Genomic DNA, 461,373 nt, shown 5'->3' with positions numbered 1-461,373 from the left:
AATCGCCAGCAGGCGGTGGAGTTCATCGGGCGCGCCGACGATCAGGTCAAGGTGCGCGGGTATCGGGTGGAGCCGGCGGAAGTCGCCCGGGTGCTGCTCGGCCTGGACGGTGTCAGCGAAGCGGCGGTACTCGCGTTGGCGCTGGATGACGACCCGGCACGCCTGCAATTGGTGGCCTGGTGTGTGCCGGCGGCAGATGCAGCGCTGAAGGCAGAAACACTGCGCGAGCAACTGCAAGCCCGTCTGCCGGATTACATGGTGCCGGCGCAAATTGTCCTGCTGGAGCAATTGCCGCTGACCGCCAACGGAAAACTGGACAAGCGCGCCTTGCCGGTGCCGGGCGTGGTGACGCAGCGCTTCGTCGCGCCGGTGGGCGAGATCGAGGAAAAACTCGCGGCGATCTGGGCCGATGTGCTCAAGCTCGAGCGTGTGGGCAGCACCGACAACTTCTTCGAACTGGGCGGGGACTCGATCCTCAGCCTGCAAATCATTGCCCGGGCCAAACGTCAGGGCATCAAGCTGAGCCCCAAGCAATTGTTCGAGAAGCAGACCGTCGGCCAGTTGGCGGCGGTGGCCAAACTGATCGAAGCCAAACCCGTGGCGGCCGCGCCGCAGAAGGTCGGCGGGCAACTGGCACTGCTGCCGATTCAGGCGCGCTTTTTCGAAACGCCGATTGCCCGGCGTCAGCACTGGAACCAGTCAGTGATGCTGCAGCCGCAGGCGCCGCTTGATGCCGGTCATCTGCAAGCCGCGCTGGCGGCACTGATCGAACAGCATGATGCGCTGGCCTTGAACTTCCAGGCGTCGGGCGATGTGTGGCAGGCAACCTTCCAAAAGCAACGCGACCCGGAGCTGCTGTGGGTACGCGATCTGGACAACCTGGATCAACTGACGGCGCTGGCGGATCTGGCTCAGCGCAGTCTGGATCTGCAACAAGGGCGACTGCTGCGGGCGGTGCTGGCGAATCTGCCGGGCGGTGAACAGCGCCTGTTGCTGGTGATCCATCACCTGGTGGTCGATGGCGTGTCCTGGCGCGTCCTGCTGGAAGACTTGCAGCTCGGTTACACCGCACTGGCCTCGGGCAAGCCGCTGGTGTTGCCGGGCAAGAGCAGCACGCTGCAGAGTTGGGCCGAGCACCTGCACCGTTATGCCCAGAGCGAAACACTGAGCCGCGAGCGCGAGTATTGGCTGACGACCCTGAGCGCGGGTGACGTGGAGTTGCCACGGGACTTTGCCCAGGACGTGCAGACTCAGGAACAGGCACTACGCGTCAGTTCACGCCTGAGCCAGGCACTGACCCACAAGTTGCTCAAGGTCGCCCCGGCCGCGTATCGCACCCAGATCAACGATCTGCTGCTCACGGCGCTGGCGCGGGTGTTGTGTGACTGGAGCCGACAGCCGTCGGTGCTGATCCAGCTTGAAGGCCATGGTCGCGAAGACCTGTTCGACGAGCTCGACCTGAGCCGTACGGTGGGCTGGTTCAGCAGCCTGTTCCCGGTGCGTCTGACACCGCAGGCAGTGCCGGGCGAATCGTTGTGCGCGATCAAGGAGCAACTGCGCGCCGTGCCAGGCAAAGGCATCGGCTATGGCGTGCTGCGCTACCTGACCGGCGCCGCCGAGCTGCGGTCACTGGCCTCACCACGGGTGACCTTCAACTATCTGGGCCAGTTCGATGGCGACTTCGGTGCCGCCGACGGCGCACTGTTCGTGCCGTCCGGCGAAAGCACCGGGGCCAATCAGGACCCTGCGGCACCGTTGGGCAACTGGCTGAGCATCGACGGTCAGGTGTATGGCGGCGAGCTGGAACTGACCTGGACATTCGGTTCGGGCATGTACCGCGCCGAAACGGTGCAGGCACTGGCCGAGGCTTATCGCCTGGAGCTGGAACGGCTGATCGAGCACTGCTGCGACAGCGGCGAGGCCGGCGTGACGCCGTCGGATTTCGATCTGGTGACCCTGACGCAGGCGCAACTTTCGGCCCTGCCGATTCCGGCCCGGGAGATCACCGATCTGTACCCGCTGTCGCCGATGCAGCAAGGCATTCTGTTCCATAGCCTCAACGATCCCGACAGCCCGGCGTACACCAACCAGCTGCGGGTCGACGTGCAACATCTGGAGGTCGAGCGTTTCCGTCAGGCCTGGCAGCAGACCCTCGACGCCCACGACATTCTGCGTACCGCGTTTGTCTGGCCGAGCGACGCCGCAGCAGCGGTACAAGTGGTTCGCCAGAGCGTGCAAATGCCGTGGAGCGTGCAGGACTGGCGGGGTCGAACCGACCTCGACACTGCGCTGGAACAACTGGCCGGCGATGATCTGGCCAACGGTTTCGAGCTGACGGGTGCGCCGCTGTTGCGGGTTTCGCTGGTGCGTACCGATGATTCGACGCATCACCTGATCTACACCTGCCACCACATCCTGATGGATGGCTGGAGTACCTCGCAGTTGTTCGGCGAAGTGCTGCAGCGTTATGCGGGCCTGACCCCGACTGCTGCCCAGGGACGTTATCGCGACTACATCGAATGGCTGGGTCAGCGCGATCAGCCAGCCAGTCGGGCGTTCTGGAAGCAGGCGCTGGCCGAACTCGAAGAGCCGACGCGGCTGGCCAGTGCCGTGCCGACGCAGCCGTCCGGCGTCAGCGGTTATGCCGATCACCAGCATCTGTTCAGCGAACAGCTGACGGCGGATCTGAACCGTTTCGCCCGGGAGCAGAAAGTCACCCTCAACACCCTGGTGCAAGCGGCGTGGCTGGTGCTGTTGCAGCGTTACACCGGTCAGGACAGCGTGGCCTTCGGCGCTACGGTGGCCGGACGCCCGACCGATCTGCCCGGCGTCGAGCAGCAGATCGGCCTGTTCATCAACACCTTGCCGGTCGTGGCGGCGCCGTCCGCCGAGATGCCAGTCGAGCGCTGGTTGCAACACGTGCAGGGCCTCAACCTGGCGCTGCGCGAGCACGAGCACACACCGCTCTACGAGATTCAGCGCTGGGCCGGACTCGGTGCGGGAGCGCTGTTCGACAGCATTCTGGTGTTCGAGAACTACCCGATGGCCGAAGCCCTGCAACAGGGGCCGGATACCGGTCTGGTGTTCTCGGCGATCCGCCGTCAGGAGCAGACCAACTACCCGCTGACGCTGGTGGCGGTTACCGGTCGCGAGCTGAGCCTGGGCGTCAGTTACGATCAGGCCCTGTTCGATGCTGCGACGATCGTCGGCCTGAGTCGTCAGCTCGAAAGCCTGTTGAGCCAGTTCCTCGGTAACGCCACGCAACCGTTGGGCACCTTGCAATTGCTCGACGAGCCGCAGCGCAAGCAAGCGATCGACTGGGGCAAGGCCGGTGTCACGGCCACCGATTCGCGCACGGTGCTCGAGTTCATCGAGGCCCGTGTTGCACAGCGACCGGATGCAGCAGCGGTAATCTACGCCGAACAGCAGATCGACTATCGCCACCTCGACCGGCGGGCCAATCGGCTGGCGCACAAGCTGCAAGCGCTGGGCGTGGGGCCGGAGGTGCGCGTCGGTGTGTGCATGCGCCGTACCCCGGACATGCTGGTCGCGCTGTTGGCGATTCTCAAGGCCGGTGGCGCCTATGTGCCGCTGGACCCGGACTACCCGCAGGAACGCCTGCTGCACATGCTCGACGACAGTCGTGCGGCGGTATTGCTGACCGAGCCGGCGGCGCAGGCGATGCTGCCTGATGCGTTGAGCGCTCAGGTGGTGCTGGTGGAAGAGGGCGAGCAATCGCTGGCCGGGTATCCGTCCACCGCGCCAATGGCCGGGATCACCGGGCAAAACCTGGCTTACGTCATTTACACCTCGGGGTCCACCGGCAAGCCCAAGGGTGTGGCCATCAGTCACGCCAACCTCACTGCGCTGATCCAGTGGTCGCAAGGGGTGTACCGCGAGGAGCAGTTACGCGGTGTGCTGGCGTCGACTTCGATCTGCTTCGACCTGTCGGTCTGGGAGATCTTTGTCACCCTGGCCAGCGGTGGCTGCATGGTGCTGGCGGACAACGCGCTGGCCCTGGCGGAGTTGCCGGCCCGCGAGCGGGTCACGCTGATCAACACGGTGCCGTCGGCGATTGCCGCACTGCAACGGGCCGGGCAGATTCCGGCGTCGGTCGCGACCATCAATCTGGCCGGCGAGCCGCTGAAGCAGAGCCTGGTGGACACGCTGTACGCGAGCACGTCAGTCAAGCAGGTCTACGACCTGTACGGTCCGTCGGAAGACACCACGTATTCGACATTCACCCTGCGCACCGCGCACGGTCAGGCCAACATCGGCCGGCCGCTGGACAACACCGTGGCGTACCTGCTCGACACGCAGCTCAATGGCTTGCCGGCCGGTGTGGCGGCCGAGTTGTACCTGGGCGGCGCCGGCGTGACCCGGGGCTATCTGATGCGCCCGGGGCTGACCGCCGAACGCTTCGTGCCCAACCCGTATGCCGGCAACGGCGAGCGGCTTTACCGAACCGGCGACCTGGTGCGCCAGGGCGCGGATGACAATATCGAGTACTTGGGCCGCGCCGACCATCAGGTGAAGATCCGTGGCTTCCGTATCGAGCTGAGCGAGGTCGAAGCGCGTCTGCTGGAGCAGGACGAGGTGCGCGAGGCGGTGGTGCTGGCTCAGGACGGCGCGGCGGGCAAGCACCTGCATGGCTACATCGTGGCGGCGCAACCGGTCACCGATCCGGCGGCGCTGACCGAGCGTCTGCGCGCAGCGTTGGCCAGTCGTTTGCCGGCGCACATGGTGCCGGGGCACCTGCATGTGATCGAGGCGGTGCCGCTGACCCCGAACGGCAAGCTCGACCGCAAGGCGCTGATGGCATTGGGCGACAGCCCGACGCAGCAGCAGTACGAAGCGCCGCAGACCGACTTGCAATGGGAGGTGGCGACGGTCTGGCAGGAAGTGCTGGAAGTCGAGCGCGTGGGCCTGGCGGACAACTTCTTCCAGCTCGGCGGCCATTCGTTGCTGGCGACGCTGGTGGTGACCCGGATCAAGGAGCGTCTGGGCGACAAGGTGCCGCTCAAGGAGCTGTTCGAAGCCGATACGCTGAAAGCGTTCTGCAACCGGATCGAGGCGCTGCGCGTCGAAATGTCGCCCGTTCAGGATGAATTGGCTAAATCCCTGGAGGCCCTCAAACGTCTATCCCTCGATGATCTGGAAAAACTGATTTCTTGAGAGGGAAAAACGCGTGCAAGAGTTAATCGAGTCGGTAGGACAACTTTCGGCTAAGCAAAGAAAGGCTCTGGCGGTTCTGCTCAAGCAGAAAGGCGTCAACCTCTTTGACATTGCCCCGGTTTTCAAGCGCACGGCCGAAGAGCCGCTGCTGCTGTCCTACGCCCAGCAGCGCCAGTGGTTTCTCTGGCAGTGGGCGCCGCACAGCGCGGCCTACAACATTCCGACGGCCCTGCGCTTGCAGGGTCCGCTGGATGAGTCGGCGCTGGAGCGCAGCCTTCAGGCGCTGATCGAACGACACGAAACCTTGCGCACGGTGTTCTCCCAGGAAACCGAACAACCGCTGCAAACGATCCTGCCGCCAGGACCGTTTGCACTGGAGACCTACCCGTTGAGCCCTGAGCTGGCGAGCGACCCGGATGCCTCGATCCAGGCGTTCGTCCAGACCCAGAGCCAGAAGACTTTCGATCTGCAGCAAGGCCCGCTGTTGCGCGCGGCCCTGTTGCAGGTCAATCCGAACGACCATGTGCTGGTGCTGACCCTGCACCACATCGTCTCCGATGGCTGGTCGCTGCAAGTGATGATCGAAGAGCTGGTGCAGCTCTATGCCGGTTTCAGCCTCGGTCACGATGCCGGTCTGCCGGCCCTGCCGATTCAATACGCCGACTACGCCCTGTGGCAGCGCCAGTGGATGGAAGCCGGCGAGCAGGCGCGGCAACTGGCCTATTGGCAGGAAAAACTTGGCGGCGAACAACCGGTGCTGGAACTGCCGCTCGATCGCGCGCGCAGTGTCGATCAGAGCTTTGCCGGGGCCAGCCACAACCTGATTCTCGATGCGCAGCTGAGCCAGGGCCTGAAAGCTTTTGCGCGGCAGGAAAACGTCACGCTGTTCGTCTTGCTGCTGGCGTCTTTCCAGGCGCTGTTGCACCGCTACAGCGGGCAGTCGGACATCCGTGTCGGCGTGCCGGTGGCCAACCGTGGCCGGGTGGAAATCGAACGTCTGATCGGTTTTTTCGTCAACACGCAGGTGCTCAAGGCCGACGTTGACAGCCAGACCCCCTTTATCGATTTGCTTCGTCAGGTCAAACAGACCGCACAGGAAGCCCAGGCCCATCAGGACTTGCCCTTCGAGCAACTGGTGGAAGCCCTGGAACCGGGGCGCAGCCTGAGCCACAGCCCGCTGTTCCAGGTCATGTTCAACCATCAGGCCGAACGCCGCAGCAGTGTCGAGACGCGACTCAACGGCCTGAGCATCGAACCGCTGGAATGGCAGAGCCAGACCGCCCAGTTCGACCTGACCCTGAACACCACCGAACAGGCCCATGGCATCGAAGCGGTGCTCAAGTACGCCACCGACCTGTTCGACGCGGCGACCATCGAGCGTCTGGCGCAGCACTGGACCGCGCTGTTGCAGGCGATCGTCGCCGACCCGTCGCGCAGCATCGGGCAGTTGCCGATGCTCGATGACGCCCGTCAGCAACAACTGTTGAGCCAATGGAATCCGACGCGGGTCGAGCACCCGGTCGAGCAGTGCATCCATCAGGTAATCGAGGCTCAGGCTGAGCGCCATCCCGATGCAGTCGCCGTGACCTTTGCCGGGCAACGCCTGACCTACGCCGAACTCAATCGCCGGGCCAACCAGTGGGCGCACCGGTTGATCGCGAACGGCGTCGGTCCGGATGTGCGGGTTGGTGTGGCGGTCGAGCGTTCGCTGGACATGATCGTCGCCATCGTCGCCGTGCTGAAAGCCGGCGGTGCCTACGTGCCGCTGGATCCGGGCTACCCGCAAGACCGCCTGAGCTACATGATCGAGGACAGTGGCATCGGTCTGCTGCTGACCCAAGGCCATTTGCAGGCACAGCTGCCGATTCCGCCGGGGCTCACCTGTCTGGACCTGAGCCAGGCACTGGAGCCGGGCAACAGCGAAAACCCGGCGTGCCTGGCCACGCCGGACAACCTGGCGTACGTCATCTACACCTCCGGTTCGACCGGCAAGCCCAAAGGCGCATTACTGCCGCACAGCAACGTCATCCGCCTGTTCAGCGCCACCGACCACTGGTTCGGTTTCGGCCCGGACGACAGCTGGACCCTGTTCCATTCCTACGCGTTCGACTTCTCGGTCTGGGAAATTTTCGGCGCGCTGCTGTACGGCGGAAAACTGGTGGTCGTACCCCACGACGTCACCCGTTCCCCGGAAGATTTCTACACCCTGCTGTGCGATGAACACGTCACGGTGCTGAACCAGACGCCATCGGCGTTCAAGCCGCTGATGCAACTGGCCAGTGAATCCTCGCGCGACCATTCGCTGCGTTACGTGGTGTTCGGTGGCGAAGCCCTGGAAGTGCAGAACCTGCGGCCATGGTTCGAGCGTTTCGGCGACCGCGCGCCGACGCTGGTGAACATGTACGGCATCACTGAAACCACGGTGCACGTGACGTACCGTCCATTGTCGATGGCCGACCTTGAGCAAAGCCACAGCAGCCCGATCGGCGAGCCGATCGTCGACCTGTCGTGGTACCTGCTCGACAGCGCGCTGAACCTGGTGCCGCAAGGTTGCATCGGCGAGCTGTACATCGCCGGTGCCGGCCTGGCGCGGGGTTACCTGAATCAACCGGGCATGAGCGCTACGCGTTTTGTTCCCGACCCGTTCAACCCGCAGGCCGGCGAGCGCCTGTACCGCACCGGCGACCTGGCACGCCTGCGCGGCGACGGGGTGATCGAGTACATCGGTCGTATCGACCATCAAGTGAAGATCCGCGGTTTCCGTATCGAGTTGGGCGAAATCGAAACCCGGCTGCTCAAGCACCCGGCGGTGCGCGAGGCGGTGGTGCTGGCAGTCGAAGGCCCGAGCGGTCAGCAACTGGCGACCTGGATCGTGCCGAACGAGGCACTGCAAGCCGATGCCGAGGCGACGCTGCGCGATTCGATCAAGGCGCAACTGCGCGAAGCCTTGCCGGACTACATGGTGCCGGTCAGCTGGGCATTCCTCGAACGCCTGCCGTTGACCGCCAACGGCAAACTCGATCGCAAGCAACTGCCGCAGCCGCAGGTCGCTCAGGTGCAGGAAGCGTATGCCGCGCCGCGCAGTGAGCTGGAACAGCAACTGGCCGCCATCTGGCAGGACGTGCTGAAGGTCGAGCGTGTCGGCCTCAACGACAATTTCTTCGAGCTGGGCGGCGATTCGATCATTTCGATTCAGGTGGTCAGCCGCGCCCGTCAGGCGGGCATCCGTTTCACGCCCAAGGACATCTTCCAGCATCAGACGGTGCAGCGCCTGGCAACGGTCGCGCAGCAGAGTGACGCGGTGCTCGCGACCCAGGGCGATGTGCTCGGCGAGGCGGTGCTGACGCCGATCCAGCAGTACTTTTTCCACAGCGATATCCCGGCGCGTCATCACTGGAACCAGTCGATCCTGCTGACTCCGACCAAACCACTGGCGGCGGCTGCACTGGAGCAGGCGTTGCAGCACCTGCAACGACACCATGACGCCTTGCGTCTGCGTTACCGCGACCTTGAGGGTGGCTGGCAACAAATCCACGCGCCGGTTGAACAGAACCTGGAACTGCTGCGCACCGTGACCTTGCAGGAAAACGCGGCTTTGCCGGCGCTGTGCCAGGAACTGCAACGCAGCCTCGATCTGGACAGCGGTCCGCTGATCCGCGCGGTGCTGGTGGACTTGCCTGACGCCAGCCAGCGCCTGTTGCTGGTGATCCATCACCTGGTGGTCGACGGGGTGTCCTGGCGGATCGTGCTGGAAGACCTGCAAACCGTTTATCAACAGCTGACGGCGGGGCAGGCTGTGCGCCTGCCGGCCAAGACCACCGCGTTCAAGGACTGGGGCGCGCGCCTGCAAGGGCATGCGCACAGTGCCGTGCTGGAAGCCGAGCTGGATTACTGGCGCGGGCAGTTGAGCGGCGCGGGCATCGAGCTGCCGCTGGACAACCCGCAGGGTCAGTTGAGCAACCGTTTCGAGCGCAGCGTCGATACGCGTCTGGATGCCGAGCGCACCCGGCAGTTGCTGCAACAGGCCCCGGCGGTCTATCGCACCCAGGTCAACGACCTGTTGCTGACTGCGCTGGCCAAGGTGCTGTGCGAATGGACCGGTGCCGAGAGCGCGCTGGTACAGCTCGAGGGCCATGGTCGTGAAGACCTGTTCGACGATGTTGACCTGAGCCGCACGGTGGGCTGGTTCACCAGCATGTTCCCGGTGCGTCTGACCCCCGGCGCCGGTGTCGAAACGTCGATCAAGGGCATCAAGGAACAACTGCGGGCGATCCCCAACAAGGGCATCGGTTATGGCCTGTTGCGTTATCTGGGCAGCGCCGAGGCGCAGGCCGTCCTGGGCGGCGCGGCGCAGCCGAAGGTGACGTTCAACTACCTCGGCCAGTTCGACAACAACTTCGATGAAGACGCGTTGTGGGTGCCGGCCACTGAAGACAAGGGCGCCGGGCAGGACGAACGGGCGCCGATGGCCAACACGCTGACCATCGATGGCCGGGTTTATCAGGGGCAGTTGAGCCTGACCTGGACCTACAGCGGCGATGTGTTCGAAGACGCGACCATCCATGCGCTGGCACGTGCCTATGAAGAGGCGCTGGCCGAATTGATCGACCATTGCCTGAATCACCCGAGCGGTGGTCTGACACCGTCCGACGTGCCGCTGGCCGGGTTGTCCCAGACCCATCTGGACAACCTGCCGATCGTTGCCCAGCGGATCGAAGACATCTATCCGCTGGCGCCGATGCAGCAGGGCATTCTGTTCCACAGTCTCTATGACGCCGATGCCAGCGCTTATGTCTATCAGATGCTGCTGGACATCGAAGGTCTGGACGTCGCGCGCTTCCAGCAAGCCTGGCAGCGGGTGGTGGATCGTCATGAAGTGCTGCGCGCCGGTTTCATCTGGGGCCGCGACGGTCTCGACACGCCGCTGCAAGTCATTCATCGCCAGCTGACCCTGGAAATGCCGGAAGTGGACATGCGCCACGAGCCGGACCTGGCCGTGGCCATGGAGGCGCGGGCCCGGGCTGATCTGGAGCGCGGTTTCGATTTGCAGAATCCGCCGCTGCTGCGTCTGTGCCTGTTGCGTACGGCCGATGATCGCCATCGTCTGATCTTTACCTGCCACCACATCCTGATGGATGGCTGGAGCAACTCGCGGATGTTCGGTGAGGTGTTGCAGGATTACGCCGGCCATCCGGTGCCGGGTTCGCAGGGCCGTTACCGGGACTTCCTGGCCTGGCTGCAAGGCCAGGACAAACAGGCCGCGCAGGCTTTCTGGCGCGGGCAACTGGCCGAGCTCGACGAGCCGACCCGTCTGGCCTCGGCGTGCCCGGGCAACGTGCAGCCGGGGGCGGGCAAGGGCGTGCATCGCCTGACGTTCGATGCAGCGTTCACGCGCCGCCTGAACAGTTTCTCGCGCCAGCAGCAGGTCACTCTGAACAGTCTGGTCCAGGCAGCATGGCTGCTGATTCTGCAGCGTTACACCGGCCAGGCCACGGTCGCGTTCGGCGCCACGGTGTCCGGGCGTCCGGTGGATTTGCCGGGCATCGAGCAGCAACTGGGGCTGTTCATCAACACCTTGCCGGTGATCGCCAGCCCGCAACCGGGCGTCAGCGTGCGCGACTGGGTGCGCAGCGTGCAGGACAAGAACCTGCTGCTGCGCGACTTCGAGCAGACGCCGCTGCAAGACATTCAGCGTCTGGCCGAACTCAACGGCGAAGCGCTGTTCGACACCTTGCTGGTGTTTGAAAACTACCCGGTGTCGGAGACGCTGGAGGCCAATCCGGGCGGCCTGCGCTTCGGTGGTCTGGAACACCGCGAGCAGACCAACTACGGCCTGACCCTGATCGCCGGTGCCGGCGAGGTCCTGAGTCTGGACTTCAACTACCTGACCGAGCAGTTTTCCGAGCGTGGCGTAGTCGGGTTGGCCACGCACCTGGAAGTGGTGCTGCAACAGTTCCTTGAGTCGCCGCAACGCCTGTTGGGTGAGGTCGGGCTGCTGTCGGGTGCCGAGCACGACACCCTGGCGCAATGGAACGACAACCACGCCGCGTATCCGGCTGAGCGTCTGATTCATCAAGGCTTCGAAGCGCAGGTCCTGGCCCGTCCCCAGTCGGTGGCCCTGAGCCACGGCGGCGTAGCCCTGAGCTATGCCGAGCTCAACCGCCGGGCCAACCAGTTGGCCCGTCATCTGGTGACGCTGGGCGTCGGCGCCGAGGTTCGGGTGGGCGTGGCGATGCCGCGCTCGGCGGAACTGGTGATTGCCTTGATGGCGGTGCTCAAGGCCGGTGGCACCTACGTGCCGCTGGATCCGGACTACCCGGCCGACCGCGTGGCGTACATGTTGGAAGACAGCCAGGCGAAGGTCCTGCTGACGCAACAATCGTTGCTGGCGCAACTGCCGCAGACCGACGCGCAGGTGCTGCTGGTGGAGGCGGGCGGCGAGGCCTTTGCCGATGAGGCTGCCGATAACCTCGACGTGCGTGGCGATTCGGCGAACCTGGCCTACGTCATCTACACCTCCGGTTCCACCGGCAAACCCAAAGGCGTGGCGATTGCCCACCGTAACGTCCAGGCGCTGATCCACTGGTCCGTCGACGTTTACAGCGAAGCTGACCTGCAAGGCGTGCTGGCCTCGACGTCGGTCTGCTTCGACCTTTCGGTGTGGGAGATTTTTGTCACCCTCGCGCGTGGCGGTTCGATCGTCATGGCGCGCAATGCCCTGGAGCTGCCGGACCTGCCGGAGCGCGATCAGGTGCAACTGATCAACACCGTGCCGTCGGCGATCGCTGCCTTGCACCGTGCCGGGCATATTCCGAATGGCGTGCGGATCATCAATCTGGCTGGCGAGCCGCTCAAGCAAAGCGTGGTCGACAGCCTGTATCGCGAGACGTCGGTCGAGCACGTCTACGACCTGTACGGGCCGTCGGAAGACACCACCTATTCGACCTGGACCCGCCGCGAAGCCGGCGGCCAGGCGAACATCGGCCGGCCGCTGGTCAACACCACCGCCTACCTGCTGGACGGGCAACTGCAAGCGTCGCCGATCGGGGTGGCGGCCGAGCTGTATCTGGCCGGTGACGGCATCACCCGCGGTTACCTGTTCCGTCCGGGCCTGACCGCCGAGCGTTTCGTGCCGAACCCGGCCTCGACCAGCGGCGAGCGTATGTACCGCACCGGCGACCTGACGCGCCTGTGGGACGATGGGCGGATCGAATACGTGGGCCGCATCGACCATCAGGTCAAGGTGCGCGGTTTCCGTATCGAGCTGGGTGAAATCGAAGCGCGCCTGCTGGCCCAGGGCAGCGTGCACGAGGGCGTGGTGCTGGCGGTGGACGGTCTCAGCGGTCAACAACTGGTGGCGTATGTGGTGCCGACCCGATCCGGCCTCAGCCTTCAGGAACAGGATGAGCTGAGCGAATCGCTGCAGTCCGCCCTCAAGGCGCACCTGCCGGATTACATGGTGCCTGCGCAGTGGCTGTACCTCGAGGCGCTGCCGCTGACCCCCAACGGCAAACTGGACCGCAAGGCCTTGCCGGCACCGGACGTCAATCAGTCGGCCCGGGACTATGTCGCCCCATCAACGGAGCTTGAGCAACAGCTGGTTGTGGTCTGGCAAGACATCCTGAAGATTGACCGGGTCGGTGTGACCGATAACTTCTTCAGCCTGGGCGGTGATTCGATCATCTCCATCCAGCTGGTCAGCCGTGCGCGCCAGCAGGGCATCCGCTTTACCCCCAAGGATCTGTTCCAGCAACAGACCGTGCAGAAACTGGCGACGGTGGCGTCGGTGGAGTCCGCGCAGCAGGCCGACGGCACGCCGGAAAACTACCCGCTGGCGCGTCTGGAACAGGCGCAGCTCGATGCGTTGCCGGTGCCGGCGGATCTGATCGAGGACGTTTATCCGCTGTCGCCGATGCAGGAGGGCATGCTGTTCCATACGCTCTCGGACAATGGCAGCAGCCTGTACGTCAACCAGGTCAGCTTGCCGATTCAGGGCCTGGATGTGGAGCGTTTCCGGGGCGCCTGGGAATTTGTGATCGATCGCCAGGCGATCCTGCGGACCAGTTTTCACTGGCAGGACGGGCTGGCCAAGCCGTTGCAAGTGGTCCATCGTCAGGCCCCGCTGCAAATGCAGGTGCTCGACTGGCGCGAGCGTGAGGTCAGCGATGAATTGATCGCCGGGTTCGCCAGCGATGATCGTGCCCTCGGCTTCGACTTGTCCCAGGCCCGTCTGCAGCGGGTGACGCTGTTGCGCCTGAGCGATGAACGCTATCAGATGATCTGGACCAGCCACCACATCCTGATGGACGGCTGGAGCAGTTCGCGCCTGTTCGGCGAAGTCTTGCAGTACTACTCCAAGGGCAAGGTCAGCGGTGAGAACGGTCGTTACCGCGACTTCATCGCCTGGTTGCAGGCACAGGATCAGGACGCGCAGGAGCTGTTCTGGAAAGCGCGTCTGACGGTGGTCAACGAGCCGACGGCGTTGAGCCAGGCGATCCATCCGCGCCACTCGGCCGATGTCTCCGGCCACGATGCGATCTACTCGAACTGGGATCAGGCGCAAACCGCACGCCTGTTGCAGTTCTGCCGCGACCTGCGCATCACCCCCAACACGCTGATTCAGGGCGCCTGGCTGCTGCTGTTGCAGCGTTACACCGGGCAGCGCACGGTCACGTTCGGTGCCACGGTTTCGGGGCGTCCCGAAGGGCTGGCGAATGTCGGCAACATGCTGGGTCTGTTCATCAACACCTTGCCGATCATCCAGACGCCGCAGGCCGATCAGCGCCTGGCGGACTGGCTGGGCGAAGTGCAGGCCTACAATCTGGACATTCGTGACTATTCCCAGGCGCCGCTGGCCGATGTGCAGCGCTGGTCCAACCTCGGTGGGCAGGCGCTGTTCGACAGCATCATCGTGTTCGAGAACTTCCCGATCGATGATCGCCTGCAAGAAGAAAACGACACCGACCTGACCTTCGGCAAATCCATCGGCCACGGCGTGACCAACGTACCGATGGACCTCGCGGTGATGCTGGGTGACGAGCTGTCGATCGAGTACCTGTACCTGCGCAGCCACTTCAGCGCCGAGGCCGTGGAAGGCATTCGCCTGACACTGGAAAACACCCTCGAAGCGATGATGCGTGCGCCTTACGAGCGACTGGGCAATCTGCAGCGCCTGTCGAACGAGCAGTGGCAGGCGATCCAGGCCTGGAGTGCCGAACCGGTCTCCAGCCACGAACCGGTGCTGCTGCCGCAACTGATCAGCCGGCATGCACAGCATCAACCAGAGGCTATTGCCTTGCAGTGCGCCGGGTTGAGCCTGAGCTATGCCGAACTTGAACAACGGGCCAATCGTCTGGCCCACTGCCTGACCGAACACGGGGCGGGTCCGGAAGTGGTGATCGGCGTGGCGCTGCCGCGCTCGCTGGAAATGGTCGTCAGCTTCCTCGCCGTGCTCAAGAGCGGTGCGGCGTACGTGCCGCTGGACATCGATTATCCGCCTGAGCGACTGGCGTACATGATCGAGGATTCGGGCATGGCCCTGTTGCTGACCCAGAGCAGCCTGCGCGCCACCTTGCCGGCACCCGAAGGACTGTTGCGCCTGGAAATCGATCACCTCGACGAGACCCGTTACCCCGATCACGCGCCAGTCTGCCGCGTGCAGGAGCAGGGGCTGGCGTATCTGGTCTATACCTCCGGTTCCACCGGTCGGCCGAAGGGCGTTGCGGTCACGCAAGGGCCGTTGAGCATGCACTGTCAGGCTATCGCCGAGCTGTATGAAATGGACGCCAGCAGCTGCGAGCTGCACTTCATGTCATTCGCTTTCGACGGTGCCCATGAGCGCTGGTTGAGTACGCTCTACAGCGGTGGCCGTCTGGTGATTCGCGACGGTTGCCTGTGGACCCCGGAGCAGACCTACGCCGCGTTGCACGAGTATGGCGTCACCATCGCCTGCTTCCCGCCGGCCTATCTCAAGCAGTTGGCGGAGTACGCGGCGGCCAGCGGCATCGCGCCACCACCGGTGCGCATTTACTGCTTCGGCGGCGATGCCGTGCCGGACCAGACCTTCGAACAGGTGAAGGCGGCCCTGCGCCCCGAGTACTTCACCAACGGTTATGGCCCGACGGAAACCGTGGTCACGCCGATGCTCTGGAAGGTCCCGGTGAGCCAGCAGTGTGAAGCGGCCTATGCACCGATCGGTCGTGCCGTCGGCGCACGTTCGCTGTACGTGCTGGACGAGGATCTGAACCCGCTGCCGCCAGGTTTTGCCGGTGAGCTGTACATCGGCGGTTATGGGGTTGCCCGTGGTTACCATGGCCGTGCGGATCTGACCTGCGAGCGCTTCGTACCCAATCCGTTCGCGGCCGGCGAGCGCCTGTATCGCAGCGGCGATCTGGTGCGTTTGCGTCAGGACGGCGTGGTCGATTACGTCGGGCGCATCGACCATCAGGTCAAGGTGCGCGGTTTCCGGATCGAGCTGGGTGAGGTCGAGGCCAGCCTGCGTCAACTGGAGGGAGTGACCGATGCGCTGGTGATTGCCCGGGACAATGCGTCCGGCAAGCAATTGATCGGTTATGTGGTGATGCCGACGGGCGAAGACGTGGGCGATGAACTGAAGGCCGGGCTGCGCGCCTCGCTGCCGGAGTACATGGTGCCGGCGCAGATTGTCTGCCTGAGTGCTTTCCCGGTCACGCCCAACGGCAAACTCGACCGCAAGGCGCTGCCGGAGCCGGACTTCAAGAGCGAGGAATATGTCGCCCCGCGCAACGAGCAGGAAACACTGCTGGCCGAGATCTGGACCCAGGTGCTGCAAGTCGAGCAGGTGGGCATCACGGACAACTTCTTCGAATTGGGCGGCGACTCGATCCTCAGCCTGCAGGTCATTTCCCGGGTCAGGAACCATCCGACGTTGCAGATGGATCTGAAGCTGCGCGATCTGATGCGCTATCAGACCATCGCCGGCATCGTCGAACAGAACGTGACGAAGGAAGGCGCCGGACAGCCGCTGGTGGACGTCACGCAGGTGGCGGGCGAGGGCTTGTTCAATCTGTTGCCGATCCAGGAGTGGTTCTTCGCCGAGGGCATGTCCGAAGCCCATCACTACAACCAATCACTGCTGTTGAGTGCGCGCCAGCCACTGGATCTGGATGCGCTCGAACAGGCCCTGGGCTGGATCGAGCAACACCACGACTCGCTGCGCCTGCGCTTCACTCAGGAGAACGGGCGCTGGCTGCAACGCTACTGCACCGCCACCGAACAGGGCGATGCGGTGCTCTGGCGCCGTGAGGCCGAGAACAGCGAGCAGGTCGAAGCGCTGGCCAACCTTGCCCAGCGCAGCCTCAAACTGGACGACGGGCCGGTCTGGCGGGTGATGCATGTCGCCTTGCCGGATGGTCAGGCGCGACTGCTGGTGGTGATTCATCACCTGGTGGTCGACACCGTGTCCTGGCGGATCCTGCTCGATGACCTGAAAACCGCTTATGAAGCGTGTGTGCAGGGGCTGGCGCCGCAACTGCCGATTCGTACCAGCAGCTATCGTTCGTTTGCCGAGGCCTTGCAGGCGAAGGCCCCGGCGATTGCCGAACAGGAACTGGCGTACTGGCTGGAACAACTGGATCAACCGGGCGTCGATCTGCCGTGCGACAACTACCGTGGCAAGAACCAGGTGCGGCAGCAGGCGCAGGCGCGGCTCAAGTTGTCCCGCGAGCACACCGAACAATTACTCAAGCAGGCGCCGGCGGTCTATCGCACGCAAATCAACGACCTGCTGCTGTCGGCACTCGGTCGGGCCCTGTGCCGCTGGAGCGGCCAGCCATCGGCGCTGATTCTGCTGGAAGGGCACGGCCGCGAGGATCTGTTCGAATCCATCGACCTGAGCCGCAGCCTTGGCTGGTTCACCAGCATGTTCCCGGTGCGGTTGCGTCCGGACAGCGACGATATCGGACGTTCGATCATCGACGTACAGGCGCAGCTGGCGGCGGTGCCGCAGAAGGGCATCGGTTACGGCGTGCTGCGTCATCTGGCGGGCGCCGAGGTGTCCCGGCAACTGGCGGATCTGCCGCAGGCGCGGGTGACGTTCAACTACCTGGGGCAGTTCGACCAGAGCTTCGACGAGCAGGCGCTGCTGGTGCCGGCGCTGGAAGAAACCGGTGACAACTACAGCCTGAAGGCGAACCTGGGCAACTGGTTGGAAATTGTCGGCCAGGTGTATGACGGCCAGTTGGCGTTGCGCTGCATCTACAGCAGCCAGCGTTACCGCGCCGGCACCATGGACGCACTGATGCAGGATTACCAGCGTGAACTTGAAGCGCTGATCGAGCATTGCATGGCGCGTGTGGGCTGATCGCTGCACGTCGGATCAATTTTGGGGGGCGTTGCCGAGGCGCGCCCCTTTTTTGCTGATACAAGGATCTTCGCGATGTCGTTACACCCTGATCTGGAAGCCTTTCTCGACCTGGCTCAAGACAGCCAGGATGCCGGTCTGCCGGCGCTGCACCAAATGACCCCGGCCCAGGCCCGGGACACCTTCGAACAGACCACTGCGCAGTTGCGCTGGACGGCGCCCGAAGACCTGGACGTGCAGGCCATCAGCGCGACCGCTCGGGACGGTGCGCCGCTGGCACTGCGTCTTTATCGCCCGCACGGTGTGTCGGCGCTAATGCCGGTGCTGGTGTATTTCCACGGTGGCGGGTTTGTGGTCGGAAGCCTCGATTCCCATGACGGCGTGTGTCGCGAGTTCTGCCGGCGCACGCCATGCGCGGTGCTCTCCGTGGGCTATCGACTGGCGCCGGAGCACCGTTTCCCGACGGCACTGGAAGACGGTGAGGACGCCTTGTCGTGGCTGGCCGAACACGCGGCTTCGTTGGGCCTGGACGCGGGCCGGGTCGCCTTCGGCGGTGACAGCGCCGGGGCCACGCTGGCCACCGTACTGGCGGTGCAAGCGGTGGTTCAGCCGCACACCGTGGCCATCGCGCCCAAGGCTCAGTTGTTGTGCTATCCGGTCACCGACGCTTCGCGTGCCCATGATTCGCGGGCCCTGTTCAGCGAAGGCTATCTGCTGGAAGACGAGACACTGGACTGGTTTTACGGGCATTACGCGCGCACCCCGGAAGATTATCTGGACTGGCGTTTCTCGCCGTTGCTGGCCGAAGATCTGCGTGGCGTCGCCCCGGCCATTGTCGTGCTGGCCGGGTTCGATCCGCTGCTCGATGAGGGCCAGGCGTATGTCGACAAGTTGCGTGAGCACGGTGTGAGCGTCGAGCTCGAGCACTGCCCGGGGCTGACCCACGATTTGCTCAGGCTGGCGTCGGTGATGCCCGATGTCCTGCAGGTACACGAAACCCTGAGCCGTGCGCTGTATCGCGCGTTGAGCTGAACCCCAGACCAATTCGCAGACCAGAAAAAAACCCGCAATGCGGGGTTTTTTCATGGGCGCTGTAATCAGAAGTCGGCTTTGACCGACATCACGAAGTTGCGCGGATCGCCGTAGAAGTTACCGAAACTTTCGGTGCCCACCGTGGCGTAGTAGCGTTTGTCGAACAGGTTGTTGCCGTTGAGGGCGACGGACCAGGTGTCATCGATGCGGTAGCCGATGCGACCGTTCCAGACCGCATAACCCGACTGGGTGATGTTGTCACCGCCCAGTGGCGAGGTGCGGTAGTTGCCGCTCTGGGCGTTGACGCCGGCACCGATGGTGACGCGATCCAGAGGGCCGCTCAGGCTGTAGTCACCCCAGACGCGCAGCAGGTGGCGCGGTACGTAGGAGTTGTAGACCACGCCGTCCTGGGTGGCGTCGGCATCTTCCAGCACTTTGGTCTGGGTGTAGGTGTAGCCGGCCAGCAGTTGCAGGCGATCGATCACTTCACCGCTGACTTCCGCTTCGAAGCCCTGGGCGCGGACCTTGCCGGAGTTCAGCGAGCAGGAACTGTCTTCACAGCGCGGGTCATCCTGGGCCGCATCTTTCTGAATGGTGCGGAACAGGTTGAAGGAGCTGTTCAGGCGACCGTCGAACCACTCGCCCTTGATCCCCAGCTCGTAGCTCTGGCCGATCAGGGGTTTGAGGGTGCTGCCGTCAATGGTCTTGTAGCCGCCTTGCGGGGTGAAGATATCGGTGTAGCTGGCGTACGCGGTCAGGTTGTCGTTGAGGTCGAACAACAGCCCGGCAAACGGGGTGACCTGTCCGGTTTCGGTGGACTTGGTGCTGACCGGGGTGCCTTCACCGCGGAAGTACTGCACGGAGTCGGTGTCGGACTTGTACCAGCTGACACGGCTGCCCAGCACGAAGGTCAGCGGGTCTGCCAGTTTCAGGCGGGCGGTGGAGTAAACGCCGTATTGCTTGATGCGCATGTCCACCGGACCGCCCCGGGAGGCGTTGGCCAGGTAGTAGCTTTCGTCAGGCTGGGGCAGGTGATGGTTCGGGTTCAGCACGTTCTGGCGCTGTGGCAAGGCCGCCACGGCGTAGAAGTCATCCTTGTGGGAACGGCTGGCGTTGGCGCCGACGGTGAGTTCATGCTGCTGGCCGAACGCGTCGAATTTGCCGTCCACATAGGCATCGAAGCCGTAGTCGGTCTGCTCGTAGTCGTAGATGCTCCCCAGCATCAGCGTGTTGGAACTGGTGGCGCCTACCGGCACCGCGCCGCTCGGGAACGCGTATTCCATGTCCTGGGTGTTGCGCGAAAAGACCCCGGCCACTTTCAGGGACCAGTCGTCGTTGAACTGGTGTTTCACGTCGCCGAAGTAGGTGGCGCGTTTGCTGCGCTGGTTGTTCCACGAGGTGTTCAGGCAGGTGGAGCGCTTGAGGTGCAGGTCGGAGCCATCGGCATAGCGCGGCAGACCGCCCCAGCAAGGTGTGGCGTCGACGTCTTCATAGGCCATGCCCAGGCCCAGGGTGGTGTCGGGGCTGAGGTCGAAGTCCAGCGCACCGTAGTAGATCTGGTCCTTGCGGCTGGCCACGTCATAGAAGTACTGACGGGTCTGCTGGGTGACCACGGCGCGGCCACGGATGGTGCCGGCGTCGTTCAGCGGGCCGCCGGTGTCGACCTGACCTCGATAGTTGTCCCACGAGCCTGCCGACAGCGACAGTTGGGTGTGCGGGGTGTCCTGGCCGCGCTTGCGCACGAAGTTGACGCCACCGGCCGTACCGCCTGCGCCTTTCATCATGCCGGCAGCACCGCGCAGCACTTCGACGCGGTCATAAATGGCCATGTCGCTGTTGAAGCTGTCGGCCTGTACGTAGCTGCTGCCGATGTCCAGCGGCACGCCGTCGTACTGGTACTGGCCGGTCATGCGGAAACCGCGCGAGTAGAAATACTTGCCGCCCATGGGCGAGTCGTAAACGGTGATGCCTGGAGTCTTTTCCATCACTTGTTCGATGGTGTTGAGGTTCTGGTCGTCCAGCATCTTGCGGGTCATGACCGTGACCGACTGCGGAGTCTCTTTCAGCGAGTGCACGCCCTTGCCGATGGTCACGCCACCGGTGGTGTAGGAGTTGCTGCCTTCGGTAGTGGCCGTCAGTCGTTGCCCGTCGATGTTGGTCGGTGCCAGTTCCATCGCGCTGCCGGTGGCGGGTGCCAGCAGGGTCACGGTATTGCCGTCACGCTGGTGACGGATGCCGGTGCCCTTGAGCATGGCCGCGATTGCGCTGTCGTCCGCATACCGGCCGTTCAGGGCGGCGGAGCGCAGCCCTTGCAGGCTTTCCGGGCTGTAGATGATTTGCAGGCTGGTCTGCTGACCGAGCGATTGCAGGGCCTGGACCAAAGGTTGCGCCGGGATGTTCAGATTCCATTCCTGAGCCTGGACATACGGGGTGACGGCCAGCGTCATTGCCAGTCCCAGGCCGGTGGTGGCCAGACGGGAGCGGGTAGCACCGTGCATGAGCAGGGCTCGGGTCAGTGGGCGAAGCATGAAGCGGGATGCGGACATGAGGTTAAGACCTTGGCAGGTATAGTTGTTAATGGTTCTTATTCATCTCATTAAGACGAGAAAGCCGCGGTAAACCGGAAAATATTTTTCCGGTCTGGCCGCGGCTTCGTCGATCAAGCGGTTTGCAGTTCGCTTTTGACCTTTCCGGCCTCCATGCGCACTAGCTGATCGGCAACGTCGAAGTAACGGTCATCGTGGGAAATCACGATGATGGTCTTGCCCAGCCGTTTCAGGTCGGGCAGGAGTTCGGTGTAGAAAATCCGCCGGAATGTCGGGTCCTGATCGGCGGCCCACTCGTCGAACACCAGCACCGGGCGCTCTTCGAGCCAGGCGTTGACCAGTGCCAGACGCTTGCGCTGGCCGGTGGACAGATCGGTGGTGGTGAAGGCGCCATCGCGTACGCTGACTTTGTGCGCGATCTCCAGGCGTTCGAGGTAGCGGGTAGCGTCCTGCGGTACTTCGCGGTCTCCCTGAATCAGGTCGTCGAACAGGTAGTAGTCGGCAAAGATCGTGGTGAAGTTCTGGCGGTAGTCGTCACGGTTCAACGCGGTGATCGGCTGACCGTTGACCCGGATTTCGCCTTCGGTCGGCGCATACAGGCCCAGCAGCAGTTTGATCAGGGTGGTTTTGCCGCAGCCGTTTTCACCGACGATAAACACGATGTCGCCTTGCTCGATGCGCAGGTTCACCGGTCCGAGGCGGAACGGTTCGCTGCCTGCCACTGGCGGGAAGGCATAACGCACATTGTTCAATTCCAGACGGTTGACGACACCGGGCTTGGTGCCCTGGTCTTGCAGCAGCAGGTGCGGCTCGGGCGAGGAGAACTGCTCGCTCAGTTCGGCAATCCGGCGGAAGGCAATCTGCGCGCGGCTGATGATCGGCAGTGTGCTGACCAGATGTTCCAGCGGGCCCTTCATGTACAGCAGCACCAGCACGAAGCCGCTCATCACGGCCTTGTCACCGCTCGGCCAGAACGATTGCAGGGCCAGTGCCATACCGATCACCACGAAGAACAGCATCGATCCGAAGGACTTGGCGATCACGAAGGTGTTGATCGATTTGATCTGGGTGTCGCAGATCTTTTCGGCAGTCTTCTGGATACCCGACACAAACATGCGCTGGCGGCGCGGGCGATGGATGCGCAGCTCCTTGGCACCTTCGGCGATCGCGTTGTAGTGCTTCTGCAGTTCGTCTTCGGAGTCGCGCGCCGCATAAAAACCGCGCATGCCCTTGGCGCGGGCAATCGCCTGGATGGTGGTGCCGATGGCGATCGCCACCAGCATCATCAGGAACATCGGCCAGGACAGCATCGCCAGGTAGCCGAGGCAACCCAGGGTCACGGTCATGGAAATGGCCAGCGGTGCAAACGCGAAGGCGAAGTCGCTGATGGTGTCCACGTCGTGGGTCAGCACCGGAATCAGGCGGTGGCTGCGATAGCGTTCGATCTGGTCGATCGGCGCCGACAGCACTTTCTCCCCCAGCTCTTTGCGCAGGCGGGCAATGATGTGTTGGCCGACGTAGTTGGTGCCGATGTCGGACAGGATCGTGGTCAGCAAGGCCAGGGCGCACAGCCCGGCGAAAATCATGACCACGGTGCGGGTCAGTCCGTCGGCCGAGTGCAAGGCGTTGTTGATGGTCGCCAGCAGCACGGTGACGCTCAGGCCGCCGATCATGCCGAGCACGATGGATACGCAGACAATCAGGCGGAAGGGCTTGAGCAGGGCGAACAATTCGTTGATCGCCCCACGCGTTGGCTTGGTCATGGAGGATTCCTGCTTCGGTGCGGAGGGAGTGCCGGTATGTAAGGAAAACGAATGGTCACGGGGTTTCTTTAAACGACCGCAGACGGGCTGCGGTCGCTGACAGTCGGGCTCAGAGGTCGCGCACTACGCGAAAGCCCAGCCAGTCGCCCTTGCTGGTCGGCCAGCTGCTGTTGCGGTTGCCGGAACGGGAAAACACCGGTGCCTCGCCCCAGTCGTTGCCGCGCATGACCTGGCGTTCGCAGTTTTCCTGCACCCACGGACGGCCGTCACTGGGTACGCCGGAGTAATCCTTGTGATAACAGTCAGCCGTCCATTCGTAGACGTTGCCGTGGGCGTCGTACACGCCAAAGGCGTTGGCCGGGAAGGTGCCGGCCGGGGACGTGAAGTTGTAACCGTCGGCGGCGCCGTAGGTGTTGGCGTGTTTGGAAATCTGGTAGTCGCTGCCTTCGTCGAACGGGAAGGGGAACGATCCGGTACTGCCGCCACGGGCCGCGTATTCGCGGATCGACTCGCTCGGCAGGCGATAGCGGTGGCCGGACTTTTTCGACAGCCAGTCGATGTAGCCCTGGGCTTCGGCCACGTTCATGCAGACGGCCGGGTCGCGTTTGGTCTGTTTGAACTCGGGCTTGCCGGCGGTGCAGCGGCGGCCCGGGCGATCATCGAAGTCGTAGGGTTTGGCGCCGGTCTCGCGGACATATGCGTCCCACTCGCCGACCAGCACCTGAAAGCGGCTGATGGCGAACGGTCGGGTGAAGGTCACTTCGTGTCGCGGGCCTTCGTCGGGTTCACGGCCGACTTCGTCGTCCGGTGTGCCCATGGTGTAACTGCCGGTCGGCAACACCACCATTTCCGGACAGTCCTTGCAGTCCTTGAACACTTTACCGGGTGCCGGCGGGGTGGCTGCGAGGGCGGCGCCCGGCAGCAGGCCCGCGCACAGGGCGGTCAGCGCCAGTGCGGACAATGCCTTGAAGGCGGTTGAGGCGTGAGGCTTTTTCATGAGTCGTCTCTGTTTAAAGTAAAACCGGGGGCGCAGGGCTCAGGCGCGCAGCGTCTTGCCCAGCACATCGAGGAAACGGTCCACTTCGGCTTCAGTGTTGAGCAGACCGGGCGCGGTACGGATCACCGGGCCGACGTCGCGGCTGACGGCATCGCAGACCACGCGGTGTTTCATCAGGCGGGCGGCGATGTCATCGCTGTCACGGCCCTTGACCCGGAAGAAGCTGAAACCGGCGGAGAACTTCGGCTCGACCGGGGTCACCAGCTCGACGCCCGGTTGCTCCTGCAAGCGCTGTTTCAAATAGCTGTTGAGCTGGTGGATGCGGGCTTGCACATCGGCCTTGCCCAGTCGCAGGTGCAGCTTGAACGCTTCGTCCACCGCCCAGCGATGTTCGAAGGCGTGATAGCCGCCGGGCGTCATGGTCTTGGCGAAGGTCGTGGCTTCGGAGAAGGTCGGCACGCTGGGGCTGACGTATTTCACCTCGTCGCTGCGACTGCAGACGATGCCGGTGCCGCGCGGGCCGAACATCCATTTGTGCGTGCCGGCGATGAAGAAGTCGCAGTTCATCTGCGGGAAGCTCAGGTCTTCGACACCGAAGCCGTGCACGCCGTCGACCACGTAAATGATCCGGTCCTTGTCGTCGCGGTTTCGGTTGTGTTCGTCGACGAGGCGGGCAATGTCGGCGATCGGCAGTTTCACGCCGCTGCCCGAATGCACCCAGGTCATGCCGAGGACGCGGGTTTCGGGGCGGATGTTGCGATTGATGGTGTCGAGCACCTGATCCGTCGAAACGCTTTGCGGGTTCTCGAACAGCGTGAGCTTGCGCACCCGGGTGCCGTCGCGGGCGGTGCGGAAGTCGAGGATGTTGCGGGTGGAGTAATGCTCGTGAACCGTGGTCAGGATTTCCTGGTCCGGGCGCACGTGCACACTGCCGTAGATCATCGCCAGACCTTCGGTGGTGCTGCCGGTGAGGGCGATCTGGCTCGGCCTGGCCTGCAAGTAGTGGCCGGCCCAGACCCGCACGTTTTCTTCGCGCTGTTCGGTGACGCCCAGATCCCAGTCCATCGCCAGGCCCGGATTGCGGTCGATGTCCGCACGATGGCGGGCAATGGCTTCGCGCACCGGCCTTGGGTGCGATGTCACCAGAAAGTTGGCGAAGTGGATCGCGTCCGGGTCTTGTTCGAACAGCCCGCGCAGTTTCACCCATTTGTCCTGCGGCGAAGCGGCGGCGCGGGCCGGCTCAGCCAGGCTCACACCCAGAGGCAGAGCGGCGGCCAGTACGCCGGCCTGTTTCAGAAAAGTACGGCGGTCAGTCATGGTCGGGTCGCGTCCTGACGGGAGAGCAGTGCGGGTTTGGCGGCTTTCTGCACCTGATCCCAGACCCGCAGGAAGTTGCCGCCCCACAGCTTGGCGATGTCGGCTTCGGAGTAACCGCGCTGGATCAGTTCGGCGGTGACGTTGCGGATTTCGCCGACGTTCTCCCAACCCTTGATTCCGCCGCCGTCATTGAAGTCCGAAGAGATGCCGACGTGATCGATGCCGATCTTGCGTACGGTGTAGTCGATGGCGTCGCCGAAGTCCTTCAGGGTGGCTTTCGGTTCTTCTTCGAGAATCCCGTACAGGCCGCTGGCGTACTGGCCGAGTTTCTGTTCCGACCAGGCGGTGATGATCGGGTCGCCCGGCATCAACGCCATGGCCAGGTTCGGCAGAGGCGGCAGATCGAAACGGGCGCGCAAGGCATTGAGTTTGTCCTGGGTGCCTTGGGTCAGCGGTTTGAGGTACTGCGAGAAACCGACCACCTGCACCACGCCGCCGCTGTTCTTGATCAGTTGCAGCTCCTTGTCGCTGAGGTTGCGCGGAATGTCCACCGCCGCCCTCGGCGCCGAGTGCGAAGCCACCAGCGGTGTACGGCTCAGTTGCGCGACCTGCTCCAGGCCCTTGGTCGACATCTGCGAGACGTCGATGATCACGCCCAGGTCGTTCAGGCGGTGCACGGCCTGTTTGCCGATATCCGACAGGCCGTCGAGCGCATCCGGGGAATCATTGAAAAACGGCAGCGGGCGCGAGGAGTCTGCCCAGCTGTTGTTGCCGATGTAGCTGAAGCCGAACATGCGCATGCCACGACCGGCCCACAGGTCCAGTTTGCTCAGGTCGTTGCCCAGCGGGTAGGCGTTGAGCATGCTGATGAAAATCGCAAACTTGCCTTCGCCGTGCAGACGGCGGAAATCGTCGGGGGTGTAGGCGATGCCGACCTGGTTGGGGAAGTCGCGCACCAGGCCTGAGATGATCTTGTAGCGCACTTCCTGTTGATTGCGGGCCTCTTCGACGAAACCGTCGGTAGGCCGGTGCGGGGCGTTCGGGCCGTTCCACATCTCCGGCCAGCCGAAGACCGTCAATGCGGCGCCGGACAGCCGTCCGCGGTTGGCCTTGATCAGGTCGAACTGCCCGGAGCCGTCCTTGTCGGCTTCATTGCCATGGGTGCCGAAACTCAAGGGCACGGTGATATGGCTGTCGAACGACAGGATCCGTTCCTGCAGTTCGGTGGCCTGTTTCATCACCTTGACCGGGTAGCCGGGGTTGTCCCTGAACCAGTAATCCCAGGCCAGGAAGCCTGCACCGGCGCTGATCGCCAAGGCCAGCGGCAGGCCGATGTATAGAGCCTTTTTCGAACGCGGTTTTGTCATTGCCATCTCATTCAGGTTCGCCGTCGAGGTACAGGCGCAGGGGCCTTTGCTATCTGGGAGGAACGACTGGGGAGGCAAACAATTTAGCGAGGCGGCAAAAGAACGCGCGAACGCGGTTTGGGCCTTCGGAGATCTTTTCGGGCAGGCGATAAATTTGTCGCACCAGCAAACGTTCTAGCTTGGATAAAGCCTGCTTCATGGCTGACACAGGTAGGGCAATGACGATCTCTCGACGCTGGTTCATGGCGGGCATGGCACTCACGGGCGCTGCGCTGCCTGCCGCTTTTTATGCACATCGTGAGCTGACCCGCGAGGACGAGCCGATCACGCCGGGCGAGGCCACGGTGGATCTGGCAGACACTGCCGGCCAGCACTTGGCCGACAACCTGCGCGGTGTCTGGGACATCCGCTTCACGGGCGCCGATGCCGGGCTCGATGGCCTGCCCCGTGAGGGCCTGGAATTGTTTCTCGATATTGCCCAGCGCGGGCGCGGCCTGCGCGGCTGTCTCGACACCGGCGCGCGGTTGCGGGGCGACGGGTTGCCCCGCTATGACGTCATTGGCGATCTGGTCTCGGGCAATGGCGCGCAGCTGTACTGGCGTCTGATGCGCACGGACCAGCCACAGACGCCGGCGGTCTACGAGCTCGATGTCAAACTGGACGAAGTCTGGGCGGCCTTCGGCAATGCCGGCAGCGGCACGTTCACCGGGCAGGTGCTGCGCCTGGATCGGCCGTTGGGTCTGCCGGAGCTCGATAACCGTTTCATCGCCGTCAAACGTCGTTTCCCCGAGGCTCGTGAGCGAACCGGTCTGAACCCGACGTTGCTGGCGTGGCTGGTGTCGCCCGAGCATCGCCTGTTTCACCAGCTCTGGCATGCCTCGCGGGACAAGTGGCACAAACTGTCCGAGAAAAAACGCGATGCGTTGCGCGGCATCGGCTGGCAACCCGGCCCGCGTTACAAGGAGCGCGATGCGCGCGGTCCGCGCAAGGATCGCAACGGCTCGGGCATCGACTTCTTCTTCATGCACCGGCACATGCTGGGCACTGCACGTTCGATGCAGGACTTGCCGTCCTGGTTGAAATTCCCCGCGCCGCAACCGGAGCTCGAGCGCGATCGTCAGGGTTTTGCCCGCTACTTCGACAACCATGACGGCGACGCCTTGCCACCCACCTGGCTGACCGAAGGCGATGACGAATACACAAAGTGGGTCAGCGACATCAAGTCGGCCGAGACCTACCACAGCAACTTCCAGGTCTGGGAATCGCAGTACACCGATCCGCGCTATCTCTCGAAGCTGACGCTCGGCCAGTTCGGCTCGGAAGTCGAGCTGGGCCTGCACGACTGGCTGCACATGCGCTGGGCATCGGTGGCCCGTGATCCGTCCAACGATATTCCGGTGCCGATGGCCCGGGATCAGGCTGACTTCGCTGCGCGCTGGTATGCCCCGGAAAACGATTTTCTCGGCGACCCGTTTTCCTCCCATGTGAACCCGGTGTTCTGGCGATTCCATGGCTGGATCGACGACCGCATTGAAGACTGGTATCGCGCTCACGAACGCTTTCATCCTGGTGAAGTGAGCCGTCTGCAAGTCAATGGCGTCCAATGGTTTGCACCGGGGCGCTGGGTCGAGGTCGATGATCCGTGGCTCGGCCCGGACACCCATGGTTGCAGCACCGTTCCGGGCCTTCAGGTGGGGCGTTCGGTGGAGATGGACCCGGAAACCATGAAGCTGGCATTGCGCATCACGTTCGGCGATGAAGACAACATGGCCGACCTGTTCCGCAAAGTGCCGCAGCGGCCGTGGTACGCCAGGCATCTGAAGGTCAAGGGGCGACAACTCTGAAGGCAAAAAAAATCGCAGCGTCGGGCTGCGATTTTTTTTGCCTTGAACAAGGCGCTGTTCAGATGACTTGCCAACCCCCGCCCAGCGCCTTGTACAGCGCAATGCTGGCCTGCAGGCGTGACAGCCGCAGTTGCACGTTCATGTCCTGGGCGGCATACAGCGTGCGTTGAGTCTGCAACACCGTCAGCAGATCCTCGGCTCCGGCCTGATAGCGGCTCTGGGCGATATCGAACGCGGTCTGTGCCTGGCGCAGTTCCTCGCCTTGCCATTGACGCTGTTCATCGAGGCCGCGGATGCTCGTCAGGGCTTTTTCCACGTCCGCAAAGCCATTGATGATTGCGCCGCGATAGGTCTCCAGCAATTCTTCCTGGCGCGCCGTGGCCTTGTCGCGTTCGGCACGCAGGCGGCCATTGTTGAAGATCGGTGCCACCAGACCTGAGGACAGGTTGTAGAAGGTCGTGCGCAGCAGATCCGATGCGAGGTCCGCGCCGGTGCCGAGGCTGGCGGTCAGCGTGACCTTGGGCAGCATGGCGGCGCGGGCGACGGTCACATCGGCCTGGGCGGCGGCCAGTCTGGCTTCGGCGCTGGCGATGTCCGGGCGCCGTTGCAGCAGATCGCTGGGCACACCACTGGCGATGTCCGGCCATTGCAGTTGAGCGAATGCCTGTCGGGGTGTCGGCAGCTCCTGCACTGGTTGGCCGAGCAGCGCGGCCAGGGTAATCAGCGCCTCGCGGGCCTGTTGTTGCACCAACGGCAGTTTGCGCTGTTGTTCGGCGACCAGGCTTTTCTGCTGGGCCAGTTCCAGCGCGGTGGCGCTGCCGGCGTCGTGGCGGGTCTGCACCAGATGCAGAACGCTTTGCGCATTGGTCAGATTGAGTTCGGCGATCCGCGCCTGTTCGCGCAGCGCCAGGGCCTGGGTGTAGCTGTTGGCGACGGCACTTTGCAGGGTCAGTTCCACCGTTGAACGGTCGAATTCGCTGGCCTGCACGCCGAACACCGCGCTGTCCCGGGCGGCGCGTTTGCCGCCCCAGAAATCGATTTCGTAACTGGCGCTCAACTCGGCGTCGTAGTAATCCAGCGAGCGGTTGTCGGGGTTCACGTCGAGCTGGCTGTAGCCTTTGCCGTGCAAGAGTTTCTGGCGATTGGCATTCAGCCCGGCCTTGACTTCGGGCAGCAGCGGCGCGCCGGCGATTGTCGCGCTGGCCTGCGCCTGCCTCACCCGGGCGACTGCGGCGGCCAGGTCATGGCTGCCCAGCCGGGCCTGTTCGATCAGATGATCGAGTTCCGTGCTGCCGAAATGCGTCCACCATTGTCGATCGCTTTGGCTGGCGCCGGGATGTTCGGGCGATTGCCAGGCGGGCGGTGGTTGCAGGCCGCTGTCGGGGCGTGGCGCGGGGCTGCCGCACGCCGCCAGCAAAACGCTGGCGGCGAGAAGTGTCAGGTGGGCTTTCATAGGTCGATCATTCACTGGTGAGGGCCTTGACCGGATCGAGCCGGGCGGCCTTGCGGGCAGGCATGAAGCCGAAGATGACGCCGGTGGCCAGCGCGCAACCGAAGGCGCCGAACACCGCAATCCACTGGAACGCCATGGCGACGCCGCTGAGTTGCAGCACACCGCCGACCAGCATCGCCAGGCTGATCCCGGCAACGCCGCCGACCACCGAGAGCATCACTGCCTCGGTCAGAAACTGGCGCAGGATGTCGCGCTGACGGGCGCCGGTGGCCATGCGGATGCCGATTTCCCGGGTGCGCTCGCGCACGGTCATGAGCATGATGTTCATCACGCCGATCCCGCCCACCAGCAGGGAGATGGCGGCGATCGCGCCGAGCATCAGCGACAGCGTGCCCTGGGTTCGTGCCTCGGCCTGAATCATGGCGGCGTTGTTGGTCAGCTCGAAATCCTTTTTGCCGTTGTGCCGGCGCAGCATCGATTGCTCGATGGCCTGCTCCGCCTCCTTGACCTTGCGGGCGTCCCGCGCGGCGATGACCACATATTCGGGGTTGCGGCTGCCGAACAGGCGCATGCTGGCGGCGGAGTAGGGCACGGCGATCCGGTTGTCACTGTCCGAGTCGCCGGAGCTGGAGCCTTTTTCAGCGAGTACCCCGAGCACCTGGAACGGTACGTTTTCGATCAGGATGTATTGACCGATGGGGTCGGCCACATCCTTGAGCAGCTTGTCGCGAACCTTGGTGCCGATTACCGCCACGGCAGCGGCGCTGTCTTCGTCGGCTTGCGTGAAGTAGCTGCCCTGAACCACCGGCCAATTGAAAATGGTCGGGAAATTGGTGTCATTGCCGCCCACATAGCTGGTGTGGTCGGCATTGCCGAAGCGCACGCCGGCGGTCGAGCCGTTGACCGGCATGATGCGTTCCACCTGGGGCAGGGCGGCCAGTTCGGCGACGTCATCGAGGGTGATGATGCCCGGTGGCGTGCGCGGGTTGGGGGCAGCGCCGCTGAGATAAATGATGTTGGAGCCGAAGGCGCCCATTTGCGCCATCACCTGGCGCTTGCTGCCTTCGCCCACCGCCAGCATCACCACCACAGACGCGACGCCGATGACGATGCCCAGCAGGGTCAGCGCGGTGCGGAAGCGGTTCACCCACATCACTCGCCACGCCGCTTGCACGGCGTCCACCAACTCGCCTTTCCAGGCGCCGGTCTGGGTGCTGCCGGTGTTCAGACGCTCGCGCAGATCCACGGCCTGCAATGCGCCGGAACCGACGGCGGGCAAGGGGGGCGATGACGGATCGGCGGTGTCGCTGATGATCAGGCCGTCGCGGATTTCGATGATGCGCTTGGCACGTTGCGCGACCTCGCGGTCGTGGGTGATGAGAATCACCACATGGCCCTGATCTGCCAGTTCATCGAGCAGGGTCATGACCTCGGCACCGCTGTGGCTGTCGAGCGCACCGGTGGGTTCGTCGGCGAGAATGATATGACCGCCATTCATCAGCGCACGGGCAATCGACACCCGCTGCTGTTGCCCGCCGGAGAGTTGGTGCGGGCGATTGGCAGTGCGGCCGGCAAGGCCCAGGCGAGTCAGCAGCGCGTGGGCCCGGGCGTGGCGTTCGGCGGCCGGTGTGCCTGCGTAAATGGCCGGCATTTCGACGTTTTCCTGGGCCGAGCCGGACGGAATCAGGTGATAGCCCTGGAACACGAAGCCGAACGCCTCGCGTCGCAGCCAGGCCAGAGCGTCGGTGTCCAGCCGCGCGACCTCTTCACCGGCAAACAGGTATTCGCCGCTGGTCGGTCGGTCGAGGCAGCCGAGGATGTTCATCAGTGTCGACTTGCCGGAACCGGAGGCGCCGACGATCGCCACGAATTCGCCGGCATGAATCGACAGATCAATGCCGCGCAGCACTTCCACCCGCGGACTGTCGCCACCGCCATAGGCTTTGCGGATCTGCTGCAGGTCAATCAGGGGCGTTTGCATTCAGCCTCCATTGCCGGTGGCCGGGCTGCTCAGGACATGATCGCCTTCGACAAGCCCTTCAAGAATCTGCGTGCGCAAGCGGTCGCGGATGCCGGTGCGCACTTCCCGGGACTGAATGTCGCCATTGGCGGCGACCACCTGCGCCAGTTGCCAGTCCGCGCGAGCGCTGCGTTGCAGGGCGGCGGTGGGCACGGTCAGGGTGTTTTGTGCCTGTTGCGAAACGAAGAACACCTGGGCGGTCATGTCGGTCATCAGGGTGTTATCGGCGTTATCGACATCCAGCAATACCGTGTAAAGCACCACCCGTTCGCTACCACTGCGACCGCTGGTGGGGCTGGCGCCCTGGCTCTGTTCCAGCGGACGCGGCGGCACCGGCAGGATCTGCCGTACGGTGCTGCTCCAGCGCCGGCTGCCGCCGCTGAGGGTGGTGAAGTAAGCGGTCATGCCCGGTTTGACGTGACCGATGTCGGCTTCGGAGACCTCGGCCCATACGGTCATCGGAGAGAGCCGCGCGATCCGCAGAATCAGCGGGGTCTGCTGTTGCGCGTTGAGTGTCTGGCCTTCCCGGGCGCCTACTGCCACCACCGTGCCGGACATCGGCGCATAGATGCGTGTGTAGCCGAGCTCGGCTTCGTCGCTGCGCAGGCTGGCCTGTGCCTGGCGGATCTGCGCCTGAAACATGTCGATGCGGGCCTGCGTGGCGCGCACTTCGGCCCGGGCGGTCTGGACGTCTTCCTCGCGGGTGGCGCCGCCGGCGGCGAGTTTTTGCTGGCGCTGGTACTTTTGCTGCGCCAGCTCATGCTGGGCTCGTTGCTCCTGCAACTGCGCCTTGAGGTTCTCGATGGAGAACCGGCCTGCGTCGAGCTTGGCCTTTTGCGTGGACGGGTCGATCTCCACCAGCAACTGGCCTTCCTTGACCGCATCGCCGGCCTCGACATGAATTTTCTGGATCTGCCCTGACGCCTGGGCGCCCACATCCACATAGCGCCTCGGTTGCAGGGTGCCGAGTGCGGTCACGCTGTTTTCGATATCGCCGCGTGTCACTTGAACAGTGGCGAGGGTCTCACGGCCCGGCGGCAATACCTGCCACGCGGCAACGGCGATGACAGGGATCAGGCAGAGGGCAACGAACAGGGCGCGTCGGGCGGGGCGGGGACGTTTCATGCAGGGTTCCGGCCAGTGGAATTCGGCCCGTCGTTCAGCAGGTGAACAGGTTCGGTCGGTCGCTGAACGCTGTCGCAAGGCACGACAGACACGGGGAGCTGTCCTGTAAACGATGAATGCGCAAGGGAATTTAAGTGCTCACACACGAAGTTACAGGTTGCCCGGCAGGACTATTTGTCTGGTGAAGAGAATCACTACTTTAAATCTATATGAGAATTACTATAAATTACGCCCTTCAAGTTGCCACTATCATGCTACTGCCTCCAGTGCAGTCAGGATCGGGCTCAAGGACAGAAACCGCACCCCTTGCGGCCGGGAGTCATGTTGGAAAACTACTATCGCGAATTGGTGTGTTTCCTGAACGCCAAGCTCGGCAACCGCCAGGTCGCCGAAGATGTGGTGCATGACGCTTATGTACGGGTTCTGGAGCGTTCCAGCGACACGCCGATCGAGCAACCCCGGGCTTTCCTCTACCGCACCGCGCTCAATCTGGTAATCGACGACCATCGGCGCAATGCCCTGCGTCAGGTCGAATCGCTGGAAGTGCTCGACAGCGAAGAGCGCTATTTCACGCCGTCCCCCCACAACACGTTCGATCACGGTCAGCGACTGGAGATGCTCCAGCGTGCCCTGGCAGAACTTTCGCCGCTGTGCCGCGAAAGTTTTCTGTTGCGCAAGATCGAAGGTCTGTCGCATCCCGAAATCGCGCAGCACCTCGGGATTTCCAAGGCTCTGGTGGAAAAGCACATCGTCAACGCCATGAAACATTGCCGCCTGCGCATCAAGCAATGGGATGTCCATTGAGCCACCGGCGTTAAATTTTTTTTCACTGTCCTCGTTCCTACTCAACAGACGATCTGCTGTCCTGCTCAAGGCCGGTCAGGTCACTCAGGCTTTTCGTCCCCGCTGGTTCGGGGTTCCTCCAGAGGACACTGGAAATGACACAGGCAATTGCATCGCCCATCGTTCACGACCTGATCGGCGTCGGTTTCGGCCCTTCGAACCTGGCGCTGGCCATCGCTCTGCAAGAGCGCGGCCCGACCCAGGGCGAGCTGGATGTGCTGTTCCTCGACAAACAACCCCACTACAGCTGGCACGGCAACACCCTGTCGACCCAGAGCGAGTTGCAGATTTCCTTTCTCAAGGATCTGGTCACCCTGCGCAATCCGACCAGCCCGTACTCGTTCGTCAACTACCTCAAGCACCACGGCCGTCTGGTGGACTTCATCAACCTCGGCACCTTCTATCCGTGCCGCATGGAGTACAACGACTACCTGCGCTGGGTGGCCGGGCAGTTCACCGAACAGAGCCGCTACGGTGAAGAAGTGCTGACCATCGAGCCGGTGCTGCACAACCATCAGGTCGAAGCCCTGCGGGTGATTTCCCGTGATACCGAAGGCCAGCAGTTTGTGCGTACTGCGCGTTCGGTGGTGGTCAGCGCCGGCGGCACGCCACGCATTCCCGAAGCGTTCAAGGCGTTGAAGGGCGACGGTCGGGTGTTCCATCACTCGCAATACCTGGCCGAGATGGCCAAGCAGCCGTGCATCAACAACCAGCCAATGAGCATTGCGATCATCGGTGGCGGCCAGAGCGCGGCGGAAGCCTTCATCGACCTGAACGATTCGTTCCCGTCGGTGCAGGTCGACATGATCCTGCGCGGCTCGGCCCTGAAACCGGCGGACGACAGCCCGTTCGTCAACGAAGTGTTCTCGCCGGAATTCACCGACCTGATCTTCCAGCAGAAGAGCAGCGAGCGTGAGCGTCTGGTCAACGAGTACCACAACACCAACTACTCGGTGGTCGACATCGACCTGATCGAGCGCATCTACGGCATCTTCTATCGTCAGAAAGTCTCCGGCGTCGCACGTCATGCGTTCCGCACTCTGACTACGGTCGAGAAAGCCACTGCCACCGAACACGGCATTGAACTGACCGTGCGCAACAATGCCACCGGCGAAGTCACCGTGCGTGCCTACGATGCAGTCGTGCTGGCCACCGGTTACGAGCGTCAGATGCACCGCAAACTGCTGGCGCCGCTGGAAGAATACCTGGGCGACTTCGAGGTCGATCGCAATTACCGGTTGATCACCGACGAGCGCTGCAAGGCCGGTCTGTACATGCAGGGCTTCTGCCAGGCCAGTCATGGTCTGAGCGATACGCTGCTGTCGATCCTGCCTATCCGCGCGGACGAGATTGCCGGCTCGCTGTATGAGCATGGCAAAAACCGCGGGCACAGCCGTTCGGTGATGGATCTGTTGCTGGCGACTGCCAGCTAAGTATCCTTTCAGCCTCCACACTGATCGTTCCCACGCAGAGCGTGGGAACGATCTCGGAGGGAGCGATCTCGGGGGCAATCCTGAACCCTTCCTGAACACCCGCCACATTCCCCGACACACTTCCTTTTGCGGGTTTACTCTCCTGAAATCGGGGCGTAAGCTTCGCGCGTTTTCATCAATAGCGGAGACCCACAGTGGGTACTTGTTCGAGTGACAGTTGTCGGCCGGTCCTTGTAACCGGCGGATTCTCGGCAAGATAACGCGCATTTCTTTGTGCCGTTGTCTCGCCGAACAGCGAGCAGCGGCATCCCGATCATGACCGGTCCCGGTCATGTCCCGACGTCCTTCTCATCGACACTGAAAAGCCTGTGAAGTCGACTTCATCGTCGTCATTGCAGCCCTATCGACACGCCTGTCTTTTCTGACCGGCGCGCCACGCCTTGCCGTGCCGGTTTTCCGGTGCCCGGGACGAGGACGTACCTGCTCGAAGGTTTCCCGGCTGACCATAGGGGCAACAGCCATGAAACTTACACTCAAGGAATTTTTCGCAGGCTTCCTGCGGACCCGCCACATCGCCCGGCACTTCCGTCGCCTGGCCTTGCTGGAAACCCTCAGCGACACCACGGTCAGCCGTGAAGTGCCGCCCACCCTGGCCAATACACTGGTGGACGCCGCCCATTGCGACAGCGGCGTGCTGTTGTCGAAACTCGGCACCCACACCGATGGCCTCACCGATTTCGAAGTCGATGTGCTGCGTGCGCAGCACGGCCTCAACGAAGTCGAACACGAGCAACCGCTGCCGTGGTGGACCCACCTGTGGCACTGCTACAAGAACCCTTTCAACCTGCTGCTGACCCTGTTGGCGGTGATCTCGTGGCTGACCGAAGACCTCAAGGCCGCGATCGTGATTTTCTCGATGGTGGTGCTCTCGACGCTGCTGCGCTTCTGGCAGGAAAGCAAATCCAACCAGGCCGCCGACGCGCTCAAGGCGATGGTCAGCAACACCGCCACCGTGCTGCGCCGGGATGCGCCGCGTGCTGAATTGCCGATCAAGCAACTGGTGCCCGGCGATCTGATCGTGCTCTCGGCCGGCGACATGATTCCTGCCGATTGCCGGGTGCTCAGCGCCAAGGATCTGTTCGTCAGCCAGGCGGCAATGACCGGTGAATCGATGCCGGTGGAAAAATTCCCGCGTCAGGCCGATCGCGACACGCGCAATCCGCTGGAGCTCGACAACATCCTGTTCATGGGCACCAACGTGGTGTCCGGCACGGCGGTGGCGGTGATTCTCACTACCGGCAACAGCACCTATTTCGGTGCACTGGCGCAGCGGGTCGGGGCGACTGATCGCGCGGTGACTTCGTTCCAGCAAGGGGTGAACAAAGTCAGCTGGCTGCTGATCCGCTTCATGTTCGTCATGGCGCCGCTGGTGTTGTTCATCAACGGTTTCACCAAGGGCGACTGGACCGAAGCGCTGCTGTTCGCGCTGTCGATTGCCGTGGGCCTGACCCCGGAAATGCTGCCGATGATCGTCACCTCGACGCTGGCCAAGGGCGCGGTGTTCCTGTCGCGCAAGAAAGTCATCGTCAAACGCCTGGATGCGATCCAGAACTTCGGCGCCATGGACGTGCTGTGCACCGACAAGACCGGTACCCTGACCCAGGACAGGATCTTCCTGGCGCGCAATGTCGACGTCTGGGGCGAAGACTCCGATGACGTGCTGGAAATGGCTTACCTCAACAGCTACTACCAGACCGGCCTGAAAAACCTGCTCGACGTGGCGGTGCTGGAACACGTGGAAATCCACCGCGAGCTGAAGGTCGGCACGGCGTTTCGCAAGGTCGACGAGATCCCGTTCGATTTCAATCGCCGGCGGATGTCGGTGGTGGTGGAAGGGCGCGGCCAGCCGCATCAGCTGATCTGCAAGGGCGCGGTGGAAGAAGTATTGGCGGTGTGCAGCCGGGTTCGTCACGGTGAAGCCGACGAAGTCTTGAGCGATGAATTGCTGGCGAAAATCCGTCAGGTCACCGCAGCATTCAACGCTGAAGGCTTGCGTGTGGTCGCGGTGGCGGCACGGTCGATGCCGCAGGGGCGCGACACTTACAGCCTGGGCGACGAGCAGGAACTGACGCTGATCGGTTACGTGGCGTTTCTCGATCCGCCGAAGGAAAGCACCGCCCCGGCACTCAAGGCCCTGGCCGAACACGGCGTGGCCGTGAAAGTGCTGACCGGCGACAACGAGCTGGTGACCGCCAAGATCTGCCGCGAAGTGGGCCTGGCCCAGCAAGGCCTGTTGATGGGCAACGACATCGAGCGCATGAGCGACGCTGAACTGGCCGTGGCGGTGGAAACCACCAACGTGTTTGCCAAGCTGACGCCGTCGCACAAGGAACGCATCGTGCGCATCCTCAAGGGCAACGGTCACGTGGTCGGGTTCATGGGCGACGGTATCAACGACGCCCCGGCGCTACGCACCGCAGACATCGGGATTTCGGTGGACAGCGCGGTGGACATCGCCAAGGAAGCGGCCGACATCATCCTGCTGGAAAAGAGCCTGATGGTGCTGGAGGAGGGCGTGCTGGAAGGGCGTCGGACCTTCGCCAACATGCTCAAGTACATCAAGATGACCGCCAGTTCGAACTTCGGCAACGTGTTCTCGGTGCTGGTGGCCAGTGCGTTCATTCCGTTCCTGCCGATGCTGCCGATGCACCTGCTGGTGCAGAACCTGCTCTATGACATTTCGCAGATCGCGATCCCGTTCGACAACGTCGACGAAGAAATGCTGAAACAGCCACAACGCTGGCAGCCGGGGGATGTCGGGCGCTTCATGCTGTTCTTCGGTCCGATCAGTTCGATCTTCGACATCACAACGTTCGCCTTGATGTGGTACGTGTTCGATGCCAACACTCCGGATCACCAGACCCTGTTCCAGTCCGGCTGGTTCGTGGTGGGGCTGCTGACCCAGACGCTGATCGTGCACATGATCCGCACGCCGAAGATTCCGTTCCTGCAAAGCCGCGCGGCCATGCCGTTGCTGGTGATGACCGCAATCATCATGGCCGTGGGCATCTTCCTGCCGATGGGGCCGCTGGCGCACTACTTCAAATTGCAGGCGCTGCCGTCGATGTACTTCGTGTTCCTGCCGGTGATCCTGCTGGCGTACATGGCGCTGACTCAAGCCGTGAAAGGTTTCTACATCCGTCGGTTCGGCTGGCAGTAACAGGCAAGATTCCCCCCTTGTGGGAGCAAGGGGGGCGGTTTCAAGGAGTTCGACATGCAAGCGATCAACAATCTCAACCTCACCTCATTGCTCGACACTTTGGTCAGCCTCAGCGCGGCGTTCATCCTCGGCGGCCTGATCGGCTTCGAACGCCAGTACCGTCAGCGCACGGCGGGTTTGCGCACCAACGTGCTGGTGGCGGTGGGGGCGGCGATTTTCGTCGACATGGCCAACCGTCTCGCCGGTGCCGAGGGCGCGGTGCGGGTGGTCGCGTATGTGGTTTCCGGCATCGGCTTTCTCGGTGCCGGGGTGATCATGCGCGAAGAAGGCAACGTACGTGGGCTCAACACCGCCGCCACGCTCTGGACCTCGGCGGCGGTCGGCGCCTGCGCCGGTGCCGACCTGCTGGCCGAAGCGGTGCTGGGCACCTTGTTCGTGCTGGCCGCCAATACCTTGTTGCGGCCGATCGTCAACAACATCAACCGTCAGCCGCTGGACGTGGTTTCGGCGGAAGTCACCAACATTGTTTATGTGATCGCTCGGCGTTCGCAGCAGAAAGCCGTTTTCGCCTTGCTCGAGGCCGAGCTGGAACGCAGTAATTACCCGGCCAGCGATGTCGATGTACATGCCTTCGGTGCCGATGAAATCGAGATCGAAGCGACGCTGGCCACCACCTCGGTGGACGGTGATGAACTGGATGCGCTGGTGGCGCGAATCTCGACGTCGACGCTGGTGGTGCAGGCGTTCTGGAGTCCGAGCACCACGGAGTAACTTTTTCAATCCCGATGAGTGACCGTGTTTTTCGGAAAAGTCCTACAGAGTGTATCCCGATGCTTGGGTAGTCTTGCCGCCACTTGAAGCGACTACCCGGACTTCCACATTGACCGACAAAACCCTGCGCATCCTGATCGCCGACTTGCAGCATTTTCACCGGATGAGGATCGAGCGCCTGTTCAATGGCCTGAATTACCACCGCATCGCGCCGGTGCAAAGTCTTGCCGAACTGTTGACCCTGGTCGATTACGGCTGTCAGCCGTTCGATGTCCTGGTGGTCAATGCCGAAGTGGCGAGCGGGATCGCGGATCTGCCCGGTTTTCTGTTCGATCACCCACAAATCCGACGGGCCCTGGTCTATGGTGCGCCGGCGGATTCCACAGGGGTTCCCGGGCATTTCGAGGCAAAGATCATCACCTGCCCTGCAGCGCTGCCTTCATTCGACGAAATCGAACAGTTGATGACCTCGGTCGAGGTTTCGTTCGGGCGCCCATCGCGTGTTCGATCACAGATCGGTCTGGCGCACAACTGTCAGATCTGACAGGTGATTCAGCGCGCACACCGTGCAACAGTTGTAGCGCAGCTACCAATAGTCCCGTTCATGCTGGATCGGTGGCGTCATGTCAGGTATTCGCCCCGGGAGTGGTCATGGGTTCAGCATTGATCGTTGATGATCATCCGGTGGTGGTTGGAGCCCTGCGTCTGGTTCTGGAGTCTGCGGGCTACAAACCGATTTATGTAACTTCCAAAGGCGTCGATGTGGTGCCAATGCTCCGTGAACACTCGCCGGAACTGGTCGTGCTCGACCTGAAACTCGACGGCTTCGGCGGCCTGGAGGTATTGGAGCGCATCAGAGCCATCGGGCTGGTCTGCAAGGTGGTGATTTTCACCTCGGCCGACCCTGAACACTATCTGATGCGCTGCCGACGTGCGGGGGCGATGGCTTTTGTCGCCAAGTCCGCCTCGATGGAGCATTTGCAGAATGCTATCAAGGCCGTCCGTTTGGGCTATAGCTACTTTCCTGAAATGCCTGTCAATGCCGTGCAATCCGAAGCGCACCGCGATGAGCGAGAGCTGATCGCACTTCTGTCCACCCGCGAAATGGAAATCATGCTGAAGCTGGCCAGAGGTGAGTCCAACAAGCACATCGCTCTGACGATGAACCTCAGTCACAAAACCGTCAGCACCTACAAGAGCCGTTTGATGCTGAAACTCGGAGTGAGCTCGCTGGTGGCGTTGGGAGCGTTTGTCAAACGCAACGGCCTGTCTTGATCGGTAGCCTCATGATATGTCCTCTGCGGGTCGTACTTCTGTCGATACTGATGCTTGCAAGCGCAGCGCACGCGACCGGGCCGGCGCAGCGGCTCGAAATCGTCTCCCGCACCCGCCTGGAAGGCGTACAGATTCAACTGGACAAGCAGGATCGGCAGTGGCTGAGCACGCACCCGGTATTGCGCATCGGTGCCTCCTGGCCGGATTACCCGCCCTTTGAACTGACTCGCAAACGACACGAACTGGAAGGCCTCACCGCCGATTACGCCGATGCGATCGCACAGATTTTGAACATCGACGTCGAAGTCTGGTGTTATGCCAACCGCGCAAGCGCGATGGCCGCGCTCAAGGCCGGGGATGTGGACCTGCTGGGTACGTCGAACAACTTTGAAATCGCTGATCCCGACCTGATGCTGTCTCGCGCCTACGCCGAGGATCAGCCGATGTGGGTGACCCGGCTCGATGAGCTGTTGCCGGATGATCTCGCCGGCAAACGTATCGCCATGGTGGAAGACTACTTGCCTGTCTGGACCATCGAGGAGGCTTATCCGCAAGCGATCCTCCAGCGTTACCCCTCGATCCTTGATGCCCTCGGAGCTGTAGCGTTCGGCGACGCTGTTCTTTATCTCGGCGACTTCATCAGCGCCAGCTATCTGATCAACACTCACTTTCACAACGACCTGCAACTGGCGGGGCCGTCGGGCCTTGACCCCAACCCGTTCGGCTTCGCCCTGGCCCGCAGCAACACACGCTTGAAACGTCTGGTCGACAAGGCCTTGCTGGCGATTCCCATGGAGCAGCGCCTGGCCATGGAACTGCGCTGGAGCGCCGGTCGCGCCGACATGGCAGCGCAGTCGAGGGTCAGCCTGAGCGACAGCGAGCAACAATGGCTGGATCAGCATCCGGTGGTGCGGGTCGGCGCCATCGATGATTTTGCACCGCTGACATTCTTTGACGCCGATGGCCGTTTCGGTGGGCTGGCTGCCCAATTGCTCAACCTGATCAGTCAGCGCAGTGGCCTGACATTCGAGGTGGTGCGCGGTCAGTCGCTGGATCGTCAGGTCGAGCAACTCAGGAGCGGGCAACTGGATCTGCTGCCGGTGATGACACCGAGCCGCCAGCGCGAAACGCAAATGCTGCTTACCCGCTCGTACGCCAATAGCCCCTTTGTCTTGATCACCGATTTGAAGTCACAGGCGCCGCGCAGCCTCGAAGAGATGGCAGGTAGGCGCCTGGCGCTCTACCGCGGTAATCCACTGCGCGATTATCTGTTGGAGCACGTGCCGCAGATCAACCTGATCGAATTGCCAAGCCCGGCCGACGGCACGCAGGCGCTGCTCGACGGCAAGGCTGACGCGACATTGAGCTCGTTGCTGGTGGCGCGCTACCAGATCGATCACCAGTACCGTGATCGCTTGCGCATTGTTTCCACGCTGGGTGATCAGCCGGCCCGGGTCGCCATGGCCACGGCGCTCGATGCCCCGCAGTTGCAATCGATTCTGAACAAGGCACTGCTGAGCATCGCACCCCAGGAAATCGACGCTCTGGTCGCGCGCTGGAGTCGTAATGTGGTACTGCAGGACAGCTATTGGCAGCGTCATCGAGAGCAAATTTTGCGTGGGTTTGCCGTTGCCGCGGGTTTGCTGTTGCTGGCATTGGGCTGGATCGGTTTTCAGCGTCGGCAGATCCGTCAGCGCCAGCGATGGGTTCAGCAGTTGCAGGAGGCCAAGGACGCGGCCGACGAAGCCAATCGTGCCAAAAGTACGTTTCTTGCAACCATGAGTCATGAAATCCGCACACCGATGAATGCCCTGATCGGCATGCTCGAACTGGCCCTCAAGCGTGCCGATGAAGGCGTGACCGATCGCCAGGCGATCGAAGTGGCGTCCAGTGCCGGGCAGCAACTGCTGGCTTTGATCGGCGATATTCTCGACATCGCGCGCATCGAGGCTGGGCATCTGTCGCTGGCCCCCGAGCGCGTCAATCTGCGTGAGGTGGTGGCGTCGGTGTGCCGGATTTTCGAAGGCCTGGCCCGGCAGAAGGAATTGTTGTGGCATGTGGAGCTGGATGAACGCAGCAACGTCGAGGTGATGCTCGATCCCCTGCGTTTCAAACAAGTGCTGTCGAACCTGTTGAGCAACGCAATCAAATTCACAGAGGACGGCGAGGTGAGGCTGCGCCTGCGGGTGTTCGGCGAACAGAACGAGATGATTGAAGTGGGCGTAGCCATTGAAGACAGTGGCCGGGGGATCAGCGCGGAAGATCAGCAGCGATTATTCAGACCGTTTGTGCAGGTCGGCAACCACTCATCAACGGCGCGGAGTGGCTCCGGCCTGGGGCTGGTGATCAGCCGCAACCTGTGCCGGTTGATGGGCGGCGATTTGTGGATGAACAGCGAGTTGAACCGCGGCACTCAGGTCATGCTGCGACTGGAGCTGCCGATGCTGGCGCCGCTTGTGCAAGAGGCTGTGCCGGCGCCAGTGGCGGCGACGGTCAAGTCGCTGAACGTGCTGGTGGTGGATGACCATCCGGTGAATCGCCTGCTGTTGTGCCGGCAGTTGAGTGAGCTCGGGCATCGCGCTGTTGACGCTGGTGGCGGTGAGGAAGGGCTCGCGCTGTGGCGCGAGCAATCTTTCGATGCACTGATCACCGACTGCAACATGCCGGAATTCAACGGATATGAACTGACAGGGGCGGTGCGTCGGGAAGAGGCTGCCATGGGCAGGACGCCCTGTCTGATCCTCGGATTTACCGCCAATGCACAGATGGAAGAAAAGGAGCGATGCCGCGCGGCCGGGATGGATGATTGCCTGTTCAAACCGGTTCTGCTGCGCGAATTGAGCCTGGCCTTGATGGCCGCCGTCTCCGGGGGCTCGCAGGCCGACAGCGCGGACGATCCGGCACCGGCCGAGTTCGATCTGAGCGCGCTGTTGCAACTGGCGGGCGCGGACAACCCGCTGATCGACCAATTGCGTGAGGAAGTACTGAGCAATCTGCGTATCGACCTGAAGCGGCTGGAAGAGTCAGGCCGTGATCGCGAAGTCTTGCGTGATCTGGCGCATCACGTCACGGGCGGGGCGCACATGATCGGTGCCGAGCGCGTGGTCTCGGCGTGTCGGGTACTCGAGCAAGCCTGTTGTGACGATGAGCCCGAAGCGGCATTGACGGCTGCCATCGATTCGCTGCGCGTGGCCATGCACGACCTCGCGCAGCAGCTTCAGGCCTGATCGGTCAGTCCCACTGCGGCGCGATGCCTTTGGGGCTGGTCAGGCGATGGCCGCGCTCCAGTGTGGCGATCAGCGCCATGTCGGCATCGCTCAGGGTCAGCGCCGTGGCGCCGAGGTTGCCTTGCAGGTTGGCGCGTTTGGTCGACGACGGAATCACCGCGTAACCCGACTGCATCGCCCACGCCAGAGTGACCTGCGCCGGGGTGGCTTGCAGACGCTCGGCGATCTGCACGATCAGCGGATCCTTCAGCACTTCGCCGTAGGCGAGGGTCATGTACGAGGTGATCTGAATGCCCTGACTCTGGGCGAATTCCACGACCTTACGGTTTTGCAGGTACGGGTGCAGCTCGATCTGGTTGGTGGCGATGTTTTGCGCACCGACCGCAGCAATCGCCTGTTTCATCAGGTCGATGGTGAAGTTGGACACGCCGATCTGCCGGGTCAGGCCCAGGCGTTTGGCTTCCAGCAACGCGCCCATGAACTCTTCGACCGGCACTTGATCTTCCGGCGATGGCCAGTGGATCAGCGTCAGGTCGAGGTAGTCGGTCTGCAGCTTTTGCAGGCTTTCCTTGAGGCTTTCGATCAGACGATCCTTGGCGAAGTTGGCGATCCAGATCTTGCTGGTGATGAACAGCTCTTCACGGGCAATGCCGCTGGCAGCGATGGCTGCGCCAACGTCGGCCTCGTTTTCGTAGATCTGTGCGGTGTCGATGACTCGGTAACCAAGTTCAAGGGCAGTGCTCACCGAATCGATGACCACCTGACCTTGCAGGCGAAACGTACCAAGACCGAAAGCGGGAACAGACATGCAGGACTCCAGGGTTGCAGTGGGAATGGGCAGGAGTATCCGCGTCTGATTCCTTGGGAAAAACCGCTGTCGGGGCAAAGTACTGTTGACTGAAAGTCACGAATCACCGCGATCGATATCGTTCCACCAGTAGAACGATGAGGACGGTTTTGGCTGACTAGTACTAAATACATGACGAATTTATGATCGCTCCATGATCAACCTGATGACGGAGTCCACCATGAAAAACCTGATCGGTATCTACACCAGCCCTCGCGGCCACTGGGTCGGCGATGGGTTTCCGGTGCGCACCCTGTTTTCCTACGACAACCTGGGCCAGCACATCAGCCCGTTCCTGCTGTTGGATCACGCCGGGCCTGCGCATTTCACCCCGACTACTGAACGCCGCGGCGTGGGGCAGCATCCGCACCGTGGCTTCGAAACCGTGACCATCGTTTACGAAGGCGAAGTGCAGCACCGCGACTCCACCGGCAGTGGCGGCACCATCGGCCCGGGCGATGTGCAATGGATGACGGCGGCTTCCGGCATCCTGCATGAAGAGTTCCACTCGGAAAACTTCGCCAAAACCGGCGGCAATCTGGAAATGGTGCAACTCTGGGTGAATCTGCCGGCGAAGGACAAAATGGCCGCGCCGGGTTACCAGACCATTCTGGACAGTGATATCCCGCAAATCGCGCTCAAGGACGGTGCCGGCAGCCTGCGGCTGATCGCCGGTGAGTTCGACGGCCACAAAGGTCCATCCCGCACGTTCACGCCTATCGACGTGTGGGATCTGCGACTGAACACCGGCAAGTTGCTCTCGCTGGATCTGCACGAAGGCCGCAACACGGCGCTGGTGGTGTTGAAGGGTTCGGTTCAGATCAACGGTGGGGAGTCGATGCGCGAAGGCCAGTTGGCGCTGTTCGAGCGTGACGGTGATCGCATCACCCTCCAGGCCAGCCAGGACGCGGTGGTGCTGCTGCTCAGTGGCGAGCCGATCGACGAGCCGATTGTCGGCCACGGCCCGTTCGTGATGAACACCGAGCAGGAAATCCATCAGGCCTTCGCCGACTTCCAGTCCGGCCGCTTCGGCCAGATGCACGGCTGAAAATCCCGGCAGGCGCCACGTGCGCCTGCCGTTTTTTTTTGCGCACGCGCAGTAGCGCTCATCCCGCCAAATCAATTACTCCTACACTGAGCCCAATCTGTGCGATCTTCTCGCGATTGGCCCCTGTCGGAGTTGTTTGATGCTGTCTCTGCTCACCGATCATCCGTTGTTTTGCGCCTTGATCCTGATCCTGGTCGATCTCGGTCTGTGGCGCCTGATCAGCGCCCACGGCAGCGCATGGAAACTGTTGGTGCGGGTGCTGATTTTTGCCCTGTTCAGCATCCTGCTGTTCAACGAAGGGCTCAACCCGATGGAGCCTGCGCCGTGGGCCGACAATGTGCCGTTGCACCTGGCGGCGACCGGGTTGCAGATCGGCTGGTGGCTGTTCGGCGCGCGCACTCTGACGGTGTTGATCGGTGCGGTGATGATGCAACGGGTCGGGCACACCGGGCGGTTGTTGCAGGATCTGCTCGGTGCGGTGATTTTCCTGATCGCAATCATCGCGGCACTGGCCTATGTGCTGGATCTGCCGGTCAAGGGCGTGCTGGCAACCTCCGGGGCGCTGGCGATCATCGTCGGTCTGGCGTTGCAGAGCACCTTGAGTGACGTGTTTTCCGGGATCGTGCTCAACACCACCAAGCCTTATCAACTGGATGACTGGATTTCCATCGACGGCACCGAAGGCCGGGTCACCGACATCGACTGGCGCGCCACGCGGCTGCAAACCAGTCAGGGCAGCATGGCGGTGATTCCCAACTCGCTGGCGGCCAAGGCCAAGATCATCAATTTCAGCCGGCCGAGCAATATGTTCGGGGTGGCCGTCAGCGTGCAGGTCAGCCCCCATGCGCGGCCCAGTTCGGTGATCGAGGCCCTGGAGCGGGCGATGCAGGGTTGTCGCCAGTTATTGGAGAGCCCTGCGCCGAGTGTCGCGCTGAAGAGCTCCAACAGTGCGGGTGCCGAATATGAAATCAGCGGGTTCGTCGCCTCGATGAGCGAAAAGCGCGTGGTGCGCAATCAGCTGTTCGACCTGGCGTACCGGCACCTGCAAGCGTCCGGGGTCAATCTGCTGTCGAGCGATGAGCCCGGCGTGGCGAGCAATCTCTCGCGCCCTCGGGCGTTGCTCGACAGCTCGCCGATTTTCTCCACCCTGCGTCAGGAGGAGAAAGAAACCTTCAGCCAGAACATGACCCTGCAAACCTTCCGCGCCGGCGAGATGATCCTCGCGGGCGGCGAGGTCAGCGATCACCTGTTCATCATCGAATCCGGCGTGGTCTCGGTGACGCTCAAGCGCCATGGCGCGCCGTTCGAGTCAGGACGGATGGGGCCGGGTGAAGTGATCGGCGAGGCGGGGATTCTGTCCGATACGTCATTGCCGGCCGACTTCTCCGCCAAGACCTTCTGCGCGCTGTATCGCATTGAAAAGTCTTATCTCAAGCCGTGCCTGGACGCTCGTCACGACATCAACGACGCGATGCAGGCGCTGCTCGATTTCCGCCTGCACAAGGCTCAATCCCTGACGGAAGAAACCCCGGTGCTGGCGCCGAAAAAAGGCTTCCTGCAATGGCTGCGCAATCGCGTCTGAGCCTTCAGCGCAGGCCGTAATCCGCCAGTTTGCGTTCCAGGTTCAGGCGCACCTGCGGCCATTCGTCATCGATGATGCTGAAGCGCACCGAGTTGCGCTTGCGGCCGTCCGGCATGATGCGTTCGTGGCGGACGATGCCTTCCTGTTGCGCGCCGAGCCGCAGAATCGCGTTACGCGACTTCTGGTTGTTTTCGTCGGTGGTGAACTGCACCCGCACGCAATCGAGCACCTCGAACGCGTGGCGCAGCATCAGGTACTTGGCCTCGGTGTTGACGAAGGTCTTCTGAAATCGTGCCGAAATCCAGCTGCTGCCGATCTCCAGCTTGCGGTTGAGCGGGTCGATCTTCCAGAACCGGGTCGAGCCGATCACCTCGCCGGTTTCCTTCAGTACGATGACAAACGGCATGACCGTTCCCGCCTCACGGCCGTCGAGGGCCTTCTTCAGGTAAGCGTCGACGGTGGTCGCCGACGGCACCACGGTGACCGTGAGGTTCCACAGTTCACCGTCGGCGGCAGCGCGGAGCAGGGCATCGGCGTCGGCGTATTGAAGCGGGCGCAGGATGATGCCCTGGCCTTGCAGCGTGGTTTGCATGTGGGGATTCTCGGCGATCGGGCGAGGGCTTATTACGCCGTACGGGAAGGATCCGACGCAACCGTCGCGGTGGGCGGATGTCAGAGTTTTTATCGGTCATTGGCAGGAACCCGGACGATGAAAAAAATGCGCATTGCCACGTTCAACGTCAACGGCCTGCGGGCCCGACTGCCAAACCTGCTGGAATGGCTCAGGCGCGAGCAGCCGGACATCGCCTGTTTGCAGGAGCTGAAACTGGTGGACAGCGCGTTTCCCGCCGCCGAGCTGGAGGCTGCCGGTTACGGCGCCATCTGGCACGGTCAGGCGTCATGGAACGGCGTGGCGATTCTTGCCCGCGATGCGCAACCGCTGGAGAGCCGGCGCGGTTTGCCCGGCGATCCCGACGATAAACACAGCCGCTACCTCGAAGCAGCGGTGCACGGGGTGTTGGTGGGATGCCTGTACCTGCCCAATGGCAACCCGCAACCGGGGCCGAAGTTCGACTACAAACTGGCCTGGTTCGAGCGTCTGATCAAATACGCCAAGGATCTGCAAAGCAGCGATCATCCGGTGGTGCTGGCTGGCGATTACAACGTGGTGCCTACCGATCTGGATATCTACAACACCCGTTCCTGGCTCAAGGACGCGCTGTTGCAACCGGAGAGCCGCGAGTGCTACCAGCGCCTGCTGGATCAGGGCTGGACGGATTCGTTGCGGCATCTGTATCCCGAAGATCGGCTGTACACCTTCTGGGACTATTTCCGTCAGCACTGGCAGAAGAACTCCGGGCTGCGGATCGACCATCTGCTGCTCAATCCGAAGCTGACGCCTTATTTGCACGAGGCGGGGGTGGATGCCTGGGTGCGTAATGAACCGCATGCCAGTGATCACGCGCCAACGTGGATTCGTATCGATTCGCGTAAAAGACGCTAGCCGGTGATTGGTTAATTCAATTGTCGATTCGAGGCCCGGATCCCGTATACATGGCGACCATCGGCGGAACGATCCGCGCCCCCATGCGAAAGGACCCAGCCATGAGCGAGCCACGCCTGACGAATCTGAAACAGTATCTGCAACGCCTGGGATTCGATGCGCCCCCGGCACCGACCCTTGAAACCTTGCGCCTGTTGCAACTGCGCCATACCGGCGCCTTTGCTTTCGAAAACCTGTCGACGCTGAGTGGCGAACCTGTGCTGATCGATCTGCCCTCCATTGAGCGCAAGGTCCTGAACGACGCCCGTGGCGGTTACTGCTACGAGCTGAACAACCTGTTTCTGGCCTTGTTGCTGGAGCTGGGGTTCGATGCGCGGGGCATCAGCGGGCGCGTGGTCATGAATCAGCCCGAGGGCAGCTGGACGGCGCGCACCCACCGCTTGAGCCTAGTGACCATCGATGGCGTGCGCTACATCACCGACGTCGGCTTCGGCGGCATGGTCCCGACCGCGCCGCTGGTGCTGGATACCGAAGCCGAGCAATCCACCCCGCACGAACCGTATCGCATCGAAGTGCAGGCCGATGGCTACATGTTGCGGGCCAAGGTTGCTGGCGAATGGCGGCCGATGTACCTGTTCGACCTGCAGCGCCAGGAAGACATCGATTACACCCTCGGCAACTGGTACGTCTCGACCCACCCGGACTCACCATTCACCCAGCGCCTGATGGTGGCGCGTACCGGCGACGGCTGGCGGCGTACGCTGAACAACGGCAGTTTCGCCATTCACCGCATCGGCGCCGAGAGCGAGCGGCGCGAAGTGACAGATGTTGATGAACTGATCGAATTGCTGGAACGGGAATTTGGCCTGCGCTTGCCGCACCAGCCCGGTGCACGAGAGGCTCTGGCGCGCTTGATTCAGCCAAGTTGAATGCTACGGTTTGACGTCCGGTTCCAGTACCCGCCGGATCTCGTTCACGGCCGCCGACAGTTTTTTCTCAAGGCTTTTGAGGTCGGTGGCGGTGATGCCTTGCTTGAATTGCCCGCTGGAATGCTCGAGTTCCTCGGTTGCGCCACGGCTGTTAAGCAATGCGTGGCGCAGGGTGTTGTTGATGACCGTCTGATAGCCAAACCCCTCGCTTTCAGCGACCTCGCGCGCGGCTTCGATCACCGCGTCATCGAGCATGATGGTGATGCGGGTCTTGCCCTTGATCGGCGCGATGGCGCCGCGTTTACCCTGGCTGAAATCGTACTCATCCTTCATTGATCACCTCTGCGCAAAGTTGCCATCGTTCGCTGGGCTCGAATGCGTTGGCAGCATTCTTGCTTTTGTCGAACTGAATCTTGAATGACTTCATTATGCATACTTTATATGTATAAAAGAGTGCGGCCGCGCCGTCGGTCGCCATGAACACTTCAGCCTAGGCGGATAAAACGTGGACTCGATTGGGGATGTGTTGCCGGATTTGTGGGGGATGAAAGTAACGGGATAGAAGGTTGGGTGGCTAGCTAACCATTATGTGACTGACAAGTTGTATACAAGTCTATGGACATTTGTCCTGACTCTTGCATACAGTGTGTGCATAACAAAAACCAGGGAACTCCCCCACCATGAAAACGCCCCATGTTTCACACCAACGGCCCGAGGACGAGAATCTCGGGGTCGGCGCGAATATGGCTTACGGCCTGCAACACGTTCTGACCATGTATGGCGGTATCGTCGCGGTGCCACTGATCATCGGTCAGGCCGCCGGGCTTTCGCCGGCGGACATCGGTCTGTTGATTGCTGCTTCATTGTTTGCGGGGGGGCTGGCCACGTTGCTGCAAACCCTGGGTTTACCGTTTTTCGGCTGTCAGTTGCCGCTGGTGCAGGGCGTGTCGTTTTCCGGTGTCGCGACCATGGTGGCGATTGTCAGCAGCGGCGGGGAGGGCGGCTTCCAGTCGGTGCTCGGCGCAGTGATAGCCGCGTCGTTGATCGGTTTGCTGATCACGCCGGTGTTCTCGCGAATCACCAAGTTCTTCCCGCCGCTGGTAACCGGCATTGTGATCACCACCATCGGCCTGACGCTGATGCCGGTGGCCGCACGCTGGGCCATGGGCGGCAACAGTCACGCCCCTGATTTCGGCAGCATGCAGAACATCGGTCTGGCGGCGGTCACGCTGGTACTGGTGTTGTTGCTGAGCAAGGTCGGCAGCTCCACCATCTCGCGTCTGTCGATCCTGTTGGCCATGGTGATCGGCACGGTGCTGGCGGTGTTCCTCGGCATGGCGGATTTCTCCAGCGTCACCCAGGGCCCGATGTTCGGCTTCCCGACGCCGTTCCATTTCGGCATGCCGACCTTCCACTTCGCCGCGATCCTGTCGATGTGCATCGTGGTCATGGTGACCCTGGTGGAAACCTCGGCGGACATCCTGGCGGTCGGTGAAATCATCGGCACCAAGGTCGACTCCAAGCGTCTGGGCAACGGCCTGCGGGCGGACATGCTGTCGAGCATGTTTGCGCCGATCTTCGGCTCGTTCACCCAAAGTGCCTTCGCCCAGAACGTCGGGCTGGTGGCGGTGACCGGGATCAAGAGCCGCTATGTGGTGGCGACCGGCGGTATCTTCCTGGTGATCCTCGGCCTGCTGCCGTTCATGGGCCGGGTCATCGCAGCCGTGCCGACCTCGGTACTCGGCGGCGCCGGTATCGTGCTGTTCGGCACCGTGGCGGCGAGTGGTATCCGCACCTTGTCCAAGGTTGATTACCGCAACAACGTCAACCTGATCATCGTCGCCACCTCGATCGGCTTCGGCATGATCCCGATTGCCGCGCCGAACTTCTACGATCACTTCCCGAGCTGGTTCGCGACCATTTTCCATTCGGGCATCAGCTCGTCGGCGATCATGGCGATCCTGCTGAACCTGGCGTTCAACCACTTCACGGCGGGTAACTCGGATCAGCAGTCGGTGTTCGCGGCAGCAGAAGAGCGGACCCTGCGTTATCGCGATCTGGCAGCGTTGCGTGAAGGCGACTACTTCAGCGACGGCAAGCTGCATGACTGCGACGGCAACGAAGTACCGGTGATCGATCCGGATGCAGATCACGGTCATGGCGTACCGAAGGCACATGCCAAGAGCAGCGAGCACGTCTGACCGTTGTCGTTGAACGAAAAGGGCCGATCAGCTGGAAAACTGATCGGCCCTTTTTCTATGTCGCCTTTTTTTCAGCGCCCACAAAAAAGCCCCTGAATCTTTCGATTCAGGGGCTCTGTATTTGGCTCCACAACCTGGACTCGAACCAGGGACCCAGTGATTAACAGTCACTTGCTCTACCAACTGAGCTATTGCGGAATTGGTGCGTATGTTACTGATTTAAAAAGACTAGTCAAGCGCGAGATGTAAATTTGTTGGAAAGGTCAGGACGGGCGGCGGTTTATCGGCGATTGGCGGTTACCAGAACTCCACCAGAGGTCTACCATGGCCGCCCCGGAAGTGGTCACACGCGCTGCCGGCCATTCGCCGAAAAGGTACGCGCCATGAATAGTCCCATCCTAACCCGTCGTCCTGTCGAGGTGTTCGCATGAGCACCGCGCAAATCAGCCTGCCCAAAGGCGTTGGCCCACATGCCGAAAAGCTTTACGACGCGATCACTCAGGCCGGTACGGCTGAAGAGCTGAACCGCGCAGGCGGCAAGGCCGAAGGTTTTGTCCTCGGCCTGGAAAGCACCAAGGCCATCAAGAGCCAGATCGCCGAATCGCTCTACGTCGTTTATGACGATGCGGCGACTCAGCGTGCAGCGGAACTGGCTTAACCGCCGAAGGTGAAGGTGCCGAGCATCAGTTTGGCGTACAGCATCGTCGCACCCAGTTGCACCAGCCACAGCGCCAGCCCGCCGAGAAACACCCCGGCCGCGACTTGCAGCACCAGGTTGTTGCCGCGTTTGGCCGGGGCGCGGGGGATGAAGTCATCCAGATCGTCGCGGTCGGCGCGCAGGTCATCGTTTTTCATGTCGTCTCTCTGAAATATCGTTTGGGTGCAGTCTAGAGGGTGTAGCGGTTTTTCTTCAGACAAATAAAAAACGGGAAGCCCGAAGACTTCCCGTTTTCAGTGCGGCGCCGGATCAGATGACCTGAACGATGGCGTCCGTCACGGCTTCGATGTTGCTCTGGTTCAGCGCGGCGACGCAGATGCGGCCGGTGTCCAGGGCGTAGATGCCGAACTCGTTGCGCAGGCGGTGAACCTGTTCGGTGGTCAGGCCGGAGTAGGAGAACATGCCGCGCTGACGACCGACGAAGCTGAAGTCACGCTGCGGGGCTTTCTTGGCCAGCAGAGCAACCATCTGCTCGCGCATGCCGCGAATGCGCAGGCGCATTTCAGCCAGTTCGGCTTCCCACTGGGCGCGCAGTTCCGGGCTGTTCAATACCGCAGCAACGATGCTTGCACCGTGGGTCGGCGGGTTGGAGTAGTTGGTGCGGATCACGCGTTTGACTTGCGACAGGACGCGGGCGCTTTCTTCTTTCGATTCGCTGATGATCGACAGCGCACCGACGCGCTCGCCGTACAGCGAGAACGACTTGGAGAACGAGCTCGATACGAAGAAGGTCAGGCCGGATTCGGCAAACAGACGCACGGCAGCGGCGTCTTCGGCGATGCCGTCACCGAAGCCCTGGTAAGCCATGTCGAGGAACGGCACGTGCCCTTTGGCCTTGACCGCTTCCAGCACGTTGTTCCAGTCCGCCGGGCTCAGGTCGACGCCGGTCGGGTTGTGGCAGCAGGCGTGCAGCACGACGATCGAGCCATTCGGCAGGGCGTTGAGGTCTTCGAGCAGGCCGGCACGGTTCACGTCGTGGGTGGCGGCGTCGTAGTAGCGGTAGTTCTGCACCGGGAAACCGGCGGTTTCGAACAGCGCGCGGTGGTTTTCCCAGCTCGGGTCGCTGATCGCCACAACGGCATTTGGCAGCAGTTGCTTGAGGAAGTCGGCACCGATTTTCAGTGCGCCGGTACCGCCGACGGCCTGAGTAGTGACAACGCGGCCAGCCGCCAGCAGTGGCGAATCATTGCCGAACAGCAGCTTTTGCACGGCCTGGTCGTAGGCCGCGATGCCGTCGATCGGCAGGTAGCCGCGCGAGGCGTGCTGAGCGGCGCGAAGGGTTTCGGCTTCGATGACGGCGCGCAGGAGTGGAATTCGCCCCTCTTCGTTGCAGTACACACCCACCCCGAGGTTGACCTTATTGGTCCGGGTATCGGCGTTGAATGCTTCGTTGAGGCCCAGGATTGGATCGCGGGGTGCCATTTCGACAGCGGAGAACAGGCTCATTTTTACGGCGGCTCTGAATGGAGAGTGGAGGGACGTGTCGCGCTCCAGCCGAATGCACTAGAGCGGTGCACAAACGGGGAGCTAGTATAGAGGCCATCATCGATCAATGGCGACAGGCGATTCGGCTTTTAAGGTAAGTTTTTCCGATTATTTCTCGACCGTTAGTCGAATGGACTTGTCGGAGACTTTACCGGATGTAGGACGTTTGCCTTGAAAGGTGAGGCAATCGGCTCCACATTCAGCACAATCTTCGTTTTTCCTTGCGCGACATCGGTCGTTTGCGGTCTTTCTCGTGGTGCTGCGGTTGCCCGCCGCGTCGCGATTCCAGAGGTGTTTATGTCTGAATTCCAGCTCGTCACCCGATTCGACCCTGCCGGCGATCAGCCTGAAGCCATTCGCCTGATGGTCGAAGGCATCGAAGCCGGTTTGTCGCACCAGACGCTGCTCGGGGTGACCGGGTCGGGCAAGACCTTCAGCATCGCCAACGTCATCGCCCAGGTGCAGCGCCCGACCCTGGTGCTGGCGCCGAACAAGACCCTGGCCGCGCAGTTGTACGGCGAGTTCAAGTCGTTCTTTCCGAACAACGCCGTCGAGTACTTCGTTTCCTACTACGACTACTACCAGCCCGAAGCCTATGTGCCGTCGTCCGACACCTTTATCGAGAAGGATGCGTCGATCAACGACCACATCGAGCAGATGCGTCTGTCGGCGACCAAAGCGTTGCTGGAGCGCAAGGATGCGATCATCGTCACCACGGTGTCGTGCATCTACGGTCTGGGCAGCCCGGAAACCTATTTGAAAATGGTCTTGCACGTCGACCGCGGCGACAAGCTCGACCAGCGTGCGCTGGTGCGGCGGCTGGCCGACCTGCAATACACCCGCAACGACATGGATTTCGCCCGTGCGACCTTCCGGGTGCGTGGCGATGTGATCGACATCTACCCGGCGGAATCCGACCTCGAAGCGATCCGCATCGAGTTGTTCGATGACGAAGTGGAGAGCATTTCCGCGTTCGACCCGCTGACCGGCGAGGTCATCCGCAAGCTGCCGCGCTTCACCTTCTATCCGAAAAGCCACTACGTGACGCCCCGGGAAACCTTGCTCGACGCCATCGAGGGGATCAAGGTCGAGTTGCAGGAGCGCCTGGAGTATCTGCGCAACAACAACAAACTGGTGGAAGCCCAGCGCCTGGAGCAGCGCACCCGATTCGACCTGGAGATGATCCTCGAACTCGGTTATTGCAACGGCATCGAAAACTACTCGCGCTACCTGTCCGGGCGTCCGGCCGGGGCACCGCCGCCGACGCTTTACGATTACCTGCCGGCCGACGCCTTGCTGGTGATCGACGAATCCCACGTCAGCGTGCCGCAGGTCGGCGCGATGTATAAGGGCGACCGCTCGCGTAAAGAGACCCTGGTGGAATACGGCTTCCGCCTGCCATCGGCGCTGGACAACCGGCCGATGCGCTTCGACGAGTGGGAAGGGGTCAGCCCGCAGACGATTTTCGTCTCGGCCACGCCCGGCAACTACGAAGCCGAACACGCCGGCCGGGTGATCGAACAGGTTGTGCGCCCGACCGGTCTGGTCGACCCGCAGGTTGAAGTGCGTCCGGCGCTGACCCAGGTCGACGATCTGCTCTCGGAAATCACCAAGCGCGTCGCGGTAGAGGAGCGAGTGCTGGTCACCACGCTGACCAAGCGCATGGCCGAAGATCTGACCGATTACCTGGCCGATCACGGCGTGCGCGTGCGTTATCTGCACTCGGACATCGACACCGTCGAGCGGGTCGAAATCATCCGCGACCTGCGCCTCGGCACGTTCGATGTGCTGGTGGGGATCAACTTGCTGCGTGAAGGCCTGGACATGCCGGAAGTGTCGCTGGTGGCGATTCTCGACGCGGACAAGGAAGGTTTCCTGCGTTCCGAGCGGTCGCTGATCCAGACCATCGGCCGGGCGGCGCGTAACCTCAATGGCCGGGCGATTCTCTACGCGGATCGCATCACCGGTTCGATGGAGCGGGCGATTGGCGAAACCGAGCGCCGTCGCGACAAGCAGATCGCCTTCAACCTGGCCAACGGTATCACGCCGAAGGGCGTGTTCAAGGACGTCGCCGACATCATGGAAGGCGCCACCGTGCCCGGTTCGCGCAGCAAGAAGCGCAAGGGCATGGCCAAGGCCGCCGAGGAAAACGCCAAGTACGAAGCCGAATTGCGCTCGCCGAGCGAGATCACCAAGCGCATCCGCCAACTGGAAGAGAAGATGTACCAGCTGGCCCGCGACCTGGAATTCGAAGCGGCAGCGCAGATGCGCGACGAAATCGCCAAGCTGCGTGAGCGGCTGTTGGCCGTTTAACGGATCGTTCCCACGCTCTGCGTGGGAATGCAGCCCTGGACGCTCTGCGTCCGCTCAAGGTTAATGTGCCTCGCCGGCCTTCAGTCCGGCGGGCAATTTCTTGGTCAGCAAAATCGCCAACATGCTGATCCCCAGCGCAATCCCGACAAAATGAAACGCATCGTTGTAGGCCATGATCAGCGCCTGCTGATGAACGATCTCGCTCAACTTGCCCAACGCCGCCGTGTCACTGCCGAACCGATCGGTCATCGACGCCAGGCGTTCGGCAACCTGCGGATTGGTCGGCACCACCGCTTCACGCAGGTAATCGAAGTAGGTCTTGGTGCGCGCATCCAGCAGGGTGGCGAGCAGGGCGATGCCGATGGCACCGCCGAGGTTGCGCAGGATGTTGAACAGGCTCGATGCCGAACCCGCGTCCTGCGGCAGGATATATGCCGTGGCGATCAGCGAAATGGTCACCATGATCAGCGGCTGGCCCAGCGCCCGGATGATCTGAATCTGGTTGAACTGCGGCCCGGCGAAATCCGGGTTGAGCACCCCGGATGAAAAACTCGCCAGCCCGAACAGGCCGAATCCGATCGTGCACAGCCATTTCGGCGAGACGAATTTCATCAGTTTCGGCACCAGCGGAATCAGAAACAGCTGCGGCACGCCCATCCACATGATCACTTCGCCGATCTGCAGGGCGTTGTAGTTCTGAATCTGCGCCAGATACAGCGGCAGCAGATAGATCGAGCCGTACAGCCCAACGCCCATGCCGAGGCTGGAAATACTCGACAGCCCGAAATTGCGGTTGCGCAGGATGCCCAGGTTGATCAGCGGGTTGGGTTTGGAAATCTGCACGATGACGAAAGTGATCAAACTCAGCAGGGCGATGCTGCCCAACGTCACGATCAGGCTCGATTCCAGCCAGTCCTTGCGATGGCCTTCCTCAAGAAAAACCTGCAGGCAACCGAGGCCGATACCCAGGGTGAGAATGCCGGTGTAATCGGTGCTTTTCAGCAGCTCCCAATGCGCTTCTTTTTTCTCCAGGCCGTACATCAGCCCGGCGATCATGATCAGGCCCGGCGGGATGTTGATATAGAAGATGTATTCCCAGCCCCAGTTCTCCGTGAGCCAGCCGCCGAGGGTCGGTCCGATGGATGGGGCGAAGGTAGCGGTCATGGCGAACATCGCCATGCCTTTGGCCCGGTGGTGTTCGGGGAGTTTGATCAGGGTCAGGGTGAAGGCCAGCGGGATCAGCGCGCCACCGGTGAAGCCCTGCATGGCACGAAACACGATCATGCTCTCCAGGCTCCAGGCCATTGAGCACAGCAGCGACGAAATCAGAAACCCCAGCGACACCCACACTGCCAGCCGCCGTGCCGACAGCAACTGCACCAGCCAGGCGGTCAGCGGGATCATGATGATTTCCGCCACCAGATAAGACGTCGAAATCCACGAGCCTTCTTCCAGCGTCGCCGAGAGGGCGCCCTGAATATCCTTGAGCGAGGAGTTGGTGATCTGGATGTCGAGCACCGCCATGAAGGCGCCGAGCATCACGCTCATCACCGCAATCCAGTCCCGCCGGGTCGGTTCGCCGACCGGGCGGATCAGTGAATCACCGGCCATTGTCAGGGGCGTCTTTGATGTTCACGGTGGCGGTGACGGACATGCCCGGACGGATCTTGCCGTGCAGCGGGTTATCGGCCTTGAAGGCCAGCTTGACCGGAATCCGCTGCACGACCTTGGTAAAGTTGCCGGTGGCGTTGTCCGGCGGCAACAGGCTGAACTGCGCGCCGGAGGCGGCGAACAGGCTGTCGACCCGGGCCTCGATCGGCGTATCGCCGTAGGCATCGAAAAGCAGCTCGGCTTTCTGGCCCGGCTGCATGTGACCGATTTGGGTTTCCTTGAAATTGGCCTGCACCCAAATGTCTTCGTCCGGAACGATTGAAAGCAGATAGGCGCCGGCCTGTACCACTTGACCATTGCGCGCGGCACGCTGGCCGATCAGGCCACTGATCGGTGCGTGGATTTCGCTGCGGGTCAGGTTCAGTTCGGCCTGGGCGAGGTCGGCGCGGGCGTTGGCGATCTGCGCGTCGAGGCGTTTGATTTCGGCGGTCAGTGCGTTGACTTGCTGGCGCTGGCTTTGCGCATCGGCCTGGGCCTTGGCCACTTGCGAACGGGCGATGTGGGCGTCGGCGGAAAGGGTGGTGACCCGCTCCTCGGAGACGAAGCCGGGTTTACGCAGGGTTTCTGCCCGCGACAAATCCATCTGCGAGCGCCCGAGGGTGGCTTGCGTGGTTGCCACTTGTGCATCGCTGGCGGCGATCAGGCTCGATTGCTGAGTCAATTTGCTCTGGGCCTGCAGGCGTTCGGCTTCGCGGGTGGCGAGGGCGGCATTGGCGCGATCGACAGCGAGGCGGAAATCATTCGGTTCGAGACGGATCAGCAACTGGCCTTTTTCCACATGCTGGTTGTCCTGCACCAGCACTTCCTCGATGCGTGCGCTCAACTGGCTCGATACCCGGGTGATTTCACCCTGGACATAGGCGTTGTCGGTGCTTTCATAAAAGCGTCCCTTGAAAAACCAATGGGCGAAAAAGCCCCCGGCAATCAGCAGGACCAGCAGCAGGAAAATGAACAGGCGACGCTTGAGTTGGGCAGGCATGGGCAAACTGTAGTCGAGGAATTGTAAGAAAAGTTATCAGCAGGCGAATCTGGCACACAGCCGATGAGCGGTAAATGCCGTCTGTTGATATTCGGCCATTCACCACGGCCAACGGGCGTTCCAGACGCAACCTTGGCTTAAATGCCCTGCCCGCTGGAGCGGGGCGGGTGTCGCCTGTTACCATTCGCCGCTTGATCGTTCTTTGCTTTTCATTCTTTTCGAGACATGCCATGACCACCGTCCGCACTCGCATCGCGCCATCGCCTACCGGGGATCCCCACGTAGGTACCGCTTACATCGCACTGTTCAACTACTGCTTTGCCAAGCAGCACGGCGGTGAGTTCATCCTGCGGATCGAAGACACCGATCAGTTGCGTTCGACCCGCGAGTCCGAACAGCAGATCTTCGACGCCCTGCGCTGGCTGGGTATCGATTGGAGCGAAGGCCCGGACGTCGGCGGCCCGCACGGTCCTTACCGTCAGAGCGAGCGCGGCGACATCTACCAGAAGTACTGCCAGCAACTGGTCGACATGGGCCACGCCTTCCCGTGCTTCTGCACCGCCGAAGAGCTGGACCAGATGCGCGCCGAGCAAATGGCTCGCGGCGAAACCCCGCGTTACGACGGCCGCGCGCTGCTGCTGTCCAAGGAAGAAGTCGCCCGTCGCCTGGCTGCCGGCGAGCCGCACGTGATCCGCATGAAGGTGCCGAGCGAAGGCGTCTGCGTGGTCCCGGACATGCTGCGTGGCGATGTCGAGATCCCGTGGGATCGCATGGACATGCAAGTGCTGATGAAGACCGACGGCCTGCCGACGTACTTCCTGGCCAACGTGGTCGACGATCACCTGATGGGCATCACCCACGTGCTGCGTGGCGAAGAATGGCTGCCGTCGGCGCCAAAACTGATCCTGCTCTACGAGTACTTCGGCTGGGAACAACCGGAACTGTGCTATATGCCGCTTTTGCGTAACCCGGACAAGAGCAAGCTGTCCAAACGCAAGAACCCGACTTCGGTGACGTTCTACGAGCGCATGGGCTTCATGCCTGAGGCAATGCTCAACTACCTGGGCCGCATGGGCTGGTCGATGCCGGACGAGCGCGAGAAGTTCTCGCTGCAGGAAATGGTCGACAACTTCGACCTCAAGCGCGTGTCGCTGGGCGGGCCGATTTTCGATATCGAGAAGCTGTCGTGGCTCAACGGCCAGTGGCTGCGTGATCTGCCGGTGGAAGAGTTCGCCGCTCGCGTACAGAAATGGGCGTTCAATTCCGAATACATGATGAAGATCGCGCCGCACGTTCAGGGCCGCGTCGAAACCTTCAGCCAGGTTGCACCCCTGGCCGGGTTCTTCTTCGCCGGTGGCGTAAACCCGGATGCCAAGCTGTTCGAATCGAAAAAGCTGTCGGGCGATCAGGTTCGTCAACTGATGCAGTTGATCCTGTGGAAGCTTGAGAGCCTGCGTCAGTGGGAGAAGGACAGCATCACCGCGACGATTCAGGCGGTGGTTGAATCCCTCGAGCTGAAGCTGCGTGATGCGATGCCGCTGATGTTTGCTGCGATCACAGGGCAGGCGAGTTCGGTGTCGGTGCTCGATGCGATGGAAATCCTCGGGCCGGACCTGACCCGTTTCCGTCTGCGCCAGGCGATTGACCTGCTGGGCGGCGTGTCAAAGAAAGAAAACAAAGAGTGGGAAAAGCTGTTGGGCGCCATCGCCTGATTGCGTTTGACTCTGCAGGACGCGCCGAAGGTCAGGATCTTTTGATCATGTCCTTCGGTGTTTTCCCCCGAATTTATGGGGGGAGGGCGGTAAGTGATTGTAATGCCGACAAAAAATTTTGAATTTTTTCAAAAATAAGTTTGACAGCCTTTCGATACGCCCTTAAGATTCGCCCCGTCCTCAGCGATGACATCAACGATGAGGGGCTATAGCTCAGCTGGGAGAGCGCTTGCATGGCATGCAAGAGGTCGACGGTTCGATCCCGTCTAGCTCCACCAATTTACACTTCGAAGCCTGGCCACACCGGCTTCGAAGCGATCAACACTCAGCGTTGATCAGTTGTATAGAAGGGTTTGCGTCCCCTTCGTCTAGTGGCCTAGGACACCGCCCTTTCACGGCGGTAACAGGGGTTCGAGTCCCCTAGGGGACGCCAGTTTTACAGAAGCGATGTTGCAAGATGTCGCTCCGCCGAGAGGCGAAAAATCCGGGGCTATAGCTCAGCTGGGAGAGCGCCTGCATGGCATGCAGGAGGTCAGCGGTTCGATCCCGCTTAGCTCCACCAATTTACAGTTCAAGGTCTGGCCACACCGGCCTTGAATCGATCAGTACTCAGCGCTGATCAGTTGTATAGAAGGTTTGTGTCCCCTTCGTCTAGTGGCCTAGGACACCGCCCTTTCACGGCGGTAACAGGGGTTCGAGTCCCCTAGGGGACGCCACGATTACCCGCTTTGCGGGATTTTATAAGGGTCATTCAATTATTGAATGGCCCTTTTGTTTGTCTGGCGTTTGGCCAAATCCTCTTTTTCCTTAACACTGTGCTTCAGACCAGCGGTCACGCGTGTGACTTGCGGAATATTATTATGAGAATAATATTGCTATCGTAATATTCGGAGGCGACGATGAACGACAAGAAAGCTCAAACCCGCGAACGCATTCTCAAGGCCGCCAGTGCTGCACTGATCCAGCGCGGTCCGGCTGAACCGAGCGTGGGCGAAGTGATGGGTGCGGCCGGCCTGACCGTCGGCGGCTTCTATGCCCACTTCGAAAGCAAGGACGCCATGATGCTTGAGGCCTTCAAGCAATTGCTCGGTCGCCGTCGCGACCTGATTGCCGACATGGATAGCGAGCTGACCGGTGAAGAGCGCCGCGCCCTGGTGGCTGCGTTTTACCTGTCGCGCAAGCACCGCGATTCCAGCGATTCGGCCTGCCCGATTCCGGCCTCTATTGGCGAGTTGGGCCGTCTGCCGGAGGCCTTTCGGATTGCGTTGAACGAACACTTGGAATTGATGATTGCGCAGTTGGCCGCAGCGCCGGAAGACACCGACAAAGCGTTAGCCGACGTGGCCTTGATGGTGGGTGGCCTGGCGCTCGCGAGGGCGTTGGGTCCTGGGGATTTATCCGATCGATTGCTGCGCGCCGCCAAGTCGGCGGTGCGTTGACCTGAAGGCTGCAAGCCCGGGGAGAGAGCGATGAGCACGTTGAAGTGGGTTCGCGGCGTTAATGGCACCTTGGGCTGGTTCGCACCGAAACTGGTGGCGAGCAAAATGCGGTTGGCGTTCATGACGCCGCGCGTGAATAAACCGAGGGACTGGGAATTGCCGCTGCTGGCGAAATCCGAGCGCATTACCTTGCGTTTCGGTCTTTCGGCCCTGCGCTGGGGGCAAGGCCCGACTGTTTTGCTGATGCACGGCTGGGAAGGGCGGCCCACCCAGTTTGCCGCGTTGATCACGGCGCTGGTCGAAGCGGGCTACACCGTTGTCGCGCTGGATGGCCCGGCCCACGGTCGCTCGCCGGGGCGTGAAGCCAACGTGGTCCTGTTCGCTCGAGCGATGCTTGAAGCCGCTGCCGAATTGCCTCCGTTGCAGGCTGTCATCGGTCACTCCATGGGCGGCGCCAGCGCCATGCTGGCGGTGCAATTAGGATTGCGCACCGAAACCCTCGTGAGCATTGCCGCTCCGGCGCGAATTCTTGGTGTTTTGCGCGGATTTGCCCGTTACGTCGGTATGCCGCCCAGAGCTCGTTCCGCGTTCATTCGTGAGGTTGAACAGGATGTCGGTATGCGCGCCGCCACCCTGGATGTCGCCCACTATCAACTGGATATGCCAGGCCTGATCGTGCATGCCGAGGACGACACCTTCGTTTCGGTCAAGGAATCCCAATTGATCCACGAATCCTGGTTCGACAGTCGCCTGCTGCGCCTGGAAGCCGGCGGCCATCAGCGCGTGCTCGCCGACCCTCGGGTGATTGATGGCGTGTTATCACTGCTGGCCGGGCGCAGCCTTCAGGCGCGGCAATCGGCGTAGTCATCCGTTACACTGCCCCGGTTGAATCATCTGACCGGGAGTAGGGCATGGGCTGGGATCGGGCAACGCCATTTACCATTGATCTGCAAGTGGTCGCCGAGGACATCGACGGGCTGGGCCACGCCAACAACGCGGTCTACGTGACTTGGCTCGAGCGTTGTGCCTGGCGCCACTCGCAGCGCCTGGGCCTGGATCTGGTCGAGTACCGGCGTCTGGATCGGGCGATGGCCGTGGTGCGACACGAAATCGATTACCTGGCCGCTGCCTACGAAGGCGATGAACTGCAACTGGCGACCTGGATCGTCGATTGGGATCAGCGCCTGAAAATGACCCGTCACTTCCAGCTGATCCGCCCCAGCGACAACGCCACGCTGCTGCGCGCCCAGACCACCTTCGTCTGCATCGAGCTGTCCACCGGCAGGCCCAAGCGCATGCCCGCCGAGTTCATCGAAGGCTACGGCCCGGCCATACAGACGGCGGACATGGGTTTAGCCCGCGAAACCCAGTAAACTGCCGCACGTTTTTCCTTGAGTGTGTGTTCCCCATGCAAATTGCTCTGGCGCCGATGGAAGGGTTGGTCGACGACATTCTGCGCGATGTCCTGACCCGTGTCGGCGGTATTGACTGGTGCGTGACCGAGTTCATTCGGGTCAACGACCAGTTGCTGACCCCGGCCTATTTCCACAAATTCGGCCCTGAACTGCTCAACGGTGCGCGCACCGCTTCCGGCGTGCCACTGCGCGTGCAGTTACTGGGTTCCGATCCGGTGTGCCTGGCGGAAAACGCGGCGCTGGCCTGCGAGCTGGGCTCTGAAGTGATCGACCTGAACTTCGGCTGCCCGGCCAAGACCGTCAACAAGTCCCGTGGCGGTGCGGTACTGCTCAAGGAGCCGGAGCTGCTCAATCAGATCGTCGAACACGTGCGTCGCGCCGTGCCCGCACACATTCCCGTCACCGCCAAGATGCGCCTGGGGTTCGACAGCCCGGACGGCTCGCTGGTGTGCGCCACGGCGCTGGCCGAGGGCGGCGCGGAGCACATCGTGGTTCACGCCCGCACCAAGGTCGACGGCTATAAGCCGCCGGCGCATTGGGAGTGGATTCCGCGCGTGCAGGACGTGGTCAAGGTGCCGGTGTTCGCCAACGGCGATATCTGGAGCGTCGACGACTGGCGCCGCTGCCGGGAAATCAGCGGCGTCGAAGACATCATGCTCGGTCGTGGTCTGGTGTCGCGCCCGGATCTGGCCCGTCAGATCGCCGCTGCCCGTGCCGGTGAGGAGGTCGTCGAGATGACCTGGACCGAACTGATGCCACTGATCCAGGACTTCTGGCTGCAAGCCAAAGCGCAAATGACCGCTCGTCAATCACCGGGCCGTTTGAAACAGTGGCTGGCCATGCTGACCCGCAATTACCCCGAGGCCGTCGAGCTGTTTACCGTGCTGCGCCGGGAGACCGAGCCGGATCAGGTCTCGCGTTTACTGGGTTTGCCGGTCGCCGAAGCCGCCTGAAAAAAATCTTCAAACGATCTCTTGAAAACAAAACGCAGGTCCCTATCTAAGGGTTACGCGATGCCGAATTCGGGTCGCGGAGACAAAAAAACTTGCTGATTGTTTTCAGGAGATTTGAATCATGAGTACTGCATTTTCCCTCGCTCCACTGTTCCGTTCCTCGGTGGGTTTCGACCGTTTCAACGACCTGTTCGAAACTGCCCTGCGCAACGAGCCAGGCAGCACCTATCCGCCTTACAACGTGGAAAAACACGGTGACGATCAATACCGCATCGTCGTGGCGGCGGCCGGTTTCCAGGAAGAAGACCTGGAACTGCAAGTCGAAAAAGGCGTGCTGACCATCAGTGGCGGCAAGCGCGATGCCAACGAAGGCGTCACGTTCCTGCACCAGGGCATTGCCCAGCGTGCATTCAAGCTGTCCTTCCGTCTGGCCGATCACATCGAGATCAAGGCCGCCGGCCTGAGCAACGGTCTGTTGAGCATCGACCTGTTGCGCGTGATTCCGGAAGAGGCGAAAGCCAAGCGCATCCCGATCAACGGGGCGCAGCCGGCTCTGCAACACTGAGTCACTTGCAGAAACAAATCGTCTGAACGGGCGATAAGCCGCTGAATGAAGGCCCCGATACGTCGGGGCCTTTTTTATGTGCGCAAGAAACGGCTGTTCGACTTTGCCCCCAGCGACGGTTTCTCTACAATCCGCCGCAGTTTGCCGACCTCATCCTAATCGGTCGGCCTGGAGCCTTTTTTCATGGACGATATTCAACAGCGCTGGCTGTGCGCCCTTTCTGCGCCAATGGCAGCGCTCAACACCGGCGCCGGGTACGACGACCCCGCGTTCTGCGACGACCGCTACATCGATCTGAAAGACAGCTGGGGTATCGATGACCGGCGGCAATTGTTCGACATGCTCCAATGGATGACGGACGACGGACATGCCAAGCACCTGAGTGGAGCCTACTCGGCATGGCAACGTTGTCTGCCGAGTGAATGGCAACGCCTGCTCGAAGGGCTGAGCCCTCGTGAGCGTGTTCTGCATGAGTTTGCCAGTCGCACTTTCGGCGGTTGTGGTCCCGGAGGAATTTTGTCCTGGGACTACGGGCGGATGGGATTTCTCCTGCGTTGCGCGGTGCGCAATCAGTGGATTGATCTGGCCGAAAGCAACTGGCTGCACAGTCGTTTGGCCGTCAGGGCGCAGTTTCACTACGGTAGCTGGATGTCCTACTTCAATGGCTTTGTTGTGGGTCGCAGCTTTTGGTGCTGCCTGAACACAAGCGATGACGAGTTGGCCTGGGAGCTGGAACGGCAGGGTGACAGTGCTCATAACCTGCGGATCACCCGCGGCCTCGCCCGGAACATCCCGCATTTTCTGGCCGACCTGCCCTGGCACATGGAGATTGATCTGCTGCCCCGCCCTGCATCGCTCAAGGAGTTCGACTGGTCATGAGTTGCTGGATTCGACTGGGCATCGAGCCCACCTCCGACGAAACCCGGATTCGTGATGCCTACCGCGCATGTTTGCCGTCGCATCATCCGGAAACCGATCCGGAAGGTTTTCAGGCGCTGCGCATGGCCTACGAAAACGCGTTGCGTCTGGCGCGTGAAGACGAGGAAGAAGCGCCCGAGGAAAAAACTGAAGAGTCAGGGCAGGAGGTTGTCGAGATCCCGCAGGCGTTCGCGGATTTCTGTGAGTTGCTTGACGATCCCGCGCGGCGTTTCAACTTCGAGGCGTGGCAGGCATTTGTCCGGGCGCTGGATGAGCTGTCGCTGGAACAGCTCGATGAACTCAGTTGGGGGCTCTACCACCGGATGGCCGATGCCGGCCCGCTGTCTTACCGCTGCGCGAATCTGTTGGCCAAGCGTATGGCGTGGCATCAGCAGTTACTGGATCTGGAGTTCAACGACGCGCATCGGGTGGAAGCCTTTTTGCAGCGAATCGAAACGCCTGACCCGTTCGATACCGATCTGATGAGCGCTTGGTCAGAGGCTGCGCAGACCGAAACACTCTGGTACGCACGCAGCCTCGACTTCATTTTCGCCAAGCGTCCACTCCATGAGTTTGCCGACTTCGCCGGTCAGCACACCTGTCTACCGTTGCCGGATGATGCTGCGTTCATCAAGCGTTTGCTGGTGCAGTTCACTCAGGCGGGCATCGGTGCATCGACATTTTTGCAGTGCTGCGTCGAAAAGCAGCTGGAAGCACCTGATGACGTGGACTGGCTTTACCTGTTGGCGTGTCAGAGCAGTCTGCTGGGGCGGGACGATCAGGCATTGCCGTGCTGGATCCGACTGTGGAACGAGTTCCGCCATCCGATGGCCGAAAGTCGTCTGCTGGAATTATGCGCCAAGCGGCAACCGACTTTTCTGCCTCTGCTGATTCAGGCGTTCGATTGTCTGGGCGATTTCTCCGAGTGGCCTGCGGATCTTGGGGATGACGCCCAGGTATACGGCAGTCCGTCACAACGCCCCGAGACGCTGAACCGTTGGTTGGGTGTTGGACGGTTGAAGCTCGATAGCCTGGCGCAAAGTTTTGTCGATTGGCGCATGACAGGCGATGAGCTCCCGTTGCTTGCCCAACTGCTGGGTGAGAATGCCGACAGCAGGCTGCTGCAACTGTACCGGCATGCCTGGGCGCTGCATCGCGGTGATGCGGTCTTGCTGCAGCGGATTCTGGATCAGCCGCTCCCGGTCGATGCGCTTGAATGCCTGGTGTTGAGCGGGTTCAAAGTTCAGGCCGGACAACATCTGCGCTGGTTGGAGAATGCGCCGATTGCGCAGGTGATGAGCGCCTTCCGCGAAGCGGATTCAACATCGGAGCAATTGCCGCAGGAACTGACAACAGGCGAGCTGCACAAGGTCTGTCGCCTGTGGCTGCGTCGCTTGCGGCCCTACAGTGACACCGCCCTGGAGCGCATCGCCGAAGCGTTCAGGTTGGGTGCCGTCAAAGACGACTGTGACCTGTCCGAACTCGATCTGCTTTTTCAGTTGAGCCGTCGCGGGATCGGGTTGCCGTCGGTCGGGCTGGGGGAGGCAGTGTGGGAGTGGCACGCTCAAACCATGTTTTTGCTGGCGTTGCTGGATCAGCCGGAACGTTGTCTGCAATTGATCGATGGGCAGTGCCTGGAGCGTCTGCCGTTCAGTCCGGCTCATCCCTTGAGCCGATTGCAGCCACTGTTGCGCCGTTTGCAACGCGAGCAAGGCAATTGCGACGGTTTACTGGGCTGGCTGCAAGGCAATGATCCGGTGCACGGCTTGTTGGTGCAGCAATTGTTCAGCGTTCAGCAGGCACTCGACAGCGCCCGATTGCCTGCCAACACCCTGCTTTACACCTGCATCGAAAGCGATCGCGCTGCATGTGGCGACGATCTGTTGGGGCTGTTGATGTTCTGGGGCGTGCTCTATCACGACCCGAGCCTGAGCGCCGAGCAGCATCGTGCCTTGCTGCAATCCATCGCGGCGGTCAGTTGCGAAGACGACTGGTTCGAAGGGTTTCGTGACGGCTTGATCAAAGGCGAGCCAGTGTGGCCGCCGCGCAAGGTGTTGACGGATTTCGGGGTCGACAAATTGTTGGCGTACGAGTCTCTCGATGCGCTCAAGGCCATGGTTCGCTATGGCGCTGCCGGAGTGCCGAAAACGCGAGTGCTGCGCCAATTGCAGCAGGGCAAGGATGACGTGAAGAACAGTATCGGCTTGCGCCTGGCGCTGTGTGCCTTGCTGTCCTGGTCGGAGCGTTTGATGCTGGCCAAAAGTGATATTCAGCCGGTGCCTGCTGGGGCGATCTGGCGCCTGGGGTCGCGGCTGGGGCGCAAGGCTTTTATCGCTCAGGTTCTGGGGTGTGTAGTGATTGCGCCGGTGGCAGCTCTGATCAGCGGTGCCACGTTCTTTGGCATTCTGATTCTGTTACTCAGTGTTCTGTTGTTATTCGGCGCCACTCTGCGTCGTTTGCACGACATGGGTCGAGGTTTGCCCACGTTGCTGATATTCATGGCCTTGTCGCCGATCTTGCCGTTCCTGCCGCTGCTGCTGTTCGGCTTTCCCGGTGACAAGTTGCCCAACCGATATGGCGTGCCACCGGACAGCGGCGCTGGCGAGATGCTGTCCGGTGGTCTGCAGGCTGCTCTGCGGCGACTCAACGGCTAGAGGCGCAGCTGGTCCAGAGCCTTGTTGAGCTCTGAGCGGTGGCTGGCGATCTCTGCCGGCTGCTGTCCGGCGAGTACCGTGGTGAAGTTGTGCAGCCACTCGGCAATGTGTTCGCGCTGCGTGCCCAGACTTTGCATCCATGCCCGCTCCAGACGGGCCAGCAGTGTGCGGTTGGGTAATGCATCGCGTGGATGGACCTTCAGCGTCGACAGTCGGTTATGGCTGTCTCTGCGCGCTTGTTCATCCAGCCCGGTGGGACTGCGATCGATGCTGTGGCTGTGGCGTTCGCCGGTCTCGAGCATCGTGACATCGACTTCGAGCAAGCCGTTGATGTCGTAACTGAAGCGTACGTCCAGCTCCTGAATGTTATCGGTGGGCGTCAAGGTGACATCGAAAGCGTCAATGAGGATGTTGTCACGTACCCACGGGCGCTCACCCTGATAAACGGCAATGCGCAGCAGCTCCTGTCGGGGGTGGGTTGTGTGGTAGCGCTCGACCCGTGACGTCGGAATGATGGTGTTGCGTTCGATGATCGGCGAAAAGGCGCCGTCGATGCCTTTGCCACGCATGGTTGCGATGCCCAGCGTGTAAGGGCAGACATCGGTCAGGATCAGCTCTTCGATCGCGCCATCGCGCGCCTTGCAGGCCGCTTGCGTGGCCGCACCCAGTGCAACGAGGGTGTCGGGATCAAGATGCCGGTAGGGCAGGCGTCCGAACAGGGTCGCGACCATCTGTTGTACCGCAGGCATCCGCGTTGCCCCACCCACCAGCACCAGACTGTCAAGATCCCGTGGTTTCAGGCGCGCATCGCGCAGGGCCTGTTCGATCGGCGCGCGCAGCCGCGCCAGCAATGGTTCCCAGATCTTCACGGCAGCGGGTTCGTCCAGCGACCACTCGTACAGTTTGTCGGCATGGCGCCAGCTCAAAGATTGAGGGCCTTCGCCGAGTTTGCATTTGAGTTGTTCCAGGGCATCGCCCAGGCTGGCCATGCCTTGCGGATCTATCATCGACGGGGTCAATTGCCAGTTTTTCAGACAGGCATTCAATAGTGCATCGGTAAAGTCTTCGCCCCCCAGAAAGTTGTCGCCGGTGGACGCATGCACTTCAATCAGCGGCAACGCATATTCCAGGACCGTGACATCGAACGTCCCGCCGCCCAGATCGAAGATCAGCGTGCGTTCGAATTTTTGTTCGTGCAGCCCGTACGCCATTGCAGCGGCGGTTGGCTCGTTGATCAGTCGGGAAACCTTCAGGCCTGCCAGTTCGGCGGCAAACAGGGTGCGTTTGCGTTGTTCGTCACTGAAATACGCCGGCACGGAAATCACCGCTTCAGCCACCGGGTGGCCGAGAAAAGCCTCGGCGTCCTGCTTGAGTGAGCCAAGTACCAATGCCGATAACTCTTCCGGGCTGAAGGTTTGTGTGCCGAGGTCGATCTGCCTGTCGCTGCCCATGAAGCGCTTGAACGCGGCGGCTGTACGTTCCGGGTGGGTTGTCAGGCGTGCGCGTGCAGCCTTGCCGACCAGAATGGTCCCGTCTGCATCGAGGCTGACCACCGACGGGGTCAGCACCTCGCCGAGGGCGTTGGGGATCAATCGGGCCTGACCGTCCTGCCAGACGGCGATCAAACTGTTGGTGGTGCCAAGGTCAATGCCCAGCATGGCCGGGCGGGGGAGGGATGCATCCTGCATGATCGATCTCGAAACAGCGCGAAAAAACGCGACCCTACAGGTTGCCGCCAACCCTGGCAATTACCGGCCTGGGTCAATACTTGCGACAAGCAATCGCAGGTGTCGGGTCATTCCAGCAATCCCTTCAATCCCTCCAGCGGCAACGGCCGACTGTGCAGATAACCCTGATACAAATGGCAGCCCAACCCCTGAAGGAAGGCCAGCTGTTCCGGGGTTTCCACGCCTTCGGCGATCACTTCCAGCTCCAGGCTGCGGGCCATGGCGACGATGGCGCGGATGATTTCGGCGTCGTTGGGGTCGGTGGTGGCGTCGCGGATGAACGACTGATCGATCTTCAGCGTGTCCACCGGCAATCGTTTCAGATAGGTCAGCGATGAATAACCGGTGCCGAAATCGTCCATGGCAAAACTCACGCCGAGTTTTTTCAGTCGACGCATTTTGCTGATGGTGTCTTCCAGATTCTGAATGACGATGCCTTCGGTGATTTCCAGTTTCAGCAGCGAGCAGGGCAGACCGTGGCTGCTCATGCTGTGTTCGATGCGCTCAACGAAGTCGTTCTGGCGGAACTGCCGGGGGCTGATGTTCACGCACAGGCTGAAGGCCAGAGGGTCGATCAGCTTTTCGGCGATCAATTGTTTGAAGGCTTCGCACGCCTCGTCGAGGATCCAGGTGCCGACTTCCAGAATCAGTCCGCTGTCCTCCAGCACCTTGATGAATTCGGTAGGCGATTGCGCGCCGAGTTCCGGGTGATTCCAGCGTACCAGGGCTTCGGCGCCGATGATGCGGTTGTCCTGGGCGTCGATTTGCGGTTGGTAATGCACGTCGAATTCGCCCCGGGCCAGCGCCAGACGCAGGTCGGTCTCCATGCGCAGCCGTTCGCTGGCCGCTTTCTGCATGGTGTTGTGATACATCTGCGTGGTGTTGCGCCCCGAATCCTTGGCACGGTACAGCGCAATGTCGGCGCGCTTTAGCAGGTCGGTCGGGGTCGAGCCGTGATCCGGAATCAGCGCCACGCCGATGCTCGGCGTCACTTGCAGGCGCTGGCCGTCGAGGAACATCGGCTCCGACAGCAACTCGCGAATGGTGTCGGCCAACTCGCGCACCTGAGCGCTGACTTCGTTGCGCGTGCCCTCCAGGCCACTGAGCAGCACCACGAATTCATCGCCACCGAGCCGCGCCACGGTGTCTTCCATGCGCACGCTGGCTTCAAGCCGTGCGGTGATGATTTTCAGCACCGTGTCGCCGACCGGGTGCCCCAGCGAGTCGTTGATGTGCTTGAAGTGATCCAGGTCGAGAAACAGCAGCGCCCCGCGCAGGTTGTGGCGCTTGAGCAGGGCGATCTGCTGGCTCAGGCGATCCATCAGCAGTGCGCGGTTAGGCAGGTTGGTCAGCGGATCGTGATAGGCCAGATGGCGGATCTGCGCCTCGGCGTTCTTCAGCAGGCTGACGTCCCGGGCCGTGAGCAACAGGCACGCGGTTTCGTTGAGAGTGATCGGTTCGACCGAGACTTCCACTGTCAGGATCTCGCCGCGCTTGTTGCGCCCGAGCATTTCCTGATGATGTACGCGGCCCTTGATCTGTAGCTCGGCGAGCAGTGCCGAACGCTGTTTTTCCTCGGCCCAGATGCCGACCTGATACACGGTTTTGCCCACCACTTCGTCGGCGCGGTAGCCGGTGAGGCGGCAGAAACCGTCGTTGACCTCCAGATAGCGCCCGGTGTCGCGCTCGGTGATGGTGATCGCGTCGGGGCTGGAGTGAAACGCCTTGGCGAACTTCTCTTCGCTGGCCTTGAGCGCCGCTTCCGAGCGCTGTTGCTGGGTGATGTCGCGCAACGTGGTGACGATGCACGGCTGGTTACCGACGCTGATCTGGCGGCTGGAAATCACGCAGGTCAGCGACTGGCCGTCCTTGTGCTGGACGATGATCGCGACATTGCTCAGGCCCTGTTCGCGGATCACCCGTTCGATGCGTTGCAGGCTTTTCGCCGAGGCGTCCCACAAGCCGATTTCCTCGGCGGTGTGGCCGATCACATCGCTGGCGCTCCAGCCGAAGGTCTGGGAAAAGCTGGAGTTGATCTCGATGAATTCCCCGGTTTCCTGGCGCGTGACGCAGATCGGGTCGGGGCTGACCTGGAACAGCGTGGCGAATTTCTCTTCCGAAGCCACCAACCGTTGTTCGCGCTCGACCTGATCGGTGATGTCCAGCAGGGTGCCGGCCATCCGCAGCGGTACGCCGTTGTCGTCCCGATAGAGGCGGGCGCGGCTTTCCAGATAGCGCGAGCTGCCGTCCGGCAGTTGCACGCGGTAAGTCAGTTGATAATTGCCGGCCGGGCCCTCGCGCAGGCTGCGATAGGCATCGCGCATGCTGTCGCGCTCTTCGCCGGGGACGCCTTCGAAGAACTCTTCGAACGATTCATGGAACGGTTTTGGCTCCAGACCGTGCAATTGCGCAGCGCGGGCCGAACCGTAGAGCATGCCGCTGGGAATGTGCCAGTCCCAGGTGCCGAGTTGCGCCGAATCCAGCGCCAGGTCGAGGCGTTCCTGGCTGTCTTTCAGGGCATGTTCGGCGGCTTTTCGTTCGGTAGTGTCGAGAAAAGTGCTGAGCAGGTAAGGCTGGCCTTCGAGTTCGACCTTTTGCGCACTGAGGATGCCGTCGTGAATCTGGCCATTGCTGGCGCGGAACTGCACCTCCATGCTGACCAGTTCGCCCTTGGCCTTGGTCTTCTTGACCAGTTCCGCCCGCTGCTCGGGATGCACCCACAGGCCCAGTTCCAGGGTGGTGCGCCCGATGGCGCTTTGTACCGGCCAGCCGAACAGGCTTTCGAAATACTGGTTGGCCTCGCTGATCAGGCCGTCTTCCTGGCGGGTCAGCAGTACCATGTTCGGGCACAGATGAAACAGTGTCGCAAAACGTTTCTCCGAACTGCTGAGGGCCTGTTCCCGTTGCCGCTGGTGGGTGATTTCGCGGATCACCCCGATCATTCGGGGTCGACCGTGTTTGTCGGGGAGCAGGCTTCCGTTGATCTCCAGCCAGTGCAGGCTGCCGTCGGGCCAGCGGATGCGATGGTGCATTGCCTGTTCCAGTGGCGCGCCGGCAATCACCGCGTGGAAGGCGCGGATGGTTTTCGCCCGGTCTTCAGGTGGCAGCAGGTCGAGGTATTCCAGGTCTTCGGGCAGCGGTTGCCGAGGATCAAAGCCGAACAAGGCCTGAGTGCCGCGTGACCAGCTGATCTGCCCGCGCTCGATATCCCAGTACCAGGCGCCGAGCCGGGCACCGTTGAGCGCCGCGAGCAATTGCGGCGCGCTCTCCCAGCTCTGCTCGGATCGCCGTGGATCAATGGCCTGAATACGCGGCATCGGCGGAATACGGTCAACAGATTTCGGCATTGTTAAGGGGCCTTGAGCTGATTTGGGCGTTTGGCACAGGGGCGGCAGCTCTATAGGAGTAGCACAAGTTAGCCGAGAGTCCCTGGCAGATCGATTTGAGCGTCCAGCAGGGCCATAAACGCCCGTGCAGCATTCGACAGCGTCCTTTCAGTGTGCAGGATATAGCCTAGCTGGCGACTGAGCTGTATGCCCGGCAAAGGTATGCGCGCCACCTGTTCATCGAGCATCGTGCGCGGCAAAACGCTCCAGGCCAGGCCGATCGACACCATCATCTTGATGGTTTCCAGGTAGTTGGTGCTCATGGCGATGTTCGGCGTCAGGCCCTGAGCCTCGAACAGACGTTGGACAATATGGTGAGTAAAGGTGTTGCCGCCGGGGAAAACCGCCGGATGGCCGGCAATGTCCGCCAACGTGACGGCGCCGTTGCTGATCAATGAATGTTCCGGGGCCACCACGAAATCCAGCGGGTCGTCCCAGACGGGCGTGGCCTTGACCAGCGTATGCGGCTCCGGCGCGAGGGTGATGACCGCCAGTTCCGCCCGGCCGTGGAGAATTTCCTCGTAGGCCACTTCCGAATCGAGAAACTGAATATCCAGCGCCACCTGTGGGTAGCGGCGGGTGTATTCCCTCAATAATGGCGGCAGACGGTGCAGACCGATGTGGTGACTGGTGGCCAGGGTCAGGCGGCCGGTGACTTCGCCGGTCAGGTTGGTCAGGGCGCGGCGCGTGTCGTCGAGCACGTTGAGAATCTGGTAAGCCCGTGGCAGCAGGGCCCGACCAGCCTCGGTCAGGCCCACTTCACGACCGAGCCGGTCGAACAGCCGCACATTCAATTGCTGCTCCAGGCCGGCGATGCGTTTGCTGATCGCCGGTTGCGTCAGGTGCAGCCGTTCGCCGGCACCGGAGAAGCTTCCGGTCTCGGCAATCGCGATAAAAGCATTGAGGTTGGCCAGGTCCATGTTCGTATTCCAGTTGGTTATCCAAAGCATAAAAAATATGAATTTGAGTTATTTAATCTAACCCCATAGGATCGGCCTCACAAGCCAAAGGGTTATTGATAAGCCCAGGGCATAGAAACAAGCTGATGAGGAACCGTCTGATGGCCGGCAAAACGCTCTACGACAAGCTCTGGGATTCGCATTTGGTCAAGCAGCGCGACGATGGCTCGGCGCTGATCTATATCGATCGTCACATCATCCACGAAGTGACCTCGCCGCAAGCCTTTGAAGGCCTGCGTCTGGCCGGACGCAAGCCGTGGCGCATCGATGCCAACATCGCCACCCCGGACCACAACGTACCGACCACCCCGGAGCGCAAGGGCGGCATCGAAGCCATTGCCGACCAGGTCTCGCGTTTGCAGGTTCAGACCCTCGACGACAACTGCGATGAATACGGCATCGTCGAATTCAAGATGAACGACGTGCGCCAGGGCATCGTTCATGTGATCAGCCCGGAGCAGGGCGCGACCTTGCCGGGCATGACCGTGGTCTGCGGCGACTCGCACACCTCGACCCACGGCGCGTTCGGCGCCCTGGCTCACGGGATCGGCACTTCAGAGGTCGAGCACGTGCTCGCCACCCAGTGCCTGGTAGCCAAGAAAATGAAGAACATGCTGGTGCGCGTCGAAGGCCAGTTGCCATTCGGCGTGACCGCCAAGGACATCGTCCTCGCGGTGATCGGCAAGATCGGCACCGCCGGCGGTAATGGCCATGCCATCGAATTCGCCGGCAGCGCGATTCGCGACCTGTCCATCGAAGGCCGCATGACCATCTGCAACATGTCCATCGAAGCCGGCGCCCGTGTGGGCCTGGTGGCGGCGGACCAGAAGACCGTGGATTACGTCAAGGGTCGTCCGTTCGCACCGAAAGGCGCCGAGTGGGATCTGGCGGTCGAGTCCTGGAAAGACCTGGTGTCCGACGCCGACGCGCATTTCGACACCGTGGTCGAACTCGACGCCGCGCAGATCAAGCCGCAAGTCAGCTGGGGCACTTCGCCGGAAATGGTGCTGGCCGTTGATCAGAACGTGCCGGACCCGGCTAAAGAGATGGATCTGGTCAAACGCGACTCGATCGTCCGCGCCTTGAAATACATGGGTTTGACCGCCAATCAGGCGATCACTGACATTCAGCTCGACCGCGTATTCATCGGCTCCTGCACCAACTCGCGGATCGAAGACTTGCGCGCTGCGGCGGTGATCGCCAAGGGTCGCAAGGTTGCGTCGACCATCAAGCAGGCCATCGTCGTGCCGGGCTCGGGTCTGGTGAAGGCCCAGGCCGAGGCCGAAGGTCTGGACAAGATCTTCCTCGAAGCCGGTTTCGAATGGCGCGAGCCGGGTTGCTCGATGTGTCTGGCGATGAACCCGGACCGTTTGGAGTCCGGCGAACATTGCGCCTCGACCTCCAACCGTAACTTCGAAGGCCGTCAGGGCGCCGGTGGCCGTACCCACCTCGTCAGCCCGGCCATGGCCGCTGCGGCGGCGGTGAACGGTCGTTTCATCGACGTTCGTGAATTGATCTAAAGGAGCGCAGCATGAAAGCTTTTACCCAGCACACTGGTCTCGTCGCGCCTCTGGATCGTGCCAACGTCGACACCGACCAGATCATTCCGAAGCAGTTTCTGAAGTCGATCAAGCGCACCGGTTTCGGCCCGAACCTGTTCGACGAGTGGCGTTACCTCGATGTGGGTCAGCCGTATCAGGACAACTCCAAGCGTCCGCTGAACAAGGAGTTCGTGCTCAACGCCGAGCGTTATCAAGGCGCCAGCGTGTTGCTGGCCCGCGAGAACTTCGGCTGCGGCTCCAGCCGTGAACACGCGCCGTGGGCGCTGGAAGAATACGGTTTCCGCAGCATCATCGCGCCGAGCTATGCCGACATCTTCTTCAACAACAGCTTCAAGAACGGCTTGCTGCCGATCATCTTGAGCGATGCCGAAGTCGACGAGCTGTTCAAGCAGGTCGAAGCCGCGCCGGGCTATCAGTTGCAGATCGATCTGCACGAGCAGACCGTCACCAGCCCGAACGGCAAGGTCTACCGCTTCGAGATCGACGCTTTCCGCAAACACTGCCTGCTCAACGGCCTGGACGACATCGGCTTGACCTTGCAGGACGGCGATGCGATTGCCGCGTTCGAAGCCAAACATCGCGCTAGCCAGCCGTGGTTGTTCCGCGACGCGTGAATCTGAAAGGTTGAAACCCAGAAAAGGACGTACCCATGACCAGCACCGCCCAGCACAGTCAGGTTGTACAGAAGCAATTCGGTGAACAGGCCGCCGCCTACCTGAGCAGCGCCGTTCACGCTCAAGGCACTGAATTTGCGCTGCTGCAGGCTGAGTTGGCGGGGCAGGGCGAGGCGCGGGTGCTGGACCTGGGTTGCGGCGCCGGGCACGTGAGTTTTCACGTTGCCCCGTTGGTGAAAGAAGTGGTGGCCTACGACCTGTCGCAGCAGATGCTCGACGTGGTGGCCGCCGCTGCTGTTGATCGCGGTTTGAGCAATGTGTCCACGGTCAACGGCGCCGCCGAGCGTCTGCCGTTTGCCGATGGCGAATTCGACTTCGTGTTCAGCCGCTATTCGGCGCACCATTGGAGCGATCTCGGTGTGGCCTTGCGCGAAGTGCGTCGGGTGCTGAAGCCGGGTGGCGTGGCGGCGTTCATCGATGTGCTGTCGCCGGGCAGTCCGCTGTTCGACACCTATTTGCAGAGCGTCGAAGTGCTGCGCGATACCAGCCATGTACGCGATTATTCGGCCGGTGAGTGGTTGCGCCAGGTCAGCGAGGCCGGTCTGCACACCCGCAGCACCACGCGTCAGCGCCTGCGTCTGGAGTACAACAGCTGGGTCGAGCGCATGCGCACGCCAGAGGTGCTGCGCGCCGCGATCCGCCAGTTGCAGCAGTCGATGGGCAACGAAGTGCGCGAATATTTTGAGATTGAGGCCGATGGTTCGTTCAGTACAGACGTACTGGTGCTCTGGGCTGAAAAGTAATCCTGAAACGATAAGTATTTTTCCGGGCGCGCCCGTCGATGGCGCACCGACTGAAGACACGAGGAAAGCATGAGCAAGCAGATTCTGATTCTCCCAGGCGACGGTATTGGTCCGGAAATCATGGCCGAAGCGGTCAAGGTGCTGGAGCTGGCCAACGACAAGTACAGCCTGGGCTTCGAGCTGAGCCATGACGTGATCGGTGGCGCCGCCATCGACAAGCACGGCGTGCCGCTGGCCGACGAAACCCTCGATCGCGCCCGTGCCGCCGACGCCGTGCTGCTGGGTGCCGTCGGCGGCCCGAAATGGGACACCATCGAGCGTGACATCCGCCCTGAGCGCGGTCTGCTGAAAATCCGTGCGCAACTGGGCCTGTTCGGCAACCTGCGTCCGGCGATCCTGTACCCGCAACTGGCCGAGGCTTCGAGCTTGAAGCCGGAAATTGTTGCCGGCCTGGATATCCTGATCGTCCGTGAGCTGACCGGCGGCATCTACTTCGGCGCACCGCGCGGCACCCGCACCCTGGAAAACGGCGAGCGCCAGTCCTACGACACCCTGCCGTACAGCGAAAGCGAAATCCGCCGTATCGCCCGTGTCGGTTTCGACATGGCCCGCGTGCGTGGCAAGAAGCTGTGCTCGGTGGACAAGGCCAACGTGCTGGCGTCCAGCCAACTGTGGCGTGAAGTGGTCGAGCAGGTGGCCAAGGATTACCCGGACGTTGAACTGAGCCACATGTACGTCGACAACGCCGCCATGCAGCTGGTGCGTGCGCCGAAGCAGTTCGACGTGATCGTCACCGACAACATGTTCGGCGACATCCTGTCCGACGAAGCGTCGATGCTCACCGGCTCCATCGGCATGCTGCCGTCGGCCTCGCTGGATGCCAACAACAAGGGCATGTACGAGCCTTGCCACGGCTCGGCACCGGACATCGCCGGCAAAGGCATTGCCAACCCGCTGGCGACCATCCTGTCGGTCTCGATGATGCTGCGTTACAGCTTCAACCTGCACGAAGCCGCCGACGCCATCGAGAAAGCGGTCAGCGTGGTGCTGGATCAGGGTCTGCGCACCGGCGACATCTTTTCGACCGGTTGCACTAAAGTCGGTACGCAGGAAATGGGTGACGCAGTAGTCGCCGCGCTGCGGAATCTGTAATCTCTCGGGCCCGCTGCGAAATTCAATACAAAGCAGCGGCCCACTTTTCAAGAAGGTGTAGTTGCGATGAAACGTGTAGGTCTGATCGGTTGGCGCGGCATGGTCGGTTCCGTGCTCATGCAGCGGATGCTGGAAGAGCAGGATTTCGATCTTATCGAGCCGGTGTTTTTCACCACTTCCAATGTAGGTGGCCAAGGCCCGTCCGTGGGCAAGGACATTGCTCCGCTCAAGGACGCTTACAGCATTGAAGAGCTGAAGACCCTCGACGTGATCCTGACCTGCCAGGGCGGCGACTACACCAGCGAAGTATTCCCGAAGCTGCGCGAAGCCGGCTGGCAGGGTTACTGGATCGACGCGGCCTCGAGCCTGCGGATGAACGACGACGCCGTTATCATCCTCGATCCGGTCAACCGCAAGGTCATCGACCAGCAGCTCGATGCGGGCACCAAGAACTACATCGGCGGCAACTGCACCGTCAGCCTGATGCTGATGGGCCTGGGTGGTCTGTTCGAGGCCGGTCTGGTCGAGTGGATGAGCGCCATGACCTATCAGGCGGCGTCCGGTGCCGGCGCGCAGAACATGCGTGAACTGATCAAGCAGATGGGCGCGACCCACGCCGCTGTCGCCGATCAACTGGCCGATCCTGCCAGCGCGATCCTCGACATCGACCGCCGTGTGGCTGAAGCCATGCGCAGCGACGCCTACCCGACCGAAAACTTCGGCGTACCGCTGGCCGGCAGCCTGATCCCGTGGATCGACAAGGAACTGCCGAACGGCCAGAGCCGCGAAGAGTGGAAGGCCCAGGCCGAGACCAACAAGATCCTCGGTCGCTTCAAGAGCCCGATCCCGGTCGACGGCATCTGCGTGCGCATCGGCGCCATGCGTTGCCACAGCCAGGCGCTGACCATCAAGCTGAACAAAGACGTGCCGATCGCCGATATCGAAGGGCTGATCAGCCAGCACAATCCTTGGGTCAAGCTGGTGCCGAACAACCGTGAAATCAGCATGCAGGAGCTGAGCCCGACGAAAGTCACCGGCACCCTGAACGTACCGGTCGGTCGTCTGCGCAAGCTGAACATGGGTTCGCAGTTCGTCGGTGCCTTCACCGTCGGCGACCAACTGCTGTGGGGCGCGGCCGAACCGCTGCGTCGCATGCTGCGGATCCTGCTTGAGCGTTGATCGCTTGATGCAATGAAAGAACCCGCGCCTTGCACGAGGCGCGGGTTTTTTTGTACCTGTTGATCGTTCCCACGCTCTGCGTGGGAATGCAGCCATGGACGCTCCGCGTCCGCTCTTCGCGGCGGGCGCGAATTGCCTGCGTGCGACTCACCCGGTAAAGTGCCGCTCCCCCCGTTTCGCCAGAGGTAGCAACATGACCCAGACCCTTGATATTGCCGTGATCGGCGCCACCGGTACTGTCGGCGAAACCCTTGTGCAGATCCTCGAAGAACGCGACTTCCCGGTCGGCACGCTGCACCTGTTGGCCAGCAGCGAATCCGCCGGCAGTTCGGTGCTGTTTCGCAACAAGAACGTGCGCGTGCGTGAAGTCGACGAGTTCGATTTCAGCAAGGTCAAACTGGCGTTCTTCGCCGCTGGCCCGGCCATCACCCTGAGTTACGCCGCCCGCGCTCACGCGGCGGGTTGCTCGCTGGTCGATCTGTCCGGCGCCTTGCCGGCGGATCAGGCGCCGCAAGTGGTGCCGGAAGCCAATGCCGATGTGCTGGCCGGTTTGAAAGTGCCGTTCCAGGTCAGCAGTCCAAGCCCGTCGGCCACTACTTTGGCCGTGGTGTTGGCGCCGCTGCTCGATCTGATCGAACTGCAATACGTGCATGTCACCGCCAATCTAGCGGTTTCCGCCCAGGGCCGCGAAGCCGTGACCGAGCTGGCGCGCCAGACCGCCGAGCTGCTGAACATGCGTCCGCTGGAGCCGACATTCTTCGACCGGCAGATGGCTTTCAACCTGCTGGCCCAGGTCGGCACACCGGATGCGCAAGGTCATACGCTGCTGGAAAAACGCCTGGTGCGCGAGCTGCGTCAGGTGTTGGCCAAGCCTTTATTAAAGATTTCCGCAACTTGCGTTCAAGCCCCGGTGTTTTTTGGCGATAGCTTTAGCGTGACCTTGCAGTCAGCGAGCGCGGTCGACCTGGAAAAGGTCAATGCTGCGCTGGAAGATGCCGAGGGCATCGAGCTGGTCGAGGCCGGTGATTATCCGACCGCCGTCGGTGACGCGGTGGGGCAGGACGTGGTCTACGTCGGGCGGGTGCGTGCCGGTGTCGACGAACCGTCGGAACTTAATCTGTGGCTGACGTCAGATAACGTACGCAAAGGTGCGGCCCTCAACGCCGTGCAGGTCGCCGAGTTGTTGATAAAAGACCTGCTGTAAAAGATACTTGGCAACAATTTGTCGACTGATTCTAGCCGGGCGCTATGCTTGGCCGGAGCAGTTGGCAACGTGTCACCCTCCGGGACTTTCCGGGGCATCAAAGAAATGATCGCGCGCGGCATGCTGTCGTCGTCGCGCGCAATGCCTTACGGCAGCGACTATCAACATCTTCTCGCTGGCCGAGGAACGTTCAAACAAAGGAAGAGGCTATGGTTCAAGTTCGCAAACTGGTGTTAGCAATAGCGGCCGCCTCGGCGCTGTCCTCCGGTATGGCGCATGCCCTCGGGCTCGGGGAGCTGACCCTGAAGTCGACCCTGAACCAGCCGCTGGTAGCGGAAATCGAGCTGCTCGATGTCAAGGATCTGACCGCTGCCGAAGTGGTGCCGAGCCTGGCCTCGCCGGAAGATTTCGCCAAGGCCGGCGTCGATCGCCAGGCCTTCCTCAATGATCTGACGTTCACCCCGGTGCTCAACGCCAGCGGCAAAAGTGTGCTGCGCGTTACCTCGAGCAAACCGCTGTCGGAACCGATGGTGAAATTCCTCGTGCAGGTAATGTGGCCGAACGGCCGCCTGCTGCGTGACTACAGCGTGCTGCTGGATCCGTCGAAGTTTTCGCCGCAGACCGCCGATGCCGCCGCTCAACCCGCGCCAGCGCAAACCATCACCGCACCGACCACCGGCGCCACCCATTCGACCCACACCACCACGCCGCGCGACACCCTGTGGGAAATCGCCGCGAAGGCGCGCACCGGCGGTTCGGTGCAGCAGACCATGCTGGCGATCCAGGCCTTGAACCCGGACGCGTTCATCGGCGGCAACATCAACCGCCTGAAAACCGGTCAGGTGCTGCGTCTACCCGATCAGGTGCAAAGCACCGCACTGCCGCAGTCCAAAGCGATTGCCGAAGTGGCCGCGCAGAACGAAGCCTGGCGTCAGGGCCGTCGTTATGTGGCCAAGCCGGGCACCGGTCAGCAGCAACTCGATGCGACCAATCGTGGCCGTGCCAATACCGGCGCTGCGCAGAACGCCAAGGACAACCTGAGCCTGGTGTCCGCCGAAAGCGCCAAGGCGCGTGGTAAGGGCCCCGCCGGCGATGCCAAGGCCCTGAGCAACAAACTGGCGGTCACTCAGGAAAGTCTCGACACCACCCGTCGTGACAACGAAGAACTGAAAAGCCGCATGGCCGATCTGCAAAGCCAGCTGGACAAGCTGCAACGCCTGATCGAACTGAAAAACAATCAACTGGCGAAGATGCAGGCCGAAGGTTCGGGTGCTGCTCCCGCGACCGCCGCCACTGCGCCAGTGGTGCCGGCGATCACCGCGGAACTGGCGGCCACGCCGCCGGCCACTCCGGCAGAGGCTGCCCCGGCCACACCTGCGCCTGAGGCTGCTGCTCCGGCCCCAGTCGAGCCGGTTGTCGAGCCTGTGGTTGAAACCACGCCCGCCGCCGATGACGAGAAAACCTTAAACGAACTGCTGACCAATCCGATCCTGCTGGGTCTGGTCGGTGGCGGTGCGGTGGTTCTGCTGCTCCTGCTGTTGCTGCTGGCCCGCCGCCGCAAGGCGCAGCAGGAAGCCGAAAAACACCTGCGCATGGCCCGTGCGCTGGAGGAGCAATCGTTCTCCCAGGATCTCGATCTGCCGGAAAGCAGCTTCGAAGGTCTGGAAGTGCCAGCCGCCAGCGTCAAGCTGAACCCAGCCCCAGCCCCAGCCCCAGCCCCAGCCGCTGCTGCTGTAGTGGCGCCAGTCGTGATGGCCGAGCCGATCGCCGCGCCGTTGGTGGCGCCGGCCGCCGAGCGTTCCGACGACGTGCTGGACAAGGCGCAGTCGCACATCGACGGCGGTCGCCTGAATCAAGCGGCCGCGCTGCTGGAGGAGGGCGTGAGCCTGGAGCCGCAGCGCAGCGATCTGCGTCTGAAACTGATGGAAGTCTACGGTCGTCAGGGTGATCGCGATGCGTTCGTCGGCCAGGAGCGCCAACTGGTCGCCAATGGCGACAACTTCGCCAAGGTCGAAGAGCTGAAAAGCCGCTTCCCGGCCATGGCGGTCGTCGCGGCCAGCGGTCTGGCGGCTGCGGCCATGGCTGCCGAGCTGGACGCGGAATACGTCAAGGAGCTGCTGCTCGACGAGCCTGAAGCGCCTGCCGCGGCAGATGACGAACTCGACAGTGCTTTCGACCTGAGCCTCGACGATCTGGATAACATCACGCCAGTAGAGCCTGTGGCGACTGTCGAGCCGGAAGCGCCGGTCGAGCTGGATGCGTTCCCGACTGACGACGATCTGAGCTTCGAGTCGGTGCTGCAACAGCAGACCGATATCAAGGAAAACCTCGACGACCTGTCGGATTTCGACCTGGATATGGATCTCGGTGCCGATCCTGCGCCTGCGCCGGTCGAGCTGGCAGATGATGATTTCCTGCTGGATCTTGACGAGGGCGTGAAGGATCTGCCGCTGGTCGAAACCCCGGCCGTGGCCGACGTGCCGCAGGATGATCTGGAGCTGCCAGCCGATTTCGACCTGTCCCTGGCTGACGAAATGGACGCGACGCCAGCCGAGCCGGATGCGTTCGCCGCCGAACTGGACGACGTCAACGCCGAGCTGGATCGCCTGTCGAGCAGCATCAACGAGCCAAGCTTCACCGAGGCTGACGCAGCGTTGGGCAATGATCTGGGCGAGGATGACTTCGACTTCCTGTCCGGTACTGACGAAGCTGCGACCAAGCTCGATCTGGCTCAGGCCTACATCGACATGGGCGACAACGACGGCGCGCGCGACATCCTCAATGAGGTCATCAGTGAGGGGAACGACAAGCAGAAGAGCGAAGCGAGCGAAATGCTGTCGCATCTGGCCTGAGTCGGCATTCAGCGGTAAACAAAACGGCAGCCCATGAGGCTGCCGTTTTTGTTTGGGTCTGGTTTCCCCGTCCCGCCGCCTTATAATGCCCGCCTTTGTAGATCAGCAGGCTGTACCGACTTGGCAAACATAGATAACCCGGCCGCCGAAATGGCACCCGAAGGCTTTTTCCGCGTCGCGCTGGGCGTTGAATACAAGGGCTCGCGCTACAGCGGCTGGCAGCGCCAGTCCACCGGTGTACTCACCGTGCAGGAAACCCTGGAAAAAGCCCTGTCGAAGGTCGCCGACTCGCCGATCTCACTGCAATGTGCCGGGCGCACCGACGCCGGTGTGCATGCCTGCGGGCAGGTGGTGCATTTCGACACCCAGGTCGACCGTTCGCTGAAAGCCTGGGTCATGGGCGCCAACATCAATCTGCCCCACGACATCAGCGTCAGTTGGGCGAAGGTCATGCCGGCGCATTTCCATGCGCGATTCAAGGCGATTGCCCGGCGCTATCGCTACGTGATCTACAACGATCAGATCCGCCCGGCGCATCTCAATGAAGAAATCACCTGGAATCACCGTCCGCTGGACGTCGAGCGCATGGCCGAGGCCGCGCAGTACCTGATCGGTACTCATGATTTCAGTGCCTTCCGTGCCGGCCAGTGCCAGGCCAAGTCGCCGATCAAGAAGATGCATCACCTGCGCGTGACCCGTCACGGCAAAATGATCGTTCTGGACATCCGCGCCAACGCGTTTCTGCATCACATGGTGCGCAACATCGCCGGCGTGCTGATGACCATCGGTGCCGGCGAGCGGCCGGTAGAGTGGATGAAAGAAGTGCTGGAGAGCCGCGAGCGGCGTTCCGGCGGAGTTACGGCGCATCCGTTCGGCCTGTATCTGGTGCAGGTCGAGTACCACGACGAGTTCCCGTTGCCGGAGCGTTTCATCGGGCCACATTTCCTTACGGGTTTCGCGGAACTTGACGGCTGACGCCCTCGAACGCATTTGTTACCATCCGGGACTTTCTCGGATTTGCCTTGGGGTTTTTATCGACATGTCAGCCGTTCGCAGCAAGATTTGCGGGATTACCCGCATAGAAGATGCGTTGGCAGCCGTCGAGGCCGGGGCCGATGCCATCGGTTTTGTGTTCTACGCTAAAAGTCCCCGGGCCGTGACCGTGCAGCAGGCGCGGGCGATCATCGCCGCATTGCCGCCGTTCGTGACCACGGTCGGGCTGTTCGTCAATGCCAGCCGTTGCGAGCTCGGGGAAATCCTCGATGCCGTGCCGCTGGATCTGCTGCAGTTCCATGGCGACGAGACCGCCGCCGAGTGTGAAGGCTGGCACCGGCCGTACATCAAGGCCTTGCGGGTCAAGGCGGGCGATGACATTGCCGCTGCCTGCGATGCCTACCCGAGCGCCAGCGGCGTGTTGCTCGACACTTATGTCGAAGGCGTGCCCGGTGGAACCGGCGAGGCGTTCGACTGGTCACTGATTCCGCAGGGTTTGAGCAAGCCGTTGATTCTGGCCGGCGGCCTGACGCCGGAGAACGTCGCCGATGCGGTCGCCCGGGTGCGGCCGTATGCCGTGGATGTCAGCGGCGGGGTAGAGGCGAGCAAGGGCATCAAGGATCACGCAAAGATTCGTGCATTCATCAACGCCGTACGCTGATGTGACGGCTGGCAGACTGCCGCCGTCCACAGCTCTGTAGAAAAGAGGCTGAGGGTCTTTTCGGGGTGTACGCAGGTCAGTTCCGCTGACCCGGCAGTCCGGCCGATCATCGCCACACATGAATTTAGCTGAAGGGCATACGCGGGGCCGCGAACCAGAGCGTTCGGGCCGCCGGTACTGGAGAAAGAAAGCATGAGCAACTGGTTGGTAGACAAGCTGATCCCTTCGATCATGCGTTCCGAGGTCAAGAAGAGCTCGGTCCCTGAAGGTCTGTGGCACAAATGCCCGTCCTGCGAGGCTGTGCTGTATCGTCCGGAGCTGGAAAAGACCCTGGACGTTTGCCCCAAGTGCAACCACCACATGCGCATCGGCGCACGTGCGCGCATCGACATCTTCCTGGACGCCGAAGGCCGTACTGAACTGGGCGCCGACCTGGAGCCGGTTGACCGTCTGAAATTCCGTGACGGCAAGAAGTACAAGGATCGTCTGGTCGCTGCCCAGAAGCAGACCGGCGAGAAAGACGCACTGGTTTCCATGAGCGGCACCCTGCTGGGCATGCCGGTCGTGGTTTCGGCGTTCGAATTCAGCTTCATGGGCGGTTCCATGGGCGCCATCGTCGGTGAGCGCTTCGTACGCGCCGCCAACTACGCGCTGGAAAACCGTTGCCCGATGGTGTGTTTCTCCGCTTCCGGTGGCGCGCGCATGCAGGAGGCCCTGATCTCTCTGATGCAGATGGCCAAGACCTCGGCCGTGCTGGCGCGCCTGCGCGAAGAAGGCATTCCGTTCATCTCCGTGCTGACCGACCCGGTTTACGGTGGCGTTTCCGCCAGTCTGGCGATGCTGGGCGACGTGATCGTCGGCGAGCCGAAAGCCCTGATCGGCTTCGCCGGCCCGCGCGTGATCGAGCAGACCGTGCGCGAAAAGCTGCCGGAAGGCTTCCAGCGCAGCGAGTTCCTCCTGGAGCACGGTGCGATCGACATGATCATCGACCGTCGCGAACTGCGTCCGCGTCTGGGTAACCTGCTGGCGCAACTGACCGGCAAACCGACGCCTAAATTCGTTGCTGCGCCGATCGAGCCGATCGTCGTTCCGCCGGTGCCTGCCAACGTATGACCGAGCGCACCCTTGGCGAGTGGCTCGCCTACCTTGAGCAGTTGCATCCATCGGCCATCGACATGGGGCTGGAGCGTTCGCAACAGGTAGCGTCCCGCATGGGACTGGGCCAGCCGGCGCCACGGGTGATCACGGTCACCGGCACCAACGGCAAGGGTTCGACCTGCGCTTTCGTGGCTTCTTTGCTGCGGGCGCAGGGGCTGAACGTCGGTGTCTACAATTCTCCGCACCTGCTGCGTTACAACGAGCGGGTGCAGCTCAATGGCGTCGAAGCCACTGACGCGCAGTTGTGCGAAGCCTTCGCGGCGGTAGAAGCGGGGCGTGGCGACACTTCCCTGACTTACTTCGAAATGGGCACCCTGGCGGCGTTCTGGCTGTTTCAACGGGCCGGGCTCGATGCGGTGGTGCTGGAAGTCGGGCTGGGCGGGCGTCTGGACACTGTCAACGTGGTCGATGCCGATATCGCGCTGGTCACCAGCATTGGTGTCGATCATGCCGATTACCTGGGCAATACCCGCGAATCCGTGGCCTTCGAGAAGGCCGGGATTTTCCGTCAGGGCAAACCTGCACTGTGCGGCGATCTGAATCCTCCACAACCCCTGCTGGACAAGGCGCGCGAGCTTGCTTGCCCGTTCTTCCTGCGCGGGCGTGATTTCGATCTGGGTATCACGGATCAATTCTGGCAGTGGCGCGGTACCGATGCTGACGGTCAGGTCGTCGAACTGCGTGATTTGCCGCTGCTTGATCTGCCGATGGAAAACGCCGCGTTGGCGTTGCAGGCTTATCTGCTGCTCGGTTTGCCATGGGATGCCGAACAGATTGTTGCGGCGTTGCGGGCGACTCGTGTGGTCGGTCGTCTCGATCGTCGCTCGTTCGAATGGAACGGCAAACGTCTGAACCTGTTGCTGGACGTTGGACACAACCCGCATGCGGCGGAGTATCTGGCGCGGCGTCTGGCGGCTCGTCCGCCGGTCGGCAAGCGTCTGGCGGTGTTCGGCCTGCTGGCGGACAAGGATCTGGACGGCGTCATCGGTGAATTGAATGCCAGCGTCCAGCACTGGGCGGTGGCGCCGCTGGATTCGCCACGTGCGCGTCCGGTGGATGAATTGAATCAGGCATTGCAGAACCTTGGCGCCTCGGTCACGTCTTATGACAGTGTGGCGGCTGCGCTGGAAGGGCAGTGTGCAGTGGCCACCAGCGACGACGAGATCTTGCTGTTCGGATCATTTTATTGTGTCGCCGAGGCCCTCGAATGGCTGTCTCGGCGCTCCACGGAGGAAGCGGCAAATGGCTTTGCTGGATAAAGCGTACAAGCAGCGCATGGTCGGTGCCCTGGTGCTGGTGGCGCTGGCGGTGATTTTCCTGCCGATGCTATTTTCCCGTCAGGATGAACAGCGTCAGGTGACTGTCGAAGCGCCGGCTGCGCCGCAAGCGCCCGCCGTGGCGCAGATCCAGATGGAAACCGTGGCCGTACCTGAGCCGCAGGTTCTCCCGCAAGAGCCAGTGCCAAGCGATGACGAAGTCGCCGAGCAGGCTGTGCCAACGGCACCTATTGCTTCCGCCGCGCCAGCCCCGGCTCCGGCGCCGGTAGCCAAACCGGTTGCGCCGGCTCCCGCTCCCGCTCCCGCTCCTGTGGTCAAGCCAACCACAGCCCCGGCTCAGCCGATCGCTGCATTGTCTGCCAAGCCGGATACCACCCAGAGCCGCGTCGATGCCAATGGTCTGTCGGTGAGCTGGTCGGTGCAACTGGCCAGTCTGTCGAGCCGCGCCAGCGCTGAAAGCCTGCAGAAAACCCTGCGCAGTCAGGGCTACAACGCTTACATCCGTTCTGCCGATGGCAAGAACCGGGTGTTCGTCGGTCCGTTGATCGAGCGCGCCGAAGCCGATCGTCTGCGCGATCTGTTGAGCCGCCAGCAGAACCTCAAGGGGTTTGTGGTGCGCTTCCAGCCTGAACGCGGCTGATATCTATCACTTCGATAGAAATGCACTGAAAATCGCAGCTTACCGACAGCCATGCGCTCTGCTAAAATGCGCCGCCTTATCCGTCTGTAGGCTGCACTGTGCCATTTACCTGGGTTGACTGGGCGATCGTTGCAATCATCGCCATCTCCGCTTTGATCAGTTTGAGCCGCGGCTTCGTCAAAGAAGCATTGTCGCTGGTGACCTGGATCATCGCAGGAGCTGTTGCCTGGATGTTCGGTGGCTCACTGTCCGAGTACCTCGCCGGATACATCGAAACACCGTCGGCTCGCGTGATCGCGGGCTGTGCCATCATGTTTGTCGCCACACTGATCGTGGGCGCAATGATCAATTATCTTATCGGCGAGTTGGTTCGCGTCACCGGGTTGTCCGGGACCGATCGATTCCTCGGCATGGCCTTCGGCGCTGCGCGTGGCGTGTTGCTGGTGGTCGTGGCGGTCGGGCTGTTGAGCCTGGGGCCGGTACAGCAGGACGGGTGGTGGAAAGAATCACAGCTCGTGCCAAAGTTTCTATTGGTCGCAGACTGGTCCAAGAACCTGATTCTCGGGTGGAGCAGTCAGTGGCTTGCCAGCGGAATCAGCGTACCCGCTGATATTCCGTTCAAGGAGCAACTCTTGCCGTCGGCCAAAACGCCTCAGTGAGTGTTGTTCAGTTCAGATCCATTAAGTAGGGGTTGCGTCGCATGTGTGGCATCGTCGGTATCGTCGGTAAGTCGAACGTCAATCAGGCGCTGTATGACGCGCTAACCGTGCTCCAGCACCGCGGCCAGGACGCTGCCGGTATCGTGACCAGCCATGATGGCCGGTTGTTCTTGCGCAAGGACAATGGCCTGGTGCGTGACGTGTTTCAACAGCGTCACATGCAGCGCCTGGTCGGCCACATGGGTATCGGCCACGTCCGTTACCCGACTGCCGGCAGCTCGACCTCGGCCGAGGCTCAGCCGTTCTACGTCAACTCGCCGTACGGCATCACCCTGGCGCACAACGGTAACCTGACCAACGTTGAACAGTTGGCCAAAGAGATCTACGAATCCGATCTGCGTCACGTCAACACCAGCTCCGACTCGGAAGTGCTGCTCAACGTGTTCGCCCACGAGCTGGCCCAGCGCGGCAAGCTGCAACCGACCGAAGAAGACGTGTTCGCCGCCGTGACCGACGTGCACAACCGTTGCGTCGGTGGTTACGCCGTCGTGGCGATGGTGACCGGTTACGGCATCGTCGGTTTCCGTGACCCGCACGGCATCCGCCCGATCGTGTTCGGTCAGCGTCACACCGACGAAGGCGTCGAGTACATGATCGCCTCCGAAAGTGTTTCGCTGGATGTGCTCGGCTTCACCCTGATCCGCGACCTGGCACCAGGCGAAGCGGTCTACATCACTGAAGACGGCAAGCTGCACACTCGTCAGTGTGCGACCAATCCGTCCCTGACCCCGTGCATCTTCGAACACGTCTACCTGGCGCGCCCGGATTCGATCATCGACGGCGTGTCGGTCTACAAGGCCCGTCTGCGCATGGGTGAGAAGCTGGCGGAGAAGATCCTGCGCGAGCGTCCAGAGCACGACATCGACGTGGTCATCCCGATTCCGGACACCAGCCGCACTGCCGCGCTGGAACTGGCCAACCATCTGGGCGTGAAATTCCGCGAAGGTTTCGTCAAGAACCGCTACATCGGTCGTACCTTCATCATGCCCGGCCAGGCCGCGCGCAAGAAATCGGTACGTCAGAAGCTCAACGCCATTGAGCTGGAATTCCGCGGCAAGAACGTGATGCTCGTCGACGACTCGATCGTTCGTGGCACTACCTGCAAGCAGATCATCCAGATGGCCCGCGAAGCCGGCGCGAAAAACGTCTACTTCTGCTCGGCGGCTCCGGCTGTTCGCTTCCCGAACGTTTACGGCATCGACATGCCGAGCGCTCACGAGCTGATCGCGCACAACCGTTCGACCCAGGACGTGGCTGATCTGATCGGTGCTGACTGGCTGATCTATCAGGATCTGCCTGACTTGATCGAAGCGGTCGGTGGCGGCAAGATCAAGATCGAAAACTTCGATTGCGCAGTGTTCGACGGCAAGTACGTCACTGGCGATGTCGACGAGGCTTACTTGAACAAGATCGAACAGGCACGTAACGATGCCTCGAAGGTCAAGACCCAGGCGGTCAGTGCGATCATCGATCTGTACAACAACTGAGTTTCAACCGGCCCCTAGGGGCCGGTTTTGTATCTGGCAAAAGACTTTTATTTACCGAGAACAGGGCAAGGAGTGACAGCATGAGTCAGGAATGGGATGCCGGTCGGCTGGACAGCGACCTCGAAGGCGTAGCGTTCGATACCCTGGCCGTACGTGCCGGTCAGCACCGTACGCCGGAAGGCGAGCACGGTGATCCGATGTTCTTCACTTCCAGCTACGTGTTCCGTACCGCCGCTGACGCCGCCGCACGGTTTGCCGGGGAAGTGCCGGGCAACGTTTACTCGCGTTACACCAACCCGACCGTTCGCGCGTTCGAAGAGCGCATTGCCGCGCTGGAAAGCGCCGAGCAAGCGGTGGCTACGGCGACCGGCATGGCCGCGATCATGGCGGTGGTAATGAGCCTGTGCAGCGCCGGCGATCATGTGCTGGTGTCGCGCAGCGTGTTCGGTTCGACCATCAGTCTGTTCGAGAAGTATTTCAAGCGTTTTGGCGTGGAAGTCGATTACGTGCCGCTGGCCGATCTGTCGGCCTGGGACGCAACGATCAAGTCCAACACCAAATTGCTGTTCGTCGAGTCGCCGTCCAATCCGTTGGCTGAACTGGTGGATATCACCGCGCTGTCGGAAATCGCGCACGCCAAGGGTGCGATGCTGGTAGTCGACAACTGTTTCTGCACGCCTGCCTTGCAGCAGCCGCTAAAGCTCGGCGCAGACATCGTTGTGCACTCGGCCACCAAGTTCATCGATGGACAGGGCCGTTGCATGGGCGGTGTGGTTGCCGGTCGCAGCGAGCAGATGAAAGAAGTCGTCGGTTTCCTGCGTACCGCCGGGCCGACCCTGAGCCCGTTCAACGCCTGGATCTTCCTCAAAGGTCTGGAAACCCTGAACCTGCGGATGAAGGCACACTGCGCCAACGCCCAGCAACTGGCCGAATGGCTGGAGCAGCAGGACGGTATCGAGAAGGTGCATTACGCCGGCCTCAAGAGCCATCCGCAGCACGAGCTGGCTCAGCGTCAGCAGAAAGGCTTCGGCGCGGTGGTGAGCTTTGAGGTGAAGGGCGGCAAAGAGGGCGCCTGGCGCTTCATCGATGCGACCCGTTTGATCTCGATCACCGCCAACCTGGGTGACAGCAAAACCACCATCACCCACCCGAGCACTACGTCCCACGGCCGTCTGGCGCCGCAGGAGCGTGAGGCTGCCGGCATTCGTGACAGCCTGATCCGCATCGCAGTCGGTCTGGAAGATGTCGCTGACCTGCAAGCCGACCTGTCGCGCGGTCTGGCGGCGTTGTGATCGAGTTGTCTACGCCAAAGATCGGCACCCATGGCCGCGTTGCATTGGTCACGGGTGCCGCGCGGGGGATCGGTCTGGGCATCGCGGCATGGCTGATCAGCGAAGGCTGGCAGGTGGTGTTGACGGATCTGGATCGTGCGCGGGGTTCGAAAGTGGCGAAGGTGCTCGGCGAGAACGCCTGGTTCATCGCCATGGACGTCGCGGACGAAAGTCAGGTGGCGTTGGGTGTCGCGGAGGTGCTGGGGCAGTTTGGTCGTCTGGATGCGCTGGTGTGTAACGCTGCAGTGGCCGATCCACACAACATCACGCTGGAAAGTCTCGATCTGGCTTACTGGAATCGGGTGCTGGCGGTGAACCTCGGTGGGCCGATGTTGCTGGCCAAGCACTGTGCGCCGTATCTGCGTGCGCACAACGGGGCGATCGTCAATCTGGCCTCGACCCGTGCGGCGCAGTCGGAACCTGATACGGAGGCGTACGCGGCGAGCAAGGGTGGCTTGCTGGCGTTGACTCACGCGCTGGCGATCAGCCTCGGGCCGGAGATTCGCGTCAATGCGGTCAGTCCGGGCTGGATCGATGCGCGGGATCCATCTGCCCGGCGCGCGGAGCCGCTGACCGACACCGATCATGCCCAGCATCCTGCGGGCAGGGTAGGGACGGTCGAGGATGTCGCGGCGATGGTGGCGTGGTTGCTGTCGAAGAATGCGGGGTTTGTGACCGGGCAGGAATTCGTGGTCGATGGCGGCATGACCAAGAAGATGATTTATACGGAATGAAGCAATTTCGTCTTTTTTAGAAAAACTTCAATCCTGCTATTGACTTAGGTTCGCTACCTGCGTAAATTTCGCGGCCTCGGAGATGCAAACGGGTGATTAGCTCAGCTGGGAGAGCGTCTGCCTTACAAGCAGAATGTCGGCGGTTCGATCCCGTCATCACCCACCACTCCCGAGAGACTTGCGTAAGCAAGAGCGTAGGCTGAAAGTGCCTGCACCGACGCGCAGCGGTAGTTCAGTCGGTTAGAATACCGGCCTGTCACGCCGGGGGTCGCGGGTTCGAGTCCCGTCCGCTGCGCCATATTTAACGAGTCAGGCACTGTCTGGTTCGCGATTGAAAAGCACCGAAGCTTTCAGTCAAACGAGTTACTTGAGCGTCAGCTCAAAGCGATACGCAGCGGTAGTTCAGTCGGTTAGAATACCGGCCTGTCACGCCGGGGGTCGCGGGTTCGAGTCCCGTCCGCTGCGCCATATCTGTTTCAAGGACCACTGAACGCCTTGAAACACCGAAAGCAACCTCTGGTTGATTCGGAATCGATAGCAAAGACCCTGGTCGAAAGACCGGGGTTTTTTGTGTCTGAAATTTGACCTCTCCCAAATTCCTCCCTTGTAGCCGGCGACGAACCCTGGCCGTGGCTCGTTCGATGCTGCCGGGCAATCTACCTGCGTCTCCGAGTCGCTGCGATGCAATGCCGCATTGATTTTTTGATTCTTTAGTCAAATTTTTGTAACTGGTTGTTTGCTGCGAGCTCAGAAACCTATAAAGTTAACCTTTCGGTCAGCTTTGCACTGTCATCACGCTCTTTGCTTCGTCAAAAAGGGCTTCTGCAAGACTCGAGATTCCCAGTAGATAACCAGAAGGGCGGATCCATAACCGTCCAGAGGATGATCCATGTCCAACCGTGAAATATCCCGGCGCTCGTTCCTTCAGGGCGGGCTGGTGGCGGGTGTGAGTGTCACGCTCACGCCGCTCAGCAGTCAGGCGCTGGCTGCCTTGATGGAAAACAGCGTGACTGTGCCGTCCGAGCAATGGCTCGGCAGCAACGGCAAGGCACGCCAGCGTAACGATGCATTGTCCAAGGTCTGCGGCAGCAAAGTGTTTGCTCGCGACATCCGTTCCAAGGACATGCCGGGTTGGCCCCAGCAGCAAGGCCACGCCATGTTGTTGAAAACCATCAAGGCTGACCGTATCTACGAAGGCTATGACCTGTCGTGGCTCGGCGCCGATCTGCAGCCTGATCGGATCGTTACCGCCGCCGACCTGGACAAGGACGGCATCGTGTTCCCTGAAGAGCACGCACCGGATCCGCTGCTGCCGGAAGGCAAGGTGCCGATGTTCATCGGTCACCCGGTCGCGATCCTGATCTGGAACGACTTCGAGCGGTTCCGTCAGGCCAAGAACAAACTCAAATTCAATGACAAAGCGATTCGTTACGGCGCAAAAGTGCCGTTCTACGAAGGCGATCCCTATGGCAGTTTCCGCTATGTGCGCGTCGGTGGCCCGACGTCGGCGGACGAAGACGAGTTCGCCAGCCTCAAGGACTCGATCCTGTTCCCGATGCTGAAGAACCGTCGTCCGGTGTGGAATTCCCAACCGAACCTGCACGGCAACCTGACCGAACGCGGCCTGTTCTACGCCGACCGCATGAAGAAAGAGATCGACACTCCGCCGGACAACTGGCTGGTGTTCGACGAGCGCTACAAAACTCCGTCGATCGAACCTGCTGCGATGGAGCCGGACAACGGCAACGGCTGGTACGACCCGGCGACCAAGACCCTGCATTTCGTCGTCGCCACCCAATGCCCGCTGGAAACCGCCACCGAGACCGCGAAGATGATCGGGCCGTCGCGTTTCGGCCTGGCGAACCTGAACATGCACCCGGGTTACACCGTCGGTTACGGTTCCAAGGACCACAACATTTTCGTCTACTACGCGGCCCTGGCGGCGTTGTACGGCGCGGGTGTACCGATTCGCCTGGCCAACGACCGCTACGAGCAATTCCAGAGCGGCATCAAGCGTCACCCGTTCGACATCCGCTACCAGTTGGCAGTGGACAAGACCGATCACAGTTTCAAAATTTTCCGCGCCGAGATGAGCGTCGATGGTGGCGGTCGGATCAACTACAGCCCGTCGGTGGCTGCCGTTGGTGCCACTGCCGCGCAGTCGATCTACTACATGCCGCAGAACGACCTGCAGGTCACCGCTTACCATTCCCGCGCCGTTGAAGCAGGTTCGATGCGCGGCTACGGCACCCTGCAGAGCATGGCTTCCACCGAGATGATGGTCGACGAAATCGCCGATCGCCTTGGTGTCGATGCCATCGATCTGCGCCGCAAGAACGCGCTGCGCTCGGGGATGAAAAACACCCAGGGCGCGATCCCGGCCGGTGCGTTGCGCCTGCACGAGATTCTCGACAAGGCTTCGTTGCACGAAGTCTGGAAAAACCGCGACGCGATCAAGAAACAGCGCGAAGCGGCAGACCCGGACAACTGGTATGGCGTGGGTTTTGCCATTTGCCAGAAAGACTTCGGCACCGGTTCCGAAGCACCGATGGCCAGCATCGAGTTCACCGCTGAGGGGCGCATTTCCCTGCGTCACATCGGTATCGAGATCGGCACTGGCATGTCCACCTCGCAAGCGTTGGTGGTGGCTGACTTCCTCGGCAGTGCGGCTCACGACGTGAAGACCGGCGAAACCGAGTGGGATGAGATGCAGCTGGTCACCGCCGGCAACCCTTACATCATGAGCCAGGCCGAGCAGGACAACTTCCTGCGCAATCCGCGCTGGGTCGGCAAGCTGGCATCGGCTTCGTCCGCGACCAACTCCGCCTACTACTTCAGCCACGCCACCCGTGAAGCGGCACGCGTGCTGTTCAACCACGGTCTGTGGCCGGCGGCGCTGGAGATCTGGCGTCAGGGCCCGTACGGCGGCCAGGCCAACCCTTACGTGGTGCGTCGCGAAGATGCGCATTGGGTCGACGGCAAACTCACCGCCAACGGCATGCAGCCGCTGACCTTCGAAGAGCTGGCCAAGCGTGCTCACGAGCGCGGTCTGGTCACTGGCGCCACGGTTCACGGTTTCAACCGCTGGAGCTGGGCCGAGGCCGAATACAGCATCGATGGCGTGCGCGAGCGACTGCCGCTCGATGGTCTGGCGGTGAAGTACGGCGACGGCGCCCCGAAAGCGAAAAAGGCGCAGATGACCAGCGCCGGCTTCCATCTGCTGGATCGGCAGAACATCGCCTATCCGGTGGTTCAACTGAACAACGCCGCCGTGACCTACTACAGCCCGGTCGCAACGCTGGTCGAGTTGAAGGTCAACAAAGGTTCGGCGGAAGTCGAAGTGCTCAACCATCACTCGTGGCTGGAGTGCGGCCGGGTGCTGGTCGAAGAACTGGTTCGTGGCCAGCTCGAAGGCGGGATCGCCATGGGTATCGGTCACGCCTTGATGGAAGAGATGCCGCTGTACGAAGGCGGGCCGGGGGAGGGTGACTGGAACTTCAACCGTTATCGCCTGCCGATGGCGCGCCATGTGGCGGTGTGGAAGCAGACGTCGGAAATCCTGCCGCCGCTGTCCCCAAGCGACCCGTCCAAAGGCATCGCCGAAGTGGTGATGATTCCGGTGGTCGGTGCCATCGGTAACGCCGTGGCCCACGCCATCGGTAAACGTGTTCGCGATCTGCCAATCACTGCTGCGCGCATCAAGGAGGCCCTCAATGGCTAACCGTCCGCTTCAACTGACCCTCAACGGTCAATCCGTCGGCCCGGTGGACATCCCTGATGACCTGCCGATGATCGATTACCTGCACGAATACAAGAACCTCACCGGTTCGCGCCTGGGCTGCGGCCAGGGCATCTGCCACGCCTGCGTGGTGATCGTCGACAACCCGGATGGCACCAGCGAAGAAGTGCGCACCTGCATCACCGGCGCGCATTACTTCGAGGGCAAGAAAGTCCGCACCATCGAAGGCCACGCCAAGCGTGACGAGCAAGGCCAGGTCACCGAGCTGAACCCGATCCAGCAGCGTTTCGTCGACGAATTCGCCTTCCAGTGCAGCTACTGCGCGCCGGGGTTCGTCAACGCCGCGACCGTGCTGGTGGAAAAGCTGCAACGCCAGCCAATCGTCAAAAGCAAACTGGAGCAAGTTATCGAGGACAGCCTCGGCCATCACATCTGTCGTTGCACCGGGTACGTGCGTTATTACAACGCCACCCGCAACGTGCTGACCGATCTCGGCCTGGTCAAGGAGGGTTAAGCATGAAGCAACTACTGACCCGCCTGACCCTGGCGGTCGGGCTGGCTGCGCCTGTGTTGGCGGTGCACGCGGATGATCAGGTCAAGCGCGGCGAATACCTCGCCCGCGCCGCTGACTGCATGGCCTGCCACACGGCGCCGGGTGGTGCGCCGTATGCCGGCGGGCTGCCGATCGTGTCGCCGTTCGGCACGATCTACGGCACCAACATCACTCCAAGCAAAGAGCACGGCATCGGTTTGTACAACGACGACGAGTTTTTCGCTGCGCTGACTGAAGGCAAGCGCCGTGACGGCGCGAACCTGTACCCGGCGATGCCGTACACCTCGTATCACTTGATGCCGCGTGCGGATTCGGATGCGATTCACGCGTATCTGAAAACCATCGAGCCAATCGAGCGTGCCGCGCCGGTGACGAGCCTTAGCTTTCCGTTCAACGTGCGTCCGGGCTTGATCGGCTGGAACATGATGTACGGCAACGCCTTGAAGCTGGAGCCTGCCGAAGGCAAAAGCGACGCCTGGAAACGCGGCCAGTACATGGTCGAAGTGTTAGGCCATTGCGGCGAATGCCATACGCCACGCGGCCTGCCGGGCGCGATGCAGTTGGATAAGCGCCTGACCGGCGGCATCCTTAACGGCTATCTGGCGCCGAGCCTGCTGGCAACCGACTTGGCGGCACGCGGCTGGAACCATCAGGACCTGAGCACGTTCCTCAAGCACGGCATGAGCGCCCAGGGCACGATGTTCAACGAGATGTTCCCGGTGTTCCACAACAGCACCCAGGGCCTGAATGATCCGGATCTGGCGGCGATGGCGACTTTCCTGCTGGGCGATAAGCCTCCGGCGGCGAAAGAACTGACCGAAGTGCCGGTGGAAAAACTCAGTGTCAGCGCCCAGCGCGGCCGTCAGGAATACTTGAACGTCTGCGCCGGCTGTCACGCGGCCGGTGGCGAGGGCAAACCGCACATCGCGGTGGCCATGCGCGGCAACACCACGTTGCGTCTGGAAGACCCGCGCAACCTGTTGCGCGTGATCGAGGATGGCATCGGCGAACAGAAATTCGCCGGGTTCGAGCACATGCAGTCGATGCCGGGTTTTGCCGACAAGCTCAGTGCCGAACAACTGACCGATCTGCTGAACTACCTGCGTCAGGGTTGGGGTGGTCAGTCGGCCGAGCTGGCGGTTGGTGATGTGCAGAAGCTGCAGGCTGATGCGCCGTCCGTTGAGCACAAGGCGCACTGATCATGCAGCATCTCGATCTGCAAGTGGTTCGACGGGCGCTGGAGTGGTCGACGGCGGGGCAACGCATCTGGCTCTGCACCGTGCTGACCACCTACGGCTCGGCACCTCGCGCGCCAGGTTCGCTGCTGGCGGTGAACGACGGCGGGCAGTGGATCGGGTCGCTGTCCGGTGGTTGCGTCGAGGACGATTTTCTCGAGCGCGTCGCCGAAGGTGCGTTTCTCGATGCGATCAACGTCGTGCGTTATGGCGAAGGTGACGATCCGCGTTCGCGGGTCAGCCTGCCGTGCGGAGGCATTCTCGATGTGCTGGTAGAGAAATTTGACGCCAGTTGCGATGTGCAGGCGCACCTGCGCGAACTCGAATCGGCGTTGCTGGGGCAGCGCCGGTTGATTCGCGAGGTCGATCTGACTACTGGTGCGCGCAGCCTGTTTGCCGATCGCGAACAGGGTGCGCGGATCGAACGTGAGATCGACCGGGTACGGATCCGCATCGGTGCCGCTCAGCGTTTGCTGTTGGCGGGATATTCCAGCGTGGCGCAGGCCTGTGCGGAGTTCGCGGTTGGTCTCGGCTTCGAAGTGATTCTCTGCGACCCGCGTGAAGAAGTGCTGAAAGACGTGGTGCTCAATGGCGTGGAGATTCGCCGGCAATTGCCGTCGATGTTTATTGCCGATGGCGGTTGCCACCGTGATACCGCGGTGGTGGCCTTGACCCATGATCCGCGCATCGATGATCTGGCGATGATGGAAGCTGTGCGCACCGAGGCGTTTTACATCGGCGTGATGGGTTCGTTGCAGACTTCACAGAAGCGCTTCGAGCGTTTGCGTAGGGTTGGCGGTCTGGGGGAGAGCGAGCTGGCGCGAATTCATGCGCCGATCGGCCTCAACCTGGGCAGCAAGACGCCGGCGGAAATTGCTCTGGCGGTGCTCGCAGACATTCTGCGGATTCGCAGCGGGATTGCGCGGGATCAGTTGTGATTGATGCTGGATGTAAAAAGGGCCGCTATTCAGCGGCCCTTTTTTTCGCGCGTCAGAAACCGAGCTTGTCGCGCAGTCCGTAGTACCACGCGCCCAATGCGGCAAACGGTGTGCGCAGCAGTTGCCCGCCGGGGAAAGGGTAGTGCGGCAGATCAGCAAAGGCATCGAAACGCTCGGCTTGTCCGCGCAGTGCCTCGGCCAATACCTTGCCGGCCAGGTGCGTGTAGGTCACGCCGTGGCCACTACAGCCCTGGGAGTAATAGATGTTGTCGCCCAGGCGTCCGACCTGAGGCAGGCGCGACAGGGTCAGCAGGAAATTGCCGGTCCAGGCATAGTCGATTTTCACATCCTTGAGCTGCGGGAAGGCCTTGAGCATTTTCGGGCGGATGATCGCTTCGATGTTCGCCGGATCCCGCGCGCCATACACCACACCGCCGCCGAAGATCAGACGCTTGTCGCCGGTGAGGCGGTAGTAGTCGAGCAGGTAGTTGCAGTCCTCGACGCAGTAGTCCTGCGGCAGCAGGGATTTCGCCAGCTCATCGCCCAGTGGCTCGGTGGTGATGACCTGAGTGCCGCATGGCATCGATTTGGCCGCCAGCTCCGGCACCAGATTGCCGAGGTAGGCGTTGCCGGCAACGATGATGAATTTGGCCCTGACTTTGCCCTGCGGCGTGTGCACGACCGGATTGGCGCCGCGTTCGATGCGCACCGCCGGTGACTGTTCGTAGATGGTGCCGCCAAGGGATTCCACGGCAGCAGCTTCGCCCAGCGCCAGGTTAAGCGGGTGGATGTGGCCGCCGCTCATGTCGAGCATACCGCCGACGTACTGATCGCAGGCAACCACTTCGCGGATGCGGCGCTGATCGAGCAGTTCCAGTTGGGTATGGCCGAAGCGTTCCCACAAGCGTTTCTGCGATTCCAGGTGGCCCATCTGCTTGGCGGTGAGGGCGGCGAATACGCCGCCGTCCTTCAGGTCGCACTGGATGTTGTATTTGCTGACACGCTCACGAATGATCCGGCCGCCTTCGAAGGCCATCTGCCCGAGCAGTTGCGCCTGTTTCGGGCCGACGCTGCGTTCGATCACATCAATGTCACGGCTGTAGCTATTGACGATTTGCCCGCCATTGCGCCCCGAGGCGCCGAAGCCGACCTTGGCGGCTTCCAGCACGGTCACGCGAAAACCGTTCTCCAGCAGGAACAGCGCCGAGGAAAGTCCCGTATAACCAGCGCCGATCACACAGACATCCGTCTCCACGTCATCCTGCAGGGCAGGGCGTGGTGGTACGGCGTTGGCCGACGCAGCGTAATAAGACTCTGGGTAAGGGGTGTTCGCCATCCTGCAGCCTCTGTTTAATATATTTTACGAGTGCGGCGATCCTACCCCAGTTGAAAAACCTCCGCCAGCCACCAGGAAATTTTCTTGCGGCGGGTCGAAATTAAATATTTTGCATATTCATAGGGTTAGGTGAAAAAAGGTGTTGACACCCCTTCGGAATTCCGTAGAATGCCGCCTCACAGCAGGCACGTAGCTCAGTTGGTTAGAGCACCACCTTGACATGGTGGGGGTCGTTGGTTCGAGTCCAATCGCGCCTACCAAACAAAATCCGCTCTGCTGGGCGGTCTAGAAGGGCTCACCGAAAGGTGAGCCCTTTTTTGTTGTCTGCGATTTTCAGAACCTTTGCAAATTTCCGTTTGGTCGACCGCAGCTACACTTCGGCACATTTGCAGGGGGGGTATTCATGAGTCGCCAATTCAGGCGCGCCTGTCCAGGCGACATCGAAAGCCTGTTGAAGATTGATCCTGTCGCTGAAAAAGATAGCTGCCGTCGAGCGTGTATCGCGAGGTCGGTTGGGGCGCATGAGTGCTGGGTTATCTGTGAGACTGACAATCCTGGCGTTCTTCTCGGCTACGGCTGTTTGGATCGAAGCTTTTTCGGTGAGTGGTTCATATCCCTCGTGGTCGTCTCCAGTGCGAGCAGGCGTTCCGGCGTGGGTCGGCAAATCGTGAGTGGTCTGGAGCATCACGCTGTTGCAGGCAAGATCTTCACGTCGACCAATGCGTCCAACTTGCCGATGCGGCAGCTGCTGATAAATCTTGGATATCAGCATAGCGGAATGGTGGAGAACCTTGCCCCGGGGGATCCTGAACTCATTTTTGTAAAATTCTTGAGCCATGCGCGTATTGACTGCGAAGGATTTTGATCCATTCGTCGCCGACTTTCGTGAGCGACCTTTTAAATAGTGTGGATATTTAAGGGGTTACGGATTTTATTAACCATTCGGTTATCAAAAATACGTTGTTACAAGACGAATAAATCAGTAATATCCGCCCCGCGTTCACCACCACGGTTTATGCATTTTTAAATCCCAAGCTTCCATCAGCTGCTTGGGATTTTTTTTGCCCGCGATTTGCCTTTCCCGCGCCTCTGCCAGTCTCTCGTCTCGCCCGCTTCCGTTTTTCCGGGAGGGGATGACAGGCAAGTCCACACTTTTTCGACTACTACTGTCAGGCTGATTTCGCCTCTGCCGGACAGGAGTTCATCAATGCTGGTTCACTGGTTTCTTGCAGCGATTCATCTATTGGCATTTGCCATGGGCTTCTGGGCGGTGTTGACGCGTGGGACGGCCTTCAGTCGCCTGGCGTCCGGCTCGGGTGAAGTCGGGCGCGTATTGCTTGCCGACAATCTCTGGGGGCTCTCGGCGCTGGTGCTGCTCATCACCGGCGGCATGCGCGCCTTTGCCGGTTATGAGAAGGGAGCCGACTACTACCTGCATCAGCCGCTTTTCCATCTGAAGATGACGTTGTTTGTGCTGATTCTGCTTCTGGAACTGGTGCCGATGATCACTCTGATCAAGTGGCGCGTGGCCAAGGCGCGCGGCGCTATCCCTGACACGGAGCGTGCCAGGGTGTTTGCGCGGATCAGTCATGCCGAAGCGCTGCTATTGATATTGATGGTCGTGGCGGCTACCGGAATGGCGCGTGGCGTTACATTCGGCTAGGCGGGCGAGATTCCCATTCGCTATTCGGAAATATCCGACAGCCAACCCTTTGAATGACGGTTAGTATCGGTCGCGAGAAGGGTGAGGCGGGAAGGGGCGTGGCACGCGCCGTCACCAGGGAGGTGGGGGAATGGCAATACGGCGCTTGAATCTTTAGCCAGTCATTGCGCGCAGGCAAACGAACTGGCTACTGACTGCGGTAGGGCTCAGGGCGTTTGTGGCTTGTCCGGGGCGGTCAGGCCAGCCTGGATGCGCTGGTAGATCTCTTCCCGGTGCACTGCAACGTTCTTCGGAGCGTTGATGCCGATTCGAACTTGCTGGCCGCTGACGCCGAGAATGGTGATCGTGATGTCATCACCAATGTTTATGCTTTCACCGACTTTGCGGGTGAGTATCAGCATGGTCTTCTCCTTGATTGCTTTGTAGGGCACCTGATTCAGACAGTGCAGAGGTCGGTGGTACGTATAGATTAGTGCGAAGTCTTAAAGTCTGGGTGCCTCTTTCTGACGCGCAGCAGCGGCATTAATTCCCAGCGCGTAACTATACAGGGGCTGTCAGCATCAATCTCGTCCTTTTGTGCCCATTTTGCGGGGCTCCGAAAGTATTCTCGAATGTTAAGATCGCCGCTTTGAAAAATCAGAGGGAAGCGTTGTGCGCAAATTGGTCTGGGTAGTCGCGGCACTGGCATTGGCAGGATGTGGCGAAGGCAAGAGTGTGGATGCGCAAAAAGTGAAACCGGCGGTGGTAGCGGCGCCTGCTGCGGTGGGCCCACAGTGGGATCTCGAAGTGCGCGGTGAAACCCCTCAGGCGGTCAGCGACCTCAGCGGCTGGCTGATCGAGCATGCCTTTGTGGCCAGTGTCGTCAAGGACGCCAGCGGCAAGACCCGGATCCTCCTCGGCCCTTTCAATTCGAAGGCTGACGCCGAAGCGCGTCAGGCAGATGTGAATGCAGCGCTGGTCAAGGCGAAGAAGCAGAACATCGAAACGCTGGTGATCGAGCGCCCGGCGGCGCAATAAGGATCCATTCGGCGGAGCTGACTAAAGGGTGTCCGGCGTGATTCGTTTTTCAAGGAGTCACTGAAGATACCCAGAAGGAGCTCCGCATGGCCTCCGCCAATCCTTACAAATTGTTCGACGTCGTTTTGCGTCACAAGCAGCAGTTGAGCCCGCATCTCATGCGGATCACGCTCGCAAGCCCCACGGTCACCGAGATGGCGACCTGGGCGCCGGATCAGCGAGTGAAGCTGTTTTTTCCTGCCGCAGACGGCTCACCCGCCAGGCTTTCTCAGGGCGAGGGGTGGTACGCCCGTTTCCGCTCGATGCTGATCGATCGTCGCCCGGCGATGCGCACCTACACCATCCGCCACTTGCGTGCCGAAGCAGGCGAAGTGGATATCGATTTCGTACTGCACGGCGAGACCGGTCCAGCCTCCCGTTGGGCCTTGCGATCCCAGCCCGGCGAGTCGATGCAGATTCTGGCCCCCGACAGCCGATTCTCGGCACAAGAGGCAGGGGGATTTGAATGGAAGCCTCCGCAAACGCTCAAGCAACTTTTGCTGGTCGCCGATGCCACCGCCTTGCCGGCCGCCATGGGGATTCTGGAAGAACTGGCGACACTGGCTGAACCGCCGCAGACCCAGGCGTTTTTTGAGGTCGACAGTCGTGAAGACATGTTGGCGGTTCCTGACTGGCCCGGGCTTTTGGTGCAATGGCTGATTCGCGATCAGGCAGTTGCAGGTACGTTGATGGTGGAAGCCGTGCGGCAGGCGACGTTGCCTGTCGATGCATCGCCGGTTGGGCAAGCGGTCGAACTGGCGGATGTCGACATCGAAGAAGAAATTCTTTGGGAGATCGCCGATACGGCCAGCGAGGGATTCTATGGCTGGATCGCCGGCGAATCCGCTGCGGTCATGAGTCTGCGCAAATACCTGATCAAGGAGCGCGGCATCCCTCGCGAGTCGCTCAATCTGATGGGCTACTGGCGTTTCAACAAGTCCGGCGGTTGAGCACAAAAAAGGCCTTGAGTTTATCGGTCAAGGCCTTTTCTTTTGATCAGGCAATCAACCGCAGGCTTTCAGGTTCACCGGGCCGACAAATTCGTTACCGCGTCCCATCACGCACGCCACGCTCTGATTGCGTTGGCGTTCCCAGTCTTGCACTGGATAAGTCTTGTCCCAAGCTTCGTACAATTGCCGATCCTGCTTCGACAAGCGCAAACCATATTGTTTGCTCATGTAAAAGTAGGTGCGGGCGATCATGCCGCGGATCGAAGGGCGGGGCATGACCTTCTTCGCCTTGAAGTCGACCTGAGTCAGGCATGAGCCGTACTGACCCTTTTCGACCGGCAACCAACCGTAGCTGAAATTGCTGCGGTCGCCATTCACCTCGCCGATGCTCGGCACCAGGTTGTGCAGGTCGGCTTCGGCTTTCTGATAGCTCGGGTCATAGCGGGTGCAATTCTTGCGACCGCCTTCCTGCCAGCATTGACGTTGATGGCCGAACTGCCACGCGGGAACGATGTGCTCCCATTCGATGCGGGATGCACGTTTGGCGTTCTTGCGTGGGACATAGCCGCAGGCGGCCAGATCGACCTTGTTGCCGGTGTATTTGCACCCGCAATAGAACTCGGTGGATTGTGGGGCGTACAGTTTCCAGGCGACCTTCTTGGCTTCGGTGAATGTACGCGGTGCGCCAGCGTGCGCGCCCAGGGAAATGAACAGCAACAGCACAGCAGCAAAACGCAGAATCATTGAATCAATCTTCCTTCGGCACAACCCAGAAAATCTGTACACCGCCATCGTCGCGGTAGGCGAGGGTGACGTTGTCGTTCTCGTCGATCTCTTCCAGCAAGCGCTCCCATTCATCCGCCGGCTCGTCTGGAAGGCGGAAGATCAGCGCGGCTTTGGCTTTTTGTGCGGTAGGGGAGTTGATGATTTTTTGAACGCGCATGCCCATGCGTTCGTAAGCGTCAGGAGCATCAGGGGAAGTGGCCACGAGGTTATCCTTATTAAGCTGTACGTGCATACAGTATTTAACTGTAGGCATTTTCGCAACTGCTTAAAATTCAAGAAAATCCTCTGACAGCGGTTTTCCGGTTTTGGTGTCGCGCAGGTGTAATTTTTCTTTGGAGGAGGCGCAAGCTTCACCCTTCGTCAAGTTGACGAAGGGTGAAGTCAGTGCCCGATCAGGAAAAGATCAGGCGAGGTCAAATCAGTATTCCCAGAACATCCGTTGCAGCTCTTTGCTGTCGTTGGTCTTGGTCAAGGCAACCATGGCCAGGATGCGGGCTTTCTGTGGGTTCAGGTCGTGAGCAACCACCCAGTCGTATTTGTCGTCAGGCTGTTCGGCGTTGCGCAGAACGAAACCACCGGCATTGACGTGAGACGAGCGAATGATCTGCACGCCGTCCTTGCGCAGCGCTTGCAGGGTCGGAACCACGCGGGAGGAAACCGAGCCGTTGCCGGTACCGGCATGGATGATCGCCTTGGCGCCGGACTGGGCGAGAGCCTTGTAGGCTGTGTCGCTGACATTGCCGTAGGAATAGGCGATTTCTACATCAGGAAGGCTCTTGATGTTTTTGATATCGAATTCCGAGTCCATGGTGTGGCGCTTGGCCGGCAGACGGAACCAGTAGGATTTGCCTTCAACTACCATGCCGAGTGGGCCCCAGGCGCTTTTGAAGGCTTCGGTCTTGATGTTGATCATTTTGCTGACATCGCGACCCGACTGGATTTCATCGTTCAGGGTCACCAGTACGCCTTTGCCGCGAGCCTCTTTGCTGCTGGCGACGGCCACGGCGTTGTACAGGTTCAGCATGCCGTCTGCCGACATGGCGGTGCCCGGGCGCATGGAGCCGACGACGATGATCGGCTTGTCGGTTTTTTCCACCAGGTTAAGGAAGTACGCGGTCTCTTCCAGGGTGTCGGTGCCGTGGGTGATGACGATGCCATCGACGTCTTTGCTGTCGGCCAGTTCGGAAACGCGACGACCCAATTGCAGGAGGTTTTCGTTGGTGATGCTTTCCGAGGCGATTTGCATGACCTGCTCGCCACGCACATTGGCCAGCGTGCTCAGCTCGGGAATGCCGGCGATCAATTGCTCGATGCCCACTTTCGCAGCCTGATAGGTCGCGCTGTTGGCAGCGCTGGCGCCCGCGCCGGCAATGGTGCCGCCGGTAGCCAGTACCACTACGTTGGCCAGTTTGGCCTGGGTTTCAGCTTCTTTTGCCTGGAGGGCGGTTGGCAGGAGCAGGAGGAGGGCCAAAGCGCCCGGAACGAAACTCTTCAAAGCAGATGTCATTATTTTTCTCTCTAGTAGTGAGACGGTGCTGATGCAGGTTCATCTAGATGCGCCCCGGGCCGATCTGAATGCCAGGGGTGCAGGAAGGGAGCAGGATCTGTACCAGTCGTACTGTGCGTGAGAAAAATGTTTAACCTTATGATTTAAATCAAGATTTATTCGATGCGTGGTTGTGAAGTTCCCTCGCTCATCCGGGTTTCCGAACGCGGGATGTTTTCTCGTTCGGCTCACCGAAAAGTACTACGAGCCTCGTCCACAGACTGAACTGGCTGCTTTCCAGATATCTGCTAAAGAAAACGGCGCGCTGGCCGATGCGCCTTGATAGGGATCCAATTTTTCAGGAGTTCAAATGTCATTGACTATCGGTTTGCCAAATCCCGGCGCGGTTACCATCGGCGGAAAAACAGCCGCTACGATCAATGCCCTGAGCGAGGCCAACGAGCAAGCAGCGGCCGAAGCGCTGGGCAAAGACGCTGGCGATACCAAGCAAGTCAGAACCGGTGGCGGACCCGTGCAGGAAGAGGCGCCGGCCGAGAGCAGTGGCAATCAAAGCATCACGATAAAAATACTGCTCAAACGCATGAAGGAATTGCAACAGCAATTGCAGGAGCAGCAACAGCAATTGGCTGCCGCGCAGGCAGCGAGTTATCCGACCGAAGAAGCCAAGACAACTGTGGTGATGTCGATTCAGGGGCAGATCGCAGACACCAACGCTGCACTCATGGAAGTGGCCGGCAATCTGGTTCGCGAGATGGCCAAGGGGTCTGGCAGTGGCGGTGTGATCAACACGACTGCGTAGGAAAAGGGGCGATGACTATGATTCGCCCTACAAAAAAAGCAGATTTTCAGTCGTTGACAAATGTCGACAGGATTCGCATAGTTCGGTCTACGCAAACGTTTGCGCGGTCTTCGCGGTGAATTGATTTCGTCGTGGGGTGCAGCGAGCTTACGCCAGCGCAAGCGTTGCTCACAATAATCATAAGATCGGAGTGAACCCATGAAGCTGCCATTCGCTGGACGTCTTCTTGCTGTCGCCATGCTGGCTGCCGCATCCGCCGCACTGCCTGTCTCTTCGGCTTTCGCCGAGTCCCCTGAAAAACCCAAAGTCGCCCTGGTCATGAAATCTCTGGCCAACGAATTCTTCCTGACCATGGAAGACGGCGCCAAGGCCTACCAGAAAGAACATTCCGCCGATTTCGACCTGATCTCCAACGGCATCAAGGACGAAACCGACACGGCGGGGCAGACGCGCATCGTCGAGCAGATGATTCTGGCGAAGGTCAACGCGCTGGTTATCGCACCGTCTGATTCCAAGGCGATGGTGCCGGTGATCAAAAAGGCCGTCGATGCCGGTATCACTGTGATCAACATCGATAACCAGCTCGATCCGGCTGTGATCAAGAGCAAGAACATCAGCGTTCCGTTCGTAGGCCCGGATAACCGTAAAGGCGCGCGTCTGGTGGGCGAGTACCTGGCCAAACAACTGAAGGCCGGTGACGAAGTCGGCATCATTGAAGGCGTCTCCACGACGACCAACGCCCAGCAGCGTACCGCTGGCTTCAAGGATGCGATGGAGGCTGCACAGATCAAGGTTGTTTCCCTGCAGTCCGGCGACTGGGAAATCGACAAGGGCAACAAGGTGGCCGCTTCGATTCTCAGCGAGTACCCGGACGTCAAGGCGCTGCTGGCCGGCAACGACAGCATGGCTGTGGGCGCCGTTTCCGCCGTGCGCGCTGCCGGCAAGGCCGGTCAGGTGCAGGTTGTCGGTTACGACAATATCAATGCCATCAAGCCCATGCTGAAGGACGGTCGCGTTCTGGCGACCGCCGACCAGTACGCTGCGAAGCAAGCGGTGTTCGGTATCGAGACCGCGCTGAAAATCATCAAGGGCGAGAAAGTCGACAGCGGTGCGAATGGCGTGATCGAAACGCCTGTCGAGCTGGTCACCAAGTAAGTCCTTTGGCGACACAATGGCGCTCGTCCGTCCGGGCGAGCGCATGGAGATTTTTATGTCAGTTTCCGCTCCGATCGCTGTCCTCTCGGTCAGCGGTATCGGCAAGACCTATGCGCAACCGGTACTGACCGGCATCGATCTGACGTTGATGCGCGGTGAAGTGCTGGCACTGACCGGTGAGAACGGTGCAGGTAAAAGCACCCTGTCGAAGATCATCGGTGGCCTGGTCACCCCTACCACCGGCCAGATGCAGTTCCAGGGCAAGGATTATCGCCCCGGCAGTCGCACGCAGGCTGAAGAACTGGGTGTGCGCATGGTCATGCAAGAGCTCAATCTGCTGCCGACGCTTTCGGTGGCGGAGAACCTTTTTCTCGACAACCTGCCGAGCAATGGTGGCTGGATCAGTCGCAAGCAACTGCGCAAAGCCGCTATCGAAGCCATGGCTCAAGTCGGTCTCGATGCCATCGACCCGGACACACTGGTCGGCGAGCTGGGCATCGGTCACCAGCAAATGGTCGAGATCGCCCGAAACCTGATCGGCGATTGTCATGTGCTGATCCTCGACGAACCGACCGCGATGCTGACCGCCCGTGAAGTTGAGATGCTTTTCGAGCAGATCAGCCGGTTGCAGGCGCGTGGCGTCTCGATCATCTACATCTCCCACCGCCTCGAAGAACTGGCCAGGGTCGCTCAGCGCATTGCTGTGTTGCGTGACGGCAACCTGGTTTGCGTCGAACCGATGGCCAATTACAACAGCGAGCAACTGGTCACCCTGATGGTCGGTCGCGAGATGGGCGAGCATATCGATCTGGGGGCTCGCAATATCGGCCCGCCGGCCCTGACGGTCAAAGGCCTGACCCGCTCCGACAAGGTTCGCGACGTTTCCTTTGAGGTTCGCGCCGGCGAGATTTTTGGCATTTCGGGGCTGATCGGGGCTGGGCGCACCGAACTTTTGCGGCTGATCTTCGGAGCCGACGTCCCGGACAGCGGCACGGTGGCGCTCGGTTCGCCGGCAAAAACGGTAAGCATTCGTTCGCCTGTGGATGCGGTGCGCAACGGCATCGCCTTGATCACGGAGGATCGCAAGGGCGAAGGCCTGCTGCTGAGCCAATCGATCAGCGCCAACATTGCCTTGGGCAACATGCCGGAAATTTCCAGCGGCGGGTTCGTCAACAATGGCGATGAAACGAAGCTCGCGCAACGGCAGATCGACGCCATGCGCATCCGCAGCTCCAGCCCGACGCAGCTGGTGTCCGAGCTGTCCGGCGGCAATCAGCAAAAGGTGGTGATTGGGCGCTGGCTTGAGCGCGACTGCTCGGTGTTGCTGTTCGATGAGCCGACTCGTGGTATCGACGTCGGTGCCAAATTCGATATCTATGCCTTGCTCGGCGAACTGACCCGGCAGGGCAAGGCCTTGGTCGTGGTGTCCAGCGATTTGCGCGAGTTGATGCTGATCTGCGACCGCATCGGTGTGTTGTCGGCGGGGCGTCTGATCGATACGTTCGAACGCGACAGCTGGACCCAGGATGACTTGCTTGCCGCCGCATTCGCCGGCTATCAGAAACGTGATGCGTTGCTCAACGAAGCAGCGCCTAGGGATCTCCCATGAAAACTGCATCTTCCGCCGGCAAATCCAGTGGCAATTTCTACGGCCTCGGGACTTATCTGGGGCTCGCCGGTGCGTTGCTGGCAATGATTGCGCTGTTCTCGGTCATGAGCAGCCATTTCCTGTCATACAACACCTTCAGCACCCTGGCCAACCAGATTCCTGACCTGATGGTTCTGGCGGTGGGCATGACGTTCGTCCTGATCATCGGCGGGATCGACCTGTCGGTGGGCTCGGTACTGGCACTTGCGGCCTCCACTGTCAGCGTGGCGATTCTTGGCTGGGGCTGGAGCGTATTGCCGGCTGCCTTGTTGGGTATGGCCGTCGCAGCGTTGGCCGGCACGGTTACCGGCTCAATTACCGTGGCGTGGCGAATTCCGTCATTTATCGTGTCGCTGGGTGTGCTGGAGATGGCCCGTGGCCTGGCCTATCAGATGACCGGTTCGCGCACGGCCTACATCGGTGACTCCTTTGCGTGGCTGTCGAACCCGATCGCCTTTGGCATTTCACCCTCGTTCATCATTGCCTTGCTGGTCATTTTCGTTGCCCAGGCCGTTCTGGCCCGTACCGTGTTCGGTCGCTATCTGATCGGCATTGGCACCAACGAGGAAGCAGTGCGTCTGGCGGGGATCAATCCCAAGCCCTACAAGATCCTGGTGTTCAGTCTGATGGGCCTGCTCGCCGGTATTGCGGCGCTGTTCCAGATTTCCCGGCTGGAAGCGGCCGACCCGAACGCCGGTTCCGGCCTTGAGTTGCAAGTCATCGCTGCGGTGGTGATCGGCGGTACCAGCCTGATGGGTGGGCGTGGTTCTGTGATCAGCACCTTTTTCGGCGTGTTGATCATTTCCGTGCTGGCGGCCGGCCTGGCGCAGATTGGCGCGACCGAACCGACCAAGCGCATCATCACCGGTGCGGTGATCGTGATCGCCGTGGTGCTCGACACCTATCGCAGTCAACGCGCAAGTCGACGGGGCTGATAAATGGCAACGATCAAGGATGTGGCGGCACTTGCAGGAATTTCCTACACGACCGTGTCCCACGTAGTAAACAAGACCCGACCGGTGAGCGAAGAGGTGCGGCTCAAGGTCGAGGCGGCGATCAAGAGTCTCGACTATGTGCCGAGCGCCGTGGCCCGATCGCTGAAAGCGAAAACCACCGCCACCATCGGTTTGCTGGTGCCCAACAGCCTCAACCCGTACTTCGCCGAACTGGCGCGCGGAATCGAGGATTACTGCGAGCGTAACGGCTACTGCGTAATTCTCTGCAACTCCGACGACAACCCGGACAAGCAGCGCAGCTACCTGCGGGTGCTGCTCGAAAAGCGCATCGACGGCTTGATCGTCGCGTCTGCGGGTGGCGACAGCGGTCTGGCGCAAGGACTGGCGGGCGTGAAGACACCGATGGTGATTGTCGACCGTGGTCTCGAAGGCGTGGACGCCGACCTGGTGCGCATCGATCACGAATATGGCGCCTACCTTGCGACGCGGCATCTGCTTGAACTTGGTCATCGCGATATCGCCACGATCGGTGGTCCGGCCAGTACCAGTGTTGCGCAAATGCGTCAGGCCGGTTTTAGTCGCGCGTTGAAAGAGGCCGGTGTTGAAGTGTCCCCGTCGCGCATGCTGGAAAGCGACTTCACCAGCACTGGCGGTTACAACGCGGCTTCCGTCCTGCTTGAGCGCAATCCGCCGAGCGCGATTTTTGCCGGTAACGACATGATCGGCATCGGTGTGCTGCGAGCGGCGGCGGAGCGCAACGTGCGCGTGCCTGCCGAACTGTCGGTGATCGGTTTCGACGATATCCAGATGAGCCGTTACGTGTATCCCGCGCTGACGACTGTGGGCCAGTCGATCCTGCAACTGGGGGAGATGGCCGCGGAAGTTTTGTTGCGAAGAATTGCCACCCCGGGTCTGGCGACGGATCAGCGGATCGTGACCCCGAGTATTGTCCTGCGCGAATCGACTGCACCGCTGTCCGGCGTGTTCACCGAATACCGCTGAAACGAATTGAAGAGTAGTGATGTATGTCCGCAAATGTAGTGGTAATAGGCAGCTTGAACATGGATCTGGTCACCCGGGCGCCGCGCTTGCCCCGGGGTGGTGAGACGCTGATCGGCCATTCCTTCGCGACCGTGTCCGGTGGCAAGGGCGCCAATCAGGCGGTGGCTGCTGCGCGGCTGGGTGCGAAAGTGTCGATGGTCGGCTGTGTCGGCAACGATGACTATGGCGTGCAATTGCGCGACGCGTTGCTGGCCGAGCAGATCGATTGTCAGGCGGTCAGCGTGGTGGAGGATTCCAGTGGCGTGGCGCTGATCGTGGTCGATGACAACAGTCAAAACGCGATTGTCATCGTGGCCGGCGCCAATGGTTCGATGACTCCGGCGGTTGTCGACCGGTTTGACGCCGTGCTGCAGGCTGCCGACGTGATCATTTGCCAGCTGGAAATCCCCGATGCCACGGTAGGCCATGCGCTGAAGCGCGGACGTGAACTGGGCAAGACGGTCATCCTTAACCCGGCGCCGGCCAGTCGCCCGCTGCCAACGGACTGGTTTGCTGCAATCGATTACCTTATTCCCAACGAGAGCGAGGCCGCCGCCCTCAGCGGTTTGCCGGTGGACTCATTGGAGACCGCTGAAAAAGCAGCAGCGCACCTGATGTCACTGGGCGCCGGCAAGGTCATCATCACGCTTGGGGCTCAAGGCTCATTGTTCGCCAACGGCACGGGTTACCGGCATTTTCCTGCACCCAAAGTGAAGGCTGTCGATACCACTGCCGCCGGGGATACGTTTGTCGGCGGATTTGCGGCTGCGCTGGCGACCGGCAAAACCGAGGACGAGGCCATTCGCTTCGGGCAGGTCGCTGCGGCCCTGTCGGTCACCCGGGCAGGTGCCCAGCCCTCCATTCCTACCACCTCCGACGTACAGGCATTCAAACCCGCATGAAAAAGACTCCTTTGCTCAATGTCGCCCTTTCGCGGCTGATTGCTTCCCTCGGCCACGGCGACATGGTCGTGATCGGCGATGCCGGCCTGCCGGTACCGCCGGGTGTCGAGTTGATCGACCTGGCGTTGACGCACGGCGTGCCGGATTTCGTCAGCACCCTGAAAGTCGTGCTCAGCGAGATGCAGGTGGAAAGCCACGCACTGGCCAAGGAGATTTTCGACAAGCAACCGACTGCGCTGCCCACGCTGGACGAGCTGAATGACGAAGGCTCGCTCGGGCGTCGCGATTTGCTCAGTCACGAGCAATTCAAGGTACTCAGCCGACAGGCACGAGCGATTGTTCGTACGGGTGAATGTCAGCCGTACTGCAACATCGTGCTGGTGGCCGGTGTTACGTTCTAAACAGGGTTCGCCCCTTTTGATTTCATCTGCACAAGGAATGCGCCATGCACCGCTATGCTCAAAAAATGCATCAATTGATTCGGAGTCTGCTGCTTTTGTCCGTGATAACCGCGACCGGCGCCCAGGCGGCGGAAAAGATCGACCTGATCATCGACACCGACCCTGGCGCCGATGACGTGGTCGCCCTGTTGTTTGCCCTGGCCTCCCCGGAGGATTTGAACATTCGTGCGTTGACCACCGTCGCTGGCAACGTGCGTCTGGACAAGACTTCGCGCAATGCGCGGTTGGCCCGTGAGTGGGCAGGGCGGGAAGAGATTCCGGTGTACGCCGGCGCGCCAAAACCGTTGATGCGCACGCCGATCTACGCCGAAAACATCCATGGCAAGGAAGGCCTGTCGGGTGTCACCGTGCACGAACCGAAAAAAGGCCTGGCCGAGGGCAATGCTGTCAACTACCTGATCGACACCCTGAAAAAAGCCAAGCCACACAGTATCACTATTGCGATGCTCGGCCCGCAGACCAACCTGGCCCTGGCGCTGATCCAGGAGCCGGAGATTGTTCAGGGAATCAAGGAAGTAGTGATCATGGGGGGCGCCCACTTCAATGGCGGCAATATCACGCCAGTGGCCGAGTTCAATCTGTACGCCGACCCGCAAGCCGCGGAGGTGGTGCTCAAAAGCGGCGTGAAACTGACTTACCTGCCGCTGGACGTGACCCACAAGATCCTGACCAGTGACGCGCGCCTGAAGCAGATCGCGGCGCTGAACAACAATGCGAGCAAGATTGTTGGCGACATCCTCAACGAGTACATCAAAGGGGATATGGAGCACTACGGCATTCCGGGTGGCCCGGTGCATGACGCCACTGTCGTGGCTTACCTGCTCAAGCCTGAGCTGTTCACGGGGCGTTCGGTGAATGTGGTGGTCGACAGCCGTGAAGGCCCGACCTTCGGCCAGACCATTGTCGACTGGTATGACGGCCTGAAGGCGCCGAAGAACGCTTTCTGGGTGGAGAGCGGTGACGCCCAGGGCTTCTTCGACCTGCTGACCGAGCGTCTCAAGCGTCTGAAGTAAGCGATACGCCCGCAGGTGCCAGCTTGCGGGCTTTTACTCCCTCTCGGTGTCCGATGCCCCTTTGATGTCATCGGGATATTTCTCGAACAGTTGGGCAATGAATGACTGCGCGCCCTGGGTTCCCAGCGACTTCACCAGCAAATCGATAGTGATCAATGCCAATTCCTCCGGACTGCCCGGACTATAGGAACTGTGCCCTTGTGGCCAGGTGGCCTTGATGTCGGCGCTAATGCTTACGGTGGTCATGGCAAGGCTCGGTCGCGAGATCGGATTTTTGAGTTAACCATTTTGTCGAGCGTTTGGCACTGCGACTTAGGCATGAGCGCAGGGCTATGCGACACTTGGTCGTTTCCGCAGAAAACAAGGATTGCGCTGTGCAGATCGATCTGAATAGCCCCGATGGCCTGACCGTTGATGCTGTCCGCCGGATGCTGGCGTCGGCCAGTGATGACGAACATACCCAACTGCGCGTGACCAAGGGCGGGATTGCCTATATCTCTTCGGGTGTCACTGGCGGCCAGGACATCGATGGCCTGCTGTTTCGCTTGGAGACCTGGGCAAAAGGCTCGGGGTATGTGGGAAATGTCGCGGCCAGCGACGAAGTCTGGGTCATGCAGATTTTCAATGCGCTCAAAGACAATTGGCCGAATCCGCCTTACGACTACATTGATGTCTATTGAGCCTTATTAATATTCAGTGACGTTTTACGGGGTGAGATTTCAGGCGTTGCTCAGGCACACTCGGCGTTTTTCCGATCGTGGGGCAGGGGGATGGTTCTCACCGTGAAACCAAACGCCGTATTGGCGGTCGCACGATCTCTGCTCAAAATTGAAATAAGGAGGCTTCATGCCTTGGAAATTCGCGTCACTGGGTGCACTGATGACCGTTGCTGTGTTGGCGGGTTGCAGCACAACCTCCAGTGAGTCGCAAAAGGATCCAGTGACGACTGAGGCCGGCCTTGGTCGTTGTGAGGCGTCGGCAGCGGAATTCGCTCTCGGCAAGAAAGCTTCGCCGGAGCTGTTGGAGCAGGCACGCAAAAAAGCCGGTGCGCAGAACGCCCGGTTCCTCAAGCCCAATGACATGATTACTTTGGAGTACCGCTCTGATCGCCTCAACCTGAATACCGATCAGAACCTGGTGGTCACCCGCGTCAACTGCGGCTGAATCTGTCGAGCTTTTGTATCACCCATAAAAAACCCCGTCACATGGACGGGGTTTTTTTAGTGCGCCGGGAAATTACTCTGGGCGAACTTGTGCAGCTTGCATACCCTTTTGGCCTTTCTCAGCCACGAAGGAGACGGTTTGGCCTTCTTTCAGGCTTTTGAAACCGTCAGTTTCGATAGCTTTGAAGTGTACGAACAGGTCGTCACCGCCACCTTGAGGAGTGATGAAGCCGAAGCCTTTTTCATCGTTGAACCATTTAACGGTGCCGGTTTGGCGATTAGACATGGTGTATCTCCAAGAAACATATATTTTCAGTAGTACTGTGCTGCTCAGGCCAACTGGGCACACCGGGGTATCATAGTCGAAATGTTCGCTTTGGTAGCCCCCCGGACGTGCTGTTTGCCAATCAGTCGTGTTTTCTTTACTGCCTGTTTCGGCTGGAGGCCCCGGTTTAAAAGGCTTTTCGCGAAAAGTAAAGACAATAAAAAAACCTGTAAAACCTGCATAAATCGTACGAAAAGGCCTGAATCAGATGCCTTTCAGCGGGGCTGGGGGCAGTGAAAAGGCCTGTTTCATCATTTTTTCGCCGGGACGTTGGCCTTGCATTTGGCAATTTGCCCCAGAGCTTTTTGTTGCAGCTCAGGCGTGGCCTTGTTGTCCATCAATGACTGAATGTCGCTGGCCGGATAAGACTTGATGGCATCGGCACCGCACGCGCAGTGGGATTTTGCGGCAGCGGCACCGATTTGCGGAGTGGCCGCCTGGGTGCACTGAGCCATGTATTTCTCACGCTCGCCCTTTGGCCAGTCGGCGTGGGCGCTCAGCGGCAGCAGCAAAACGAGGGGGGCGACTGCAGCAAGCAGGGTATTAAGACGCATGCGAGGATGCTCCTTGTGGGTCAATGTCTTGTTATCTGAGGGCCCAAAGGCCGATCAAGTTCAGCACTCTGGCATAAAACAGACGATTTGCCTCTTGGTAAAAACCAGAGTGCATCGGTGACCATTCATCTGTGCTAGCATGCCTGGCTCGGGCGTTCGCAGGCTCCGGATGACCTTCAGTCCCGGTTGCGGCCGCGCACGAATTTTCTGATTTGAATCCCAGTCACTCTGGTTCGGTTTTCCGGTTGGCCGCAAGGCTCCTGCCGCTGTAAGGCAGGCGTTCGTCATTGAATGGCCTGGACCGGATCTTGTACTGGCTCATCCCAACCCACGTGACCTTTGGTAGGGGTCACCACTAGGAGAGGAGGCGCCATGCCAACTATTACTCTTCCCGACGGCAGTCAACGTTCATTCGATCACCCGGTTTCCGTAGCCGAGGTCGCCGCATCCATCGGTGCAGGCCTGGCCAAGGCCACCCTGGCCGGCAAGGTGAACGGCAAGCTGGTTGACGCTAGCGACATCATCGACAGCGACGCAACGCTGCAAATCATCACGCCAAAGGATGAAGAGGGGCTGGAGATCATTCGCCACTCTTGCGCCCACCTGGTCGGCCATGCGGTCAAGCAGCTGTATCCGACTGCAAAAATGGTCATCGGGCCGGTCATCGACGAAGGTTTCTATTACGACATCGCCTTCGAGCGTCCTTTTACTCCGGACGACATGGCGGCCATCGAACAGCGCATGCAGCAGCTTATCGATACAGAATATGACGTGATCAAGAAAGTCACTCCGCGTGCCGAAGTGATCGAAGTGTTCAAGGCCCGTGGCGAAGACTACAAGCTGCGCCTGGTCGAAGACATGCCGAACGAGCAGGCCATGGGCCTGTACTACCACGAAGAATACGTCGACATGTGCCGCGGTCCGCACGTGCCGAACACACGCTTCCTGAAATCCTTCAAGCTTACCAAGCTGTCCGGCGCCTACTGGCGCGGTGATGCCAAGAACGAGCAATTGCAGCGCGTTTATGGCACCGCGTGGGCAGACAAGAAGCAACTGGCTGCTTACATCCAGCGTATCGAAGAAGCTGAAAAGCGCGATCACCGCAAGATCGGCAAGCGCCTGGGCCTGTTCCATACACAGGAAGAAGCGCCGGGCATGGTGTTCTGGCACCCGAATGGCTGGACGTTGTACCAGGTACTCGAGCAGTACATGCGCAAGGTGCAGCGCGACAATGGCTATCTTGAAATCAAGACGCCGCAAGTCGTTGATCGTAGCCTGTGGGAAAAGTCCGGGCACTGGGCCAACTACGCCGACAACATGTTCACTACCGAGTCGGAAAGCCGCGACTACGCCATCAAACCGATGAACTGCCCGTGCCACGTGCAGGTGTTCAATCAGGGCCTGAAGAGCTACCGCGAGTTGCCGATGCGCTTGGCCGAATTCGGTGCCTGCCACCGTAACGAGCCATCGGGTGCGCTGCACGGCATCATGCGTGTGCGTGCGTTTACCCAGGATGACGCCCACATCTTCTGCACCGAAGAGCAGATGCAGGCTGAATCCGCTGCGTTCATCAAGCTGACCATGGATGTTTACCGTGACTTCGGCTTCACCGATGTCGAGATGAAGCTGTCCACTCGTCCGGAAAAGCGCGTTGGTTCCGACGAGCTGTGGGATCGCGCCGAAGCAGCCCTCGCTGCAGCCCTTGATAGCGCTGGCCTGCCATACGATCTGCAGCCGGGTGAGGGTGCGTTCTACGGTCCGAAGATTGAATTCTCGCTGAAAGATTGCCTCGGCCGCGTGTGGCAGTGTGGTACCTTGCAGCTCGATTTCAACCTGCCTGTGCGTCTGGGAGCCGAATACGTCTCCGAAGACAATAGCCGCAAGCACCCGGTGATGTTGCACCGTGCGATCCTCGGTTCGTTCGAGCGTTTCGTCGGGATTCTGATCGAGCACTACGAAGGTGCATTCCCTGCGTGGCTGGCGCCAACCCAGGCAGTGATCATGAATATCACTGATAAACAGGCAGATTTCGTCGCTCAGGTCGAAAAAACTCTCAACGAAAGCGGGTTTCGTGCCAAGTCCGACTTGAGAAATGAAAAGATCGGCTTTAAAATCCGCGAGCATACTTTGCTCAAGGTTCCATATCTCTTGGTTATTGGGGATAAGGAAGTCGAGATGCAGACTGTCGCTGTGCGTACTCGTGAAGGTGCTGACCTGGGCTCGATGCCCGTCGCCCAGTTCGCTGAGTTTCTCGCGCAAGCGGTTTCCCGGCGTGGTCGCCCAGATTCGGAGTAATTATTATTAAGCGTGAAATGAGACAAGATAAACGAGCTGCACCGAAAGCCCCGATCAACGAGAATATCTCGGCACGCGAGGTTCGGTTAATTGGCGCTGATGGCGAGCAGATTGGCATCGTCTCGATTGATGAAGCGCTTCGTATTGCTGAAGAAGCCAAGCTTGATCTGGTAGAAATCTCTGCCGACGCAGTCCCACCGGTTTGCCGGGTGATGGACTACGGCAAATCGATCTTCGAAAAGAAGAAGCAGATTGCTGCGGCGAAGAAGAACCAGAAGCAGATTCAGGTAAAAGAAATCAAGTTTCGTCCAGGGACGGAGGAAGGGGATTACCAGGTAAAACTGCGCAACCTGGTACGTTTCCTGAGTGACGGGGACAGGGCCAAGGTATCCTTGCGATTCCGCGGCCGTGAGATGGCCCACCAGGAGCTGGGGATGGAACTCCTCAAGCGGGTTGAACAAGACCTGCTCGAGTACGGTTCGGTCGAACAGCATCCTAAGATGGAAGGACGCCAGCTGATCATGGTCATCGCCCCGAAAAAGAAGAAGTAATCAACAGGGCACGGCAGGCCTTCTGATTATGTTTATCAACTGAATGCGGAGTATCCGAACATGCCAAAGATGAAAACCAAAAGTGGTGCTGCTAAGCGGTTTCTGAAAACTGCTAACGGTATCAAGCACAAGCACGCTTTCAAGAGCCACATCCTGACCAAAATGTCGACCAAGCGTAAGCGTCAACTGCGCGGTAGCAGCTTGCTGCATCCGTCTGACGTGGCAAAAGTCGAGCGCATGCTGCGCCTTCGTTAATTTTTGGATCAAGAATAGAGGAAGTAACTCATGGCTCGTGTAAAGCGTGGCGTCATTGCCCGTAAACGTCACAAAAAAATTCTGAAACTTGCTAAAGGCTACTACGGCGCACGCTCCCGCGTATTCCGTGTTGCCAAGCAAGCGGTAATCAAGGCAGGCCAATACGCCTACCGTGACCGTCGTCAGAAAAAACGTCAGTTCCGCGCTCTGTGGATCGCTCGTATCAACGCTGGTGCTCGTGTTAACGGTCTGTCCTACAGCCGATTCATCGCCGGCCTGAAAAAAGCGTCCATCGAGATCGACCGTAAGGTTCTGGCTGATCTGGCAGTGAACGAAAAAGCGGCGTTTGCTGCGATTGTCGAGAAAGCTAAAGCCACCTTGGCTTAAGTACCCCCGACAGTCACCCGGCCTCACCTCTGTGGGGTCAGGTGTTAAACGTCATAAATAGGGGAAGAGCCTTCAAGCTCTTCCCCTATTTTGTATCTGGAGTCTGTACATGGAAAACCTGGATGCGCTGGTCTCTCAAGCACTAGAGGCTGTGCAAAGCGCTGAAGATATCAATGCCCTGGAGCAAATCCGGGTTCAATACCTTGGCAAAAAAGGTGAATTGACTCAGGTGATGAAGACCCTGGGGAATTTGCCGGCAGAAGAGCGTCCGCAAGTCGGCGCCCTGATCAACGTTGCCAAGGAGCGTGTTACAGGCGTTCTCAATGCGCGCATGGCTTTGTTTGAGGAAGCCGAACTGGCTGCCAAACTGTCTGCCGAATCCATTGACGTGACCCTGCCGGGCCGTGGTCAGACCTCCGGTGGTCTGCATCCGGTAACCCGGACTCTGGAACGTATCGAACAGTTCTTCACCCATATCGGCTACGGCATCGCCGAAGGCCCTGAGGTCGAAGACGACTATCACAACTTCGAGGCGCTCAACATCCCAGGCCACCACCCGGCCCGGTCGATGCATGACACCTTCTATTTCAACGCCAACATGTTGCTGCGCACCCATACCTCGCCGGTACAGGTCCGCACCATGGAATCGAAAAAGCCGCCGATCCGCATCGTCTGCCCAGGTCGTGTGTACCGCAGCGACTCCGATATCACCCACTCGCCGATGTTCCACCAGGTCGAAGGCCTGCTGGTCGATCGCGATATCAACTTCGCCGACCTCAAAGGCACGATCGAAGAGTTCCTGCGGGTGTTCTTCGAAAAAGAACTGGCCGTGCGTTTCCGTCCTTCGTACTTCCCGTTCACCGAGCCTTCCGCCGAAGTCGACATGGAATGCGTGATGTGCAGCGGTAAAGGCTGCCGCGTCTGCAAACAGACCGGCTGGCTGGAAGTGATGGGCTGCGGAATGGTTCACCCGAACGTGTTGCGCATGTCCGGGATCGATCCGGAAGAGTTCTCGGGCTTTGCCTTCGGCATGGGCGTTGAGCGTCTGGCCATGCTGCGTTACGGCGTGAACGACTTGCGTCTGTTCTTCGACAACGACTTGCGGTTCCTCGCGCAATTTCGCTAGTCGTAACGAATTCTTAGGAGAGCAGGATGAAATTCAGTGAACAATGGCTGCGTGGCTGGGTCAGCCCGCAGGTAGATCGCGACGCGCTGGTTGCCCGTCTGTCGATGGCCGGTCTTGAGGTCGATAGCGTTACGCCGGCCGCCGGTGTTTTCAGTGGCGTGGTGGTGGGCGAGGTGCTGAGCACCGAGCAGCACCCCGATGCCGACAAATTGCGCGTTTGCCAGGTCAGCAATGGCGCGGAAACTTTCCAGGTCGTGTGCGGTGCGCCAAACGTGCGTCCGGGCCTGAAGATTCCGTTCGCGATGATCGGTGCCGAACTGCCGGGCGACTTCAAGATCAAGAAGGCCAAGCTGCGCGGCGTCGAGTCCAACGGCATGCTGTGCTCGCAAGCCGAACTTCAGATCGGCGAAGGCAATGACGGTCTGATGGAGCTGCCGGCTGATGCGCCGGTGGGCGAAGATTTCCGTGTTTATCTGGACCTGGAAGACGCCAGCATCGAAGTCGACCTGACTCCGAACCGTGGCGACTGTCTGTCTCTGGCTGGTCTGGCTCGTGAAGTCGGCGCGCTGTACGACGCTCCGGTCACTCGCCCGGTGGTGATGACCGTTCCTGCGGTGCACGACGAAGTGCGCTCGGTAGAGGTTCTGGCACCTGCCGCGTGCCCGCGTTATCTGGGTCGTGTCATTCGCAACGTTGATCTGTCCAAGCCGACGCCGCTGTGGATGGTTGAGCGTCTGCGTCGCGCTGAAGTGCGCAGCATCGATGCCGCAGTCGACATCACCAACTACGTAATGCTCGAACTGGGTCAGCCGCTGCACGCTTTCGATCTCGCCGAAATCAATGGCGGCATCCGGGTGCGCATGGCGGAAGAGGGTGAGAAGCTCGTGCTGCTCGACGGTCAGGAAGTCAGCCTGCGTAGCGATACGCTGGTGATCGCCGACCACAGTCGCGCTCTGGCGATTGCCGGCGTGATGGGTGGCGAGCACAGCGGTGTATCCGCGACCACTCGCGATGTATTCCTTGAGAGTGCGTTCTTCGACCAGATCGCTGTGGCGGGCAAGGCTCGTTCCTACGGTCTGCACACCGATGCTTCGCACCGCTACGAGCGCGGTGTGGACTGGCAACTGGCCCGTGAAGCCATGGAGCGCGCCACTGGCCTGCTGCTGGAAATCACCGGTGGCGAAGCTGGCCCGATCATCGAGACCGTCAGCGAGCAGCACCTGCCGTCGATCGCGCCGATCACTCTGCGTGCGCAGCGCATTACCCAGATGCTGGGCATGGAAATGGATTTCGCCGAAGTCGAGCGTCTGCTCAGCGCTTTGGGTCTGAAGGTTTCCGCCGACGGAGCAGGGCAGTGGCGCGTAGAAGTGCCGAGCCATCGCTTCGATATCAGCCTGGAAGTCGATCTGATCGAAGAGCTGGCACGTCTGTACGGTTACAACCGCCTGCCGGTTCGTTACCCGCAAGCTCGTCTGGCGCCACAGGCCAAGGCCGAAGCGCGCAGCGATCTGCCGGAACTGCGTCGTCTGCTGGTCGCTCGTGGTTATCAGGAAGCAATCACTTACAGTTTCATCGATCCGAAGCAGTTCGAGCTGTTCAACCCGGGCGTTGAGCCGCTGCTGTTGGCGAACCCGATCTCCAATGACATGGCCGCCATGCGTTCGTCGCTGTGGCCGGGTCTGGTCAAGGCGCTGCAGCACAACCTCAACCGTCAGCAGGATCGCGTTCGTCTGTTCGAGAGCGGTCTGCGCTTTGTAGGTCAGCTGGAAGGTCTGAAACAAGAGCCGATGATCGCCGGTGTGGTGTGCGGCAGCCGTCTGCCGGAAGGCTGGGCGCAAGGTCGCGACACCGTTGACTTCTTCGACGTCAAGGCTGACGTAGAAGCGGTGCTGGGCTTTGCTGGTGCGCTGGACCAGTTCACTTTTGCACCGGGTAAACATCCTGCACTGCATCCTGGTCAGACCGCACGCATCGAGCGGGAAGGGCGTGAAGTCGGCTTTATCGGCGCGATTCATCCTGAGTTGTCGAAATCCCTGGGTCTCGACCGTCCGGTCTTCGTCTTCGAGCTGATTCTGGCTGAAGTCGCTTTGGGTAAAATGCCGAAATTCCATGAGTTGTCGCGCTTTCCTGAAGTGCGTCGTGACCTGGCACTGATTGCGCACAAAGACGTCGCAGCCTCGGCTGTACTGGACGTAATCCGTGAAAATGCAGGCGAATGGCTGACAGACCTCAGGCTATTTGACGTGTATCAGGGTAAAGGCATTGATCCTGATAGAAAAAGCCTTGCAGTCGGCTTGACCTGGCAGCATCCATCGCGCACTCTTAATGACGATGAGGTGAATTCGACGACGCAAAATATCCTCACCTCGCTCGAACAAAGGTTGAACGCCACGTTAAGGAAGTGACGTATGGGGGCTTTGACGAAAGCTGAGATGGCGGAACGTCTGTATGAAGAGCTGGGCCTGAACAAGCGGGAAGCCAAGGAATTGGTGGAGCTGTTTTTCGAGGAAATCAGGCACGCTCTCGAAGACAACGAGCAGGTCAAATTGTCGGGTTTCGGCAATTTCGACCTTCGGGACAAACGCCAGCGGCCTGGCCGCAACCCGAAAACGGGGGAAGAAATCCCGATCACGGCTCGCCGTGTGGTCACCTTTCGTCCAGGGCAGAAGTTGAAGGCCCGAGTTGAGGCTTATGCTGGAACCAAGTCATAACGACGAACTACCCGTCATCCCGGGCAAACGCTACTTCACCATCGGTGAAGTCAGCGAGCTGTGTGCGGTAAAACCACACGTGCTGCGCTATTGGGAGCAGGAGTTTCCTCAGCTCAACCCCGTCAAACGCCGCGGAAACCGCCGGTATTATCAGCGACAGGACGTGCTGATGATCCGGCAGATCCGCGCGCTCCTTTACGATCAGGGGTTCACCATCGGCGGCGCACGTCTGCGTCTGTCCGGCGATGAAGCCAAAGACGACACCACCCAATACAAGCAAATGATCCGCCAGATGATCGCCGAGCTCGAAGACGTTCTGGTGGTTCTCAAGAAATAATTTCCTGCTTTTAAATACTTCCAGTTTTCAAAAGCTTGCGATATATTCTTGAGCGTTCTTCGAGACGAAGAGCGAGTTTCACGCCTAGTCGGGGCGTAGCGCAGTCCGGTAGCGCACTAGCATGGGGTGCTAGGGGTCGAGTGTTCGAATCACTCCGTCCCGACCATTATTCCTGAGTAAAATCAGACATTTAAGCCGATCACCTGGATCGGCTTTTTTGTGCCCGCGAAAAATTGCTGTTGCAGCAAAACCGTTCAAGGTTTCTTTTGTTCAACTCCATCCTTCGACCCGCTGGATGTTTGTGCATCCTTCTCTGTCTCGTGGGACTCTGCACCGGAGTTCGACCCCGAGGCTTCTTCACCCTTTTTATCGGCCTTGTCTTCCTTGGATTCGGTGCCTCCCTGATTGACCCCTGGAATTCCGGTAGGCGGTACGCTGCTTCCCGCCATCGCCAGCGGTGCGGTGGCAGATAAAAGACTTCCAAGCATGAGGGCTGCAATGGTTCTGTTCATCGTCGGGGCTTCCGCGTCAGGTGAATAGAGTTTGGAAGTTCTGACTCGGGGTAAAGTGCCGGTCAACTGACGGGCGGGAACTCATAGCTATTCTTCACGCACGCCCGCTATAGATGTGGTTCAGCAAGAACAGCTCGATGATCGCCACAAAGACGCAGGTCACGACAAATCCGCGGGTGAAGACTCTGCGAGGCTTTTGGCCGGACGTCTGGAAGCCGTCAAGAATCGATAGCAGGTTTGAAAAAAAATCCAGTAAGTCCATCCGTTTTTGTCCTTCGTTCGGTGCCGGTATCGCGGTGCGGCGCAGTTTATCTCATCGACTCAATTGGTCACGGTCATGTTTCACTGCTCACGCAACTGGCTCCATTCAATGCCGAACCGTCCGAGGTACTTCCTCAATCGGTCCGCATCATTGGGCTGCGCCTTCGCCTGTCGCGACACACCGAACAGTCGCCTGCCAGCATCCGACAAGCTGTCTGCCTGTCTACAAACCTCAAGCACTGCTTTCAATTGCAATCGATCAAACAGATCCAGCGTCTCGGCATCGCCCGGCAAGTCATTCGTCATCCCGGCCGGTTGCGCCAGGCCCCACGCATACCGCAGCCGATCAATTTCCTCCTCGACCTGCGCTTCATCGATTCGCCCGCTGTCGGCCAGCGTCGCCATGCGCGTGATCGAGGCCGAAAGCTCGCGGAAGTTGCCCAGCCACGCAGCTTCCCTTGAGCTGGCGAAACTCAGGTAGCGCCGTCGGGCTTCAAGGTTGAAGCGCACCAGTTGGCCGTGTTCGCGAGCATGGCGTTCGAGCTCGAAATCGATGTTGGGTTCGATGTCTTCGCGGCGACCCGCCAGGCCCGGCAGGTCGAACGTCCAGAGGTTGATCCGTGCGTAGAGATCTTCCCTGAACAGACCTTCGGCGACGCGACTGCGCAGGTCGCGGTGGGTGCCGGCGATGATCAGGAAGTCGCTGTCGACCTCCTTGTCCGAGCCCAGCGGGAAGAAGCGCTTCTCTTCTATGGCCTTGAGCAGCATGGCTTGTTCGTCCGCGCCCAGCTCGCCGATCTCGTCGAGAAACAACATGCCGCCGTCAGCGGCCCGCAGCAGACCATCGCGGGCGTTTTGCGCGCCGGTAAAGGCGCCTTTGACGTGGCCGAACAGCGCGGACATTGCCCCATCGCCACGCAGGGTAGCGCAGTTCACTTCAACGAAACGCCCCTGCATTTGATGGCGACTGCGTTTGAGCTCGTAGATACGTCGGGCGAGAAAGGACTTGCCGGCGCCGGTCGGGCCGATCAGCAGCATCGGCGCTTTCGAGCGCACGGCCACGCGTTCGATCTGCTCGATCGAGCGGTTGAATGCGGTGTTGCGGGTGGCGATGCCGGACTTGAGAAACTCCAGGCCTTCCAGACGTCTGTGGGTGAAGCGTGAAGCAATCCGGTCGTAGCGCGACAGATCCAGGTCGATCAGGGCGTGGGTGCCGGTGGCCGGTTCTTCTTCGCTCTTGCGGCGGGCGGGGGAGGTCTGGATCAGGCGCGCGGGCAGGTAGCGCGCCTCGGTCAGCAAGAACCAGCAGATCTGCGCGACGTGGGTCCCCGTGGTGATGTGCACCAGATAGTCCTCACGCTCGGTATCGAAGGTGTACTCGGAGGTGAAGTCGTGGAGTGCGCCGTAGACCTCTTCGAAATCCCAGGGGTTGCGCAACGCCATCGGGTGCAGGCGCACTTCCGTGCCCGGAGACACCTGACGGATGTCCTCGCGAATGCGTTCGGCCAGGCTCGCGTCCCGTGCATCTGTGCCGTGTATCAGTTCCAGGCGATGGATCAATACGTCCGGTTGCTGGCACAGGCCCACGCTAGGCCGCCAATGGTTCCAGCGGTTGGCGCCTTTGCCTACTCGATCGAGGGTGGCGCCGATGAAACCGATGGCGACGGTGCGCTTGCTGGACATTGATTATCCTGAAAGATAAATGACGATATCGAATGATAGTGTTCTAGGGCTTTATTTGTCGTGATGAAAATCAGGTCACGCTCGTTAAAAAAATAAAAACGTTATAAATCAAATAGATAACAATATTTCACGATGGTCGTCAAAAATTGGCACAGCGGCTGCAATACCTCTCGCAACGAACAGGACAACACAGCGAGACGCCACGATGGCCAACTTCAACCTCTTCAATACGCAATCGAAAAACCTGCCGGCGTGCGACACCTTGAATGCTTCCCGAGCCGCGTCTTATGCCTATACGCCCAAGCATCAACTGGCCCAGTTGGCAGTCACCGGTTGCCTGAATTCGACCTTTTACGCATCCGCGCAAAGTCAGTTGGATCAGGTTTTGAAGCTGGTGGCGGAGCTGGACAGCCGTTTCGTGGCAAATGCCGCTCTTTACGCCCGTCAAAAGGGTCATATGAAAGACATGCCGGCGTTGTTGCTGGCAGCGCTGACGGCTCAGCGTTCGGCGCTGGTGCCGGAGGTGTTCGGGCAGGTCGTGGACAGCGGCAAGATGCTGCGCAACTTCGTGCAGATCCTGCGCAGTGGCGCCACCGGTCGCCGCTCCCTCGGTTCTCAACCCAAGCGTCTGGTGCAGAACTGGCTGAACAGCGCGACCGAGCGACAGCTGTTGCAGGCATCGATCGGCAATCAGCCTTCGCTGGCGGATGTGGTGAAGATGGTTCACCCAAAACCGTCCGAGGCTTGGCGCGAAGCATTTTTTGCCTGGGTGATCGGCAAGCCGGTGGATGCACAGGCGTTGCCCGCACTGACTCGCGATTTGCTGGCCTTTCGCAGCGGTGCGAGTGATCAAGTGCCTGAAGTGCCGTTTCAATTGCTCGGTAACGAAACATTGAGCAAGGAGCAATGGGCGGCTCAGGCACGAAACATGGGCTGGCATGGCCTGCGTATCAACCTTAATACGCTGGCGCGCCACGGTGCTTTTGAAGTACCGGGTTGCACCGAATACGTGGCCGTGCGGTTGGCGGATCCTGAAGCGGTCGCTAAAGCGCGGGTGTATCCGTACCAGTTGCTGGCGGCGTACAGGATGGTCGGCGATGACGTGCCGGCGCTGATTCGCGAGGCTTTGCAGGATGCGCTGGAGCTGTCGTTGACCAATGTGCCGAAGCTTCCGGGTGCGGTGGTGGTTTGCCCGGATGTTTCCGGCTCGATGGGCAGCCCGCTGACCGGTTACCGTCAGGGCGCGACCACGGCGGTGCGCTGCATCGATGTGGCGGCGTTGATTACGGCGGCGGTGTTGCGCAAACAACCGACGGCGCGGGTGATGCCGTTCGAATGGAAGGTGGTGGATATCACTCTCAACCCGCGCGACAGTGTGATCAGTAATGCCGAAAAGCTTGCGGGCATTTTCGGCGGCGGAACCTGCTGCTCGGCGCCGTTGAAGAAGCTGGCGGACAGCAAGGCCAGGGTCGATACGCTGATCATGGTGTCGGACAACGAATCCTGGATCGATGCGCGACGCCAGGGCGCCAGCGAGACGATGCTGCAATGGGAACGGATAAAGCGCATCAACCCCCAGGCACGCCTGATTTGCATTGACCTGCAACCGGGTTGGGCGACACCGGCGGCGGATCGTGAAGACATCCTGAATGTCGGCGGTTTCAGTGATGCGGTGTTCGATGTGATCGACCAGTTCACCACCGGCCGATACGGACCACAGCATTGGGTCGAAGCGATTGAACGCATGGGGTGAGGCAATGAGCCGCCCAAAGAATTGATTTGTCACGGGCACTGAATGCCGGTGGGACTACATCCAAGACGTCCCACCAAACCCTTGTCAGTGCGCGTGACGGCACGAATGCCGATGGCTGTACATTTGAGGCCGGCTAACCCCGGTGCGCGGCAACGCGCAACAGTCATCAACCTTTGTCGTGCCACCTTTTTTTGAATCTGCCGGCGACTGCCGGTGGGACTACTTGAAGAATCGAGATGATGAAAGAACACACTTACCAACTGCTGGAAGTCGCCAACGGCAAACCGATCAAGCTCTGGACCGAAGGCGTCCCGGTGGAAAACGAAGCGCGCGAGCAGTTGATGAACACGGCGAAGATGCCCTTCATCTTCAAGCACCTGGCGGTCATGCCGGACGTCCATCTGGGCAAGGGCTCGACCATCGGCAGCGTGATTCCAACGGTCGGCGCGATCATCCCGGCAGCGGTCGGGGTGGACATCGGTTGCGGCATGATTGCCGCGCGAACCTCGCTGACTGCGGCCGATCTGCCGGACAATCTGCATGGCCTGCGCAGTGCCATCGAGCAAGCGGTGCCTCATGGCCGCAGTTCGACCCGGTCGCGCCGTGACAAAGGCGCCTGGGACGAAGTCCCGCAACAGGCCGATCAGGCCTGGGCGGCGTTGAATCCACGGTTCAAGGCGATCACCGACAAGTACCCGAAACTGGCCAACACCAACAACCGCGGACACCTCGGAACATTGGGCAGCGGTAACCACTTCATCGAAGTGTGCCTGGATGAGGCCAACCGGGTCTGGTTCATGTTGCACAGCGGCTCGCGCGGTGTCGGCAACGCCATCGGTAACCTGTTCATCCAGATGGCCCAGGCGGATATGCGTCAGCACATCGCCAACCTGCCGGATCGTGACCTGGCGTACTTCGAAGAAGGCAGCCGGCATTTTGATGACTACGTGGAAGCCGTGGGCTGGGCCCAGGATTTCGCCAAGCAGAACCGTGCGCTGATGATGCAAGCGGTGATTCAGGCCACGCGGCAGATCATCCGCAAGCCATTCGACGTCGCGCTGGAAGCGGTGAACTGCCACCACAACTACGTGCAGAAAGAGCGGCATTTCGGCGAGGACATTCTGGTCACCCGCAAAGGCGCGGTGTCAGCGAAGAAGGGCGAGTTGGGGATCATTCCCGGTTCGATGGGCGCCAAGAGTTTCATCGTGCGCGGTCTGGGCAACGAAGAATCGTTTTGCTCCTGCAGCCACGGTGCCGGTCGAACCATGAGCCGAACCAAGGCCAAAAACACCTTCACCGTCGAAGACCAGATCCGCGCCACCGCGCACGTTGAATGCCGCAAGGACGCTGCGGTGATCGATGAAATTCCGATGGCCTACAAGGACATCGACAAAGTCATGCACGCCCAGCGTGAGCTGGTTGAAGTGCTGCACACCCTGCGTCAGGTGGTGTGCGTCAAGGGATAACGCGTGCCGCAAGGCACGCCGGAACAAGGATTGAAGGACATGAAATTCGAAGAACGTCACCCGCTGTGCAGCGCCATGCGCGCCCGGGTGCTGGAAGAACTGGCGCGCATAGAACGCGAACGCAATGTCACGGTGCTGTATGCCTGCGAATCGGGCAGCCGGGCCTGGGGTTTTGCCTCGCCGGACAGTGATTACGATGTGCGCTTCGTTTATGTGGAGAAACCGGAGTGGTTCGTCCAGGTCGATACGCCAAGTGATGTGATCGAGCGGCCGCTGGATGACGAGCTGGATGTCAGTGGCTGGGAACTGCGCAAAACCCTCGGGCTGTTGCGCAAATCCAACCCGACCTTGCTCGAATGGCTCGACTCACCGCTGGTTTATCGCAGCGAGACTGCAGCGGTTTCTCAGCTGCGGGCACTGGCCGAGGCGTTCTACAGCCCGCCAGCCGCGCGCAATCATTACCTGTCGATGGCGAAGAAGACCTTCCGTGGTTATCTGCAAGGCGAAAGCGTGCGGTTCAAGAAGTACTTCTATGTACTGCGGCCCCTGCTGGCGGTGCGCTGGATCGATCAGGGACGGGGTCGGCCGCCGATGACGTTCAGCGATCTGCTGAGCACCGTCGATGACCGGGCCTTGCTCGATGAAGTCGATGAATTGCTTGCGCTCAAGCGCAATGCCGACGAAAGCGCTTACGGTCCTCGTCGTCCGGCGCTGCATGCGTTCATCGAGGAGGAACTTGAGCGTGTGGTGCCGACATTGCCCCGAACCCGGGAGGATTCGCGCCAGCTCAATCAATTCCTGCGGGAAACCGTTGGTTTGTACGCCTAAGGAAAAAAATGAAACAGGACGTGATTGAACTGGACGGCGCCATCGGCGGTGGCCAGGTGTTGCGCAGTGCGCTGAGTCTGTCGATGGTGACGGGCCAGGCGTTTCGAATAGAGCGGATTCGGGCCCGTCGCAGTCGTCCGGGCCTGTTGCGCCAGCATCTGACCGCCGTGATGGCGGCGGCGCAGGTCTGCGGTGCGAAGGTCCAGGGGGCTGAACTGGGCTCGCAGACATTGAGCTTCGAGCCAGGGCCGATCCGTGGCGGCGATTATCGCCTTGCCATTGGCACCGCCGGCAGTTGCACCCTGGTGTTGCAAACCTTGCTGCCCGCCTTGTTACTGGCGCCGCAAGCCAGCCGCGTGCGGATCAGCGGCGGCACGCATAATCCGCTGGCACCACCGACCGATTTTCTCAGCCGCAGCTGGCTGCCGCTGCTGCGACGCATGGGCGCGGAGGTTGAACTGACGTTGCTGCGCCACGGGTTTGTACCGGCGGGTGGCGGTGAAATCGACGTCAGGGTGCAACCATCGAAACTGTCAGCACTGCACTTGTGTGAGCGCGGTTTGCCGCTTTCGCAACAGGCGTTTGCGCTGACGGCGGGACTGGCGCCGAGTGTCGGTGTCCGCGAGCTCGAAAGGGTGGCCCAGCGATTGAACATGGTGTCAGCAGAATTGAACACCGTCATCCTTGATCCGGCATGTGGACCGGGCAATGTGCTGCTGCTGGAATATGCGTTTGAACACGTCACCGAGGTTTTCAGCGCTTTCGGTCAAGCCTCACTGCGTGCGGAGAAGGTGGCGGACGCCGCGATCGATCAAGCGACCGATTGGTTGCACAGCGGTGCGGCGGTAGCGGAGCATCTGGCTGATCAACTGCTGTTGCCGATGGTGCTGGCCGGAGGTGGATCGTTTACCACGCCCAGGATGACCGAGCATTTGCACAGCAACATCTCGGTGATCGAGCGGTTTGTACCGATCCACGTCCAGTGCCAGGAAGAAGGCGCAGACCGGTTAAAGGTTGAAGTTCGCGCTCGGGAGCAATAGGCGGCAAATTGCTGGCCCCCGAAAGCTTTCAGTCCCGGCAAACTCGCCTTTTTTCAAAAGGTTAGGTGGGCTATATGCGGACGATTGTCATCACCGTAGCAACGCTTTCCCTCGCTCTGTTCGCGTTGGAGGCCCAGGCCAGGGAACTGAGCAAGAGCCATCGTTTTGCGTGTGCCTGGGGCTCGGACATCGCGGCCGGCGCGCAACAATCGAAGTTGTCAGGGATTTCCCTGTATGGCGCGCGCAAGCGCTTGCAGGCACGCAAGTTTCAGCAACCGTGGATGCGCATGACCGCCATGGGCATTACCGAGCAGACCTATGACAGCGCGTCGCGCCTCAAGCCGGCGGCCGTCAAGCAAACCTACTACGAGCAGTGCGTTCGCCATGAACTGGCCCAGCGTTGAACGAAAAAGCCCGACCTGAAGAGGTCGGGCTTTTTCATGTCCGCTGCAATGACAGCGTCACTTGTCACTTTCGCAATTGACCATCCACGACACGCCAAAACGATCCACCAACATGCCAAAGCGCGCTGCCCAGAAGGTGGCTTCCAGCGGCATGTCGACGCGACCGTCCCTGGCCAGGGCGTTAAATACCCGTTCGGCCTCGGCGATGCTGTCGACATTCAGGGAAATCGAGCAACCGCTCATGCCTTGGGTCGGGCGATCGGGGGTGGTGTCCGAAGCCATGAGCATTTGATCGCCGACTTTCAGGCAGGTGTGGATGATCAGGTTGTGATGCTCTTTCGGTACATGTTCGGCGGCCGGGGTTTCGCCGAAGGTCATCATCGCTTCGAGCTTGCCTTGCAGGCATTGCTCGTAAAACGTGAAGGCAGCGCGGCAGTCGCCGTTGAAGATCAGGTACGGGTTGATTTTCATGGGTGTGCTCCCGAATAGGCAGTGGAACGCTGCGCGGCCGGGTGTGCCGAAGCAGCGTCATGGATGGACTCCCTCCAGCAAAGCGTTAGAACGCCGGATTGCCAGCCGATGCTGCAAGAATTTCCTTTCGGGGTGACCGATGGTCTGCGGGGGAGGGGCGTCAGGAGTCGCGCGGGTTTTTCTGTACCACAGCGCCCGCCACTCGGGCGGCAGGTCGGGTCTGCATCAGCGCATCAATCGCTTTGCGATAGTTCTGTCCGCCGAGCGCCATGCTGTTGTTGTGGGTTGCGCCGGGCACCAGCAGCAGGCGTTTCGGCTGCCGGGCGGCGGCGAACAGCTGTTCGCTGAAGCGTGACGGCACGAAGGCGTCGGCCAGACCGTGCACCACCAGCAAGGGCATGTGGATCTCGGCGATCTTGTCGATGGAGTCGAATTTCTGCGACAACAGCCAGCGTACCGGAAGGGAGGTGTTGGCCACGGCTGCCGCTACATCCGCCAGGGAGGTAAACGTGGATTCGATGACCAGCCCGCGCACCGGCAGTGGGGTGTGATTTCTGGCGGCATCGCGACCGAGTTCGGCAGCCAGATCGATGGCGACCGCGCCGCCCAGCGAGTGCCCGTAGATCAGGCGTTTGTTCGGGTCAGGTTGCAACAGCTGGAAGCGTTCCCACGCCACCCTGGCATCCTCGTACACCGTGCTTTCCGACGGCAGGTCGCCGTGGCTCTGGCCGAAGCCGCGATAGTCGATGGCCAGTACCGAATAACCTGCTGCGCGCAATTGTTCGATACGAAACAGTTGCCCGGTGAGGTTCCAGCGCACGCCGTGCAGATAGAGGATGGCCGGTGCATCGGCGCGCTCCGCCGGCCACCACCAGGCGTGAATGTTCTGCCCGGCCTTGAAGCTTTTCGGTTGCAGGTCGAGTTCCTGCACGCTGCCGGGCAATCCGTGATACCAGCCGGCGGTGCCCGGTTCGATGCGAAACAACAGCTTGCGTTCGGTGTGTTCCAGCACGGCACAACTCGCCGGCACGCCGATGATCAGGGCAGCCATGCAGGCGAACGCCAGACGGCGGCGTCGAAGTCGGGTCATGAAGGCAAGGAACACTAAACGTTTCACCAAGGCGCGGACAAAGAACGCTTTTTACCAGATGCCTTGACCCGCGCGTGACATTTTCGACCACCGCAAGCCTGCAACGATTACAAAATGCTGCAACGACTCAATCGATCTTCAGCACGATCTTGCCGATGTGGTCGCCCGCTTCCATGTGCGCATGGGCCTTGGCTGCGTCGGCGAGCGGGTAGACCTTGTCGATGATCGGCAGGCAACGCCCGGCAGCCAGCGCCGGCCAGACGTGTTCGCGCAATTGATCGGCGATGGCGGCTTTTTCCGCCGAGGTACGGGCACGCAGGAGGGAACCGGTGACCACCGCACGCTTGCCGAGGATCGCCAGCAGATCGATGTCATTGGCCCGCGCGCCACCGAGGAAACCGATCATTACCAACCGCCCATCCATTCCCAAGGCGCTGATGTTCCCGTTGAGGTACGAGCCGCCCATGATGTCGAGGATCACATTGACGCCCTGGCCGGCGGTTTTCTCGGCGATGACCGCGGCGAACTCCTGTTCCCGGTAGTTGATTGCTTCGCCGCCCAGATTGCGGATCGCTGCACATTTGTCGGCGCTGCCGGCGGTGGCGAAAGCTTCGATGCCAAACTCGCGGCACAGCATCAACGCGGTGGTGCCGATGCCGCTGGTGCCGCCGTGGATCAAGACGCGCTGGCCACGGCTGGCGCCGCCGAGGCCGAACAGGTTGGCCCATACGGTGAAAAAGGTTTCCGGAATGGCCGCTGCCTGAATCCAGTCCAGTCCATCGGGGATCGGCAAGACCTGGCCCGCCGGAACCGCGCAGTATTCGGCGTAACCGCCGCCATTGGTCAGCGCACACACCCGGTCACCCACCGCGAATGTGCTGACGCCATTGCCGACCGCCACGACTTCACCCGCCACTTCAAGGCCCGGGATCGGGTTCATGCCGGGTTTCATCGGGTACTTGCCGGCGCGTTGCAGGGCGTCCGGGCGATTGACGCCGGCGGCGTGCACACGGATCAGCACTTCGCCTTCTGCGACGACCGGCAGCGGCACGCGTCGGGATTGCAGAACCTCGGGCCCGCCCGGTTCGGTGATTTCGATTCGGGTCATTTCAGTGGGCAACGTCATTTTCGATTCCTCTTGAAAAAGTGATCAGTAGATGGGAACGCAGTCAGGGCGCAATGATTCCCGTCATTCGGCGCAGCAGCGTTGTTCGACGGAGGAGGGCAGCAATTTCATGGCGTGCTCAAGTATCAGCGCGATCACGATGGCACCGCCGGCAATCACGAAGAGCAGCGCATGTTGTCCGCCCGTGGCGTTGAACAGCGCCGAATAGGCGAAGCCCGCCAGCGCCTGAAACGTGGCGAACGACACCGTGGCCCGGCTCCACGCCACCTGTTGGCGATGGTGATCCGGCACCAGCTCATGCACCCGGGCCAGTGCCAGCGGCACAATGCCCGGCGGAAATGAACCAAGGATCACCGCCAGCAGCGCCAACGCCAGGAACGAATGTGAAACCGCCAGCAAACCCAGGGTGATCGCCTGCACCACCAGCACCAGACGAATGCCGGCCCGCGCGCCAAGATGATCGGCGAGGAAGCCATAACTCACCGGGCCGACGATGGCGCCCAGGCCGTACATGACCCAGATCAGCGCGCCGACGTGCGCCCCGGCGCCCAGGCCACGGGCGACGTAATCCACCAGGAAAACCATGGCCGGCACCAGCCCGGCGGCCATGAATGCGTATTGGGCAAACAGCAGATAAACAGCAGGCGGTGTCGGCTCGACCGGTTCCACCTGAGCCGTTGCGGTGGTTGCATGGGGCAGCTCCGAGGGCCAGCCGAACCAGCTCAATGCCGTCAGTGCCAGCGACAAAGCGCCCAATCCCAGCCAGGTCGCCTGCAGGCCAAGGCTCAACAGCAGCGGAACAATCGTGCCCGATCCGGCGATGCCCAGACCGATGCCGAGGAAAATCGCCCCGCTGGCCAGGCCTTTGCGCGCGGCCGGTACATGGGGCAATACAGTCGCAGCCACCAGCACCATGATCGCGCCGCCTGCGATCCCGGACAGCAGGCGCCAGCCGAAATACCAGCTCACCGACACGGGATACGCACAGGCAAAAAACGCCACGGTCACCGCCAGCATCATCAGTCGCAAGGCATTTCTCTGGGTGAGCCGGCGTGCCAGCGGTCGGCCGAGGAGGGCGCCGATCAGGTAACCGACCAGGTTGGCCGCGCCGAGATAGACCACATCATGGGCGGAAAACCACTGCGCCTGAATCAGCGAAGGGATCAGCGGTGTGTAGGCGAAACGTGCCAGACCGATGCTGACCAGGCTGGCGCAGAGGCCGGCGAAGATCGCCAGCCAGACACTTGTGTCCGGACGTTCGGGCGAAGCAGTTGAAGTGTGCATGACGGCAATCCTTTGAAAGGTTTATGGCGCCCAGCATATCGGCTATCGTTGCTGCGTTAATGCAGCGAGTTTGCGTGATAGTGATGCGTTTATGCATCAATGGAGAACGGTATGAACTGGGATGATGCACGGGTGTTTCTTGCGGTCTGCCGCGAGTCGACATTGCGCGGCGCCGCGCGCGTGCTGGGCGTGGATCAGGCAACGGTCGGGCGCCGCATCACGGCACTGGAAAAGTCGCTGGGCGCGACCTTGTTCCTGCGCACCTCCGAGGGCTATGCACTGACGGCCGTCGGCGAAGCCGCGCTCAAGTCGGTAGAAAAAATGGAGTATTCGGCACTGGAGCTGGAGCGGCGTATCCAGGGCCTGGACGACCGCCTGACCGGCAGTGTGCGGGTCAGCACCACCGATTCGCTGGCCATCGATTTCCTGATCCCGGCCATTGCGCAGTTGCACGAACGGCATCCGGATGTGCGCGTGCAACTGGACGCCTCCACGCAGATCCTAAGCCTGGCCAAGCGTGAAGCGGACATCGCCGTGCGCAACACCCGCCCGGACAATCCGGACCTGATCGCCCGGCGCATCGCGCGTTGGCCGGTGGGATTGTTTGCCTCGCAGGCCTATGTCGACAGCCATGGCGTGCCGGCGCCGGGCAGTGCGTTCGAGGGCCATGATCTGGTGGTGTACCAGCCGTATCTGCAAAGCAACAAGGATCTGACCCTCGTGTCGGAGCCCATGACTCGCGGGCGGATCGTCGCCGGTCTGAGCTCCAGCCTGTTGGTACGCCGCTCGATTGCCGCCGGGTTGGGGGTAGGAGAAATTCCGGTCTACATGGGCGAGCGTGATGGTCTGGTCAGGTTGTGGCCGGAGCGCACGCGGCCGTTGCCTTATGAAGTGTGGCTGGTGACCCATGCGGATTTACGCCACACCGCGCGGGTCAGAGCGGTGATCGAACACATTGTCGAAGCGTTTGTGCTGGAAAACGAATAGTTGTTCTGCCAATGAAAAACGGCCTTCACTGAAGGCCGTTTTTTGTGAGCGTTGAAACCGCTGCCTCATGGCATTTCCGGCAGTTCCTGTGGGCGCAGATCAAACACCAGGACTTCGGCATTCTGGCCATTGCTCAGGGTCAGCGCCTGTTCTTCACGAACCCGCACGCCGTCGCCTTCCTTCAACTGCACGCCGTTCAGTTCAACGCTGCCGCGAGCAACGTGCACATAGGCGTAGCGGTTGGCGGGCAGCTTGAGGGTGGCGCTTTCTTCACCATCGAACAGTCCGGCATACACCCGTGCGTCCTGGCGCACTTTCAGCGAGCCGTGGCTGCCTTCGGGCGAAATGATCAGTTGCAGGCGACCGCGTTTTTTCTGTTCGCTGAAGTGTTCTTGCTGGTAGCGCGGTTTGGCGCCGCTGACATCCGGCACGATCCAGATCTGCAGGAAGTGCACAGGCTTGCTCGCCGAGTGGTTGAACTCGCTGTGGGCCACGCCGCTGCCGGCGCTCATCAGTTGCACATCGCCGGGGCGGATCACCGAACCGGTGCCGAGGGTATCCTTGTGTTCAAGGGCGCCTTCGAGCACATAGGAGAAAATCTCCATGTCACGGTGCGGGTGCTGGCCAAAGCCCTTGCCGGCGGCGACGCGGTCATCGTTGATCACCAGCAGGTCGGAGAAACCCTGTTCACGCGGGTCACGGTAGCTGGCGAAGGAAAAGGTGTGGAACGACTTCAACCAGCCATGATTGGCCAGACCACGGTCGGAAGCTTTACGAAGGGTCAGCATGATGAAATCTCCTTTCAGGACGTTGATTCGTCCGAGTGAGGAGAAGGTTACTGGTTACCCTGCGATGCAATAAGTAGATGAAAATTGAAATACTGTCCTGTTTTGGTTGACAGTTGTGTGCACTGGATCACGCATTCTTTTCCAACGTTTTCACCGTATCTGGCCATAATGCGCAGACTTATGACTTTGCTTGGATTTTGGTGATGCCCACATGAAGACCGTGGCAATGGTGCTGTTTCCGGATTTTCTGCTGCTCGACATGGCCGGACCTCTGGAAGTCTTTTCGGTTGCCAACCGCTACCTGAAACCGCAAGACCACTATCACCTGACCACCCTGGGCACCGAGCGCGGGCCGTTGCGTGCGTCCAATGGCGTCCTCGTGCACACCGATCGGCATATGGACGAAGCCGATGAACGCTACGACTTGCTGCTGGTGCCGGGCGGCCCCGGCGCCTACAACGAAAAACACCCGCCGCTGCTCGCCTGGCTGCAAGGTGCGGTGACGCGTGCCGGGCAGTACGGTTCGATCTGTACCGGCGCTTTCGTGCTTGGCCATGCCGGGTTGCTCGATGGCTATCGTGTGACCACCCACTGGAATTACACCGAACGCTTGATCAAGGGCTTTCCGAAGGCAAACGTCGCGACCGACCAGATTTTTATTGAGGATCGCAACCTGATCACCTCCGGAGGTGTCACGGCCGGCATCGATATGGCGTTGGCGGTGGTCGCTCGCGATCATGGCAAAAAGATTGCCCAGGACGTGGCCAAGGTGCTGCTGGTCGTCATGAAGCGCCAGGGCGGGCAAGCGCAGTTCAGCCCGTTGATGGCAGCGGTGGCGCCCCAGGAAACGCCGATTACCCGGGTGCAGAACCATGTGCTGGAACATCTGGAGGAAGCCTTCACCGTCGAGCGCATGGCGGGACTTGCGAACATGAGCGCACGGCACTTCGCCCGGGTGTTCGCTCGCGAGGTCAACATGACGCCCATGGAATTCCTGCAAAGTGCGCGCATCGATTGCGCGCGCAATCTGCTGGAAACCAGCGATCTGCCATTGAAGACTGTGGCCTACAAAAGCGGTTTCGGCAGTGTGCGGCACATGCGGTTTCTGTTCGGCGAAAAGCTCGGGCTGACCCCCACGCAATATCGCGAACAGTTCAGCTAGAGCGGTTCTGTCCGTTCCGGGCATCCGGATGTCCGTGCTGGACCCCGCGTGGTGGTTGTACCGTCATCGAGGCCTGCGAAGATAGCGGACATGAACAGCCTCAACGAATTGAACTCGGCGTCGGTCCTGCGCTTCGGGCCGTACGCGTTCCATTTGCGCCAGCGGCTGATCCTCGAAGGGGATCGGCAATTGCGCATGGGCGGGCGTGCGCTGGACATTCTGCAAGTGCTGGTCGAGCGCGCCGGCCAGGTGGTCAGCAAAGAGCAATTGATCGCGCTGGTGTGGCCGACCTCGGTGGTCGAGGAGATCAACCTGCGGGTGCACATCGCCGCGCTGCGCCGGGCCCTCGGCGACGGCGAAAAAGGCCAGCGCTATATCGTCAATGTGCCGCAACGCGGGTACAGCTTCGTGGCACCAGTGCAGGGCGACAGCGCCGCCCACGTGGTGTTCGAAAACCTGCAAGCGCCCCAACACAATTTGCCCGCACGACTGACGCCGGTCACCGGGCGCGATTCACTGGTCGGTGGTCTGGTCCGGCAATTACCGCTGTCCCGGCTCCTGACGGTGACGGGGCCTGCCGGCGTTGGCAAAAGCACCGTGGCACTGCGCGCAGCGGAACTGCTGCTGCAGCATTTTCGTGACGGCGTGTGGCAGGTGGATCTGTCGCTGGTCGGCGATGACATCCCGCTCCTCGATCACCTGCTGAAAACCCTCGACACTGATTTCCCCACCCTCGCAGCGCGTCACGCCTTGCTGGTGCTGGACAACTGCGAGCATCTGCACGAAGCCTGCCGGAACCTGGTGCAAAAACTCCTCGACGCCGCGCCCCGTCTGTCGATCCTGGCCACCAGCCGCGAACCGTTGCGTCTCGGTCTGGAAGTCCTCCAGCCGCTGCCGCCACTGACTCTTCCCAAAGCTTCGGCCCTCAACAGTGTCGCCGAGGTCATGGGCTATTCGGCGGTGCAGCTGTTTGTCAGTCGTGCCCGCGCCCGTCAACACGGCTTCAGTCTGCGTGAACAGGATCTGGAAACGGTGCGCGATATCTGTCGGCGGCTCGATGGTCTGCCGTTGGCGATCGAACTGGCAGCGGCACAGATCGATGCCTTGGCGCTGGTCGGCCTTCAGACCCAACTGGATCAAGGCCTGCAAGTCCTGAGTCACGGTCGCCGCACCGCCGTGCCACGCCACCAGTCGATGAAGGCCGCGCTGGACTGGAGCTATCAGCGCTTGAGCGAGCAGGAACAACGCGTGCTGCAGCGGTTGTCGGTGTTCAAGATGGCATTCACCCTGGACGCCGCTATCGGCGTGATCAGTTGCGCGCAACTGCCACCCTCGAGGCTGGTGGCCGTGGTTGAGCAGTTGGCGGTCAAATCGTTACTGACAACGGACCGATCCAGCGGAACACTGCGCTACCGAATGCTCAACACCACGCGCCGCTATGCCCGTGAACGGCTGGAGCAGTGCGGCGAGCTGAATGATGTCGAGCGTCGACACACGCGTTACCTGGGCCGCACCCGGCCGGCCTCAAGCGGCCGACTGAGCGCGCAGTTCGTCGAGCAGTAGACGTACCTTGCGCAAGTCCGGGGTGGCATAACCTTCGGTGAAGCGCTGGTAGATCGGAGTCAGCAATTCTAGCGCCTCGTGATAACGCGACTGGCGCTGCCACAACTGAGCCAGCGACGTTGCGCTGCGCAGTTCCCAGGCCAGGGCTCCTTGTGTCCGTGCTATCTCAAGGGATTGCTGCAAAGCGCTTTCGGCCGTGTGATGACAGGGCGAATCAGCCGCCAGCAACCGCTCGGCCCGGGCCCGCAAAATCTCCGCAGTACTCCAGCCGGCCGCGCCGCTTTGTGCTCGTTCGAGCAACGCATCATCAACGAAACCCGGATCCAGCGTGACCATGATTTCCCTGACCAGACCGCTGTCGGCGGGCGGGATGGCGGGGGCCTTGTCAGCATCGATCACCTGCGCATAGTGTCGCGCCCACGTATAGAACAGCAGCACCGAATGCTTCTGCGCCTGTTCGAGCAGCAGTTGCAGCAACGCGCGGGCGTTTTGTACGTCGCCGTTGTAATGGGCGATCAGGCACGAGGCGAGTGCCAGGGTGTAGCAGATCGAGGTGCCGTGGTTGATCTGCACCGCGATGTCCAGTGCCTGCCGCGCCGTGCGCCAGGCCTGCTCGGGAAAACCTTGCAACCACAACACCCGGGCGAGGACGGTCAGCGAGGCGACGCTCTGGTCGTATTGCACGCCGAAACCGTGAGTGAAGCGGTTGAGGTGGCCGCTGTGGGCCATGCGCTGAATGACCTGTTCGGCGTGGATTCGCGCCTGATGCTGATCGCCGGCGTAATGCAGCGCGAGCACCCGCAAGCGATGGGTACTCAAGGACAACTGCGCATCGCCGTGCACGCCGAGACTTTCGAATTGCTCGCTCTGCTCCAGCGCCATCTGGTAATGCCCGCAACTGAGATTGACCGCCATGTGCCCCGACACCGCGCGCAACTGGCCGGCCATGTCGTCGTGCCGTTGCGCCAGCAGCCGGGCGCTGACGAAGGCCTCGATGGTTTCCGGCGTGCCGCCCCAGGTGTGGTAGCAGGCGCTGCCGAGGGCCAGTTTCAAGGCGATTTCCAGTCGCGGGCAGGGCTCGTCGGATGACGCCAGCAACGCCAGTGCCCGGCGCACATGAACGCCGTACTCCTTGAGCAGGGACAGTTCCTGCCACAACGGTGCCGAGGTCGCCGTCAGGCTTACGCCGAGCGCGCGCGAGCCTTGGTCATTCAGCGTCCACTCAAGCGCCGCGCGCAGGTCTTCAAGGCCCCGGGCGTAACGCTCGATCCAGACTTCGGTCGCCGTGTTCTCCCAATCGGCCTGGGCCTGATGCATCAGCGCCAGGCTGCGTTCGGCATGGCGCTCGCGGGTTTCGCCGAGTTCGGCGGCCTGGTCGAGCTTTTCCAATGCATAGCGACGAGTGGTGTCGAGCAGGCGATAGAACACCTCTTCATCGCCGACCTCGACGTTGAGCAGCGACTTGGCGACCAGTTGTGTGATCGAGGCAAACACTTCGTTCGATTCGATGTGCTGACCGACGATGACCGCCGCCGCAGATTCCAGCGTGAACGCGCCACGAAACACACCCAGTCGGCGCAGGCCGGTCTGTTCGCAGGCGTTGAGCAGATTGAAGCTCCAGTCCAGCGTAGCGCGCAGGGTTTCATGCCGGCCGAGACGAGTCTGATTGCCCGCCGGCAAACGCCCCTGGAGCTGACTCAGCAAACCCTCCAGCCCAAGACCCGCCACCTGCGCGGCGGCCAGTTCCAGTGCCAGCGGGATGCCGTCCAGCCGCCGACAGATGTCGATGATCAAGGGCAGGTCGGCGTTGCCCGGCTCAAAGTGTTCATGAGCCGCCATCGCCCGTTCGACGAACAACTGCAGCGCAGAAAACCCCATCGCCTGATCGCGGTCGAGCACTGCAATCGGTGGCGGGCAATCGAGAGATTCCAGCCGCTGCACATACTCGCCCTCGGCGCGCAGACTTTCGCGGCTGGTGGCCAGAATGTGCACCTGCGGCGCGCCACGCAGAATGCTTTCACTCAGCAACGCCACAGCGTCGATCAAGTGCTCGCAGTTATCGATCACCAGCAGCATCTGCCGCTCGCGCAGGCTGTTGATCAGGCACGCCATCGGCTCGCTGTCATGCAGCGAAAGGTCCAGCAGGGCGGCGAGGTGCGAGCAGATCGAGCCCGGATCGTTGAGCGGTGCCAGGTCCAGCAGCCGAATACCATCGCGATAACGGCCGATCAATTGTTCGGCGACACGCAGGGCCACGGTGGTCTTGCCGATGCCGCCGGGGCCGACCAGAGTGATGCAGCGCTGGCGCGGCAGTTGCGTCATCAGGCTGTCGATCACCGACTGGCGCCCGATCATCCGCGTGCGCCGCAATGGCAGGTTATGTCGACCGAGGTGGGCGGCGGCGGGGCGTTGTTCGATGGATTGCAACACGACCGGCGCGACGAAACTGTAACCACGCTGCGCGACGGTGACGATGTAGCGCTGCCCGGCCTGACCGTCACCGAGGGCCTTGCGCAGTGCGGCCATGTGCACCCGCAGGTTGATGTCTTCCACCACGCTGTCCGGCCAGACCCCGGCGATCAACTGCTGCTTGCTCACCACCTCGCCGGCGTTGGCCAGCAGGATCAGCAAAATGTCCATGGCGCGACGGCCCAGGCGCAAAGGCTGGTCGCCTTCAAGCACCAGCCGCTGGCCGGGGTGGATCCGATAGGGGCCGAAACCGATGGCCTGATTCGGGGAAAAACTCAACCGCTCACTCCTTCGACGTTTTTTATGATCCTGGTCCGCCTCGGTGAAGAGTCCGTGACGGGCAGGGCGGATGGCGACTTGAGGGGCACGCAAGCCGTCTGAACCGCAGTATCCGGGCATATTCCTCAGGATTTGGCGCCAGCGCAATGTGCACGTTGGGCGCGCGTCCGGGAATCGCTCGGCCTCCAGTGCCGTCACCACTGTATTTAAAGGGTGGAAACCGTGCCCGCTGACCCGACAGTCGGGGAGAATTAACAACGATTAACTCGTCCGTGCCGGCTTCAGAGCCAAAACTGCGGGGCAATGGAATGCATACGTCCGGAGGACGCTGCGATGAGCAAGGTGGTGGTGGTCTATCACAGTGGCTACGGGCATACCCGCGTCATTGCCCAGGCTGTGGCCCAAGGTGTGGAACGCCACCTGGGCAGCACCTGCCTGTTGCTGGCCGTGGAAGACGTGGAAGCCCACTGGGATGACCTGCACCGCGCCGACGCCATCATTTTCGGCGCGCCGACCTACATGGGCAGCGCGTCGGCGGCGTTCAAGCAATTCATGGAGGCCACGGCTTCGTTCTATCTCGCCCGGCCGTGGCGCGACAAGCTCGCGGCGGGCTTCACCAATTCCGGCAGCCTGTGCGGCGACAAGCTCAATACCCTGCTGCAAATGGCGGTGTTTGCGGCCCAGCATTCGATGATCTGGGTCGGGCTCGATCTGTTGCCGGCGCGTGCGTGCCAAGGTGTTTTCGACGGTCAATTGAATCGCCTCGGCAGCTCCCTCGGCGCCATGTCCCAATCCAGTGTCGAACAACCGCCCGAACACGCACCGCCGCTGGAAGACCAACAAACCGCCGCGCACCTGGGCGAGCGGGTGGCGCGACTGGCGCAGCGGATGGCTCGCGGATGAAACCGCCTCAGCGGTTTTTCATGACCTGACAACGCCACGCAAACGGATTGATCCCTTCGCTGCGGGTGAAGATGTGGCAGAAGTGCGCCTGATCGCAGAAGCCGCATTCCAGGCTGATCTGCGTGAGGCTGTGGTTGGTCTGCTGGATCAACAGCTTGGCACGGGCAATGCGCTGGGTTCGGATCCAGTCTTGCGGCGAGTACCCGGTACTGCATTTGAACGCCCGGGAAAAATGACTGCGTGACAGTGAGCAGGCGCTGGCCAGTTCGGTGACTTCAAGGCTGTCGCCGAGGCGTTCGAGGATCAGTTGTTTCACCAGGCGTTCCCGTTGCGGGCTGAGGCCGCCGGTGCTGGATTTGCGGTGTTCGCTGGCAGGGGCGAGGGCGACGGTTTGCTGTAAGTGAGCCATGGCCTAGGTCCGTGTCGGGGGGGAACGCACGGTCAGCGCTTTCCCTCAGGTCAAAAAAACAACGCTGCGCAGAGGGATTCATTGTTTGGTGAAGGGCGAGTGCTGACGAGTTAAACGTTGTTAATTCCACCGTCGGCTGCAACTCAGCACACCGTTGCAAGTCGCCATGAGGGGAACCGGGCAGGATGGCGAAGATTGGGGGCGGGCCATAAGGGGCCGCAGAATCGGGCTCGGGCGAGAGGATGCATATGAAAGGTTTGTTCAACGGCGTAATCGGCATGGCGGTGGTCGGTGTGATGTCCAGCGCCATGGCGCAGGCACCGCAGGTCGGCACGCAGGCGCCGGGTTATTTCCGGCTGGCGCTGGGCGATTACGAGGTGACGGCGCTGTTCGACGGCTACAACGATTTGTCGCCGAAGCTGCTGCAGGGCATGAGTCAGGGCCAGATTCGCGCGCTGCTGGCCCGGCGCTCGATTGAAACGCCGGGCGTGCAGACTGCGTTCAATGCGTTCCTGGTCAACACCGGCAAACAATTGATTCTGGTGGATACCGGCGCGGGCCAGTGCATCGGCGCCACTGCCGGCCAGCTCTCGGCGAACATGCAGGCAGCGGGTTACAAGCCTGAGCAGGTCGACGCGATTCTGCTGACGCACCTGCACCTTGATCACGTCTGTGGGCTGGTCGACGGCCAGCAACGGCCGATCTTTGCCAATGCCACGGTTTACGCTGCCAAGGCCGAAGCCGATTACTGGCTCGATCCGCAGGCCGAGGCCAAGGCGCCAGCTGGTGCCCGGGAGTTTTTCAAGATCGCCCAGGATTCCACTGCGCCTTACGTGGCGGCCGGGCGCTTCAAGACGTTCGCAGAGGGCCAGTCGCCTTTGCCGGGTTTGGTCGAAGCCACACTGGAAGCCGGGCACACGCCGGGCAGCACCACCTACCGCTTCACTTCGCAGAACCAGAGCATCGTGTTCATGGGTGACCTGGTGCACAACCTGGCGGTGCAGTTCGATCATCCAGAGGTGTCGATCCGCTTCGACGTCAACGGTCAGCAAGCGATCAAGAGTCGCAACGCCGTGTTCAGTGCAGCGGCGGCCAGCAAGACCTGGGTCACGGCTGCGCACTTGCCGTTCCCCGGCATCGGCCACATCACGGCAGTCGACAAGCACTTCCAGTGGGTACCGGTTGAATACGGCCCCTACAAACGCGCGGCCAAAGTGCCGCTGATCGAGTAAAGTGCGCAGCTCCCACGTCAGGCTCAAACAAGGAAAACGTGCCCCATGAACCGTAACGATCTGCGTCGCGTCGACATGAACCTGCTGGTGATTTTCGAAGCGCTGATGTTCGAAAAGAACCTGACCCGCGTCGCCGAAAAACTGTTCATGGGGCAGCCTGCGGTGAGCGCCGCGCTGGGGCGTCTGCGCGATCTGTTCGATGATCCGCTGTTGCTGCGCAATGGCCGGGGCATGGAGCCGACAGCGCGGGCGCTGGCGATTCTCCAGGAACTGCAACCGGCGATGGACGTGATTTCCGGCGCGGTCAGCCGGGCCAAGGAATTCGATCCGGCGACCAGTTGCGACGTGTTTCGCATCGGCTTGTCGGACGATGCCGAATTCGGTCTGTTCCCGCCGCTGCTGCGCCAGTTGCAGGAAGAGGCGCCGGGGATTGTCGTGGTGGTACGTCGAGCCAATTACCTGCTGATGCCGGGGTTGCTGGCATCGGGGGAGATCTCCGTCGGCGTCAGTTACACCACCGATCTGCCGGCCAACGCCAAGCGCAAGAAACTGCGCGATATTCCCTGCAAGGTCCTGCGTGGCGACAATCGTCCGGGCCCGCTGACGCTTGACGAGTATTGCGAGCGCCCGCACGCGATGGTGTCGTTCTCCGGAGACCTGAGCGGCAACATCGACATGGACCTGGCCAAGGTCGGTCGCAGCCGCCGGGTGGTGCTCGGTGTGCCGCAGTTCAGCGGCCTGCGCGCGCTGCTGGCCGGCACCGAGATGATCGCGACCGTGCCGGATTACGCGGCGTGTGCATTGGTCGAAGGGTGTGCGTTGCGGGCTGAAGATCCGCCGTTCCCGATTGATGCGGCGCAACTGTCGATGGCCTGGAGCGGGGTGCATGACAACGATCCGGCGGAGAAATGGCTGCGTTCGCGGATCAGTCAGTTCATGTCGGTGACGCTGGATATTCCGGCGGTTTAGCGCGTTGTTGAAAGGTGTTTAGCGTTACTTCCGGTAAGCCACAACGCCTTGCGCCTTTGCCTACGTGTACGCCAGAATCCGCCGGCTTGTGCGCCTCTGGGGCGGGTTCTATTGTTCGCCGGTCGCTGAAAAACAGCGATCGGGTTTAGCAGCCCGGATCTACTCTAGACGCACAATGCCCTTCGTTCGTGATCAGGCTCAAGCCTGTCCGTTCACGTTATGGCGGCTTTGCGTGGGGCACTTCGGTGCGCCGGGTTCTAGAGTCCTGGTCTGCTAACCCGCGTACGGCCGCCACCTCTTTCGTTTAGCAGCGAAGCGTGGCGCCTCCACTACTCTAGAGGCTTTATCCATGATCAAACCAACGCCAAACCCGCCTGAAACCGACCCCACCTCGCCCTACGAAACCCTCGATTCCAAGAAATTCCACGAAGCCGCCGAGCGCGCCCTCGATCACTATCTGAATCCGCTCCTCCCCAGAAAACCGCTGCTCAAACCCAACGCCCGCTACCTCATCGCTCCCGGCATCGACAGCGAAGAACTGCTGGCAGACGCCTGCGAAACCCTGACCTCGGCCAAGGTCATGGCCAATGACTTCGCCGGGCTGGTGGACGGCCCGCAGCGGCATGTGCTGTTGGGGATTGCGCAATTGATCATGCTGGGGGAGCTGGCGGTGAATCGAGTGCTGGATAATCTGGAACTGAAGGCTGAGGCGCCCGCTGTAGCTTGATCGACTGCTCACCTGATCGTTCCCACGCAGAGCGTGGGAACGACCGACGGTGCTCTCAAAAAAGAGAGCACACCCATCCAATTTCCCCCCGGTCAATCGTTGCACCATTGCCTGCAATGATTGATCAAGGGTGGGCCCATGAACGCTGTACAACGCAATGACCAGGCGCAAGATCTCGGCCTGCTGTTTCTGCGGGTCGCCGGCGGATTGTTTCTGCTGTTCGTCCACGGCTTGCCCAAGCTGCTGGACTTCACCGCGCAGCTGCAACTGATCGAAGATCCGTTTCACCTCGGGGCCCACCTCACTTTGATTCTGGCGATCTTCGCCGAAGTCCTCTGTCCGCTGCTGATCGTCGCCGGGGTGCTGGCGCGTCTGGCGTGCTTGCCTATTCTCTTTGTGCTGCTGGTGGCGCTGCTGCTTGTGCATCCGCAATGGAGTGTGGCCGAAGGGCAGTTCGGCTGGTTGCTGTTGATCCTCTTCACCACTGTTCTGATCGCCGGGCCCGGACGGCTGGCGCTCAATGTTCGTTTGCCCGGAGTACTCCGTTATGCCTGATGCCCAGACCCTGAAAAAACCGGGACCCGAAGAAACCGTGACGCTGATCGTCAAGCACCGGGTCAAGGCCGGTTTCGAGCAGCCTTACGAAGCCTGGCTGCGCAACATCGTCAGCGTGGCGGGGCGCGAAGAAGGGCACTTGGGCGTGGACGTGATGCGCAGCCAGCAGGGCGGGCTCGCACTGTTCACCTGCGTGCTGCGTTATTGCTCGACCGAGGCGATGCAGCGCTGGCTCGACTCACCGCAGCGTCAGAAACTGATCGACGAAGCTGCACCGATGCTCGCCGACGGCGACCAGACCGAAGTCAATGCGGCCAACGAATTCTGGTTCACGCCGCTGGCCGAGGCCGGCTCACCGCCACCGCGCTGGAAGCAGGCTGTAGTGACGCTGCTGGTGATCCTGCCGCACACCTTGCTGGTGCCGCTGATCTGGGGGCCACTGCTGCAACTCAATGCCTTCCTGTCCAACTACGTGGTCGCCACGTTCCTGATCACCCTGACCATCGTGGTGTCGGTGGTCTACGTGTTCATGCCGCCCGTGACCCGTCTGTTCGCGCCGTGGCTGGAAGCCGGTCAGTCACACAAATACCTCGAATCCAATGCCAATCCGCCGCGCTGAAGCGGCGGGTCCGGGCTCCGTTTCACTTATCTCGAAGGAACTGCGATGAACGCCGATCTGATTCTGTTCAATGGCCAATTTCATACGGTAGACCGCGAAAAACCCCTCGCCAGTGCCGTGGCGATCAAGGACGGTCGTTTCGTCGCCGTCGGTAACGATGCCGAGGCGATGGCCCTCAAGGGCGCCGGCACTCAAGTGGTCGACCTCAAGGGCCGCTGCGTGATTCCCGGTCTCAACGACTCGCACTTGCACCTGATCCGTGGCGGCTTGAACTACAACCTCGAACTGCGCTGGGAAGGCGTGCCGTCGCTCGCCGATGCGCTGCGCATGCTCAAGGATCAGGCCGACCGCACGCCGACTCCGCAATGGGTGCGCGTGGTCGGTGGCTGGAACGAATTCCAGTTCGCCGAAAAACGCATGCCGACCCTCGAAGAAATCAACCAGGCGGCGCCGGACACCCCGGTGTTCATCCTGCACCTGTATGACCGTGCGTTGCTCAACCGCGCCGCGTTGCGCGTGGCCGGCTACACCCGCGACACGCCGAACCCGCCGGGCGGCGAGATCGTGCGCGATGCCAACGGCAACCCGACCGGCATGCTGGTGGCGCGGCCGAACGCGATGATTCTGTACTCGACGCTGGCCAAGGGGCCGAAGCTGCCGCTGGAATATCAGGTCAACTCGACCCGCCAATTCATGCGCGAACTCAATCGCCTCGGCCTGACCAGCGCCATCGATGCCGGCGGCGGTTTCCAGAACTATCCGGACGATTATCAGGTAATCGAACAACTGGCCAAAGACGACCAGTTGACCGTGCGCATCGCCTACAACCTGTTCACCCAGAAGCCGAAAGAAGAGCTGACCGACTTCCAGAACTGGACCGGCAGCGTCAAGTTGCATCAGGGCGATGACTTCCTGCGCCACAACGGCGCCGGGGAAATGCTGGTGTTCTCGGCAGCGGACTTCGAAGACTTCCTCGAACCGCGCCCGGACCTGCCGCAGACCATGGAACAGGAATTGGAGCCGGTGGTGCGCCACCTGGTCGAACAGCGCTGGCCGTTCCGTCTGCACGCCACCTACAACGAATCGATCAGCCGCATGCTGGATGTGTTCGAGAAGGTCAACCGCGACATTCCGTTCAACGGCCTGCCGTGGTTCTTCGATCACGCCGAAACCATCACCCCGCAGAACATCGAGCGGGTGAGGGCGCTGGGTGGCGGCATCGCGATTCAGGATCGCATGGCGTTCCAGGGTGAATACTTCGTCGACCGCTACGGCAAACAAGCCGCCGAAGCCACCCCACCGATCAAGCGCATGCTCGCCGAAGGCGTACCGGTCGGCGCGGGCACCGATGCCACCCGGGTGTCGAGCTACAACCCGTGGACTTCGCTGTACTGGATGGTCAGCGGTCGCACCGTTGGCGGTCTGGCGCTGTACGAAGAAGGTTTGCCACGCAGCACCGCGCTGGAACTGTTCACCCACGGCAGCGCCTGGTTCTCGTCCGAACAAGGCAAGAAAGGCCAGATCAAGGTCGGGCAACTGGCGGACCTGGCAGCGCTGAGCGCGGACTTCTTCAGTGTCGAGGAAGAAGCGATCAAGTGGATCGAGTCGGTCATGACAGTGGTTGGCGGCAAGATCGTGTACGCCGCCGGCGACTTCGAAGACCTCGGCCCACGTTCACTGCCGGTGCTGCCGGACTGGTCGCCGGTGGTGAAAGTCCCGGGCCACTGGCGCCCGAATTCGCCATTGCAGGCTCAGGTGCACCAGTGCAGCGGCCCGTGCGCGGTGCATACCCACAGCCATGAAAAAGCGCGGATGTCGAATGCGCCGGTCAGCGATTTCGCCGGCTTCTGGGGCGCGTTCGGCTGTTCCTGCTTCGCGTTCTGATCCTTTTGAAAAAAGCGCCGCTCTGTGCGAGCGGCGCTCCCCGCAACAACCATCCATCGAGGAGTTTCACATGAGCAACGTTCCTTACAGCCGCCTGAACAAAGACGATGCCGTTGTGCTGTTGGTCGACCACCAGACCGGTCTGATCTCGCTGGTACAGGATTTCTCGCCGAACGAGTTCAAGAACAACGTGCTGGCACTGGGCGACATCGCCAAATTCTTCAACCTGCCGACCATCCTCACCACCAGCTTCGATTCCGGCCCGAACGGCCCGATCGTGCCTGAGCTGAAAGAGCAATTCCCGGACGCGCCGTTCATTGCCCGCCCTGGCCAGATCAACGCCTGGGACAACGAAGACTTCGTCAAGGCCATCAAGGCTACCGGCCGCAAGCAACTGATCATCGCCGGTGTGGTGACTGACGTGTGCGTGGCGTTCCCGACCCTGTCGGCCATCGCTGAAGGTTTTGAAGTGTTCGTGGTCACCGACGCTTCCGGCACCTTCAACACCACCGTGCAACAAGCGGCGTGGGCGCGTATGTCGGCTGCCGGTGCACACCTGCTGAACTGGTTCGCTGTGGCTTGTGAGCTGCAAGTCGACTGGCGCAACGACATGGAAGGCCTGGCGAATCTGCTGTCGCAACGTCTGCCTAACTACCGCAACCTGATCAACAGCTATACCAAGTTCACTGCCCAGTAATTGGCTGAACAAAATGCCCGCTGAAGAGCGGGCATTTTTTCGTCTGTAGCAAAGGGCTCAGCGCTTTTGCAACCACCCCAAAAACCCACCCTTGCGAACCGGTACAGGCTTGGCCATCAACGCCAACCGACTGTTCTGCTGCCGTACCGCCTGCAACTTGTTCAATGCCTGGCCCACTTCACTGCGCTGTTCCATGCACTGGCGAGTCAGGTTCTTGTCGAGGCGATAAATGATCGACGACGTCAGCGCGGTGAACGTCGCCTGCGAAGGCGTGTCGGCCAGAATGCTCTGCTCGCCCATGACCTCGCTCGGCCCCATGCGTCCGGCCTCGGTGAAACCATTACCGTCCGGCACGCTGGCGCTGACCACGCCGGTGGCGATCACGAACAGGCTGTCCGGGACTTCCTCCAGATTGAGCACTACCTGCCCGGCGCTGTACTGCTGCGCGACCATCGATTCGGCGAGGCGATCGCGTTCCTCGTGGCTCAGCGAGCGGAAGATTTTCACTTCATCGAGCAACGCGCGAGCGCGGGTCGAAGGTTCGATCACGCCATCCGGGTGCCGCGAGATGCCGGCGGCTTCAAGATGGCGGTGGGCGAGGTCGAACAGTTGATTGCGCACGTCGCTTTTCTTGCCCAGTTCGGCGATGAAACCGCTGGCCACGTATTCCGACATTTCTTCGCCGGCCTCTTTCAGTACCGCTTTCGGCGCAGGCGACAACAACAAACTGCTGCTGCCTTGCAGCGTGCGGTCGAGGGCGTCGAGCACCCGGCGCGGGCGGATGTGGTTCGGCACCTTGATGCTGATCGACACGCCGTGCAGGTTGTTCGGCCGGCTGAGGTTGACGATCTTGGCCTTGGCCGCCACCGAGTTCGGTACCACGGCCAGGGTGCCGCTGCTGGACAGCAGGTGCGTGGCGCGCCAGTTGATGTCGAGCACCTTGCCTTCGACGCCGTCGATGACCACCAGATCATCCACCTGATACGGCTTGGTGGTGTTGAGCACGATGCCGGAAAACACATCGGCCAAGGTGCTTTGCAGCGCCAGACCGATGACGATAGCCACCACGCCGGAGGTCGCGAGCAGGCCTTTGACCGGCAGATCCAGCACATAACCGGCCGCTGCGACGATGGCCGCCAGAAACACCAGCGCACCGATCACGTCCTGCAGCAGGCGGCCGCTGTGACCGATGCGGCGCATCAGGATCAGACCGATGACTTCGGTCAGCACCCGCGCGGCGTACAGCCACCAGAGAATCCCCAGCGCCGTCGCCCCGAGTTGCGCCACCGGGTCATCGGCAAACAATGGTGCCTGCAACGGGCTGACGCCGGCGTTGATGGCCAGCGCGCTGAATGCCAGAAACAGCACCAGCCGCACACCGACCCGCGGGGCACGGTGTTTGAACGGCGCCAGATGCCAGAGCAAGGCGTCGAGCGCCAGCAGCAGGGCGCTCCAGGAAAGCAGATGGGCAGAAAAAAGGCTCATGAGTCGAACTCCGGCGGGCACAAAAGAAAACGCCACACCCGAAGGTGTGGCGAGGGGTTGCACTCAGTTCAGGTGGGTCTTGAGTTCTGCCGCGGCCTGGCGCACGGCGGCTTTGACTTCAGGAATCCCGTTCAGCGGGTTGAGCAGGCCGAAGTCGTGAATCATCCCGTTGTAACGTACCGAGGTCACCGCTACACCGGCCGCGTCGAGGTGGCGGGCGTAGCCTTCGCCTTCGTCACGCAGCACGTCGAACTCGGCGGTCTGTACCAGTGCGGCGGGCAGGCCCTTGAGCTGTTCGGCGCTGGCGTTGAGCGGCGAGGCATGGATCTGCGCACGCTCGGCCGGGTTGGTGGTGTAGTTGTCCCAGAACCACTGCATCATGCCTTTGGTCAGGAAGTGGCCCTCGGCGAATTGCTGGTACGAGCCGTTATCGAACCCGGCGTTGGTCACCGGCCACATCAGCAACTGGAAGCGCAGCGCCGGGGTTTTCTGTTCCTTGGCCATCAACGCCACGACCGCCGCCATGTTGCCGCCGACGCTGTTGCCAGCCACCGCCAGACGCTTGCCGTCGACGCCAATTTGCTTGCCGTGTTCCGCTACCCATTTCGTCGCGGCGTAAGCCTGATTGATCGCGGTCGGGTACTGCGCTTCCGGCGACGGCGTGTAATCGACGTACACCGCGACCGCGCCAGAACCCACCACCAGATCACGAATCAAGCGTTGGTGCGTCGGGAAGTCGCCCAGCACCCAGCCGCCACCGTGGAAGAACATGAACACCGGCAACTCGCCTTTGACCTTGGCCGGACGCACCACTTTCAGGTTGATCGTCTGGCCGTCGACCTTGATCGCCTTGTCGCTGACTTCAACGCCGGACAGGTCAACCTTCACCGAAGCCTGGGCGCCGGTCAGCACCGCACGGGCGTCTTTCGGGCTCAGTTGCTCAAGGGGTTTGCCACCGCCGGCGGCGAGGGCGTCGAGGAAGGCCTGAGTGTTGTGTTCGACGCCAGTGCTTTCGGCGGCGAAGGCGTTGCCGATGGACAGGGCGAGGAGGGAAGCGGCGAGGGTTTTCTTGATGTTCATGTGCAATTCCTTTTTAAGTCGTTTGAGTTTTTGTATGCCTTGGGATCGGGCTGCTGTGGCGCTGGGCTTCAGGCCTCAGCAACACCGTGAGCACAGATTAATGAGGTGCCGGAAAGTGAAAAAGCGGCTATAAAGCGTTTAACTGTCCACCAGAGAGTGACAATGAACCCGTTCGAAGACATGCGTATTTTTTGCCAGGTCATGGACTCCGGCAGCTTCACGGCGGCGGCCGATCAGTTGGGCCTGTCCAAGCAGTTCGTCAGCCGTCGGTTGATGCAGTTGGAGGAACGCCTCGGCGTGCGATTGCTCAACCGCTCGACCCGGCGCCTGGACGTGACGCCGCTGGGCCAGAGCTATTACGAATCGGCGCTGCGCTTGCTCGGTGAAGTGGAGTCGGTGGAGCAGGGCATCGCCGGGCAGACCGCCGAGCCGCGCGGGGCGATTCGCGTGAGTGCGCCGCTGTCGTTTGCGTTGGCCCATCTGGGCTGTCTGCTGCCGCCGTTTCTGCAGCGTTATCGCGAGGTCACGGTGGAGGTGGACCTGAGCGACCGGCCGGTGGATCTGCTGGGCGAGGGTTACGACCTGGCGCTGCGCATCGGTGTGCTGGAGGACTCGACCCTGATCGCCCGACGCATCGCGTCAGTCGAGCGGGTGTACTGCGCCAGTCCTGCTTATCTGGCCGAGCGCGGTACGCCGGTCAAACCGGAAGATCTGCTTGGCCACGACTGTCTGCCTTACGGCCACGGGCGTTCGGTGCAGTGGCGGTTCAATGCGGGGCAGGGCAAGCCGCTGCTGGTGAATGTCACCGGGCGGATGCGCGTCAACAACGGTGAGTTGCTGCGGGATGCGGCGGTGGCGGGGATGGGGATTACCTATCTGCCGACGTTCATTGTCGGCGCGGCGCTGAAGGATGGGCGGCTGGTGCCGGTGCTGGACGAGTTTCGGCCGGAACCGCTGACGCTGTCGGCGGTGTACCCGCAGCATCGTCAGGCATCACGGCCGGTGCAGGCGTTGATCGAGTTTTTGCGTGAGCGGCTGGATCAGAATCATGTCGCTCTCTAGGTTTTGCGGTGAACTGGTGGGCGCCGATGAGCCCTGTGGGAGTCGGGCTTGCCCGCGATAGCGGTGGGTCAGTTAGTAATGCTTTAACTGACCAGGCCTCATCGCTGGCAAGCCAGCTCCCACAGGGATTGCGGTGCTTTCAGTTCGGGTCAGTTGGCGCGCTTGTCATCGCCAGGCTCGCCGCCGACGTGAACACCGCGATCATCACCGGGTTCGCCCGCGGCATGCAGGCCTCGGTCATCACCGATTTCGCCGGCACGATGTACGCCATGGTCGTCACCGATTTCACCAGCGCGATGTACACCGTGGTCATCGCCGACCTCTCCGGACCGATGCACACCGTGGTCGTCGCCGGGTTCAGAATGCGTGCCGCTGCGACCGGATGACGCCGTGTTGCCGGAGTGGCCCGAGCCGTGGTCACTGCCGCTGTGGCCACTGTTGCCACCGCCGCCACTGCCACTGTTGCCGCCACTGCCGCTGCCGCCGTGACCACCACCATTGCCACCGCCACCACCGCCTCCGCTGCCGCCACCTCCATTACCGCCACCACCGCCTCCATTGCCGCCACCGCCGCCTCCGCTGCCACCCCCGCCGTTACCGCCTCCGCCTCCGCCACTACCTCCACCACCGCCGCCACCACCACTTCCCCCATCCTTGGCCTGAACACTCGACACCCCGGACAGGCTGTCCGGAATCAGTACGGTAGACGCCGACAGGACTGCGCCGATGGCCATTGCGAGCACGAGCTTTTGAATGTGCATATCGTTCTCCGTCTTTGTTGTCTTGATTGGGAACGTGGATGTGGCTTGTTGCGTGTGATCCGACCCGTTCCCGAGGTCAGTGGATACTCGAAGCCAGTTCGAAGATCGGGATGTACATCAGGATCACGATCACCCCGATCAACAGGCCGATGAAGGTCATGAGCAGCGGTTCGAACAACCGCACGAACCACTCGATCCAGCGGCTGATTTCCTCGTCGTAGAAGTCGGCGCTGCGTTCCATCATTTGTCCGAGGTTGCCGGACTGCTCGCCAGCGCGCAGCAGGCGCAGGGACACGGGCGTCACCAGACGGTTGAGCTCCAGCGCAGTGGACAACGACTGCCCCTCGCGCACCCGTTCGCAGGCCTGATCCAGGCGTGCTCGCGAGGCCACGGTGAGCAGGCCCCGCACCATGCCCATGGCCGTCACCAGCGGAATCCCGCCTTGCAGCAGAATCCCCAGTGACCGGTAAAACCGCGCCAGCTCATACATGAAAATCCGCTGGTGCACGGCGGGCAGTTTCTCCACCAGCCGATCCAGCCCACGGCGAAACGCCGGTTGTTTCTGCAGCACGGCGAGGGCGATGACGATCGTCGCCAACAGGCCGAAAAACTCACCCTGATGGGCGTGCAGAAACATGCCGCTGCTCATCAGGATCTGCGACAGCCACGGCAGGTTCGAGCCCAGCCCTTCGAACACCAGGCTGAAGCGCGGCACCACGTAGCCCATCAAAAACAGCACCACGCCACCGCCGACCACCAACAACAAAAGCGGGTAGATCGAGGCGCTGACGATCTTCTGCCGCACTTCGTCCATGCGCTGGCGATAGCTCACGTAACGGCCCAGCGCATCGCCGACCGCGCCGGTCTTCTCGCTGGACTGTACCAGCGCCACGTACAACGGCGGGAACACCGCCGACAACTGGCCGAGCGCCTGGGAGAAGGATTTGCCCTCGTACAGCAGCCGCACCAGCTCGCTCAAGGTTTTGCGGGCGGCGGGGGCGGTTTCTTTTTCGGCCAGGCTTTCCAGCGCATCGATCAGCGGCAGGCCGGCGTTGAGCAGGGTGGTCAGTTCCTGGCTGAACAGCACCAGGTTGAAAGTTTCACGCTTGCTCAGGCGCAACGAACGCCAGTGCCTCTCGGCGTGCAGGCTGACCACGCGCAAGCCCTGATCCTCGGCAATGCGCCGCGCCTCGCTCTGACCCGGCGCCTCGACGCTCAGCGACACCACCCCGGCCTTGCCCACTGCTTTGAGTTGAAATCGCATGCCGTGTGCTCCGCTTATTGCCAGTTGGTGACTTCGGCGTTTTCGCCATCGCCGCCGGGCTGGCCGTCCTTGCCCATTGAGAGCAGGTCGTACTCGCTGTTTTCGCCGGGATAGCGGTAGGTGTAGTTACGCCCCCACGGATCCTGCGGCAGTTTTTTCTGCAAGTACGGGCCGGTCCATTTGGCTTCGTCGCTCGGTGCGGTCACCAGCGCCTGCAAGCCTTGTTCGGTGGACGGGTAGTGGCCGACCTCCAGCCGGTACAGATCCAGCGCCTTGCTCAGGCCTTCGATCTGCGCCTTGGCGACCTTCACTTCGGAACGCCCCAGCTGGGCGAAATATTTGGGCGCGACGATCCCGGCCAACAGGCCGAGCACCACCAGCACCACGAGCAATTCGAGCAGGGTGAAACCGCGTTGGGCACGCGGACGAAATTGCAGCTTCATGATGACCTCCCGTGAGTGGCAGCCGTGTCGCCGAAAGGGCTTATGCAATTGCCATGCTCAGCCCCCGATAATTTCGGCTGTCGGGCTGATGCCCTTGTATTACGGGCTTCTCAAGAGTCGGCACAGTGCTTGCGTACGGCTGATCAACGACGGGTCAGTGGGGCATTTCCCCCAATTTTTCGGGGCCTGTCAGGGGAGGCCCAATGATCCATTCATTCACTGCAGGACTGCTCGGCTGCGTGCTGTCGGTCGGTGCCGCGCAAGCCGATGTCTTCGTTTCCATGGACGCCAAGGGCAGCTACGTGCTGTCGAACGTCCACCGTCCCGGACGCACTTACGAGCGGGTGATTCGCGAGTCCGATGCGCCACTGGTCAGCCTTGACCGGCAACCGCAATTGATCGCCAACCAGCCCTACGCGGAGCTGGTGTCAGCGGCGGCCAGCGCCAATCACCTGCCCGAAGCCTTGCTGCACGCGGTGATCAAGTCCGAATCCAATTACAACCCCGGTGCCACCTCGCCCAAGGGCGCCGGCGGACTGATGCAATTGATGCCCGACACCGCCCGCGAGCTGGGGGTGAAAGACGTCTACGACCCCAAGGCCAACATCCAGGGCGGGGCCAAGTACCTCAAGCGCCTGATGACCCTGTTCGACAACGACATCGCCCTGGCCGTGGCGGCTTACAACGCCGGGCCTGACGCGGTGCTCAGCCGGGGCCGGGTAATCCCGCCGTTCGCCGAAACCCAGCGCTATGTCCCGAGCGTGCTGCGTCAGTACCGGCGCCTGCAGGGGCTGGCGGTGGATGCGCCGTTGTAAAGCTTTTTTTGAAAATCCAGCCCCGGCTTTCCCCACTATCGGGGCAAACCCAAGGGGCCCGGAAAAGTGGGGAAACGGGTGGGGAATATCCCCCGCATTCTCAAGTGACCTGTGTAACTGATTGAGATGGAAGGCAATTTTTTGTGGCATGCGGATTGCTCTCAGGGCTTTAACGAGAATCGTTCCCTGTGAGCACCCACTACGAGGTTTCCGATCATGGTTGGCATTCACCACGCTCCGCCCCTGTTGAACTGGCTGCTGTTGCTGGTCTCGATGCTCAGCGTCGAACTGGCCAGCGCCGCCGTGCGCTGCGAGCGCAATCTGGTGGCCAATGTGGTCGCCTTCGATCAACCGCTGATGTTCAACCGCCTCGGTGCGCAAAACGCCAACGGCATGATGTACGCCCTGCGCCGCGATGTCGTCGATGAGCATGACGTTTCGCTGGCCTACGGCGGCAGCGCGGTGCCGGGCAAGGTATCGCTGCGTGCGGACAAGCGTCCACGGCCGCTGGTGCTGCGGGTGGCCGCCGGTGATTGCCTGACGATCAACCTGCAGAACCTGCTCGATTATCAGGCCAACCCGAACAAGCATTTCGAAGGGCCTGAAGGCGAGGAGGGCACCGAGAACGTCAGTGGCGCCGATGCTTTCAAGGTCGACGAGCAGGTCGCCGACCGGCATGTCGGTTTCCAGGTCAACGGCCTGCAAGCGGTGAACAGCATCGACGACATTTCCTCCTACACCGGGCGTAACGCCAACACCCTGGTGCCGCCGGGCGCGAGCCGTTCGTACGTGCTGTACGCCGAGCGCGAAGGGGCGTTTGCCGTCAGCAGCCGTGGCGCGACATTCGGTGGGGAAGGCGCGGCCGGCAACACCGCCAATGGCCTGTTCGGCCAGGTCGTGGTGGTGCCGAAGTCGGGACGCACCTATCGCAACACCCTCACCGAAGAAGAAATGCGTCTGGCCACCACCGGCCGTACACCGGCCGGTCACCCCATCGTCGATTACCAGGCCCGCTACCCGCAGCGCGAACCGTGGCTGCGTGAAGGCAAGGCCGGCACGCCGATCATCAGCATGGTCGACGGCAACGAAATCATCTCCAGCGAAAGCGACGCCATCGTCATGGGCAGCAATGCCGATGGCAGTTTCGCGCCCAGCACCTATCCGCTGGAATCGGTGGGCAAACGCAACCCGGCGATCCCCAATCGCCTCGAGCCGTTTCGCGATTTCGCCTCGCAGTTCCAGGACGAAACCGCCGCCACCCAGGCATTCCCCGCCTACTGGGCCGACCCGGTCATGGCCCATGTGCTGGAGCCGACCCGCGACTCGTTCATGATCAACTACGGTTCCGGCGGCATGGGCGCCGAAGTGGTCGCCAACCGCCTCGGCGTAGGGCCGATGCACGATTGCCTGTCGTGCGCCTACGAAGAATTCTTCCTCAGCTCGCACACCGTCGGTGATGTGGCGATGCTGGTGGACGTGCCGGCCAACACCGGGCTTGAGAACATCGCCCCCGGCCAGACACCGAGCGCCGATCAGGTTGGCGTCAAGGCCACCATGGCCCTGTATCCGTCGGAGCCGTCGAACGTCAACCACAGCTACATCGGTGACTTCGTCAAATTCCGCAACACCCACAACGGGCATGAGCAGCACATCTTCCACCTGCACGGTCATCAGTGGCTGTTCAACCCCAACGACGACAACTCCGATTACGTCGATGCCCAAGGCATCGGTCCGGGCGCCGGCTATACCTACGAAATCGCCAACGGTGGCTCCGGCAACCGCAACCGGGTGGCCGGTGATGCGATCTATCACTGCCACTTCTACCCGCATTTCGCCCAGGGCATGTGGTCGATGTGGCGGGTGCACGATGTGTTCGAGGAAGGCACCCGGCTGGAAGTCTCGCAACAGGGCGCCGATGGTTATCACAGCGAACCTTACGCCCTGCGCAGCGGTAAACCGGCTGCCGGTGCCCGCGCCTTGCCGGATGGCGAGATCATCGCCGGCACGCCGATTCCTGCCGTGGTGCCGCTGCCCGGCAAAGCCATGGCCCCGATGCCGGGCAAAGTGGTGGTGGTGCCGAAAATCGGCGAAACCCTGGTCGCCGGCCACGATGACGACGATGAAGAAGAGGACGACGGCGAACACCATGGCGGCAATGGTGGTTCGCAAGCGATTGGTTCCCTGGCGTTGGTCGATCGCAGCGAAGCCAACCGCAACGCCGACGGCAGCCTGAAAAGCCCTGGCTATCCGTTCTGGATCGGCGGCATGGAAAGTTCGGTCGGCCAACGTCCGCCCACTCCACCGCTGGACATGCTCGACGCCGCCACCGCGCAATCGTTGAAAGCCAGCGGCAAAGCGCTGTGGGCCAACCTCGATCCGAATCAGTCCGGCGGCTGGGACGGCGGCTTGCAGCGTCACACCCTCGACGGGGTGGCGGCCGGAGGCGAGGCGCACACCGTGACCACCTCGCTGGACTTCTCCAAGGAAGTCACCCGCGCCAAACCGATTTACCTGCCCGAAGAGGGCACCGAAGTGGAACAGGCCGCGATGGCGTTCCACGCGAAAAAGGATCACCCAAGCTTTGCCTTGCTGCCCGGCAACCAGATCGTGGCCAAGGCCTTCCGCACCAACGGCGCCTTGCCGATTGCCGGCGCGCCGTACTACGAACCGTGCATGGACGACCGGCAAAAACGCCTGACCAGCAGCGCCGGCAGCGGTGAATTCGCCAGCGGCGATCGGCTGGACGGTATGTCCTTCGTCGGCGCCTCGACCTTCACCGCCGACCGGCCACGGATCTACAAGGCCGCCAACATTCAGTTCGACGCGGTCTACAACAAGGTCGGCTATCACTTCCCGCAGGCGCGGATTCTGGCGCTGTGGGAAGACGCCTGGCCGGTGATCACCAAGCAGCGTCCGCCAGAGCCGCTGGTGATGCGCATGAACACCTTCGACTGCGTGCAATACCAGCAAACCAACCTGGTGCCCGCCACCTACGAGATGGACGACTATCAGGTGCGCACGCCGACCGACGTGATCGGCCAGCACATTCACCTGCCGAAGTGGGACCTGACGTCCGCCGACGGTTCCTCCAACGGCTGGAACTACGAGGACGGCGTGCTCTCCCCGGGTGCCGTTCAGGAACGCATTCACGCGATCCGCGAATTCAACCAGTGCGAAGGCACCGACCCGCGCGACGGCACCCAGGCGTGCCCGAAAGCCAAGGCGCATCCGTTCTTCGGTCAGTTCGGGCGCAGTGACTGGATGGGCGCACGCACGGCCATGCAACGCTGGTTCGTCGACCCGGTGGTCAACGCCAAGGGCGTGGATCGCGGGCTGGGCACCATCTTCACCCACGACCACCTCGGCCCATCGACTCACCAGCAGATCGGGCTGTATGCCACGGTGCTGGCGGAGCCGGCCGGTTCCACCTGGTTCCACGCCGAAACCGGGGAGCCTCTGTACAGCGGCGCGCGCCAGGACGGCGGGCCGACCTCTTGGCAGGCGGTGATCAACACCGGCGACCTCGACGGCGACGGCAAGAACGACAGCTTCCGTGAGTTCTTCCTCGAATACAGCGACTTCCAGCATGCCTATGAAGCCGGTGTGTACGTGGGCGCCGGCCCCAACGGTGTGCCCAATCCGCAAGCGTTCCCGGCCACCGCCGACAGCTTCCGCTACGCGATCAACCCGCCGGTGCGCAACAACGCCAGCACCCTGCTCGAAGGCGTGCTGGAAGTGCAGGGCGGTCAGGTGCCGGGTTGCCCGAGCCGGCCTTGCCCGCAAGCAATCTCCGTGGATGATCCGGGCATGTTCGTCGTCAACTATCGCAACGAGCCGCTGGCCCTGCGGGTCTACGACCCGAACAAGGTCGGCCCGGACGGCAAGCGCGGCATGCAGGCCGACGGCCTCGGAGGCGATCTGGCCTATGCCATGCAAAGCCGTACCGACCGGGCGATCCCGGCGATGAACCTGGCGCCGAATCTGGTGACGGCCGCCACCGGCCCGACCGGCGGCACCACCCTGTTCCCGCCGCACATCAACAAGGGCGGCAGCGAGCCGGGCGATCCGTTCACCCCGATGCTGCGTACCTACACCGGTGACAACGTGCGCCTGCGGGTACATGCCGGCGGCCACGAGGAAGAGCACAACGTCACCCTGCACGGCGTGAAGTGGCTGCAGAGCGGTTCCGGTTTCGGCAACAGCTCCAACTCGGGCTGGCGCGCCTCGCAGATGATCGGCATCTCCGAACAGATGGGCTTCATCGCACCGGTGTCGATGCTGTCCAGCTCTGCGGCGACTACCGGTGACTATCTGTACTCGATGGACGCTTCGATCGAAGGCTACTGGAGCGGGATCTGGGGCGTGATGCGCAACTACACGGCCAAACGCAATGACCTGTTCGCCATCCCCAACAACCCGAGTCCGGCCGGCATGCGCAACACCGTGGCCTTCGAAGGCAGTTGCCCACGGATCAGCGCCAACCCCAACGGCATCGGCACCCGGCCGACGGTGCAGCGCAACTATGAAGTGGTGGCGGCGCTGGCCAACGACATCCTCGGCAATTCGCTGGGCCTGAGCATCGGCGATTCGGCCGGGCTCGGTCAGCATGTCGGCGGGCCGCTGAATCCGGCGGGCGGCACCCTGGTGCTGAACTCGCGCACGGTGAGCATCCCGCAGGTCACGGTGACCGATCCGGAGGACGGCGAGACCATCACCATTGGTGGCCAGAGCGGGCCGCTGCATGATCCGACGGCGATCCTGTATGTGCGCAAATCCGACCTCGATCCGGTCAGCGGCAAGCTCAAACCCGGCATTCCGGTCGAACCGCTGGTGCTGCGCGCAGCGGCCGGGGACTGCATCAATATCACCCTGGAAAACCGTCTGCCGAGCGTGATGCCCGACCTGACCCAGACTGCCGTGATGCAGGGCATCGTCAAACGTGATCGCAACAGCGGCCTGGGCTCGACCACTTTCAGCAACAACCTGATGCGGCCGTCCAGCCATGTGGGGCTGCACGCGCAACTGCTGGCCTATGACATCACCAAATCCGACGGTGCCAACGTCGGCGCCAACCCGATCCAGACCGTACCGCCGCGGGTGGGCAGCAGCGGCGCCTACCCGACCCGGACCTATCAGTACTACGCCGGGCACCTGGAACGTGAAGGCAAACCGGTCACGCAACTGGGGCGCAGTGTCGACAACATCAACGCCACTGCCGTGGAGTTCGGTGGCCTGAACTTCACCCCGGCGGACGTGATCAAGCAACCGCAAAAAGGTCTGGGTGGGGCGATGAGCATCCTGCCGATCGGCGCGACCTGGGTCGACGATGCACGCAAGGTCAACGCTACGGTCACCGCACCGGGGCAGACGACTTACCGCGACTTCGCGATGGTCTGGCACAAGGCGCTGAACACTCGCTGGGCCAATGGCCGGCCGGTGGAAGGCATCGCTGCCGAGGGCTTCGGTGTGCCGACCGATCCGCAGGACAACTCGAGCATGGCGATCAACTACAAGACCGAACCTTTGTGGTATCGCTTCGGCCTCGCCCCGGATGCGCCGTTCGGTCGTGCCGATGGCGCGGGTTACGGCGACATGACCAACGCGCACATGGCCTACAGCAATGCGCTGGTGGGCGGCGATCCGCAGACGCCGGTGCTGTATGCCAAACCGGGTCAGCCGTTCCGCACGCACATCCTGATGCCGAGCGGCGGCAGTCGCGGCACGACGTTCCAGCTCGACGGACACGTCTGGTCGCTCAACCCGTTCCAGGCCGAGAAGAGCGACACCGGCGGCTACCCGATGGGCACGCCGGGCGTGGGTTCGGTGCGCTTCGGTTACAACCCGATGTCGATGTACATCGGCGCTCACGAAAGCATCCTGCCGGCGGCGCACTTCAGCTTCATGATCCCGAGCGCCGGGGGCAGCAACGCGATACCGGGGGACTACCTGTTCCGCGATTACGGCGCCTATGGCAACACCTCGGGGCTGTGGGGATTGCTGCGGGTGACCAATGAGCCGGAGCCGGCGCCGCCTGCTCAGTAAGTGCCAATGCGCGACCTGTGGGAACCGGTGAACCCGCTCCCACAGGTGGGGACAGGATTTGTAGGGGAGAGCGACATGAACAGGATCATCAACATCATCGGCGTCTGCCTGCTGGCGATGGCCGGCGCGCTGCTCACGCTGAGCGAGATTGCCCTGGCGCAAACCGGCGCAGGCCAGGTGCTGACCCGCGACGGCGTGTCGATCGCCTTCGATCTGAAGCCGCTGGCCAGCGACGGCCAGCTGCGTGAGGGCGAGTTTGCCGACGTGCAGTTTCGCGTCACCGACGGTGCGTCCGGCCAGCCGTTGTCCGGTGTGGCGCCGGGGGCGTGGATTGATCCGCAAGTCCTTGCCGCTGACCAGGCCCAGGGCCGTGACCAGAGCTGCAAGTCGCGGGTCGGCACGTTCCTCAAGTCCAATATCGGCGCGCGGCCGCTGCTCGACCTCAACAGCTATTTCCTGCTGGTGATGAACCGCGATGCCAGCGTTTCGGTGGTGGATCCGTCAGTCTCGGTCGGCGGTATCACCAGCACTTTGGCGCGGATCGAACTCAAGCAATCGCCGATGGACTGGGTCACGCCCAAGGACAACAAAAAGGTCTTCGTGTCGATGCCGACGGCGGGGGAAGTGGCGGTGATCGACAGCGAGCAATTCAAGGTCATCGACTCGGTGGCCGCCGGCAGCCAACCGGTGCGGGTTGCGCTGCAACCGGACGAGCGTCTGCTGTGGGTCGGCAACAACGCGAGCAAGGCTGAAGAGTCCGGGGTCACGGTGATCGACACCCAGAGCCTCAAACCGCTGAAACACCTGGCGACCGGTCGCGGCCACCACGAAATAAGTTTCAGCAAGGACAGCCGTTTCGCCTTCGTCAGCAACCGCGACGACGGCACCCTCAGCGTTATCGACATTGCCAGCCTGAGCCTGCTGCAACAGGTCAAGACCGGCTCCAGCCCGTTGTCGGTGGCGTACTCGCCGCTGTCCGGCGCGGTGTACGTGGCCGATGGCAAGGACGGCACCGTCACCGTGATCGACAGCAACAGCCGCGCCGTCCGCCGGGTGATCAAGCTGCAACAGGGCCTCGGCCCGATGGGCTTCAGCGCCGACGGCCGTTTTGGCGTGGTGCTGAACACGGTGGAGAATCGTGCCACGGTGATCGACGCGGCCAACGATTCGGCGATCCATGATCTGGAAGTCTCGGCCGAACCCTATCAAGTGGTGTTCACCCAGGCCTATGCCTACGTGCGTGGACTGGCCTCGCCGAAAGTCACCATGATCAACCTGTCTTCGCTGGGCGAAGGGCGTCAGCCGATTACCCAGGGTTTCGAGGCCGGGCCGCAGCCGCCACGGCTGGCCGGGGACCTGCCGCTGGCGTCGAGCCTCGCGGTATCGCGCGATGACAACGCGGTGTTTGTGGTCAACCCGGTCGACAACACCACCTATTTCTACGCCGAAGGCATGAACGCGCCGATGTCCGGTTACCCCAATCGGGGGCAAATCGCCCGCGCGGCGCTGGTGATCGACCGCAGCCTGCGCGAAGTCTCGCCGGGGCTCTACAGCGCCCGGGTCAAGCTGCCGGCGGCGGGGCGCTTCGACGTGGCGTTCCTGCTCAACCAGCCGAACATCATTCATTGCTTCAGCGCCCAGGTGGCGTCCGACGGCGCTCCGGAAAAACACCTGGGCGCGGCAAAAGTCGAGTTCCTGCTGGACAAGACCGCCGTGGCCCTCAACGACCCCTACGTGGTGCGCTTTCGCATCGTCCAGGGCAAACAGAAAATCCAGCGCAGCGGCGTGACCGACGTGCAGTTGCGCTACTTCCTCGCCCCGACTTCCCGGCCCCGCGAAGTGGCGGCGCTGGAAGTCGCCGACGGCGTATACGAAGCGCCGGTGACCCTCGATCGCAGCGGCGCCTGGTACCTGCACGTGCGCGCGGCATCGCTGGGCGCCGGTTTCGACGACAAGACCTTTGCCAGTGTCCGGGTGCTGCCCGGCCAGACTCAGTGACGAGGAAACGACCATGAACCGATTTGCATCCCGTGGCCTGCTGACCCTGTGCCTGTTGGCCGTCGGTATCCAGCAGGCCAGCGCCCACTCGGCGGACGAGCATGCCGGCCACACCGCACCGGCCGCCAACAGCCAGGAACACGCCCAGGTCAAGTTCGCCGACGTGCCGCTGCTCGACCAGAACGGCAAGACCGTGCACCTGGAGCAGGATCTGGTGCACAACAAGATCGTGGTCATGAGTTTCATCTACACCAGTTGCACCACGGTCTGCCCGGTGGTCTCGTCGATCATGGGCAAGGTGCAGAAACAGCTCGGTGCCCGGGTCGGCGCGGAAGTACAACTGGTGTCGATCAGCATCGACCCGCAGCGCGACGACCCGAAACGTCTGCAGGATTACGCCCGCACCTTCCAGAAAGGCCCGGGCTGGAGCTGGCTCACCGGTTCGCCGCAATCGATCACCGCCACCCTCAAGGGCCTCGGCAGTTTCAGCGGCGACTTCAAGAATCACCAGCCGCTGATCCTCGTCGGTGACGGCAACAGTCGCCACTGGACGCGCTATTACGGCTTCACCGACCCGGCACTGCTGGCCAGGGAAGTCGAGAAACTCAGCGGCCTGCGCACCCACGCCAAACACACCGCGATTGCCATGGAGCAACAGCCATGAGAACCCTGGACTGGATCACCCTGACGGTGTGTTTCTGGATTTTCAGCGCCATGGCCCTGGCTCACGAAGGCCACGAGCAACCGGCACCGGCACCAGCAACGACAACGACCAGCGCTGCGCCCGCACCGGCCAAAGGCACCCATGATGCGAAAACCTGGTTCACCGACACCCCGTTGCTGGATCAGAACGGCGACGTCCAGCGTTTCTACAGCGATGCGCTGCACAACCGCGTGGTGCTGCTCAACGTGATTTTCACCAGCTGCAATGACGCCTGCCCGCTGATCACCCGCAAGCTCAAGGAAGTCCGCCAGCTGCTGGGCGACAAGGCCGACGGCATCACCTTTATTTCCCTTACCAGTGATCCGCTGCGCGACACGCCGGCGGTGCTCAAGGCTTACACCTTGAAGCAGGGCGCCGATGACCCTCACTGGCTTTTCCTCACCGGCGACAAGGCGCAGATGGAGCTGGTGCTGGGCCGCATCGGCCAGATCGTGCCGACGCCCGAGCAGCACTCGACCCAGTTGATCGTCGGCGATGTGGCCAACAAACGCTGGAGCAAAATCCGTCCCGACGCCCCGGCCGCCGCCATTGCCCAGCGCTTGCAGTTGCTGACAATGCCCGTGGCCGGCCGCTGAGTCCGCGCCATGAGCCTCGGCCGCGTCCTCGCCCTGATCCTGCTCGCTGGCGTCAGCCTCGGCGCGGCCGCGTTACCGCTGACCGATGAAGAAAGCGCCGGCAAGCGCCTGTACCGCGAAGGCCTGTCCGCCAGCGGCGAGCCGATCATGGCGCGGGTCGGCGCGGCGGATGTGTTGCTGCCGGCCACCAGCCTGCCGTGTGCCAACTGCCACGGTGCCGACGGCCTCGGCCGGCCCGAGGGAGGGGTGCGTCCGCCGGAACTCAACTGGTCGCGGCTGACCAGCATTCATGGCCAGCAACAGATCAACGGCCGCAACTACCCGGCCTACACCGACAGCAGTCTGGCGCGGGTGATCCAGCAGGGTCGCGACCCCGGCAACAATCGCCTCGACCCGAGCATGCCGCGCTTCCTGCTGTCGATGAAGGATCAGCGCAACCTCACCGCGTACCTCAAGCGTCTGGCCGATGACCGCGATCCGGGGCTCGATGACCAGACCTTGCACTTGGGCACCTTGCTGCCCAGCCAGGGGCCGCTGGCCGAGGAGGGCGCAACCATCGCGGCGGTGCTCAACGGAAGCGTGGCGCGGATCAATCAGGCCGGTGGCATTCACGGCCGGCAGTTGCGCCTGACCGTGGCCGATCCCGGCCCGGATCGCGCCAGCGCCGAACAGGCCCTGCAACGGCTGATCGAGGAAGAGCAAGTCTTTGCCCTGATCGCGCCGCTGGCCCCGGCGCTGGACAGCGAACTGGCGCCGCGTCTGGAACAGTCCGGCGTGCCGCTGATCGGGGCGATGTCGCTGCTCGGCCCGGTGCAGGCCAGCCCACAGATTTTCGAGCCGCTGCCGGGCCTGCGTGAGCAACTGATCGCATTGGCCGATTACGCCACCGCCAGTTTGCGAGTGCTGCAAGGGCCGACGCTGATTGCCTATCCCGATGACCCGGCCCAGGTACTGGCGGCACAGGTTCTCGGCCAATATCTACAGGATCACGGCTGGGAAAAAGTCCATCTGCAGGCCTACGACCCGGCGGCGGACAGCTTGCCGCTGGGCTCGCGCTCAGTGTTCTACCTCGGTAGCGGCGGAGGTTTCAGTCGGCTGGCGGCCGGATTGCAGAATGCCGGGCAGGTGCCGTACCTGTTTGCTGCGTCGAGCCAGGTGGCGGGGGATCTGCTGCAAGTGCCGGAGGGTTTTTCCCGGCGGGTGTTTCTGGCGTATCCGTTCGTGCCCAGCGACTGGACCCAGGCCGGGCGCATGGCCCTGACGCTGTTGCGCGAGCATCAAGGCCTCGGCGCCCAGCATGCGGTGCTGCAAGTCGGCGCCTACGCCTCGATGCTGTTGTTCAGCGAAGGCATGAAGCAGGCCGGCCGCGACGCCAGCCGCGAAAAACTGGTGGCGGCGCTCGAAGGCCTGCATGACTTCGACACCGGCCTGACCCCGCGCCTGAGCTTCGGCCCCGGGCGACGATTGGGCCTGAGCGGCGCGCACGTGGTCACCGTTGACTTGCCCGACCAGCGTTTTTATCTGGTCGCTCCCTACAAACCGATTATTGCCACGCCCTGACCGGAGGCCCTGATCATGAAGCTCAAAACCCTGTGTTGGCTGCTGACAGGCTGGTTGTCGGTGGGAATGGCGAACAATGAACCGGTGGCCGCCCGGGTCAACGGCGAGGCGATTTCCGAGTTTCGCCTGGAGCGTTTTTTCGCCGAGTACCTGGAAGATCAGGGCCGCGCCGTGGCGAGCATCCGAAACCCCAAGGCCTACAAACAACTGCGTCAGGCCGCACTGGATACGCTGATCGACAAGGAATTGCTCTGGCAGGAGTCGCGCAAGCGCGGGGTGAAGATCGATGAGCAAACCGTGCGCGACCAGGTCGAACGGACTCGTACCGCCATCGGTGGCACCGACAAATTCCTCCAGCGTTTGCAGGACGCCGGTTTCGACGAAGCCTCGTTCACCGAGTACACCCATCGTGAGCTGGCGGCGCAGCGGATGTTTGCCGAGCTGACCCAAGTCCAGGCCCCGGATGAACAGACCGTGCGGGCGTTTTTTGCAGAACACCGCGCTGAAATGGGCGCGCCGGAGCAGGTGCAGGCCCGGCACATTCTGATCAAGGTTGCTGGCGATGCCGATGCCGCCACGGTTGAAGCGGCACGACTACGCTTGATGCAGATGCATGCCGCTATCGCAGGGGGGCAAACCTTTGCTAGCGTCGCGCAATCGGGATCGGAAGATGTCACCGCCAGCCAGGGCGGGGACCTGGGGTATTTCGCCCGTGGGCAGATGGTGCCGGCCTTCGAAACGGCAGCGTTTGCCCTCAAGCCTGGTGAAGTCAGCGAAGCGGTGCGCACACCGTTCGGCTGGCATTTGATCTTTGTCGAGAACCACAAGGAGGCGGCCGATGTCCCAGAGGAGCAAGGGCTGGAAACAGTCAGGGCGTACCTCGCCCGACAGCAACAGACCCAGGCTCGTCGTCAGGTGCTCGCGCAGTTACGGGCAGAGAACAGGATCGAACGAATTGACGACGACTGAAGGTTCCCCCCCAATAGTGGGGAATGGCTTCGATGCCCATTCAGGTGCTTCCCCGTTTCTGGGGAACGGGGTACCGGGACGAGCGGGCATTTCCATTCAATTCAAGGACATGAAGACAAAAAATTACCGGCATTCAGCCTGGCATGAAGTGTGCGTTACCTCTTGTGAGGCGCACTCCAGCAGGTTCGGGTCATTGAATTTCAATTGCCGGCACTTGAGGTTTCAGGGAGTCCACCTTGGTTAACAAAGTACTGGTTGTCGAAGACGAACAGCTGCTTGCACAGAACCTTCAGGATTATCTGTCGGCGCAAGGGCTGGAAGTCCGGATTGCACATGACGGCGCAGAGGGAATCGGCCTGGCCGAGACTTTCGCCCCCGACGTGCTGGTGTTCGATTACCGCTTGCCCGATATGGAAGGGTTCGAGGTGCTCGACGCGGTCCGCCAGAACAGGACGTGTCATTTCGTGCTGATAACGGGTCACCCGACCGCTGAAGTCTGTGAGCGGGCGCGGCAACTGGGGGTCAGCCACATCCTGTTCAAACCGTTTCCCTTGGCGGAACTGGCCCGAGCTGTCTGCGACCTTCTGGGGATCCAGCGCGAAGCGAAACCCGGTGCGAGCCCATCCGAAGGCTTTGTCGAACGACGCCAGAGCAGGACCGAGAGCTTCCCGTTGCAGTTGTACGATGGCAGTTGGGTGCTGGCGGACCGCCGACGAAACAGGTCGGAGGTCATGGCACCGGACGACGATCAAATGCTCACCGGGGAGTAATGGCGCGATAGACGTTCCGGTACTCGCCGAATTCGCCTCCCGCGCCGTCAGGGCCTCAAGCCCCGGGTGTTGGAGAGCAAGCCATGGATCGTCTGTCCGTTGTCGTCGAACCGCTGTCGGTCAATCCTCCACAGGAGGCACAGACCCCGCCACGCTTTTCCAGTGAGCAACTGGCCCAGGCCCGGGCACGGGCTACCACTTCCGGGGAACGGGTGCTCGATGCACTGGCCGTGCTCTGCGAACTGGCGCCGATGCCGTTCATTGCCAGCCTCGGCGCCACCCTGCATTACCCGGTGCTCGACACCGACACGCTGTTTCTGGCGACCCCGGTGTTCGACCGGGTCACCCTCGCGCAATGCCTCAAACGTGAATTTATCCTGCTGCGCCACAACGACGAAGTCATTGGCGTGTTCGCCGACCCCTTCGACACCTCGCGTCTGGCCTGGATCGACGAATGCCTGCACGGCGCGCCGCTGTACCTGGTGCATGCCGACGACCTCAAGGCATATCTGGCCCGCCACGAAGAAAGCTTCCACGCCGTCGAATCGCTCAACGCCCAGGCCGACGCCGGCAGCGAGACCGACACCCTGCAAAGCCTGTCGCTGACCAGCATCAGCGAAGACTCGAGCGTGGTGGTGAAACTGGTCAACTCGACCCTGTACGACGCGCTGAAAATGCACGCCAGCGATATCCACCTCGGCACCACCGGCCAGGGCCTGGTGATCAAGTACCGGATCGACGGCGTGCTGAACAACATCGGCAAGATCCAGGGCAGCGAGTTCGCCGAGCAGGTGATCTCGCGGGTCAAGGTCATGGCCGAACTGGACATCGGCGAAAAACGCGTGCCTCAGGACGGTCGCTTCAAGATCGGCATCAGCGGCCGGCAGATCGACTTCCGGGTGTCGATCATGCCGAGCATCTTCGGCGAAGACGCGGTGCTGCGGGTGCTGGACAAACAGGACCTGGCCGACAAGGTCTGCGGCGTGCAACTGCAAGCGCTGGGCTTTGAAGACGAAACCCTGCGCCAACTGCGCCGCCTGGCTGCCGAACCCTACGGCATGGTGCTGGTGACCGGCCCCACCGGCAGCGGCAAGACCACCACGCTGTACGCGATGATCACCGAGATCAACCACGGCGTGGACAAGATCATCACCATCGAAGACCCGGTGGAATATCAGCTGCCGGGCGTGCTGCAAATTCCGGTCAACGAGAAAAAAGGCCTGACCTTCGCCCGTGGCCTGCGCTCGATCCTGCGTCACGACCCGGACAAGATCATGGTCGGCGAGATCCGCGACCCGGACACCGCGCAGATCGCCGTGCAATCGGCGCTCACCGGTCACCTCGTATTCACCACCATCCACGCCAACAACGTGTTCGACGTGATCGGTCGTTTTACCCAAATGGAAATCGACCCCTACAGCCTGGTCTCGGCGCTCAACGCGATTCTTGCCCAACGTCTGATCCGGCTGGTGTGCAGCAGTTGCAGCACGCCGGTCAACCCGAGCGATGAAGAGCTGCGCGCTTCGGGCCTCGACCCACAGAAAGTCGATCACTACCACTTCGTCCACGGCAAGGGCTGCGGTCACTGCCGGGGCAGCGGCTATCGCGGCCGCACGGCGATTGCCGAGCTGCTGCACCTGGACGACGAACTGCGCCAGATGATCGTCGAGCGCCAACCCATCACTCAGATCAAAGCCCTGGCCTGCGCCCGTGGTTTGCGCCTCTTGCGCGAATCGGCGCTGGAGCTGGTGGAGCACGGTCGGACCACGCTGGAGGAGATCAATCGTGTCACTTTTATCGCGTGATCAATTTATCGCCGTGCTCGGCGCCAGCGGTGTCGGCCTCGGCCAGCGCCGGGGCAGCGACACCCTGTGGCTGGGCAGCGTCGGCTACATCGACGAAGGCTTCCAGAGCTACGCGGTGGCGCTGGACACCCTCGACCGTCTGCTCGGCGAACACACCCGTGCCGGCGCCGAGCTGAGCGTGGTCATCTCCGGCCACTTCAGCCGTTTCTGCCTGGTGCCGTGGAGCGAGCAGATCAGCAGCCCTGACGAACTGCGCGGCTTCGCCCAACTGTGCTTCGAAGACCTGTTCGGCGCACCGACCCAACCGTGGAGCCTGGTGCTGTCGGCTGAGCCGGCAGGGTATGACCGCATCGCCAGTGCCTTGCCGCAGGATTTGCTGGAACGCCTGCGCACGCTGGTAAGCGGTCGCGGCCTGCGTCTGCGTTCGGTGCAGCCGTACCTGATGACCGCGTTCAACCGTTTCGACAAAAGCCTCGACGCCGGTGACTTCCTGTTCATCGTCGCCGAGCCGCAACGCAGCGTGTTGCTGCTGGCAAGGGAAGGGCGCTGGTCGTCGGTGCGTTCGGTGGGCGGCAGCGACAGCGACGCGGCACTCAGCGCGCTGATCGGTCGCGAACGGCAACTGCAAGCCTCCACCAGCGAACGCGCCTTCAACGTTTATCTGCACGCTCCGGCGCGCCTCGATGCGCAACCGGAGGTGGCGGGGGTGCACCTGCGCACCCTCGAAGACAACTCGATGACCGTGCGTGACGCCTTGTACGTCATGTCCCGGGCGGTGGCCTGACATGCGCGCCTTGAACCTCGACTTCCAGCCTCGTCCGCGTTCCGGCCCGTTGGGCTGGAGCCTGCTCGGCGGCGGTGTATTGCTCGCGCTGGTGTGCTTCGGCGTGCAGCAGCACCTCGGCGATCAGGCCGAGCAACAACAAGGTCACTTGCAACACACCCAGCGCCAGCTCACCGGCGACAGCGGCAGCAAGACAACGCTGAGCCCGGCGGAAACCCGCGAGCAGGCGCAGAACCTTGCTGAAATGCGCAAGGTCTCGCAGCAACTGCGCCGCCCCTGGGAACGCCTGTTCGCCATGCTCGAAGCCATGCCGCGCGACGACATTGCCTTGCTGACCCTGACCCCGGATGCCCGCAAGGGCCAGGTGCGGATCAGCGCCGAAGCACGGGATCTGCAAGCGATGCTGGATTTCCACAAACGGCTGGAGGCCAGTGACGAGCTGTCCGACGTGTCGCTGCTGAGCCATGAAATCGTCGTCAAATCGCCGGAGCAACCGGTGCAATTCAACCTGTCGGCGACCTGGGAGATAGGCGATGCGAATCCCTAGACTGATCGTTCACGAATACCTGCAAGGCCTCGGCGTTCCGGGCCTGGCCGGTCTGGCACTGCTGCTGGTCACGCTGGCTTGGGCACTCGGCGGTTTGCTGCCGGGCTGGCAATCGCTGCAACAACTCAGCCAGCAAACCCGGGAAGCCACCGAATACCTGGCCAAGGTCGAGGACGGCAGCATCGCGCCGCCGGTGGTGCCGCAACGTCAGCTGGATGATTTTCGCAACAAGCTGCCGGCCCAGCCGCAAGCCACTGTCGCCATCGACCGCATCTACGCCCTGGCCGCGCAGGAACACATCACTTTGGCGCGCGGCGAATACGCTCTCGGCGTCGATCCCAAGACCCATCTGGCGCGCTACCAGATCCTGTTGCCGGTGCGCGGCAGCTACCCGCAACTGCGCCGTTTCCTGCACGCCTTGCTCGGCCAGTTGCCGGCGGTGGTGGTGGAAGACGTCGAGTTTCAACGCAAGAAGATTGCCGACACCGACCTCAGCGGCCGGATCCGTATGACCCTCTACCTGTCGAGGTCGTGATGGACAGCAAACGCATAACCGGCTGGGTGGCGTTCTTCGGCGTGGCGGCGGCGCTGGCCTGGTTGCCGGAATATTTCTTGCCGAGCGACGAAGCGGATTCGACCGAAGTCGCCGTGGCCAGCCCGGCCAAAGCCAGCGCCCGTGGCGCCTTGCCCGCCAGCAGCGCCAAGGCGAATGCGGCGCCGATCAAGGACCTGAGCCCGGCCGGCGACCTGTTTGCGAGCAAATCCTGGAAGGCCGCGCCGACCCTGGCGACGGTCACCGAACAAGCGATCAACCCGACCCCGGTGGTGCAAGCCCCGAGCCTGCCACCGGTGCCGTTTCAGTTCGTCGGCAGGCTGCATGACCGCAGCGACCTGCAGGTGTTCTTGCAGGACGGCGAGAAAATCTACGTCGTGCGCAGCGGGGATGTGATCGACGACACCTGGAAGATTGCGGCGATTTCCGATGTGGAACTGAGCCTGGTCTACCTGCCTTTGCATTTGTCGCAGACCTTGTCTGTGGGGAGTACGCAATGAACAGATCCCGTTTGCTGATGAGCCTCGGCCTGTGTGCCGGGCTGGCCGCGTGCAGTTCCGCGCAGGTCGCCAACAAGGAAGCCGCCGACCTGATCGATCAGGGGCAGTACGAGGCGGGCCTGGCCCGGATCGAGGAAGGCTTGCGGGAAAATCCGCGCGACACCGAGCTGCACCTGCTGCTCAACAGCGGTCGGGCCAAGGCCATCACCGCGCTGCTGACCTCCGGCGACACCGACCGCGCCCGCCGCGATTTCGCCTCGGCCCGCACCGCCTACAGCCGGGTGCTGACCATCGAGCCGAACAACCGCCGCGCCCAGGATGCCCTGCGCCAGCTCGACTACCTGCGCAGCATGGATGAGAAACTGGAGCTGGCCCGTGGCGACCTGCGCCGGGGCGACATCTACGGCGCCGACCGCCAAGTCAAACAGATCCTCGAACTCGACCCGAAAAACGACGGCGCGCTGGAGCTGCAAGGCAACATCCGTCTGGTGCAGAGCCGCAACGTCATCCAGTACCCGCAACTGCGCACCCGGCTTGATCGCCCGGTGACCCTGGAGTTTCGCGACGCCAACCTCAAGACCATTTTCGAAGTGCTGTCGCAGGTTGCCGGCCTGAATTTCATCTTCGACAAGGACCTGCGTCCGGACATGAAAGCCACGATCTTCGTGCGTGACGTGCGCATCGAAGACGCCGTGCAACTGCTGCTGCAACAGAACCAGCTACACCAGAAAGTGGTGAACGAAAACACCTTGCTGATCTTTCCGGACTCGCCGCAGAAGCTGAAGGATTACCAAGAACTGGTGATGCGCACCTTCTACCTGACCAGCATCGACGCCAACACCGCGCTGAACATGATCAAGACCATGCTCAAGACCCGCGACGTGTTCGTCGACGAACGCCTGAACACCCTGACCATGCGCGACACCGAAGACGCCGTGCGCATGGCCGAAAAACTCCTGCAATCGCAAGACCAGTCCAACCCCGAAGTGGTGCTGGAAGTGGAAGTGATGGAAGTCGCCACCCAGCGCATTCTCGACCTCGGCCTGCAATGGCCGAACACTTTCGGCGTGGTCAACAGCGACGGTTCGGCGGTGACCATTCTTGATCAACTGAAGGGCATCAACTCCAGCCGGATTTCGATCTCGCCGTCGCCGCAAGCCAAGATCAATGCCCAGGACAACGACATCAACACCCTGGCCAGCCCGGTGATCCGCGTCAGCAACCGCGAACAGGCGCGCATCCACATCGGCCAGCGCGTGCCGATCATCAGCGCCACCTCGGTGCCGTCGACTCAGGGCCCGGTGATCACCGAAAGCGTCACCTACCTCGACGTCGGTCTGAAGCTCGAAGTGCAACCGACCGTGCACCTGAACAACGAAGTGGCGATCAAGATTGCTCTGGAAGTGAGTAACGCCACGCCGCTGGAGCCGACCCGCCAGGGGACGATTCCGGTGCAGGTCGACACCCGCAACGCCCAGACTTCGCTGCGTCTGCATGACGGCGAAACCCAGATCCTTGCCGGCCTGATGCGCAACGACCACGGCGCCACCGGCAACAAGATTCCGGGCCTCGGCGACATCCCCGGTCTGGGCCGGCTGTTCGGCAGCAACAAGGACACCATCGGCAAATCGGAACTGGTGCTCTCGATCACCCCACGGATCGTGCGCAACCTGCCGTACCAGAGCCCGTCGGACATGGAATTCCCCACCGGCACCGAAACCAGCATGCACATCCAGGCGCCGGACCGTTCGCAGAACTACACCATGCCAGCGCCTGCCGCGCAGCCTCGTGCAGTCGGTGAAGCGGCCGTGGCCACCACCCGTGTAACCGTCGAGAAGCCTTGATCATGAACGCCTCCCAACGCGGTTTTACCTTGATCGAAGTCGTGGTGACGCTGGCCCTGATCGGCCTGCTGGCCGGCATGGCCGCACCGCTGACCGAGACTCTGGTGCGGCGTGGCAAGGAGCAGGAACTGCGGACCGCGCTGTATCAGATTCGCGATGGCATCGACGCCTACAAGCGTGCCTTCGATGCCGGCTACATCGAGAAATCCCTGAACAGCAGCGGCTATCCGCCGAACCTGAAAGTGCTGGTCGAAGGCGTGCGCGACGTGCGCAGTGCCAAGGGTGCGAAGTTCTACTTTCTGCGCCGGATACCGCGGGATCCGCTGGTGCCGGCCAAACGTGACGACAACGGCGGTTGGGGCCTGCGGGCCTACAACAGTTCGGCCCAGAACCCGCGCGATGGCGAAGACGTGTTCGACGTCTACTCCCTCGCCCGGGGCCATGGCCTCAACGGCATCGCTTACCGCGAGTGGTGATTCTCATGCGCCGGGAAAAGGGGTTTACCTTGCTCGAGCTGATGGTGGTGATGGCGATCATCGCGACCCTGATGACCATCGCCTTGCCGCGCTACTTCAACAGCCTCGAGGCCTCCAAAGAGACCACGTTGCACCAGAGCCTGTCGGCCATGCGCGAGGCGCTGGATCACTACTACGGCGACACCGGGCGCTATCCCGATTCCATCGAGCAACTGGTGGAGATGCGTTACCTGCGCAACGCGCCGCTGGACCCGATCACCGAACGCAATGACCAATGGGTGCTGATCGCACCGCCGGACGGTGTGGCGGGCGGCGTCGCCGACATCAAGAGCGGAGCTACCGGGAGGGCGCGTGATGGCAGCCAGTATTCCGAGTGGTAAGCACGTGGAGCAGGGTGGGTTCACCTACCTGGGCGTGCTGTTCCTGATCGTGATCATGGGCATGGGCCTGGCCAGTGCCGGCGAGTTGTGGTCGACGGTGTCGCGCCGCGACCGCGAGAAGCAACTGCTGTGGGTCGGCACCCAGTACGCCCAGGCGCTGCGCAGCTACTACCGCAGTTCGCCGGGCCTGGCGCAGTACCCGAAAGAACTGGTCGACCTGCTGCAGGACGAACGTTTTCCGGACGCCCGCCACCACCTGCGCCAGCTCTACCCGGACCCGATCGGCGGCGGCGAATGGGCACTGCAACGGGGTTTCGACGGACGCATCACCGGTATCAACAGTGCCTCCACCGAGGTGCCGTTGAAGCAGGCGGACTTCCCGTCGCAGTGGTCGGATTTCGAAGGCATGCAGCGTTATTCGGACTGGCAGTTCGTGGCCGAGAAAGCCTTCCTCGACGGCACCGGCTCTGGCAACGGGGCCCCGGTCAAAGGCCAGTCGGCCCTGCCGCAGGCGTTGCAACCATGAGCCGCCACGTGTGGTGCGCGTTGATCCTCGCGGCCGTGGCGTCTTTCGCCAGCGCCAGCGAGGAAGACGAAATGATGGGCTTCATCGTCGACGACACGATCTCGCACATCGGCCACGACTTTTACTACTCGTTCAGCGAGCGCTTGCGCGACACCAGCCGCATGGATTTCAACCTGGTGGTGCGCGAGCGCCCCGACGCACGCTGGGGGAGCCTGGTGACCGTCGAGTATCAACAACGCCTGGTGTATCGGCGCTTCCTGCCGCCGAACACCGTGGAACTGAAGGACGAGGCCTACGCGGCCGCCGACTCGGTTCGACTGGAGGTCGTCCGGCGCAAGCTGGAAGCCTTGTTGCAGGACACCACCGACCTTGAGAAGGACGAACTATGAACACGACAACGTTCTCACGGCGCAGCGGATTCTGGATCTCGGGGTTGTTGATCGGGCTTGCCAGCGCCGCTGCCGTCCAGGCCACCGAACTGGTCTACACGCCGGTCAACCCGTCGTTCGGCGGCAACCCGCTCAACGGCACCTGGCTGCTCAACAACGCCCAGGCGCAAAACGACCACGACGATCCGGACCTCAAGAAGCGCTCGACGGTGGCCGGCACTTCGGCACTCGAGCGCTTCACCAGTCAATTGCAGTCGCGGCTGCTGGGGCAACTGCTGGACAACATCTCCACCGGCAACACGGGGAGCCTGTCCACCGACGCTTTTATCGTCAACGTCGTTGATGACTCGGGGGCACTGACGATTGAAGTGACCGACCGGGCGAGCGGCGAAGTTTCCGAAATTCAGGTGAACGGCCTCAACCCATGACGGGATGACGGTTCCGGGGAGCGATGGACATGAAAAAAATAATTGCGCTAGGGCTGATGTTGGCAGCATTACAAGGGTGCAGTCTGCGCGAGCCGATGCCGGCCGAGCAGGACACCGATACCCCGACCCTGACCCCCAGGGCCTCGACCTACTACGACTTGCTGAAAATGCCGCGACCCAAGGGCCGGCTGATGGCGGTGGTGTACGGCTTCCGTGACCAGACCGGGCAGTACAAACCGACCCCGGCCAGCTCCTTTTCCACCAGCGTCACCCAGGGCGCGGCGTCGATGTTGATGGACGCCATGCAGGCCAGCGGCTGGTTTGTGGTGCTCGAACGGGAAGGGCTGCAGAACCTGCTGACTGAACGCAAGATCATTCGCGCGTCGCAGAAGAAGCCGAATACGCCGGTGAACATTCAGGGTGAGCTGCCACCGTTGCAGGCCGCGAACATGATGCTCGAGGGCGGGATCATCGCTTACGACACCAACGTGCGCAGCGGTGGGGAAGGGGCGCGGTATCTGGGGATCGATCTGTCCCGTGAGTATCGGGTGGATCAGGTGACGGTGAATTTGCGTGCGGTGGATGTGCGTAGTGGGCAGGTGCTGGCGAATGTGATGACCAGCAAGACGATTTATTCGGTGGCGCGCAGTGCGGGGATTTTCAAGTTTATCGAGTTCAAGAAGTTGCTTGAGGCTGAGGTCGGGTATACGACCAATGAGCCGGCGCAGTTGTGTGTGTTGTCGGCGATTGAGGCGGCGGTGGGGCATATGGTGGCGCAGGGGATTGAGCGGCGGTTGTGGCAGGTGGCGGGGGATGCTTCTACTCCTTCGCAGGATGATGTTTTGAATCGGTACCTGACTCAGAACAAGATTGATCCGGATGCCGAGTGAACGTGGCGGCCTTCGGGCCGACCAGGTTCTTGTTGGGTTGGGTGAATATCCGTTTCTTCGGGTGTTGCCGCTGGCGGTTCCGCTCTTACAGCGGCTCACTTTTTCAAACGCCAAAAAGTAAGCAAAAGGCTTGGCCCCGGCGTTCGGCCCCTCGCTGGGGCTCGGGGTTCCTTCGCTCCGGGATTCATCCGGGGGCATCGCCTCCGGTTTGCTTCGCTGCACCTCCTCTCGATGTGTTTGGCTTCGCCAAACGGTCGCTGCGCTCCCACCCCCGGATAAATCCCTCCACTCAGCCTTCCGAAGGGGCCGGCACGTCAAAAGCTTTACTCGAGCTAACGCTCATCGTGTTGAGTGGTGAGAAGCGGAAAGCGGAAAGCGGAAAGCAGAAAGCAGAAAGCAGAAAGCGGACTGCTTTTGCTTTGATCGTTCCCACGCTCCGCGTGGGAATGCAGCCCGGGACGCTCCGCGTCCCATTCTCGAACGTTTAAAGTTGTGTCTGTTTGATCGTTCCCACGCTCCGCGTGGGAATGCAGCCCGGGACGCTCCGCGTCCCATTCTCGAATGTTTAAAAGTTGTGTCTGTTTCAGCGATCCTTCCCACAAGGTTTTCAGGTTGTCCGTCGGAAGCGCGGGCTCTAGCCTGTTTCGGTCGCTGCCAATTCAGCGATCGGGCCTGGAAACCCGCGGGAAAACAGAAACAAACGGCGGCATTCATGACGTATGCTGCGCACCTTCTCTGGTGTGCTCCTTGTTATGGCGGCTGTACGTGGGGACCTTCGGGTCGTCCGGGTTTCTCTGTTCCCCGGGTTTCCAGCCTGCGTACAGCTGCCACCCCTTCGTCCGGAAACCGAATGGGCCAGCTTCATTACTCAAACAGAGAAAAACATCATGTTCAAACCAACACCCAACCCACCCGAAACCCAAGCCAACCCCGAAACCGACCCAACCTCCCCATACACCTCCACCACCTCCAGAAAACTCCACGAAGCCGCCGAACGCGCGCTCGATCATTACCTCTGCCCCGGCGCCCACATCATGGGCAGCGTCAACGAACCGGCCCCGATGTACCTCGCCAACCCGGCCTACAACACCGAATCCCTGCTCGCCAACGCCAGCGAATCCCTGGGCTCGGCCAGCGAAATGCTCAACAACTTCGCCGCCACCCTCGACCCCACCCACCGCAAGACCGCCCTGGGCATCGCGCAGATCCTCATGCTGGGTGAACTGGCCGTGAATCAGGCCTTGGATCACGTCGAGCTGAAGGACTGATCCAGCACATCCCCAATAAAAAAACGCGACCCAGCAATGGGTCGCGTTTTTCACATTCAAACCGGAGTCACCATGGATCCCCTGTTCTCCCCAATCGTTTCAGACTTCGAAAGCGAAGAGCAGGCCGCCAGCTACGACCGGTGGTTCCGTGCCGAAGTCCAAGCGTCAATCGACGACCCGCGTCCAAGTATTCCGCATGAGCAAGTGATGGCTGAAATACAGGTATTGATGGAAGAGGTTCAATGCAGGTACCAGACACTTGAGGCGTCGAACAAGGACTGCACCGCAGCACCAGATTGATCGTTCCCACGCTCTGCGCGGGAATGCAGCCCCTGACGCTCCGCGTCAAATTCGCGAGTTGGAACGCGGAGCGTCCCTTGAGGCATTCCCACGCAGAGCGTGGGAACGATCAATACCCAATCATCAGCGCAAAAAAAAACCGCGACCTCAAGATCGCGGTTTTCCAATACCCAACACTTACTGCTGCAAAACCGTCGCCTGGTTAGCCGACCCGAACTGCTGAATGGTCGCGGTCTGCGTCATCCCGCTCTGATCCACATTGGCAATGTTCCCCGTGCCGCCCTGGGTCACATACGCCACGTTCATGGTGTCAGCCTGTTTCACGGTGATCATGTTGTCGCTGCCATACAGCTGCGCGGTGTAGGCCTGGTTGCCGGTGCCGGATTGATCGAATTCGGCGCTGTTGCCCGAGCCGTTCGACGAGCCCTGAACCAGGTTGGTGGTGCCGCGCTGGTCGGCGATGAGGATGTTGTCGCTGCCGTTCTGATCGAAGTACAGCTCGTTGTAGGAATCAGCCTGGCTGACCGTGGTCTTGTTGCCGGTGCCGGTCTGGTGGGTGGTCATGACCTGGCCGATGCCGTCCTGTTTGAAGCTGGCGATGTTGCCGTTGCCGGCCTGGGTGACGGTGGCGCGCTGGCTGCTGCCGAACTGGCCGCCATGTTGCGGGCCTTTCCAGTTGCTGGCGTAGACCTTGTTGTCGTTACCCACCGAGGTGGCGTTGAGGGTGTGGCTGTCGCCGTTCTGGTAGGTGAAGTGCACGTTGCCGTTGCCGACCTGGTACAGCGCCAGCGTCGAGTTGACCGATTCGAACTGGTCGGCATAGATGGCGTTGGTGTTGCCGACCTGGGTGACGGCGGCGGTGTTGTTTTCGCCGAAGCTTTGGTCGACCACGGTTTCGTTGCTGTCGCCGTACTGGTTGACGGTGGCCTGGCTGGCCAGTTGCGAGTCTTGCCAGATTTCGGTGCCGTTGAGGTTGCCGAACTGGTTGATGGTGATATTGCCGCCGGTGCCGTTGCGCTGGTCGCCGTAGGCGTAGTTGCCTTCGCCGGCCTGGTTGATGCCGATCTGGCCACCGTTGTGCAGCACTTGTTCGGCGGTGCCGTAGTTGGCGGTGCCGTACTGGGTGATCACCGAGCTGTTGCCGGTGCCTTCGTAAAGTTGCTCGATGTTGGCTTCGTTGCTGTCGCCGAACTGGAAGGTCTTGCCTTCGCTGCCGTTCTGCGAGTCCTGGTAGACGAACGAGAAGTTGCCGGTGCCTTGCTGTTGTTGCAGGGCCTGGTTGCCGGCGCCGAAACCGAGGGACTGGCTGGCGTGGGCGGTGTTGAAGGCACCGGTCTGTTGTTGGGTGATGGTGCTGTTGTCTTCGAAAAGCTGTTCGGCGTAACCGGCGTTGTAGTCGCCGACCGCGTCCTGGGTAATGACGCTGGTGGCGGTGTCCTGCACGGCGGCGGCGTTGTTGCCCTGGCCGAGTTGGGTCTGGGTCGCGGTGCTGAACGGGGCCTGGGTCTGCTTCACATCAGCGATGTTGGCCGTACCGAACTGGCTCTGGGTGGAAAGGCTGTCGTCGGCCATGGCCTGGGCACTGATCATGACCAGGATGGCGGCGGTGAGGGGCGTCAGTTTGAACATGATGAACTCTCCGATGATTGCAGTGCTTAGCGATATTGCTTGACCGAAACGCTCATGCCGTTGCCCGACTGGGTCACGGCGCTTTGCAGCCCCGTGCCGGCCTGCTCGATGCTGGCGTCGTTGTTGTTGCCGTTTTGCGAAATCTGCGCGCGGTTGTGGCTGCCGGTTTGCGTGATGGACGCGGCGTTGCCGGAGCCGTTTTGCGTGATCAGGGCCATCAGGTCGCTGCCTTGTTGCAGGATGTACGCCTCCTGATTGCTGCCCGACTGCACGATCTTGCCCAGCAGCGACTGACCGTTCTGTGAAAGCAGGGCGAGGTTGACCTGGCCGTTCTGGTCGATCAGGGCTTGCTGGCCCACGGGGGGCGGCAGTTCGCCGAGATCGGCACTGTTGGGCGCCAGGTCATCGTTTTCCATCAGGTCGTCGGCGCGCACGCCCGCACTGACGCACAGGGCGAGCAGGCAAAGCAGGGCGGCGGTCGGCGTGTTCATGGCAAATATCCTGTGGGGCGTTAACCGTTGAGCGTTGCCCCGCCGGCCCGAAAGCAGGCGGGGCGTTGACTCACAGCGTGTTCACCGAGATGGTGCGAACGGTGCCCTGGGACGAGCGGATCGTGGCGGTCGGGTTGGCTGATGGCACGACCAGCGTGTTGTTCAGCGTCAGCCGCCAGCGTCCGGTCACCGGTACCGTAGTGGTGCCCAGCGTTACCAGCCCGGTCGGGGTGGTGACCTGCACGGTGATGGTGTTGCCGGTGGTCACCGACGAGGTGCCGGCGAAGTCCCAGTTGAAGCGGCCGCCGGAACGGGCCTGCACGGTCGAGGTGGTGATCGTGAAGGTTTCCGCTGCTGGCCGTGGCGACACTTGCACCGTGACGGTCGCCGGCGTCGACTGGGCGTTGAAGCTGTCCCGGGCGATGTAGGTGAAGGTCGTGGTGAAAGCCGTGGTCACGGTGGCCGGTGGGGTGTAGGTGATCACCGTGCCGTCAGTGCTGACCGTGCCGCGTCCTGCCGGCGGTTGGGTCAGGCTGGCGACGCCCAGCGGCGTGTTGCCTTCCGGATCGGTGTCGTTGGCCAGGACGTTGATCGGGATTGCGACACCCAATGTGGCGACGCTGTCGGCGACGGCGGTCGGTGGCCGGTTAGGCGCGACGGTCACCGTCACGGTCGCCGGGTTGGCCGAGGCCAGACCTTTGCTGTCTTGCGCCTTGTAGGTGAAGCTCGTGGTCAACGGTGTCGTCACTACGGCGGGCGGGGTGTAGACCACCGAGGTGGTGCCGCTCAGCGCGACGGTGCCTTGGCCGGCGGCCGGTTGAGTCAACGCGGTGATGGTCAGCGGCACGTTGTTGTCCGGGTCGCTGTCGTTGGTCAGCAGGCTGAAGGTGATCGGCACGCCGAAGCTGGTGCTGCCGGTGTCGGCGTTGGCCAGTGGCGCCTGGTTCTCACCGGTGTCCGGTGCTGCACCGACCACTACGACTGGCTCGGTATCGCTGCCGCCGGCGGCGGATTTCACCGTGACGGTGGCCGGAGGCTGGGTCAGGTCGGCCACGGTGATTTTTTGCAGCGTGCCGGTTTTCGACAGGCGTCCGTAACCTTGCGCGACCATGTCCGGCACCGCGACTTCATCGGTCGAAGTGGCTTCGATCAGCAGGCTGTGGCTGGCCCAGCTGTAGCGGGCGGTCTGGATTTTCACCACGTCGGTGAGTTTGGCCGAGACGGCAGTCGGACGGGTCGTGCCAGCCGGGTTGGTGGCGGTCACGACCACCACCGACGGCAGGGTGCCGGTGCCCAGGCGCTGGCCGAAGAACAGCCCGTTGTTGTCACCCAGCAGACTGGTCTGGCACGGCGTCGGCGGCGGGCCGGGCAGCAGCGCCACGGTTTCGCGGAAGCACAGGGTCGAGCTGCTGTCAGCCTTGGCGAACACCTCGGCACGCACACCAGCCGAGGTACGGCGATAGGTGGCGCGGTCGATGGCGACTTGGGTTTGCTGACGATTGTCGAGGACCTTGCCGGCGACGGTGAACAGGTTGGTCTGAATCGAGCCGGCGCCCGACGGACCATCGATCCGCAGGAAGTTGGTGTTGAACGGGCTGCCGGTGACCGCTTCGGTGAGATTCGGGTCGCCGACGAAGGTTTCGACGCCGCCGGTGTCCGGGTTCACTTCGGTATACGGCCCGTTGATGCTGCGCAGGAATGGGCCGATGGCGCCGTCGAGCGCACCGCTGAAGTTGCCCGGCGCGCCGATGCCGACGTCCCTGGTGATGTTGATCGCCCGCCGGCCAGGTGTGGTGACGTTGACGGTTTCAACACCATACGGGTGGGTGATGGTGTAGGTGCCGGCCACCGGGACGTTCACCCGGATGCGGATCCGCGCGAAGCTTTGCTGATCGCCATCGACCGGATTCTCCGAGGCGAACGCCGCTTCGATGCCTGCGACGTAGGCGTCGACACCGAAACCGGCGCCGTTGTTGGGGATCGCGGTTTCCGCCAGGAACCAGAAAGCTTCCGGCGGCCAGTTGTCCGGGAACACCATCGGCAGGCTGTCATCGAACACGCCCGGTTCCGGCAGCAGGGTGCACATGTATGCGGGTGGAGTGCTGACCGGCACCCGCGAACTGGCGGCGCGCGACTGGCAAAGCTCCATCGACAGTTGATTGTTGTCCTGGTACCACATCGGGAATTTCCCGGTGGCGAAGGTGTAGGGGCCGGGATCGACGGCGGCCAGTTGCGCGAACGCACTGCCGGTCAGCGAGATTGTCAGCCCGAGCGCGTTGAGCGCGAAGCGTGGCCACTTGTTCATGATGCCTCCTGATGCGGATCTGGGCATGTGAGCGTTCATTGCACGATGACCACTTCTTCGGTATCGCTGCCGCCGTTGGACGACGTCACCCGAACCTTGGCCGGTGGAATCGGCGTGATCCCGGTGGCCAGGGTTTTCACCGCGCCATCACCGCCCAGCGCACCGATGGTGGCGCCGGTGCCGGAGGTGGCGGTGAGCACCGGTGGCGAGGTTTCGTCACTGGTCGAGGCCACCACGGTCAATTGCCCGGAAGTAAGGCTGTACTCGGCGCGCTGGATCACCACCAGGTCGGTCAGGTTCATGGGCAGGGTGGTCGGCGAACTGGTGGCGATCGCCAGGTGGTTGTCGGCGGTCACTTGCAGCACGGCCGGCAAGGTCGGGTTGACCGCCGATTGCGCGTACCAGCTGCCGGTGCTGTCGGCTTCTGTCATGTTCACCACGGGCGTGCTGCTGGTGATGGCGGCGGTGCCCGGCGCGGGCGGGGCTTTGACGAACACGTCTTGTTGGGCCACTGGTGCGCTTTCGCCGGGCTTGCGCGAGTAGGTGCTGCGCTCGGTGATCAGAGGCGTTGGCCGCACCACTGTCGACAACTTGCCGGACACGGCGAAGGTTGTGCTGCGCAGGTCGATGCCGCCCGGGCCTTCGATGCGTACGTAGTTGGTGTTGAACGGGCTGCCGGTCACGGCTTCGTTGAGGTTCGGATCGCCAACAAACTGTTCGGCCGCGCCGGTCAGCGGATTGGTCTCGGTGTACGGCCCGTTGACGCTGCGCAGGAACGGCCCGATGTCACCCTTGAGCGCGCCGTCGTAGGTTTGCGGGGTACCGATGCCGATGTCGCGGGTCATGTTGATCGCGCGCCGGCCGGGGGTATCGACGGTGAACACATCGACGCCGTACGGGTGAGTGATGACGTAGGTGCCGGCGGTGGGCACGTCGACCCGGATGCGGATCCGCGCGAAGCTGACCTGATCGCCTTCCACCGGTTCTTCGGCGGCGAACGCGGCTTCGATGGCGCTGACGTAAGTCAGGTCGATTCCGCGTGCTGCATCGACGACGGTGGTTTCGCCGGTGAACCAGAACGCTTCATCGGGGAAGTTGGTGGGGAACACGATCGGCTGCGCGTCATCGAACACGCCGGGGGTCGGCAGCAGCGAGCACATGTACGACGGGGCGCCGGGTGTGCTCGGTACGCGGGAGCTGAGTGCTTTGGACAGGCACAGATCCAGGGTGCGACCGTGGCTGTCCTGATACCAGCTGGCGAAACCGCCATTGGCCGGTGTGTAGGGACCCGGATCGACGGCGAACAGAGCGGCCTGGGCAATGCCCTGGGCCAAGGCGCTCACGACCAGGACGGTCGCGGTTTTGGACAGTAAAGGGTGCATGAGTTAATCCCTCTATCGAAGTACCTGCCCCGTGGGGTTGGGTCAGTTGCTGAGGGCTTTACAACTTCCATACCAACGATTGGCCAACCGGCCGCAAACGCCCGTGGCGCAAGGCTTGGCGGCTTGTCGTGGGGAAAAGGACGCAAGCCCGGATAGGGCGACTGTCCCCAGCATTGGGGATTGTGGGGGCATGAACGGCTGGCGGTTTTTGCCTGACCGGGAAATCGGCCGAGCGTGGGGCCGTTCACCCCCCGCATCCGGGCAAACACCCAACCGTGGGCTATAACCCTATAGGGACGTTTCGGGAAGTCGCCGCCATGAACATGCAGTCACAATCGCTACCGGTCGAGGAGGGCAGCCAGCGGCTGAACTCGCGCAAGCAGCCGTTCAACCTGTTGCGCTGGTTTTCATTGATCAGCATGGCGGTGATCGGCACCGTGGCCGTGGCGCTCGGGGCGGTGTCGACACGGTTCGTGATCGAAGAAAGCGTGCAGCGCGATGCCCTGCTGACCGCACAGTTCATTCAGGCGATTGCGTCAGCGGAAGTGCGCCACGTCTCGATCCCCAATATCCGCACCATGGGGGAGTTGCTCGACCCTCGTCAGGACAACGATTTTCCCGATGTAGACCCGGAAGCCCGAGCCAGCGCCAGAGGTGAGTTTCTTGATCACATCGAGCATTTGCCGGACGTGATCCTCGCCAACATTTATGCGCCGGACCGTACCGTGATCTGGTCGACCAACCCGGCGCTGATCAACACCCGGATTCATGCCGACGAAGACCTCGACCGGGCCTTCGATGAAAAGATCCCGGTCTCGGCCAGCTATCACGACGTCGACAAGGCCCGTGAAGAACAAAAGTTCGTGGTACCGCCGGAATACATCTTCATCGAAAACTACATCCCGCTGTTCGATGCCGAGGGCAAGAACGTCACGGCGATGGTCGAGATCTATAAAGAGCCCAAAGACCTGATCGCCCGTATGGAACGGGGTCTGACGCTGATCTGGCTGGCCACCGCGCTGGGCGGCGGGCTGATTTACCTGGGGCTGTACTGGATCGTGCGGCGGGCGGCGATTCTGCTGGCGGCCCAGCAAAAACAACTGATCGCCAACGAAACCTTTGTCGCGCTGGGCGAGATGTCCTCGGCGGTAGCCCACAGTCTGCGCAATCCGCTGGCGACCATCCGCTCCAGCGCCGAACTGGCGCTGGAGTTCGACGCCGGCCCGGCGCAAAAGAACATCAAGGACATCATCGGCCAGGTCGACCGCATGTCGAAGTGGGTGCGCGAACTGCTGCAATCGTTGCGACCGCTCAATGACGACCCGGAACCGGTGAACCTGGTGGCGGCGCTGCATGACAGCCTGACGGCGTTCGAGCAGCAGATCGCCAGGGCCGGCGTGCAGGTGGTGTTTCAACCTCAGCAGACGCCGATGGTGTTGAGCCAGCCGGTGCAGCTCACGCAAATCCTCAACAGCCTGCTGGCCAACGCGCTGGAAGCCATGGAGAAGGGCGGCACGCTGACCATCACCCTCGAACCGAGCGACAGCCGTGGCGTGAGCGTCATGCTCAGCGACACCGGCAAAGGCATGAACGAGGAACAGCGCAGCATGGCGTTCCGGCCATTCTTCACCACCAAGCAGGGCGGCCTCGGCGTGGGCCTGGTGCTGGTCAAACGGATCATGGAACGCTTCGGCGGCGGCGTGAGCCTGGACAGCCGCGAAGGCGAGGGCACCACCGTTCGTCTGGCGTTTCAGCTCATTCAGTAAATTGGGGTGAACTTTCCCCCAGCAGTGGGTGTCAGGCCCCGGTCACCGGGGAGTGGGGAATGCAACAGCGCGTCCAAGTACCTGTTACAACTGGAAATGATTTTTTGGCGAGGTAATTGCAAAACACCATCACCCCTTCCTTAGATGAGGCGGCTGGTGATGGACAGAGCAACGCATGACCCCAAAAAACTCTTCCTGTTGACGCCACTGAGCGTCTTTCTGATGTTGACCCTCGGCCAGATGACCGGGGTTCGAGCGAGCCCGATCGACGACGAGAATCAGCCGGAAGCGTCCGACCCGTCGGCGTATTACGACGAGCCCGCAGACCGCGCCGGTGCCCTCAACGCCATCCTGACGATGCCCGAGGCCAACCAGGACTCCTTCGATCTGCCCGACGGGGTCAAAGGCACGCGGGACACGACGCGCACGGAAAACATCCTGCCGCCCACCGTCCAGACCAGTTTCAATTACCCCACCAACGGCAAGCCGAGCCCGCTGTACGGTGCCCAGCCGTTCACTCAGCAACTGGTGCTGTTCGAAGAGTTCGGCCCGGAAAAACTCGACCCGACCACACCGGCCGCGCCGTTGAGTTTTCCGCCAGCCGCCATCGGTCCGGCGCCGGCGCAAGACCCGAACAACATCGCCCGCAGCGCGCCTCCCGGCACGGCGCTGGATGCGTTTTTGCGTCAACCGGGGCTCACGCCATTTCCGAGCCAGTATGCCAACGTGGTTGACCGCAACCCTTGGCAGGCGCAGATCGAACTGTTTCTCAACCGTCACATCGGTTCCTCCGCCGAAGGCCGGCCACCGGGAAAAGGCTGGGCTCATCAGCGCTGGAACGAGTTCTACCCGCAAGTGGCCTACAAGACCGTGCAGACCGGTGCGCGGCTGAACGGCGGCCTGCGTGACAGCCGGCAGATGCACGGTTATGCGGTGGGCGAATTCGGCCCCGGCGGTCTGTACCACAACGTCGCGGGTGTGCCGGCGACGGATGGCACGGCCAAGGGTGTCGACCCACGGTTCCATCCGGCGATGCCGGTGCAGGACCACAACTCGGTCTGGACCTTCGACGGCACGCTGCCGCCGAAACTATTGATGGTGCGCTACGGCCAGCCGGTGCTGATGCGTCACTACAACGGCTTACCGATCGATCCGTCGGCCAACCGTGGTTTCGGTCTGCACACCATCAGCACCCACGAGCACAACGGCCACGCCCCGGCGGAAAGCGACGGTTATGCCAACGCGTTCTTCTTCCCCGGCCAGTTTTACGACTATCGCTGGCCGATCCAGCTCGCCGGTTACGACAGCATCAACACCAAGGCCGAAGATCCGCGCGCCGCATTCCCCTGCGCACCGGGGGAAACCCTGTGGGTCAACGACCTGCAGCCTGCGAAAAAGACCTGCGACCACGGCACCATCAAGATTCGTGGCGACTGGCGCGAAACCATGAGCACCCACTGGTTCCACGACCACATGCTCGATTTCACCGCGCAGAACGTCTACAAGGGCAACGCGGCGATGATGAACTACTACAGCGCCCTGGACCGTGGCAACGAATCGGTGAACGACGGCGTCAACCTGCGTTTCCCCAGCGGCAGCGCCTTGCCGTGGGGCAACCGCGACTACGACGTCAACCTGGTGTTCGCCGACAAGGCCTGGGATCAGCAAGGCCAGTTGTGGTTCAACCCGTTCAACACCGATGGCTTCATCGGCGATCAGGTGCTGGTCAACTGGCAGTGGAAACCGACCCTCGACGTGCGGGCGCGCAGTTATCGCTTCCGCCTCCTCAATGGTTCGGTGTCGCGCTACTTCAAGCTTGCCCTGGTGCGAGAAGTCAAAGGCACCAGTGGTGAGTTCCAGGGACCGAGAAACTCCGGTGTGTCCTACAGCCGCGTGCCGTTCCACATGATTGCCAACGACGGCAACATCATGGAACACAGCGTGCCGTTCGACGGTTCTATGGACCTGGATGCCGACGGCGACAAACAGAACCACAACGCGATCCTGCCGACCCAGGGCATCGCCGAGCGGTTCGACATCATCGTCAACTTCGCGAAAAACGGCATCAAGCCGGGCGACAAGCTGTTCTTCGTCAACCTGCAGGCCCAGGACGACGGCAAAGGCCCGAAAGAAGTGATCCCGCTGGCCGACGTGCTTTCGGAGAAATACCTGGCGGTCATCAAGCAGACCAGCAAAGGCCCGCAATGGGACCGGGGCGACCCGGTGGTAGGCAAGGTCCTGCAACTCAACGTCAAGGCTTATACCGGCCAGGATCTGTCGATGAACCCGGCCGCTTATGAGCCAGCCAAACCGGGCAAGGCCGAAGGCATGGTGATGATTCCGCTGAAGATCCACCGCGACAACGCTGCCGACAAGGCGTTGCTGGCCAAGGCGCTGCACCGGACCTTCACCTTCGGTCGCGCCGACGGCACCGATGAAGCGCCGTGGACGATCAAGACCGATAGCGGTTTCGGCTTCCACATGGACCCACGCCGGTTGAATGCCTCGACCAAACTGGCCAGCGGCCCGACCGACGCCGGGGTCAACGGCATCGGCACCCTGGAAGTCTGGAACATCAGGGCTGGCGGCACGGGCTGGAGCCATCCGGTGCACGTGCACTTCGAGGAGGGGATCATCCTCAGCCGTGGCGGCAAGGCCCCGCCTGAATGGGAAAAATGGGCGCGCAAGGACGTCTACCGGATCGGTTCGGAGGCCGACGGGCTGGACAACGTGGAAATGGCGATCAACTTCCGCGAGTTTGCCGGGACCTACATGGAGCACTGTCACAACACCCAGCATGAGGACAACTCGATGCTGCTGCGTTGGGACCTCGAGAAACCCGGGCAACTGCAGTTGATGCCGACACCGCTGCCGAGCTGGGATGGCGTGCGCTACGTCAACTCCGCCGCGCTGCCAACCTTCCGCACCGGCGACGGCTTCGGCCCGCAAGTGACCGTGAAACCATGAAAAGGGAGGGAGCCGACATGACCCAGCCAACGCCGCGCTCCCGCGCCCTGGGCATGCACCTGATTCTGGTGCTGGTCACCTGCCTGCTCGGCAGTCAGGTGCTCATCGCCCATCAGGCACAGCCCGACGGCGCCAGTGAATCCGCCACCCCGTGGGGTGGCGACTATTTCCCCAACACCCTGCTGACCGACCAGGACGGTCGGCAGGTGCGGTTTTTCGATGATCTGATCAAAGACAAGGTGGTGGTGATCAACTTCATCTTCACCTCGTGCAGCGACTCCTGCCCGCTGGAAACCGCGCGCTTGCGCCAGGTGCAGAAACTGCTGGGGGACCGGGTCGGGAACGACATTTTCTTCTACTCGATCACCATCGATCCGCTGAGCGACACCCCCGAAGTGCTCAAGGCCTATGCGCAACGCTTCAAGGTCGGCCCCGGCTGGAAATTCCTTACCGGCGAGTTCGAAGACGTCACCGAGCTGCGCAAGAAGCTCGGGCTGTTCATCGAAGGCGTCGACAACGGCCGCACCAAGGATCACAACCTGAGCCTGATCGTCGGTAACCAGAGCACCGGGCGCTGGATGAAAGCCTCGCCGTTCGAGAACCCGTGGATCCTCGCCGACCAGCTCGCCAACACCTTGCAGAACTGGAAACAGGCCAGCAACGAAGAAAGCTACGCCGACGCCCCGCAGATTCGTCCGCCGAGCAATGGCGAAGAGCTGTTCCGCACCCGCTGCGCTTCGTGCCACAGCCTCGGCCCGCAGGACGGCGAAGGCATCGGCATGCGCAACATCGGCCCGGACCTGATCGGCGTGACCCGCCAGCGTGACCCGGCCTGGCTCAATCGCTGGATCCGCGAACCGGATCGTGTACTGGCGGAGAAAGATCCGATCGCGCTGCAACTGTTCGAGCAATACGAGCGCATCCCGATGCCCAATCTGCGCCTGGACGAGGCCTCGGCGCAGTCGATCATCGACTTTTTGAGTGCCGAAACCGAGCGTCAGCATCCGTCCGTGCAACCCTTGGCCGACGGGGCCTTGACGCCAGTAAAACCGGCTTCTGCCAGCGAAACGGTGAGTCGTATGCAGTAGCGGCTAAATAGCATCATTGAACCGTGTGTCACGGTCATTGCCACCTACACTCATTCGAGAGGGCGGCTGTAACCGGCTCGATACCAGAACGCCAGGGCATCCCCATGCAACGACTGGAAGAACAGAAAACATCGGCACCGAACCTCGCGCTGGCGGCCATCAAGAGCTGGGGCGGGCAGTTCAATCTGCTGCGCTGGTTTTCGCTGGCGAGTTTTTTCATCATCGCGGCCGTGGCGCTGGGGCTGGGCTATATCTCCACGCGCTTCGTGGTCACCGAAAGCGTGGAGCGCGATGCGCTGCTCACCGCGCAATTCGTGCAGGCCATCGGCGATGCGGAAATGCGCCATGCCAACATCACGCCGCAGCGGACCATGGGCGAGATGCTCGACCCGCGCCAGGATCACAGCTACCCCGACGTTGATCTGCTGGCTCATGCAATGGCCCGTGCCGAGTTTCTCGATCATGTCGAACACCTGCCCGACGTTTTGCTGGCCACGGTGTATGCCCTGGATCGCACGATTATCTGGTCGACCAACCCCGAGCTGATCAACGTCAGGATCGAAGATGACGACGAGCTGGACGAGTCGTTCGAAATGAAAGTGCCGGTGTCTTCCAGCTACCACAAGATCGACGATGAAAAACCCGAACAGCGGCTGTCCCGCGAACCCAAATACCTGTTCATCGAAAACTACATCCCGATGTTCAACGCCGACAAAAGCAAAGTCGTCGCCATGGTCGAGATTTATAAGGAGCCGGCCGATCTGGTCGACCGCATCGACCGTGGATTCGCCTCGATCTGGGCCGCGACCATCCTCGGCGGCGCGGTAATTTACCTCGGGTTGTTCTGGATCGTGCGGCGCGCCTCGAGCCTGTTGCAGAGCCAGCAACAGCAACTGATCAGCAACGAGACCTTCGTCGCTTTGGGCGAGATGTCCTCGGCGGTGGCCCACAGCCTGCGCAACCCGCTGGCGACCATTCGTTCCAGTGCCGAACTGGCCCAGGAAATCGCCAGCCCCGGTGCGCAGCGCAACATCGGCGACATCATCAGCCAGGTCGACCGCATGTCGCGCTGGGTGCGCGAGCTGCTGGTGTCATTGCGCCCGATGAGTGATGACGGCGAGGCGGTGGACCTGCTCGCGGCGGTCGAGGACACCCTGGGAGCATTTGACGCGCTGATCCGGCGCAATGGCGTCGAAGTGCGATTCACGCCACAAGATTGCCCGCCGGTGGTCAGTCAACAGGTGCTGCTCACGCAAATTCTCAATAGCCTGTTTGCCAATGCCCTGGAAGCGATGCCCAGAGGCGGCGTGCTCAGTGTCGAGATTGAAACGACGCAGTCCGGTCAGGTGCGCATGACCCTGAGCGACACCGGCAAAGGCATGAGCGCGCAGCAGCAACAACAGGTGTTCAAACCGTTTTTCACCACCAAACAGGGCGGCCTCGGGGTCGGCCTGGCGCTGGTCAAGCGAATCATGGAGCGGTTTCAGGGTTCGGTCGTGCTGACCAGCCGCGAGCAGGAAGGAACCCGCGTCAGTCTCAACTTTAGAGTGGCATCGGGAGGGGAATATGGAACACAGCATTCTGCTGGTCGAGGATGACGAACTGTTGGCCGAGAATATTCAGACCTACCTGGAGCGCAAAGACTTCGAGGTGACAGTCTGCCACTCGGCCGAGGACGCGCTGGGGCAACTGGAAAGCTTCATGCCGGACATCGTCCTGACCGACAACTCGCTGCCGGGCATGAGCGGTCACGATCTGATCCAGAAGCTGCGCATCAGCGCGCCGGACCTGAAAGTGATCATGATGACCGGTTACGGCAACGTCGAAGACGCGGTGGTCGCGATGAAGGAGGGCGCCTTTCATTACGTCACCAAACCGGTCGCGCTGCCGGAACTCAAACTGCTGCTGGACAAGGCCCTGGCCACCGAACGGATGGAGCGCACGCTGTCGTTCTACCAGGAGCGCGAGGCGCAGAAATCCGGGGTGCAGGCGCTGATCGGCGAGTCAGCGCCGATGCTGCATCTGAAGAACACCATCGGCCAGTTGCTCGACGCCGAGCGGCGCATGGCCAACGGCGATCTGCCGCCGGTGCTGGTGGAGGGCGAAACCGGTACCGGCAAGGAACTGGTCGCCCGCGCGCTGCATTTCGACGGCGCGCGCAGCAAAGGCCCGTTCATTGAATTCAACTGCGCGTCGATTCCGGCCAATCTGGTGGAATCGGAATTGTTCGGCCACGAGAAAGGTGCGTTCACCGATGCCAAGGACCGCCGGGTCGGGCTGGTGGAAGCCGCTGATGGCGGCACGCTGTTTCTCGACGAGATCGGCGAAATGGATCTGGTGCTCCAGGCCAAACTGCTGAAACTGCTGGAGGATCGCACCATTCGCCGGGTCGGTTCGGTGAAGGAGCGCAAGGTCAACCTGCGGGTGATCAGCGCCACCAATTGCAACCTTGAGCAGATGGTCCAGCAGGGCAAGTTCCGCCGTGATCTGTTTTTCCGGCTGCGGATCATCTCGATCAAGGTCCCGCGTCTGTACGCCCGGGGCGAAGACATCCTGCTGCTGGCCCGGCACTTCCTCGCCAGCCACGGCAAGCGCTATGGCAAACCGAACCTGCATTTCAGCGATCAGGCCGAAGAGCTGCTGCTCAGTTACACCTGGCCGGGCAACGTGCGCGAGCTGCGCAACATGCTTGAACAGACCGTGCTGCTGGCGCCAAACGACACCATCGCCGCGCATCAACTGAACGTGTGCATGAGCCTGTGCGATGAGTTGCCGCCGCAACATCAGCACGAGGTGCAGCACCCGCACTTCGAACCTCGCCCGGCGAGCAACACCGAATCGATGAACCTGCCGGAAGTCGAGCGCGACATGGTGCGCAAGATGCTCGACAAGACCGACTGGAACGTCACCAAATCGGCGCGCCTGCTGGGCCTGAGCCGCGACATGCTGCGCTACCGCATCGAAAAGCTCGGCCTGGCGCGCCCGGACAAGCGTCAGTGGTAAACGGCGTTGCTGCGTGGATTCGGCGGGCTCAGGCATTCGAGCACGCACGTCGGGTCCAGCACTTCGTCGTTGACGTAAATGCCGCGCTCGGCATCGTAGGTGCGGATAAACACCCGCACCGTCGCATCGGCTACGGTCGGCAGTTGCGAGTCCTGGAATACATGGCGATCCGGGATAACGATGAAATCCTGTGGCGGCGTGTCATCGAACGGCCGGGGCGGCTGGGCCGACAGCGACGGTGGAGCAGGGTGGGCAAAGGGCTGGTCCGCCCCGTAGTAGTTGAAATTGCTGTCCAGCGCCTGCGCCTGGGCGGCGGCGAGCAGACAGGCGGACAACAGCAGTCGATTGAACATTCCCATGGCAGCACCTGTGGAAGCGGATTTCCCCAAGGCTATTAACTATAGCTGTCCGTGGTGCACGGCGTTGGTGCAGGCGTGGTCGGCTTACAAGTTCGCAACAACCTGTAGCGCGAGGCTGAACTAGACTCGGGCCGCTCAATTGTGAGCATCCCCCGGAGTGCGCCATGGAAGTGCCAAACAATAAAAACGCCGTCGAGAGCAATCGTCAGGCGTGGAATGATTCCGCCCGTCATCACCAGGACTCACCCGATTGGCAGGCCTTGCTGACCGAGGTTACGCAGGCGGATTTTTCCTGCCTCGACGACACCCTGCGCGGTTTGCTCGAGCAGGTCGGTGTCGATGGCAAAGACGTCGTGCAACCGGGTTGCAACAACGGCCGCGAAAGCCTGTCACTGTTCGCCCTCGGCGCGCGGAATGTGGTCGGCATCGATCAGTCCAGCGCGTTTCTCGAACAGGCCCGCGAACTGAACAAGCGTTCGCCGCACAACGCCGAATTCATCGAAGCCGATATTCATCATTTGCCTGAATCGCTGCGCGGCCGTTTTGACGTTGCACTGATCACCATCGGCGTCCTCAACTGGATGCCCGACATCGGCGAATTCTTCCGCCACGTCGCCTCGACCCTCAAACCGGGCGGACAACTGGTGATCTACGAAACCCACCCGTTCCTGGAAATGGTCGATCCCGAGGCCGAAGACCCGTTTCGTCTTGTCAGCTCGTATTTCCGCGAAGAACCGTTCGTGCAGGAAGAGCCGATCGTCTACGTCGGCAAGGTCGAACAGCCGGCGGCGAAGTCTTACTGGTTCGCGCATACCCTCGGCGCGATCTTCACCGCCGCCCTCGAGGCCGGCCTGAACATCACGCACTTCAAGGAATACCCGCACTCGAACCGGGAAGAAGTGTATGACCAGTACCAGAACCGCGAGGCGCAGATGCCGATGTGTTTTACGTGGGTGGGGGTGAAGCGCTGAGGCAGCTACAAGAGGGGGAGGTGAGAGGTGCTGTCTCTTTTTCGGTGAGTCGGATACGGGCTTGCGTCACGTATCCGATTGCTCGAAACAACTCTTCGTCGTCACCTTCTGCCAGTACCTGAGAGAGGTACTCACGGATGGCATTCAGATCAACCAGCAATGTCGTCATTTCAAAGTCGGATGTGTTTTGTTCCATCGGTTTGTCTCTGCGTTTCTGCATGAATGTATTCATTCACATGATTGCGAGCAGCCAGATGGAGCTGAAACTGAATGACGCTGGTTCCTGTACGAGAGTAGGAAGATTCTGCGACGCCGTCCCGGCCGTCGCAGGTTAAACCCGTCAAGCCTGCGCAGCCGCCGTCACCACCGGCCGTCCCGGTTTGCGCAGCGGGTCCAGGCGTGAGCCTTCGTAGCGCGTTTCGCGGAAGAACCGCCATTTGCCGAACAGGCAATAGACGTGGGTGACGCGGCCCTGTTCGTGGTAGCCCATGCGGATGTGCAGTTTCAGCGCCGGGATGTTGTGGGTTTCGCAGACGTCCACCACCTTGTTGCAACCCTGGGCGGCCATGGCTTCCCAGAGGGCGACCTGCACGTCCACCGACAGGCTGCTGCCGAAGTAGGCGCGGATCATTTCACCGCCGAACTCGAAGAACTCGCCGGGTTTGACCGGGAAGGTGCAGCCGTAATAGTGGCGGTCGTGGTAGTCGCGAATACTGCCCCAGATGAACCCGACCGCATGGCCGTCGGCATCCAGGTACATGTGCCCGGTGTGGCCCTCGTTGGCCAGTTCGGCCATGGTCTGCACCCGGTCACCGAAGTGTTTGGCGAACGCGCCGGCATTCTGTGCGGTGATGTCGACCTTGCGCAGGCCGTCGTAGGGGCGCAGCTTGTGCGGCGGTACCGGGCTGACCAGGTCGCGCTCCATCCACAACAGCTCCCAATGGAAGAACACGTAGCGTTTCCACAACGTGCCGAAGGTGCGGCCCAGGCCTTTTTGCTTGATACGTTCACGCAGCTTTTCAATGACGCTCATGATGCCCTCCGAGGCCGGAGCCCGGGTGTTGTGGATGACGCTGTTGTGGGTATAGATCAAGCCGGCAAATGCATGTCAAAGCGCCGGCTTTGAAAATATTGCAAGTTGTGTAACGGCTCAGATCGCCTCGGCACCCCGCAAAAAATCCTTGTTCAGATCGGCATAGGAAACCCGTGGAACCCCCGTCAGCCGCTGCTCTAGCAAGCGGCTCAGGGACTCTCCGGGTGGCAGATACGCGTCACCGAAATCCGCCCCGAGCTGGTTTGGATGAGCGACGATTTCCAGCACGCCGTCGGTCGGCGCGGGGGCGTTGCGCAGGTCGACCGGGGTGCAGACGTAATCGGCCGTGACCCCGGCCAATCCCTGCAATCGGCGGTTGAGCAACCCCTTGAACAGGCGCTTGGGCAGGCTGAGGTTTTGCCCCTGGTTGCGCGCCAGGCGCACGGGCACCCCTTGATGGGCGGCGAAGCGCGCGACGATCTCGCCGATCGGCCAGATGTTGTGCACGTGCTGATGCGAATCGAGGTGGCTGGGACGCACGCCGTGATCGACGCAGCGCTGCCACTGCGCCTGCAATTCTTCCTGCACCGCCTCGCGGTCTTCGCGGCTCAGCCACAGGCTGTGGCGAGGCAGGTTGAGGTCGAACACGCCGTGGCTGTCGCAGAAGGTGCGGCGCTCGACAATGGCCCGGCTCAAGGGCCGGCCGTAGGTCAGGTTGAAATGCAGGCCGATCCGGCCCTCCAGCAGCGGCAGCCGGGCCATGGCGCAGGCCGCTTCGAACGCCGGCATGTTGGCCATGGCGGTAGCGGAACTGATGACCCCGGCCTGGAACGCACCGAGGATCACCGCGTTTTCGTTCGGGCTCAGGCCGAAATCGTCAGCGTTGACTATGACTTGGCGTGGCATGTTCGCCCTCCTTGCCGGGGTTGATCACAGGTGTCGCAATGGCAGCCGCTTTGGCCGCCGCACGCTTCGCCCGCCATTGTTGCAACGCAGGTTTGAGCCGGTGCCAGGCGCGCAGCCCGAGCCCCAGCAACAGGCCGCTCGGGCGCCACGAGTAGAAACTCCAGCGCCAGTGCTCCAGTTGCCCGGTCATGCGTTCGTGCAGTTGATGGCTGGAATTTTCCAGGCTGACCCGCGAGGCATCGATCCAGCGCCAGTTGTCGTCCAGCCCCCAGCGAATCCATTCCTCCAGCAACACCCGGCCGCTGCCCAGATCGGCGTACTGCGGCAGGAAGGCGAGGTTGTAATCGTAGAGCCGGCCTTGTTCGAACAGACCGAGTCGATAGCTGATGCAACGTTCGTTGAGTTCCAGCATAACCACGCGCACCCGGCCGGAAGCGGCGAGGGCGGTGAAGGCGTTTTCCATGTAGCGGCGGCTGCGGTCGCTGGCAAAGATCCCGACGCCTTCGTCGCCTTTCCAACTGACCGCTTCGACTTCGCTGATGGCCTGCAGCAACGGGCCCATGCTGGTCGCGTCGGGAATGATCCGCCGGACTTCGGCGCCGCACGCGGCAATCCGCTTGCGCGCCCGGCGCAGTTTGTAGCGCGGATCGCCCGAGACTTCCTGGCGGTCGGCGTCGCTGATCAGGTGCACCGGCACCCGGCAGCTCAAGCGACGTTCGCCGGTGGAGCTGTGGGCCATCCATTCGGTGAGCACGCTTTCGGCGCCGACCGGTTCGGCGATTTCGTTGAGTTGCAACAGGGCGTGGGGCACGCGCTGGCGAATCAGCCGCAGCGCCTGGCGCATGTCTTCGGCGTTCAGCAGTGATAACAGCGCCAGGCGATCGGCCAGGGGATAACCGAGGTGATGCACCACCCGAAAAGGCAATCCGAAAAACCGCTCACGGCTCGCCACCAGCGGCAGGCACAGGCGCAATTCGTCCGCTTCCCAACCCAGCAATACGTGCAGCCGCTCGTGCGTGTCGAGCGCTTGCTCTGCCGCACACAGCCAGTCGAGGCTGTTGAACGGCGTGTGATCCGTCACCCGCAGGCGCAGCGCTTCATAGGCCGCCGCCGGGAAGTCAGGTGCGCACAACGAGGTGCGCCATTCGAATCGCGCCATAGATTCAGGTCACCGTTGCTGTGACAGGTGGACGGGAAGGTTTGCGCAGTGCCTCCAGGCGCGAGCCGCTGTAGCGGGTTTCGCGGTAGAAGCGCCAGCGGCCGAACAGTTTGTAGATGTTCATGATCCGGCCCTGTTCGGTATAGCCCATGCGCAGGTGCAGCTTGAGCGCCGGGATGTTGTGGAATTCGCAGACGTCGACCACCTTGTCGCAGCCCTGGGCGGCCATGGCTTTCCAAAGTTCCAGTTGCAGATCCACCGACAGCTCTGTGCCCCAATACGAGCGGGTCAGTTCGCCGCCGAACTCGAAGAACTCGCCGGCTTTCACCGGAAACAGGCAGCCGTAGTAGTGACGGTCGAAGTAGTCCCGGGCGCTGCCCCAGATGAACGCCACCGCATTGCCCTGATCGTCCAGGTGCATGTGCCCGGTGTGATTTTCCCGGGCCAGTTCCGCCATGGTGCCGACGCGGTCGCCGAAGTGGCGGGCGAAGGCGCTGACGTTGCCCGGGGTGATTTTCACCACCCGCAGCGGCGGGTAAGGCTTGAGGCTGTGGGGCGGTACCGGACTGACCAGATCGCGCTCCATCCACAGCAGTTCCTGATGAGAAAAGACGTAGTGTTTCCAGACCTTTTTCACGGTGGCAGTGAGTCCTTTCTGCCGTAGGTTTTCAGTCAGTTTGCGCAGCATGTTCATGGTCGTTGCTCCTGATGACGAGTCATCGCGCGGCCAAGGGCCAGCGCGGCCGGACATCAACAGGGCGGTCATGAGGCGCTCCAGCTCAGGGCAAACAGGGTCTGTCCCGGCAGCTCGAAGCGCACGCGGCCGTCCTGACAGCGAAACGGCGCGTCGCGGCTGCGGTTGTCGGCGCCGAAGTAGCGCAGCGCGCCGTTGTTCAATGGGCATTTCGCGCCCGCGAGGTCGACATGCTGCAAGCGCGTGCCTTTGTTTACACCGAGCAGCCCGCGCTGATCGTCGCCGGCCATCGCCAGCACATCGACTTCGAACGCGTCGTTCTCCAGCCGCAGCACTTGATGCAGCCAGTGTTGCTGGATGAACTGCTGGGCCAGGCCCACCGGTTTCAACTCGAAGCGGTCATCGCCCAGCACCCGCAACATGCCTTTGGGGTATTGCGGCTCATCGGCGGCCTGAAACCAGTTGAGCATGGTCAGCAAACCGTCCTGGGAGGCGTTGATCACCACCGAGGCCCACCACAGCGAGGTGAAATGGGTTTCCTGATCGTAGGGGCTCAGGCTCGAACCGCTGGACAGGTTGGTCTGGTCCAGCAACAAGGCCTTGCGCGGCTGGCCCTTGGTATCGAGGCCAACCAGATCCGCCGCGCGGCGCACGCTGTCGCGGTACACGCGGGTGGCGAGCAGGTCGCGAATCATCCATTCGTGCCAGGCCAGCGCATCGACCTGATCGGCGGATTCACCGAGCAGGCGCCGGGCCCAGTCGATGCCACGCTTGTTCGCCGCGTTATCGGCGAACGGGCCGTTGATCAGCCGTGAACTGGCCGGCATCGCGATGCGCACGCCGGCCCTGGCATTGGCCGGATCGCTGCGCACTTGCCGGGCCATGCTGGTGAAGATCGAACGGTATTGCTCGTAGCTCGAGTAATTCAGGTTGGGCTCGTCGGCGAACCCGATGTAGTGCGTGCCTTTGCCGCCCAGCGCCCGGGTGCCGGCGAGCCAGGCGTCGAGGCCGCTGTTGCTTTGCACGTCGGCGCGCAGATCGGCCTGGCGCTGACTGCCGGCAAGCAAGGTGATGTCCTGACGAATGCCGAAACGATCCTGATAGACCTGGCGAAACGCATCTTCGAAGTGCGGATTTTTTGCCGTCACGTCGACGAACGTGTAGTAACTGGCGGCCGTCGGTTTCAGTGCATCGAGCACCGGATGGCTGGCGGGCGGCGGCATCACATAGGGCAGGGCGATGCCCAGATCAGGTGTGCGCCCCAGGACTTTGTCGTGCAGGGTCAGGCGCGTCTGGCCGTCGTCCAAGCGCAGCGGTTTGAGCTGTTGCGGGGTCTGTGCGAACAGATTGGCCGTGCCGTCGAGCCAGAACGCCGCTTTGCCGCTGCCTTGCAGACGCAGGCGCCAGATCTGCTCGCGCTGACTGACGGGCAGCGCGAGTTGATCGAACTGCCAATAGGCGCGATAGGGTTTGAGCGACAGTGTCAGGGGCTGCCCGTCGCCGACCCGCTGCGCTTGCAGGGCGCTGACCCCGCCGTGAAACTTGCCCGCCAATATCGCGTGCTCACCGGCGGCGACCTTGAAATACAGCTCATCGCCGTTACGGGTTTCCGCACTGAAATGCACCTTGGCCGGGGCAAACAGCGCCACGGTGGTTTCGTCGTGTTCGACTCGGTAACTGCGGAAGCTGTAGCCGGGGATTTCCAGCTGATAACTCGCGGCACCCGGCGCCAATGGCCAGCTCTGACTGCCACGGGTTTCACTGGCCTTGATGAAACGATCGCCCTGCAGTTGGCCCCGGCCGTCGAGCAGGAAAATGTGCTCTTCGTTGGCCTCTGCCTGCCACGCCGGCGCCCAGCGCACGGTCACCGTGTCAGGGCGATCGGCTTGCAGGTACAGGCTGCCGTCGCGAATGTCGCCCCAACGCATAGACGCCGCGAAGGCGTCCAGCGACAGGCCGAGACCGAGCAGCAGGGCCAGGCCTTTCATGCCGATTTCCGTTGTAAGAAGCGACGCTGCAACATCAGCCACATCGGAGTGAGGTCGCTGGGCAGAATGATCAGGGTTTGCCAGAACGCCACGCCGCTCAGCCGGCAGTACAACACCAGCATCGCCACGGTCACCGCCAGATAAGCAATCGACGAAGCCGCCGCCGCGCCGACGATGCCGTAGGCCGGAATCAGCAGCAGATTCAGCGCAAGGTTGAGCAGCGCGCCAAGCCCCATCATCAACGACACCGTGCCGGGACGGTTCTTGCCGATCAGGTCCAGGCGCAGGATGCTCGCGTAGCACAGGCCCAGCAGTCCCGGCAGCAAGGCCAGCAGCGCCGGATATGCCGGTTGGTAGGCGACGCCGAACAGGGTGACGATCAGCCATTCGCCGATCACGGCCATGGTCAGGCAGGCGCCGAGCATCACCGTGGCGGTCAGACGCAGCGCGAGCGGGGTGACCTTGTCCATGCCTTCGTCCTGTTGCAGCAGGCGTTTCATCAGCGGCGTGGTCACCGCTTCCGGGACGATCAGCAGCAACTCGGCGGCGGCGCTGGCCATCGCGTAATGCCCGAGGGCGGTGCTGCCGAGCAGGGCGCCGATGAACAGGTAATCGGAACGCAGGATCACCTGCTGGAACAGCAGATCCGGATGGCTGCGCGCACTGAAGCGCAGCAGTTCGTTCTGGCTGGCGCGGTCCCATTGCAGCTGCAACGGCTGCGCGCGTTTGAGCCACAACCAACCGACGAGTACCACCAGACTGATGCCGGCCAGCCAACTGATCAGCGCGGCTTCGAGGGCCGCTTCTTTCCACATCCAGAACAGCGCGAGAAACAGCAACAGCGGCGCCAAAGATTCCACCAGTCGCAAGGCATTGAACGCGACCACGCCGCCGGACGCATTGTGCAAGGTCAGCAGACCGCTTTTCAGTACGGTCAACGGCACCGCCAGCAGCAACAACCACGCCAGCAGACCCAGTTGCATGGTCACGTCCAGTTCACTGCCGAACTCGCGCACCAGCGCCACTACCAGCAAGGTCAACAGACCCGCGAGCAAACAACCGAACACCAGCACTTGAGCCAGTAGCAAACCCATCGGCCGCTGCTTGGCCGCCTGATAACCGACCGCCGAATTCAAGCCGCCGCTGGTGGCCGCGCTGATCAGATCCGGCAGGGTGCTGAGCAGGGCGAACAGGCCCCGTTCGCTGGGGCCGAGAATTCGCGCCAGCAGCACATTCCTCAGCAGGCGCAGGGCGATCATCGCCAGTTTGGTGCCCATGCTCAGCGCCAGGTGCTTGAGGTAACTGCCTCGACTCATGGCCGCGCCCCGCGATAGATCCGCCACGACAGCAGTTGCGGATTGCGCGCGGTGCGCTGGCTGACACCGAAGCGCGGCAGGTTCAGCGGATCGCCGGTACCGCGATAGATGCCACTGCCGGTGCCCAGCGCAAACGGGAAATCGTGATTGGCGATCTGTTCGCGCACCCGCTCATCGTTGTCTCCGTTGGGGTAGCAATACACCGGCAGCGGCCGGTTGCAGCCATTGAGCATGGCATTGCGGCTGCGGCTGATTTCTTCGCCCAGGCGCACATCGTCAAGGCCGGTGAGGATGGCGTGACTGGCGCCGTGGGGGCCGAACCGCACCAGCCCCGACGCTTCCATCGCCCGCACCTGATGCCAGTCCAGCGCTTGTGGCAACGACTCCTGCGGACACTCGTCGGTCAGACGTTCGAGTATCTTCGGATCGAGCGCCTTGAGGCTTTGCAGATAATGCAACAGGGTCAGACTGCGGCGATCCACATCGATGTCGTCCAGCAGCACTGGCAACGGCTGGCCGGCGGCACGCAGGCATTCGATCAGGTGCGTGCGGGCTTTTTCACCATGGCTGCCCCACAGGGTTTCGCCGATGCTTTCCCACCAGAAGCGCTGGCGGCTGCCGATGAAATCGGTGGAGAGAAAAATGCTCGCCGGCACCTGATGTTTCTGCAGCAACGGGAAGGCGTTGGCGGCGTTATCGCGCCAGCCGTCGTCGAAGGTCAATGCCACTTGCGGATGCTCGGTGCGCAAGGCGTTGGGCTGCAGGATTTCCATCAGCGGCACGCAATCGAAATGCTTGCGCAGCCACACCAGCAAGTGTTCGAAGGCCTTGGGCCCGACGCACAGTTCGTTGCGGTGCGGCAGGTCGGCGGCGCGGTCGTTGGACAGCACCCGGTGGAGCATCAGGATCACGCCGGCGCCGTGCAGCTGGTTGCGACCCACCGACGAGTTGAGATAAAGCCAGCCGCTGGTGCGTTTAATCAGTTGCTTGATCGCCATGGCTCGATCCCTCTCAACGGTTTTGGTCAGGGTTCCACTGGGCATAACGCTGGCCGCGCAGGAACTGCCACAGGCCGATGCTCATGCCCGCCAGTGTCACCAGCAGGAACGCCGCAAGGCGGAACGGCTTGGGCAAGCGGTGTTGCGAATCCAGCAGGCCGGCAATCGCGATGGCATAGCCGACCACTTGCGCGATCAGGCTCAGGCGATAGAAACCGTGGTCTTCCCACAGCCAGAAATTGCTCAGCAGCAGCGGCAGCAACAGGATCGGCGCCAGGCGCCGGATCAACTTGTGGCTGATCAGCGCAATCGAATACAGCCCGTGCTTGAACGGATTGAGCAGCTCGCTGCGTTGCGCCAGGCTTTGCAGGCCGCCGACGGTGACCCGCTGGCGCCGGCGGAATTGCTTGTCGGCTTCGTCCACGCCGTGGTCGATCACTTGCGCTTCGGGCACGTAGACGATGCGTTTGAATTTGACCGGTGCGCAGGTGCTGATGAAGAAGTCGTCGTTGACCTCCGCCGGCACGTTCTCGAACAGTTCCCGGCGCAAGGCCAGCAGGGCGCCGTCGGCGGAGACCATGCAGCCGGTACGGTTCTCGACCCGACGCAACCAGCCCTCGTAGTGCCGATAAAGGCTGTCGCCGATGCTCAGTCCGCCGCCGGTTACCGGAATCACCATGTGCCCGGCGCAGGCGCCGACCTGCGGATCGCTCAGGGGCGCCAGCAGGTAGCCGAGGGTTTCCCGCGACCATTGGTTGTCAGCGTCGGTGAACACCAGAATGTCGCCCGTGGCCAGCGCCGCACCGGCATTCAGCGTGGCGGCCTTGCCCTGGCGGGGCAGGTCGAGCACGGTGATTCGCGGGTCGACGACCTTGTGCGCGCAGGCCACGGTGTCGTCGGTGGAACCGTCGCTGGCCAGGATGATTTGCAGGGTCGCCGGCTGATAATCCTGGGACAGCAACGAGCGCAGCTTGTGTTCGATATGCCGCGCCTCGTTGTGGGCGGCGATCACGATGCTGACGTTCAGCGGCGGTGCCGGGCTGTGGCGCCACGCCGGGAACAGCGGCGCGAGCAGCGTCAGCAGCAGCGGGTAGCCGACATAGGCGTAGGCCGGCAGCAGCAGGCACATCCAGAAAATGAATTCAGCCACGGGCAGGCCTCCTGGCGTTCCAATGACACAGACTGAGAATGAACGCGGCGCCCGCCAGGTGCAGGCGCAGCCAGTGCAGGCCCCACAGTTGCAGGGTCAGGCAGACGTTGTGGTGCTTGGCGCTCTGACGCACGCTGAGCACCAGCCCCGGCACCAGCGTCAGCATCACCATGATCACGGCGTGGTGGGGAAAGCCGTCGAGCAGCGCGGATATCGCCAGGAAATCCAGAATCCAGACGAAGATCGACAGCATCGGAAACCGCAACAGGCGCAGGCTGAAACCATGACTGCGCAGCAGTTGCAGGTGGCTGCCCTGACGCCACAGTTCCTTGCCCATCCACTCGCGCCAGTTCATTTCGTAACCCCAGTGCAGCGCGACGTTCTCATTGATCGACAGCAGTCGGGCGCCGTGTTCGCGCAGGCGCAGGGTGAATTCCTTGTCTTCGCCGGTGCGCAGGGTTTCGTTGAAACCGCCGACCTTGTCGAACCAGCTTCTGCGCATCAGCAGGTTGGAACTGGGCAGCCAGTCGACGACGTGGCTGGTGTGGGTGCTCGGGCGCAAGGTCCGGCGCTGCCAGGCAGTGGCGTACCACGGCGCGGCGGCGGGGGTATGCAGGTCGAGACCGAAGACATCGGCCTGGCCACTGGCTTCGATGTCGAACAATGGGCGCAGCCAGTCTTCCGGCATTTCGATGTCGGCATCGATGAACGCCAGCCATTCCCCGGTGGCGATGGCGGTGCCACGATTGCGCAACGCGCCGATCAGCAGGCCTGGCATCATCAGTACGTGGGCGCCGAACTGCCGGGCGATCTGCGGCCCTTCGTCACTCGATCCGTTGTCGACGACGATCAGTTCGCATTCGACATCCGCCGCGTGCGCCGCTTTTTGCGCGGCCAGCAAGGTGCGGCCAATGTGCCGGGCCTCGTTGTACATCGGAATGACGATACTGATCCGGCTCATGTCCTGCTCTCCGTCAGCGGCGCTTGTTCGGCTTTGAGGCGCAGAACGCTGGTCATGGCGAGCATGATCCACACGTATTTCTGGTTCGGCGCGCTGAGGAACATCAGGAACAGCGTCAGCGACAGAAAACTCACCCCCAGATGGGTCATCAGATCCGCCTGTTGCCAGTCACGTCGCAGCATCCACGCCTTGCGCGCCTGCATCAGGTTGTACAGACCCAGCGCGAGCATGCCGACGAACATCAATCCGGCGGGCACCCCCAGTTCGCTGAAGATTTCCAGGTAGGTGTTATGCGCCCGGCGATACAGGTCCCCGATCTTGCGGTTGGCGGAAAACGCCTTGGCGTAACCGGTGGTGGCGTAGTGCAGCGGGAAAGTGCCGGGGCCGGAGCCGAGCAGCGGGTTCTCGCGGATCATCTGGCCACCGACCACGATGTATGAGGCGCGGCGACCGAGGGATTCGTCGTTGTGGCCCTTGGCGCCGGCGCTCAACACGCTGAGGGACTGGATGCGCGCGATGTAACCGGCGGGCATCGCGTAGATCGCCAGCGGAATCACGATCGCCGCACCGAGCATGGCAAAGCCGAGGTGACGCGGACGAATCCGTGCCAGTTGCGCGCGGTAGTGCCAGCAACCGATCACCAGACTCAAGGCCAGCACCACCAGCCCGGAGCGCGATTCGGTCTTGGTCATGCCGCCGAGCAACAGCAGGCAGCAACCGCCCCAGAACAGACGATGCAACAGGTTCGGGCTGCGGATGACAAGCAATAGCCCCAGCGGAATGGCGAAGGCGATGAGCAGGGCGAAGGCGTTGGGGTCTTCGAGCAGGCCGGCGGCGCGGCCCTGATCCTGGAATTTGCTGGAGAACATGGCCATGGCGCAGGTCGTGCTGACGGCCAGGGTCACCAGCCGGGCGAACAGGTCGAGGTTCAGCTCGCGGCCGATCAGCAGGGTGATGACAAACAGAATCAGGCCGACGCTGATTTCCCGCAGATGACCCAGCGACATGCCCATGTCATCGGTGTTGAGCAGGCTCAGAAAGTACAGAACCATGAAGGCGATCAGAAAACGCCAGATATTGCTGCGCAGGCGATCCGAGGGAATCTGGTGCATCGCCAGTTGCAGCATCAGGATCACCGCCAGCGAAGCGCCGATCAGTTTGCTGCCCGACAGTGAACTGTCCTTGAAGAAACCCTCGAACGGCACCAGGGCGACGATGCCGAGCAGGCCCCAGGTCGGTTTGCGGTAAAGCACTGCGAATCCGACCAGGCCGATGACTGCGCCCGGCGCCAGATAGGGCCAGGGGCTGGCCAGCAGAGCGATGCAGGCCAGACCCAGCAGACTGACGATCGAGAGTGGGAAAATCATGCGCGTGCCTCCCGTGCCGTGCGGATGTACAGCTGCGACCAGCGTTCGGCCAGGGCCTTGAGGTCGTAGCGGTCCTGTTGCGTGCGTTTTGCGTTGTCGCGCAGTTGCCGCGCGAGGCCAGGCTCGGACAGCAACGTGTCGAGCTGGCGGGCGAGGGCGGCGCTGTCGGTGGGGGCCGCAAGCAAACCGTTGTGGCGATGCTCCAGCACGTCGGGAATCCCGCCGACGCCGAACGCCACCACCGGCACCCCGGCCTGCATCGCTTCCAGCAGAATCATCGGCGTGCCTTCGGTGCGCGAGCTGATCACCAGCGCATCGAGTTGTTGCCACCAGGGGCGCATGTCGGTCTGGTAACCCGGCAGGCGGATGCACTGCTGCAATCCGGCGGCGTCGATCCTTGCCTGCAAGTCTTCGCGTTCCGGGCCGTCGCCGAGCATCACCGCGTCGAGTTGCGGGTGCTGGTGACACAGCGGGATCAGCGCGTCGAGAAACAGATCCGGGCCTTTCTCACTGCTCAAGCGCCCGACGTAACCGGCGAGCCAGCGTGGTCCTGGCGCATCGCAAGGCAGGGCGGCCGCTGCCGGCAATCCGTTGGGAATCACCTGCAACTTCTCAGCGCTCACGCTGGCCTGACGGTGCAACACCGCGATGCTTTCGGCGACACACACCACCCGATCCACCGACGCCGTGCGGCACAGTTGCAGGCTCAGCCAGGTGTAGAACTTCTGCTTGCGGCTGCGCGGGGTGAAGCCGTGTTGGGTGATGACCAGCGGCAGGCGCAACAGTGTGGCGCCGACCCAACCGAACAACAGCCCTTTGAAATTGTGAGTGTTGATCAACGGACGTTCACTGCGCCGCTGACGCAAGTGCCGCAGCAGGGCACCCAGCCCCGCGCAGCCTTGCGCATCAACGCCAGCCTCGCGAAAGCGCGCGATCAGTTCCGGCGGCGCATCGAGGAACAGCACCTGGTGCTGCCCCGGCGTCGCCAGGCAATGATCGAGCAACATCCGCTCGGCACCATAGAACCCGCCGCTGCTGAGCAAATGCATGATCGGCAGCGCGGCGTTCTGGGTAGAGGACATGTTCAATTGCGCACCCAGTGTACGAAGCTCGGCACGGTCCAGTTCTTGTGCGGGTTGCTCGGTTGCGCGTTCTGATCGTTGATCACCAACAGCACCGGCAGGCCCAGCTCGTGGCTGATTTGCGCCGGGTGTTTGAAGCGGTGGTCGAAGAACTCACGCACGTAGACCAGTGCAATCGCCAGCAACAGACCGGTGAACAACCCGAACGGAATGATCAGCATCGGTTTGGGAAACGCCGCTTCGGTCGGCTCGAACGGCGGGCTCAACACCCGGGCGTTGGACAGGTCATCGCTCAGCGAGCGGGTGGTGCTGCTTTCGGCAAAACGCTGGGCGTAGGTCGAGAACGCGGCGTGCAGGGCATCGATCTCGGTATCCATCTGCCGCAGCTTGCTCTGGGTTTGCTGCAGCTCGCGGATACGGTTCTTGAACTCAGCGATGCGCGCGGTTTTCTGATCGATCACCTGCTGGACCACCGCCAGATCGTTGGTGCGTTCCTGGATACGGTTGCTCACCACCTTGAGGAACTGCTGGCGAGTGCGGGCAATCTGCTCGCGGGTCAGCAACATCGGTTCACTGCTGGGCTGGAACACCGCCAGATCGTTCATGTAGCGGCTGACCTGGGTGGTCAGTTGCTCGCCCATCTGTTTGATTTCCCGGTCCTCGAACGCCACGTTGTCGACCGTGGTGGTGAAGGTGTAGGGGAAGGTGTAGTCGTTAAGTTTGCTGTTACTGGCGGCGGCCAGCGCGGTCTTCAGGTACTCGAGCCAGCGCTGGCTTTGCAGCAGGCGGTCGCGATACAGGTTCAGCGCCTGCTCTTCGGTGTTGATCGCGTTGAGGCGGAAGGTGATTTCCTCCTTCGGATCCGACGCACCGACACTTTCCAGCAACGCCTGGCGATTGCCTTCCAATCCATCGAGACTCACCTGATACAGGTGTTTCTTGGTTTCGTAGAACGATTGCGGCAGGTCGATCGATTGCAGCGCCTGACGGCTCACCAGATAGTTCTGCAACAGGGCAGAGACGAAGGTCGTGCCTTGATGCGGATCGGGGAAGCTGTAGATGATCGAGATCACGTTGGAGCCAGGCAGGGTCTCGATTTTCAGGCTGTCTATCGCATCCTGGGTCAGCGCATCGAGCGCGGTGTCACGCACCGGATCGGTCTCAAGCCCCAGGGTGTTGCGCACGGGGTTGATCACGTACTGGCGCAGCGGCGAACTGATGTAGCGCTTGAACGGCTCGCTCACCAACTTGTTGAACATCCCGGGCGACGGGGTGTATTCGCCCTTGTCGCGCAGTTCGCTGATGGTCTGACGGATCAGCGCCGGCGAACGCAGGATGTTGCTCTCGGTTTCCATGTCCGCCAGCGACGGCGGGATGAAGGTGGCGTTGTCCACAGTGAGCGACGTGGTGGCGTCGCCCTGTGAAAGTTTTTTCGACTGCACGATCACCTGAGCGGTGATATCGAAGGTCTGCTTGAGCAGCAGCGGCAGCACCAGCGCGATCACTGCAAAGATCAGGAAGACCCGTTTCACCAGTTGCTTGTTGGCGAAGAAGATCCTGAAGAACTCATGCAGGTAATTTTCCTTTGGATTCATGATCGGTCACCTGAGAGTCAGTTGTTGTTGCTGTCTTTGTTGTCGACGCGGTAGCCGAAGCTGAAGCCCACACCCTGGAACAGCACCACGTCGGCCAGTTGCCGGGCGAGTTCGCCGGCGCTGGCCAGTTTGGTTTTCGGCACGTACAGCATGTCATCCGGTTGCAGGTAGGCGATTTGCGGCGCCTCGCCCGACAACGCTTTCTCGACGTCGTAGCGCACGGCCTGCACCTGATTGCCGTTGCGGCGCATGATCACCACCGAATCGAGCCGCGCTTTGACGTTGGTGCCGCGCGCCAGGGTCAGCGCCTCAAGCACCGACACCGGCCGGCGAATCGGATAGGAACCCGGCTGGCCGACCTCACCCAGCACGTAGATTTCGTTGCCGGCGGTGGACTTGAGCAGTACGTCCACGGTCATCCGGCCCGGCAGTTGCGCGTACTTCTTGTTGAGGAAGGCTTCGAGCTGGTTGACGGTCATGCCTTGCAGCGGCACCGCGCCGATTTCCGGGAAGCTCGCGTAGCCGTCGGTGCCGACGGTGATCTCGCGGCTCATGCCGGTGGCCGGGTGGTTGAGGGCGCTTTTCAGGTTCTGCTCGTTGGTCAGCGGGCTGATGATCTGCACTGTCAACTGATTGCGGTTGGGCTGGAACAACTGTTTGCGTTGATAGGCGCGCTGGATTTCCTGGCGCGCTTCTTCACTGGTCAGCCCGGCGATTTTCACCGAGGTGTTGGCGCCCGGCAGTTCGATGGTGCCGTCCGGCAGCACCAACTGGTTGCCATTGAGCTGGCTGGCAGCGGTGAAGTTAAGGCCGATCTGGTCCCCCGACTGCACGCGATAAGCGTCCGAGCCGCTGGTGCTGATGTGGAAGATCACGTCCAGCACATCCTGCGGGCGCAGGGTCTGCTCGACCTTCGGCATGTCGGTGGCCTGGGCGTTGGCCGGGGTAGCGGTGAGAATATTCACCGGCATGTTCTGGGTTTCGGAGGTGCTCGAGCAGCCTGCAAGCGGCAGCATCAGCAGCACAAGAATCCTGGCGTTCATGGCGTCATCCTTTGCGGTTGCTTACAGGTTTTTGTAGAGCCATTTAGGCATGTAGTACTTGCGTCGGTTGAACACGCTGCCGACCACTTTCGCCCCGGCCTGGGTCAAGCGCTGGACCGCCGCCTGGGCAACTTCCCAGCGAGTGTCTTCGGCGCGTACCACGAACACCACGCCGTCGACCTGGGTGCTGATGACCAGCGTGTCGGCCGCCGAATACACCGCGTCGCCGTCGATCACCACAAAGCGGTACTGGCTGCCCAGTTGATCGAGCAACGGGCTCAGACGCTCGGCGGTCAGGTGTTCCAGGGTGCGGATCGGCCGGCCGTTGGGCAGCACGTGGAATGGCAGGCTCGACACCTGCACCACGCAGTCCTGCAACAGCGGCGGGTTGTCCGGGTTGAACAACAGGTCGCGCAGGCCGCGCTCCTTGCTCAGGTTCAGTTGCTGGGTCAGGTTGCTCGCCGACTGGCTGGCGTCGACGTACAGCACCTGGCCGCTGCTCATCTGCGCCAGTTGACTGGCCATGGCCAGGGCGCTGGTGGTGGTGCCGGCGCCGGGGTTGGCGGCGGTCAGGAACAGGATCCGCAGATCCAGGTCCAGCACGGTCGAGGTCAGGTTCGACTCGCTGGGGCTGGCGATGCTCAGGCTTTTGTTGGTTGAACCGTCCATTAGCTTGCTCCGTGGCCGCTGAATACTTTGAAGGGGGTTTTCAACAGAATCTTCAGATCAAGCAGTAGGCTCTGCTCGGCGATATAGCTGAGGTCCAACTCAACGCGCTGGTCGAAGTCGATATTGCTGCGTCCGGAGATCTGCCACAGGCCGGTCATGCCGGGGTAGATCGCCAGACGAGCGAGGTGACTGTCCTTGTAGCGGTAGGTGTTGAACGAGGTCGGACGAGGGCCGACCAGGCGCATGTCGCCGGTCACTACATTGATGAGGTTGGGAAGCTCGTCGAGGCTGGTGCGCCGCAGGAAGCCGCCGATCCCGGTGATGCGCGGGTCCTGGTCGATCTTGAAGTCGATGGCGTCGGCACCGTGCTTGTTCAGGTGGCGCAGCGACTCCTTGAGCTCTTCGGCGTTGGCGACCATGGTCCGGAACTTGTACATGCCGAACTTGCGGCCGCGATAGCCGGTGCGTTTCTGCACGAACATTACCGGGCCTTTGCTGGTGAACTTGATGGCCAGCGCCAGACCGATCAGCAGCGGCGAAATCATCAGCAGAATCATCAGGGCGCCGAGACAGGCGACCACCCGATTGGTGCGCGACAGTTGCCACGGCCGGCCACCTTCTCGACCGGTCATCCAGCCCTGGCCCTGGCGGTGGATTGCCGCGTCGAGGCGCATTCGCTGTTCCGGATCCATGCGTTTGTCACGCACCAGTTGTTGGATCGGTATACCTTTCTCAAGTCCAGTCATGGAGTCCTCCGCTGATGTTCAGCCGCGAACGGCGCGTGGGCGATAGGCAGTGGGGTAGTAATCGCGGAACCAGGCGACAAACCGCCCCAGTCCCTCATCCAGCTCTATCCGGGGCTGAAACCCGGTGGCCTGGGCCAGGTCGCTGGCCTCGGCGCAGGTATTGAGTACGTCGCCCGGTTGCAGCGGCAGCAGATCGACCACGGCTTTCTGGCCGAGGTGTTTTTCCAGCAGGGCGAGGTAGGTTTTCAGCGCCACCGGGTGCTGGCCGCCGATGTTGAACAAGCGCCACGGCGCCATGCTGCTGGCCGGGTCGGGTTGTTCGCGGTTCCACTCGGGATTGGCCCGGGGTGCCCGCTCGATCAGGCGTGCGATGCTTTCGATGATGTCGTCGATGTAGGTGAAATCGCGCTGATGCTCGCCGTAGTTGAACAGCTTCAGCGGCGAGCCTTCGCTGATGGCCTTGGCGAACTGGATCGGCGACATGTCCGGCCGGCCCCACGGCCCGTAGACCGTGAAAAAGCGCAGCCCGGTGCAAGCGATGCCGAACAGATGGCTGTAGCTGTGGGCCATCAATTCATTGGCTTTCTTGGTCGCGGCGTACAGCGACAGCGGGTGATTGACGCCGTCCTGCACCGAATACGGTGTGCGCTGGTTGGCGCCGTACACCGAACTGGACGAGGCGTAGATAAGGTGCTCGACCGGGTACTGGCGGCAGCATTCCAGGATGTTGAGGAAACCATCGAGGTTGCTGTGCAGATAGGCCCGTGGATTTTCCAGCGAATAGCGCACCCCGGCCTGCGCCGCGAGGTGCACCACCACTTGTGGTCGTTCACTGCTGAACAGTGCTTGCAGCGCCGACGCGTCGGCCAGATCAATCGTGGCAAGCTGGAAATCTCCAATTTGCTTGCGCACCCAGTCCACCCGATCGTGCTTGAGCTGGGGATCGTAGTAGCCGTTGAAATTGTCCAGGCCGATCACCTGATGCCCGTCGCGCACCAGCCGCAGCACGCAATGAGCACCAATGAACCCGGCCGCACCGGTGACGAGGATTTTCATGGCCGCAACCCGTCAGGCGCGATGTGGCGCAGACCGATGCCGCTGTAGTGCAGGCCGGCGGCCGCCACTTGTTCCGGGTTGTAGAGGTTGCGTCCGTCGATGATGACTTTGGAACGCAGCTTGCTGGCCAGCAGCTCGAAATCCACCACGCGGAAATTCTTCCATTCGGTGCAGATCACCAGTGCGTCGGCATCCTCGAGGGTGTCGTCGCGGGTGGCGCACAGGTGCAGGTCATTGCGGTAACCGTAAATGCGCCGGCACTCGGACATCGCTTCCGGATCGTAGGCCTGCACGCTGGCGCCTTCGGCCCACAGCGCCTCCATCAGATAACGGCTCGGGGCTTCGCGCATGTCATCGGTGTTCGGCTTGAACGCCAGGCCCCAGATCGCGATCGACTTGCCGGCCAGGCCTTGAGGGAATTGCGCCCTGAGTTTGCTGAACAGAATGTGCCGTTGCGCGTCATTGACGTCGGTGACGCTGCGCAGAAGTTTCAATGGCATGCCGTTGTGTTCGGCGGTGTGCAGCAGGGCGCGCAGGTCCTTGGGAAAGCACGAGCCACCGAAGCCGCAGCCCGGGTAGATGAAGTGATAGCCGATGCGCGGGTCGGAGCCGATGCCCTTGCGCACCGCTTCGATGTCGGCGCCGAGCAGTTCGGTGAGGTTGGCCAGCTCGTTCATGAAGCTGATGCGGGTGGCGAGCATGGCGTTGGCCGCGTACTTGGTCAGCTCGGCGCTGCGGTTGTCCATGAACATCAGTTTTTCGTGGTTGCGGCAGAACGGCGCGTACAGCTCGCTCATCTGCTCGCGGGCCAGGTCGTCGCGAGTGCCGACGATGATCCGGTCCGGCCGCATGCAGTCGGCGAGGGCGCTGCCTTCTTTGAGAAATTCCGGGTTGGACACCACCCGCACTGCCAGAGCGCTTTTGCCGCGCCGTTGCAGTTCTTCTTCGGCGGTGTGCAGCACCTGATCGGCCGTGCCGACCGGCACCGTGGATTTGATGATCAACGTGCGATCGTCTTCCATGAAGCTTGCGATCTGCCGCGCCACGTTGAGCACATGGCTGAGGTCGGCGGAGCCGTCTTCGTCGGCCGGCGTACCCACGGCGATGAAGATCAGTTCGGCGTGTTCCACCGCATCGCTGGCCTGGGTGCTGAACAATAAACGCCCGGCCTTGATGTTTTCTTCCAAAGTTGCCGAAAGACCCGGTTCGCTAATAGGCGGTACCGCCTGTTGCAGTTGTTTAATCTTGTTCGGGTCAATATCGACGCACAATACGCGATGTCCGACATCGGCAAGTGCGGCTGCTTGTATCAGGCCAACATAGCCCGTACCAAATACGCTCACGTCCATATTGGCGTGCCTCGTAAGACGGTGATGGAAGATTGAAAATGGAACTGTCAAAAGGGGTATAGCGCAGCGTGGGAAAAGCGTGTCAGCAAAATGACATGTTGCAAGGGTATAACACCCCCATTTTTGGGGGCGAAAGGCCATCAAGTGCTTGCTGTAGCTGGATTTGTCCCGTTCTTGACGTGTTCGAAGAAAACGATAAACGGTCGTAGGCCACGTATTACAAGGGTTTTAACGACTTGGGTGTGTCAGATTTGAGTCAACGTTTTTTTGACGCTTTTTGATTATGTCCGACATTTCTTGCGCTTTAATGGCCCGGTGCTAGTGTCAGATTTTGACCGACAAACCCTTGACAACCTCTCGTCGGACGCACTCCGGAATTGCCATGTTTCGATATCTGAAAGAACTGCTTTTAATTATTTATCTATTGCTTTATTCCGAATATTACCTTGACCGTTTAAATGCGATGGGTATTGGTTTGGCAGTACTTCTTTTTGGCGCGATGTTTTTGACGCTGACTTTCGCATTATTACTGACAGCCTATATACGTCAGACTTTCATTCGGCATTTGTTCGCATTAACCCTGTTTGTTTCGGCGGTGTTCTTCGATGTTTACACGAGGGTCACCGCCGATTACCTGACCTACAGCAGTTTTGTCTCACTGGTGTACTCCGGCGGCTTCATCCAGGAAGCGGCGTATCAGTACCGGGGGGCGATCATCCACGGGCTGCTCAACGGGTTGTTGCTGTTGTTCGGGATCGGTCTCAAGCCCCGGCACACGATCCCGGTGCCCAACGCCTTGCGGATCGCTGCGCCGTTGTGCGGTGTGTTGCTGCTCAGCGCCGTACTGTTCGTGCGCGCCGGGGAGGGCGCGCGCGGGTTGCCGATCATGTACACGCCGCTGGCCTATCTGAACCTGTTCGGCTACGAAGCGCTGCACAACACCGTCGGTCCGCGTGAGCCGGTGACCCTGGCGCGCAATGGCCCGGCGGTCGGCCACGACATCGTGCTGATCATCGACGAGAGCATTTCCGGCAATTACCTGGACATCAACGCGCCGTTCGGCGTGCACAGCAACCTCAAGCAGGCCCGTCCGGGCGTCGAGATCTTCAATTACGGCTACGCGGCGTCTATCGCCAATTGCAGCGCCGACACCAACATCACCCTGCGCTACGGTGGCACCCGCGCCGACTACATGCGGATCAACAGCACGCTGCCGTCGATCTGGCAGTACGCGAAAAAGGCCGGCCTGCGCACGGTCTACATCGACGCTCAGCGCACCGGCGGCAACCTGCAGAACCTGATGAACGATGCCGAGAAAAAGGACATCGACGAATTCGTGCAATTCGACCAGACCAGCGTGCGCGACCGCGACATGGCTGCCGCCGCCAAGCTGATCGAACTGCTCAACGACGGTAAACCGCAGCTGGTGCTGATCAACAAGGTCGGCGCGCATTTCCCGGTACACGACAAATACCCGGACGCCTTCATGGCCTACCGCCCGACCTTGCCCCGCGGGCAGTTCACAGAAGTGGCCGACACCGGTGAACGCACCGGCTTCAACGGCCAGCCGGATGACTGGGTGCTGTATCGCAATGCCTACAAAAACACGGTGCTGTGGAATGTCGGCGAGTTCTTTTCGCGGGTGTTTGCCCAGGCCAATCTGAACAACGCGCTGCTGATCTACACCTCCGACCACGGCCAGGATCTGCACGAACGCGGCAATCCCGGGCTCAACACTCACTGCGGCGGCGACCCGGTGGAGGAAGAAGGGCTGGTGCCGCTGGTAGTGATTCAGGGCGATCAGTTGCAGACACTCGACTGGTCGGCGCAACTGGCGACGAACAAGGATCGCTCCAGTCACTACAACATCTTCCCGACCCTGTTGCAGTTGATGGGCTACGACCTGCCGGGAATCGAAGCGGTGTACGGCAAACCGCTGAGCGTGGCGACGGCGGATGAATTCACCTTCAACTACCGCTTCAACGCGCGGCTGGGGGCCAAACCCGAGTGGAAGCACATCGACCTGAACAGCATCGTCACGCCGGGTGAAGCGCCGACGAGTGTGGCGGTGGGTCAGTAACGCGTCGGTATCCGCTATCCTTGGCCGACACGGATCGATCGGATGGCGGCATGCTCCAGGTTCAAAACGTCTTCAAAAGCTACCTCACCCCGCAAGGCCCGTTGCCGGTGCTGCAAGGCATCGACCTGACGCTCAGGCCCGGCAGCAGTCTGGCACTGATGGGCGAGTCGGGCAGCGGCAAGAGCACGCTGCTGCACCTGATCGCCGGGCTCGACAAAGTCGACAGCGGCAGCATCAGCAGCGGCGAACATCGGCTGGACCGCATGAACGAGGCGCAACTGGCCAACTGGCGGCGCACCGAAATCGGTCTGGTGTTCCAGCAGTACAACCTGATCGGCAGCCTGCGGATCGAGGACAACCTGGCGTTTCAGGCGCGGCTGGCCGGGCGGCATGATCCGCGCTGGCAGCAGCATCTGGTGCAGCGCCTGGGGCTGGGCGAATTGCTCAAACGCTATCCCGAACAACTCTCCGGCGGCCAGCAACAGCGGGTCGCGCTTGGCCGAGCGCTGGCGGCGCAACCGAAATTGCTGCTGGCCGACGAGCCCACCGGCAGCCTCGACGAAGCCACCAGCGACGAAGTCCTGCGACTGTTGCTGGAATTGCTCGACGACACACCCACCACCTTGCTGATGGTCACCCACAGTCAGCGCGTGGCAGCGCGGCTGGCGGAGCGCGTGGTGCTGTCCAGCGGTCGTTTGACGTGAAGGTTTTTCGTCACGCGATGATGGCGCTGCTCAGTCACTGGCGGCGCCATCCGGTGCAGTTTTTCAGCGTGCTGACCGGGTTGTGGCTGGCCACCAGTCTGTTGACCGGAGTCGAAGCCCTCAACAGTCAGGCGCGGGACAGTTATGCCCGGGCCAGCCAGTTGATTGGCGGCGAACCCCAGGCCAGCCTCAGTACGCCGAACGGCGCGACGTTCCCGCAACAATGGTTCGTCGACCTGCGGCGCCTTGGCTGGCCGGTGTCGCCGGTGCTGCAAGGGCGCCTGATCCTCAAGGGCCACGAAAACCAGCGCCTGCAGTTGATGGGCATCGAACCGGTGTCGTTGCCCGGCGACAGCGCGGTGGCCGGGCAGGCGATGCCGATTGAACGCGTCGTCGAATTCTTCACCCCGCCGGGCAGCACCTGGATTTCTCCCGAAACCTTGCGGGCGCTGAACCTCGCCGAGGGTGCGACGCCAACCACCGAATCCGGCCAGACGCTGCCGCCGCTGCGAGCGCAAACCGACATGGCCCCTGGGGTGCTGTTGGTGGACATCGGCGTCGCTCAGCGCGTGCTCGAACAACCTGATCAATTGTCGCGCCTGCTGCTGCCGAAGGATTTTCACGCCGACGTCCCGGCCGCGTTCAAGGGCCAGTTGCAGCTCAAGAGCAGTGGCGAGGAAAACAACCTTGCGCGACTGACCGAGAGCTTCCACCTCAACCTCGATGCCCTCGGGTTTCTCTCGTTCATCGTTGGGTTGTTCATTGTCCACGCCGCTATCGGTCTCGCACTGGAGCAACGCCGGGGATTGCTGCGCACCTTGAGGGCCTGCGGGGTCAGCGCGAGGATGCTGATCGCTTGGCTGATCGTTGAGCTCGGCGCGTTGGCGTTGATCGGCGGGCTGTTCGGCGTGGTCAGCGGTTACTGGCTGGCGAGCGTGCTGTTGCCGGATGTCGCCGCCAGCCTGCGCGGTCTGTACGGCGCGGAAGTGGCGGGGCAGTTGCGTCTGAGTCCGTGGTGGTGGTTCAGCGGCATCGGCTTGAGTCTGCTCGGCGCGCTGCTGGCCGGGGCCAATAGCCTGCTGCGGGCGGCGCGTCTGCCGTTGCTGGCGGTGGCGGATCCGCAGGCCTGGCATCAGCAACATGCGCGCTGGTTGCGGCGTCAGGGTTGGGTGGCCGGCGTGTGTGCGGCGATTGCCTTGGCGGCGCTGGTGTGGGGCAACAGTCTCGCCAGCGGTTTTGTGTTGATGGCGGGGCTGTTGCTCGGCGCCGCGCTGGCGTTGCCGGTGTTGCTCAGTGCGCTGCTCAACGGGTTGCTCGGGCGCAGCCGCTCGGTGCTCGGGCAGTGGTTTCTCGCCGACTGCCGCCAACAATTGCCGGCGTTGAGTCTGGCCTTGATGGCGTTGCTGCTGGCGATGGCGGCGAACATCGGTGCCGGCAGCATGACCGCCGGTTTCCGCCAGACCTTCAACGACTGGCTCGAACAACGGCTCACCGCCGAGCTCTATCTGAACCCGAGCAACCCGGCGCAGGCGCGAGAGCTGTCCACCTGGCTCAAACAGCAACCGAGCGTCACCGCGATCATGCCCAACTGGCAGGTTTCGGTAACGCTGCAAGGCTGGCCGGCGGACGTGTTCGGGATCATCGATCATCCGCACTATCGCCAGCACTGGCCGTTGCTCGAATCTCGAGGAGACGACCCGTGGGCGGCGCTGGCCAAGGACGACGCGGTGATGCTCAGCGAACAACTGGCGCGTCGCTTGAAAGTGACGCCGGGCGATCACCTGACAATTCCCACGCCGGGCGGGTCGTGGTCGCCGCGCATCGTCGGCATTTACGCCGACTACGGCAATCCCAAGGGCCATGTGCTGGTCAACAGCAACCACCTGTTGCGCGGCTGGCCGCAGCTGACGCCAAACCGCTTCAACCTGCGCATCGACCCGTCGAACATCCCAGCGCTGCTCAGGGCCTTGCAGGCACGCTTCCAACTCGATGACAGCCGGATCGTCGATCAGGCGCGACTCAAGGGCTGGTCGGTGCAAGTCTTCGAACGCACCTTCGCCGCGACCGCCGCGCTGAACAGCCTGACGTTGGCCGTCGCCGGCGTGGCGCTGTTCATCAGCCTGCTGACCCAGAGCCAGAGCCGCCTCGGCCAGCTCGCACCGTTGTGGGCGCTGGGTGTGACGCGGCGGCAGCTGATGCTGCTCAATCTCGGGCAAACGTGGCTGTTGGCGCTGCTGACGCTGGTGCTGGCCTTGCCGTTGGGCATCGGTCTGGCGTGGTGTCTGGACGCGGTGATCAACGTGCAGGCCTTTGGCTGGCGTCTGCCGCTGCGGGTGTTTCCATGGCAGTTGCTGCAACTGATGGGGCTGGCGCTGCTGGCGACCTTGCTGGCCTCGGCGTGGCCGCTGTATTCGCTGTACCGCACGCAACCGGCGGACTTGCTGAGGACGTTTGCTCATGAGGATTAGGTTTGCGCTGGTGTTTTTGGCGTTGTTGCTCGGTGGTTGCGACAACCCCACAGCGGAGCAGAAGGGTTTCGCCGGCATGGGCGCTCAGGCGCAGGCGTTTACGCCGGTGGTGCCGGGGCGGGTGTTCAGCTTCCCGGCGGATCACGGTGCCCATGACGGCTTTCGCATCGAATGGTGGTACGTGACGGCCAATCTCAAGGATGCGCAGGGCAACGATTTCGGCGTGCAGTGGACGTTATTCCGCAGCGCCCTGAACGCCTCGCCGCAGCAACCGGGCTGGGCCAACCAGACGATCTGGCTCGGGCATGCAGCGGTGACCTCGGCCAGCGTCCACCACGCCGCCGAGCGTTATGCCCGTGGCGGTGTCGGGCAGGCCGGGGTTCGTGCGGCGCCGTTCGAGGCGTGGATCGATGACTGGCGTTTCGTCAGTCAGGCGAGCGATCCGCTGGCTGACCTGCAACTCAGCGCACGGGACAAGAACTTCAGCTACCAGCTGCGCCTGACCTCCAGCCGCCCGCTGGTGTTGCAGGGCGACAAGGGCTTCAGCCAGAAATCCGAACAGGGCCAGGCGTCGTATTACTACAGCCAGCCGTTTTTCCAGGCCAGCGGCACCCTGCAGATCGACGGCCAGACCTATACCGTCAACGGCCCGGCCTGGCTCGACCGCGAATGGAGCAGCCAGCCGCTGACCGCCAACCAGACAGGGTGGGACTGGTTCTCCCTGCATCTGGACGGCGGCGAACACGTCATGCTGTACCGCATGCGCCAGAAGGAAGGGGCGCCGTACCTGACCGGCACGTGGATTGCCGCCGATGGCCAGACCGAAACCCTGCACGCCGAGCAGATCAAGCTGACCCCGCAAGGCACTGCGAAGGTCGCCGGCCGTTCGATGCCGGTGCGTTGGTCGATCGAGATCCCGACGAGGAATCTGCAGATCACCCTCGATGCAATCAACCCCGACGCCTGGATGAACCTGCGCATTCCGTATTGGGAAGGGCCGGTGCGCCTGAGCGGCAATCGGGGCGGGCAGGGCTATCTGGAAATGACCGGGTACTGATTCCACGCACCGTGCCTGCGAAGGAATCGATTGGAACTCTGTCCAGGATGCCCCCTCTACCGAGGAACATGGCCGAGGATCCGATCCATGAGCGAGGAACTGAAATCTCCAGACCTGACGACCTGGCAGCAAATGTTTGACGATCAGACGTACTGGCAACAATCCCCGGATGCCCATTACTTCGATCTGCAGCGCATTGCTGACGATTTGCTCGGCCAAGGTGCCATCGATCTTGAGCAGTGGCAGATTCTCAGAGCCAAGGCCGATGACCTGCACAAGGACTCGCCCGCCATGAACGTTGCGCGGGAACTCGACGACCCCGAAGCCTGAGGAGGCCTGGAATGAACACTGTCCCTGATAACGAGCACCCTGACGAACCTCGTCCGCCGGGTGAAACCGAGCGCGACAACGACGCACTGCGTCCCACCGATCCCAAACAGCGGCAGAGCTCCGGGAAAGGCACCGCCAGTGGCGAGTCCACCGCGCAGGACACCGCGCAACGATCGCGGAACAAACCCTGAAGGGCGTCTATGCTCAGTGGCACATCCGTCGCTGACCACGTTGGCGATGGGTGCTGCCATCCATCACAGGGAATGTATCGCTTATGAAGCTCCAAGCACTGACGCACGCCATAGCACTTGCCACTGTCCTTTCTACGGCCAGCCTTTCGGCGATGGCCGCCGATATCCCGCTGTCGGCCGCTGTCGAGGCCGACCGGGTCACCACCAAGGTGCTGGCGGTTGACCCGGCCAATCATCAAGTGGTCCTGGAAGGCGCGGAAGGTCGCCAGGTGCACATTCAGCTCAGCGACAAGGCGAAAAACCTCGGAAATCTCAAGGTGGGGGATCTGGTCCAGATCGAGGTGACACGTTCGGTCGCCGCTTATCTGGACACCGACGTGGATAAAGGTCTGCCAGGCTCTACCGAGCGCACCGGTGAACTGCGCAACGCCGTGGGCAGCAGCAACCCCGGTGGCGAGGCTTTCCGCCAGGTTCAGGTCCAGTTGAAAATCACCAAAATTGATTTGGCGACAAACCAGGTCACCCTGGAAAACCCTTCGGGCCAGTCGAAAACCCTCAACGTCGAAAAGCCTGAGATTCAGGCCAAACTGAAAGATTTGAAAGTCGGGCAAAGCGTCGTGGTCACTTACACCGATGTATTAAAAGTGACCAGTCAGCATGAAAGTTGAGTATTGACTCTACAGAATGGCTGTTCTTGTACAAGTAATTGTATGAGAACAGTCATATGAAGTATTCGAGGTGGTGATGTCAGAAAGTTTGTCGGGAAATATCGACGAATATTTTCTTTAACTTTTCAGTACATAAATTTCATGTTGAAGCAGGACGACATATCCGCCAATTTCCATTAAAATCCTTCGCGTTCGCCCAGTGTCAGGGCTCTTTACCGGTGCATGGATTGCCAGGCCATTACACTGGGCGAACACCTCCTCGGAGTGGAGGCCAAAGAATTCAGATGCAAAAAGGGCGACTTTGAAGTCGCCCTTTTTTATTGTCTTACGATTTGGCGGGTCGCATACCCTGTTGTAACTGAAGGCGCTTGAGCGTTTCCTGATACATGGTGGTGCGGCGGTGCTGTTTGCCGTATCCACCGATCGCGGCCACGGTGCCGGCCTGGATGTGATCCAGGTAGCGGAAGATCGTCCGCGGCGAGAGGCATTTGATGCCGTAGCCAAGGCTGCTTAAACGATCCTGCAGCGTGTATCCCGGGACCCGGTCGTCCATCGAAAAATGCAGCCCGTGAGCCTTGATCAGCCGTGCATTCCACAAGGTGCAGAAGCTTTTCAGGTGAGTTTCCCGGTAGGGTTTTGGATCTCGGGACGGCAACCCGAAATGCTGTTTTGCCCGGCGGAAATAGTGTTTGAAATAACGCGAAGACAAACGCCAGGTGTCTCTAAGGACGCCGCGATCCAATTGTTCGACGCAACCGACCGCCGCGGTATCCAAAGATTGCATGCACTCGTTCATCATCATCGAAAAGACAGTACTGTCAAAAACGAAAGTGTCGGTGTGCAGCAAAAACAGGTAATCGGTTTCAACTTTCGCAAGTGCCAGATCAAGTGCCTTGCCATGAGCAATATGCCCCGCTTCCTTGCCGGGAGAAGGGCGCTCGATCAAGTTGATCCAGTCCAGAGACCGCAAGTAAATCAGGCTTTCATCGGCGGAATCGTTGTCCACCACCCACACCGGAATTTGATGCTCCTTGACATACTGCTGGAGAAACTCCAGGCACATCCGGGTTATTTCCGGCGTCTTGTAATTGACCAATACAAGACTGAAGGCGGGCAGTTGTTTAGAGGTGGAATCGATCGCACTCATGGTCCGGGCTCACTTCAAGTTGAAGGGTTCTGCTGACGGCAATCAGCACACAGAACCGCTGCTTTGTGGCCCGGATGGTAGGGACGCAACCTTAGTTCAAGCTTAATTTCCGAGCGCCCGGGCCGGGCGACTTGTTACGGCCTGCAACACCGGCGAGGCGCTTGGCGATCAAGCGCGGTTCCACGGTAAGATGCGCCGCCCTTTCAAGTTCAAGGAAGACAACGGCCCGCGCCGTTCGCCAAGGATGAAACCACTTTCCCTCTACCACCCGGCCCTTTACTGGCTGCGCGTGTGGCAAAAAAGACTGTTCCGCCACATTGCCTGGCACTGCTCGAGCAAACGCTACGCGCGGCCTGCCACGACGTCCGAGCGCCTGCCTTACCGCTACCTCAAACACACCTCAAAACTGATCCGCAAACTCGGCGACTCCGACCTCGCGCTGCAACACAACAAAGTCATCAACCTCAAACTCGCCGTCGCTGCCATCGACGGCGTCACCATCGCCCCCGGCGAGTATTTCTCCTTCTGCCGCCTCGTCGGCCGCCCGACCCGCCAACGCGGCTACGTCGAAGGCATGGAACTCTCATTCGGCGAAGCCCGCACCGGCATCGGCGGTGGCATCTGCCAACTCAGCAACCTCATCCACTGGATGGCCATTCACTCACCCCTGGTCGTCATCGAACGCGCCAACCACAGCTTCGACCCCTTCCCGGACGACGGCCGCGTCCTGCCATTCGGCTCCGGCGCGGCGATCTTCTACAACTACATCGACCTGGTACTGCACAACCCGACGGATCGCAGCTTTCAACTGAAGCTGAAGGTGGGGGAGACGCAGTTGGAGGGGGAATTGTTGTGTGATCGGGAGCGGGCTTATCGGTATCACGTGTTTGAAGTGGGGCATCGGTTTGTGCGGGAGGGGGAGCGGGTGTATCGGGAGAATGAGATTTGGCGGGAGGTGAGGGAGAAGGGGCAGGTGGGGGCGTTGGTGGAGAGGGAGCGGTTGTATGGGAATCGGGTGGTGGTTAAGTATGAGGTTTTGGACGCGTTGATCGATACGAAGTAATCATGGTTCTGGAATTGCTATTCTTCTGCATCCATGAGTTTTCTGTATTTGGAAAATATAGCAATGGCTTGTTTGTCGCCATTAATCAGGTTTTCATAAAAATTAATATCTGAAGCCCACTCAGCGAAAACTAACTTGCTTTCTGGCTTTGATTTTAAGGCGAGAAAACAAAGTTTCCAATGGCGCGAAAGTCTGCTATCGACAATTTCGAAAAAGTCAGCTGCGACAGGGATGGGGTATTCATCATGGGTTTCTGAGCACAGATAGTACCAAGGTTGGTTATCCCGAAATTCTATTCCGTAGGCAATGTATTCTTTTCCTATTTGCAGGTCTAATTCGCCATCAGGAAGTGATATGTGTTTTTTTAATCTTGATACGGTTTCTGGATTTGGTGCTTGGTTGAGGTTGTTGAATTTACATACGACCTTCATTTAGTGGAATCTCCAAGCTCTGAGGAAGGTGGTGGTGTTGTCTTCAAGAACATAATGTATGAAAGGGGTTGAAAAAGGGGGGTAGATTTATTTTCTTCAGCGAAAAATAAATTTTGGTTTGTTATGCTTCAAGCATAAAGTCTTCGATTTTTTTTATAAATAGTTTCGGGGGTGAGATCAACCTCATAAAGGTTGTTGATTGTGATTGTCCATCCACTTGGTACTCGGAGGGGGTGGAGTTCGTATTTAAGTTTTGTTCTCATATTATTTTGTTTTTTCATGTATAAAAGTGGAGATGTATAAAAAGGGACGGTTTTATTTTTTTTCAACGAGAAATAGATCTGTCCCCTTTGACTTTGGGTTTGAAAAGGAGACAGATTTGTCAATTTTTGTTGAGTTCAGTCTAGCGGGTACTCGCAGGTCCATGGGGGCGTAAATAGCTCGGGGTTTATGTTATTTTCATAAAGAAAAGAGTTTATTTCTTCCTCTGTTTCCATGGTTTTGCACTTTGTGATTGTTGTGTCGTTGGCGCCAATGCTGTCTCTTGTTTCGAGAAAGTGGATTGGGAGAGTGAATTCTATAATGACGTATCTAGAATTTTTTGCATCCTCTAGAAACTTGTAGTAAATCTCTCCAGGGTATCTATTTTCAAAGTTTAAATGATAAACAGCATGGATTGCGATCCACTTTCTAAGTGACTCATCCTGCGAAGGTAGTTCCTGCGCAATCTCTGTATATGATTTTGCCTCCAAACCCCACCAAACTTTTCTAGGGATAGTCTTCTGGGTGCTCATTTTTGTCCTTCAAATTTGGAGGGGAATGGGACAGATTTATTTTTAGACAAAAAATGAATCTGCTCCCCGTTGTGATCGCGTCGTAATTATTTATTGTAAATTCGATAGCCAGCGTCAAAGTTGCTAACTGTATGAGTGTTGCTATATATGGGGTCGAAAAGGCCTGTGAGAGGTGGTTGAGTAGGTTTTTCTCTTGAATTTAGTTTTTCTAAAGATTTTTGAAGCTCGGGGTAGCTTTCTATGTATGTGTAGTCTGATGAGTTAAATTCAAGTGTTATAGTGCTGGGTGAAATGAATGCGAAGTTAATTAAAAGCTCCGGGTTCGAAAAGAGTCTTCCGCTGATGTCGTAGATCTTGTCTCCGGTGTTCAATTTTTGGCCGTAGCGTTCGTGGGTCAAATATCCGTACTCTTGGTTTAATAGTCGTAATAATTTTTCGTAGCCTTTTATTGCCTCAAAAGAAATACTGGCTTGTCTTATTACAAGGAAGCCGTCTTCGGTCATGTTCTCCAAAAAATTTGAGTTCTGCCTGTTGATCGAGGCGATGACGGGCTCGTCGATTAAGTTAAGTACGAAGTTTGATAGATTAAGGTGAAGTTTTTCCCGAGGGTTTTCGATGGGGGGGATATTGATATAGCTTATGATCCCGCCTGCGTTATCGGAGTCGATCGCGCCGAAGCACTCTGTGATATCAATTGAGAAAATCATTGCGCTCTCCAGCGAGAACTGAATACACCGGTTTGGAGAAGATGTTGGAGATGGAAGTTTTTAATCTTCTTCATTCCATTCCGTATGGGTCTCAATTGCTATTTTTAGCCATGCGCTAAAGTCAGGATGTTCTCCGTGAAGCTCCCACCCCTCTGAAGCATATGCATGTATTATTAGTACTTTTGGATTGCCGGATAAATCATCGCCGTCAAAGCAAGCAATATCATCATTGGCGTTGAACTTTGCGAAAGGAACTAACGTGCGGTTGGGATACAGATTTTTTAGCGTGTTGTGCCAGTAATTTATTGTTCCCTCTTGATATATTAGTAACCACCAAGGTTCAATGTTCGTTTCAGGTTCCGTAGTCGCGAATTCTATGAATGTACTAGGGAAGTTATAGTTTTTCAGGTGTTCAATGTTGAGAAAAATTTTCATTTTGTTTGTTCGAAAAGGGGATGGATAGTCCCTTTGATTCTGTCTTTTAGTTAAGACCATTCTATGGAAAGGTTGTCTGGCCGATCAGTGGGTACTATTGCTAATGTGCCGCTTGATGATTGAACATGGATGCTGCTGTTGTGAATGATGATTTTTTCAAATGGATTGGTTCCGCTCAATACGATCAGCCAGACTAGTTCGCCGGTGTCTTTTTTGGAAAGTGCAATGAAGCCATCTTCCCCGGAGGCTAGGCATTCGCCGCAAGTAAAAGAATTGTTATTAGACCCTTCTGCTGCATAAATGGTCGATAGGCCCTCGCATGTATCAGTATGGTTTAGCAAGAAATCATTTGCCGGAATCCATATTTTTTTTGTTAATTTTTCTTCTTTTGCTGAGTGCTCGAAGAAGCAATAGAATCCATTGTTGAACGTAATTGAGTTTTGTCGAGGGTATATTTCTTCAAGCCAATATTCTTGAATTTTATTTTTGTCGGTGGTGAACATTTTTGCTTGCCAATTCGTTTATCTTTGGTTGATCTTTCAAGCCTGTTAGCTGAAAGGGGATAGATTTATTCTCTTCAGTGAAAAATAAATCTATACCCTGTGTTTTGTAATTTTGATAGCCCGTTTTAGCTTTCTAGTGGTTACTCTAGATAATAGTTAAATTTTTCCTCCCATCCGAAATTCACATCCTGTTGCTTTGTGCGTTCAAAAATATTTATTATTTTATTGTACGAATCTCCCATGTTTTTTTGAGAGTATTCAGAATTTTTCCATATTAAATCTACGGGGCGTTCCACGTCGGTGCTGAGTAGGTCCCATAAGGCGTTGAGATTGTTTCCATAAAAATCTGTCACCGCAAAAGCAATGGCTATTTTTTTATGAAACTCTTGCTCTGATGAAATGGTTAAGCCATCAAGTACAATTATCATTTTTAAAACTCACTTCCAGGTTCCAATAGAGCTGACGGTGTCGTAGTGGTCGCTAGTTATATAAAGAAGTCCATCGTCTGAATAAAGTAGTCTTGTTCCTGGTTGGTTGCTGCGAGACATTGTATTGTTAAGGCCTACATCAGCTTCATACCAAGTTCGACCAGGGGCTGAAGACGAAAAATAAATCTGTCCCCTTTAGTTCTCTTGACAGGCTTGTCGCAATAGTAGCTTCCCATCTTGTGCAGCGAAATCAAGATAAATTCAATTTCCGCTAGAACCTCAAGGGCGTCCTCTCCATTGATTTCTATTGTTTTATTGTTTTCTAACATTGATTTTTCCGAAAGTGAGACGATTATTTTTGTCATGAAAAATTGGCTGGTGAGAAAGGTCGGATTTGTTTTCTTTGGCGGAAAATAAATTTGTAGCCTTTAATTGGTGATTTGTTTTTATGTTTTAATTGTTATATATTTTTGTATGGTCGTTATTCGTGCTCTTTGCTATTAGGAAATTGTTATGACTGGTGAAGTTGATCGTCTAAGTAAAACCATGAGTTTTCTGCTGCGTCATAAACCTGAATCTGTTGGGCTGCATTTAGATTCAGAGGGTTGGGCAAGGCTCGACAGTCTTCTGATAGGGATGCAAAAGTTAGGGGTGGTGGCGGATGATGAGGTTGTGAAGAGGGTAGTGTTGGGAAGCGATAAGCGACGATTTGAGATCTCAGAGGATGGGGTGTATGTTCGTGCTGTACAAGGGCATTCGTCAAAATTGGTAACTCGTGATTACCCTGTCGTTCAGCCTCCTTGTTATTTATATCATGGTACTGCCTATCGCTTTGTTGACTCAATTTTTAAAGAAGGGTTGCAAGCTGGGGCTAGGCATTACGTGCACTTGACTGAAAATAAGGGCTTAGCTTTTGACGTTGGTCAGCGGTATGGGTCATCCGTTGTTCTACGCGTGAAAAGTCATGAAATGTTTCTTGATGGGTTCGTTTTTTTTAGGGCAGAGAATAATGTTTGGTTGATATCCTCAGTGCCCCCTGAGTATTTAGATAAAATTTAATAGTTATTTTTTCAATTTTCTTCGTTCCATTCTGCATGGGTCTCAATGGCTGTTTTTAGCCAAGTGCAAAAATCAGGATATTCTCCATGAAGCTCCCATCCTTCCGAAGCATAGGCGTGTATTATTAAAACTTTTGGATTTCCAGATAAATCTTCGCCCTCAAAACAAGCAATGTCATCATTCGCGCTGAATTTTGCGAAAGGCACTAGAGTGCGTTTTGGGTAAAGTTTTTTTAGTGTGTTGTGCCAATTGTTTATTTTTCCTTCTTTGTATACTAATAGCCACCAAGGCTCAATGTCTGGTTTAGGCTCCATAGTTGCGAATTCTATAAATTCGCTTGGGAAGTTATAGTTTTCTATTTGTTCAATATCAAGAAAGATCTTCATTTTTTTCCTGTTAGTTTTGGCAAGTCGTCAGAGCCATGTGGGTTTTCATTGCCAAATCTTTTCGGCTTTTGTTTTTGAATTCTAAGTTGCAATGCCTCACCCCACGTGTCGGGCATCACATCGTTTACCTCAAATCGCTCTCTGTTACTTTCTGATAGTGGATCGTTTGGCTTCCACTCTCTCGCCTCAACTTTTATACCTGCCTCTCGTGCAGCTCTAACACGGGTGTTATCCATGCTGGTAAGCTTTCCATCTGGCATGCGGACTACATCAATAGGATCGCCCTGCCATCCATTTTTCTTCATCGAGCTGACAAGATCATCATAGTTGAAGTTTGCACCGGTTCCTCTATCCACTTTGTTATAGGAAACGCTATTTTGGGAGAAGCGTATCTCATTAGGGTCTATGGATTGAACTTTTGGACAAGCGCCAGGTGTGCAGCTCAGACCTAATGGATCGACCCATCCGGTAGGGTTGGGCACATACTGATAGCTGTTCAACCCACCCGCAAGCTTGATCGGGTCAGGGGTCAGAAAACGTCCAGACTCTGGATTGTAGTAGCGATGACGGTTGTAGTGTAGGCCTGTCTCCGCATCGAAGTACTGACCCTGGAAGCGCAACGGGTTATCGATTTCACTGACGTCCAGCGCCGCGAGGTTGCCGTAGGCGCGGTACTTCGCGGACCACATGATCTCGCCACTGTAGTCGGTGAGCTCCTGCGGTGTGCCGAGATGGTCGAGCTGGTAGTAGAACGGCGTTGCCTTGCGCGGGCCTTCGCCGTCGAGCATGGCCAGCGGGCGGAAGCTGCCGGGTTCGTAGATATAAGTGCGATAACGATTGTCACCGCTTTCGGCAATCAGACGTTCGCCTTGCCACAAGAATTCGGTGGTATGGCCATCGACAGTTTTCTCGATGCGACGACCGAAAGCGTCGTACTTGTAGGACGCGGTGCTGCCACCCGGCAGGCTCGCGCCGATCAGTCGATGCTGGGAGTCGTAGCGGTATTCAGTGACGAGTTTCTGGCCAGCGCCACGGCGTTCGCGAATCAGGTTGCCAAAGGCGTCGTAGTCGTAGTGGCGGTCGCCCTGCATCAGCAGACGGTTGCCTTTGACGTTGGCGAGGTTGGCTGTGCCTTCGTTGTTCTGGCCGAGCAGGTTACCGGCCGGATCATGAGCAAAGCTTTCCGGTGTCGAGCCACGAACGCTGATCAAGCGATCAAGCGGGTCGTAGTGGTAGCTGCGGCTACCTTTGCGGCTGTCGTCGATACCGGCGAGGTTGCCGTTTGCGTCGTAGTTGTAGCGGCGCTGGAACAGGTTTTTGTCGCGTTGGCTGACACTGTGAGCCTGCAAGCGGCCCTGTTCGTCATATTGATACTGGCTGAGCAGCAGGCCCTGCTGGCGCTGCTGTTCGCGACCACCGCTGAACTGGTGAGACGTCAGGCGCGAGCCGTTGAGATCGATGCCGCTGAGCAGGCCGCCGGGTTGATGGCGGTAATCGAGTTTGCTGCCATCGGGCAAGCGACAGTGCTTGAGCTGGCCGACGCTGTCGTACTCATAGCGCAAGGTGCCCCAGCCTTGGTGTTCGGTGACGAGGCGATCTTGCAGGTCGTATTCGTAGGCGAGCGGCCAGTGTCCGTCGTCGACGTTGACCAGGCGGCCGAGGGCGTCGTAGCTGTAGTGAATTTCTTCGCCATCGGGAAGAGTTTTCACCAGAAGCCTGCCTGCGGCATCGCGTTGGTATTCAGTCACCAACTCGCTGCCGTCATCGCCGAATTCGGTTTTCTTCAGCAACTGGCCATTTAGGTCGTATTCGTATGCAGTGCGACGACCGTCGAAGCCGGTTTCTTGCTGGATCAGGCCATTCGGGAAGTAATCGAGGTGGTAATGCTCGCCGCGTTCGTTTTCGATTTCGGTCAGCAGCAGGCGCGAGTTGTCGTAGCGATAGCGCAGCTGGCTGCCGTCAGGATTGATGCGACGGCTGACAAGGTGCAGGTTGTCGGCATATTCGTAACGGGTGACGCGGCCGAGTTCGTCGCGTTCGGCAGTCACGCGCCCATATGGGTTATAGGTGTAAGCGCGAGTGGCTCCGCCTGGCAGGGTGATTTGCGAGAGACGGTTAGCGGCATCCCACTGATACTGGGTAATCTGGCCGGACTCATCTTGGCGCGTGATTTGCCGGCCGAGTGCGTCGTAGCGATATTTACGCTTACCGCCGTCGGGGAGGCGCTCCTCCAACAATTGGCCAAGGTTGTTCCAGCCCAATTGATGACGGCCACCGTCGGCGTAACTGATTTCCAGCAGTCGTCCCCGGTTGTCGTAGCTGTAGTGGGTCGTGTTGCCATCTGGATCAGTCTGCTGCGTTACATCGCCCTGGTTGTTGCGTTGGTACTTCCAAGTGGCTTTTCCGCGACTGACCTTGCTCACGAATCCACGGCTGTACTCATAGCCGGTGGGTTCGTCTTCTGGTGGAATAACCGCAATCAGTCGCCCGGTTTCGTTGTAATGGAATTCAGTAATTGCACCTAAAGGATCTTGCTCTGCGACCAAACGACCCTTGTCATCATAGGCTTTGAGATTTTCAGCACCGTCAGGGTCAACTTTGGCGACCAGTCGTGCTTTGTCATCGTGGGTGTAGACCTCTTCACTGCCGTCCGCATTGGTGACAGTGACACTACCTTTATCATCCCAAGCGTAGTGCGTGTCCATTTGCGAAAAGTTAGCCCAGTGATGGATGCACCTGGCAGATTTACCTTCCTTCTCCCATTCCCAGTAAAAGATGGCACCACCAGCCAGGCGCCGTTCTAGGATTACGTTCTGAGCGTTGTATGCGTAGTGCTCCGTTTCACCTGCTGCGTTTTTTGCCGCGATCAGTCGATGTTCTGAGTCGTAGCTATAAGCAACTATGGTCTGGATTGTGCTCCATGCATCTTCCAGAGTGTCTGCTGGGATGAATTGCTGATATTCGATGGCTACGATGTGTTTGCGGTCATACCTCAGAAGCAACGCACGACCTGCGCCGTTATCGACTCGCTTGATGCGGCCATGGATATCGCGAGTGATATGCAGCCTGTTGCCATACGCGTCGCTGACAGCAATCAGTGTTGCGCCGGTGCGGTTGTAGCGGAAATGATAAAACTGGGAGCGTTCGCCAGCCTGAGCAAGGATGAGCTCAGAGGGATCATCACCAATAAAAATTGCGGCTTCAGAAAGGCTGTTTGTTATTGCTGGACGTTGCAGGCTCGGCAGCGGGAATGTGATAACTCGATTTTCGTGGTCAGTCCAGACTACTTCATCATTGTTGACGTCAACCCGTTGTGCCAGCGCATGACTCCAGCCATAGCCAAGGCCGCAATCGATTTCTGCTGCGCTAGTGCGATAAAGACGAGTCCAGGAAAAAGGCAAAGTACCATCCAGTTCCCCATCAGTCAGTGTCAGCAGTTCTTCGCCGGTCACCATCGAAACCGGGCAACCATTCGTGCATGTGTTTTTAGCGCAAGTTGCACTTTTTTCGTCAGGCGTCTTGGATTGTGCAGGCGCGTCGTGATGGGCTTTTGGTGCTTCGACGGTTGTCACTCGCTTACCGTCAAAACGCAATTCCGAGATGCCGTTTCTCACCTTTGCCGTCACCCCACGCGCCGCAACGGCGGTGTATTTGGCGACGTATTCCATGAATCCTTTGATGATCTTGAATACCGACTCCACAAAACCAGTGACAGCCTTGATGATGATTTGGCCGTATTTTTTCAGGCGGGCGGCGAGATAGATTACGCCCGTACCTTCGGCAGCAATGGTCAGCACGATACCAATCACGATGTCGATGGCGATGCCGACCACCACCGCAGTTGTCATCTTTGCTGATTCACCTGCCAGTTTCGTTGGTGGTAAACCTGCCAACCAGATCACGGCACTGCGTACCATCAAGAACAATGCAGCTTCGTCGCTGGCCAGTAACATCGCCTTTTTCATGACGTCTGGAGATTGTTTGGCCAGATCAATCAACTTTTGAGTGCCCGCTCCCAAATCTTTGGCAAACTTTCCCGGATCCTGAAGGATGTCGAGCACTAGGCTGATGCCATCCCACACCCCTTTGATGGCTTCCCAGCCACCCTCAAGAATCCCGCTGCCAACAGCCATAGCCATGCCGGATGCGGACAAATTCGACCATTGCGGTTTGAACCCGGCCCATTCTTTGCGCAGGAAGCCTTCCAGATCAGCCGTGATTCCTTTGTAGGAATTGAACAATGTATCGATCTGGCCAGGCGTCACTTCGCTGTGAACGCGGATTTTGTAAAACTTGCCGGGAATGCCGCCAGTCCAGCTTGCCTTACCTTGGGCGTCGAGCTTGACCTTGCTGATTGCCCCACCTTCCACAGCAATGATTTCGACGTCGATATTGCCCAGTGGAATGTCATAAACCGATTCGAATTTGCTTTCGATCAGCAGGGGGCCTTTCAGCGGGCACCGAGCCACGTTCGACGTGAAGTCGCCGTCGGTCATGCTCACCGATTTGCTGGTACTTCCGACCTTTATGATGCGTTCCATGCCCAACAGTGAAGGCAAGTCTGCAGTTCGGCTGCCTTTGTCAGCAAGTTGTGCATACCAGGTTTTTGTTTGCTCCTGATAAAGCGTCAAGCTGTCTTTGAAGGTGTTGAGTTGTTTGTCAATGAAAGCAATGCGTTCCTTCGCGATCATTTAGCCTTGCTCCAGAATCAGGTGGTTTAACAGTGCTTCTTTAAGGTTGTCCGGAGCATCCGGGCGACGTACGAAACGGGTGATTTTCAGTTTCAGGTTGTTCTCGGGCCACGCGCTGTAGACGTCCGGGCGTGCCTCTTCGAGCCATTGCATCAAGTTGCCGATCAAGGTCGTGTGATCCTCTTTTGCCAACTGATCCAGCAACTTCTTCGGCACCTCCCACCACGGCCAATCCTTCGCCTTCGGCACCACCCTCGGTCCGACCTCCAGGCTCCGCCCGTTGATCAGATACCGCTCAAATACCGGCAACACTTCCCCAGCCGTCTCACCCAACCCTTCAAGAATCGGATAGATATGCCGCCCATCCCAAAACCGGAAAAACACCTCGGTCTCGTCCGGCATTTTCACTTGGGTCAAACTGCGCAGGTGTTCGAAAACTTCGTTGGGCTCCGAGCGGGAGACCGCCAGCCAGCCCCAGTCGAGGGCGTCGGTTTCGGTGATCCAGGGCAGGAAGGCCGAGTTGGCCTTGAGTTCGGCGACGTAAGGCATCACCGGTTGCCAAGTGGAGTAGGGCGTTCCACCCCAGACGGGAATAGCCTGGACGGACGGTTCGCTCTGATACAAGGCCTTGAGCGCTTCGGCATCACTGGCGGCGCTGACGATCAGATACAGACGTTCATCTTTTTGCAGCGGCTGTTGTGCCAGCCAATCCTTGGGTGTCAGTCGATTAGATGGCACAGGCACCTGCCTTGCATTTTTCACATTCTTCACAGAACGGCGCATTACGCTTGAGGGTATTGATCTGCGCGGGCGTCAGTACAGCGCCAGCCTTGTCGGCATCCGCCTGCTTCAACACGCCCGGCATCAACGGCGCAGCACCGGTGCCGCTCCCCGGTCCACCACCGGAGTTGATGTTGATCGCCGGCCCGCTCATGGTCACGCCGCCGCCATCGATCTTGATGAAGCTGCCACCGCCGACCAGCGTCAGCTCAGCCCCGGCCTCCAGCACCACCTTCATCCCGCTGCTCAGGTGAATTTCCTGGCCGGCGTCGATGAATTGCCCGGTGCCGATCTTGATGTGCTGGTTCACGCCCACGGTCAGGTGGTCGTTGGCCCGTGCTTCCACTTTGCGGTCTTCATAAACCGTGTGGTGTTCTTCGGCCTTGAATTCCGTGTAGCTGTTTTTTTCCACGACGTCGTGGCGTTCGTTGCCGACGCGGATTTTCTGGTCGTGTTCGATGTTCTCGTCCCAGTCGCGCTGGGCGTGGAGGAAGATCTGTTCCTGGCCTTTCTTGTCTTCGATGCGCAGTTCGTTGAAGCCGCCGCCACCCATCGAACTCAGGGTCTTGAAGGTGGTGCGGGTCTTGTTTGCCGGCAGGGCGTACGGGACGGTGTTTTCCTTGTGGTACAGGCAGCCGCTGATCAGCGGCTGGTCGGGGTCGCCTTCGAGGAAGGTCACCAGCACTTCCATGCCAATGCGGGGGATGGCGATGCCGCCGTACTGGGCGCCGGCCCAGGCGCTGGAGACGCGCAGCCAGCAGCTGGTCTTGTCGTCGGCCTGACCTTCACGATCCCAGTGGAACTGGACTTTGACGCGGCCGTATTCGTCGCAGTGGATTTCTTCACCTTTCGGTCCGGTGACCACGGCGCTCTGGCTGCCGAGGATGCGCGGTTTCGGGTGGCGCAGGGGCGGGCGGTTCGGCACGTCCCACGGGGTGGCCTGGAAGCGGTTGCGGTAGCCCTGATGGAAATCGTCTTTCAGCGCGGTGGTGTCGCTGGTGACCGACTCTTCCAGCACCTGCGGCTGCTTGCCTTCGTGGTGGACTTCGGTGAGCAGCCACAGATCATTCCACTTGGCCTTCGGGTGTTCTTTCAGCGCGAGGAAATGGCCGCTGACCAGCAACGGCTGGTCGCTCTTGCCTTCGGCGAGCTGGAAGTCGCTGCGATGGCGTTCGAGGGCGCGTTTGGCCAGGTGCTTGCCGCGTTCGCGGTCGATGAAACGGCCCGGGTAATCGTAGTCCTCGAGGTCGGGCAGGGCGTCGCCGCGGTTTTCGCTTTCCAGCGTCAGGCGCGGTTTTTCGAAGTCGTAGTCGCGGCGGGTGGTGCGGCTGGTACGGGTTTCCAGGCGCAGGTCGAAGCGTTTGATCACCGGGTTGCTGGCGACCATGCCGGAGTCCTGCTGATAGGCCACCGGCGCCAGTTTCTTGAACACCGTCTGGTCATCGCCGAACACCAGTTTGTTGCCCGTGGCGCTGTGCTGGAAGTGGTAGTGAATGCCCTCTTCTTCGCACAGGCGCTGGATGAAATGCAGGTCCGATTCGTCGTATTGCACGCAGTAAATGCGGTCGGGGTAGATCGAACCGGTCTGGAAGGCGTAGGCGTTGCCCTGGATGCCGTGTTCTTCGAGGACCTTGCCGATGATTTTCGGCACGCTGAGGTTCTGGAAGATCCGCTGGTTGATCCGGTGCGCCAGGTACGCCAGTTGCGGGCGCAGGGTCACGGAATAGCGCGTCAGGCGCTTGCCGGAATCGCCTTGCGCGGCGCGGTAGATCAGGCCGTGGATGCCGCTGCCGTCGGGCGACAGCTGCAGGAAGGCCGGTTTGTGCAGCAGGGTTTCGAGGTCCAGCGACGGCTGCTCACTGACCAGCTCCACCTCGAACACAAAAGGCTGGCTGATGGCTTCCCGACCGGTGAGGGTAAACACCTGAAAGTCGGCGGAAAGACCTTCGATGGTCAGGGCAAAGTGGGTTTCATTGGCCGGCGCGAACATCCCTTGTTCCTCGTGCTGCATACGGCGTGTGTCGACGACCGCCAGGCGGTTCAACGCACGCGAAATTCTGGAGGGGCGTAAACAACATCGACCAGCAGAGCTGGCCGATGCTTGTAACGATCAGCCGTAATTAAACGACTGGAGCACGCCAGTCATCGGAACCCGAAGTACCGGATACTTCGTGGGTCCAGGTGATTTTGCGGTAGGTGAACTGCACTTCTTCCAGGTGGGTGAAGTGGGCGTTCGATGGATCCTGGCAGTTGTGCATCTTGTTGTTGATGGCGACGATGATCGCGTCTTCCAGTTTGGTGGTGTAGTAGTGCTCTTGGGTGCCTTGAGCCGAAGTGCGGTACCACTGGATAACGATTTCGCTCATGCGCTCGCCGGAGGTCAGAGCAGCTTGCAGCAGTGGCGAAGCCTTGTCGTAGACCTTGGTGATGATCACTGGCTTGTGAACGCGCTGACCGGTTGGCTGACCGGATTGCGGGTCACGCGGGATGATCACGTCGTGGCTGAAAGCCTGAACCATGACCTGGTCTTCGTGGCCTTCCTGGTAGGTGTTGCCAACGGAGTCGGCGGTGAAGGCGCCGGCAGTGATCAGGCCTTGTTTTTCGCCGGTAACCGACATGTACGCTGGTGTTGCCATGGGATGCTCTCCTTGCGGATAAAGTTAGGGTGCCCGGGAGGCGAAATCGCCCGGTGGGTGCCTGACTGTTATCAAGGAGCGTGCCAGCTTTTTCCACGTCCCCGGGAGCCGGGGACTTGACCGCTTTGCATCGCGGGTTTGAGCGTATTTTGATCAGCCAGGTAGCTCAAAGTGCGCAAGAAGTTGCGCAGTACTGCGCAACTTCTTGCGCACTTGGCTGGAGGCCTTTAAACACATGGCCTCCAGCGGAATCGGTGAGCATTTTTACGAAACAAGTGCGCAACTTCTTGCGCAGTATGGCCAATCGCCGCTTTTCACGCGGATCGGGCGATTGTAGCGAGACATTCCTCAATCGAACGTTGCTGGGTTTCGGCATACAGGCCCAACTCATCAATGGTCGAACGCCCCAGGGCCAGCTCGAACGCCTGTCGATTGGAATGCTCGCCATAGTGTGTCTGCGCCGCATCCCCCAGGTTCGACTGAAAAATCCCTGCCGCACTGACTGGCAGGAAATCTTCGTACACCAGCGGTTCGGCTTTCACATAGCCTTCGCGTAATAACCCTTGCAGCGAAACATCAGCGGGACGACTCGCCTCAAGCCCTTTATCTGTCAGGAAATAACGGAAATACGCCAATTCCTGCTCGCGCATGCCCTCGAGGCTGTCAGGGAATTCGCTGAAGTGCCGGGCCATCAGCGAGTTGTAGCGTGAGGCATTGGCTTCGTTGGGGAAATCGCCCAGTTCATCGCGTGCCGCGTTCAGCAGCCGGTCGTACAACGCACGGCCCTTGGGGGTCAGCGCCGCGCCACGTTGTTCGATTTCGCCGAAGCGGGCGCTGTGGCTGCCGCGGGTTTGCGTCTGGTCGGTGAAGGCAATCGGCTCGTCCAGCGCCTTGAAACTAGTCTGACGCAACAGGATCGGATGCTGCCGGCGCGGAGGGCCTTCGATCACCGCTTTGGGCGTGATGCCATGCAGTGGCATCTGCGCCTGAACGATGTCGATGTCCAGTGTGCGCGGGGTCAGGTGGTTGATGTGCGGGCCCTTGAACGCGACGACATCGGCGATCAGGCGATGCTGGGCGCTGAGCGTCTGGTATTGCGCGGCGGTGACGGTGGCGCTGTGGTGCCAGCGAAAAGTCTCCAGCGCTTGCAGGACAAATTCCCCGGCCTCGGACTCATTCAGGCCGCCAGCAGATTCAGCCTGTTCGATCAGCCTTAGCGCCGATGGCGTAAAGATCGAACGCTTATCCAGCACCAATTGCGCGAAGGCCCGCAGCTCGGGGTCTTCAATCAATTCCAGTCGCAACAACGAAGTGAACACCCGGAACGGGCTGACCTGCAGCGCATCTTCATGCACCGCCCGGAACGCCGTGGAATGCACTGGCACCCCGGCAGGGGTCAGGTCGTAATAGCCCACCGGTTGCATGCCCATCACTGCGAACAAACGGGCGAGGGTGGCGAGTTCGGTGGCGGTGCCGACGCGGATGGCGCCGTGGCGCTCCATGTCCAGCCGTTCGATTTCGCCGGTGCTGTGCAGTTGACTGGCGACTTGCGGCTCGCGTGCCAGCACGTCGCGGTTGGTCTGTTCCACCAGTTCCATCAACGCGCCGTACAGCGGCACTTCTTCGCGGTACATGTCGGACATAGCTTTGGAGAAGCGTTGGCGGATCAGGTCGGGGCTGACGAAAGGCTGCACGGTCATGAAAAAAATTCCTGGCACGGTCACGTAAAGGATGTCGGAAAAGATCGCAGCCTTCGCCGACGCGGGCAAACGAAGAATCCTACGAACTTCATTCTGCCAACGACTGACCGTTTACCTGTCCTGGCGCGAGTTTTCCCCCAGAAACTCCCGATACAGACGTGCCGTGTTCGACGGTTGTTCGACCATCGGCATATGGCCGACACCATCCCAGACATCGACCCGCAGATTGCTGATGCCTTTGCTCCACACCGGTACGCTGCTGACGTCGATCAACCGGTCCTTGCGGCCCCATAGCAACAGCGCCGGGCATTTGATGTCCGGCAGTTTCGGTTCCATCGGCGGGCTGGCGCGAAAATCCCGGAAGATCTCTTCCAGTTCGTCGCGGCATTGTTCGTAGCGCTGGGCGATCGCGTCGAGCACCAGACCGGGCACCCACGGTGGCGAGGCCATGGTCATGGCATAGAAACGTCGGAATTCTTCCCGGGAATTGATCAGAAACGGATTGTGCCCACGGGCGAGGTGGCGCTCCATGTCGCTGGGCTCGGGCGCTGTGACACCCGCCGGGTCGATCAGCGCCACCGAAGCAATGCGATCCGGGTAGGTCGCCGCCAGCCACGCGGCGATGTAGCCGCCCATGGAGTTGCCGATCACATGGACTTTCTCGACGCCGCAGACGTCGAGCAACTGGATCATGCGTTTGGCCTGCACCGGAATGTCGTAGCCACCGCCGGCCTTGAAGCCGGTTTCGCCGTGGCCGGCCAGGTCCGGAATGATCACCCGGTACTGCCCGACAAAATGCCGGGCGAAGCGCAGCCACAGGTTTTTTTCAGCGCTGTAGCCGTGCAGCATCAAAATGCTGCTCGACGCTTCATAAGGCCCGCCTTGCCAGGTCGACACGGTCATTTCGGCAATCGGCACTTCAATCTTGTGCAACCGGTATAGCCTGGCCTCCAGGGCCGCGCTCAGATCGTAGAGCCAGTGGCCGACCGCCGGGTAACTCAACCAGCTCCAGGCCACGAAAACCGCGAGGGCGACAAACAGCAAAAGCATCGTGGGTCTTCCTTGTTCAAGACAGAATGTGGTCGGCCGGTTTCAGCGCCCGGGTCAACCGGTGGTAGCTGAAACTGAAGCCGGGGAACATCGCGATCACATGACCGCTTTTGCTTTGATACCAACTGTGGCAGCCGCCGGTTTTCCAGACCGTGCGTTCCATTTCTCGGTGAATCATCTGAGTGTAGGTACGTTCTGCTTCGGGGCGAACCTCGATGCTGCGCAGACCATTGGCCTGCAAGATGCGGATGCAGTCGAGGATGTAGTTCATCTGCGATTCGATGATGAACAGCGCCGAGGTGTGGCCGATGCCGGTGTTCGGCCCGGTGACGATAAACAGGTTGGGAAAGTCCGGCAGGCTCGTGCCGAGGTAGGCGCGCGGGTACTGCGCCCAGACATCGCGCAGTTGCACGGCGTTTTTTCCGCTGACCGGGTAGGAAATCACGCCGTCGGTGGCGTCGTAACCGGTCGACCAGACGATCAGATCGACGTCGATGTGCTGGCCATCGGTGGTGACGATGCCGGTTTCGTCGAGGCTGGCGATGCCTTGCTCGCGGCTGTGCAACGTGACGTTGGGCCGGGTCAGTGCCGGGTAGTAGGTGCTGGAGAGCAGCACCCGTTTGCAGCCGATGGTGAAGTCCGGTGTCAGTTTTTTCCGCAACTCGGGGTCAGTCACCTGGCGTTTGAGAAACTTCAGGGCGTGTCGCTGCACCATGTGAATCGCCGGTTTCGAGTATTTGAAGGCGATGACCCGGGTTTCGAATTGCCAGTAGATCATCCAGCGCAGCAGTTTGTAGGCCGGTTTCAGACCCAGCAGCCAGCGCTGGAATCGCCCGAACGTACGATCAGCCCGGGGCAGCACCCAATGCGCTGTGCGCTGAAACACATGCAATTGGGCGACCTTCGGTGCAATGGCCGGAATCACCTGTGCCGCACTGGCACCGCTGCCGACAATCGCCACGCGTTTACCGTGATAGTCGTAGCTGTGATCCCAATTGTTTGTATGAAAGGTCTTGCCCTGAAAGCGATCCTGGCCGGGAAAGTGTGGGATAACCGGCTGGCTCAGCGGCCCGGTGGCATTGATCAGGAACTGCGCATAAAAAATGCCTTTGGTTCCGGTGTATACGGCCCAGCGTTTGTCGTTGTCGTTCCATTCGACGCGCTCGACATTGGCCTCCAGTTCTACCCGATCACCGAGGCCGAAGCGCTCCACCACATGGTCGGTGTAGCGGTGCAGTTCAGCCTGTTCGGCGAACATCTGGGTCCAGCGGTAAGGCGCAAACGACAGCGAATACAGCGGCGACGGCACATCCACTGCTGCGCCGGGGTAGGTGTTCTGGCACCAGGTGCCGCCGAAGAAGTCGCGGCGCTCCAGCAAGCGAAAGTCGTCGATACCGGCCTTGAGCAGGTTGACCGCCGCGCACTGGCCGCCAAAACCGCTGCCGATGATCAACACTTGATAGGTCTGCATGGGCCTCCTTTTTAGAGTCTTTTTTCCATTTTCTTCCTTTCATGTATAGCCAATCATTTGCTCGCCGTGTGGTGCTGATGACGGGGTATTCGGCCCGCTGGCCGGTGATGGCTATTTGACGTTGCCCTGATAGACTCCCAATACATCGGGTCTGCGGTCTGCGCAGTGCCGTCGAGTGGTCGAGGCCCCTATGGGAAGAACGGGAGGAAAGGGACTTTCACTGGCCAGGAGGCTCTATACATCGCGAATCCTCGGGCTGGTTCTGGGGCTTTTGTGCGTGAGCGTCGCGATGTATCCACTCGATCCGCCGGCCTGGGTCTGGGCGGTGATGCTGTTCAACGGCCTGGTCTGGCCGCACCTCGCGTATCAATGGGCGCGCCGGGCGAAGGTTCCGTACCACGCCGAACACCGTAATTTGTTGATCGACGCCTTTCTCGGTGGCTTCTGGGTCGCCGCCATGCACTTCAATCCCTTGCCCAGTGCCACGACCATTTCGATGATGGCGATGAACAACGTCGCTATCGGTGGTGCTCGTTTTCTATTGGCCGGAGCGGCGGCGCAGTTGCTCGGCGTCGGCGTCGGGCTGGTGGTGTTTGCCCCCGCGCTCGTCCCGATGACCACGCCGGCACAGCTCTATGCCTGTCTGCCGTTGTTGATGCTGTATCCGCTGGCGCTGGGCTGGATCTGCTTTCGCCAGGCCTACACCCTCGGCTTGCATAAACGCGAATTGCTGGCCCTGAGCCGCACCGACAGCCTCACCGGTCTGCTCAATCACGGCGCCTGGAAGGATCAACTGGAAGTCGAGTTTCAACGCTGCAAACGCCAGCAGAGCGGTGCGGCGATTGCGCTGATCGACATCGACCATTTCAAGGCGATCAACGACACCTACGGCCATGTGGCTGGCGATATCGTCCTGCGCCAGCTGAGCAAGATGCTCAAGCAGAACCTGCGTTTGGCCGATGTGGCGGGGCGCTACGGCGGTGACGAATTTTGCGTGATCCTGCCGGACTTGCCGCTGTTCAATGCGGTGCAGGCGATGGAAGCCTTGCGTGAGCGTTTTTCCTTTCTGGTGTACGAACAGAACCCGGCGCTGAAAGTCAGCCTGAGCATCGGTCTGGCGGCACTCGATCCGGCCCAAGGCGACGCGACACGCTGGCTCGATGACGCCGACCAGGCGCTGTACGAAGCCAAGGCCGGCGGGCGTAACCGGGTGATTTGCTGCAGCGACGACAAGCCGCGGCGCGAGGTATTCGATTCGGTTTGAACGGATCGGGTGTCGCATCCGGGATGGAGCCTTGGGGCGATGTCAGGTACGGTTCAGTACCCGACACGAAACAAGGATTGATTCATGACGTTCAATTTCCGTCGTTCTCTGCTGGCCGGTCTGTCCCTCACTTTTGCAGCCTCCGGTGTCTTTGCCGAACCACACAAACAAGTGCTGGCCGACGCCGAGCAATACAAGCCCGAAGCCCTGAAATTGCTCGAGCGCCTGGTCAATATCGACTCCGGTTCCGGCTATGAACCGGGGCTCAAGCAAGTCAGCGAAATCGCCATCGACGAGCTGAAAAAGCTCGGCGCCACCATCGAGCTGGTGCCCAATACGCCGGAAAAAACCAACCATGTGCTCGCCACGCTCAAAGGCACAGGCAAGGCGAAAATCCTGCTGATGGCGCATATGGACACGGTGTTCAAGGAAGGCTCCGTCGCCGAGCGACCGTTTCACATCAAGGATGGCCGCGCCTACGGGCCGGGCGTGATGGACGACAAGGGCGGGATCGTCGCCGGCATCTACGCGCTGAAAATTCTGAAGAACCTCGACTTCAAGGACTACGCGCAAATCACCTTCCTGCTCGACGCCAGCGAAGAAACCGGCTCGGACGTCGCCACCGACCTGATCAAGAAAACCGCCAAACTTCACGACGTCACCCTCAACCTCGAACCGGGCCGCCCGGCCGATGGCCTGGTGGTGTGGCGCAAGGGCAGCGCAACCGCTCTGGTCGAAGTCAAGGGCAAGGCGGCCCACGCCGGCGTCGCGCCGGAACTGGGGCGCAACGCGGCGATGGAGGCGGCGCATCAGATCCTGCAACTGGGCAAGCTGGGCGACGAAGCCAGGAAAACCACCATCAACTTCACCGTGCTCAAGGCCGGTGATCGCACCAACGTGATCCCGGATCAGGCCACGGCCAAGGCTGACGTGCGGGCGGCGGTGCCGGAAGAGTTCGACCGGATCGAGAAGGATCTGGCGCGGGTGTCGCAGGACAAGTTGATCCCCGATACCGAAGTGAAGACCTCGCTGCAACGCGGCTTGCCACCGATGCCGCAGACGGCGGAGTCGGATCGTTTGATGGCGATGGCGCAAGGGATTTACGGCGAAATCGGCCGCAAGTTGACCGAAGAAGGCAGCGGCGGGGCGGCGGATGCGAGCCTGTCGGCCGGAGTGGGGACGCCGACGCTGGACGGGTTCGGGATTGTTGGCGGCAACATTCATACGCCGGAGGAATACGCGGAGGTGGAGAGCGTGGCGCCGCGGATTTATCTGTTGTCGCGGATGATTATGGAGTTGGCGAAACGGTAACAGCCGCCTGATCGTTCCCACGCTCTGCGTGGGAATGCCTCAACGGACGCTCCGCGTTCGGCTCTGGAAGGGACGCAGAGCGTCCCGGGCTGCATTCCCACGCGGAGCGTGGGAACGATCGACGATCAGGTGCACCGTTTTGTAGTCGTGCGCGATCTGGCGGACACCTTTTCCAGTCTCGACCTCAAGGGTATTTCCGATTGTGATCTGACGCGCATTACCAGCGCAGTGCATCTGTTGATGCGAGAGGGATGCGCCATTCTGAACGTGATTCAGACGCGGGCATTACAGCGGGAGGAAGGCTTCAAGACAGCGGTCTAGCGGTTTCGCGGCGGGCGCCATGCGAGTGGACTCGTGATGGCGTCGGGCCGCTCTGCCTCTTTGTAGCGTGGTGCGAGGTTACTCTTTGACGCTCATGTATTCCTTGGCCCAGAGGATGTATTCCTCAGGCTGGGTGTAGGTGTGGGTCAGTTCGGTGGCGCTCAGGTCGGAAGCCTGGGTGAAGATCTGGCGCTGTTCGCGAAGGCTGTCGTAAGTCGCTTTGATCGCCGCGAAGTAGGCACCGTGGCCGTCGATGGTCACGCGCACACCCAGTTCGGCCAAGCGTTTGTCGTCGCGCAGCGCCGGGTTGCCGTAGGTCACCAGCATCAGCGGGACGGTCAGGTGTTCGGCGATCTGCTCGAGCTGGTCGAAGTCCTGGATACCCACCATGCAGATACCGTCGGCACCGGCGGCCTGGTACTGCTTGGTGCGGCTGATGATTTCCTGGTTCGGCAGGATGCCGGCGTTGGTCCGGGCGATGATCGCCATTTCCGAATCGACCCGGGCTTCCAGTGCCGCGCGGATCTTGCCGACGCCTTCGGCGACGGTGATCAGGTCGGTGGATTTGCGGCCGAATTGTGCTGGCAGCAGGGTGTCTTCGATGGTCAGCGCGGCGACGCCGGCGCGTTCCAGTTCAACGATGGTGCGCATCACGTTGAGGGCGTTGCCGTAGCCGTGGTCGGCGTCGGCGATCACCGGTAATTGGGCGACGCGGCCGATGCGGGTGGCCTGCTCAGCGAATTCGCTGAGGGTGATCAGAGCAAAGTCCGGAGCGCCCAGCACCTGCAATGAGGCGACCGAGCCGCCGAGAATCCCTACTTCAAAACCCAGGTCAGCGGCGATGCGGGCAGACATCGGATCGAACACCGAGGCGGTGTGATAGCAGGTGTCGGAAGCCAGCAGCTGACGGAAGTTACGGCGCAAATCTTGATGAGAAAGCCTGGTCATACGAGTTCCACCAATACAAAGGAATGGAAAGGCTTGAGCAAAGGTGTCAACGCCGAAGGTGAAAAGGCTATCACGCCAATGGGTCAAGGATCATGACGAATTAACGAGGACGTTAACCAGGAAAAACCTGTTCAGGCGCTTTCTCTCCAGGAATTTGAGCTCAGGCCGCCACCGCCTGCTGCTGTCGATTGGGCAACGGCACCGCCCGCACCGAGTTGCCCGGTTGCAATTGCAGGCGTTTGGCGGTCAGGCGGTCGATCACCAGACTACTGCCGACCCGGCGTCCCGCCGCGACGGTGATGCGGCAGTTTTCCAGGCGCCGATTGTGGATCAGCCACAGCGGCGCCTGATCGTCCGGCGTGCCGATGCTCAGGGTCAGTTCCAGGCTGTCGCGCACCGTGCGGATGCTTCGGATCGGCGCCTCGATCACCGGGCCGCCGTCAAATATGTCGATATAGCCTTTATGGGCAAAACCCTCGGCCTGGAGGATTTTCAGCGCCGGCTCGGTGTTGGGGTGGGCCTGACCGATCACGGCCTGGGCCTGTTCGGTGAGCAGGCAGGTGTACAGCGGCTGGCGCGGCATCAGTTCGGCGATGAAGGCCTTGTTGCCGAGCCCGGACAGATGGTCGGCGTGGCTGAAGTCCATCTGGAAGAAGTGCCGGCCTAGACTGTCCCAGAACGGCGAACGGCCTTGTTCGTCGGCACTGCCGCGCAGTTCGGCGATCATTTTTTCGCCGAACAGGTGCGGGAATTCGGCAACAAACAGCAAACGCCCCAGCGACAGCAGACGTCCATTGCTGCCGTGGCGCTGGTCGTGGCGCAGGAACAGCGAGCACAGTTCCGATTGGCCGGTCAGTTCATTGTTGAGGAACAGCGTCGGAATCTGCCGCTGAATACCCAGGTCCGGCGCCGAACTGACGGTCAGCCCGACCCGATAGTTGTACCACGGCTCGCGCAGGCCGACGGCCCCGGCCAGGGCGCTGACGCCGACCACGCGCTGTTCGTCGTCTTCAAGCACGAACAGGTAATCGGCATCGGCCCGCTCGACCTGCTCGGCGAACGCCCGTTGTGCCCAGCGCACCCGGTGGGCCAGGCGATCTTCGTTGGCGGGCAGGGTGGTGAACCCCGGCCCGGCCTGTTGCACCAGCGTCATCAGCGCTGGCAGGTCGCTGACTTGGACCGGACGGACAATCATGCTGCAACTCCTTTTGCGCGCCTGCTCGGGCACTGTCGTTGGGTAGGGGCGCGGTTCACAGGGCGATCATCCGGATCGTACCGCCAGTGCGGACGTTGAGCGCCGCGCACAGGGCCGGGTCAAGCGCCAGGGGCTGACCGGGCTGGAAATCCAGCTCGGCGACCACCGCCCGAAAGCCATGCAGCGCCTCATTGCTCACCAGATAGCGACCGCGGGCATCAATCAGGGATTGCTCCTGAACCGTGGCGGTCTGGCTCTGCGCGATCGAACGGATGTTGGCGGTACGTGCATACAAGGTCGGGCCGGCATCGAACAGGTCGATGTAGCTGTTGGTTTCAAAACCTTCGCGCTCGAGGATGTCGAAGGCTTCCTGGCCGTCCGGGTGAATGCGGCCGATGCAGTCCTGCGCCGTTTGCGGCAGCATTGGCACGTAGATCGGGTATTGCGGCATCAGCTCGGCGAGAAACGTACGGCTCTGCAAGCCGCACAGGCGCTCGGCCTCGACGTAGGGCAGGTCGAAGAAATGTTTGCCCAGCGCATCCCAGAATGGTGAATGCCCTTGCTCGTCGCTGTAACCGACGATTTCGGTGATCACCGCTTCGGCAAAACGTGGCGCGTGGGCGGCGATGAACAGCAGCCGTGCCCGCGACAGCAATTCGGAAAACGGCGTGCGCACCAGTGCCGCGTCGATGTGGAAACCGCGCAGCAGTGTGTGCCCGCTCAGGTCGTGACACAGCGACAGCGCCGGCACGCCGTGCTCGATGTTCAGCTCCCGCGAGGCGCTGGTGAAGTGGCGGTTGCGCAGGCTGTAGAACGGTTCGTTGAAACCTGCGGTGGCGAGAATTTCCGAACAGCCGACCAGTCGATGGCTGTCGATGTCTTCCAGCACAAAGAAGTAATTCTCCGGGCCTTGAGCCGCCGCATCGCTGTCGAACGAGGCGCAGGACGCGGCGATTTTTTCGCCCAGGCGTTCGCTGTCGTCCGGCAGGGATGTGACGCCTACCAGGCTGTCGCGCGCCAATTGTTGTAATTGAGGCAGGTCGTTTGGCTCGACTGGACGTAAGACCAGCATGGATGCACTCCTGTATCAAAAGGTTCGGCCCATTCGCCGAACCTGACTATCACTGTCGGTTTCCACGCGTTAAAGCGGCGGTCGCCTGATTTGTTGTCAGACGCCGCTCTTTTTCTTGTCAGCCATTGCTCGGGTCAGGCAGCGCGGTACTGGCGCCGAGCTTGTTCAGGAAGAACAGGTACACCAGACCCAGTGCAATCCAGATCAGGCCGAGTTTCTGGGCATCGACGCCCATGTTGTACATGATGGCCGCGACGATGATGAAGCCGATCACCGGGCAGATCAGGTGACGGATCACCTGTCCGGATCTCTGCCGGCGCCAGTAGTAGTTGATCACGGTCAGGTGCAGCAGCATGAAGCCGCTCAGGGCACCGAAGTTGACCAGCGAAGTCAGGGTGTCCACCGAATTGATGAACAGGTAGCAGATCACCAGCGACAGCACGGCCACCAGATAAATGCTCAGGTACGGCGTGTTGTGTTTCGGGTGCACCTTGGCCAGCACTTTCGGCAACTTGCCGTCGCGGGCCATGCCGAACAGCAGGCGCGAGACCGCCGCTTGCGAAGTGATTGCCACCGCCACGCCCCAGGCCAGGGCCGTGGCCACGCCGGTCAAGGTCGCGAGCCAGCTGCCGGCTGCGATTTCGGCGATTTCATAGAACGCAGTGTCGGCGGACTTGAAGCCCATGCCCGCTGCCAGATCGGTAGCGATCCAGGTTTGCGCGACGAAAATCACACCCATCACCACCAGCGTGATCAACGCCGCTTTGCCGACGCTGCGGCCCGGATCGCCCTTGATCTCTTCGGCGAGGGTGGAGATCGCATCGAAGCCGAGGAACGACAGCACCGCAATCGACACCGCTTGCATCAGCAGGGCGAAGTTGAAGGTTTCCGGGTGATACAGCGGCGCGAGGGTCAACTGGCCGTTGCCGCCACCGTTGTGCAGGGCGTTCCAGGCGTAGAACAGGAAAATCCCCAGTACCACCAGTTGCGCCAGCAGGAACAGGATGTTCATGCGAGCAGTGAAGGTGATGCCGCGCAGGTTGACGAAGGTCGCGCTGACCAGGAACGCCAGAATGAAGCCGACTTTCGGGATGTCCGGGTACAGATGGTTGAGCGCCATCGCCGCGTAGACGTAAAGCAGCGGCGGAATCAGCAGGTAATCGAGCAGCATCAGCCAGCCGGCGATGAAGCCGACGTGTTGATTCAGACCCCGTTGCGCGTAGGAATACACCGATCCGGCAATCGGAAAGGCTCGGGCCATGCTGCCGTAGCTGAGCGCGGTGAAAACCATCGCGACCATGCCGATGATGTACGCCAGAGGCACCATCCCCGGTGCCTCGGCGTTGACGTAGCCATACACGCCAAACGGGGCGATGGGGATCATGAAGATCATCCCGTACACCACCAGGTCGGTCAGTGTCAGGCTACGTTTCAACTCCTGTTTGTAGCCGAACTCTTCTATTTCCATGAAGCGCAACTCCTTGTCAGCCAATCGGTCGTTTTAGTTGTTATATCGGTCCGTCGTTTACAGCATCAGCAGTGGTTACAACATTTTTTACAGCAGTGGTGCCAGATAATTCGCCCAGCGAGAAACCGCTTCCGGGCTGCGCAGCAGGTCGTTGCGCACTTCGATCAACACCGAATCGAGGCCCCGGGCGTCGCCGTGCACCGGCACGGTCATGTCGCCCAGCGGGTCGATCTTGTACGGCTGGTTGCCGGCGACTTTCAGCGGGTGTCGTTCCAGACCGTCGAGCATCCGTTGGGCATAGGCCCGGGCCTGACCGAACAGTACGCCGACTTCCAGCTCGCGCGGCTGGCCGTAATACACCGGGGTGAAACTGTGAATCCCTACCACCCGCACCGGTCGACCTTCGGCCAGACGTGCATCGATCAGTTGTTGCAGGCGCGTGTGAAACGGCTTGAACAGGCACTGGCGCCGGTATTCGCGGGTGGCCTCGTCGAGCTCGCGGTTGCCCGGCACCTGGTAGATCTCGCTCTGCGCCGGGATGCTGTCGGGCGCATGCCGGGGGCGATTGAGGTCGATCAGCAGGCGCGAATAATTGGCGCTCAGCAGCGTCGCACCCAGTCGCTCCGACAGTTGCTCGGCCAGCGCCAGGGCTCCAATGTCCCAGGCGATGTGTTCGCGCGCGGCCGTGTCATCCAGGCCCAGGTTGTTCAGGGCCTCGGGGATGTAGCGGCTGGCGTGTTCGCACACCAGAATCAGCGGGTGCGTCGAATCTTCACGGCTCAGGTTGTAGACCGGTCGGGTGTACAACCCAAGCTCAACGGATTCAGTACAGGCGTGCATAGTGCTCACAAAGATCAGCGGGCGAGAGCTGTTCCGTCAGCGCCAGTTCCTCGGTTTTAAGGGCGAAAAAAGTATCGAGCAACGCGCTTGGCAGCGCTTCGACCAGCGCTTCACTGCGACGCAGGCAATCCAGTGCCTGGGCCAGGGAGGCGGGCAGGGCAACGATGCCCCGGGCCTTGCGTTGTTCGTCGTTGAGTGAATCGGGGATTTCATCGGTGATCGCGTTCAGCGCCAGACGCTGCTCGATGCCCAGGCGTCCGGCGATCAGCAGCGCAGCCATTGCCAGATGCGGTGAGGCGGTGGCGTCCATGGCGCGGAATTCCAGGTTGTATTGCCTCGCCACGGGCTTGTTGCCCACGCTCACGGTCGGGCAGATGCGCAGCGCCGCTTCGCGATTCTGCTGGCCCAGACAGGCGTAGGACGCGCTCCAGTGATGCGGTTGCAAACGCTCATACGACACCGGCGTCGGTGCAGTGAACGCGCACAGTGCCGGCAAGTAATGCAGCACACCCGCCGCCCAATGCTGGCCGAGGGTCGACAGGCCATTGCTGGTGCCGGCGTCGTAGAACATCGGCTGACCGGCCAGATCGAGCAGGCTGACGTGCAGGTGCACGCCATTGCACACCGCGTCGGCAGCGGTCTTCGGCGCAAAGCTCAGATCCAGGCCCATCTGCCGGGCGATTTCGCGGGTGATCTCGCGCACGTTGACCGCGCGATCGGCTGCCGCCACGCCGAGGGTCGGGCGGCAGGTGATTTCGTATTGGTGCTTGCCGTATTCGGGCAGGAACATTTCCGGCTCGACGCCCCCGGCGCGCAACGCGCTGAGCAGCCAGCCACCGAATTCGGCGCCCTGGCGCTGGGCTTCGAGCGAGAACGCCAAATGTTCGGCAAACCCGGCGTGCAGGTTGAATTCGTGTTCGAACGCGGCGTTGATCTGCAGGCCAAGCTCATCGCGGTAGCGCTCGACCTCGTTGCGCAACAGCGTGCGCGGGCACGCCGCCCATGGCCGGCCATCAGTCTCGCGGATGTCGGCGTGGATGAAATCCAGCGCCGGCGCTGCGGCGTCCGGACCGTTGCCGACGGTGACGCGGCTGGCCAGATCGGGAATCAGCCGCAGGTCGCCATAAGCGCCCCACGGACTGGTCGAGGCAATGATGTCCTGCGGCGTCAACGCGCTGTTGGCCGGCACCCAGCCACAACCGGCGGCCTGATAGTGCTCCAGCTCATCGCTGGGAAACGAGCGGCCACGGGTGACGCCGATCAGGTCGGTGGTGACGATGGTGGTCATCGGCAACGGCGACAGGCGTTCGCTCATGGCTGCATCTCCTGCAACCGGCCGAGCACGGTGTCGGTGTCGGTGATCCAGCAGTAGCCCTTGATCGCGTTCAGGCAGGCGTCGTGGCGTGCTTCGGTCCAGGTCGCGCAGGCGTCCGCCACCAGAGTGACGAGGTAGCCACGGTCGGCGGCGTCGCGCACGGCCATGTCCACGCATTGGTCGGTGACGATCCCGGCGATGATCAGGTGACGGGTTTCCAGATTGCGCAGCACGTAGTCGATGTTGGTCGAGTTGAAAACCCCGGAAGAGGTCTTCGGCAGCACGATTTCGTTTTCCACCGGGCTCAGTTCGGCGATCACCTGTGCCTGCGGGCTGCCCTTGGGCAGGTGCATGTCCGACAGTTTGTGGTCCAGCGAGCGGTCGCGGCCGTCGGCAGTGAGGCTTTCGATCAGGGTATGCAGCACGTTCTGCCGAGCGTCGCGGAAGGCCTTGAGCAGGCGGACTTGATTGGGCACCACTTGCGAGCGCGTGCGGTTGAGGAAGTACGCGGCTTCCGGGCCTTCGAGGTGCGGGTCGAACTGCGGCTCGAGCCAGGCGCGCTGCATGTCGACCAGCAACAGGGCGGTGTGGTCGATGGCAAACGGTAGGTCCCGTGGCGAGCGATGGGGAAGGCTGAACATCCTTATTTATCCTCCAGCAAGTGGGTGTCGAAGTCGTTGCGCAGGGCATCGATGCCTTCCAGGCGATCGGCCAGGTCCGGGCTGCGCAGGGTCAGGCAGGCAATCAGTGCTTCAACCTGAGCCAGCGCCGGGACCATCGTGTCGAACGGCGAAGCCGACTCCACCGGGGCGCTGATGATCATGTCGGCCAGTTCGCGCAGCGGTGAGGCATAGATGTCGGTGAACAGCACGACGCGAGCATTGTTGTTTTTCGCGGCGCTGGCCACGCGCAAGGCCTGGGTCTGGTAACGGCGATAGTCGAACACCAGCACTACGTCCTGGCGTTGCAGATCGAACAGACGATCGGGCAGTTGCGCGTTGTCTTCCAGCGCAAAGCAGCCGGGGCGCAGCAGACGCAAATGATTGAGCAGGTAAGTCGCCATCAGGCTGCTGAAGCGTCCGCCGAAGCAGTAGACCTGATGCCGGGTGTCGAGCAGCCAGTCGGCGAGAATGCGCACGTCTTCCGGTTGGGTCAGGGCCTGGGTTTCGGCCAGCAGGTTGTGGCTGTGAGCCAGGTAATGACTCCAGGCATCGTCCTTGTTCTGATGCGAGCGCGGCTGCAACAGGGTACGCGGCGAGCGCAGGCGATGGTCCATGTCGCTGAGCAGGGCGTCCTGGAAGTCGGCGTAACCACCGAAGCCGAGTTTTTTCACCAGCCGCACGATGGTCGGATCGCTGACGCCGGCATGTTCGGCCAGGCGCGCCATCGGGCCAAGTCCGTTGCGTGGATACAGATCGAGCAAGGCGCGAACGACTTTGCGCTCCGACGGCGTCAGGTCAAGGCCGGGGTCGGTGATCAGGTCTCTTAAAGGGGGCATCCGGGCTCCTGCTGGATGGGGTGTTGAATTCGCTTCACAATCCGTTAAAACAGTATTTATGTAACTGGCGCTACATGTCTAGCGAATTTTTCGGCGTTTAGACCAGGCCCCAAAATGGGGCGCAATGCCCGTAACGCAAGGGCTACACGGATGTCGATCAGTCTTGTAGTCCATTGCCCATCGTGGTGTCAGACATTGCCGCTTTCAAATGCTTAAGGCATCAATCGACTTGTCCGGAGCCTCCCGGTTTACGGCACAATTGCCGCCGCATCAGCGACTTTGTCGATGACCGTCCTGTCTTCCAGCCGAGTGACTCCCCGTGCAGACCACCCGTTTGACATTGATCTGCCATGCCAGAACCGTCGCACAAAAATTGGCGTGTTTTCCTACGAACGAACCTGTTGAAGAAACGGCGCTGGCGTCCTGCTCGCTGGCTTTGCGTTTCGACACAGCATCGCGTCTGATTTGCGCCCCGGAACTGCGCACTCGCCAGACGGCGGCGTGGTTCGGCCATGAAGCGCAAATCGATCAGGCCCTGCGTGATTGCGACTGGGGACGCTGGCAAGGTCAGTCGATCAAGTATTTGCAACGGAACGAACCCGAGGCCTTGCAAACCTGGCTCGAAGATCCGCACGCCGCCCCCCATGGCGGTGAGTCGGTGGCGCAGTTGCGTGAGCGGGTCGCCGCGTGGCTGGTTTCACTGCAAGCCACCCCAGGGCACGTGGTGGCGGTTACCCATCCGTTCGTGATTCGTGCTGCCTTGATGCAGGTCGTGCAGGGTGAGGCGTTTCACAGCCTGGATGTCGAGCCGCTGGCGGCGGTCGATCTGCGATTTGCCGGGCGCTGGCGACTACGCTTGTCCGGCATGAGCCTGGAAGGAGCAGAGTAATGAAGCGATTGCTGGTGATCGGCATCGGTGCCGGTAACCCGGACTACATCACGATGCAGGCGGTGAAGGCGCTGAATCGGGTGGACGTGTTTTTCCTGATGGACAAGGGCCAGAGCAAGGACAAGCTGATCGACCTGCGGCGAGAAATCTGCGAACGCTACATCACCGATCGTACCTACCGTTTCGCCGAAGCCCACAGCCCGGAACGCGAGCGTGGCGATGTGGACTACAGCGCCAGCGTCGATGATCTGAACCGCGCCAAGCAGCAAACCTTCGAACGCCTGATCAATGACGAATTGTCTGACGGGCAGTGCGGCGGTTTTCTGGTGTGGGGCGACCCGGCGTTGTACGACAGCACCATTCGCATCCTGCAGGCGATTCTGGCCTCGGGGCGATGTGCGTTTGAATTCGAGGTCATTCCCGGCATCACCAGCGTTCAGGCCTTGGCGGCGCAACACAAGGTGCCGTTGAACACCATCGGCCGCTCGATTGAGATCACCACCGGCCGACGCCTGGCGGCGGGGCAGGTGAGTGACACGGACAGTCTGGTGGTGATGCTCGACGCGGAAGATTCCTACCACCAGGTGGCGGATCGGGAGACCGAGATTTACTGGGGCGCCTACCTCGGCACGCCGGACGAAATCCTCATCCATGGCAAGCTCAGCGACGTTGCCGATGAGATCGAGCGGGTGCGCAAAGCTGCGCGGGTCGAGCATGGCTGGATCATGGACACTTATCTGTTGCGCAAGCCTTGATCTCTCGACCAAAGCGTTCGCGATACACCGACGGCGGCACCCCGACCACGCTGCGAAACGCCACACGAAAGCTTTCCACCGAGCGATAACCGCAGCGCAAGGCGATCTGCTCGGTGTTCTGCGGCGTGCTTTCCAGTAATTCCCGGGCTCGGGCCAGGCGTTCGTGCTGCAACCAGGCCTTGGGTGACTGGCCGCTGGCTTCGCTGAATTTGCGCAGGAAGGTGCGTTCGCTCATCGCCGCTTCGCTGGCCAGATCGCGCACTTCCAGCGGTTCGTGCAGGCGCTCGCGGGCCCACTGCATCACGCGCGACAGATCGCTGCGCGGCGTCGGGCTGACCGGCGTCGGAATGAATTGCGCCTGACCGCCGGTACGTTGTGGCGACATCACCAGCCGTCGCGCCACCGAGTTGGCGATCTGGGTGCCGAAGTCCCGCGCCACCAGATGCAGGCAGGCGTCGATCCCGGCTGCGCTGCCGGCCGAGGTAATCAATTGGCCGGAATCCACGTAAAGCACATCCGGATCGACATCGATGGCCGGAAAGCGCTCGGCCAGCTCCGAGGTGTAGCGCCAGTGAGTGGTGGCGCCGTGCCCGTCGAGCAGGCCGCTGGCCGCCAGAACAAACACCCCGGAGCAGATCGACAGCAACCGGGCGCCGCGTGAATGGGCATCACGCAATGCTTCAAGCAAGGCTTCCGGCACCGGCGCATTTCGGTCGCGCCAGCCGGGAATGATGATGGTCCGCGCATCCGCCAACAATTCCAGACCACCGTCCGCCAGCACCTGAATCCCGCCCATCGCGCGCATCGGCCCTTGATCGACCGCCGCAATGCAGTGCGCGTACCACGGGAAATCGAACTCCGGCCGGGCCAGGCCAAAGATCTCCACGGCGATGCCGAACTCGAATGTGCAGAGGCCGTCGTAGGCCAGAATCGCGACCAATCCAGGTGAATCAGGCATTTGGCGGAAAATTCCCGGTGAGTGTCTTGTGCGCCACTGTAGCGGCAAGCGGCGCCTCGATAAAGTCTGTTCATGCCCACCGACAACGGAGTGATTCAACATGCCCAGCCTGGTTCGCGAGATTCCTGCAGCGCCTTCGGCCATTGCCCTGATGCATTTCAGCAACCGTCTGACCTTCGAAACCGATTGTTCCGATGTCTTCAGCAGCCAGCAGGCCGGCGAAGTCGACTTTGTGCTGGTGGACGTGCGCGGGCCGCTGGCCTTCGAGCGTGGACATGTGCCAGGGGCGATCAACATTCCCGGGCGTTTGCTGACGGCGGAAGGGCTGGTGGACTACCCAAAAAACACGCTTTTCGTGGTTTATTGCGCCGGCCCTCACTGCAATGGTGCCAATAAGGCCGCGGTGAAGCTGGCGGCGTTGGGCTATCCGGTCAAGGAGATGATCGGTGGAGTGACCGGGTGGCTGGATGAAGGCTTTCAGTTGAGTGTTGCGACACCACGCGTCGCCACCGCGCCGATCGCCTGCGATTGCTGATAGCCGGAGGGTTGCCGCTTCGGCGGCACTTTTGTCGGCTTTGTCCTACAACCCTCGCACCGCTCCGGCGCACACTTTTCCCACGTGATGGCACTCGCCGATTTTCTGTAAGTATTTGTCGCTTAAAAACAATTTGCCCCGTGCGCGCCGCCATAGACTGCCGGCCACTTCGGTTTTTTTGCGCTGTACAGCCCAAGGCCGAACCTGACAATCGAAAGCTGCCAATAAAAGCCTCCGCACACGGGAGTAATAAATGAAAAAGCTGGTTATGTTCGGTGCCCTGGCACTGTCGATGTTGTCCCTGACCGCCGTGGCCGAAGACGCCAAGCCGATCCGTATCGGTATCGAAGCCGGTTACCCGCCATTCTCGATGAAAACCCCTGACGGCAAACTGGCCGGTTTCGACGTGGACATCGGCGACGCGCTGTGTGAGCAGATGAAAGTCAAATGCACCTGGGTCGAGCAGGAGTTCGACGGCCTGATCCCGGCGTTGAAAGTGAAGAAGATCGACGCGATCCTGTCCTCGATGACCATCACTGACGACCGCAAGAAAAACGTCGATTTCACCATCAAGTACTACCACACCCCGGCGCGCTTCGTGATGAAGGCCGGTTCCGGCGTGAAAGACCCGCTGGTCGAGCTCAAAGGCAAGAAAGTCGGCGTGCTGCGTGCCAGTACCCACGACCGTTACGCCACCGAAGTGCTGGTGCCGGCCGGGATCGAGCTGGTGCGTTACGGCTCGCAGCAGGAAGCCAACCTGGACATGGTCTCCGGTCGTATCGACGCGATGCTGGCCGACTCGGTCAACCTGAGCGACGGCTTCCTGAAAACCGACGCCGGCAAAGGCTTCGAATTCGTCGGCCCGACCTACGAAGACGCCAAGTACTTCGGCGGTGGCGCCGGTATTGCGGTGCGTAAAGGCGATACCGAGCTGGCGGAGAAATTCAACGCCGCCATCAACGAAATCCGCGCCAACGGCAAGTACAAGCAAGTGCAGGACAAGTACTTCGACTTTGACGTGTACGGCCATTAATACGCCGTAGAAAAAAGTGGCCCCGTTGACGCGGTGGCCACTTTTTTTTCGCCCGTGATTTATCCTGTCAGCACATTTTCAATGCAGTCATTGCCTCGGCAACGACTACAGAATTTCCGGAGTTCCCCATGCAACGCATCGACCACCTTCTGCCCTGGAGCCACCTGGGCAGCGAACGTTCCCTGAGCGTGTTTCGTTACGGCGCCGGCCCGCGCAAGGTCTACATCCAGGCCAGCCTGCACGCCGATGAACTGCCGGGCATGCGCACCGCGTGGGAGCTGAAAAAACGCCTGGCCGAACTGGAAAGCAACGGCCAGTTGCAAGGCGTGATCGAACTGGTGCCGGTGGCCAACCCGATCGGCCTCGATCAGCACCTGCAAGGCAGTCACATGGGGCGTTTCGAGCTGGGCAGCGGCAAGAATTTCAACCGCTCCTTCGTCGAACTCAGCGCGCCGGTGGCCGAGCGCATCGGGAGTCAGTTGGGCGGTGATGCCCAAGCCAACATCGCGCTGATCCGCCAGGCCATGGGCCAGGTACTCGATGAACTACCAGCCCCGGCCTCGCAACTGGAAGCACTGCACCGTCTGTTGCTGCGCCACGCCTGTGAGGCCGACATCACCCTCGATCTGCATTGCGACTTCGACGCCGCAATTCATATTTACGCACTGCCGCAGCACTGGCCACAGTGGCAATCCCTCGCCGCACGGCTGAAGGCTGGCGTGGCGCTGTTGTGTGAAGACTCCGGCGGCAGTTCGTTCGATGAATCCTGCTCCTCGCCGTGGTTGCGACTGGCCCGGGCTTTCCCGAACGCGGCGATTCCACCGGCCAACCTCGCCACCACCCTGGAGCTGGGTAGCATGGGCGACACCCGCGTCGATCAGGCCCAGGCCAATTGCGAGGCGATCCTGGGCTTCTTGGCCGAGCAGGGCTTTATCAGCGGCGAATGGCCGAAAGCGCCGGACGAATGCTGCGAAGGCATGCCGTTCGAAGGCACCGAATACCTGTTCGCCCCGCACCACGGCGTGGTGAGTTTCCTGCGGGATGCAGGTGAGTGGGTCGAGCGTGGCGATGCGCTGTTCGAAGTGGTCGATCCGCTGAACGACCGCGTGACCACCGTTCGCGCCGGCACCAGCGGCGTGTTGTTCGCCATCGATCGCGGACGCTACACCCAGCCGGGGATCTGGCAGGCGAAAGTGGCGGGGCGTGAGCCGATTCGAGTCGGGAAGCTGATCAACGACTGACACCCTATCCTCCGGATCACAGTGTTAGGCTCTGCCCCGAACCCTGCACTGTGTGAAGGAAGGCTTATGTTGAAGGTGTTTGCGCTGTTGACGCTGCTGGCGTCCACTGCCGTTCAGGCTCAGACCTCGCTGCAAAACGATCTGCCGCTCAACTACCTGGCCCAGGTGCACCCGGACGCCGAACCGCGTCCGCTGGTGATTTTCCTGCATGGCTATGGCAGCAACGAAGCAGACTTGATCGGTATGAAATTTCAGCTGCCCAAGCAGTACAACTACCTGTCGGTGCAGGCACCGATGGCGTTGGGAGAAGGGCGTTTCCAGTGGTTTCGCAAGAAAGGCGAAGGTGCCTACAACGGCGAGACTGATGATCTGAAGGCCAGCAGCCAGAAACTGCGGGCCTTTATTGCCGCTGCAGCGCAGAAATATCACGCGCAACCGGAGAAGGTGTACCTGATCGGTTTCAGCCAGGGCGCGATGATGACCTACGAGGTCGGACTGCGGCAGCCAGCGGCGGTGGGTGGCATCGCGGCGTTGAGCGGGCGGCTGTTGCCGGTGCTCAAGAGCGAGCTGAAGTCGGAGCAACAGCATCCGCCGCTGGAAATCTTCATCGGCCACGGCACGGCGGATGACCGGGTGCCGTACAGCGGTGGCACCGAAGCCGATGCGTTGTTGCAGAAGCTGTCGTACAAAACGCAATTTCATGCCTATCCCGGCGTCGGCCACAGCATCAGCGCGGCCGAGCTTCGGGATTTGAACGACTGGTTGCAGCAACTCAACCCGTGAAGATCATTTTTCCTTGAGGATGGTTTTCACCAGCGCCTCGTGACCGCTCTTGTCGCTGGCCCGGGAAATCACCTGGACCAGCGCCATGCGCGTGCCGGAACCGGCCAGCAACGTGGTGTTGAGAGTCTGGCCGCCGCCCTGGGTGGCGGTGCTGTCGACTTGGCGCAGGCCCAGGCCGTTGCCTTTCTGGGTCAGGCTCTTTTCGCTGAGCTTGTTGAAGTCCGGCAGGGCCTTGCGTTGGGCGTCGATGAAATCGGAGACGGTGCCGTCCAGAAACGCACTGTCGTTGTCCTTGACGTTTTTGCCTTCGGGAATCTGGTTTTCGGCGACGATGACCACAGTCTTGGTGGCGTCGTTGCTGTACATGGTGCCCTTGGCACCGGTCGGGCCGGCGGGCAGCGGGTCGCCGACAAAGCCCTTGGGCAGGACGAAACTGAATTTGCCTTCCAGCATCGAGACTTTCTCGGTGACAGCCTTCTCTTTGGCCTTGGCTGCCTGAGCATTGATGGCGCCGAAACCGGCCACCGCCGCCAGCAACAGGACGACGGCTTTCTTGCTAAGCAATGACATTCGAATCTCCGAGGGATGGTCGCGCTTGGGCGGCGATCATCCCACGGAGCACACCTGGCACTCCAGAGCGGTTTGTCCGGGCGGGTTCAGTTCGGCGAAGGTGCCGACGCGGGTTTGGCCAGCAACTGCCGGGTGACGCCCAGCATCGCCACCGAAACGGCCACGGCCACCACGAAACCACCGAAACCCAGATTGGGAACCGTCAGCGCCAGCACCAGACAAAACGCCGAAAACGAATACATCCCCGTCGCCGTCGCCTGCAACAACGCGGCGGTAAACGCCGGGCCACGGGTCTGCTGGGAGAACACCGCCATCACGCTGCCGAGCACCGGGAACACCGCGAGCAGACCGCTCCAGCGTTCGCCGACGGTGCTGGCCAGCATTGTCACCACCAGCGTGAGCGCGGCCCCGGCAATCATCCGCCAGACCAGCTTGTCCGACTTCGGCGCCGGGCCACTCACCACCGGTTGCACCTTGGGAAACAGGTATGGCGCGGCAAGAAGGGCAGTTGCAGCGGCGGCAATCGAGAGGGGCAGAGAGGCCGGTATCAGCGACAGGATCAACGCCAGCACGGCCCAGACCGATAAAGAAACCACCAACGCCAGCGGCCAGCTCGCCCGCTGCGCCACCTGCGCGTAAGTGATGCAAAACGCGATCATCGCAAACATGGCCGACAGCGCCGCCACCGCCGATTGCGCGGCAAACGCCGGGCCTTGCTCGATGGCGAGGAAAAACAGAATCGGCCCGACTACCACCGGCAACCCCGACAGCCACCCGGCGACGCTGGGGCCCCAACGCTTGCCCGCGAGGGAAATCAGCAGCAGGAAACCGGGAATCAGCAGCAGTTTGAGGATCAGCACGCAGGTGTCTCCTTCGGGTCAATAAGGGCCACGTTAGCATTGTGGTTCACGGATTGCTGCATATGCATGCAAAACATGTATACAAAAACATGGGTGTGATTGCCGACTATGCTCTGGGTATCAGGGTTTACCGGAGTCGATATCGCGATGAGCAATACACCGAAGTTGTTGCGTGGATGCTGCGGGATCGGCTTGTGGGCCTTGTTGCTGACACCCACCTGGGCCAGTTGGCAAGACGTGGTGCCCGGTGCGCAAATCATTGGCACCGGCGATTTCAGCATTTTCGGTTTCGACGTTTACAACGCCCGGTTGTGGAGCGCCGCGCGTCCATTGGCCGATGGTCAGCCCTTCGCCCTGGAGCTGATCTACCGGCGCAGCGTGTCCCGCGAAGATTTGGTCAAGGCCAGCGTCGACGAGATCAAACGCCTGGCAGGCGCCTCCATCAGTCCTGCGCAACTGGCGGTGTGGCAGGCCCAGATGCAGCAATCGTTCGTCGACGTGCAGGCCGGCACGCGGATCACCGGGGTGTATCTGCCGGGGCAGGGCGCGCGGTTCTTTGTTGGCCAACAGTTGCAGCACGAAATCAACGACCCGTTGTTCGCCCAGGCTTTTTTCAACATCTGGCTGGATCCACGCACACGCAATCCCGAACTGCGCCGGCAATTGCTGGGTACTGCCCAACCCTGAACGCAGCACATCGGCGCTTGGGCCTGCCGACTGAAACGTCTAAGCTGCGCCTTTCGACTTGTTTCTGGATGTGTTTGTGAAGTTCAGCTTGCCCAAAATCGCCACGGCGCCGTTCTGCCCGCCGGAAGTGGCCGGAAGTGTCCCGGTCGATCCCAACGCCTCGTTCTTCAAACGCGTGCTGCGCTTTGCCGGCCCCGGTTTGCTGGTGTCGATCGGCTACATGGATCCCGGTAACTGGGCCACCGCCATCGAGGCCGGTTCGCGTTTCGGTTACAGCTTGCTGTTCGTGGTGTTGCTGGCGAGTCTGGCGGGCATGGTTGTGCAATGCCTGTGCTCGCGGCTGGGCATCGCCACCGGGCGTGATCTGGCGCAGCTTTCCCGCGAACGCTACAGCACTCCGACGGCGCGGCTGCAATGGGTGCTGGCGGAAATCTCGATCATCGCCACTGACCTTGCGGAAGTACTCGGCTGTGCGCTGGCGTTTCACCTGCTGCTGGGTTGTTCGTTGACGTTCGGCATCGCGCTGACCGCATTCGATACGCTGCTGGTGTTGGCCCTGCAAAACCGCGGTTTCCGCCGGCTGGAGGCGATCATGCTGGTGCTGGTGGGCACCATCGGCGCGTGTTTCTTCGTCGAGCTGCTGCTGATCAAACCGTACTGGCCGGACGTCGCCCAAGGCTTCAAACCCTCACTGTCGGCGATCAGCGATGCCGCGCCGTTGTACCTGGCCATCGGCATCCTTGGCGCCACGGTGATGCCGCACAACCTGTACCTGCACACCTCGATCGTGCAGACACGGTTGATCGGCAAGGATCTGGCCAGCAAGCAGGACGCGGTGAAACTGGCGCGCATCGACACCATCGGTTCACTGGCGCTGGCGTTATTGGTCAACGCGGCGATCCTGATTCTCGCGGCGGCAGCCTTTCATCAGTCCGGGCACACCGACGTGGTCGACATCCAGGACGCCTATCACTTGCTCGATCCGCTGGTGGGCGGCGCGCTGGCCAGTGTGCTGTTCGGCGTGGCGCTGCTGGCTTCGGGGCAGAGTTCGACCTTCACCGGCACCATCGCCGGGCAAGTGATCATGGAAGGCTATCTGAAACTGCGAATCCCTTGCTGGCAGCGACGCCTGATTACCCGTGGGCTGGCGCTGATTCCGGCGTTCATCGGCGTGTGGCTGATGGGCGACGGCGCGGTGGGCAAGTTGCTGGTGCTGAGCCAGGTAGTGCTGAGCCTGCAATTGCCGTTTGCGCTGTATCCGCTGATTCGCATGACCAACGACAAACGGCTGATGGGGCCGTTTGTGAACCGGTTGCCGACCAAGATTCTCGCGTGGGGATTGTTTGTAGTGATCAGTGGGGCGAATGCCTGGCTGATTCTGCAACTGGCCGCGTAGCCGGTGTGATCGGCCCGACACTCCGCGCTCCAATGGGACGCAGAGCGTCCCCGGCTGCATTCCCACGCGGAGCGTGGGAACGATCATGCGTGAAGCGTGGGGCGATCATTACGATCATGAGCCAAACGCTTCGACTACAAAATCAATGAACACCCGGGTCTTGGCCGGCAGCAAGGTACGGCTCGGGTAGTACAGCGAAATCGCGCCGGCATCGCATTGCCAGTCGGGCAACAGCCGCACCAGTTCACCGCGTTCGATCTGCGCGCTGACATCCGGCAGCACCAGCATCGTCACGCCCAAGCCCAGCAGCGCAGCCTTGCGCATGGCCATCGGATCATTCAGCACGATGTTCGGGTTGAGCAGGGCGCTGGCCTGTTCGCCGGCCTCGTTGTGCATCTGCCATTGGCGCAGGCGCCCGGTGCGCAGGCCGCGCATGACGATGCCGTGGTGATCGGCGAGATCGGCCGGATGTCGCGGCAGTGTGCGGCCCGCCAGATACGCCGGCGACGCCACCGCCAGCACTTCGGCGGACGACAATGGCCGGGCGACCACGCCGGGCGTCAGCTCGAAGCCGCCACCAATCGCCACGTCATAACCCTCGGCGATCAGATCCACCTGACGATTTTCGAAGTTCCATTCCGGGCGAATCAGAGGATAACGCGCCAGAAACTCCGGCAGCAGCGGCAGCATGTGATCGATGCCGAATGTCGGCGGCAGGCTGATCTTGAGCACACCCGCCGGCTCGCCGCGCTCGGTCGCCACCGTCGCAATCGCTGCCTGCAAGGCGTCGAGGTTGCCGCCGATACTCGCCAGAAAACCCTCACCGGCCTCGGTCAGCGATAGTTTGCGGGTCGAGCGTTGAAACAGCCGTACGCCGAGGTTGCGTTCAAGAATCGCCACGTTGCGACTGACCGCCGCCGGAGTCAGCGCCAGCAACCGCGCAGCAGCAGAGAAGCTGCCGGTCTCGGCGCTGCGAACGAAGGATTCGAGATTGGCGAGGGTTTCCATGGATTTCGACCTGATAGTGATACTTGAAGATCATTCAAGGCATTACCGGCTAATCAAGTGGGAATGGCAAGCGCAAGATTCGTTTCGAGTCTTACCCCACTTTGAGGAGAACACCATGAGCACTATCGGAATCATCGGCGCTGGCGCCATCGGTTCAGCGTTTGCCAAAGCCTTGTCGCGTCAGGGCATCCCGTTGGTCATCGCCAACAGTCGCGGGCCGGAGACTTTGGCCGAACTGGTCGCAGAACTCGGCCCGACTGCCCGTGCCGTTACCCGAGAAGAAGCGGCGGCCCAAGACATCGTGCTGGTCGCGGTGAACTGGTCGAAACTGCCGATGGCACTGGCCGGGCTGCCGGACTTTGGCGGGCGGATCGTCATCGACGCCAACAACTCGATTGAAGCGCCATCGTTCAAACCGGTGGACTTGCAGGGTCGACCTTCCAGCGAAGTGTTCGCCGAGTGGGTGCCGGGCGCGCGGGTGGTCAAGGCGTTCAACCATTTGCTGGCGCGCTTGCTGGAAGCGGATCCGGCGTCGGAGGGGGGCAAGCGCGTGTTGTTCCTGTCCGGGGATGATGCGCAGGCCAAGGCGGAAGTGGGTGCGCTGATCGATCAGCTCGGCTTCTTCGGTATCGATCTGGGCGAATTGAGCGTGGGCGCGCGGCTGGTGCAGTTCCCGGGCGGGCCGTTGCCGGTGCTGAATCTGGTGAAGTTCGCCTGACGTCCGGGCAAAAAAATACCCGGTGCGACGTGAGTCGTACCGGGTTTGTTGCCAACGGGCAGTGGATGTCGTGGATCCGCCGCCCGCTGTTGAACCTCTTTTGCGCTTAAGCGCGTTCCAGTGCCAGGGCCACGCCCTGACCGCCGCCGATGCACAGGGTCGCCAGACCCTTTTTCGCATCACGCTTGATCATTTCGTGCAGCAACGTCACCAGCACACGGCAGCCCGACGCACCGATCGGGTGACCGAGGGCAATGGCGCCGCCGTTGACGTTGACCTTGTCCAGATCCCATTGCAGATCCTTGGCCACCGCCAGGGACTGTGCGGCGAAGGCTTCGTTGGCTTCGATCAGGTCGAGTTGGCCGATGCTCCAGCCGGCCTTGTCCAGGCAGCGGCGAGTGGCGGAAACCGGGCCGATGCCCATGATCGCCGGGTCGACGCCGGCGTTGGCGTAGGCGGCGATTTTCGCCAGCACCGGCAGGCCCAGGGCCTTGGCTTTTTCGGCGCTCATCAGGATCACGGCAGCCGCGCCGTCGTTCAGCGACGAAGCGTTGCCGGCCGTGACGCTGCCGTCCTTCTTGAAGGCCGGACGCAGTTTGGCCAGGGATTCGGCGGTGGTGTCGCCGCGTGGCTGCTCGTCGACCTTGAACGCCACCGGATCGCCTTTGCGCTGCGGGATCAGGATCGGGGTGATTTCATCGACAAAACGACCGGCCTCGATGGCGGCGGCGGCTTTCTGTTGCGACGCGGCAGCGAAGGCGTCTTGCTGTTCGCGGCTGATCTCGTATTTCTCGACCAGATTCTCGGCGGTGATGCCCATGTGGTAATCGTTGAACGCATCCCACAGGCCATCGCTGATCATGGTGTCGACGATTTGTGCGTGACCCATGCGCAGACCGGTGCGCGCGCCCGGCATTACATAGTTGGCCAAGCTCATGTTTTCCTGGCCACCGGCGATGATCACGTCCGCGTCGCCGCAACGGATCGCCTGAGCGCCGAGGTGCAGGGCCTTGAGGCCCGAGCCACAGACCTTGTTCAGGGTCATGGCCGGTACGGCGTGGGGCAGACCGGCCTTGATCGCCGACTGGCGCGCCGGGTTCTGGCCGGCGCCGGCGGTCAGCACTTGGCCCATGATCACTTCATCGACCTGGGCACCGTCCAGACCGGTCTGCTCAAGCAACTGGCGGATGACCGCTGCGCCCAGATCCACGGCGGAGACGCTGGCCAGCGATCCCTGGAAACTGCCGATCGCGGTACGCGTGGCGGCAACAATGACGACGTCTTGCATTTTCGAATTCCTCACTCGGCAGCGAACTGCATTTCTGGTACGTGATCCGGGACGATCAGCTTACCAGCGGTTTTGGCGACGATTTCCTCGACGCTGACGCCAGGTGCGCGTTCCTTGAGGACAAAAGCGCCATTTTCGATTTCCAGGTAGGCCAGGTCAGTCAGGACGCGCTTGATGCACCCGGCGCCGGTCAGCGGCAGGCTGCACTGGCTCAGCAACTTGGACTCACCGTCCTTGGACGCGTGGGTCATGATGACGATGATGTTGTCGGCGCTGGCTACGAGGTCCATCGCGCCGCCCATGCCCTTGACCAGTTTGCCGGGGATCATCCACGAGGCGATGTTGCCTTGTACGTCGACTTCGAAGGCGCCGAGCACGGTCAGGTCGACGTGGCCGCCGCGGATCATCGCGAAGGACTCGGCGGAGTTGAAGATCGACGCGCCGATACGGGCGGTCACGGTTTGTTTACCGGCGTTGATCATGTCGGCGTCGATGGTGTCTTCAGTCGGGAAAGGGCCCATGCCGAGCAGGCCGTTTTCCGATTGCAGCATGACTTCCATGCCTTCGGGGATGTAGTTGGCGACCAGGGTCGGGATGCCGATACCGAGGTTCACGTAGTAGCCGTCCTGCATTTCGCGGGCGACGCGTTGAGCCATTTGTTCGCGGGTAAGTGCCATGTTCTTGTTCTCCGTCAGCCTGGATTATTTGCGGATGGTGCGTTGTTCGATGCGTTTTTCGAACGTGCCGCAAATGACCCGGTCGACGTAGATGCCGGGCGTGTGGATGTGTGCCGGATCCAGCTCGCCGGGTTCGACGATTTCTTCGACTTCGACCACGGTGATCTTGCCGGCGGTGGCGGCCAGCGGGTTGAAGTTCTGCGCGGTGTGGCGGTAGATGACGTTGCCGAAGTGGTCGGCTTTCCAGCCTTTGACGATGGCGAAGTCGCCGGTGATGGATTCTTCCATCAGGTACTTGCGACCGTGGAATTCACGCACTTCCTTGCCTTCGGCGACCGGGGTGCCGACGCCAGTGGCGGTGAAGAACGCCGGAATGCCGGCACCGCCTGCGCGCATTTTCTCGGCGAGGGTGCCTTGCGGGGTCAGGACGACTTCGATGTCGCCTTTGAGCAGTTGCTCTTCGAACAGTTTGTTTTCGCCGACGTAGGAGGCGACCACCTTGCTGATCTGGCGGTCGGTCAGCAGCACGCCGAGGCCGAAGCCATCGACGCCGCAGTTGTTGGAGACGACGGTGAGGTCGCGGGTGCCCTTGCGCTTGATCTCGGCGATCAGGTTTTCCGGAATGCCGCACAGGCCGAAGCCGCCGGCGATCACGGTCATGCCGTCTTCAAGACCTGCCATGGCTTCCTCGTAGGAATACACGCGCTTGTCGAAACCTGCCATATGCACCTCTTTTATTGTTTGTCGGGCGGCTGGCTAGCCGAATGACTGGAGTGTCGCGCTCAAGGATATATTTGTTAAGTTGATTTTTAAGGTTGATTGATTGATAAAGCTCAATAGTTGGCTTTGTTGATCGTTCCCATGCTCCGCGTGGGAACGCCTCCGGGGACGCTCTGCGTCCCAGTGACGCGGAGCGTCACGGGCTGCGTTACCACGCAGACGGTTCGACGCCTCGACGTGGGAACGATCAAGACTCTGATAGGGAAGCATAGCGTTCATGACCATCAAGCAGATCCGCGCCTTTCTCGCCGTCGCCCAGAGCCTGAGCTTCGCCGTGGCCTGCGAGCGTCTGCACCTGTCGCAGTCGGCACTGAGCCTGACCATCAAGGCGCTGGAAGAAGGCCTGGGCGGGCGCCTGTTCAGTCGCAACACGCGCAACGTGGCGCTGACCCCGGAAGGGGAATCGCTGCTGCCGCTGGCCCGGCGCCTGATCGCCGATTGGGACAACGCCGAAGACGAAATGCGCCAGCGCTTCAGCCTTCAGCGCGGGCGGGTGACGCTGGCGGCGATGCCGTCGTTTGCCGGCAATCTGCTGCCGCCGATCCTCAAGACCTTTCGCGCGCGTTATCCGAACGTCAACGTCACGGTCAACGACGTGATCAACGAGCAAGTGCTGGAAATGGTTCGTGATCGTCAGGTCGAACTCGGCGTGGCCTTCGAGCCGATGCAGAACACCTCGCTGACGTTCACGCCGCTTTACCGCGATCGTTTCGTTGCCGTGGTGCCGCAGGATTCGCCGCTGGCTGATCGCAGTGACATTGATTGGCAGACCTTGCTGCAGGAGCCGTTCATCACCCTGCAACGACCGTCCACGGTGCGTGTGATGCTGGAAGAACACTTGCAGGCTCGAGGGATGAAACTGCCGGTGGAATTTGAAAGCCATCAACTGGCGACGGTCGGGCGGATGGTGGCGAGCGGGCTGGGCGTCAGTGCGGTGCCGGCCTTGTGTGCCGGGCAGATGCGCGAGTTGGGCGCGCATTGCCTGACCTTGCACGAGCCGGTGGTGGAGCGGGCGATTGGCGTGCTGACGGATCCGGGGAATGAACTGTCGGCGGCGGCGCAGGCGTTGTTCGACATCCTTAAGGCTGAGCATTGAGGCGTTGTGCCAGTAGCGGCAGCAACTGTTCGCACGACGCTTCAATCTTCAAATCCAGCAACTCATCCGCCCGCGTCTTCCCCAGATTGATCGCAATCAGCGGCTTGCCCCGATCCGCAATCACCCGGCACAAGCGAAACGCCGAATACGCCATCAGCGACGAACCGACCACCAGCATCCCGGCGGCATTTTCCGCCAGCGCCATGGCCCGCGCCGCCGTCGGCTGTGCCACGTTCTCGCCAAAAAACACCACGTCCGGTTTCATCCGCTCGCCTGCGCAATGCGGGCAATGCGGCACCTGAAAGCGCGCCTCGAAAGCCGGATCGAGCAGAGTATCGCCGTCCGGTGCCTGCACGGCATCGACGCCCGCCAGATACGGGTTCTGCGTTTCCATCAGTTGCTGAATCGAGTCCCGCTCGCTGCGCTGGCCGCAATCCAGACACAGCACCCAGTGCAGGCTGCCGTGCAGTTCGATGACATCGCGACTGCCGGCCTGATCGTGCAGGGTGTCGACGTTCTGGGTAATCAGGCCGCCGATCCGGCCGTGGCTTTGCAGACTGGCCAGCGCCTCATGGGCAGCGTTCGGTCGCGCCTGGCGCACCCGTGGCCAGCCGAGCATGGCCCGGGCCCAATAGCGCCGGCGCGATTGCGGGGCAGCGAGGAATTCCTGGTACATCATCGGCTGCCGGCCCCGGCGCACACCGTCGCTGTCGCGGTAGTCCGGAATGCCTGACGGCGTGCTGATGCCGGCGCCGGTCAGCACAATGAAGTCGCCGTCGGCCATGACCTGTTGCAAATAGTCGAGCGGGTCGGGGAGGGGACGGTCGAGCATGATCAGCGCTCCGCAGGCGGTAAGTGCCTTGCAGGTTAGCACCGACGGACGCCTCTTTTCAGAGGCGTCCGCTGCCCGAGGTTACTTGCGCGCCTCCAGAATCAGGTTGAACGGCGTCTGCGTCGCCCGCCGGAAGTGTTTGAAGCCCGCTTCGGTAAATACCTTGCGCAGGCGCAACTCGCCGGCCTGCGCACCGAGGCCGAGGCCCACTTCCTGGGACAGCGAATTTGGTGTGCAGATGAACGTTGACGCGGCATAGAACAAGCGTCCGACCGGCGTGATGTTTTCGTCCAGGGTGTCGTTGGCAAACGGCTCGACCAGCAGCACCGTGCCGTCGTCTTTCAAGGATTCAAAGGCGTGTTTGGCAGCTCCGACCGGGTCGCCCATGTCGTGCAGGCAGTCGAAATAGCAGATCAGGTCATAGTCATCGCCGGGATAGCTTTTCGCCGTGCCCTGGAAGAACCGCGCGCGACTGCTGACGCCGCCTTCTTCGGCCCGTTGGGTGGCGACGGTGATCGAAGGTGCGTGATAGTCGAAGCCGACGAACCGCGAGTTGGGATAGGCCTGGGCCATGATCACCGTGGACGCACCGTGACCGCAGCCGATGTCGGCGACCTTGGCGCCTGCTTCGAGTTTGGCCACCACGCCGTCCAGCGCCGGCAGCCACTCGGCGATCAAATGCCCCTTGTAGCCGGGGCGGAAGAAGCGCTCGGTGCCGGTGAACATGCACGGATGGTGATCGCCCCAGGGCAGGGCGCCGTTGCCGCGCATGGCTTTGACCAGTTTGTCTTTGTCATGGAAAAACGACGCCACCACGCCCAAGCCGCCGGCCACGTACACCGGCGAATCCTCCTTGGCCAGGGCCAGCGCCTGTTCTTCCGGCAGACGAAATTTGCCGTCGTGGTGTTCCATGTAGCCGGACGCCGCGTGGGCGCTCAGCCATTCGCGCACCAGTCGCGGGTTGCAGGTGGTTTTTGCAGCGAGGGTTTCGGGGCTGATCGGCTGGCTGTCGGCCATTGCCCGATACAGGCCGAGTTCTTCGCCGACAATGACATTGGCCAGCATCGCCGCGCCGCCCATGTCGTTGACCAGTTTGCCCATGAATTCATTGAGTCTGGCCTCGTCCATTTCATGTGCTCCTTTGACAGGATCACAGTCCGGTGGCGTTGGGGGTCGAGGCATTCACCACCGGGCGGTGGTCGTGGAAACGGGCAGGGCGACACTGCTGTCCTGCGTCCCCCTCGACTGGGTACTGATTGAGTCTAGCCGCTGTTGGCGCTGGCGGGAGCGGGCTGTGTGGATTTCGGGGTTGTGTATCGCGACGGTGTCTGTATCCCACTGTGTACAGGCCCGCCGCCGATACAAATCCCGCCACTTCCCCCGCATTACCCACACAGCCGCGATACACCCGCCGGTTTTACTGAACCTGTCAGTCGCCACGCCCGGCGGCTCCTCAGTAGAGATCTTGCCCATGCAGATTCCCCACCCCTCCTTGCAGGCCAGCGTCGGGCTCGGCCTGCGTCGCGGCCTGATGAAAGACCTGCAGGCCGCGCGCACCGGCGATTTCGACTTTCTCGAAGTGGCGCCGGAAAACTGGATCGGCGTCGGCGGTGCCCATGGCGCCGCGTTGCGCGAGCTGGCCGAGCGCTATCCGTTGTCCTGCCACGGGTTGTCGTTGTCGCTCGGCGGTTCGGCGCCGCTGGACGTGGGCTTTCTCCGGGAAGTGCGAACCTTTCTCGATCAGCACAAGGTGCCGCTGTACAGCGAACACCTGAGCTATTGCAGCGACGACGGTCACCTCTACGACCTGCTGCCGCTGCCGTTCACCGAAGAAGCGGTGCACCACGTCGCCGCGCGGATTCGCCAGGCCCAGGACATTCTCGGCAGGCGGCTGGCTGTGGAAAACGTTTCCTACTACGCCGCGCCCCGGCAGGACATGGACGAAGTGACCTTCACCAACGCCGTGCTGCGCGAGGCCGATTGCGACCTGCTTCTCGACGTGAACAACGTCTACGTCAACTCGATCAACCACGGTTTCGACCCGCAGACGTTCCTGGCCGCCATCGAGCCGGGCCGGGTGGTCGGGATGCACGTGGCTGGGCACTTTGACGAGTCCGACACGCTGAAGATCGACACCCATGGCGCCTCGGTCAAACCGGTGGTCTGGTCGTTGCTGGCCGACGCTTATGCCCGATTCGGCGCGCAGCCGACCTTGCTGGAGCGGGATTTCAATTTCCCCGCGTTCTCTGAACTGGTGGCCGAGCTGCAAACCATTCGCCGTCTGCAAATCGAAGGAGGCCCGCGTGGATAATCTTCTGCGGCAACAACAGGCGTTGACCCGCTACCTGCGCGATCCAGAGCATGAAGCGCCGCCCGCCGACATGAACGCGGCACGGGTCAATGTCTATCGCGATCTGGTGTTCAACAACGTCTCGCAACTGCTGGGCAGCACGTTTCCTGTGCTGATCCGGATCATCGGCCAGGAACGCTGGCGCACATTGATTCGTGGCTTCCTGCGGGACTACCGGGCGCAGACGCCGAAATTCGGCGAGATCGCCGAGGAGTTTGTCGGTTACCTGGCGTCGGAGCCCGCTGTATTGAGCGCGGGTGACTGGCCGGCGTTTCTGGTGGAACTGGCGCATTACGAATGGGTGGAAATGGTATTGCAGCAGTCTGACGCTGAACCCTTGCCTGCGAGCAATCCGGCGCACTTGTTGGAGCGGCCGTTGCAGGTCTCGGCGCTGGCCTGGGCATTGGCGTACACCTGGCCGGTGCAGATGCTCGGGCCGGATCATCAACCGGCCACGCCGCCGGCCCAGCCGACGCTGTTGCTGGTGCGGCGCACGACGGACTGGAGTGTGAAGTTTTCCGAGTTGAGCCCATTGGCGTGGCGGCTGTTGCAGCGGATCGACGAGTTCCCGTTGCTGAGCGGTCGCGAGCAGTTGCAAGGGTTGGCGATGGAGGCGGGATTGCCCGGAACTGCGTCGTTCATGGACAGCGGACTGGCGTTGCTGCGCCAGATGCATGAGGACGGTGTGATCGGCATTGTCTGAAATCAGTCGTCAGCAGCCAGCCAGCGTGGAGGATCAGGATGAAGGCGGTAGAAGCGACGCAGTTGTGCCATGTCCTTCTCGAACCAGTCACCCAGCCATTGTTTGTATTGCCGCTGAGCCGACGTTTGGACAGAGGGTTGCCCGAGGCAGTCATACACCGCCTGCGCGGCTTGCATGCCGGTCATCAAGGCCTTGAGCACGCCATGGGAAGACGCCGGGTCAAGCTGACTGGCCGCGTCGCCGACCATGAAGTAGCCGCCACCGGCTGCTGCGGTGCTGATGCGCCACGTCACATCGGCGCCGTGGATGGCGCCTTGCGTGGGCAAGTGTTGCAGCGGTTCCGGCACGGTTGGGTGGCCAAGGTTTGGCGCTTCGAATGCCAGATGCGTCCAGTGCGTCAATTGCGCCTGTACCCTGGCGATCCACGTCCATCCAGCAGGGCCCGCCGACAAGTGCGGTGCGTGTTGGTAAGCGAGTGGACAACCCCGGACGTAACCGTAGCGGGCAATCAGGCGTGGCGAACAGCGGCGGATGGTCAATCCCAGCTGTCGATGCAGCCAGGCTGACGCGCCGCTGGCATCGATCACATAGTCGGCGTGCAACGGGCCTGAATCGGTTCTGACACCGGTCACACGATTTTTCTCGCTGAGGACGGCGAGCGCGCGAGACGGCTGGTACACCATCACCCCCAGCGCTGCGGCGTGCTGCAATAGCGCTGTGTCCAGCGTTGCCCGGGGAATCTGAAAGCCCCGCCATGGACCCTTGTCGTCACTACCGAAACCGTTGAAACGCAACGGCTCGTTCCATTGCACCCAATACCCGTTGAAACGCAACGCATCCTGCGCACACAGTTGCCCGGCGACGCCCAGTTGCTGCAAAACAGGTTCAATGCCTGGATGCAGGCTCTCACCGGGACGAAATCGCGGGAAGTCATGACGCTCGATCAATGCCGCGCGCAAGCCGCGCTGTGCGCAACCGATCGCCGCCGCAGACCCTGCCGGACCGCCGCCGATCACCACGACATCAAAGGACTTCAAGGGCGAGCTGCCACGTGGTGTTTTCGTGTTTGACCAGTATCGTTTCGGCGCTGGCAAACAGTCGTACCAGTTGCTTGACCTGCACATCCCTCCATCTGAAGTCTTCGACAGGGATGCTTTCGGTGCCACGTTTGTATATCAGGAAGCGAAAGACCCAACCGCGTAACACGATGCCGACCTGCTGTTGCGCCGAATCAAGTTCCGGGTCGGGGCGCTGCACACGGATGAAGGACAGCAACGGCCACGTATTACGCAAGGTCATGTCGGTTCCCGCACCGAGTACGTTGTACACGCGGTACATCGAGAGCACCCGGTCTTGATATTCCTGCTGGGTTATTGCGCCGGTCTGTTGCAGGGAGAATCTGTTTTCAAGGGCGACTTGTGTGTAATCGCTGTATTCGTAGGCGCGATAGCGGACGAACATCCGACCCTGATTCTGGATCAGTTGCGGGGGTGGCTGGTTGTCCCAGGCGACGTTGCCGGTTCCGGTTTCCGCATCGGTCAACGGGATGATGGTGGGCAGGCTGGAGCGTGGTTCGTATATGCGAGCGGAATCGGGTGCCAGGCCTGGCCAGAAAGAGCCCAATGCTGCGCAGATTCTTGCATCCTCGGGAAAAGGGCTGGCCATCTGGTAACCGGCGAGACGGTTGATCCAGCTGCCGTCCGGGCTCTGCTCGCGAACCTGGCCCACCCCCCACCCGGGGGCGAAAAGCCCGGCTTCGCCGTCCGGCAATGTAGAAGGGCGATCAATACCGGGAAGGTGTGTGCCTGCCAACGGCGTTGAGCCAAGCTTGTGCGGCAAGCCGACTATCGCGGTGACTCCTCGATCCTCCGGGGAGAACGGTTGACCCTTGAGGGCCAGGTTGGGGCAATAGCGCACATTCGATAACGCCTGCAGTCGGGCATGCCAGATGTTCGGGTCGGTAAAGGCTGGCACCTGGCTGGCCCAGTGCATCAGGCGGCGCGGGTGGCAAAACGGAAAGAAATCCGGGGGGGCAATGATCGAATAGGCAGGTATCGACTGCAGATGCCCCAGCGACGTGCAGTGCGCACTGATACAACCGTCGGCCGTGCCGTCCCGATGGTGCAGGGCGCGATAGCCGCCTTGCCTCACCAGCTCGGCGACACCCTCGCGGTGGTTCAGATCTTCGATCGTGCCATCGTCGTGGAGCATTGACCGACCGTGGATCATGCCTCCCGAGTCCCTGGGCATCGTGAATGACAACAACTGGCCCCGGTAATGGGCCTGCTCGGCGAGCCTGGGTCTGGGCCGGGGCAACAGTAGACTCGACCCCGATCCGCGCTCCACCTCCAGCGTTGCCAGACCATCGGTGATGACAAATGGGTATTGGGAAATATCCGGTTCTTGCCAGCCGGTGTCGCTGTGACGCAGATGGATGTGGCGAATCTTTTCATTGATATGAAAAGCTTTGAATTTCACCTCCAGATCCAGTCCCGCAAGGCATTCCTTGCCATCGAACAGCTTGTGCATCGGCACCCAGAATTTCAGTGCGGGATCGACGTCTGGCTGAGCATCCATCGGGCCGAACTGTTCGTGATTTCCTTGGCGTTGCACGGCGATATAGGCGCTGTAATGCACCGGCATTATGCGAATGCCATAGGCGTCATTCTCAACGAAGGGCAAGAATGAGCGCAGATCGGGGGAGTACAGTTCGCTGCTATTGCCTACACGGGCAATGCCTGTACGCGAATAACACAGATCGGCGTGCTCACCATGCACCGTGTCGGCGGCGCAACGGTATTCGCTGGCAAACACTGCCACGGCCAGCGGTTCGCCCTGGACTTGTCGCTGTAAATCCTTGAGCGTGGGCGGCTGGACGCCGAAGACATAGTTCAGCACCGCCTCGATTTCGGCTGGGGTTGGATACGTTTGCAGGGGCTGACCGCCCGCGTCGCGCGTGACCCGTGGTGACGCCAATGCATGAAAGAGCAGGCTCTGAGCGGGCCGGGAAGGTTCGATCGCTCGATTGCCGGCCGGGCAAAAGTCCTCGAAACCGGGAACAGTCCGGTCGATACGCAGCGGTTTGAGCAGTTCGGCCTTGAGCGGTACCGCAAGAATGTCCAGACCATGGGCCAGCAACAGCGAGTGCCAGCCACCCGGCGCGAGCCGCTGGCATGCTTGATTGACAGTTTCGAGCAGAGACATGGTTCACCACGCGACGGCTGAGCGAGGTGTCATCCCACAATAATTCTGCCCGGCCGGCTACTGTCAGATCTGACAGTAGCGACCGCTGGCGCTCAGCTCAGTGGCAATTTCAGCTCCGCACACAATCCGCCACCTTCACGATTGCTCAGGGTCAGCGAACCGCCCAGTGCCATCGCCAGTTGCTGGGCAATCGCCAGCCCCAGCCCGGTGCCGCCGGTGCTGCGGTTGCGCGAGTTTTCCACGCGGTAGAAGGGCTCCATCACCTGGGCCAGCTCTTCTTCGGCGATGCCCGGGCCGCGATCCATGACCTTGATCGAGAGGCCGTTCCTGTCGCGTTGAATCAGCAGTTCGGCAGCGCCGGCGAACTTCAACGCGTTGTCGGTCAGGTTGACCAGCACCCGGCGCAAGGCGTGGGGGCGGGTGTCGATGACCGCCTCACTCTTGCCGCTCAACTGCACTTGCTTGCCCATGTCCTGATAGTCGAACACCAGGCTGTCGAGGAACGAATCCAGGTTGGTGCGCCGGCTTTCCTCGGTCGAGCCGTGGATGCTGCGGGCATAGGCCACGCCTTCGCGCACCAGATGTTCCATCTCGCCGAGGTCGTTCCACAGTTTGTCTTTCTCGGCCGAATCGTCCATGAACTCCGCCCGCAGTTTCATGCGGGTGATCGGGGTTTGCAGGTCGTGGGAGATCGCCGCCAGCAGTTGCATGCGCTCTTTCAGGTACGCGGCGATGCGCGCCTGCATCGAGTTGAAGGCGCGGGCGGCGTAGGCCACTTCGTTCGGGCCTTTTTCGTCGAGGTTGATCGGGTGAGCGTTGGGGTCGAGGGTTTCCACGGCGTTGGCGAGGCGGGTGAGGGGGCGGATGGCGATGCGCACCGCCAGCCAGGTGCAGGCGAGCATCAGCGCCAGTTGCCCGAGCAACACCACCGGCAGCCACGGTGACAGCGGCACCATCGACGGGCGCACATCGATGGTCACCGGGCTGCCGTCGCTCAGGCGCAGGTGGCCCTGAAAGTGTTTTTTCGGGCCGGGAATATCGGTGAAGGTCAGCGGGTACGCTTCGCCGATCGCATCGGTGATCGAGGTGACGGCAATCGGCACGTCCTGCGGGTCCAGCGGTGTGCCCGGTTCGCCCTCGCTCAGCAGATAGCCGTAATTCTTGCGGGCCAGGCGCTTGAGCCACATCGGGCGTTCTTCGGCGGGCAGACGGTCGAGGATGGCAATCGAGGTCGAAACGTCGGTTTCGAGGTTGCCGAGCATGGTGTTTTTCGCGCTTTCGTAGCGCTCGTAATACTGTGCGCCGAACGACAGCGCCTGAGCGAGGATCAGGCCGATCAGGAAAATCAGCGACAAGCGGGAGGCGAGGGTGCGCGGCCAGCGCAGGGCGAGATTCATGCGGGGGCTCCGAGGACTTCGACCGGCAGCGAGAACACATAGCCTTCGCTGCGCACGGTCTTGATGTAGGCCGGTTCACGGGCGTCATCCAGCAGGCGCTGGCGCAGACGGCTGACCAGCAGATCGATGGAACGGTCGAACAGATCGGCGTCGCGGCCCTGGGTCAGATTCAGCAATTGATCGCGGCTCAACACCCGTTGCGGATGGTCGAGGAACACGCGCAATAGACGGTATTCCGCGCCACTCAGCGCGACCATGGTGCCGTCCTTGTCCAGCAGATGCCGGGCCGATGTGTCGAGCTGCCAGCGACCGAACGCCAGCAGCCGGCCACTTTCGGTGACCACCAGATTCGGCGGCAGCATTCGCGTGCGGCGCAGCACGGCGTTGATCCGCGCCAGCAGCTCGCGGGCGGCGAAGGGTTTGGTCAGGTAGTCATCGGCGCCCATTTCCAGGCCGAGGATGCGGTCGGTTTCATCATTGCGCGCGGTGAGCATCAGGATCGGCGTGGCCTTGTGTTTGCCCGAGCGCAGTTCGCGGCACAGCAGCAGGCCATCGTCGCCGGGCATCATGATGTCGAGCACGATCAGGTCGACGGTGTTGGCTTCCAGAAAACTGCGCATCTGCCGGCCATCGGCAACCACCGTGGTGCGCAGGCCGTTCTTCTTCAGGTAATTGCCGACCAGTTCGCGAATCTCGCGGTCGTCGTCGACGATCAGGATGTGATCGACATGTTCCATGGGGCCAAACCTCAATCAAAGGGGATTGCCGGGCAGTCTATCGAGCCTGCGCGAGGCCGCCTGCCTGCCTTTGTATTGCAGTGTATCCAGCGCTGTGACGGATACACACCGACGCAAAAAGCGGATTTTTACAGGGTTTTGTATCGCTGTGTATCCCGGGCGCGCGCGGATACGTAGCGATTTATACACGGCATTTGCCGACACATGCGCGATACCTCGCGAGCTTTAAATGAGCTCCATCGAGGCACACACAGAACGCCTCGGCCCAATCAACGATTCAACCATTGAAGCCCCGAGGAAAACGCCATGAACGCCAAGACCAAATCGATCGCTGCCGCTTGCCTGTTTGCCGCTCTGAACATCTGCACCCTGTCGGCCCGCGCCGAAGCCGATGTCACCCCGCAAACCTACTCCTACGGCAGCCACCTGGACATCCAGAAAGTGGTGTCGCTGAAACAGGACAACTCGATGACCTGCGGCATCGTCGACGCCCGCCTGACCTACCTCGACTCGGCCGGCAAGACCCAGGTGCTCGACTACCGCAAATTCGCCGACGGCTGCAACGAAGACAACTGATTACCCACCTCTATAAAAGGAACATCGCCATGAACAACGTATCGCGCTATCTGACCGCTGTTGCCTTCTCCCTCGCCGGCGTTGCGGCCCATGCCAACGCTGCCGTCGAACAGAACAGCTGTGGCAGCAGCACCTGCTTCCAACTGGCTCCGGTGGCCAAGCCGGGCAGCGACGGCCTGATCGCCGCCGACGGCGCCAGCCGCACGCCACAGGGCCAGACATTGGCTGCCGACGGCTCCAGCCGTACGCCACAGGGCCAGACATTGGCTGCCGACGGCTCCAGCCGTACGCCGCAAGGCCAGACGCTGGCCGAGAACGGTGCCAGCCGCACGCCGCAAGGCCAGACGCTGGCCGAGAACGGTGCCAGCCGCACGCCGCAAAGCCAATGGCTGGACAGCCAGACGGTTTGAGGATTGAAGGGGGCTGCCCGTAACGGGCGCCCCCCGAACCACTCAACAGACCACCCCTCATTCAAAAGGTGAACCTCATGTTTCTCATCGCTTTCCTGGGCGGTCTGTTGACTGTCCTCAGCCCGTGCATCCTGCCGGTGGTGCCGTTTCTGTTCGCCGGAGCCGACCGCACCCGTTCTTCGATCCTGCTGACTCTCGGCGGCATGGCCCTGACCTTTGCCGTGATCTCCAGTCTGGCGGTGGTCAGCAGTGAGTGGGTGATCGAGGCCAGCAACACCGGTCGCCACATTGCGCTGGCGGTGATGGTGCTGTTTGCGCTGTCGCTGATTTCCGCGCGCATCGGTGACTGGCTGGCGCGGCCCTTTGTGCAGCTGGGCAATCGCCTCGACCCGGACAGCCGGAAAAAGACCGGCCCGATGGCGTCGATCATGATCGGCGTGGCCACCGGTCTGCTGTGGGCGCCGTGCGCCGGGCCGATCCTCGGCGTGATCCTCACCGGTGCCATGCTGCAAGGCGCCAATGCCCAGACCAGCCTGTTGCTGCTGGCCTACGGCGTAGGCAGTGCGCTGTCGCTGGGAACGCTGATTTTCGCCGGTCGCGGGCTGGTCAACCGACTGAAACCGTCGATTCCTTTCACTGGCTGGTTCCGCCGCGGCGCGGGTGTTGCGGTGCTGGCGACGGCGGCGGTGATCGCCACCGGTACCGACAACGTGCTGCTGGCCAATACCTCGTCCCAAGGCGTGGCATCGGTCGAGAAAAGCGTGCTGGAGAACGTGCCGAAAGTGGTGGACTACTTCGTCAGCAAAGTCCGTGCAGACTCGACTGAAGACGAGGCGAGCAAAGGCGCGATGCCGTCGCTGTCTGGCGCGGTGCAGTGGTTGAACTCGCCGGAACTGACCGCTGAGTCCCTGCGCGGCAAAGTGGTGCTGGTGGACTTCTGGACGTATGACTGCATCAACTGCCAGCACACCCTGCCGTACGTGAAGGAGTGGGAGAAGAAGTACGGCAAGGACGGCCTGGTGGTGATCGGTGTGCATACCCCGGAATACGGCTACGAGCGGATCATCGACAACGTCAAGGATCAGGTGAAGAAGCTTGGCATCACCTACCCGGTGGCCATCGACAACAACTACGCGATCTGGCGCAACTTCGATAACCAGTACTGGCCGGCGCATTATCTGGTCGACGCCAAGGGGCAGGTGCGTTACACCCACTTTGGCGAAGGCAGTTACCAGACGCAGGAGCAGATGATTCAGCAACTACTCAAAGAGGCCAAGGCGCCGGCTGCGTAAACCGCAAAACTCAATGGCTCACAGGTCGCGCGCCATGAGCCATTGTTCGTTGCCCCAGGCATGAAAGCGTTCCAGCACCGTCCAGCCGCGTTTGGCGTAATAGTCCTGTTTGCTCTGGGTGTGCAGATAGAAACGCGGCAGGCCCCGTTTTTTCGCCTCGTCAGCAATTCCCTCGATCAGCCTTTCTGCCAGACCCTGGCCGCGTGATTCGGGGCTGACCAGCACACAGGCCAGCCACGGCCCCAGATCCGGTCGAAGGGCCAGATCCGCCCGGGCCAGTGCCGCACCGCCCAGCAGTCGATCCCCGTCCAGCGCAATCAGGCAACGCCAGTCGCCATTGGTCTGGCCCTCGGCAAATTCGCGCTGCCATTCGGCCAAAGATTGCTCGGCATATTCGTAGTGAAACTGGCGGTGGATCCACGCCGCGTAAGTGTCGCTGTGCTGCAGGTGATCGGCGAGCCATTCGAAGCGCAAGGACATGATCGAATTCCGTTCCGGTGAGGGCCTGCATGAGAGCCGATCAGCCGGCGCGTTGGCAACCCCCGACAGTGTTTCGGGGCCTTTACAAAATCCCGCCATTCATCGGCCAATGCCCGGTTTTACGGGCTCTCCGGACGATTGGCAGGGACGCCGGACAGCGCCCGCGCGATAGTGGGCGAGCAGGGCCGCCAACGGCTCTGCCATCCATAAAAAGAATGCGAGGTTGCCATGCCGAAGTTCGTGATTGAACGCGAGATTCCAGGAGCCGGAAAGCTATCGGAGCAAGAACTCAAGGCCGTATCGCAAACGTCCTGCAACGTGCTGCGTGAACTCGGGCCAGAGGTGCAGTGGCTGCAGAGTTATGTGACTGCCGACAAGATCTATTGCGTGTACATCGCACCCAACGAGGAACTGGTGCGCGAACACGCCAAGCGTGGGGGATTTCCGGCCAACAGCGTGTCCCGGGTGACGAGCATCATCGACCCGACTACCGCCGATTGACCCCTCTGCCGTGGAGCACCGATTCATGAGTACCCCCATTGATCTCACTGCCCTGAAGGAACGCCAGAAAGTCGCCTGGGCCAGTGGCGACTATGCCGTGATCGGCACCACGCTGCAGATCGTCGGCGAAACCCTCGCCGAAGCCTGCGACCTGCGCTGCGATGAAGAAGTACTGGATGTCGCCGCCGGCAACGGCAATGCCACGCTGGCGGCGGCACGCCGGGGTTGTCTGGTGACGTCCACCGACTATGTCGCGGCATTGCTGGAACGCGGCCAGGACCGGGCGCGCGCCGAGCATCTGGAGGTGACCTTTCAGGTCGCCGATGCCGAAGCGCTGCCGTTTGCCGATTCCAGTTTTGACGCAGTGCTGTCGACGTTCGGTGTGATGTTCGCCCCGGATCAGGCGAAAGCGGCCAAGGAGCTGGGTCGGGTCTGTCGCCGTGGCGGACGGATCGGCCTGGCCAACTGGACGCCGGAAGGTTTCGTCGGCCAGATGTTCAAGACCCTCGGTCGCTACCTGCCACCGCCACCCGTTGCGCAACCGCCCTCGAACTGGGGCGCGGAAGCCTGGCTGCATTCGCATTTCGACGATCGCCAGTTTCAGTTGCAGGTGACTCGGCGCCACTTCAACTTCCGCTATCGCTCGGCGGCGCATTTCATTGATGTGTTTCGCCACTGGTACGGCCCGGTACACAAGGCGTTCGCGGCGTTGCCGCCGGAGAGCGGGCAGGCGCTGGAAACAGACCTGACGCTACTGATCGACGGGCTGAACCGGGCGGGGGCGGAATCGATGGTGGTGCCGAGTGAGTATCTGGAGGTAGTCATCACCAAACGCTGAGCGTCATGCAAAACAACTGTGGGAGCGAGCAGGCTCGCTCCCACAGGGATCGCGACAGGGCTTCTATTTCAGATGCGCGCTGTCAAACCACTCCAGCGCCGTGCGCCAGATGCAGATGCCGAGAAAGTACGCCGACGCCAGCAGCCACAGGCCCATCACCAGCGGGTTGATCACCGGGTGGTTCAGCACCAGTGACAAGCTGCACAACAGCCAGATCGCCGTCACCGCAATGTTGATCGGCATGAACCGGCGTACCCGGAACGGATGCAGGAATTTCATGCGGGTCACGGTCAGCAGCGCCAGGCCAATCACCGTCAGGAAGGTGAGCCACGGCCCCGGATCGATGATGTACAGACACAACGCAACCACGTTCCAGGCGGCGGGGAAGCCGACGAAGTAGTTGTCCTTGCTCTTCATGTTGACGTTGCAGAAGCAGAACAACGACGACACCAGAATCAGCGACACGGTCAGCAGCAGGGTGTAGTCAGGCAGGGGAATGTAGCGATAGATGAACAGCGCCGGGATGAACACGTAGGTCAGGTAATCGATCACCAGATCGAGGATCGATCCGTCGAAACTCGGCAACACCGACTGCACGTTGACCTTGCGCGCCAGCGCCCCGTCGAGGCCGTCGACGATCAGCGCCACGCCCAGCCACATCAGGCAGTGGATTGGCTGGTTTTCCAGCAGGGCAAGGGTGGCCAGGAAGGCGGTGACCACGCCGGTCGCGGTGAAACCATGGGCGCCCCAGGCCTTGAGCCTGGCGATGTGGACGGTCGATATCACGAAGGCGTTCTCCAGAAAATGCAGCAAGCCGCGTAAACCCTCGGGCAGCAAGGGCGGCGACCAACCGGGTCGGGGTTGCAGCTATCGACCGGTCGGGCCGGGTCAAGGTTCACCCATTCGTGAAGATTAGCTGGCCGGGGAAAAATTTCTCTGGAGAATCACTCGCCCCAGGGCCACGTCAGCCAAACGGTGCTGGCGCAACGCATCAGGAGGGCTATCGTTGCCTGACGCAGTCATACCCCTTTGCCTGAGGACGACGTCATGAACACCAGCGATCTGCTCGAACAACTGCTGCGAGGCCAGGCCTCGGCGGGACAACCAGGTGGCGCGTCGGCCGGCGGGGGACTGGGCGGGCTGCTCGGTGGTTTGCTGGGTGGTGGCGGTGTTTCCGGGGGGGGATCTCCGGCTGGCGGGCTTGGCGGCCTGGGCGGGTTGCTTGGCGGGTTGCTCGGCGGTGGCGGGGCGCTGGGTGGCGGCACGCAGCGTCGGTCCGGCGGCACCAATTACGCGGCGCTGGCTTCGCTGGGCATGATGGCTTTCCAGGCGTATCAAGTCTGGCAACGCAGCCAGGCGTCCGCCGCGCCGCAGCAAACTCCGCAGACTGCGGATCTGTTGTCCGGCCCGCAAGTCGAAGAACACAGTCACGCCGTTCTGCGTGCATTGATCGCGGCGGCCAAGGCTGACGGGCGGATCGACGAGTCGGAAAAACACCTCATCAGCAGTGAAATCGGCAAGCACACCGATGACCCGAACCTGCAGCAATGGCTCGACGACGAGGTCGCCAAACCGCTGGATCCCACCGAAGTGGCGCAGGCGGCGCAGAACGATCCGGCCATGGCCGCCGAGATGTACCTGGCCAGCGTGATGCTGGTGGACGATCAGCAGGACGCCGAGCGCAATTATCTGGATGAACTGGCAGCGGCGTTGCAGATCGACCCCGAGTTGCAGGTTCACTTGGAACAGCAGGCCAAGGGCACGGCCTGATCTCTCCTCTCAAAGCCTTCGACCGTTCCGTTCAAGCAAGGAGCGAGCCGAAGGCTCCGTCCGTCAGGGCAATTTTCAAGCCGATTGAATTTTTGACGCGCCAAGCCTCTCTGCTTTATTAGAGGCGAGTGACTGAGCGTCCTGCCAATCGATCGAGAATATTGCCATGACTGTCCTGACTCACCTGCAAGCTGCCCCCGCCCCATCGCGTCCGCTCGATTCTCCGGGTGGGTTGCGGCGTATCCATGCAGCACTTTTAGCCGACGAACATCCGCAGCCGCTGGCGTGCGCCTTTCTGGAAGATCAACTGCTGCAGGCCGCGCAGTTGAAGGATGAGCTGCCATCGGACCCCGCGCAGTGGCATGCCTGGGTGGCCGAGCACTGTGCCGATGTCGCCCGGCAATACGCCGACTACCTGCAACAACGCAAGGCTGGAGGCGCGCGGCAGTTCTTCAGTTGCAAGGCTCATGCGCTGTATTTCCTGCAAGCGGTGGCGCCGACCAAACTGGTCGATGGCGCCTGGCTCTACGGCTTGCTCGGACAGTGGCGCGATCCGCGCTTCAGCAGCCTGATCAGCACTTATCTGGAAGAACTGGGCGAGGGCAATCCGGCGCAGAACCACGTCGTGATCTACCGCCAGCTGCTCGCCGAACAGGGCCTCGAGCCGAGCAGTCCACTGCCCGACGAACGCTATCTGCAAGGCGCGCTGCAATTGGCCCTGGGTGCCGGCGGCATGGATTTTTTGCCGGAGGTGATCGGTTACAACCTTGGCTACGAGCAACTGCCCCTGCACCTGTTGATCAGCAGTTACGAACTCAGTGAACTGGGGATCGATCCTTACTACTTCACTCTGCACGTGACCATCGACAATGCCAGCACCGGTCATGCGCAAAAAGCCGTTCAGGCCGTTCTGGATCTGCTGCCTCTGGAGGCCGATCGCCGCGATTTCCTGCGTCGGGTATCGCTGGGCTATCGGCTCAATGACCTGGGACAGGGCAGTCGCGCAATCATCGAGGGGTTCGATCTGGAGCGCGAACTGTTGGCGATGCTTGAACGCAAGTGTCCGTTCGCTCAACACATGCACTCCGACTATTGCCGCTTCGAAGGCAAGACCGTCAATCAGTGGCTGGCCGATCCGCAGCAGCTGTCCGGGTTCCTGCAGGCCATGCAGGACAAGGGCTGGATCAAGCGCCACGAAGATCCACAGGGCAGCCGCTTCTGGCAATTGATCGATGGCGACGGTGCGGCGATGTTCGGCGTGTTCAGCGCCTATGAAAAACAACTGGTGCACGACTGGATTGCCGGTGACTGGATTTCTGCGGACAAAACCGTCGCGTTCCGCCGCCGCCCCTCAGTCCCCGCGCCGATCGAGGTGCCCGAGCAGGACCCCGATGTGCAACGCCTGAATGCGGCACTGCAAGGGCAGGACGCACACACCAGGTTCGCAACGTTGATCCCCTGGCTCGCGCCGGCCCGGCACGCGCATCCGGCCGGGCTGCTTGCCACTCGCCAATTCATCCAACTCAAATCCGGCCTGCGTTAAGGAAATATTCAATGAATCAGGAAGAACAACTGTCTGCCAACGATCTGGTGCTGCTGCAACTGGGGCGGCGCCTGCAGGCCGACGGCTATCGTTTCATCACCCCGACGCCGCTGACCCATCAACGGGTCAACCAGCGCGACGAAGGGCAGGCCGCCGATTGCCTGCGGGATGTGTTCGGATGGTCGCGCCCGTTCGAACCGGGCCTGCTGTCTGCCGATGAACAGCGACAATTGCAGGACGCCCAGGTGATTGATGCGTTCGACGGACGCTTGAAGAGCCGGGTGCGCTGGTCGAGCCTGGATGACTTGCTGTTCGTGCATTCCGGGTTTCCCACCGATGCCGCCGATTCGGTGTTCTTCGGCCCGGATACCTATCGCTTTGCCCAACTGATTCACAGCCATTTGCAGCAGAACTTTGCGCCTATCCACCGGGCGGTGGACATCGGTTGTGGCGCCGGAGTCGGCGCGATCCTGATTGGCCGTGCCCGGCGCGAAGCGCAAGTGCTGGCGGTGGATATCAACCCTGCTGCGCTGCGCCTGACCACGATCAACGCGGCGCTGGCCGAAGTGGCCAACGTCGAGGTGCGCGCCAGTGATGTACTGCAAGGCGTCGATGGTGAATTCGACCTGATCGTCGCCAACCCGCCGTACATGGCCGATCCGGCCGGACGAGCTTACCGCCATGGCGGTGGGACGCTGGGGGCGGGGCTGTCGTTGCGCATCGTCGAACAGGCGCTCAATCACCTGACGCCCGGTGGTTCGCTGCTGCTGTACACCGGCGTGGCGATGGTCGATGGCCGCGATCCTTTCCTCGACACGGTATTGCCACGGCTGGATGAAAAACGCTTCGGCTGGACCTACCGCGAACTCGATCCCGATGTGTTCGGCGAAGAGTTGCTCAATCCCGGCTATCAGCGCGTCGACCGGATTGCCGTGGTCGCGCTGACGGTGACTCGAACAGGTTGAAACAAGGCAGGTGCAGGATGAGCAGGAATCTCGACGACTACAACCGGATGCGCGACTTCTCGGCAACCTCGGAACCGGCAGCCGACCACCGGCGGGGCAAGAAGCCCGGCGGTGAGCAGGCTTTGCAATTCTGCATCCAGAAGCATGACGCCTCGCACCTGCATTATGACTTTCGCCTGGAACTCGACGGCGCGCTCAAGAGCTGGGCGGTGCCCAAGGGCCCGTCGCTGGATCCCAAGGTCAAGCGGCTGGCGGTGCACGTCGAGGATCACCCGCTGGATTACGCGACGTTCGAGGGCAGCATTCCCGAAGGGCATTACGGTGCCGGCGATGTGATCGTCTGGGATCGCGGCGTGTGGATTCCGCTGGAAGACCCGGAGAAAGCCTACGCCAAGGGCAAGCTCAAATTCGAACTGCGCGGCGAGAAGCTCGCCGGGATATGGAACCTGGTGCGCACCCACATGCCGGGCAAGAAAGAGCAGTGGTTTCTGATCAAGCATCAGGACAGCGCCGCACGCCCGCAAAGCGATTACGACGTGCTGGTCGCCGAGCCCGACAGCGTGCTCAGCGAGCGCACGATCGTCGACAAACCCCGGCTGAGTGCGAAGCAGGTCAAGCCACTGAAAGGCCCGGCGAAAGCACCGCGCAAGCCAGCTTCCGGCAAACTCACTGGCGCCCACAAGGCGAGTATCCCGGCGCAGTTGAAACCTCAACTGGCGACTCTGGTGGAGAGCGCGCCGGAAGGGGATTGGCAATACGAAATCAAGTTCGACGGCTATCGGATCATGGCGCGCGTCGATCAGGATGAGGTGCAGTTGTTCACTCGCAATGGCCATGACTGGACGCACAAATTGCCGAAACAGGCGCAAGCCCTGGCGGCGCTGGGCCTGGAGTCTGCGTGGCTGGATGGTGAGATGGTGGTCGCCGACGCGGACGGCGTACCTGATTTTCAGGCCCTGCAAAACGCGTTCGATTCGGGACGCAGCGAAAACATCGTCTATTACCTGTTCGATCTGCCGTATCTGAACGGCGTCGACCTGCGCGAGGTGCCCGTGGAGGAACGGCGTGCTGCGCTGGCCACGGTGCTGAAAACCCATCAAGACCCGCTGCTGCGTTTCTCCGAAGCGTTCGACGAAACCCCGCAGGCCTTGCTTAACAGCGCCTGCCAGATGCGCATGGAAGGCCTGATCGGTAAACGCCTCGGCTCGTCTTACGTGTCGCGCCGCAGTAGCGACTGGATCAAGCTCAAGTGCAAGCATCGCCAGGAATTCGTGATCGTCGGCTACACCGATCCGAAAGGCGCGCGCAGTTCGTTCGGCGCGTTGCTGCTGGGTCTGCATGATCGTGACAGCGGCGAGTTGCGGTACGCCGGCAAGGTCGGCACGGGATTTAATGAAACCACCCTCAAGAGCATCCTCGCGCAGCTCAAACCCTTGCGGGTGAAGAAGCCGGCGGTGGCCAACCCGCCCACGGGGTTCGAGGCCAAGGGTGTGCACTGGCTCAAGCCGAGTCTGCTGGCGGAAGTCGCGTTTGCCGAAATGACCCAGGACGGCTCGGTGCGTCACGCCGTTTTTCATGGCTTGCGCGAGGACAAACCGGCCAAGGACATCACCGAGGAGCGCGCCAAACCCATGAAGACTTCAAAGACTGAATCTACCGCGCCGTCGCAATCCGGCCTGGCCGACGGCAAGGTGCGGATCACCCATCCCGACCGAGTGATCGACGCCAGCAGTGGCACCACCAAAATGCAGCTGGCCGAGTATTACGCCAGCGTCGCCGAATGGATTCTGCCGCAGCTCAAGGATCGCCCGGTGGCGCTGGTGCGCGCGCCGGACGGTATCGCCGGTGAGCTGTTCTTCCAGAAGAACGCCGAAAACCTGGCGATCCCCGGCATCCGCACGCTGGACAAGGAACTGACCGGCCAGCCGGTGATGCTGATCAACAACGCCGAAGCCTTGATCGGCGCTGTGCAGATGAGCACGGTCGAACTGCACACCTGGAACGCTACCACCACCGATCTGGACAAGCCCGACCGTTTTGTCCTCGACCTCGACCCGGACCCGGCGCTGCCGTGGAAAAGCATGGTCGAAGCCACAGCGCTGACCCTGACCGTGCTGGACGAGCTGGGCCTCAAGGCGTTCCTCAAGACCAGCGGCGGCAAGGGCATTCATCTGGTGGTGCCGCTGACCCGCAAGCATGGCTGGGACGAGGTCAAGGATTTCAGCCACGCCATCGTCACGCACATGGCGAAATTGTTGCCGGAGCGTTTTTCTGCGGTGTCCGGGCCGAAAAATCGCGTAGGGCGGATCTTCATCGATTACCTGCGCAACGGCCTGGGCGCCACCACCATTTGCGCCTACGCGGCGCGTACCCGTGAAGGGTTGCCGGTGTCGGTGCCGCTGTTTCGGGAGGAGGTCGGCGAGATAAAAGGTGCCGATCAATGGAACGTGCGCAATGTTCACGAACGGCTGGCGGAAGTGGGCGATGAACCTTGGGCGGATCTGAAGAAAACCCGGCAGAGCATCACAGCGGAGATGCGCAAGCGGGTGGGCATGAAGAAATGATCAGGTGTCGCGCAGCAAGTCGTGGGCGTTGAGCAGATCGAAGGCGACTTGCGGATTGTTTTCCAGGCCACGGCGAATAGCGGCGGGGATGGTTTTTCGGGTTTTTCGACAGAGCCCCGGAAGCTCTTCGACCTCGATTTCAATGCCGCCTCGCACAGTCCGTACTTCACCGAACCTCGGTGCGATCAGCACACGAATGCCTAGCTGATCGAACATCTTGCCTTGCAGCCGCTGGAGGTCGGCGAGGTCTTTGAGGTTTTCCAGACGCTCGAGCAGACGCTTTTCTTCCTCGCGGGTCAGCAACAGGATGCGCACATCCGCGCCGGGCGTATCCAGCAGCGGATCACGCCCGCAGATGCACAGACCCGGCGGGCAAGGGGAGCGGAGTGAGGCGGAAATCGTCATGGCCTCCATCATAGAGGCCGTTCGACGGTTTTGCCCATGGTCGTTCGCCAGCCGTCCATCGGCAGGGCGTAACGGTGGCAAGTCCGTCAGCCACCATCATCATCGAACGTGCCGTGGTTACTGCGACAGACCTTCGTAGTGAACCAGGATGGCGTTGGCCAGCTCTTCATCGCTGGCGTTCAGCCCAGGATTGTCCTGACGCACCTGCTGCAGTACCGATTCCAGGTACACGCCACGGATCGTTCCGCCGCTGGCGACGAATGCCGACAAGTCGTCACGGGCCGGAATCACCATTTTGTGATCCTTGAACGTGGAATACAGCGAGGCGGAAACGCCGGCCGAAGTCGCGACATCCCCCGCATCCACGCGGGCGAAAGCCGAACCGAAAGGCAGGCACAGCATAAGAGACGAAACCAGTAGTAAACGACGCATGACGGTGTTCCTCCAGCAGCGTAAAGCGAAAAGGAAGTACCACATAATGTGAGAGGTGTCGGCGGGCACGGGAGTTCCGTAAGTCGGCTCAGGCCGTAGGGGGCTGAATGAGAACCGTCGCACAGTGCGGCATTTTTACTGAATGTAACGACACACGCTGAGACGCTCTAACGCAGCGGGTTCATGGAAATAGGCTTAACTGAAGCGTTGAAAGGCGCCGTGTGGCGCAGCCTGGGAGGAAATCACGGTGTCGATCAAACTGCGTTTGGTGTTGCTGATTGCGACCAGCCTGCTGACGGCGCTGATCGTGAGCCTAGTCAGTTATGTGGGCAATCAGCGGATGGCTTCGGCGGTCAGTGATAACGCGGTCAGCATGAGCGCGCTGCGCAACCACATGGAAGCCGACATGATGCACGACGCCCTGCGCGCGGACGTGTATTCGGCGATGCTGGTGGGGCTGGGCAAAAGCACCAGTTCGGCGGACGAGGTGCGAAGTTCGGTCGAAGAGCATGCGGCGCATTTTCGCGAGGTGCTGGGTGAAAACCTCAAACTGCCGGTCAATCCCACGATCAAGTCCGCGCTCGAGCAGATCAAGCCTAGCCTCGACACCTACATCAGCGCCGGCGAGCAGATCGTCGGTCTTGCACTGGAAGATCCGGACAGCGCCCAGCAGCAACTGGGGACCTTCAATACCGCGTTCAGCCAGCTCGAAGAACAGATGGCCGCTCTCAGCGAGCTGATCGAAACCAATACCCGGCAAACCAGCGAAGGCACCGAGGCGGCGATCCACAATGCCAATATCGCTCTCGGCATTGTCCTGGTCGCCAGTCTGTTGCTGCTGTTGGCCCAGGGCCGCTGGGTGATCCTGAGCATCATGGGGCCGCTGAAATCCGCCAGCCGCATCGCCGAAAGCATTGCTCACGGCAACCTCAGCGAGCCGATCGCCGAACCGTCCGGCAAGGACGAAGCCAGTGCGCTGATCCGCACGCTGGCCACGATGCAGCGCGACCTGCGGGACATGATCGACGTGGTGCGGCGCAACGCCCACGGCGTCAGCGGCATGAGCGAACAATTGAGCCACGGCTGCCATCAGGTGGCCGACAGCAGTCAGCAGCAAAGCACCGCCGCCGGCACCATGGCCGCCGCCGCGAGCCAGATGACCGCGAGCATCGAGGAAATCACCCGGCACGCCGAGCGTGCACTGGACATGGCCAGCCAGGCCGAGTCACTGGCGAAGAATGGCGGACAGGTGATCCATCAGGTCGTCAGCGACATGGACGACATCGCCCGTTCCGCCCAGCAATCGGCGCAAGTGATCCGCACCCTCGATCAGGAATCCGAAGGCATTTTCAACATCATCCAGGTGATCAAGAGCATCGCCGACCAGACCAACCTGCTGGCGCTCAACGCAGCTATCGAGGCGGCCCGGGCGGGTGAGCAGGGCAGGGGCTTTGCGGTGGTGGCCGATGAGGTGCGCAGTCTGGCTGCGCGCACCAGCGCCTCGACCCAGGAAATCGCCGCGATGGTCGCGCGCATCCAGAACAGCACCCGCGAGGCCGTCAGCAGCATGGAGGCCGGTGTCGCCCAGGTCGACAAAGGCATGGCGGTCACCGCCGACGTCGAACGCGCCATCCGCGAAATCCTCGAGGCCACTCTCAGCACCACGCAGCTGGTCAACGACATCACCCGCACCATCGGCGAACAGAGCCAGGCGAGCAACGAGATCGCCCATCAGGTGGAAATGATCGCGGGCATGTCGGAGGGCAACAGCAAGGTCATCGGCCAGACGGCCAATACCACGGACGAGCTGTCGAGTCTGGCGGGGCGGCTGGCGCAGTCGGTGGACCGGTTTCGGTTGTGAGGGGAATGTAAGTATCTGCTCAAGGTGAGATGAGCCAGCGGATCACTGATCCGCTTTTCGCCGTACATTAATGGTCGCCTCAACCTTCAATCTGAAGTTGTACTTCTTGAAGCGGTTCTTCGCATTGAGTTCTGGTTTAACGAAGGGGGACTTTTTGTTGCAGACGTAGGCAATTTTGGGGTGGTAGTTAGCCAGGAATTGCTCGCCGTGTGCATCAATCAAAAATTGAATTGTAGACTCCAATTGTTTGATCCCTTGTCCTTGCCAGCCCCCTCCATCTCGGTCTTTCAACTCTACAAGGTACAGCGCGTCATCAGTCCTCAGCATGCAGTCACATCGATCCCGACCTATTTCCTCAGCGTCTTTGATCACGCATTTGTCAATTGCGGTAAAGACGATCGTTCTTTGGAGCGGGTTCGATACCGTGGCTACCCATTCTTTCGAATTGTCCAAGTCGACATAAGCGAGAGGGTGCTCTTGATCGTCGCGTAGTCCAAATTCGGCATCAGTAAACGGGCCTGTCTGGCAGCGGATATCAAGAAAATTCACCCTTTAAGCTCCTCCTCGATATCGAGGAGTGCGTCAAATAAATCATTGCCTTCTTGCAAGGATCTGTTCAGAAAATTGTCATCGGAAGGAATGCCATCAACCATAGGCAGTTTCGTGATCGATCCTGTTCTTTCATCGGCTTGGTATATCGCCAACTCTTCAGCGTCTAGCAAGGCATGCAAAGGAATAACGGCGGAGAGTTTAGGGAGTAGATCCTTGTCGCGCTTTTTCTGGAGAATGCTGTCTTGCAGGTGCTTGCCTTGTACCGAAATGGTCAGGTAATTCACTACGTATGGGCTGTGGGTTGTCAGCACCAGGCGGTTGGCCCGGCCTTGGTTGAATTGCAGAAGACTCTGCAAAACGCTCCATTGTGACTGGGGATAAAGGTTCTGCTCAGGCTCTTCGACGATGTTGATGAACGCTGACTTGTTGAATCTGGAGGATAGCGTGGAGAGAGCAATGCGCCTTTGTTCTTCTGTCAGCGAATCAATGGCAAAGATCTCTTTAACCTCTTTCCTGAAGCGATCCAGCTCATCGGCGCTCATGGTTTCCTGCCGCTCTTCGCTACGCTCTTGAACCGCGTTGGACAGGTAGTGGCTTACCAGATGCAATGGCACGGCAGACTGAAAGCCACTGGAGGCGTCTGCCAACCTGAGTTTGTAGTCGGACTCACGAATATTGAGGATATCGTTGAGCTTGTCATATTCGAGTTCTGCCTGATTGATAGGCAATAACAAAGTGCCTTTCATACTGGCTTTTGCAGCATCGAATTCGGTCAGGAATTCCTTGAGAGAGTCAGAGGACAGTTTTAGCTCGCGAGGGTGTCTGACATAGGAGATGAAGTTGCGCTCGGCAGGCACGTACATGATCTGAGGTAGATGGTAGCTACTACCTTTTGATTCAGTGATATGCAGCTGTCCCCTAATGAAAAAAATCGAGTAGGCCTCGCCCTCGTATTCGATCTCTGTTGCATCGGAGAGGTAGTGTTCCAGCCTGTGATAGGTCAGATACGGTTTGATGAATTTGTTCTTTCGTTCAAACCATTTCTTATCGTAATCACCCCGCACCAACGACTTCTCTATCCAGGAGAATGTCGAGTAAAGCTTGGCCAGCGTGCTCTTCCCGGAGCCCTGATTACCGACGAAAACCGTCACGCGTTTGAACTCTATCCAGCCATTGTTCTTAACACCATCGCGGATAGGGCCGAAATGCTTGACGCGTAGTCGGGTCATTGATCACTCCATAGGACGAGCTTGTACGGTTTAGCGATGCAGCATATCAGGGCAGGGGACAAACGGCAGGAGCAAATTGGAGCCAAATGGCAGGTAGGGGAAGTGCTGCCAGGGAGAGAGCTCTGACGAGGTACTCGACAGAGCCTTCTGCTTCAGTCAGAACTTGTACGCCTGACGCCCCACCAGCAACCACTTGCCAGACTGCTTCTGCCAGATCTGGAAGTTCTCGATTTCCGTCGGCACGACTTCGGTGCCTTTGAGGGCCTGCGCCGAGAAGTGATGGCGTACCAGCGCGGTGTCCCCGGACAGGGTGATGGTCTGGTTCTGCATCTCCAGGGTCTTGAACGCGCTCTTGCCGGTTTCGATATCGGCGATGAAGGCTTTCTTGTCCTGGATCTTGCCGCTGGAGTGGCCGTAGGTGAGGTTGTCGGCGGTCAGGGCGTTCAGTTCGGCGATGTCCTTGTGCAGCATCGCCTGGGTCAGGTGATCGACGGCCTGGGCGACATCCTGTTCCGCCGGGGCGGCGGCGACGTAACCACTGAAGAGGCAGGCGAGAACGAGCAGCAATCTGGTTTTGTTCATGGCTATTCCTTGTTGTTGTAGGTGATGAGAGCGACCGAAATATTTGTCAGTCGTCGTACAACTTAGCAGGAATTCATCGGCGTTAGAAAGCGCTTGAGGAACCAATCGAAAACTATCCGGTCGCGAACAGACGCGCGGGTTTGCCATGACGTGATATTCTTCGCGCCACTTGTTTTGACCCAATTCAGTCTGGTGCGCTTTTCGGCGGGCCAGGCAGAACCCCTGTCGCTCAAGTAGCTGAAGCCAATAATGATAAGAAGTCAGTTCAGAAGGGACATATAACTGAGGTCGACACTGCCTGTCGGTCTTGTGTGCCCACCCGTCAAAATTGAAGTGTGCCGGAACCCGCGACGCTGGCCTGAGTGTCGCTAAAGAGGGGACCTCATACGTACAACAGCGGCGGGCGGAAGGCGTTTTATCATAGGTGCAACAGATGTTTAAAAAAGTGAACACAGCCTTGCTGGGGCTGGCTTTGGCGATGGGGATGTCTTCCGCCAATGCCGAAGAAGCGAAGAAAGTCGACGTCCTGCTGATCGGCGGCGGCATCATGAGCACCACCCTGGGTGTGTGGATCAATGAGCTGGAACCGACCTGGTCGATGGAAATGGTCGAGCGCCTCGATGGCGTCGCCCTGGAAAGCTCCAACGGCTGGAACAACGCCGGTACCGGTCACTCGGCGCTCGCCGAGTTGAACTACACCCCGGAAGACGACAAGGGCAATGTCACCATCCCGAAAGCCGTCGAGATCAACGAAGCGTTCCAGGTCTCCCGTCAGTTCTGGGCCTGGCAGGTTCGTCAAGGCGTCCTGAAGGACCCTCGTTCGTTCATCAACACCACTCCGCACATGAGCTTCGTGTGGGGCGATGACAACATCAAGTTCCTGAAAAAACGCTACGAAGCCCTGCAAGCGAGCCCGCTGTTCGCCGGCATGCAGTACTCCGAAGACCCGGCTGTGATCAAGAAGTGGGTTCCGCTGATGATGGAAGGGCGTGACCCGAACCAGAAAATCGCGGCCACCTGGAGCCCGCTGGGTACCGACATGAACTTCGGCGAAATCACCCGCCAGTTCGCCGGTTACCTGCAGACCAAGCCTAACTTCAACTTGAAGCTGTCCAGCGAAGTACAGGACATCACCAAGAATGCCGATGGCACCTGGCGCGTCAGCTACAAGAACCTGAAAGACGGCACCAAGACTGAAACCGACGCCAAGTTCGTGTTCATCGGCGCCGGCGGCGGTGCCCTGCACCTGCTGCAGAAGTCCGGTATCGAAGAAGCCAAGGAATACGCTGGCTTCCCGGTAGGCGGCTCGTTCCTGGTGACCGATAACCCGGCCATCGCCGAACAGCACCTGGCCAAGGCCTACGGTAAAGCTTCGGTGGGCGCGCCTCCGATGTCCGTTCCGCACCTGGACACCCGTGTCCTGGACGGCAAGCGCGTCATCCTGTTTGGCCCGTTCGCGACTTTCAGCACCAAGTTCCTGAAAGAAGGTTCGTACCTGGACCTGCTGACCACCACCACCACCCACAACATCTGGCCTATGACCAAGGTCGGCATCAAGGAATACCCGCTGGTCGAGTACCTGGCCGGTCAACTGATGCTGTCGGATGAAGACCGTCTGAACGCGCTGAAGGAATACTTCCCGAACGCCAAAGCCGAAGACTGGCGCCTGTGGCAAGCCGGCCAACGCGTGCAAATCATCAAGCGTGATGAAACCGCTGGCGGCGTGCTGAAACTGGGCACCGAAATCGTTGCTTCGAAAGACGGCTCCATCGCCGGTCTGCTGGGCGCATCGCCAGGCGCATCGACCGCTGCACCGATCATGCTGAGCGTGCTGCAGAAAGTCTTCAAAGACAAAGTCGCTACCCCTGAGTGGCAAGCCAAACTGCACCAGATCGTTCCAAGCTACGGCACCCAGCTGAACAACGATCCAGCCAAAGTGGCTGAAGAGTGGGCTTACACCGCCAAGATCCTGCAACTGCCAACCCCTCCGGTGATTGGCCAGGTTGCAGCTCCAGCGGCGGACGCCTCGGCTGAAAAAGCCCCGGCTCCGAAAGAAAGCGCTGCACGTGACATGGCTCTGTAATTCAGACGCCTGACACAAGAAGCCCACTGAACCGGCGACGGTCAGTGGGCTTTTTTGTGTCCGGGTTTCAGGCTTTGGCGGCCGCCAGATAAGCTCCCAACCGCCGTCCCATCTCTTCGCCCAACGCCTGCAACCCGCTCAGCGGCCGCACCATCACCTCGAACTCGACGATCTTGCCCTGTTCATCGAAGCGGATCATGTCGATGCCCTTGAGCTCTTTTGAACCCACTTTGGCGCTGAATTCCAGCACCACATTCAGGCCATCGGCTGTCGCCAGTTCACGGTGGTATTTGAAGTCTTCAAACACCTCGAACACGGTATTGAGGATCATCGAAACCACCGGCGCGCCTGGATAAGGCGTGTGGGCCATGGGCGAGCGGAACACCGCTTTGGGACCGAGCAATTCGGGCAGGGCCTTGAGATTGCCGGTGCGGATCATTTCGTGCCAGCGGTTCAGGGATTCGGCGGCGTTGGTGTGCAGGTTCAAATCGGACATGGTTTCACTCCTGTATTTTTGTTGTTCTTGGCGCGGCGCCCATGACTCTAGATCAAAGCGGCGCGATGGAAACCCTCTGTACCGATCTGAATATCGCCCCATGCGTCAGCCCGATCCATCTGATCCGCTTTTTCCTGTCGAATCTGCATCTGTAACCATCTCAGCCACGGGCCCAAAATGGCCCTGCCGTTCGGCCATACGCGACGCGCTTCATTCCGAAGCGCCCGGTGCGCCGGACATTCAGTATTCAGGAGGCCTTCATGGCTAAGATGGCGATTTTCCTCGGCGGCTTTCTTGTGTTGACCATCATGATTGGCGTCCTTGCCACGATTTCTCCGGTCTGACGATCAGCTGTTGCGTTGCGGCATGCAGCGTTCTTCAACGTTTTGAAAGGAACCTGATCAAGGCGCCCCGAACAGCATCGTCCAGTAAACCCCTTCATCACTGCGCGCCTCACTGGCATATCCGGCGCCGACCTGGGTGAACATCGGGTTCATCAGGTTGGCGCAGTGTCCGGGGCTGGCCAGCCAGCCGGCCATGGCCTTGCCCGGTGAGCTTTGTCCGGCGGCGATGTTTTCGCCGATCTGCCGGCCACGGTAGCCGGCCGCACGGGCGCGATCTGCCGGGCCGTCGCCGTCCGGGTCGCGGTGGGCGAAGTAGTTGCCGTAGGCCATGGCCTTGCTGTGCCCTTGGGCGGCGGCGCCAAGGGCCGGGTTCCAGCTCAACGGGCGGGCGGCGGCGAAGCGCTGGCGGCCGCACATGCGCGGTCGGGCGCGGGCGGCGTTGACCTCGGCCAGCAAGGCCTTGCCGACACTGCGGTTGTCGCCGACGCGACTGTCGAGCACCGGCCGGGCCAGCACCACCTGCCATTCGCTGCGGGCGCGGCTGATGCCGATGTCGGCGTATTGACCGTCGAGCAGCGCGCCGCAGTAATCGTCTTGCAGCATTTCGAACGCCTCTTCGGCGTCCTGTGCGCCGACGATCCGGATGCTGCGCACCGCCACGGCGGCATAGCCGGAGTCTTTCAATCGTTCGCGCAATCCACCGCCGTAGCCATAGCCGACCGGCAACGCCAGATTCGACTTCAACGTCAGCGGCGCCAGCCGTTGGGCCGGGCGACGGTCACAACGTTGCGGATGGGCGCGGTAGTCGTTGATGGCGGCCACCAGTTGCCGCTCGGCGCCGGCGTGGGCAGAGGGAGAAAGCAGGGGAGAAAGGATCAACAGGCACAGCGAAACGAAGCGAGACGAACGAACGGCGTGGCGCATGGGACGCAAAGCTCTGAACAAAGACAAGGCTGAAGGAAAGTGAACCGCAGAACGCGGCGCGGGTAGGACTGGCCTTTTTGCACTTGGTTCACGAAGCAGCGCCGGGTTTCATCGACTGCCGACGAAGTGCTCAGCGATTCAACGCATCCTCGATCCATTGCAGGTATTGCGGCCGTTCGGAAATCGAATTGTGTGCCGAATCCGCCACCACTTTGAGCGTGGCCACACCGTCGGGAAAACTGTGCAGCAAGCGCTCGGTGCTGGCCCGTGGAATCACCTCGTCGTCGCTCGCCGCCAGCAGCAACGTCGGCACGCGGATGTGCGCCGCGTACTGGCCCGACCGGAAACGATCCTTGAGCAACCACTGCACCGGCACCCACGGGTATTGACGGGCGGCGATTTCCTCGAGGCTGTTGTAAGGCGTGACCAGAATCAACCGTTCCACCGGTCGCTGGCTGGCCAGCCGCACCGCGACCCCGGAACCGAGGCTGCGCCCCAGCAGCGCGACCTGCGGATGACTGGCATATACCTGATCGAACAGCGCCAGCGCATCCTCGGCGATCGCTTCTTCGGAGGGCGAACCGCCGCTGCCACCAAAACCCCGGTAATGCAGCAGATACAGCGAATAGTCAGGAAACGCCTCGGAAAACTCCGGCAGATTGCGCGAAACATCCTCGGCATTGCCGCCGAAATAGATCAGCGCTCTGGGGCCGGCGCGCTCGCGCACCGTCACGCGGATCTCGGCGTCGGGCATGGCCAGCGTCAACCGTGACTCCGGCGAATCGAGGGCGGCGGGCTGCGGAAAATAGATCAGCGCCCGCTGAAACACGAACAGCGCCGCGCACAGGATCAAGTACACGGCGAGGATCAATGCGACGAGTGACAACAGGGTTCTGGACATTCGACTAACGTTAACCGGGCGCGCAGGTTGGCTGTCGCAGTGTAGTCCAACGGTTTTGCGGGCTGCATCCAAACACAAGGTGCAACAGATCCACAGGGCAAGGGCGCCAGCATGAACCACACTGAGGGATATTCCCGCCGCCGGTTGCTGACGCTGGCAGCCGGGGTGTCAGCGGTTTTCACCTTTGACCGGGCGCTGGCCGCCATTACGTCGCCGAACGCCACAGGAGCCCAGACCATGCAGACCCGCGCCATCCCTTCGAGCTCCGAGCCACTGCCGCTGGTGGGGTTGGGCACTTATCGCGGTTTCGACGTCGGCCCTGGCGATCCGGTCTACAAACAATTGCCGGCGGTGCTCGGCGAGCTGTTCAAAAAGGGCGGCACGGTGATCGACAGCTCGCCCATGTACGGCCGCGCGGAAGAAACCACCGGTGAATTGCTGTCGATCCATGAACCGCGCTCACCGGCATTTCTGGCGACCAAGGTCTGGACCCGTGGCCGCGAAGAGGGCATTGCGCAGATGGAGCAGTCGTTCAGCCTGCTGCGCACCGAGCGCATCGACCTGATGCAGATCCACAACCTGCTCGACTGGCAAACCCACCTGCCGACCCTGCGCGACTGGAAAGAGCAGGGCCGCATCCGCTACATCGGCATCACCCACTACACGCCTTCGGCCTATGACGAGGTCGAAGCGGTGCTCAAGGCCGAGCCGCTGGATTTCCTGCAAATCAACTACGCGCTCGATGATCGCGGGGTCGAGAAGCGCATCCTGCCGCTGTGCCGCGAGCGTGGGGTGGCGGTGATCTGCAACCGGCCATTCGGCGGTGGCGACCTGCTCGCGCGGCTCAAGGGCAAACCGCTGCCAGGCTGGGCGGCGCAAGTCGGGGCCAGAAGCTGGCCGCAACTGGCGCTGAAATTTCTATTGGCGCATCCGGCGGTGACTTGTGTGATTCCCGGCACCAGCAATCCGCTGTACATGGCCGACAACGCCGGCGCCGGGTTCGGGCTGATGCTGACCGATGCGCAGCGTCAGCAGTTGATTGCCTTGGTCAGTTAGTCGCCTGGGTCATCCAGATTGTCGATGTGCTTGAAGCGCTCCACCAGAAAATCGATCAGGCTGCGAACCCGTGCCGACAGGTGCAGCTGTTGCGGATACACCGCGTACACATCGGCGCGGGTCGGGGTCTGGTCTTCCAGAACCAGGCGCAAACGGCCGCTGCGCACGTAGCGGGCGATGTCCCATTCGGCACGCAGCAGAATGCCATAGCCTTCCAGGGCCCAATTCAAAGCCACCTCACCATCGTTGCAACCCAGGGCACCGCGCACTTTGATGTTTTGCGTCCGTCCGCCGTCAGTGAAACTCCAGACGCCGTAGGGCGTTTCGTTCTGCCGCAGGAATATACAGTTGTGTTGCGGCAGGTCCGACAGTTTCTGTGGCACCCCGTGTTTCTCCAGATACAGCGGCGAGGCACAGAGCAAGCGGCGGTTGGAGGCGATCTTGCGGGCATGAAATGCCGCGTCGGGCAGGGTGCCGAAACGGATCCCCAGATCAAAGCCGTGGGTCGTCAGATCCAGTGGGTGGTCGCTGATTTCCAGCTGGATTTCCACCTCCGGGTATCGGGCAAAAAACGCCGCCAGGGCCGGACCGATGTAGCGACGACCAAAGCCCAGCGAGGCATTGACCCGGATCAGCCCTTTAGGGGTTGCCCGGCTGGCGCCGATCAACTGCTCGACCTCGTCGATCTGCGTCAGGATCCGCGCCGCATGGGAAAAATACAGTTCGCCTTCTGCCGTGAGACTCATTGAGCGCGTGGTGCGATTGACCAGCCGCACACCCAGACGAGCCTCCAGCGCACTCAGGCGTTTGCTTACGGCTGGAGGCGTCACACCCAATTCCCGAGCCGTGGCGGCCAGGCTGCCTTTGTTGGCCAGCAAATGAAAAAACGACAGATCGAGGGTCTGGCTCATTGGTAACTCAAAGTTATGGATGTAGTGATTTTCTGTAACTCACCGCTTTCTGGTCACTACATATACTCCGATCACACCCCGCCTGACAGCCCTGTCCGGCAGGCAAAACAAAAACGTGAAGAGAGTGGAGTTGACCATGAGTGCATACAAGATTGCAGCGGTTCCGGGTGATGGCATTGGTGTGGAAGTGATTGCCGCCGGCGTCGAAGTACTACAAGCCCTGGCGAAAAAATCCGGTTTTGAACTGGATTTCAAACACTTCGACTGGAACTCCGACAACTACCTGAAAAACGGTCACTACATTCCTGAAGGCGGCTTGCAGGAACTGAAAACCTTCGACGCAATTTTCTTCGGTGCGGTCGGCGCACTCAATGTGCCGGATCACATTTCCCTGTGGGGCCTGCGTCTGCCGATCTGCCAGGGTTTCGATCAATACGCCAACGTGCGTCCGGCCCGCGTGCTGCCGGGGGTGAAAAGTCCGCTGCACAACGGTGAGCAGATCGATTGGGTCGTGGTCCGGGAAAACTCCGAGGGCGAGTATTCCGGCAACGGCGGCCGCGTTCATCGAGGCTTGCCGGAAGAAGTGGCGACCGAAGTGTCGGTGTTCACCCGTGCCGGGGTCGAGCGCATTCATCGTTTCGCCTTCGAACTGGCGCAAAGCCGCCCGCGCAAACATTTGACCATGGTCACCAAATCCAATGCCCAGCGGCACGGCATGGTGCTGTGGGACGAAATCTTCTACGAAGTCGCCAAGGACTTTCCGGACGTGAAGATCGACAAGGAACTGGTCGATGCCGTGACCACTCGCATGGTGCTCAAGCCGGCGACGCTGGACGTGATTGTCGCGACCAACCTGCACGCCGACATTCTGTCTGATCTGGCCGCTGCGTTGTCCGGCAGCCTCGGCATTGCGCCCACGGCCAACCTCAATCCAGGGCGTGATTTCCCTTCGATGTTCGAGCCGATCCACGGCTCGGCGTTTGATATCACCGGCAAAGGCGTGGCCAATCCGATCGCGACGTTCTGGACTGCCGCGATGATGCTTGAGCATCTGGGCGAAAAAACAGCCGCCAAACACCTGATGTCGGCAATCGAGGCAGTCACGGAAAGCGGTCTGCACACCCCGGATCTGGGTGGCACCGCCACGACGCGCCAAGTCACCGACGCGGTGATCGCGCTGATCAACCGCTGATCAACCGCTGATCCCTCTGCAATTCAAATCAGTACTGCGGCACACCGCCGAGGGGCGTATCGCGCCCCTCGGCATTTCCTGACAACAATAAAAAATCAGGGCCCTGTCATGAAAAGAATATTCGGCAAACTTTACGTACAAGTCCTTGTCGCCGTGATCCTCGGCGCACTCATCGGCGTGCTGGTGCCCGAGACCGGCACCGCGCTCAAACCCTTGGGCGACGCCTTCATCAAACTGATCAAAATGCTGCTGGCACCGGTGATTTTTCTCACGGTGGTGACCGGTATCGCCCGCATGGAAAACATGAAGGAGCTGGGTCGGGTCGGCTTTCGTGCTTTGATTTATTTCGAGGTGGTGTCGACGCTGGCGCTGGTCATCGGGCTGATCGTGGTGGACGTGTTCAAGCCTGGCGCGGGCATGAATGTCGATGTCGCCAGTCTCGACACCAGCAGCCTGGCGACGTACACCACAGCGGCCAAACATGCGTCGTTCATGGATTTTGTGATGGGCATCATCCCCGACACGATCGTCGATGCATTTGCCAAGGGCAATGTTTTGCAAATCCTGTTGTTTTCGATCCTGCTGGGCATCGCCCTGGCCCATGTCGGGCCGCGTGGCAAGGTGTTTGTCGATGCGCTTGAGAGTCTGATGCAGGGCATGTTTCGAATCGTCAACATGGTCATGCGTCTGGCGCCGATTGGTGCGTTCGGCGCCATTGCCTTCACCATTGGCAAGTACGGTTTCAGTTCGCTGTTTTCGCTGGGAAAACTGATGGCCTGCGTTTACCTGACCTGTGCGGTGTTCGTGATTTTTGTGCTCGGCCCGATCTGCCGTTACAGCGGTTTCAGCTTGTGGAAATTCCTCAGGTTCATCAAGGAAGAGCTGTTTACGGTACTCGGCACCAGCTCCTCGGAGTCGGTGCTGCCGCAGATGATCTCGAAGATGGAAAAGGCCGGCGTATCGAAACCGGTGGCCGGGATGATCATCCCCTCGGGGCTGACCTTCAACCCGGACGGCCAGGCCATCTACTACACCATCGCGGCGATCTTCATCGCTCAGGCGACGAACACACCGCTGACGCTGACCGACCAATTGATTGTGCTGGCGGTGTTGATGTTCACCTCCAAGGGCTCGGCAGGGGTAACCGGTTCAGGGTTCATCATACTGGCCGCGACATTGGCCTCGCTCGGCACGATTCCGGTGGCAGGAATGGTGCTGTTGCTCGGGGTCGATCGCTTCATGTCGGAGGCTCGGGCAATCACCAACACCATCGGTAATGGCGTGGGCACCATGGCCATCGCCAAATGGGTCGGGGCGCTCGATAGCGAAAAAATGCACAGGGCGCTCAATGGCGAAGCCGAGGAACGGAGTGCGCAGGTGCTGGAAGCCGAGATCACTCTCCACGCCAGCGAATCTCTGCGCCCAGGCCTTGAGCGCGTGGCCGCCAGGTAGACGAATCGGATACAGCAACCGCAGGTGCCATGCCGTCTCAGGCACAAAAACGCCCGGCTCACGCCGGGCGTTTTTCATTCGGTTTCAGATCATCTCAGGCAACGCATCCAGAACCTTGTCGAGAGTAATCGGGTATTCCCGCACCCGCGCACCCGTGGCGTTATAGACCGCATTTGCCACCGCCGCACTCACGCCGCAGATCCCCAGTTCACCCACCCCCTTGGCTTTCATCGGCGATGAAATCGGGTCGGTTTCATCGAGGAAAATCACCTCCTGATGCGGGATGTCGGCGTGTACCGGCACTTCGTAGCCGGCCAGGTCATGGTTGACGAAAAAGCCGTGGCGCTGGTCCACCGCGAGTTCTTCCATCAATGCTGCGCCGACGCCCATGGTCATGGCGCCGATCACCTGGCTGCGGGCTGATTTCGGATTGAGAATCCGCCCGGCGGCGCAGACCGCGAGCATGCGCCGCACGCGGACTTCGCCGGTAGCGGCATCGACGGCGACTTCGACGAAGTGCGCGCCGAAGGTCGATTGCTGATATTGCTTGGCGAGGTCGGCGAATTCGATGCTGTCCTCGACTTCGAGCGGGGCGTGTTGCGCGGCGTCACGCAACGGCACGTTCTGGTTGCCCAGCCGCACGTGGCCGTCGACAAACTGCGCTTCACCCGCGTTCATGCCCAGTTTGGCCGCGACCGCTTCGCGCAGCTTCATGCACGCCGCGTAAACCCCGGCGGTCGAGCAATTGGCGCCGAACTGGCCGCCGGAGCCTGCCGACACCGGGAAATTCGAATCGCCGAGTCGCACCACCACATCGTCCAGGCTGACCCCCATCATTTCCGCTGCAGTCTGACCAATGATCGTATAGCTGCCGGTGCCAATGTCGGTCATGTCGGTTTCAACGGTGATCTTGCCGTCGCGCTCCAGTCGTACCCGTGCGCCGGACTTCACCAGCAGGTTGTTGCGAATCGCCGCCGCAACGCCCATCCCGATCAGCCAGCGACCTTCGCGACGGGTGCCGGGCGTCGCATTGCGCTTATCCCAGCCAAAACGTTCGGCGCCGGTTTGCAGGCATTCGATCAGACGTCGCTGGGAGAACGGCCGCTCGGTTTTCACCGGATCGACCTGCGTGTCGTTGAGGATGCGGAACTGGATCGGATCGAGTTTGAGCTGTTCGGCCATCTCGTCCATGGCGATCTCCAGCGCCATCAGCCCCGGCGTTTCACCCGGTGCACGCATGGCGTTGCCTTCCGGCAGATCCAGCGGCGCCAGGCGCATGGTCACCAGGCGATTTTCTGCAGCGTAGAGCAACTGACTCGGCTGCGCCGCGACTTCGACCTTGCCGTCGGCGAGGTTGCCCGACCAGCCTTCATGGGCGATGGCGGTGAGTTTGCCGTCAGCCGTGGCGCCCATGCGAATGCGTTGAATGGTGGCGGGTCGGTGGGTGGTGTTGTTGGCGATCTGCGGGCGGGCGAGGGCGACCTTCACGGGACGGTTCGCCAGACGGGCGCCGAGGGCGGCGAGGATCGCGTCGGCGCGAATGAACAGCTTGCCGCCGAAACCGCCACCAATGTACGGCGAGATCAGCCGCACGTTTTCCTTGGGCAGGCCGAGGGTGGTGGCGATGTCGCCGACGCTCCAGGCGATCATCTGGTTGGAGGTCCAGAGCGTCAGTTGATCGCCTTTCCAGGCGGCGAGTGTCGCGTGGGGCTCCATCATCGCGTGGGACTGATCCGGCGTGGTGTAGGTTTGATCGAACTGCACGGGCGCGGCGGCAAAAGCGCTGGCGAAATCGCCGTGGGTGACGTCCGGCAGTTCGTCTTTCGGTTCCACACCCTGGTCGCGCACGCTGGCCAGATCAAACTGACCTTTGTCGGCCGCGTACTCGACGTTGACCAACTGCGCGGCGGCCCGTGCCTGTTCGTAGGTTTCGGCGACCACCAGCGCCACGGCCTGGTGATAGTGCTGCACTTGCGGCCCGGCCAGCAGGTGCGCGGCGTTGTATTGGCCTTTGCCGAGCTTGCCGGCATTGGCGGCGGTGACGATGGTCAGCACCCCCGGCGCGGCGCGGGCGGCCTCCAGATCGATGCGGGTGATGCGACCCTTGGCAATGGCCGAACCGACCATCACGCCGTAGGCCTGATTCTTGACCGCCTCATGTTGCTCGTAGGCGTAAGGCGCCTGGCCGCTGGTTTTCAGCGGTCCTTCGATGCGGTCGGTGGGTTTGCCGATGACGTTCAACTGATCAATCGGGTTGGTCGTGGCGGGCGTGTCGAATTTCATGCTTCGTCCCTCGCTTGGGCCAGCACCGAGGCAATCGTGCGCTCGACCAATGTCACTTTGAATTGGTTATCAGAGGTCGGCGTGGCGCCGTCGAGCAGGCGCGCGCTGACGGCTTTCGCGCCTTGCGGCAGCAGCGCTTCCGCCGCTTCGACCCTCCAGGGTTTCGGCGCGATGCCACCGACGGCAATGCGGCCGCTGCCATCCTTCTGCAGGATCAGGCCGACGGAGACCAGCGCGAAGGCGTACGACGAGCGGTCGCGCACCTTGTGATAGACATGGGTGCCGCCCACCGGCGCGGGCAGGGTGACGGCGGTAATCAGCTCGCCCGGCGTCAGACTGGTTTCGACATTCGGTGTGGTGCCGGGCAGCTGGTGGAAGTCCGCGATGGCGATGCGTCGCGTGCTGCCGTCGGCCTTGATCGTTTCGACCTGGGCATCCAGCGCCCGCATTGCAATTGCCATGTCACTCGGATGGGTCGCGATGCAAGCGTCGCTGACGCCGATAATGCCGAGTTGTCGACTGACCCCGCCAATCGCCGCGCAACCGCTGCCGGGATTGCGTTTATTGCAGGCTTGATTGGTGTCGTAGAAATACGGGCAGCGCGTGCGCTGGAGCAGATTGCCGGCGGTGGTCGCCATGTTGCGCAACTGGCCCGATGCACCGGCGAGCAAAGCGCGGGACAGCAGCGCGTAGTCTTTCCGGACGCGGCTGTCGGCGGCCAGATCGGTGTTGCGCACCAGTGCGCCGATGCGCAAGCTGCCGTCTTCGGTGGCTTCGATCCGGTCGAGGCCCAGGTGATTGACGTCAATCAGCTGCTGCGGCGTTTCGATGTCGAGTTTCATCAAGTCCAGCAGGTTGGTGCCGCCGGCGATGAAACGCGCACCTTCGATTTGTGCAGCTTGAGCGGCGGCTGCGGCGGGAGAGTCGGCGCGGCTGTAATTGAACGCTCTCATGCTGGCACCTCCGCGACTTCGCTGATGGCTTCGATGATGTTCGAATAGGCGCCGCATCGGCAGATGTTGCCGCTCATGCGTTCCTGCAATTCGCTGGCGATCAGTTGCGGCGCTTCGGTGAGGCTGGCGCTGGCGTGGCTGGGGATGCCGTCGCGGATTTCCTGAAGCACGGCGACCGCCGAGCAGATCTGCCCCGGCGTGCAGTAGCCGCATTGATAGCCGTCATGCTTGATGAACGCGGCCTGCATCGGGTGCAGGTGGTCCGGCATGCCGAGGCCTTCGATGGTGGTGACTTTGGCGCCGTCCTGCATTACCGCCAGGGTCAGGCAGGAATTGATTCGCCGGCCATCGACGATCACCGTGCAGGCGCCGCACTGGCCGTGGTCGCAGCCCTTTTTGCTGCCGGTCAGCTGCAGGTGTTCGCGCAGGGCGTCGAGCAGGGTGGTGCGAGTATCAACCTCCAGCGCCTGTGGCTTGCCGTTGACTTCGATGGTTACTTTGGCCATGGCCGGTTGCTCCAGGCTGGCCGCGTAGGCCTTGAGGCTGATGAAAGGGGGCATCGCGAACGCGGTTGCGGTCACGGCACCGAGAATCAGGAAACGGCGTCGGGAGATCGCCATTGGCGGATGGTCGTTCATTGGCTTGGCTTCCTCTATCAGGTCGGCAGGGTGTGAAAGACCCGCACGGGTACGCTGGCGTGGTTGCCAGTCTCGCTCTGTTCTAGGAGTGACCACGCTGGAGAGGAAAAGGTTTTCTTTGATTTGCGCATGGCCTCATGCGCACGCTTCATGAATCGACGGAATGAAGGTGGGTGCCTTGGCTGTGAGTCAGATCGCTCTCACAACCGAGGCACCCGCGATTCTCAATGTGCGCCGACCACCATGGACGTAAACGGCGCCACATACGCCTGCAACGTCACCAGGCCGCCGACCAGGATTGCCAGCACGATGGAATGGAAGAACACGTAACGCAGGATTTCCCCTTCATGCCCGTACCAGCGAGTCGCCGTCGAGGCGACCACGATCGACTGCGCGTCGACCATTTTGCCCATCACTCCGCCGGAGCTGTTGGCCGCCGCCATCAGGACCGGGCTGATGCCCAGCTGTTCCGACGTCACCCGTTGCAAGCCGCCAAACAGCACGTTGGACGCGGTATCCGACCCGGTCAGCGCTACGCCAAGCCAACCGAGCAAGGTGCCGAACATCGGGTAGAAAATCCCCGTGGCAGCGAATGCCAGGCCCATGGTCGCGTCCAGCCCCGAGTAGCGGGTCAGGAATCCCAGCGCCAGCATCGCGGCAATTGTGATCAGCGAAAAGCGCACCACCCACAGTGTGCGAAGGTACTGTTTGATCAGTTGGGGGATCGAGTAGCCCATCAGCAATCCACCGACAATCGCCGCGAGCAGGATGCCGCTGCCGGTGGCAGTGAACCATGTGAACTTGTACACCGCCTCTTCAGCTTTCGGCGCGGCGACCACCGGTGGGACTTTTTCGATCTGCAGATGCAGGGAGCTGAAAGTCACGGCCGGGGCGAACACCGGATTGGCCTCGCGCAGCGGTTTGCCCTGCGGATCAAGTCTGGCTGATTGGCTGACGGGGTCCATCGCCGGACGGGTGTCGAACATGTTCTTGAAACCCTGGGTGCCCCAGGCAAACACGAACACCGTGAGGATGATCCACGGCATCCACGCGCGCATCACTGCCGGGCGCGCCTGATCGCTGAATGCGGCGCTGGCCGTGACCTTTTCTTCTTCGACCTTCGAGTCGTCATGCCGCCCCGACAGCGCGGCCGAGGTGTGGACGGTTGCCGGTTTCCACACCTTGAGGAACAACGTCAGGCACGCCATGGAAATCAGCGCGGCGATCACGTCCACCAGCATCGGCCCGTGGTAGTTCGAAACCAGAAACTGCGGGATGGCGAAACTGACGCCCGCCACCAGAATCGCCGGCCATACCTCCAGCATCTTGCGCCACCCGGCGAAGGCCCAGATCAGCCAGAACGGCACCAGCACCGAAAAGAACGGCAGCTGCCGTCCCACCATCATCGAGAGCTCCATCTCATCCAGCCCGGTGACCTTGGCCAGCGTAATGATCGGCGTGCCCAGTGCGCCGAAGGCCACCGGCGCGGTGTTGGCGATCAGCGCCAGACCGGACGCTGCCAGTGGCGAAAAACCAAGACCGATCAGAATGGCGCCGGTGACCGCCACCGGCGTGCCGAATCCGGCGGCACCTTCAAAGAAGGCGCCAAAACAGAAGGCGATCAGCAGCAATTGCAGGCGCCGGTCGTCGGTGATGCGGGCGAGCGAGTCCTGTAACACCTTGAACGAGCCGTTCTCGGTGGTCAGGCGATGCAGAAAAATGATGTTGAGCACGATCCAGCCAATCGGCAGCAGCCCGTTGGCCGCACCGAACAGCGCCGCCGAACCGGCCATGTTGGCGGGCATGCCGAAGGCGAAGATCGAGATCAGCAGCGCCGAGGCCAGCGCCAGCAGTGCGGCCAGATGCGCCTTCACATGAAAGAAGGCCAGCGCCGCCAGCATCACCACCACTGGAACGGCGGCCATGATCGTGGAAATCACCGGATTGCCGAACGGGTCATAGACTTGTTGCCAGACCATGTCGCACCTCTACTTGTTGTTTTTGAGGGGCAGATCCTTTGCGCGTTGCAAGCAGTATAGGTGGCATTTGGCCGCCGCTCGGGCGAGGCGGGCGAGGCGATCAACGGTCATCGGCGGTCGGTGAATCATCGTCGTTTTCCCCGGTCGTATCTGCGGCAGCGCACACCGCGCCTCTTCGGTGCGGGCAGCGCTGCCGTTTCCGTCGTCAAGACCTTGGTTTTAGGGAAATTCTGAATGATGCGTGCAACAAGCCTGCTGCTGACTGTTTCCGCCGCCGTATTGCTGGGCGGCTGTGTGGCGGATTTCGATGATGACCATCGCCATGGCCGGCATTACGACCGCGACCATGGCCGTTACTACGATCATGACCGGCGCTGGGACGACCGCGATGACGACCGCCGCGACGGGCGTCGTTATTACCGCGACCGGGATGATGACTGACTGAAACGAAGAGGGCGTTCCCCGACGGGAACGCCCTCTGGCATTAAAAATGAGCGCTCGCCCGGACGCTGGATCGCGCAGGCACTGAGGCCTCGATGTCCAGCAAATGGGTGGCGAGAATGTCGCTCAGAAACCGGAACTGATCGTTGAGGCCGACCACTTCATTGCTGAAATGATTGCTCGCGGCGGGCATCAACAGATCTTCGAAGGCTTCGTCGAACACCAGCGCCTGGGTCTTGCGCGACACGGCGTGCTGATCGTAGTAGTTGCTGCCGAAGACCGGGAAACTCACGGCGAGGGTGACGGTATTGATCATGATGTGAACTCCTCGTGCTGTGTGTTTCGGATGGGCTAATCGTGCCTTTGGCGAGCAACATGCGGAAGGCAATCGTCGCGATGGTGAATATCGACGGCATTGATGGTTGGACCGGAGCGGCCCTGACCAGCGGATAAACGGCGCACCGCACGCACCTATACTCATGTCATCTCCCCCGGATTCTTCAGGTCTTGCGACCAAAGATCAGATAAGGACCGCCACCGTGAACCTGCGTGCGCTGCTCGTCGCCGCACTGGTGTTGCTGGCCGGCTGCGCCACCACGGCGCGGGCCCCGGTGACCGCGCCGGCGGTGGTGGTTTCGCCGGCGACCTGGCAGCAGATCGACCGGGAAATCGTCAGCGCCTCGAAACAGGCCACCGAGCAGGTCAAGGTGTTCGCCCGTGGCTCGATGGAACATTGGCGCATTCGGGTCTATGAGCAAACTGAAGAAAATTTCATCCCGTGGTTCAGCAGTTACTGGACCCAGGAATGGCTGTCGATGAAGGTCAGCTGGTACACGATCAGTGCCAGCGGCGAGCAGGATGCTTCGGCCAAACGTCTGGCGGCCTATCTGCTGGAGCAATATCAGGAACGCGTGCTGGCGCCGGTGGCGGTGGAGATCGACCCGGACGCGATCCTCGGCCAGTCCACCGCGTTCTACGCGCAACTGATGGCGCAGCAGATGCCAGTCATTGCCCAGCGCCACGGCGTGCCCGTTGCCCAGCTCAACGGGCGGTTGCAGAAAATCCCCGCCATCGCCCTTGGCCCGCCGCCGGCCCGGGACGCCTCGCTGTATCAGGTTGTCAGCACTGAACCGTTGAACACGCTGCCGGCCTACGCGGCGCTGATCGACAAGATTCACACCGACGGCGGCTCCAAAGGCGTGACCTCGACGGAGTCGGCCATGGCCCCGGTGGCCAAGCGCGCCAGCCAGCGCATGGAGGCGGAAATGGCCCCGCGCGGCGCTGCCAGTGCGGTGGCGGCAGCGGCAGGCAAACTGGCCGGGGCGCTGATTTCGGTCGGCGTGGCGGGCGTGCGCGCAATCATTCAGGCCAACGACCGCCCGGACAGCGAAGCGCTGATCCGCAGCAGCCTGGGCAACACCTTCGACAAGGCCTGGCTGAAACTGGTGCAAAACCCGACCACCGGCGTGATGGCCGGCACGCTGCACATGGCGGCGCAGGTCGAGGGCAATCTGGGCGGGCGGGACGAGCCGTCGGTCGGGTTGGGCGTCAACCGTGTCGAATGGCGGCCGCCCGAGTCGACTACTCAGCAGATCGAACCCACCCTGCAAGGAGAATGATCATGGCTTACATCGATGTGTTCGTGGCGCCCGTGCCGAATGCCAACCGCGAACAGTACAAAAAACACTGCGAAATCGCCGCCAAGCTGTTCAAGGAATACGGCGCTCTGGAGGTGATTCAGGGCTGGGGCGATGACGTGCCGGACGGCAAAGTCACGTCATTCCCGATGGCCGTAAAACTCAAGGAAGGCGAAGTCGTATCGGCCGGTTGGCTGGTCTGGCCGGACAAGGCCACCCGCGACGCCGGCATGGCGAAAATGATGGAAGACCCGCGCATGCAACCGGACGTCAACCCGATGCCGTTCGATGGGCAGCGGATGATCTTCGGTGGCTTCAAGGACATTCTCGAGCCTTGATGCCGCGTTGCCGGGTCACTCCGCCGACGGGGTGATCCGGCAACCTTTGCGGTTGCGGATCTGCTCGTCCGTCGGCCGCTCGCGCACGAATTCGAAACGCGGCTCACCTTCGCTGTAATGCACCAGCCAGCCCCATTCCAGTTCACTCTCATCCTGTCCGGGATTCGGCGGTCGGGCCCACCAGGGTTCCTTGCTGAGGATCTCGCGCATGACGTCCTCCGGTTGATGGCAATCGTTGAACTATAAACCCCATGCCGAGAGTCGCCAGAAACGGGCGTGTAGAATCCAGGGATCTCGACGAACGAAGGAGCGTGGCCATGACGGACGAAACGCGCGGGGATCAACCATTCAAGCGGCTGTTCTTCGCCCTGGACTGCCCGCCGGCGCAGCGCAAGGCGATTGCCCAGTGGCGCAGCGAACTGGGGTTGCGCACCGGCAAACCGGTGCCGGCGGACAACTTTCACCTGACGCTGCTGTTTCTCGGCGCGGTGCCGTTGGCGCAGATTGGCGAAGTCTGTGAGGCGGCGGCGAAGGTGCGCACGCCGGGCGAGGCGCTGAGGATTTCACTGGATCGGTTGCAGGTCTGGCGACGCGCCGGAGTGTTGTCGCTGGCGCCGGAGCAGGCACCGCAGGCATTGCTGCGGCTGGTGTATGCGCTGGAGCAGGCGATGTTGCCGTTCGGTTTTGAAGAGGCGACGCGTGAGTATCGTCCGCATCTGACGCTGGCCCGGGACTATCGCGCGCCGGAACCGGAATCCGCCACGCCGCCGGAGTTCTTCCTGCGCGCTGAACGCTTTGCGCTGTTCGAATCCCACAAGGGCCGCTACCGCTCGCTGGCCGATTGGCCACTGATCTGAGCTCACAAAAAAAGGCGCCCGAGGGCGCCTGAATTCACCTGAACCGAGGAGAGCCAGGTGAGGCCGTTCAGAGCAGGGGGCAGCGGTGGTAAGGCGCTGCGTGAACGGAAACTTTCTAGACTGATCGCTGACTGTCTGATCGTTCCCACGCTCCGCGTGGGAATGCAGCCCGGGACGCTCCGCGTCCCTTCCGGAGCTGGAACGCGGAGCGTCCCTTGAGGCATTCCCACGCAGAGCGTGGGAACGATCATCGGTGGTGCCATTACTTGCCGAGTTTCACGCGGGTCCAGCCCCGGGTCATGATCCGTTGCGTGGCAATCGGCTGATCCGGCACCGCATACAGCGTGGCCATCACCGCTTGCGGCGGGTACGAGCCCGGGTCGTTGCGGATCGCTTCGTCCACCAGCGGCGTCGCGGCTTCGTTGGCGTTGCTGTAGCCGATGCTGTTGGTGACTTCGGCGATGATGTCCGGGCGCATCAGGAAGTTCATGAACAGGTAGGCGTTCTCGACGTTGGCGGCATCGCGCGGGATGGCGACCATGTCATAGAAACTGCCGGCGCCTTCCTTGGGAATGCTGTAGTCGATCTCGACCTTGTTGCCCGATTCCACCGCGCGGGCCTTGGCCTGCAACACGTCACCCGAGTAGCCGACGGCTACGCAGATGTTGCCGTTGGCCAGATCGGAGATGTACTTCGACGAATGGAAATACGCCACCGACGGCCGGATTTTCATGAACAGCGCTTCGGCTTCGGCGATGTGCTTCACGTCCTTGTCGTTCACCGGATAACCCAGGTAGTGCAGGGCGGCCGGGAGCATTTCGGTCGGCGAGTCGAGGAAACTGATGCCGCAGGCCTTCAGCTTCTCGGCATTCTCCGGTTTGAACAGCAGATCCCAGGAATTGGTCGGCGCATTCTTGCCGAGCACTTCCTTGACCTTGTCCGGGTTGAAGCCGATGCCGATCGAGCCCCACATGTACGGGAACGCGTGGGCGTTGTCTGGATCACTGGCGGAGGCGTTTTTCAGCAGCACCGGGTTGAGGTTTTTCCAGTTTGGCAGCTTCGATTTATCCAGAGTCTGGTAGACCCCGGCCTTGATCTGCTTGGCCAGGAAACTGTTGGACGGCACCACGATGTCGTAGCCGGATTTGCCCGCGAGCAGACGTGCCTCAAGGGTTTCGTTGCTGTCGAACACATCGTAGGTCACGCGGATGCCGGTCTCGTCCTCGAACTTCTTGACGGTGTCCGGGGCGATGTAATCCGACCAGTTGTAAACGCGCAGCACCTTGTCGTTGGCCTGGGCGCCCGTGGCGATTGCGCCCAATAAGGACAGTGTCAGCAGAGTCCTGCCAAACATTTTCATCGGTGAAACTCCATTCTTTTTATTCAAAAGCTTTTAAGCCAAAGCGCAAAGCCGTAAAACGCGACGGCCCTAGGCCGTCGCTGCCACTCGTTGAGGTTGCTGCCACGATTCGTTGGCGGTCTGATCCATGGCTTCCTGAATCGCCCGCTTGCGGTTGGCTTCTGCCTTGCGGCCGAAGTACCAGACCAGGAAGGTCACCAGCGACACTGCCAGCAGAATCAGGCTGGCCACGGCGTTGATCTCGGGCTTAACGCCCAGACGCACGGCCGAGAAGACTTCCATCGGCAGGGTCGTCGAACCCGGGCCCGAGACGAAGCTCGCCAGCACCAGGTCATCCAGCGACAGGGCGAACGACATCATGCCGCCCGCCGCCAGCGACGGCGCGATCATCGGGATGGTGATCAGGAAAAACACCTTGAACGGTTTCGCGCCCAGATCCATCGCCGCTTCTTCGATCGACAGGTCCAGCTCGCGCAAGCGGGCGGAGACTACCACCGCCACATAAGCGGCACAAAACGTGGTGTGGGCGATCCAGATCGTGACGATGCCACGCTCCTGCGGCCAGCCGATCAGTTGCGCCATCGCCACGAACAGCAGCAACAGCGACAGACCGGTGATCACCTCAGGCATCACCAGCGGCGCGGTGACCAGACCACCGAACAGCGTACGACCCTTGAAGCGCGTTACGCGGGTCAGCACGAAAGCGGCGAGGGTGCCCAGCGCCACGGCGGCAATCGCGGTGTAGCAGGCGATTTCCAGCGAGCGCACCACCGAGCCCATCAGTTGGGTGTTGTCGAGCAGGCCGACGTACCACTTCACCGACCAGCCACCCCAGACCGTCACCAGTTTCGAGGCGTTGAACGAGTAGATCACCAGAATCAGCATCGGCAGATAAATGAACGTCAGGCCGAAGATCAACATGAACTTTGCAAAACCGAAGCGTTTCATCCCCGTGCCTCCATCTCTTTGGCCTGGCTGCGGTTGAACAGCAGAATCGGCACAATCAGGATCAACAGCATCACCACCGCCAGCGCGGACGCCACCGGCCAGTCGCGGTTATTGAAGAACTCTTGCCACAGCACGCGACCGATCATCAGGGTCTCCGGGCCGCCCAGCAGTTCCGGAATCACGAACTCGCCCACCACCGGAATGAACACCAGCATGCAGCCGGCGATGATGCCGTTCTTGGCCAGCGGCACGGTGATTTTCCAGAAGTTGTTGAAGTTGCTCGAACCCAGATCCTGCGCGGCTTCCAGCAGGCTTCCGTCGTGCTTCACCAGGTTGGCGTAGAGCGGCAGCACCATGAAAGGCAGGTAGGCGTAGACCACGCCGATATACACGGCCGTGTTGGTGTTGAGGATCTCGATCGGGTGATCGGTGAGCCCGGTCCACATCAGGAACGCGTTGAGCAGACCGTTGTTGCTGAGGATGCCCATCCACGCATACACGCGGATCAGGATCGCGGTCCAGGTCGGCATCATGATCAACAGCAGCAGGACGTTTTGCGTTTCCTTGCCGGTCTTGGTGATCGCGTAGGCCATCGGGAAACCGATCACCAGGCACATCAGCGTACTGAGCAGCGCCACCTTCAACGACCCGAGGTAGGCCGACAGGTACAGCTCGTCTTCGCCGAGCAGGGTGTAGTTGCCGATGTTCAGCAGCAGCTGGAATTTCTGTTCGGCGTAGGTGTAGATCTCCGAGTACGGCGGGATCGACAGCGCGGCTTCCGAGAAACTGATCTTCATCACCAGGAAGAACGGCAGCATGAAGAACAGGAACAGCCAGATGAACGGGATGCCGATGACGAACTTTCGCCCGCTGGGCACCAGACGCAGGAATTGCTGATTGAAGGTTCTCATGAGCGCAGTACCACGCCGCTGTCGTCTTCCCACCAGACGTAGACCTTGTCGTCCCAGGTCGGCCGCGCGCCACGGCGTTCGGCGTTGGCCATGAACGACTGGACGATCTTGCCGCTCGGCAACTCGACGTAGAACACCGAGTGGCCGCCGAGGTAGGCGATGTCATGCACCTTGCCTTCGGACCAGTTGTAGCGGGTCTCCGGCTTGATCGTGCTGACGAGCATTTTTTCCGGACGGATCGCGTAGGTGATCGACTTGTCCTGCACCGAAGTGCTGACGCCATGACCGACGTAGATCTTCTGCTGCAAGTCCGGGCTGTGGATGATCGCGTGACCTTCAAGGTCCTCGACCACGGTGCCGTCGAAGGCGTTCACGTTGCCGATGAATTCGCAGACCATGCGGCTGACCGGCGCTTCATAGATGTCGACCGGGCTGCCGATCTGGGCGATCCAGCCCAGGTGCATGATCGCGATGCGCTCGGCCATGGTCATGGCCTCTTCCTGGTCATGGGTCACCATCACGCAAGTCACGCCGACGCGTTCGATAATCTCAACCAGTTCCAGCTGCATTTGCGAGCGCAGCTTTTTATCCAGCGCGCCCATCGGTTCGTCGAGCAGCAACAGCTTCGGACGCTTGGCCAGCGAGCGGGCGAGGGCCACGCGCTGACGCTGGCCGCCGGACAGCTGATGCGGGCGGCGTTTGGCATATTGGGTCATGTGGACGAGGCGCAGCATTTCTTCGACGCGGGCGTCAATTTCGCTGGCCGGCAAACGGTCCTGCTTGAGGCCGAAGGCGATGTTCTGCGCAACAGTCATGTGCGGGAACAGGGCGTAGGACTGGAACATCATGTTGATCGGCCGCTCGTACGGCGGCATGTCGGTGATGTCGACACCGTCGAGCAGAATGCGTCCTTCAGTCGGCCGTTCGAAACCGGCGAGCATGCGCAGCAGGGTCGATTTGCCCGAGCCGGAGCCGCCGAGCAGGGCGAAGATTTCGCCCTGATGGATCTCCAGGGACACATCGTCCACCGCCGTGGTTTCGTCGAACTTCTTGGTGACTCGATCGACTTTCACCAGAACCTTTTTCGGTTGCTGATGACCTTCAAGAGCCTTCCTGTAAGTGCTGGAGGCGTTTGCCATGTGAAACTCCCAACAGGTTTCAGTCGCCGGGCCAACGCGGCCTGGCTTAAGAGTGGATTGCAGACCCGCACCGTGCGGGTTGTTCGGCGCCGCCGTCCTGGCTGCCGGGTGGTGCTTTTTGTTTTCGCGGTGTGTTGCTGATCGCGGATGACGGATGCGCAAGCGCGCAACCGCCGACCCCGCGGGGGCAGTAAATGGTTTTGCAATCTTTGGGTGGCGTCAGCGCTGGTTGCGTCGCGCCGCACGCTGGCGGCAAGCCTCGCCGAATGCCTGGAAAATCCGCAGGTAGTTCGGGTTGTCCAGCACCTGCCATTCCGGGTGCCATTGCACGCCGAGGGCGAAGGTCGGGCTGTGCTCCACCGAGACCGCCTCGATCAGGCCATCCGGCGCCACGGCTTCGGCGCGCAGGCCGGGAGCGAGGCGGTCGATGCCCTGACTGTGAATCGAGTTGACCTGGAATTCACCCGGCAGCTCCAGCGCTTCGAACACACCACCCGGCAATACCTTCACGGCGTGGGCCGGGGCGTATTGCACGGCGACGTCCGGGCTGTCGGCTTCGCGGTGATCGAGCATGCCCGGCAGCTCATGCACCTTCTGGTGCAGGCTGCCGCCAAACGCCACGTTCATTTCCTGGAAACCGCGGCAGATGCCGAGTACCGGAACGCCCGCCGCGATGGCTGCACGCAATAGAGGAAGGGTAGTGGCATCCCGCGCCGGATCGTGGTCCGTGCCGGGAGCGCTGTCCGGGCCCTGATAGTGGAAAGGCTCCACGTTGGACGGCGAGCCGGTCAGCAACAGACCGTCGAGCTGACCCAGCAGGTCTTCGATTTCAGTCAGTTGGCCAAGGGAAGGAATGACGACGGGCAACCCCAGCGCCGCAACGCTGACAGCGCGAACGTACTTGTCGCCGCTGATGTGATAGGGGTGCAGGCCAATCTGTTTGACGCACGCAGTAACGCCGATCAATGGCTTGAATGCCATTTTTATTCACCTCGAAGTTTGACACTTGAACGAGCTTTTCCGGAGCTTAGCCTCGTTGATTTTAATTAACAACTCCCATGTAAAAAATTCTAAACGCCGCTCATCAAATCTTTATCAAGACCGGGGCTCTGGCGCCTGTATTGGCACGAGAGTGTTAAAAAAAGCCCGAAAAATAAACGCTGGGCGGCCCTGTGTTCGCTATTGACTTCACTTTGCCGTTCGGGTTGACTGGCTCAGCGAAACAGCAGTGAACATAATAATTAACAGCTAAATAGGTGCATCATGTCGGTCCCTCTGCGTGCCGTTCAACTCAACGAAGCAAACGCATTCCTTAAGAAACATCCTGAGGTTTTGTACGTCGACCTTCTGATTGCAGACATGAACGGTGTGGTGCGCGGCAAGCGCATCGAGCGCACCAGTCTTCACAAGGTTTACGAGAAAGGCATCAACCTGCCGGCCTCGCTCTTTGCCCTCGACATCAATGGCTCCACGGTGGAAAGCACCGGCCTGGGCCTGGACATCGGCGACGCCGACCGCATCTGCTACCCGATCCCCGGCACCCTGAGCATCGAGCCCTGGCAGAAGCGTCCGACCGCGCAACTGCTGATGACCATGCACGAACTGGAAGGCGAGCCGTTCTTTGCCGACCCGCGTGAAGTGCTGGCCAACGTGGTGCGCAAGTTCGACGCACTGGGCCTGACTATCTGCGCCGCGTTCGAACTCGAGTTCTACCTGATCGACCAGGATAACGTGAACGGCCGTCCGCAATCGCCGCGTTCGCCAGTCTCCGGCAAGCGTCCGGTGTCGACCCAGGTCTACCTGATCGACGACCTCGACGAGTACGTCGACTGCCTGCAAGACATCCTCGAAGGCGCGAAGGAGCAGGGCATTCCTGCCGACGCCATCGTCAAGGAAAGCGCCCCGGCGCAATTCGAAGTCAACCTGCACCACGTGTCCGACCCGATCAAGGCGTGCGACTACGCCGTCCTGCTCAAGCGTCTGGTGAAGAACATCGCCTACGACCACGAGATGGACACCACCTTCATGGCCAAGCCGTATCCGGGCCAGGCGGGCAACGGTCTGCACGTGCACATTTCGATCCTGGACAAAGAAGGCAACAACATCTTCGCCAGCGAGGATCCCGAGCAGAACGCCGCGCTACGCCACGCGATCGGCGGTGTGCTGGAGACCCTGCCTGCGCAAATGGCTTTCCTGTGCCCGAACGTCAACTCGTACCGCCGCTTCGGCGCACAGTTCTACGTGCCGAACTCGCCGAGCTGGGGCATCGACAACCGTACCGTGGCTGTCCGTGTGCCGACCGGTTCGCCGGATGCCGTGCGCATCGAGCACCGTGTCGCCGGTGCCGACGCCAACCCGTACCTGCTCATGGCTTCGGTGCTGGCCGGTATCCACCACGGCCTGACCAACGAAATCGAGCCGGGCGCCCCGGTTGAAGGCAACAGCTACGAGCAGAACGAACAGAGCCTGCCGAACAACCTGCGCGACGCCCTGCGTGAGCTGGACGACAGCGAAGTCATGGCCCGCTACATCGACCCGATGTACATCGACGTGTTCGTCGCGTGCAAGGAAAGCGAGCTGGCCGAGTTCGAAAACTCGATCTCTGACCTTGAGTACAACTGGTATCTGCATACGGTGTGAGGCCTTTAAAAGCCCCTCACCCTAACCCTCCCGATACGTCGGACCGCCCGGAGGGAGAGGGGACTGACCGAGTTGTCTCGGGATTTCCGGCGACCTGACCGATCCAGTCGATTATGGATTCGGAAGAGATGTTTCAGGTCGGCGGAGCTCTCCAGCATCCCCCGGTCGGTCCCCTCTCCCCCCGGGAGAGGGCTAGGGTGAGGGCAGCCATCTCAAGCCGAACACACACACACCAGACACCCCCAAATTCCCCCGCGTCGAGCCACCACCATGACAACGACCCGCAACGACTGGGAACAACGCTTCCAGTCCCTGACCCTCGAATCCCGTGCCTTCATCAACGGCGAATACCGCCCGGCCATCAGCGGCGAAACCTTCGAATGCCTGAGCCCCGTCGACGGCCGTTTCCTGGCCTCCGTCGCCAGCACCGATGAAGCCGACGCCAACCTCGCCGTCGAAGCCGCGCGCCAATCCTTCAATTCCGGCGTGTGGGCGAACAAGGCCCCGGCCGAACGCAAACGCATCCTGATCCGCTTCGCCGACCTGATCCTGCAACACCAGGAAGAACTGGCGCTGCTCGAAACCCTCGACATGGGCAAACCGATCAGCGACTCGATGAGCATCGACATCCCGGCGACCGCCAACGCGATCCGCTGGAGCGCCGAAGCGATCGACAAGATCTACGACGAAGTCGCCGCCACCCCGCACGATCAACTCGGTCTGGTCACTCGCGAGCCGTCCGGCGTAGTTGCTGCGATCGTGCCGTGGAACTTCCCGCTGATCATGGCCAGCTGGAAATTCGCCCCGGCGCTGGCGGCAGGTAACTCGTTCATCCTCAAGCCTTCGGAAAAATCCCCGCTGACCGCGATCCGCATCGCGCAACTGGCGCTGGATGCCGGCATTCCGAAAGGCGTGTTCAACGTCCTGCCAGGCTTCGGTCACACCGTCGGCAAGGCGCTGGCGCTGCACATGGACGTCGATGTGCTGGCCTTCACCGGCTCCACCGCGATTGCCAAGCAACTGATGATTTATGCCGGCCAAAGCAACATGAAACGCGTCTGGCTCGAAGCCGGGGGCAAGAGCCCGAACGTGGTGTTTGCCGACGCACCGGACTTGCGCGCGGCAGCACAAGCGGCGGCCGGCGCCATTGCGTTCAACCAGGGCGAAGTCTGCACCGCCGGCTCGCGCCTGCTGGTGGAGCGTTCGATCCGCGAGCAATTCATCCCGCTGCTGGTGGAAGCGCTGCAAGCGTGGAAACCGGGGCACGCCCTGGATCCGGCGACCACCGTCGGCGCCGTGGTCGATCAGCGTCAACTGGACAACGTGCTGCGCTACATCAGCATCGGCCGCGAGCAGGGCGCCGAACTGATCGCCGGCGGCCGACGCACCCTCGAGGAAACCGGCGGCACTTACATCGAGCCGACGATTTTCGACGGCGTGACCAACGCCATGACCATCGCCAAGGAAGAAATCTTCGGCCCGGTGCTGTCGCTGATCACCTTCGACACCGTTGAAGAAGCACTGCACATCGCCAACGACAGCATCTTTGGCCTCGCTGCCGGGGTCTGGACCAGCAACCTGAGCAAGGCTCACACCTTCGCCCGTGGCCTGCGCGCCGGCAGCGTGTGGGTCAACCAGTACGACGGCGGTGACATGACCGCGCCGTTCGGTGGCTTCAAGCAGTCGGGCAACGGTCGCGACAAATCGCTGCACGCGTTCGACAAGTACACCGAGCTGAAAGCGACCTGGATCAAGCTCTAATTCTATTTACAACGGTGGACGCCGGTTTTTCCGGCGTTCCTCGGAGAACAATAATGAAACAACAACACGTCAACAGTTATTACGCCGCCACCCGCAACGAAGTCATCGACTTCCCGACGCTTGAAGATTCGGTGGAGTGCGATGTCTGCATCATCGGCGCCGGCTACACCGGCCTGTCCTCGGCGCTGTTCCTGAGCGAAGCCGGCTACAAGGTGACGGTGCTGGAAGCGGCGAAAGTCGGCTACGGCGCCAGCGGTCGCAACGGTGGCCAACTGGTCAACTCCTACAGCCGTGACGTCGACGTGATCGAAGAGCGCTACGGCGACAAGACCGCGGAAATCCTCGGCAGCATGATCTTCGAAGGCGCCGACATCATTCGTTCGCGCATCAAGGAATACGACATCAAATGCGACTACCGCCCGGGCGGCATCTTCGCAGCGATGAACAAGAAACAATTGAACGGCCTGGCCGAACAAAAACGCAGCTGGGAACGTTACGGCAATAAAAACCTGAAGATGCTCGACGCTGCGGACATCCGTCGCGAAGTCGGTTCCGACGCCTACGTCGGCGGTCTGCTGGACATGCAGGGCGGCCACATTCACCCGCTGAACCTGGCCCTCGGTGAAGCCGCGGCCATCGTGCGTCTGGGCGGCAAGATCTACGAGCAGTCCGCTGCCGTGGAAATCAAATACGGCGAGCCCAACGTCGTGCGCACCGCCAAAGGCCAGGTCCGCGCCAAGTACCTGCTGATCGCCGGCAACGCCTATCTGCCGCAAGGCCTCGACAATCGCGTGACGGCCAAGAGCATGCCGTGCGGCTCGCAGATCTGCGTCACCGAACCGTTGACCGAAAAACAGGCCCGCAGCCTGATCACCAACAACTACTGCGTCGAAGACTGCAACTACCTGCTCGACTACTACCGCCTCACCGCCGACAACCGTCTGCTCTACGGCGGCGGCGTGGTTTACGGCGCCCGTGAACCGGACGACATCGAAACCCTGATCCGCCCGAAGATCCTCAAGACCTTCCCGCAGCTCAAGGACGTGAAAATCGACTACCGCTGGACCGGCAACTTCCTGCTGACCATGTCACGCATGCCGCAATTCGGCCGCATCGAAAAAAACGCCTACTACATGCAGGGCTACAGCGGCCACGGCGTCACCTGCTCGCACCTGGCCGGCAAACTGATCTCGGAAATGATCCGCGGCGACGCCGAACGCTTCGACGCCTTCGCCTCCCTGCCACACATGCCGATGCTCGGCGGCCGCACCTTCTCCGCGCCGCTGACCGCCCTCGGCGCCGTGTACTACTCGCTGCGCGACCGTTTCGGCATCTGAGTTACCTCCCCGGCGGCTGCCCCAAAAAGGGCGTCGCCGGCTTTTTCATGTGCCGTCTATCGAACCTGCTGAGCAACACCGACAAACGTGATTTAATAGCCGCCTTTCACGGTTCCGGGACACGGGAGCAACGTGATCCGCGCGCCTTGCGCGGCACCCGCCACCCACCCCCATCGCCCTTAAGTCGTTCTCACATAAGGCTGTCATGGATACGGGTTCTCGACTCAAACTAGTACGCGAAAGCTACAAACTCTCCCAGCGCGAGCTGGCCCGGCGTAGCGGCGTGACCAATGCCACCATCTCCCTGATCGAACAGAATCGTGTCAGTCCTTCCGTCAGCTCACTGAAAAAGCTGCTCGAAGGCATCCCGATGTCCCTGGCCGACTTCTTCACCTTCGACCAGCCCCCCCGCGAACACCAATACGTCTTCCGCGCCAACGAACAACCCGACCTCGGCCGCCACGGCCTGCGCCTGCTGCTGATCGGCGCCTCGGTCCCCAGCCGCCAGATGCGCTTGCTGCGCGAGCAATACGCACCGGGCGCGAGTTCCGGGGAAGAGCCGATTGTTCACGCGGAAGGTGAAGAGTGCGGGTTGGTGACGCGCGGCACCGTGGAGTTGACGGTGGATGGGCAGGTGAGCGTGTTGAGTGCGGGGGATGGGTATTACTTTCCGACGACACTGCCGCATAAGTTCCGGAATATTGGAGCGGATGAGGCGGAGATTATTAGTGCGAATACGCCGGCGAATTTTTAAAGGTTGTTGGTCGCCATAATTTTTTTTGATTAAGGGAATAGTCAATGCAGTTCAGCTTTACACAAGTGACGGTGGGTGGTTTTGCTTTGGTTTGTGCTGTTGCGACAGCTACCTGGAATATGCGAAATGATAGGCTTGCGGAATTAACATCCATTGTTGAGGGCTATGAGAAAGCTGACAAATGGACGCTGCCTGAGACGATAAAGAGAATAGACGCTGCTTCTGCCCATCTTGATCAAAAACTATCAACTATTTTTGATTATGAAAAATTGAAGGTCGAGTTAAGTCAGGCCCGATCGGACCTTTCGGAAAAAAATCTGGAAATGGATAGAGTCAGAGCTGAGCACGACCGAAAAGTATTAGATTTACAAGGCCAAGTTGAGGTCGCGAAGAGTGACCTAAAGAAAAAAAGTGATTTTTTGTCCAGTTTGTATAGTGATGCTTCCGAGTTTTCTATTGCAGAGCACGCATCTAAGAAAATTTCAGGACTGGATATGGTAGTTTCTGTTACTTCTTTGTATCTGAATGATTCTGCAAGCGTTCTTGTGAATAATAAATTGTGGAATATGTACCCGGGTAGCGTTGTTTCTGAGAGCTTCAAGGGTAAAGACTGCAAGGTTATGATGAATGAAATTACAGATTATAAATTGGCGCATTTCACATATGTATGCGAAAAAAAACTCGAGTGATTTGTTAGAGAAATGCAGAAAAGGTGCAGATCTATTTGTGTGAGTCTGTCCTCGGAAGGTGAGGAGCTTGGGTTGGTGACGCGTGGGACTGTGGAGTTGACGGTGGATGGGTCGGTGAGTGTGTTGAGTGCGGGGGATGGGTATTATTTTCCAACGACGCTGCCGCACAAGTTCCAGAATGTCGGGGCGGATGAGGCGGAGATTATTAGTGCGAATACGCCGGCGAATTTTTGACGAAGTTTTTGCTTCTGATTATTACGTATTTGATTTTTTTCCTTGCAAAAGAAATCACAGGGGGGGCTACTTTCATAGGTTGCTTCCTAGGTTTTTTTTAGCCGGTATTCGACCTCAACAATAAATTTTGTACTTGCCGAAATTATAATTGCGTCATGTAGTGTTATGTCTGGTTGGGCAATGCTGCCGTGCCCGCTCAGTGGGGTGCTGTTTCTTAAATTGTAAATCTCCTTTGCGACGCTTTTTAGGATGGGCGGGAGTTTTGATTCATTTTCATATTTACTTATAAAGCTTCCTAGTGTCTGGTTTTGTATGCTCGGAACTCCAAGAAGGTCTTTTGCCATGGTTTCCAAAATGTTTGCTGCTGCATGTAGTGTTCCCGTTGGGTCGCTGTTTTCGAGGCATAGCTCCATTCTTTCAATAAGCTTGATAATGTTTTGGTGTGCTAGCTTTTCAAGTGTGGTTGCATTTTTTTTATTAAATATCTCTGTTTGATTGAAAGCTGTGCATTCTAAATAGTGGCAGGCTGATACGCTGCTCCAGTAGTGCCGCCAGTTGTTATCTAGATTTTCTTTCTCTGCAATTCGCTGGCCAATATCTTGATCTATTTCATCTGCGTAGCTAATCAGGTTGTTTGCATAATACCCTAGATATGAAAAAGCTATTTCCGGGCAAAAATTTATATATGATTTCTTTCCATCGCTACCAAAAATGCTGCTGTCGTCTTCTGCGATGATTGGTAGTATTTCAGATTTTTCCCAGAATTCGTCAAGTGCTTTTATTTTATCTTCTGCAATGGAAGTCGTGACTTTTGTTTTTCCAAGCAAATATAAGCTTGAATAATATCTCGGGCATTTATGTGCGTTGGCATAAGGGCATGCACTAGCGACGTTGCCGTCTGCACTTTTGCTTTTGTACCATTCGGCATTTGGTATTACTTTTCTCATCTAATGCCTAGAGCTCCTTCTAACTGGAGTATTTATGATCTACGGAAGAAAGGTGACAGATCTTCTTTATGAATCTGTCACCTTTAAGTTTATTTTTTCTTTGGCTTGCCCGCATCACTGCGTTTGTCGCGGATTTGGCCATCACTATTTCTGGAGCGAGGTTGCTCCCCGCCGCCAGGTTTAGGAACCGTGACGTTAGGGTTAATAGGTCTTCTGTCTGTCATATTTCCTTCCTTACTTTTTGAAGGTTTCGTTAGAAAAATCACAGCCGCGAGTCACTAAATACTCGGCGTTTTTCTGCTTGCCGAACTGCTGATGGCCAATGGCTGGTGTTGAAGCTATCAAATTGAAATCGTGAATTCCATAGCCGCTTCTGAGAAACACAGGGGTGGTTTCTGAGCTGTATCGGGAGTCGGCCCTTGAGCTAATTCGCAAAAGAAGCATGATCTCTGTTGCTGAAACGTAGCGAGTCCTAACTTAGGGCGTCAAATCTCCCGCTTCTCTATCACCCGAAACACGTCACTCACGTCCTGAACCAAGATTCTGGCGATTGTAGTGACGGTATTGATGTCGTGCTCTGCGTGGTCGGGGAGTTGAGCGCAGGCAATTAGGTCGAGGTATTTGAGGACAGCATTGAGGCGCTCACTAGCGCAGGCGTGGAGGTCATTCAGTGGCGCGTCGGTATCCACGAACAGGACGGGCTGCTCAGTGGCGGGGTGGGACATATTCGCGTAATTGCGGAGCGGTTTATCCATCGGCATAAGTAAAGCTTCCTCGTATCCGTGAGAAGAGCTACTGCCGCTCGCTGCGAGTCGAAGGGTGGTAGCCATGTGCGGGTTCGCAGACCGAGGATACGAGGAACCCGGCAGACCCGAAGATCTCCCACACACAGCCACCATTGAGTGGTTGTCGGACGCTATTGCGACCGTCACCGTTTTGGGGGCGTCAGGTTACTACACGTATCGTCAGGGCTGCGAAACCCTATCGCCAAATTCGTTCAGCGACAGACCCACTCTAGGCACCGATTCCCACCGTCGCAATCAGCCTGTAGGACGCAAAATAGCCATGTCTGGTCAGAGAGTTGACTCCCGTTCCGCCGCGCAGCCGTTGTAAATCAAGGGTTACGGAGTGTCAGGGAAAATGACTCATCGAATCTCGGCCTGCTTCGCATCCCATCGAGACCAAGCTCCCTCACCACGCGCGGTCATTTCCTACGAAGTTTTCAGATCCCAAAATCCAGTCCTCATCCCCGCCCCGGAACTTTCCTGAAAAGCGATGTCAATTTGATGGCGTGTCGCGACGCTCATTTCGAACGGATCAACCAGTGCCAGGCTGTTTCCCGGCAACCCCAGGGATGTGTGAGATGAAACTGATTCTTGCGATGTTGTTGCTGTTCAGCGGTTACGTTTCCGCCAGTTGTGCCAGCATCACTGACCCAGACAAACGCAATTATTGCCAGGCCATGGAGGAAGGCAGCAGCTGTTATTCCATCGACAATTACGATTTGCGCACGGCCTGCCAAGCGGAGAAGGGTGGTTCATGCGCTGGTATCCAGGATCGTGACCAGCGCGCCTATTGCGACGCCAAGAAAGGCAGTAGTTGTGCCTCGATCGATAATTACGATCTGCGCACCGCTTGCGAAGGGGAGAAAGGCGGTTCATGCGCGAGTATCCAGGATCGTGACAAACGCTCCTTCTGTGAAGCGATGCAGGGCAGCAGCTGTGCGAGCATCGGTGACGGGGATCTGCGCAACCAGTGTGAAGCCATGAAACGCTGATCCATCAACCTGAATCCAAACGCAAAAAGGGACACCCAACGGTGTCCCTTTTTTGTGGCCGACTGAAACGAAATCCCCGGACTACCCAGTCAAATTTTTCACTTGCCACACCCCGGCTCATCGCCAAAGGTTCCCCCCATTGGCACCACGACGTAGACTGCGAAACAAGTTGTAACGCCTCTCCCACGGACGGAACCGCGCATGATTCACATCGGCAGCCGCAACAACGCCCCCACGCCGCAGCACCAAACCCAGGACATCTACATCTTCAGCATCGACCTGTCCCGCCCGGCGACGCCGTTCTGCTTCGAGCAATCGATTGGCGGCGGGCATGTCGAGCAGGGTGGTGCGCGGTGGTTGGCGCTGGATGAGCTGGATGGCTGGCCCGGTGAATGGCGTGAGCATTTGAAGAAGGCCGGATGTGCGTGGGTGGTCGAATTGATGGACGCGCATTCGGGGGAGAGTCAGGCTGATCTGGTCTCGCTGATCCTCCAGCGCTACGCCGAGCCGGCGCAGCCAGCCGGGCGTTTGCAGGCGATCGGGCGCTGGTTCAAGCGCCACTTCTATATTGGCGGCCGGTACGGCGTCTGACCGAGGAAACCTCCATGACCCAGACTCTGGAACGCGCCATCGCGATTGCCGCCACGGCCCACGCGGGGCAGGTGGACAAGGGTGGTGCGCCGTATATTTTGCATCCGCTGAAGGTCATGTTGCGCATGAGCAGCCTGGAAGAACGCATCGTCGCGGTGCTGCACGATGTGGTCGAAGATTGCGGCATCAGCCTGGATGATTTGCGCAAGGAAGGCTTCAGCGAAGAAGTGTTGTCAGCCATCGAGTCGGTGACCAAAGTGCCCGGCGAATCCTACGAGGACTTCGTCGAGCGCGCGGCGCAGAACCCGATCGGACGGCTGGTGAAGCTGGCGGATCTGGAAGAGAACAGCGACCTGTCGCGGATTGCCTCGCCGAGTTGGGAGGATCTGGAGCGGATCGAAAAATATCGGCGGGCGATTGGACGGTTGCGCGCCTGACTTAACTGAAAAGCACCTTGAATAGCCAGGAAGGCGACCATGAAATCCATTCTGTGTTTGTTGATTGCTGCCGGCTTCGGCGCGCTGTTGCAGTTCGAAGGCGTGCCCCACGGTTTGCTGTTGGGCTCGATTCTTGTGACGGCACTGGTCGTCACCAAATTCAAATTCGCGCCAGCGACGCCCTATGGTCTGGGCTACATACAGGTCACGCTGGGCATCGCTACCGGGTTGATGTTCGAAGCGTGGGACAGCGCGACTGTTTCGACGATGTTGCCGAGCCTTGGCATGTTGTTGCTGTGTCTGGCAGTGCAGGTCGCGCTGGCTGCTTGGTGGCTGTCGCGCGGGGCAGGGTGGAATCGCACGGATGCGTTGCTGGCGGTGTATCCGGGGGCGCTGGCGGCGGTGTTTGATTTGCTGGAATCGCATCAGGCGTCGAGCAAGGTGATCATCGTGCACTTGATGCGCCTGCTGCTGATCACGGTGCTGGTGAGTTTGCTGATTCCCGGAACGGCACCGGTTGCGGCGGTCGAGGTCGATCCGCTGTCGACGGGCATGGCGTTGACCGTGCTGGCAGTGATCGGTTTAAGCGTGGTGGTCGGGCGTTTGCTGCTGGCCGTTGGCGTGCCGGCGCCGTTCATGTTGACGGCAATCATCATCACCGCCGTGTTCGTGAAATCGGGATGGCTGCAGGGTTTTCATATGCCGGACTGGAGTTTGAATCTGGCGGCGCTGATTCTGGGTGTGCGGATCGGCTCCCGATTCCAGGGCTTGGGCCTCGCGGAACTGGGACGTCATGGCCGCACGGCGTTGGTGTCGGTGGGTTTGATGATTCTGGTCGCGGCGGTTTTTGCATTGGCGGCGGCACGATTGCTGGGCAGCGATGCGTTGTCGCTGTGGCTCGCGTACATGCCAGGAGCAATCGAAACCATCGCAATCGTCGCGTTCGCCGGCGGACTGAATGTGGTGTTTATCCTGACTCACCATCTGGCGCGAATGGTGGTGCTGCATTTTGCGCCGGCGTTGTTGGTGCAGGCTCGGCGGGAGAGGAACACAGCCGATTAGGATCTTGATTGATTTTGTGTCTTAAAACGCTGATCTATATATCGAACTGTTCTTCCATACTGTCAAAATTGACAGGGGAGTTTATTGGTTTAATTGTATAGATTGTGTAGCCGAAAGGGTCTTTATAAAAAATCTGAAGGTGGCTAATCATGCATAAAATCAGCGTTGATGAAATTATCCCTGTTGACCGTGTAGAGGTAGGGAAGTTGGTCGCGGAATTCAAAATTGCACTCGCGAATAGCGATTTTGAACCAATAAAAAAAATTGCATTCGATGGCTATCATACGATTGAAGGTCAAAGATATTTTTGGGGGTTTGGGCCAACTCAGGATGAGAAGGGTTGGGTGTTTCGCCTGGATTTTAGGCACTTTGATTTTAAACCGGGTACTGATTACAACGTTGGCTCAGGCGGTTTTAGTGCGTTGCTGGTGGAGGGTGGAGAGTTGATGATCAGCGGCGGCAGGATAAGCGAAGGCATCATGCGAATCGCTGAAATGGAACCACACGAAGGCAAGATCACAGGGAAGCTAATAAATGCAAAAGCCGAAGGCGGTCGGCCCGATGGAAGTGATATGGATCCTGCTTACGCGCGTGAAATAAATTTCGAAATTAAATTGGAGAAGTAAGTATCTGAAAGTTGATGTGAAAGTATTGATGCTGACATCTTTGAACCATATTTGCTCTATAGCTTGAATTACCCCCAGACTGACCCTCTCTTTACGGGTGAACGTCAGGCTGGGGGAATTTTGACTAGGCACTGAACTACACTCCTTGATTACCCCGCATTACAGCTAACCCGAGCGCCGTCGGAGGTAATCATGATCCGCAAAAGGTCCATCCTGCTTTTACTTGCTGCCATATGCGCCACACAGGCCAGCGCTGAATCCGTCGTCCCGCTCAAGGGCCAGACTTCCCAGCAAACCCAGATCGATATCAACGATTGTCATTCCATCGCATCCACCTCAACCACGTCGACACCCCAGGCCGGTGGTCGGCTGAAGGGCGCTGCCGCGGGTGCGGCGGCCGGCGCTACTGCCGCTGAAGTGCGCGGTCGTCAGCACGACGAGTTCTATGAAGCCGTGGACGATGATCGCAAGCAGGATTACCGCCAGAACCGAGCCAAAGAGACGGCTGCCGCCGGTGCGGTAGTCGGCGGTGCGCGGCAGCGGCAGGATCGACGCGAGCAGCGGCGGACCGATGCTTCAGCCAGTTCAAGCGCCTACACCGGTTGCCTGCAAGGGCGGGGTTATCAGGTCACGCCCTGACGGTTTTCCCGGTGCGCGACGAGCAGGTGCATCATTACGCCGCTGTAGAGCGTCACCAGAATGAACAAGCCCATGCGCACCGCGAAGGCGGTGTAGACGTCCTTGCCCGCCGCGCTGTCCTCAACAGACTGGCCGAGCAGGATGATCATGGTGATCAGCGTATTGAGCCAGAACCCTGGCGCGAGCTGCGTCGGGTGCAGCCGATAGAGTTTGCGCGCCACCAACAGCCCGAACAGCAGCATCCACAGAAAGAACATCCACAGGTGCACGAACAGGCTCAACGCACACCAGAACAACACCGCCAGCAGCCCGCCCAATAAGGTCGAGCCGAGCAATTCGCGCCCGGCGTGGTGGGTGCGGGTGGTGGTGCTCTGCTGGCCGAGGCTGACGGCTTTGAGGATGATCGGCAGGTAGCTGGCCGGGTCGATCAGCACCAGCAGAAAGGTCGGCAGCACGATCAATGTTGCGCGCATCGCTACGCGAGGCACGTCTTCGGCGGGCAGGGCGGGAGCGGGTGGTGGCGCGGGGCTGTTGGCCGGTTCCGGGAACAGGACGTGGCTCAGGCCGACGATGACGACGGCCAGCAACAGGCCTTTGACCAGCGCGCCGATCACCGCCATGGCCAGCTCGAATGAGGCGAAACCGGCGGCGGAAATCATGGTCATGCCGATCACCAGAAACGTCATGATCAGCACGTTGCCGCCGCGCAAACCGTAGGTGAACACCAGAAACAGACCGACACCGATCAGCAGCACGCCGCACACCGGGTAATAACGCAGCAACGGCACCAGCAACAGCCCGATACTGGTGGTGAACGCGGCGACCAACGTCAGCACCAGCGCCATTTTCACCGGCAACGGTCGGGGCATGCTGGCCAGCAGCAACACCGCGAGCACCGGCGACAGAAACGACAGCGGCAAGGCGAGGCCGTAACTGGCGGCGGTGCACAACGCGGTGCCGCAGGCCAGGCGCAAGGCACGTTGCGCCGGGACGCTGCGCTCAATAGGCCGCTCAGTAGGCATAGCTCAGCCAGCTCATCAGCCAGACAAACATCCGGCCCAACGGATTGAGCAGATTGCCTTCGCTGGGAAACGCCATGACTTCCGCCTGCCCACCGGCGCGAATCGAACGACTCTCGAACAGGCGCCTTTTCGCCTCTTCGCTGAACTCGATGATCACCGGAAAACGCTGGGCCGGACGCAGCCAGTCGCGGCTGTTCTGGATCGTCGGCAGGGTGCCGGGCGGCGGCGTCTGGCCGACGCTGACCCCGTAACCGACGCTGCGCACCCGGCCGTCGAGCACTTCGCCGGGCAGGGCGTCGAGGATGATCGACACCGGCGTGCCGGGCTTGATCCGGCCGAGGTTGTTTTCGGTGAGATCGGCGCTGACCCACACGTCCTGGATCGTGATCAGCGTCATCACCGGGCTGCCGGCAGCGGCGAACTGGCCGACGTCGGTGCGCAAGTCGGTGATCAGGCCCGCCGAACGCGCACCAATGCGGGTGTTGGCCAGATCCAGTTCGGCCTTGGCCAGCGTGGCGGCGGCGCTGAGCAGTTTGGCGTTGGTGTCGGTGTTGCCGCCTTCCTGCTCCTGCGCGCGCAGCACTTCGGCCCGGGCGGCGGCGACCTGGCTGACAGCGGCCTCGTGGTTGGCCCGGGACACTTCCAGCAGCCGAACCGAAACCGTGCCCGGATCTTCTTTGTACAAGCCTTCCAGCCGTCGATTGTCCTGGCGCGTTTTGAGTTCATTGGCTTGCGCGGCCCGCAACGACGCCTGTGCCGAAGCGATGCCCGCGGTGCTGGCGCCGACCGTGCGCCGGGTGTTTTCCAGATCGGCGCGGGCCCGGTCGACAGCAATTTGCAGCGGCTGTGGATCGAGCTCGAAAAGGATGTCGCCGGCCTGCACGTCCTGATTGTTGCGCACGTTGACCTTGATCACCCGGCCCGCGACTTCCGCTGCCACCGGGATCACGAATGCGCCGACCCGCGCCTGTTGGGTGTAGGGCGTAAAACGGTCGGCCAGCAGATACCAGACTAGGCTCAGCACAATCACCAGCAGCACCCAGCGGATGCCTTTTTTCGCCGGATCCGGCGGCGCTTCATCACTCATGGCGGTCTACCTGCGAGGGAATCGGATAGGTCGGTTGCGGCGGCGGGGCGCTCAGCAGATCGCCCCAGTCGGTGCGTTGTTGCATCTGCTGGCGGGTTGCTGAATCAATCTGCGGCCCGGCGCTTTGCCAGCCACCGCCAACGGCGCGGTACAGGGCGATCAGATTGCTCACGGCGTTGCTGCGGCTGACCAGATAGTTGTCCTGAAGCTCCAGCAACGCACGCTGGGCATCGAGCACCCGCTGAAAGTCTGAATAGCCTTCGCGGTATTGGGTGTTGGCCAGCACCAGCGAACGCCGCGCTGCACCTTCGGCCTCGCCGAGAATGCGCTCGCGTTCCAGCGCTTTGGTCAGGCCGCTGGCGGCGTCGTCGGCTTCGCGGGCAGCCTGGCGGACTTTGTCGCGATAGGCCTCGATCAGTTGCTGCAAGCGCGCATCCTGCACGCGGATGTTGTTGTGGATGCGGCCGTAGTCGAACAGGTTCCAGCGCAGGCTCGGGCCGCCGATCAGGTCGAAGCTGCGCGGGGTGGCGCCGAGGGTGTCGCTGGACCAGACAATGCTGCCCAGCAGGGTCAGCGAGGGATACAGATCGGTTTCCGCCACGCCGACCAGCGCCGATTGCGCGGCCACGTTCAGCTCCGCCGCGCGCACATCGGGACGGCGCAGCAGCAGGTTGGCCGGGACATCCTGCAACACGGCGCGATCCACCAACGGAATCAGCCCCGGTTGTTCGGCCAGGAACGCCGCGCCACCGGGCGGCTGGCCGACCAGCACCGCCAGCGCATTGCGGGTGCGCAGCAATTGATCTTCGAACGCCGGAATGCTGCTGAGGGTGCCGAGGTATTGGGTCCTGGCCTGTTGCAGGTCGAGTTCGGCGGTCTGGCCGCTGCGAAAGAGTTTTTCGGTGATCTCGAAGTTACGCTTTTGCTGGGCGGCATTTTCCCGTGCGACCCGCAGCCGGGCTTCGGTGGTGCGCAGGGCAAAGTAGGTGTCGGCCACTTGAGCGCGCAGCAGCACGAGGGCGTCTTCGTAGTTGGCCTGGGCGGCGAAGTAGCTGGCGTCGGCGGATTCGATGGCGCGGCTGAAGCGACCCCAGAAATCCAGTTCCCAGCCGACATCGAATGCGGCGCTGTGCTGCCAGAAGTGCAAGTCCTGCGGGTTGTTGCCGCCGGACTGACGGCGGTCGATGTACAGGCTGTCGGCGCTGGCCTGTTGCAGCTGCGGGTAGCGACCGCTGTCGGCGATGCCCAGTTGCGCGCGGGCTTCGAGGACCCGCAGGCCGGCGATTTTCAGGCTGCTGTTGCGGGCTTCGGCGTCGCTGATCAATCGGTCCAGCACCGGATCGGCAAACACCTGCCACCACTGACGCAGATCCGGTACCGCGCCGCGCTCGCTGGCCTGCTCGAGCGCCGGACTTTGCCACTGCTTGCTCCAGGCCTCGGCCGGCGGCTGGAAATCCGGGCCCAGCCGCAGGCAGCCGCCAAGGCTCAGCGCACCGAGCAGCAGCAGGTGGCCGGGACGGATCAGCAGGGCTGGCGTTGCAGGCATACCGGGAGGCCCCAGCGGGAAATGTCACTGGAGCATAGACCGCAGATTGCGGGTTGTTCGAAGCAATCAGCTGCTACGCTTTTTCAGGCGAACGCCACCGAACCCCGCCCCGGATAAAAAGGTAGGAAGCCATGGACACTGCTCAAGAACCGCTTGCCCCCACCAGCGCCAGCTGGCGTTTCAAGGTTGGCGTGGCAATCATCTGCCTGATGCTCGGTTCGTGGCTGATGGTGCCGATTGCCGCCGCCCTCGACGTGCCGGGCTCGAAAGTCGCGGCGCTGACCGGGGTGCTGTTCATCAGCAATAAAGTGCTGTTGCTGCTGGTGATCGCGGTGATGGGCAAGGCCGGGTTCGCCGAACTCAAGCGCACGATCGGCCACTACATTTCCGGCGTGATTCCGACTCCGGTGGCTGAAGTCAGCCCGCTGCGCCACAAGATCGGCGTGGTGATGTTCTGCCTGCCGCTGCTGTCGTCCTTCCTGGAACCATATTTCGATAACTTCTTCCCGGGCGTGCGGCCCAATCTCTGGCAGTTGCAGGCGCTGGGCGACTTGATGTTCATCGGCAGCTTCTTCGTGCTGGGCGGCAATTTCTGGGACAAGGTGCATGCGCTGTTCGTGCGCAAGGCGCGGGTGGTGGCGGAATGATCGCCAACTAAGTCTTGATTTTGATCAGGCATGCCCAAGCGCGATGGCAAACGACACGACGACCATGCAGGCGAAAGCGAAATTGAGGTTCATGGGGGGTTCATCCTGGTCCTTTTGAAAGTGGGGCCATTCTGCCGGGGGCGGGTCAAAAGAAAAAATTCGGCTTCGTGATTCCAATGATCGAAGCCATTGATACCGGCGTTGTGTTTGCCGGTTTGCTTGGCTAAGCTCGCGCAAACCTGCAATTAAAAGCACAAACAGGCAAAACCATGCACGATCATTCCGCTTCCGAGCTTCCCTCCCTGCGCCGGCAGAAAATCCTTCTGATCCTCGAACGTGACGGCAAGGTCATGGCGTCCGAGTTGAGCCAGCATTTTGCGGTGTCCGAAGACACCATCCGCCGCGATCTGGCCGAGCTGGACAACGCCGGACTGGTGCAGCGGGTGCACGGCGGCGCACTGCCGAGGCCCAAGGACACCGGCAAGGACTACTTCACGCGGCTGGACGAGATCGACGAGGTGAAGATTCGTCTGGCGCAGTTGGCGGCGCAGCAGGTGCGGAACGGGCAGACGGTGATGTTCGACTCGGGTTCCACCTCGTTGCAGGTGGCGCGCTCGTTGCCCAGGGACATCAGCCTCACGGCGGTCACGGCCTCACCGATGACGGCAATTGCGTTGTCCGAATATCCGGGCATCAAAGTGATTCTGGCGGGCGGGCAGTTGAATCCGAAAACCCTGTCTGCTGGCGGTCACGAGGCGCTGCGGCTGCTGTCGGGGATCAAGGCGGATCTGGCGATCACCGGCGTCTGTGCGATTCATCCGGAGGTGGGCATCACCTCGCTGCATTTCGATGAAGTGCCGGTCAAGCAGGCGCTGCTCGACTGTGCGGCGCGGGTGATTGCCGTGACCACGGCGGACAAGCTCGGTGCGGTGGAGCCGTTTGTGGTGGCGCCGTGCGAGCGCTTGCACACGCTGATCACCGAGCGGCATGTGGCGTCGGGGAATATTGAGGACTACCGGCGGTTGGGGATTGAGGTGGAGCAGTTGCCTGACTGAGGTTTTGCGGCAAAAAAGGCCCCATCACTGGCGATGGGGCCTGTTCGATCAGCGCAGTTTTTCCAGCATCTGGTAGTACCACATGCCCGCCGCCAACATCGGATTCCCCAGCAGATCGCCCATCGGCACGCGAATGTGCGAGCACGCGGCAAACGTGTCGAACTGCTGCATCTGCCCGGTGATCGCCCGGCTCATGATCTCGCCCATGATGTGGGTCGTGGCGATGCCGTGGCCGGAGTAACCCTGGCAATACCAGACGTTGTCCGAAAGCTTGCCCAGTTGCGGGATGCGGTTGATGACGATGCCCATCGCGCAGCTCCACTGGTAATCGATCTTCACCCCTTTGAGCGCCGGGAAAGTCTGTTCGATGCACGGCCGCAGTTCGCCGGCGATGTCTCGTGAGTCCTTGCCGCTGTAGTTGGCGCCGCCGCCGAACAGCAGGCGCCCGTCGGCGGTGAGGCGGTAGTAATCAAGGACGAAGCGGCAGTCGTAGACGGCGAGGTCTTCAGGGTTGATCTGTTTGGCCAGATCGCCCAATGGTTCGGTGGTGACGATGCCGCCCATGGCCGGGAAGATCTTGCCCTTGAGCTGGCCCGGCTCGAGTTTGTGGTAGACGTCGCCCGCCAGCAGCACCTGATTGGCGTCGATCCGGCCGTGGGCGGTGCGCACGCCAGGGCTGTCGCCGTGAATGATCTCCAGCACTTCGCTGTTTTCGAAGATCTGCGCGCCGAGGCTTTGCGCCGCCCGCGCTTCGCCGATGCACAGGTTGAGTGGGTGCAGGTGCATGTTGCGGGTGTTCTTGATGGCGCCGTGGTAGAGCTCACTTTGCAGCAGATCGCGCACCTGGCTGCGGTCGAGCAGACTGACCTCATCGCCCATGCCTCGGCGCACGGCTTCGTCGTAGTCGCTGCGCAAACCGGCCATGTGGCTCGGCTTGTAGGCGGCGTGCAAGTGGCCGTGCTTGAGGTCGCAATCGATCGTGTATTTCTCGACCCGTTGCTTGATGATTTCGTGGCCGCGCCAGCGCAGGTGCCAGATGAAATCATCGACCTCATCGCCCAATGTATTGCGCATCTGTTTGCGCATCGCGCCGTCGCCGGACAGGCTGCCGGTGACCTGCCCACCATTGCGCCCGGTGGCGCCCCAGCCGATCTTGTGGCTTTCGACGATGGCGACTTTCAGGCCTTTTTCGGCCAGTTCGACGGCGGTGGCGACGCCGGTGAAGCCTCCGCCGATGATCACCACATCGACCTTGTGCCGGCCTTGCAGGGTCGGGTAGTCGGTGTCGCGGTTGAGGGTCGCGGTGTAGTAGGAATTGCTGCGTTGAGTCATTTCAGTGTCCAGATTCGGAAGTCGGTGCACGGACCCTGTGGTAGCGGGCTTGCTCGCGAAAGCGATGTGTCAGTCACCTGAAGTGTTGGATGTGACGACGCCTTCGCGGGCAAGCCCGCTCCCACAGGGGGAGTTGTGAAAGATCAGGCCTCTGTGAGGTACCAGCGCCAGTCCTGCTCGCCCACTTCGGCCATGAACTGCCGGTATTCCGCACGTTTCACTGCCAGATACACCCCGAGAAACTCCTGCCCCAGCGCATCCCGCGCCCACACCGAATTCTCCAGCGCCGTAAGCGAGGTCAGCCAGTCGGTCGGCAGCAATTCTTTCGCCTGCGCGTAACCGTTGCCTTCCACCGGTTCACCCGGATCGATGTCTTCTTTTATCCCGCGATGAATGCCCGCCAGGATCGCTGCCGCTGCCAGATAGGGGTTGGCATCGGCGCCGCAGATGCGGTGTTCGATGTGTCGGGTGTTGGCCGGGCCGCCGGGCACGCGCAGGCTGACGGTGCGGTTGTCGACGCCCCAGGTCGGTGCCAGCGGTGCGTAGCTGTTGGCCTGGAAACGGCGGTAGGAGTTGGCGTTCGGGCAGAACAGCAGCAGCGAATCGAGCAGGGAGGCGAGCATCCCGCCAATCGCCGTGCGCAACAGCGGCGTGCCGGCCGGGTCTTCGGAGGCAAACAGATTGCGCCCCTCGGCATCGGCAAGGCTGACGTGCATGTGCATGCCGGTACCCGCCAGATGATCGAACGGCTTGGCCATGAACGTCGCCTGCATCCCGTGCTTGTGCGCCACGGCTTTGACCAGCCGTTTGTAGCGCACGGCCTGGTCCATCGCCTCCAGCGCATCGCCGTGTTCGAGGGTGATTTCCACCTGGCCCGGCGCGTATTCCGAGATCGCCGTACGCGCCGGAATGCCGTGCAGTTTGCAGGCGCTGTAGAGGTCGGCAAGGAACGGTTCGATCTGCTCCAGCTCACGCAAACCGTAGACCTGCGTGTGTCGCGGTCGCCCACCGTCGGCATCCAGCGCCGGTTGCGGACGACCGTTGTGATCGCGTTTGGCGTCGAGCAGATAGAACTCCAGCTCGCAGGCCATCACCGGGTGGTAGCCCTCGGCTTTCAGGCGGTCGATGACCTTGATCAACAGGTGACGCGGGTCGGCAATGCTCGCCGGCATGCCTTGTTCCGGGTGCATGCTGACCTGCACCGCCGCAGTCGGAATCTGCCGCCACGGCAGGCGCACCAGACTGCCTTCCAGCGGGTAGGCGCGGCAGTCGATGTCGCCGACGTCCCACACCAGGCCTGAGTTTTCCACGTCTTCGCCATGCACAGTCAGACCGAGGATGGTGCTCGGCAGCGGGCGACCGCTTTCGTACACGGCGAGCAGTTCTTCGCGGTGTAACAGCTTGCCGCGCGGCACGCCGTTGGCGTCGAGGATGAACAGCTCGATCATGTCGATGTCGGGGTTCTGCTCGAGAAAATGACGGGCGTCTTCAATGGCTGCGAATTTCATAATCAATCACTCACGATGGCGCCGCACAGGCGCGCAGATTCGGGCCGGACGCAGCTCGGCAAAAGGCGCGGGCGTCCTGGCAGGGATATCGAAAAAAGAGGGGGAGCTGTCGCGATTTTTACCGGCGCGATCAGACGGGCAGGCAGATATCCGGCGGGCGTGCGGAGTGACGCAGCTTGGAACGGCTCAGGGCCATGGGGAGATTGACGATGCGATTCATGCGCGGCCCCTGTGAAGAAGGGCGCGCAGTGCAGAGACGTTCAACGATTCTGATTGTTGGAGTGACGTGCTCATGACGCGTGTTTCCGTTGGCGGAAAACGTCGGCGGCGGGAGCGTCCCGCCATGCCGGTGTGGCTGGATAGTAAGGGGGAATCCCCGGATAAGTAAACGCCTGTTTCCGCAGGCGTTGGCGTGCACCCCGGTTCAGCGCAGCAGGTAAAACCCCAGCCCGACGAGGGCGCAAACGATCAACACCTCGATCACGCCGCGCTTGAAAAAGAACAGGGCGAGGGCGGCCATGAGGGCCAGCACGATCGAGAACACATCGGGCTGACCGGTAAAACCGGCGGGCCAGAACACGTGGTAAGCAAAGAAACACGCCAGATTGAGGATCACCCCGACCACCGCCGCCGTGATCGCGGTCAGCGGCGCGGTGAACTTCAATTCGTTGTGGGTCGACTCCACCAATGGCCCGCCGGCGAGGATGAACAGGAACGAAGGCAGGAAGGTGAACCAGGTCACCAGCGTCGCGGCCAGCGCGCCGGCGGCGAACGCGTGTTCCGGACCGAACGTCGGTTGCACGTAAGCGCCGACGAACCCGACAAACGCCACGACCATGATCAGCGGCCCCGGCGTGGTTTCGCCCAGGGCCAGGCCGTCGATCATCTGCGTTGGCGTCAGCCAGCCGTAATGTCCGACCGCGCCCTGATACACGTAGGGCAGCACGGCATAAGCACCGCCGAATGTCAGCAGCGCCGCTTTGGTGAAGAACCAGCCCATCTGCGTGAAGGTGCCGTCCCAGCCGAACAACGCGGTCAGCAACGCCATCGGCAGGCACCACAGCAGCGCACCGATCAGCACCAGACGCAGCAGCCTCGGCAGGTTGAACCGCGCATGTTCGGGTGGCGGTGTGTCGTCATCGATCAGCGCCGGGCCGAAGGATTTTTCGCCGCCGCGATGGCCGCCGTTGCTGAACCGCTGCGGCGCCCAGCGTCCGCCGAAATAACCGATCAATGCCGCGCCGAGCACGATCAGCGGGAACGGCAGGTTGAAGGCAAAAATCGCCACGAACGCTGCCCCGGCGATCGCCCATAACCAACTGTTCTTCAACGCTCGCGAACCGATGCGATGGGCCGCGTGCAACACAATCGCGGTCACCGCCGGTTTGATTCCGTAAAACACCCCGGCTACCGCCGGCACATCGCCGAGCGCGATGTAGACCCACGACAGAGCGATCAGAATCAGCAGCGAAGGCAATACAAACAGCACTCCGGCCAATATGCCGCCAGGGGTTCGGTGCAGCAGCCAGCCGATGTAAGTCGCCAGTTGTTGGGCCTCGGGGCCTGGCAGCAACATGCAGTAGTTGAGCGCATGCAGGAAACGTCGCTCCGAGATCCAGCGCCGGCGCTCCACCAGTTCCTGATGCATGATCGCGATCTGCCCGGCGGGGCCGCCGAAGCCGATGCAGCCGAGTTTGAGCCAGAACGGCCAGGCCTGGCGCAGGGTGATGGGTTGAGGACGGGGCAAGTCTTTTGGCGTTTGGCTCAAGTGTGGCTCCCGAGTTGAGTTGTGGTGGAGCGGCTATCTAATCAGGCTTTTGTTAAGGAGTGGTATCGAGATTGCAGCCCTCACCCCAGCCCTCTCCCGGAGGGAGAGGGGCCGACCGAGGTGTCTTGCGTCAAACATCGACCTGAAAGTCCGAGTCGATTATGGATTCGAAACTGCTGGCATCCGGATTCAACGCTATAGGTTCAGGTCGGCGTAGTACTGCAATATCCCCGGGTCGGTTCCCTCTCCCTCTGGGAGAGGGCCAGGGTGAGGGCTTTCGGTCTTCAGGCATGCGCCAGACTCCAGCGAAACGCCGCATTCTGATCACTCTCCCGAGCCTCGACCCATTGCGAACCCTCCTGGGTAGTCTCACGCTTCCAGAACGGCGCACGCGTTTTCAGCACATCCATGATGAACGCACAGGCCTCGAACGCCGCATGCCGATGCTTGCTGCTGACGCCAACGAACACGATCGGTTCGGTCACCGACAACGCACCGACCCGATGCACAATCTCCACCGCCAATAGCGGCCACCGCTCGCGGGCCTGTTCGGCGATCTGCTCCAAGGCCTTTTCGGTCATGCCCGGATAATGCTCCAGAGACAGCTCGGTCACCGACTGCCCGACGTTCAGATCCCGCACATAACCAATGAAATTAACCACCGCGCCCACCCGTGGATTGCGCGCATGCAGGTCGGAAATCAACTGACCGGCATCGAAGCCTTTACGCTGGACTCGAACACCCATGCCTCAACCCCCCGTAACTGGCGGGAAAAACGCAATCTCGTCGAAATCCTCGATCGTCTGATCCGGCTGACACAGCTCCTGATTCACCGCGCACATCAGGTTGCCGGCGCCGAGCACTTCACGCCAGACATCGCCGCGCTGCATCAGCATCTGTCGTACATCCTCGACACAAGCGAGGGTGTCGCTGGCCGGGATCTTTTCACCGCCCAGATTGAGCCGGTCACGGTAGCTGGCGAAGTAGTTGATCAGAATCATTGCGGGTTCTCCCATTGAAAGTGGCCGGAGCGGCCGCCCTGTTTGCTCAGCAGGCGGATGTCGCCGATGACCATCGCCCGGTCCACCGCCTTGCACATGTCGTAGATGGTCAGTGCGGCGACGCTGGCGGCGGTCAGGGCCTCGAGTTCGACGCCGGTCTGGCCGGTGAGGCGGCAGGTGCTGGTGATCTGTACGCGGTCCGGTTCGCAGGCTTTGAGCTCGACGTGGATCGAGCTGAGCAGCAGCGCATGACACAGTGGAATCAACTCATGGGTGCGCTTGGCCGCCTGAATCCCGGCGATCCGCGCCACGGCGAACACATCGCCCTTGGGGTGGCCGTTGGACTGGATCATTTGCAGGGTTTCCGGACGCATCTGCACCCAGGCTTGCGCGGTGGCTTCGCGGCGGGTGGCGGCTTTGTCGCTGACGTCGACCATGTTGGCGCGACCCTGATCGTCGAGGTGGGTGAGGGTGTTGCTCATGCGGTGGGCTCCTGGATCGGGCTGTAGATTCGCGGGGCGTTGCGGTGCGGGACGTGGATCAGGTTCAAGCGGTGCTTGAGCGCCCAGCGCACGGTCAGCGCGGTGGGGGCAGACAGGCTGACGAGGGTGCCGAGGCGGGCGCGCACGGCTTTGTGAATCAGTTCGAGGCTGCAACGGCTGGTGACCACGACGAAGCCCTGACGCGCATCGAGACCTTCGAATTGCAGGGCGCCGATCAGCTTGTCGAGGGCGTTGTGGCGGCCGATGTCTTCGCGGCACAGCAACGCTTGGCCGTCGGCATCGAAGTACAGCGCTGCGTGCAGGGCGCCGCTGCTGCGGGCCAGTTGCTGGGCCTGCTCGATGCGTTGGCGGATCCCCTCGAAATGTGCGGAAGGTGGCAAGGGTGTCGGGGTCAGGATCTCCAGTTGCGGCAGCGCCTGCTCAAGGGCTTCCACGCCGCAGAGGCCGCAACCGCTGGTGCCTGCCATCTGCCGCCGGTGATCCTTCAGGGCCCAGAACGCACGGCTGGAAATCTGCACGTCGGCCTGGCAGGCCTGGTCGAAATGGGTCAGGCGGATGTCATGGATATCGTCGAGGCGGTCGACGATGGCGTTGCTCAGGCTGAAGCCGCGAATGAAGTCTTCGATGTTGCCTGGCGAGACCATCATCACCGCCTGATTCAGGCCGTTGTAGCTGATGGCCAGGGCGATTTCCGCCGCCAGCGCCGCGTGGGACACCGGCGCGTCGTCGAGGTATTCGCGATAAGCCACTGACGCCGGTTGTGGCGCGGGGGCGTTGGCGTCGCCCGGTTCGATGAGTTGTTCAACTTGGCACAGCATCTTGAAAGTCCCACGAAGCGCTGAAGTGGGTTCAGGCTACGGGGCAGGGAAAAGTGCGTCCAATCGCTTGTTCCGATGCAGTGATTGGATTGGTCGATGACCGCAGGCGGACCTGAAGTCGTTGCACCGAAGTGCAACGTTTCAGGCAACTTGGGGAGGGTTAAACGGCAGGCGCCTCGATCCCGAACATCTTGCGCGCCTCGGCAAAACACTTCTCGGCAATCGCCGAGCGCGGTTCGGTCTTGCGCATCACCAGCCCCAGCGGCGCGAGCACGCTGGCATCCGGCAGGTTAATGAAAGCCAGATGTTCGATCGGCTCTTCCAGCCCGCTGTCCAGCGGCATGATTGAGCAGCAGAAGCCTTGGTGAATCGCCTGCAGCAATTGATAGGTCGAGTCGCTTTCCATGATCGGCTGCGGATTCAGCCCGCGACTGCGGAAACTCAAGTCGATGGACTTTCGATAGTGCATGCCGGTGGTGATCATCCCCAGCGGCAGTTCGGCGGCGTCTTCCCAGCTCATTTCCGGGCCTTCGAAATGGAAGTGGCGGGTGTCGTAGAGCAGGCCGACACGGGTTTCGCCAATCTCGAAGAACTCGAAATAGTTCGGGTTGACGTGGTCCAGATAACACACGCCCAGATCCAGCTGATTGTTGCCCAGGCCTTCGATGATCTCGTCCGAACTCAGCGACGACAGGCTGTACTTCAGCTCCGGATAAGTCCCGGACAAACCCTGAATGTAATTCACCGGATTGAAGTTGCTCAGCGGCACCAGCCCCAGGCGCAGGCTACCCACCAGTTGCCCCCGGCAGGCCGCCGCTTCGGCAAACAGCCCGTCGTGAGCGGCCAGCAACGTGCGGGCCCAGGCGAGGACGCGCTCGCCGGCCTGGGTGAAACCTTCGAAGCGCTGGCCGCGATTGACCAGCACCAGATCCAGCTCGTCTTCCAGATTGCGCAGGCGCATCGACAGGGTCGGCTGGGTGATGTGGCAGCGCGCGGCGGCCTGGCCGAAGTGGCGGGTTTCGTCCAGCGCGATCAGGAACTTGAGTTGTTTGATGTCCACGACGGCACCTGCTCGATAAGGAATTTTGATTGAGTATTGACGCAGATGCGTACAGCGCACGGAAAGCGCAGGGAACGACGATCCCATTGATGGTTTTTTTCGTCCAATCGGCAGTGTCTAAGAGCCTATCGAGGATTTCGATGACGCCCGGTTTCATTGGGCCGGACAGTGGTCGAGGGGCTGAAAAAAATCACCGATAGAGCAGGTCGATAGTGTGGTTGGCCAGAGTGATTAGACAGCTCTCACAAGCGGCACTTAGGCTCGTCACCCACTGAATTGACGACGGCCGGAGAGTGCCATGAGTGTGAAATCGGATGCCTTGTTCGTTCCCCTGAATATTGCCGTGCTGACGGTCAGCGATACCCGCGATTACGCCAGCGACACCTCCGGCCAGTTGCTGGTCAGCCGCCTGCTGGAGGCCGGCCACACCCTGAGCGAACGCAACCTGCTCAAGGACGACCTGTACAAGATCCGCGCCCAGGTCGCGCAGTGGATCGCCGACGACGGCATTCAAGTGGTGCTGATCACCGGTGGCACCGGTTTCACCGGTCGCGACAGCACTCCGGAAGCCGTGGCTTGCCTGCTGGACAAGCAGATCGACGGCTTTGGCGAGCTGTTCCGCGCCATCTCGATTCTCGACATCGGCACCTCGACCGTACAAAGCCGCGCGCTGGCCGGCCTGTCCAACGGCACGCTGGTGTGCTGCCTGCCGGGTTCCACCGGCGCTTGCCGCACCGCGTGGGAAGGCATCCTCGCCGAACAACTGGATAACCGTCACCGCCCGTGCAACTTCGTTCCGCACCTCAAACCGGTGCAAGCCTGCGGGCCGCGCGGATGAGCAAGCCGGGATTGATGCCGGTCGAGGACGCCCTCGACCAACTGCTGGCCATGGCCAATGAACAACGCCTGCCGGACAGCGAATCGGTGCCGCTCAACGAAGCGCGCGGGCGCGTGCTGACCAGCGATCTGGTCGCCACCCTCGACCTGCCGCCGTGGCCGAACAGCGCCATGGACGGGTATGCCTTGAACCTCGCCGACCTGCATCGCCAGCCGTTGAGCGTGTCACAGCGGGTCTACGCCGGGATGGCGCCGGACGCCTTGCTGTCCGGCACCTGCGCACGGATTTTCACCGGTGCGCCGTTGCCCATGGGCGCCAATTGCGTGGAGATGCAGGAAAACGTCGAAGTGCTGGAGGACGGTCGCGTACATTTCCTGCAACCGCTGAAGGTCGGCCAGAACATCCGTCCCCAGGGCCAGGAGAACCGCGTCGGCGACACCTTGCTGCGCGCCGGCAAACGCCTCGGCCCGTTCGAACTGGCCGTCGCCGCAGGGCAGGGCATGACCCATTTGCCGGTGGTGCGTCGTCCGCGCGTGGCAATGCTGTCGACCGGTGATGAGCTGGTGGAACCTGGCCAGCCGCTGCGTCCCGGCAGCATCTACAACAGCAACCGCACCTTGCTCGACCACTGGTTGCGCGAACTGGGTTGCGAAGTGATCGACGCCGGGATTCTGCCTGATCGCCCGGCGCAGACCCGACTCAAGCTTGAGCAGTTGCAAGTGGCGGCCGATCTGATTCTGACCACCGGCGGCGTGTCTGCCGGTGACGCCGATTTTCTCGGCCAGGTGCTGCGCGACAACGGCAAACCGCTGCTGTGGAAACTCGCGATCAAACCCGGTAAACCGCTGACGGTCGGCCATTTTGGCTCGGTGCCGGTGATCGGCCTGCCGGGCAATCCGACCTCGGCGCTGGTGACCTTCGGCCTGCTGGCGCGCCCGTACCTGCTGCGCATTCAAGGCGTGGAAGAGGTGATGCCGCTGAGCTTCACGGTCAACGCCGGCTTCGATTGGCCGAAACCCGGCAGCCGTCGCGAATACCTGCGCGTGCGTCTGGAGGGCGGTCAGGCGGCGCTGTATCCGAACCAGAGTTCCGGGGTGCTGCTCGGCGCGACCTGGGCTGACGGGCTGGTGGAAATTCCCGAGAACAGCACCTTGCGGGTCGGTGATCCGCTGCGCTTCATCCCGTTCAGCGAGCTGTTCTGAGCGCGATCAGAAGCTGTAGACCACTTGCCCGGCCAACGAGGTCTGCAACCGGCGCTCGACAATCGGGCTGTCGGCCGCTTCGTGGCTCAGGTACTGCACCGCCAGAACGGTCGACACGCTCCATTGCTCATCCAGCGGCAACGACCAGGTCAGATCCGCACCGCGACTGACCAGGCCACCCCGGGCGTTGTAGGCCCGGAACTGGCTGCGCGAGGCCTGGGTGTCGCTGACGCCGTACCAGGTGCGCATGTAGTTGCTGTCGCCGAACTGGCTGTTGAGGCCGCCGGTAACCTTGCCGTAACGGCCTTCGTAGAACGGCGCGCTGATGCTCAGCTTGAGGCGGTTCCACGACGAGCCGGTGTCGTGGTCATCATCGTCCTTTTCCAGCGCATGCTCGAAACTCGCGCCGAGAATGATCGGGCCCATGTGATAGGTCCCGTCGAGCCCGATCACCGGGCGCGACTTGATCGAACCCATGCCGTTGAGCTCGTCCGAGCCTTTGAATCCGGTCTTGCGATCCTTGCGCACGTCGCTGGCGCCGACGTAGACGCTGAGGCCGAAATCCTCTTCGTCGAAGCCCCAGCCGAGGCCTCGGCTGCTGTCGAGAAACACACCATAAGGGCTGACGATTTCGACCCCCACCAACGGCGCCACCACCCGTTCATCACTGCCGCTGTAACGCGGCGCACTGGCCGCCCCGGCACGCAGGGTGGCGTGCCAGTCTTCGGCACGCAACGAATCGCCCGGCAGCAGCAGGCAGAGGGAAGTCAGGGACAGCGAAAGTGTGTGTAACGAAACCGGCATGGGGCACCCGAGGGAAGATTGGATGCGCCCATGCTAGTGAGGGGGCGGCCGGCAATCTTTGGCAGCTTTGTCGGGAAACTGTCAAAGACTGTGAAGGCGGTTATCGGCTCAGTCCCAGCCGTTCGTGCCACTGGGCGATGGACTCTTCGGGATAGACCTCGAATTGTTGATCCTTCTTGCTCGCCTGCACTTCGACCCACGGTGCCTTCGAACCGAGCATCAGGTGGGTATGTTCCGGCGGCACCGGCAACGGCGTGTCGATGGCCGAGGCGAACGGGTGGATCAACTCCGGCCATTCCGGGCTGAACAGCCACAGTCCGCTGCCGCACAACGAGCAGAAGTGCCGTTCGGCGCTGCTGCGGTGGGCGCGGGCATCGCCTTCGTCTTTCATTTTCGCGTGGTAGATCGTGATGTGTTTGCGCCCGCGCACCTTGAGGCTGGCCGCGTCGCCGCCCAGGTTGATCGCATAGCCGCCACCGCCCTGGGTCTTGCGGCAGATCGAGCAGTAGCAGCGCTGATAAGGGTAGGGGTGGGCGCTGTCGAGGGTGAATGAAACCGCGCCGCAGTGGCAGGAGCCTTCGAGGTGCATGAGTGGCCTCCGTTTGGGCTGAAGTCGTCCGGTTCAGCCTAGACGAGAACATCCCGGGCGCCCGGAGCGTCAGTTGTATCTTTACCCCGCGCCGGTCTGGTGCTGGGAACGTCGGCGCAAGGGCAGGCGTGGTGATGGATCACACAATCAGGGCGCAGAAACATCTGCAGAACGGCCGCAGACGCTGTTGGCCGGAGCGCGCCGGGAATCAATTTGAAGCGGTTTGTGCGTGGGTGGGTGTGGTCGGAGTCTGGTAGCCTTTTTTCGCCATGTAGATGAACCGGCAATGACGCCGAACACCGGCCGGCTTCAGATTCACAGGATTTGATCCGGCCATTTATCAAGGAAGTTGGATATGCCAGTCAAACCGCCAACCAAGGGTGCAGGCCCGGTTGATGTCCATTTTAAACCGCCCGCTGATGGCGCGGTGTCGGGGCCGACGATTCGCCCCGGTGGCCACTTCACGCAGCCAGATCCACCCGCTTTTTCCGGAGGCTCAAGGGCCCCGCATGACCGCACTGGAGAGGTCGTCAGTCCTCCGGCTTCGATCACTGTTCACGAGGCGCAGCCGACGATTGAAATACCCGCCTCCGGGCAACAGTCGTTGGAGGCCTACCACGTCCCGGGGGCAGGCCGGCTGACGGAGATCGATGCCGATGGCTTCAGGACGTTCAAAGGGCGCCAGTTCGCCGAATTGCCCGATCAGGCCATCGTCCAGGTCAGTGCCGATCCGCAGACGGGGTTGTACCGTGCCAGGCTGGCCAGCGAACTCAATCCTTCCGGCCCGGTTCTGGAGCGCGATAGCGATGGCAGGCGCTGGCACCCGCTTCAAGAGTTTGACACTGACCGTTTTCGCACCCCGGACCCGCGCAGTGAAGTCGACTCGCCCCTCGAGACAATGCCTCACCCGGAAGGTGACGAAGGGCGCAGTCGTCAGGACGCTTCTGACGACGAGTTCGAGCTGGCTTCCGAATCAATGCAGATCAAGCCTTACACCGAACAGGAACTGGCGGCCATGCGTCACGAGGTGCGCTATTCGTTCCGGGCCAATCGTCTGGCTTCGTACGACCGCACCAACAACGGCAAATACCCGTTGCGCGATCCGCAGGGCAGGCCGGTACGGATTCGCAAACTGGAAACGCTGGTGACCTTGCGCACGGGGGAGCGATATCGTTCGGAGCTGATCAAGCCTTACATCAAGTTCGAAGGCTATGAAGACGTTGCCAGGCTCTATGAAGAGAAACTCGAGCTGCGTACTTTCACCAGTGCCGACGTGAAAGTACCCGGCGAGAAAGCGCTGATCGGCCAGCTTATGGTGGTCGCGAACAAGCGAATCACCAGAGGCGAGGCGCTGGGCCTTTACGGCGGAACGATCAGCCGGGCAGGGCTGCTGCGGCCAGAGGAGCAGACGTACACCATGCTCGCGGGCACTTATTTGCATTACGGACCGGGAAGGTTCATCGAAGAGCCCCTGGTGGTCATCGGTGACAATATTGTTTCGCGGATCAACACGAACTTCGAATATGACGCCGCCGACAAGCCAGTCAGGCAAGCGGCGGGGGGCTATAACGTGAACATAATCGGGTTCAAGGTTGAAGCAGACCTGCAGATCGGCACCCGGTTCGAACGTCGGCGTTATATCCTGAGTGCGCTGTTCGCCGCGGACGATATTCCGGCGGGGACCGAGTTGCGCTGCAAGTACAATTATTCGGAACAGGACATGAAGCTGCTGTTTCCATGAGAAAACGGCGTGCGGCCGACTCCCTGGGGAGGAGCGAGATGAACGGCTCCTCACCCCGGCCTGTCGAAACATCCGACTGAACAGGGTAATGGGGCAAGGTCAGAGCGCCTTAGGCACACGCCACAGGTACCACGCCGCCACCGTGCGAAACGGACTCCACGCCAATCCGATGTCAATCATCTGCTTGCGCGTCGGCTGCACCTCCAGCCCCTTCAACCGCCGATAGCCCTCGCGCACGCCAAAGTCATCCGCCGGCAGAATATCCGGCCGCTCCAGGCTGTAGATCAGCAACATCTCTACAGTCCAGCGGCCAACCCCGCGCAGGCTGACCAGACGCTCGATCAGCGCTTCGTCCTCCATCACCAGCGCGCTCGAGTAATCCGGCACCACACCGTCCAGGGTCGCCTGGGCAATCCCCTGAATCGTCGCAATCTTGCCCGCCGAAAACCCGCAACCGCGCAATTGATCGAAGTCCGTCGCCAGAATCTGCTCGGGACGCGGAAACGTCTGCCCGGGAAACAACCCCACCAGCCGCCCGACAATCGCATCGCCCGCCTTGGCGTGCAGTTGCTGATAGGCAATCGCCCGCACCAGCGACTCATACGGATCGCGCGTCGGATGCGGCTGATGTAGACAAGGGCCTATGGCAGCAATGTGGCGCTGCCAGTCGGCGTCGAGGCTGGCCAGAAACACGCTGGCCGGTTGGTAGGGATCGGGCATGAGTTACTTCAGCAGACCGTTGACTTCGCCATAGGTGAAGGCCTTGAGGTCATGGGTGTCGAGCTTGCCGCTGGCGAGAAAGCTTTTCACCAGCGAACCCATGGCGCCGTACATGAACTCGGCGATCCCGGAGCCTGCGCTCAAGCGGCGCACGCCGAGGGCTATCAGTTCTTCGGGAGAGGGCAGGCAAGCGAAGCCCAGAACGTTGACCGGTAAAGTTGTGCCCTTGCAGATTGCTTCGATTTCGTAGGCAGACGTCACCCCGGCAGCGAACAACCCATCGGCCCCGGCTGCCTGATAAAGCGCGGCGCGGTGCAGGGTTTCGGCGACGCGATCCTCGGCAGGCACCAGGCTTTTCAGATAAACGTCGGTGCGGGCATTGATGAAAAGCTTCACATTGCGCTTGTCGGCCACCTGTCGCGCGACTTCGATCTTGCGCACCAGCAGTTCCGGCGTGCCGCTGCCGTCTTCGATATTGATCCCGACCGCACCGGCGGCGATCACCGCATCGATTACTTCAGCGACCCGGCCGAGGTCATCGGAGTAACCGGCCTCGATGTCCACGCTCAACGGCACTTTGATGACTCGCGCAATCGACTCCACGCTGCTGATCAAACGCTCGAGCGGCAGAGTGTTGCCGTCCGGGTAACCGTGGGCCCAGGCGACCGCGGCGCTGCTGGTGGCGACCGCTTTGCCACCCAGTTGCTCGACCAGTCGCGCGCCGGTGGCGTCGGCGACGTTGGTCAGGATCAGCAGGCCATCGTGGTGCAACTGGTGAAACTGAGTGTCGAGCGCGTTCATCGAGATCCCTTCTTGTCGGTTGTTCAGAAAGCCAGTGGTTGCGTCAGCTGCACGGCGGCGTTTTCCAGCCGGAGCAAAAACGCCTTGCGCGGTTGCCCACCACCATAGCCGGTCAACGAGCCGTCCGCACCGATCACCCGATGGCATGGCACCACGATCGACAGCCGATTCTGCCCGTTGGCCAGCCCCACAGCGCGACTGGCGCCGGGTTTGCCCAGCCGTGCGGCGATGGTGCCGTACGTGCTGGTGTGGCCGTAGGGGATTTGCCGCAGTTCGCTCCAGACCTGCCGGGCAAACTCGCTGCCGGGCAGGTGCAGCGGCACGCTGAATTCGCTCAGCTTGCCGGCGAAGTACAGCGCCAGCTCGTTTTCGAGCTGCTGCAAATGCGCGTTGTGCCCCGGTGCGACCACGTAGCCGTAGCGGTTCTGCAGTTCTTCGACTTCCCGGGTCAGCGCCGGGCGGTCGAGAAACTCCAGCAGCACCAGTCCACGGCGTTCGGCCATGGCGATCATCGGCCCCAGCGGCGTGGTCAGGCGAGTGAACAGCAGCGGCTCGCTGGCTGCCGCGCGTCCCGGCGTGATGCGGAACGATTTCTGAAACGCATCGCGAAAACCGCTGAGGGATTCATAGCCGGAATCGAACGCGGCGTGGTCGATGGACGTGCCTTGCTTGATCCCGCCCAGCGCCATGCCGAGTCGACGGGTGCGCAGCCACGCGTGGAAGGTCATGCCGAAATGCTGCTTGAACCAGCGCCGCAGCTTCAGCGGCTCGATGCCCTCGGCGAGCAGTTGCGCATCGCTCCAGCGTAGCTCCGGATCGGCGTCGACGGCTTTGAGCAGCCGCTGTACCCAATCCGGGGCGATGGCCGCGGCGTCCAGCGGTTTACAGCGCAAGCAGGCGCGGTAACCGGCGGACAGGCACTCGTCTGCGTGGGCGAAGAACTCGACGTTTTCCGGTTTCGGCTTGCGCGCGGTGCAACTGGGGCGGCAGAAGATCCCGGTGGTTTTCACGGCCGTGAAGAACACGCCTTCATAGGCAGTGTCGCGTTCGAGCATGGCGCGAACCATTTCGGCGTGAGGGGGCAGGACAGCGGTCTGTATGTTCATGGGCCGAGGATAAAACCAGTTATTCGATGGCTCCACCGAAAAATCGACAGTGAATTTTCGGGCCGCTGCACTACAGTGATCGGGTCGCTACAACTCGGGAAATGAAGGTATGCCACCGTTCACGATTCAACACATCGATCACATCGTGCTGCGCGTTGCGGATCTGCAACGCAGCATTGATTTCTACGACCGGGTTTTCGGTGCCGAAGTGGTCAAGCGCAATGAAAAGTTCGGTCTGGTGCACCTGCGCGCCGGTACGTCGATGATCGATCTGGTCGACCTCGACGGGGAAATCGGCCGCAAGGGCGGCGCCGCTGCCGGCAGCGAACGGCGCAATGTCGATCACTTCTGCCTGCGCATCGAGCCGTTCGATGAAGCGGCGCTGGTCAGTCATTTGCAAGCCTGCGGCCTGACCGTCGAAAAAGCCGCCACCCGTTTTGGCGCCGAGGGTTACGGCCTGTCGCTGTACTGCTTCGACCCGGACGGCAATCAGGTCGAACTCAAAGGCCCGTCCGAAGCTTAGGCGCGCTTGGCCATCAGCAACACCGAAGCCGCCGCCGACAGCAGCCCGGCGCAGCAACGGTTGAAGATCCGCTTGCCGCGCGGCTCGGCGAACCAGCGGCGCATGTGCAGACCCATGTAGGCGTAGACGCTGATGGCGATCCATTCCAGCAGCAGGAACAGCACGCCCAGCTGCATGAACTGCGGGGTGATGGCGCGGGTCGGGTCAACGAATTGCGGCAGGAATGCGGTAAAGATCAGGATTGCCTTGGGATTGCCTGCCGCCACCAGAAACTCCTGACGCGCCAGGGCCAGAAGCCCGTTCGCCGGCGCCGCAATGGCGTCTTCGGCGGCAGGATTGGCTCGCCACAGCTGCCACGCCAGATACAACAGATACCCCGCGCCAATAATCTTGATCCCATAGAACAACAGTTCAGACGTTTGCAGCACCACCGCCAGCCCCGCCGCCGCGAGGGCGATCATCCCGGCGAACGCCAGCAACCGCCCGATCCCGGCCACGCAGGCGCGACGATAGCCGTAGCGGGTGGCATTGCTGACCGACAGCAGGTTGTTCGGCCCCGGCGCCATGTTCAAGGCGAAACAGGCGGGCAGGAACAGGGAGAGGGTAGTGAGATCCATAGCAATAATCCTGCACTGATCAGATTTGCCAGAGATTTTAAATGTAAACTTCGAATAACGCCTAAATTCTGACGTATCGCTGTTGTTGTCGAAATTTATAAATACCTGATTTCTAACTCCAATTATTCTAGTTTGTAACCTTCGCATTGATACCATTTGCTCTGCACTAAAGCATAGTACATCGCTGTTTTCCATGAGTTTTGATGCTTCATTTGTTCTGCCTCCAACGCTTCGTCCAATATTTCTCTTATCTGAGCCGGGCTATCATTTTTGTGTCGTCTAGATAGGCGCAAACTCAAGGTTGAAAGTTCTTCTGCTGCTTCGACGGCATATCTCTCTTGCAGTCCGAACTCCTTAAAATGATTGCGTACTCTGCTTTTTGCCGATTCAGTCCAGTTGAGTGGGCAGGAAACATAGAAAAATATCGTGGCAGGTACACTGTACTTTACTTCTGCAAAAAGCCATTGTTGCTCATAGTAGTATCCTTTTTCGAAGTAAGGATGAAGGAACTGCTTTGATTCGGAGTTTCCGGCTTTATCGCTTTTGTAACCTTCATTGCAATCCCGGCAGGAAGGAACCAGATTAGGCATCAGAACAGAAAACTGAGGGTGTGAAGCCTTGGATAAATAATGGTCTAATGTAAATACTTGTCCAAATCCACAATAAGGGCATTTTTGGTTTGGTGAGCTAAAGAAGATATCGTTGTAATGTTTTCTTGCTATTTTTTGCTCGCCGACAAAGTATTGTGAGTACAACTTCATCAGATTGTCTTTCGTAAGGCGAGAAAGGACTATATCGTTCTTCTCGTATTTTTTGCCCCTGATTGTATGGAGTAGGTTTGCCTTTGCCTCTGTTAGATAACTCTTATACGCCACCTGAATATCAGGCGCCGCACTTTTGAATCTGCTGCGCAATTCTTCGTTGAATATGCCATTCACGCAGTCTCTGTAGACCAACATGTTGTCTTGTTTTGGAATGGGCAAGCTTCGCATTATCTGTTGCCCCCTTTTCCTCTGGTAGCAATGAGATTTCTGAGTATGGAGCGGCCCTCGAATCCGATTTGGTCGTTGTATTCATCTATTATTTGGTTGTATGTTTTGCTGTTGTCTTCTACAGACTTTCTTAAAAGATTATGAAATCCTGATGCAGAAACCTCCAAGCTAAAGATTTCGCTTGTCAGTACGCCAAGGTTTTCACCAAATGTCTCATCTAAAGGGCGCTCGGCTTTAATTTCATCATCGATTCGATATAACTTCCACACGCAATTTTTAGGCACCTCCTGGAGGATGACAGGAGAGTGTGTAGCTATTAAAGCAATGGCATTACGTTCGGCAAGTATGTTGGAAATCGCTCTTGTAAAAGCGGAAAGCAGTGGTGGGTGCAGATGGCTTTCGGGTTCGTCCATCATAACTAAGGACTTCTCCTCAATGTAGGCGATCAACCGAGATAAAGACTGAAGTACGATTGCATGCCCAGAACTCATTTCTTTATAGATTTTTTTAAAATCTGGAACTGTTTTTCTATCGTAACGGGATTCTATGAGTTCTACTAATCCGATTTGTTTAAAATTGTCATCTGATTCGAGTGTTTTTATTGCATCTAATAGTAGTGTGCGCTTGTCCTCTTGGTTTAAACATGTCTCGATGGCTTCGAGTAACTCGGTTTCTAAAGTTTTATCAGATTTCGGCTGGAGTTCATCATCAACAATCTGCTTCAATCCTATGTGGTGATATCGTAACCCTTTGGCGCTATCTGGTTGATCTTGCGGGGGGACGAATTTGTCAAACGCGCTAAAGGATACGGATATTACTCCACTAAAATAATTGCTACCAATCAGAGGTGAGTGAGTGTTGCGCTTCTCAAAAAAAGCACCTGACTCATTGTTGTTATGTACCAAGCTAGTAATCATGCTATTAAGTAGTTTTGTTTTCCCTGTACCATTCCTGCCAATGAGTACGTGCATGTGGGTCGGTGGTTTTGAGTCAATTTTTACTGAAAAATCAAAACGAGTACTTGTGCCTGATCTTTGTGGTGATTTTTGATAGCTGAAATCAAAGCTCTCATACGTAACCCCACCTTCAAGGATTCGAGTGAATTGATTTTTTATTGTCGTTGAGCTGGTGAATCGCATCAGTGAGGAGTAAAGAACGTGTTCCTCCATGACTGAATTAAAAATGCTTTTGTTGAATGCGATGTCGCGCAGTTTTTTAAGGATTTCAAAGCCTTTTCTTTTGGGAAGTGCAATGATTCGCTCGTAAAACTCTGAACTTTGACCTAGTGAGAAATAATTATCTTTTAAATGAGGAAAGTTGTCAGGAAGCGCATTTGCAGTTTGTTCGCTATTTGCTTGTCCAATAAAACCTATTTTTATCGTGCCTAGATCATGTCTTTCTAGGTTTTCATCGTAATATGTTACATAGAACTGAGTACGATAGCCGTAGTCATCCCAATCTGACTTGTCGAGTGTGACTATATCTTTTTGGTGTTCTAGGTTCTTTGATTTACAGAAAATCATGAGCATCAACCTCCTTTTGAATTTGGGAAAGGTATCAAAAAGCCACCATTGTGTCGAGTTTTGCTTCGCTGTGTTGTCTTTATTAGGTCGGGGTTTCCAAGGAGTAGTTTGGTTATCTGGATTGGGTTGATCTGAATGGTGATACTTTGCTTTTATTGAGGTTGTAAATATATGCTTTAGTGGGAAGGGTGAGGTGCGCAAAGAAGCCTATCAGGAGTTGTTTGTTGTAAGTGCTTTATGAGTATCATTCGAAGTGCCTCGTTATGTGATTTTTTAATACATCATCGATCAAATCTTTCAGGTCGAACTTTCAGCGGGTGTTGGAACTCATAATCAAGGCGAGGAGGGTGTGAATGGATAGATGATCCCTCCGGTTGGAATGGGAGGGAGATTATCGTGTAAGGTTTCTCCCCGTTTCACTGATCACGCACGGCCTAAGTGGCCCTACCAAGAGCGACCTACATGCAAGCAAAGGCCCGCGAGGTTCATGTACCACCGGTGTTGCAGGACCTGCGCGCCGGCACGGCCGAACTGCACATTGCACTGGAAAAACGCCTTCCTTTCTTCTCCGACACCCTTGATCTGCAAGCTTTCGAGCGATTGATGCGGGCCTATTACGGCTTCTATCAGCCACTGGAAAGCGCATTGCAGGACAGCGGCGAGATCCCCGCCGATTTCGATCTGGTTTCGCGCCTCAAAGCGCCGACCCTGCAACGCGATCTGCAAGCGCTGGATGCTAACGGCAAGGACTTTCCGGTCTGCCGCCAGTTGCCCACCATCGACTCCGCCGCCGCCTGCCTTGGAGTGCTGTACGTGCTGGAAGGCGCCACCCTCGGCGGACAGATCCTGCGCCGGGAAATCGCCACGCGGTTGAGCCTGGGCGCGGACAACGGCGCAGCGTTTCTGGACATCTACGGCGCTGCCACCGGCCGGCGCTGGCGCGATTTCATCGAATACCTGGGCAGTCGCCCGATGGACGCCGACGAGCGTGAAGCCGTCGTGGCGGCCGCCCACACTACATTCAGCTGTTTCGAGCGCTGGCTCGAAAGCCAGGAGGTTCTGGTATGACCCCGCAAGACAAAGAAGCCTTTGAAGAGTTGCTGGCCAACTGTGCCGACGAGCCGATCCGCTTTCCCGGCGCTATCCAGCCGCACGGTTTGCTGCTGACCCTGAGCGAGCCGGACCTTTCGATCATCCAGATCAGCGCCAACGTCGAAACCTTGCTCGCGCGCCCGGCGCAAGAGCTGATCGGCCAGCCCCTGCAAAGCCTGATCGGCGATGCCCACGCTGCGCAGGTTCGCCAGGCCTTGCAACAACCGACCCTGTCCGATGCGCCGCCGCTGCACTTTCGCCTTAATGGCACGGCGTTCGAAGGCTTGGTGCACCGGCATCAGGATGTGCTGATTCTGGAGCTGGAAATCCACGTCGAAAACTTCCAGCCGCGCAACGTCGCCGGCACCGAGACCCATCTGGGGCGGATGCTCGCGCGCCTGCAAAAGGCCCAGAGCCTGCAGGCGCTGTACGACATCAGCGTCAAGGAAATCCAGGCCATGACCGGTTACGACCGGGTATTGATCTACCGTTTTGAGGAAGAGGGCCACGGCCAAGTCATTGCCGAAGCGTCCGACCCCTCGATGGAAGTGTTCAACGGTCTGTTTTTCCCGGCCTCCGACATCCCCGAGCAGGCCCGCGAGCTGTACCGCACCAACTGGCTGCGGATCATCCCGAATGCCGACTACCAACCGGTGCCGCTGGTGCCCAAGTTGCGCCCGGACACCCAGACTCCGCTGGACCTGAGCTTCGCGACGCTGCGCAGCGTGTCGCCGATCCACTGCCAGTACATGAAGAACATGGGCGTGCTGTCCTCGATGAGCATTTCCCTGCTCAAGGGCGACAAGCTCTGGGGCCTGATCAGTTGCGGCAATCGCCAGCCGCTGCATGTACCGCATGAATTGCGCACCGCGTGCCAGACCATCGGCCAGGTGCTGTCGTTGCAGATCAGCGCGATGGAAGCACTGGAAGTCAGCCGTCAACGGGAAGAAAAAGTCGAAGCGTTGGCGCTGCTCAATCAAGCAATGATCGATTCGCCACAGAACGTATTCGATGGTTTGGCCAACCAGCCACAAGTCCTGATGGCGCTGGCCAATGCCGGCGGCATCGCGATCATCGAAGACAAGCAATTGCACCGTTACGGCAACTGCCCGGAGCCGGAAGAGATCCGTGCCCTGCACAAATGGTTGCAGGAGCGTGGCGAGCCGGTGTTTGCCAGTCACCACCTGGCCAGCGTCTATCCGCCGGCCGCGCACTATCAGCAAGTTGCCAGCGGCGTGCTCGCCATGAGCCTGCCCAAACCGGTGGACAACGGCGTGCTGTGGTTCCGCCCCGAAGTCAAAGAGAACATCAACTGGAGCGGCGACCCGCGCAAGCCGCTGGATTTGGAAAACTCCGACGCCGGCCTGCGCCTGCGGCCGCGTACTTCGTTCGAAATCTGGAAGGTCGAGATGGCCGGGATTTCCACCAAGTGGAGTCACGGCGATCTGTTCGCCGCCAACGACTTGCGTCGCTCGGCGCTGGAAAATGATCTGGCCCGTCAGGTGCGCCGGGAGCAGGAGGCGGTGCGTGCCCGCGATGAATTGGTTGCTGTGGTTTCACACGATCTGCGCAACCCGATGACCGTGATCTCGATGCTGTGCGGCATGATGCAGAAGGCTTTCAGCTCCGACGGGCCGCACACCTCGCGGCGCATCTCCACCGCCATCGACACCATGCAACAAGCCGCCGGGCGCATGAACACGCTGTTGGAAGACTTGCTCGACACCTCGAAAATCGACGCCGGGCGCTACACCATCTCGCCGCAGAAACTCGATGTCGCGCAGATGTTCGAAGAGGCGCAATCGCTGCTCGCGCCGCTGGCGCTGGACAAGGACATCAGCATCTCGTTCGAGGCCGATCCCGACCTGAGCATCCATGCCGACCCCGAGCGACTGTTTCAGGTGCTGTCGAATCTGGTCGGCAACGCGATCAAATTCACTCCGCGCCTGGGCACGGTCGACGTGTATGCCAAATCGGTCGGTGACGACATCGTCTTCACGGTCCGCGACAGCGGCGAAGGCATTCCCAAGGATCACCTGCCGCACGTATTCGACCGTTACTGGACGGTGAAGGAAGGCAATCCGACCGGCACCGGGCTGGGCCTGTATATCACGCAAGGCATCGTCGAGGCCCATGGCGGGCAGATCGTTGCCGAGAGCGAGCCGGGGCAGGGCAGTGAGTTCCGTTTCACCGTGCCGCGTCTGGACTGAAACGCGGATCAGCGCTCGGGTGGCTGCAACATGGCCACCCATTCTGCGGCGAATCGATGGCAATCGCCTGGCCAGCGCGCTGTCAGCAGTTGGCCGTCGCGCACCACAAATCCTGATTGCAGTTTCTGCGCACAATCGCGCTTGGCGATCAGCGGCCCGCGTTGGAAGTCGGCTTTGCTGGCCAGCGCGGTCTTCACTTCCGCTTCGACGGTCTGCTTGTAGGTGCGGTAGTAGCGCCCCAGCCACGCAGCTGTCATCAGCCACGCCGGCAACTCCATGGTTGCCGCGAGCAACGCCGTCACCTTGCGCCCGAACAACACCGAACGCCCGGTGTCGGGGTCGAGCGTCCGGGCCAGCAACAGCACGCCGTGGCACACCGCCGCCACGGGTTTTTCGGACTTGAAAAATTGCAGGGCGATCTGCTGGGCCTGCGTGGATTCCAACAACGTGCGCATGCCTTTGGCATGCCCGCCGGGGATCAGCAGACCATCGAAGCGGTTCGTGTCGACATCGGCATACGCCAGCGGCTGCTTGAACGCTTCGGACTCGATCATCTGCGTGTAACTGTCCAGATCGGCCTTGCGCGTCATCAGCATCGGGCTCAACAGGCCGAAGCCGATATTCACCAACCGTGGATCGGCGTGGGCAGGCAAGCCTTGCGGCGTGGCAAAACGAACTTCGATGCCCGCATTGCGCATCGCCTGCCAGGGCACGCTGCTTTCCGTCGGGTCGTAATCGGCAGAGGGCAACAGAATCAGAATCATCGAGGGGCAGACCTCCTGGTCAAAAGTGATCGCATAGCCAGAGCGTAGTGGGTCTGCGCGAGCGGGGGTAATTTCCTTCAATACCGCCTGCTGTGCGCCGGCTACCGTGAGCGCCTTGTTCCTAGATTTGAAGCAGGTGTGCGATGAGTCTGATTGTATCGATGGCGGCGTTTGCCCTGGCCGCGTCCATTACCCCGGGGCCGGTGAATATCGTGGCGTTGAGTTCGGGGGCGCAGTTCGGCTTTCGCGCGAGCCAGCGGCATGTGGCCGGGGCGACGCTAGGGTTTGTGCTGTTGCTGGTGTTGATGGGACTGGGGCTGCACGAAGTACTGAAACTGTGGCCGTCGCTGACCCGCGTGGTGCAACTGGCCGGGGTGGCGTTTTTGCTGTTCATGGCCTGGAAGTTGGCAACGGATGACGGGCAGTTGAATGCGGGAGAATCGGGCAGGGCGCCATCAATGCTCTACGGCGCAGTAATGCAATGGCTCAATCCCAAGGCCTGGCTGGCCTGCGTGGCGGGGATGGGCGCGTTTGTCGCCGACGGCGAGGCGCGGCTGGTGTGGCAGTTTGCGGCGGTGTATCTGGTGATCTGTTATCTGTCGGTCGGGTGCTGGGCGTATGCCGGGACGTTTTTGCGTGGCTATCTCGGCAACCCGGCAGGGATGCGTTTGTTCAACCGGGTGATGGCATCGCTGCTGGCGGTGAGTGCGATTTACCTGCTGGCGCCTCAAGCCCCGTGGGAATCACTCCCACGGGTATTTGCAGGTTGAATCAGTTCAGTCCGCTCAGGGCGTCTTCAGCCGCTTTACCTAAAGGATGAAAGCGATTTTTGCGCAGCTCCGCAATCGCATACACCGCTCGCGCCGTGCGCCCGTTGCCATCGACAAAGCTGTGATAACCGAGCATCGCTCCCAGCATCTGCCTGGAAAAATGTTCACCCGCAGGATCCAGAGCCTTGGCGTGTTGTTCCAGCAACGCTGCGCCTGAAACATTGGAAGGATAGCGTGCCTCCCCCGTTGGACTGCGCAAGCCGCCGGCATCCTTGGGAGCAATGCGTTTGTGCAGCTCGGCGTATACCGCCGGATCGTTCAGTGGCTTGTTGTTACGGCTGAATTCGAGCAGAAGGTCCTTCACACGATCGACGTCGTTACGAGAACTGGATGCGTGAACAATCCAGGCCGCGGCGCGATCTGTGTTATCGGTCAGTCCAGCGGGATTGAACTTCAGTTCATCCAGTAGGCTGTCGAATGGCGCCTTGCCCAAATCCGTGGTCAGCAGTGTGCGCTGGTGGTTGTGCATGAACTGCAGGTTTTTGTATTCAATGGTCAACGTCGTTTCGAACAACTCGGGCAGTGTATTGTGATTGCTGAACTGGTGGAGATTAGCCAGCGTATATTTTTTCGCCTGTTGCCTGATCAGACTTTCGACCACTTGTGGATCCAGCACTTTCTTCAACGACTGGGCCGCGTCGGACTGGCGCGCAATGTCGCCCAATGTCTTTTCCAACAGGTGCGCGAGCTCCGACTCGGGAATCTTGCTCAATCGTTTTGCGTCGTTTGCATGCAGTTTCTGCAGAACCTGATGCGCATCCTCTATGAGATCATTTTTGAACAGTGCTCGAGCGTGAGCGACGGTATCCAGCGACGTTCGAAGTTGGGTAGCCGAGCCGGTGTGCTCAATGGCTTTGATCAGGTCGTAGCTGTTGGCACCGGTCAGAAACCTGAGTTGCTGCTTGGCTTGATGTGCCAGTGAGAGCGTATGGCCGCTCAGTTTCGTCAGCCCTCGTCCGATCAGTTTGCCACCCGCCTTGAGCAGTTGCGGCAAACCCGATAACGGATTGAACAGGCTGAGGGCCGTCTTTGCCAGAACCCGCGAAGCGGACAGCAGTTTGCCGGCGATGGCCGCAGCTTTGCTGGCAGCGGCAGCGATGGCGACGGGCGCGGCAAAAATGGTCATCGCCAGTACGGCAGCGTCGACAATACAGTCGAAAATGGCACCGCCGTGTTTCTTCGGATCCCCTGAAGTCAGTCCTTCCACGCAGCCTTTGAAGGGAATGATCAGGTTGAGAATAATGTTGAAGATAGCGTCGGTTTTTTCGATCGCCTTTTCTCGTGCGGTTTGCTGCAGGCCCAACTGGTGAATCTCTTTTTCGGTGATGTACGGATTTTGCCTGGCGACCAGCCTACCCAGTGTTTCCATGCGTGAGGATCGATAAAAGGGTATTTGATTATCCCGGTCGCTGTGGTCGGCAGGTGCTTCAAGTACGCCGATCCTGCGGACGTGGACTCTGGACAGGACACCCGTTTTGGGTGGCACGTTTTGCAAGTAGGCCTGAAGGTCGACGGGGATCAATTCAAATTTTTTCTTGTCTGCGAAGCGAGTGTCGAGCGGGTAGCCGTTTCCGGTTATCAGCGGCTTGAAGAACGCTTCAAGATTTGGGTTGTACCGGCATTCCATCCTGAGTGGAAACAGTTCAAAGCACTTGACGGCATAACCGTGCTTTACACAAAGAATGACGCCGTAGCGCCCGGTTTCACCCGGGACGTAAGTCGCCGGACTGAAACCATAACGCCCGGTAACTCTCGCCGGTTTGTAGTTCATATTCTGAACGCAATAGATCCCGATCGCACCGTATTCGAGGGACGCTGTATCTTCCGGGAGTACCTGAGAAATGGCGATCTGGATATTGCGCGCCAGCCCCTCGAGTACAGACTCGAAATGACTGTTGGTCGCCGACTCGTAAAGCTCGGTAACGGGATAGAGATAGGGCAGGTTCGGGAAGGATTTGTAGATACTGGTGCCTTTGATGCGATCCCAGTCTTGAGTGTGAAGTTCGTCGCCCATGTAAAGGTCCAGCACTGACACTTTACGACCGGCGCCACCACCACTGCCGCGATGTTTGACCAGCAGTTCATCGGGGTCGCAATGGCGCTCCTGCGATTTCAGCTCTTGCAACGCAAGTTGTCTTCGGTCGGGCAATGGTGTGGAAAAACATTCAGCGGCTTTCAGCGTCATGTCGATGTACTGATCGTATTCGCGCATCGCGCGTTCGATTTCTTTTGCGCTGAGATCGCCTTGCGCATCTCGCGTGATGACACCGTTCATCCAGGCCCAGGTCACCACCGGGTCCACCGAGCCCTCAGCTTGTAACGCAGCCAGAGGCGCGAGTGATTTCGTCGATTGGCTGAATCCCATCAGATGTTGATAAGTCATTTTGCGGCTGGCACCGGGTGCCAGTGCTTCTACCAGATGCACCGCCTGAGTAGCGATCACCCAGGCTGGTGTTCCCATTCGCAGGCTGGACGGCCAGTCTGCAAAAAGGTACTCCGGCGCCATGCCTGCCAGAATCATCTGTGCCACCAACGGAGCGAGTGGGGGAGCGACGTGCAAATGCTTGATCAGATGCGCTTCCAGTTCCGTTCGAACCTGGCTCGGATGCTGTTTGAAGTAGCGTCTGGCGTATAGATCGAAACCGGCGAAGTGGGTATTGGCAATATCCAGCGCCGGGTCGAGATCAAGCAATATCGCGGCAACCGCCAGTTGCTCTGCGAGTTCAGTCGATTGTTGAGTGGCAGCTGCTTCATTAAGCCAGCCCAGTCGGGACAGATAATCTTGCCCGTGCCGGGACGCTGTACTTTCGAGCAATTGTTGAAGGCGGTAGTCCATGCTGGTTGTAGCGCCGTCACTTGGTCCGCTCTCAATCAGCACGCTTCTGCCGAGGACATTGACGATGGCTTCAGAATACATAGTGAAACTTTGTTTCAGATCAAGAATGATTGCCCGGTTGTTTCCTTCAAGCTTGAATGGCGACGTATCTGGCGCGTCCAGCAGTTGCCAATAGTTTCCATACTTCGGGGGCTCGGGCAATGTCGAGAAGTTCAACAGGTCCAGCAGGTCACGGGTCTCTTGTTCGTTTGTCGGTACTTGCAATCCGTTGAATCGCAGCCACTGGCCGACACTGATTTCGTCTCCTGACACGATCCATCCGCCGCTGGATGCGGCGATCCTGGCCAACAATCGCAGATCGTCTTCCAAGTCCGCCCGACCTGTGACATCCACGGTGATATCCCGGAGAGAAACAAACGGGGTAGCAGGCCGACCGTTGCTGGAAACCAGATTTCGATGACTGAAGTAGAGCCGGCCTCGCTCATCCAGCAGAAAAATCGCGTTGTCCGGAATCTGGTGGCGAGCGCGGACAAAGTGAAAATCGTCGTGGCGAAGAAGTATGGAAAGCGAAACTTTACTGCTGCGGTGAATCTGGTCAAATGTGCTGTCCTCCACGCACGGAACCAGAATTTCATCCCATTTCCAGCCAAGGCGTTCAATGGCGTATTTATCGTCGATAAAGTTTGTAATGGTCTGGCTTACTGTCTTCTTTTGAAGTGTGTTGTTGGAGTTGTAAACATAGTTGTCCATTGGCTTCATGACTCGGAATCCATTCTCTGGTAGCGAAATAAATGAGATGTGTGGTGGTTGTTTATTGACTGTCGTTTTTGTGCGGTAGACAGGTTTTTAGAGTAAGGCGCCAAGGCGAAAATTGGCGTGGATTAATGTTCGAAGTGTTTCTTTGTCGTGGCGGGAATGAGAGGGGGGGTTGTTTTTAAAGGCCTGAAGCTTTGTTGGCGATAAATATGTATATCTTTCCGGGTATGTAGACTTATCAAAGTGACCGAGGCGCCTCTGTAACCTGATCGTTCCCACGCTCTGGGTGGGAATGCCTCAAGGGACGCTCCGCGTTCCAGCTCTGGAAGGGACGCGGAGCGTCCCGGGCTGCATTCCCACGCAGAGCGTGGGAACGATCTGTGACGCCGGGCGTGGGAATGCCTCAACGGACGCTCCGCGTTCGGCTCTGGAAGGGACGCGGAGCGTCCCGGGCTGCATTCCCACGCAGAGCGTGGGAACGATCCAAAACATTTCAGTGCGACGGGATTGAGCGTGTGGAGCTATCCCCGATACTGCCCCGGCGTAGCCGCCAGATGCTGCTTGAACGCCCGCTGAAAATGCGCCTGATCAGCAAACCCCGCCTCCAGCGCCACATCCGCAATCAACTGCCCGCGCCGCAAGCGCTCGCGGGCGAACTGGATGCGCTGGTTGACCAAAAACGCATGGGGCGTCATGCCGTAATGCTGTTTGAAGGCGCGGATCAGGTAGGACGGTGACAGCTCGGCAGCGGCGCAGATGTCGTCGAGGCTGAGCAGGTCGGTGCAGTGTTGGCGGATGAAGTCGGCGGCGCGTTCGAGTTTGCAGTTCGGTTCGCGCAACGGTTGCTCGATGGGATTCAAACGTAGTTGCAGGTCGCTGAAAAACTCCACGGCTGCGCTCTGCTTGCACAGCACGTCTTGCTGATCGTCGACCAACACGCCGTACAACCCATTCAAGTCGCGAAACAGGCGGGCGTCATTCAAATGGGTATCGGTAAACCGCCGAAACTCAAGCTCCGCACTGAACCCCAGTTGATGCTGCAGATCCGTCAGCCACGGCGTTTCCACATACAACATCAAATACGACCACGGCTGGTCATCGATCGGGTTGCACGCGTGCACGTCCCCCGGATTCATCAGCACCACGGTGCCGGCCGCCACTTCGAACGAGGATTGCTCATGCACATAGGTGCTGCGTCCGGCGGTGATCGCGCCGATGGAAAAGTGCGCGTGGGAATGACGGGAATAGCAGACCTCGCGGCCATCGGCGATGGCCCGCGCTTCAATGAAGGGCAGGGCGTCGTCGCGCCAGAAGCGAGGGGCTTGTTCGGGGTTCTTGGCGGCAGCGTGTTTCATCGTTGTGATTCTCGGCAGTCGGGCCTGAGTTTAGCGAGCGCTGACTGCCGTTGGCCAGTCATCGTTATTACACGAACTCCAGCTTATCGATTAACGCACTATCACCGTGGACTTCGATCTGAACCCTCGTGAATGAAGGCTGGATGGTATGTCCGAATGCTTTCTCGCCAGCACCATGCGCAGGTTCAATGAACTCGTCAATCTTCGAACCATCCTGCGCAAAAAAGCGCACAGTCAGTCCTTTATCTGCGTTTGCAAACCAAAAGCTGAAGCTGTTTTGGGCCGGGTTGAGGTCGATCTCCACGGTGCCTGGACGAATGACCAGGACTTGCCCATTAACGTGGGTACCGCTTGATCCCTGAATGGACATCGGTGCTGTAGATCCTGGCAAAAGGTGAAAAGGTACCCCGTAGCTGGTGAATGTCTGCCCGGGAGCATAAGTTTTTGATGCCTGATCTTCGAAATCCACTGTGTTCATGGCGGCATACCTTCAAATGGAGGAATGGCCATGGTCAAGCACCGTCAGATCAAAAACACCTGTCATATCTGACAGGTTACGTGGATTCCCGATGAGCGGTTGGCTGCGTTCAGCGGCTTAGCTCTGGCCGGCGAAGGCTCGTTCCAGTTCGGCGATGTCGAGTTTTTTCATCCCGAACATGGCCTGCATTGCCCGTTGGACTTTGGTCTGGTCGGGGTCGGTCATCATGTGCATGAACGCCACCGGCACGATCTGCCACGACACGCCGAACCGGTCCTTGAGCCAGCCGCATTGCTGCGCTTGCACCGGCCCGCCGGCGCTGAGGTTGCCCCAGAAATGGTCGACTTCCTCCTGGTTCTGGCAATTGACCTGAAACGAAATCGCCTCGTTGAACGTGAACACCGGGCCGCCGTTGAGTCCGGTGAAGGTCTGGCCGTCGAGTTCGAAACTGACGGTCATCACCGAGCCTTCCGGGCGGCCGTGGAATTCCTGGCCGACCTTGCTGTAGTGGGTGAGGGCGGTGATTTTCGAATGATCGAAGATCGAGCAGTAAAACTTCGCCGCCGTTTCCGCCTGATCGTCGAACCACAGGCACGGAGTCAGCTTTTGAAAGCGTTGCATGGCAGTCATCCTCGGCAGGTTGGACACGCTGGATTAATAGCGTAGTCAGTCTGTGTTCGGCTGGCAGCGCAACGGGCCGAATGGTCGGTTGCTGCGAATCAAGCCGAGGCTGCAGGGTTTACCCGCGACGCTCGGCAATCATCAGCAATGACTGCGGCACCGGGCTTTGCGGATGCTGCGGCTCGCGCAGGCCGGTCAACTGCAGGCCGGCCATGTCCAGCGCATAGAGCCAGCTGGACAAGGTGCGGAAATACCACGGCATCGGCTGCCAATCGCCCTGGAGTCCGTCGAAGGTTTCTTCCCGCCAGCCGTCCTGATAATCACCGGCAGCCACCGACCACGGATGTAGCGTCTGGATCACCAACGCACCGCCCGGCACGAGCAGTGCATGCATCGCCGCGAGCAGCGGAATGATGTCCTGATGCAGCAGGGAAAAATTGGCGCAGATCAGGTCGTAATCGCGGCCAATGTCGACCTTCGTTTCACCCAATTCTTCGTAGCTCGCGACATGCACGCACGGTGAACCTGCCGTTCGCGCGGCCTCGACCAGCGTCGGATCACCGTCTACGCCGACCGCCTCGAGTCCTCGCTCGGCCAGCGCCCGCAACAGCCAGCCTTCGCCGCATCCCAGGTCGAGCACGCGCTCCGGCTGACGCCCCATTACCGCCAGCAGAATGGCCTGATCGGTCACCTGCCGGCGACTCTCAATGGCGCCGCTGCGCACGGCTTCGGTCCAGGCCCGGGCGTTGTGGTGCCAGCTCTGGAGGAGGGTGGATTCAGGCGAGGACATGACGGACTCCGGGATCGCGGGATGCAGGCAAGGATAGGTCAGGTGTAGTCGGCCAGCTGAATCCGGTTACGACCGCCGCGCTTGGATTCGTAGAGCGCGCTGTCGCCCTGTTCGATCAACGCCGCGAGGCTGGCCGGCGGCTGATCGAACACCTTGGCGCCGATGCTCAGGGTGACGGCCTGCGGGGTGGTGTAGGTCTGGGAAGTCATCTGCTGAAACTGCTCACGCAGCGCACAGCCCAGATCCATGATCTGTGCGTGGGACGCATCACCCAGCAGCATCACGAATTCGTCACCGCCCAGCCTTGCTGCCAGCGCGCCTTTGGGCAGCACCGCGCGGATCATTTCGCTGAGGGCGATAAGCAACCGGTCGCCGGCGGTGTGGCCGTACAGGTCGTTGATCAGTTTGAAATTGTCGATGTCGATCAGCAGCAGCGCGCCGGGGCGGGCGCTGGAGACTTCGTCGAGCAGACGCGGCGCGCGGACTTCCAGGGCGCGGCGGTTGTACAGCGCGGTCAGCGGATCCCGGGCGGCCAGTTCGGCAATCTGTTTTTCCCGCCGGTAGCGCTCGGTGCCGGTCATCGACAGCGCGATCAGCATGATCGCCATCGCGCCCTCGACCAGGGAAATCTGAATGATCTCGCCGCGCAGCGACGCCAGATCGATCAGCGTGCCGGGAATCACCGCGATGATCGCCTTGGTGAAATAGAACGCGCCGTGGATCAGCAACACATAACGCAACTGCACCGCGCCGACGCTCAACGACTTGCCATGAGGGCGCAGCAACAGGCTGGCCCGCAGCATCGATGCGGCCACCAGCAGCGAGTTGGCCATCAGCATGATCTTCGACCACGACGGATCTTCCGGTAACAGCAGCAACGACAGCCAGAGCAGGAACATCAAGTACCAGGCCCGCGACAAGCGCTGCTGGGTAAACCGCGCGACCCCGAGCAGGAACAGCCAGTGCGCGACCACCAGCAGGCCGTTGGCGAACCAGATGCCGATCAACGGATAGCCGTTGGCGCGCAGCAGGGCCAGGCTAGAGCCGACGGTGATGGTGGCGAAACCGGCGCTCCAGAACAGCAGGGAAGATTCGCGGATACTGCGCCATTCCACCGCCAGATACAGGGCGGCCGCCGCGGCCAGGGCGGTGGAAATGGTGAGCATCGTGAGAGGATCGAGCGCCATGAAAGGACAGGTCTGCCTGGATAGTGTTAATGGGCCACGATTGTAAGCGTTCCCCCAATGGGCTGCTATTTTCACTCACCGGATATTCCATTTTCAGGCGGAGGTGTCCCATGGACCGATTGACCGGCGGTTGTCTGTGCGGCGAGGTGCGGATCGAGGCGTCGGGGCGACCCTACAGGGTTGGCGTTTGCCATTGTCTTGACTGCCGCAAACACCAGGGCGCGCTGTTTGCCGCGTCGGCGATCTTTCCCGAGGATGCTGTGACGATCAGCGGTGAAACCCGTGACTATGCGGGGCGGCATTTCTGTCCGCGCTGTGGCTCGTCGGTGTTCGGCCGCAGCGGCGATGAAGTCGAGGTCAATCTCGGCGCGCTGGATGCACCGGATCAATTCCAGCCCACGTACGAGCTGTGGACGGTGCGTCGCGAGTCGTGGCTACCGGCCTTTCCATTGGCCAGACACTACGTGCGCGATCGTGAGAGAACGGGGCGAACCGAAGAATAGCCGGGGTCAGGCAGGGCGCCTGACCCCGGCGGGTATGATCAGCCGCGAATGAACGCCAGCAGATCCGCGTTGATCGTCGCAGCCTCGGTGGTCGGCATCCCGTGGGGGAAGCCCGGATAGATCTTCAGCGTGCTGTTTTTCAGCAGTTTCGCCGACAGCACGCCGGCGTTTTCATAGGGCACGATCTGGTCGTCGTCGCCGTGCATGACCAGCACCGGAATCGAGATGCTTTTGAGGTCAGCGGTGAAGTCGGTCTGGGAAAAGGCAACGATGCCGTCGTAGTGCGCCTTGGCGCTGCCGATCATGCCTTGGCGCCACCAGTTCGCAATGATCCCTTCCGATGGCTTGGCGCCGGGGCGGTTGTAGCCGTAGAACGGCCCGCTGGGCACGTCGCGATAGAACTGCGCACGATTGGCTGCCAGTTGCGCCTGAAGATCGTCGAACACCGACTTGGGCAAACCACCGGGGCTGCTGTCGGTTTTCACCATCAGCGGTGGCACGGCGCTGATGATCGCGGCTTTCGATACCCGATCCTCGCCATGCCGGGCGATGTAGTGAATCACTTCGCCGCCACCGGTGGAGTGGCCCACATGCACGGCTTTCTGCGTCCCCAGATGATTGACTACCGCCGCCACATCGTCGGCGTAGTGATCCATGTCGTGACCGTCCCAGACCTGGCTGGAACGCCCGTGACCCCGTCGATCATGGGCCACGACCCGGAACCCCTGCGCCAGGAAGAACAGCATTTGCGCATCCCAGTCGTCCGCGCTCAGCGGCCAGCCGTGGTGGAAGTGAATGACCGGGGCGTCCTTGGGCCCCCAGTCCTTGTAGAAGATTTCGACGCCGTCTTTCGTTGTGACAAATCCCATGTTCGCGACTCCTGGAAAGTGTGAAAGGGCAGTTCTTACGGTGACAAGCGGTATCAACTGTAGGAGCAAAAACGACACCCTGATCGATGATTTTCCGAACGGTGCCGGATGACCGGTGGTCGCGGCGGCTGGTCGTCGGGTCAAAATGCGCTTAGCTGAAAGGGATAAGCCGAGGCGCGCACGGCCAGCGAGAGCCGTAGCAGCGCCCTTCAGAACACCGTGAGTCTGAGGAAGTCCCCGATGCTGACCTTGAACATCAATGGCAAGGATCAGGAGCTCGATGTCCCCGCGGACATGCCGTTGCTCTGGGTCCTGCGCGATGTCGCGCACCTGACCGGTACCAAATTCGGATGCGGCATGGCCCAGTGCGGTGCCTGCACCGTGCACGTCGATGGCGCACCGTTGCGCTCGTGTATCACCCCGGCCACGGCTGTCGCCCATGGCCAGAAAATCCTGACCATCGAAGGTTTGTCGAGCGACGGTTCGCACCCGGTGCAGCAGGCCTGGGCCGAACTGGACGTGGTGCAATGCGGCTACTGTCAGTCCGGGCAGATCATGTCCGCCGCCGCGTTGCTGGCGAAAATTCCCAAACCCACCGACAGCGATATCGATCAGGCGCTCTCCGGCAACATCTGCCGCTGCGGCACCTATCCAAGAATCCGCGCGGCGGTCAAACGTGCTGCCGACATCGGCTGAACGAGGGGAGGTGGGTGATGAACAGTCCTGTATCCCGTCGCGGATTTCTCAAGGGCAGCGCCGTGCTTGGCGGTGGTCTGGTGGTGGCGTTCGTGGTGCCTGGCGGCAACCGGTTCGCCATGGCGGCCGAGAACGAAGGCAAGGTCTTTGCGCCGAACGCATTCCTGCGGATTGCGGCGGACAACAGCGTCACCGTGCTGCTCGGCCATTCGGAAATGGGCCAGGGCATCTGGACCGGCCTGACCATGTTGATCGCCGAAGAACTGGACGCCGATTGGTCGAAGATTCGCGTTGAGCACTCGCCAGCCTCGGCAGCCGATTACGGCATGCCTGCGTTTGGCGGGATGCAGATTACCGGCGGCTCCACTTCAACCTGGATGGAGTTCGACCGCTACCGGCTCGCCGGCGCCACCGCGCGGCAGATGCTGATCGAAGCGGCGGCCAAGCGTTTCAATGTGGCACCGTCGACGATTCGCACCGAATCCGGCGTGGTGATTGCCGGCGACAACCGCGCCACCTACGGCGAACTGGCGGACGCCGCCGGGCAACTGCCGGTGCCGGATCCGAAGTCGATCACCTTCAAGGAAGCCAAGGACTGGAAAGTCATCGGCAAACCCACCAAACGCCTCGACACCCCGGAAAAAATCACCGGTCGCGCCAAATTCGGCATGGACGTGCAGTTCGACGGATTGATGACCGCGATGGTGGCGCGCGCGCCGGCGTTCGGCGCCACGGTGAAATCCTTTGAAGGCGCGGAGGCGTTGGCGATCCCCGGCGTGCACAAAGTGGTGCAAGTGCCGACCGGTGTGGCGGTGGTCGCCGAGCATTACTGGGCGGCGAAGCTCGGTCGCGATGCGTTGAAGGTCGATTGGGACCTGGGGCCGAACGCTGATCTGAGCAGTGAAAAGTTGTTGGCGAGTTTCCGCAAACTGGCGGCTACACCGGGCACCTCGGCGGCGCAGGCCGGCGATGCCAAGGGCAATTTCGGCAAGGCAGCGAAGAAGATCGACGTCGAATACAGCGTGCCGTACCTGGCCCACGCGCCGATGGAGCCGCTGAACTGCACGGTGAAGATCAGCGCCGACAAGTGCGAGATCTGGACCGGCACCCAGTTCCAGACGCTGGATCAGATGGTTGCCGGCAAGATCACCGGGCTCAAGCCGGAGCAGGTCGAGATTCACACCGAATTTCTCGGTGGCGGTTTTGGTCGCCGAGCCAACCCGACCTCGGATTTTGTCGCCGAAGCGGTGCAAGTGGCCAAGGCTGCCGCGATGCCGGTGAAAACCGTGTGGTCGCGTGAAGACGATATTCGCGGTGGTTACTACCGCTCGATGTTTCTGCATCAGGCGAAGATCGGCCTCGGCGCCGACGGCCTGCCGCTGGCCTGGCAGCACGTGCTGGTTGGGCAGTCGATCATGGCCGGCACCATGCTCGAGAAAACCATGGTCAAGAACGGCGTCGACCAGACCTCGGTCGAGGGCGTTTCCGACAGCCCGTACATCAAGGGCCTGGCCCATCATCAGGTTGATCTGCACTCGCCGACCACCGGGATCAACGTGCTCTGGCTGCGTTCGGTGGGCCATAGCCATACCGCGTTTGTCATGGAATCGCTGATCGATGAAATGGCCACGGCGGCGGGCAAGGATCCGGTGGAGTACCGACGAACGCTGCTCAAGGATCATGCCCGGCATCTCGGCGTGCTGAACCTGGCGGTGGAGAAGGCCAACTGGAAAGCGCCGCTGCCGGACGGCCATGCGCTGGGCGTGGCGGTGCATGAGTCGTTCGGCAGTTATGTGGCGCAAGTGGCCGAGGTGTCCCAGGACAATCTGGCGATCCGCGTACACCGGGTGGTCTGTGCGGTGGACTGCGGAATTGCGGTCAACCCGCAGAGCATCGCGGCGCAGATGGAGTCGTGCATCACCTTCGGCCTGGGCATGGCGCTGCACAGCAAACTGACCCTCAAGGACGGCCATGTCGTGCAGTCCAACTATCACGACTATCAGGTGTTGCGGCTCAATGAAATGCCGCTGGTCGAGGTACACATCGTGCCGAGCAGCGAGAAACCCGGCGGCATCGGCGAGGCCGGTGTGCCGCCCACGGCGCCGGCGGTGGCCAACGCAGTGTTCGCCCTGACCGGGCAGCGCCTGCGGGAACTGCCACTGCAAATGTCGGGGGTGTGAGATGAAACGACATCTGTTGTTGGGCACGGTGATTCTGCTTGGGCTGGGCGGTTACGCGTCGGATCTGTTTGCCGACGATCAGGACGCCTTGAAAGCTTTCGGCACGGTGCAGAAAGTCTTCCAGAGCCCGCGCTGCCAGAACTGCCACATTCCCGGCGATTCGCCGTTGCAGTTCGACGCCGGCATCCCCCACGCGATGAACGTGGTGCGCGGCATGGACGGCAAAGGCGCAGCCGGTTTGCCCTGTGCCACTTGCCACGCCGAAAGCAATCCGCCGGCCAGTTACGGCCCCCATGCGCCACCGGGCGCGCCGCACTGGAGCCTGCCGCCGGCCGCCCACAAAATGGCCTGGATCGGTCTGCCGCCGGATCGTTTGTGCGCAATGATCAAGGACCGCGCCAGCAACGGCGACCGCGATTTCGCCGCGCTGATCAAACACGTCAGCGAGGACAAACTGGTGCTCTGGGGCTGGAATCCCGGGGCAGGGCGCGCGCCGGTGCCGGTGCCGCACGATATCTTCGTGACCCAGTTCAAGCTTTGGGCCGATGCAGGCGGGCCGTGTCCGGTGGCCGGCGGATGAGAGGTTGAGTCATCGCTGATTCGGGCTACGCTCAACTGCATCGACGACAAAGGAGTGTGTGATGCTGGTACCCGGCAAACCTGCCAATGAAGCTGTCCGAGTTCAAGTGCTGCATGATTTGAAATTGCTCGATTCCGCACCGGAAGAGCGCTTCGACCGGCTGACGCGACTGGCCAAGCGGCTGTTCAACGTGCCGATCGCGCTGGTCACGCTGGTGGACAAGGAGCGGCAATGGTTCAAGTCCTGCGTGGGCCTGGGCGTCACTGAAACCCCACGGGATGTCTCGTTCTGCGCTCACGCGATTCTTCAGGACGAGCTGCTGCTGGTGCCCGACGCCCGCGAGGACGAGCGCTTTCACGACAATCCGCTGGTGATCGGTGATCCGAACATCCGCTTCTACGCCGGGTATCCGCTGACCGTGCCCAACGGCAACAAGATGGGCACCTTGTGCCTGATCGACACCCGGCCCCGTGACCTCGACGAAGAGGAGCGCGCCCTGTTGCGCGATCTGGCCGGCATGGCCGAGCAGGAACTGATGGCCGTGCAGATGGCGAGCATGGACGAGCTGACGCTGCTGTCCAACCGTCGCGGCTTCAAGATGCTCGCCCAGCACGCGCTGGACGCCTGCGCGCGGCTGGAAAGACCGGCGACGCTGCTGTTTTTCGACCTCAATGATTTCAAGCAGATCAACGACCTTTATGGCCATGCCGAGGGCGACAGCGCGCTCAAGACTTTCGCCGATGTGCTGCGCATCGCCTTTCGCGAGAGCGATGTAGTGGGACGGCTAGGCGGTGATGAGTTCGTGGCGTTGCTGACCGGCTCGAGCCATGTCGAAACCACGGCGATCATGGCGCGACTCAAGGAAATCCTCGAAGAACGCAATGCCACGTTGCACCGCGGTTACGCGATTCGCTTCAGCGTCGGCCAGATCGAATACAACCCGCAGCGCCATGACACCGTGGATAAGTTGCTGGCGGATGCGGATGCAGCGATGTATGCGCACAAGCAGGCGTTGAAGCGTTGTTAGTCCTGACCTCATCGCGAGCAAGCTCGCTCCCACAGCAGGCGTATTTCAACGGTTGGGATGAACTGAGTCTAGCGCCGTGCTTTTCGATTGAAAGACGATAGTTTTTGCGCCGAGCACAAATTATTTCGATCAATCGAGGCGGCCATGCTGCGTGAATTGAAAACCTTTCTGGCAGTGGCGCGGCATGGCACGTTTGCCGCGGCGGGCTTGCATATCGGCCTGACGCAATCGGCGGTCAGTGCGCAGATACGCAATCTGGAGCAGGCCTTGGGCGTGCGTCTGTTCGATCGCACCGGGCGGCAGGCGATTGATCATCCAGCGATACGCAACTTGCCGCTGCGAATAATGTTCAACAAATGTCTGCAGATCGAAAGCGAAAAGCCCTTCTGATGAAAGTCAACTGTCAGTCCTGACAGTGTCTTTATCTGTTTTCAGGCGCTAGCGTGGGCGCTGTAAAAGACATTCTGCTGGAGTCGGGAAGACTGGTTGTTTTTCTCAGGGCGGAGAATATTGACAATCAGAGAAAAACTCCATGTCAACCCTGGCCAAAACACATCGCAATGCTGGTGATCTGGATCCAACTTTTGCCAAAGATGGAGTCATTAATATCGGACCAGGCAGCTGCGGCTCCGTGGTGGAGACAAAAACTGGACGTATTGTTTATGTTTATGATTCGGCAGGCAAATTGCAGCTGATTCGGGCCTACGGCGATGGTTCTATCGACCCTTCATTCGTGAATCCACCTTGGCAATTTGGGCCAAAATATTCCGCTTCGCGTCAACTTGACATTCAAGACGATGGCGGTTTCGTTGCTATCGGTAGCACTGGCGATGGCTTAAACCGGTTAGCTGCAGTCACGAAGTTCAATGAGCACGGCAGTCAGAATCTGGTCTTTGGCACGAAAATCTTTCCCGACATTCCACTTGACCCTGGGCAAAGTGTGATAACTGACGAAGCAAAGGGTTGTGCCCTCTCCGATGGGCGTGTCCTGTTGGGTCAAAGCCACATTCTGCATGATGGAACAGGAGCTGCCGTTGAGGGGAGTGGAACCATCCGCTGCTATCTCCCTAATGGCGATCTTGACGATACATTCGGTGGAAATGGCGAAGTTAAGATCATATTCGACAACGCACGCTACTCGAGTATCGAGAGCATCAAGCCGAAGCTGCAGGGAGGGTTTATAGTCAGTGGATCGCTCGATAACTCCACCGGCAATGAATCAGAACCCAAAAGTGTTCTGGCTAGTTATGACGAAAGCGGAAAGTTGGACAAAGGGTTTGCGACAGGCGGTCTGTACAAGATTTCTGAGGAATACGGTTTATTTAACAACGTGGGCATATCGCGTCACGGAATAACCTTTGCCGCATCCGTACGCTCTGCCGCAGGAATTAGCGTCGCAACTGTACGCTTGCAGAATGATGGAACACCCGATCCCCGTTTCAACAATGGCCAAGTACTGTGGACCGACATTAATGGACGCTTCGTGACTATTCAAAACGTGGTCGTTCAACCAGATGGAAGCATCATTGTGGGGGTGCGTTCCGACCTTGTGCTGACCCTTCTGCGTATTCTGGAAGACGGTAAACTCGATGATAACTTCGGGGTTGGAGGCGTTGCCAGGTTGGAGGGGTGGCGCATGAATGACTGCATTGTCCAGAGCATTACAGGGAGAATCATCGCTGCTGCTGACGAGATTGATCCTGCGGGTAAACCGCTGGCGCAGGTGTTGGGTTTCGTGGGATGAAGGGGCCCCGCGAGCAAAAAAAACCCGCCAGCACTGGCGGGTTTTTTAGCGGCTAGCCGAAGATTACTCTTCGATGTTGCCCATGGCGGTGGTGTTGAAGCCGCCGTCCACGTACATGATTTCACCGCTGATGCCCGACGCCAGGTCGGAGCACAGGAAGGCGCCGGCGTTGCCGACTTCTTCGATGGTGACGTTGCGGCGCAGCGGGGTTTGCGCTTCGTTGGCGGCCAGCATCTTGCGGAAGTTCTTGATGCCGGAAGCGGCCAGGGTGCGGATCGGGCCGGCCGATACGCAGTTGACGCGGGTGCCGTCCGGGCCCAGGGAGCCGGCCAGGTAACGCACGCCGGCTTCCAGCGAAGCCTTGGCCATGCCCATCACGTTGTAGTTCGGCATGGTGCGCTCGGCGCCCAGGTAGGACAGGGTCAGCAGGCTGCCGTTGCGGCCTTTCATCATTTCGCGACCGGCTTTGGCCAGGGCCACGAAGCTGTAGGCGCTGATGTCGTGAGCGATGCGGAAGCCTTCACGGGTGGTGGCTTCGGTGAAGTCGCCGTCCAGTTGGTCGCCCGGGGCGAAGCCGACGGAGTGCACGATGCAGTCCAGGCCGTCCCACTTCTTGCTCAGTTCTTCGAAGACCTTGGCGATTTCTTCATCGCTGGCCACGTCGCACGGGAAGCACAGCTCAGGGCTCGAACCCCAGCCCTGTGCGAACTCTTCTACGCGACCTTTCAGTTTGTCGTTCTGATAAGTGAAGGCAAGCTCAGCGCCCTCGCGATGCATGGCGGCAGCGATGCCGGATGCGATGGACAGCTTGCTGGCGACACCGACGATCAGTACGCGCTTACCGGCGAGAAAACCCATGTGTTGCTCCTCTTTCAGGTTATTGCGCAGTGGCTGGTGCCAGGAAAGCGGCCTCCAGCAACTGCTGTGTATACGGATGTTGGGGGGCGGCAAAGATACTTTGCGCGTCTCCCTGTTCGACCACTTGGCCATGCTTGACCACCATCAGCTGGTGGCTCAGCGCTTTGACGACAGCCAGGTCATGGCTGATGAACAAATACGTCAGGTTGTACTTGGCTTGCAGTGAACGCAACAGCTCCACCACTTGCCGCTGCACCGTCCGGTCGAGGGCCGAGGTCGGCTCGTCCAGCAGGATCAGCGCCGGTTTGAGCACCAGGGCCCGGGCTATGGCAATCCGCTGCCGCTGCCCACCGGAAAATTCGTGGGGGTAGCGGTGCCGGGTTTCCGGATCCAGACCTACCTCCTTCAATGCCGCAATAATCGCCGCTTCCTGCTCGGCGGCGGTGCCCATCCTGTGGATCCGCAGGCCTTCGCCAACGATGTCATTCACGCACATCCGCGGGCTCAGGCTGCCGAACGGGTCCTGAAACACCACCTGCATCTCCCGGCGCAACGGCCGGACTTCGCTCTGCGTCAGGCAGTCTAGCTGCTTGCCCTCAAAACGGATCCCGCCCTGGCTGCCGATCAATCGCAGGATCGCCAGACCCAGGGTGGATTTACCGGAACCGCTTTCCCCCACGATCCCCAGGGTCTGACCCTGAGGCAGGCTGAAATTGATGCCGTCCACTGCCTTGACGTGATCCACCGTGCGCTTGAGCAGGCCTTTCTTGATCGGGAACCAGACTTTCAGATCCTCGACCTCAAGCAGCGGCGCCCCGATTTTATTGCTCGCCGGGCCTCCGCTGGGCTCCGCGCCAAGCAGTTCCCGAGTGTACGGATGCTGCGGCGAACGGAACAGCTCTTCGCACGATGCCTGTTCGACGATGCAACCGCGCTGCATGACACATACACGATGCGCAATTCTTCGCACGAGGTTCAAATCGTGACTGATCAGTAACAGCGCCATGCCCAATCGGGCCTGCAATTCCTTGAGCAGGTCGAGGATTTTCAGCTGAACGGTCACGTCCAGCGCAGTGGTCGGTTCGTCGGCAATCAGCAGTTCCGGCTCGTTGGCCAAGGCCATGGCGATCATCACCCGCTGACGCTGGCCGCCAGACAATTCGTGGGGCAGGGCCTTGAGGCGCTTGTGCGGCTCGGGGATGCCGACCATCTCCAGCAACTCCAGCGTACGCTTGGTCGCGACCTTGCCGGTCAGGCCCTTGTGGATGCCCAGCACCTCGTTGATCTGCTTCTCGATCGAGTGCAGCGGGTTGAGCGAGGTCATCGGCTCCTGAAAAATCATCGCGATCCGGTTGCCACGGATATGACGAATGGTCTTTTCACTCAGCTCCAGCAGGTTCTGCCCGGAATAATTGATGCTGCCGGCCGGATGCCGCGCCAGCGGGTAGGGCAGCAGGCGCAGGATCGAATGCGCCGTAACCGACTTGCCCGAGCCTGACTCGCCCACCAGCGCCAGGGTTTCGCCGCGCTTGATGTCGAAACTCACGCCTTCGACCACCCGTTGCACGCGATCACCGATGCCGAATTCGACGGCCAGGTCGCGGATTTCGATCAGATTGTCCTGATTCATGTCACTTCCTCGGGTCGAAGGCATCGCGAGCGGACTCGCCGATGAACACCAGCAAACTCAACATCAGCGCCAGCACCGCAAACGCGCTCATGCCCAGCCACGGCGCCTGCAGGTTGGATTTGCCCTGGGCCACCAGTTCACCCAGCGACGGGCTGCCGGCCGGCAAGCCGAAACCGAGGAAGTCCAGGGCGGTGAGGGTGCCGATGGCGCCGGTCAGGATGAAGGGCATGAAGGTCATGGTCGAAACCATCGCGTTAGGCAGGATGTGGCGGAACATGATCGCGCCGTTCTGCATGCCCAGCGCCCGGGCCGCACGCACGTATTCGAGGTTGCGCCCGCGCAGGAACTCGGCACGCACCACGTCCACCAGGCTCATCCACGAGAACAACAGCATGATGCCCAGCAGCCACCAGAAGTTCGGCTGGACGAAACTGGCGAGGATGATCAGCAGGTACAGCACCGGCAACCCCGACCAGATCTCCAGAAAGCGCTGGCCGGCCAGATCGACCCAGCCGCCATAGAAACCCTGCAAGGCGCCGGCGATCACGCCGATGATCGAGCTGAGCACGGTCAGGGTCAGGGCGAACAGCACCGAGACCCGGAAACCGTAGATCACTCGCGCCAGCACATCGCGGCCCTGATCGTCGGTGCCCAGCAGGTTGTCCGCCGACGGCGGCGCGGGGGCCGGGACTTTCAGGTCGTAGTTGATGCTCTGGTAGCTGAACGGAATCGGCGCCCACAGTACCCACGCGTCCTTGGCCTTGAGCAGTTCGCGGATGTACGGGCTCTTGTAGTTGGCTTCCAGGGGGAATTCGCCGCCGAAAGTGGTTTCCGGGTAGCGCTTGATCGCCGGGAAATACCAGTTGTTGTCGTAATGCACCACCAGCGGCTTGTCGTTGGCGATCAGCTCGGCACCGAGGCTCAGGCCGAACAGGATCAGGAACAGCCACAGCGACCACCAGCCACGCTTGTTGGCCTTGAACAGTTCGAAGCGCCGGCGGTTGAGAGGGGACAGGTTCATCTCAATGCTCCCGGCTGGCAAAGTCGATACGCGGATCGACCAGGGTGTAGGTGAGGTCGCCGATCAGTTTCACCACCAGCCCCAGCAGGGTGAAGATGAACAGGGTGCCGAAAACCACCGGGTAGTCGCGGTTGATCGCCGCTTCGAAACTCATCAGGCCGAGGCCGTCGAGGGAGAAGATCACTTCCACCAGCAGGGAACCTGTGAAGAAGATGCCGATGAACGCCGAGGGGAAACCGGCGATCACCAGCAGCATCGCATTGCGGAACACATGGCCATAGAGCACGCGGTGGCGCGTCAGGCCCTTGGCCTTGGCGGTGACCACGTACTGCTTGTTGATCTCGTCGAGGAAGCTGTTTTTGGTCAGCAGGGTCATGGTCGCGAAGTTGCCGATCACCAGCGCCGTCACGGGCAGCGCCAGGTGCCAGAAGTAATCGAGGATCTTGCCGCCCAGGCTCAGCTCGTCGAAGTTGTTCGAGGTCAGTCCGCGTAAAGGAAACCAGTCCAGATAACTGCCGCCGGCAAACACCACGATCAGCAAAATCGCAAACAGGAACGCCGGAATCGCATAGCCGACGATGATCGCCGAACTGGTCCAGACGTCGAAATGGCTGCCGTGCCGCGTGGCCTTGGCAATCCCCAGCGGGATCGACACCAGGTACATGATCAGCGTGCTCCACAGCCCGAGGGAGATCGACACCGGCATCTTTTCCTTGATCAGGTCGATGACCTTGGCGTCGCGGAAGAAGCTGTCGCCGAAATCCAGCCGGGCGTAGTTCTTGACCATGATCCACAGACGTTCCGGGGCCGATTTGTCGAACCCGTACATCTTCTCGATTTCCTTGATCAGCGCCGGGTCCAGGCCCTGCGCACCACGATAGGAGGAGCCGGCCACCGACACTTCGGCACCGCCGCCGGCGATGCGGCTGGTGGCGCCTTCGAAACCTTCGAGCTTGGCGATCATCTGCTCCACCGGCCCGCCGGGCGCGGCCTGGATGATCACGAAGTTGATCAGCAGAATGCCGAACAGGGTCGGGATGATCAGCAGCAGTCGCCGAAAAATGTACGCCAGCATCTGATTACTCCGTGCCCACAGGGTCGGCTTGCAGTTGGGTTTCGACTTCTACCGCAGGTTTCGCATCGGGTTTGACCCACCAGGTGTTAATGCCGATGTCGTACTTGGGGGAGACTTTCGGGTGGCCGATGTGGTTCCAGTACGCCACGCGCCAGGTCTTGATGTGCCAGTTCGGGATCACGTAGTAGCCCCATTGCAGCACACGGTCCAGAGCGCGGGCGTGGGCCACCAGGCTTTTGCGCGAGTCGGCGTTGATCAGGTTTTCCACCAGATGATCGACCACCGGGTCCTTGAGGCCCATCGAATTGCGGCTGCTGGACTTGTCGGCGGCGGCGCTCATCCAGAACTCGCGCTGTTCGTTACCCGGCGAGTTGGACTGCGGGAAGCTGCCGACGATCATGTCGAAATCCCGCGAACGCACGCGATTGACGTATTGCGAGACGTCGACGCGGCGGATCACCAGATCGATGCCCAGATCGCTGAGGTTGCGCTTGAACGGCAACAGCACGCGCTCGAATTCGGTTTGCGCCAGCAGGAATTCGATGGCTACCGGTTTGCCAGTGGCGTCGACCATTTTGTCGTCGACGATTTTCCAGCCGGCCTCTTGCAGCAGTTGATACGCCTCGCGCTGTTGCGTGCGGATCATGCCGCTGGCGTCGGTTTTCGGATTCTCGAAGGCTTCGCTGAACACCTGCGCCGGCAGCTGGCTGCGGAACGGGTCGAGGATTGCCACCTGTTCTGCATCCGGCAGGCCGGTGGCGGCCATTTCCGAGTTTTCAAAGTAGCTGCGGGTGCGCGCATAAGCGCCGTTGAACAGTTGCTTGTTGGTCCATTCGAAGTCGAACAGCAGGCCGAGGGCCTGGCGTACCCGCACGTCCTGAAACACCGGACGGCGCAGATTGAAGACGAAGCCCTGCATGCCGGTCGGGTTGCTGTTGGCAATCTGCTCCTTGATCAGCCGCCCTTCGGTCACTGCCGGCACGTTGTAGGCATTGGCCCAGTTTTTCGCGGCCATTTCCAGCCAATAGTCGAATTGCCCGGCCTTCAACGCTTCCAGCGCGACGGTGTTGTCGCGGTAATAGTCGGTGGTCATCACATCGAAGTTGTAGAAACCGCGATTGACCGGCAGGTCCTTGCCCCAGTAGTCCTTTACCCGCTCGTAACGCACCGAACGCCCGGCCTTCACTTCGGTGACCTTGTACGGGCCGCTGCCCAACGGGATTTCCAGGTTGCCCTTGTTGAAATCACGCTCGGCCCACCAGTGTTTCGGCAGCACGGGCAACTGACCAAGGATCAGCGGCAGTTCGCGGTTGTTGGTGTGCTTGAACTTGAACAGCACCTTGAGCGGATCTTCGGCGATTACCTCCTCAACGTCGGCGTAGTAACCGCGATACATCGGCGCGCCTTCCTTGGTCAGCGTCTGGAAACTGAACACCACGTCATCGGCGCGTACCGGGTGGCCGTCGTGAAACTTCGCTTCGGGACGCAGGTAGAAGCGTACCCAGCTGTTGTCCGGGGCTTTTTCGATCTTGCTGGCGATCAGGCCGTATTCGGTGAACGGCTCGTCGAGGCCCTGTTTGGCCAGGGTGTCGTAGATCAGGCCGATATCGTCCGCCGCCACGCCTTTGCTGATGAACGGATTGAGGCTGTCGAAACCGCCGAAGCCGGCCTGGCGGAAGATTCCGCCCTTGGGCGCGTCGGGGTTCACGTAATCGAAGTGTTTGAAGTCGGCGGGGTATTTCGGCGGCTCGTTGTACAGGGTCACGGCGTGTTGCGGGGCGGCACAGGCCAGCCCGGCGAACAGCAGACCGCTGGCCTGCACGAGCAGGGCGCGGATAGGCTTCATCGATCTTTCTCCGAAGATTTCAGCCACCACGCGCTCAGGCCCAGGGTGTAGGGCGGCGTAGTGACGAAGGCGAACCGGTTGCGGTACGCCAGACGGTGATAATTGAGGTACCAGTTGGGAATGCTGTAGTGCTGCCAGAGCAGCACGCGGTCCAGCGCCTTGCCGGCGGCGACTTGTTCGTCGCGGGTTTGCGCGGCGAGCAAGTGTTCAAGCAGATGATCGACCACCGGATTGGCGATGCCCGCGTAATTCTTGCTGCCCTTGACGTTTACCTGGCTGGAGTGGAAGTACTGCCATTGTTCCAGGCCCGGGCTTAAGGTCTGGCCTAGCGTCATCGAGATCATGTCGAAATCAAATTGATCGAGGCGCTGTTTGTACTGCGCGCGATCGACGGTGCGCAGGCGCGCCTCGATGCCGATACTGTTGAGGTTCTCGATGTACGGCTGATAGAGACGCTCCAGGCTGGGATTGACCAGCATTAGCTCGAAGCGCAGCGGCTGGCCGGCGGCGTTCTGCAGGCGCTGGCCGTTGAGCTTCCAGCCGGCCTCGGCCAGCAACGCCAGGGCTTTACGCATGGTTTCCCGGGGGATGCCGCGCCCGTCGGTCTGCGGCAGTGTGAACGGTTCGGTGAACAGGCGCGCCGGCAGTTGATCCTTGTACGGTTTGAGCATCAGCCATTCATGGCCGACCGGCAGGCCGACGGCGCTGAACTCGCTGTTGGGGTAGTAGCTGGTGGTGCGCTTGTAGGCCTCGCTGAACAAGGCGCGGTTGGTCCACTCGAAGTCGAACATCAGGCCGAGGGCTTCGCGGGTCTTGACGTCAGCGAAGATCGCGCGCCGGGTGTTCATGAACAGACCCTGGCTCTGGGTCGGGATCTGGTGCGGGATCTGCGCCTTGATCACGTCGCCACGGCGCACGGCCGGGAAGTTGTAGCCATTGGCCCAGTTCTTCGCCTGATGCTCGATATAGATGTCGAACTCGCCAGCCTTGAACGCTTCGAAGGCCACATCGCTGTCGCGGTAGAACTCGACTTCCATGCGATCGAAGTTGTATTTGCCGCGATTGACTGGCAGGTCCTTGCCCCAGTAGTCCTTGACTCGCTCGAATATCAACTGCCGCCCCGGCGTGACCGAGGTGATGCGGTAAGGCCCGCTGCCCAGTGGGGGCTCGAAGGTGGTGGCCTTGAAGTCGCGGCCCTTCCAGTAATGCTGGGGCAGCACCGGCAATTCACCGAGGCGCAGGATCAGCAACGGATTGCCGCTGCGCTTGAGCACAAACCGGATGCGCTGCGGGTTGAGGATGTCGACGCGCAGCACTTCCTGAAGGGCGGTGCGGTACAGCGGGTGACCCTCCTTGAGCAGCAAGCGATAGGAGAACGCCACGTCGTAAGCGGTGATCGGCGTGCCGTCGTGGAAGCGCGCCTGCGGGCGCAGGTTGAACACCACCCAGCTGCGATCTTCGCTGTACTCCACCGACTGGGCGATCAAACCGTAACTGGAGGCCGGTTCGTCCCCGGACGGCGCGTATTGCCCGGTGCCGACCATCAGCGGCTCGTTCAGCTCGTTGATGCCGTATTGCAGGAAATTCGCCGTGGTGACCGGGCTGGTGCCCTTGAACGTGTAGGGGTTGAGCGTATCGAAGGTGCCAAACGCCATCACCCGCAACGTACCGCCCTTGGGCGCTTGCGGGTTGACCCAGTCGAAGTGGGTAAATCTGGCCGGGTACTTGAGCGTGCCGAACTGCGCATAACCGTGGCTTTCGGTGATCGTCGCGCTGACGGGGGAGCTCAAGGCCAGGCTGATCAGGAGCAGGAGGAGGGGACGCTTCAAGTCAGATCCGATCCAGGCGGCTTGGGCTTTGTGGGCCGTACAGTAACAGCTTGTATGGACAGGAAAAAGACAGGGGCTTAATGCGCGGTTAATTGTGGGAGCTGTCTGCGTCGATCTACGGAAATATCAAAAAATGACAGGCGAAAAAAAGCCCCTGAAATTCAGGGGCTCCTGGTCAGTGCGGCTGGTAGACCGTGAGCATCTGCCCAGGTTTGAGCGCCTTGCCGGCGCCCGGATTCCAGCGCTTGAGATGTTGCATCTCGACGTTGAAACGCTTGGCGACCACGTACAGTGTGTCGCCGCGTTTAACCTTGTACTGGGTCTGTTTACCGTCGTCCTTTTCTCTGGTCTTGCTGCTGGTCTTGCTGTTGGCGGCGATGACGGTGTTGATGCGCCCGCCACTGCTGCGCGCCGGTGTGCGCTTGCTGGTGTCCTGCATGACCAGGGTCTGGCCGACCTTGAGGTTCTTGCCGGTCAGCTTGTTCCAGCGTTGCAGGTCCTTGACCTCGACCTTGTTGGCCTTGGCGATGGAACCGAGGTTGTCGCCACGCTTGACCCGATAGGCACGCTTGGCCTGGGCGATCTCGCTCGGATCGGCGCCTTCGAACACCGGTTTAAGCGAGCGCGGGCTGATCAGTTCGTCAGGGCGCATGGTCTGCAGGCTGGCGGTCAGCAGCTGCGCCTTCGAGGTCGGCACCAGCAGGTGCTGCGGGCCGTCGATGGTGGTGCGCTGCTTGAACGCCGGGTTGAGCTGGAACAGCTCGTCTTCATCGATGTTTGCCACCGCTGCGACCTTGGACAGGTCCATGCGCTGGTTGATTTCGACGACCTGGAAATACGGTTCGTTGGCGATCGGGTTGAGGTTCACGCCATAGGCTTCAGGCGTCAGGACCACTTGCGAGAGCGCCAGCAGTTTCGGTACGTAGGCCTGGGTTTCCGCCGGCAGCGGCAGGTTCCAGTAGTCGGTCGGCAGGCCGAGCTTTTCGTTGCGCTCGATGGCGCGGCTGACCGTGCCTTCGCCGGCGTTGTACGCGGCCAGTGCCAGCAACCAGTCACCGTTGAACATGTCGTGCAGGCGGGTCAGGTAGTCCATCGCTGCCGTGGTCGAGGCAGTAATGTCGCGACGGCCATCGTAGAAACGGGTCTGACGCAGGTTGAAGTAGCGCCCGGTGGACGGGATGAACTGCCAGAGGCCCACCGCGTCGGCCCGGGAATAGGCCATCGGGTTGTAGGCGCTTTCGATGACCGGCAGCAGCGCCAGTTCCAGCGGCATGTTGCGTTCTTCGAGGCGCTCGACGATGTAATGAATGTAGAGGCTGCCGCGTTCGCCGGCGTTCTCGAGGAAGGAAGGGTTACTGGCGAACCACAGGCGCTGTTGCTCGATGCGCGGGTTCACGCCCAGACCTTCCTGCAGCTGGAAACCCCCGCGCATGCGCTCCCAGATGTCCTGAGGCACCTGCGGGCTGGGCTTTTCCGACAACCAGATGGGCTTCTGCTTGGCTCGCGCAGCAATGTTCGGCGTATGTGTCGCTTCAGTCTGCGGAGCATGGCTGGAACAGCCCGCCAGTGTGGCGGACACAGCCACCGCGATGGCTTGCGCCAGGCGGGTCAATGCATCTGAATTGACGGACTTACGTATGGATGACGACATTGGCTGGAAGTAAGTTCCGGGCAAAAATGTCGGGCGATTCTAGAAAGCGCACCCCCTGCGGTCAACCATTCAGAATTTTTGTACCAGGCAGGGAGCCACTCAGAACGTATCTTTCCATGCCCGCAGAGCCGCAAAAACCTCACTCGGCGCCCGGTTTTGAGGGCCGTTCCGTTCGTCCACTTTTTGTGTAACCAATATTTCACCGGTGCGCAAAAACGGGTTTGTGAGCTTTTCCAGCGCAAGGGTCGAGGGCAGTGTCATCACGCCATTCGCACGTTGCTGGCTGACTTTTTCCAGACGGGCGGCGATGTCCCGGTTGCCCGGCTCCACGGCGGCGGCGAATTTCAGGTTGCTCAGGGTGTATTCGTGGGTGCAGTAGACCAGGGTGTCTTCCGGCAGCGCCGCCAGACGGCTTAACGACTGATGCATCTGTTGCGGCGTGCCTTCGAACAAACGGCCGCAGCCGGCAGCGAACAGGGTATCGCCACAGAACAGCAGGCCATGATGGTAGTAGGCGATGTGTCCCAGGGTGTGGCCGGGAACGGCATGGACGTCGAAGTCCCAGCCGAGCACGCGCACCGTGTCGTTGTCCTTGAGGGCCACGTCGCGCCCCGGAATGCTTTCGCTGGCCGGTCCGTAGACCGTGGCCCCGGTGGCCTTTTTCAGCGTCTCGACGCCGCCGACATGGTCGTGGTGATGGTGAGTGATGAGGATGTCGCCGAGCACCCAGCCCGGATGCGCGTCGAGCCACGCCTGCACGGGGGCGGCATCCCCCGGATCGACCACTGCGCAACGCTGGGTGGCATGATCCTGTAACAACCAGATGTAGTTGTCGGTGAAGGCGGGCAGGGCACTGATCTGTATCATCGTCGAATTCGCCAAGCGGGTAACATTGGCGCATCTTAGAGGTTCCTGGCGTGTTGGAGAATGCAATGATCGATAAAGCGTTCGCTCAGGCCGATCCTGACTGGCTCGCGCTGATCGGTGCAGCCCGTGAATGGCTGTCCGGCCCCCTCGGGCAATTTCTGCTGGACGAAGAACGGCGCATGCTCGAAGACGAGCTGGGCCGGTTCTTCGGCGGCTATCTGGTGCATTACGGCCCGTCCGCCGAAACGCCGCCGTCGGCGCCGCAGGTGCAGCGCAACGTGCGGCTGGGCGCGCCCTTGCCGGGCGTGGAAATCGTCTGCGAAGAACAGGCCTGGCCGTTGAGCGAGCACGCCGCCGATGTGGTGGTGTTGCAGCACGGCCTGGATTTCTGTCTGTCGCCCCATGGCCTTCTGCGCGAAGCGGCCAGCAGCGTGCGCCCCGGCGGGCATCTGCTGATTGTCGGCATCAACCCCTGGAGCACCTGGGGGCTGCGCCATGTGTTCGCTCATGATGCGTTGCGCCAGGCGCGCTGCATCTCGCCGTCAAGGGTGGCGGACTGGCTCAACCTGCTGGGCTTCGCGCTGGAGAAACGCCGCTTCGGGTGCTATCGTCCGCCGCTCGCGTCACCCAAGTGGCAGGCCCGTCTGGCCGGCTGGGAACGCAAGGCCGGCGATTGGCAACTGTCGGGCGGCGGCTTCTATTTGCTGGTCGCGCGCAAGATCGTGGTCGGCCTGCGTCCGGTGCGTCAGGAACGCCGCGAGCCGATGGGCAAGCTGATTCCGCTGCCGATGGCCAAGGTCAACCGCCGACGCATCGAACCGTAAACCTTCTTTTATTTATGGCCGGGTATATCCCGGCCTTGGCCATCGTCGATCCGTGATCGGCGAGGCCACGCATTTTTTCTGGATAGACTGGCATGAGCGAAAGCGTCGATAGCGTAGAACTGTTCACTGACGGCGCCTGTAAAGGCAACCCCGGCCCCGGCGGCTGGGGCGCCTTGCTGGTGTGCAAGGGTGTTGAAAAGGAACTGTGGGGCGGCGAAGCCAACACCACCAACAACCGCATGGAGCTGCTCGGCGCGATTCGCGGCCTGGAAGCCCTCAAGCGTCCGTGCGAAGTGCTGCTGGTGACTGACTCGCAATACGTGATGAAAGGCATCAACGAGTGGATGGCCAACTGGAAGAAACGCGGCTGGAAAACCGCCGCCAAGGAGCCAGTCAAAAACGCTGACCTGTGGAAGGAGCTCGACGAGCAGGTCAATCGCCACAAGGTCACCTGGAAATGGGTCCGCGGCCACATCGGCCACCACGGCAACGAACGGGCTGACCAGTTGGCCAACCGTGGGGTGGATGAGGTTCGCGGTTACAAGCAGGATTGATCAAAGCATCAAAATGGCCTTGGCCAGTTGCAGGTCGGTATAGGGCTGACCTGGCAGCAGGCTGCGAATTCGCGTCAGCGCCGCTTCCATCTGTGCGCCGCGAATGTTCCCGTCGCTGGCAACGAACGCCGCCGCGTCATCCTTGGCCGCCAACACGATCTTGTCGTCCTTGAACGAACCGCTGGTGCCTTTGCTGGCGCTGAGCGTAAGGCTCATGGTGATGTCGGTGCTGATGACGAAACTGGTGGCGTGCGCCTCGGCCGTCAGCAGGCAGCCGCCGAGCATTAAAACGTATGCAGTCTTCATGACGCTCTCAATTCGCAGGAAACAAGGCGCGCACGCTAACAAGCCGGTTTGCCGCCGACTTTATGAACATTGCTAATGATTGTTAAAAACTGCATGAGCGCCGATCACCTGACGGCGCGCGACGTGTACCGCGAGCGTGTTAACATCGCCGCTTTTGCACGATTGACCCCGTTGAGAGCTGAACACTGATGGCCACCAGATCCGTTGTACTCGATACCGAAACCACCGGCATGCCAGTGACCGACGGCCACCGGATTATCGAAATCGGTTGTGTCGAGCTGATCGGTCGACGTCTGACGGGCCGGCACTTTCACGTTTACCTGCAACCGGATCGCGAGAGTGATGAAGGCGCGATCGCCGTTCACGGCATCACCAACGAATTCCTGGTAGGCAAGCCGCGTTTTGCCGAAGTGGCCGACGAATTTTTCGAGTTCATCAACGGCGCGCAGCTGATCATCCATAACGCGGCGTTCGACGTTGGCTTCATCAACAATGAATTCGCCCTGATGGGCCAGCAGGATCGCGCGGACATCACGCAGCACTGCACGATCCTCGACACCCTGATGATGGCCCGGGAACGTCACCCGGGTCAGCGCAACAGCCTCGATGCCTTGTGCAAACGCTACGGCGTCGACAACTCCGGCCGTGAGCTGCACGGCGCATTGCTCGACTCGGAGATTCTCGCCGACGTCTACCTGACCATGACCGGTGGCCAGACCAGCCTGTCGCTGGCCGGCAACGCCTCCGACGGCAATGGCACGGGCGAGGGCGCGGACAACTCGGCCACCGAAATCCGCCGTCTGCCGGCAGATCGCAAACCGGGGCGGATCATTCGCGCTACCGAAGCCGAGCTGGCCGAACACCAGGTGCGCCTGGAAATCATCGCCAAATCGGCCGGTGCCCCGGCGTTGTGGACTCAACTGCTGGAAGCCGAAGCTCAGGCGTAAGGCAAAAAAGGATCGCCCGAACATCCAGGCCGTGTTCAGGCGATCCTTTGTTTTTGGCAGTACTGACAACTGGCCACCCTCGCCACATCCGCTCCGACCCTCTACCCTGAGGACATTGGCAGATCACTCTCCGCCGCCTCAGGACACTGAGCCTCATGTACAAAGATTTGAAGTTCCCGGTGTTGATCGTCCACCGCGACATCAAGGCCGACACGGTTGCCGGTGAACGCATTCGCGGCATCGCCCGAGAGCTGGAGCTGGAAGGTTTCAGTATCGTTTCGGCCACGGACTACACCGAGGGCCGGCTGGTGGCGTCGACCCACCATGGTCTGGCGTGCATGCTGATCGCCGCCGAAGACGCCAGCACCAACTCCCACTTGTTGCAGAACATGGCCGAACTGATCGGTCTGGCCCGGGTGCGGGCGCCGGATCTGCCGATTTTTGCCCTCGGCGAGCAAGTCACCCTGGAAAACGCCCCGGCCGATGCCATGGCCGAGCTCAATCAGTTGCGCGGCATTCTCTACCTGTTCGAAGACACGGTCCCGTTTCTCGCCCGGCAAGTGGCGCGGGCGGCACGCAAGTACCTGGACGGCCTGTTGCCGCCATTCTTCAAGGCGCTGGTGCAGCACACCGCCGATTCCAATTATTCCTGGCACACCCCAGGCCATGGCGGCGGGGTGGCTTATCACAAGAGTCCGGTGGGGCAGGCGTTTCACCAGTTCTTCGGGGAAAACACCCTGCGTTCGGATTTGTCGGTGTCGGTGCCGGAGCTGGGCTCCTTGCTCGACCACACCGGGCCACTCGCCGAGGCGGAAGCGCGAGCCGCGCGCAATTTCGGCGCCGATCACACTTTTTTCGTGATCAATGGCACCTCGACCGCCAACAAGATCGTCTGGCACTCGATGGTCGGGCGCGATGATCTGGTGCTGGTGGATCGCAACTGCCACAAGTCGGTGTTGCACGCGATCATCATGACCGGCGCGATTCCACTGTACCTGTGCCCGGAACGCAATGAGCTGGGGATCATCGGCCCGATTCCGCTCAGTGAATTCAGCCGCGAATCGATCCAGGCCAAGATCGATGCCAGCCCGTTGACCAAGGGCCGCGAGCCGAAAGTCAAACTGGCGGTGATCACCAACTCCACCTACGACGGCCTCTGCTACAACGCCGAGCTGATCAAGCAGAGTCTGGGCAATAGCGTCGAAGTCCTGCATTTCGACGAGGCTTGGTACGCCTACGCCGCGTTTCACGAGTTTTTCGCCGGCCGTTACGGCATGGCTACCTCGCGCAGCGAGGACAGTCCGCTGGTGTTCACCACCCATTCCACCCACAAACTGCTGGCGGCGTTCAGCCAGGCCTCGATGATTCATGTGCAGGACGGCGGGGCGCGGCAGCTGGATCGCGACCGGTTCAACGAAGCGTTCATGATGCACATCTCGACGTCGCCGCAGTACAGCATCATCGCCTCGCTGGACGTGGCGTCGGCGATGATGGAAGGACCGGCCGGACGCTCGCTGCTACAGGAAACCTTCGACGAAGCCCTGAGTTTTCGCCGGGCGCTGGCCAATTTGCGCCAGCACATTGCCGCCGACGACTGGTGGTTTTCGATCTGGCAGCCGCCGGGTGTCGAAGGCATCGACCGGGTGCAGACCGAGGACTGGCTGCTGAAGCCTGATGCGGACTGGCATGGTTTCGGCGAGGTCAGCGACGATTATGTGCTGCTCGATCCGATCAAAGTGACTTTGGTGATGCCGGGCCTGACTGCTGGCGGCGCTTTGAGCGACAAGGGCATCCCGGCGGCAGTGGTCAGTCGCTTCCTCTGGGAGCGCGGACTGGTGGTGGAGAAAACCGGCCTGTATTCATTCCTGGTGCTGTTCTCCATGGGCATCACCAAGGGCAAGTGGAGCACGCTGCTGACCGAACTGCTGGAGTTCAAGCGCAGTTACGACGCCAACGTCAGCCTCGACACCTGCCTGAAGTGTGTCGCCCAGGAAGATCCTGGGCGCTATCGCGGCATGGGCCTGCGCGATCTGTGCGATCAGCTCCACGCCTGCTACCGCAGCAACGCCACCGCCAGACACCTCAAACGCATGTACACCGTGCTGCCGGAAATCGCCATGAAACCGGCCCATGCTTACGATCAACTGGTACGCGGCGAAGTCGAGGCAGTGCCGATCGACGAGCTGGAAGGCCGGGTGGCGGCGGTGATGCTGGTGCCATACCCGCCGGGGATTCCGCTGATCATGCCTGGCGAACGCTTTACCGAATCCACGCGCTCGATCATCGAATACCTCAGATTTGCCCGCACGTTCGATGCAACGTTTCCGGGCTTCGTGGTCGATGTGCACGGTCTGCAACACGAAGATGAGGGCAATGGACGGCAATACACCGTCGATTGCGTCAAGGAATGAGGGCTTTTCCGAGTATGCAACCGGTCATGAATCCGAAATACCCAGGGCTGTCGGTGCGGGTCGCCGACGAGGGTTTTGCCGAATATATCTGGGGCAGCGATTTCAGCTTCGAGGTGGCTGCCTACGGCGCGGCCGAAATCGGCAAACCCGTGGCGCAATGGGCCGTGACGCCCATCGTGCCGTATCGCAAGTGCTACGGCATCGATCCGGAGGAATTCAGCAGTTTTCGCGATGCTGCCGACAGCGCGATTTTCATGGCGTACCTTGAGGATGAGCCGGTCGGGCACTTGGTGATCAGCACCAACTGGAACGGCTTCGCCCATATCGATGAACTGGCGGTGCACGCCCCGGCGCGGCGCCATGGTGTGGCCAAGGCTTTACTCGATGTGGCGCAGTTCTGGAGTCGCAAGAAAAAGCTGCCGGGGATCATGCTGGAAACCCAGAACAACAACCTCGGCGCCTGTCGCCTGTATGAGCGTTGCGGGTATGTGATCGGCGGCATCGACCACTTGCGTTATCGCGGCATCGATCCGAACACCGCCGAAGTGGCGTTGTTCTGGTATCGATTATTCGATAACCCGCTGGAGCATCCGATCAGTTCGCCAGCATCGCCTCGGCTTGTTCCGTGACGATCCCGAGCAGGGTATGAATCGCCGCTGACGGCGTGGCGTGTTTGAAGGTCAGGGCATAGAGGCTGATCGGCACCGCCGGCGACAACGGGCAGACGTCGAGACCGCCCGCCCGCGCACCAAGGGCGGTGAAGGGGTCGACGATCGCCAGGCCTTCGCCGGCCTCGACCATGCTGCGCATCATCTGGTGGGTCTGCACCCGGGTCTGGATGGTCGGCGCCGGGCGCAGGGCCTGGAGTTTGTTTTCCAGGGCCGGGCTCAACGGGTCCTGGCCTTCGAGGCCGACCATCGCCTGGCCGGCCAGATCCTGCAGGGAAATGTACTTCTGCTTCGGTTGCAGCCAGCCGTGGGGCGCAAGCAATTGCAATTTGCCCTGAGCCAGCGGCTGGCAATGAATGTCGGGGTGCTGTGGATCGTGCAGGCTCAGGCCCAGATCGCTGTCGCGCAGCAGCAGGTGGCGGACGATGTCGCGGGTCGGTTCGCTGAGCAGGGTGCAGGGCACGTCGGGCAGACGCCGGCGCAGGGCAGCGAGACTTTGCGGCAGCAGTTGCTGGGCCAGCGGCGGGGTGCCGATGATCCGCAAGGGTGGGGCGAGGTATTGTTTGAGGCTGCTGGCCAGCCGTTGCACCGGCTCCAGTGCTTCATAGATGTGGCCAATCTCGACTTGCAGCGCCCGGGCCTCCGGGGTTGGCTGAAGTCGTCCGCGTACGCTGGCGAACAGCATGAACCCGAGCTGACTCTCGGCTTCGCGCAAACGCTCCTCGACCTCGGGCGCCGGTAGTTGCAGCCATTCGGCGGCGGTGCCCACGTGACCGGTCTGCAAAAGCGCCTGAATCACTTCGATATGACGTAAACGCATGCGTGAAGTCCATGTCCGGCCGTTGGGGTCAGTGGCTGAATCCTACCCCAACTCGGCGCGGATGACTTCTGCTCATAACGATCGGTTATGAAGCGACCGATGGCTCGGGTTCGCGGATCAGGGTGATGCCCGACTGAACCAGCAGGAACTCGTTGTCGTCGATCTTGTTGACGCGGTCGCCAATCGCCAGCTTGTAGGTGGTAACGGGCTCCGTGCCGGTGAAACCGTCTGCCGACGGGTTGGATTCCTGGAACTCATGCACGGAATAAACGCGGCCTTCCGCATCTCTTGCATGGAACTGACCGACGAGTACTGCTGCCATCTGCTTAGAACCTCTGGAGATAAAACGCTTGATTTGCGGCTTGGTAGACCGTCATCGAGCTTGGTAAGTTTTCCTACATGAAAAAAATATTCCAGACGCGGGAAATAACCTTCGGCGTCTGGTGGAATCGTCGTCGGATCATCTATAACTACTGGCTCCTCCCACGGACAGTCGAGAGTCTTCCAATGAGCAATGTCTATAACGTCGCAGTAGTGGTCGGCAGCCTGCGCAAGGCGTCCATCAACCGCAAGGTCGCCCTGGCGCTGGCGGAACTGGCACCGGCCAATCTCAAGCTGAACATTGTCGAAATTGGCGATCTGCCACTCTACAACGAAGACATCGACGGCGATTCACCGCCGGCAGCCTACAGCACTTTCCGGCAAAAAGTGGGCTCATCCGACGCTCTGCTGTTTGTCACCCCGGAATACAACCGCTCGGTGCCGGCGCCTTTGAAGAACGCGATCGACGTTGGTTCGCGGCCGTATGGCAAGAGCGTCTGGAGCGGCAAACCGGGGGCGGTGATCAGCGTTTCGCCGGGTGCCATCGGCGGTTTCGGCGCCAACCAGCACCTGCGTCAGTCCTTCGTTTTCCTCAACGTGCCATGCATGCAGCAGCCGGAAGCCTATCTGGGCGGCGCGGGCACGGCGTTCGATGAAGCTGGCAAGCTTAACGAGTCGGTGAAGCCGTTCCTGCAGAGCTTTATCAATGCGTTTGGTGAGTGGGTGACGCAGCACAAGAAGTGATTCGCTGATTTTTCTGACAAGATATCGACCCTGTGGGAGCGAGCCTGCTCGCGATCTCGGTGTATCAGCTGGCACATCAGTTGAATGACACACCGCCATCGCGAGCAGGCTCGCTCCCACAGGTTTTGTGGTGTGGCTCAATTTTTCCCTTTTATTGAAGGCTGTCGCGAATGCTCGCTGCTTCACTGATTTTCCTGCTGACCATTACCCTGGTGATCTGGCAACCCAAAGGCCTCGGGGTCGGCTGGAGTGCAACGTTCGGCGCCATCGTTGCGCTGATTTTCGGCGTGGTGCATCTGAGCGACATCCCGCTGGTGTGGCAAATCATCTGGAACGCCACCGGCACGTTCGTAGCGCTGATCATCATCAGCCTGTTGCTCGACGAGGCGGGGTTCTTCGCCTGGGCGGCGTTGCACGTAGCGCGGTGGGGCCGGGGCAGCGGGCGCAAGCTGTTTGCCTTCATGGTGCTGCTGGGTGCGCTGGTCTCGGCGCTGTTCGCCAATGACGGTGCCGCGCTGATCCTCACACCCATCGTGATTTCCATGCTGCTGGCCCTGCGTTTTTCTCCGGCGGCGACCCTGGCGTTCGTCATGGGCGCGGGGTTCATTGCCGACACCGCGAGCCTGCCGCTGGTGGTGTCGAATCTGGTGAATATCGTCTCGGCCGATTTCTTTCACATCGGATTCAACCGTTATGCGGCGGTGATGGTGCCGGTCAACTTTGTCAGCGTCGCGGCCACGCTGGGCATGTTGCTCTGGTTCTTTCGCCGCGACATTCCCAAGGCTTACGACCCGGAACAGCTTGAACACCCGGAAACCGCCATCCACGACAAAGCCACGTTCTACGCCGGTTGGGCGGTGCTGGTGATTCTGCTGATCGGCTGTTTCGCGCTGGAGCCGCTGGGCATTCCGATCAGCGCGATCTCGGCGGTGTGCGCGGCGCTGTTGCTGGCGATTGCCGCGCGCGGGCACAAGATCTCCACGCGCAAGGTGATGAAAGAGGCGCCGTGGCAGATCGTGATTTTCTCGCTGGGCATGTATTTGGTGGTCTACGGATTGCGCAATGCCGGGCTCACCGACTATCTGGCCGGGTGGCTCGATGTGTTCGGCGATTACGGTGTATGGGGCGCGGCGATGGGCACCGGGGTACTGACGGCCTTGTTGTCCTCGATCATGAACAACCTGCCGACGGTGCTGGTCGGTCTGCTGTCGATCGATGCCAGCCAGGCCAGCGGTGTGGTGAAGGAGGCGATGATCTACGCCAACGTGATCGGCAGCGACCTGGGGCCGAAAATCACCCCGATCGGCAGTCTGGCGACTTTGCTCTGGCTGCATGTGCTGGAGCGCAAGAACATCAAGATCGGCTGGGGATATTACTTCAGGGTCGGGATCGTGCTGACCGTGCCGGTGTTGCTGGTGACGCTGGCCGCACTGGCTGTGCGGTTGTCGGTTTAACTCTGGCCCGGCACATTCGGCCACAGATCCGACACCAGAAACAGCCGCTCGGCTTCTTCCCACTCGCCCCGGGCATTTTCGGTCAGGCGCACCATCAGTTGCGCCGGGGCCAGCGGTTCGAGCTCATCGAGCCAGGCCTGCAAATGCCCGTTGCTCCAGGTCTGGTCCGCCGGGTAGTGCGCCGGCGCCAGCCAGGCGTGGCGGGGCAGGGGTTGCCAGCGTCCGGCCGGGCGCTGAGCGACAAACGCCGGCCAGTCTTTCTGATGCAGCCAGCTGCCGCGCAAATGCTGCGGGTGGGCGCCGCTGGGCGGCACGGACTGACCGGGCCACGGATACAGCAAGTATCCGCCCAGCCACAGTTGCGCACTGAACGACCCGACATCCAGCGCCGCCAGCACTTCGCGGCTTTCCGGGCGCGCGGAGATCGGCAGCTGATGTTCGCTCAAATGCGCCAGTTTGCGATCCAGTCGATCATGACAACCCGGCCCCAGCCATGACGCCGGATCATGCCCGTCGCCGTTCTGCGGGCCGAGGTAGAGCTTGATGGCCAGTTCCAGGTGGTGCACGCCGTCGCGATCGCGCAGCAGCATGTCCAGCTCGCCGAGGGTGTGACCGTCGCGGCGGATCGGCAGGTTGGCGGCTATCAGTTCGATACCCGGCGCGTGTTCCACCGCAAATTGCCACAAACGCTCGTAATACAGGCCCAGGCGCCGGGTGCGGGCCTGGGACAGCCAGTGCAGCAGGCCGTAACTGTCGCGGTCGAGCTGGCGCAGCCAGTGTTCAAGGCGCTCGGGATCGCCGACCCAGTCGCTGCCCGCCAGCGGATGGCGCTGCGGCCACGGGGTAGCGGCGAGCATTGGCGGGGCGAGGATCACCCACGCCAGATCACGCACCTCGGGGTGGCGTAACTGGTGGGGCAACTGCAGCAAATCGGGAAATAGGATCATCTTGCGAGCATAGCCTCAAACACCGGTGCAGCCTCGGGGCTGAAAGGATTTTGTCTATCCGGCGCTTTCGCCCATAATCGTGCTTTTCGCCGTCTCAGTCCCCGCAGGAGTCCCATGGAGCAATTTCGTAATATCGGCATCATCGGTCGCTTGGGCAGCTCCCAGGTGCTGGATACCGTCCGCCGACTGAAACGCTTCCTGCTCGATCGTCACCTGCATGTGATTCTCGAAGACACCATCGCCGAAGTCCTGCCGGGCCATGGCCTGCAAACCTCGTCGCGCAAGATGCTCGGCGAAGTCTGCGACATGGTCATCGTGGTCGGCGGTGACGGCAGCCTGCTCGGCGCGGCGCGGGCACTGGCCAAACACAATATTCCGGTACTCGGGATCAACCGTGGCAGCCTCGGCTTTCTCACCGACATCCGCCCCGACGAGCTGGAAATCAAGGTCGCCGAAGTGCTCGACGGCCATTATCTGGTGGAAAACCGCTTCCTGCTGCAGGCCGAAGTCCGTCGCCACGCCGAAGCCATCGGCCAGGGCGATGCGCTGAACGACGTGGTGCTGCACCCGGGCAAATCGACGCGGATGATCGAGTTCGAGCTGTACATCGACGGCCAGTTCGTCTGCAGCCAGAAGGCCGACGGCCTGATCGTCGCCACCCCGACCGGTTCCACCGCGTACGCACTGTCCGCCGGTGGCCCGATCATGCATCCCAAGCTTGACGCTATTGTGATTGTGCCGATGTACCCCCATACCTTGTCGGGCAGACCGATCGTGGTCGATGGCAACAGTGAGCTGAAAATCGTCGTGTCCAAAGATATGCAGATCTACCCGCAAGTCTCCTGCGACGGGCAGAACCACTTCACCTGCGCGCCGGGCGACACCATCACCGTCAGCAAGAAAGCGCAGAAGCTGCGGCTGATCCATCCGCTCGACCACAACTACTACGAAGTCTGCCGGACCAAGCTCGGCTGGGGCAGCAAGTTGGGTGGTGGAGGCGACTGATGCTCGATCCCGCGCGCAGTTATGACCTGATTGGTGACGTGCACGGATGCGCCCTGACCCTGGAACACCTGCTGGACCGTCTCGGTTATCACAAGCAGGGCGGAGTCTGGCGGCATCCGTCGCGCATGGCCGTGTTTGTCGGCGACATCATCGACCGCGGCCCGCGGATTCGCGAGGCGCTGCACATCGTCCACGACATGGTCGAGGCCGGTCAGGCGTTGTGCATCATGGGCAACCACGAGTTCAACGCCCTCGGCTGGAGCACCCCGGCGCCTCCGGGCAGCGGCAAGCAGTTCGTCCGTGAACACACCCCGCGCCATGCCCGATTGCTGCACGAAACCCTGACCCAGTTCGAAGACCATCCGGGCGACTGGCACGACTTCCAGCAGTGGTTCTACAAACTGCCGTTGTTCGTCGACGCCGGACGTTTCCGCGTGGTGCATGCCTGCTGGGATGCCGGCCTGATCGAGCCGTTGCGCGCGCTGTTCCCCGATGGCTGCATTGATGAACACTTTCTCCAGGCATCGGCCGTACCGGGCAGTTTCGCCTGCACCGTGTTCGATCGCCTGCTGCGCGGCACCGACATGCGCCTGCCGGATGGCCTGACCATGACCAGCGGCGATGGCCTGGTGCGCTCGTTCTTCCGCACCAAGTTCTGGGAAGACGACCCGCAAACCTACGGCGACATCGTGTTCCAGCCCGATGCACTGCCCGAACCGGTGGCGCAGAAGCCGCTGACCTCCAGCGAAAAGAATTCCCTGCTGCGCTACGGCGTCGATGAGCCGTTGCTGTTCGTCGGTCATTACTGGCGCAGCGGCAAACCGGCGCCGATCCGCCCGAACCTCGCGTGCCTGGATTACAGCGCGGTGCTCTACGGCAAACTGGTGGCCTATCGTCTGGATCAGGAAACTCGCCTCGATCCGCATAAATTTGTCTGGGTCGACGTCGAGCGGCCGGAGGTGCTGCGATGAGTGCCATAGCGGTCTTGCGTGTGCCGTTGGCGGCGGACCTGAGTGGGTTCGTCAAACTGCTGCAACGCATGCAAGTGCCCCATCGTGTCAGCGAAGAGGCGGGCGAGCAGGTGTTGTGGGTGCCCTCGGAAATCAGCGACGACGTGCGCTCGCTGTACGAGCGTTTCCCGGCGGGCGACCCGGATCAGCAACTGGAAATTCCGGCGGCGCCGACGCTCAAGCGCCCGAGCTTCGCCGAGCAACTGAAACATGCCAAAGCCACCGGATTCATTCTGCTGCTGAGCCTGATCGTCGGCGGGTTGACCTTCCTTGGCGATAACCTCGACACGATGCGTTGGCTGACCTTCCTCGATTTTCGCGTGGTCGGCGACTACATCCACTTCACACCACTGGCCGACAGCCTGGCGGCGGGGCAGTGGTGGCGCCTGTTTACGCCGATGCTGATCCACTTCGGCATCCTGCACCTGGCCATGAACGGCATGTGGTACTGGGAGCTGGGGCGGCGCATCGAGTCGCGCCAGGGCAGCGTCAACCTGATCGGTCTGACGTTGCTGTTCGGCCTGGTTTCCAACTATGCGCAGTTCGCATGGAGCGGCCCGAGCCTGTTCGGCGGCCTGTCCGGCGTACTTTACGGATTGCTCGGTCACTGCTGGATCTTCCAGTTGCTGGCGCCGAACCCGGCCTATCGCCTGCCGCGCGGCGTGCTGGCAATGATGCTGGTGTGGTTGCTGGTGTGCCTGTCCGGGCTGATCTCGATGATCGGTTTCGGCGAAATCGCCAACGCTGCCCACGTCAGCGGGTTACTCATCGGATGCTTAACCGGTTTGTTGGGCGGTTTGTACAACCGCCGTAAACTGGCCGCCTGAATTTTTTGAATAAAGAGCACGGAGACCCTGATGTCCTCTTTTAACGATTTGATCAAGAACATCACCCCGGACATCTACCAGAGCCTGAAACTGGCGGTAGAGATCGGCAAATGGTCCGACGGCGGCAAACTCACCGCCGAGCAGCGCGAGCTGTCGTTGCAGGCGATGATCGCCTGGGAAATGCAGAACCTGCCCGAGGAAGAGCGCACCGGCTACATGGGCCCACAGGAATGCGCGTCGAAGTCGATCGAAGTGCCGAACATTCTGTTCAAGTCGGACGCCCTCCATTGATCGAGATCGGCCGCGGTGCAATCAGCAAAATGTCGGCGCGCCTGGACGGGCCGAACGTGCAGTACGCGTTTCGTCTGGATGACGTCGAGGTGCCGGTCAACCCGTTGATCGGCAGCACGGTGCGTCTGGAATACCTGGGAGCGATTCACTGCACCCATTGCGGGCGCAGGACCAAGACCAGTTTCAGTCAGGGTTACTGCTACCCGTGCATGACCAAACTGGCCCAGTGCGACATTTGCATCATGAGCCCGGAGCGCTGCCACTTCGAGGCCGGCACCTGCCGTGAGCCGGAGTGGGGCGAGAAGTTCTGCATGACCGACCACATCGTCTACCTGGCCAATTCGTCGGGGATCAAGGTCGGCATCACCCGCGCCACCCAGTTGCCGACCCGCTGGCTCGACCAGGGTGCCAGTCAGGCGCTGCCGATCATGCGCGTGTCGACGCGGCAGCAGTCGGGCTTCGTCGAAGACCTGTTCCGCAGCCAGGTGGCGGACAAGACCAACTGGCGCGCCTTGCTCAAGGGCGACGCGGCGGCGGTGGATCTGGCGCAGGTGCGCGATCAACTGTTCGAAAGCTGCGCCCCGGGTCTGCAAGGTTTGCAGGAGCGATTCGGTCTCCAGGCCATTCAGACCATCGCCGATGTCGAGCCTCTGGAAATCCGCTACCCGGTCGAGCAGTACCCGGCCAAGATCGTCAGCTTCAACCTGGACAAGAACCCGATTGCCGAAGGCACGCTGCTGGGGATCAAGGGCCAGTACCTGATCTTCGACACCGGCGTGATCAACATTCGTAAATACACGGCCTATCAGCTCGCCGTGCATCAATAAGGACTTCAGCATGCGCACCGAACAACCGAAGATGATTTACCTGAAGGACTATCAGGCGCCCGAGTACCTGATCGACGAAACACACCTGACCTTCGAGTTGTTCGAGGACCACAGTCTGGTCCACGCGCAACTGGTGATGCGCCGCAACCCGGCCCGTGGCCCGGGCCTGCCGCCGCTGGTGCTCGACGGCCAGCAGCTGGAGTTGCTCTCGGTGACCCTGGCCGACCAGGAACTGAGCGCCGCCGACTACCAGCTGACGGAAAATCACCTGACCCTGCAACCGGTCAGCGAAACCTTCACGGTGGACACCAGCGTCAGGATCCATCCGGAAACCAACACCGCACTGGAAGGCCTGTACAAGTCCGGCACGATGTTCTGCACCCAGTGCGAGGCCGAAGGCTTCCGCAAGATCACCTATTACCTCGACCGCCCGGACGTGATGAGCAAGTTCACCACCACCGTAGTGGCCGAGCAGCACAGCTATCCGGTGCTCTTGTCCAACGGCAACCCGATCGCCAGCGGCCCCGGCGAAGATGGCCGGCACTGGGCGACCTGGGAAGACCCGTTCATGAAACCGGCGTACCTGTTCGCGCTGGTGGCCGGTGACCTGTGGTGCGTTGAAGACTCCTTCACCACCATGACCAACCGCAATGTGGCGCTGCGCATTTACGTCGAGCCGGAAAACATTGACAAGTGCCAGCACGCCATGAACAGCCTGAAGAAGTCGATGCGCTGGGACGAAGAGGTCTACGGTCGCGAGTACGATCTGGACATCTTCATGATCGTCGCCGTGAACGACTTCAACATGGGCGCGATGGAGAACAAGGGCCTCAACATCTTCAACTCCAGCGCCGTGCTGGCCCGCGCCGAAACCGCCACCGACGCCGCGCACCAGCGGGTCGAAGCGATCGTCGCCCACGAATACTTCCACAACTGGTCGGGCAACCGCGTGACCTGCCGCGACTGGTTCCAGCTGTCGCTCAAGGAAGGCTTCACGGTGTTCCGCGATGCCGGTTTCTCCTCTGACATGAACTCGGCCACGGTCAAACGCATTCAGGACGTGGCGTACCTGCGTACCCACCAGTTCGCCGAAGATGCAGGTCCCATGGCCCACGCCGTGCGCCCGGACAGCTTCATTGAGATTTCCAACTTCTACACCCTGACCGTGTACGAAAAGGGCTCGGAAGTGGTCGGCATGATCCACACCCTGCTGGGCGCCGAAGGCTTCCGCAAGGGCAGCGATCTGTACTTCGAACGCCACGACGGCCAGGCCGTGACCTGCGATGACTTCATTAAGGCCATGGAAGATGCCAACGGCGTCGACCTGACTCAGTTCAAGCGCTGGTACAGCCAGGCCGGCACACCGCGTCTGGCGGTGAGCGAGTCTTACGATGCGGCCGCGAAAACCTACAGCCTGACCTTCCGTCAGAGCTGCCCGGAAACCCCGGACAAGGTTGAAAAACTGCCGTTCGTGATCCCGGTGGAGCTGGGCCTGCTCGACAGCCAGGGCAACGAGATTGCCCTGCGTCTGGCCGGCGAAGCCTCGGCCCAAGGCACTAGCCGAGTGATCTCGGTGACCGAAGCCGAGCAGACGTTCACCTTCGTCGACATCGCCGAACAACCGCTGCCGTCGTTGCTGCGTGGCTTCTCGGCGCCGGTGAAACTGAGCTTCCCGTACAACCGCGATCAGCTGATGTTCCTGATGCAGCACGACACCGATGGTTTCAATCGTTGGGATGCCGGCCAGCAACTGTCGGTGCAGGTGCTGCAAGAGTTGATCGGCCAGCAGCAGAAGGGCGAAAGCCTGGTGCTCGACCCACGTCTGGTTTCCGCTTTGCGCACCGTGCTGTCGGACGAAACGCTGGATCAGGCGATGGTCGCGGAAATGCTCTCGCTGCCAAGTGAGGCGTACCTGACCGAAATCAGCGAAATCGCCGATGTGGACGCGATCCACACCGCCCGCGAATTCGCCCGTCAGCAACTGGCGGAGAACCTGTTCGAACCACTGTGGCTGCGTTATCAGGCCAACCGCGACTTGTCGAAGCAAACCCCGTACGTGGCCGAGGCCGAGCACTTCGCCCGTCGCGCGTTGCAGAACATCGCGCTGTCGTACCTGATGCTCAGCGGCAAGCCGGAAGTGCTGGCGGCAACGCTGGAACAGTTCGACAGCTGCGACAACATGACCGAGCGCCTGACCGCGCTGGCGGTGCTGGTCAACTCGCCGTTCGACGAGCAGAAAGCCACCGCACTGGCCAGTTTCGCCGAGCACTTCAAGGACAATCCGCTGGTCATGGATCAGTGGTTCAGCGTGCAGGCCGGCAGCACCTTGCCGGGCGGTCTGGAGCGTGTGAAGGCACTGATGCAGCACCCGGCGTTCAACATCAAGAACCCGAACAAGGTGCGCGCGCTGGTCGGTGCGTTCGCCGGACAGAACCTGATCAACTTCCACGCGGCGGATGGCTCGGGTTATCGCTTCCTGGCGGATCTGGTGATCGAGCTGAACGGCTTCAACCCGCAGATCGCTTCGCGTCAACTGGCGCCGCTGACCCGCTGGCGCAAGTATGACGGCGCTCGTCAGGCGCTGATGAAGGCTGAGTTGGAGCGGATTCTGGCTTCGGGGCAGCTGTCCAGCGATGTGTATGAGGTGGTGAGCAAGAGTTTGGCTTGAGGCTGGTTGGTTGGGGGTGGTCTTGAGGTGGTGTTTCAACTTTAGATCCAGCCCTCACCCTAACCCTCTCCCGGAGGGAGAGGGGACTGACCGAGTCGTTCTGTCGAGCTGCATCGACCTGATAGTGCTTTGCCGAATCCATAATCGACTCGATTCTTCAGGTCGATGTATCGCGCAATACACCTCGGTCGGCTCCCTCTCCCTCGGGGCGGTCCGACGTTTCGGGAGGGCTGGGGTGAGGGGGTTGGGTTTCAGCCGCACCACATCACTCACGCCGAATAGAAAAACGCCGCTCGATGAGCGGCGTTCTTTGTGGCTGGATGAAAAAGCCCTTATTGCCGCAAATCAAACCGATCCAGATCCATCACCTTCGCCCACGCAGCAACGAAGTCGTTGACGAACTTTTCCTTCGCATCGGAGCTGGCATACACCTCGGCCAGCGCCCGCAGTACGGCGTTGGAACCGAACACCAGATCGACCCGGGTCGCCGTCCATTTCACGCTGCCGGTTTTACGGTCGCGGCCTTCGAACTCGGTTTTCGACGTCGGTTTCCATTCCACGCCCATGTCCAGCAGGTTGCGGAAGAAGTCGTTGGTCAGTGAACCGGGTTTGTCGGTGAACACGCCGTGTTTCGTTTTACCGACGTTGGTGTCCAGCACGCGCAGGCCGCCGATCAGTACGGTCATTTCCGGGGCGGAAAGGGTCAGCAGTTGTGCCTTGTCGATCAGCAACGCTTCGGCCGGCACGCGGTACGTGTTGGCGGCGTAGTTGCGGAAGCCGTCGGTATGCGGCTCGAGGAAGCCGAATGACTCGACATCGGTTTGCTCCTGAGTTGCATCGGTGCGCCCCGGATTGAACGGCACGGTCACGGTATGCCCGGCGTTTTGCGCCGCTTGCTCGACACCGGCGTTACCGGCCAGCACGATCAGGTCCGCCAGCGAGACTTGCTTGCCTGTCGCCCCGGCGTTGAACTCGTTCTGAATGCCTTCAAGAACTTTCAGCACCTTGTCCAGTTGCTCAGGCTGGTTGGCCTGCCAGAATTTCTGCGGTGCCAGACGCAGACGCCCGCCATTGGCGCCGCCGCGTTTGTCCGAGCCCCGGAAGGTCGATGCGGCCGCCCAGGCGGTGGAAACCAGTTCCGAAACGGACAGCCCCGACGCCAGTATTTTGCCTTTCAGCGCCCTGATATCGCTGTCGTCCACCAGTGGATGCGTGGCCTCGGGAATCGGGTCTTGCCAAAGCAATTCTTCCTGGGGCAATTCCGGGCCGAGATAACGCGAGAGCGGGCCCATGTCGCGGTGAATCAGTTTGTACCAGGCCCGGGCGAAGGCATCGGCCAGTTGATCGGGATTGGCCAGGAAGCGCCGCGAAATCTTCTCGTAGGCCGGGTCGAAACGCAGGGCCAGGTCGGAGGTGAGCATGGTCGGGTCGATGCGTTTGTTCGGGTCGTGGGCGTGGGGGATGGTGCCGGCGCCGGCGCCGTTTTTCGGTTTCCACTGATGGGCACCAGCCGGGCTTTTGGTCAGTTCCCACTCGAAGCCGAACAGGTTTTCCAGGTAATTGTTGCTCCACTTGGTCGGGGTGGTGGTCCAGGTCACTTCCAGGCCGCTGGTGATGGTATCGGCGCCTTTGCCGGTGCCGAAGCTGTTCTTCCAGCCCAGGCCCTGTTCTTCGAGGCCGGCGGCTTCCGGTTCCGGGCCGACGTTATCGGCGGGGCCGGCGCCGTGGGTCTTGCCGAAGGCGTGACCACCGGCGATCAGGGCGACGGTTTCCTCGTCGTTCATGGCCATGCGGCCGAAGGTTTCGCGGATGTCCTTGGCCGAGGCCACCGGGTCGGGATTGCCTTCGGGGCCCTCCGGGTTCACGTAGATCAGGCCCATCTGCACGGCGGCGAGCGGGTTTTCCAGGTTGCGTTCGCCTTGGTTGGTGCGGCTTTCCTCATTGCCGTGTTCGGCGGGTTCCGCGACCAGTGTGCCTTCGCCCGGCGGCTGCATGGATTCCGGATCCTTGCCGTAGCGGTTGTCGCCGCCCAGCCACTTGTTTTCCGAGCCCCAGTACACGTCTTCATCGGGTTCCCAGACGTCCGCGCGGCCACCGGAGAAACCGAAGGTCTTGAAGCCCATGGATTCCAGCGCGACGTTGCCGGTGAGCACGATCAGGTCGGCCCAGGAAATGTTGCGGCCATATTTCTGCTTGATCGGCCACAGCAGCCGTCGGGCCTTGTCGAGGCTGACGTTGTCTGGCCAGCTGTTGAGCGGGGCGAAGCGTTGCTGGCCGGAGCCGGCGCCACCACGGCCGTCAGCGGTGCGATAGGTGCCGGCGCTGTGCCAGGCCATGCGGATGAAGAGCGGGCCGTAGTGGCCGAAGTCCGCTGGCCACCACTCCTGGGAGTCGGTCATCAGCGCCGTCAGATCGCGTTTGAGGGCCTGGAAATCCAGGCTCTTGAAAGCCTTGGCGTAGTCGAAGTCCTTGCCCATCGGATCGGATGCGGGCGAGTGCTGACTCAGGATTTTCAGGTTCAGTTGATTCGGCCACCAATCGCGGTTCGTCGTGCCACCGCCGGCGGCGTGATTGAACGGGCATTTCGATTCATTTGCCATGTTCGGGATCCTTATCAGGTCTTCTGCGGCCGGCTCGTGCCGACTTCGGACTAGTAAGGCTAGACCCGACTTGGCAAGTCAGCTAATAGGCCGACTATTGGTGCCTGATAGGCGCAGTCTCTTATGCGAAGTGCGGGGAACCTGCAGGGGCAGGGCGCTGAAATGCCCGTGCTTGAGCGCTGGTTTGCATGTGTCTGGGCGAAACGGGATGGTCATTGGAAATGTTATTGTATAACATAAAAATGATTTCATCTGATCGATGCCGGTAATACACCCCTGTGTAGCGCTGGCATCGATCCTCACTTTTCTGCCTGACGGATTCCTGAAATGCCTTCCCGCTTCCACACCTTCCAACCCCGCCTGACGCTCATGGCCTCGGCGCTGCTGATCGCTTCGCCCGCATTCGCCGCCGACCCGCTGGAACTGCAACCGCAAGTCATCACCGGCAATCCGCTGGGCAGTCAGACCCTGGCCTCGCCCTCGACCGTGTTGAGCGGTGACAGCCTGACGCTGCAACAAAAGGGCAGCCTCGGCGAAACCCTGAACAAGCAGCCGGGCGTGTCGTCGTCCTACTTCGGCCCGGGTGCCAGTCGGCCGATCATTCGCGGGCAGGACGGCGATCGCATTCGCATCCTGCGCAACGGCGTCGGCGCGCTGGACGCCTCGTCGCTGTCCTACGATCACGCGGTGCCGCTGGATCCGGTCAACGTCGAACGCATCGAAATCGTCCGTGGCCCCGCAGCCTTGCTGTATGGCGGCAGCGCCATCGGCGGGGTGGTCAACACCTTCGACAACCGCATCCCGACCGAAGCCATCGACGGCATTCACGGTGCAGGCGAGTTGCGCTACGGCGGCGCCGACACCACCCGCAGCAGCGCCGGCAAGCTTGAAGCCGGTAACGGCCAGTTCGCCTTGCACCTGGACGCCAGCGCCCGCGAGTTCAATGACCTGAAAATCCCCGGCTACGCCAAGACCGGCCGTGAACGGGCGAACGACGATGGCGATTCGAAGAAACATCGGCTGGCCAACAGCGACGGTCGTCAGGACGGCGGTGCGGTGGGCGGTTCCTACACCTGGGATGACGGTTACGCGGGGCTGTCGTACAGCAATTACGACTCCAACTACGGCTCGCCGGCCGAGGACGATGTGCGCATCCGCATGGAGCAGGAGCACTACGCGTTCGCCTCGGAAATCCGCAACCTCGACGGCCCGTTCAGCTCGGTGAAACTCGACGCCGGCTACACCGATTACCAGCACCGCGAAATCGAGGGCGGCGAAGTCGGCACCACGTTCAAGAACAAGGGCTACGAGGCGCGGGTCGAGGCCCGGCATCAGCCGCTCGGGCCGTTCAACGGGGTGATTGGCGCGCAAGTCAGTCGCAACGAGTTCTCGGCGCTGGGCGAAGAAGCGTTCGTGCCGCACACCGATACCGACGCCGGTGCACTGTTCATTCTCGAAGAGCTGCAAGCCACGGATCGTCTGCTGTTCACCCTCGGCGGACGCCTTGAACACACCACGGTCGACCCGGATGGCAAAGGCAACGAGCGTTTCGCCAATGCCGATCGCTCCAGCAGTTTCACCGCCGGCAGCCTGTCATCCGGCGCGGTGTACACGCTGACGCCGATCTGGTCGGTCGCTGCCACCCTGGGCTACACCGAACGCGCGCCGACGTTCTATGAGCTTTACGCCAACGGCGCCCACGTCGCCACCGGCACTTATGAAGTCGGGGATGCGGGGCTGTCGAAAGAAAAAGCCGTCTCCAGCGACCTGGCCCTGCGTTTCGACAACGGTACGCACAAGGGCAGCGTTGGCGTGTTCTATAGCCATTTCTCCAACTACATCGGCCTGCTCGGAACCGGGCGCACGCTCAACGACGAAGGCGAGGAAGACGCCGACGGCATTCCTGAATACACCTACTCCGGCGTGCGGGCGCGCTTCAGCGGTATCGAAGCGCAGGATCGCTGGACCCTCGGCGAAAACGCCTACGGCAAGTTTGCTCTGGAACTGTCGGGCGATTACACCCGCGCCAAGAACCTCGACAACGGCCAGGACCTGCCGCGCATCGCACCGCTGCGGTTGAACACCGGTCTGTTGTGGGAGCTGGATCGCTGGCAGGCGCGGATCGATGTGGAACACGCCAGTTCCCAGCACCGGGTGCCGGACAACGAAAGCAGCACCGACGGCTACACCACGCTGGGGGCGAATGTGGGTTATCACTTTGATGTTGGCCAGAGCAAATGGCTGGCCTTCGTCAATGCCGAGAACCTGACCAACCAGACCGTGCGTTATGCCAGCTCGATCCTGCGCGATATTGCGCCGGCAGAAGGGCGCAGCATTCAGGTAGGGCTGCGCACCACGTTCTGATCGGTCACATCGGACAGGCGCCAGCGTCGTTGCGACGCTGGCGTCGACCTCAACTCGATTGAGCGGTGTCTTCTTCCGGGATCTCGTCCAGCAGATCCTGTTGCCCTGGCAGTTCGGTGATCACGCTGAAATCACTGACCTCCACGGCGCCCAGGCCATACCCCAACAAATGGAACGAGAACGCCTTGCGCGGTTGCGGGTTGTCGAAGCTGAAATCCATCTCCAGCGGCTGATCCGCCGTGGCGACCATCTCGGTCGGCAGGCCCAGTTGCACGTCCTGTTCGAATTCCTTGGCCTTGAGCTGAATGTACGCTGCCTGCTGCGGATCGACCGAACGTACGGTCAGGTGTACGCGGGTGTGGGAGCCTTTAGGCATCTCCAGATATTGCGCGCCGATCAGGTTGTCGGCCCAGTCGTCCTTGATCTGCGCTTGCAGCGGAATGACGTTGGCGCTGCCGAACTGATAACGCTGGTTCAGCGGGGTGCGCAGCAGCGACAGATCCAGGGCCGAGGCGCGGGCGGCGATGTCCCGGGCATTCTGGCTGCTGGCGTTGCCTTTGAATGTGGCGCTTTCGGCGATGAATCCATTGCTTGCGTAATTGCGGCAGCGGCGCGGCATGTCGCATTCGGTCAGCAGGCCGCGACCGTCGTGGTAACGCAGCTTGCCGTTGGTGAACGACATGATTTCGCGGCCCGAATCGTAATCGCGAAACAGCGAACGACCGCTGAGAGCGGAGGGCACCGGAAAGTCGAAGTAATCCAGAATCGACGCGCTCAGATCGACGTGACCATAGACCCCGGCGTTCAGGCGCGGCAGTTGCGCCTGTTCCGGCGCGAGGGTCAGGTTGAAGCCCCAGGACGACGCGAGGCGTACGCCGTCGATGCCGTGGGATTCGTCCGAGGTGATCACCACCAGCGTGTCTTTCAGTACGCCCTGGCGTTCGAGGCCGCTGAGAAACTGTTCCAGTGCATCGTCCAGGTAACCGACGGCGGCCTGCTTCGGCGTGTCGTAGCGTTGCAGGTATTCCTCCGGCGCGGAGTAGGGCTGGTGGGTGCCGACGGTCAGCAGCGTCAGCATCCACGGCTGTTTCTGCTTCTTCAGTTCGCCGACGTATTTCAGTGCGCCTTCGAAAAACGCCTTGTCATCTTTGCCCCACGGGAATTCCAGGTAGTTGGCGTTGGTGAACCACTCCAGGCCATGGGTCGCATCGAACCCGATGTGCGGCATGATCTTGTCTTTGGCCATGAACCGCAGCCCTGCGCCTTGCAGGTAGTGCGTGGCAAAACCGTGCTGACGCAACTGGGCCGGCAGACAAGCCTGATTGCGTTCGTGCTGGGTCAGCATTTCCACGCCTTTGGGCGTGCCGTTGTCGAGTTTGTCGTAATCGCCGCAGAGCATGGCGTACAGACCGCGAATGGTCTGGTGGGTGTGCAGCACGTAATCCGGGGTGTTCATGCCGCGCTCGGCCCAGCGGCTGAGGTTGGGCATCAGGTCTTCCTGATAATGGCTGCCGATGGCCTGGCGATTGGCGCCGATGTAAGCGCCGGGAATGCCTTCGAGGGCGACGATCAGCACATTGCGCGCCTGGCCCTTGGCCGCCAGCAACGGGTGACCGTTCAGATCGACATCGGTGAGCCCGGCCATCGGTGGAGGCGCGACTTGAGTGTTGCCGTCCAGCCATTCTTCAGCCTGCATCTGCACGTCGGCAACCTGCGCGGCCAGCAGTTGGTGCGGCAGGTTGTACAGACGCCACGGATCGGCATCGCTCGGGTTCAGGTGCTGCGCGCCCCAGTACGCGGAGAACAGCAGCACCGGGGTCGCCCAGGCTGCTTGGGGCAGAGCGCGAACCGGTGTCGCACGTCGAGTCCAATGACTGAGCAGCCACAGGGCCAGGGCCACAAGCAGCGCAACCGCCACGCCGGGATGGGCGAAGCCGCCGCCGGTGGAGTTTTCCACGAACTGCGGGTCGATCAGATAATGCAGGTCCGCCACGGTCGGCAGGCGGCCGACCGCGCTGACCAGTTCCGCGGTCGCCACCGCCAGCAATCCCCAGAACAGCAGCACCGGCAGCGCCAGCCACCAGGGGCGGCGGTGCAACACCACCACCAGCAGACTGCCGATGGCCAGATCCGACAGGTAACCAAACAGGCTCGACCAGCCGAGTGCCGCCCGCAGGCACACCGGCACGATCAGTACCAGAAAAACCAGAGAGAGAAGGCGGGCATCCAGGCACCGCAGCCGTTGAAAAAGAGCGCTCACAAAAAAAGACCTTCCAGCCATTAAACCGTCATAAAAGTGTGGGCGATGATACCAAGCGTCGGCAGTCTGATCGCCTTTTTAAACGGCTGGATGATCCGGTCCCGAAGATCGCTGTGATCCATCCGCAAGGGGCGGGACCTTGATCGGCGTACGTCCTGGCGGTTTTCCGACCTGAGCGAGGCGCCGGTTTTATTGTTTCAGGCTGTTTAAGCGGCCTTTGATCCGTTGGTGCTGCATTTGCGAACCAGTGCGATTTACAATGCGCGACCTCTGATGGAGATCAAGCTCCGTGGATGTCCTCACGCAACTCTTTGCGCAGCTCAGCCGCTGGGTGATCGATCCGGTCACCGAACGGTTCCTTGGCCTGTTCGATTTGAACGGCCGCCTCGGTGTGGTGTTTCTGCTCACGTCCTACGGCGTGGCATACGGCCTTTATCGCCACCGAAAATCCCGGCACCTGACGCAAGCCCGATCCTTCTGGCAATTTGTCGGCGGCGGTCGTGTTCACGGGCATCGTTCGGCCTGGCTGGATTACCGTTATTACTTCATCAAGGCGATTCTTCGGGTGACGCTGGTGTTGCCCGTGGTCGGCCTGGTCGACCCGCATATTCTGCGTTCGGGCGACTACGCACAGTTTTTCACTCAGCTGTGGGGCGCGCGCGAGCAAGTGCCGGATCACCCGATGATCGCGCTGTTCTACGGACTGGGCGTGTTCCTGCTCAGGGATTTTCTGCATTACTGGATTCACCGTGCCTTTCATTCCCGCTATCTGTGGGAGTTCCACAAGGTTCACCATTCGGCGCCGGTGCTGGTGCCGGCCACGGCCAGCCGGATTCACATCGTCGAATCGATCATTGAGCGAATCGTCATCACCGCCGGCCTCGGCGCGTTTGCCGGGGCGGTCTGGTACGCCTGCGGCGGCGAGGTCAGCCGCTACACGCTGTTCGGCGTGACCTGGCTGGTGCTGATCATCAACAGCCTAGGCTCCAATCTGCGCCACAGCCATGTCTGGCTGTCGTTCGGGCCGGCAGTCGAGCATGTGCTCAGCAGCCCGGCCCAGCACCAGATTCACCACAGCGACGCACCGCGCCATTTCAACAAGAATTTCGCGATCAATCTGTCACTCTGGGACTGGCTGTTCGGCACACTTTACGTCACCACTTCAAAGCCCGAAGCCTTGCGCTTCGGCACGGGCGAGCAGGACCGCACGCGTTATCTGACGCTGTACAGCCTGATCGTCACGCCGTTCGTGGACACCGCGAAGCGCCTGTCGTTGAACGCCGACGGTCTTAGAACCCGGTTCAATCAGCGTACGCCTTGAACTTCGGTATCAGCCTGTTCATCAGTTTTTCGAAGCTGGTTTTCCAGTGATATCAATATGCGATAACGGTATTTAAATTTCGTTTTTTATAGCGATAAAGTCCGGCCTCACAGATTTCTCTATAAATCGTTGCGAGGTTGTCATGGCCCTACCGTTCAAACGTTCTGCACTGACGCTGCTGGCGGCCTCGCTGGCCGGCGCGTTGCTCGGCAACACTGCACAAGCCGAAGGCAAGATCAGCATTGCCCAGCAATTCGGTATCGGTTATCTGATTCTGGATGTTGTGCGCGATCAGCAGTTGATCGAGAAACACGGCAAGGCCCTGGGCCTGGACATCAAGGTCGACTGGAACAGCATTTCCGGCGCCACCGCCATGAATGAAGCGCTGCTCACCGGATCGCTGGACGTGGTCTCGGCGGGCGTGCCGCCGATGCTCACCGTGTGGGATCGCACCAAAGGCAAACAGAACGTCAAGGCCATCGCTTCGCTGGGCTCGATGCCCAACTACCTGCTGACCAACAACCCGAACGTCAAAACCCTCAAGGACTTCAGCGACAAGGATCGCATCGCCGTGCCGGCGGCGGGTGTGGGCTTCCAGTCGCGCACGCTGCAAATCGAAACGGCCAAGGAATTCGGCAATGACCAATACAAGAAATTCGACGATATTTCCGTCAGCCTGCCGCACCCGGATGCGACGGCTGCACTGATCGCTGGCGGCTCGGAAATCAACGCGCATTTCTCCAGCCCGCCGTTCCAGTATCAGGCACTGCAGAATCCCAACGTGCATAAAGTGCTGAGCTCCTACGACGTGCTCGGCGGCCAGGCCACGTTCAACGTGCTCTACACCACGGAAAAATTCCACGACGAAAACCCGAAAACCTACAAGGCGTTCTACGACGCGCTGGCCGAGGCCGCGAAAATCATCAAGGCCGACAAGCCTGCGGCGGCTCAGGCCTACATTCGGGTTGAACAGTCAAAGCTGCCGCTGGCGCTGGTCGAGAAAATCGTCACCGATCCGGAAATCGATTTCACCGTGGTGCCGCAGCGCACCTTTATCTATGCAGAGAAATTGCAGGAGCTGGGCGTGCTGAAAAACAAGGCGGACAGCTGGAAGGATTATTTCTTTGAAGAGGCGCATGGTGGGGCGGGGAGTTGAACGGCCGTCATTTCTGAACAACCCGCACGTCCGCCGACCGGGTAAGCGACAAACCCACGTCTATAGTGAGAGGGCTGTGTGAAACCGGTGGCGCACCTCAAGGCTGCGGGGAGAGGCGCCGAGTGAACAATCTGCTGTTATTCATTCAGGAGAACGCCATGAGTCAGATCGAAAAAGTCCTCTACACCGCGAAAACCCACACCACCGGCGGACGTGACGGCGCCTCGCGCAGTTCCGATGGGATCCTCGACGTAAAACTGTCGTCGCCCGGCTCCAGTGGCGGCGGGACCAATCCGGAGCAATTGTTTGCCGCAGGCTGGTCGGCATGTTTCATCGGCGCGATGAAAGCGGTGGCGGGGCAGCAGAAAATCAGCCTGCCAGCGGACCTGGCGGTGGATGCCGAAGTGGACCTGGGTACCAACTCGGGAGGGTATCTCCTGCAGGCGCGACTGAATGTAAGCCTGCCGGGTATGGAGCGCGGTGCGGCGCAGCAGTTGGTGGATGCGGCGCATCAGGTGTGCCCGTACTCCAAGGCCACGCGCAACAATATCGAGGTCGAATTGAAACTGGTCTGACATCCGGATGCAAAAGGGGCGGCATGATCATCGATCATGCCGCCCCTTTTGTTTTTTGAGGCCGTAAATCTGTCAGTCAGCGATCAATGCATCTTGCTGTGATCGTGGCCTTCCATGGTCAGCGCCTTGACCGGCGCTTTCACTTCCACGGTTTCCTTTTCGCCCTTGGCGTTTTCGATAGTCAGGGTCAGCGGGACGCTGTCGCCTTCCTTCAGTTGAGCGGTCAGGCCCATCAGCATCACGTGGTAGCCATTCGGATCGAAGTTGACGGCTTTGCCCGCCGGCAGGTCGACCGATTTCACCGGGCCCATGCTCATCACGTCGTTTTTCATGGTCATCTCATGAATCTGCACGTCCTTGGCCGCCGGCGAGGCAACGCTGAGCAGCTTGCTGTCGCTGTCGGCGGTGACGGTCATGAACGCGCCGCTGGCCGACTGGTTCGGCACGGTCGCACGCACCCAGGCGTCGTCGACCCTGGTCTGCGCCGATACCTGGAAAGCCAGGCCCAGCAGGGACAGGCCCAGTGCGGCACGTTTGATGTGGTTCAGAAAAGGGTTCATCAGCAGACCTCCATGACGGTAAGCAAATCTTCCGTGCACTCTTGTGCAGAAAGCGATTGAGACAGGCCCACACGCAACGTGCCCCGGGTGTCGTAGACATAGCTGGTGGCGGTGTGGGAAAGGGTATAGGTGTCGCCGGCCGGGACTTTTTCGTAGAAAACGTCGAATTCCTTGGCGGTGGCCTTGGTTTCTTCGAGGGTGCCGTACAGCGCGACGAAGCTCGGGTCGAAGGTCTTGACGTAGGCGTCGAGGATTTCCGGGGTGTCGCGTTCCGGGTCGAGGGTGATGAACACCACTTGCAGGATGTCGCCGTCCTTGCCCATCAGCTTCTTGATTTTCGCGGCGCGGGCCAGCGTCGTCGGGCAGATCGCCGGGCACTGGGTGAAGCCGAAGAAGATCATCGGCATCAGGCCGCGAAAGCTCGACAGCGTCACGGTGTTGCCTTCGGTGTCCTTGAGCTTGAAGGTGCGTCCGAGGATCTTGTCGCTCAGATCCTTGCCGTACTTGTACGACAGTTCGCCGCGGGTGTCGCAGCCGGCGAGCAGGCCGAGACCGAGTACGCCCATTCCCGCAAGCACCTTGCGGCGAGTCAACAAAGCCGTCATTTCATACCGCCCTTTGGAGCCCGCCGGTCGGCAGGACAGGCGGGCGGGTTAACCGTAAAAGCGGCGCATGATACCAAAATGATCCGGCAGGTCGGTTTTTGATCACCTGTCAATGTCGGAACAGGCGACAAAAGGTGTAAGAAAAAATGACTCAAGGCGATGGTGGAAGCGGCTCGACCGGGCTCCAGCCACCACCCAGCGCGGTGTACAGGTTCACTTGCGCAACCAGTTGCGCCAACCGGTCGGTAATCAGCCCTTGCTGGGAACTGAACAGCGAACGCTGGGCATCGAGGAACGTCAGGCTGCTGTCGACGCCGCTTCGATAGCGGTGCTGCGCCATGTCGTAGTAGTCCTGGGTCGCCTGCACCAGATCGCGTTGGGCCTGGAGTTGCTGTTCGTAGGTCTGGCGCGCCGCGAGGCCGTCGGACACTTCCTGGAATGCCGTCTGAATGGTCTTTTCGTACTCGGCGACGCTGATGTCTTTTTGCAGCTTCGCGTAGTCCAGGCTGGCGCGCAGACTGCCGGCGTTGAAGATCGGCAGGTTGATCTGCGGCTGGAACGTCCAGGCCCCGGAGCCGCCCTTGAACAGCCCGGACAGGTCGCGGCTGGACGTCCCGGCATTGGCGGTCAGGCTGACACTCGGGAAAAACGCCGCCCGCGCCGCGCCGATGTTGGCATTGGCAGCGCGCAGCTTGTATTCGGCCTGGAGAATGTCCGGCCGACGTTGCAGCAGATCGGACGGCAACCCGGCCGGCACGGATGCCACCAGGTCACTGTCCAGCGGACGCGCCGGAAGGTGCTCGGGCACCGGCGCGCCTACCAGCAGCGTCAGGCTGTTCAAGTCCTGGGCGACTTGACGCTGATAGCGGGCCAGGCTTGCGCGGGTGCTGTCGACGCTGGTCTGCGCCTGAATCTGGTCCAGCGCCGAGGATTTGCCGGCCTCGCGGTTGCGGGTGGTCAGGTGCAGGCTTCGTTCGTCGGCGGCCAGCGTTTCCCGGGCCAGCACCAGCAACTCCTGATCGGCGCGCCAGGTCAGGTAAGCGTTGGCGACATTGGCCACCAGACTCAATTGCGCACTGCGCCGGGCCTCTTCGGTGGACAGCCAGGTCAGCAGCGCCTGCTCGCTGAGGCTGCGCACCCGGCCGAAGAAGTCCAGTTCATAGGCGCTGATGCCCAGATTCACCGAGTAGGTCGAGGTGATCGCCGCTTGGGTTCGGGTCACGCTGGACGGCACCCGCTGACGCAGTTGGTTGGCATTGGCCGAGACCGCCGGCAGCAGATCGGCGCGCTGGATGCGGTACTGCGCCTGAAACGCCTCGACATTCAGCGCGGCCACCCGCAGATCACGGTTGTTGACCAGCGCGCTTTCAATCAATTGCTGCAACGCCGGGTCATTGAACAGCGCGCGCCAGTCTTCCACCCGGGGCGTGACCGGGGATTGCGCGGCATACGCCGGACCTTGCGGATACTGCGCAGCGCTCGGCGATGCCGGTCGCTGGTAATCGGGAATCAGTGAGCAACCGCCCAGCAGCAGCGCAGCGGACAGCAGGGAAATCGGCAATCTGAACATCAAACAGCCTCGTTCACGAATGAGAGCGGACGCCGGGCGCCCGGAATGAGAAAAATGCCGGATCAGGCCCCGGCCATCCATTTCGCCAGACCGTGTCGCCCGCTGACCCCGAGCTTGGCGGCCGCACGTTTGAGGTAGGTCTCTATCGAGCTGTTCTTGACCCGCAACTTTTCCGCCATCTGCGGCACGGTGCCGCCGGTCAGCAGGCCCAGACAGACCTCTTTCTCACGCACCGACAAGGTGATGTCACCCAACGCCAGGCGTTCGTCGAACACCTGTTGCAACGGCGTCTGGGGTTGATCGGCTTGTGGCGCGCGGGGTTGGCGGGCGATGGCTTGTCGACTGATGTGCGCGTGGCGCTCGATCAAGGGCAACAGGGTGTCGGACAGGCGCTTGAGAAACGACAGCTCTGGCAGGGAAAACACCCGATGCGTGTGGGGACGGTAGAACGAAATGACGCAACGGCGGTTGGACGTGCGGGACACCAGATTGCATTGGTGGACGCTGTGGTGCGGGTGTCGATGCTGGAGCGAGGCTTTCAATTGAATCAATAGCGAGTCGTTCATCTCGATCATCTGTTGCAGCAGCGGGTGGTCGTCCGGGTGCTGCGACGGGGCTGGGGGCGGGAAGGTGTCCGGCAAACCGGCGCTGCCCAATGCCCTGATCTCGACCACACTGGACTCCCGTTCGTCCAGGGTCCACTCACTGAGATCGACGCGATTGACCGGAACGAGGTTGTCGACCAGCTGGAACATGTTGGTGGCAAAACGCTCGTTGCCGGTGCTGGCGATCAGTTCTCCCAGTTGCCAGTAAAAGTGCGGATTTTCCATGTTGCGAAGACTGCCGGTCAGGTTCATATCCTTGTCATCCTTGATTTAGAGCCATTGCCGAATCGTCTGCCGTGCATGCACCCGTGAAACGCCCACCCAGTTGTTTCTCCTGAAAATCGATCTGGAACGGGATTTAAGCCTATGCATTTGTCCTACGTCTGTAGGGGAAAACAGGGACACAAAGTGCCACCATTTCCGAAAAAATGGCGTCACGTTTCTGTCAGATCAATGTGTACGGACTCGTAGTCTATGACTGTACGATCTAGTACGAACCCCGGATTCCGGGGCTCGGACCGCGGTGCCCCGCCATTGCGGGGCACTAACGGGTAGTCGAGTGTGGCGATTGTCCTACAGGATTTTCAGTCATTTCTTTCCGAACTTTTAGGGGATTAGCTGACTTCTCAGGCCCTGTTGGTTCGCACAACTGTACAAAGTGGGGAGTGCTGTCCGGGTTTTACGTGTCACGCGGATTTCGGGGCCGATGCTTGAATACGCGCCAAATCACGTGAGATGGATCTTATGAACCAATTTGCTGCCGATGCGGCGGACGGTCTGTCCGCGATTTCCGAGGCCTTTCCGCTGACTGCCGCCCAGCGCGACATCTGGCTTGATCAACTGCGTCAGGGGAACTCGCCGATGTACAACATCGGTGGCTATGTCGAACTGACCGGGCCGCTGGATCCGGCGCTGATGCAGGCGGCGCTTGAAGGGCTCGTGGCCCGGCATGACGCGATGCGCACCAGCCTGCTGCCGGGGGCCGGCGAGGATGGGCTGCCGTTGCAACGTTTTGCCCGGTCCATGCCGGTGCCGATGCCGGTACACGATTTACGCAGCCATCCCGATCCATACGCCGCAGCGCGCCAACTGACGCAGGAAAATATCGAGCAACTGTTTACGCTGGATGGCGGGCCGTTGTTCCGGTTTCGTCTGCTCTGGCTCGATGACGACCGTCATTGGCTGTCACTCCAGGCCCACCACCTGATCGTCGATGGCTGGGGTTTCGGCGAGATGCTCAAATCCCTCGACGAGATCTACAACGCGCTGGCGCTCGGGCAATTGCCGCCCGATTCGGCGCCGTCCTATGTCGATTTCATCCGTGACGATGCGCGGTATTTTCAGTCCGACCGTTACGCCCGTGACCGGGCGTATTGGCTGGACAAATACCAACATCGGCCCGAGCCTCTGTTGCTGCCGCGTTATCAAGAGCGCTTTGCCAGTGCTGCGGCACCGACCCGGATTTTCTCGCAAGTGTTTCCGGCTCGCTTGCACGAACGCATGAAACAGGTGGCCCGGGAGTACGGCGCATCGGCGTTTCATGTGCTGCTGGCAGCGATCCATGTGTATTTCAGCCGCAGCGCCCAGCGTGACGAATGGGTGGTGGGCGTGCCGCTGCTCAACCGCTCCGGCGCCCGGTTCAAATCGACCCTGGGGCTGTTCACCCAGGTCAGCGCGGTGCGCATGGGGTTTGGCCGCGAGTTGTCATTCAAGACGCTGGTCAAGGCGATTCACGACGAGTTGAAAAAAGACTTTCGCCACCAGCGTTTTCCCTTGAGCGAAATGAACCGTGCCCTCGGCTTGCTGCGCGAGGATCGCTCGCAGCTGTTCGAGGTGACCGTGTCCTACGAGCGCGACGCGCATGAGTACCGCTACGGCGAGGCGCAGGGGCGGGTGGTCAAAGTGTCGAACCACGAAGAGGGCACGCCGTTGTCGGTGCACCTGCTGAGCAGCCGTGGTGACTACGAGGACAGTTTGTACATGGTGTACAACGAGGCCTACTTTGACGCCGATGAAATCGCGGTGCTGAGCGGGCGCTTGCTGTGGGTGCTGGAGCAGGGGCTTGAAGACCCGGCGCTGATGGTGGGTGATTTCAGCCTGAGCCTGCCGGCCGAATCGGCGCTCTTGCAGCAGTGGAACGACACACGCGCGCAATACCCTCAAAACCTGACCATCCACCAGCGCATCGAAGCGCAAGTGGCGACACGCCCGGATGCGGTAGCGGTCGAACTTCAGGGACAGCGGCTGACCTATGCCGAGCTGAACCGACAGGCCAACGCCCTGGCCCATCATTTGATCGGGCTTGGCGTACGACCCGACGCCCGCGTGGCGCTGGTCGCGCGCCGAGGGCTGGACACGCTGGTCGCGCTGCTGGCGATTCTCAAGTCCGGCGCCGGTTATGTGCCGGTCGATCCGGCTCATCCTGCGGAACGGCTGAGCTATTTATTGCGCGACAGTGCTCCGGCCGTGGTCCTGACCCAGCACGATCTGCGCGAACGTTTGCCGATGCTCGACGTGCCGGTGATCGAAATTGATTCGCGCGGCTGGCCGATCAACGATCTCAATCCCGACGTCTCGGGACTGGCCGCCGTGCACCTGGCCTACGTGATCTACACCTCCGGCTCCACCGGCCAGCCCAAGGGTGTGATGGTCGAGCATCACACGCTATCGAATCTGGTCGACTGGCATTGCACGGCCTTTGACCTGAGCGCCGGTTGCCACACGTCAAGCCTCGCCGGCTTCGGTTTCGACGCCATGGCCTGGGAGGTCTGGCCGGCGTTGTGTACCGGGGCGACTTTGCACCTGGCGCCGTCTCGTGACGGCGGCGAAGACATCGACGCGCTGCTCGACTGGTGGCGTGCGCAACCGCTGGACGTGAGTTTCCTGCCGACCCCGATTGCCGAGTACGCTTTCAGTCGTCACCTCGAACACCCGACCTTGCGCACACTGCTGATCGGCGGCGATCGCCTGCGCCAGTTCAATCGCCAGCAGACGTTCGCGGTGATCAATAACTATGGCCCGACCGAAGCCACAGTCGTCGCTACCTCGGGCCGAATCGAACCGGGCCGGACGCTGCACATCGGCAAACCCGTGAGCAATGCCACGGCCTATCTGCTGGATGACCGACAACGCCCGGTGCCGATTGGCGTGGCCGGCGAGCTGTACGTCGGTGGCGCCGGGGTGGCGCGGGGTTACTTCAACCGGCCGCAGCTGACCGCCGAACGCTTTCTCGACGATCCTTTCAGCCGCCAGCCCAACGCGCGGATGTACCGCACCGGCGACCTCGCACGCTGGCGCCCGGACGGCACCCTCGAGTACCTGGGCCGCAACGACGATCAGGTGAAAATCCGTGGCGTGCGCATCGAGCCCGGTGAGATCGAAGCTGCGTTGAGCAGCCATGAATCGGTGCGCGATGCGGTGGTGCAGGTGCGCGACGGACATTTGCTGGCCTGGTTCACCGAACGCCAGCCGCTGGATATCACGCAGCTGCATGCTCACCTCAAGACCCGTCTGCCCAGCGCGATGCTGCCATCGGCCTACGTGCGCCTGACGGCGTTGCCGCTGACGGCCAACGGCAAACTGGATCGCCAGGCGTTGCCGGCGCCGGGGCCGGAGGCGTTGATCCGCCGCGAATATGAAGCCCCGCAAGGCGACGTCGAAATCCTCCTGGCGCAGATCTGGGCCGAGGTGCTGCAAGTCGAAAATGTCGGGCGTCACGATCACTTTTTCGAACTGGGCGGGCACTCGCTGCTGGCGGTCAACCTGATCGAACGCATGCGTCAGCTGGGGATGAGCAGCGATGTGCGCGTGCTGTTTGGCCAGCCGACGCTGGCGGCACTGGCCGCATCGGTGGGCACTGGTCGCGAGATCGAAGTGCCGGCCAACCGTATTGCGCCAGGTTGCACGCAGATCACCCCGGATCTGTTGCCGTTGGTGCAACTGGATCAGGCAACCCTCGACCGGATCATCGCCACGGTGCCGGGTGGGGCGGTCAACGTGCAGGACATTTATCCGCTGGCGCCGTTGCAGGAAGGCATCCTTTATCACCACATCACCGCCGCACAGGGTGATCCGTACCTGCTGCAATCGCAGCTGGCGTTCGACAGCGTCGAGCGGGTCGAGGCCTATGCGGCGGCGCTGCGTCAGGTCATGGCGCGCCACGATATTCTGCGCACTGCGGTGGTCTGGGAAGGTTTGACCACTCCGGTGCAGGTGGTCTGGCGCGAAGCCGAGTTGCCGGTACAGGAAGTCAATCTTGATCCGGTCGAGGGCGATGTCCTCGCGCAACTGCATGAGCGCTTCGATGCCCGTCGCTATCGCATCGACGTCAGTCAGGCGCCGCTGATCCGGCTGATGTATGCGCGCGACCCGGCCCAAGGGCGGATCGTGGCGATTCTGTTGTTCCATCACCTGGCGCTGGATCACATCGCGCTGGAAGTCCTGCGTCATGAAATGCGCGCCAATTTGCTTGGGCAGGGCGAACCGCTGCCGCCAGCGGTGCCGTATCGCAATTACGTGGCCCAGACCCGATTCGGTGTCAGCGAGCAGGAACACGAAGCGTTCTTCCGCGAGATGCTCGCCGACATCGACGAGCCGACCTTGCCGTTCGGCTTGCAGGATGTGCAGGGCGACGGTCGCGGTATCGACGAAGCCGTGCGAACGCTTGCGCCTGAACTGGATCGGCGCTTGCGTCTTCAGGCGCGGCAGGCCGGCGTCAGCGTGGCCAGCCTGATTCACCTGGCCTGGGCGCAGGTGCTGGCGGCGACCTCGGGGCAGGAACACGTGGTGTTTGGCAGCGTTTTTATGGGCCGGATGCAAGGCGGCGAGGGCGCGGATCGGGCGCTCGGGGTGTTCATCAACACCTTGCCATTGCGGGTGGACATGGACCGTGGCGCGCGCGATGCGGTGCTGCTCACCCACGCCCGACTGACCGACTTGCTCGGGCACGAACATGCGTCTCTGGCGCTGGCCCAGCGTTGCAGCGGCGTTGCGTCACCGGCGCCGCTGTTCAGTGCGTTGCTCAACTATCGGCACACCGAACTTGAGGCGCAGGAAGCGGCGTCGGACCAAGCCTGGCAAGGCATTCAGACCCTGGAGAACGAAGAACGCACCAACTACCCGCTGACCCTGAGCGTCGATGATTTGGGCAGCGCCTTACAGATCACCACGCGAACCCTGATGAGCATCGGTGCGCAGCGCATCGGCGACTACGTGCAAAGCGCGTTGCAGGCACTGGTCGATGCCCTTGAGCAAACCCCGCAACAGCCGCTGAATCGCTTGCCGATCCTGCCGGCGGCGGAGCTTGAGCAACTGCTGGTCGAGTTCAATGCCAGCGAAGTCGATTGTCCGCTCGATCAGCCGCTTCAGGTGTTGTTCGAGCAACAAGTACAGCGCAGACCCGACACCATCGCATTGCAGGCTGGCGAGCAGCAACTGACCTATCGACAGCTGAACGAACAGGCCAACCGTCTGGCGCATCATCTGCGCGAACAAGGCGTGCAACCGGATTCGCGGGTGGCGATCTGTGTCGAACGCAGCCTGGATCTGGTGATCGGCTTGCTCGGCATTCTCAAGGCCGGCGGTGCGTATGTGCCGCTGGATCCCGACTATCCGCTGGAACGCCTGCATTACATGCTGCAGGACAGCGCGCCGGTGGCGGTGCTGGTGCATGAGGCCACCCGCAATCTGTTGGACGATCCGGGTGTGCCGGCCATCGATTTCGACCGCTGCACCTGGCAGGACGCATCGACTGAAAACCTGCAAGTACCGGGTTTGAGCGCTTCAAACCTGGCCTACATGATCTACACCTCGGGCTCCACCGGCACGCCGAAGGGCGTGATGATCGAGCACCGAAGCGCCTGCAACATGGTGCACTGGGGCTCGCAGATCAGCCCGCCGACCGAGCACGGCGCGCTGTTGCAGAAAGCGCCATTCAGCTTCGACAGTTCGGTGTGGGAGATTTTCTGGCCGCTGTGTTCCGGCCTGCGGCTGGTGCTGGCGCGTCCCGACGGCAACCGCGATTCGGCCTATGTGACTCAGGTGATTCGTGAACGGCAGATCACCGTGGTCAAGTTCGTGCCGGCGCTGCTGCAACAGTTCATCGAACAGGACGATGTCAGCCAGTGCACCAGCCTGACCGACGTGCTCAACGGTGGCGGTGAACTGACCGCCGTACTGGCCCGGCGCGTCCGCGAGCGCCTGCCGTGGGTGCGTCTGCACAACGTCTACGGCCCGACCGAAACCACCGTCGACAGCACCGGCTGGACGCTGGAGCCGGGTCAACCGGTGCCGGAGGCCGTGGTGCCGATCGGCAAGGCTTTGAGTAACACTCGGCTCTACGTTTTGGACGCCCACGATCAACCGGTGCCATTCGGTGTCAGCGGCCACCTGCACATCGGCGGGGTCGGGGTCGCGCGGGGGTATCTGGGCTTGTCGCAGATGCAGGCCGAGCGCTTCATCGACAGCCCGTTCGTGGCTGGTGATCGCCTGTACCGCACCGGCGATCTGGTGCGCTACCGGGCGGACGGCAACCTCGAATTCCTCGGGCGCAATGACTTCCAGATCAAGCTGCGCGGCTTGCGTCTGGAACCGGGGGAAATCGAAGCACGGCTGATCAAGCATCCCGCCGTGCGTGAAGCGGTGGTGCTGGTCCGGGACGAACGGCTGGTGGCGTATTTCACCGTGCGCGAAGGCTTCGACGCGCCCCCCATCGAAACCTTGCGCGCCCATGTGCTCGAGCGTTTGCCGGAGTACATGGCGCCGGGCGCCTACGTAAAACTCGACGCATTACCCCTGACCCCGAACGACAAGGTCGACCGCAAAGCCTTGCCGTCACCGGGGGCGGAGGCGGTGCTCAGTCGCCGCTACGAGGCGCCCGAGGGCGAAGTCGAAATCCGGCTGGCGCAGATCTGGGCCGAAGTGCTGCAACTGGAGCAGGTCGGGCGTAACGACCACTTCTTCGAACTGGGCGGGCATTCGTTGCTGGCGGTCAGCCTGGTGGCGCGCATGCGTCAGGCCGGGCTACACGTCGATGCGCGAACGCTGTTCAGCCAGCCGACTCTGGCCGCGCTGGCGGCGCAAACCTCGGCGCAGGCAAAACAGGTGGAAGTCCCGCAAACCACCATTCCGACGCTCAACCGCAAACGCCGGCTCTGAGCCGACACCGGCGTCGATTCGCGGTTCCCGCGGATCGACGCCATGACTGGCCGGTCACGGGTCTTGTCCCCGCTTCCCATGTCAGACACCCAAGCCCCGATGTTTTAGCTTTTCCGGGCTGCGCGCCGCCGTACGGACTCGCCGCTGCGCGCTCCTTTTTTCCGAATTTACAGCAGGTTACCCCCATGCAATTTCGCGAGCTGATGGCTGTTATTTCCACCCATGCGATCCGCCTTCAACAGGACGATGAAGACCTGGTCATTCTGGGCGATGACGACGCACTGGACGATGCATTGTGGGACAGCCTCGCCAAACACAAGGCGCAGTTGCTGGAACTGGTGGCGAGCCACGGCGGCGACTGGTCGAGCCCGGCGCTGCGCATCACCCCGGACATGCTGCCGCTGGTGCAGCTGGATCAGTCGGCCATCGACCGGATCGTCGCCACCGTGCCGGGCAGCGTGGCGAACGTGCAGGACATCTATCCGCTGGCTCCGCTGCAGGAGGGGCTGCTTTATCACTACCTTTCCGCCCCCGAGGGTGATCCCTATGTGTCGCAGGCGCGGTTCACGTTCGACAGTCGCGAACGGCTGGAGGCATTCACCGAAGCGTTGCGTCGGGTGATCGAGCGCCATGACATTTTGCGCACCTCCATCCTCTGGGAGCATCTGGACGAACCTGTGCAGGTGGTCTGGCGTGAAGCCCCGCTGGTCTGTGAGGAAGTCGATCTGAATGACCGCGAGGACGTACTCGCGCAATTGCTGGCACGCCACGACCCGCAGTACTTCCGCCTCGACCTGCAACAGGCCCCGTTGCTGCGGCTGGTGTTCGCCGAGGATCCGGTCAACGACCGGGTGGTCGCATTGTTGCTGTTCCATCACATGATCATGGATCACGTCGCGCTCGATGTGGTGCGCCGGGAAATTCAGGCCTACCTGTCCGGCCGCGATGCCGAAGTCGCGAGGGCGGTGCCGTTTCGCGACCACCTGGCGAGGGCACGTCTGGGGTCGGATGAGCAAGCGCATCAAGACTTTTTCCGCGAGATGCTCGGCGACATCGACGAGCCGACACTGCCCGGTGGCTTGCACGATGTACAAGGTGACGGGCAGGGCATCGAGGAAGTCTCGTGCATGCTCGACAGCGATCTGAGCCAGCGCCTGCGTACTCACGCGCGACAATCGGGGGTGAGCGTGGCGAGCCTGATGCACCTGGCCATGGCGCGGGTGCTGGGTCAGCTGTGCGGGCGCTCGGCGGTGGTGTTCGGCACCGTTCTGTTGGGACGGATGAACGCGGCTGACGGTGTCGAACAGGCCTTGGGGATGTTCATCAATACCTTGCCTTTGCGGGTGGATGTCGGCGCGTCGAGCGTTCATGACGGCGTGCTGACGACGCACCGGCGCCTGACCGCGCTGCTCGCCCATGAGCAGGCGTCCCTGGCACTGGCCCAGCGTTGCAGCGCCGTGGCGGTCCCGACGCCGCTGTTCAGCGCCATGCTCAATTACCGCCACAGCAGCGTGGAGGAAGTCGCCGAAGTGATCGAGCTGTCGCCGGGGGTGCGCGTGTTGGGTGCCCGCGAGCGCACCAATTACCCGCTGACCGTCAACATCGATGACCTCGGTCAAGACCTGCGCATCACGGTGCTGGCCGACGCGACGCTTGGCGCCTCACGCATCGCCGGTTACCTGCGCACGGCACTGGCAAGTCTCGTCGATGCGCTGCAGAACAACCCGCAAGCCGCATTGCACAGCCTCAACATCCTGCCGCCCGCCGAGCGTGAGCACTGGCTGTATGGCGTCAATTCACCGAAGGCGACGTTTCCCGATACGCCTTTGATCCATCAGCAGTTCGAAGCGCATGCGCACACTCGGCCCGAGGCGGTCGCGTTGCTGTTCGAGGGACGAACTTACAGCTATGGAGCACTCAACCGACAGGCCAACCAGGTGGCCCATCGTTTGCTCGCCCTTGGCATCCGTCCGGATGACCGGGTAGCGATCTGCGTCGAGCGCGGCCCGCAAATGATCGCCGGCCTGCTCGGCGTGCTCAAAGCGGGTGCCGGATATGTGCCGATCGATCCGGCTTATCCGCTGGAGCGCATCACCTTCACACTGCAAGACAGTGCGCCGGTGGCGGTGCTGATGCAGGCCGCGACTCTGGATCGGATTGCCGGGCTATCCGTGCCGCGGATCGACCTCGATAACGACGATTTGCAGACCGAACCTGAATTCAACCCGCAGATCCCGGACTTGAATCCGGCGCATCTGGCCTACGTGATCTACACCTCTGGCTCCACCGGGCTGCCCAAAGGCGTGATGGTCGAGCACCGCAACGTGGCCCGCCTGCTTGGCGCGACCCACGATTGGTTCCGGTTCAACGGGCAAGACGTCTGGGCATTGTTCCATTCGTTTGCCTTTGATTTCTCGGTCTGGGAAATCTGGGGCGCGTTGGCGTACGGCGGACAGTTGCTGGTGGTGCCGCAACACATCAGTCGCTCGCCGGACGAGTGTTACGCGTTGCTCTGCCGCTCGGGTGTCACCGTACTCAACCAGACGCCGAGCGCTTTCCGCCAGTTGGTCGCCGCTCAGGGACGCAGTCCGCTGCAGCATTCGCTGCGCGAGGTGATTTTTGGTGGTGAGGCGCTGGAGCCAGGATCGCTCAAGCCCTGGTATGCGCGGGTCGGCAACGCCGGCACCCGGCTGGTGAATATGTACGGCATCACCGAAACCACGGTGCATGTGACCTATCGCCCGCTGGTGGTGGCAGACGCGCAACTGACCGCCAGCAGCCCGATCGGCGTGCGCATTCCCGACCTGCAGCTGTACGTCCTCGATGCCCGGCGGGAACCCGTACCGGCCGGAGTGACCGGGGAGTTGTATGTGGGTGGCGCCGGGGTTGCCCGTGGTTACCTGAATCGTGAGGCGTTGACCGCCGAGCGCTTCATTGCCGACCCGTTCAGCGAGCATGCCGAAGCGCGTTTGTACAAGACCGGCGATCTGGCACGCTGGACGGTGGAGGGCGAACTCGAATACCTGGGACGCAACGATGACCAGGTGAAAATCCGTGGTTTCCGTATCGAACTTGGCGAGATTCAGGCACGTCTTGCAGCCTGCGACGGCGTGCGCGATGCGCTGGTGATCGCCCGCGAGGACAGCCCTGGCGACACGCGTCTGGTGGCCTACTGGCTGGCCGCCGAAGGTGTCGAACCGAGCGTTGCGCAATTGCGCGATCACCTGCTGGCATCGCTGGCCGAGCATATGGTGCCGGGCGCGTTCGTGCGCCTCGATGCCTTCCCGCTGACGGCCAACGGCAAACTCGATCGCCGGGCGTTGCCGCAGCCGGACAGCGAAGCCTTCGCCCGGCGGGCATTTGAAGCACCGCTCGGCGAAATCGAAACCCGCATCGCTGTGATCTGGCAGACCTTGCTCGGGCTGGAGCGGGTGGGCAGGCATGACAATTTCTTCGAGCTGGGCGGGCATTCGTTGCTGGCGGTGAAGCTGATCGAGCGCATGCGTCAGCAAAACATGCAGTGCGACGTCCGTGTGCTGTTCGGCCAGCCAAGCGTGGCTGCACTCGCCGCGACGCTGGGAGGGGACGCCACGATCAGCGTGCCGGCCAACCGCATCGAACCCGGTTGCACCCGCATCACCCCGGACATGCTGCCGCTGGCCACGCTGGATCAAGCGGCCATCGACCGTATCGTCGAGACCGTCGAGGGCGGTATCGACAACGTGCAGGACATCTACGCCCTGGCACCGTTGCAGGCGGGGATCCTCTATCACCATCTGGCCATTGCCGACGGTGACCCGTACGTGCTGCAAGCGCAGTTCGCCTTCGACGGACTGGCGCAGATCAAGGCGTTCGTCCGCGCATTGAACAGTGTCATCGCCCGGCACGACATCCTGCGTACCAGCGTGGTCAGGGAAAACCTCGACGAGCCAGTGCAAGTGGTGTGGCGTTCGGCGCCGCTGGCACTGGAGCGGGTGGATGCCGATCCGCAGGACGGTGATGTGTTACAGCAAATGCAGGCGCGTTTCGATCCGCGACACTATCGCCTGGACTTGCAGCGTGCGCCGTTGATGCGCTTTGCCTACACCGAGGACCCGTTGCAAAACCGCTGGGTCGGGATCCTGCTGTTGCACCACATCGTGCTCGATCACACCGCGCTTGAGGTGTTGGTGGCCGAGATGAGCGACGCCCTTGACGGGCAAGTCGGCGTGCTGCCGCCGCCCGTGCAATACCGCAACTATGTCGCTCAGGACCGTCTCGGTTCGAATGCCGAGGCCCATGAAGCATTCTTTCGCGAGATGCTCGGCGACATCGCTGAACCGACCCTGGCGTTCGGCCTGCGGGACGTACTCGGTGATGGCACAAACATCGTGGACAGCGAACTGGCACTGGATGAGCATCTTGCCGGGCGCCTGCGCCAACAGGCCCGCACGCTGGGCATCAGTGTTGCGAGTCTGGTGCATCAGGCCTGGGGCCAGGTACTTGCGCAGGTCTGCGGGCGCGAGGAAGTGGTATTCGGCACGGTGTTGCTGGGGCGCATGCAGGGGGGAGAGGGCGCCGATCGTTCGTTGGGCATGTTCATCAACACCCTGCCGCTGCGGGTCCATGTCGGGGCCACGGCGGTGGAGGCGGGTGTCAGGGCGACCCACGAGCGTCTGGCGCAACTGCTGGTGCATGAGCAGGCGCCGCTGATGCTCGCTCAACGTTGCAGTGGCGTGACGGGTTCGCAACCGCTGTTCAATACCTTGCTCAACTATCGCCACAGTGCGCAACAGACGGCGACGCCGGGATGGGAAGGCATCCGGATTCTCGATTCTCGTGAGCGCAGCAACTATCCGCTGGTGGTCAGCGTCGACGACCTTGGACAGGGCTTCCGGCTTTCTGTGCAGGCAGTGCCCGAAGTCGATGGCGCGCGGGTCTGCGATTACCTGCAAACGGCACTGCACAATGTGCTGAGCGCGCTGGAACAGGATCGCCATGCGCCATTGAATCAGGTGTCGATTCTGTCGGCGGCCGAACGCCAGCGCGTGCTGGTCGGTTTCAATGTCACCGGTCGCGACTTTGCCCACGGCCATGTGGTGCACCAATTGTTTGAAGCGCGAGCGGCGAGCCAACCCGACGCTGTGGCAGTGGTGCAGGGCGGGCAAAGCCTGAGCTACGACGGCTTGAACCGCCGCGCCAACCGCCTGGCCCATCACTTGATCGGCCTCGGTGTGCAACCGGACGACCGCGTCGCGCTCTGTGTGCAGCGGGGTCCGCAGATGCTGATCGGGCTGCTGGCGATCCTCAAGGCTGGCGCCGGTTATGTCCCGGTCGATCCGGCACATCCGGCGGAACGGATCGCTTACCTGTTGCAGGACAGCGATCCGGTGGCGGTGCTGGCACAGACGGCCACTCGCGACCTGCTGGGTGCCGTGCCGGTGATCAATCTTGACAGCGACGCCTGGCAGCATCTGCCGGACAGCAATCCACAGTTGCCGGACCTGACCCCCGAGCATCTGGCCTACGTGATCTACACCTCCGGCTCCACCGGCCAGCCAAAAGGCGTGATGGTCGAACACGCGACCCTGGAAAACCTTGTGCACTGGCACGCCGATGCCTTTGACCTGCAGGCTGGCAGCCACACCGCCAGCGTGGCCGGGTTCGGCTTCGATGCGATGGCCTGGGAAGTCTGGCCGGCGTTGTGCGTCGGCGCGACTCTGCACCTGCCGCCGGAATCGGTGAGCAACGAGCACCTGGACGAACTGCTCGACTGGTGGCGGGCGCAGCCGTTGCAGGTCAGCTTCCTGCCGACGCCGGTGGCCGAATATGCCTTCAGCCGCGAACTGCAACATCCGACCCTGCGCACCTTGCTGATCGGCGGCGACAAGCTGCGTCAGTTCAATCGTGAGCAAAGCTTTGCGGTGATCAACAACTATGGCCCGACCGAGGCTACGGTGGTCGCCACCTCGGGTCCGGTTGAAGTCGGGCAAACGCTGCACATCGGACGGCCGATGGCCAACGCTCGTATCTATCTGCTTGATGACCAGCAACGGCCAGTGCCTGTGGGTGTGACTGGCGAGATGTACGTCGCCGGCGCCGGTGTCGCACGGGGCTACCTGAACCGTCCCGATCTGACCGCCGAGCGCTTCCTGAATGATCCGTTTAACCGAGGGCGCATGTACCGCACCGGCGACCTCGCACGCTGGCTGGCGGACGGCAATATCGAGTACCTGGGCCGCAACGACGATCAGGTGAAACTGCGCGGCGTGCGGGTTGAGCTGGGGGAAATCGAAGCGGCGCTGGCCAGCCATCCGGCGGTGCAGGACGCAGTAGCGCTGGTGCGCGACGGGCAGTTGCTGGTGTGGTTCACCGAGCGTGCGCCGACCGATATCGAAGCCCTGCGCAACCATCTGCAAACCCGCTTGCCGCAAGCGTTGATCCCGGCGGCTTACGTGCGACTCGACGCCTTGCCGCTGACCGCCAACGGCAAACTCGACCGCAAGGCCTTGCCGGAGCCTGATCAAAGCGCCTGGCTCAGCCGCGAATACGAAGCCCCGCAAGGCCCGGTGGAAACCGCGCTGGCGCAGATCTGGGCTGATGTGTTGAAGCTGGAGCAGGTCGGTCGTCACGACAACTTCTTCGAACTGGGTGGCCACTCGTTGCTGGCCGTGAGTTTGATCGAACGCCTGCGCCAGATCGGCCTGAACACCGACGTGCGTGTGCTGTTCAGCCAGCCGACCCTGGCAGCCCTGGCGGCTGCGGTGGGCAGCGGTCGCGAAATCGAAGTGCCGGCCAACCGCATTCCTGCCGACTGCACCCGCATCACTCCGGAGTTGCTGAGCCTGACCGAGCTGGATCAGTCGAGCATCGACCGGATCGTCGCCAGCGTGCCGGGTGGCGCCGCCAACGTGCAGGACATTTATCCGCTGGCGCCGTTGCAGGAAGGCATCCTTTATCACCACTTGAGCGCGGAGCAGGGTGACCCGTACCTGCTGCAATCATGCCTGGCCTTTGCCAGCGTCGAGCGCTTGCACGCTTTTGCCAACGCCTTGCAAAAGGTGATTGCGCGTCACGACATCCTGCGCACCAGTCTGGTTTGGGAAGGATTGCCGAGCCCGCAGCAAGTGGTATGGCGAGAGGCCGAGCTGGCGGTGCAATCGGTCGATTTGAGTCCGCTGGATGGCGATATCCTCCATCAGTTGCGTGCACGGTTCGATGCCCGGGATTTTCGTCTCGACCTCGGTCAGGCACCGCTGATCCGTCTGGTATATGCCGAAGATCCGCTGCGTGACCGGGTGGCAGGTGTGCTGTTGTTTCATCACGTCGTGCTGGATCACACCGCACTGGAGGTGGTTCGCCGGGAAATGCAGTTGTATCTGCCGGGGCAGGTTGAGTCTTTGCCGCCTGCCGCGCCCTACCGCAACTACGTACATCAGGCTCGCCAAGGCATCAGCGAGGAAGAACACGAAAGCTTCTTTCGCGAGATGCTCGGTGATATTGACGAGCCGACCCTGCCATTCGGCTTGCAGGACGTACAGGGCGACGGCCGCAACATCGAGGAGCATTCGCTGGCGCTGCCGGTGGAATTGAATCGGCACCTGCGCCGACAGGCGCGGCAATACGGGGTCAGCGTCGCAAGCCTGTTTCATCTCGCCTGGGCGCGGGTGCTGGCGGCGACTTCCGGACGCCGGGACGTGGTGTTCGGCACCGTGCTGCTGGGGCGGATGCAAGGCGGCGAGGGCGCGGATCGGGCTTTGGGGATGTTCATCAACACCTTGCCGTTGCGCGTGGAAGTTGCCGGGCAAAGTGTGAGCGAAGCGGTTCGAACGGTTCATGAGCGGTTGGCGGCTTTACTGGGACATGAGCATGCGTCGCTGGCACTGGCTCAGCGTTGCAGCGCCGTGGCCGCCCCTTTGCCGCTGTTCAGCGCGGTACTCAACTATCGACACAGCGGCCACGACGCTGCGCGACAGACGGTTGACCCGGTCTGGCAAGGCATCGAATTCCTGGCCCAGGACGGGCGCACGAATTATCCGCTGACCTTGAGCATCAACGACCGGGGCGATGGCTTCAATCTGTCGGTGCTGACTCCGGATCATGTGGGGGCGCAGCGGGTCTGCGAGCTGATGCACAGCGCTCTGACAGAGCTGGCGACAGCGTTGGCTGACAACCCCGGACAGGCCTTTGAACGTCTCAACGTCCTGTCAGCGGCGGCGCGCGCGCAGCTGCTTGGCGACTTCAACGCGAGCACGGCGGTTTACCCGTCAGCGCAAGGTGTTCATCGTCTGTTCGAAGCGCAGGTTGCGCGGACGCCGGATGCCGTGGCGGTTCAGGCGGGCACGCAGCGCCTGACGTTCAGGCAATTGAACCAGCGCGCCAATCGCCTGGCCCATCATCTGCAGGGGCTGGGGGTCACTACCGAGACACGAGTGGCGATCTGTCTCAAACGCAGCCCGGACATGCTGGTCGGCTTGCTGGCGATCCTCAAGGCCGGCGCCGCTTATGTACCGGTCGACCCGGCTTATCCGCCCGAGCGAATTGCTTACATGCTGGCCGACAGTGCGCCGAGGGTGGTACTGGTTCGCGATGTAGCTTTGCCGAATCAGGCTGGCGTACCTGTGATTGATCTTGCCCATGAGACCTGGCAAGACCTGTCGGTTGCTGATCCGCAGGTTGCCGAGTTTACGCCGGACGACCTGGCCTACGTGATCTACACCTCAGGCTCCACCGGCCAGCCGAAAGGCGTGATGGTCGAACACGCGACCCTGGAAAACCTTGTGCACTGGCACGCCGAAGCCTTCGACCTGCACGCCGGCAGTCACACCGCCAGCGTGGCCGGGTTCGGCTTCGATGCGATGGCGTGGGAAGTCTGGCCGGCGTTGTGCGTCGGGGCGACGTTGCACCTGCCGCCGGAATCGGTGAGCAACGAGCACCTGGACGAACTGCTCGACTGGTGGCGGGCGCAGCCGTTGCAGGTCAGCTTCCTGCCGACGCCGGTGGCCGAATATGCCTTCAGCCGCGAACTGCAACACCCGACCCTGCGTACCTTGCTGATCGGCGGCGACAAGCTGCGGCAGTTCAATCGTGAGCAGCGCTTTGCGGTGATCAACAACTATGGCCCGACCGAAGCCACAGTGGTCGCCACCTCGGGTTCGGTTGAAGTCGGGCAACCGCTGCACATCGGCCGGCCGATAGCCAACGCCCGAATCTATCTGCTCGATGACCAGCAACGTCCGGTGCCAGTAGGTGTGACGGGGGAGTTGTATGTCGCCGGCGCCGGTGTGGCGCGGGGCTACCTGAACCGTCCTGAACTGACCGCCGAACGCTTCCTGAATGACCCGTTCAACGAAGGGCGCATGTACCGCACCGGCGACCTCGCACGCTGGCTGGCGGACGGCAACATCGAATACCTGGGCCGGAATGACGATCAGGTGAAACTGCGTGGCGTGCGGGTTGAACTGGGAGAAATCGAAGCCGCCCTGACCACACATCCGGCAGTGCAGGACGCAGTGGCGCTGGTACGCGACGGCCAGTTGCTGGTGTGGTTCACCGAGCGAGCCCCGACCGATATCGAAGCCCTGCGCAATCATCTGCAAACCCGCTTGCCGCAAGCCCTGATCCCGGCGGCTTACGTTCGACTCGACACCTTGCCGCTGACCGCCAACGGCAAACTCGACCGCAAGGCCTTGCCGGAGCCGGATCAAAGTGCCTGGCTCAGCCGTGAATACGAAGCCCCGCAAGGCCCGGTGGAAACCGCGCTGGCGCAGATCTGGGCCGATGTCCTGAAGCTGGAAAAAGTCGGTCGCCACGACAACTTCTTCGAACTGGGCGGCCACTCGTTGCTGGCCGTGAGTCTGATCGAACGCCTGCGCCAGATCGGCCTGAACACCGACGTGCGTGTGCTGTTCAGCCAGCCGACCCTGGCAGCCCTGGCCGCAGCAGTGGGCAGCGGTCGTGAGATCGAAGTGCCGGCCAACCGCATTCCTGCCGACTGCACCCGCATCACTCCGGAGTTGCTGAGCCTGACCGAGCTGGATCAGTCGAGCATCGACCGGATCGTCGCCAGCGTGCCGGGTGGCGCCGCCAACGTGCAGGACATTTATCCGCTGGCGCCGTTGCAGGAGGGCATCCTCTATCATCACTTGAGCGCGGAGCAGGGCGACCCGTACCTGCTCCAATCGCGGCTGGCCTTCGACAGCGTCGAGCGTGTGGAAGCGTTCGCGGCGGCGCTGCGCCAGGTCATTGCCCGTCACGACATCCTGCGTACGGCAGTGATCTGGCAGAAACTGGCCGAGCCGATGCAAGTGGTCTGGCGTCACGCAGATCTGCCAGTGCAGGAGATCGTGCTTGATCCGGCGGATGGCGACATCCTCGAGCAATTGCACGGGCGTTTCGATGCCCGGCACTACCGGCTCGACATCAGCCAGGCGCCGTTGCTGCGTCTGGTGTATGCCCGTGATCGGGCACACGACCGGGTGCTTGCGATGTTGCTGTTCCACCATCTTGTGCTCGATCACACCGCGCTGGACGTGGTGCAGCAAGAAATGCTCGCCTGCCTGCAAGGGCATGAAGCTTCGTTGGGCGCGGCCGTGCCTTACCGCAACTACGTAGCGCAGGCGCGGCTGGGTGTCAGCGAGCAGGAGCACGAGGCGTTCTTCCGCGACATGCTCGGCGACATCGACGAGCCGACCCTGCCGTTCGGTTTGCAGGATGTGCAGGGAGACGGTCGCGACATCGAGGAAACGCAACAGGCCCTGACCGCCGCCACCGGCCAGCGTCTGCGCAGTCTCGCGCGGCAACTGGGCATCAGCGTGGCCAGCCTGTTTCATCTCGCGTGGGCGCAGGTGCTGACGGCGACATCCGGGCAGGAGCGGGTGGTGTTCGGCACGGTGCTGATGGGCCGGATGCAGGGCGGCGAGGGGGCCGACCGGGCGTTGGGGATGTTCATCAACACCTTGCCGCTGCGGGTCGATCTGGGAGCAACCCCGGTGCGTGATGGGGCTCGGGCGACGCATGCGCGGCTCAGCGCGCTGCTCGGTCATGAACACGCCTCGCTGGCGCTGGCCCAGCGTTGCAGTGGCGTCGCCGCGCCGTCACCGCTGTTCAGTTCGATGCTCAACTACCGGCACAGCGCCGACGCGGCGCAACAGCAAAACCGGCGTCAGGCCTGGCAGGGCATCGAGACCCTGAGCAGCGAAGAGCGCACCAACTATCCGCTGAGTCTGGGCGTCGATGATCTGGGCAGCGGGTTCGTGCTCACCGCCATGACCCCGGCGAGCATCGGCTCGCAGCGGATCTGCGACTACATGCAGACCGCGCTGGAGCAACTGGCGGATGCTCTGGAGCAGGCTCCGGATCAGCCGCTGAACCGCTTGCCGATCCTTGACGGCGCAGAACGTCAGCGGGTGCTTTACGACCTTAACGTCACCGGCACCGCCGACGATCTGGAGCAAACCGTTCACGCTATGTTCGAGGCGCAAGTGCAACGCACGCCGCAAGCCATCGCGTTGCAGGCCGGTGAGCAGCGGCTGACCTACGCCGAACTCAACGCACAGGCCAATCGCCTGGCCCATTACCTGCGTGAGCTGGGCGTGGGGCCGGATTCGCGGGTGGCGATCTGTGTCGAGCGCGGGCTGGAGCTGATCGTCGGTCTGCTCGCCATCCTCAAGGCCGGCGGTGCCTATGTGCCACTGGACCCGGCGTACCCGGCGGAACGTCTGGATTACATGCTCAAGGACAGCGCGCCGGTAGCGGTGCTGGTGCATGGGGCGACTCGCGCTTTGCTCGACGAGAGCACCGCGCGGGTGATCGATCTGGATCAGGCGCAATGGACATCCAACCCGGAGGACAACCCGCAAGTGCCGGGCCTGAGCGCCTCGAACCTTGCCTACGTGATCTACACCTCCGGCTCGACGGGGGCGCCGAAGGGCGTGATGGTCGAGCATCATGGCGTAGGCAATCTGCTGCACTGGAGTTCGCAGCTGTGTCCCGCCGTGGCCGACGGCGCCCTGTTACAGAAAACCCCGTTCAGTTTCGATGCCTCGGTCTGGGAGCTGTTCTGGCCTCTGAGCGCTGGCCTGCGTCTGGTGCTGGCACGTCCTGACGGACACCGCGAACCGGCGTATCTGGCGCGGGTGATTCGCGAGCAGCGGATCAGCGTGATCCAGTTCGTGCCAGTGTTGTTGCAACAGTTCCTCGAGCAGGACGACGTCAGCCAGTGCAGCAGCCTCACCGACGTGTTCTGTGGCGGCGGTGACCTGACGCCGGCGCTGGCTCGCCTTGTGCGCGAGCGTTTGCCGCAAGTGCGCTTGCACAACGTTTACGGCCCGACCGAAGCCACGGTCGACAGCACGGTGTGGACGCTGGAACCGTCGATGCCGGTGCCGGACAGTGCTTTGCCGATCGGACGGCCGATCAACAACACCCGTCTATATGTCCTCGATGCCGCTCAGCGGCCGGTGCCGATGGGCGTGATCGGTCAGTTGTTCATTGGTGGTGCCGGGGTTGCGCGGGGCTATCTGGGCCTGCCGCAATTGATGGCCGAACGGTTTATCCCGAGCCCGTTCGTGGCCGGCGATCGGCTGTACGCCACGGGCGACCGGGTGCGCTATCGCACCGATGGCCAGCTCGAATTCATCGGGCGCAACGACTTCCAGGTCAAGCTGCGTGGCTTGCGTCTGGAACCGGGTGAGATCGAAGCGCAACTGCTCAGCCATCCAGCCCTGCGCGAAGCCGTGGTGCTGGTGCGTGATGAGCGTCTGGTGGCGTACTTCACGTGGCACGCCGAAGCCGGGCAGCCGGGGATCGAGGCGTTGCGCGAACACTTGCTGGCACGCTTGCCCGATTACATGGTGCCGTCGGCATTCGTCGCGCTCGACAGCCTGCCGCTGAGCCCCAACGGCAAGGTCGATCGCAAGGCGCTGCCCGCACCGGATTCGGCTGCAGTCAGCATTCGCGAATACGAAGCGCCGGTCGGCGAGATAGAAATCCTCCTCGCGGCACTGTGGTGCGAATTGCTCAAAGTCGAGCGCGTCGGGCGGCAAGACCATTTCTTTGAGCTGGGAGGGCATTCGTTGCTGGCGGTCAGCCTGATCGGGCGCCTGCAACAGGCAGGTATCGAAGCCGATGTCCGGACGTTGTTCGAGCAACCGACTCTGGCTGGTTACGCAGCCATCACGGAAAGAATGGAGATCGTCCTGTGAACCTGAATGAACTGTTGGCGACGCTGAAGACAAAAGACATCCAGTTGGCAATCACGGACGGGCAATTACGGGTCAATGGCAACAAGCAGGCCCTGAGTGAACCGGCTTTGCTGGCCGCATTGCGCGAGCACAAGCCGGCATTGATCGAGCTGATCGAGGCGGGCAGTTACTCGCCCGCACGGGAAGGGCAGGTTGCAGTGCCGGTCAATGGCATTTCACCGGGCACAACACGGGTCACCCCGGCGATGCTGACAATGGTTGACCTGAGCCAGGACACCCTCGATCAAATTGTCGCGCAGATCCCTGGCGGCGGCGCCAATGTCCAGGACATCTATCCACTGACGCCGTTGCAGGAGGGCATCCTCTACCACCACGCGAGCGCTGCACAGGGTGATCCGTATGTGATGCAGGCGAAATTCGCGTTCAGCGGACCCGAGCGGTTCGAGGCATTCGTTCGGGCTCTGCAGACTGTCATCGAGCGCCACGACATTCTGCGCACCGCCATCGTCTGGGAAGGACTGGACACGCCGGTGCAAGTCGTCCTGCGAAGTGTCGAGTTGCCTTTGGAGAACGTGCAGCTTGATGCGGCTGAGGGCGATGTCCTTGAGCAGTTGCATGCGCGATTCGACGCCCGGCATTTCCGTCTCGACGTGACACGTGCGCCGCTATTGCGCCTGGCTCATGCCCGGGATTCAGAGACCGGGCGTATCGTCGCGATGTTGCTGTTTCACCACATGGCGATGGATCACTCGGCGCTCGCGGTGGTCAGCGAGGAAATGCAGGCGTGCCTGTCAGGACAGAGCACCAGACTGGGAGTGCCCGTACCGTTTCGCAATTATGTCGCCCAGGCGCGGCTAGGCATCAGCGAGTCCGAGCACGAGGCGTTTTTCCGCGAGATGCTCGGTGACATCGACGAGCCGACGTTGCCGTTCGGCCTGCAGGGCGTGCATGGCGACGGCAGCGACATCGAAGAGTGCGGTGTGCCACTTGACCCGTTGCTGGGGCAGCGCCTGCGAGCCAGTGCCCGCTCGCTCGGGGTGAGTGTCGCGAGTCTGTTCCATCTCGGCTGGGGGCAGGTCCTGAATGCACTCACCGGCAAGTCCGCCGTTGTGTTCGGTACCGTGCTGATGGGGCGAATGCAAGGGGCGGAGTCGACCGACCGCGCGCTGGGCATTTTCATCAACACCTTGCCGCTCCGGGTCGAGGTCAGCGCGCTGGCAGCGAATGAGTCGGTGAAGGCCACCCATGCACGTCTGACCAGCCTGATGCGCCATGAGCACGCACCGCTGGTGCTGGCCCAGCGCTGCAGTGGGGTGGTCGGGTCATCGCCGCTGTTCAGTTCGCTGCTCAATTATCGGCACAGCACCTCAAGTGCCAATGCCAGTGCCGAAGCGCTCTCGGCCTGGGAGGGGATCAGCGTCCTGCATGCGGAGGAACGCACCAATTACCCGCTGACCTTGAGCATCGATGACTTTGGCGATCACTTCAGCCTGACGCTGCTGGCCACCCGTGAAGTCGAAGCGCAGCGGATCTGCGGCTATATGGTGTGTGCCATGGAAAACCTGTTGCAGGCGCTGGAGCACGCGGCGGATACGCCGTTGAGTCAACTGTCGGTGTTGCCCGGCCTGGAGCGCGAACAGTTGTTGACGGGGTTCAACGCCAGCAATGTCGAATACGTTCGCGGACAGACCATTCATCAACGCTTCGAGGCGCAGGTCGTCGCGCGACCGCAAGCGCTGGCGGCGGTGCACCTGGACAAGCAACTGACGTTCCACGAACTGAACCGCCAGGCCAACCTTCTGGCGCATCGCTTGATCGATCTGGGTGTGCAGCCGGATGACCGGGTAGCCATCGTCGCCCGGCGAGGGCTGGATACCCTGGCCGGATTGCTCGCTGTCCTCAAGGCAGGCGCCGGGTATGTGCCGATCGACCCCGCGCATCCGGCCGAACGCTTGAGTTATCTGCTGAGCGATTGCGAGCCAGTGGCGATTCTGACCTCGAGTGACCTGCTCGCACGGCTGCCGGGACAGGAGCTGCCGGTACTCGATCTCGACCCGCGCACCTGGCGCTCAGGCAATGACGCAAACCCAGTGGTAGCAGGTCTGTCCGAGGCGAACCTGGCTTATGTGATCTACACCTCGGGCTCCACCGGTTTGCCCAAGGGGGTGATGGTCGAACACCAGACACTGGCCAATCTGGTCGACTGGCACTGCAACGCCTTTGACCTGCGTACCGGTCGCCATACGTCGAGTCTGGCCGGGTTCGGCTTCGACGCAATGGCATGGGAAGTCTGGCCAGCTCTGTGCGTCGGCGCGACCCTGCACCTGGCGCCTGCGCAGGACGGCGGTGAAGACGTCGACGGGCTGCTGGCCTGGTGGTGCGCGCAACCGCTGGACGTGAGTTTCCTGCCGACTCCCGTCGCCGAATACGCCTTCAGCCGGCATCTCGAGCACCCGACATTGCGTACCCTGCTGATCGGCGGCGACCGCTTGCGTCAGTTTTCGCGCAATCAGCATTTCGATGTGATCAACAACTATGGCCCGACCGAAGCCACCGTCGTTGCCACATCCGGACGGATCGAGGCGGGGGAGGCGCTGCACATCGGTAAACCGGTGAGCAATACCTCGGTGTATCTGCTCGACGAGCAACAGCGTCCGGTGCCGATCGGGGTGGCCGGCGAGCTGTATATCGGTGGCGCAGGCGTGGCGCGCGGCTATTTGAACCGTGCGCAACTGACCGCTGAACGCTTTCTGCCGGACCCGTTTAGTCAACGCCCGAATGCGCGTCTGTATCGCACCGGCGACCTTGCCCGCTGGCGCCCGGACGGGACAATCGAATACCTGGGGCGCAACGATGACCAGGTGAAAATCCGCGGCATGCGTATAGAACTGGGGGAAATCGAAAGCCGTCTGCACCAGCTTCCCGGCATTCAGGAAGCGGTGCTGCTGGCCCGTGAAGATGAGCCTGGACAACCACGGCTGGTGGCTTATTTCACCGAGCAGGCCCAGGTGCAGCCACTGGCGGTAGCGCAGCTGCGCGAGCATTTGCTGGGCCAGTTGCCCGAGTACATGGTGCCAGTCGCGTTCGTCAGACTCGACAGCCTGCCGCTGACCGCCAATGGCAAACTGGATCGCAAGGCCTTGCCGTTGCCGGAGCGCACGGCGCTGCTCACTCGTGAATACGAGGCGCCGCAAGGTGAGCTCGAATGCACGCTGGCGCAGATCTGGGCCGAGGTTCTGCAGGTCGAACGGATAGGGCGTCAGGATCATTTCTTTGAGTTGGGCGGCCATTCGTTGCTGGCCATGCGCATGGTCGCGCAAGTGCGTCAGCGGCTGGGCGTGGAGCTTGCGCTCGGCGAGTTGTTCGCCAATGCCGAGCTGGCGTCGGTGGCGCAGTCGCTTGCCCAGGCCGGACGCTCGACGCAGCCGCCGATCCTGCCGGTGCCACGGGAAGGCGCATTGCCGCTGTCGTTTTCCCAGCAGCGCTTCTGGTTTCTGGCGCAGATGGAAGGTGCCAACACCGCTTACAACATTCCGATCGGTCTGCGTCTGCGCGGTGTGCTCGACGCCGATGCGCTACAGCGGGCGCTGGCCCGGATTGTCGCCCGCCACGAAAGCCTGCGCAGCCGTTTCACGCCGTACAACGGCGAAGCCCAGGTGCTGATTACTCCGCCCGACAGCGGTGTGCTGCTGCGGGTCGAGGACCTGCGCCAGCACCCGCAGGCCGATGAAGCCTTGCAGGCGCTGATTCAGGGGGAAGCTTCCGGCCCGTTCGACTTGCAGGATGATCCGTTGATTCGCGGACGGCTGGTGCGTATGGCCGACGATCACCATGTGTTGCTGATCACCTTGCATCACATCATCTCCGACGGTTGGTCGATGGAGGTGCTGACCCGCGAGCTGATGGCGTTGTATCAGGCTTTCAGTCAGGGGTTGGCGGACCCTTTGCCGCTGCTGGCGTTGCAATACACCGACTATGCCGTCTGGCAGCGACGCTGGCTGAGCGGGGAGGTTTTGCAGCGCCAGAGCGATTATTGGCAACGCACGCTGGCCGATGCGCCAGCCTTGCTGACGTTGCCTGCCGACCGACCGCGACCACCGCAACAGGATTACGCCGGCAGCAGCGTCGAAGTGTGCCTGGACGAGCGCTTGAGCGCCGGCCTCAAAGCCTTGAGCCAGCGCCATGGCGTGACGCTGTACATGACGATGCTGAGCGCGTGGGCGATGCTGCTCAGTCGTTTGGCCGGGCAATCGGACGTGGTGGTCGGTTCGCCGGTGGCCAACCGTTTCCGGGCCGAAATCGACGGATTGATCGGGTTGTTCGTCAATACCCTGGCGTTACGCATTGATACTTCCGGTGAGTTGAGCACCGAAGCGCTGCTGGCGCGGGTCAAGGCGCTGACCCTGCAGGCCCAGGCCCATCAGGACCTGCCCTTCGAGCAAGTGGTGGAAATCGCCCGACCGGCCCGCAGCCTGGCCCACAGCCCGCTGTTCCAGACCATGTTCAACTGGCGCAACAGCGACGGGCCGGTATTGGCGCTGGGGGATCTGACCCTGGAAGCGGTGGCGGAGCCGAGTCACTTCGCCAAGTTCGACCTGACCCTGACCCTGGGTGAATCGCCGAACGGGATAAATGGCTGGATGGAGTACGCCACAGCGCTCTTCGATGAGGCGACGGCACGGCGTTATGTCGGTTATTTCCAGCGCTTGTTGCAGGCCATGGTCAACAACGACCAGGCAGTGCTGGAACACGCGCAGATAATCGAGGATCAGGAACGCACGCAGTTGCTCGACGAATTCAACGCCACCGCGCGGAACAGTCCGCAAGCGCTGACCGTGCACCGTGTATTCGAGATGCAGGCCGCCGAGCATCCGCAGGCCGTTGCCGCGGTGCACGGGACGCAGGTGTTGAGTTACGCAGAACTGAACCGCAGCGCCAACGGCCTGGCTCATCATCTCATCGCTCAAGGTGTACGGCCTGGCGATCATGTGGCGATTCTGTTGCCACGCTCGCTGGAACTGTTGATTGCGCAGTTGGCGATCATCAAGTGTGCGGCGGCCTATGTGCCGCTGGACATCAACGCACCCGCCGAGCGTCAGGCATTCATGGTGCAGGATTGTCAGGCGGTCGCGCTGTTGACCGGCAGCGATCAGGCCTTCGAGTACCCGGTGCGACGAATGGATCTGGATACCCTGGCGCTTGCCGGGAGTCCTTCGCACAACCCGGATCTGCCTCAGTCCTCGGAGGCGCTGGCGTACATCATGTACACCTCGGGCTCCACGGGCACGCCGAAGGGGGTCATGGTGCCGCATCGCGGCATTACCCGCCTTGTGATCGATTGCGGCTACGCCGATTTCAACCCGAGGGACCGGGTGGCATTCGCTTCGAACCCGGCGTTCGACGCGAGCACCATGGATATCTGGGGCGCCTTGCTCAACGGTGGCCAGGTGGCCGTGATCGATCATGGGATTTTGCTCGACCCACAGGCATTCGGCCGGGAGCTGAGCCGGTGCGGGGCCACGATCCTCTTCGTCACCACCGCATTGTTCAATCAGTATGTGCAATTGATTCCCGAAGCGCTCAAAAGGCTGCGCATCCTGCTGTGCGGTGGGGAGCGTGGCGATCCGGCAGCGTTTCGAAAGCTGCTCGCCGAAGCACCGGACCTGCGCCTGGTGCATTGTTATGGCCCGACCGAAACCACGACGTACGCCACCACCTTCGAAGTGCGTGAGGTGGCGGCGGATGCGGACAGCGTTTCGATTGGCGGCCCCATCGGCAATACCCGCGTGTATGTGCTGGATAACCGGCAACAACCGGTGCCGTTCGGCGTCACCGGCGAGTTGTACATCGGTGGTCAGGGGGTTGCGCTGGGCTATCTGAATCGGCCTCAATTGAGTGCCGAGAAATTCCTCCGGGATCCGTTCAGCGATAACCCGCAAGCCTTGATGTATCGCACGGGCGACCTGGTCCGCTGGCAGTCGCCGGGGCGACTGGAATGTCTCGGCCGCAATGATGACCAGGTGAAGATTCGCGGCTTCCGGATCGAACTCGGAGAAATCGAAAACCGCCTGTTGAGCTGTCCGGGGGTCAAGGAAGCGGTGGTTCTGGCCCGACGCGACGGCCAGGAGCCAACGCGGCTGGTGGCCTATTACACGGCGCACGATCCTGCATTGCAGGGCGCTACCCTTCGCGCGCTGCTGCAAGCCAGGTTACCGGAGTACATGGTGCCGACCGCCTGGGTGGTGCTGGAGAGCCTGCCGCTGAACAACAACGGCAAGGTCGATCGCAAAGCCTTGCCCGCGCCGACACACCAAGCGCTGGTCATGCGTGACTATCAGGCGCCGGCCAATCCTCTTGAGGAATCACTGGCCGGGCTATGGGCTGAAGTGTTGCAAGTCGGGCGGGTAGGCCGCCATGACAACTTCTTCGAACTGGGCGGGCATTCGCTGCTGGCGGTGCGGCTCGTCGATCTGATGCAGAAGGCCAACAGGCCGATTTCGTTGGCCGAGCTGTTCCAGCATCCAACTGTCGAGTCTGCTGCCACGCTGTTGTGCCAGCGCGATGACGCTGTGCAACACCATGACGGCGTGGTCGTGGTGCGGGCAAGCGAGCGGGGCACGCCGTTGTTCCTGGTGCATGAGTTCAGTGGTCGGGACCTGTATTTCCCGGCGCTGGGCCTGTACATCGGCGGCGAGTTCCCGATTTACGGCTTGCCGGGTATCGATCCCGGTATGGCGCAACTGCGCACCATGGAATGCCTGGCAACCCGGCTGGTCGAGGTGATCCGCGCCAGACAACCCCACGGCCCCTATCGGCTTGCCGGCTGGTCGTTCGGTGGCGTGCTGGCTTATGAAATCGCGGCGCAACTGCTCGGGATGGACGAGTCAGTGGCGTTTGTCGGGCTGATCGACTCCTACGTGCCACGTCTGGCCGATCCGGATAAGGCGCTGTGGAACGATGCACATGTGCACAAGCGCCAATTGCTTCTGCATTGCACGGCGCATTGGGCCGGACGCGAGACGCAGGGGCAGCAGGCACTGGCGCGTCTGGCCATGTTGCAGACCGAACTTGAGCAGTGGGCGTTCGCCGATTTGTTCAACCATTGTCACGAACAACAGTTGCTCAGGCCCGAACTGGCGGCTGTCTCGTCGGCGGATGCCTGGCATTACCTCGACCGGGAAGTGGCCCACGGGCATGCGTTGGCGCATTACCGGATCAACCCGATCGGCCTGCCGTTGCATCTGCTGCGTGCCACGGAGCGTTCGGCGCAAATGTCACGACTCAGCGCCACGCGCGGTTGGGCTGAAGAATTGCCAGGTGCCGAGTTGCACTGCATCGACGTACCGGGCGATCACCAGAGCATGATGAAAGCACCGCACGTTCAGGCTCTGGGGCAGGCCCTGACTCAGGCGCTGGAAACGGCAACTGCGCCCGCGCCAGCGGCGTATCAGCCGATCCTGACCATTCAGACCGGTCACACCGGGCATGCACCGATTTTCTGCGTGCCGGGTGCCGGCGACAGTGTTACCGGGTTCCTCCACCTGACTGAGGCGCTGGGGCCGGAGTGGCCGATTCATGGGCTGCAACCCCGAGGCCTGGACGGCGCGACGGTGCCGCACAGCCGGGTCGAAAGCGCCGCCACGTTCTACCGGCGGGCGCTTGAACAGCTGTATCCGCAAGGACCGGTGCATTTGATCGGGCATTCGTTCGGTGGTTGGGTGGCCTACGCCATGGCGGCGCAGTTGCAGGCGGCGGGGCGCGAAGTGGCATCCCTGACGCTGATCGACAGTGAATCGCCGGGCGGCAACAGTGTGGTGGGCAAGCCTTACACCACGACGGCGGCGCTGTTGCGGCTGATCGAGTCGCTGCAACTGTCCAGCGGCAAGTCCCTGGGCATCGATGCGCTGACCTTCGCCGAAGCCGACGACAGCACGCAAATGCGCCTGCTGCACGAGGGGATGGTGCGCGCGGGTGTGCTGTCGGAACGCGCGTCACTCGATGCGATGCAGGGCCCGGTGCGCACGTTCGCCACCGCACTGCGCACGGTCTATCGGCCGGCGCTGGCCTACACCGGTCCGGTGCGTCTGGCGCTGGTGGACGACCCGACGCTGGACGCCTCGGGCAACCAGCGCGAACAGGCGGCGATGCTCGAAGGCTGGCAGCGTGAGGCCAGGGATCTGGCGGTGTGGTACGGCCCAGGCAACCACTTCACGATCCTCAAGGCGCCCAACGTCTTCAGTCTTGCGGCGTGGTGGCATGACGGGCTGACGGTGGCGGCGGGCCAAGTGTTGTCCTGATTGAAGTTTTTATCCTGGAACCCGGCCGCTGGCCGGGCTCAACCCTGAACGGAATTGTGGTCATTTATGGAACAGTCGAAGGTGCGCAAAGTCGGTCTGGGAATCGCGTTGACGCTGGTGGCCGGGTTGGTGTTCTACACGGTGCAGGCGCCGGCCGAGGCACCGCAATACCTGACCGCCACGGTCGAACGCGCTGACATTGAAAACGCAGTGCTGGCCACCGGTTTGCTGGAGGGCATCAAGCAGGTGGACGTCGGTGCCCAGGTTTCGGGGCAGTTGAAGTCGCTCAAGGTCAAGGTCGGCGACAAGGTCAAGAAGGGCCAGTGGCTGGCGGAAATCGATCCGTTGGTGCTGCAGAACACCCTGCGTCAGGCACAGGTCGATGAGGAGAATCTGCAAGCCCAGCGCCGGGCGACGCAGGCTCAGCTGCGCCAGACCAAGGCCATCTACGAGCGCTATCAGAATCTGCAGGAAGACGCCTCGATCTCGCGGCAGGATTTCGAAACCGCGCAATCGAACTACGAAGTGCAGCAGGCCAATCTGTTGTCGCTGGACGCGCAGATCAAGAGTGCGCATATCCAGATCGACACGGCCAAGGTCAATCTGGCCTACACGCGGATCGTCGCGCCCATCGACGGCGATGTGGTGGGCATCGTGACCCAGGAAGGCCAGACCGTGATCGCCAATCAGCTGGCACCGATCCTGCTCAAACTGGCGGACCTGGACACCATGACCGTAAAGGCTCAGGTGTCGGAGGCCGATGTCATCCACATTGCACCGGGGCAGGAGGTGTACTTCACCATTCTTGGTGAGGACAAACGTTATTACGGCAAACTGCGCGGCACTGAGCCTGCGCCGCAGAACTTCCTCGAAACCCCGCCCGCCGGCACGCCGAAGCAGAACACTGCGGTGTTCTATAACGCGCTGTTCGAGGTGCCGAATCCCGATCACCGTTTGCGTATTTCCATGACCGCTCAGGTGCGGGTGGTGCTCGACACCGCCAAATCGGTGCTGACGATTCCGGTCGCCGCGCTGGGCCCACGCAACAGCGATGGCAGCTTCCCGGTGCGGGTGCTGGACGCCAAGGGCCAGGCGCAGTCGCGCAATGTGCAGACCGGGATCAACAACAACGTCAAGGTGCAGGTCAACGAAGGCCTGGCCGAAGGCGACCGGGTGGTGATCGGTGATCCGGTGACGAAAGTGGCAGGGGCATGAGCATGAGCGAACCTCTGCTGCAACTGACCGGCATCAGCCGCAGCTTCACGGCTGGCGATCGCGAATTCCTCGCGCTGAAGAACATCAACCTGACGATCAATGCCGGGGAAATGGTGGCGATCATCGGCGCCTCGGGCTCCGGCAAATCGACCCTGATGAACATCCTCGGCTGCCTCGATTACGCCACAGCCGGCAGCTACAGGATCAACGGCCGGGAAACCCGCGATCTGGACAGCCAGGCGCTGGCCGAACTGCGTCGCGACTATTTCGGCTTCATCTTCCAGCGCTACCACTTGCTGCCGCACTTGAGTGCGATGCACAACGTCGAGATGCCGGCAATCTACGCCGGCACGCCGGAACCACAACGCCATGCGCGAGCCCGTGAATTGCTGGCGCGCCTTGGGCTGGAAGGGCACCTGACCCATCGTCCGAGTCAACTCTCGGGCGGTCAGCAGCAGCGGGTCAGTATCGCCCGGGCCCTGATGAACGGCGGCGAAGTGATCCTCGCGGACGAGCCGACCGGCGCCCTCGACACCACCAGTGGCAAGGAGGTGATGCGCATCCTGCTGGAGCTGCACGCGGCCGGGCACACGGTGATTCTGGTAACCCATGACCCCAAGGTCGCGGCCAACGCCGAGCGCATCATCGAGGTCAGTGACGGCGAAATCCTTAGCGACCGCCGCAACGAGCATGACACCACGGCATTGAACAATGAGGACGCGGTCCCCAAATCCACGGGGGCGCGGCGTCTGGTGGCCAGCCTCGGGTTGTTCAAGGAGGCCTTCAACATGGCCTGGGTCGCGCTGATCTCACATCGGATGCGCACTCTGCTGACCATGCTCGGGATCGTCATCGGCATTACCTCGGTGGTGTCGATTTCGGCGATCGGCGAAGGGGCCAAGCGCTATGTGCTCAAGGACATTCAGGCCATCGGCAGCAACACCATCGATATCTATTCCGGCACCAGTTTCGGCGACAGCCGTTCGGCGGCCATCGAAACCCTGGTGCCGGCGGATGTAACGGCGCTCAACCAGCTGTACTACGTCGACAGCGCCACGCCGGTGGTCGGGCGCAATCTGTTGCTGCGCTATCGCAACATCGACCTCGATGCCCAGGTCAACGGCGTCAGCGATCTGTACTTCCAGGTGCGCGGAATCAAGATGGAGTCGGGCATTGCGTTCAGCGAAAACGATGCCCGACGCCAGGCGCAGGTGGTGGTGATCGATCACAACACCCGCCAACGGTTGTTCGGCGAGGGAGTCGATCCGCTGGGACAGGTGATCCTGATCGGCAACCTGCCGTGCACCGTGATCGGTGTGGCAGCAGAAAAGAAGAACATGTTCTCGTCGAGCAAGTCGCTCAATGTCTGGGTGCCTTACGAAACCGCAGCCGGTCGACTGTTGGGCCAGCGCTACCTGGACAGCATCAGCGTGCGGATCAAGGACGGCCAACCGAGCAAGGTTGTCGAAGACAACGTCAACAAGCTGATGCTGCAGCGCCACGGCACCAAGGATTTCTTCACCAACAACCTCGACAGCGTCATGCAGACGGTGCAGAAAACCAGCCGCTCACTGGCGCTGTTGCTATCGCTGATTGCAGTGATTTCGCTGGTGGTCGGCGGCATCGGGGTGATGAACATCATGCTGGTGTCGGTCACCGAACGGACCCGCGAAATCGGCATCCGTATGGCGGTCGGGGCGCGGCAGTCGGACATTCGTCAGCAGTTTCTGGTGGAGGCGGTGATGGTCTGTCTGCTGGGCGGGGCGATTGGAATCTCGTTGAGTTACGCCATCGGCCACCTGTTTTCGCTGTTCATCAAGGAATGGGAAATGGTGTTCTCGTTGAGCTCGGTGTTGACGGCGGTGATCTGCTCGACGCTGATCGGCATCGTGTTCGGCTTTGTGCCGGCGCGCAATGCATCGCGGCTCGACCCGATCGAGGCGTTGGCGCGGGACTGAGGGCCGGACATGAAAAAAACCGCCGTCCCTGGCAGGACGGCGGTTTTTTACCGGCGTGTGATCGATCAGGCCGCGTTGGACGGGTCGCAGGCGGCCGGGCAGTCTTCAGGTGAATACATCCAGCGCATCAGCGAATGGCGGCCGCTGATTCCCAGTTTGATGGCAGCACGTTTGAGGTAGCTCTCGACGGTATTGACCTTCAGTTGCAATTGCTCGGCCAGTTCAGGCGCGGTGCGCCCGGCCAGCAGACCGACGCACACTTCTAGTTCACGGTTGGACAGGCTCAGGCCCAGTTGCTGCACGCGCTCGCAAAAACGCAGGCGCAGGGTTTCAAGGCCTTGAAGCGAGGCTTCGGTCGCTGCGGCTTGCGCCTCGGGATCCGCACTCGCCGGTTGCAGCGCGTGGATGTGCTTTTCCACCATCGGCAGCAACACCGGGGAGATGTCCTGCAACAGACTGCGCTCGCGCGCGGAGAAGCGCTTCGACGGTCCGCAGCGGTACACGGAAATCACATAACGGTAACCGTCCTTGCGCCGGGTCAGGTGCAACTGCGAAGCATCGGTGACCGTGGAGGGTTCGGGGGCGGGCACGTCACTGTTGCCGGGATCGGTGCTCAGTTCGGAATACACCGTCTCGGCCGTCAGGGTTGCCTCTTTGGGGCATTCCGGCTCGGTGCGCGGTTGCGTACGTGCGACCGGCTCCACGCGCATCTGCCGGATGTGTGTGGCATCCACGGCCAGTTGGGTGAGGATCAGGTCGTGCAGCATCCGCGGAAAATGCCGGCTGCCGGTGCTGGCGATGACTTTGCCGATGTGAGGGAACAGGTGTGAGTTCATGTGTTTCATCCATGAGTAGCAATGGGGGAATTGCGCTTTCCCGAGTCTCCTGCGGATATCCTTGGCCGGCGACCTCAAATCGGGAAATTTGGATCCTATCCTAGTACAACGTTTGAGCGACCGTTTAATGAAGGGGTTATTAGCTCATAACGAACATTGAGTGCCGCAACCGCATTGCCTTCCACTCGTCGCATGTATCGAACGACGCAGAACCGAACCGGCTCTACCCGATGTCATCTTCGCGAGGCATTCGATATGTTTGATCAACGCAAAAAAGAGTCCCTGTCGGCCTGGCGCAATCTGGCAACACAGTCCCGGGAGCAGCTCGACCCACAGGATCAATATGATGAGTTGCTCAAGGGGGCCGACGAGATGCTGGAGCAGGGACTTATCAACGCTTCCGAGTGGCGACAGTTGGTGCGCGATGCAGGCCACATCTTTATCCGTCACGAAGACTTGTCTGCGCCACCGCTTGAAGGGTAGCAGGCACTCCGGACATTCAGCGGCAATGCGCGTCCACCAGTTCGATCCAGTGCCTGACGGGCGTGCGGCCGGCGCCGTCGAGGTGTGCCTGACAGCCGATGTTGGCGGTGGCGATGATCTCGGGATGACCACTCTCCAGCGCAGCGAGTTTGTTGTCGCGCAGTGACCTGGCCAGCGCCGGTTGGGTGATCGAGTAAGTACCTGCCGAGCCGCAGCACAGATGAGCGTCGGGGACCGCAGTCAGGTCGAAGCCCATTCGGACCAGCACCGACTCCACCACACCGCCAAGTTTCTGCGCGTGCTGCAAAGTGCAGGGGCAATGGAAAGCCACACGTTGATTGGCGTGAATGCCTAAGGATTCGAGCGGCTCTTCGCGCAGCACCTCAACCAGATCTTTTGCCAGCGCGCTGACGGCTTTGGCCTTTTCGGCATAAGTTGGATCGGCGCGAAGCAAATGCCCGTAATCCTTGATGAACGCACCACAACCGCTGGCGGTCTGCACGATCGCCTCGGCACCCTGTTCGATGGCCGGCCACCACGCATCAATGTTGTGGCGGGCGCGCTCAAGGCCGGTGGCCTGGGCGTCAAGGTGATAATCCACCGCGCCGCAACAGCCAGCCTCGCGGGCAGGAATCACGCTGATGCCCAGACGATCCAGCACCCGCGCCGCTGCGGCATTGGTGTTGGGTGACAGGCCCGGTTGCACGCAACCCTCCAGCATCAGTACTTGCCGGGCATGGCGGATGCCAGGATCTGATGCAGGCATTACCGCGTTGCGTGGCAGTTTGTCTTGCAAGGCGTCGGGCAACCATCTGCGCAACATCTGACCGCCATTGATCAACCCTTTGAACAACCGTGGATTGGGCACGATATTTCGCAGCCCTTCACGTAACAGGCGCTGCCCGAGCGGACGCGGGACGGCGGCGTCCACCACCGCCCGGCCGATGTCGAGCAGGTTGTGATAGTCCACGCCCGAAGGGCAGGTGGTTTCACAGTTGCGACACGACAGGCAACGATCCAGGTGTTGCTGGGTTTTCGCCGTGACTTCGTTGCCCTCAAGCACTTGCTTGATCAAGTAGATGCGCCCGCGCGGTCCGTCCAGTTCATCGCCGAGCAATTGATAAGTCGGGCAGGTCGCGTTGCAGAATCCGCAATGAACGCAGGTGCGCAGGATGCTTTCGGCCTCTTCGGCGCGGGGCAGTTGCCGGGCTTGCGGGCTGAGGGTGGTCTGCATGGCTCAAAGCTCCGCGTACAGACGCCCGGGGTTGAAAATGCCTCGGGGGTCGAGTTGTCGTTTGAGTTGGCGGTGATAGTGCAGCAGGGCGGGCGCCAGAGGATGGAACGGCTCGTCGATCAGACCGTGGCTATAACAGGTCGCATGCCCGCCGACTTCGTCGACCACTTTGCGAATGACCGCAGCTTCGGCCGTCGATTTGAGCCAGCGTTGCGCGCCGCCCCAGTCGAGCCACTGCTGGCCGGGCAGGTTCAGCGGCGGCGTGTTCAGCGGCACGGACAGGCGCCAGAGCGGTTGGTCTTCGTCGAAGAAGCCCAGGCGTTGTTCGTTGAGATCGGCCCAGAACGAACTGTTGAGCGGCTCGCCGCCAAGGCGATCATGGGCGGCCGCCACCGAACCTTCGCCACCCTCCAGGCGCAAGTGCAATTGCCGGCCATCGTGACACGCGGCGCTGATCGGCAACGGTTGTTGGCCCCATTCGGCCAGACGCTGCAAAGCTTGATCACCGGTCATTTCCAGGCTGAGGCTCAGGCACGCTCGCGGTTTGGGCAGCACCTTGAGCGAGACTTCGGTGATCACCCCGAGCGAGCCGTAACTGCCGGCCATCAGGCGCGACACGTCATAACCGGCGACGTTCTTCATGACTTCGCCGCCGAAGCGCAGGTGTTTGCCATGACCGGTGATGATTCGCGTGCCCAGCACGAAATCGCGCACCGATCCCGACCAGGGCCTACGCGGCCCGGACAGGCCCGTGGCGACCATGCCGCCGACCGTGGCATCGTCGGCGAAGGCGGGTGGTTCGCACGCCAGCATCTGTTGCGAAGCGTCCAGCACGGCCAGCAGTTCCACTAGTGGAGTGCCGCAGCGTGCGGTGATCACCAGTTCGGTCGGGTCGTAGCTGACGATGCCGCGATGGGCGCGAGTGTCGAGAATCTCGCCACCGACGATGCGCCCGAGAAACGCCTTGCTGTTGGCGCCCTGGATGCGCAGCGGGGTAGCGTTTTCCAGTGCCCGGTTGACCTGTTCGAGCAGCGCGGCGCTGTCATCGAAATCCATCGCGTCGCCCATCAGAACCGCTCCAGTTCGGGGAAGGGCAGTTGCCCGTGGTGTACGTGCAGGGCGCCGAATTCGGCGCAGCGGTGCAGGGTTGGAATGTTTTTGCCGGGGTTGAGCAGGCCGCCGGGATCGAACGCGGCTTTGACGGCGTGGAACAGGTTCAGCTCATCGCTGTTGAACTGCGCGCACATCTGGTTGATTTTTTCCCGGCCCACGCCGTGTTCTCCGGTGATGCTGCCGCCGACCTTGACGCACAGTTCGAGGATCTTGCCACCCAGCGCTTCGGCACGCTCCAGCTCGCCGGGCTGGTTGGCGTCGAACAGAATCAGTGGATGCATGTTGCCGTCGCCGGCATGGAATACGTTGGCGACTCGCAGGCCGTATTCGGCTGAAAGCTGTGCAATCGCATGCAGTACGCCAGGCAACTCGCGGCGCGGGATGGTGCCATCCATGCAGTAATAGTCCGGCGACAACCGGCCCACGGCGGGGAAGGCGTTTTTGCGCCCGGCCCAGAATCGCACGCGCTCGGCCTCGTCTCGGGCCTGGCGCAGTTCGGTGGCGCCGGCGTGTTCGAGCACTTGCCGGACCCGCGCGCAATCATCGTGGACATCGGCTTCAACGCCATCGAGTTCACAAAGCAGAATGGCCTCGGCATCCACCGGATAACCGGCGTGGATGAAGTCTTCGGCAGCGCGGATCGCCAGGTTGTCCATCATTTCCAGGCCACCGGGAATGATGCCGGCCGCGATGATATCCGCCACGGCGCGGCCGGCCCTTTCCACGGAGTCGAACGCCGCCAGCAGCACTTTGGCCGTCTGCGGTTTGGGCAAGAGTTTGACCGTGACTTCGGTGATGACCCCGAGCAGGCCTTCGGAACCGGTGAACAGCGCCAACAGGTCGAAACCGGGGGAATCCAGTGCGTCCGAACCCAGCGTCAGGCGTTCGCCATCGACGGTGAGGATCTCGACCTTGAGCAGGTTGTGCACGGTCAAGCCGTACTTGAGGCAATGCACACCACCGGCGTTTTCCGCCACGTTGCCGCCGATCGAGCAGGCGATTTGCGAGGAAGGGTCAGGTGCGTAATACAGCCCGAACGGCGCGGCGGCCTGGGAAATCGCCAGGTTGCGCACACCGGGTTGCACCCGTGCAGTGCGGGCCTTTGGGTCGATCTGCAGGATGTTGTTGAAGCGCGCCATCACCAGCAGCACGCCTTTTTCCAGCGGCAAAGCACCGCCGGACAAACCGGTCCCCGCGCCCCTGGCCACCACCGGCACCCGTCGTTCATGGCAGATCTGCAACACGCCCTGAACTTCATCGATATGCCGTGGCAGTACCACCAGCAGCGGCGTGGTGCGGTAGGCCGAGAGGCCATCGCACTCGTACGGTTTCAGTTCCTCGCGCTGATGCAGCACGTCCAGGTCTGGCCATTGGTGCTGCAGGGCTTGCAGAAGCGCGACTTTGTCGACGTCGGGCAAGGCGCCGTCGACCTGTTCGTCGTAGAGAATGTTCATGATCGGTGGGCGACCCTCCGTTGTCGTTATTCGAGGTCGGTGCCGGTTTCCATCATTGGGCCGCTGACACCGAGAAGTAAAGCGTAGCGTCCGGTAGTTCGTTGTCCCGCGTGCTCCTGTAATATGCCGCCACTTCACCCCAATGAGCATGGAATGCACTCTCACTCGATTCTGGCCTTTACCCAGGTTGCCGCGATTGCCATTGCCAGCCCTGGACCCGAGCCGCTTAGCCTGCGCTGTCCCGTTGGGCCATCCGGGTGGTGAGACCGGTTCATCGGCTTCGGGGCTGCGATTCTGACGATGCGTCAGCAGGTGCGTAGCTCACAGAGGTACGACTGAAATCATTCAATCATTTCAAGGAAGCATTGCGTGGCACTCAGGGTTTTAGTGGTCGGCGGTTACGGGAATTTCGGCAGCATTGTCAGCCGGCATTTGATTGCGATGCCGGACATCACGCTGGTGATCTCCGGTCGCGACCCTCAGAAACTGATGCGCAAAGTCGACGAGCTGAAAACCCTGTCGGGCGTCGTCTGCGAGAGTTGGTGCGGCAATGCGATGGGGGAAGGGTTTGAAGCGGTTCTGAAAACGATGAACATCCAATTGGTCATCCACACCGGGGGCCCGTTTCAAGGGCAATCCTATGCGGTCGCCGAGCGCTGCATAGACGCGGGTGTGCATTATTGCGACTTGTCCGACTGCCGAACGTTCGTCAACGGCATCGGAGCCCTCGATGCCCGCGCGAAACAGGCTGGCGTGGCAATTCTCAGCGGTTGCAGTTCGGTGCCGACACTTTCATCGGCCCTTATCGATGAGCATCAGTATCGCTTCTCTCGTATCGATTCGATCGAACATGGCATTTCCTCATCGGCGAAAATGCCGGGCCTTTCGACGGTTGAAGGTGTTCTGGCCTACGCCGGCAAGCCGATCAGGCAGCTCAGGAATGGCCAGGTTCATGAGGTGGCAGGCTGGCTCGACCTGACGTTGCGCAAGATGCCTCACCTGGGCGTTCGGGTGCTGGCGAATGTCGACGTGCCGGACATGGACATTTTTGCCAGCCGCTATGGTGCCCGAACCTTGAGTTTCAAGGCGGGTGCGGGCCTTAAGCTGGGTGGTGTGGCCAACGGCCTGTTCGCCCTGGCCCGCAGGTTTGGTGCGTTTCGTGATCATGTTCCCTGGGCGGCGCGGCTTCATCGTTGGGGCACCTGGTTCGAGCGATTCGGTGATGGCAAAAGCGCGATGTACATCGACGTGAAGGGGCTCGGCATCGACGGCAATCCGCTGGCCATGACGGTCCAGCTCACCGCCCGCAATGACAAGGGGCCGGAAATCCCAAGCTGCGCAGCCGTTGCCCTTGCTGCGAAAATCGCCCGGGGATATCGGCCCGAGGCTGGCGCGCGTCCTTGCGTGGGCGTGATCACTGTCGACGAATACATGGCAGCCATCAACGATCCGCAGAATCTGAGCCTGTCGATGCATTTCTCTGATGGGCAGAACTGACCGTGCTCTATCTGTGCCTCAAATACATTCACATCGTCGCCGCGGTTTTCCTGTTCGGATTCGGCATGGGCTCCTACCTCTACCTGATCGCCGCTAGCCGTACAGCCAACCCTTTGGTGATAGCGCACGTGTCGAGAATGGTCGTACGGTTCGACGCCTGGATCACCACGCCGGCGGGCTTTATCCAGATCGTGACGGGTTACGGGTTGACCAGGCTTGCCGGACTGCCTCTGACCACGGAATGGGTACTGACCTCCTTGATCATTTTCCTGTGCGTCGGGTCGCTCTGGTTACCGGTATTGGTGCTTCAGAAGCGTTTGTACATGATGGCGTCGAGCGCAGTCGAAACGGGGGGCGGGCTTGCCGATGAGTACCGTTGCGTGTACCGAAAATGGTTCTGGATGGGGGTTGCCGGTTTTCTGGGGATGTTCGTGATCGTGCTGCTGATGGTGACGAAGATGACGCCGGGACAGTGGGCTGACTTGTTGGTGTAGCGAACGCAACGCCCGATACAGACTTCGCACCGGACGTTGCGTCGTATCAGGTGAAGTTCAATCGAGATCGCTTGCTTGATGCCGTTCGGGAACCTGGCTCACTTCATCGCCCCACGTCCGGTTGACGCGCTGGCCGCGAATCACCGCAGGTCGTTCGGCAATCTCTTGCGCCCAGCGCTGCACGTGGGTGTATTCATGGGCGCTCAGAAACTCGGCGGCGGAGTACACATTGTTGCGCACCAGTTGTCCGTACCACGGCCAGACCGCTATGTCGGCGATGGTGTAGTCGTTGCCGGCAAGGTAAGGGCTTTCGCTCAGGCGGCGATCGAGTACATCCAGCTGACGCTTGGCTTCCATGGTGAATCGATTGATCGGGTATTCGAGTTTTTCCGGCGCATACGCATAGAAATGCCCGAAGCCACCGCCCAGATACGGCGCAGCACCCATTTGCCAGAACAGCCAGTTCAGGGTTTCGGTGCGACCCGCCGGATCGGAGGGCAGGAAGGCGCCGAATTTCTCCGCCAGATACAACAGGATCGAGCCAGATTCGAACACGCGAATGGCCGGCTCCACGCTGCGGTCCAGTAAAGCCGGAATTTTCGAGTTGGGGTTGATCTCGACAAAACCGCTGGAGAACTGGTCTCCTTCGTTGATGCGGATCAGCCAGGCATCGTATTCAGCGTCGGTGTAGCCAAGCGCCAGTAATTCCTCGAGCAGAATGGTCACCTTCACACCATTGGGCGTGGCCAGCGAGTAGAGCTGCAGCGGGTGCTTGCCGATCGGCAGCGTTTTTTCATGCGTCGGCCCGGCAATCGGGCGATTGATATTGGCGAATTGGCCGCCGGAAGGCGCGCTGTGTTTCCAGACCTTGGGTGGCACGTAAGACGTATTGCTCATGAAACGGACCTCATCGGTTAATGGCCGGAATGTTGTGAGCCCGAATGGGAACAGCGGGCTCATGACGAACAGCACACCACACAACGGCGTTTGAATGCCACCGGCGGGCGGATGAAAATTCGCGGGACTCGAGCGTGATATCAACCCAAAGAAAAGCCCGGCAGATGCCGGGCTTTCTGGGTTTCGGGAGCATCACGCCGCCACGTTGCCGGCCATCATTTCCTTTTTGTAGCTGGCTTTCATCGCTTCCATTTGTTCGCCCAGTTCATCGAGCTTCGCTTTGCCGAGGAGTTTTTTTGCCTGCGGAAACATCTCGGTTTCTTCCTCTTCGATGTGATGCTCCAGAAGCTCCTTGACCACTTTGACCCGGCCAGCGAACTCGGGCGTCCCCGGATCAGTCAGTTTGAGGTCTGGCAGCACCAGCGAATCCACGGTGCGGTGCTCTTCCTTGGCTTCGAAGTACATGATGTCCTGTTCCTTGGTGCCGGCTTCCTTGAAGGCCGGATAAAGGATTTCCTCTTCGAGTCGGGTGTGGATCGAGATCTCCATTTCCAGTTTGCCCAGTAGCTCGACACGTTTTTTCAGGGCCCGGTCCGTCGATTCGCTGAGTTGACTCAGGATCCCTTTGACTTTCTCGTGGTCGGCTTTCAGAAGGTCGATCGCGTTCATGTTGGTTGCCTCTGCTATTCAGGGTTAGAACACAGTCCGATGTCTCTCGGCGCCGTGGATTCCCGAAGAACAACGCATTTGCCATGCCAGTCGTGCGTCCCGGCCAAAGGCGTCTGGATCAGGGGTTGTGCGGTAGCAGGGTTGAGGGGGTTCGTGCAGCCTGCATGAACGACGTGCAATCGGCATTGCAGAACACGACCCGAAGGGTTGCAGGCGCGGCTTTCCGGATCAGAAGACAGAAGGCACGAAAGCCATCACGACGGATGTTGTTTGCCGGTGCTGGCGCTGTGGCAAGTACTTTTGCGCAATTGTGCCGGACTCACGCCAAGTCGTTGTTTGAAGGCACTTGTCAGGTGCGCCTGGGAATTGAATCCACAGGCCAGGGCGACCTGCGACAAGGCCGTTTTCCCGTCGCATATCATCGCCCGAGCCCTGGCCAGGCGCCGGTCGATCAAATAGCTATGGGGGCTTTTGCCCGTGGCTTGTTTGAAGGCGCGAGTGAAATAGCCTTCGGACAATTCGAGCAGGTGTGCCATCGACAGTACATCGAGCGGGCCACTGAGACCTGCGTCAATGAACTCATCCAGCCGTCGCATTCGGCTGTCGGTGATCGAGCCGCGGTGCACTGGCACGTCCTGAACGGCGGCGCGCTCAGCCAGCGCAAGCGCCCAGGTTTCCCAGTCATCGTCCCATTTGGGCTGCAACAGCGCGCTGCGCATTCGCTGGGCGAGGAGAATGGCCTGCGGGTCGGTGCGGTTGTTGAATGGCCGATCTCCGGCCAACGCATCCCCTTTGGTGCGGATGACCCGCAGGTATTCACCGCCCATGGGGGACTCGGACAACACATCACAGCCGACCGGGACGAACGCCAGGCCATTGGGCATCGCGTCGAAGGGACGTACCCGGTCAGTACCGATGGCATGCAGGCCGCGTTGGCTGTCGAAGGCAAAGCCAATCGCTGACTGGGTCGCCACGTAGCGAGCCGAGTAGGCTGCGCCGGGCAGCAATTCGATCGTCCACGAACCTGCCTCGATGCGACGGACCGGTTCCGCAAGGGGGGTGATGTGCTGACGGTTTCGATGACTCATGATCGTCATAGTAGTGAAGGGATGGCATAAAAGTCAGGTTCGTTTTTTGAAAGCCGACGCGACGCCTGCGTGCCTAGACTGGGGCAAAGCCAAGGAGACGCTCATGCATACACTCAGTCGCGATGACCTCGAACACGCTGCTCGCCAGGTTTACCAGGTGATGCCAGCTACCGCCCAGTATCGCTGGCCTCTGCTGGCCGAGCGATTGGGATGCACCGTTTGGGTCAAGCACGAAAACCACACGCCGACCGGTGCCTTCAAGGTGCGCGGCGGCATTACCTTCATGAACTGGCTGCGCCGTGAGTACCCGAGCGTCAAAGGCATCGTTTCTGCGACGCGTGGCAATCATGGCCAAAGTCTTGCACTGGCAGCCAGTGCCGTGGGGCTGAGGGCATTGATCGTTGTGCCACAGGGCAACTCGCAGGAAAAGAACAACGCCATGCGCGGGTTCGGCGGTGAGGTGGTCGAGTACGGGCGTGACTTCGATGAAGCTCGCGAAGAGGCTGCTCGCCTGGCGCAGGAACATGACTTGTACCTGGTGCCGCCATTTCATGCCGAACTGGTCAAGGGCGTTGCGACGTATGCGCTTGAGCTGTTCAGTGCAGCGCCAGAGCTGGACACCGTCTATGTACCCATCGGCTGTGGTTCGGGAATCTGCGGTGTGATTGCTGCCCGGGATGTGTTGGGCCTGAGTACCGAGGTAGTAGGGGTGGTGTCGACGGAAGCAATGGCCGCCAAACTGTCTTTCGAAGCGAAAACGATCTGTGAAACCGCGTCGGCCAACACTTTTGCCGACGGCCTTGCCGTGCGCAGGCCTGTTGCCGAGGCGTTCGACATTTATAGGAAGGGGGCAGCGCGGATCGTCTCGGTAAGCGAAGATGAAATCGCCGAGGCCATGCGCGTGTATTACACCGATACCCATAACCTTGCTGAAGGGGCGGGCGCGTCCGCGTTGGCGGCCTTGATGCAGGAGCATGAAAGGCGGGAGGGGAAAACGGTCGGTGTGATTCTATCCGGGGGAAATGTTGATCGAGCGATCTATGCGGGGGTGATTGGATGATTGCTACCTTATATAGCCGGTACGGGGGGTAGTTTTCGCAAACGCGACCTGGCCTGTTGAGTATGGAAAAGAATTTTCACACGGGGGTTGACCACCTGTTTTGATCCTGTATTATTCGCCTCCCGCTAGCGAGCAACTTGAGTTGCTTCTAGCGCAAGTGATTGAATTCAAATGAAAATAGTCACTTGACAGCAAATGAGGCTGCTGTAGAATGCGCGCCTCGGTTGAGACGAAAGATCTTAACCAACCGCTCTTTAACAACTGAATCAAGCAATTCGTGTGGGTGCTTGTGGAGTCAGACTGATAGTCAACAAGATTATCAGCATCACAAGTTACTCCGCGAGAAATCAAAGATGTAACCAACGATTGCTGAGCCAAGTTTAGGGTTTCTTAAAAACCCAAAGATGTTTGAACTGAAGAGTTTGATCATGGCTCAGATTGAACGCTGGCGGCAGGCCTAACACATGCAAGTCGAGCGGATGAAGGGAGCTTGCTCCTGAATTCAGCGGCGGACGGGTGAGTA

At 61.1% G+C, this 461,373-nt stretch carries 382 protein-coding genes, 10 tRNA genes, 1 rRNA gene and 5 pseudogenes (1 of these 398 only partly in view); 221 read left to right on the top strand and 177 right to left on the bottom strand.

All coding sequences use genetic code 11. The features are described from left to right. From BMZ46_RS10275 to BMZ46_RS10265, 3 genes are all read left to right on the top strand, one after another. Positions 1–5,175 carry the 3' portion of a non-ribosomal peptide synthetase gene (locus BMZ46_RS10275; RefSeq protein WP_074687659.1) on the top strand. Its footprint begins 2,661 nt before the window's first position, so the window shows 5,175 of its 7,836 coding nt (coding positions 2,662–7,836); its start codon lies off the left edge, out of view; its stop codon occupies positions 5,173–5,175. Positions 5,176–5,188: 13 nt separating this feature from the next. After that, entirely contained in the window at positions 5,189–17,515 is a 12,327-nt protein-coding gene (locus BMZ46_RS10270) for a non-ribosomal peptide synthetase (protein ID WP_074687660.1), read from the top strand. A 75-nt stretch (positions 17,516–17,590) separates the two neighbouring features. Then, positions 17,591–18,547 (top strand): alpha/beta hydrolase, encoded by a 957-nt coding sequence (locus BMZ46_RS10265; protein WP_074687661.1) that lies wholly within the window; start codon positions 17,591–17,593, stop codon positions 18,545–18,547. Positions 18,548–18,612: 65 nt separating this feature from the next. Here BMZ46_RS10265 and BMZ46_RS10260 read toward each other — a convergent pair whose 3' ends face one another. The 5 genes from BMZ46_RS10260 to pvdM form a co-directional block, all read right to left on the bottom strand. Beyond that, a complete protein-coding gene (locus BMZ46_RS10260) occupies positions 18,613–21,093 on the bottom strand; it encodes a TonB-dependent siderophore receptor (RefSeq protein ID WP_092163864.1) in 2,481 nt (826 codons plus the stop codon). Positions 21,094–21,206: 113 nt separating this feature from the next. Further along, positions 21,207–22,856 (bottom strand): cyclic peptide export ABC transporter, encoded by a 1,650-nt coding sequence (locus BMZ46_RS10255; protein ID WP_074687663.1) that lies wholly within the window; start codon positions 22,854–22,856, stop codon positions 21,207–21,209. Between the two features lie 109 nt (positions 22,857–22,965). Further along, positions 22,966–23,853 carry a dihydropyoverdine dehydrogenase gene (locus BMZ46_RS10250; RefSeq protein ID WP_074687664.1) on the bottom strand — a complete coding sequence of 296 codons (888 nt, stop codon included), beginning with the start codon at positions 23,851–23,853 and terminating at the stop codon, positions 22,966–22,968. Between the two features lie 39 nt (positions 23,854–23,892). Then, positions 23,893–25,170, bottom strand: coding sequence for a pyoverdine-tailoring periplasmic protein PvdN (locus BMZ46_RS10245; RefSeq protein WP_074687665.1), 1,278 nt, complete (start codon positions 25,168–25,170; stop codon positions 23,893–23,895). Then, complete coding sequence (gene pvdM, locus BMZ46_RS10240; RefSeq protein ID WP_039770100.1) at positions 25,167–26,537, bottom strand: pyoverdine-tailoring dipeptidase-like protein PvdM; 1,371 nt, start codon at positions 26,535–26,537, stop codon at positions 25,167–25,169. The genes BMZ46_RS10245 and pvdM overlap by 4 nt, the downstream gene beginning before the upstream one ends. Before the next feature lie 218 nt (positions 26,538–26,755). Here pvdM and BMZ46_RS10235 point away from each other — a divergent pair, with 218 nt between their 5' ends. Next, positions 26,756–28,381 carry a pyoverdine maturation tyrosinase PvdP gene (locus tag BMZ46_RS10235; RefSeq protein ID WP_074687666.1) on the top strand — a complete coding sequence of 542 codons (1,626 nt, stop codon included), beginning with the start codon at positions 26,756–26,758 and terminating at the stop codon, positions 28,379–28,381. Positions 28,382–28,439: 58 nt separating this feature from the next. Here BMZ46_RS10235 and BMZ46_RS10230 read toward each other — a convergent pair whose 3' ends face one another. Genes BMZ46_RS10230 through BMZ46_RS10220 form a run of 3 tightly spaced genes read right to left on the bottom strand, consistent with a single transcriptional unit; the run spans position 28,440 to position 32,979 of the window. Beyond that, the gene (locus tag BMZ46_RS10230) at positions 28,440–29,834 is read right to left on the bottom strand and encodes an efflux transporter outer membrane subunit (protein ID WP_074687667.1); all 1,395 of its coding nucleotides are present in this window, start codon (positions 29,832–29,834) and stop codon (positions 28,440–28,442) included. Positions 29,835–29,841: 7 nt separating this feature from the next. Beyond that, the gene (locus BMZ46_RS10225) at positions 29,842–31,815 is read right to left on the bottom strand and encodes a MacB family efflux pump subunit (protein WP_074687668.1); all 1,974 of its coding nucleotides are present in this window, start codon (positions 31,813–31,815) and stop codon (positions 29,842–29,844) included. Further along, positions 31,816–32,979, bottom strand: coding sequence for an efflux RND transporter periplasmic adaptor subunit (locus BMZ46_RS10220; RefSeq protein WP_074687669.1), 1,164 nt, complete (start codon positions 32,977–32,979; stop codon positions 31,816–31,818). A gap of 321 nt (positions 32,980–33,300) precedes the next feature. On the opposite strand from BMZ46_RS10220, the gene BMZ46_RS10215 reads away from it, so the two are divergent. The 7 genes from BMZ46_RS10215 to BMZ46_RS10185 all read left to right on the top strand — a co-directional run bounded on the left by BMZ46_RS10215 (position 33,301) and on the right by BMZ46_RS10185 (position 43,748). Beyond that, entirely contained in the window at positions 33,301–33,783 is a 483-nt protein-coding gene (locus BMZ46_RS10215) for a sigma-70 family RNA polymerase sigma factor (protein WP_039770110.1), read from the top strand. Between the two features lie 134 nt (positions 33,784–33,917). Beyond that, entirely contained in the window at positions 33,918–35,255 is a 1,338-nt protein-coding gene (locus BMZ46_RS10210) for a lysine N(6)-hydroxylase/L-ornithine N(5)-oxygenase family protein (protein ID WP_074687670.1), read from the top strand. 520 nt (positions 35,256–35,775) lie between these two features. Beyond that, positions 35,776–38,475, top strand: coding sequence for a magnesium-translocating P-type ATPase (gene mgtA, locus BMZ46_RS10205; RefSeq protein WP_074687671.1), 2,700 nt, complete (start codon positions 35,776–35,778; stop codon positions 38,473–38,475). A gap of 54 nt (positions 38,476–38,529) precedes the next feature. Further along, on the top strand, positions 38,530–39,246 hold the full coding sequence (locus tag BMZ46_RS10200) for an MgtC/SapB family protein (RefSeq protein WP_074687672.1): 717 nt from the start codon (positions 38,530–38,532) through the stop codon (positions 39,244–39,246). Positions 39,247–39,355: 109 nt separating this feature from the next. Continuing rightward, on the top strand, positions 39,356–39,790 hold the full coding sequence (locus tag BMZ46_RS10195; RefSeq protein WP_074687673.1) for a chemotaxis protein CheY: 435 nt from the start codon (positions 39,356–39,358) through the stop codon (positions 39,788–39,790). Positions 39,791–39,897: 107 nt separating this feature from the next. Continuing rightward, positions 39,898–40,521 (top strand): response regulator transcription factor, encoded by a 624-nt coding sequence (locus tag BMZ46_RS10190; RefSeq protein WP_074687674.1) that lies wholly within the window; start codon positions 39,898–39,900, stop codon positions 40,519–40,521. Positions 40,522–40,532: 11 nt separating this feature from the next. Further along, positions 40,533–43,748: an ATP-binding protein gene (locus tag BMZ46_RS10185; RefSeq protein ID WP_074687675.1), complete on the top strand. Its 3,216-nt coding sequence runs from the start codon at positions 40,533–40,535 to the stop codon at positions 43,746–43,748. Positions 43,749–43,752: 4 nt separating this feature from the next. On the opposite strand, the gene dkgB is transcribed toward BMZ46_RS10185, so the two are convergent. Continuing rightward, a complete protein-coding gene (gene dkgB, locus BMZ46_RS10180) occupies positions 43,753–44,556 on the bottom strand; it encodes a 2,5-didehydrogluconate reductase DkgB (protein WP_074687676.1) in 804 nt (267 codons plus the stop codon). Positions 44,557–44,776: 220 nt separating this feature from the next. Here dkgB and BMZ46_RS10175 point away from each other — a divergent pair, with 220 nt between their 5' ends. Together BMZ46_RS10175 and BMZ46_RS10170 are read left to right on the top strand one after the other, a co-directional pair. Further along, on the top strand, positions 44,777–45,643 hold the full coding sequence (locus BMZ46_RS10175) for a pirin family protein (protein WP_074687888.1): 867 nt from the start codon (positions 44,777–44,779) through the stop codon (positions 45,641–45,643). Positions 45,644–45,782: 139 nt separating this feature from the next. Beyond that, positions 45,783–47,225, top strand: a complete 1,443-nt coding sequence (locus BMZ46_RS10170) for a mechanosensitive ion channel family protein (RefSeq protein WP_074687677.1) — start codon at positions 45,783–45,785, stop codon at positions 47,223–47,225. 4 nt (positions 47,226–47,229) lie between these two features. Here the strand turns inward: BMZ46_RS10170 and BMZ46_RS10165 are convergent, their stop codons facing one another. Next, positions 47,230–47,817: a GNAT family N-acetyltransferase gene (locus tag BMZ46_RS10165; RefSeq protein ID WP_074687678.1), complete on the bottom strand. Its 588-nt coding sequence runs from the start codon at positions 47,815–47,817 to the stop codon at positions 47,230–47,232. Between the two features lie 117 nt (positions 47,818–47,934). On the opposite strand from BMZ46_RS10165, the gene xth reads away from it, so the two are divergent. Both xth and BMZ46_RS10155 read left to right on the top strand, forming a co-directional pair. Next, the gene (gene xth, locus BMZ46_RS10160) at positions 47,935–48,729 is read left to right on the top strand and encodes an exodeoxyribonuclease III (RefSeq protein WP_039770129.1); all 795 of its coding nucleotides are present in this window, start codon (positions 47,935–47,937) and stop codon (positions 48,727–48,729) included. A 101-nt stretch (positions 48,730–48,830) separates the two neighbouring features. Beyond that, positions 48,831–49,658 carry an arylamine N-acetyltransferase family protein gene (locus BMZ46_RS10155; RefSeq protein ID WP_074687679.1) on the top strand — a complete coding sequence of 276 codons (828 nt, stop codon included), beginning with the start codon at positions 48,831–48,833 and terminating at the stop codon, positions 49,656–49,658. Between the two features lie 3 nt (positions 49,659–49,661). On the opposite strand, the gene BMZ46_RS10150 is transcribed toward BMZ46_RS10155, so the two are convergent. Beyond that, a complete protein-coding gene (locus BMZ46_RS10150) occupies positions 49,662–49,991 on the bottom strand; it encodes a BrnA antitoxin family protein (RefSeq protein WP_039770133.1) in 330 nt (109 codons plus the stop codon). Positions 49,992–50,338: 347 nt separating this feature from the next. On the opposite strand from BMZ46_RS10150, the gene BMZ46_RS10145 reads away from it, so the two are divergent. Then, positions 50,339–51,859, top strand: coding sequence for a nucleobase:cation symporter-2 family protein (locus BMZ46_RS10145; RefSeq protein WP_039770135.1), 1,521 nt, complete (start codon positions 50,339–50,341; stop codon positions 51,857–51,859). A gap of 122 nt (positions 51,860–51,981) precedes the next feature. On the opposite strand, the gene BMZ46_RS10140 is transcribed toward BMZ46_RS10145, so the two are convergent. Then, a tRNA-Asn gene (locus BMZ46_RS10140) sits at positions 51,982–52,057 on the bottom strand. A gap of 229 nt (positions 52,058–52,286) precedes the next feature. Between BMZ46_RS10140 and BMZ46_RS10135 the strand changes: the two genes are divergently transcribed. Beyond that, positions 52,287–52,517, top strand: coding sequence for a hypothetical protein (locus tag BMZ46_RS10135; protein ID WP_039770137.1), 231 nt, complete (start codon positions 52,287–52,289; stop codon positions 52,515–52,517). On the opposite strand, the gene BMZ46_RS10130 is transcribed toward BMZ46_RS10135, so the two are convergent. Together BMZ46_RS10130 and BMZ46_RS10125 are read right to left on the bottom strand one after the other, a co-directional pair. Next, the gene (locus tag BMZ46_RS10130; protein ID WP_007956421.1) at positions 52,514–52,714 is read right to left on the bottom strand and encodes a hypothetical protein; all 201 of its coding nucleotides are present in this window, start codon (positions 52,712–52,714) and stop codon (positions 52,514–52,516) included. The two genes, BMZ46_RS10135 and BMZ46_RS10130, sit on opposite strands and share 4 nt — an antisense overlap. A gap of 112 nt (positions 52,715–52,826) precedes the next feature. Next, entirely contained in the window at positions 52,827–54,023 is a 1,197-nt protein-coding gene (locus BMZ46_RS10125) for an amino acid aminotransferase (protein WP_039770139.1), read from the bottom strand. A 336-nt stretch (positions 54,024–54,359) separates the two neighbouring features. Between BMZ46_RS10125 and uvrB the strand changes: the two genes are divergently transcribed. Continuing rightward, complete coding sequence (uvrB, locus tag BMZ46_RS10120; RefSeq protein ID WP_039770141.1) at positions 54,360–56,375, top strand: excinuclease ABC subunit UvrB; 2,016 nt, start codon at positions 54,360–54,362, stop codon at positions 56,373–56,375. Positions 56,376–56,435: 60 nt separating this feature from the next. Here the strand turns inward: uvrB and BMZ46_RS10115 are convergent, their stop codons facing one another. Both BMZ46_RS10115 and BMZ46_RS10110 read right to left on the bottom strand, forming a co-directional pair. Continuing rightward, a complete protein-coding gene (locus BMZ46_RS10115) occupies positions 56,436–57,926 on the bottom strand; it encodes an MDR family MFS transporter (protein WP_170844900.1) in 1,491 nt (496 codons plus the stop codon). A gap of 49 nt (positions 57,927–57,975) precedes the next feature. After that, positions 57,976–59,025, bottom strand: a complete 1,050-nt coding sequence (locus tag BMZ46_RS10110; RefSeq protein ID WP_074687680.1) for an HlyD family secretion protein — start codon at positions 59,023–59,025, stop codon at positions 57,976–57,978. A 230-nt stretch (positions 59,026–59,255) separates the two neighbouring features. Here BMZ46_RS10110 and gltX point away from each other — a divergent pair, with 230 nt between their 5' ends. The 12 genes from gltX to BMZ46_RS10050 all read left to right on the top strand — a co-directional run bounded on the left by gltX (position 59,256) and on the right by BMZ46_RS10050 (position 68,681). After that, positions 59,256–60,737, top strand: coding sequence for a glutamate--tRNA ligase (gene gltX, locus BMZ46_RS10105; RefSeq protein WP_007956429.1), 1,482 nt, complete (start codon positions 59,256–59,258; stop codon positions 60,735–60,737). Positions 60,738–60,939: 202 nt separating this feature from the next. Further along, positions 60,940–61,015, top strand: a tRNA-Ala gene (locus BMZ46_RS10100). 79 nt (positions 61,016–61,094) lie between these two features. Further along, positions 61,095–61,170: transfer RNA gene (locus BMZ46_RS10095), tRNA-Glu, on the top strand. 53 nt (positions 61,171–61,223) lie between these two features. Further along, positions 61,224–61,299 (top strand) — tRNA-Ala (locus tag BMZ46_RS10090). A gap of 78 nt (positions 61,300–61,377) precedes the next feature. After that, positions 61,378–61,453: transfer RNA gene (locus BMZ46_RS10085), tRNA-Glu, on the top strand. A gap of 183 nt (positions 61,454–61,636) precedes the next feature. Further along, positions 61,637–62,176, top strand: a complete 540-nt coding sequence (locus BMZ46_RS10080) for a TetR/AcrR family transcriptional regulator (RefSeq protein WP_039770145.1) — start codon at positions 61,637–61,639, stop codon at positions 62,174–62,176. 30 nt (positions 62,177–62,206) lie between these two features. Next, positions 62,207–63,040 carry an alpha/beta fold hydrolase gene (locus BMZ46_RS10075; RefSeq protein WP_039770146.1) on the top strand — a complete coding sequence of 278 codons (834 nt, stop codon included), beginning with the start codon at positions 62,207–62,209 and terminating at the stop codon, positions 63,038–63,040. A 47-nt stretch (positions 63,041–63,087) separates the two neighbouring features. Further along, positions 63,088–63,549, top strand: coding sequence for an acyl-CoA thioesterase (locus tag BMZ46_RS10070; RefSeq protein ID WP_074687681.1), 462 nt, complete (start codon positions 63,088–63,090; stop codon positions 63,547–63,549). A gap of 35 nt (positions 63,550–63,584) precedes the next feature. Further along, positions 63,585–64,544 carry a tRNA dihydrouridine synthase gene (locus tag BMZ46_RS10065; protein ID WP_074687682.1) on the top strand — a complete coding sequence of 320 codons (960 nt, stop codon included), beginning with the start codon at positions 63,585–63,587 and terminating at the stop codon, positions 64,542–64,544. Positions 64,545–64,665: 121 nt separating this feature from the next. Next, a complete protein-coding gene (locus tag BMZ46_RS10060) occupies positions 64,666–65,109 on the top strand; it encodes an Hsp20 family protein (protein WP_011333344.1) in 444 nt (147 codons plus the stop codon). Positions 65,110–65,292: 183 nt separating this feature from the next. Next, the gene (locus BMZ46_RS10055) at positions 65,293–65,988 is read left to right on the top strand and encodes a DUF1266 domain-containing protein (protein ID WP_074687683.1); all 696 of its coding nucleotides are present in this window, start codon (positions 65,293–65,295) and stop codon (positions 65,986–65,988) included. Beyond that, complete coding sequence (locus BMZ46_RS10050; RefSeq protein WP_074687684.1) at positions 65,985–68,681, top strand: J domain-containing protein; 2,697 nt, start codon at positions 65,985–65,987, stop codon at positions 68,679–68,681. The genes BMZ46_RS10055 and BMZ46_RS10050 overlap by 4 nt, the downstream gene beginning before the upstream one ends. Here the strand turns inward: BMZ46_RS10050 and BMZ46_RS10045 are convergent. From BMZ46_RS10045 to BMZ46_RS10035, 3 genes are all read right to left on the bottom strand, one after another. After that, the gene (locus tag BMZ46_RS10045; RefSeq protein ID WP_074687685.1) at positions 68,678–70,369 is read right to left on the bottom strand and encodes a molecular chaperone HscC; all 1,692 of its coding nucleotides are present in this window, start codon (positions 70,367–70,369) and stop codon (positions 68,678–68,680) included. The two genes, BMZ46_RS10050 and BMZ46_RS10045, sit on opposite strands and share 4 nt — an antisense overlap. Before the next feature lie 107 nt (positions 70,370–70,476). Then, entirely contained in the window at positions 70,477–73,755 is a 3,279-nt protein-coding gene (locus tag BMZ46_RS10040) for a bifunctional diguanylate cyclase/phosphodiesterase (RefSeq protein ID WP_039770156.1), read from the bottom strand. Positions 73,756–73,823: 68 nt separating this feature from the next. Beyond that, a complete protein-coding gene (locus BMZ46_RS10035; RefSeq protein ID WP_007956444.1) occupies positions 73,824–74,714 on the bottom strand; it encodes a LysR family transcriptional regulator in 891 nt (296 codons plus the stop codon). A gap of 140 nt (positions 74,715–74,854) precedes the next feature. Between BMZ46_RS10035 and leuC the strand changes: the two genes are divergently transcribed. The 23 genes from leuC (at position 74,855) to BMZ46_RS09920 (ending at position 99,584) form a co-directional block, all read left to right on the top strand. After that, positions 74,855–76,273, top strand: a complete 1,419-nt coding sequence (gene leuC, locus BMZ46_RS10030) for a 3-isopropylmalate dehydratase large subunit (RefSeq protein WP_074687686.1) — start codon at positions 74,855–74,857, stop codon at positions 76,271–76,273. 11 nt (positions 76,274–76,284) lie between these two features. After that, entirely contained in the window at positions 76,285–76,929 is a 645-nt protein-coding gene (gene leuD, locus BMZ46_RS10025) for a 3-isopropylmalate dehydratase small subunit (protein WP_007956446.1), read from the top strand. A 35-nt stretch (positions 76,930–76,964) separates the two neighbouring features. Then, positions 76,965–77,732 (top strand): class I SAM-dependent methyltransferase, encoded by a 768-nt coding sequence (locus BMZ46_RS10020; RefSeq protein WP_074687687.1) that lies wholly within the window; start codon positions 76,965–76,967, stop codon positions 77,730–77,732. Positions 77,733–77,801: 69 nt separating this feature from the next. Continuing rightward, a complete protein-coding gene (leuB, locus tag BMZ46_RS10015; protein ID WP_039770158.1) occupies positions 77,802–78,884 on the top strand; it encodes a 3-isopropylmalate dehydrogenase in 1,083 nt (360 codons plus the stop codon). A gap of 66 nt (positions 78,885–78,950) precedes the next feature. Next, the gene (gene asd, locus BMZ46_RS10010) at positions 78,951–80,063 is read left to right on the top strand and encodes an aspartate-semialdehyde dehydrogenase (protein ID WP_011333354.1); all 1,113 of its coding nucleotides are present in this window, start codon (positions 78,951–78,953) and stop codon (positions 80,061–80,063) included. Between the two features lie 193 nt (positions 80,064–80,256). Continuing rightward, entirely contained in the window at positions 80,257–81,267 is a 1,011-nt protein-coding gene (locus BMZ46_RS10005; RefSeq protein ID WP_074687688.1) for an aspartate-semialdehyde dehydrogenase, read from the top strand. 209 nt (positions 81,268–81,476) lie between these two features. Further along, positions 81,477–84,119 carry a motility hub landmark protein FimV gene (locus BMZ46_RS10000; RefSeq protein WP_074687689.1) on the top strand — a complete coding sequence of 881 codons (2,643 nt, stop codon included), beginning with the start codon at positions 81,477–81,479 and terminating at the stop codon, positions 84,117–84,119. A gap of 150 nt (positions 84,120–84,269) precedes the next feature. After that, entirely contained in the window at positions 84,270–85,094 is an 825-nt protein-coding gene (gene truA, locus BMZ46_RS09995; protein WP_039771597.1) for a tRNA pseudouridine(38-40) synthase TruA, read from the top strand. Positions 85,095–85,158: 64 nt separating this feature from the next. Further along, positions 85,159–85,773: a phosphoribosylanthranilate isomerase gene (locus BMZ46_RS09990; protein WP_039771595.1), complete on the top strand. Its 615-nt coding sequence runs from the start codon at positions 85,159–85,161 to the stop codon at positions 85,771–85,773. 192 nt (positions 85,774–85,965) lie between these two features. Continuing rightward, entirely contained in the window at positions 85,966–86,886 is a 921-nt protein-coding gene (gene accD / locus BMZ46_RS09985; RefSeq protein ID WP_039771593.1) for an acetyl-CoA carboxylase, carboxyltransferase subunit beta, read from the top strand. Continuing rightward, entirely contained in the window at positions 86,883–88,190 is a 1,308-nt protein-coding gene (folC, locus tag BMZ46_RS09980) for a bifunctional tetrahydrofolate synthase/dihydrofolate synthase (RefSeq protein ID WP_074687690.1), read from the top strand. Before accD ends, folC begins: the two co-directional genes overlap by 4 nt. Further along, positions 88,174–88,848, top strand: a complete 675-nt coding sequence (locus tag BMZ46_RS09975) for an SPOR domain-containing protein (RefSeq protein WP_074687691.1) — start codon at positions 88,174–88,176, stop codon at positions 88,846–88,848. Before folC ends, BMZ46_RS09975 begins: the two co-directional genes overlap by 17 nt. 98 nt (positions 88,849–88,946) lie before the next feature. Next, complete coding sequence (locus tag BMZ46_RS09970) at positions 88,947–89,507, top strand: CvpA family protein (protein ID WP_039771589.1); 561 nt, start codon at positions 88,947–88,949, stop codon at positions 89,505–89,507. 41 nt (positions 89,508–89,548) lie between these two features. Next, positions 89,549–91,054 (top strand): amidophosphoribosyltransferase, encoded by a 1,506-nt coding sequence (purF, locus tag BMZ46_RS09965; RefSeq protein ID WP_007956466.1) that lies wholly within the window; start codon positions 89,549–89,551, stop codon positions 91,052–91,054. An 80-nt stretch (positions 91,055–91,134) separates the two neighbouring features. Continuing rightward, a complete protein-coding gene (locus BMZ46_RS09960) occupies positions 91,135–92,346 on the top strand; it encodes an O-succinylhomoserine sulfhydrylase (RefSeq protein WP_039771588.1) in 1,212 nt (403 codons plus the stop codon). Continuing rightward, positions 92,343–93,119 carry an SDR family oxidoreductase gene (locus BMZ46_RS09955; protein WP_007956470.1) on the top strand — a complete coding sequence of 259 codons (777 nt, stop codon included), beginning with the start codon at positions 92,343–92,345 and terminating at the stop codon, positions 93,117–93,119. Before BMZ46_RS09960 ends, BMZ46_RS09955 begins: the two co-directional genes overlap by 4 nt. Before the next feature lie 90 nt (positions 93,120–93,209). Next, positions 93,210–93,285 (top strand) — tRNA-Val (locus BMZ46_RS09950). A 55-nt stretch (positions 93,286–93,340) separates the two neighbouring features. Then, positions 93,341–93,417 (top strand) — tRNA-Asp (locus tag BMZ46_RS09945). Between the two features lie 93 nt (positions 93,418–93,510). After that, positions 93,511–93,587, top strand: a tRNA-Asp gene (locus BMZ46_RS09940). A 421-nt stretch (positions 93,588–94,008) separates the two neighbouring features. After that, entirely contained in the window at positions 94,009–96,840 is a 2,832-nt protein-coding gene (locus BMZ46_RS09935) for a xanthine dehydrogenase family protein molybdopterin-binding subunit (RefSeq protein ID WP_074687692.1), read from the top strand. Beyond that, complete coding sequence (locus BMZ46_RS09930) at positions 96,833–97,372, top strand: (2Fe-2S)-binding protein (RefSeq protein ID WP_039771584.1); 540 nt, start codon at positions 96,833–96,835, stop codon at positions 97,370–97,372. Before BMZ46_RS09935 ends, BMZ46_RS09930 begins: the two co-directional genes overlap by 8 nt. Positions 97,373–97,374: 2 nt before the next feature. Next, positions 97,375–98,610, top strand: coding sequence for a c-type cytochrome (locus tag BMZ46_RS09925; RefSeq protein ID WP_074687693.1), 1,236 nt, complete (start codon positions 97,375–97,377; stop codon positions 98,608–98,610). A 2-nt stretch (positions 98,611–98,612) separates the two neighbouring features. Next, positions 98,613–99,584 carry an XdhC family protein gene (locus BMZ46_RS09920; RefSeq protein WP_074687694.1) on the top strand — a complete coding sequence of 324 codons (972 nt, stop codon included), beginning with the start codon at positions 98,613–98,615 and terminating at the stop codon, positions 99,582–99,584. A 52-nt stretch (positions 99,585–99,636) separates the two neighbouring features. Here the strand turns inward: BMZ46_RS09920 and BMZ46_RS09915 are convergent, their stop codons facing one another. Continuing rightward, entirely contained in the window at positions 99,637–100,920 is a 1,284-nt protein-coding gene (locus BMZ46_RS09915) for an NAD(P)/FAD-dependent oxidoreductase (RefSeq protein WP_074687695.1), read from the bottom strand. Between the two features lie 183 nt (positions 100,921–101,103). Between BMZ46_RS09915 and BMZ46_RS09910 the strand changes: the two genes are divergently transcribed. The 3 genes from BMZ46_RS09910 (at position 101,104) to BMZ46_RS09900 (ending at position 102,583) form a co-directional block, all read left to right on the top strand. Further along, a tRNA-Val gene (locus tag BMZ46_RS09910) sits at positions 101,104–101,180 on the top strand. A gap of 143 nt (positions 101,181–101,323) precedes the next feature. Then, positions 101,324–101,785: a GNAT family N-acetyltransferase gene (locus BMZ46_RS09905; protein WP_074687696.1), complete on the top strand. Its 462-nt coding sequence runs from the start codon at positions 101,324–101,326 to the stop codon at positions 101,783–101,785. A 342-nt stretch (positions 101,786–102,127) separates the two neighbouring features. Further along, complete coding sequence (locus BMZ46_RS09900; RefSeq protein WP_039771575.1) at positions 102,128–102,583, top strand: DUF2214 family protein; 456 nt, start codon at positions 102,128–102,130, stop codon at positions 102,581–102,583. 206 nt (positions 102,584–102,789) lie between these two features. Here BMZ46_RS09900 and csrA read toward each other — a convergent pair whose 3' ends face one another. Beyond that, the gene (gene csrA / locus BMZ46_RS09895; RefSeq protein WP_003179932.1) at positions 102,790–102,984 is read right to left on the bottom strand and encodes a carbon storage regulator CsrA; all 195 of its coding nucleotides are present in this window, start codon (positions 102,982–102,984) and stop codon (positions 102,790–102,792) included. Positions 102,985–103,234: 250 nt separating this feature from the next. Here csrA and BMZ46_RS09890 point away from each other — a divergent pair, with 250 nt between their 5' ends. Together BMZ46_RS09890 and BMZ46_RS09885 are read left to right on the top strand one after the other, a co-directional pair. Continuing rightward, positions 103,235–103,600, top strand: coding sequence for a penicillin-binding protein activator LpoB (locus tag BMZ46_RS09890; RefSeq protein ID WP_074687697.1), 366 nt, complete (start codon positions 103,235–103,237; stop codon positions 103,598–103,600). An 86-nt stretch (positions 103,601–103,686) separates the two neighbouring features. Then, a complete protein-coding gene (locus tag BMZ46_RS09885; RefSeq protein WP_074687698.1) occupies positions 103,687–104,589 on the top strand; it encodes a siderophore-interacting protein in 903 nt (300 codons plus the stop codon). A gap of 54 nt (positions 104,590–104,643) precedes the next feature. Here the strand turns inward: BMZ46_RS09885 and BMZ46_RS09880 are convergent, their stop codons facing one another. The 3 genes from BMZ46_RS09880 to BMZ46_RS09870 form a co-directional block, all read right to left on the bottom strand. Beyond that, entirely contained in the window at positions 104,644–105,333 is a 690-nt protein-coding gene (locus BMZ46_RS09880; protein ID WP_007956001.1) for an endonuclease, read from the bottom strand. Between the two features lie 4 nt (positions 105,334–105,337). Beyond that, on the bottom strand, positions 105,338–105,607 hold the full coding sequence (locus BMZ46_RS09875; RefSeq protein WP_371855269.1) for a DUF1654 domain-containing protein: 270 nt from the start codon (positions 105,605–105,607) through the stop codon (positions 105,338–105,340). Positions 105,608–105,793: 186 nt separating this feature from the next. Beyond that, entirely contained in the window at positions 105,794–106,882 is a 1,089-nt protein-coding gene (locus BMZ46_RS09870) for an asparaginase (RefSeq protein ID WP_007956004.1), read from the bottom strand. A 349-nt stretch (positions 106,883–107,231) separates the two neighbouring features. Between BMZ46_RS09870 and BMZ46_RS09865 the strand changes: the two genes are divergently transcribed. The 8 genes from BMZ46_RS09865 (at position 107,232) to BMZ46_RS09830 (ending at position 114,857) form a co-directional block, all read left to right on the top strand. After that, a complete protein-coding gene (locus BMZ46_RS09865) occupies positions 107,232–107,681 on the top strand; it encodes a hypothetical protein (protein WP_039771565.1) in 450 nt (149 codons plus the stop codon). A 198-nt stretch (positions 107,682–107,879) separates the two neighbouring features. Beyond that, on the top strand, positions 107,880–108,836 hold the full coding sequence (locus tag BMZ46_RS09860; protein WP_007956008.1) for a sugar ABC transporter substrate-binding protein: 957 nt from the start codon (positions 107,880–107,882) through the stop codon (positions 108,834–108,836). Between the two features lie 55 nt (positions 108,837–108,891). Then, positions 108,892–110,445 (top strand): sugar ABC transporter ATP-binding protein, encoded by a 1,554-nt coding sequence (locus BMZ46_RS09855; protein WP_074687699.1) that lies wholly within the window; start codon positions 108,892–108,894, stop codon positions 110,443–110,445. Next, positions 110,442–111,419, top strand: a complete 978-nt coding sequence (locus BMZ46_RS09850; protein WP_074687700.1) for an ABC transporter permease — start codon at positions 110,442–110,444, stop codon at positions 111,417–111,419. The genes BMZ46_RS09855 and BMZ46_RS09850 overlap by 4 nt, the downstream gene beginning before the upstream one ends. A gap of 3 nt (positions 111,420–111,422) precedes the next feature. Beyond that, complete coding sequence (locus tag BMZ46_RS09845; RefSeq protein ID WP_074687701.1) at positions 111,423–112,442, top strand: LacI family DNA-binding transcriptional regulator; 1,020 nt, start codon at positions 111,423–111,425, stop codon at positions 112,440–112,442. A 23-nt stretch (positions 112,443–112,465) separates the two neighbouring features. Beyond that, entirely contained in the window at positions 112,466–113,383 is a 918-nt protein-coding gene (gene rbsK / locus BMZ46_RS09840; RefSeq protein ID WP_039771559.1) for a ribokinase, read from the top strand. Then, entirely contained in the window at positions 113,380–113,784 is a 405-nt protein-coding gene (gene rbsD / locus BMZ46_RS09835) for a D-ribose pyranase (protein WP_039771558.1), read from the top strand. Before rbsK ends, rbsD begins: the two co-directional genes overlap by 4 nt. 44 nt (positions 113,785–113,828) lie before the next feature. Next, a complete protein-coding gene (locus BMZ46_RS09830) occupies positions 113,829–114,857 on the top strand; it encodes a nucleoside hydrolase (RefSeq protein WP_039771556.1) in 1,029 nt (342 codons plus the stop codon). Between the two features lie 33 nt (positions 114,858–114,890). Here the strand turns inward: BMZ46_RS09830 and BMZ46_RS09825 are convergent, their stop codons facing one another. After that, positions 114,891–115,103 (bottom strand): hypothetical protein, encoded by a 213-nt coding sequence (locus tag BMZ46_RS09825; protein ID WP_039771555.1) that lies wholly within the window; start codon positions 115,101–115,103, stop codon positions 114,891–114,893. 128 nt (positions 115,104–115,231) lie between these two features. On the opposite strand from BMZ46_RS09825, the gene BMZ46_RS09820 reads away from it, so the two are divergent. Then, positions 115,232–115,537 (top strand): hypothetical protein, encoded by a 306-nt coding sequence (locus BMZ46_RS09820; protein ID WP_074687889.1) that lies wholly within the window; start codon positions 115,232–115,234, stop codon positions 115,535–115,537. A 166-nt stretch (positions 115,538–115,703) separates the two neighbouring features. Then, complete coding sequence (locus BMZ46_RS09815) at positions 115,704–116,021, top strand: I78 family peptidase inhibitor (protein WP_039771553.1); 318 nt, start codon at positions 115,704–115,706, stop codon at positions 116,019–116,021. A 72-nt stretch (positions 116,022–116,093) separates the two neighbouring features. Here BMZ46_RS09815 and BMZ46_RS09810 read toward each other — a convergent pair whose 3' ends face one another. Both BMZ46_RS09810 and BMZ46_RS09805 read right to left on the bottom strand, forming a co-directional pair. Continuing rightward, on the bottom strand, positions 116,094–116,306 hold the full coding sequence (locus BMZ46_RS09810) for a cold-shock protein (protein ID WP_007956027.1): 213 nt from the start codon (positions 116,304–116,306) through the stop codon (positions 116,094–116,096). A 290-nt stretch (positions 116,307–116,596) separates the two neighbouring features. After that, the gene (locus BMZ46_RS09805; protein WP_039771551.1) at positions 116,597–116,899 is read right to left on the bottom strand and encodes a hypothetical protein; all 303 of its coding nucleotides are present in this window, start codon (positions 116,897–116,899) and stop codon (positions 116,597–116,599) included. Between the two features lie 372 nt (positions 116,900–117,271). Between BMZ46_RS09805 and thrS the strand changes: the two genes are divergently transcribed. The 9 genes from thrS (at position 117,272) to BMZ46_RS09760 (ending at position 124,727) form a co-directional block, all read left to right on the top strand. Then, positions 117,272–119,194, top strand: coding sequence for a threonine--tRNA ligase (thrS, locus tag BMZ46_RS09800; protein WP_039771550.1), 1,923 nt, complete (start codon positions 117,272–117,274; stop codon positions 119,192–119,194). Next, complete coding sequence (gene infC / locus BMZ46_RS09795) at positions 119,194–119,745, top strand: translation initiation factor IF-3 (protein ID WP_169432615.1); 552 nt, start codon at positions 119,194–119,196, stop codon at positions 119,743–119,745. The genes thrS and infC overlap by 1 nt, the downstream gene beginning before the upstream one ends. Before the next feature lie 60 nt (positions 119,746–119,805). After that, positions 119,806–120,000 carry a 50S ribosomal protein L35 gene (rpmI, locus tag BMZ46_RS09790; RefSeq protein ID WP_002553160.1) on the top strand — a complete coding sequence of 65 codons (195 nt, stop codon included), beginning with the start codon at positions 119,806–119,808 and terminating at the stop codon, positions 119,998–120,000. A gap of 30 nt (positions 120,001–120,030) precedes the next feature. After that, a complete protein-coding gene (gene rplT, locus BMZ46_RS09785; RefSeq protein ID WP_002553161.1) occupies positions 120,031–120,387 on the top strand; it encodes a 50S ribosomal protein L20 in 357 nt (118 codons plus the stop codon). Between the two features lie 109 nt (positions 120,388–120,496). After that, entirely contained in the window at positions 120,497–121,513 is a 1,017-nt protein-coding gene (pheS, locus tag BMZ46_RS09780; RefSeq protein WP_011333387.1) for a phenylalanine--tRNA ligase subunit alpha, read from the top strand. 26 nt (positions 121,514–121,539) lie between these two features. Then, the gene (pheT, locus tag BMZ46_RS09775) at positions 121,540–123,918 is read left to right on the top strand and encodes a phenylalanine--tRNA ligase subunit beta (protein WP_074687702.1); all 2,379 of its coding nucleotides are present in this window, start codon (positions 121,540–121,542) and stop codon (positions 123,916–123,918) included. Positions 123,919–123,921: 3 nt separating this feature from the next. Further along, a complete protein-coding gene (ihfA, locus tag BMZ46_RS09770; protein WP_002553164.1) occupies positions 123,922–124,224 on the top strand; it encodes an integration host factor subunit alpha in 303 nt (100 codons plus the stop codon). Then, positions 124,205–124,561: a MerR family transcriptional regulator gene (locus tag BMZ46_RS09765; RefSeq protein WP_003179985.1), complete on the top strand. Its 357-nt coding sequence runs from the start codon at positions 124,205–124,207 to the stop codon at positions 124,559–124,561. The genes ihfA and BMZ46_RS09765 overlap by 20 nt, the downstream gene beginning before the upstream one ends. 89 nt (positions 124,562–124,650) lie before the next feature. Next, positions 124,651–124,727 (top strand) — tRNA-Pro (locus tag BMZ46_RS09760). Between the two features lie 88 nt (positions 124,728–124,815). Here the strand turns inward: BMZ46_RS09760 and BMZ46_RS09755 are convergent. The 3 genes from BMZ46_RS09755 to rtcR form a co-directional block, all read right to left on the bottom strand. Continuing rightward, a complete protein-coding gene (locus BMZ46_RS09755; protein WP_074687703.1) occupies positions 124,816–125,073 on the bottom strand; it encodes a hypothetical protein in 258 nt (85 codons plus the stop codon). Between the two features lie 94 nt (positions 125,074–125,167). Further along, positions 125,168–125,335 carry a hypothetical protein gene (locus BMZ46_RS29310; RefSeq protein WP_166742349.1) on the bottom strand — a complete coding sequence of 56 codons (168 nt, stop codon included), beginning with the start codon at positions 125,333–125,335 and terminating at the stop codon, positions 125,168–125,170. 80 nt (positions 125,336–125,415) lie between these two features. Then, positions 125,416–127,017: an RNA repair transcriptional activator RtcR gene (rtcR, locus tag BMZ46_RS09750; protein WP_074687704.1), complete on the bottom strand. Its 1,602-nt coding sequence runs from the start codon at positions 127,015–127,017 to the stop codon at positions 125,416–125,418. Between the two features lie 205 nt (positions 127,018–127,222). On the opposite strand from rtcR, the gene BMZ46_RS09745 reads away from it, so the two are divergent. From BMZ46_RS09745 to BMZ46_RS09725, 5 genes are all read left to right on the top strand, one after another. Continuing rightward, positions 127,223–128,770, top strand: coding sequence for a TROVE domain-containing protein (locus tag BMZ46_RS09745; RefSeq protein ID WP_074687705.1), 1,548 nt, complete (start codon positions 127,223–127,225; stop codon positions 128,768–128,770). Positions 128,771–129,009: 239 nt separating this feature from the next. After that, complete coding sequence (locus BMZ46_RS09740) at positions 129,010–130,236, top strand: RtcB family protein (RefSeq protein ID WP_074687890.1); 1,227 nt, start codon at positions 129,010–129,012, stop codon at positions 130,234–130,236. A gap of 39 nt (positions 130,237–130,275) precedes the next feature. Next, positions 130,276–131,064, top strand: coding sequence for a nucleotidyltransferase domain-containing protein (locus BMZ46_RS09735; protein ID WP_039771545.1), 789 nt, complete (start codon positions 130,276–130,278; stop codon positions 131,062–131,064). A gap of 8 nt (positions 131,065–131,072) precedes the next feature. Next, complete coding sequence (gene rtcA, locus BMZ46_RS09730) at positions 131,073–132,104, top strand: RNA 3'-terminal phosphate cyclase (protein WP_074687706.1); 1,032 nt, start codon at positions 131,073–131,075, stop codon at positions 132,102–132,104. 74 nt (positions 132,105–132,178) lie between these two features. Beyond that, complete coding sequence (locus tag BMZ46_RS09725) at positions 132,179–132,508, top strand: hypothetical protein (RefSeq protein WP_039771542.1); 330 nt, start codon at positions 132,179–132,181, stop codon at positions 132,506–132,508. 57 nt (positions 132,509–132,565) lie between these two features. On the opposite strand, the gene BMZ46_RS09720 is transcribed toward BMZ46_RS09725, so the two are convergent. The 4 genes from BMZ46_RS09720 to BMZ46_RS09705 all read right to left on the bottom strand — a co-directional run bounded on the left by BMZ46_RS09720 (position 132,566) and on the right by BMZ46_RS09705 (position 136,479). Continuing rightward, a complete protein-coding gene (locus BMZ46_RS09720) occupies positions 132,566–132,979 on the bottom strand; it encodes a VOC family protein (RefSeq protein WP_074687707.1) in 414 nt (137 codons plus the stop codon). A 160-nt stretch (positions 132,980–133,139) separates the two neighbouring features. Continuing rightward, positions 133,140–134,030, bottom strand: coding sequence for an alpha/beta hydrolase (locus BMZ46_RS09715; RefSeq protein WP_254778398.1), 891 nt, complete (start codon positions 134,028–134,030; stop codon positions 133,140–133,142). A gap of 166 nt (positions 134,031–134,196) precedes the next feature. Beyond that, entirely contained in the window at positions 134,197–135,195 is a 999-nt protein-coding gene (locus tag BMZ46_RS09710; RefSeq protein ID WP_074687709.1) for an NAD(P)H-quinone oxidoreductase, read from the bottom strand. 63 nt (positions 135,196–135,258) lie between these two features. Continuing rightward, on the bottom strand, positions 135,259–136,479 hold the full coding sequence (locus tag BMZ46_RS09705; protein ID WP_074687710.1) for a YbfB/YjiJ family MFS transporter: 1,221 nt from the start codon (positions 136,477–136,479) through the stop codon (positions 135,259–135,261). Positions 136,480–136,590: 111 nt separating this feature from the next. Here BMZ46_RS09705 and BMZ46_RS09700 point away from each other — a divergent pair, with 111 nt between their 5' ends. Continuing rightward, complete coding sequence (locus tag BMZ46_RS09700; RefSeq protein ID WP_074687711.1) at positions 136,591–137,466, top strand: LysR family transcriptional regulator; 876 nt, start codon at positions 136,591–136,593, stop codon at positions 137,464–137,466. A 65-nt stretch (positions 137,467–137,531) separates the two neighbouring features. On the opposite strand, the gene BMZ46_RS09695 is transcribed toward BMZ46_RS09700, so the two are convergent. Next, positions 137,532–138,254 (bottom strand): pirin family protein, encoded by a 723-nt coding sequence (locus BMZ46_RS09695; RefSeq protein ID WP_074687712.1) that lies wholly within the window; start codon positions 138,252–138,254, stop codon positions 137,532–137,534. Between the two features lie 211 nt (positions 138,255–138,465). Here BMZ46_RS09695 and BMZ46_RS09690 point away from each other — a divergent pair, with 211 nt between their 5' ends. Together BMZ46_RS09690 and BMZ46_RS09685 are read left to right on the top strand one after the other, a co-directional pair. Next, positions 138,466–139,416, top strand: a complete 951-nt coding sequence (locus tag BMZ46_RS09690; RefSeq protein WP_039771528.1) for a GlxA family transcriptional regulator — start codon at positions 138,466–138,468, stop codon at positions 139,414–139,416. Between the two features lie 90 nt (positions 139,417–139,506). Next, positions 139,507–140,979, top strand: coding sequence for an ATP-binding protein (locus BMZ46_RS09685; protein ID WP_074687713.1), 1,473 nt, complete (start codon positions 139,507–139,509; stop codon positions 140,977–140,979). On the opposite strand, the gene BMZ46_RS09680 is transcribed toward BMZ46_RS09685, so the two are convergent. Then, complete coding sequence (locus BMZ46_RS09680; RefSeq protein ID WP_074687714.1) at positions 140,941–143,727, bottom strand: ATP-binding protein; 2,787 nt, start codon at positions 143,725–143,727, stop codon at positions 140,941–140,943. The genes BMZ46_RS09685 and BMZ46_RS09680 overlap by 39 nt on opposite strands. A gap of 333 nt (positions 143,728–144,060) precedes the next feature. Here BMZ46_RS09680 and BMZ46_RS09675 point away from each other — a divergent pair, with 333 nt between their 5' ends. Beyond that, a complete protein-coding gene (locus BMZ46_RS09675) occupies positions 144,061–144,630 on the top strand; it encodes a flavodoxin family protein (protein ID WP_074687715.1) in 570 nt (189 codons plus the stop codon). 7 nt (positions 144,631–144,637) lie between these two features. Here the strand turns inward: BMZ46_RS09675 and BMZ46_RS09670 are convergent, their stop codons facing one another. Continuing rightward, entirely contained in the window at positions 144,638–145,039 is a 402-nt protein-coding gene (locus BMZ46_RS09670) for a helix-turn-helix domain-containing protein (RefSeq protein ID WP_039771519.1), read from the bottom strand. A 248-nt stretch (positions 145,040–145,287) separates the two neighbouring features. Here BMZ46_RS09670 and BMZ46_RS09665 point away from each other — a divergent pair, with 248 nt between their 5' ends. The 7 genes from BMZ46_RS09665 (at position 145,288) to ycaC (ending at position 151,722) form a co-directional block, all read left to right on the top strand. After that, positions 145,288–146,271 (top strand): MBL fold metallo-hydrolase, encoded by a 984-nt coding sequence (locus BMZ46_RS09665; RefSeq protein ID WP_074687716.1) that lies wholly within the window; start codon positions 145,288–145,290, stop codon positions 146,269–146,271. Positions 146,272–146,316: 45 nt separating this feature from the next. Next, entirely contained in the window at positions 146,317–147,240 is a 924-nt protein-coding gene (locus BMZ46_RS09660) for a LysR family transcriptional regulator (protein WP_011333412.1), read from the top strand. 349 nt (positions 147,241–147,589) lie between these two features. Beyond that, positions 147,590–147,967, top strand: coding sequence for a DUF6124 family protein (locus BMZ46_RS09655; protein WP_074687717.1), 378 nt, complete (start codon positions 147,590–147,592; stop codon positions 147,965–147,967). Positions 147,968–148,105: 138 nt separating this feature from the next. Continuing rightward, positions 148,106–148,522 (top strand): DoxX family protein, encoded by a 417-nt coding sequence (locus BMZ46_RS09650; RefSeq protein WP_074687718.1) that lies wholly within the window; start codon positions 148,106–148,108, stop codon positions 148,520–148,522. Then, positions 148,515–149,141, top strand: coding sequence for an antibiotic biosynthesis monooxygenase (locus BMZ46_RS09645; protein WP_074687719.1), 627 nt, complete (start codon positions 148,515–148,517; stop codon positions 149,139–149,141). The genes BMZ46_RS09650 and BMZ46_RS09645 overlap by 8 nt, the downstream gene beginning before the upstream one ends. A 45-nt stretch (positions 149,142–149,186) precedes the next feature. Next, complete coding sequence (locus BMZ46_RS09640) at positions 149,187–151,025, top strand: amidohydrolase (protein ID WP_011333416.1); 1,839 nt, start codon at positions 149,187–149,189, stop codon at positions 151,023–151,025. Between the two features lie 70 nt (positions 151,026–151,095). Next, a complete protein-coding gene (gene ycaC / locus BMZ46_RS09635) occupies positions 151,096–151,722 on the top strand; it encodes an isochorismate family cysteine hydrolase YcaC (protein ID WP_039771508.1) in 627 nt (208 codons plus the stop codon). Positions 151,723–151,779: 57 nt separating this feature from the next. Here ycaC and BMZ46_RS09630 read toward each other — a convergent pair whose 3' ends face one another. Together BMZ46_RS09630 and BMZ46_RS09625 are read right to left on the bottom strand one after the other, a co-directional pair. Next, positions 151,780–153,207, bottom strand: coding sequence for a mechanosensitive ion channel domain-containing protein (locus tag BMZ46_RS09630; protein WP_074687720.1), 1,428 nt, complete (start codon positions 153,205–153,207; stop codon positions 151,780–151,782). A 63-nt stretch (positions 153,208–153,270) separates the two neighbouring features. Continuing rightward, positions 153,271–154,287 (bottom strand): alpha/beta hydrolase, encoded by a 1,017-nt coding sequence (locus BMZ46_RS09625; RefSeq protein WP_074687721.1) that lies wholly within the window; start codon positions 154,285–154,287, stop codon positions 153,271–153,273. 162 nt (positions 154,288–154,449) lie between these two features. Between BMZ46_RS09625 and BMZ46_RS09620 the strand changes: the two genes are divergently transcribed. Beyond that, complete coding sequence (locus BMZ46_RS09620; RefSeq protein WP_074687722.1) at positions 154,450–155,349, top strand: LysR family transcriptional regulator; 900 nt, start codon at positions 154,450–154,452, stop codon at positions 155,347–155,349. Positions 155,350–155,498: 149 nt separating this feature from the next. Here the strand turns inward: BMZ46_RS09620 and BMZ46_RS29675 are convergent, their stop codons facing one another. The 3 genes from BMZ46_RS29675 to gspG all read right to left on the bottom strand — a co-directional run bounded on the left by BMZ46_RS29675 (position 155,499) and on the right by gspG (position 157,817). Next, a complete protein-coding gene (locus tag BMZ46_RS29675) occupies positions 155,499–156,110 on the bottom strand; it encodes a hypothetical protein (protein ID WP_074687723.1) in 612 nt (203 codons plus the stop codon). A gap of 76 nt (positions 156,111–156,186) precedes the next feature. Further along, complete coding sequence (locus BMZ46_RS09610) at positions 156,187–157,374, bottom strand: type II secretion system F family protein (protein ID WP_007956102.1); 1,188 nt, start codon at positions 157,372–157,374, stop codon at positions 156,187–156,189. Positions 157,375–157,388: 14 nt separating this feature from the next. After that, complete coding sequence (gspG, locus tag BMZ46_RS09605) at positions 157,389–157,817, bottom strand: type II secretion system major pseudopilin GspG (RefSeq protein ID WP_074687724.1); 429 nt, start codon at positions 157,815–157,817, stop codon at positions 157,389–157,391. Between the two features lie 203 nt (positions 157,818–158,020). On the opposite strand from gspG, the gene BMZ46_RS09600 reads away from it, so the two are divergent. The 22 genes from BMZ46_RS09600 (at position 158,021) to BMZ46_RS09495 (ending at position 181,960) form a co-directional block, all read left to right on the top strand. Further along, a complete protein-coding gene (locus tag BMZ46_RS09600) occupies positions 158,021–158,632 on the top strand; it encodes a lytic transglycosylase domain-containing protein (RefSeq protein ID WP_074687725.1) in 612 nt (203 codons plus the stop codon). 216 nt (positions 158,633–158,848) lie between these two features. Next, positions 158,849–164,674: a manganese-oxidizing multicopper oxidase MnxG gene (gene mnxG / locus BMZ46_RS09595; protein ID WP_074687726.1), complete on the top strand. Its 5,826-nt coding sequence runs from the start codon at positions 158,849–158,851 to the stop codon at positions 164,672–164,674. A gap of 75 nt (positions 164,675–164,749) precedes the next feature. Beyond that, positions 164,750–166,672, top strand: coding sequence for a YncE family protein (locus tag BMZ46_RS09590; RefSeq protein WP_074687727.1), 1,923 nt, complete (start codon positions 164,750–164,752; stop codon positions 166,670–166,672). Positions 166,673–166,685: 13 nt separating this feature from the next. Beyond that, entirely contained in the window at positions 166,686–167,336 is a 651-nt protein-coding gene (locus BMZ46_RS09585) for an SCO family protein (protein WP_074687728.1), read from the top strand. Then, the gene (locus BMZ46_RS09580) at positions 167,333–167,971 is read left to right on the top strand and encodes an SCO family protein (RefSeq protein ID WP_074687729.1); all 639 of its coding nucleotides are present in this window, start codon (positions 167,333–167,335) and stop codon (positions 167,969–167,971) included. Before BMZ46_RS09585 ends, BMZ46_RS09580 begins: the two co-directional genes overlap by 4 nt. A gap of 9 nt (positions 167,972–167,980) precedes the next feature. Then, positions 167,981–169,531: an ABC transporter substrate-binding protein gene (locus tag BMZ46_RS09575; RefSeq protein WP_074687730.1), complete on the top strand. Its 1,551-nt coding sequence runs from the start codon at positions 167,981–167,983 to the stop codon at positions 169,529–169,531. 15 nt (positions 169,532–169,546) lie between these two features. After that, positions 169,547–170,500, top strand: coding sequence for a peptidylprolyl isomerase (locus tag BMZ46_RS09570; protein ID WP_074687731.1), 954 nt, complete (start codon positions 169,547–169,549; stop codon positions 170,498–170,500). A gap of 236 nt (positions 170,501–170,736) precedes the next feature. After that, complete coding sequence (locus BMZ46_RS09565) at positions 170,737–171,270, top strand: response regulator (RefSeq protein WP_039769033.1); 534 nt, start codon at positions 170,737–170,739, stop codon at positions 171,268–171,270. 83 nt (positions 171,271–171,353) lie between these two features. Further along, on the top strand, positions 171,354–173,075 hold the full coding sequence (locus BMZ46_RS09560) for a GspE/PulE family protein (protein WP_011333429.1): 1,722 nt from the start codon (positions 171,354–171,356) through the stop codon (positions 173,073–173,075). Further along, positions 173,056–173,859: a hypothetical protein gene (locus tag BMZ46_RS09555; protein ID WP_074687732.1), complete on the top strand. Its 804-nt coding sequence runs from the start codon at positions 173,056–173,058 to the stop codon at positions 173,857–173,859. Before BMZ46_RS09560 ends, BMZ46_RS09555 begins: the two co-directional genes overlap by 20 nt. A gap of 1 nt (position 173,860) precedes the next feature. Further along, the gene (locus BMZ46_RS09550; protein ID WP_007956129.1) at positions 173,861–174,406 is read left to right on the top strand and encodes a PilN domain-containing protein; all 546 of its coding nucleotides are present in this window, start codon (positions 173,861–173,863) and stop codon (positions 174,404–174,406) included. Then, positions 174,393–174,941 carry a GspMb/PilO family protein gene (locus BMZ46_RS09545; protein WP_074687733.1) on the top strand — a complete coding sequence of 183 codons (549 nt, stop codon included), beginning with the start codon at positions 174,393–174,395 and terminating at the stop codon, positions 174,939–174,941. The genes BMZ46_RS09550 and BMZ46_RS09545 overlap by 14 nt, the downstream gene beginning before the upstream one ends. Then, entirely contained in the window at positions 174,941–175,459 is a 519-nt protein-coding gene (locus tag BMZ46_RS09540) for a hypothetical protein (protein WP_074687734.1), read from the top strand. The genes BMZ46_RS09545 and BMZ46_RS09540 overlap by 1 nt, the downstream gene beginning before the upstream one ends. Further along, a complete protein-coding gene (locus tag BMZ46_RS09535; RefSeq protein WP_039769039.1) occupies positions 175,456–177,303 on the top strand; it encodes a secretin N-terminal domain-containing protein in 1,848 nt (615 codons plus the stop codon). The genes BMZ46_RS09540 and BMZ46_RS09535 overlap by 4 nt, the downstream gene beginning before the upstream one ends. A 2-nt stretch (positions 177,304–177,305) precedes the next feature. After that, positions 177,306–177,779: a type II secretion system protein gene (locus tag BMZ46_RS09530; RefSeq protein ID WP_039769040.1), complete on the top strand. Its 474-nt coding sequence runs from the start codon at positions 177,306–177,308 to the stop codon at positions 177,777–177,779. Positions 177,780–177,784: 5 nt separating this feature from the next. Beyond that, positions 177,785–178,159 carry a type II secretion system protein gene (locus BMZ46_RS09525; RefSeq protein ID WP_011333435.1) on the top strand — a complete coding sequence of 125 codons (375 nt, stop codon included), beginning with the start codon at positions 177,785–177,787 and terminating at the stop codon, positions 178,157–178,159. After that, the gene (locus BMZ46_RS09520; protein ID WP_074687735.1) at positions 178,134–178,685 is read left to right on the top strand and encodes a type II secretion system protein; all 552 of its coding nucleotides are present in this window, start codon (positions 178,134–178,136) and stop codon (positions 178,683–178,685) included. The genes BMZ46_RS09525 and BMZ46_RS09520 overlap by 26 nt, the downstream gene beginning before the upstream one ends. After that, complete coding sequence (csgE, locus tag BMZ46_RS09515) at positions 178,682–179,074, top strand: curli production assembly/transport protein CsgE (protein WP_064378911.1); 393 nt, start codon at positions 178,682–178,684, stop codon at positions 179,072–179,074. The genes BMZ46_RS09520 and csgE overlap by 4 nt, the downstream gene beginning before the upstream one ends. Then, positions 179,071–179,502 carry a curli assembly protein CsgF gene (locus BMZ46_RS09510; RefSeq protein ID WP_007956141.1) on the top strand — a complete coding sequence of 144 codons (432 nt, stop codon included), beginning with the start codon at positions 179,071–179,073 and terminating at the stop codon, positions 179,500–179,502. Before csgE ends, BMZ46_RS09510 begins: the two co-directional genes overlap by 4 nt. A 29-nt stretch (positions 179,503–179,531) precedes the next feature. Further along, positions 179,532–180,392: a CsgG/HfaB family protein gene (locus tag BMZ46_RS09505; RefSeq protein WP_064378912.1), complete on the top strand. Its 861-nt coding sequence runs from the start codon at positions 179,532–179,534 to the stop codon at positions 180,390–180,392. An 887-nt stretch (positions 180,393–181,279) separates the two neighbouring features. Beyond that, the gene (locus tag BMZ46_RS09500) at positions 181,280–181,660 is read left to right on the top strand and encodes a DUF6124 family protein (protein ID WP_074687736.1); all 381 of its coding nucleotides are present in this window, start codon (positions 181,280–181,282) and stop codon (positions 181,658–181,660) included. Between the two features lie 72 nt (positions 181,661–181,732). Beyond that, positions 181,733–181,960: a type II toxin-antitoxin system RelB family antitoxin gene (locus tag BMZ46_RS09495; protein WP_074687737.1), complete on the top strand. Its 228-nt coding sequence runs from the start codon at positions 181,733–181,735 to the stop codon at positions 181,958–181,960. Positions 181,961–182,137: 177 nt separating this feature from the next. Here BMZ46_RS09495 and BMZ46_RS09485 read toward each other — a convergent pair whose 3' ends face one another. From BMZ46_RS09485 to BMZ46_RS09470, 4 genes are all read right to left on the bottom strand, one after another. After that, the gene (locus BMZ46_RS09485) at positions 182,138–183,589 is read right to left on the bottom strand and encodes a curlin (RefSeq protein WP_039767720.1); all 1,452 of its coding nucleotides are present in this window, start codon (positions 183,587–183,589) and stop codon (positions 182,138–182,140) included. A 26-nt stretch (positions 183,590–183,615) separates the two neighbouring features. Further along, entirely contained in the window at positions 183,616–184,080 is a 465-nt protein-coding gene (locus tag BMZ46_RS09480; protein WP_007956150.1) for a curlin, read from the bottom strand. A 70-nt stretch (positions 184,081–184,150) separates the two neighbouring features. After that, positions 184,151–186,385 (bottom strand): Ig-like domain-containing protein, encoded by a 2,235-nt coding sequence (locus BMZ46_RS09475; protein ID WP_074687739.1) that lies wholly within the window; start codon positions 186,383–186,385, stop codon positions 184,151–184,153. Between the two features lie 35 nt (positions 186,386–186,420). Then, positions 186,421–187,767, bottom strand: a complete 1,347-nt coding sequence (locus BMZ46_RS09470; RefSeq protein ID WP_064595181.1) for a hypothetical protein — start codon at positions 187,765–187,767, stop codon at positions 186,421–186,423. A 317-nt stretch (positions 187,768–188,084) separates the two neighbouring features. Here BMZ46_RS09470 and BMZ46_RS09465 point away from each other — a divergent pair, with 317 nt between their 5' ends. The 5 genes from BMZ46_RS09465 (at position 188,085) to BMZ46_RS09445 (ending at position 196,591) form a co-directional block, all read left to right on the top strand. Next, complete coding sequence (locus BMZ46_RS09465; RefSeq protein ID WP_074687740.1) at positions 188,085–189,533, top strand: sensor histidine kinase; 1,449 nt, start codon at positions 188,085–188,087, stop codon at positions 189,531–189,533. Positions 189,534–189,692: 159 nt separating this feature from the next. Continuing rightward, positions 189,693–192,500: a multicopper oxidase domain-containing protein gene (locus tag BMZ46_RS09460; protein ID WP_074687741.1), complete on the top strand. Its 2,808-nt coding sequence runs from the start codon at positions 189,693–189,695 to the stop codon at positions 192,498–192,500. Positions 192,501–192,517: 17 nt separating this feature from the next. Beyond that, positions 192,518–193,588, top strand: a complete 1,071-nt coding sequence (locus BMZ46_RS09455) for an SCO family protein (RefSeq protein ID WP_254778399.1) — start codon at positions 192,518–192,520, stop codon at positions 193,586–193,588. 104 nt (positions 193,589–193,692) lie between these two features. Next, positions 193,693–195,186: a sensor histidine kinase gene (locus BMZ46_RS09450; protein ID WP_074687743.1), complete on the top strand. Its 1,494-nt coding sequence runs from the start codon at positions 193,693–193,695 to the stop codon at positions 195,184–195,186. Next, entirely contained in the window at positions 195,155–196,591 is a 1,437-nt protein-coding gene (locus tag BMZ46_RS09445; RefSeq protein WP_039767735.1) for a sigma-54-dependent transcriptional regulator, read from the top strand. Before BMZ46_RS09450 ends, BMZ46_RS09445 begins: the two co-directional genes overlap by 32 nt. Here BMZ46_RS09445 and BMZ46_RS09440 read toward each other — a convergent pair. Further along, positions 196,582–196,950, bottom strand: a complete 369-nt coding sequence (locus BMZ46_RS09440) for a hypothetical protein (protein WP_039767737.1) — start codon at positions 196,948–196,950, stop codon at positions 196,582–196,584. The genes BMZ46_RS09445 and BMZ46_RS09440 overlap by 10 nt on opposite strands. A gap of 164 nt (positions 196,951–197,114) precedes the next feature. Between BMZ46_RS09440 and BMZ46_RS09435 the strand changes: the two genes are divergently transcribed. Next, entirely contained in the window at positions 197,115–197,921 is an 807-nt protein-coding gene (locus BMZ46_RS09435) for a class I SAM-dependent methyltransferase (protein WP_074687744.1), read from the top strand. Here BMZ46_RS09435 and BMZ46_RS29795 read toward each other — a convergent pair. From BMZ46_RS29795 to BMZ46_RS09350, 18 genes are all read right to left on the bottom strand, one after another. Next, entirely contained in the window at positions 197,896–198,117 is a 222-nt protein-coding gene (locus BMZ46_RS29795; RefSeq protein ID WP_371855267.1) for a helix-turn-helix domain-containing protein, read from the bottom strand. The genes BMZ46_RS09435 and BMZ46_RS29795 overlap by 26 nt on opposite strands. Before the next feature lie 144 nt (positions 198,118–198,261). Continuing rightward, positions 198,262–198,954, bottom strand: coding sequence for a GNAT family N-acetyltransferase (locus BMZ46_RS09430; RefSeq protein WP_074687891.1), 693 nt, complete (start codon positions 198,952–198,954; stop codon positions 198,262–198,264). A gap of 117 nt (positions 198,955–199,071) precedes the next feature. Beyond that, positions 199,072–199,860 carry a ChbG/HpnK family deacetylase gene (locus BMZ46_RS09425; RefSeq protein WP_074687745.1) on the bottom strand — a complete coding sequence of 263 codons (789 nt, stop codon included), beginning with the start codon at positions 199,858–199,860 and terminating at the stop codon, positions 199,072–199,074. Continuing rightward, positions 199,832–201,019, bottom strand: a complete 1,188-nt coding sequence (locus BMZ46_RS09420) for a GNAT family N-acetyltransferase (RefSeq protein ID WP_039767745.1) — start codon at positions 201,017–201,019, stop codon at positions 199,832–199,834. The genes BMZ46_RS09425 and BMZ46_RS09420 overlap by 29 nt, the downstream gene beginning before the upstream one ends. Positions 201,020–201,023: 4 nt before the next feature. After that, positions 201,024–201,713, bottom strand: a complete 690-nt coding sequence (locus BMZ46_RS09415) for a GNAT family N-acetyltransferase (protein WP_074687746.1) — start codon at positions 201,711–201,713, stop codon at positions 201,024–201,026. 68 nt (positions 201,714–201,781) lie between these two features. Next, on the bottom strand, positions 201,782–203,701 hold the full coding sequence (locus tag BMZ46_RS09410) for a hypothetical protein (RefSeq protein ID WP_074687747.1): 1,920 nt from the start codon (positions 203,699–203,701) through the stop codon (positions 201,782–201,784). Continuing rightward, a complete protein-coding gene (locus tag BMZ46_RS09405) occupies positions 203,698–205,017 on the bottom strand; it encodes a lipopolysaccharide biosynthesis protein (protein WP_074687748.1) in 1,320 nt (439 codons plus the stop codon). The genes BMZ46_RS09410 and BMZ46_RS09405 overlap by 4 nt, the downstream gene beginning before the upstream one ends. Further along, complete coding sequence (locus BMZ46_RS09400) at positions 205,014–206,015, bottom strand: polysaccharide deacetylase family protein (RefSeq protein WP_074687749.1); 1,002 nt, start codon at positions 206,013–206,015, stop codon at positions 205,014–205,016. Before BMZ46_RS09400 ends, BMZ46_RS09405 begins: the two co-directional genes overlap by 4 nt. Positions 206,016–206,028: 13 nt before the next feature. Further along, positions 206,029–207,165, bottom strand: a complete 1,137-nt coding sequence (locus BMZ46_RS09395; protein ID WP_074687750.1) for a glycosyltransferase — start codon at positions 207,163–207,165, stop codon at positions 206,029–206,031. Then, on the bottom strand, positions 207,158–208,126 hold the full coding sequence (locus tag BMZ46_RS09390; protein ID WP_074687751.1) for a glycosyltransferase: 969 nt from the start codon (positions 208,124–208,126) through the stop codon (positions 207,158–207,160). Before BMZ46_RS09390 ends, BMZ46_RS09395 begins: the two co-directional genes overlap by 8 nt. Next, positions 208,123–209,493, bottom strand: coding sequence for an O-antigen ligase family protein (locus BMZ46_RS09385; protein WP_074687752.1), 1,371 nt, complete (start codon positions 209,491–209,493; stop codon positions 208,123–208,125). Before BMZ46_RS09385 ends, BMZ46_RS09390 begins: the two co-directional genes overlap by 4 nt. Then, positions 209,490–210,575, bottom strand: a complete 1,086-nt coding sequence (locus BMZ46_RS09380; RefSeq protein WP_170844898.1) for a glycosyltransferase family 4 protein — start codon at positions 210,573–210,575, stop codon at positions 209,490–209,492. Before BMZ46_RS09380 ends, BMZ46_RS09385 begins: the two co-directional genes overlap by 4 nt. 2 nt (positions 210,576–210,577) lie before the next feature. Next, on the bottom strand, positions 210,578–212,170 hold the full coding sequence (locus BMZ46_RS09375; protein ID WP_074687754.1) for a GumC family protein: 1,593 nt from the start codon (positions 212,168–212,170) through the stop codon (positions 210,578–210,580). A 17-nt stretch (positions 212,171–212,187) separates the two neighbouring features. Next, the gene (locus tag BMZ46_RS09370) at positions 212,188–213,213 is read right to left on the bottom strand and encodes a polysaccharide biosynthesis/export family protein (protein ID WP_064378938.1); all 1,026 of its coding nucleotides are present in this window, start codon (positions 213,211–213,213) and stop codon (positions 212,188–212,190) included. Between the two features lie 21 nt (positions 213,214–213,234). Further along, positions 213,235–213,882: a CpsD/CapB family tyrosine-protein kinase gene (locus BMZ46_RS09365; RefSeq protein WP_039767764.1), complete on the bottom strand. Its 648-nt coding sequence runs from the start codon at positions 213,880–213,882 to the stop codon at positions 213,235–213,237. Beyond that, positions 213,882–214,628: a sugar transferase gene (locus BMZ46_RS09360; RefSeq protein WP_039767766.1), complete on the bottom strand. Its 747-nt coding sequence runs from the start codon at positions 214,626–214,628 to the stop codon at positions 213,882–213,884. The genes BMZ46_RS09365 and BMZ46_RS09360 overlap by 1 nt, the downstream gene beginning before the upstream one ends. Before the next feature lie 18 nt (positions 214,629–214,646). Next, positions 214,647–215,684, bottom strand: coding sequence for an NAD-dependent epimerase (locus tag BMZ46_RS09355; protein ID WP_074687755.1), 1,038 nt, complete (start codon positions 215,682–215,684; stop codon positions 214,647–214,649). Next, positions 215,681–217,033, bottom strand: coding sequence for a UDP-glucose dehydrogenase family protein (locus tag BMZ46_RS09350; protein ID WP_074687756.1), 1,353 nt, complete (start codon positions 217,031–217,033; stop codon positions 215,681–215,683). The genes BMZ46_RS09355 and BMZ46_RS09350 overlap by 4 nt, the downstream gene beginning before the upstream one ends. A 382-nt stretch (positions 217,034–217,415) precedes the next feature. On the opposite strand from BMZ46_RS09350, the gene BMZ46_RS09345 reads away from it, so the two are divergent. The 7 genes from BMZ46_RS09345 to BMZ46_RS09315 all read left to right on the top strand — a co-directional run bounded on the left by BMZ46_RS09345 (position 217,416) and on the right by BMZ46_RS09315 (position 224,531). Further along, the gene (locus tag BMZ46_RS09345; protein WP_074687757.1) at positions 217,416–219,113 is read left to right on the top strand and encodes a sulfatase-like hydrolase/transferase; all 1,698 of its coding nucleotides are present in this window, start codon (positions 217,416–217,418) and stop codon (positions 219,111–219,113) included. Positions 219,114–219,163: 50 nt separating this feature from the next. Then, positions 219,164–219,817, top strand: coding sequence for an ABC transporter ATP-binding protein (locus tag BMZ46_RS09340; protein WP_074687758.1), 654 nt, complete (start codon positions 219,164–219,166; stop codon positions 219,815–219,817). Further along, positions 219,814–222,285: an ABC transporter permease gene (locus BMZ46_RS09335; RefSeq protein WP_074687759.1), complete on the top strand. Its 2,472-nt coding sequence runs from the start codon at positions 219,814–219,816 to the stop codon at positions 222,283–222,285. Before BMZ46_RS09340 ends, BMZ46_RS09335 begins: the two co-directional genes overlap by 4 nt. Beyond that, entirely contained in the window at positions 222,275–223,342 is a 1,068-nt protein-coding gene (locus tag BMZ46_RS09330) for a lipocalin-like domain-containing protein (protein ID WP_074687760.1), read from the top strand. Before BMZ46_RS09335 ends, BMZ46_RS09330 begins: the two co-directional genes overlap by 11 nt. An 87-nt stretch (positions 223,343–223,429) precedes the next feature. Further along, entirely contained in the window at positions 223,430–223,672 is a 243-nt protein-coding gene (locus tag BMZ46_RS09325; protein ID WP_074687761.1) for a hypothetical protein, read from the top strand. Positions 223,673–223,683: 11 nt separating this feature from the next. Next, positions 223,684–223,863: a hypothetical protein gene (locus BMZ46_RS09320; RefSeq protein ID WP_039767781.1), complete on the top strand. Its 180-nt coding sequence runs from the start codon at positions 223,684–223,686 to the stop codon at positions 223,861–223,863. Between the two features lie 83 nt (positions 223,864–223,946). Beyond that, positions 223,947–224,531 carry a hypothetical protein gene (locus BMZ46_RS09315; RefSeq protein ID WP_039767783.1) on the top strand — a complete coding sequence of 195 codons (585 nt, stop codon included), beginning with the start codon at positions 223,947–223,949 and terminating at the stop codon, positions 224,529–224,531. 325 nt (positions 224,532–224,856) lie between these two features. Here the strand turns inward: BMZ46_RS09315 and BMZ46_RS09310 are convergent, their stop codons facing one another. After that, on the bottom strand, positions 224,857–225,678 hold the full coding sequence (locus BMZ46_RS09310; RefSeq protein WP_064595252.1) for a glycosyltransferase family 2 protein: 822 nt from the start codon (positions 225,676–225,678) through the stop codon (positions 224,857–224,859). Between the two features lie 244 nt (positions 225,679–225,922). On the opposite strand from BMZ46_RS09310, the gene BMZ46_RS09305 reads away from it, so the two are divergent. Then, complete coding sequence (locus BMZ46_RS09305) at positions 225,923–226,741, top strand: VanW family protein (protein ID WP_074687762.1); 819 nt, start codon at positions 225,923–225,925, stop codon at positions 226,739–226,741. A 17-nt stretch (positions 226,742–226,758) separates the two neighbouring features. Here BMZ46_RS09305 and BMZ46_RS09300 read toward each other — a convergent pair whose 3' ends face one another. The 6 genes from BMZ46_RS09300 to BMZ46_RS09280 form a co-directional block, all read right to left on the bottom strand. Then, on the bottom strand, positions 226,759–227,172 hold the full coding sequence (locus tag BMZ46_RS09300; RefSeq protein ID WP_074687763.1) for a hypothetical protein: 414 nt from the start codon (positions 227,170–227,172) through the stop codon (positions 226,759–226,761). Between the two features lie 398 nt (positions 227,173–227,570). Continuing rightward, on the bottom strand, positions 227,571–227,966 hold the full coding sequence (locus BMZ46_RS09295; RefSeq protein ID WP_074687764.1) for a hypothetical protein: 396 nt from the start codon (positions 227,964–227,966) through the stop codon (positions 227,571–227,573). An 86-nt stretch (positions 227,967–228,052) separates the two neighbouring features. Beyond that, positions 228,053–228,673, bottom strand: coding sequence for a hypothetical protein (locus BMZ46_RS09290; RefSeq protein ID WP_074687765.1), 621 nt, complete (start codon positions 228,671–228,673; stop codon positions 228,053–228,055). Between the two features lie 60 nt (positions 228,674–228,733). Continuing rightward, positions 228,734–229,108 carry a hypothetical protein gene (locus BMZ46_RS09285; protein ID WP_074687766.1) on the bottom strand — a complete coding sequence of 125 codons (375 nt, stop codon included), beginning with the start codon at positions 229,106–229,108 and terminating at the stop codon, positions 228,734–228,736. A gap of 50 nt (positions 229,109–229,158) precedes the next feature. Beyond that, positions 229,159–229,611, bottom strand: coding sequence for a hypothetical protein (locus tag BMZ46_RS29015; RefSeq protein WP_074687767.1), 453 nt, complete (start codon positions 229,609–229,611; stop codon positions 229,159–229,161). Positions 229,612–229,751: 140 nt separating this feature from the next. Further along, on the bottom strand, positions 229,752–230,039 hold the full coding sequence (locus tag BMZ46_RS09280; protein ID WP_074687768.1) for a barstar family protein: 288 nt from the start codon (positions 230,037–230,039) through the stop codon (positions 229,752–229,754). A gap of 513 nt (positions 230,040–230,552) precedes the next feature. Here BMZ46_RS09280 and BMZ46_RS09265 point away from each other — a divergent pair. Then, a complete protein-coding gene (locus BMZ46_RS09265) occupies positions 230,553–231,098 on the top strand; it encodes an RNA 2'-phosphotransferase (RefSeq protein WP_074687770.1) in 546 nt (181 codons plus the stop codon). An 11-nt stretch (positions 231,099–231,109) separates the two neighbouring features. Here the strand turns inward: BMZ46_RS09265 and BMZ46_RS09260 are convergent, their stop codons facing one another. The 8 genes from BMZ46_RS09260 to BMZ46_RS09225 all read right to left on the bottom strand — a co-directional run bounded on the left by BMZ46_RS09260 (position 231,110) and on the right by BMZ46_RS09225 (position 243,812). Further along, positions 231,110–231,484 carry a hypothetical protein gene (locus tag BMZ46_RS09260; protein WP_074687771.1) on the bottom strand — a complete coding sequence of 125 codons (375 nt, stop codon included), beginning with the start codon at positions 231,482–231,484 and terminating at the stop codon, positions 231,110–231,112. Further along, positions 231,481–236,175 (bottom strand): RHS repeat-associated core domain-containing protein, encoded by a 4,695-nt coding sequence (locus tag BMZ46_RS09255; protein WP_074687772.1) that lies wholly within the window; start codon positions 236,173–236,175, stop codon positions 231,481–231,483. Before BMZ46_RS09255 ends, BMZ46_RS09260 begins: the two co-directional genes overlap by 4 nt. Further along, positions 236,176–236,913 (bottom strand): DUF4123 domain-containing protein, encoded by a 738-nt coding sequence (locus BMZ46_RS09250; RefSeq protein ID WP_074687773.1) that lies wholly within the window; start codon positions 236,911–236,913, stop codon positions 236,176–236,178. Continuing rightward, a complete protein-coding gene (gene tssI / locus BMZ46_RS09245) occupies positions 236,903–238,945 on the bottom strand; it encodes a type VI secretion system Vgr family protein (protein WP_074687774.1) in 2,043 nt (680 codons plus the stop codon). Before tssI ends, BMZ46_RS09250 begins: the two co-directional genes overlap by 11 nt. Positions 238,946–239,075: 130 nt before the next feature. After that, positions 239,076–239,591 carry an Hcp family type VI secretion system effector gene (locus BMZ46_RS09240; RefSeq protein ID WP_039767797.1) on the bottom strand — a complete coding sequence of 172 codons (516 nt, stop codon included), beginning with the start codon at positions 239,589–239,591 and terminating at the stop codon, positions 239,076–239,078. Between the two features lie 314 nt (positions 239,592–239,905). Further along, positions 239,906–241,291, bottom strand: coding sequence for a 2-oxoadipate dioxygenase/decarboxylase HglS (locus BMZ46_RS09235; RefSeq protein ID WP_074687776.1), 1,386 nt, complete (start codon positions 241,289–241,291; stop codon positions 239,906–239,908). A gap of 111 nt (positions 241,292–241,402) precedes the next feature. Next, complete coding sequence (locus tag BMZ46_RS09230; protein WP_039767801.1) at positions 241,403–242,341, bottom strand: alpha/beta fold hydrolase; 939 nt, start codon at positions 242,339–242,341, stop codon at positions 241,403–241,405. Between the two features lie 16 nt (positions 242,342–242,357). Then, complete coding sequence (locus BMZ46_RS09225) at positions 242,358–243,812, bottom strand: flavin-containing monooxygenase (protein WP_074687777.1); 1,455 nt, start codon at positions 243,810–243,812, stop codon at positions 242,358–242,360. 190 nt (positions 243,813–244,002) lie between these two features. Between BMZ46_RS09225 and BMZ46_RS09220 the strand changes: the two genes are divergently transcribed. The 3 genes and pseudogenes from BMZ46_RS09220 to BMZ46_RS09210 form a co-directional block, all read left to right on the top strand. Next, positions 244,003–245,076: a diguanylate cyclase gene (locus BMZ46_RS09220; protein WP_039767803.1), complete on the top strand. Its 1,074-nt coding sequence runs from the start codon at positions 244,003–244,005 to the stop codon at positions 245,074–245,076. A gap of 84 nt (positions 245,077–245,160) precedes the next feature. After that, positions 245,161–246,387 carry a M20/M25/M40 family metallo-hydrolase gene (locus BMZ46_RS09215; RefSeq protein ID WP_074687778.1) on the top strand — a complete coding sequence of 409 codons (1,227 nt, stop codon included), beginning with the start codon at positions 245,161–245,163 and terminating at the stop codon, positions 246,385–246,387. Between the two features lie 129 nt (positions 246,388–246,516). Further along, a pseudogene (locus BMZ46_RS09210) lies at positions 246,517–246,708 on the top strand (hypothetical protein); the annotation flags it as partial. A 78-nt stretch (positions 246,709–246,786) separates the two neighbouring features. Here BMZ46_RS09210 and BMZ46_RS09205 read toward each other — a convergent pair. The 8 genes from BMZ46_RS09205 to BMZ46_RS09170 all read right to left on the bottom strand — a co-directional run bounded on the left by BMZ46_RS09205 (position 246,787) and on the right by BMZ46_RS09170 (position 255,044). Beyond that, a complete protein-coding gene (locus tag BMZ46_RS09205) occupies positions 246,787–247,656 on the bottom strand; it encodes an isocitrate lyase/PEP mutase family protein (RefSeq protein ID WP_007956238.1) in 870 nt (289 codons plus the stop codon). Between the two features lie 160 nt (positions 247,657–247,816). Then, positions 247,817–248,851: an arginine N-succinyltransferase gene (gene astA, locus BMZ46_RS09200; protein WP_074687779.1), complete on the bottom strand. Its 1,035-nt coding sequence runs from the start codon at positions 248,849–248,851 to the stop codon at positions 247,817–247,819. Positions 248,852–248,906: 55 nt separating this feature from the next. Next, on the bottom strand, positions 248,907–249,923 hold the full coding sequence (locus BMZ46_RS09195; RefSeq protein ID WP_074687780.1) for an arginine N-succinyltransferase: 1,017 nt from the start codon (positions 249,921–249,923) through the stop codon (positions 248,907–248,909). Positions 249,924–250,041: 118 nt separating this feature from the next. Continuing rightward, on the bottom strand, positions 250,042–251,391 hold the full coding sequence (locus BMZ46_RS09190) for an APC family permease (protein WP_039767808.1): 1,350 nt from the start codon (positions 251,389–251,391) through the stop codon (positions 250,042–250,044). A gap of 87 nt (positions 251,392–251,478) precedes the next feature. After that, the gene (locus BMZ46_RS09185; RefSeq protein ID WP_074687781.1) at positions 251,479–252,231 is read right to left on the bottom strand and encodes an N-formylglutamate amidohydrolase; all 753 of its coding nucleotides are present in this window, start codon (positions 252,229–252,231) and stop codon (positions 251,479–251,481) included. Next, positions 252,215–253,546 carry a type I glutamate--ammonia ligase gene (locus BMZ46_RS09180; protein WP_074687782.1) on the bottom strand — a complete coding sequence of 444 codons (1,332 nt, stop codon included), beginning with the start codon at positions 253,544–253,546 and terminating at the stop codon, positions 252,215–252,217. Before BMZ46_RS09180 ends, BMZ46_RS09185 begins: the two co-directional genes overlap by 17 nt. Beyond that, positions 253,543–254,187 (bottom strand): cysteine hydrolase family protein, encoded by a 645-nt coding sequence (locus BMZ46_RS09175; RefSeq protein ID WP_074687783.1) that lies wholly within the window; start codon positions 254,185–254,187, stop codon positions 253,543–253,545. Before BMZ46_RS09175 ends, BMZ46_RS09180 begins: the two co-directional genes overlap by 4 nt. Before the next feature lie 2 nt (positions 254,188–254,189). Continuing rightward, entirely contained in the window at positions 254,190–255,044 is an 855-nt protein-coding gene (locus tag BMZ46_RS09170; RefSeq protein WP_074687784.1) for a MurR/RpiR family transcriptional regulator, read from the bottom strand. Positions 255,045–255,363: 319 nt separating this feature from the next. Here BMZ46_RS09170 and BMZ46_RS09165 point away from each other — a divergent pair, with 319 nt between their 5' ends. Then, positions 255,364–255,933, top strand: coding sequence for a histidine phosphatase family protein (locus BMZ46_RS09165; RefSeq protein WP_074687785.1), 570 nt, complete (start codon positions 255,364–255,366; stop codon positions 255,931–255,933). Next, positions 255,933–256,688: a precorrin-6A synthase (deacetylating) gene (cobF, locus tag BMZ46_RS09160; protein WP_039767814.1), complete on the top strand. Its 756-nt coding sequence runs from the start codon at positions 255,933–255,935 to the stop codon at positions 256,686–256,688. The genes BMZ46_RS09165 and cobF overlap by 1 nt, the downstream gene beginning before the upstream one ends. On the opposite strand, the gene ftrA is transcribed toward cobF, so the two are convergent. After that, complete coding sequence (gene ftrA / locus BMZ46_RS09155; protein WP_039767815.1) at positions 256,657–257,646, bottom strand: transcriptional regulator FtrA; 990 nt, start codon at positions 257,644–257,646, stop codon at positions 256,657–256,659. The genes cobF and ftrA overlap by 32 nt on opposite strands. A 100-nt stretch (positions 257,647–257,746) precedes the next feature. Here ftrA and BMZ46_RS09150 point away from each other — a divergent pair, with 100 nt between their 5' ends. The 4 genes from BMZ46_RS09150 (at position 257,747) to BMZ46_RS09135 (ending at position 261,238) form a co-directional block, all read left to right on the top strand. Further along, the gene (locus BMZ46_RS09150; RefSeq protein WP_039767816.1) at positions 257,747–258,181 is read left to right on the top strand and encodes a rhodanese-like domain-containing protein; all 435 of its coding nucleotides are present in this window, start codon (positions 257,747–257,749) and stop codon (positions 258,179–258,181) included. Between the two features lie 253 nt (positions 258,182–258,434). Then, positions 258,435–259,214 (top strand): ABC transporter substrate-binding protein, encoded by a 780-nt coding sequence (locus tag BMZ46_RS09145; protein ID WP_039767817.1) that lies wholly within the window; start codon positions 258,435–258,437, stop codon positions 259,212–259,214. Between the two features lie 128 nt (positions 259,215–259,342). Beyond that, positions 259,343–260,455: a succinylglutamate desuccinylase/aspartoacylase family protein gene (locus BMZ46_RS09140; protein ID WP_074687786.1), complete on the top strand. Its 1,113-nt coding sequence runs from the start codon at positions 259,343–259,345 to the stop codon at positions 260,453–260,455. 66 nt (positions 260,456–260,521) lie between these two features. Next, positions 260,522–261,238, top strand: coding sequence for an alpha/beta hydrolase (locus BMZ46_RS09135; RefSeq protein WP_074687787.1), 717 nt, complete (start codon positions 260,522–260,524; stop codon positions 261,236–261,238). A 3-nt stretch (positions 261,239–261,241) separates the two neighbouring features. Here BMZ46_RS09135 and BMZ46_RS09130 read toward each other — a convergent pair whose 3' ends face one another. Together BMZ46_RS09130 and BMZ46_RS09125 are read right to left on the bottom strand one after the other, a co-directional pair. Next, positions 261,242–261,808: a DcrB/PsbP domain-containing protein gene (locus BMZ46_RS09130; RefSeq protein ID WP_074687788.1), complete on the bottom strand. Its 567-nt coding sequence runs from the start codon at positions 261,806–261,808 to the stop codon at positions 261,242–261,244. A gap of 86 nt (positions 261,809–261,894) precedes the next feature. Beyond that, complete coding sequence (locus BMZ46_RS09125; RefSeq protein WP_074687789.1) at positions 261,895–262,668, bottom strand: hypothetical protein; 774 nt, start codon at positions 262,666–262,668, stop codon at positions 261,895–261,897. Positions 262,669–262,815: 147 nt separating this feature from the next. Here BMZ46_RS09125 and BMZ46_RS09120 point away from each other — a divergent pair, with 147 nt between their 5' ends. Together BMZ46_RS09120 and BMZ46_RS09115 are read left to right on the top strand one after the other, a co-directional pair. Then, on the top strand, positions 262,816–263,355 hold the full coding sequence (locus tag BMZ46_RS09120) for a chalcone isomerase family protein (protein ID WP_074687790.1): 540 nt from the start codon (positions 262,816–262,818) through the stop codon (positions 263,353–263,355). Positions 263,356–263,431: 76 nt separating this feature from the next. Continuing rightward, on the top strand, positions 263,432–264,751 hold the full coding sequence (locus BMZ46_RS09115) for an Nramp family divalent metal transporter (RefSeq protein ID WP_074687892.1): 1,320 nt from the start codon (positions 263,432–263,434) through the stop codon (positions 264,749–264,751). 114 nt (positions 264,752–264,865) lie between these two features. On the opposite strand, the gene BMZ46_RS09110 is transcribed toward BMZ46_RS09115, so the two are convergent. Continuing rightward, a complete protein-coding gene (locus BMZ46_RS09110; protein ID WP_074687791.1) occupies positions 264,866–265,759 on the bottom strand; it encodes a LysR family transcriptional regulator in 894 nt (297 codons plus the stop codon). A gap of 115 nt (positions 265,760–265,874) precedes the next feature. On the opposite strand from BMZ46_RS09110, the gene BMZ46_RS09105 reads away from it, so the two are divergent. Further along, positions 265,875–266,477, top strand: coding sequence for an NADPH-dependent F420 reductase (locus tag BMZ46_RS09105; RefSeq protein ID WP_074687792.1), 603 nt, complete (start codon positions 265,875–265,877; stop codon positions 266,475–266,477). Between the two features lie 106 nt (positions 266,478–266,583). On the opposite strand, the gene BMZ46_RS09100 is transcribed toward BMZ46_RS09105, so the two are convergent. The 3 genes from BMZ46_RS09100 to BMZ46_RS09090 are packed head-to-tail and all read right to left on the bottom strand — an operon-like array spanning position 266,584 to position 269,165. Further along, positions 266,584–267,765 carry an acetyl-CoA C-acetyltransferase gene (locus BMZ46_RS09100; protein WP_039767824.1) on the bottom strand — a complete coding sequence of 394 codons (1,182 nt, stop codon included), beginning with the start codon at positions 267,763–267,765 and terminating at the stop codon, positions 266,584–266,586. An 11-nt stretch (positions 267,766–267,776) separates the two neighbouring features. Further along, positions 267,777–268,442, bottom strand: coding sequence for a CoA transferase subunit B (locus BMZ46_RS09095; RefSeq protein WP_039767826.1), 666 nt, complete (start codon positions 268,440–268,442; stop codon positions 267,777–267,779). A gap of 24 nt (positions 268,443–268,466) precedes the next feature. Then, positions 268,467–269,165, bottom strand: coding sequence for a CoA transferase subunit A (locus tag BMZ46_RS09090; protein ID WP_007956274.1), 699 nt, complete (start codon positions 269,163–269,165; stop codon positions 268,467–268,469). 274 nt (positions 269,166–269,439) lie between these two features. Here BMZ46_RS09090 and BMZ46_RS09085 point away from each other — a divergent pair, with 274 nt between their 5' ends. Next, a complete protein-coding gene (locus tag BMZ46_RS09085; protein WP_039767829.1) occupies positions 269,440–270,318 on the top strand; it encodes a LysR family transcriptional regulator in 879 nt (292 codons plus the stop codon). Here BMZ46_RS09085 and BMZ46_RS09080 read toward each other — a convergent pair. Further along, the gene (locus BMZ46_RS09080) at positions 270,302–271,150 is read right to left on the bottom strand and encodes an NAD-dependent protein deacetylase (RefSeq protein WP_074687793.1); all 849 of its coding nucleotides are present in this window, start codon (positions 271,148–271,150) and stop codon (positions 270,302–270,304) included. The two genes, BMZ46_RS09085 and BMZ46_RS09080, sit on opposite strands and share 17 nt — an antisense overlap. Positions 271,151–271,231: 81 nt before the next feature. Beyond that, complete coding sequence (locus BMZ46_RS09075; protein ID WP_074687794.1) at positions 271,232–272,278, bottom strand: class I SAM-dependent methyltransferase; 1,047 nt, start codon at positions 272,276–272,278, stop codon at positions 271,232–271,234. Positions 272,279–272,621: 343 nt separating this feature from the next. Between BMZ46_RS09075 and BMZ46_RS09065 the strand changes: the two genes are divergently transcribed. Together BMZ46_RS09065 and BMZ46_RS09060 are read left to right on the top strand one after the other, a co-directional pair. Beyond that, positions 272,622–273,461: an HvfB family MNIO-type RiPP peptide maturase gene (locus BMZ46_RS09065; RefSeq protein ID WP_074687795.1), complete on the top strand. Its 840-nt coding sequence runs from the start codon at positions 272,622–272,624 to the stop codon at positions 273,459–273,461. After that, positions 273,454–274,203, top strand: a complete 750-nt coding sequence (locus BMZ46_RS09060) for an HvfC family RiPP maturation protein (RefSeq protein ID WP_074687796.1) — start codon at positions 273,454–273,456, stop codon at positions 274,201–274,203. Before BMZ46_RS09065 ends, BMZ46_RS09060 begins: the two co-directional genes overlap by 8 nt. Before the next feature lie 2 nt (positions 274,204–274,205). Here the strand turns inward: BMZ46_RS09060 and BMZ46_RS09055 are convergent, their stop codons facing one another. The 4 genes from BMZ46_RS09055 to BMZ46_RS09040 all read right to left on the bottom strand — a co-directional run bounded on the left by BMZ46_RS09055 (position 274,206) and on the right by BMZ46_RS09040 (position 279,541). Further along, positions 274,206–275,240 (bottom strand): NAD(P)/FAD-dependent oxidoreductase, encoded by a 1,035-nt coding sequence (locus BMZ46_RS09055; protein ID WP_074687797.1) that lies wholly within the window; start codon positions 275,238–275,240, stop codon positions 274,206–274,208. After that, positions 275,227–277,407, bottom strand: coding sequence for a hypothetical protein (locus tag BMZ46_RS09050; protein WP_074687798.1), 2,181 nt, complete (start codon positions 277,405–277,407; stop codon positions 275,227–275,229). The genes BMZ46_RS09055 and BMZ46_RS09050 overlap by 14 nt, the downstream gene beginning before the upstream one ends. 92 nt (positions 277,408–277,499) lie before the next feature. Further along, positions 277,500–278,804: an ATP-binding protein gene (locus BMZ46_RS09045; RefSeq protein WP_074687799.1), complete on the bottom strand. Its 1,305-nt coding sequence runs from the start codon at positions 278,802–278,804 to the stop codon at positions 277,500–277,502. Next, the gene (locus BMZ46_RS09040) at positions 278,801–279,541 is read right to left on the bottom strand and encodes a response regulator (RefSeq protein ID WP_011333526.1); all 741 of its coding nucleotides are present in this window, start codon (positions 279,539–279,541) and stop codon (positions 278,801–278,803) included. The genes BMZ46_RS09045 and BMZ46_RS09040 overlap by 4 nt, the downstream gene beginning before the upstream one ends. 306 nt (positions 279,542–279,847) lie before the next feature. Here BMZ46_RS09040 and BMZ46_RS09035 point away from each other — a divergent pair, with 306 nt between their 5' ends. From BMZ46_RS09035 to BMZ46_RS09025, 3 genes are all read left to right on the top strand, one after another. After that, the gene (locus BMZ46_RS09035; protein WP_039767844.1) at positions 279,848–280,117 is read left to right on the top strand and encodes a DUF2790 domain-containing protein; all 270 of its coding nucleotides are present in this window, start codon (positions 279,848–279,850) and stop codon (positions 280,115–280,117) included. Positions 280,118–280,146: 29 nt separating this feature from the next. Beyond that, on the top strand, positions 280,147–280,527 hold the full coding sequence (locus BMZ46_RS09030; RefSeq protein ID WP_074687800.1) for a hypothetical protein: 381 nt from the start codon (positions 280,147–280,149) through the stop codon (positions 280,525–280,527). Between the two features lie 77 nt (positions 280,528–280,604). Further along, positions 280,605–281,819, top strand: coding sequence for a cytochrome c biogenesis protein DipZ (locus BMZ46_RS09025; protein WP_074687801.1), 1,215 nt, complete (start codon positions 280,605–280,607; stop codon positions 281,817–281,819). Positions 281,820–281,837: 18 nt separating this feature from the next. Here BMZ46_RS09025 and BMZ46_RS09020 read toward each other — a convergent pair whose 3' ends face one another. Next, entirely contained in the window at positions 281,838–282,299 is a 462-nt protein-coding gene (locus BMZ46_RS09020) for a GNAT family N-acetyltransferase (protein ID WP_074687802.1), read from the bottom strand. A 228-nt stretch (positions 282,300–282,527) separates the two neighbouring features. On the opposite strand from BMZ46_RS09020, the gene BMZ46_RS09015 reads away from it, so the two are divergent. Beyond that, a complete protein-coding gene (locus BMZ46_RS09015; protein WP_007957179.1) occupies positions 282,528–282,800 on the top strand; it encodes a DUF4242 domain-containing protein in 273 nt (90 codons plus the stop codon). 25 nt (positions 282,801–282,825) lie between these two features. Continuing rightward, positions 282,826–283,638, top strand: a complete 813-nt coding sequence (locus BMZ46_RS09010) for a class I SAM-dependent methyltransferase (RefSeq protein WP_074687803.1) — start codon at positions 282,826–282,828, stop codon at positions 283,636–283,638. A 63-nt stretch (positions 283,639–283,701) separates the two neighbouring features. Here BMZ46_RS09010 and pcsA read toward each other — a convergent pair whose 3' ends face one another. Continuing rightward, positions 283,702–284,424 carry a phosphatidylcholine synthase gene (gene pcsA, locus BMZ46_RS09005; protein ID WP_039767868.1) on the bottom strand — a complete coding sequence of 241 codons (723 nt, stop codon included), beginning with the start codon at positions 284,422–284,424 and terminating at the stop codon, positions 283,702–283,704. Between the two features lie 261 nt (positions 284,425–284,685). Here pcsA and BMZ46_RS09000 point away from each other — a divergent pair, with 261 nt between their 5' ends. From BMZ46_RS09000 to ligD, 4 genes are all read left to right on the top strand, one after another. Continuing rightward, positions 284,686–285,408 (top strand): tellurite resistance TerB family protein, encoded by a 723-nt coding sequence (locus BMZ46_RS09000; RefSeq protein WP_074687804.1) that lies wholly within the window; start codon positions 284,686–284,688, stop codon positions 285,406–285,408. A 166-nt stretch (positions 285,409–285,574) separates the two neighbouring features. Beyond that, positions 285,575–286,951 (top strand): iron-containing redox enzyme family protein, encoded by a 1,377-nt coding sequence (locus BMZ46_RS08995; RefSeq protein WP_074687805.1) that lies wholly within the window; start codon positions 285,575–285,577, stop codon positions 286,949–286,951. Between the two features lie 11 nt (positions 286,952–286,962). Next, on the top strand, positions 286,963–287,916 hold the full coding sequence (locus BMZ46_RS08990) for a methyltransferase (RefSeq protein WP_039770963.1): 954 nt from the start codon (positions 286,963–286,965) through the stop codon (positions 287,914–287,916). A 17-nt stretch (positions 287,917–287,933) separates the two neighbouring features. Beyond that, entirely contained in the window at positions 287,934–290,480 is a 2,547-nt protein-coding gene (ligD, locus tag BMZ46_RS08985) for a DNA ligase D (RefSeq protein ID WP_074687806.1), read from the top strand. Here the strand turns inward: ligD and BMZ46_RS08980 are convergent, their stop codons facing one another. Continuing rightward, positions 290,481–290,885, bottom strand: a complete 405-nt coding sequence (locus BMZ46_RS08980; protein ID WP_170844897.1) for a hypothetical protein — start codon at positions 290,883–290,885, stop codon at positions 290,481–290,483. It lies immediately after the preceding gene. A gap of 117 nt (positions 290,886–291,002) precedes the next feature. After that, the gene (locus BMZ46_RS08975; protein ID WP_039770957.1) at positions 291,003–291,317 is read right to left on the bottom strand and encodes a DUF2388 domain-containing protein; all 315 of its coding nucleotides are present in this window, start codon (positions 291,315–291,317) and stop codon (positions 291,003–291,005) included. Positions 291,318–291,564: 247 nt separating this feature from the next. Here BMZ46_RS08975 and BMZ46_RS29790 point away from each other — a divergent pair. Then, a pseudogene (locus BMZ46_RS29790) lies at positions 291,565–292,323 on the top strand (MCP four helix bundle domain-containing protein); the annotation flags it as partial. Further along, complete coding sequence (locus BMZ46_RS29785) at positions 292,315–293,178, top strand: methyl-accepting chemotaxis protein (protein WP_371855266.1); 864 nt, start codon at positions 292,315–292,317, stop codon at positions 293,176–293,178. The pseudogene BMZ46_RS29790 and the gene BMZ46_RS29785, both read left to right, overlap by 9 nt. 42 nt (positions 293,179–293,220) lie before the next feature. Here BMZ46_RS29785 and BMZ46_RS08965 read toward each other — a convergent pair whose 3' ends face one another. From BMZ46_RS08965 to BMZ46_RS08955, 3 genes are all read right to left on the bottom strand, one after another. Next, positions 293,221–293,727 (bottom strand): hypothetical protein, encoded by a 507-nt coding sequence (locus BMZ46_RS08965; RefSeq protein WP_052266594.1) that lies wholly within the window; start codon positions 293,725–293,727, stop codon positions 293,221–293,223. After that, on the bottom strand, positions 293,724–294,959 hold the full coding sequence (locus BMZ46_RS08960) for an AAA family ATPase (protein ID WP_074687809.1): 1,236 nt from the start codon (positions 294,957–294,959) through the stop codon (positions 293,724–293,726). Before BMZ46_RS08960 ends, BMZ46_RS08965 begins: the two co-directional genes overlap by 4 nt. Positions 294,960–295,115: 156 nt before the next feature. Beyond that, positions 295,116–295,541 carry a nuclear transport factor 2 family protein gene (locus BMZ46_RS08955; RefSeq protein ID WP_039770952.1) on the bottom strand — a complete coding sequence of 142 codons (426 nt, stop codon included), beginning with the start codon at positions 295,539–295,541 and terminating at the stop codon, positions 295,116–295,118. 433 nt (positions 295,542–295,974) lie between these two features. On the opposite strand from BMZ46_RS08955, the gene mqo reads away from it, so the two are divergent. Next, positions 295,975–297,624, top strand: coding sequence for a malate dehydrogenase (quinone) (gene mqo, locus BMZ46_RS08950; RefSeq protein ID WP_074687810.1), 1,650 nt, complete (start codon positions 295,975–295,977; stop codon positions 297,622–297,624). Positions 297,625–297,691: 67 nt separating this feature from the next. On the opposite strand, the gene BMZ46_RS08945 is transcribed toward mqo, so the two are convergent. The 3 genes from BMZ46_RS08945 to BMZ46_RS08930 form a co-directional block, all read right to left on the bottom strand. Next, complete coding sequence (locus BMZ46_RS08945; RefSeq protein WP_074687811.1) at positions 297,692–298,120, bottom strand: nuclear transport factor 2 family protein; 429 nt, start codon at positions 298,118–298,120, stop codon at positions 297,692–297,694. Positions 298,121–298,521: 401 nt separating this feature from the next. Continuing rightward, positions 298,522–299,388: a CAP domain-containing protein gene (locus tag BMZ46_RS08935; RefSeq protein ID WP_039770949.1), complete on the bottom strand. Its 867-nt coding sequence runs from the start codon at positions 299,386–299,388 to the stop codon at positions 298,522–298,524. 130 nt (positions 299,389–299,518) lie between these two features. After that, positions 299,519–300,289 carry an alpha/beta hydrolase gene (locus tag BMZ46_RS08930; protein WP_074687812.1) on the bottom strand — a complete coding sequence of 257 codons (771 nt, stop codon included), beginning with the start codon at positions 300,287–300,289 and terminating at the stop codon, positions 299,519–299,521. 111 nt (positions 300,290–300,400) lie between these two features. Here BMZ46_RS08930 and BMZ46_RS08925 point away from each other — a divergent pair, with 111 nt between their 5' ends. Further along, positions 300,401–301,345, top strand: a complete 945-nt coding sequence (locus BMZ46_RS08925; RefSeq protein WP_074687813.1) for an aldo/keto reductase — start codon at positions 300,401–300,403, stop codon at positions 301,343–301,345. On the opposite strand, the gene BMZ46_RS08920 is transcribed toward BMZ46_RS08925, so the two are convergent. Then, on the bottom strand, positions 301,342–302,256 hold the full coding sequence (locus tag BMZ46_RS08920) for a LysR family transcriptional regulator (protein ID WP_039770944.1): 915 nt from the start codon (positions 302,254–302,256) through the stop codon (positions 301,342–301,344). The genes BMZ46_RS08925 and BMZ46_RS08920 overlap by 4 nt on opposite strands. Before the next feature lie 136 nt (positions 302,257–302,392). Here BMZ46_RS08920 and BMZ46_RS08915 point away from each other — a divergent pair, with 136 nt between their 5' ends. Together BMZ46_RS08915 and BMZ46_RS08910 are read left to right on the top strand one after the other, a co-directional pair. Continuing rightward, positions 302,393–303,448, top strand: coding sequence for a tartrate dehydrogenase (locus tag BMZ46_RS08915; RefSeq protein ID WP_039770942.1), 1,056 nt, complete (start codon positions 302,393–302,395; stop codon positions 303,446–303,448). A 108-nt stretch (positions 303,449–303,556) separates the two neighbouring features. Continuing rightward, on the top strand, positions 303,557–304,900 hold the full coding sequence (locus BMZ46_RS08910) for a dicarboxylate/amino acid:cation symporter (protein WP_074687814.1): 1,344 nt from the start codon (positions 303,557–303,559) through the stop codon (positions 304,898–304,900). 84 nt (positions 304,901–304,984) lie between these two features. On the opposite strand, the gene paoC is transcribed toward BMZ46_RS08910, so the two are convergent. The 4 genes from paoC to BMZ46_RS08890 form a co-directional block, all read right to left on the bottom strand. Next, positions 304,985–307,183, bottom strand: a complete 2,199-nt coding sequence (paoC, locus tag BMZ46_RS08905) for an aldehyde oxidoreductase molybdenum-binding subunit PaoC (protein WP_074687815.1) — start codon at positions 307,181–307,183, stop codon at positions 304,985–304,987. Further along, positions 307,180–308,136, bottom strand: coding sequence for an FAD binding domain-containing protein (locus tag BMZ46_RS08900; protein ID WP_074687816.1), 957 nt, complete (start codon positions 308,134–308,136; stop codon positions 307,180–307,182). Before BMZ46_RS08900 ends, paoC begins: the two co-directional genes overlap by 4 nt. After that, positions 308,133–308,756, bottom strand: a complete 624-nt coding sequence (paoA, locus tag BMZ46_RS08895; protein WP_064600752.1) for an aldehyde dehydrogenase iron-sulfur subunit PaoA — start codon at positions 308,754–308,756, stop codon at positions 308,133–308,135. The genes BMZ46_RS08900 and paoA overlap by 4 nt, the downstream gene beginning before the upstream one ends. Positions 308,757–308,998: 242 nt before the next feature. After that, the gene (locus BMZ46_RS08890; RefSeq protein WP_039770934.1) at positions 308,999–310,753 is read right to left on the bottom strand and encodes an L-lactate permease; all 1,755 of its coding nucleotides are present in this window, start codon (positions 310,751–310,753) and stop codon (positions 308,999–309,001) included. 234 nt (positions 310,754–310,987) lie between these two features. Between BMZ46_RS08890 and BMZ46_RS08885 the strand changes: the two genes are divergently transcribed. Beyond that, entirely contained in the window at positions 310,988–311,194 is a 207-nt protein-coding gene (locus BMZ46_RS08885) for a hypothetical protein (protein ID WP_039770932.1), read from the top strand. Positions 311,195–311,237: 43 nt separating this feature from the next. Here BMZ46_RS08885 and BMZ46_RS08880 read toward each other — a convergent pair whose 3' ends face one another. Then, positions 311,238–311,510 carry a hypothetical protein gene (locus tag BMZ46_RS08880; protein ID WP_039770930.1) on the bottom strand — a complete coding sequence of 91 codons (273 nt, stop codon included), beginning with the start codon at positions 311,508–311,510 and terminating at the stop codon, positions 311,238–311,240. 223 nt (positions 311,511–311,733) lie between these two features. Here BMZ46_RS08880 and BMZ46_RS08875 point away from each other — a divergent pair, with 223 nt between their 5' ends. Together BMZ46_RS08875 and BMZ46_RS08870 are read left to right on the top strand one after the other, a co-directional pair. Then, positions 311,734–312,813, top strand: a complete 1,080-nt coding sequence (locus BMZ46_RS08875; protein WP_039770928.1) for a hypothetical protein — start codon at positions 311,734–311,736, stop codon at positions 312,811–312,813. Between the two features lie 2 nt (positions 312,814–312,815). Then, positions 312,816–313,169, top strand: a complete 354-nt coding sequence (locus BMZ46_RS08870; RefSeq protein ID WP_064595389.1) for a DUF1428 domain-containing protein — start codon at positions 312,816–312,818, stop codon at positions 313,167–313,169. Positions 313,170–313,184: 15 nt separating this feature from the next. Here the strand turns inward: BMZ46_RS08870 and BMZ46_RS08865 are convergent, their stop codons facing one another. Beyond that, complete coding sequence (locus tag BMZ46_RS08865) at positions 313,185–313,379, bottom strand: hypothetical protein (protein WP_007957125.1); 195 nt, start codon at positions 313,377–313,379, stop codon at positions 313,185–313,187. Between the two features lie 107 nt (positions 313,380–313,486). Between BMZ46_RS08865 and thpR the strand changes: the two genes are divergently transcribed. After that, positions 313,487–314,026, top strand: coding sequence for an RNA 2',3'-cyclic phosphodiesterase (thpR, locus tag BMZ46_RS08860; protein WP_039770924.1), 540 nt, complete (start codon positions 313,487–313,489; stop codon positions 314,024–314,026). Between the two features lie 262 nt (positions 314,027–314,288). Here the strand turns inward: thpR and BMZ46_RS08855 are convergent, their stop codons facing one another. From BMZ46_RS08855 to BMZ46_RS08835, 5 genes are all read right to left on the bottom strand, one after another. Further along, the gene (locus BMZ46_RS08855; protein WP_039770922.1) at positions 314,289–315,386 is read right to left on the bottom strand and encodes a polyamine ABC transporter substrate-binding protein; all 1,098 of its coding nucleotides are present in this window, start codon (positions 315,384–315,386) and stop codon (positions 314,289–314,291) included. A 69-nt stretch (positions 315,387–315,455) separates the two neighbouring features. After that, entirely contained in the window at positions 315,456–316,334 is an 879-nt protein-coding gene (locus BMZ46_RS08850; protein WP_074687818.1) for an ABC transporter permease subunit, read from the bottom strand. Further along, positions 316,331–317,245 (bottom strand): ABC transporter permease subunit, encoded by a 915-nt coding sequence (locus tag BMZ46_RS08845; RefSeq protein WP_064595393.1) that lies wholly within the window; start codon positions 317,243–317,245, stop codon positions 316,331–316,333. Before BMZ46_RS08845 ends, BMZ46_RS08850 begins: the two co-directional genes overlap by 4 nt. Continuing rightward, positions 317,242–318,384, bottom strand: a complete 1,143-nt coding sequence (gene potA, locus BMZ46_RS08840) for a polyamine ABC transporter ATP-binding protein (RefSeq protein ID WP_007957110.1) — start codon at positions 318,382–318,384, stop codon at positions 317,242–317,244. Before potA ends, BMZ46_RS08845 begins: the two co-directional genes overlap by 4 nt. Positions 318,385–318,603: 219 nt before the next feature. Beyond that, on the bottom strand, positions 318,604–319,365 hold the full coding sequence (locus BMZ46_RS08835) for a gamma-glutamyl-gamma-aminobutyrate hydrolase family protein (protein ID WP_074687819.1): 762 nt from the start codon (positions 319,363–319,365) through the stop codon (positions 318,604–318,606). A 282-nt stretch (positions 319,366–319,647) separates the two neighbouring features. On the opposite strand from BMZ46_RS08835, the gene BMZ46_RS08830 reads away from it, so the two are divergent. The 6 genes and pseudogenes from BMZ46_RS08830 to BMZ46_RS08805 form a co-directional block, all read left to right on the top strand. Then, positions 319,648–321,024 carry a glutamine synthetase family protein gene (locus BMZ46_RS08830; protein ID WP_011333558.1) on the top strand — a complete coding sequence of 459 codons (1,377 nt, stop codon included), beginning with the start codon at positions 319,648–319,650 and terminating at the stop codon, positions 321,022–321,024. Between the two features lie 270 nt (positions 321,025–321,294). Beyond that, positions 321,295–322,785 carry an aldehyde dehydrogenase gene (locus tag BMZ46_RS08825; RefSeq protein WP_064595397.1) on the top strand — a complete coding sequence of 497 codons (1,491 nt, stop codon included), beginning with the start codon at positions 321,295–321,297 and terminating at the stop codon, positions 322,783–322,785. Between the two features lie 53 nt (positions 322,786–322,838). After that, positions 322,839–324,122 (top strand): NAD(P)/FAD-dependent oxidoreductase, encoded by a 1,284-nt coding sequence (locus BMZ46_RS08820; RefSeq protein WP_074687820.1) that lies wholly within the window; start codon positions 322,839–322,841, stop codon positions 324,120–324,122. Positions 324,123–324,327: 205 nt separating this feature from the next. Continuing rightward, positions 324,328–324,876: a cupin domain-containing protein gene (locus BMZ46_RS08815; RefSeq protein WP_011333561.1), complete on the top strand. Its 549-nt coding sequence runs from the start codon at positions 324,328–324,330 to the stop codon at positions 324,874–324,876. 44 nt (positions 324,877–324,920) lie between these two features. Continuing rightward, positions 324,921–325,565: a hypothetical protein gene (locus BMZ46_RS08810; protein WP_074687821.1), complete on the top strand. Its 645-nt coding sequence runs from the start codon at positions 324,921–324,923 to the stop codon at positions 325,563–325,565. Between the two features lie 54 nt (positions 325,566–325,619). Beyond that, positions 325,620–325,799 (top strand): annotated as a pseudogene (locus tag BMZ46_RS08805) (cupin domain-containing protein); the annotation flags it as partial. Between the two features lie 86 nt (positions 325,800–325,885). On the opposite strand, the gene BMZ46_RS29010 reads toward BMZ46_RS08805, so the two are convergent. Continuing rightward, positions 325,886–326,746 (bottom strand): hypothetical protein, encoded by an 861-nt coding sequence (locus BMZ46_RS29010; protein WP_074687822.1) that lies wholly within the window; start codon positions 326,744–326,746, stop codon positions 325,886–325,888. Between the two features lie 485 nt (positions 326,747–327,231). Continuing rightward, positions 327,232–327,507, bottom strand: coding sequence for a fructose-bisphosphate aldolase (locus tag BMZ46_RS29495; RefSeq protein ID WP_074687823.1), 276 nt, complete (start codon positions 327,505–327,507; stop codon positions 327,232–327,234). 602 nt (positions 327,508–328,109) lie between these two features. Between BMZ46_RS29495 and BMZ46_RS08795 the strand changes: the two genes are divergently transcribed. From BMZ46_RS08795 to BMZ46_RS08770, 6 genes are all read left to right on the top strand, one after another. Beyond that, positions 328,110–328,523 (top strand): hypothetical protein, encoded by a 414-nt coding sequence (locus BMZ46_RS08795; RefSeq protein WP_074687824.1) that lies wholly within the window; start codon positions 328,110–328,112, stop codon positions 328,521–328,523. Between the two features lie 201 nt (positions 328,524–328,724). After that, positions 328,725–329,114 (top strand): hypothetical protein, encoded by a 390-nt coding sequence (locus BMZ46_RS08790; protein WP_074687825.1) that lies wholly within the window; start codon positions 328,725–328,727, stop codon positions 329,112–329,114. Positions 329,115–329,128: 14 nt separating this feature from the next. Further along, the gene (locus tag BMZ46_RS08785; protein WP_074687826.1) at positions 329,129–329,551 is read left to right on the top strand and encodes an HD domain-containing protein; all 423 of its coding nucleotides are present in this window, start codon (positions 329,129–329,131) and stop codon (positions 329,549–329,551) included. 39 nt (positions 329,552–329,590) lie between these two features. Next, entirely contained in the window at positions 329,591–330,613 is a 1,023-nt protein-coding gene (locus BMZ46_RS08780; RefSeq protein ID WP_074687827.1) for an AbrB family transcriptional regulator, read from the top strand. Positions 330,614–330,762: 149 nt separating this feature from the next. Beyond that, positions 330,763–331,239 carry a hypothetical protein gene (locus tag BMZ46_RS08775; RefSeq protein ID WP_074687828.1) on the top strand — a complete coding sequence of 159 codons (477 nt, stop codon included), beginning with the start codon at positions 330,763–330,765 and terminating at the stop codon, positions 331,237–331,239. Between the two features lie 192 nt (positions 331,240–331,431). Then, the gene (locus BMZ46_RS08770) at positions 331,432–331,878 is read left to right on the top strand and encodes a YMGG-like glycine zipper-containing protein (RefSeq protein ID WP_074687829.1); all 447 of its coding nucleotides are present in this window, start codon (positions 331,432–331,434) and stop codon (positions 331,876–331,878) included. Here the strand turns inward: BMZ46_RS08770 and BMZ46_RS08765 are convergent. Genes BMZ46_RS08765 through BMZ46_RS08755 form a run of 3 tightly spaced genes read right to left on the bottom strand, consistent with a single transcriptional unit; the run spans position 331,863 to position 335,533 of the window. Then, positions 331,863–332,900: a DUF2955 domain-containing protein gene (locus BMZ46_RS08765; protein ID WP_074687830.1), complete on the bottom strand. Its 1,038-nt coding sequence runs from the start codon at positions 332,898–332,900 to the stop codon at positions 331,863–331,865. The genes BMZ46_RS08770 and BMZ46_RS08765 overlap by 16 nt on opposite strands. Further along, entirely contained in the window at positions 332,890–333,987 is a 1,098-nt protein-coding gene (locus BMZ46_RS08760) for an HlyD family secretion protein (RefSeq protein WP_074687831.1), read from the bottom strand. The genes BMZ46_RS08765 and BMZ46_RS08760 overlap by 11 nt, the downstream gene beginning before the upstream one ends. Further along, positions 333,980–335,533: an efflux transporter outer membrane subunit gene (locus BMZ46_RS08755; RefSeq protein ID WP_092163861.1), complete on the bottom strand. Its 1,554-nt coding sequence runs from the start codon at positions 335,531–335,533 to the stop codon at positions 333,980–333,982. Before BMZ46_RS08755 ends, BMZ46_RS08760 begins: the two co-directional genes overlap by 8 nt. 131 nt (positions 335,534–335,664) lie before the next feature. On the opposite strand from BMZ46_RS08755, the gene BMZ46_RS08750 reads away from it, so the two are divergent. Both BMZ46_RS08750 and BMZ46_RS08745 read left to right on the top strand, forming a co-directional pair. Further along, positions 335,665–336,180: a transporter suffix domain-containing protein gene (locus BMZ46_RS08750; protein ID WP_074687832.1), complete on the top strand. Its 516-nt coding sequence runs from the start codon at positions 335,665–335,667 to the stop codon at positions 336,178–336,180. Positions 336,181–336,449: 269 nt separating this feature from the next. Beyond that, on the top strand, positions 336,450–337,235 hold the full coding sequence (locus BMZ46_RS08745) for a DeoR/GlpR family DNA-binding transcription regulator (protein WP_039770886.1): 786 nt from the start codon (positions 336,450–336,452) through the stop codon (positions 337,233–337,235). Between the two features lie 48 nt (positions 337,236–337,283). On the opposite strand, the gene BMZ46_RS08740 is transcribed toward BMZ46_RS08745, so the two are convergent. From BMZ46_RS08740 to BMZ46_RS08705, 8 genes are all read right to left on the bottom strand, one after another. Then, a complete protein-coding gene (locus BMZ46_RS08740) occupies positions 337,284–338,567 on the bottom strand; it encodes an NAD(P)/FAD-dependent oxidoreductase (RefSeq protein ID WP_074687833.1) in 1,284 nt (427 codons plus the stop codon). A 143-nt stretch (positions 338,568–338,710) separates the two neighbouring features. Continuing rightward, positions 338,711–340,075, bottom strand: a complete 1,365-nt coding sequence (locus BMZ46_RS08735; RefSeq protein WP_064595435.1) for a glutamine synthetase family protein — start codon at positions 340,073–340,075, stop codon at positions 338,711–338,713. 424 nt (positions 340,076–340,499) lie between these two features. Next, entirely contained in the window at positions 340,500–341,843 is a 1,344-nt protein-coding gene (gene chrA / locus BMZ46_RS08730) for a chromate efflux transporter (protein ID WP_074687834.1), read from the bottom strand. 284 nt (positions 341,844–342,127) lie between these two features. Next, positions 342,128–342,589: a molybdopterin synthase catalytic subunit MoaE gene (gene moaE, locus BMZ46_RS08725; protein ID WP_074687835.1), complete on the bottom strand. Its 462-nt coding sequence runs from the start codon at positions 342,587–342,589 to the stop codon at positions 342,128–342,130. A 3-nt stretch (positions 342,590–342,592) separates the two neighbouring features. Continuing rightward, entirely contained in the window at positions 342,593–342,844 is a 252-nt protein-coding gene (locus tag BMZ46_RS08720) for a MoaD/ThiS family protein (RefSeq protein ID WP_074687836.1), read from the bottom strand. Next, positions 342,841–343,326: a cyclic pyranopterin monophosphate synthase MoaC gene (gene moaC / locus BMZ46_RS08715; RefSeq protein ID WP_039770876.1), complete on the bottom strand. Its 486-nt coding sequence runs from the start codon at positions 343,324–343,326 to the stop codon at positions 342,841–342,843. The genes BMZ46_RS08720 and moaC overlap by 4 nt, the downstream gene beginning before the upstream one ends. Continuing rightward, positions 343,323–344,165, bottom strand: coding sequence for a formate dehydrogenase accessory sulfurtransferase FdhD (gene fdhD, locus BMZ46_RS08710; RefSeq protein WP_074687837.1), 843 nt, complete (start codon positions 344,163–344,165; stop codon positions 343,323–343,325). Before fdhD ends, moaC begins: the two co-directional genes overlap by 4 nt. Positions 344,166–344,325: 160 nt before the next feature. Continuing rightward, entirely contained in the window at positions 344,326–345,225 is a 900-nt protein-coding gene (locus tag BMZ46_RS08705; protein WP_007957027.1) for a LysR family transcriptional regulator, read from the bottom strand. 298 nt (positions 345,226–345,523) lie between these two features. Here BMZ46_RS08705 and moaB point away from each other — a divergent pair, with 298 nt between their 5' ends. Beyond that, positions 345,524–346,063, top strand: a complete 540-nt coding sequence (gene moaB, locus BMZ46_RS08700) for a molybdenum cofactor biosynthesis protein B (RefSeq protein WP_039770868.1) — start codon at positions 345,524–345,526, stop codon at positions 346,061–346,063. Then, positions 346,060–347,265: a molybdopterin molybdotransferase MoeA gene (gene glp / locus BMZ46_RS08695; RefSeq protein WP_074687838.1), complete on the top strand. Its 1,206-nt coding sequence runs from the start codon at positions 346,060–346,062 to the stop codon at positions 347,263–347,265. The genes moaB and glp overlap by 4 nt, the downstream gene beginning before the upstream one ends. Positions 347,266–347,271: 6 nt before the next feature. Here glp and BMZ46_RS08690 read toward each other — a convergent pair whose 3' ends face one another. Both BMZ46_RS08690 and BMZ46_RS08685 read right to left on the bottom strand, forming a co-directional pair. After that, positions 347,272–348,069 (bottom strand): MipA/OmpV family protein, encoded by a 798-nt coding sequence (locus BMZ46_RS08690; RefSeq protein WP_081353092.1) that lies wholly within the window; start codon positions 348,067–348,069, stop codon positions 347,272–347,274. 100 nt (positions 348,070–348,169) lie between these two features. Then, on the bottom strand, positions 348,170–348,658 hold the full coding sequence (locus BMZ46_RS08685; protein WP_074687840.1) for a GFA family protein: 489 nt from the start codon (positions 348,656–348,658) through the stop codon (positions 348,170–348,172). A gap of 355 nt (positions 348,659–349,013) precedes the next feature. On the opposite strand from BMZ46_RS08685, the gene BMZ46_RS08680 reads away from it, so the two are divergent. After that, positions 349,014–350,399 carry a hypothetical protein gene (locus BMZ46_RS08680; protein WP_039770862.1) on the top strand — a complete coding sequence of 462 codons (1,386 nt, stop codon included), beginning with the start codon at positions 349,014–349,016 and terminating at the stop codon, positions 350,397–350,399. Positions 350,400–350,498: 99 nt separating this feature from the next. Here BMZ46_RS08680 and BMZ46_RS08675 read toward each other — a convergent pair whose 3' ends face one another. Genes BMZ46_RS08675 through BMZ46_RS08665 form a run of 3 tightly spaced genes read right to left on the bottom strand, consistent with a single transcriptional unit; the run spans position 350,499 to position 353,026 of the window. After that, complete coding sequence (locus BMZ46_RS08675; protein WP_074687841.1) at positions 350,499–351,119, bottom strand: DNA-3-methyladenine glycosylase family protein; 621 nt, start codon at positions 351,117–351,119, stop codon at positions 350,499–350,501. A gap of 3 nt (positions 351,120–351,122) precedes the next feature. Then, positions 351,123–351,920, bottom strand: a complete 798-nt coding sequence (locus BMZ46_RS08670) for an isocitrate lyase/PEP mutase family protein (RefSeq protein ID WP_074687842.1) — start codon at positions 351,918–351,920, stop codon at positions 351,123–351,125. Between the two features lie 23 nt (positions 351,921–351,943). Next, a complete protein-coding gene (locus tag BMZ46_RS08665; RefSeq protein ID WP_074687843.1) occupies positions 351,944–353,026 on the bottom strand; it encodes a bifunctional transcriptional activator/DNA repair enzyme AdaA in 1,083 nt (360 codons plus the stop codon). 109 nt (positions 353,027–353,135) lie between these two features. On the opposite strand from BMZ46_RS08665, the gene BMZ46_RS08660 reads away from it, so the two are divergent. Continuing rightward, a complete protein-coding gene (locus BMZ46_RS08660; protein WP_039770856.1) occupies positions 353,136–353,549 on the top strand; it encodes a VOC family protein in 414 nt (137 codons plus the stop codon). Here the strand turns inward: BMZ46_RS08660 and BMZ46_RS08655 are convergent. From BMZ46_RS08655 to BMZ46_RS08645, 3 genes are all read right to left on the bottom strand, one after another. Next, the gene (locus tag BMZ46_RS08655; RefSeq protein WP_074687844.1) at positions 353,546–354,166 is read right to left on the bottom strand and encodes a LysE family translocator; all 621 of its coding nucleotides are present in this window, start codon (positions 354,164–354,166) and stop codon (positions 353,546–353,548) included. The genes BMZ46_RS08660 and BMZ46_RS08655 overlap by 4 nt on opposite strands. Before the next feature lie 122 nt (positions 354,167–354,288). Further along, positions 354,289–355,104, bottom strand: coding sequence for an HNH endonuclease (locus BMZ46_RS08650; RefSeq protein WP_134333566.1), 816 nt, complete (start codon positions 355,102–355,104; stop codon positions 354,289–354,291). Positions 355,105–355,157: 53 nt separating this feature from the next. Then, entirely contained in the window at positions 355,158–356,687 is a 1,530-nt protein-coding gene (locus BMZ46_RS08645) for an AAA family ATPase (protein WP_074687846.1), read from the bottom strand. A gap of 456 nt (positions 356,688–357,143) precedes the next feature. On the opposite strand from BMZ46_RS08645, the gene BMZ46_RS08640 reads away from it, so the two are divergent. After that, a complete protein-coding gene (locus tag BMZ46_RS08640; protein ID WP_074687847.1) occupies positions 357,144–357,749 on the top strand; it encodes a biliverdin-producing heme oxygenase in 606 nt (201 codons plus the stop codon). Beyond that, positions 357,746–359,983, top strand: coding sequence for an ATP-binding protein (locus tag BMZ46_RS08635; protein WP_074687848.1), 2,238 nt, complete (start codon positions 357,746–357,748; stop codon positions 359,981–359,983). The genes BMZ46_RS08640 and BMZ46_RS08635 overlap by 4 nt, the downstream gene beginning before the upstream one ends. An 8-nt stretch (positions 359,984–359,991) precedes the next feature. On the opposite strand, the gene BMZ46_RS08630 is transcribed toward BMZ46_RS08635, so the two are convergent. Next, positions 359,992–360,747, bottom strand: a complete 756-nt coding sequence (locus tag BMZ46_RS08630) for a type 1 glutamine amidotransferase domain-containing protein (protein ID WP_074687849.1) — start codon at positions 360,745–360,747, stop codon at positions 359,992–359,994. A 143-nt stretch (positions 360,748–360,890) separates the two neighbouring features. On the opposite strand from BMZ46_RS08630, the gene BMZ46_RS08625 reads away from it, so the two are divergent. Beyond that, positions 360,891–361,517: a LysE family translocator gene (locus BMZ46_RS08625; RefSeq protein ID WP_074687850.1), complete on the top strand. Its 627-nt coding sequence runs from the start codon at positions 360,891–360,893 to the stop codon at positions 361,515–361,517. Between the two features lies 1 nt (position 361,518). Here BMZ46_RS08625 and BMZ46_RS08620 read toward each other — a convergent pair whose 3' ends face one another. From BMZ46_RS08620 to BMZ46_RS08595, 6 genes are all read right to left on the bottom strand, one after another. Next, entirely contained in the window at positions 361,519–365,172 is a 3,654-nt protein-coding gene (locus BMZ46_RS08620; protein ID WP_074687851.1) for a hypothetical protein, read from the bottom strand. 518 nt (positions 365,173–365,690) lie between these two features. Continuing rightward, the gene (locus BMZ46_RS08615; RefSeq protein ID WP_039770846.1) at positions 365,691–366,524 is read right to left on the bottom strand and encodes an AraC family transcriptional regulator; all 834 of its coding nucleotides are present in this window, start codon (positions 366,522–366,524) and stop codon (positions 365,691–365,693) included. Between the two features lie 67 nt (positions 366,525–366,591). Next, on the bottom strand, positions 366,592–367,002 hold the full coding sequence (locus BMZ46_RS08610; protein ID WP_134333565.1) for a hypothetical protein: 411 nt from the start codon (positions 367,000–367,002) through the stop codon (positions 366,592–366,594). A 117-nt stretch (positions 367,003–367,119) separates the two neighbouring features. Next, on the bottom strand, positions 367,120–367,623 hold the full coding sequence (locus BMZ46_RS08605) for a VOC family protein (protein WP_074687852.1): 504 nt from the start codon (positions 367,621–367,623) through the stop codon (positions 367,120–367,122). A gap of 118 nt (positions 367,624–367,741) precedes the next feature. Next, complete coding sequence (locus BMZ46_RS08600) at positions 367,742–368,413, bottom strand: class I SAM-dependent methyltransferase (RefSeq protein WP_074687853.1); 672 nt, start codon at positions 368,411–368,413, stop codon at positions 367,742–367,744. 38 nt (positions 368,414–368,451) lie between these two features. After that, a complete protein-coding gene (locus BMZ46_RS08595) occupies positions 368,452–369,600 on the bottom strand; it encodes a GGDEF domain-containing protein (protein ID WP_074687854.1) in 1,149 nt (382 codons plus the stop codon). Between the two features lie 110 nt (positions 369,601–369,710). On the opposite strand from BMZ46_RS08595, the gene BMZ46_RS08590 reads away from it, so the two are divergent. Further along, complete coding sequence (locus tag BMZ46_RS08590) at positions 369,711–370,103, top strand: GFA family protein (RefSeq protein ID WP_039770837.1); 393 nt, start codon at positions 369,711–369,713, stop codon at positions 370,101–370,103. Positions 370,104–370,141: 38 nt separating this feature from the next. Here BMZ46_RS08590 and BMZ46_RS08585 read toward each other — a convergent pair whose 3' ends face one another. Continuing rightward, positions 370,142–370,972: an alpha/beta fold hydrolase gene (locus tag BMZ46_RS08585; protein ID WP_039770835.1), complete on the bottom strand. Its 831-nt coding sequence runs from the start codon at positions 370,970–370,972 to the stop codon at positions 370,142–370,144. Between the two features lie 240 nt (positions 370,973–371,212). On the opposite strand from BMZ46_RS08585, the gene BMZ46_RS08580 reads away from it, so the two are divergent. The 6 genes and pseudogenes from BMZ46_RS08580 (at position 371,213) to BMZ46_RS08555 (ending at position 377,199) form a co-directional block, all read left to right on the top strand. Beyond that, positions 371,213–371,668 (top strand): (2Fe-2S)-binding protein, encoded by a 456-nt coding sequence (locus BMZ46_RS08580; RefSeq protein WP_007956954.1) that lies wholly within the window; start codon positions 371,213–371,215, stop codon positions 371,666–371,668. 17 nt (positions 371,669–371,685) lie between these two features. After that, positions 371,686–373,848 (top strand): xanthine dehydrogenase family protein molybdopterin-binding subunit, encoded by a 2,163-nt coding sequence (locus tag BMZ46_RS08575; protein ID WP_074687855.1) that lies wholly within the window; start codon positions 371,686–371,688, stop codon positions 373,846–373,848. 1 nt (position 373,849) lies between these two features. Further along, entirely contained in the window at positions 373,850–374,428 is a 579-nt protein-coding gene (locus BMZ46_RS08570) for a hypothetical protein (protein ID WP_064595487.1), read from the top strand. Positions 374,429–374,489: 61 nt separating this feature from the next. Then, the gene (locus tag BMZ46_RS08565; protein WP_074687856.1) at positions 374,490–375,455 is read left to right on the top strand and encodes a GGDEF domain-containing protein; all 966 of its coding nucleotides are present in this window, start codon (positions 374,490–374,492) and stop codon (positions 375,453–375,455) included. 144 nt (positions 375,456–375,599) lie between these two features. Further along, positions 375,600–375,794 (top strand): annotated as a pseudogene (locus tag BMZ46_RS08560) (LysR family transcriptional regulator); the annotation flags it as partial. Between the two features lie 193 nt (positions 375,795–375,987). Further along, positions 375,988–377,199: a hypothetical protein gene (locus tag BMZ46_RS08555; RefSeq protein ID WP_085648920.1), complete on the top strand. Its 1,212-nt coding sequence runs from the start codon at positions 375,988–375,990 to the stop codon at positions 377,197–377,199. Between the two features lie 63 nt (positions 377,200–377,262). Here the strand turns inward: BMZ46_RS08555 and fabI are convergent, their stop codons facing one another. The 8 genes from fabI to gloB all read right to left on the bottom strand — a co-directional run bounded on the left by fabI (position 377,263) and on the right by gloB (position 387,976). After that, positions 377,263–378,057: an enoyl-ACP reductase FabI gene (gene fabI, locus BMZ46_RS08550; RefSeq protein WP_003202751.1), complete on the bottom strand. Its 795-nt coding sequence runs from the start codon at positions 378,055–378,057 to the stop codon at positions 377,263–377,265. A gap of 19 nt (positions 378,058–378,076) precedes the next feature. After that, positions 378,077–379,687 carry an ABC transporter ATP-binding protein gene (locus BMZ46_RS08545; protein WP_039770818.1) on the bottom strand — a complete coding sequence of 537 codons (1,611 nt, stop codon included), beginning with the start codon at positions 379,685–379,687 and terminating at the stop codon, positions 378,077–378,079. Position 379,688: 1 nt separating this feature from the next. Then, positions 379,689–380,708, bottom strand: a complete 1,020-nt coding sequence (locus BMZ46_RS08540; RefSeq protein ID WP_007956945.1) for an ABC transporter permease — start codon at positions 380,706–380,708, stop codon at positions 379,689–379,691. A 1-nt stretch (position 380,709) separates the two neighbouring features. After that, positions 380,710–381,783: a microcin C ABC transporter permease YejB gene (locus BMZ46_RS08535; RefSeq protein ID WP_039770815.1), complete on the bottom strand. Its 1,074-nt coding sequence runs from the start codon at positions 381,781–381,783 to the stop codon at positions 380,710–380,712. Positions 381,784–381,787: 4 nt separating this feature from the next. Continuing rightward, entirely contained in the window at positions 381,788–383,629 is a 1,842-nt protein-coding gene (locus BMZ46_RS08530) for an extracellular solute-binding protein (RefSeq protein WP_074687857.1), read from the bottom strand. Then, positions 383,626–385,458 carry an extracellular solute-binding protein gene (locus BMZ46_RS08525; RefSeq protein ID WP_074687858.1) on the bottom strand — a complete coding sequence of 611 codons (1,833 nt, stop codon included), beginning with the start codon at positions 385,456–385,458 and terminating at the stop codon, positions 383,626–383,628. The genes BMZ46_RS08530 and BMZ46_RS08525 overlap by 4 nt, the downstream gene beginning before the upstream one ends. Before the next feature lie 175 nt (positions 385,459–385,633). Continuing rightward, entirely contained in the window at positions 385,634–387,109 is a 1,476-nt protein-coding gene (locus BMZ46_RS08520) for a transglycosylase SLT domain-containing protein (RefSeq protein WP_064595503.1), read from the bottom strand. A 99-nt stretch (positions 387,110–387,208) separates the two neighbouring features. Next, positions 387,209–387,976: a hydroxyacylglutathione hydrolase gene (gene gloB / locus BMZ46_RS08515; protein ID WP_039770970.1), complete on the bottom strand. Its 768-nt coding sequence runs from the start codon at positions 387,974–387,976 to the stop codon at positions 387,209–387,211. Positions 387,977–388,041: 65 nt separating this feature from the next. Here gloB and BMZ46_RS08510 point away from each other — a divergent pair, with 65 nt between their 5' ends. Together BMZ46_RS08510 and rnhA are read left to right on the top strand one after the other, a co-directional pair. Continuing rightward, positions 388,042–388,800, top strand: coding sequence for a methyltransferase domain-containing protein (locus BMZ46_RS08510; RefSeq protein ID WP_007956935.1), 759 nt, complete (start codon positions 388,042–388,044; stop codon positions 388,798–388,800). A 92-nt stretch (positions 388,801–388,892) separates the two neighbouring features. Further along, the gene (gene rnhA, locus BMZ46_RS08505; protein WP_039770807.1) at positions 388,893–389,354 is read left to right on the top strand and encodes a ribonuclease HI; all 462 of its coding nucleotides are present in this window, start codon (positions 388,893–388,895) and stop codon (positions 389,352–389,354) included. Here the strand turns inward: rnhA and BMZ46_RS08500 are convergent, their stop codons facing one another. Further along, positions 389,355–389,660, bottom strand: a complete 306-nt coding sequence (locus tag BMZ46_RS08500) for a DUF2388 domain-containing protein (protein WP_052266592.1) — start codon at positions 389,658–389,660, stop codon at positions 389,355–389,357. It lies immediately after the preceding gene. A 188-nt stretch (positions 389,661–389,848) separates the two neighbouring features. Between BMZ46_RS08500 and dnaQ the strand changes: the two genes are divergently transcribed. The 3 genes from dnaQ (at position 389,849) to BMZ46_RS08485 (ending at position 393,647) form a co-directional block, all read left to right on the top strand. Next, complete coding sequence (gene dnaQ / locus BMZ46_RS08495; protein ID WP_039770804.1) at positions 389,849–390,607, top strand: DNA polymerase III subunit epsilon; 759 nt, start codon at positions 389,849–389,851, stop codon at positions 390,605–390,607. A gap of 155 nt (positions 390,608–390,762) precedes the next feature. Then, complete coding sequence (locus BMZ46_RS08490) at positions 390,763–393,018, top strand: Orn/Lys/Arg family decarboxylase (RefSeq protein ID WP_074687859.1); 2,256 nt, start codon at positions 390,763–390,765, stop codon at positions 393,016–393,018. Between the two features lie 14 nt (positions 393,019–393,032). Next, positions 393,033–393,647 (top strand): GNAT family N-acetyltransferase, encoded by a 615-nt coding sequence (locus tag BMZ46_RS08485; protein ID WP_074687860.1) that lies wholly within the window; start codon positions 393,033–393,035, stop codon positions 393,645–393,647. On the opposite strand, the gene BMZ46_RS08480 is transcribed toward BMZ46_RS08485, so the two are convergent. Both BMZ46_RS08480 and BMZ46_RS08475 read right to left on the bottom strand, forming a co-directional pair. Then, positions 393,613–394,506, bottom strand: a complete 894-nt coding sequence (locus BMZ46_RS08480; RefSeq protein WP_074687861.1) for a LysR family transcriptional regulator — start codon at positions 394,504–394,506, stop codon at positions 393,613–393,615. The two genes, BMZ46_RS08485 and BMZ46_RS08480, sit on opposite strands and share 35 nt — an antisense overlap. 85 nt (positions 394,507–394,591) lie before the next feature. Further along, positions 394,592–394,828 (bottom strand): hypothetical protein, encoded by a 237-nt coding sequence (locus tag BMZ46_RS08475; RefSeq protein WP_007956926.1) that lies wholly within the window; start codon positions 394,826–394,828, stop codon positions 394,592–394,594. A gap of 185 nt (positions 394,829–395,013) precedes the next feature. Between BMZ46_RS08475 and BMZ46_RS08470 the strand changes: the two genes are divergently transcribed. Next, positions 395,014–395,571, top strand: a complete 558-nt coding sequence (locus BMZ46_RS08470; RefSeq protein WP_039770799.1) for an NADPH-dependent FMN reductase — start codon at positions 395,014–395,016, stop codon at positions 395,569–395,571. Between the two features lie 170 nt (positions 395,572–395,741). After that, positions 395,742–397,025 (top strand): arsenic transporter, encoded by a 1,284-nt coding sequence (locus BMZ46_RS08465; RefSeq protein ID WP_039770797.1) that lies wholly within the window; start codon positions 395,742–395,744, stop codon positions 397,023–397,025. On the opposite strand, the gene BMZ46_RS08460 is transcribed toward BMZ46_RS08465, so the two are convergent. After that, positions 397,022–397,972 (bottom strand): DUF1853 family protein, encoded by a 951-nt coding sequence (locus BMZ46_RS08460; protein ID WP_074687862.1) that lies wholly within the window; start codon positions 397,970–397,972, stop codon positions 397,022–397,024. The two genes, BMZ46_RS08465 and BMZ46_RS08460, sit on opposite strands and share 4 nt — an antisense overlap. Before the next feature lie 114 nt (positions 397,973–398,086). On the opposite strand from BMZ46_RS08460, the gene BMZ46_RS08455 reads away from it, so the two are divergent. From BMZ46_RS08455 to pepN, 6 genes are read left to right on the top strand one after another with little or no spacing between them, the layout of a single operon-like run. Continuing rightward, positions 398,087–398,977, top strand: coding sequence for an NAD(+) kinase (locus tag BMZ46_RS08455; RefSeq protein ID WP_011333623.1), 891 nt, complete (start codon positions 398,087–398,089; stop codon positions 398,975–398,977). Then, positions 398,974–399,948, top strand: coding sequence for a metallophosphoesterase (locus BMZ46_RS08450; RefSeq protein WP_371855265.1), 975 nt, complete (start codon positions 398,974–398,976; stop codon positions 399,946–399,948). Before BMZ46_RS08455 ends, BMZ46_RS08450 begins: the two co-directional genes overlap by 4 nt. Then, entirely contained in the window at positions 399,945–400,814 is an 870-nt protein-coding gene (locus BMZ46_RS08445) for a rhomboid family intramembrane serine protease (protein ID WP_074687864.1), read from the top strand. Before BMZ46_RS08450 ends, BMZ46_RS08445 begins: the two co-directional genes overlap by 4 nt. A 30-nt stretch (positions 400,815–400,844) precedes the next feature. Beyond that, positions 400,845–401,105 (top strand): YeaC family protein, encoded by a 261-nt coding sequence (locus BMZ46_RS08440; RefSeq protein WP_011333626.1) that lies wholly within the window; start codon positions 400,845–400,847, stop codon positions 401,103–401,105. After that, positions 401,102–401,932: a DUF2797 domain-containing protein gene (locus tag BMZ46_RS08435; RefSeq protein ID WP_039770790.1), complete on the top strand. Its 831-nt coding sequence runs from the start codon at positions 401,102–401,104 to the stop codon at positions 401,930–401,932. Before BMZ46_RS08440 ends, BMZ46_RS08435 begins: the two co-directional genes overlap by 4 nt. Before the next feature lie 10 nt (positions 401,933–401,942). Further along, positions 401,943–404,600 carry an aminopeptidase N gene (gene pepN, locus BMZ46_RS08430; RefSeq protein WP_074687865.1) on the top strand — a complete coding sequence of 886 codons (2,658 nt, stop codon included), beginning with the start codon at positions 401,943–401,945 and terminating at the stop codon, positions 404,598–404,600. A 332-nt stretch (positions 404,601–404,932) separates the two neighbouring features. On the opposite strand, the gene katG is transcribed toward pepN, so the two are convergent. Beyond that, positions 404,933–407,200: a catalase/peroxidase HPI gene (gene katG / locus BMZ46_RS08425; protein ID WP_074687866.1), complete on the bottom strand. Its 2,268-nt coding sequence runs from the start codon at positions 407,198–407,200 to the stop codon at positions 404,933–404,935. Positions 407,201–407,527: 327 nt separating this feature from the next. Here katG and BMZ46_RS08420 point away from each other — a divergent pair, with 327 nt between their 5' ends. Then, positions 407,528–409,564, top strand: a complete 2,037-nt coding sequence (locus tag BMZ46_RS08420) for a TonB-dependent receptor (RefSeq protein WP_074687867.1) — start codon at positions 407,528–407,530, stop codon at positions 409,562–409,564. Positions 409,565–409,613: 49 nt separating this feature from the next. On the opposite strand, the gene BMZ46_RS08415 is transcribed toward BMZ46_RS08420, so the two are convergent. Further along, a complete protein-coding gene (locus BMZ46_RS08415; protein WP_074687868.1) occupies positions 409,614–411,824 on the bottom strand; it encodes an LTA synthase family protein in 2,211 nt (736 codons plus the stop codon). Between the two features lie 289 nt (positions 411,825–412,113). On the opposite strand from BMZ46_RS08415, the gene BMZ46_RS08410 reads away from it, so the two are divergent. The 3 genes from BMZ46_RS08410 to BMZ46_RS08400 all read left to right on the top strand — a co-directional run bounded on the left by BMZ46_RS08410 (position 412,114) and on the right by BMZ46_RS08400 (position 414,876). Then, positions 412,114–413,145, top strand: coding sequence for a sterol desaturase family protein (locus tag BMZ46_RS08410; protein ID WP_074687869.1), 1,032 nt, complete (start codon positions 412,114–412,116; stop codon positions 413,143–413,145). A gap of 142 nt (positions 413,146–413,287) precedes the next feature. Beyond that, positions 413,288–414,301, top strand: coding sequence for an ABC transporter substrate-binding protein (locus tag BMZ46_RS08405; RefSeq protein WP_074687870.1), 1,014 nt, complete (start codon positions 413,288–413,290; stop codon positions 414,299–414,301). Between the two features lie 158 nt (positions 414,302–414,459). Next, the gene (locus BMZ46_RS08400; protein ID WP_007956881.1) at positions 414,460–414,876 is read left to right on the top strand and encodes an organic hydroperoxide resistance protein; all 417 of its coding nucleotides are present in this window, start codon (positions 414,460–414,462) and stop codon (positions 414,874–414,876) included. 83 nt (positions 414,877–414,959) lie between these two features. On the opposite strand, the gene BMZ46_RS08395 is transcribed toward BMZ46_RS08400, so the two are convergent. The 4 genes from BMZ46_RS08395 to BMZ46_RS08380 form a co-directional block, all read right to left on the bottom strand. After that, entirely contained in the window at positions 414,960–415,436 is a 477-nt protein-coding gene (locus BMZ46_RS08395) for a copper chaperone PCu(A)C (protein ID WP_074687871.1), read from the bottom strand. Then, positions 415,436–416,041, bottom strand: coding sequence for an SCO family protein (locus tag BMZ46_RS08390; protein WP_039770777.1), 606 nt, complete (start codon positions 416,039–416,041; stop codon positions 415,436–415,438). The genes BMZ46_RS08395 and BMZ46_RS08390 overlap by 1 nt, the downstream gene beginning before the upstream one ends. Before the next feature lie 151 nt (positions 416,042–416,192). Then, complete coding sequence (gene adeC, locus BMZ46_RS08385; RefSeq protein WP_074687872.1) at positions 416,193–417,611, bottom strand: AdeC/AdeK/OprM family multidrug efflux complex outer membrane factor; 1,419 nt, start codon at positions 417,609–417,611, stop codon at positions 416,193–416,195. Positions 417,612–417,673: 62 nt separating this feature from the next. Further along, on the bottom strand, positions 417,674–418,468 hold the full coding sequence (locus BMZ46_RS08380; RefSeq protein ID WP_074687873.1) for a helix-turn-helix transcriptional regulator: 795 nt from the start codon (positions 418,466–418,468) through the stop codon (positions 417,674–417,676). A 492-nt stretch (positions 418,469–418,960) separates the two neighbouring features. Between BMZ46_RS08380 and BMZ46_RS08375 the strand changes: the two genes are divergently transcribed. From BMZ46_RS08375 to BMZ46_RS08355, 5 genes are all read left to right on the top strand, one after another. After that, a complete protein-coding gene (locus BMZ46_RS08375) occupies positions 418,961–425,371 on the top strand; it encodes a non-ribosomal peptide synthetase (protein ID WP_074687874.1) in 6,411 nt (2,136 codons plus the stop codon). Positions 425,372–425,556: 185 nt separating this feature from the next. Next, on the top strand, positions 425,557–438,555 hold the full coding sequence (locus BMZ46_RS08370) for a non-ribosomal peptide synthetase (protein WP_074687875.1): 12,999 nt from the start codon (positions 425,557–425,559) through the stop codon (positions 438,553–438,555). Next, positions 438,552–446,852, top strand: coding sequence for a non-ribosomal peptide synthetase (locus tag BMZ46_RS08365; RefSeq protein ID WP_074687876.1), 8,301 nt, complete (start codon positions 438,552–438,554; stop codon positions 446,850–446,852). Before BMZ46_RS08370 ends, BMZ46_RS08365 begins: the two co-directional genes overlap by 4 nt. Before the next feature lie 66 nt (positions 446,853–446,918). Continuing rightward, complete coding sequence (macA, locus tag BMZ46_RS08360) at positions 446,919–448,067, top strand: macrolide transporter subunit MacA (RefSeq protein WP_074687877.1); 1,149 nt, start codon at positions 446,919–446,921, stop codon at positions 448,065–448,067. A gap of 2 nt (positions 448,068–448,069) precedes the next feature. Continuing rightward, a complete protein-coding gene (locus BMZ46_RS08355; RefSeq protein ID WP_074687878.1) occupies positions 448,070–450,025 on the top strand; it encodes a MacB family efflux pump subunit in 1,956 nt (651 codons plus the stop codon). Positions 450,026–450,090: 65 nt separating this feature from the next. On the opposite strand, the gene BMZ46_RS08350 is transcribed toward BMZ46_RS08355, so the two are convergent. Further along, the gene (locus BMZ46_RS08350) at positions 450,091–450,861 is read right to left on the bottom strand and encodes a helix-turn-helix transcriptional regulator (RefSeq protein ID WP_074687879.1); all 771 of its coding nucleotides are present in this window, start codon (positions 450,859–450,861) and stop codon (positions 450,091–450,093) included. Positions 450,862–451,116: 255 nt separating this feature from the next. On the opposite strand from BMZ46_RS08350, the gene BMZ46_RS08345 reads away from it, so the two are divergent. Continuing rightward, positions 451,117–451,344 carry a hypothetical protein gene (locus BMZ46_RS08345; RefSeq protein WP_052266591.1) on the top strand — a complete coding sequence of 76 codons (228 nt, stop codon included), beginning with the start codon at positions 451,117–451,119 and terminating at the stop codon, positions 451,342–451,344. A 16-nt stretch (positions 451,345–451,360) separates the two neighbouring features. Here the strand turns inward: BMZ46_RS08345 and glcF are convergent, their stop codons facing one another. Genes glcF through glcD form a run of 3 tightly spaced genes read right to left on the bottom strand, consistent with a single transcriptional unit; the run spans position 451,361 to position 455,145 of the window. Beyond that, on the bottom strand, positions 451,361–452,578 hold the full coding sequence (glcF, locus tag BMZ46_RS08340; protein ID WP_074687880.1) for a glycolate oxidase subunit GlcF: 1,218 nt from the start codon (positions 452,576–452,578) through the stop codon (positions 451,361–451,363). A gap of 3 nt (positions 452,579–452,581) precedes the next feature. Next, positions 452,582–453,646 carry a glycolate oxidase subunit GlcE gene (gene glcE, locus BMZ46_RS08335; RefSeq protein WP_039770760.1) on the bottom strand — a complete coding sequence of 355 codons (1,065 nt, stop codon included), beginning with the start codon at positions 453,644–453,646 and terminating at the stop codon, positions 452,582–452,584. Further along, the gene (gene glcD / locus BMZ46_RS08330; RefSeq protein WP_074687881.1) at positions 453,646–455,145 is read right to left on the bottom strand and encodes a glycolate oxidase subunit GlcD; all 1,500 of its coding nucleotides are present in this window, start codon (positions 455,143–455,145) and stop codon (positions 453,646–453,648) included. The genes glcE and glcD overlap by 1 nt, the downstream gene beginning before the upstream one ends. A gap of 153 nt (positions 455,146–455,298) precedes the next feature. Here glcD and BMZ46_RS29780 point away from each other — a divergent pair. The 3 genes and pseudogenes from BMZ46_RS29780 to BMZ46_RS08320 form a co-directional block, all read left to right on the top strand. Then, positions 455,299–455,373, top strand: a pseudogene (locus BMZ46_RS29780) (LysE family translocator); the annotation flags it as partial. Between the two features lie 141 nt (positions 455,374–455,514). Beyond that, the gene (locus tag BMZ46_RS08325; protein ID WP_039770756.1) at positions 455,515–456,642 is read left to right on the top strand and encodes a saccharopine dehydrogenase family protein; all 1,128 of its coding nucleotides are present in this window, start codon (positions 455,515–455,517) and stop codon (positions 456,640–456,642) included. Positions 456,643–456,644: 2 nt separating this feature from the next. Beyond that, positions 456,645–457,136, top strand: coding sequence for a DUF2269 family protein (locus BMZ46_RS08320; RefSeq protein WP_039770753.1), 492 nt, complete (start codon positions 456,645–456,647; stop codon positions 457,134–457,136). A 57-nt stretch (positions 457,137–457,193) separates the two neighbouring features. Here the strand turns inward: BMZ46_RS08320 and yghU are convergent, their stop codons facing one another. From yghU to BMZ46_RS08305, 3 genes are all read right to left on the bottom strand, one after another. After that, on the bottom strand, positions 457,194–458,033 hold the full coding sequence (gene yghU / locus BMZ46_RS08315; RefSeq protein WP_074687882.1) for a glutathione-dependent disulfide-bond oxidoreductase: 840 nt from the start codon (positions 458,031–458,033) through the stop codon (positions 457,194–457,196). 192 nt (positions 458,034–458,225) lie between these two features. Continuing rightward, on the bottom strand, positions 458,226–458,702 hold the full coding sequence (locus BMZ46_RS08310) for a hemerythrin domain-containing protein (RefSeq protein WP_039770748.1): 477 nt from the start codon (positions 458,700–458,702) through the stop codon (positions 458,226–458,228). 254 nt (positions 458,703–458,956) lie between these two features. After that, positions 458,957–459,799 carry a helix-turn-helix transcriptional regulator gene (locus BMZ46_RS08305; RefSeq protein WP_074687883.1) on the bottom strand — a complete coding sequence of 281 codons (843 nt, stop codon included), beginning with the start codon at positions 459,797–459,799 and terminating at the stop codon, positions 458,957–458,959. 94 nt (positions 459,800–459,893) lie between these two features. Here BMZ46_RS08305 and BMZ46_RS08300 point away from each other — a divergent pair, with 94 nt between their 5' ends. Beyond that, positions 459,894–460,850, top strand: coding sequence for a threonine dehydratase (locus BMZ46_RS08300; RefSeq protein ID WP_074687884.1), 957 nt, complete (start codon positions 459,894–459,896; stop codon positions 460,848–460,850). A gap of 410 nt (positions 460,851–461,260) precedes the next feature. Beyond that, positions 461,261–461,373 (top strand): 16S ribosomal RNA (locus BMZ46_RS08290); the annotation flags it as partial.

The organism is Pseudomonas sp. NFIX49 (assembly GCF_900115915.1).
Lineage (GTDB): Bacteria > Pseudomonadota > Gammaproteobacteria > Pseudomonadales > Pseudomonadaceae > Aquipseudomonas > Aquipseudomonas pharyngis.
This window is presented reverse-complemented; position numbering and strand designations above follow the sequence as displayed.

Bases quoted from the DNA above. Each gene is read 5' to 3' on its own strand.
- BMZ46_RS10265 (WP_074687661.1), top strand. From the start codon at position 17,591: ATGTCGTTACACCCTGATCTGGAAGCCTTTCTCGACCTGGCTCAAGAC.
- BMZ46_RS10260 (WP_092163864.1), bottom strand. From the start codon at position 21,093: ATGTCCGCATCCCGCTTCATGCTTCGCCCACTGACCCGAGCCCTGCTC.
- BMZ46_RS10255 (WP_074687663.1), bottom strand. From the start codon at position 22,856: ATGACCAAGCCAACGCGTGGGGCGATCAACGAATTGTTCGCCCTGCTC.
- BMZ46_RS10250 (WP_074687664.1), bottom strand. From the start codon at position 23,853: ATGAAAAAGCCTCACGCCTCAACCGCCTTCAAGGCATTGTCCGCACTG.
- BMZ46_RS10245 (WP_074687665.1), bottom strand. From the start codon at position 25,170: ATGACTGACCGCCGTACTTTTCTGAAACAGGCCGGCGTACTGGCCGCC.
- pvdM (WP_039770100.1), bottom strand. From the start codon at position 26,537: ATGACAAAACCGCGTTCGAAAAAGGCTCTATACATCGGCCTGCCGCTG.
- BMZ46_RS10235 (WP_074687666.1), top strand. From the start codon at position 26,756: ATGACGATCTCTCGACGCTGGTTCATGGCGGGCATGGCACTCACGGGC.
- BMZ46_RS10230 (WP_074687667.1), bottom strand. From the start codon at position 29,834: ATGAAAGCCCACCTGACACTTCTCGCCGCCAGCGTTTTGCTGGCGGCG.
- BMZ46_RS10225 (WP_074687668.1), bottom strand. From the start codon at position 31,815: ATGCAAACGCCCCTGATTGACCTGCAGCAGATCCGCAAAGCCTATGGC.
- BMZ46_RS10220 (WP_074687669.1), bottom strand. From the start codon at position 32,979: ATGAAACGTCCCCGCCCCGCCCGACGCGCCCTGTTCGTTGCCCTCTGC.
- BMZ46_RS10215 (WP_039770110.1), top strand. From the start codon at position 33,301: ATGTTGGAAAACTACTATCGCGAATTGGTGTGTTTCCTGAACGCCAAG.
- BMZ46_RS10210 (WP_074687670.1), top strand. From the start codon at position 33,918: ATGACACAGGCAATTGCATCGCCCATCGTTCACGACCTGATCGGCGTC.
- mgtA (WP_074687671.1), top strand. From the start codon at position 35,776: ATGAAACTTACACTCAAGGAATTTTTCGCAGGCTTCCTGCGGACCCGC.
- BMZ46_RS10200 (WP_074687672.1), top strand. From the start codon at position 38,530: ATGCAAGCGATCAACAATCTCAACCTCACCTCATTGCTCGACACTTTG.
- BMZ46_RS10190 (WP_074687674.1), top strand. From the start codon at position 39,898: ATGGGTTCAGCATTGATCGTTGATGATCATCCGGTGGTGGTTGGAGCC.
- BMZ46_RS10185 (WP_074687675.1), top strand. From the start codon at position 40,533: ATGATATGTCCTCTGCGGGTCGTACTTCTGTCGATACTGATGCTTGCA.
- dkgB (WP_074687676.1), bottom strand. From the start codon at position 44,556: ATGTCTGTTCCCGCTTTCGGTCTTGGTACGTTTCGCCTGCAAGGTCAG.
- BMZ46_RS10175 (WP_074687888.1), top strand. From the start codon at position 44,777: ATGAAAAACCTGATCGGTATCTACACCAGCCCTCGCGGCCACTGGGTC.
- BMZ46_RS10170 (WP_074687677.1), top strand. From the start codon at position 45,783: ATGCTGTCTCTGCTCACCGATCATCCGTTGTTTTGCGCCTTGATCCTG.
- BMZ46_RS10165 (WP_074687678.1), bottom strand. From the start codon at position 47,817: ATGCAAACCACGCTGCAAGGCCAGGGCATCATCCTGCGCCCGCTTCAA.
- xth (WP_039770129.1), top strand. From the start codon at position 47,935: ATGAAAAAAATGCGCATTGCCACGTTCAACGTCAACGGCCTGCGGGCC.
- BMZ46_RS10155 (WP_074687679.1), top strand. From the start codon at position 48,831: ATGAGCGAGCCACGCCTGACGAATCTGAAACAGTATCTGCAACGCCTG.
- BMZ46_RS10150 (WP_039770133.1), bottom strand. From the start codon at position 49,991: ATGAAGGATGAGTACGATTTCAGCCAGGGTAAACGCGGCGCCATCGCG.
- BMZ46_RS10145 (WP_039770135.1), top strand. From the start codon at position 50,339: ATGAAAACGCCCCATGTTTCACACCAACGGCCCGAGGACGAGAATCTC.
- BMZ46_RS10135 (WP_039770137.1), top strand. From the start codon at position 52,287: ATGAGCACCGCGCAAATCAGCCTGCCCAAAGGCGTTGGCCCACATGCC.
- BMZ46_RS10130 (WP_007956421.1), bottom strand. From the start codon at position 52,714: ATGAAAAACGATGACCTGCGCGCCGACCGCGACGATCTGGATGACTTC.
- BMZ46_RS10125 (WP_039770139.1), bottom strand. From the start codon at position 54,023: ATGAGCCTGTTCTCCGCTGTCGAAATGGCACCCCGCGATCCAATCCTG.
- uvrB (WP_039770141.1), top strand. From the start codon at position 54,360: ATGTCTGAATTCCAGCTCGTCACCCGATTCGACCCTGCCGGCGATCAG.
- BMZ46_RS10110 (WP_074687680.1), bottom strand. From the start codon at position 59,025: ATGCCTGCCCAACTCAAGCGTCGCCTGTTCATTTTCCTGCTGCTGGTC.
- gltX (WP_007956429.1), top strand. From the start codon at position 59,256: ATGACCACCGTCCGCACTCGCATCGCGCCATCGCCTACCGGGGATCCC.
- BMZ46_RS10080 (WP_039770145.1), top strand. From the start codon at position 61,637: ATGAACGACAAGAAAGCTCAAACCCGCGAACGCATTCTCAAGGCCGCC.
- BMZ46_RS10075 (WP_039770146.1), top strand. From the start codon at position 62,207: ATGAGCACGTTGAAGTGGGTTCGCGGCGTTAATGGCACCTTGGGCTGG.
- BMZ46_RS10070 (WP_074687681.1), top strand. From the start codon at position 63,088: ATGGGCTGGGATCGGGCAACGCCATTTACCATTGATCTGCAAGTGGTC.
- BMZ46_RS10065 (WP_074687682.1), top strand. From the start codon at position 63,585: ATGCAAATTGCTCTGGCGCCGATGGAAGGGTTGGTCGACGACATTCTG.
- BMZ46_RS10060 (WP_011333344.1), top strand. From the start codon at position 64,666: ATGAGTACTGCATTTTCCCTCGCTCCACTGTTCCGTTCCTCGGTGGGT.
- BMZ46_RS10055 (WP_074687683.1), top strand. From the start codon at position 65,293: ATGGACGATATTCAACAGCGCTGGCTGTGCGCCCTTTCTGCGCCAATG.
- BMZ46_RS10050 (WP_074687684.1), top strand. From the start codon at position 65,985: ATGAGTTGCTGGATTCGACTGGGCATCGAGCCCACCTCCGACGAAACC.
- BMZ46_RS10045 (WP_074687685.1), bottom strand. From the start codon at position 70,369: ATGCAGGATGCATCCCTCCCCCGCCCGGCCATGCTGGGCATTGACCTT.
- BMZ46_RS10040 (WP_039770156.1), bottom strand. From the start codon at position 73,755: ATGCCGAAATCTGTTGACCGTATTCCGCCGATGCCGCGTATTCAGGCC.
- BMZ46_RS10035 (WP_007956444.1), bottom strand. From the start codon at position 74,714: ATGGACCTGGCCAACCTCAATGCTTTTATCGCGATTGCCGAGACCGGA.
- leuC (WP_074687686.1), top strand. From the start codon at position 74,855: ATGGCCGGCAAAACGCTCTACGACAAGCTCTGGGATTCGCATTTGGTC.
- leuD (WP_007956446.1), top strand. From the start codon at position 76,285: ATGAAAGCTTTTACCCAGCACACTGGTCTCGTCGCGCCTCTGGATCGT.
- BMZ46_RS10020 (WP_074687687.1), top strand. From the start codon at position 76,965: ATGACCAGCACCGCCCAGCACAGTCAGGTTGTACAGAAGCAATTCGGT.
- leuB (WP_039770158.1), top strand. From the start codon at position 77,802: ATGAGCAAGCAGATTCTGATTCTCCCAGGCGACGGTATTGGTCCGGAA.
- asd (WP_011333354.1), top strand. From the start codon at position 78,951: ATGAAACGTGTAGGTCTGATCGGTTGGCGCGGCATGGTCGGTTCCGTG.
- BMZ46_RS10005 (WP_074687688.1), top strand. From the start codon at position 80,257: ATGACCCAGACCCTTGATATTGCCGTGATCGGCGCCACCGGTACTGTC.
- BMZ46_RS10000 (WP_074687689.1), top strand. From the start codon at position 81,477: ATGGTTCAAGTTCGCAAACTGGTGTTAGCAATAGCGGCCGCCTCGGCG.
- truA (WP_039771597.1), top strand. From the start codon at position 84,270: ATGGCACCCGAAGGCTTTTTCCGCGTCGCGCTGGGCGTTGAATACAAG.
- BMZ46_RS09990 (WP_039771595.1), top strand. From the start codon at position 85,159: ATGTCAGCCGTTCGCAGCAAGATTTGCGGGATTACCCGCATAGAAGAT.
- accD (WP_039771593.1), top strand. From the start codon at position 85,966: ATGAGCAACTGGTTGGTAGACAAGCTGATCCCTTCGATCATGCGTTCC.
- folC (WP_074687690.1), top strand. From the start codon at position 86,883: ATGACCGAGCGCACCCTTGGCGAGTGGCTCGCCTACCTTGAGCAGTTG.
- BMZ46_RS09975 (WP_074687691.1), top strand. From the start codon at position 88,174: ATGGCTTTGCTGGATAAAGCGTACAAGCAGCGCATGGTCGGTGCCCTG.
- purF (WP_007956466.1), top strand. From the start codon at position 89,549: ATGTGTGGCATCGTCGGTATCGTCGGTAAGTCGAACGTCAATCAGGCG.
- BMZ46_RS09960 (WP_039771588.1), top strand. From the start codon at position 91,135: ATGAGTCAGGAATGGGATGCCGGTCGGCTGGACAGCGACCTCGAAGGC.
- BMZ46_RS09935 (WP_074687692.1), top strand. From the start codon at position 94,009: ATGTCCAACCGTGAAATATCCCGGCGCTCGTTCCTTCAGGGCGGGCTG.
- BMZ46_RS09930 (WP_039771584.1), top strand. From the start codon at position 96,833: ATGGCTAACCGTCCGCTTCAACTGACCCTCAACGGTCAATCCGTCGGC.
- BMZ46_RS09925 (WP_074687693.1), top strand. From the start codon at position 97,375: ATGAAGCAACTACTGACCCGCCTGACCCTGGCGGTCGGGCTGGCTGCG.
- BMZ46_RS09920 (WP_074687694.1), top strand. From the start codon at position 98,613: ATGCAGCATCTCGATCTGCAAGTGGTTCGACGGGCGCTGGAGTGGTCG.
- BMZ46_RS09915 (WP_074687695.1), bottom strand. From the start codon at position 100,920: ATGGCGAACACCCCTTACCCAGAGTCTTATTACGCTGCGTCGGCCAAC.
- BMZ46_RS09905 (WP_074687696.1), top strand. From the start codon at position 101,324: ATGAGTCGCCAATTCAGGCGCGCCTGTCCAGGCGACATCGAAAGCCTG.
- BMZ46_RS09900 (WP_039771575.1), top strand. From the start codon at position 102,128: ATGCTGGTTCACTGGTTTCTTGCAGCGATTCATCTATTGGCATTTGCC.
- csrA (WP_003179932.1), bottom strand. From the start codon at position 102,984: ATGCTGATACTCACCCGCAAAGTCGGTGAAAGCATAAACATTGGTGAT.
- BMZ46_RS09885 (WP_074687698.1), top strand. From the start codon at position 103,687: ATGGCCTCCGCCAATCCTTACAAATTGTTCGACGTCGTTTTGCGTCAC.
- BMZ46_RS09880 (WP_007956001.1), bottom strand. From the start codon at position 105,333: ATGATTCTGCGTTTTGCTGCTGTGCTGTTGCTGTTCATTTCCCTGGGC.
- BMZ46_RS09875 (WP_371855269.1), bottom strand. From the start codon at position 105,607: ATGCACGTACAGCTTAATAAGGATAACCTCGTGGCCACTTCCCCTGAT.
- BMZ46_RS09870 (WP_007956004.1), bottom strand. From the start codon at position 106,882: ATGACATCTGCTTTGAAGAGTTTCGTTCCGGGCGCTTTGGCCCTCCTC.
- BMZ46_RS09865 (WP_039771565.1), top strand. From the start codon at position 107,232: ATGTCATTGACTATCGGTTTGCCAAATCCCGGCGCGGTTACCATCGGC.
- BMZ46_RS09860 (WP_007956008.1), top strand. From the start codon at position 107,880: ATGAAGCTGCCATTCGCTGGACGTCTTCTTGCTGTCGCCATGCTGGCT.
- BMZ46_RS09855 (WP_074687699.1), top strand. From the start codon at position 108,892: ATGTCAGTTTCCGCTCCGATCGCTGTCCTCTCGGTCAGCGGTATCGGC.
- BMZ46_RS09850 (WP_074687700.1), top strand. From the start codon at position 110,442: ATGAAAACTGCATCTTCCGCCGGCAAATCCAGTGGCAATTTCTACGGC.
- BMZ46_RS09845 (WP_074687701.1), top strand. From the start codon at position 111,423: ATGGCAACGATCAAGGATGTGGCGGCACTTGCAGGAATTTCCTACACG.
- rbsK (WP_039771559.1), top strand. From the start codon at position 112,466: ATGTCCGCAAATGTAGTGGTAATAGGCAGCTTGAACATGGATCTGGTC.
- rbsD (WP_039771558.1), top strand. From the start codon at position 113,380: ATGAAAAAGACTCCTTTGCTCAATGTCGCCCTTTCGCGGCTGATTGCT.
- BMZ46_RS09830 (WP_039771556.1), top strand. From the start codon at position 113,829: ATGCACCGCTATGCTCAAAAAATGCATCAATTGATTCGGAGTCTGCTG.
- BMZ46_RS09825 (WP_039771555.1), bottom strand. From the start codon at position 115,103: ATGACCACCGTAAGCATTAGCGCCGACATCAAGGCCACCTGGCCACAA.
- BMZ46_RS09815 (WP_039771553.1), top strand. From the start codon at position 115,704: ATGCCTTGGAAATTCGCGTCACTGGGTGCACTGATGACCGTTGCTGTG.
- BMZ46_RS09810 (WP_007956027.1), bottom strand. From the start codon at position 116,306: ATGTCTAATCGCCAAACCGGCACCGTTAAATGGTTCAACGATGAAAAA.
- BMZ46_RS09805 (WP_039771551.1), bottom strand. From the start codon at position 116,899: ATGCGTCTTAATACCCTGCTTGCTGCAGTCGCCCCCCTCGTTTTGCTG.
- thrS (WP_039771550.1), top strand. From the start codon at position 117,272: ATGCCAACTATTACTCTTCCCGACGGCAGTCAACGTTCATTCGATCAC.
- rpmI (WP_002553160.1), top strand. From the start codon at position 119,806: ATGCCAAAGATGAAAACCAAAAGTGGTGCTGCTAAGCGGTTTCTGAAA.
- rplT (WP_002553161.1), top strand. From the start codon at position 120,031: ATGGCTCGTGTAAAGCGTGGCGTCATTGCCCGTAAACGTCACAAAAAA.
- pheS (WP_011333387.1), top strand. From the start codon at position 120,497: ATGGAAAACCTGGATGCGCTGGTCTCTCAAGCACTAGAGGCTGTGCAA.
- pheT (WP_074687702.1), top strand. From the start codon at position 121,540: ATGAAATTCAGTGAACAATGGCTGCGTGGCTGGGTCAGCCCGCAGGTA.
- ihfA (WP_002553164.1), top strand. From the start codon at position 123,922: ATGGGGGCTTTGACGAAAGCTGAGATGGCGGAACGTCTGTATGAAGAG.
- BMZ46_RS09765 (WP_003179985.1), top strand. From the start codon at position 124,205: ATGCTGGAACCAAGTCATAACGACGAACTACCCGTCATCCCGGGCAAA.
- BMZ46_RS09755 (WP_074687703.1), bottom strand. From the start codon at position 125,073: ATGAACAGAACCATTGCAGCCCTCATGCTTGGAAGTCTTTTATCTGCC.
- BMZ46_RS29310 (WP_166742349.1), bottom strand. From the start codon at position 125,335: ATGGACTTACTGGATTTTTTTTCAAACCTGCTATCGATTCTTGACGGC.
- rtcR (WP_074687704.1), bottom strand. From the start codon at position 127,017: ATGTCCAGCAAGCGCACCGTCGCCATCGGTTTCATCGGCGCCACCCTC.
- BMZ46_RS09745 (WP_074687705.1), top strand. From the start codon at position 127,223: ATGGCCAACTTCAACCTCTTCAATACGCAATCGAAAAACCTGCCGGCG.
- BMZ46_RS09740 (WP_074687890.1), top strand. From the start codon at position 129,010: ATGAAAGAACACACTTACCAACTGCTGGAAGTCGCCAACGGCAAACCG.
- BMZ46_RS09735 (WP_039771545.1), top strand. From the start codon at position 130,276: ATGAAATTCGAAGAACGTCACCCGCTGTGCAGCGCCATGCGCGCCCGG.
- rtcA (WP_074687706.1), top strand. From the start codon at position 131,073: ATGAAACAGGACGTGATTGAACTGGACGGCGCCATCGGCGGTGGCCAG.
- BMZ46_RS09725 (WP_039771542.1), top strand. From the start codon at position 132,179: ATGCGGACGATTGTCATCACCGTAGCAACGCTTTCCCTCGCTCTGTTC.
- BMZ46_RS09720 (WP_074687707.1), bottom strand. From the start codon at position 132,979: ATGAAAATCAACCCGTACCTGATCTTCAACGGCGACTGCCGCGCTGCC.
- BMZ46_RS09715 (WP_254778398.1), bottom strand. From the start codon at position 134,030: ATGGCTGCCCTGATCATCGGCGTGCCGGCGAGTTGTGCCGTGCTGGAA.
- BMZ46_RS09710 (WP_074687709.1), bottom strand. From the start codon at position 135,195: ATGACGTTGCCCACTGAAATGACCCGAATCGAAATCACCGAACCGGGC.
- BMZ46_RS09705 (WP_074687710.1), bottom strand. From the start codon at position 136,479: ATGCACACTTCAACTGCTTCGCCCGAACGTCCGGACACAAGTGTCTGG.
- BMZ46_RS09700 (WP_074687711.1), top strand. From the start codon at position 136,591: ATGAACTGGGATGATGCACGGGTGTTTCTTGCGGTCTGCCGCGAGTCG.
- BMZ46_RS09695 (WP_074687712.1), bottom strand. From the start codon at position 138,254: ATGCTGACCCTTCGTAAAGCTTCCGACCGTGGTCTGGCCAATCATGGC.
- BMZ46_RS09690 (WP_039771528.1), top strand. From the start codon at position 138,466: ATGAAGACCGTGGCAATGGTGCTGTTTCCGGATTTTCTGCTGCTCGAC.
- BMZ46_RS09685 (WP_074687713.1), top strand. From the start codon at position 139,507: ATGAACAGCCTCAACGAATTGAACTCGGCGTCGGTCCTGCGCTTCGGG.
- BMZ46_RS09675 (WP_074687715.1), top strand. From the start codon at position 144,061: ATGAGCAAGGTGGTGGTGGTCTATCACAGTGGCTACGGGCATACCCGC.
- BMZ46_RS09670 (WP_039771519.1), bottom strand. From the start codon at position 145,039: ATGGCTCACTTACAGCAAACCGTCGCCCTCGCCCCTGCCAGCGAACAC.
- BMZ46_RS09665 (WP_074687716.1), top strand. From the start codon at position 145,288: ATGAAAGGTTTGTTCAACGGCGTAATCGGCATGGCGGTGGTCGGTGTG.
- BMZ46_RS09660 (WP_011333412.1), top strand. From the start codon at position 146,317: ATGAACCGTAACGATCTGCGTCGCGTCGACATGAACCTGCTGGTGATT.
- BMZ46_RS09655 (WP_074687717.1), top strand. From the start codon at position 147,590: ATGATCAAACCAACGCCAAACCCGCCTGAAACCGACCCCACCTCGCCC.
- BMZ46_RS09650 (WP_074687718.1), top strand. From the start codon at position 148,106: ATGAACGCTGTACAACGCAATGACCAGGCGCAAGATCTCGGCCTGCTG.
- BMZ46_RS09645 (WP_074687719.1), top strand. From the start codon at position 148,515: ATGCCTGATGCCCAGACCCTGAAAAAACCGGGACCCGAAGAAACCGTG.
- BMZ46_RS09640 (WP_011333416.1), top strand. From the start codon at position 149,187: ATGAACGCCGATCTGATTCTGTTCAATGGCCAATTTCATACGGTAGAC.
- ycaC (WP_039771508.1), top strand. From the start codon at position 151,096: ATGAGCAACGTTCCTTACAGCCGCCTGAACAAAGACGATGCCGTTGTG.
- BMZ46_RS09630 (WP_074687720.1), bottom strand. From the start codon at position 153,207: ATGAGCCTTTTTTCTGCCCATCTGCTTTCCTGGAGCGCCCTGCTGCTG.
- BMZ46_RS09625 (WP_074687721.1), bottom strand. From the start codon at position 154,287: ATGAACATCAAGAAAACCCTCGCCGCTTCCCTCCTCGCCCTGTCCATC.
- BMZ46_RS09620 (WP_074687722.1), top strand. From the start codon at position 154,450: ATGAACCCGTTCGAAGACATGCGTATTTTTTGCCAGGTCATGGACTCC.
- BMZ46_RS29675 (WP_074687723.1), bottom strand. From the start codon at position 156,110: ATGCACATTCAAAAGCTCGTGCTCGCAATGGCCATCGGCGCAGTCCTG.
- BMZ46_RS09610 (WP_007956102.1), bottom strand. From the start codon at position 157,374: ATGCGATTTCAACTCAAAGCAGTGGGCAAGGCCGGGGTGGTGTCGCTG.
- gspG (WP_074687724.1), bottom strand. From the start codon at position 157,817: ATGAAGCTGCAATTTCGTCCGCGTGCCCAACGCGGTTTCACCCTGCTC.
- BMZ46_RS09600 (WP_074687725.1), top strand. From the start codon at position 158,021: ATGATCCATTCATTCACTGCAGGACTGCTCGGCTGCGTGCTGTCGGTC.
- mnxG (WP_074687726.1), top strand. From the start codon at position 158,849: ATGGTTGGCATTCACCACGCTCCGCCCCTGTTGAACTGGCTGCTGTTG.
- BMZ46_RS09590 (WP_074687727.1), top strand. From the start codon at position 164,750: ATGAACAGGATCATCAACATCATCGGCGTCTGCCTGCTGGCGATGGCC.
- BMZ46_RS09585 (WP_074687728.1), top strand. From the start codon at position 166,686: ATGAACCGATTTGCATCCCGTGGCCTGCTGACCCTGTGCCTGTTGGCC.
- BMZ46_RS09580 (WP_074687729.1), top strand. From the start codon at position 167,333: ATGAGAACCCTGGACTGGATCACCCTGACGGTGTGTTTCTGGATTTTC.
- BMZ46_RS09575 (WP_074687730.1), top strand. From the start codon at position 167,981: ATGAGCCTCGGCCGCGTCCTCGCCCTGATCCTGCTCGCTGGCGTCAGC.
- BMZ46_RS09570 (WP_074687731.1), top strand. From the start codon at position 169,547: ATGAAGCTCAAAACCCTGTGTTGGCTGCTGACAGGCTGGTTGTCGGTG.
- BMZ46_RS09560 (WP_011333429.1), top strand. From the start codon at position 171,354: ATGGATCGTCTGTCCGTTGTCGTCGAACCGCTGTCGGTCAATCCTCCA.
- BMZ46_RS09550 (WP_007956129.1), top strand. From the start codon at position 173,861: ATGCGCGCCTTGAACCTCGACTTCCAGCCTCGTCCGCGTTCCGGCCCG.
- BMZ46_RS09545 (WP_074687733.1), top strand. From the start codon at position 174,393: ATGCGAATCCCTAGACTGATCGTTCACGAATACCTGCAAGGCCTCGGC.
- BMZ46_RS09540 (WP_074687734.1), top strand. From the start codon at position 174,941: ATGGACAGCAAACGCATAACCGGCTGGGTGGCGTTCTTCGGCGTGGCG.
- BMZ46_RS09535 (WP_039769039.1), top strand. From the start codon at position 175,456: ATGAACAGATCCCGTTTGCTGATGAGCCTCGGCCTGTGTGCCGGGCTG.
- BMZ46_RS09530 (WP_039769040.1), top strand. From the start codon at position 177,306: ATGAACGCCTCCCAACGCGGTTTTACCTTGATCGAAGTCGTGGTGACG.
- BMZ46_RS09525 (WP_011333435.1), top strand. From the start codon at position 177,785: ATGCGCCGGGAAAAGGGGTTTACCTTGCTCGAGCTGATGGTGGTGATG.
- BMZ46_RS09520 (WP_074687735.1), top strand. From the start codon at position 178,134: ATGGCAGCCAGTATTCCGAGTGGTAAGCACGTGGAGCAGGGTGGGTTC.
- csgE (WP_064378911.1), top strand. From the start codon at position 178,682: ATGAGCCGCCACGTGTGGTGCGCGTTGATCCTCGCGGCCGTGGCGTCT.
- BMZ46_RS09510 (WP_007956141.1), top strand. From the start codon at position 179,071: ATGAACACGACAACGTTCTCACGGCGCAGCGGATTCTGGATCTCGGGG.
- BMZ46_RS09505 (WP_064378912.1), top strand. From the start codon at position 179,532: ATGAAAAAAATAATTGCGCTAGGGCTGATGTTGGCAGCATTACAAGGG.
- BMZ46_RS09500 (WP_074687736.1), top strand. From the start codon at position 181,280: ATGTTCAAACCAACACCCAACCCACCCGAAACCCAAGCCAACCCCGAA.
- BMZ46_RS09495 (WP_074687737.1), top strand. From the start codon at position 181,733: ATGGATCCCCTGTTCTCCCCAATCGTTTCAGACTTCGAAAGCGAAGAG.
- BMZ46_RS09485 (WP_039767720.1), bottom strand. From the start codon at position 183,589: ATGTTCAAACTGACGCCCCTCACCGCCGCCATCCTGGTCATGATCAGT.
- BMZ46_RS09480 (WP_007956150.1), bottom strand. From the start codon at position 184,080: ATGAACACGCCGACCGCCGCCCTGCTTTGCCTGCTCGCCCTGTGCGTC.
- BMZ46_RS09475 (WP_074687739.1), bottom strand. From the start codon at position 186,385: ATGAACAAGTGGCCACGCTTCGCGCTCAACGCGCTCGGGCTGACAATC.
- BMZ46_RS09470 (WP_064595181.1), bottom strand. From the start codon at position 187,767: ATGCACCCTTTACTGTCCAAAACCGCGACCGTCCTGGTCGTGAGCGCC.
- BMZ46_RS09465 (WP_074687740.1), top strand. From the start codon at position 188,085: ATGAACATGCAGTCACAATCGCTACCGGTCGAGGAGGGCAGCCAGCGG.
- BMZ46_RS09460 (WP_074687741.1), top strand. From the start codon at position 189,693: ATGGACAGAGCAACGCATGACCCCAAAAAACTCTTCCTGTTGACGCCA.
- BMZ46_RS09455 (WP_254778399.1), top strand. From the start codon at position 192,518: ATGACCCAGCCAACGCCGCGCTCCCGCGCCCTGGGCATGCACCTGATT.
- BMZ46_RS09450 (WP_074687743.1), top strand. From the start codon at position 193,693: ATGCAACGACTGGAAGAACAGAAAACATCGGCACCGAACCTCGCGCTG.
- BMZ46_RS09445 (WP_039767735.1), top strand. From the start codon at position 195,155: ATGGAACACAGCATTCTGCTGGTCGAGGATGACGAACTGTTGGCCGAG.
- BMZ46_RS09440 (WP_039767737.1), bottom strand. From the start codon at position 196,950: ATGGGAATGTTCAATCGACTGCTGTTGTCCGCCTGTCTGCTCGCCGCC.
- BMZ46_RS09435 (WP_074687744.1), top strand. From the start codon at position 197,115: ATGGAAGTGCCAAACAATAAAAACGCCGTCGAGAGCAATCGTCAGGCG.
- BMZ46_RS29795 (WP_371855267.1), bottom strand. From the start codon at position 198,117: ATGGAACAAAACACATCCGACTTTGAAATGACGACATTGCTGGTTGAT.
- BMZ46_RS09430 (WP_074687891.1), bottom strand. From the start codon at position 198,954: ATGAGCGTCATTGAAAAGCTGCGTGAACGTATCAAGCAAAAAGGCCTG.
- BMZ46_RS09425 (WP_074687745.1), bottom strand. From the start codon at position 199,860: ATGCCACGCCAAGTCATAGTCAACGCTGACGATTTCGGCCTGAGCCCG.
- BMZ46_RS09420 (WP_039767745.1), bottom strand. From the start codon at position 201,019: ATGGCGCGATTCGAATGGCGCACCTCGTTGTGCGCACCTGACTTCCCG.
- BMZ46_RS09415 (WP_074687746.1), bottom strand. From the start codon at position 201,713: ATGAACATGCTGCGCAAACTGACTGAAAACCTACGGCAGAAAGGACTC.
- BMZ46_RS09410 (WP_074687747.1), bottom strand. From the start codon at position 203,701: ATGAAAGGCCTGGCCCTGCTGCTCGGTCTCGGCCTGTCGCTGGACGCC.
- BMZ46_RS09405 (WP_074687748.1), bottom strand. From the start codon at position 205,017: ATGAGTCGAGGCAGTTACCTCAAGCACCTGGCGCTGAGCATGGGCACC.
- BMZ46_RS09400 (WP_074687749.1), bottom strand. From the start codon at position 206,015: ATGGCGATCAAGCAACTGATTAAACGCACCAGCGGCTGGCTTTATCTC.
- BMZ46_RS09390 (WP_074687751.1), bottom strand. From the start codon at position 208,126: ATGAGCCGGATCAGTATCGTCATTCCGATGTACAACGAGGCCCGGCAC.
- BMZ46_RS09385 (WP_074687752.1), bottom strand. From the start codon at position 209,493: ATGATTTTCCCACTCTCGATCGTCAGTCTGCTGGGTCTGGCCTGCATC.
- BMZ46_RS09380 (WP_170844898.1), bottom strand. From the start codon at position 210,575: ATGTCCTCTACCCAGAACGCCGCGCTGCCGATCATGCATTTGCTCAGC.
- BMZ46_RS09375 (WP_074687754.1), bottom strand. From the start codon at position 212,170: ATGAATCCAAAGGAAAATTACCTGCATGAGTTCTTCAGGATCTTCTTC.
- BMZ46_RS09370 (WP_064378938.1), bottom strand. From the start codon at position 213,213: ATGAACGCCAGGATTCTTGTGCTGCTGATGCTGCCGCTTGCAGGCTGC.
- BMZ46_RS09365 (WP_039767764.1), bottom strand. From the start codon at position 213,882: ATGGACGGTTCAACCAACAAAAGCCTGAGCATCGCCAGCCCCAGCGAG.
- BMZ46_RS09360 (WP_039767766.1), bottom strand. From the start codon at position 214,628: ATGACTGGACTTGAGAAAGGTATACCGATCCAACAACTGGTGCGTGAC.
- BMZ46_RS09355 (WP_074687755.1), bottom strand. From the start codon at position 215,684: ATGAAAATCCTCGTCACCGGTGCGGCCGGGTTCATTGGTGCTCATTGC.
- BMZ46_RS09350 (WP_074687756.1), bottom strand. From the start codon at position 217,033: ATGGACGTGAGCGTATTTGGTACGGGCTATGTTGGCCTGATACAAGCA.
- BMZ46_RS09345 (WP_074687757.1), top strand. From the start codon at position 217,416: ATGTTTCGATATCTGAAAGAACTGCTTTTAATTATTTATCTATTGCTT.
- BMZ46_RS09340 (WP_074687758.1), top strand. From the start codon at position 219,164: ATGCTCCAGGTTCAAAACGTCTTCAAAAGCTACCTCACCCCGCAAGGC.
- BMZ46_RS09330 (WP_074687760.1), top strand. From the start codon at position 222,275: ATGAGGATTAGGTTTGCGCTGGTGTTTTTGGCGTTGTTGCTCGGTGGT.
- BMZ46_RS09325 (WP_074687761.1), top strand. From the start codon at position 223,430: ATGAGCGAGGAACTGAAATCTCCAGACCTGACGACCTGGCAGCAAATG.
- BMZ46_RS09320 (WP_039767781.1), top strand. From the start codon at position 223,684: ATGAACACTGTCCCTGATAACGAGCACCCTGACGAACCTCGTCCGCCG.
- BMZ46_RS09315 (WP_039767783.1), top strand. From the start codon at position 223,947: ATGAAGCTCCAAGCACTGACGCACGCCATAGCACTTGCCACTGTCCTT.
- BMZ46_RS09310 (WP_064595252.1), bottom strand. From the start codon at position 225,678: ATGAGTGCGATCGATTCCACCTCTAAACAACTGCCCGCCTTCAGTCTT.
- BMZ46_RS09305 (WP_074687762.1), top strand. From the start codon at position 225,923: ATGAAACCACTTTCCCTCTACCACCCGGCCCTTTACTGGCTGCGCGTG.
- BMZ46_RS09300 (WP_074687763.1), bottom strand. From the start codon at position 227,172: ATGAAGGTCGTATGTAAATTCAACAACCTCAACCAAGCACCAAATCCA.
- BMZ46_RS09295 (WP_074687764.1), bottom strand. From the start codon at position 227,966: ATGAGCACCCAGAAGACTATCCCTAGAAAAGTTTGGTGGGGTTTGGAG.
- BMZ46_RS09290 (WP_074687765.1), bottom strand. From the start codon at position 228,673: ATGATTTTCTCAATTGATATCACAGAGTGCTTCGGCGCGATCGACTCC.
- BMZ46_RS09285 (WP_074687766.1), bottom strand. From the start codon at position 229,108: ATGAAAATTTTTCTCAACATTGAACACCTGAAAAACTATAACTTCCCT.
- BMZ46_RS29015 (WP_074687767.1), bottom strand. From the start codon at position 229,611: ATGTTCACCACCGACAAAAATAAAATTCAAGAATATTGGCTTGAAGAA.
- BMZ46_RS09280 (WP_074687768.1), bottom strand. From the start codon at position 230,039: ATGATAATTGTACTTGATGGCTTAACCATTTCATCAGAGCAAGAGTTT.
- BMZ46_RS09265 (WP_074687770.1), top strand. From the start codon at position 230,553: ATGACTGGTGAAGTTGATCGTCTAAGTAAAACCATGAGTTTTCTGCTG.
- BMZ46_RS09260 (WP_074687771.1), bottom strand. From the start codon at position 231,484: ATGAAGATCTTTCTTGATATTGAACAAATAGAAAACTATAACTTCCCA.
- BMZ46_RS09255 (WP_074687772.1), bottom strand. From the start codon at position 236,175: ATGATCGCGAAGGAACGCATTGCTTTCATTGACAAACAACTCAACACC.
- tssI (WP_074687774.1), bottom strand. From the start codon at position 238,945: ATGTTCGCGCCGGCCAATGAAACCCACTTTGCCCTGACCATCGAAGGT.
- BMZ46_RS09240 (WP_039767797.1), bottom strand. From the start codon at position 239,591: ATGGCAACACCAGCGTACATGTCGGTTACCGGCGAAAAACAAGGCCTG.
- BMZ46_RS09235 (WP_074687776.1), bottom strand. From the start codon at position 241,291: ATGACCGTGCAGCCTTTCGTCAGCCCCGACCTGATCCGCCAACGCTTC.
- BMZ46_RS09230 (WP_039767801.1), bottom strand. From the start codon at position 242,341: ATGCTTTTGCTGTTTGTCGCCCTCGCGGTTTTCGTGGCCTGGAGCTGG.
- BMZ46_RS09225 (WP_074687777.1), bottom strand. From the start codon at position 243,812: ATGCAGACCTATCAAGTGTTGATCATCGGCAGCGGTTTTGGCGGCCAG.
- BMZ46_RS09220 (WP_039767803.1), top strand. From the start codon at position 244,003: ATGGGAAGAACGGGAGGAAAGGGACTTTCACTGGCCAGGAGGCTCTAT.
- BMZ46_RS09215 (WP_074687778.1), top strand. From the start codon at position 245,161: ATGACGTTCAATTTCCGTCGTTCTCTGCTGGCCGGTCTGTCCCTCACT.
- BMZ46_RS09205 (WP_007956238.1), bottom strand. From the start codon at position 247,656: ATGACCAGGCTTTCTCATCAAGATTTGCGCCGTAACTTCCGTCAGCTG.
- astA (WP_074687779.1), bottom strand. From the start codon at position 248,851: ATGATTGTCCGTCCGGTCCAAGTCAGCGACCTGCCAGCGCTGATGACG.
- BMZ46_RS09195 (WP_074687780.1), bottom strand. From the start codon at position 249,923: ATGCTGGTCTTACGTCCAGTCGAGCCAAACGACCTGCCTCAATTACAA.
- BMZ46_RS09190 (WP_039767808.1), bottom strand. From the start codon at position 251,391: ATGGAAATAGAAGAGTTCGGCTACAAACAGGAGTTGAAACGTAGCCTG.
- BMZ46_RS09185 (WP_074687781.1), bottom strand. From the start codon at position 252,231: ATGCACGCCTGTACTGAATCCGTTGAGCTTGGGTTGTACACCCGACCG.
- BMZ46_RS09180 (WP_074687782.1), bottom strand. From the start codon at position 253,546: ATGAGCGAACGCCTGTCGCCGTTGCCGATGACCACCATCGTCACCACC.
- BMZ46_RS09175 (WP_074687783.1), bottom strand. From the start codon at position 254,187: ATGTTCAGCCTTCCCCATCGCTCGCCACGGGACCTACCGTTTGCCATC.
- BMZ46_RS09170 (WP_074687784.1), bottom strand. From the start codon at position 255,044: ATGCCCCCTTTAAGAGACCTGATCACCGACCCCGGCCTTGACCTGACG.
- cobF (WP_039767814.1), top strand. From the start codon at position 255,933: ATGAAGCGATTGCTGGTGATCGGCATCGGTGCCGGTAACCCGGACTAC.
- ftrA (WP_039767815.1), bottom strand. From the start codon at position 257,646: ATGCCTGATTCACCTGGATTGGTCGCGATTCTGGCCTACGACGGCCTC.
- BMZ46_RS09150 (WP_039767816.1), top strand. From the start codon at position 257,747: ATGCCCAGCCTGGTTCGCGAGATTCCTGCAGCGCCTTCGGCCATTGCC.
- BMZ46_RS09145 (WP_039767817.1), top strand. From the start codon at position 258,435: ATGAAAAAGCTGGTTATGTTCGGTGCCCTGGCACTGTCGATGTTGTCC.
- BMZ46_RS09140 (WP_074687786.1), top strand. From the start codon at position 259,343: ATGCAACGCATCGACCACCTTCTGCCCTGGAGCCACCTGGGCAGCGAA.
- BMZ46_RS09135 (WP_074687787.1), top strand. From the start codon at position 260,522: ATGTTGAAGGTGTTTGCGCTGTTGACGCTGCTGGCGTCCACTGCCGTT.
- BMZ46_RS09130 (WP_074687788.1), bottom strand. From the start codon at position 261,808: ATGTCATTGCTTAGCAAGAAAGCCGTCGTCCTGTTGCTGGCGGCGGTG.
- BMZ46_RS09120 (WP_074687790.1), top strand. From the start codon at position 262,816: ATGAGCAATACACCGAAGTTGTTGCGTGGATGCTGCGGGATCGGCTTG.
- BMZ46_RS09110 (WP_074687791.1), bottom strand. From the start codon at position 265,759: ATGGAAACCCTCGCCAATCTCGAATCCTTCGTTCGCAGCGCCGAGACC.
- BMZ46_RS09105 (WP_074687792.1), top strand. From the start codon at position 265,875: ATGAGCACTATCGGAATCATCGGCGCTGGCGCCATCGGTTCAGCGTTT.
- BMZ46_RS09100 (WP_039767824.1), bottom strand. From the start codon at position 267,765: ATGCAAGACGTCGTCATTGTTGCCGCCACGCGTACCGCGATCGGCAGT.
- BMZ46_RS09095 (WP_039767826.1), bottom strand. From the start codon at position 268,442: ATGGCACTTACCCGCGAACAAATGGCTCAACGCGTCGCCCGCGAAATG.
- BMZ46_RS09090 (WP_007956274.1), bottom strand. From the start codon at position 269,165: ATGGCAGGTTTCGACAAGCGCGTGTATTCCTACGAGGAAGCCATGGCA.
- BMZ46_RS09085 (WP_039767829.1), top strand. From the start codon at position 269,440: ATGACCATCAAGCAGATCCGCGCCTTTCTCGCCGTCGCCCAGAGCCTG.
- BMZ46_RS09080 (WP_074687793.1), bottom strand. From the start codon at position 271,150: ATGCTCGACCGTCCCCTCCCCGACCCGCTCGACTATTTGCAACAGGTC.
- BMZ46_RS09075 (WP_074687794.1), bottom strand. From the start codon at position 272,278: ATGGACGAGGCCAGACTCAATGAATTCATGGGCAAACTGGTCAACGAC.
- BMZ46_RS09065 (WP_074687795.1), top strand. From the start codon at position 272,622: ATGCAGATTCCCCACCCCTCCTTGCAGGCCAGCGTCGGGCTCGGCCTG.
- BMZ46_RS09050 (WP_074687798.1), bottom strand. From the start codon at position 277,407: ATGTCTCTGCTCGAAACTGTCAATCAAGCATGCCAGCGGCTCGCGCCG.
- BMZ46_RS09045 (WP_074687799.1), bottom strand. From the start codon at position 278,804: ATGAATCTCGCCCTGCGCTGGCCGCGCACCCTCGCCTCCCGCTTGTCG.
- BMZ46_RS09040 (WP_011333526.1), bottom strand. From the start codon at position 279,541: ATGGAACATGTCGATCACATCCTGATCGTCGACGACGACCGCGAGATT.
- BMZ46_RS09035 (WP_039767844.1), top strand. From the start codon at position 279,848: ATGAACGCCAAGACCAAATCGATCGCTGCCGCTTGCCTGTTTGCCGCT.
- BMZ46_RS09030 (WP_074687800.1), top strand. From the start codon at position 280,147: ATGAACAACGTATCGCGCTATCTGACCGCTGTTGCCTTCTCCCTCGCC.
- BMZ46_RS09025 (WP_074687801.1), top strand. From the start codon at position 280,605: ATGTTTCTCATCGCTTTCCTGGGCGGTCTGTTGACTGTCCTCAGCCCG.
- BMZ46_RS09020 (WP_074687802.1), bottom strand. From the start codon at position 282,299: ATGTCCTTGCGCTTCGAATGGCTCGCCGATCACCTGCAGCACAGCGAC.
- BMZ46_RS09015 (WP_007957179.1), top strand. From the start codon at position 282,528: ATGCCGAAGTTCGTGATTGAACGCGAGATTCCAGGAGCCGGAAAGCTA.
- BMZ46_RS09010 (WP_074687803.1), top strand. From the start codon at position 282,826: ATGAGTACCCCCATTGATCTCACTGCCCTGAAGGAACGCCAGAAAGTC.
- BMZ46_RS09000 (WP_074687804.1), top strand. From the start codon at position 284,686: ATGAACACCAGCGATCTGCTCGAACAACTGCTGCGAGGCCAGGCCTCG.
- BMZ46_RS08995 (WP_074687805.1), top strand. From the start codon at position 285,575: ATGACTGTCCTGACTCACCTGCAAGCTGCCCCCGCCCCATCGCGTCCG.
- BMZ46_RS08990 (WP_039770963.1), top strand. From the start codon at position 286,963: ATGAATCAGGAAGAACAACTGTCTGCCAACGATCTGGTGCTGCTGCAA.
- ligD (WP_074687806.1), top strand. From the start codon at position 287,934: ATGAGCAGGAATCTCGACGACTACAACCGGATGCGCGACTTCTCGGCA.
- BMZ46_RS08980 (WP_170844897.1), bottom strand. From the start codon at position 290,885: ATGACGATTTCCGCCTCACTCCGCTCCCCTTGCCCGCCGGGTCTGTGC.
- BMZ46_RS08975 (WP_039770957.1), bottom strand. From the start codon at position 291,317: ATGCGTCGTTTACTACTGGTTTCGTCTCTTATGCTGTGCCTGCCTTTC.
- BMZ46_RS29785 (WP_371855266.1), top strand. From the start codon at position 292,315: ATGCAGCGCGACCTGCGGGACATGATCGACGTGGTGCGGCGCAACGCC.
- BMZ46_RS08960 (WP_074687809.1), bottom strand. From the start codon at position 294,959: ATGACCCGACTACGCGTCAAGCATTTCGGCCCTATCCGCGATGGTGTT.
- BMZ46_RS08955 (WP_039770952.1), bottom strand. From the start codon at position 295,541: ATGAACAAAACCAGATTGCTGCTCGTTCTCGCCTGCCTCTTCAGTGGT.
- mqo (WP_074687810.1), top strand. From the start codon at position 295,975: ATGTTTAAAAAAGTGAACACAGCCTTGCTGGGGCTGGCTTTGGCGATG.
- BMZ46_RS08945 (WP_074687811.1), bottom strand. From the start codon at position 298,120: ATGTCCGATTTGAACCTGCACACCAACGCCGCCGAATCCCTGAACCGC.
- BMZ46_RS08935 (WP_039770949.1), bottom strand. From the start codon at position 299,388: ATGCGCCACGCCGTTCGTTCGTCTCGCTTCGTTTCGCTGTGCCTGTTG.
- BMZ46_RS08930 (WP_074687812.1), bottom strand. From the start codon at position 300,289: ATGTCCAGAACCCTGTTGTCACTCGTCGCATTGATCCTCGCCGTGTAC.
- BMZ46_RS08925 (WP_074687813.1), top strand. From the start codon at position 300,401: ATGAACCACACTGAGGGATATTCCCGCCGCCGGTTGCTGACGCTGGCA.
- BMZ46_RS08920 (WP_039770944.1), bottom strand. From the start codon at position 302,256: ATGAGCCAGACCCTCGATCTGTCGTTTTTTCATTTGCTGGCCAACAAA.
- BMZ46_RS08915 (WP_039770942.1), top strand. From the start codon at position 302,393: ATGAGTGCATACAAGATTGCAGCGGTTCCGGGTGATGGCATTGGTGTG.
- BMZ46_RS08910 (WP_074687814.1), top strand. From the start codon at position 303,557: ATGAAAAGAATATTCGGCAAACTTTACGTACAAGTCCTTGTCGCCGTG.
- paoC (WP_074687815.1), bottom strand. From the start codon at position 307,183: ATGAAATTCGACACGCCCGCCACGACCAACCCGATTGATCAGTTGAAC.
- BMZ46_RS08900 (WP_074687816.1), bottom strand. From the start codon at position 308,136: ATGAGAGCGTTCAATTACAGCCGCGCCGACTCTCCCGCCGCAGCCGCC.
- paoA (WP_064600752.1), bottom strand. From the start codon at position 308,756: ATGGCGATCTCCCGACGCCGTTTCCTGATTCTCGGTGCCGTGACCGCA.
- BMZ46_RS08890 (WP_039770934.1), bottom strand. From the start codon at position 310,753: ATGGTCTGGCAACAAGTCTATGACCCGTTCGGCAATCCGGTGATTTCC.
- BMZ46_RS08885 (WP_039770932.1), top strand. From the start codon at position 310,988: ATGATGCGTGCAACAAGCCTGCTGCTGACTGTTTCCGCCGCCGTATTG.
- BMZ46_RS08880 (WP_039770930.1), bottom strand. From the start codon at position 311,510: ATGATCAATACCGTCACCCTCGCCGTGAGTTTCCCGGTCTTCGGCAGC.
- BMZ46_RS08870 (WP_064595389.1), top strand. From the start codon at position 312,816: ATGGCTTACATCGATGTGTTCGTGGCGCCCGTGCCGAATGCCAACCGC.
- BMZ46_RS08865 (WP_007957125.1), bottom strand. From the start codon at position 313,379: ATGCGCGAGATCCTCAGCAAGGAACCCTGGTGGGCCCGACCGCCGAAT.
- thpR (WP_039770924.1), top strand. From the start codon at position 313,487: ATGACGGACGAAACGCGCGGGGATCAACCATTCAAGCGGCTGTTCTTC.
- BMZ46_RS08855 (WP_039770922.1), bottom strand. From the start codon at position 315,386: ATGAAAATGTTTGGCAGGACTCTGCTGACACTGTCCTTATTGGGCGCA.
- BMZ46_RS08850 (WP_074687818.1), bottom strand. From the start codon at position 316,334: ATGAAACGCTTCGGTTTTGCAAAGTTCATGTTGATCTTCGGCCTGACG.
- BMZ46_RS08845 (WP_064595393.1), bottom strand. From the start codon at position 317,245: ATGAGAACCTTCAATCAGCAATTCCTGCGTCTGGTGCCCAGCGGGCGA.
- potA (WP_007957110.1), bottom strand. From the start codon at position 318,384: ATGGCAAACGCCTCCAGCACTTACAGGAAGGCTCTTGAAGGTCATCAG.
- BMZ46_RS08835 (WP_074687819.1), bottom strand. From the start codon at position 319,365: ATGGCATTCAAGCCATTGATCGGCGTTACTGCGTGCGTCAAACAGATT.
- BMZ46_RS08830 (WP_011333558.1), top strand. From the start codon at position 319,648: ATGTCGGTCCCTCTGCGTGCCGTTCAACTCAACGAAGCAAACGCATTC.
- BMZ46_RS08825 (WP_064595397.1), top strand. From the start codon at position 321,295: ATGACAACGACCCGCAACGACTGGGAACAACGCTTCCAGTCCCTGACC.
- BMZ46_RS08820 (WP_074687820.1), top strand. From the start codon at position 322,839: ATGAAACAACAACACGTCAACAGTTATTACGCCGCCACCCGCAACGAA.
- BMZ46_RS08815 (WP_011333561.1), top strand. From the start codon at position 324,328: ATGGATACGGGTTCTCGACTCAAACTAGTACGCGAAAGCTACAAACTC.
- BMZ46_RS08810 (WP_074687821.1), top strand. From the start codon at position 324,921: ATGCAGTTCAGCTTTACACAAGTGACGGTGGGTGGTTTTGCTTTGGTT.
- BMZ46_RS29010 (WP_074687822.1), bottom strand. From the start codon at position 326,746: ATGAGAAAAGTAATACCAAATGCCGAATGGTACAAAAGCAAAAGTGCA.
- BMZ46_RS29495 (WP_074687823.1), bottom strand. From the start codon at position 327,507: ATGCCGATGGATAAACCGCTCCGCAATTACGCGAATATGTCCCACCCC.
- BMZ46_RS08795 (WP_074687824.1), top strand. From the start codon at position 328,110: ATGAAACTGATTCTTGCGATGTTGTTGCTGTTCAGCGGTTACGTTTCC.
- BMZ46_RS08790 (WP_074687825.1), top strand. From the start codon at position 328,725: ATGATTCACATCGGCAGCCGCAACAACGCCCCCACGCCGCAGCACCAA.
- BMZ46_RS08785 (WP_074687826.1), top strand. From the start codon at position 329,129: ATGACCCAGACTCTGGAACGCGCCATCGCGATTGCCGCCACGGCCCAC.
- BMZ46_RS08780 (WP_074687827.1), top strand. From the start codon at position 329,591: ATGAAATCCATTCTGTGTTTGTTGATTGCTGCCGGCTTCGGCGCGCTG.
- BMZ46_RS08775 (WP_074687828.1), top strand. From the start codon at position 330,763: ATGCATAAAATCAGCGTTGATGAAATTATCCCTGTTGACCGTGTAGAG.
- BMZ46_RS08770 (WP_074687829.1), top strand. From the start codon at position 331,432: ATGATCCGCAAAAGGTCCATCCTGCTTTTACTTGCTGCCATATGCGCC.
- BMZ46_RS08765 (WP_074687830.1), bottom strand. From the start codon at position 332,900: ATGCCTACTGAGCGGCCTATTGAGCGCAGCGTCCCGGCGCAACGTGCC.
- BMZ46_RS08760 (WP_074687831.1), bottom strand. From the start codon at position 333,987: ATGAGTGATGAAGCGCCGCCGGATCCGGCGAAAAAAGGCATCCGCTGG.
- BMZ46_RS08755 (WP_092163861.1), bottom strand. From the start codon at position 335,533: ATGCCTGCAACGCCAGCCCTGCTGATCCGTCCCGGCCACCTGCTGCTG.
- BMZ46_RS08750 (WP_074687832.1), top strand. From the start codon at position 335,665: ATGGACACTGCTCAAGAACCGCTTGCCCCCACCAGCGCCAGCTGGCGT.
- BMZ46_RS08745 (WP_039770886.1), top strand. From the start codon at position 336,450: ATGCACGATCATTCCGCTTCCGAGCTTCCCTCCCTGCGCCGGCAGAAA.
- BMZ46_RS08740 (WP_074687833.1), bottom strand. From the start codon at position 338,567: ATGACTCAACGCAGCAATTCCTACTACACCGCGACCCTCAACCGCGAC.
- BMZ46_RS08735 (WP_064595435.1), bottom strand. From the start codon at position 340,075: ATGAAATTCGCAGCCATTGAAGACGCCCGTCATTTTCTCGAGCAGAAC.
- moaE (WP_074687835.1), bottom strand. From the start codon at position 342,589: ATGGGTGTTCGAGTCCAGCGTAAAGGCTTCGATGCCGGTCAGTTGATT.
- BMZ46_RS08720 (WP_074687836.1), bottom strand. From the start codon at position 342,844: ATGATTCTGATCAACTACTTCGCCAGCTACCGTGACCGGCTCAATCTG.
- moaC (WP_039770876.1), bottom strand. From the start codon at position 343,326: ATGAGCAACACCCTCACCCACCTCGACGATCAGGGTCGCGCCAACATG.
- fdhD (WP_074687837.1), bottom strand. From the start codon at position 344,165: ATGCTGTGCCAAGTTGAACAACTCATCGAACCGGGCGACGCCAACGCC.
- moaB (WP_039770868.1), top strand. From the start codon at position 345,524: ATGAGTGTGAAATCGGATGCCTTGTTCGTTCCCCTGAATATTGCCGTG.
- glp (WP_074687838.1), top strand. From the start codon at position 346,060: ATGAGCAAGCCGGGATTGATGCCGGTCGAGGACGCCCTCGACCAACTG.
- BMZ46_RS08690 (WP_081353092.1), bottom strand. From the start codon at position 348,069: ATGCCGGTTTCGTTACACACACTTTCGCTGTCCCTGACTTCCCTCTGC.
- BMZ46_RS08685 (WP_074687840.1), bottom strand. From the start codon at position 348,658: ATGCACCTCGAAGGCTCCTGCCACTGCGGCGCGGTTTCATTCACCCTC.
- BMZ46_RS08680 (WP_039770862.1), top strand. From the start codon at position 349,014: ATGCCAGTCAAACCGCCAACCAAGGGTGCAGGCCCGGTTGATGTCCAT.
- BMZ46_RS08675 (WP_074687841.1), bottom strand. From the start codon at position 351,119: ATGCCCGATCCCTACCAACCGGCCAGCGTGTTTCTGGCCAGCCTCGAC.
- BMZ46_RS08670 (WP_074687842.1), bottom strand. From the start codon at position 351,920: ATGAACGCGCTCGACACTCAGTTTCACCAGTTGCACCACGATGGCCTG.
- BMZ46_RS08665 (WP_074687843.1), bottom strand. From the start codon at position 353,026: ATGAACATACAGACCGCTGTCCTGCCCCCTCACGCCGAAATGGTTCGC.
- BMZ46_RS08660 (WP_039770856.1), top strand. From the start codon at position 353,136: ATGCCACCGTTCACGATTCAACACATCGATCACATCGTGCTGCGCGTT.
- BMZ46_RS08655 (WP_074687844.1), bottom strand. From the start codon at position 354,166: ATGGATCTCACTACCCTCTCCCTGTTCCTGCCCGCCTGTTTCGCCTTG.
- BMZ46_RS08645 (WP_074687846.1), bottom strand. From the start codon at position 356,687: ATGCTCATGATTTTCTGTAAATCAAAGAACCTAGAACACCAAAAAGAT.
- BMZ46_RS08640 (WP_074687847.1), top strand. From the start codon at position 357,144: ATGCAAGCAAAGGCCCGCGAGGTTCATGTACCACCGGTGTTGCAGGAC.
- BMZ46_RS08635 (WP_074687848.1), top strand. From the start codon at position 357,746: ATGACCCCGCAAGACAAAGAAGCCTTTGAAGAGTTGCTGGCCAACTGT.
- BMZ46_RS08630 (WP_074687849.1), bottom strand. From the start codon at position 360,747: ATGATTCTGATTCTGTTGCCCTCTGCCGATTACGACCCGACGGAAAGC.
- BMZ46_RS08625 (WP_074687850.1), top strand. From the start codon at position 360,891: ATGAGTCTGATTGTATCGATGGCGGCGTTTGCCCTGGCCGCGTCCATT.
- BMZ46_RS08620 (WP_074687851.1), bottom strand. From the start codon at position 365,172: ATGAAGCCAATGGACAACTATGTTTACAACTCCAACAACACACTTCAA.
- BMZ46_RS08615 (WP_039770846.1), bottom strand. From the start codon at position 366,524: ATGAAACACGCTGCCGCCAAGAACCCCGAACAAGCCCCTCGCTTCTGG.
- BMZ46_RS08610 (WP_134333565.1), bottom strand. From the start codon at position 367,002: ATGAACACAGTGGATTTCGAAGATCAGGCATCAAAAACTTATGCTCCC.
- BMZ46_RS08605 (WP_074687852.1), bottom strand. From the start codon at position 367,623: ATGCAACGCTTTCAAAAGCTGACTCCGTGCCTGTGGTTCGACGATCAG.
- BMZ46_RS08600 (WP_074687853.1), bottom strand. From the start codon at position 368,413: ATGTCCTCGCCTGAATCCACCCTCCTCCAGAGCTGGCACCACAACGCC.
- BMZ46_RS08595 (WP_074687854.1), bottom strand. From the start codon at position 369,600: ATGGCGCTCGATCCTCTCACGATGCTCACCATTTCCACCGCCCTGGCC.
- BMZ46_RS08590 (WP_039770837.1), top strand. From the start codon at position 369,711: ATGGACCGATTGACCGGCGGTTGTCTGTGCGGCGAGGTGCGGATCGAG.
- BMZ46_RS08585 (WP_039770835.1), bottom strand. From the start codon at position 370,972: ATGGGATTTGTCACAACGAAAGACGGCGTCGAAATCTTCTACAAGGAC.
- BMZ46_RS08580 (WP_007956954.1), top strand. From the start codon at position 371,213: ATGCTGACCTTGAACATCAATGGCAAGGATCAGGAGCTCGATGTCCCC.
- BMZ46_RS08575 (WP_074687855.1), top strand. From the start codon at position 371,686: ATGAACAGTCCTGTATCCCGTCGCGGATTTCTCAAGGGCAGCGCCGTG.
- BMZ46_RS08570 (WP_064595487.1), top strand. From the start codon at position 373,850: ATGAAACGACATCTGTTGTTGGGCACGGTGATTCTGCTTGGGCTGGGC.
- BMZ46_RS08565 (WP_074687856.1), top strand. From the start codon at position 374,490: ATGCTGGTACCCGGCAAACCTGCCAATGAAGCTGTCCGAGTTCAAGTG.
- BMZ46_RS08555 (WP_085648920.1), top strand. From the start codon at position 375,988: ATGTCAACCCTGGCCAAAACACATCGCAATGCTGGTGATCTGGATCCA.
- fabI (WP_003202751.1), bottom strand. From the start codon at position 378,057: ATGGGTTTTCTCGCCGGTAAGCGCGTACTGATCGTCGGTGTCGCCAGC.
- BMZ46_RS08545 (WP_039770818.1), bottom strand. From the start codon at position 379,687: ATGAATCAGGACAATCTGATCGAAATCCGCGACCTGGCCGTCGAATTC.
- BMZ46_RS08540 (WP_007956945.1), bottom strand. From the start codon at position 380,708: ATGAACCTGTCCCCTCTCAACCGCCGGCGCTTCGAACTGTTCAAGGCC.
- BMZ46_RS08535 (WP_039770815.1), bottom strand. From the start codon at position 381,783: ATGCTGGCGTACATTTTTCGGCGACTGCTGCTGATCATCCCGACCCTG.
- BMZ46_RS08530 (WP_074687857.1), bottom strand. From the start codon at position 383,629: ATGAAGCCTATCCGCGCCCTGCTCGTGCAGGCCAGCGGTCTGCTGTTC.
- BMZ46_RS08520 (WP_064595503.1), bottom strand. From the start codon at position 387,109: ATGTCGTCATCCATACGTAAGTCCGTCAATTCAGATGCATTGACCCGC.
- gloB (WP_039770970.1), bottom strand. From the start codon at position 387,976: ATGATACAGATCAGTGCCCTGCCCGCCTTCACCGACAACTACATCTGG.
- BMZ46_RS08510 (WP_007956935.1), top strand. From the start codon at position 388,042: ATGATCGATAAAGCGTTCGCTCAGGCCGATCCTGACTGGCTCGCGCTG.
- rnhA (WP_039770807.1), top strand. From the start codon at position 388,893: ATGAGCGAAAGCGTCGATAGCGTAGAACTGTTCACTGACGGCGCCTGT.
- BMZ46_RS08500 (WP_052266592.1), bottom strand. From the start codon at position 389,660: ATGAAGACTGCATACGTTTTAATGCTCGGCGGCTGCCTGCTGACGGCC.
- dnaQ (WP_039770804.1), top strand. From the start codon at position 389,849: ATGGCCACCAGATCCGTTGTACTCGATACCGAAACCACCGGCATGCCA.
- BMZ46_RS08490 (WP_074687859.1), top strand. From the start codon at position 390,763: ATGTACAAAGATTTGAAGTTCCCGGTGTTGATCGTCCACCGCGACATC.
- BMZ46_RS08485 (WP_074687860.1), top strand. From the start codon at position 393,033: ATGCAACCGGTCATGAATCCGAAATACCCAGGGCTGTCGGTGCGGGTC.
- BMZ46_RS08480 (WP_074687861.1), bottom strand. From the start codon at position 394,506: ATGCGTTTACGTCATATCGAAGTGATTCAGGCGCTTTTGCAGACCGGT.
- BMZ46_RS08475 (WP_007956926.1), bottom strand. From the start codon at position 394,828: ATGGCAGCAGTACTCGTCGGTCAGTTCCATGCAAGAGATGCGGAAGGC.
- BMZ46_RS08470 (WP_039770799.1), top strand. From the start codon at position 395,014: ATGAGCAATGTCTATAACGTCGCAGTAGTGGTCGGCAGCCTGCGCAAG.
- BMZ46_RS08465 (WP_039770797.1), top strand. From the start codon at position 395,742: ATGCTCGCTGCTTCACTGATTTTCCTGCTGACCATTACCCTGGTGATC.
- BMZ46_RS08460 (WP_074687862.1), bottom strand. From the start codon at position 397,972: ATGATCCTATTTCCCGATTTGCTGCAGTTGCCCCACCAGTTACGCCAC.
- BMZ46_RS08455 (WP_011333623.1), top strand. From the start codon at position 398,087: ATGGAGCAATTTCGTAATATCGGCATCATCGGTCGCTTGGGCAGCTCC.
- BMZ46_RS08445 (WP_074687864.1), top strand. From the start codon at position 399,945: ATGAGTGCCATAGCGGTCTTGCGTGTGCCGTTGGCGGCGGACCTGAGT.
- BMZ46_RS08440 (WP_011333626.1), top strand. From the start codon at position 400,845: ATGTCCTCTTTTAACGATTTGATCAAGAACATCACCCCGGACATCTAC.
- pepN (WP_074687865.1), top strand. From the start codon at position 401,943: ATGCGCACCGAACAACCGAAGATGATTTACCTGAAGGACTATCAGGCG.
- katG (WP_074687866.1), bottom strand. From the start codon at position 407,200: ATGGCAAATGAATCGAAATGCCCGTTCAATCACGCCGCCGGCGGTGGC.
- BMZ46_RS08420 (WP_074687867.1), top strand. From the start codon at position 407,528: ATGCCTTCCCGCTTCCACACCTTCCAACCCCGCCTGACGCTCATGGCC.
- BMZ46_RS08405 (WP_074687870.1), top strand. From the start codon at position 413,288: ATGGCCCTACCGTTCAAACGTTCTGCACTGACGCTGCTGGCGGCCTCG.
- BMZ46_RS08400 (WP_007956881.1), top strand. From the start codon at position 414,460: ATGAGTCAGATCGAAAAAGTCCTCTACACCGCGAAAACCCACACCACC.
- BMZ46_RS08395 (WP_074687871.1), bottom strand. From the start codon at position 415,436: ATGAACCCTTTTCTGAACCACATCAAACGTGCCGCACTGGGCCTGTCC.
- BMZ46_RS08390 (WP_039770777.1), bottom strand. From the start codon at position 416,041: ATGACGGCTTTGTTGACTCGCCGCAAGGTGCTTGCGGGAATGGGCGTA.
- adeC (WP_074687872.1), bottom strand. From the start codon at position 417,611: ATGTTCAGATTGCCGATTTCCCTGCTGTCCGCTGCGCTGCTGCTGGGC.
- BMZ46_RS08380 (WP_074687873.1), bottom strand. From the start codon at position 418,468: ATGAACCTGACCGGCAGTCTTCGCAACATGGAAAATCCGCACTTTTAC.
- BMZ46_RS08375 (WP_074687874.1), top strand. From the start codon at position 418,961: ATGAACCAATTTGCTGCCGATGCGGCGGACGGTCTGTCCGCGATTTCC.
- BMZ46_RS08370 (WP_074687875.1), top strand. From the start codon at position 425,557: ATGCAATTTCGCGAGCTGATGGCTGTTATTTCCACCCATGCGATCCGC.
- macA (WP_074687877.1), top strand. From the start codon at position 446,919: ATGGAACAGTCGAAGGTGCGCAAAGTCGGTCTGGGAATCGCGTTGACG.
- BMZ46_RS08355 (WP_074687878.1), top strand. From the start codon at position 448,070: ATGAGCGAACCTCTGCTGCAACTGACCGGCATCAGCCGCAGCTTCACG.
- BMZ46_RS08350 (WP_074687879.1), bottom strand. From the start codon at position 450,861: ATGAACTCACACCTGTTCCCTCACATCGGCAAAGTCATCGCCAGCACC.
- BMZ46_RS08345 (WP_052266591.1), top strand. From the start codon at position 451,117: ATGTTTGATCAACGCAAAAAAGAGTCCCTGTCGGCCTGGCGCAATCTG.
- glcF (WP_074687880.1), bottom strand. From the start codon at position 452,578: ATGCAGACCACCCTCAGCCCGCAAGCCCGGCAACTGCCCCGCGCCGAA.
- glcE (WP_039770760.1), bottom strand. From the start codon at position 453,646: ATGGGCGACGCGATGGATTTCGATGACAGCGCCGCGCTGCTCGAACAG.
- glcD (WP_074687881.1), bottom strand. From the start codon at position 455,145: ATGAACATTCTCTACGACGAACAGGTCGACGGCGCCTTGCCCGACGTC.
- yghU (WP_074687882.1), bottom strand. From the start codon at position 458,033: ATGAGCAATACGTCTTACGTGCCACCCAAGGTCTGGAAACACAGCGCG.
- BMZ46_RS08310 (WP_039770748.1), bottom strand. From the start codon at position 458,702: ATGAACGCGATCGACCTTCTGAAAGCCGACCACGAGAAAGTCAAAGGG.
- BMZ46_RS08305 (WP_074687883.1), bottom strand. From the start codon at position 459,799: ATGACGATCATGAGTCATCGAAACCGTCAGCACATCACCCCCCTTGCG.
- BMZ46_RS08300 (WP_074687884.1), top strand. From the start codon at position 459,894: ATGCATACACTCAGTCGCGATGACCTCGAACACGCTGCTCGCCAGGTT.